439 protein-coding genes, 4 tRNA genes, 1 other RNA gene, 1 pseudogene and 2 riboswitches (2 of these 447 only partly in view) are annotated in these 456,828 nt (G+C 59.4%); of the genes and pseudogenes, 217 read left to right on the top strand and 228 right to left on the bottom strand.

The window, feature by feature from the left end; all coding sequences use genetic code 11:
• A protein-coding gene (locus V8J84_RS05035; protein ID WP_339928619.1) for a 3-hydroxyacyl-CoA dehydrogenase NAD-binding domain-containing protein crosses the window boundary here: on the top strand, positions 1–2,108 show its 3' portion. It extends 85 nt beyond the left edge of the window; the window shows 2,108 of its 2,193 coding nt (coding positions 86–2,193); its start codon lies off the left edge, out of view; the stop codon is at positions 2,106–2,108.
• A 58-nt stretch (positions 2,109–2,166) separates the two neighbouring features.
• On the opposite strand, the gene V8J84_RS05030 is transcribed toward V8J84_RS05035, so the two are convergent.
• The 4 genes from V8J84_RS05030 to V8J84_RS05015 all read right to left on the bottom strand — a co-directional run bounded on the left by V8J84_RS05030 (position 2,167) and on the right by V8J84_RS05015 (position 5,524).
• Positions 2,167–2,982, bottom strand: a complete 816-nt coding sequence (locus tag V8J84_RS05030) for a class I SAM-dependent methyltransferase (protein ID WP_339928617.1) — start codon at positions 2,980–2,982, stop codon at positions 2,167–2,169.
• 92 nt (positions 2,983–3,074) lie between these two features.
• Entirely contained in the window at positions 3,075–3,737 is a 663-nt protein-coding gene (locus V8J84_RS05025; RefSeq protein WP_339928615.1) for a Hint domain-containing protein, read from the bottom strand.
• Between the two features lie 193 nt (positions 3,738–3,930).
• Complete coding sequence (locus V8J84_RS05020; protein WP_339928613.1) at positions 3,931–4,578, bottom strand: sulfotransferase family 2 domain-containing protein; 648 nt, start codon at positions 4,576–4,578, stop codon at positions 3,931–3,933.
• A 4-nt stretch (positions 4,579–4,582) separates the two neighbouring features.
• Positions 4,583–5,524, bottom strand: a complete 942-nt coding sequence (locus tag V8J84_RS05015) for a DMT family transporter (RefSeq protein ID WP_339928611.1) — start codon at positions 5,522–5,524, stop codon at positions 4,583–4,585.
• A gap of 95 nt (positions 5,525–5,619) precedes the next feature.
• Between V8J84_RS05015 and V8J84_RS05010 the strand changes: the two genes are divergently transcribed.
• Both V8J84_RS05010 and V8J84_RS05005 read left to right on the top strand, forming a co-directional pair.
• Positions 5,620–7,245: an AMP-binding protein gene (locus V8J84_RS05010; protein ID WP_339929089.1), complete on the top strand. Its 1,626-nt coding sequence runs from the start codon at positions 5,620–5,622 to the stop codon at positions 7,243–7,245.
• Positions 7,246–7,305: 60 nt separating this feature from the next.
• Positions 7,306–8,310, top strand: a complete 1,005-nt coding sequence (locus V8J84_RS05005) for a hypothetical protein (RefSeq protein WP_339928609.1) — start codon at positions 7,306–7,308, stop codon at positions 8,308–8,310.
• Between the two features lie 57 nt (positions 8,311–8,367).
• Here the strand turns inward: V8J84_RS05005 and V8J84_RS05000 are convergent, their stop codons facing one another.
• From V8J84_RS05000 to V8J84_RS04975, 6 genes are all read right to left on the bottom strand, one after another.
• On the bottom strand, positions 8,368–10,125 hold the full coding sequence (locus tag V8J84_RS05000; protein WP_339928607.1) for an SPOR domain-containing protein: 1,758 nt from the start codon (positions 10,123–10,125) through the stop codon (positions 8,368–8,370).
• A 66-nt stretch (positions 10,126–10,191) separates the two neighbouring features.
• Entirely contained in the window at positions 10,192–10,824 is a 633-nt protein-coding gene (upp, locus tag V8J84_RS04995; protein ID WP_339928605.1) for a uracil phosphoribosyltransferase, read from the bottom strand.
• Positions 10,821–11,810 (bottom strand): adenosine deaminase, encoded by a 990-nt coding sequence (locus V8J84_RS04990; protein WP_339928603.1) that lies wholly within the window; start codon positions 11,808–11,810, stop codon positions 10,821–10,823. The genes upp and V8J84_RS04990 overlap by 4 nt, the downstream gene beginning before the upstream one ends.
• The gene (locus V8J84_RS04985; RefSeq protein ID WP_339928601.1) at positions 11,807–13,018 is read right to left on the bottom strand and encodes a phosphopentomutase; all 1,212 of its coding nucleotides are present in this window, start codon (positions 13,016–13,018) and stop codon (positions 11,807–11,809) included. The genes V8J84_RS04990 and V8J84_RS04985 overlap by 4 nt, the downstream gene beginning before the upstream one ends.
• On the bottom strand, positions 13,018–14,319 hold the full coding sequence (locus V8J84_RS04980) for a thymidine phosphorylase (protein ID WP_339928599.1): 1,302 nt from the start codon (positions 14,317–14,319) through the stop codon (positions 13,018–13,020). The genes V8J84_RS04985 and V8J84_RS04980 overlap by 1 nt, the downstream gene beginning before the upstream one ends.
• 5 nt (positions 14,320–14,324) lie before the next feature.
• Positions 14,325–14,717, bottom strand: a complete 393-nt coding sequence (locus tag V8J84_RS04975; RefSeq protein ID WP_339928597.1) for a cytidine deaminase — start codon at positions 14,715–14,717, stop codon at positions 14,325–14,327.
• Positions 14,718–14,843: 126 nt separating this feature from the next.
• On the opposite strand from V8J84_RS04975, the gene V8J84_RS04970 reads away from it, so the two are divergent.
• Positions 14,844–15,053 carry a DUF3072 domain-containing protein gene (locus tag V8J84_RS04970; protein ID WP_339928595.1) on the top strand — a complete coding sequence of 70 codons (210 nt, stop codon included), beginning with the start codon at positions 14,844–14,846 and terminating at the stop codon, positions 15,051–15,053.
• Between the two features lie 76 nt (positions 15,054–15,129).
• Here V8J84_RS04970 and V8J84_RS04965 read toward each other — a convergent pair whose 3' ends face one another.
• Positions 15,130–16,224, bottom strand: a complete 1,095-nt coding sequence (locus tag V8J84_RS04965; RefSeq protein ID WP_339928593.1) for a cupin domain-containing protein — start codon at positions 16,222–16,224, stop codon at positions 15,130–15,132.
• A 129-nt stretch (positions 16,225–16,353) separates the two neighbouring features.
• Here V8J84_RS04965 and V8J84_RS04960 point away from each other — a divergent pair, with 129 nt between their 5' ends.
• From V8J84_RS04960 to V8J84_RS04950, 3 genes are all read left to right on the top strand, one after another.
• Positions 16,354–18,633, top strand: coding sequence for an NADP-dependent malic enzyme (locus tag V8J84_RS04960; RefSeq protein WP_339928591.1), 2,280 nt, complete (start codon positions 16,354–16,356; stop codon positions 18,631–18,633).
• Positions 18,626–19,420, top strand: coding sequence for a hypothetical protein (locus V8J84_RS04955; protein ID WP_339928589.1), 795 nt, complete (start codon positions 18,626–18,628; stop codon positions 19,418–19,420). Before V8J84_RS04960 ends, V8J84_RS04955 begins: the two co-directional genes overlap by 8 nt.
• A gap of 179 nt (positions 19,421–19,599) precedes the next feature.
• Positions 19,600–21,489: a propionyl-CoA synthetase gene (locus tag V8J84_RS04950; protein ID WP_339928587.1), complete on the top strand. Its 1,890-nt coding sequence runs from the start codon at positions 19,600–19,602 to the stop codon at positions 21,487–21,489.
• A gap of 57 nt (positions 21,490–21,546) precedes the next feature.
• On the opposite strand, the gene V8J84_RS04945 is transcribed toward V8J84_RS04950, so the two are convergent.
• Positions 21,547–22,311, bottom strand: coding sequence for an NAD kinase (locus V8J84_RS04945; RefSeq protein ID WP_339928585.1), 765 nt, complete (start codon positions 22,309–22,311; stop codon positions 21,547–21,549).
• 187 nt (positions 22,312–22,498) lie between these two features.
• Here V8J84_RS04945 and glyA point away from each other — a divergent pair, with 187 nt between their 5' ends.
• Positions 22,499–23,794: a serine hydroxymethyltransferase gene (glyA, locus tag V8J84_RS04940; protein WP_339928583.1), complete on the top strand. Its 1,296-nt coding sequence runs from the start codon at positions 22,499–22,501 to the stop codon at positions 23,792–23,794.
• Between the two features lie 68 nt (positions 23,795–23,862).
• Positions 23,863–24,711 carry a DUF817 domain-containing protein gene (locus tag V8J84_RS04935; protein WP_339928581.1) on the top strand — a complete coding sequence of 283 codons (849 nt, stop codon included), beginning with the start codon at positions 23,863–23,865 and terminating at the stop codon, positions 24,709–24,711.
• Between the two features lie 11 nt (positions 24,712–24,722).
• Here the strand turns inward: V8J84_RS04935 and V8J84_RS04930 are convergent, their stop codons facing one another.
• On the bottom strand, positions 24,723–25,094 hold the full coding sequence (locus V8J84_RS04930; protein WP_339928579.1) for a hypothetical protein: 372 nt from the start codon (positions 25,092–25,094) through the stop codon (positions 24,723–24,725).
• A gap of 75 nt (positions 25,095–25,169) precedes the next feature.
• Between V8J84_RS04930 and V8J84_RS04925 the strand changes: the two genes are divergently transcribed.
• Both V8J84_RS04925 and V8J84_RS04920 read left to right on the top strand, forming a co-directional pair.
• On the top strand, positions 25,170–25,910 hold the full coding sequence (locus tag V8J84_RS04925; protein WP_339928577.1) for an alpha/beta fold hydrolase: 741 nt from the start codon (positions 25,170–25,172) through the stop codon (positions 25,908–25,910).
• A gap of 103 nt (positions 25,911–26,013) precedes the next feature.
• Positions 26,014–26,427: a BrnA antitoxin family protein gene (locus V8J84_RS04920; protein WP_339928575.1), complete on the top strand. Its 414-nt coding sequence runs from the start codon at positions 26,014–26,016 to the stop codon at positions 26,425–26,427.
• A 119-nt stretch (positions 26,428–26,546) separates the two neighbouring features.
• Here the strand turns inward: V8J84_RS04920 and V8J84_RS04915 are convergent, their stop codons facing one another.
• The 16 genes from V8J84_RS04915 to V8J84_RS04840 all read right to left on the bottom strand — a co-directional run bounded on the left by V8J84_RS04915 (position 26,547) and on the right by V8J84_RS04840 (position 43,348).
• The gene (locus V8J84_RS04915; RefSeq protein WP_339928573.1) at positions 26,547–27,401 is read right to left on the bottom strand and encodes a dCTP deaminase domain-containing protein; all 855 of its coding nucleotides are present in this window, start codon (positions 27,399–27,401) and stop codon (positions 26,547–26,549) included.
• 10 nt (positions 27,402–27,411) lie between these two features.
• A complete protein-coding gene (gene lepA, locus V8J84_RS04910) occupies positions 27,412–29,226 on the bottom strand; it encodes a translation elongation factor 4 (protein ID WP_339928571.1) in 1,815 nt (604 codons plus the stop codon).
• A 112-nt stretch (positions 29,227–29,338) separates the two neighbouring features.
• Positions 29,339–30,412, bottom strand: a complete 1,074-nt coding sequence (locus V8J84_RS04905; protein ID WP_339928569.1) for a hypothetical protein — start codon at positions 30,410–30,412, stop codon at positions 29,339–29,341.
• A gap of 18 nt (positions 30,413–30,430) precedes the next feature.
• Positions 30,431–30,955 (bottom strand): DUF4034 domain-containing protein, encoded by a 525-nt coding sequence (locus V8J84_RS04900; RefSeq protein WP_339928567.1) that lies wholly within the window; start codon positions 30,953–30,955, stop codon positions 30,431–30,433.
• Between the two features lie 52 nt (positions 30,956–31,007).
• Positions 31,008–32,414: an FAD-binding oxidoreductase gene (locus V8J84_RS04895; protein ID WP_339928565.1), complete on the bottom strand. Its 1,407-nt coding sequence runs from the start codon at positions 32,412–32,414 to the stop codon at positions 31,008–31,010.
• A 31-nt stretch (positions 32,415–32,445) separates the two neighbouring features.
• Entirely contained in the window at positions 32,446–33,141 is a 696-nt protein-coding gene (locus V8J84_RS04890; protein WP_339928563.1) for an RraA family protein, read from the bottom strand.
• Complete coding sequence (locus V8J84_RS04885) at positions 33,142–33,831, bottom strand: alpha/beta fold hydrolase (RefSeq protein ID WP_339928561.1); 690 nt, start codon at positions 33,829–33,831, stop codon at positions 33,142–33,144.
• Positions 33,828–34,952 (bottom strand): cobalamin-independent methionine synthase II family protein, encoded by a 1,125-nt coding sequence (locus tag V8J84_RS04880; protein WP_339928559.1) that lies wholly within the window; start codon positions 34,950–34,952, stop codon positions 33,828–33,830. The genes V8J84_RS04885 and V8J84_RS04880 overlap by 4 nt, the downstream gene beginning before the upstream one ends.
• Complete coding sequence (locus tag V8J84_RS04875; protein ID WP_339928557.1) at positions 34,949–35,575, bottom strand: class I SAM-dependent DNA methyltransferase; 627 nt, start codon at positions 35,573–35,575, stop codon at positions 34,949–34,951. Before V8J84_RS04875 ends, V8J84_RS04880 begins: the two co-directional genes overlap by 4 nt.
• Positions 35,563–36,528, bottom strand: coding sequence for a cupin domain-containing protein (locus V8J84_RS04870; protein ID WP_339928555.1), 966 nt, complete (start codon positions 36,526–36,528; stop codon positions 35,563–35,565). Before V8J84_RS04870 ends, V8J84_RS04875 begins: the two co-directional genes overlap by 13 nt.
• 65 nt (positions 36,529–36,593) lie before the next feature.
• The gene (locus V8J84_RS04865; protein ID WP_339928553.1) at positions 36,594–37,577 is read right to left on the bottom strand and encodes an ester cyclase; all 984 of its coding nucleotides are present in this window, start codon (positions 37,575–37,577) and stop codon (positions 36,594–36,596) included.
• Positions 37,574–38,596: a LacI family DNA-binding transcriptional regulator gene (locus tag V8J84_RS04860; RefSeq protein ID WP_339928551.1), complete on the bottom strand. Its 1,023-nt coding sequence runs from the start codon at positions 38,594–38,596 to the stop codon at positions 37,574–37,576. The genes V8J84_RS04865 and V8J84_RS04860 overlap by 4 nt, the downstream gene beginning before the upstream one ends.
• Positions 38,596–39,360: an SDR family NAD(P)-dependent oxidoreductase gene (locus V8J84_RS04855; protein WP_339928549.1), complete on the bottom strand. Its 765-nt coding sequence runs from the start codon at positions 39,358–39,360 to the stop codon at positions 38,596–38,598. Before V8J84_RS04855 ends, V8J84_RS04860 begins: the two co-directional genes overlap by 1 nt.
• A 79-nt stretch (positions 39,361–39,439) precedes the next feature.
• The gene (gene hisD / locus V8J84_RS04850; RefSeq protein ID WP_339928547.1) at positions 39,440–40,771 is read right to left on the bottom strand and encodes a histidinol dehydrogenase; all 1,332 of its coding nucleotides are present in this window, start codon (positions 40,769–40,771) and stop codon (positions 39,440–39,442) included.
• 36 nt (positions 40,772–40,807) lie between these two features.
• Entirely contained in the window at positions 40,808–42,298 is a 1,491-nt protein-coding gene (locus V8J84_RS04845; protein ID WP_339928544.1) for a GMC family oxidoreductase, read from the bottom strand.
• Between the two features lie 3 nt (positions 42,299–42,301).
• A complete protein-coding gene (locus V8J84_RS04840; protein ID WP_339928542.1) occupies positions 42,302–43,348 on the bottom strand; it encodes an ABC transporter ATP-binding protein in 1,047 nt (348 codons plus the stop codon).
• A gap of 269 nt (positions 43,349–43,617) precedes the next feature.
• Between V8J84_RS04840 and V8J84_RS04835 the strand changes: the two genes are divergently transcribed.
• The 4 genes from V8J84_RS04835 (at position 43,618) to V8J84_RS04820 (ending at position 47,944) form a co-directional block, all read left to right on the top strand.
• The gene (locus V8J84_RS04835; protein WP_339928540.1) at positions 43,618–44,868 is read left to right on the top strand and encodes an ABC transporter substrate-binding protein; all 1,251 of its coding nucleotides are present in this window, start codon (positions 43,618–43,620) and stop codon (positions 44,866–44,868) included.
• Between the two features lie 93 nt (positions 44,869–44,961).
• A complete protein-coding gene (locus tag V8J84_RS04830) occupies positions 44,962–45,990 on the top strand; it encodes a carbohydrate ABC transporter permease (protein ID WP_339928538.1) in 1,029 nt (342 codons plus the stop codon).
• 29 nt (positions 45,991–46,019) lie between these two features.
• Positions 46,020–46,898 carry a carbohydrate ABC transporter permease gene (locus V8J84_RS04825; protein WP_339928536.1) on the top strand — a complete coding sequence of 293 codons (879 nt, stop codon included), beginning with the start codon at positions 46,020–46,022 and terminating at the stop codon, positions 46,896–46,898.
• A gap of 26 nt (positions 46,899–46,924) precedes the next feature.
• The gene (locus V8J84_RS04820; protein WP_339928534.1) at positions 46,925–47,944 is read left to right on the top strand and encodes a nuclear transport factor 2 family protein; all 1,020 of its coding nucleotides are present in this window, start codon (positions 46,925–46,927) and stop codon (positions 47,942–47,944) included.
• On the opposite strand, the gene V8J84_RS04815 is transcribed toward V8J84_RS04820, so the two are convergent.
• The 10 genes from V8J84_RS04815 to coxB form a co-directional block, all read right to left on the bottom strand.
• The gene (locus V8J84_RS04815; RefSeq protein ID WP_339928532.1) at positions 47,931–48,830 is read right to left on the bottom strand and encodes an alpha/beta fold hydrolase; all 900 of its coding nucleotides are present in this window, start codon (positions 48,828–48,830) and stop codon (positions 47,931–47,933) included. The two genes, V8J84_RS04820 and V8J84_RS04815, sit on opposite strands and share 14 nt — an antisense overlap.
• Positions 48,831–48,871: 41 nt before the next feature.
• Positions 48,872–49,456 carry a GNAT family N-acetyltransferase gene (locus tag V8J84_RS04810; RefSeq protein WP_339928530.1) on the bottom strand — a complete coding sequence of 195 codons (585 nt, stop codon included), beginning with the start codon at positions 49,454–49,456 and terminating at the stop codon, positions 48,872–48,874.
• Positions 49,456–50,721 (bottom strand): M16 family metallopeptidase, encoded by a 1,266-nt coding sequence (locus V8J84_RS04805; RefSeq protein WP_339928528.1) that lies wholly within the window; start codon positions 50,719–50,721, stop codon positions 49,456–49,458. The genes V8J84_RS04810 and V8J84_RS04805 overlap by 1 nt, the downstream gene beginning before the upstream one ends.
• Entirely contained in the window at positions 50,718–52,103 is a 1,386-nt protein-coding gene (gene thrC / locus V8J84_RS04800; RefSeq protein ID WP_339928526.1) for a threonine synthase, read from the bottom strand. Before thrC ends, V8J84_RS04805 begins: the two co-directional genes overlap by 4 nt.
• Position 52,104: 1 nt before the next feature.
• The gene (locus tag V8J84_RS04795) at positions 52,105–52,797 is read right to left on the bottom strand and encodes an SURF1 family protein (protein ID WP_339928524.1); all 693 of its coding nucleotides are present in this window, start codon (positions 52,795–52,797) and stop codon (positions 52,105–52,107) included.
• 94 nt (positions 52,798–52,891) lie between these two features.
• Positions 52,892–53,698 carry a cytochrome c oxidase subunit 3 gene (locus V8J84_RS04790; RefSeq protein WP_339928522.1) on the bottom strand — a complete coding sequence of 269 codons (807 nt, stop codon included), beginning with the start codon at positions 53,696–53,698 and terminating at the stop codon, positions 52,892–52,894.
• Positions 53,699–53,723: 25 nt separating this feature from the next.
• A complete protein-coding gene (locus V8J84_RS04785; RefSeq protein WP_339928520.1) occupies positions 53,724–54,341 on the bottom strand; it encodes a cytochrome c oxidase assembly protein in 618 nt (205 codons plus the stop codon).
• Entirely contained in the window at positions 54,338–54,550 is a 213-nt protein-coding gene (locus tag V8J84_RS04780; RefSeq protein ID WP_339928518.1) for a hypothetical protein, read from the bottom strand. The genes V8J84_RS04785 and V8J84_RS04780 overlap by 4 nt, the downstream gene beginning before the upstream one ends.
• Complete coding sequence (cyoE, locus tag V8J84_RS04775; protein ID WP_339928516.1) at positions 54,551–55,483, bottom strand: heme o synthase; 933 nt, start codon at positions 55,481–55,483, stop codon at positions 54,551–54,553. It abuts the gene before it with no gap.
• Between the two features lie 101 nt (positions 55,484–55,584).
• On the bottom strand, positions 55,585–56,415 hold the full coding sequence (gene coxB / locus V8J84_RS04770; protein WP_445285953.1) for a cytochrome c oxidase subunit II: 831 nt from the start codon (positions 56,413–56,415) through the stop codon (positions 55,585–55,587).
• Between the two features lie 185 nt (positions 56,416–56,600).
• Here coxB and tldD point away from each other — a divergent pair, with 185 nt between their 5' ends.
• From tldD to dprA, 4 genes are all read left to right on the top strand, one after another.
• Complete coding sequence (tldD, locus tag V8J84_RS04765; RefSeq protein ID WP_339928512.1) at positions 56,601–58,022, top strand: metalloprotease TldD; 1,422 nt, start codon at positions 56,601–56,603, stop codon at positions 58,020–58,022.
• 35 nt (positions 58,023–58,057) lie between these two features.
• Positions 58,058–58,456 (top strand): hypothetical protein, encoded by a 399-nt coding sequence (locus tag V8J84_RS04760; protein WP_339928511.1) that lies wholly within the window; start codon positions 58,058–58,060, stop codon positions 58,454–58,456.
• Positions 58,453–58,911 carry a hypothetical protein gene (locus V8J84_RS04755; RefSeq protein ID WP_339928510.1) on the top strand — a complete coding sequence of 153 codons (459 nt, stop codon included), beginning with the start codon at positions 58,453–58,455 and terminating at the stop codon, positions 58,909–58,911. The genes V8J84_RS04760 and V8J84_RS04755 overlap by 4 nt, the downstream gene beginning before the upstream one ends.
• Before the next feature lie 118 nt (positions 58,912–59,029).
• Positions 59,030–60,130, top strand: coding sequence for a DNA-processing protein DprA (dprA, locus tag V8J84_RS04750; protein ID WP_339928509.1), 1,101 nt, complete (start codon positions 59,030–59,032; stop codon positions 60,128–60,130).
• 68 nt (positions 60,131–60,198) lie between these two features.
• Here dprA and V8J84_RS04745 read toward each other — a convergent pair whose 3' ends face one another.
• Positions 60,199–60,645, bottom strand: coding sequence for a hypothetical protein (locus V8J84_RS04745; RefSeq protein ID WP_339928508.1), 447 nt, complete (start codon positions 60,643–60,645; stop codon positions 60,199–60,201).
• A gap of 116 nt (positions 60,646–60,761) precedes the next feature.
• Here V8J84_RS04745 and topA point away from each other — a divergent pair, with 116 nt between their 5' ends.
• The 5 genes from topA (at position 60,762) to V8J84_RS04720 (ending at position 66,515) form a co-directional block, all read left to right on the top strand.
• The gene (gene topA / locus V8J84_RS04740) at positions 60,762–63,398 is read left to right on the top strand and encodes a type I DNA topoisomerase (RefSeq protein ID WP_339928507.1); all 2,637 of its coding nucleotides are present in this window, start codon (positions 60,762–60,764) and stop codon (positions 63,396–63,398) included.
• 48 nt (positions 63,399–63,446) lie between these two features.
• Complete coding sequence (locus V8J84_RS04735; RefSeq protein ID WP_339928505.1) at positions 63,447–64,811, top strand: TrkH family potassium uptake protein; 1,365 nt, start codon at positions 63,447–63,449, stop codon at positions 64,809–64,811.
• Positions 64,812–64,895: 84 nt separating this feature from the next.
• A complete protein-coding gene (locus V8J84_RS04730; RefSeq protein ID WP_339928503.1) occupies positions 64,896–65,606 on the top strand; it encodes a CoA transferase subunit A in 711 nt (236 codons plus the stop codon).
• Complete coding sequence (locus V8J84_RS04725; protein WP_339929087.1) at positions 65,606–66,232, top strand: 3-oxoacid CoA-transferase subunit B; 627 nt, start codon at positions 65,606–65,608, stop codon at positions 66,230–66,232. The genes V8J84_RS04730 and V8J84_RS04725 overlap by 1 nt, the downstream gene beginning before the upstream one ends.
• A complete protein-coding gene (locus tag V8J84_RS04720) occupies positions 66,225–66,515 on the top strand; it encodes a GNAT family N-acetyltransferase (protein WP_339928502.1) in 291 nt (96 codons plus the stop codon). The genes V8J84_RS04725 and V8J84_RS04720 overlap by 8 nt, the downstream gene beginning before the upstream one ends.
• Here V8J84_RS04720 and V8J84_RS04715 read toward each other — a convergent pair.
• Positions 66,512–67,354, bottom strand: a complete 843-nt coding sequence (locus V8J84_RS04715; RefSeq protein WP_339929085.1) for a lytic transglycosylase domain-containing protein — start codon at positions 67,352–67,354, stop codon at positions 66,512–66,514. The genes V8J84_RS04720 and V8J84_RS04715 overlap by 4 nt on opposite strands.
• Before the next feature lie 374 nt (positions 67,355–67,728).
• On the opposite strand from V8J84_RS04715, the gene V8J84_RS04710 reads away from it, so the two are divergent.
• The 17 genes from V8J84_RS04710 (at position 67,729) to pdeM (ending at position 84,600) form a co-directional block, all read left to right on the top strand.
• Entirely contained in the window at positions 67,729–67,905 is a 177-nt protein-coding gene (locus V8J84_RS04710) for a Flp family type IVb pilin (RefSeq protein ID WP_339928501.1), read from the top strand.
• Positions 67,906–68,358: 453 nt separating this feature from the next.
• Complete coding sequence (locus V8J84_RS04705; protein WP_339928501.1) at positions 68,359–68,535, top strand: Flp family type IVb pilin; 177 nt, start codon at positions 68,359–68,361, stop codon at positions 68,533–68,535.
• 181 nt (positions 68,536–68,716) lie between these two features.
• Complete coding sequence (locus tag V8J84_RS04700; protein WP_339928500.1) at positions 68,717–68,890, top strand: hypothetical protein; 174 nt, start codon at positions 68,717–68,719, stop codon at positions 68,888–68,890.
• Positions 68,891–68,993: 103 nt separating this feature from the next.
• Entirely contained in the window at positions 68,994–69,872 is an 879-nt protein-coding gene (gene cpaB, locus V8J84_RS04695) for a Flp pilus assembly protein CpaB (RefSeq protein WP_339928499.1), read from the top strand.
• Between the two features lie 218 nt (positions 69,873–70,090).
• Positions 70,091–71,518 (top strand): type II and III secretion system protein family protein, encoded by a 1,428-nt coding sequence (locus tag V8J84_RS04690; RefSeq protein ID WP_339928498.1) that lies wholly within the window; start codon positions 70,091–70,093, stop codon positions 71,516–71,518.
• A gap of 16 nt (positions 71,519–71,534) precedes the next feature.
• Positions 71,535–72,191, top strand: a complete 657-nt coding sequence (locus tag V8J84_RS04685) for an OmpA family protein (protein ID WP_445285952.1) — start codon at positions 71,535–71,537, stop codon at positions 72,189–72,191.
• A gap of 270 nt (positions 72,192–72,461) precedes the next feature.
• A complete protein-coding gene (locus V8J84_RS04680; RefSeq protein WP_339928497.1) occupies positions 72,462–73,709 on the top strand; it encodes an AAA family ATPase in 1,248 nt (415 codons plus the stop codon).
• Between the two features lie 11 nt (positions 73,710–73,720).
• Positions 73,721–75,175, top strand: coding sequence for a CpaF family protein (locus V8J84_RS04675; RefSeq protein WP_339928496.1), 1,455 nt, complete (start codon positions 73,721–73,723; stop codon positions 75,173–75,175).
• Positions 75,176–75,179: 4 nt separating this feature from the next.
• A complete protein-coding gene (locus V8J84_RS04670) occupies positions 75,180–76,145 on the top strand; it encodes a type II secretion system F family protein (RefSeq protein WP_339928495.1) in 966 nt (321 codons plus the stop codon).
• An 8-nt stretch (positions 76,146–76,153) separates the two neighbouring features.
• Positions 76,154–77,128: a type II secretion system F family protein gene (locus V8J84_RS04665; protein WP_339928494.1), complete on the top strand. Its 975-nt coding sequence runs from the start codon at positions 76,154–76,156 to the stop codon at positions 77,126–77,128.
• Positions 77,129–77,139: 11 nt separating this feature from the next.
• Positions 77,140–77,712 (top strand): tetratricopeptide repeat protein, encoded by a 573-nt coding sequence (locus V8J84_RS04660; protein ID WP_339928493.1) that lies wholly within the window; start codon positions 77,140–77,142, stop codon positions 77,710–77,712.
• Between the two features lie 28 nt (positions 77,713–77,740).
• On the top strand, positions 77,741–78,595 hold the full coding sequence (locus V8J84_RS04655) for a tetratricopeptide repeat protein (RefSeq protein WP_339928492.1): 855 nt from the start codon (positions 77,741–77,743) through the stop codon (positions 78,593–78,595).
• A 3-nt stretch (positions 78,596–78,598) separates the two neighbouring features.
• Positions 78,599–79,090 (top strand): prepilin peptidase, encoded by a 492-nt coding sequence (locus V8J84_RS04650; RefSeq protein WP_339928491.1) that lies wholly within the window; start codon positions 78,599–78,601, stop codon positions 79,088–79,090.
• Positions 79,091–79,217: 127 nt separating this feature from the next.
• Positions 79,218–80,528 (top strand): ATPase, encoded by a 1,311-nt coding sequence (locus tag V8J84_RS04645; RefSeq protein WP_339928490.1) that lies wholly within the window; start codon positions 79,218–79,220, stop codon positions 80,526–80,528.
• 60 nt (positions 80,529–80,588) lie between these two features.
• On the top strand, positions 80,589–81,377 hold the full coding sequence (locus V8J84_RS04640) for an NAD(P)-dependent oxidoreductase (RefSeq protein ID WP_339928489.1): 789 nt from the start codon (positions 80,589–80,591) through the stop codon (positions 81,375–81,377).
• An 88-nt stretch (positions 81,378–81,465) separates the two neighbouring features.
• Complete coding sequence (locus V8J84_RS04635; protein ID WP_339928488.1) at positions 81,466–83,871, top strand: ligase-associated DNA damage response DEXH box helicase; 2,406 nt, start codon at positions 81,466–81,468, stop codon at positions 83,869–83,871.
• Between the two features lie 39 nt (positions 83,872–83,910).
• The gene (gene pdeM / locus V8J84_RS04630) at positions 83,911–84,600 is read left to right on the top strand and encodes a ligase-associated DNA damage response endonuclease PdeM (protein ID WP_339928486.1); all 690 of its coding nucleotides are present in this window, start codon (positions 83,911–83,913) and stop codon (positions 84,598–84,600) included.
• Here the strand turns inward: pdeM and V8J84_RS04625 are convergent.
• From V8J84_RS04625 to ruvC, 17 genes are all read right to left on the bottom strand, one after another.
• Positions 84,539–85,303 carry a LytTR family DNA-binding domain-containing protein gene (locus V8J84_RS04625; protein ID WP_339928485.1) on the bottom strand — a complete coding sequence of 255 codons (765 nt, stop codon included), beginning with the start codon at positions 85,301–85,303 and terminating at the stop codon, positions 84,539–84,541. The genes pdeM and V8J84_RS04625 overlap by 62 nt on opposite strands.
• A gap of 123 nt (positions 85,304–85,426) precedes the next feature.
• Positions 85,427–86,335: a bifunctional methylenetetrahydrofolate dehydrogenase/methenyltetrahydrofolate cyclohydrolase FolD gene (gene folD, locus V8J84_RS04620; RefSeq protein WP_339928484.1), complete on the bottom strand. Its 909-nt coding sequence runs from the start codon at positions 86,333–86,335 to the stop codon at positions 85,427–85,429.
• An 86-nt stretch (positions 86,336–86,421) separates the two neighbouring features.
• Positions 86,422–88,098 (bottom strand): formate--tetrahydrofolate ligase, encoded by a 1,677-nt coding sequence (locus tag V8J84_RS04615; RefSeq protein WP_339928483.1) that lies wholly within the window; start codon positions 88,096–88,098, stop codon positions 86,422–86,424.
• A 152-nt stretch (positions 88,099–88,250) separates the two neighbouring features.
• Positions 88,251–88,847, bottom strand: coding sequence for an MOSC domain-containing protein (locus V8J84_RS04610; RefSeq protein WP_339928482.1), 597 nt, complete (start codon positions 88,845–88,847; stop codon positions 88,251–88,253).
• 115 nt (positions 88,848–88,962) lie between these two features.
• On the bottom strand, positions 88,963–90,882 hold the full coding sequence (gene ftsH / locus V8J84_RS04605; protein WP_339928481.1) for an ATP-dependent zinc metalloprotease FtsH: 1,920 nt from the start codon (positions 90,880–90,882) through the stop codon (positions 88,963–88,965).
• An 82-nt stretch (positions 90,883–90,964) separates the two neighbouring features.
• Positions 90,965–92,218 (bottom strand): tRNA lysidine(34) synthetase TilS, encoded by a 1,254-nt coding sequence (gene tilS / locus V8J84_RS04600; protein ID WP_339928480.1) that lies wholly within the window; start codon positions 92,216–92,218, stop codon positions 90,965–90,967.
• Positions 92,219–92,224: 6 nt separating this feature from the next.
• A complete protein-coding gene (ybgF, locus tag V8J84_RS04595; protein ID WP_339928479.1) occupies positions 92,225–93,055 on the bottom strand; it encodes a tol-pal system protein YbgF in 831 nt (276 codons plus the stop codon).
• A gap of 9 nt (positions 93,056–93,064) precedes the next feature.
• On the bottom strand, positions 93,065–93,586 hold the full coding sequence (gene pal / locus V8J84_RS04590; protein WP_339928478.1) for a peptidoglycan-associated lipoprotein Pal: 522 nt from the start codon (positions 93,584–93,586) through the stop codon (positions 93,065–93,067).
• Positions 93,587–93,673: 87 nt separating this feature from the next.
• Positions 93,674–94,993 (bottom strand): Tol-Pal system beta propeller repeat protein TolB, encoded by a 1,320-nt coding sequence (gene tolB / locus V8J84_RS04585; RefSeq protein ID WP_339929081.1) that lies wholly within the window; start codon positions 94,991–94,993, stop codon positions 93,674–93,676.
• A 308-nt stretch (positions 94,994–95,301) separates the two neighbouring features.
• A complete protein-coding gene (locus V8J84_RS04580) occupies positions 95,302–96,411 on the bottom strand; it encodes an energy transducer TonB (protein WP_339928477.1) in 1,110 nt (369 codons plus the stop codon).
• 4 nt (positions 96,412–96,415) lie between these two features.
• Entirely contained in the window at positions 96,416–96,892 is a 477-nt protein-coding gene (locus V8J84_RS04575; protein WP_339928476.1) for an ExbD/TolR family protein, read from the bottom strand.
• A gap of 2 nt (positions 96,893–96,894) precedes the next feature.
• Positions 96,895–97,569, bottom strand: coding sequence for a protein TolQ (gene tolQ / locus V8J84_RS04570; RefSeq protein ID WP_339928475.1), 675 nt, complete (start codon positions 97,567–97,569; stop codon positions 96,895–96,897).
• 104 nt (positions 97,570–97,673) lie between these two features.
• Positions 97,674–98,060, bottom strand: a complete 387-nt coding sequence (gene ybgC / locus V8J84_RS04565; RefSeq protein WP_339928474.1) for a tol-pal system-associated acyl-CoA thioesterase — start codon at positions 98,058–98,060, stop codon at positions 97,674–97,676.
• Entirely contained in the window at positions 98,057–98,683 is a 627-nt protein-coding gene (locus V8J84_RS04560; protein ID WP_339928473.1) for a hypothetical protein, read from the bottom strand. Before V8J84_RS04560 ends, ybgC begins: the two co-directional genes overlap by 4 nt.
• Before the next feature lie 38 nt (positions 98,684–98,721).
• Complete coding sequence (ruvB, locus tag V8J84_RS04555; protein WP_339928472.1) at positions 98,722–99,741, bottom strand: Holliday junction branch migration DNA helicase RuvB; 1,020 nt, start codon at positions 99,739–99,741, stop codon at positions 98,722–98,724.
• Positions 99,742–99,785: 44 nt separating this feature from the next.
• The gene (gene ruvA / locus V8J84_RS04550; RefSeq protein ID WP_339928471.1) at positions 99,786–100,439 is read right to left on the bottom strand and encodes a Holliday junction branch migration protein RuvA; all 654 of its coding nucleotides are present in this window, start codon (positions 100,437–100,439) and stop codon (positions 99,786–99,788) included.
• Positions 100,436–100,942 (bottom strand): crossover junction endodeoxyribonuclease RuvC, encoded by a 507-nt coding sequence (ruvC, locus tag V8J84_RS04545; RefSeq protein ID WP_339928470.1) that lies wholly within the window; start codon positions 100,940–100,942, stop codon positions 100,436–100,438. Before ruvC ends, ruvA begins: the two co-directional genes overlap by 4 nt.
• Positions 100,943–101,276: 334 nt before the next feature.
• Between ruvC and V8J84_RS04540 the strand changes: the two genes are divergently transcribed.
• Positions 101,277–101,489 (top strand): DUF1127 domain-containing protein, encoded by a 213-nt coding sequence (locus tag V8J84_RS04540; RefSeq protein ID WP_339928469.1) that lies wholly within the window; start codon positions 101,277–101,279, stop codon positions 101,487–101,489.
• A gap of 131 nt (positions 101,490–101,620) precedes the next feature.
• On the opposite strand, the gene V8J84_RS04535 is transcribed toward V8J84_RS04540, so the two are convergent.
• The 5 genes from V8J84_RS04535 to V8J84_RS04515 all read right to left on the bottom strand — a co-directional run bounded on the left by V8J84_RS04535 (position 101,621) and on the right by V8J84_RS04515 (position 105,701).
• Positions 101,621–101,968: a hypothetical protein gene (locus V8J84_RS04535; protein ID WP_339928468.1), complete on the bottom strand. Its 348-nt coding sequence runs from the start codon at positions 101,966–101,968 to the stop codon at positions 101,621–101,623.
• 105 nt (positions 101,969–102,073) lie between these two features.
• The gene (locus V8J84_RS04530) at positions 102,074–102,946 is read right to left on the bottom strand and encodes a 50S ribosomal protein L11 methyltransferase (protein WP_339928467.1); all 873 of its coding nucleotides are present in this window, start codon (positions 102,944–102,946) and stop codon (positions 102,074–102,076) included.
• Between the two features lie 29 nt (positions 102,947–102,975).
• Positions 102,976–103,770 (bottom strand): SGNH/GDSL hydrolase family protein, encoded by a 795-nt coding sequence (locus V8J84_RS04525; RefSeq protein ID WP_339928465.1) that lies wholly within the window; start codon positions 103,768–103,770, stop codon positions 102,976–102,978.
• Positions 103,763–104,413 (bottom strand): peptide-methionine (S)-S-oxide reductase MsrA, encoded by a 651-nt coding sequence (gene msrA, locus V8J84_RS04520; RefSeq protein ID WP_339928464.1) that lies wholly within the window; start codon positions 104,411–104,413, stop codon positions 103,763–103,765. The genes V8J84_RS04525 and msrA overlap by 8 nt, the downstream gene beginning before the upstream one ends.
• A gap of 58 nt (positions 104,414–104,471) precedes the next feature.
• Complete coding sequence (locus V8J84_RS04515; RefSeq protein ID WP_339928463.1) at positions 104,472–105,701, bottom strand: MFS transporter; 1,230 nt, start codon at positions 105,699–105,701, stop codon at positions 104,472–104,474.
• A gap of 139 nt (positions 105,702–105,840) precedes the next feature.
• On the opposite strand from V8J84_RS04515, the gene V8J84_RS04510 reads away from it, so the two are divergent.
• Complete coding sequence (locus V8J84_RS04510; protein WP_339928462.1) at positions 105,841–106,302, top strand: universal stress protein; 462 nt, start codon at positions 105,841–105,843, stop codon at positions 106,300–106,302.
• On the opposite strand, the gene V8J84_RS04505 is transcribed toward V8J84_RS04510, so the two are convergent.
• Entirely contained in the window at positions 106,299–108,491 is a 2,193-nt protein-coding gene (locus V8J84_RS04505) for a primosomal protein N' (protein ID WP_339928461.1), read from the bottom strand. The genes V8J84_RS04510 and V8J84_RS04505 overlap by 4 nt on opposite strands.
• Positions 108,492–108,568: 77 nt before the next feature.
• Here V8J84_RS04505 and fsa point away from each other — a divergent pair, with 77 nt between their 5' ends.
• The 4 genes from fsa to V8J84_RS04485 all read left to right on the top strand — a co-directional run bounded on the left by fsa (position 108,569) and on the right by V8J84_RS04485 (position 111,808).
• Entirely contained in the window at positions 108,569–109,222 is a 654-nt protein-coding gene (gene fsa, locus V8J84_RS04500) for a fructose-6-phosphate aldolase (RefSeq protein ID WP_339928460.1), read from the top strand.
• A gap of 154 nt (positions 109,223–109,376) precedes the next feature.
• On the top strand, positions 109,377–110,084 hold the full coding sequence (locus tag V8J84_RS04495; protein ID WP_339928459.1) for a DUF484 family protein: 708 nt from the start codon (positions 109,377–109,379) through the stop codon (positions 110,082–110,084).
• The gene (locus V8J84_RS04490) at positions 110,081–110,995 is read left to right on the top strand and encodes a tyrosine recombinase XerC (RefSeq protein WP_339929079.1); all 915 of its coding nucleotides are present in this window, start codon (positions 110,081–110,083) and stop codon (positions 110,993–110,995) included. Before V8J84_RS04495 ends, V8J84_RS04490 begins: the two co-directional genes overlap by 4 nt.
• Before the next feature lie 117 nt (positions 110,996–111,112).
• Positions 111,113–111,808 carry a CDP-alcohol phosphatidyltransferase family protein gene (locus V8J84_RS04485; RefSeq protein ID WP_339928458.1) on the top strand — a complete coding sequence of 232 codons (696 nt, stop codon included), beginning with the start codon at positions 111,113–111,115 and terminating at the stop codon, positions 111,806–111,808.
• Here V8J84_RS04485 and V8J84_RS04480 read toward each other — a convergent pair.
• Genes V8J84_RS04480 through ileS form a run of 4 tightly spaced genes read right to left on the bottom strand, consistent with a single transcriptional unit; the run spans position 111,805 to position 116,510 of the window.
• Positions 111,805–112,641 carry a DMT family transporter gene (locus tag V8J84_RS04480; RefSeq protein WP_339928457.1) on the bottom strand — a complete coding sequence of 279 codons (837 nt, stop codon included), beginning with the start codon at positions 112,639–112,641 and terminating at the stop codon, positions 111,805–111,807. The genes V8J84_RS04485 and V8J84_RS04480 overlap by 4 nt on opposite strands.
• Positions 112,638–113,087, bottom strand: coding sequence for a methylated-DNA--[protein]-cysteine S-methyltransferase (locus tag V8J84_RS04475; protein ID WP_339928456.1), 450 nt, complete (start codon positions 113,085–113,087; stop codon positions 112,638–112,640). Before V8J84_RS04475 ends, V8J84_RS04480 begins: the two co-directional genes overlap by 4 nt.
• Positions 113,084–113,530 carry a PaaI family thioesterase gene (locus V8J84_RS04470; protein ID WP_339928455.1) on the bottom strand — a complete coding sequence of 149 codons (447 nt, stop codon included), beginning with the start codon at positions 113,528–113,530 and terminating at the stop codon, positions 113,084–113,086. Before V8J84_RS04470 ends, V8J84_RS04475 begins: the two co-directional genes overlap by 4 nt.
• 4 nt (positions 113,531–113,534) lie before the next feature.
• Positions 113,535–116,510 (bottom strand): isoleucine--tRNA ligase, encoded by a 2,976-nt coding sequence (ileS, locus tag V8J84_RS04465; RefSeq protein WP_339928454.1) that lies wholly within the window; start codon positions 116,508–116,510, stop codon positions 113,535–113,537.
• A gap of 262 nt (positions 116,511–116,772) precedes the next feature.
• Here ileS and V8J84_RS04460 point away from each other — a divergent pair, with 262 nt between their 5' ends.
• Positions 116,773–117,969, top strand: coding sequence for an FAD-dependent oxidoreductase (locus tag V8J84_RS04460; RefSeq protein WP_339928451.1), 1,197 nt, complete (start codon positions 116,773–116,775; stop codon positions 117,967–117,969).
• Here V8J84_RS04460 and V8J84_RS04455 read toward each other — a convergent pair.
• The 6 genes from V8J84_RS04455 to rpsD all read right to left on the bottom strand — a co-directional run bounded on the left by V8J84_RS04455 (position 117,966) and on the right by rpsD (position 124,268).
• Positions 117,966–119,108 carry an extensin family protein gene (locus V8J84_RS04455; RefSeq protein WP_339928450.1) on the bottom strand — a complete coding sequence of 381 codons (1,143 nt, stop codon included), beginning with the start codon at positions 119,106–119,108 and terminating at the stop codon, positions 117,966–117,968. The genes V8J84_RS04460 and V8J84_RS04455 overlap by 4 nt on opposite strands.
• The gene (locus V8J84_RS04450) at positions 119,108–120,025 is read right to left on the bottom strand and encodes a prephenate/arogenate dehydrogenase family protein (RefSeq protein ID WP_339928449.1); all 918 of its coding nucleotides are present in this window, start codon (positions 120,023–120,025) and stop codon (positions 119,108–119,110) included. The genes V8J84_RS04455 and V8J84_RS04450 overlap by 1 nt, the downstream gene beginning before the upstream one ends.
• Position 120,026: 1 nt before the next feature.
• Positions 120,027–121,112, bottom strand: coding sequence for a histidinol-phosphate transaminase (gene hisC / locus V8J84_RS04445; protein ID WP_339928448.1), 1,086 nt, complete (start codon positions 121,110–121,112; stop codon positions 120,027–120,029).
• A gap of 78 nt (positions 121,113–121,190) precedes the next feature.
• Positions 121,191–122,612, bottom strand: a complete 1,422-nt coding sequence (locus tag V8J84_RS04440; protein ID WP_339928446.1) for a homospermidine synthase — start codon at positions 122,610–122,612, stop codon at positions 121,191–121,193.
• Positions 122,613–122,673: 61 nt separating this feature from the next.
• A complete protein-coding gene (locus V8J84_RS04435) occupies positions 122,674–123,429 on the bottom strand; it encodes a VPLPA-CTERM sorting domain-containing protein (protein ID WP_339928445.1) in 756 nt (251 codons plus the stop codon).
• A 218-nt stretch (positions 123,430–123,647) separates the two neighbouring features.
• Positions 123,648–124,268, bottom strand: coding sequence for a 30S ribosomal protein S4 (gene rpsD, locus V8J84_RS04430; protein WP_339928444.1), 621 nt, complete (start codon positions 124,266–124,268; stop codon positions 123,648–123,650).
• Between the two features lie 250 nt (positions 124,269–124,518).
• On the opposite strand from rpsD, the gene V8J84_RS04425 reads away from it, so the two are divergent.
• A complete protein-coding gene (locus tag V8J84_RS04425) occupies positions 124,519–124,971 on the top strand; it encodes a DMT family transporter (protein ID WP_339928443.1) in 453 nt (150 codons plus the stop codon).
• Positions 124,971–125,402, top strand: a complete 432-nt coding sequence (locus V8J84_RS04420; RefSeq protein ID WP_339928442.1) for a DMT family transporter — start codon at positions 124,971–124,973, stop codon at positions 125,400–125,402. Before V8J84_RS04425 ends, V8J84_RS04420 begins: the two co-directional genes overlap by 1 nt.
• On the opposite strand, the gene V8J84_RS04415 is transcribed toward V8J84_RS04420, so the two are convergent.
• The 9 genes from V8J84_RS04415 to V8J84_RS04375 form a co-directional block, all read right to left on the bottom strand.
• Positions 125,399–126,232 carry an NAD-dependent epimerase/dehydratase family protein gene (locus V8J84_RS04415; RefSeq protein ID WP_339928441.1) on the bottom strand — a complete coding sequence of 278 codons (834 nt, stop codon included), beginning with the start codon at positions 126,230–126,232 and terminating at the stop codon, positions 125,399–125,401. The two genes, V8J84_RS04420 and V8J84_RS04415, sit on opposite strands and share 4 nt — an antisense overlap.
• Positions 126,233–126,245: 13 nt before the next feature.
• Positions 126,246–127,019, bottom strand: coding sequence for an HpcH/HpaI aldolase family protein (locus V8J84_RS04410; protein WP_339928440.1), 774 nt, complete (start codon positions 127,017–127,019; stop codon positions 126,246–126,248).
• Positions 127,016–128,221, bottom strand: coding sequence for an NAD(P)/FAD-dependent oxidoreductase (locus tag V8J84_RS04405; RefSeq protein ID WP_339928438.1), 1,206 nt, complete (start codon positions 128,219–128,221; stop codon positions 127,016–127,018). The genes V8J84_RS04410 and V8J84_RS04405 overlap by 4 nt, the downstream gene beginning before the upstream one ends.
• A gap of 154 nt (positions 128,222–128,375) precedes the next feature.
• Positions 128,376–128,984, bottom strand: a complete 609-nt coding sequence (locus tag V8J84_RS04400) for a toxin-activating lysine-acyltransferase (protein WP_339928436.1) — start codon at positions 128,982–128,984, stop codon at positions 128,376–128,378.
• Between the two features lie 89 nt (positions 128,985–129,073).
• A complete protein-coding gene (locus tag V8J84_RS04395; RefSeq protein WP_339928435.1) occupies positions 129,074–161,935 on the bottom strand; it encodes a tandem-95 repeat protein in 32,862 nt (10,953 codons plus the stop codon).
• A 534-nt stretch (positions 161,936–162,469) separates the two neighbouring features.
• Entirely contained in the window at positions 162,470–164,410 is a 1,941-nt protein-coding gene (locus V8J84_RS04390; protein WP_339928434.1) for a sensor histidine kinase, read from the bottom strand.
• A gap of 112 nt (positions 164,411–164,522) precedes the next feature.
• Complete coding sequence (locus V8J84_RS04385) at positions 164,523–165,209, bottom strand: hypothetical protein (protein ID WP_339928433.1); 687 nt, start codon at positions 165,207–165,209, stop codon at positions 164,523–164,525.
• A gap of 105 nt (positions 165,210–165,314) precedes the next feature.
• The gene (locus V8J84_RS04380; RefSeq protein WP_339928432.1) at positions 165,315–165,956 is read right to left on the bottom strand and encodes a response regulator transcription factor; all 642 of its coding nucleotides are present in this window, start codon (positions 165,954–165,956) and stop codon (positions 165,315–165,317) included.
• A 65-nt stretch (positions 165,957–166,021) separates the two neighbouring features.
• Positions 166,022–166,810: a glutaredoxin family protein gene (locus tag V8J84_RS04375; protein WP_339928431.1), complete on the bottom strand. Its 789-nt coding sequence runs from the start codon at positions 166,808–166,810 to the stop codon at positions 166,022–166,024.
• 117 nt (positions 166,811–166,927) lie between these two features.
• Here V8J84_RS04375 and V8J84_RS04370 point away from each other — a divergent pair, with 117 nt between their 5' ends.
• The 8 genes from V8J84_RS04370 to urtE all read left to right on the top strand — a co-directional run bounded on the left by V8J84_RS04370 (position 166,928) and on the right by urtE (position 178,743).
• Positions 166,928–167,200, top strand: coding sequence for a metal-sensitive transcriptional regulator (locus tag V8J84_RS04370; protein WP_339928430.1), 273 nt, complete (start codon positions 166,928–166,930; stop codon positions 167,198–167,200).
• Positions 167,201–167,457: 257 nt separating this feature from the next.
• Positions 167,458–168,483 (top strand): hypothetical protein, encoded by a 1,026-nt coding sequence (locus tag V8J84_RS04365; protein WP_339928429.1) that lies wholly within the window; start codon positions 167,458–167,460, stop codon positions 168,481–168,483.
• A complete protein-coding gene (locus tag V8J84_RS04360) occupies positions 168,483–172,463 on the top strand; it encodes a hypothetical protein (RefSeq protein WP_339928428.1) in 3,981 nt (1,326 codons plus the stop codon). Before V8J84_RS04365 ends, V8J84_RS04360 begins: the two co-directional genes overlap by 1 nt.
• Before the next feature lie 371 nt (positions 172,464–172,834).
• Positions 172,835–174,121, top strand: a complete 1,287-nt coding sequence (gene urtA / locus V8J84_RS04355) for an urea ABC transporter substrate-binding protein (RefSeq protein ID WP_339928426.1) — start codon at positions 172,835–172,837, stop codon at positions 174,119–174,121.
• Between the two features lie 74 nt (positions 174,122–174,195).
• The gene (gene urtB / locus V8J84_RS04350) at positions 174,196–176,124 is read left to right on the top strand and encodes an urea ABC transporter permease subunit UrtB (RefSeq protein WP_339928425.1); all 1,929 of its coding nucleotides are present in this window, start codon (positions 174,196–174,198) and stop codon (positions 176,122–176,124) included.
• 3 nt (positions 176,125–176,127) lie between these two features.
• Entirely contained in the window at positions 176,128–177,309 is a 1,182-nt protein-coding gene (gene urtC, locus V8J84_RS04345; protein ID WP_339928423.1) for an urea ABC transporter permease subunit UrtC, read from the top strand.
• The gene (gene urtD / locus V8J84_RS04340) at positions 177,306–178,061 is read left to right on the top strand and encodes an urea ABC transporter ATP-binding protein UrtD (protein ID WP_339928421.1); all 756 of its coding nucleotides are present in this window, start codon (positions 177,306–177,308) and stop codon (positions 178,059–178,061) included. Before urtC ends, urtD begins: the two co-directional genes overlap by 4 nt.
• Positions 178,048–178,743, top strand: coding sequence for an urea ABC transporter ATP-binding subunit UrtE (gene urtE / locus V8J84_RS04335; RefSeq protein WP_339928420.1), 696 nt, complete (start codon positions 178,048–178,050; stop codon positions 178,741–178,743). Before urtD ends, urtE begins: the two co-directional genes overlap by 14 nt.
• 124 nt (positions 178,744–178,867) lie before the next feature.
• On the opposite strand, the gene V8J84_RS04330 is transcribed toward urtE, so the two are convergent.
• A complete protein-coding gene (locus tag V8J84_RS04330) occupies positions 178,868–179,791 on the bottom strand; it encodes a LysR family transcriptional regulator (RefSeq protein WP_339928419.1) in 924 nt (307 codons plus the stop codon).
• Between the two features lie 99 nt (positions 179,792–179,890).
• Between V8J84_RS04330 and V8J84_RS04325 the strand changes: the two genes are divergently transcribed.
• The 6 genes and pseudogenes from V8J84_RS04325 to V8J84_RS04300 all read left to right on the top strand — a co-directional run bounded on the left by V8J84_RS04325 (position 179,891) and on the right by V8J84_RS04300 (position 183,342).
• Positions 179,891–180,877, top strand: coding sequence for a sterol desaturase family protein (locus tag V8J84_RS04325; protein ID WP_339928418.1), 987 nt, complete (start codon positions 179,891–179,893; stop codon positions 180,875–180,877).
• A complete protein-coding gene (locus V8J84_RS04320) occupies positions 180,878–181,060 on the top strand; it encodes a hypothetical protein (RefSeq protein ID WP_339928416.1) in 183 nt (60 codons plus the stop codon).
• Positions 181,061–181,066: 6 nt separating this feature from the next.
• A complete protein-coding gene (locus V8J84_RS04315) occupies positions 181,067–181,255 on the top strand; it encodes a hypothetical protein (protein WP_339928415.1) in 189 nt (62 codons plus the stop codon).
• Between the two features lie 15 nt (positions 181,256–181,270).
• Positions 181,271–181,657, top strand: a pseudogene (locus V8J84_RS04310) (3-methyl-2-oxobutanoate hydroxymethyltransferase); the annotation flags it as partial.
• Positions 181,658–181,723: 66 nt separating this feature from the next.
• The gene (locus tag V8J84_RS04305) at positions 181,724–182,365 is read left to right on the top strand and encodes a PEBP family protein (protein WP_339928414.1); all 642 of its coding nucleotides are present in this window, start codon (positions 181,724–181,726) and stop codon (positions 182,363–182,365) included.
• A gap of 11 nt (positions 182,366–182,376) precedes the next feature.
• Positions 182,377–183,342, top strand: a complete 966-nt coding sequence (locus V8J84_RS04300) for a YHYH protein (RefSeq protein ID WP_339928413.1) — start codon at positions 182,377–182,379, stop codon at positions 183,340–183,342.
• Positions 183,343–183,445: 103 nt separating this feature from the next.
• Here the strand turns inward: V8J84_RS04300 and V8J84_RS04295 are convergent, their stop codons facing one another.
• The 6 genes from V8J84_RS04295 to ychF form a co-directional block, all read right to left on the bottom strand.
• Positions 183,446–184,855, bottom strand: coding sequence for a fused MFS/spermidine synthase (locus V8J84_RS04295; protein ID WP_339928412.1), 1,410 nt, complete (start codon positions 184,853–184,855; stop codon positions 183,446–183,448).
• 320 nt (positions 184,856–185,175) lie between these two features.
• A complete protein-coding gene (locus V8J84_RS04290; protein ID WP_339928411.1) occupies positions 185,176–187,008 on the bottom strand; it encodes a calcium-binding protein in 1,833 nt (610 codons plus the stop codon).
• 1,124 nt (positions 187,009–188,132) lie between these two features.
• A tRNA-Ser gene (locus V8J84_RS04285) sits at positions 188,133–188,222 on the bottom strand.
• A gap of 125 nt (positions 188,223–188,347) precedes the next feature.
• Complete coding sequence (locus V8J84_RS04280; RefSeq protein ID WP_339928410.1) at positions 188,348–189,616, bottom strand: NAD(P)/FAD-dependent oxidoreductase; 1,269 nt, start codon at positions 189,614–189,616, stop codon at positions 188,348–188,350.
• 24 nt (positions 189,617–189,640) lie between these two features.
• Complete coding sequence (locus V8J84_RS04275) at positions 189,641–190,399, bottom strand: c-type cytochrome (RefSeq protein WP_339928409.1); 759 nt, start codon at positions 190,397–190,399, stop codon at positions 189,641–189,643.
• Positions 190,400–190,521: 122 nt separating this feature from the next.
• The gene (ychF, locus tag V8J84_RS04270) at positions 190,522–191,619 is read right to left on the bottom strand and encodes a redox-regulated ATPase YchF (protein ID WP_339928408.1); all 1,098 of its coding nucleotides are present in this window, start codon (positions 191,617–191,619) and stop codon (positions 190,522–190,524) included.
• 88 nt (positions 191,620–191,707) lie between these two features.
• On the opposite strand from ychF, the gene V8J84_RS04265 reads away from it, so the two are divergent.
• The 3 genes from V8J84_RS04265 to V8J84_RS04255 all read left to right on the top strand — a co-directional run bounded on the left by V8J84_RS04265 (position 191,708) and on the right by V8J84_RS04255 (position 194,265).
• Positions 191,708–192,121, top strand: a complete 414-nt coding sequence (locus V8J84_RS04265) for a VOC family protein (protein WP_339928407.1) — start codon at positions 191,708–191,710, stop codon at positions 192,119–192,121.
• 62 nt (positions 192,122–192,183) lie between these two features.
• Entirely contained in the window at positions 192,184–192,975 is a 792-nt protein-coding gene (gene trpA / locus V8J84_RS04260) for a tryptophan synthase subunit alpha (protein WP_339928406.1), read from the top strand.
• Positions 192,976–193,101: 126 nt separating this feature from the next.
• Positions 193,102–194,265 (top strand): alpha-hydroxy acid oxidase, encoded by a 1,164-nt coding sequence (locus V8J84_RS04255; protein ID WP_339928405.1) that lies wholly within the window; start codon positions 193,102–193,104, stop codon positions 194,263–194,265.
• On the opposite strand, the gene V8J84_RS04250 is transcribed toward V8J84_RS04255, so the two are convergent.
• Positions 194,262–195,410, bottom strand: a complete 1,149-nt coding sequence (locus V8J84_RS04250) for an MFS transporter (protein WP_339928404.1) — start codon at positions 195,408–195,410, stop codon at positions 194,262–194,264. The two genes, V8J84_RS04255 and V8J84_RS04250, sit on opposite strands and share 4 nt — an antisense overlap.
• Positions 195,411–195,630: 220 nt before the next feature.
• Here V8J84_RS04250 and V8J84_RS04245 point away from each other — a divergent pair, with 220 nt between their 5' ends.
• The 5 genes from V8J84_RS04245 to V8J84_RS04225 all read left to right on the top strand — a co-directional run bounded on the left by V8J84_RS04245 (position 195,631) and on the right by V8J84_RS04225 (position 199,670).
• Positions 195,631–196,281 carry a 50S ribosomal protein L25/general stress protein Ctc gene (locus V8J84_RS04245; RefSeq protein ID WP_339928403.1) on the top strand — a complete coding sequence of 217 codons (651 nt, stop codon included), beginning with the start codon at positions 195,631–195,633 and terminating at the stop codon, positions 196,279–196,281.
• A 91-nt stretch (positions 196,282–196,372) separates the two neighbouring features.
• Positions 196,373–197,071: an aminoacyl-tRNA hydrolase gene (gene pth / locus V8J84_RS04240; RefSeq protein WP_339928402.1), complete on the top strand. Its 699-nt coding sequence runs from the start codon at positions 196,373–196,375 to the stop codon at positions 197,069–197,071.
• Positions 197,068–198,120, top strand: coding sequence for a DUF2332 domain-containing protein (locus V8J84_RS04235; protein WP_339928401.1), 1,053 nt, complete (start codon positions 197,068–197,070; stop codon positions 198,118–198,120). Before pth ends, V8J84_RS04235 begins: the two co-directional genes overlap by 4 nt.
• The gene (locus tag V8J84_RS04230; protein ID WP_339928399.1) at positions 198,113–199,279 is read left to right on the top strand and encodes a serine hydrolase domain-containing protein; all 1,167 of its coding nucleotides are present in this window, start codon (positions 198,113–198,115) and stop codon (positions 199,277–199,279) included. The genes V8J84_RS04235 and V8J84_RS04230 overlap by 8 nt, the downstream gene beginning before the upstream one ends.
• A 4-nt stretch (positions 199,280–199,283) precedes the next feature.
• Positions 199,284–199,670: a DUF2237 family protein gene (locus V8J84_RS04225; RefSeq protein ID WP_339928397.1), complete on the top strand. Its 387-nt coding sequence runs from the start codon at positions 199,284–199,286 to the stop codon at positions 199,668–199,670.
• Here the strand turns inward: V8J84_RS04225 and trpB are convergent.
• The 7 genes from trpB to V8J84_RS04190 all read right to left on the bottom strand — a co-directional run bounded on the left by trpB (position 199,667) and on the right by V8J84_RS04190 (position 206,473).
• Positions 199,667–200,899, bottom strand: coding sequence for a tryptophan synthase subunit beta (gene trpB / locus V8J84_RS04220; protein WP_339928396.1), 1,233 nt, complete (start codon positions 200,897–200,899; stop codon positions 199,667–199,669). The two genes, V8J84_RS04225 and trpB, sit on opposite strands and share 4 nt — an antisense overlap.
• Positions 200,900–201,023: 124 nt before the next feature.
• Positions 201,024–201,671: a phosphoribosylanthranilate isomerase gene (locus tag V8J84_RS04215; protein WP_339928395.1), complete on the bottom strand. Its 648-nt coding sequence runs from the start codon at positions 201,669–201,671 to the stop codon at positions 201,024–201,026.
• Between the two features lie 5 nt (positions 201,672–201,676).
• On the bottom strand, positions 201,677–202,027 hold the full coding sequence (locus V8J84_RS04210) for a LapA family protein (RefSeq protein ID WP_339928393.1): 351 nt from the start codon (positions 202,025–202,027) through the stop codon (positions 201,677–201,679).
• An 11-nt stretch (positions 202,028–202,038) separates the two neighbouring features.
• Positions 202,039–202,320: an integration host factor subunit beta gene (gene ihfB / locus V8J84_RS04205; RefSeq protein ID WP_339928392.1), complete on the bottom strand. Its 282-nt coding sequence runs from the start codon at positions 202,318–202,320 to the stop codon at positions 202,039–202,041.
• A gap of 323 nt (positions 202,321–202,643) precedes the next feature.
• Positions 202,644–204,326 carry a 30S ribosomal protein S1 gene (rpsA, locus tag V8J84_RS04200; RefSeq protein ID WP_339928391.1) on the bottom strand — a complete coding sequence of 561 codons (1,683 nt, stop codon included), beginning with the start codon at positions 204,324–204,326 and terminating at the stop codon, positions 202,644–202,646.
• Between the two features lie 286 nt (positions 204,327–204,612).
• Positions 204,613–205,839 (bottom strand): lytic murein transglycosylase, encoded by a 1,227-nt coding sequence (locus V8J84_RS04195; RefSeq protein WP_445285956.1) that lies wholly within the window; start codon positions 205,837–205,839, stop codon positions 204,613–204,615.
• A gap of 4 nt (positions 205,840–205,843) precedes the next feature.
• Entirely contained in the window at positions 205,844–206,473 is a 630-nt protein-coding gene (locus tag V8J84_RS04190; protein WP_339928389.1) for a CatA-like O-acetyltransferase, read from the bottom strand.
• A 121-nt stretch (positions 206,474–206,594) separates the two neighbouring features.
• Between V8J84_RS04190 and V8J84_RS04185 the strand changes: the two genes are divergently transcribed.
• The gene (locus tag V8J84_RS04185; protein ID WP_339928388.1) at positions 206,595–207,071 is read left to right on the top strand and encodes a hypothetical protein; all 477 of its coding nucleotides are present in this window, start codon (positions 206,595–206,597) and stop codon (positions 207,069–207,071) included.
• Here V8J84_RS04185 and V8J84_RS04180 read toward each other — a convergent pair.
• The 12 genes from V8J84_RS04180 to miaB form a co-directional block, all read right to left on the bottom strand.
• Positions 207,068–207,598: a hypothetical protein gene (locus V8J84_RS04180; protein WP_339928386.1), complete on the bottom strand. Its 531-nt coding sequence runs from the start codon at positions 207,596–207,598 to the stop codon at positions 207,068–207,070. The genes V8J84_RS04185 and V8J84_RS04180 overlap by 4 nt on opposite strands.
• 76 nt (positions 207,599–207,674) lie before the next feature.
• On the bottom strand, positions 207,675–208,280 hold the full coding sequence (locus tag V8J84_RS04175) for a (d)CMP kinase (RefSeq protein ID WP_339928385.1): 606 nt from the start codon (positions 208,278–208,280) through the stop codon (positions 207,675–207,677).
• Between the two features lie 57 nt (positions 208,281–208,337).
• Entirely contained in the window at positions 208,338–209,690 is a 1,353-nt protein-coding gene (gene aroA, locus V8J84_RS04170; RefSeq protein WP_339928384.1) for a 3-phosphoshikimate 1-carboxyvinyltransferase, read from the bottom strand.
• A gap of 88 nt (positions 209,691–209,778) precedes the next feature.
• Positions 209,779–210,504, bottom strand: coding sequence for a tRNA (guanosine(46)-N7)-methyltransferase TrmB (trmB, locus tag V8J84_RS04165; protein WP_339928383.1), 726 nt, complete (start codon positions 210,502–210,504; stop codon positions 209,779–209,781).
• 68 nt (positions 210,505–210,572) lie between these two features.
• On the bottom strand, positions 210,573–211,754 hold the full coding sequence (metK, locus tag V8J84_RS04160; RefSeq protein WP_339928382.1) for a methionine adenosyltransferase: 1,182 nt from the start codon (positions 211,752–211,754) through the stop codon (positions 210,573–210,575).
• Between the two features lie 7 nt (positions 211,755–211,761).
• Positions 211,762–211,810: riboswitch (SAM-SAH riboswitch) on the bottom strand.
• Between the two features lie 38 nt (positions 211,811–211,848).
• Positions 211,849–213,345, bottom strand: a complete 1,497-nt coding sequence (gene lnt, locus V8J84_RS04155; RefSeq protein ID WP_339928380.1) for an apolipoprotein N-acyltransferase — start codon at positions 213,343–213,345, stop codon at positions 211,849–211,851.
• Entirely contained in the window at positions 213,338–214,216 is an 879-nt protein-coding gene (locus tag V8J84_RS04150) for a hemolysin family protein (protein WP_339928378.1), read from the bottom strand. The genes lnt and V8J84_RS04150 overlap by 8 nt, the downstream gene beginning before the upstream one ends.
• Positions 214,217–214,261: 45 nt before the next feature.
• Positions 214,262–214,747, bottom strand: a complete 486-nt coding sequence (gene ybeY / locus V8J84_RS04145) for an rRNA maturation RNase YbeY (RefSeq protein ID WP_339928376.1) — start codon at positions 214,745–214,747, stop codon at positions 214,262–214,264.
• A 9-nt stretch (positions 214,748–214,756) separates the two neighbouring features.
• Entirely contained in the window at positions 214,757–215,767 is a 1,011-nt protein-coding gene (locus V8J84_RS04140; RefSeq protein ID WP_339928374.1) for a PhoH family protein, read from the bottom strand.
• A 155-nt stretch (positions 215,768–215,922) separates the two neighbouring features.
• A complete protein-coding gene (locus V8J84_RS04135; protein WP_339928373.1) occupies positions 215,923–216,255 on the bottom strand; it encodes a hypothetical protein in 333 nt (110 codons plus the stop codon).
• 12 nt (positions 216,256–216,267) lie between these two features.
• The gene (locus V8J84_RS04130; protein ID WP_339928371.1) at positions 216,268–216,828 is read right to left on the bottom strand and encodes an OmpA family protein; all 561 of its coding nucleotides are present in this window, start codon (positions 216,826–216,828) and stop codon (positions 216,268–216,270) included.
• A gap of 205 nt (positions 216,829–217,033) precedes the next feature.
• Positions 217,034–218,347: a tRNA (N6-isopentenyl adenosine(37)-C2)-methylthiotransferase MiaB gene (gene miaB, locus V8J84_RS04125; protein WP_339928369.1), complete on the bottom strand. Its 1,314-nt coding sequence runs from the start codon at positions 218,345–218,347 to the stop codon at positions 217,034–217,036.
• A gap of 115 nt (positions 218,348–218,462) precedes the next feature.
• Between miaB and V8J84_RS04120 the strand changes: the two genes are divergently transcribed.
• Positions 218,463–219,326, top strand: a complete 864-nt coding sequence (locus V8J84_RS04120) for a hypothetical protein (protein WP_339928368.1) — start codon at positions 218,463–218,465, stop codon at positions 219,324–219,326.
• Positions 219,327–219,342: 16 nt separating this feature from the next.
• On the opposite strand, the gene V8J84_RS04115 is transcribed toward V8J84_RS04120, so the two are convergent.
• The 3 genes from V8J84_RS04115 to irrA all read right to left on the bottom strand — a co-directional run bounded on the left by V8J84_RS04115 (position 219,343) and on the right by irrA (position 221,243).
• A complete protein-coding gene (locus tag V8J84_RS04115; protein WP_339928367.1) occupies positions 219,343–219,867 on the bottom strand; it encodes an REP-associated tyrosine transposase in 525 nt (174 codons plus the stop codon).
• Between the two features lie 62 nt (positions 219,868–219,929).
• On the bottom strand, positions 219,930–220,697 hold the full coding sequence (locus tag V8J84_RS04110) for a hypothetical protein (RefSeq protein WP_339928366.1): 768 nt from the start codon (positions 220,695–220,697) through the stop codon (positions 219,930–219,932).
• Between the two features lie 117 nt (positions 220,698–220,814).
• Complete coding sequence (gene irrA, locus V8J84_RS04105; RefSeq protein WP_339928365.1) at positions 220,815–221,243, bottom strand: iron response transcriptional regulator IrrA; 429 nt, start codon at positions 221,241–221,243, stop codon at positions 220,815–220,817.
• A gap of 173 nt (positions 221,244–221,416) precedes the next feature.
• Here irrA and V8J84_RS04100 point away from each other — a divergent pair, with 173 nt between their 5' ends.
• The 10 genes from V8J84_RS04100 to V8J84_RS04055 all read left to right on the top strand — a co-directional run bounded on the left by V8J84_RS04100 (position 221,417) and on the right by V8J84_RS04055 (position 227,857).
• A complete protein-coding gene (locus tag V8J84_RS04100) occupies positions 221,417–222,355 on the top strand; it encodes an ADP-ribosylglycohydrolase family protein (RefSeq protein ID WP_339928364.1) in 939 nt (312 codons plus the stop codon).
• 53 nt (positions 222,356–222,408) lie between these two features.
• Entirely contained in the window at positions 222,409–222,918 is a 510-nt protein-coding gene (fabA, locus tag V8J84_RS04095; RefSeq protein WP_339928363.1) for a bifunctional 3-hydroxydecanoyl-ACP dehydratase/trans-2-decenoyl-ACP isomerase, read from the top strand.
• 3 nt (positions 222,919–222,921) lie between these two features.
• On the top strand, positions 222,922–223,491 hold the full coding sequence (locus tag V8J84_RS04090) for a hemerythrin domain-containing protein (protein WP_339928362.1): 570 nt from the start codon (positions 222,922–222,924) through the stop codon (positions 223,489–223,491).
• 66 nt (positions 223,492–223,557) lie between these two features.
• Complete coding sequence (locus V8J84_RS04085) at positions 223,558–223,899, top strand: DUF3140 domain-containing protein (RefSeq protein ID WP_339928360.1); 342 nt, start codon at positions 223,558–223,560, stop codon at positions 223,897–223,899.
• Positions 223,892–224,536 carry a DUF998 domain-containing protein gene (locus V8J84_RS04080; RefSeq protein WP_339928359.1) on the top strand — a complete coding sequence of 215 codons (645 nt, stop codon included), beginning with the start codon at positions 223,892–223,894 and terminating at the stop codon, positions 224,534–224,536. Before V8J84_RS04085 ends, V8J84_RS04080 begins: the two co-directional genes overlap by 8 nt.
• Before the next feature lie 9 nt (positions 224,537–224,545).
• Entirely contained in the window at positions 224,546–225,058 is a 513-nt protein-coding gene (locus V8J84_RS04075; protein WP_339928358.1) for a DUF421 domain-containing protein, read from the top strand.
• Positions 225,058–225,273 (top strand): DUF2805 domain-containing protein, encoded by a 216-nt coding sequence (locus V8J84_RS04070; protein ID WP_339928357.1) that lies wholly within the window; start codon positions 225,058–225,060, stop codon positions 225,271–225,273. Before V8J84_RS04075 ends, V8J84_RS04070 begins: the two co-directional genes overlap by 1 nt.
• 79 nt (positions 225,274–225,352) lie before the next feature.
• On the top strand, positions 225,353–226,585 hold the full coding sequence (gene fabB / locus V8J84_RS04065) for a beta-ketoacyl-ACP synthase I (RefSeq protein WP_339928356.1): 1,233 nt from the start codon (positions 225,353–225,355) through the stop codon (positions 226,583–226,585).
• 96 nt (positions 226,586–226,681) lie between these two features.
• Positions 226,682–227,008: a BLUF domain-containing protein gene (locus tag V8J84_RS04060; RefSeq protein WP_339928355.1), complete on the top strand. Its 327-nt coding sequence runs from the start codon at positions 226,682–226,684 to the stop codon at positions 227,006–227,008.
• Between the two features lie 63 nt (positions 227,009–227,071).
• Positions 227,072–227,857, top strand: a complete 786-nt coding sequence (locus V8J84_RS04055; RefSeq protein ID WP_339928354.1) for an enoyl-ACP reductase FabI — start codon at positions 227,072–227,074, stop codon at positions 227,855–227,857.
• 328 nt (positions 227,858–228,185) lie between these two features.
• On the opposite strand, the gene V8J84_RS04050 is transcribed toward V8J84_RS04055, so the two are convergent.
• Positions 228,186–228,620, bottom strand: a complete 435-nt coding sequence (locus V8J84_RS04050) for an FKBP-type peptidyl-prolyl cis-trans isomerase (protein ID WP_339928352.1) — start codon at positions 228,618–228,620, stop codon at positions 228,186–228,188.
• Positions 228,621–228,745: 125 nt separating this feature from the next.
• On the opposite strand from V8J84_RS04050, the gene V8J84_RS04045 reads away from it, so the two are divergent.
• Genes V8J84_RS04045 through V8J84_RS04030 form a run of 4 tightly spaced genes read left to right on the top strand, consistent with a single transcriptional unit; the run spans position 228,746 to position 232,425 of the window.
• Positions 228,746–229,423: a haloacid dehalogenase type II gene (locus V8J84_RS04045; protein ID WP_339928350.1), complete on the top strand. Its 678-nt coding sequence runs from the start codon at positions 228,746–228,748 to the stop codon at positions 229,421–229,423.
• Positions 229,424–230,242 (top strand): alpha/beta fold hydrolase, encoded by an 819-nt coding sequence (locus V8J84_RS04040; RefSeq protein WP_339928348.1) that lies wholly within the window; start codon positions 229,424–229,426, stop codon positions 230,240–230,242.
• Positions 230,239–231,210, top strand: a complete 972-nt coding sequence (locus V8J84_RS04035) for a threonine ammonia-lyase (protein WP_339929077.1) — start codon at positions 230,239–230,241, stop codon at positions 231,208–231,210. The genes V8J84_RS04040 and V8J84_RS04035 overlap by 4 nt, the downstream gene beginning before the upstream one ends.
• Positions 231,211–231,219: 9 nt before the next feature.
• Entirely contained in the window at positions 231,220–232,425 is a 1,206-nt protein-coding gene (locus V8J84_RS04030; RefSeq protein WP_339928346.1) for an endonuclease/exonuclease/phosphatase family protein, read from the top strand.
• Here V8J84_RS04030 and V8J84_RS04025 read toward each other — a convergent pair.
• Positions 232,422–232,820: a hypothetical protein gene (locus V8J84_RS04025; protein WP_339928344.1), complete on the bottom strand. Its 399-nt coding sequence runs from the start codon at positions 232,818–232,820 to the stop codon at positions 232,422–232,424. The two genes, V8J84_RS04030 and V8J84_RS04025, sit on opposite strands and share 4 nt — an antisense overlap.
• Before the next feature lie 344 nt (positions 232,821–233,164).
• On the opposite strand from V8J84_RS04025, the gene pcaD reads away from it, so the two are divergent.
• From pcaD to V8J84_RS03990, 7 genes are all read left to right on the top strand, one after another.
• Complete coding sequence (gene pcaD, locus V8J84_RS04020; protein WP_339928342.1) at positions 233,165–233,983, top strand: 3-oxoadipate enol-lactonase; 819 nt, start codon at positions 233,165–233,167, stop codon at positions 233,981–233,983.
• A 15-nt stretch (positions 233,984–233,998) separates the two neighbouring features.
• Positions 233,999–234,760 (top strand): hypothetical protein, encoded by a 762-nt coding sequence (locus tag V8J84_RS04015; RefSeq protein WP_339928340.1) that lies wholly within the window; start codon positions 233,999–234,001, stop codon positions 234,758–234,760.
• A gap of 44 nt (positions 234,761–234,804) precedes the next feature.
• Positions 234,805–236,031: a TCR/Tet family MFS transporter gene (locus tag V8J84_RS04010; protein ID WP_339928338.1), complete on the top strand. Its 1,227-nt coding sequence runs from the start codon at positions 234,805–234,807 to the stop codon at positions 236,029–236,031.
• A 70-nt stretch (positions 236,032–236,101) separates the two neighbouring features.
• The gene (locus V8J84_RS04005) at positions 236,102–237,190 is read left to right on the top strand and encodes a Zn-dependent alcohol dehydrogenase (RefSeq protein WP_339928336.1); all 1,089 of its coding nucleotides are present in this window, start codon (positions 236,102–236,104) and stop codon (positions 237,188–237,190) included.
• Positions 237,191–237,236: 46 nt separating this feature from the next.
• Positions 237,237–238,469 (top strand): mandelate racemase/muconate lactonizing enzyme family protein, encoded by a 1,233-nt coding sequence (locus tag V8J84_RS04000; protein ID WP_339928334.1) that lies wholly within the window; start codon positions 237,237–237,239, stop codon positions 238,467–238,469.
• 82 nt (positions 238,470–238,551) lie between these two features.
• Positions 238,552–239,241, top strand: coding sequence for a lysophospholipid acyltransferase family protein (locus tag V8J84_RS03995; protein WP_339928332.1), 690 nt, complete (start codon positions 238,552–238,554; stop codon positions 239,239–239,241).
• Positions 239,238–240,182: a phosphatidate cytidylyltransferase gene (locus V8J84_RS03990; RefSeq protein WP_339928330.1), complete on the top strand. Its 945-nt coding sequence runs from the start codon at positions 239,238–239,240 to the stop codon at positions 240,180–240,182. The genes V8J84_RS03995 and V8J84_RS03990 overlap by 4 nt, the downstream gene beginning before the upstream one ends.
• A gap of 64 nt (positions 240,183–240,246) precedes the next feature.
• Here V8J84_RS03990 and V8J84_RS03985 read toward each other — a convergent pair whose 3' ends face one another.
• The 3 genes from V8J84_RS03985 to V8J84_RS03975 all read right to left on the bottom strand — a co-directional run bounded on the left by V8J84_RS03985 (position 240,247) and on the right by V8J84_RS03975 (position 241,682).
• Positions 240,247–240,783 (bottom strand): CAP domain-containing protein, encoded by a 537-nt coding sequence (locus V8J84_RS03985; protein WP_339928328.1) that lies wholly within the window; start codon positions 240,781–240,783, stop codon positions 240,247–240,249.
• A 151-nt stretch (positions 240,784–240,934) separates the two neighbouring features.
• Complete coding sequence (locus V8J84_RS03980) at positions 240,935–241,510, bottom strand: CAP domain-containing protein (RefSeq protein WP_339928326.1); 576 nt, start codon at positions 241,508–241,510, stop codon at positions 240,935–240,937.
• Positions 241,511–241,529: 19 nt separating this feature from the next.
• A complete protein-coding gene (locus tag V8J84_RS03975; RefSeq protein ID WP_339928324.1) occupies positions 241,530–241,682 on the bottom strand; it encodes a hypothetical protein in 153 nt (50 codons plus the stop codon).
• Between the two features lie 37 nt (positions 241,683–241,719).
• On the opposite strand from V8J84_RS03975, the gene V8J84_RS03970 reads away from it, so the two are divergent.
• Complete coding sequence (locus V8J84_RS03970) at positions 241,720–242,838, top strand: permease (RefSeq protein ID WP_339928322.1); 1,119 nt, start codon at positions 241,720–241,722, stop codon at positions 242,836–242,838.
• Here the strand turns inward: V8J84_RS03970 and V8J84_RS03965 are convergent.
• Entirely contained in the window at positions 242,835–243,572 is a 738-nt protein-coding gene (locus V8J84_RS03965) for a DUF4336 domain-containing protein (protein WP_339928320.1), read from the bottom strand. The two genes, V8J84_RS03970 and V8J84_RS03965, sit on opposite strands and share 4 nt — an antisense overlap.
• Before the next feature lie 68 nt (positions 243,573–243,640).
• Here V8J84_RS03965 and V8J84_RS03960 point away from each other — a divergent pair, with 68 nt between their 5' ends.
• The 4 genes from V8J84_RS03960 (at position 243,641) to V8J84_RS03945 (ending at position 250,017) form a co-directional block, all read left to right on the top strand.
• Positions 243,641–244,444: a LytTR family DNA-binding domain-containing protein gene (locus V8J84_RS03960; protein ID WP_339928318.1), complete on the top strand. Its 804-nt coding sequence runs from the start codon at positions 243,641–243,643 to the stop codon at positions 244,442–244,444.
• Between the two features lie 110 nt (positions 244,445–244,554).
• Positions 244,555–249,105: an Ig-like domain-containing protein gene (locus V8J84_RS03955; RefSeq protein ID WP_339928316.1), complete on the top strand. Its 4,551-nt coding sequence runs from the start codon at positions 244,555–244,557 to the stop codon at positions 249,103–249,105.
• Between the two features lie 149 nt (positions 249,106–249,254).
• Positions 249,255–249,707, top strand: coding sequence for a hypothetical protein (locus V8J84_RS03950; RefSeq protein WP_339928314.1), 453 nt, complete (start codon positions 249,255–249,257; stop codon positions 249,705–249,707).
• A gap of 46 nt (positions 249,708–249,753) precedes the next feature.
• On the top strand, positions 249,754–250,017 hold the full coding sequence (locus V8J84_RS03945) for a pentapeptide repeat-containing protein (protein WP_339928312.1): 264 nt from the start codon (positions 249,754–249,756) through the stop codon (positions 250,015–250,017).
• Positions 250,018–250,107: 90 nt separating this feature from the next.
• Here the strand turns inward: V8J84_RS03945 and V8J84_RS03940 are convergent, their stop codons facing one another.
• From V8J84_RS03940 to V8J84_RS03785, 32 genes are all read right to left on the bottom strand, one after another.
• Positions 250,108–250,449 (bottom strand): hypothetical protein, encoded by a 342-nt coding sequence (locus V8J84_RS03940; protein WP_339928311.1) that lies wholly within the window; start codon positions 250,447–250,449, stop codon positions 250,108–250,110.
• 13 nt (positions 250,450–250,462) lie between these two features.
• Complete coding sequence (locus V8J84_RS03935) at positions 250,463–251,173, bottom strand: NlpC/P60 family protein (RefSeq protein ID WP_339928310.1); 711 nt, start codon at positions 251,171–251,173, stop codon at positions 250,463–250,465.
• Positions 251,174–251,234: 61 nt separating this feature from the next.
• Positions 251,235–251,540: a hypothetical protein gene (locus V8J84_RS03930; RefSeq protein ID WP_339928308.1), complete on the bottom strand. Its 306-nt coding sequence runs from the start codon at positions 251,538–251,540 to the stop codon at positions 251,235–251,237.
• Positions 251,527–252,015: a hypothetical protein gene (locus V8J84_RS03925; protein ID WP_339928306.1), complete on the bottom strand. Its 489-nt coding sequence runs from the start codon at positions 252,013–252,015 to the stop codon at positions 251,527–251,529. Before V8J84_RS03925 ends, V8J84_RS03930 begins: the two co-directional genes overlap by 14 nt.
• A gap of 56 nt (positions 252,016–252,071) precedes the next feature.
• Positions 252,072–254,639, bottom strand: a complete 2,568-nt coding sequence (locus V8J84_RS03920; RefSeq protein ID WP_339928305.1) for a tail fiber domain-containing protein — start codon at positions 254,637–254,639, stop codon at positions 252,072–252,074.
• Between the two features lie 78 nt (positions 254,640–254,717).
• On the bottom strand, positions 254,718–258,266 hold the full coding sequence (locus tag V8J84_RS03915) for a hypothetical protein (RefSeq protein WP_339928304.1): 3,549 nt from the start codon (positions 258,264–258,266) through the stop codon (positions 254,718–254,720).
• Positions 258,267–258,674 (bottom strand): DUF6950 family protein, encoded by a 408-nt coding sequence (locus tag V8J84_RS03910; RefSeq protein ID WP_339928303.1) that lies wholly within the window; start codon positions 258,672–258,674, stop codon positions 258,267–258,269.
• On the bottom strand, positions 258,674–259,264 hold the full coding sequence (locus tag V8J84_RS03905; RefSeq protein WP_339928302.1) for a hypothetical protein: 591 nt from the start codon (positions 259,262–259,264) through the stop codon (positions 258,674–258,676). The genes V8J84_RS03910 and V8J84_RS03905 overlap by 1 nt, the downstream gene beginning before the upstream one ends.
• Positions 259,261–259,917 carry a hypothetical protein gene (locus V8J84_RS03900; RefSeq protein WP_339928301.1) on the bottom strand — a complete coding sequence of 219 codons (657 nt, stop codon included), beginning with the start codon at positions 259,915–259,917 and terminating at the stop codon, positions 259,261–259,263. The genes V8J84_RS03905 and V8J84_RS03900 overlap by 4 nt, the downstream gene beginning before the upstream one ends.
• Positions 259,917–261,941, bottom strand: coding sequence for a phage tail tape measure protein (locus V8J84_RS03895; protein ID WP_339928300.1), 2,025 nt, complete (start codon positions 261,939–261,941; stop codon positions 259,917–259,919). The genes V8J84_RS03900 and V8J84_RS03895 overlap by 1 nt, the downstream gene beginning before the upstream one ends.
• Positions 261,942–262,226: 285 nt before the next feature.
• Entirely contained in the window at positions 262,227–262,613 is a 387-nt protein-coding gene (locus tag V8J84_RS03890) for a hypothetical protein (RefSeq protein WP_339928299.1), read from the bottom strand.
• A 1-nt stretch (position 262,614) separates the two neighbouring features.
• Positions 262,615–263,043 carry a phage tail tube protein gene (locus tag V8J84_RS03885; RefSeq protein ID WP_339928298.1) on the bottom strand — a complete coding sequence of 143 codons (429 nt, stop codon included), beginning with the start codon at positions 263,041–263,043 and terminating at the stop codon, positions 262,615–262,617.
• A gap of 45 nt (positions 263,044–263,088) precedes the next feature.
• Positions 263,089–263,547, bottom strand: a complete 459-nt coding sequence (locus V8J84_RS03880) for a hypothetical protein (RefSeq protein WP_339928297.1) — start codon at positions 263,545–263,547, stop codon at positions 263,089–263,091.
• The gene (locus V8J84_RS03875; protein ID WP_339928295.1) at positions 263,547–263,864 is read right to left on the bottom strand and encodes a head-tail joining protein; all 318 of its coding nucleotides are present in this window, start codon (positions 263,862–263,864) and stop codon (positions 263,547–263,549) included. The genes V8J84_RS03880 and V8J84_RS03875 overlap by 1 nt, the downstream gene beginning before the upstream one ends.
• A gap of 2 nt (positions 263,865–263,866) precedes the next feature.
• Entirely contained in the window at positions 263,867–264,199 is a 333-nt protein-coding gene (locus tag V8J84_RS03870) for a DUF2190 family protein (protein ID WP_339928293.1), read from the bottom strand.
• Between the two features lie 105 nt (positions 264,200–264,304).
• Entirely contained in the window at positions 264,305–266,419 is a 2,115-nt protein-coding gene (locus V8J84_RS03865; RefSeq protein ID WP_339928291.1) for a ClpP-like prohead protease/major capsid protein fusion protein, read from the bottom strand.
• Positions 266,409–267,914 (bottom strand): phage portal protein, encoded by a 1,506-nt coding sequence (locus tag V8J84_RS03860; RefSeq protein WP_339928289.1) that lies wholly within the window; start codon positions 267,912–267,914, stop codon positions 266,409–266,411. Before V8J84_RS03860 ends, V8J84_RS03865 begins: the two co-directional genes overlap by 11 nt.
• Positions 267,915–267,917: 3 nt before the next feature.
• On the bottom strand, positions 267,918–268,118 hold the full coding sequence (locus V8J84_RS03855) for a phage head-tail joining protein (protein ID WP_339928287.1): 201 nt from the start codon (positions 268,116–268,118) through the stop codon (positions 267,918–267,920).
• Positions 268,115–270,241 (bottom strand): terminase gpA endonuclease subunit, encoded by a 2,127-nt coding sequence (locus V8J84_RS03850; protein WP_339928284.1) that lies wholly within the window; start codon positions 270,239–270,241, stop codon positions 268,115–268,117. Before V8J84_RS03850 ends, V8J84_RS03855 begins: the two co-directional genes overlap by 4 nt.
• 12 nt (positions 270,242–270,253) lie before the next feature.
• Entirely contained in the window at positions 270,254–270,913 is a 660-nt protein-coding gene (locus V8J84_RS03845) for a terminase small subunit (protein ID WP_339928282.1), read from the bottom strand.
• Positions 270,914–271,092: 179 nt separating this feature from the next.
• Positions 271,093–271,812 carry a hypothetical protein gene (locus V8J84_RS03840; protein WP_339928280.1) on the bottom strand — a complete coding sequence of 240 codons (720 nt, stop codon included), beginning with the start codon at positions 271,810–271,812 and terminating at the stop codon, positions 271,093–271,095.
• A 20-nt stretch (positions 271,813–271,832) separates the two neighbouring features.
• Positions 271,833–271,909 (bottom strand) — tRNA-Met (locus V8J84_RS03835).
• Between the two features lie 147 nt (positions 271,910–272,056).
• Positions 272,057–272,803, bottom strand: coding sequence for a hypothetical protein (locus V8J84_RS03830; protein WP_339928278.1), 747 nt, complete (start codon positions 272,801–272,803; stop codon positions 272,057–272,059).
• 172 nt (positions 272,804–272,975) lie between these two features.
• Positions 272,976–273,605, bottom strand: coding sequence for a hypothetical protein (locus V8J84_RS03825; protein ID WP_339928276.1), 630 nt, complete (start codon positions 273,603–273,605; stop codon positions 272,976–272,978).
• A 188-nt stretch (positions 273,606–273,793) separates the two neighbouring features.
• Positions 273,794–274,411 carry a hypothetical protein gene (locus tag V8J84_RS03820; RefSeq protein WP_339928274.1) on the bottom strand — a complete coding sequence of 206 codons (618 nt, stop codon included), beginning with the start codon at positions 274,409–274,411 and terminating at the stop codon, positions 273,794–273,796.
• Positions 274,408–274,896 carry a hypothetical protein gene (locus V8J84_RS03815; protein ID WP_339928273.1) on the bottom strand — a complete coding sequence of 163 codons (489 nt, stop codon included), beginning with the start codon at positions 274,894–274,896 and terminating at the stop codon, positions 274,408–274,410. Before V8J84_RS03815 ends, V8J84_RS03820 begins: the two co-directional genes overlap by 4 nt.
• On the bottom strand, positions 274,893–275,321 hold the full coding sequence (locus tag V8J84_RS03810; protein ID WP_339928272.1) for a hypothetical protein: 429 nt from the start codon (positions 275,319–275,321) through the stop codon (positions 274,893–274,895). Before V8J84_RS03810 ends, V8J84_RS03815 begins: the two co-directional genes overlap by 4 nt.
• Entirely contained in the window at positions 275,318–275,797 is a 480-nt protein-coding gene (locus tag V8J84_RS03805) for a hypothetical protein (protein WP_339928271.1), read from the bottom strand. Before V8J84_RS03805 ends, V8J84_RS03810 begins: the two co-directional genes overlap by 4 nt.
• Positions 275,794–276,678, bottom strand: a complete 885-nt coding sequence (locus V8J84_RS03800) for a ParB/RepB/Spo0J family partition protein (protein ID WP_339928270.1) — start codon at positions 276,676–276,678, stop codon at positions 275,794–275,796. The genes V8J84_RS03805 and V8J84_RS03800 overlap by 4 nt, the downstream gene beginning before the upstream one ends.
• Positions 276,675–277,154: a hypothetical protein gene (locus V8J84_RS03795; RefSeq protein WP_339928269.1), complete on the bottom strand. Its 480-nt coding sequence runs from the start codon at positions 277,152–277,154 to the stop codon at positions 276,675–276,677. The genes V8J84_RS03800 and V8J84_RS03795 overlap by 4 nt, the downstream gene beginning before the upstream one ends.
• The gene (locus V8J84_RS03790) at positions 277,151–277,495 is read right to left on the bottom strand and encodes a hypothetical protein (RefSeq protein WP_339928268.1); all 345 of its coding nucleotides are present in this window, start codon (positions 277,493–277,495) and stop codon (positions 277,151–277,153) included. The genes V8J84_RS03795 and V8J84_RS03790 overlap by 4 nt, the downstream gene beginning before the upstream one ends.
• The gene (locus V8J84_RS03785) at positions 277,488–277,751 is read right to left on the bottom strand and encodes a hypothetical protein (protein ID WP_339928267.1); all 264 of its coding nucleotides are present in this window, start codon (positions 277,749–277,751) and stop codon (positions 277,488–277,490) included. Before V8J84_RS03785 ends, V8J84_RS03790 begins: the two co-directional genes overlap by 8 nt.
• 524 nt (positions 277,752–278,275) lie before the next feature.
• Between V8J84_RS03785 and V8J84_RS03780 the strand changes: the two genes are divergently transcribed.
• Positions 278,276–278,506: a hypothetical protein gene (locus V8J84_RS03780; RefSeq protein WP_339928266.1), complete on the top strand. Its 231-nt coding sequence runs from the start codon at positions 278,276–278,278 to the stop codon at positions 278,504–278,506.
• Positions 278,507–278,732: 226 nt separating this feature from the next.
• On the opposite strand, the gene V8J84_RS03775 is transcribed toward V8J84_RS03780, so the two are convergent.
• On the bottom strand, positions 278,733–278,993 hold the full coding sequence (locus tag V8J84_RS03775) for a hypothetical protein (protein ID WP_339928265.1): 261 nt from the start codon (positions 278,991–278,993) through the stop codon (positions 278,733–278,735).
• Between the two features lie 198 nt (positions 278,994–279,191).
• Here V8J84_RS03775 and V8J84_RS03770 point away from each other — a divergent pair, with 198 nt between their 5' ends.
• Positions 279,192–279,461, top strand: coding sequence for a hypothetical protein (locus V8J84_RS03770; protein WP_339928264.1), 270 nt, complete (start codon positions 279,192–279,194; stop codon positions 279,459–279,461).
• A 398-nt stretch (positions 279,462–279,859) separates the two neighbouring features.
• On the opposite strand, the gene V8J84_RS03765 is transcribed toward V8J84_RS03770, so the two are convergent.
• The gene (locus tag V8J84_RS03765; RefSeq protein ID WP_339928263.1) at positions 279,860–280,075 is read right to left on the bottom strand and encodes a hypothetical protein; all 216 of its coding nucleotides are present in this window, start codon (positions 280,073–280,075) and stop codon (positions 279,860–279,862) included.
• A 73-nt stretch (positions 280,076–280,148) separates the two neighbouring features.
• On the opposite strand from V8J84_RS03765, the gene V8J84_RS03760 reads away from it, so the two are divergent.
• Positions 280,149–280,790 (top strand): helix-turn-helix domain-containing protein, encoded by a 642-nt coding sequence (locus tag V8J84_RS03760; protein WP_339928262.1) that lies wholly within the window; start codon positions 280,149–280,151, stop codon positions 280,788–280,790.
• A gap of 3 nt (positions 280,791–280,793) precedes the next feature.
• Here V8J84_RS03760 and V8J84_RS03755 read toward each other — a convergent pair whose 3' ends face one another.
• Complete coding sequence (locus tag V8J84_RS03755; protein ID WP_339928261.1) at positions 280,794–281,294, bottom strand: hypothetical protein; 501 nt, start codon at positions 281,292–281,294, stop codon at positions 280,794–280,796.
• A gap of 31 nt (positions 281,295–281,325) precedes the next feature.
• Between V8J84_RS03755 and V8J84_RS03750 the strand changes: the two genes are divergently transcribed.
• From V8J84_RS03750 to V8J84_RS03695, 12 genes are all read left to right on the top strand, one after another.
• Positions 281,326–281,598 carry a hypothetical protein gene (locus V8J84_RS03750; protein ID WP_339928260.1) on the top strand — a complete coding sequence of 91 codons (273 nt, stop codon included), beginning with the start codon at positions 281,326–281,328 and terminating at the stop codon, positions 281,596–281,598.
• Positions 281,595–281,870, top strand: coding sequence for a hypothetical protein (locus V8J84_RS03745; RefSeq protein ID WP_339928259.1), 276 nt, complete (start codon positions 281,595–281,597; stop codon positions 281,868–281,870). Before V8J84_RS03750 ends, V8J84_RS03745 begins: the two co-directional genes overlap by 4 nt.
• Positions 281,867–282,079 carry a hypothetical protein gene (locus V8J84_RS03740; protein ID WP_339928258.1) on the top strand — a complete coding sequence of 71 codons (213 nt, stop codon included), beginning with the start codon at positions 281,867–281,869 and terminating at the stop codon, positions 282,077–282,079. The genes V8J84_RS03745 and V8J84_RS03740 overlap by 4 nt, the downstream gene beginning before the upstream one ends.
• Positions 282,076–282,399 (top strand): hypothetical protein, encoded by a 324-nt coding sequence (locus tag V8J84_RS03735; protein WP_339928257.1) that lies wholly within the window; start codon positions 282,076–282,078, stop codon positions 282,397–282,399. Before V8J84_RS03740 ends, V8J84_RS03735 begins: the two co-directional genes overlap by 4 nt.
• Entirely contained in the window at positions 282,396–282,704 is a 309-nt protein-coding gene (locus tag V8J84_RS03730; RefSeq protein WP_339928256.1) for a hypothetical protein, read from the top strand. Before V8J84_RS03735 ends, V8J84_RS03730 begins: the two co-directional genes overlap by 4 nt.
• Positions 282,705–282,971: 267 nt before the next feature.
• Positions 282,972–283,223 (top strand): acyl carrier protein, encoded by a 252-nt coding sequence (gene acpP / locus V8J84_RS03725; RefSeq protein ID WP_339928255.1) that lies wholly within the window; start codon positions 282,972–282,974, stop codon positions 283,221–283,223.
• Complete coding sequence (locus V8J84_RS03720) at positions 283,220–283,483, top strand: hypothetical protein (RefSeq protein ID WP_339928254.1); 264 nt, start codon at positions 283,220–283,222, stop codon at positions 283,481–283,483. Before acpP ends, V8J84_RS03720 begins: the two co-directional genes overlap by 4 nt.
• Positions 283,484–283,539: 56 nt before the next feature.
• Positions 283,540–283,749 carry a hypothetical protein gene (locus tag V8J84_RS03715; protein ID WP_339928253.1) on the top strand — a complete coding sequence of 70 codons (210 nt, stop codon included), beginning with the start codon at positions 283,540–283,542 and terminating at the stop codon, positions 283,747–283,749.
• Between the two features lie 206 nt (positions 283,750–283,955).
• Positions 283,956–285,056, top strand: coding sequence for a phage Gp37/Gp68 family protein (locus tag V8J84_RS03710; RefSeq protein WP_339928252.1), 1,101 nt, complete (start codon positions 283,956–283,958; stop codon positions 285,054–285,056).
• Positions 285,057–285,088: 32 nt separating this feature from the next.
• Complete coding sequence (locus tag V8J84_RS03705; protein ID WP_339928251.1) at positions 285,089–285,289, top strand: hypothetical protein; 201 nt, start codon at positions 285,089–285,091, stop codon at positions 285,287–285,289.
• Complete coding sequence (locus V8J84_RS03700; RefSeq protein ID WP_339928250.1) at positions 285,256–286,323, top strand: tyrosine-type recombinase/integrase; 1,068 nt, start codon at positions 285,256–285,258, stop codon at positions 286,321–286,323. Before V8J84_RS03705 ends, V8J84_RS03700 begins: the two co-directional genes overlap by 34 nt.
• Complete coding sequence (locus V8J84_RS03695) at positions 286,320–286,850, top strand: hypothetical protein (RefSeq protein ID WP_339928249.1); 531 nt, start codon at positions 286,320–286,322, stop codon at positions 286,848–286,850. Before V8J84_RS03700 ends, V8J84_RS03695 begins: the two co-directional genes overlap by 4 nt.
• A gap of 78 nt (positions 286,851–286,928) precedes the next feature.
• On the opposite strand, the gene V8J84_RS03690 is transcribed toward V8J84_RS03695, so the two are convergent.
• From V8J84_RS03690 to V8J84_RS03675, 4 genes are all read right to left on the bottom strand, one after another.
• A tRNA-Arg gene (locus tag V8J84_RS03690) sits at positions 286,929–287,005 on the bottom strand.
• A gap of 23 nt (positions 287,006–287,028) precedes the next feature.
• Positions 287,029–287,757 carry an NYN domain-containing protein gene (locus V8J84_RS03685; protein WP_339928248.1) on the bottom strand — a complete coding sequence of 243 codons (729 nt, stop codon included), beginning with the start codon at positions 287,755–287,757 and terminating at the stop codon, positions 287,029–287,031.
• A 91-nt stretch (positions 287,758–287,848) separates the two neighbouring features.
• Positions 287,849–288,160 (bottom strand): ETC complex I subunit, encoded by a 312-nt coding sequence (locus V8J84_RS03680; RefSeq protein ID WP_339928247.1) that lies wholly within the window; start codon positions 288,158–288,160, stop codon positions 287,849–287,851.
• 58 nt (positions 288,161–288,218) lie between these two features.
• Positions 288,219–289,457: an aminopeptidase gene (locus V8J84_RS03675; protein ID WP_339928246.1), complete on the bottom strand. Its 1,239-nt coding sequence runs from the start codon at positions 289,455–289,457 to the stop codon at positions 288,219–288,221.
• A gap of 87 nt (positions 289,458–289,544) precedes the next feature.
• Between V8J84_RS03675 and V8J84_RS03670 the strand changes: the two genes are divergently transcribed.
• The 3 genes from V8J84_RS03670 (at position 289,545) to V8J84_RS03660 (ending at position 293,641) form a co-directional block, all read left to right on the top strand.
• On the top strand, positions 289,545–290,402 hold the full coding sequence (locus V8J84_RS03670) for a phosphotransferase (protein WP_339928245.1): 858 nt from the start codon (positions 289,545–289,547) through the stop codon (positions 290,400–290,402).
• Positions 290,403–290,501: 99 nt separating this feature from the next.
• Positions 290,502–292,712 carry an excinuclease ABC subunit UvrB gene (uvrB, locus tag V8J84_RS03665; protein WP_339928244.1) on the top strand — a complete coding sequence of 737 codons (2,211 nt, stop codon included), beginning with the start codon at positions 290,502–290,504 and terminating at the stop codon, positions 292,710–292,712.
• A 2-nt stretch (positions 292,713–292,714) separates the two neighbouring features.
• Entirely contained in the window at positions 292,715–293,641 is a 927-nt protein-coding gene (locus tag V8J84_RS03660) for an abortive infection family protein (protein WP_339928243.1), read from the top strand.
• Here V8J84_RS03660 and V8J84_RS03655 read toward each other — a convergent pair.
• Together V8J84_RS03655 and V8J84_RS03650 are read right to left on the bottom strand one after the other, a co-directional pair.
• Positions 293,608–294,501 (bottom strand): endonuclease, encoded by an 894-nt coding sequence (locus V8J84_RS03655; RefSeq protein ID WP_339928242.1) that lies wholly within the window; start codon positions 294,499–294,501, stop codon positions 293,608–293,610. The genes V8J84_RS03660 and V8J84_RS03655 overlap by 34 nt on opposite strands.
• Positions 294,502–294,541: 40 nt before the next feature.
• Positions 294,542–295,189 carry an NYN domain-containing protein gene (locus V8J84_RS03650; RefSeq protein ID WP_339928241.1) on the bottom strand — a complete coding sequence of 216 codons (648 nt, stop codon included), beginning with the start codon at positions 295,187–295,189 and terminating at the stop codon, positions 294,542–294,544.
• Positions 295,190–295,408: 219 nt separating this feature from the next.
• Between V8J84_RS03650 and V8J84_RS03645 the strand changes: the two genes are divergently transcribed.
• The 11 genes from V8J84_RS03645 to V8J84_RS03595 all read left to right on the top strand — a co-directional run bounded on the left by V8J84_RS03645 (position 295,409) and on the right by V8J84_RS03595 (position 309,243).
• The gene (locus tag V8J84_RS03645) at positions 295,409–296,794 is read left to right on the top strand and encodes an aminotransferase family protein (protein WP_339928240.1); all 1,386 of its coding nucleotides are present in this window, start codon (positions 295,409–295,411) and stop codon (positions 296,792–296,794) included.
• Positions 296,795–296,890: 96 nt separating this feature from the next.
• On the top strand, positions 296,891–297,466 hold the full coding sequence (locus V8J84_RS03640) for a hypothetical protein (RefSeq protein WP_339928239.1): 576 nt from the start codon (positions 296,891–296,893) through the stop codon (positions 297,464–297,466).
• A 243-nt stretch (positions 297,467–297,709) separates the two neighbouring features.
• Positions 297,710–299,176 (top strand): MocR-like pyridoxine biosynthesis transcription factor PdxR, encoded by a 1,467-nt coding sequence (gene pdxR / locus V8J84_RS03635; protein ID WP_339928238.1) that lies wholly within the window; start codon positions 297,710–297,712, stop codon positions 299,174–299,176.
• Between the two features lie 216 nt (positions 299,177–299,392).
• Positions 299,393–301,165, top strand: coding sequence for a sulfoacetaldehyde acetyltransferase (gene xsc, locus V8J84_RS03630; protein WP_339928237.1), 1,773 nt, complete (start codon positions 299,393–299,395; stop codon positions 301,163–301,165).
• A 3-nt stretch (positions 301,166–301,168) separates the two neighbouring features.
• Positions 301,169–301,909 (top strand): sulfite exporter TauE/SafE family protein, encoded by a 741-nt coding sequence (locus V8J84_RS03625; RefSeq protein ID WP_339928236.1) that lies wholly within the window; start codon positions 301,169–301,171, stop codon positions 301,907–301,909.
• Positions 301,910–301,916: 7 nt separating this feature from the next.
• The gene (locus V8J84_RS03620; protein WP_339928235.1) at positions 301,917–302,852 is read left to right on the top strand and encodes a phosphate acyltransferase; all 936 of its coding nucleotides are present in this window, start codon (positions 301,917–301,919) and stop codon (positions 302,850–302,852) included.
• Entirely contained in the window at positions 302,849–303,913 is a 1,065-nt protein-coding gene (locus tag V8J84_RS03615) for an acetate/propionate family kinase (protein ID WP_339928234.1), read from the top strand. Before V8J84_RS03620 ends, V8J84_RS03615 begins: the two co-directional genes overlap by 4 nt.
• A gap of 1 nt (position 303,914) precedes the next feature.
• A complete protein-coding gene (locus tag V8J84_RS03610) occupies positions 303,915–304,676 on the top strand; it encodes a sulfite exporter TauE/SafE family protein (protein WP_339928233.1) in 762 nt (253 codons plus the stop codon).
• Positions 304,677–304,689: 13 nt separating this feature from the next.
• Positions 304,690–307,518: a molybdopterin oxidoreductase family protein gene (locus V8J84_RS03605; RefSeq protein ID WP_339928232.1), complete on the top strand. Its 2,829-nt coding sequence runs from the start codon at positions 304,690–304,692 to the stop codon at positions 307,516–307,518.
• A gap of 73 nt (positions 307,519–307,591) precedes the next feature.
• Positions 307,592–308,371, top strand: coding sequence for a 4Fe-4S dicluster domain-containing protein (locus V8J84_RS03600; RefSeq protein ID WP_339928231.1), 780 nt, complete (start codon positions 307,592–307,594; stop codon positions 308,369–308,371).
• Positions 308,371–309,243 (top strand): dimethyl sulfoxide reductase anchor subunit family protein, encoded by an 873-nt coding sequence (locus V8J84_RS03595; protein ID WP_339928230.1) that lies wholly within the window; start codon positions 308,371–308,373, stop codon positions 309,241–309,243. Before V8J84_RS03600 ends, V8J84_RS03595 begins: the two co-directional genes overlap by 1 nt.
• 36 nt (positions 309,244–309,279) lie before the next feature.
• Here V8J84_RS03595 and V8J84_RS03590 read toward each other — a convergent pair whose 3' ends face one another.
• Positions 309,280–310,341: an ABC transporter ATP-binding protein gene (locus V8J84_RS03590; protein ID WP_339928229.1), complete on the bottom strand. Its 1,062-nt coding sequence runs from the start codon at positions 310,339–310,341 to the stop codon at positions 309,280–309,282.
• A gap of 3 nt (positions 310,342–310,344) precedes the next feature.
• A complete protein-coding gene (locus tag V8J84_RS03585) occupies positions 310,345–311,142 on the bottom strand; it encodes an IclR family transcriptional regulator (RefSeq protein WP_339929075.1) in 798 nt (265 codons plus the stop codon).
• Positions 311,143–311,338: 196 nt separating this feature from the next.
• Here V8J84_RS03585 and V8J84_RS03580 point away from each other — a divergent pair, with 196 nt between their 5' ends.
• The 12 genes from V8J84_RS03580 (at position 311,339) to V8J84_RS03525 (ending at position 325,201) form a co-directional block, all read left to right on the top strand.
• Positions 311,339–312,598: an ABC transporter substrate-binding protein gene (locus V8J84_RS03580; protein ID WP_339928228.1), complete on the top strand. Its 1,260-nt coding sequence runs from the start codon at positions 311,339–311,341 to the stop codon at positions 312,596–312,598.
• Between the two features lie 111 nt (positions 312,599–312,709).
• The gene (locus V8J84_RS03575) at positions 312,710–313,645 is read left to right on the top strand and encodes a carbohydrate ABC transporter permease (protein WP_339928227.1); all 936 of its coding nucleotides are present in this window, start codon (positions 312,710–312,712) and stop codon (positions 313,643–313,645) included.
• 1 nt (position 313,646) lies between these two features.
• A complete protein-coding gene (locus V8J84_RS03570; protein WP_339928226.1) occupies positions 313,647–314,495 on the top strand; it encodes a carbohydrate ABC transporter permease in 849 nt (282 codons plus the stop codon).
• Between the two features lie 92 nt (positions 314,496–314,587).
• Entirely contained in the window at positions 314,588–316,669 is a 2,082-nt protein-coding gene (locus V8J84_RS03565) for an alpha-galactosidase (RefSeq protein WP_339929073.1), read from the top strand.
• Complete coding sequence (locus V8J84_RS03560) at positions 316,666–317,397, top strand: SDR family NAD(P)-dependent oxidoreductase (protein WP_339928225.1); 732 nt, start codon at positions 316,666–316,668, stop codon at positions 317,395–317,397. Before V8J84_RS03565 ends, V8J84_RS03560 begins: the two co-directional genes overlap by 4 nt.
• Positions 317,394–318,296 (top strand): 2-dehydro-3-deoxygalactonokinase, encoded by a 903-nt coding sequence (locus tag V8J84_RS03555; protein WP_339928224.1) that lies wholly within the window; start codon positions 317,394–317,396, stop codon positions 318,294–318,296. The genes V8J84_RS03560 and V8J84_RS03555 overlap by 4 nt, the downstream gene beginning before the upstream one ends.
• 3 nt (positions 318,297–318,299) lie before the next feature.
• Positions 318,300–318,917 (top strand): 2-dehydro-3-deoxy-6-phosphogalactonate aldolase, encoded by a 618-nt coding sequence (locus V8J84_RS03550; protein ID WP_339928223.1) that lies wholly within the window; start codon positions 318,300–318,302, stop codon positions 318,915–318,917.
• On the top strand, positions 318,914–319,735 hold the full coding sequence (locus V8J84_RS03545) for an SMP-30/gluconolactonase/LRE family protein (protein WP_339928222.1): 822 nt from the start codon (positions 318,914–318,916) through the stop codon (positions 319,733–319,735). The genes V8J84_RS03550 and V8J84_RS03545 overlap by 4 nt, the downstream gene beginning before the upstream one ends.
• 48 nt (positions 319,736–319,783) lie before the next feature.
• Positions 319,784–321,685 carry a beta-galactosidase gene (locus V8J84_RS03540; RefSeq protein WP_339928221.1) on the top strand — a complete coding sequence of 634 codons (1,902 nt, stop codon included), beginning with the start codon at positions 319,784–319,786 and terminating at the stop codon, positions 321,683–321,685.
• Positions 321,685–322,644: an aldose epimerase family protein gene (locus V8J84_RS03535; RefSeq protein ID WP_339928220.1), complete on the top strand. Its 960-nt coding sequence runs from the start codon at positions 321,685–321,687 to the stop codon at positions 322,642–322,644. The genes V8J84_RS03540 and V8J84_RS03535 overlap by 1 nt, the downstream gene beginning before the upstream one ends.
• Before the next feature lie 136 nt (positions 322,645–322,780).
• Positions 322,781–324,187, top strand: a complete 1,407-nt coding sequence (locus V8J84_RS03530) for a cytochrome ubiquinol oxidase subunit I (RefSeq protein WP_339928219.1) — start codon at positions 322,781–322,783, stop codon at positions 324,185–324,187.
• A gap of 3 nt (positions 324,188–324,190) precedes the next feature.
• The gene (locus tag V8J84_RS03525; RefSeq protein ID WP_339928218.1) at positions 324,191–325,201 is read left to right on the top strand and encodes a cytochrome d ubiquinol oxidase subunit II; all 1,011 of its coding nucleotides are present in this window, start codon (positions 324,191–324,193) and stop codon (positions 325,199–325,201) included.
• Positions 325,202–325,228: 27 nt separating this feature from the next.
• Here V8J84_RS03525 and V8J84_RS03520 read toward each other — a convergent pair whose 3' ends face one another.
• Complete coding sequence (locus tag V8J84_RS03520; RefSeq protein WP_339928217.1) at positions 325,229–328,804, bottom strand: hydantoinase B/oxoprolinase family protein; 3,576 nt, start codon at positions 328,802–328,804, stop codon at positions 325,229–325,231.
• Between the two features lie 117 nt (positions 328,805–328,921).
• On the opposite strand from V8J84_RS03520, the gene V8J84_RS03515 reads away from it, so the two are divergent.
• Both V8J84_RS03515 and V8J84_RS03510 read left to right on the top strand, forming a co-directional pair.
• Positions 328,922–328,998: transfer RNA gene (locus tag V8J84_RS03515), tRNA-Met, on the top strand.
• 129 nt (positions 328,999–329,127) lie between these two features.
• Positions 329,128–330,537: an FAD-binding oxidoreductase gene (locus V8J84_RS03510; protein WP_339928216.1), complete on the top strand. Its 1,410-nt coding sequence runs from the start codon at positions 329,128–329,130 to the stop codon at positions 330,535–330,537.
• A gap of 104 nt (positions 330,538–330,641) precedes the next feature.
• Here V8J84_RS03510 and hemF read toward each other — a convergent pair whose 3' ends face one another.
• Positions 330,642–331,532 (bottom strand): oxygen-dependent coproporphyrinogen oxidase, encoded by an 891-nt coding sequence (gene hemF / locus V8J84_RS03505; protein ID WP_339928215.1) that lies wholly within the window; start codon positions 331,530–331,532, stop codon positions 330,642–330,644.
• A 117-nt stretch (positions 331,533–331,649) separates the two neighbouring features.
• Here hemF and V8J84_RS03500 point away from each other — a divergent pair, with 117 nt between their 5' ends.
• Positions 331,650–332,033, top strand: a complete 384-nt coding sequence (locus V8J84_RS03500; protein ID WP_339928214.1) for a hypothetical protein — start codon at positions 331,650–331,652, stop codon at positions 332,031–332,033.
• Position 332,034: 1 nt separating this feature from the next.
• Here V8J84_RS03500 and V8J84_RS03495 read toward each other — a convergent pair whose 3' ends face one another.
• From V8J84_RS03495 to clpS, 3 genes are read right to left on the bottom strand one after another with little or no spacing between them, the layout of a single operon-like run.
• Positions 332,035–332,841 (bottom strand): SDR family NAD(P)-dependent oxidoreductase, encoded by an 807-nt coding sequence (locus tag V8J84_RS03495; protein WP_339928213.1) that lies wholly within the window; start codon positions 332,839–332,841, stop codon positions 332,035–332,037.
• Positions 332,842–332,883: 42 nt separating this feature from the next.
• Positions 332,884–333,858: a class I SAM-dependent methyltransferase gene (locus tag V8J84_RS03490; RefSeq protein WP_339928212.1), complete on the bottom strand. Its 975-nt coding sequence runs from the start codon at positions 333,856–333,858 to the stop codon at positions 332,884–332,886.
• Between the two features lie 19 nt (positions 333,859–333,877).
• The gene (clpS, locus tag V8J84_RS03485; RefSeq protein WP_445285951.1) at positions 333,878–334,219 is read right to left on the bottom strand and encodes an ATP-dependent Clp protease adapter ClpS; all 342 of its coding nucleotides are present in this window, start codon (positions 334,217–334,219) and stop codon (positions 333,878–333,880) included.
• A 361-nt stretch (positions 334,220–334,580) separates the two neighbouring features.
• On the opposite strand from clpS, the gene V8J84_RS03480 reads away from it, so the two are divergent.
• Positions 334,581–336,071: a serine hydrolase gene (locus V8J84_RS03480; protein WP_445285950.1), complete on the top strand. Its 1,491-nt coding sequence runs from the start codon at positions 334,581–334,583 to the stop codon at positions 336,069–336,071.
• Positions 336,072–336,128: 57 nt separating this feature from the next.
• On the opposite strand, the gene V8J84_RS03475 is transcribed toward V8J84_RS03480, so the two are convergent.
• From V8J84_RS03475 to V8J84_RS03455, 5 genes are all read right to left on the bottom strand, one after another.
• Positions 336,129–337,721, bottom strand: coding sequence for an ABC transporter ATP-binding protein (locus V8J84_RS03475; RefSeq protein ID WP_339928210.1), 1,593 nt, complete (start codon positions 337,719–337,721; stop codon positions 336,129–336,131).
• Positions 337,718–338,827, bottom strand: coding sequence for an ABC transporter permease (locus tag V8J84_RS03470; RefSeq protein ID WP_339928209.1), 1,110 nt, complete (start codon positions 338,825–338,827; stop codon positions 337,718–337,720). The genes V8J84_RS03475 and V8J84_RS03470 overlap by 4 nt, the downstream gene beginning before the upstream one ends.
• Positions 338,827–339,909, bottom strand: a complete 1,083-nt coding sequence (locus tag V8J84_RS03465; protein WP_339928208.1) for a microcin C ABC transporter permease YejB — start codon at positions 339,907–339,909, stop codon at positions 338,827–338,829. Before V8J84_RS03465 ends, V8J84_RS03470 begins: the two co-directional genes overlap by 1 nt.
• A 23-nt stretch (positions 339,910–339,932) precedes the next feature.
• Positions 339,933–341,843: an extracellular solute-binding protein gene (locus V8J84_RS03460; RefSeq protein ID WP_339928207.1), complete on the bottom strand. Its 1,911-nt coding sequence runs from the start codon at positions 341,841–341,843 to the stop codon at positions 339,933–339,935.
• A 177-nt stretch (positions 341,844–342,020) separates the two neighbouring features.
• Positions 342,021–342,542, bottom strand: a complete 522-nt coding sequence (locus V8J84_RS03455; protein ID WP_339928206.1) for a c-type cytochrome — start codon at positions 342,540–342,542, stop codon at positions 342,021–342,023.
• A 120-nt stretch (positions 342,543–342,662) separates the two neighbouring features.
• Here V8J84_RS03455 and V8J84_RS03450 point away from each other — a divergent pair, with 120 nt between their 5' ends.
• A complete protein-coding gene (locus V8J84_RS03450) occupies positions 342,663–343,502 on the top strand; it encodes a prephenate dehydratase (RefSeq protein WP_339928205.1) in 840 nt (279 codons plus the stop codon).
• Between the two features lie 86 nt (positions 343,503–343,588).
• Here the strand turns inward: V8J84_RS03450 and V8J84_RS03445 are convergent, their stop codons facing one another.
• Together V8J84_RS03445 and nudC are read right to left on the bottom strand one after the other, a co-directional pair.
• A complete protein-coding gene (locus V8J84_RS03445) occupies positions 343,589–344,056 on the bottom strand; it encodes an SRPBCC family protein (protein ID WP_339928204.1) in 468 nt (155 codons plus the stop codon).
• Positions 344,057–344,132: 76 nt separating this feature from the next.
• On the bottom strand, positions 344,133–345,080 hold the full coding sequence (nudC, locus tag V8J84_RS03440; protein ID WP_339928203.1) for an NAD(+) diphosphatase: 948 nt from the start codon (positions 345,078–345,080) through the stop codon (positions 344,133–344,135).
• Positions 345,081–345,168: 88 nt separating this feature from the next.
• Between nudC and V8J84_RS03435 the strand changes: the two genes are divergently transcribed.
• The 3 genes from V8J84_RS03435 (at position 345,169) to rsgA (ending at position 348,339) form a co-directional block, all read left to right on the top strand.
• Complete coding sequence (locus tag V8J84_RS03435) at positions 345,169–346,947, top strand: 5'-nucleotidase C-terminal domain-containing protein (RefSeq protein WP_339928202.1); 1,779 nt, start codon at positions 345,169–345,171, stop codon at positions 346,945–346,947.
• Positions 346,948–346,991: 44 nt separating this feature from the next.
• An RNA gene (gene ffs, locus V8J84_RS03430) (signal recognition particle sRNA small type) lies at positions 346,992–347,090 on the top strand.
• A gap of 220 nt (positions 347,091–347,310) precedes the next feature.
• The gene (gene rsgA, locus V8J84_RS03425) at positions 347,311–348,339 is read left to right on the top strand and encodes a ribosome small subunit-dependent GTPase A (protein WP_339928201.1); all 1,029 of its coding nucleotides are present in this window, start codon (positions 347,311–347,313) and stop codon (positions 348,337–348,339) included.
• A 19-nt stretch (positions 348,340–348,358) separates the two neighbouring features.
• Here rsgA and V8J84_RS03420 read toward each other — a convergent pair whose 3' ends face one another.
• Positions 348,359–348,829 (bottom strand): protein-tyrosine phosphatase family protein, encoded by a 471-nt coding sequence (locus V8J84_RS03420; protein WP_339928200.1) that lies wholly within the window; start codon positions 348,827–348,829, stop codon positions 348,359–348,361.
• 28 nt (positions 348,830–348,857) lie between these two features.
• On the opposite strand from V8J84_RS03420, the gene V8J84_RS03415 reads away from it, so the two are divergent.
• From V8J84_RS03415 to recR, 4 genes are all read left to right on the top strand, one after another.
• A complete protein-coding gene (locus tag V8J84_RS03415; RefSeq protein WP_339928199.1) occupies positions 348,858–349,229 on the top strand; it encodes a YidH family protein in 372 nt (123 codons plus the stop codon).
• A gap of 69 nt (positions 349,230–349,298) precedes the next feature.
• The gene (locus V8J84_RS03410; protein WP_339928198.1) at positions 349,299–351,044 is read left to right on the top strand and encodes a DNA polymerase III subunit gamma/tau; all 1,746 of its coding nucleotides are present in this window, start codon (positions 349,299–349,301) and stop codon (positions 351,042–351,044) included.
• A gap of 66 nt (positions 351,045–351,110) precedes the next feature.
• Positions 351,111–351,455 carry a YbaB/EbfC family nucleoid-associated protein gene (locus tag V8J84_RS03405; protein ID WP_339928197.1) on the top strand — a complete coding sequence of 115 codons (345 nt, stop codon included), beginning with the start codon at positions 351,111–351,113 and terminating at the stop codon, positions 351,453–351,455.
• Between the two features lie 103 nt (positions 351,456–351,558).
• Complete coding sequence (recR, locus tag V8J84_RS03400; protein WP_339928196.1) at positions 351,559–352,152, top strand: recombination mediator RecR; 594 nt, start codon at positions 351,559–351,561, stop codon at positions 352,150–352,152.
• 30 nt (positions 352,153–352,182) lie between these two features.
• Here recR and V8J84_RS03395 read toward each other — a convergent pair whose 3' ends face one another.
• Both V8J84_RS03395 and V8J84_RS03390 read right to left on the bottom strand, forming a co-directional pair.
• The gene (locus tag V8J84_RS03395) at positions 352,183–352,746 is read right to left on the bottom strand and encodes a DUF4453 domain-containing protein (protein ID WP_339928195.1); all 564 of its coding nucleotides are present in this window, start codon (positions 352,744–352,746) and stop codon (positions 352,183–352,185) included.
• A 142-nt stretch (positions 352,747–352,888) separates the two neighbouring features.
• Positions 352,889–353,659, bottom strand: coding sequence for a DUF1013 domain-containing protein (locus tag V8J84_RS03390; protein ID WP_339928194.1), 771 nt, complete (start codon positions 353,657–353,659; stop codon positions 352,889–352,891).
• Positions 353,660–353,789: 130 nt separating this feature from the next.
• Here V8J84_RS03390 and V8J84_RS03385 point away from each other — a divergent pair, with 130 nt between their 5' ends.
• Entirely contained in the window at positions 353,790–354,419 is a 630-nt protein-coding gene (locus tag V8J84_RS03385) for a ribonuclease T2 (RefSeq protein ID WP_339928193.1), read from the top strand.
• Positions 354,420–354,633: 214 nt separating this feature from the next.
• On the top strand, positions 354,634–355,923 hold the full coding sequence (locus tag V8J84_RS03380) for a hypothetical protein (protein ID WP_339928192.1): 1,290 nt from the start codon (positions 354,634–354,636) through the stop codon (positions 355,921–355,923).
• 34 nt (positions 355,924–355,957) lie between these two features.
• Here the strand turns inward: V8J84_RS03380 and fmt are convergent, their stop codons facing one another.
• The 4 genes from fmt to def (V8J84_RS03360) are packed head-to-tail and all read right to left on the bottom strand — an operon-like array spanning position 355,958 to position 358,331.
• Entirely contained in the window at positions 355,958–356,857 is a 900-nt protein-coding gene (gene fmt, locus V8J84_RS03375; protein WP_339928191.1) for a methionyl-tRNA formyltransferase, read from the bottom strand.
• Positions 356,858–357,352 (bottom strand): peptide deformylase, encoded by a 495-nt coding sequence (def, locus tag V8J84_RS03370; protein ID WP_339928190.1) that lies wholly within the window; start codon positions 357,350–357,352, stop codon positions 356,858–356,860.
• A complete protein-coding gene (gene def, locus V8J84_RS03365) occupies positions 357,352–357,813 on the bottom strand; it encodes a peptide deformylase (protein WP_339928189.1) in 462 nt (153 codons plus the stop codon). Before def (V8J84_RS03365) ends, def (V8J84_RS03370) begins: the two co-directional genes overlap by 1 nt.
• Positions 357,810–358,331: a peptide deformylase gene (def, locus tag V8J84_RS03360; protein WP_339928188.1), complete on the bottom strand. Its 522-nt coding sequence runs from the start codon at positions 358,329–358,331 to the stop codon at positions 357,810–357,812. The genes def (V8J84_RS03365) and def (V8J84_RS03360) overlap by 4 nt, the downstream gene beginning before the upstream one ends.
• 110 nt (positions 358,332–358,441) lie before the next feature.
• Here def (V8J84_RS03360) and V8J84_RS03355 point away from each other — a divergent pair, with 110 nt between their 5' ends.
• Positions 358,442–359,611 (top strand): MalY/PatB family protein, encoded by a 1,170-nt coding sequence (locus tag V8J84_RS03355; protein ID WP_339928187.1) that lies wholly within the window; start codon positions 358,442–358,444, stop codon positions 359,609–359,611.
• A 3-nt stretch (positions 359,612–359,614) separates the two neighbouring features.
• Here V8J84_RS03355 and V8J84_RS03350 read toward each other — a convergent pair whose 3' ends face one another.
• The 8 genes from V8J84_RS03350 to V8J84_RS03315 form a co-directional block, all read right to left on the bottom strand.
• Positions 359,615–359,962, bottom strand: a complete 348-nt coding sequence (locus tag V8J84_RS03350) for a hypothetical protein (RefSeq protein WP_339928186.1) — start codon at positions 359,960–359,962, stop codon at positions 359,615–359,617.
• Between the two features lie 103 nt (positions 359,963–360,065).
• On the bottom strand, positions 360,066–360,833 hold the full coding sequence (gene cobM / locus V8J84_RS03345; RefSeq protein ID WP_339928185.1) for a precorrin-4 C(11)-methyltransferase: 768 nt from the start codon (positions 360,831–360,833) through the stop codon (positions 360,066–360,068).
• Between the two features lie 75 nt (positions 360,834–360,908).
• Positions 360,909–362,735, bottom strand: coding sequence for a precorrin-3B C(17)-methyltransferase (cobJ, locus tag V8J84_RS03340; RefSeq protein WP_339928184.1), 1,827 nt, complete (start codon positions 362,733–362,735; stop codon positions 360,909–360,911).
• Positions 362,726–363,469, bottom strand: coding sequence for a precorrin-2 C(20)-methyltransferase (cobI, locus tag V8J84_RS03335; RefSeq protein WP_339928183.1), 744 nt, complete (start codon positions 363,467–363,469; stop codon positions 362,726–362,728). Before cobI ends, cobJ begins: the two co-directional genes overlap by 10 nt.
• Positions 363,466–364,668 (bottom strand): precorrin-6y C5,15-methyltransferase (decarboxylating) subunit CbiE, encoded by a 1,203-nt coding sequence (cbiE, locus tag V8J84_RS03330; RefSeq protein ID WP_339928182.1) that lies wholly within the window; start codon positions 364,666–364,668, stop codon positions 363,466–363,468. The genes cobI and cbiE overlap by 4 nt, the downstream gene beginning before the upstream one ends.
• The gene (locus V8J84_RS03325) at positions 364,665–365,303 is read right to left on the bottom strand and encodes a precorrin-8X methylmutase (protein WP_339928181.1); all 639 of its coding nucleotides are present in this window, start codon (positions 365,301–365,303) and stop codon (positions 364,665–364,667) included. The genes cbiE and V8J84_RS03325 overlap by 4 nt, the downstream gene beginning before the upstream one ends.
• Before the next feature lie 2 nt (positions 365,304–365,305).
• Positions 365,306–366,511, bottom strand: coding sequence for a sirohydrochlorin chelatase (locus V8J84_RS03320; protein ID WP_339928180.1), 1,206 nt, complete (start codon positions 366,509–366,511; stop codon positions 365,306–365,308).
• Entirely contained in the window at positions 366,508–366,726 is a 219-nt protein-coding gene (locus tag V8J84_RS03315; RefSeq protein ID WP_339928179.1) for a DUF6732 family protein, read from the bottom strand. Before V8J84_RS03315 ends, V8J84_RS03320 begins: the two co-directional genes overlap by 4 nt.
• Before the next feature lie 308 nt (positions 366,727–367,034).
• Between V8J84_RS03315 and V8J84_RS03310 the strand changes: the two genes are divergently transcribed.
• Positions 367,035–368,009 (top strand): glutathione S-transferase family protein, encoded by a 975-nt coding sequence (locus V8J84_RS03310; protein WP_339928178.1) that lies wholly within the window; start codon positions 367,035–367,037, stop codon positions 368,007–368,009.
• 6 nt (positions 368,010–368,015) lie between these two features.
• On the opposite strand, the gene V8J84_RS03305 is transcribed toward V8J84_RS03310, so the two are convergent.
• A complete protein-coding gene (locus tag V8J84_RS03305) occupies positions 368,016–368,402 on the bottom strand; it encodes a response regulator (protein WP_339928177.1) in 387 nt (128 codons plus the stop codon).
• Positions 368,403–368,603: 201 nt separating this feature from the next.
• Between V8J84_RS03305 and V8J84_RS03300 the strand changes: the two genes are divergently transcribed.
• The 5 genes from V8J84_RS03300 (at position 368,604) to V8J84_RS03280 (ending at position 373,083) form a co-directional block, all read left to right on the top strand.
• Complete coding sequence (locus tag V8J84_RS03300; protein WP_339928176.1) at positions 368,604–368,981, top strand: DUF1636 domain-containing protein; 378 nt, start codon at positions 368,604–368,606, stop codon at positions 368,979–368,981.
• Entirely contained in the window at positions 368,978–369,916 is a 939-nt protein-coding gene (locus V8J84_RS03295; protein WP_339928175.1) for a threonine-phosphate decarboxylase, read from the top strand. The genes V8J84_RS03300 and V8J84_RS03295 overlap by 4 nt, the downstream gene beginning before the upstream one ends.
• On the top strand, positions 369,913–370,812 hold the full coding sequence (gene cbiB / locus V8J84_RS03290) for an adenosylcobinamide-phosphate synthase CbiB (RefSeq protein ID WP_339928174.1): 900 nt from the start codon (positions 369,913–369,915) through the stop codon (positions 370,810–370,812). The genes V8J84_RS03295 and cbiB overlap by 4 nt, the downstream gene beginning before the upstream one ends.
• Positions 370,813–370,866: 54 nt before the next feature.
• Positions 370,867–372,030: a lytic murein transglycosylase gene (locus V8J84_RS03285; protein ID WP_339928173.1), complete on the top strand. Its 1,164-nt coding sequence runs from the start codon at positions 370,867–370,869 to the stop codon at positions 372,028–372,030.
• A 114-nt stretch (positions 372,031–372,144) separates the two neighbouring features.
• The gene (locus tag V8J84_RS03280; protein WP_339928172.1) at positions 372,145–373,083 is read left to right on the top strand and encodes a hypothetical protein; all 939 of its coding nucleotides are present in this window, start codon (positions 372,145–372,147) and stop codon (positions 373,081–373,083) included.
• A gap of 84 nt (positions 373,084–373,167) precedes the next feature.
• Here the strand turns inward: V8J84_RS03280 and smc are convergent, their stop codons facing one another.
• Positions 373,168–376,623, bottom strand: coding sequence for a chromosome segregation protein SMC (gene smc, locus V8J84_RS03275; protein ID WP_339928171.1), 3,456 nt, complete (start codon positions 376,621–376,623; stop codon positions 373,168–373,170).
• Between the two features lie 231 nt (positions 376,624–376,854).
• A riboswitch (cobalamin riboswitch) is annotated at positions 376,855–377,073 on the top strand.
• 36 nt (positions 377,074–377,109) lie between these two features.
• Here smc and V8J84_RS03270 point away from each other — a divergent pair.
• From V8J84_RS03270 to V8J84_RS03260, 3 genes are read left to right on the top strand one after another with little or no spacing between them, the layout of a single operon-like run.
• Positions 377,110–377,298 carry a CbtB domain-containing protein gene (locus V8J84_RS03270; protein ID WP_339928170.1) on the top strand — a complete coding sequence of 63 codons (189 nt, stop codon included), beginning with the start codon at positions 377,110–377,112 and terminating at the stop codon, positions 377,296–377,298.
• Between the two features lie 18 nt (positions 377,299–377,316).
• On the top strand, positions 377,317–378,000 hold the full coding sequence (locus V8J84_RS03265) for a CbtA family protein (protein WP_339928169.1): 684 nt from the start codon (positions 377,317–377,319) through the stop codon (positions 377,998–378,000).
• Between the two features lie 3 nt (positions 378,001–378,003).
• On the top strand, positions 378,004–378,465 hold the full coding sequence (locus V8J84_RS03260) for a hypothetical protein (RefSeq protein ID WP_339928168.1): 462 nt from the start codon (positions 378,004–378,006) through the stop codon (positions 378,463–378,465).
• Here the strand turns inward: V8J84_RS03260 and V8J84_RS03255 are convergent.
• On the bottom strand, positions 378,458–378,784 hold the full coding sequence (locus V8J84_RS03255) for a DUF1636 family protein (protein ID WP_339928167.1): 327 nt from the start codon (positions 378,782–378,784) through the stop codon (positions 378,458–378,460). The two genes, V8J84_RS03260 and V8J84_RS03255, sit on opposite strands and share 8 nt — an antisense overlap.
• 41 nt (positions 378,785–378,825) lie before the next feature.
• Here V8J84_RS03255 and cobW point away from each other — a divergent pair, with 41 nt between their 5' ends.
• Complete coding sequence (gene cobW, locus V8J84_RS03250; RefSeq protein ID WP_339928166.1) at positions 378,826–379,893, top strand: cobalamin biosynthesis protein CobW; 1,068 nt, start codon at positions 378,826–378,828, stop codon at positions 379,891–379,893.
• Positions 379,890–380,339: a GNAT family N-acetyltransferase gene (locus tag V8J84_RS03245; RefSeq protein ID WP_339928165.1), complete on the top strand. Its 450-nt coding sequence runs from the start codon at positions 379,890–379,892 to the stop codon at positions 380,337–380,339. The genes cobW and V8J84_RS03245 overlap by 4 nt, the downstream gene beginning before the upstream one ends.
• A gap of 2 nt (positions 380,340–380,341) precedes the next feature.
• Here the strand turns inward: V8J84_RS03245 and V8J84_RS03240 are convergent, their stop codons facing one another.
• Complete coding sequence (locus V8J84_RS03240) at positions 380,342–380,593, bottom strand: hypothetical protein (protein ID WP_339928164.1); 252 nt, start codon at positions 380,591–380,593, stop codon at positions 380,342–380,344.
• A gap of 41 nt (positions 380,594–380,634) precedes the next feature.
• Between V8J84_RS03240 and cobN the strand changes: the two genes are divergently transcribed.
• The 5 genes from cobN to V8J84_RS03215 all read left to right on the top strand — a co-directional run bounded on the left by cobN (position 380,635) and on the right by V8J84_RS03215 (position 386,607).
• On the top strand, positions 380,635–384,384 hold the full coding sequence (cobN, locus tag V8J84_RS03235; protein WP_339928163.1) for a cobaltochelatase subunit CobN: 3,750 nt from the start codon (positions 380,635–380,637) through the stop codon (positions 384,382–384,384).
• Positions 384,385–384,621: 237 nt separating this feature from the next.
• The gene (gene cobO / locus V8J84_RS03230; RefSeq protein WP_339928162.1) at positions 384,622–385,230 is read left to right on the top strand and encodes a cob(I)yrinic acid a,c-diamide adenosyltransferase; all 609 of its coding nucleotides are present in this window, start codon (positions 384,622–384,624) and stop codon (positions 385,228–385,230) included.
• Between the two features lie 8 nt (positions 385,231–385,238).
• The gene (locus V8J84_RS03225; protein ID WP_339928161.1) at positions 385,239–385,877 is read left to right on the top strand and encodes a YrbL family protein; all 639 of its coding nucleotides are present in this window, start codon (positions 385,239–385,241) and stop codon (positions 385,875–385,877) included.
• An 8-nt stretch (positions 385,878–385,885) separates the two neighbouring features.
• Entirely contained in the window at positions 385,886–386,233 is a 348-nt protein-coding gene (locus V8J84_RS03220; RefSeq protein WP_339928160.1) for a Lin0512 family protein, read from the top strand.
• Entirely contained in the window at positions 386,230–386,607 is a 378-nt protein-coding gene (locus V8J84_RS03215; protein WP_339928159.1) for a Lin0512 family protein, read from the top strand. The genes V8J84_RS03220 and V8J84_RS03215 overlap by 4 nt, the downstream gene beginning before the upstream one ends.
• Before the next feature lie 112 nt (positions 386,608–386,719).
• Here V8J84_RS03215 and V8J84_RS03210 read toward each other — a convergent pair whose 3' ends face one another.
• Positions 386,720–388,366, bottom strand: coding sequence for a thiamine pyrophosphate-binding protein (locus V8J84_RS03210; RefSeq protein WP_445285949.1), 1,647 nt, complete (start codon positions 388,364–388,366; stop codon positions 386,720–386,722).
• A gap of 123 nt (positions 388,367–388,489) precedes the next feature.
• Between V8J84_RS03210 and V8J84_RS03205 the strand changes: the two genes are divergently transcribed.
• On the top strand, positions 388,490–389,020 hold the full coding sequence (locus V8J84_RS03205; protein ID WP_339928158.1) for an NADPH-dependent FMN reductase: 531 nt from the start codon (positions 388,490–388,492) through the stop codon (positions 389,018–389,020).
• On the opposite strand, the gene V8J84_RS03200 is transcribed toward V8J84_RS03205, so the two are convergent.
• Positions 389,017–389,418, bottom strand: coding sequence for a VOC family protein (locus V8J84_RS03200; RefSeq protein ID WP_339928157.1), 402 nt, complete (start codon positions 389,416–389,418; stop codon positions 389,017–389,019). The two genes, V8J84_RS03205 and V8J84_RS03200, sit on opposite strands and share 4 nt — an antisense overlap.
• Before the next feature lie 35 nt (positions 389,419–389,453).
• Here V8J84_RS03200 and V8J84_RS03195 point away from each other — a divergent pair, with 35 nt between their 5' ends.
• The gene (locus V8J84_RS03195) at positions 389,454–390,245 is read left to right on the top strand and encodes an acyl dehydratase (RefSeq protein WP_339928156.1); all 792 of its coding nucleotides are present in this window, start codon (positions 389,454–389,456) and stop codon (positions 390,243–390,245) included.
• 45 nt (positions 390,246–390,290) lie between these two features.
• Here V8J84_RS03195 and V8J84_RS03190 read toward each other — a convergent pair whose 3' ends face one another.
• Positions 390,291–391,328, bottom strand: a complete 1,038-nt coding sequence (locus V8J84_RS03190) for an NAD(P)/FAD-dependent oxidoreductase (RefSeq protein ID WP_339928155.1) — start codon at positions 391,326–391,328, stop codon at positions 390,291–390,293.
• A 48-nt stretch (positions 391,329–391,376) separates the two neighbouring features.
• On the opposite strand from V8J84_RS03190, the gene mnmD reads away from it, so the two are divergent.
• Both mnmD and V8J84_RS03180 read left to right on the top strand, forming a co-directional pair.
• The gene (gene mnmD, locus V8J84_RS03185; RefSeq protein WP_339928154.1) at positions 391,377–392,072 is read left to right on the top strand and encodes a tRNA (5-methylaminomethyl-2-thiouridine)(34)-methyltransferase MnmD; all 696 of its coding nucleotides are present in this window, start codon (positions 391,377–391,379) and stop codon (positions 392,070–392,072) included.
• A complete protein-coding gene (locus tag V8J84_RS03180) occupies positions 392,062–392,922 on the top strand; it encodes a DMT family transporter (protein ID WP_339928153.1) in 861 nt (286 codons plus the stop codon). Before mnmD ends, V8J84_RS03180 begins: the two co-directional genes overlap by 11 nt.
• A 42-nt stretch (positions 392,923–392,964) precedes the next feature.
• On the opposite strand, the gene V8J84_RS03175 is transcribed toward V8J84_RS03180, so the two are convergent.
• Positions 392,965–395,049, bottom strand: coding sequence for a lytic transglycosylase domain-containing protein (locus tag V8J84_RS03175; protein ID WP_339928152.1), 2,085 nt, complete (start codon positions 395,047–395,049; stop codon positions 392,965–392,967).
• A gap of 152 nt (positions 395,050–395,201) precedes the next feature.
• Between V8J84_RS03175 and dapA the strand changes: the two genes are divergently transcribed.
• Positions 395,202–396,074 carry a 4-hydroxy-tetrahydrodipicolinate synthase gene (dapA, locus tag V8J84_RS03170; RefSeq protein WP_339928151.1) on the top strand — a complete coding sequence of 291 codons (873 nt, stop codon included), beginning with the start codon at positions 395,202–395,204 and terminating at the stop codon, positions 396,072–396,074.
• 65 nt (positions 396,075–396,139) lie between these two features.
• Here dapA and V8J84_RS03165 read toward each other — a convergent pair whose 3' ends face one another.
• Both V8J84_RS03165 and V8J84_RS03160 read right to left on the bottom strand, forming a co-directional pair.
• Positions 396,140–397,339, bottom strand: a complete 1,200-nt coding sequence (locus V8J84_RS03165; protein WP_339928150.1) for a winged helix-turn-helix domain-containing protein — start codon at positions 397,337–397,339, stop codon at positions 396,140–396,142.
• The gene (locus tag V8J84_RS03160; protein ID WP_339928149.1) at positions 397,336–397,779 is read right to left on the bottom strand and encodes an ion channel; all 444 of its coding nucleotides are present in this window, start codon (positions 397,777–397,779) and stop codon (positions 397,336–397,338) included. The genes V8J84_RS03165 and V8J84_RS03160 overlap by 4 nt, the downstream gene beginning before the upstream one ends.
• Positions 397,780–397,869: 90 nt before the next feature.
• Between V8J84_RS03160 and smpB the strand changes: the two genes are divergently transcribed.
• The 6 genes from smpB to V8J84_RS03130 all read left to right on the top strand — a co-directional run bounded on the left by smpB (position 397,870) and on the right by V8J84_RS03130 (position 402,939).
• Positions 397,870–398,343: an SsrA-binding protein SmpB gene (gene smpB, locus V8J84_RS03155; RefSeq protein WP_339928148.1), complete on the top strand. Its 474-nt coding sequence runs from the start codon at positions 397,870–397,872 to the stop codon at positions 398,341–398,343.
• A 149-nt stretch (positions 398,344–398,492) separates the two neighbouring features.
• A complete protein-coding gene (locus V8J84_RS03150) occupies positions 398,493–398,783 on the top strand; it encodes a hypothetical protein (RefSeq protein WP_339928147.1) in 291 nt (96 codons plus the stop codon).
• Positions 398,784–398,925: 142 nt separating this feature from the next.
• Complete coding sequence (gene sseA / locus V8J84_RS03145; protein ID WP_339928146.1) at positions 398,926–399,792, top strand: 3-mercaptopyruvate sulfurtransferase; 867 nt, start codon at positions 398,926–398,928, stop codon at positions 399,790–399,792.
• The gene (locus V8J84_RS03140) at positions 399,792–400,976 is read left to right on the top strand and encodes an amino acid aminotransferase (protein ID WP_339928145.1); all 1,185 of its coding nucleotides are present in this window, start codon (positions 399,792–399,794) and stop codon (positions 400,974–400,976) included. The genes sseA and V8J84_RS03140 overlap by 1 nt, the downstream gene beginning before the upstream one ends.
• Positions 400,945–401,883: a fatty acid desaturase gene (locus V8J84_RS03135; RefSeq protein ID WP_339928144.1), complete on the top strand. Its 939-nt coding sequence runs from the start codon at positions 400,945–400,947 to the stop codon at positions 401,881–401,883. The genes V8J84_RS03140 and V8J84_RS03135 overlap by 32 nt, the downstream gene beginning before the upstream one ends.
• Before the next feature lie 96 nt (positions 401,884–401,979).
• Positions 401,980–402,939 carry an L-malyl-CoA/beta-methylmalyl-CoA lyase gene (locus tag V8J84_RS03130; RefSeq protein ID WP_339928143.1) on the top strand — a complete coding sequence of 320 codons (960 nt, stop codon included), beginning with the start codon at positions 401,980–401,982 and terminating at the stop codon, positions 402,937–402,939.
• Here the strand turns inward: V8J84_RS03130 and V8J84_RS03125 are convergent.
• Complete coding sequence (locus V8J84_RS03125) at positions 402,936–403,355, bottom strand: hypothetical protein (RefSeq protein WP_339928142.1); 420 nt, start codon at positions 403,353–403,355, stop codon at positions 402,936–402,938. The two genes, V8J84_RS03130 and V8J84_RS03125, sit on opposite strands and share 4 nt — an antisense overlap.
• Positions 403,356–403,486: 131 nt before the next feature.
• Between V8J84_RS03125 and V8J84_RS03120 the strand changes: the two genes are divergently transcribed.
• Together V8J84_RS03120 and V8J84_RS03115 are read left to right on the top strand one after the other, a co-directional pair.
• Positions 403,487–404,449, top strand: a complete 963-nt coding sequence (locus tag V8J84_RS03120; RefSeq protein WP_339928141.1) for an acetyl-CoA carboxylase carboxyltransferase subunit alpha — start codon at positions 403,487–403,489, stop codon at positions 404,447–404,449.
• A gap of 6 nt (positions 404,450–404,455) precedes the next feature.
• Entirely contained in the window at positions 404,456–405,142 is a 687-nt protein-coding gene (locus tag V8J84_RS03115) for a M50 family metallopeptidase (protein ID WP_339928140.1), read from the top strand.
• 19 nt (positions 405,143–405,161) lie between these two features.
• Here V8J84_RS03115 and V8J84_RS03110 read toward each other — a convergent pair whose 3' ends face one another.
• Genes V8J84_RS03110 through V8J84_RS03095 form a run of 4 tightly spaced genes read right to left on the bottom strand, consistent with a single transcriptional unit; the run spans position 405,162 to position 408,085 of the window.
• Positions 405,162–405,779: a pyridoxamine 5'-phosphate oxidase family protein gene (locus tag V8J84_RS03110; protein ID WP_339928139.1), complete on the bottom strand. Its 618-nt coding sequence runs from the start codon at positions 405,777–405,779 to the stop codon at positions 405,162–405,164.
• A complete protein-coding gene (locus V8J84_RS03105) occupies positions 405,760–406,515 on the bottom strand; it encodes a lysophospholipid acyltransferase family protein (RefSeq protein WP_339928138.1) in 756 nt (251 codons plus the stop codon). The genes V8J84_RS03110 and V8J84_RS03105 overlap by 20 nt, the downstream gene beginning before the upstream one ends.
• Positions 406,512–407,417: a cell division protein FtsX gene (locus tag V8J84_RS03100; RefSeq protein WP_339928137.1), complete on the bottom strand. Its 906-nt coding sequence runs from the start codon at positions 407,415–407,417 to the stop codon at positions 406,512–406,514. The genes V8J84_RS03105 and V8J84_RS03100 overlap by 4 nt, the downstream gene beginning before the upstream one ends.
• Positions 407,414–408,085, bottom strand: a complete 672-nt coding sequence (locus tag V8J84_RS03095) for a cell division ATP-binding protein FtsE (protein ID WP_339928136.1) — start codon at positions 408,083–408,085, stop codon at positions 407,414–407,416. The genes V8J84_RS03100 and V8J84_RS03095 overlap by 4 nt, the downstream gene beginning before the upstream one ends.
• Positions 408,086–408,254: 169 nt before the next feature.
• Here V8J84_RS03095 and V8J84_RS03090 point away from each other — a divergent pair, with 169 nt between their 5' ends.
• On the top strand, positions 408,255–409,226 hold the full coding sequence (locus V8J84_RS03090; protein ID WP_339928135.1) for a zinc-ribbon domain-containing protein: 972 nt from the start codon (positions 408,255–408,257) through the stop codon (positions 409,224–409,226).
• Here V8J84_RS03090 and V8J84_RS03085 read toward each other — a convergent pair whose 3' ends face one another.
• The 6 genes from V8J84_RS03085 to argH form a co-directional block, all read right to left on the bottom strand.
• Positions 409,227–411,881 carry a DUF4175 domain-containing protein gene (locus tag V8J84_RS03085; RefSeq protein ID WP_339929068.1) on the bottom strand — a complete coding sequence of 885 codons (2,655 nt, stop codon included), beginning with the start codon at positions 411,879–411,881 and terminating at the stop codon, positions 409,227–409,229.
• A 70-nt stretch (positions 411,882–411,951) separates the two neighbouring features.
• Positions 411,952–413,217: a diaminopimelate decarboxylase gene (lysA, locus tag V8J84_RS03080; RefSeq protein WP_339928134.1), complete on the bottom strand. Its 1,266-nt coding sequence runs from the start codon at positions 413,215–413,217 to the stop codon at positions 411,952–411,954.
• A 104-nt stretch (positions 413,218–413,321) separates the two neighbouring features.
• Positions 413,322–413,627, bottom strand: coding sequence for a DUF2834 domain-containing protein (locus V8J84_RS03075; RefSeq protein ID WP_339928133.1), 306 nt, complete (start codon positions 413,625–413,627; stop codon positions 413,322–413,324).
• 4 nt (positions 413,628–413,631) lie between these two features.
• Positions 413,632–413,772, bottom strand: a complete 141-nt coding sequence (locus V8J84_RS03070) for a hypothetical protein (RefSeq protein ID WP_339928132.1) — start codon at positions 413,770–413,772, stop codon at positions 413,632–413,634.
• A 51-nt stretch (positions 413,773–413,823) separates the two neighbouring features.
• Complete coding sequence (locus V8J84_RS03065) at positions 413,824–414,003, bottom strand: hypothetical protein (protein ID WP_339928131.1); 180 nt, start codon at positions 414,001–414,003, stop codon at positions 413,824–413,826.
• Entirely contained in the window at positions 414,000–415,388 is a 1,389-nt protein-coding gene (gene argH / locus V8J84_RS03060; RefSeq protein WP_339928130.1) for an argininosuccinate lyase, read from the bottom strand. The genes V8J84_RS03065 and argH overlap by 4 nt, the downstream gene beginning before the upstream one ends.
• A gap of 13 nt (positions 415,389–415,401) precedes the next feature.
• Between argH and V8J84_RS03055 the strand changes: the two genes are divergently transcribed.
• Complete coding sequence (locus tag V8J84_RS03055) at positions 415,402–415,956, top strand: TlpA disulfide reductase family protein (RefSeq protein WP_339929066.1); 555 nt, start codon at positions 415,402–415,404, stop codon at positions 415,954–415,956.
• On the opposite strand, the gene V8J84_RS03050 is transcribed toward V8J84_RS03055, so the two are convergent.
• A complete protein-coding gene (locus V8J84_RS03050) occupies positions 415,953–416,522 on the bottom strand; it encodes a YqgE/AlgH family protein (protein ID WP_339928129.1) in 570 nt (189 codons plus the stop codon). The genes V8J84_RS03055 and V8J84_RS03050 overlap by 4 nt on opposite strands.
• Positions 416,523–416,641: 119 nt before the next feature.
• Between V8J84_RS03050 and V8J84_RS03045 the strand changes: the two genes are divergently transcribed.
• Entirely contained in the window at positions 416,642–417,436 is a 795-nt protein-coding gene (locus tag V8J84_RS03045) for a protein-disulfide reductase DsbD domain-containing protein (protein ID WP_339928128.1), read from the top strand.
• On the opposite strand, the gene V8J84_RS03040 is transcribed toward V8J84_RS03045, so the two are convergent.
• The 5 genes from V8J84_RS03040 to V8J84_RS03020 form a co-directional block, all read right to left on the bottom strand.
• Positions 417,433–420,831, bottom strand: a complete 3,399-nt coding sequence (locus V8J84_RS03040; protein ID WP_339928127.1) for an efflux RND transporter permease subunit — start codon at positions 420,829–420,831, stop codon at positions 417,433–417,435. The two genes, V8J84_RS03045 and V8J84_RS03040, sit on opposite strands and share 4 nt — an antisense overlap.
• 2 nt (positions 420,832–420,833) lie before the next feature.
• Entirely contained in the window at positions 420,834–422,291 is a 1,458-nt protein-coding gene (locus tag V8J84_RS03035; RefSeq protein WP_339928126.1) for an efflux RND transporter periplasmic adaptor subunit, read from the bottom strand.
• Positions 422,292–422,377: 86 nt separating this feature from the next.
• Entirely contained in the window at positions 422,378–422,920 is a 543-nt protein-coding gene (gene moaB, locus V8J84_RS03030) for a molybdenum cofactor biosynthesis protein B (protein WP_339928125.1), read from the bottom strand.
• 10 nt (positions 422,921–422,930) lie between these two features.
• Positions 422,931–423,482: a hypothetical protein gene (locus V8J84_RS03025; RefSeq protein WP_339928124.1), complete on the bottom strand. Its 552-nt coding sequence runs from the start codon at positions 423,480–423,482 to the stop codon at positions 422,931–422,933.
• A complete protein-coding gene (locus V8J84_RS03020) occupies positions 423,479–424,282 on the bottom strand; it encodes a uracil-DNA glycosylase (RefSeq protein ID WP_339928123.1) in 804 nt (267 codons plus the stop codon). Before V8J84_RS03020 ends, V8J84_RS03025 begins: the two co-directional genes overlap by 4 nt.
• 134 nt (positions 424,283–424,416) lie before the next feature.
• On the opposite strand from V8J84_RS03020, the gene V8J84_RS03015 reads away from it, so the two are divergent.
• From V8J84_RS03015 to V8J84_RS02980, 8 genes are all read left to right on the top strand, one after another.
• A complete protein-coding gene (locus V8J84_RS03015) occupies positions 424,417–425,370 on the top strand; it encodes an aspartate carbamoyltransferase catalytic subunit (RefSeq protein ID WP_339928122.1) in 954 nt (317 codons plus the stop codon).
• Positions 425,367–425,936 carry a hypothetical protein gene (locus tag V8J84_RS03010; protein WP_339928121.1) on the top strand — a complete coding sequence of 190 codons (570 nt, stop codon included), beginning with the start codon at positions 425,367–425,369 and terminating at the stop codon, positions 425,934–425,936. The genes V8J84_RS03015 and V8J84_RS03010 overlap by 4 nt, the downstream gene beginning before the upstream one ends.
• Positions 425,933–426,469, top strand: coding sequence for a hypothetical protein (locus tag V8J84_RS03005; protein ID WP_339928120.1), 537 nt, complete (start codon positions 425,933–425,935; stop codon positions 426,467–426,469). Before V8J84_RS03010 ends, V8J84_RS03005 begins: the two co-directional genes overlap by 4 nt.
• A gap of 7 nt (positions 426,470–426,476) precedes the next feature.
• Positions 426,477–426,998: a hypothetical protein gene (locus V8J84_RS03000; RefSeq protein ID WP_339928119.1), complete on the top strand. Its 522-nt coding sequence runs from the start codon at positions 426,477–426,479 to the stop codon at positions 426,996–426,998.
• Positions 426,991–427,530, top strand: coding sequence for an aspartate carbamoyltransferase catalytic subunit (locus tag V8J84_RS02995; protein WP_339928118.1), 540 nt, complete (start codon positions 426,991–426,993; stop codon positions 427,528–427,530). The genes V8J84_RS03000 and V8J84_RS02995 overlap by 8 nt, the downstream gene beginning before the upstream one ends.
• A gap of 95 nt (positions 427,531–427,625) precedes the next feature.
• The gene (gene pyrC / locus V8J84_RS02990; protein WP_445285955.1) at positions 427,626–428,855 is read left to right on the top strand and encodes a dihydroorotase; all 1,230 of its coding nucleotides are present in this window, start codon (positions 427,626–427,628) and stop codon (positions 428,853–428,855) included.
• The gene (plsY, locus tag V8J84_RS02985) at positions 428,855–429,433 is read left to right on the top strand and encodes a glycerol-3-phosphate 1-O-acyltransferase PlsY (protein ID WP_339928116.1); all 579 of its coding nucleotides are present in this window, start codon (positions 428,855–428,857) and stop codon (positions 429,431–429,433) included. The genes pyrC and plsY overlap by 1 nt, the downstream gene beginning before the upstream one ends.
• A 32-nt stretch (positions 429,434–429,465) precedes the next feature.
• Positions 429,466–429,699 (top strand): hypothetical protein, encoded by a 234-nt coding sequence (locus V8J84_RS02980; RefSeq protein ID WP_339928115.1) that lies wholly within the window; start codon positions 429,466–429,468, stop codon positions 429,697–429,699.
• Here V8J84_RS02980 and V8J84_RS02975 read toward each other — a convergent pair.
• The 5 genes from V8J84_RS02975 to V8J84_RS02955 all read right to left on the bottom strand — a co-directional run bounded on the left by V8J84_RS02975 (position 429,679) and on the right by V8J84_RS02955 (position 433,761).
• A complete protein-coding gene (locus V8J84_RS02975) occupies positions 429,679–430,020 on the bottom strand; it encodes a hypothetical protein (protein WP_339928114.1) in 342 nt (113 codons plus the stop codon). The genes V8J84_RS02980 and V8J84_RS02975 overlap by 21 nt on opposite strands.
• A 237-nt stretch (positions 430,021–430,257) precedes the next feature.
• Positions 430,258–431,628: a glutamate--cysteine ligase gene (locus V8J84_RS02970; RefSeq protein WP_339928113.1), complete on the bottom strand. Its 1,371-nt coding sequence runs from the start codon at positions 431,626–431,628 to the stop codon at positions 430,258–430,260.
• 63 nt (positions 431,629–431,691) lie between these two features.
• On the bottom strand, positions 431,692–432,210 hold the full coding sequence (locus V8J84_RS02965; RefSeq protein ID WP_339928112.1) for a hypothetical protein: 519 nt from the start codon (positions 432,208–432,210) through the stop codon (positions 431,692–431,694).
• Entirely contained in the window at positions 432,203–433,039 is an 837-nt protein-coding gene (locus tag V8J84_RS02960) for a GNAT family N-acetyltransferase (RefSeq protein WP_339928111.1), read from the bottom strand. The genes V8J84_RS02965 and V8J84_RS02960 overlap by 8 nt, the downstream gene beginning before the upstream one ends.
• Entirely contained in the window at positions 433,036–433,761 is a 726-nt protein-coding gene (locus tag V8J84_RS02955) for a 16S rRNA (uracil(1498)-N(3))-methyltransferase (protein WP_339928110.1), read from the bottom strand. The genes V8J84_RS02960 and V8J84_RS02955 overlap by 4 nt, the downstream gene beginning before the upstream one ends.
• 13 nt (positions 433,762–433,774) lie before the next feature.
• Between V8J84_RS02955 and ubiA the strand changes: the two genes are divergently transcribed.
• The 4 genes from ubiA (at position 433,775) to V8J84_RS02935 (ending at position 439,094) form a co-directional block, all read left to right on the top strand.
• The gene (ubiA, locus tag V8J84_RS02950; RefSeq protein WP_339928109.1) at positions 433,775–434,731 is read left to right on the top strand and encodes a 4-hydroxybenzoate octaprenyltransferase; all 957 of its coding nucleotides are present in this window, start codon (positions 433,775–433,777) and stop codon (positions 434,729–434,731) included.
• Between the two features lie 61 nt (positions 434,732–434,792).
• Positions 434,793–436,661, top strand: a complete 1,869-nt coding sequence (locus V8J84_RS02945; protein ID WP_339928108.1) for an OmpA family protein — start codon at positions 434,793–434,795, stop codon at positions 436,659–436,661.
• A gap of 30 nt (positions 436,662–436,691) precedes the next feature.
• The gene (locus tag V8J84_RS02940; RefSeq protein WP_339928107.1) at positions 436,692–437,018 is read left to right on the top strand and encodes a hypothetical protein; all 327 of its coding nucleotides are present in this window, start codon (positions 436,692–436,694) and stop codon (positions 437,016–437,018) included.
• A gap of 162 nt (positions 437,019–437,180) precedes the next feature.
• Positions 437,181–439,094: a cation:proton antiporter domain-containing protein gene (locus tag V8J84_RS02935; RefSeq protein WP_339928106.1), complete on the top strand. Its 1,914-nt coding sequence runs from the start codon at positions 437,181–437,183 to the stop codon at positions 439,092–439,094.
• Here V8J84_RS02935 and V8J84_RS02930 read toward each other — a convergent pair.
• Positions 439,091–440,041, bottom strand: coding sequence for an L-threonylcarbamoyladenylate synthase (locus tag V8J84_RS02930; protein ID WP_339928105.1), 951 nt, complete (start codon positions 440,039–440,041; stop codon positions 439,091–439,093). The genes V8J84_RS02935 and V8J84_RS02930 overlap by 4 nt on opposite strands.
• A 117-nt stretch (positions 440,042–440,158) precedes the next feature.
• On the opposite strand from V8J84_RS02930, the gene V8J84_RS02925 reads away from it, so the two are divergent.
• Positions 440,159–441,862 carry an acyl-CoA dehydrogenase gene (locus tag V8J84_RS02925; RefSeq protein WP_339928104.1) on the top strand — a complete coding sequence of 568 codons (1,704 nt, stop codon included), beginning with the start codon at positions 440,159–440,161 and terminating at the stop codon, positions 441,860–441,862.
• Positions 441,863–441,871: 9 nt separating this feature from the next.
• On the top strand, positions 441,872–442,906 hold the full coding sequence (locus tag V8J84_RS02920; protein ID WP_339928103.1) for an MBL fold metallo-hydrolase: 1,035 nt from the start codon (positions 441,872–441,874) through the stop codon (positions 442,904–442,906).
• Here V8J84_RS02920 and V8J84_RS02915 read toward each other — a convergent pair.
• Positions 442,903–443,142 carry a DUF6356 family protein gene (locus V8J84_RS02915; RefSeq protein ID WP_339928102.1) on the bottom strand — a complete coding sequence of 80 codons (240 nt, stop codon included), beginning with the start codon at positions 443,140–443,142 and terminating at the stop codon, positions 442,903–442,905. The genes V8J84_RS02920 and V8J84_RS02915 overlap by 4 nt on opposite strands.
• A 106-nt stretch (positions 443,143–443,248) precedes the next feature.
• Between V8J84_RS02915 and V8J84_RS02910 the strand changes: the two genes are divergently transcribed.
• Genes V8J84_RS02910 through V8J84_RS02895 form a run of 4 tightly spaced genes read left to right on the top strand, consistent with a single transcriptional unit; the run spans position 443,249 to position 445,012 of the window.
• Positions 443,249–443,710 carry an Lrp/AsnC family transcriptional regulator gene (locus V8J84_RS02910; protein WP_339928101.1) on the top strand — a complete coding sequence of 154 codons (462 nt, stop codon included), beginning with the start codon at positions 443,249–443,251 and terminating at the stop codon, positions 443,708–443,710.
• Positions 443,707–444,204 (top strand): DUF6173 family protein, encoded by a 498-nt coding sequence (locus V8J84_RS02905; protein ID WP_339928100.1) that lies wholly within the window; start codon positions 443,707–443,709, stop codon positions 444,202–444,204. The genes V8J84_RS02910 and V8J84_RS02905 overlap by 4 nt, the downstream gene beginning before the upstream one ends.
• Positions 444,205–444,245: 41 nt before the next feature.
• The gene (locus V8J84_RS02900) at positions 444,246–444,380 is read left to right on the top strand and encodes an aa3-type cytochrome c oxidase subunit IV (protein ID WP_339928099.1); all 135 of its coding nucleotides are present in this window, start codon (positions 444,246–444,248) and stop codon (positions 444,378–444,380) included.
• Positions 444,380–445,012 carry a twin-arginine translocation signal domain-containing protein gene (locus V8J84_RS02895; RefSeq protein WP_339928098.1) on the top strand — a complete coding sequence of 211 codons (633 nt, stop codon included), beginning with the start codon at positions 444,380–444,382 and terminating at the stop codon, positions 445,010–445,012. Before V8J84_RS02900 ends, V8J84_RS02895 begins: the two co-directional genes overlap by 1 nt.
• On the opposite strand, the gene V8J84_RS02890 is transcribed toward V8J84_RS02895, so the two are convergent.
• Both V8J84_RS02890 and V8J84_RS02885 read right to left on the bottom strand, forming a co-directional pair.
• Positions 444,996–445,325, bottom strand: coding sequence for an AzlD domain-containing protein (locus tag V8J84_RS02890; protein ID WP_339928097.1), 330 nt, complete (start codon positions 445,323–445,325; stop codon positions 444,996–444,998). The genes V8J84_RS02895 and V8J84_RS02890 overlap by 17 nt on opposite strands.
• Positions 445,322–446,026 (bottom strand): AzlC family ABC transporter permease, encoded by a 705-nt coding sequence (locus V8J84_RS02885; RefSeq protein WP_339928096.1) that lies wholly within the window; start codon positions 446,024–446,026, stop codon positions 445,322–445,324. Before V8J84_RS02885 ends, V8J84_RS02890 begins: the two co-directional genes overlap by 4 nt.
• 61 nt (positions 446,027–446,087) lie before the next feature.
• Here V8J84_RS02885 and V8J84_RS02880 point away from each other — a divergent pair, with 61 nt between their 5' ends.
• From V8J84_RS02880 to V8J84_RS02850, 7 genes are all read left to right on the top strand, one after another.
• Positions 446,088–446,972: a formate dehydrogenase accessory sulfurtransferase FdhD gene (locus tag V8J84_RS02880; RefSeq protein WP_339928095.1), complete on the top strand. Its 885-nt coding sequence runs from the start codon at positions 446,088–446,090 to the stop codon at positions 446,970–446,972.
• Positions 446,969–447,496 (top strand): hypothetical protein, encoded by a 528-nt coding sequence (locus V8J84_RS02875; RefSeq protein ID WP_339928094.1) that lies wholly within the window; start codon positions 446,969–446,971, stop codon positions 447,494–447,496. The genes V8J84_RS02880 and V8J84_RS02875 overlap by 4 nt, the downstream gene beginning before the upstream one ends.
• On the top strand, positions 447,493–448,077 hold the full coding sequence (gene mobA, locus V8J84_RS02870; RefSeq protein ID WP_339928093.1) for a molybdenum cofactor guanylyltransferase MobA: 585 nt from the start codon (positions 447,493–447,495) through the stop codon (positions 448,075–448,077). Before V8J84_RS02875 ends, mobA begins: the two co-directional genes overlap by 4 nt.
• Positions 448,074–448,565 carry a molybdopterin-guanine dinucleotide biosynthesis protein B gene (mobB, locus tag V8J84_RS02865; RefSeq protein ID WP_339928092.1) on the top strand — a complete coding sequence of 164 codons (492 nt, stop codon included), beginning with the start codon at positions 448,074–448,076 and terminating at the stop codon, positions 448,563–448,565. The genes mobA and mobB overlap by 4 nt, the downstream gene beginning before the upstream one ends.
• The gene (locus V8J84_RS02860; protein ID WP_339928091.1) at positions 448,562–450,664 is read left to right on the top strand and encodes a molybdenum cofactor synthesis domain-containing protein; all 2,103 of its coding nucleotides are present in this window, start codon (positions 448,562–448,564) and stop codon (positions 450,662–450,664) included. The genes mobB and V8J84_RS02860 overlap by 4 nt, the downstream gene beginning before the upstream one ends.
• Positions 450,661–451,239 carry a GNAT family N-acetyltransferase gene (locus V8J84_RS02855; RefSeq protein WP_339928090.1) on the top strand — a complete coding sequence of 193 codons (579 nt, stop codon included), beginning with the start codon at positions 450,661–450,663 and terminating at the stop codon, positions 451,237–451,239. Before V8J84_RS02860 ends, V8J84_RS02855 begins: the two co-directional genes overlap by 4 nt.
• 73 nt (positions 451,240–451,312) lie before the next feature.
• Positions 451,313–451,936: a TetR/AcrR family transcriptional regulator gene (locus tag V8J84_RS02850; RefSeq protein ID WP_339928089.1), complete on the top strand. Its 624-nt coding sequence runs from the start codon at positions 451,313–451,315 to the stop codon at positions 451,934–451,936.
• Here V8J84_RS02850 and V8J84_RS02845 read toward each other — a convergent pair.
• Positions 451,918–453,006, bottom strand: a complete 1,089-nt coding sequence (locus tag V8J84_RS02845) for a serine hydrolase domain-containing protein (protein WP_339928088.1) — start codon at positions 453,004–453,006, stop codon at positions 451,918–451,920. The two genes, V8J84_RS02850 and V8J84_RS02845, sit on opposite strands and share 19 nt — an antisense overlap.
• Complete coding sequence (locus V8J84_RS02840; RefSeq protein WP_339928087.1) at positions 453,007–454,119, bottom strand: S-(hydroxymethyl)glutathione dehydrogenase/class III alcohol dehydrogenase; 1,113 nt, start codon at positions 454,117–454,119, stop codon at positions 453,007–453,009.
• Between the two features lie 102 nt (positions 454,120–454,221).
• Between V8J84_RS02840 and V8J84_RS02835 the strand changes: the two genes are divergently transcribed.
• The 4 genes from V8J84_RS02835 (at position 454,222) to V8J84_RS02820 (ending at position 456,090) form a co-directional block, all read left to right on the top strand.
• Complete coding sequence (locus tag V8J84_RS02835; RefSeq protein ID WP_339928086.1) at positions 454,222–454,479, top strand: I78 family peptidase inhibitor; 258 nt, start codon at positions 454,222–454,224, stop codon at positions 454,477–454,479.
• Positions 454,470–454,784, top strand: a complete 315-nt coding sequence (locus V8J84_RS02830) for an I78 family peptidase inhibitor (RefSeq protein WP_339928085.1) — start codon at positions 454,470–454,472, stop codon at positions 454,782–454,784. Before V8J84_RS02835 ends, V8J84_RS02830 begins: the two co-directional genes overlap by 10 nt.
• Before the next feature lie 150 nt (positions 454,785–454,934).
• Entirely contained in the window at positions 454,935–455,549 is a 615-nt protein-coding gene (locus V8J84_RS02825; RefSeq protein ID WP_339928084.1) for a hypothetical protein, read from the top strand.
• Between the two features lie 205 nt (positions 455,550–455,754).
• A complete protein-coding gene (locus V8J84_RS02820) occupies positions 455,755–456,090 on the top strand; it encodes a DUF2794 domain-containing protein (RefSeq protein WP_339928083.1) in 336 nt (111 codons plus the stop codon).
• Here the strand turns inward: V8J84_RS02820 and V8J84_RS02815 are convergent.
• A protein-coding gene (locus V8J84_RS02815; protein ID WP_339928082.1) for a C40 family peptidase crosses the window boundary here: on the bottom strand, positions 456,087–456,828 show its 3' portion. It continues 83 nt past the right edge of the window; 742 of the gene's 825 nt are visible here — the last part of the coding sequence; its start codon lies off the right edge, out of view — the gene reads right to left on this strand; the stop codon is at positions 456,087–456,089. The two genes, V8J84_RS02820 and V8J84_RS02815, sit on opposite strands and share 4 nt — an antisense overlap.

Genomic DNA, 456,828 nt, shown 5'->3' with positions numbered 1-456,828 from the left:
GCCGCGACAGCATGGCGCTGCTCAATGAGTTGTTCGACAAGGCGCTGAACGACGACGCCGTCAAAGGCATCGTGATCACCTCCGGCAAGGATACTTTTGCGGGCGGTATGGACCTGAACGTGCTGGCCGCGATCCGCGAGGAATACGCGGATGATCCGGCTAAAGGCCTGTTCGAGTTTACCATGAACGGGCACCATGCCCTGCGCAAAATCGAACGTGCTGGCATGGATCCCAAGACCAACAAAGGCGGCAAGCCTGTCGCCGCAGCCCTACCCGGCACGGCGCTTGGCATCGGTCTGGAGGTCCCTCTGGCCTGTCACCGCATCTTTGCCGCCGACAATCCCAAGGCGAAGATCGGCCTGCCTGAGATCATGGTCGGCATCTTCCCCGGTGCAGGCGGCACAACACGCCTTGTCCGCAAGATGGGCGCGATTGCTGCGGCCCCGCTCCTGCTGGAAGGCAAGCTGAACGACCCGAAAAAGGCAATGGCCGCTGGTGTCGTGGACGAGGTTGTTCCCGCTGACGAATTGCTCGCCAGAGCCAAAGAATGGGTTCTGTCAGAGCCGAAGATCGTAAAACCGTGGGATGAGAAGGGCTATAAAATGCCCGGCGGTGCGCCGTATCATCCAGCTGGCTTCATGAATTTCGTCGGTGCCTCCGCGATGATCAACTCCAAGACGCAGGGCGTTTATCCTGCGGCCAAGGCGTTGCTGTCGGCAGTTTACGAAGGCGCGTTGGTGCCGTTCGACACCGCACTGAAGATCGAGGCGCGTTATTTCACGCAAGTGCTGATGAACCCGTCATCCTCTGCCATGATCCGCAGCCTGTTCATCAACAAAGAGGCGCTGGAAAAAGGGGCCAACCGTCCCGACGTGGCCGATCAGAAGGTCAAACAGGTCGGCGTCATTGGCGCTGGCATGATGGGCGCGGGCATCGCGCTGGTGTCAGCTCTCGCTGGAATCAAGGTGGTCCTGATCGACGCCAAACAAGAGGCGGCGGACAAAGGCAAATCCTACACCGCCGACTACATGGACAAGGGCATCGCCCGCAAAAAAGCCACGCCAGAGAAGAAAGACGCCGTGCTTAGCCTCATCAACGCGACGACTGACTATGCCGCGCTGAAAGACTGCGATCTGATCGTGGAAGCCGTGTTCGAGGACGTCAGCGTGAAGGCCGAGGTCACCAAGCAGGTGCAAGACGCCTGCCCCGATGCGATTTTTGCGACTAACACATCGACCCTGCCGATCACTGAACTGGCCAAAGCGTCCAACGACGCCGAAAAGTTTATCGGCATCCACTTCTTCTCTCCGGTGGACAAAATGATGCTGGTCGAGATCATCAAGGGCGAAAAGACAGGCGACGTCGCCGTGGCCAAATCGCTCGATTTCGTGCGCCAGATCCGCAAGACGCCGATCGTTGTGAACGACGAGCGTTTCTTCTACGCCAACCGCTGCATCATCCCCTACATCAACGAAGGCATCCGCATGGTCCGCGAGGGCGTGGAGCCTGCGCTGATCGAAAACGCGGCTAAGCTGGTCGGCATGCCGCTAGGTCCGCTGCAACTGACTGACGAGACCTCCATCGACCTAGGCGTGAAGATCGCCAAAGCGACGAAGGCTGCGATGGGCGCAGACTATCCCAACGACGAAGTGGACGAAGTCCTGTTCTGGATGTTTGACGAGGGCCGTCTGGGCCGCAAATCAAACTCCGGCTTCTACGCCTACGATGACAAGGGCAGGCGTCAGGGTCTGTGGGAAGGCCTGGGCGAGAAATACGCCGTGGCCGACGAACAGCCTGACCTGATCGACGTGCAGCATCGCCTGCTCTTCGCGCAGGTGCTCGAAGCGGTCCGCGCGTTGGAAGAGGATGTGCTGGAAGACATCCGCGAAGGCGACGTAGGTGCGATCCTTGGCTGGGGCTTTGCCCCTTGGTCCGGTGGCCCGTTCAGCTGGCTCGACATCATCGGCGCGCCCTACGCGGCAGAGCGTTGCGACCAGTTGACCGAACAGTTTGGCGAGCGGTTCAAGACGCCGGACCTGCTGCGCGACATGGCCGACAAGAACCAACAGTTCTACAAGCGGTTCGCCCAACAAGCCAAAGCAGCCTGATCGCAAACACTTTTATAATTCCTCGAAAGGCCGCGCATCACAGCGCGGCCTTTTGCGTTTACGACACCGCTGCCTTACGGCCTGACACCACAAGGCTTGGCATCGGGATTTTGTACGTGTCGCCATCCAGAAATGCCGCCGCCCGCGCATCAATTTCATCGCGAATTGTGTCGCGCACTGCAGGCGTCTGACGGTCAAGGATCAGCGGGATACGCACGCCGAAACGCATGAAAAAGTCAAAAAAACCGGGCGCAGGGGCGTGCAACACATTGGGCACCTCTTCGATCTGGATGTCCTCAAATCCTGCGGCGGTCATCATGTCGGTGACGCTTTCGTGATCCGACAGCGCGTAGGCATCGGGCGCGGGATCGGCCAGCGACATGTCGGCATGCGCGCCCAGCACGTCAAACATCATTCGGTAGCAGGCAGACCGCGCAGGCCCCAACCATTGGCTAAAGGCGAAAATGCCATCCGCACGCAAAACGCGCGCCGCCTCTTGGATCGCGCGGGCGGGGTCCGTGACATGAAACAAAACAATGTTGCTGAGCACCGCATCAAAGCTGTCCTGCGCGAACGGCAGGTCCTCAATATCGGCGGTTTGAAACGGAAGATGCGGAAAATTCGCTTGGGCCTGTTTGACCATCTGTTGTGCGAAATCAACACCTTCGGCCTTGGCCCCCAGCAGGCTGGCGCATCCCGCGACATAACCCGGCCCGCAGCCTGCATCCAAGACGCGGGCGCCGTGAAATAGTCTGGCGCGCGCCAAGAGCGCGGGAATAGATTGCAGCGTCACGCGCGCCGTCGCATCCGCGTAAAGACCCGCGCGCGCATCCCATCCAGACCGCTCGCTATCCCGAAATCTGTCAAAACCCATGTGCCGCCTCTTTTGCTATGGACGACCGCAGCATAGCACGGATTTCGAAATGCGTTCATTCAGCCGGAAATAGCAGCGCCAAAACAAGGAAATTAGGCCACCATGCGGAACGCGGCGGTTGCCTGTTTGACCGGCACGTGGCCCATGTCTTCCATCTCAAGAAAACCGACCAGCGTATCGGCCTGCTCCAGCGACATGGTCGCATAATCCGATGCGGGCATATCCAGCAGATCAGTGGAAGCGGGGCAAAAGAACAAGGCACCAATATTGGCAAAGACCACTTCGTCTTGCGCAAACGTGATTGTCACGATCTCGATCCGCTCGGCGGGGGCCACGCGACAAATACCGCGAAATCCTTCAAGAGCTGCGGCAGGGATCATTGCAAAGGGATCGCCAAAGACCGCTTCGGCTGTATCGCTTTCGACCAGCACGGCCTGATGCGGCATCAGATACATATCCTCGCGGTTGCCCAAGGCCCCTGCTGGCACGAAAAGCGGCCAAGTATCGGGGGCGCCCTGACTGCCGCCGGTCCAGATCACATCGCGGCGCACATCGGTCACATACTGCAAACCGCCATCAAACGTGAGCACCTGATCCCCGGCCGCGACAGCCTCGACCGGACGCCAGCCCATTTGCGTGGCAACCTTGGTGCCGGACACCAGACCACGGCCCACATCGGCCAGCAGCTTGTCGGCTCGCAGACCGGCCATTCCGGCATTGTCTGACGTGCTTGTTGTGTGAACCAGATCGAACATGATGACTTCCCCTTTGTCGTTCGTTGGTGGTCCGATCATTCGGATCAACCGTGTCGCAGCAAAGTCAGAAGCAGTGATTCCTGTGCCCCTCCTTGGGTTGAAAAGGGGCAAGATTACGGCACTGGTGTGTTTCCCGCCGCCAATAATCCGGTCTGGCGGTGATTAATGTCTGATTAAGATACAATCGACAATTTTATTCAAATGCGTACCCGAACTGAGCGATGTCTTGCGCCGCGATGCGGGAGACCAAGGCGGCGTCTGCGTCCGAATAGTAGCTCCGCCAGTCAGCCCGCCGCGTGGATACGTTTGCGCGGGGGAGTTCCAACGTGAACCCCAGATGGTCCCAAAGTGGCATAAGGTCTTCCGACAAATGCTCAAGCCGCGCAAACAGATTGCAGCGGTTCACGCCTTGAGCGTCGGTCACGTAACTGTCGTATGGGTTCGCCATCAGGCTATCTTGTGTGTGCGTGGTGTTCAAAAATTCAGAAAAACCAGTTTCTTGCGCCAGCCTCACTGCCGGATGTGCAAAGCTTTGATCTTGAAGCCAATGGTAATAACTGACGATGCGATCCCACGGATTGCGCACCAGCGTAAAGACAAAATAGGCCTCCAACTGCTCTGGCGAAACCACACCGCCAATATCGCGCAGCGTGCTGTGTTTCCAAAGCCTGCCCTGTGGTGTGAGGTCAGCAAGACGCCCTTTGCGGCGTTTGGCCTTTGGCGTGTCACCGATCAGAATATCGTCCCGCATCGCGCGCCCCTCGAGCGCCAGCGCCATGGCCGTGCCTGCGGTTTTGGGGATGTGGACAAAGATGAACCTGCGCCCGTGCGAAATGATCATCGCGCTAGTCCGTCTGCGGGACCGCGCGTGCGCCGTGCCCCTGATCGGATCGCAATGCGATGATGATCCCCGCCAGTGCCACGCAAGCCAGCCCCAGATACATCAGCGCATCAGGACGTTCGCCCCACAGCACAACCGCCCAGATCGTGGCAAAGATCAAAAGTGTGTTGTCAAACACCGCAACAAATCCCGGATCGGCCATCTGATAGGCGCGAATGGAAAGCCCTACGCCGATCAGAGACCCCACGCCCTGCACCACCGTAATCACCATGAACGTGCCGGTGAACGGCACCCAGCCGCGTGTGGCAAAGCCCTCCGCACCCGCAATCGGGGGAAGCGACAGAACCGACAACGCCAGCAGCCCCAAAGCGCCGAAGATCAGCATGGTGCCGAAGAAACCGGCCAACAGCGTCAGGGTCGCCTCGCCCGCGCACCAGCGGCGGGTGGCGATGTTGCCCATCGCGTAAAACGCCCCAGCGGCGACGGGCAGGACGGTCAGCGCGCCAAAGCTGGTGGTGTCAGGCCGCACGATCAGCCAGATACCGGTAAACCCGATCGCCACAGCAAGCACGCGGATCATGCCCACACGTTCCCCGAAAAAGACGACCGAAAAGATCACAACAAAGATCGGTGCGGTGAAAAGCCCGGCCACCACCTGCCCGATTGGCAGCACCGCCAGACAGCCAAAGTAGATCACAAACGCCACTGCCGTCAGAACGCTGCGCAATGCCACCCGCAACGGCCGTTTGGGCCAGAGCGAAAACCGCATGACACCCGCAATGGCCGCAAGACAGACCAACGCAATGGCTGACCGCAGCAGGTGAAACTGCCAGAGCCCGCCGGTCTCTGCCGCCAGCCGCATAAAATTGTCGATCAACCCGAACAGCATCATGGCCGATAAGGCGCAGATCACGGCCAGCCCGGGACGGGGTGATACTGCATCCATTTCGTGCCTGATCCTTGTCATTTGTGCGTTGCATCAAATGTCTGACATATCCTAGGCTTTGCTGGCAATGGGCATCTGGAATGAAGGGGCCACCGATGGGCTGGATGGCGGACGAAAGCGGACTGGACAAATGCGCGGCCAACTATGTGCCGCTGACACCTTTGTCACATCTTCAACGCGCGGCCCGCGTCTTCGGGGATCGCACCGCGCTGATCTACGGCGACTTTACCCGCAGCTATGCCGACTACCACACCCGCGTGACCCGACTGGCCTCGGCTTTGGTCAAGGCGGGCGTCAAACCCGGTGATGTTGTCGCGACCCTGCTGCCCAATATCCCTGCCCAATCCGAGGCATCCTTTGCCGTGCCTGCCTGTGGCGCGGTGCTGAACACGATTAACACCCGGCTTGATGTCGATACGGTTGCCTACATCTTTGATCACGGTGGCGCTGCGGTTGTGCTGTGCGACAGCCAGTTCCTGCCAATGTGTCTGGATGCTGTGGCTGCGATGGACGGCGATGCGCCTCTGATTATCGAAGTGCCCGATCACGTTGCGGGTCTCGCGCCTGCCGGAAAACACACAGCGTACGAAGATTTCCTTGCCAGCGGTGACCCTGATTTCGCATGGATCATGCCGCAGGATGAATGGGAGAGCCTTGCGCTCAATTACACCTCTGGCACCACAGGGCGGCCCAAGGGCGTCGTCTATCACCATCGCGGCGCGTATCTGATGACAATGGGCACGCCGATCTCGTGGCAACTGCCACTTTTTATGACGTATCTGCAAATTGTGCCGCTGTTTCATTGCAACGGCTGGAACCACACTTGGATGATGCCAGCCTTGGGCGGCACTGTGGTGTGCTGCCGCGATATCACGGCGCGTGCGGTTTACGATGCTATCGCTGATAACGGTGTGACCCATTTCGGTGGTGCGCCCATCGTGCTGAACCTGATCGTGAACGCCAAGGACGAAGAGCGCCGCAGCTTTGACCACACGGTCGAGGTGTTTACCGCTGGCGCACCACCTGCCCCCGCCACATTGGCCGCCGTAGGCAAACTAGGCTTCAACGTCACGCAGGTTTACGGCCTGACGGAAACTTACGGCCACGTCACCGAATGTATCTGGAACGCTGATTGGGGCGCTTTGCCCGCCGATGATCAGGCCGCGATCAAGGCACAGCAAGGTGTGGCTTTCCCCATGATGGAGGACGTCACTGTCGTGGATGACCAGATGGCACAGGTCGCGATGGACGCCGCCACGCAAGGCGAAATTGTGATGCGCGGCAATGCGGTGATGAAAGGCTACCTCAAGAACCCCGAAGCCACGGCAAAGGCCTTCAAAGGTGGCTATTTCCACTCCGAAGACCTCGCGATCCAGCATCCCAACGGCTATATGCAGATCGCCGACCGCGCCAAGGACATCATCATTTCCGGCGGCGAGAATATCTCGTCAGTGGAAGTGGAAAGCGCGCTGATGAACCATCCCGCCGTCAGCCTTTGCGCTGTTGTGGCCAAGCCCGATGACAAATGGGGCGAGGTGCCCTGCGCCTTTGTCGAGCTGAAAGACGGCGCCACCGCCGAAGAGGCCGAGGTTATTGCGTTTGTGCGCCAACGTCTTGCAGGTTTCAAAACGCCCAAGCGGGTGGTTTTCCAAGAGCTACCCAAAACGTCCACTGGCAAGATCCAGAAATTTGAACTGCGCACGGTTGCCAAGACACTCTGACCGCCACGCTTTCTATCCGGTCGCACCCGCGCTATCATCGGCCAAAAGCAAAGCAGGCACATGACAGCACTCAAGGAATTTGACCGGCTGGAAAGCGGCGGGCTCTGGCACGAGACGCCGCAGGCGACCCCGCGCGATGTGACGGTCTCTTTTGGCAATGCGACGCTTGTCATTGCTGACGGGTCCGGCATTGCCCTGACCCATTGGTCCCTGCCTGCCATCGAACGTCTTAATCCGGGTGAAAGGCCTGCGCGCTTTGCGCCTGACGTGGACGCGTCCGAAATGCTTGAGATTGAAGACAGCCTGATGATCGACGCGGTTGAAAAGGTGCGCAAGGCAGTGCTGCGCGCGCAACCGCATCCGGGCAAGCTGCGGCATTTATCCAGTGTGGCGGTGATTTTGGCGCTCATCGCGGGGGCCGCGTTCTGGGCGCCCAAGGCGCTGACGCAGCAGACACTATCCGCCGTTCCGTTGTCCAAACGCAACGAGATCGGCGCAACTGTGCTGGGCCACTACCAGCGTATCACCGGCCCCACATGCCGCGGCGCGGCAGGAACGCAAGCGCTTGGTTTGCTGAAAAACCGTCTGCTGGGCACGCAAGCCGATGGACAGTTTGTGGTCGTGCAGACCCTGCCAAGCGGCGCCGTCACCCTGCCCGGCGGAATTTCCATGATTGATCGCGCGATCATCGAACAGCATGACGATGTGGCCGTCACCGCCGGTTATCTGATTGCGGCCAATAGTGACCGCGCCCGCCACGACCCGCTTGAGGCGATCCTGCAATTTGCGGGTCTGCGCGACACGTTCACGCTGTTTACCACCGGTGATCTGCCGGGGGCCGTGCTGCAGGGCTATGCCGAGGCGATTGCCGAGGGGCGCAATGCCCCGATTGATCTGGCTGACCTGTCGCTGGCTTTTGACGCAGCCCAGGTGCCGTCCAGCCCCTACGCGGCTGTCAGTGGCGATCAGGCGTTGGTAGAAAACGATTCAATGGCAGGGCGCGACATTCCCCTGATCCTGCAGGATCGCGACTGGGTGCGTCTGCAAGGCATTTGCACGCTGTAGGACCCGCGCAAGAAAAGACCCCGCGATCGTTTGCAGGGCCTTTCCTCGGGAGAACCTTTAGTTGCGTGTGTAGGCGTCGCCAAATCCGGCACTACGCGCGGCCTGCAAAGCACGCTGCAAAGCGCTCGCATCGCCAAACGGCCCAAGCGCGACGACCTGTGCACCACCGCTGCGCCCTGCCGAGATCGGCAAGCCCATCTGCTGGAACCTGCGGATCGTGGCCTGTGCATTGCCCAGATCACCAAAGCTGCCAACCTGCACATAACGGTGACCGTTTGATGCAGGCGTTGTTGTCGCTTTCTGGCGCAGCACGGTTGAACCGGCAGGCACCACTGTGGCGTTCTCGTGATAGACATGGGCCGTTTGCTGGTGCGGCAGACCGCGACGTTCATTCAAGCGCCCGTCGCCCCACACCCGCTCATAGCCCGAAGGCGGGCGGATCGGCTCTGCGCGATAAACCTGCGGGTTAGATGCTGGCACTCGCGCGGTTCCGAAAAGACTGTTTTCAAACAGGGATGCGGTGGCCGGTGCTGTTGCGCGGCGGGTCACCTCTGGCGCTGCCTGTGCCTGTTGGGCCAGTTCGGCCAGTTGTGCGCGGGTGGTATACGGGTTTTGCGCTTGTGGCCCGCACCGCACCGGCAGACCTGTGCCTGCCATCAGGTAACGCGACCCGGGCCGGTCACAGACCGTCGCCACAACAGGCGCGGTGATCGTTGGTGCCACAGGGGTTGGCGCGGTGGCTGGTGCGCTTGGCACGGCGGGTCCGGGCAGACCTGCAAACACGCGCGGTTGCACAGCGGGCTGTTGTTGCGGCGCACAGCGCACGGGCAGGCCCGTTGCCGCATTGGTTAGCGGACGTCCGGTTTCTGCAATCTCGGCACAGGCTTGTGCAAGCGTCAGGCGGCGCGGCTCTGGCGCGGCGGGAACAACGGGCGTCGGCGCAGCAACAACCGGAGCGACGACAGGTGTCACCACGGGTGCGGGACCGCAATCAATCGGATCACCGGTTTGCGCGCTGATAAAGCGGGCCTGAATGCCAAAGCGGCCATCACACGCCTCGGCCAGTGTGATGCGCGGCTGTTCGGGCACAACGGGTGCGGGGGCTGGCACAGGCACCGGCGCGACAACAGGCGTTCCAGCCGGTGCCGGGCCGCAGTCAATCGGCTCTCGGGTGGCGGCGCTGATGAAACCTGTCTGGATGCCAAAGCGTCCATCGCAAGCCTCGGCCAGTGTGGTGCGGCGTTCGGCAGGTTCAGGGGGGACGACAGGTGCTGGCGCTGTGATGACCCGCGGTGTGGCAGGCGGCGTTGCCGTTGCAATCGGTTGGATTAGGCGCGGCGTTGTCGTCAGCGACGCAACCGTCTGGATCGGCCCACCGGCCGTCGGGCGCGGTGCTGGCGCTGGTGCAGGTGTTGGCGCAGCAGCTACACGCGGCGCTGGTGCAGGCGTTGGCGCGGGGCGTGGTGCGGGCGGAACGGGCGACACGGTCGCATCAATCGGGCTGGAGTTTTCAACCGTCGCGTCAGGCAATCCGGCCAGCGGGTTTGGAGCGGACGGCGCGCGCGTCGGGGCAACCTGCTGGGCCAGTGACGGCTGGAAATTACAAAGCTGTTCGCGCGTCCGGCTGACCCGCGGCACCCAGTTTACATTACCGCCAACGCCCGCGCGCACAAACGCACAGCCACGGCTGTCAACATACTGGTTGCCTGTAAAAGAGGCTGGCGGAAATTCCGCAGGCGTCGCCTGTGCCTGCGCCATCTGGCCGGTCATCGTCAAAGCCACGACCACCGCGCCGATAAATCCAATGTTCTTCATCACTGCCCCCACAACATATTGTGGAAAGATGCAGGACAATGCCCATTTTGTAAAGGGATTATCCCTCTATTTTGTGCCAAACATGCGGTCACCCGCATCCCCTAGTCCTGGCACAATATAACCGTTTTCGTTCAAGTGACTATCAACCGCAGCTGTCACAATCGGCACGTCAGGGTGCGCCTCTTTCATCCGCGCGATCCCTTCGGGGGCCGCCAAGAGGCACAGGAACCGGATATTCTTGGCCCCTGCCTTTTTCAGCAGATCAATCGCGGCGACCGACGAATTGCCCGTCGCCAGCATCGGATCCACCGCGATCACCAGACGATCCTCAAGCTCTGTCGGGACTTTGAAATAGTATTGCACCGGCTTGAGCGTTTCCTCATCGCGGTAAAGCCCGACAAAGCCCACACGCGCCGAGGGGATCAGTTCAAGAATACCGTCCAACAGGCCGTTACCCGCCCGCAGGATCGACACCAGCGCCAGTTTCTTCCCATCTAGCACAGGCGCATCCATCGGCTGCAACGGCGTGTCGATCTGGGCCGTGGTCATCGGCAGGTTGCGCGTGACCTCATAAGCCAACAGCTGCGAGATTTCGCGCAGCAACTGCCGGAATACTGCCGTCGATGTATCGGTGCGCCGCATCAGTGTCAGCTTGTGTTGCACCAGCGGGTGCTGCACGTGGGTCAGGTGATCAGTCATGTGGCAGGCTCCAGTCTTTTGGCAAGTGTGGCGCGGGTGGTGTCATCGCAGAATGCGGCGTCCAGCGCGGTTTTCTGCACGTCGGCAAATATCGCATCGTCCCAGCCAAACACGCGGTTCAGGTTTTCATATTCCTGCGTCATGTCGGTCAGGAAAAACGGCGGATCATCGGTGGAGACCGTGACCTTCACGCCGCGCTTGCGCAGGTCGTCAATCGGGTGCGCCTCCCACGACTGGACGGCTTGCAAAAACACGTTGGACCCCGGACAGACCTCAAGCACGACATCCTTGTCGATGATCTCGTCCAGCAGCGCGTCGTCCTGAATGGCGTGAATGCCGTGGCCGATGCGCGTGCAATGCAGATCGCGGATCGTCTCGCGGACCATCTCGGGCCCGCCCCATTCGCCCGCGTGACTTGTCAGATGCAGCCCCGCTTCACGCGCCATATCAAAGCTGTAGGCGTAGTCGCCGGGCCGGTTCATCATCTCTGCCCCGCCCATACCAAACCCCACGATGAAATCGCCAGCGGTTTCGGCCGCACAGCGGGCCGCGGTTTTCGCCTGCTCGGGGCCGAAATGCCGGATGCAGGTCACGATACCCTTGTGCGTGACGCCCATCGTGCGCTCCGCCTCATCGCTGGCATCCTTGATCGCAGCCAGATAATCGCGCCACGCGGATAGGTCACCGCCACCGCAAAAATCGGGCGAGATAAACGACTCTGCGTAGATCACACCATGTTTTGCGCATTCCTCAAGCACCGCCAGCGTGAGGCGGCGGAAATCATCGGGCGATTGCAGCGTCGTGCAGGCCGCCTCATAGACCTTCAGGAATTCGTCGAAATCCGCGTAGGTATAGTTACCATCCGCATCAAAGATGCGACTGATATCCAGACCCTTTTCGCGGGCCAGGCCACGGATAAACGCAGGCGGTGCAGCCCCTTCGATATGCAGGTGCAGTTCCAGTTTGGGGTGATCCGCGTAACTCATAAAAAGCTGTGTCCTTCGCCTTTGTATTCCACGCCCAGATAGCCTGCGACGCTGGCGGCCACATCAACAAACGCAACTTGCCCAAGGTTTTTTGCACCCGCTCCATGAACCAATACCGGCACACGTTCGCGGGTATGGTCCGTGCCTGCCCACGTCGGGTCGTTGCCGTGGTCCGCGGTCACAATCAGCAAGTCATCGGCACGCAGTTGGTCAAGCACCCTGCCCAGTTCCGCGTCAAACCATTCCAGATGCCGCGCATAGCCGCTCACGTCGCGTCGGTGGCCGTATTCGCTGTCAAATTCGACAAAGTTGGCAAAGACAAACGCGCCGTCCTTTGCTGTATCAACCAGTCTTGAGAGCGCGGTCATCAAATCCGCATCGCGCCCCTTTTGCACATCATCAATGCCGCGCATGGAAAAGATGTCGCCAATCTTGCCCACGGCATGCACGGGCCGCCCTGCGTCGTGGATGTAATCACACAGCGTCGGCGACGGCGGGGCGATGGCAAAATCGCGGCGGTAGGCGGTGCGCTGGAAGCCGCTTTCGGGATCACCCACAAAAGGTCGCGCGATGACGCGCCCGACCTTCATATCGTGCAACATCGGCGCGATATCTTCGCACAGCTGCATCAGCCTTTCGCGGCCAAACACCTCTTCATGCGCCGCGATCTGAAGGACGGAGTCCACGGATGTATAGCAAATCGGCCAACCCGTTTTCATGTGACGCGGGCCTTCGGCATCAATCACTTCGGTGCCGGACGCATGGCGATTGGCCAGCGTGCCGCCCACGCCTGCCGCCTCGCAAATGGCGACGATCACGTCGTCGGGAAAGACCGGATCGGTCTTCGGGAATGTGTGCCAGTCCCACGGCACCGGTACGCCTGCCAGTTCCCAGTGGCCTGATGGCGTGTCCTTGCCGCGCGACACTTCGGTGGCAGCCCCCCACGCACCCGTAACCTGTGCATCCAGCGTCGGCACCTGCATCCCGCTGGCCAATTCCAACGCCTGCCCCAATCCGAGGGCTGCCAGATGCGGCACGTGCAACGGCCCGCTGCGCCCCTCTTCGGCCTGACCAGCCGCACAGGCCTGCGCGATGTGGCCCAATGTATTCGATCCGGTATCAGGTAAGTCGCCGTTAAAGAACTGGTCCGCATCCGGCGCACCGCCGATGCCAACGCTATCGATCACAATCAGAAACACACGGGCCATCAGACCACCTCCTCGATCACCAGCGGGCCAATGTCCGGCTTGGGGCCGATCTTCATCGCGGTCTGCACGGCTGCGGCACAGGCTTCGGCGTCGTCTTCGGTGCGGGCATGCAGCACACACAGCGGTTGCCCGCGCACCACCTTTGCCCCCAGCCCCAACACTTCGGTCACGCCAACAGACCCGTCGATCCGATCAGTTTCAACACGGCGACCGCCGCCCAGCCCCACAACGGCAAGGCCTAGCGCCTCACCATCAATTTCCGCGATATAGCCATCCTCGGCGGCGACCACATCGCCCACCACCTTGGCCTTAGGCAAATGCGTGCGCCAGTCATCGGCCATATCGGGCGGGCCACCCAAGGCCGCGACCATCTGCGCGAATTTTTCCAATGCGGCACCGGATGCAATGGCGCTGGTCAAACGCTCTTCCGCCTCACCCTCGGCACTGCCATGCATCGCAAGCAATTTCGCGCCAAGTGCCACAACCAGATCGTGCAGGCGCGGCGCGGCGGATTTGTCGCCCGACATGACCTCCATGCACAGGGCGACCTCAACCGCATTGCCCAGTGCGGGGGCCAGTGGCGTGTTCATATCCGTGATCAGGGCGGCGGTTTTGCAGCCTGCCCCGTTGGCCGTTGTCACCAGCGACTGCGCCAACGCACGCGCATCATCTGCAGTTTTCATAAACGCGCCGGTGCCGACCTTCACGTCCATGATGAGGCCGTCCAGCCCTGCGGCTAGCTTTTTTGACAGGATCGACGCGGTGATCAGATCCACGCTATCCACCGTCGATGTCACGTCGCGCACACCGTAAAGCACGCGGTCCGCTGGTGCGATCTTGCCCGTCGCACCCACGATGGCGCAGCCGATTTTACCGACAATCTCGCGCAGCTGTCCTTCGCTTACGCTGGTGGACAGACCTGGGATCGCCTCAAGCTTATCAAGCGTGCCGCCTGTATGCCCCAGCCCGCGACCAGAGATCATCGGCACAAACACCCCGCAGGCTGCAAGCGCTGGCGCAAGGATCAGTGACACGCAATCGCCAACGCCGCCGGTTGAATGTTTATCCAGCACCGCGCCGGGCAAATCCCAGTCCAACACATCGCCGCTGTCGCGCATCCCGCGTGTCAATGCCACGCGCCCTGCATCGCCCAGCCCGTTCAGGCAGACGGCCATGGCAAAGGCGCCCGCTTGCGCGCCACTGACAGCACCGCTGGCCAGCCCTGCAGCAAACCACGTCAGTTCGTCGTCGGTCGGCACGTCCTTACGGCGCACTTTTGCGATGATGGCACGCGCATCCACCGTGGTTACACCTTACTCATGTAGTCGGCATCAAAGCTGCCGGGCAGCAGGTCAGCCACTGTTGTTTGCAACGTCACACCCGCCGTGGTGGCCATTGTCACGACCACGTCACCATCCGCAAACTCCGCGATCTTTTGGCGGCACCCGCCACAGGGGCTGACCGGCTTCGGGCTATCGGCAATCACAGCAATTTCGGCAATACGGGTGTCACCGCTGGCCACCATCGCGGCGATGGCACCGGCCTCGGCGCAGGTGCCTTCGGGATAGGCCACGTTCTCGACGTTACAGCCCACATGCACCGCCCCGCTTTGCGACCGCAACGCCGCACCGACCTTGAATTTCGAGTAGGGCGCATGCGCGTTTTCACGCACGGCGCGGGCATGGTCGATCAGGGACATGGCACAGAACCTCCGGTTGGTGGTGATAGGGTCTGTGATACCGCAATGGGATGCAAGCCCCGCCACGGGAACATTTGCAGCGACCACGCGTTAGGTCAGGGCAAGGATTGCAACAGGAGATCACCGATGAAAACGACCCAAAGCAGCTATGCCGTCGCCGATTTTGACACGCCGCCAAACTCGCCCGACGCCCCGATGACCGGCGATCAGGCCGATCTGCTCAAGGCGCTGTGCACCGAAGCAGGCGAGCCGTTTAACGAAGGGCTGACCCAGATTGAGGCGCACCGCCGGATCAAGGAACTGTCTGACCACCTGAACACGGATCAGAACCTGTAGGCTGGCCCACGTATCGCTTCAGGGCGGTTAACGCTTTGTAAATAAATGATAACCTTCCCCACGGGGAAGGCCATACCTAGTCGGTCTGCATCGTCGCAAACAGACCCGGAAGCGACACTTCAAGCAGCTCTAACCTGTCGCTTGGGTCGGCGTAGCGGATCGCCATGCCCGGCGGAATGACAAAAGCATCACCCGCCTCCAGCGCACGCGGCTCTTCACCCTCGCCCTCAAGCGTCATCGTGCCCGACATCACAAATGTGAAATGGATATCCGCGTCGTGGGTCGCCCACATCGGCGCACCTTCCCCGCGGCGAAGGACCTGCACACCTGCAACGGCCTTGGTATTCGCGGCAATCGTCGTGTCACGCGACACGAAACCCGGCAGACGTGACGCGGTCCACTCCGCCCCTTTCGCGACGTTGTGCACAAACTTCTGGCCCTGCCACTCGCGATTGCGATTGATCCGCAGGTTCGGCAGCGTCATCTCGTGGTCGATCTCGGTGACATGCTCTGCCGGAACGCCGATCTCGATCACCTCGATCCCGTCTGACGCCTCCAGCACACGGTGCCTGATCTCGGGCGGTTGAATAAAGCAATCGCCGGCCGTCAGGCGGATTGGCTCACCCTGATCCTCATAAACCACATCGACCCAGCCCTTATAGCAAAAGATCAGCTGAAACCCGACCTTGTGATAGTGCACCGTGTCAGGCACCGGTCCGCCATCGGGGATGCGAATGTGGCTTGCGATGATCGACCCGCCAAGCCGGTCGGGGATCAGATCGCGGTAGTGCATGCCTGCGCGGCCGATGACCCACGGCGCTTTGTCCTTCAGCCGCCGCACAACAAAGGCGTGCTGCGTTTCGGGCATCACCAGCTCGGGGTTAAGCGGCGCAATCTCGACAATCGTGCCACCCGGTGCTGTCAGCCCCCTTGCCCCACCCGCAAAATCCTTGTCGTCGGTCAGGATGCGAATGACACCTGCCGCCGAGATCATAGTCTGGTCCAACCGGACAGAAATACCGTGGCCGGAAAACACGGCGTTGGTCGGGTCATCGGCGGGAAAAATGGACTCCATCCGCATTCCCAGCATCTTGGCGAAAAAGCCAAGGTCGCCGCGCAGATCGGTTGTTGGCAGGCGCACTTCTGCGCGCATTTGATCTAGATCGCTCATGCCGCGCAGCCTGTCGCGGCATCTTCGGATTTGCAAGATAAACCGAAACGTGCTTATTCAAATCCTGATCTTCCCCAAGGGAAGGTAGATAGTTTAATGTTAAACTATCTTACAAAGCGGAGTGGCAAGATGGCAGACGAAAAGAACGATAACGTGCGACAGGCCGCCCTTGATTATCACCGCTTTCCCAAGCCCGGTAAGCTGGAAATCCGCGCCACCAAACCGCTTGCCAACGGTCGTGATCTGGCCCGCGCCTATTCCCCTGGCGTGGCCGAGGCTTGCATCGACATCAAGTCGAACCCCGATCTGGCCCGTGATTATACCACGCGTGGCAATCTGGTGGGCGTTGTCACCAATGGCACGGCTGTGCTGGGGCTGGGCAACATCGGCGGTCTGGCATCAAAGCCTGTCATGGAGGGCAAAGCCGTCCTGTTCAAGAAATTCGCCAATATCAACTGCTTTGACATCGAACTGGACGAGCCTGACCCCGAACGGCTGGCCGATATCGTCTGCGCGCTGGAACCCACATTCGGCGCAATCAATTTAGAAGACATTAAAGCCCCGGACTGCTTTATTGTGGAGAAAATCTGCCGCGAGCGGATGAATATCCCCGTGTTCCACGACGATCAGCACGGCACGGCGATTGTTGTGGGTGCCGCTGCCGTGAATGCCCTGCGCCTTGCGAGTAAGCGGTTTGAGGATATCAAGATCGTCAGCACTGGCGGCGGTGCGGCTGGCATTGCCTGTCTGAACATGCTGCTCAAACTGGGTGTGAAACGCGAGAATGTCTGGCTTTGCGACATTGAGGGGCTTGTCTATCAGGGCCGCGAAAAGGACATGACTCCGCAAAAGGCAGACTACGCCCAAGGCACATCGCCCGCAACGCTGGCCGATGTGATCAAGGACGCAGACATGTTCCTTGGCCTGTCCGGCCCCGGTGTTCTGAAGGCTGACATGGTGGCCGATATGGCCGCCGATCCGATCATCTTTGCGTTGGCCAATCCGAACCCCGAAATCTCGCCCGATGAGGCCCGCGCCGTGGCCCCCGGTGCCCTGATCGCAACGGGTCGCAGCGATTTCCCCAATCAAGTCAACAATGTGCTGTGCTTCCCGTTCATCTTTCGCGGTGCGCTTGATGTGGGGGCGACCGATATCAACGACGAGATGAAGATCGCCTGTGTCGAAGGCATCGCAGAGCTGGCCCGCATGACCACCAGCGCCGAGGCGGCCGCCGCCTATCGCGGTGAAACGCTGACATTTGGCCCTGATTACCTGATCCCCAAACCCTTTGATCCACGTCTGATGGGTGTTGTGGCAACCGCCGTTGCGCGGGCAGCGATGGAAACCGGCGTGGCGACCCGCCCGCTTGAGGATATCGCCGCCTATAAGGCCAATCTTGACGGGTCGGTGTTCAAATCGGCCATGATTATGCGCCCCGTATTCGAAGCCGCCCGCACCGCCGCGCGCGCCATTGTTTTTGCCGAGGGCGAGGATGAACGTGTGTTGCGTGCGGCCCAAGCGATCATGGAGGAGACCACCGACAAACCGATCTTGATCGGTCGACCAGAGGTGATTGCGGCCCGTGCTGATCGCGCTGGCCTGAAGGTGAAGCCGGGCATCGATTTCCAGATCGTGAACCCCGAAAACGATCCGCGTTACCGCGATTACTGGGGCACGTATCACGATCTGATGGCGCGCCGCGGTGTGACCCCCGATCTGGCCAAGGCGGTCATGCGCACCAACACCACCGCCATTGGCGCCGTCATGGTGCAGCGTGGCGAGGCGGACAGCCTGATTTGCGGCACGTTCGGGCAGTTCCTGTGGCACCTCAATTACGTGGGCCAAATCCTTGGCCGCGAAGACAGGCATCCGGTGGGCGCGCTGTCGATGCTGATCCTTGAGGACGGACCGCTTTTTGTGGCCGACACGCAGGTTCATGCCACACCGACGCCGGAACAGATTGCCGAGACTGTGGTAGGGGCGGCCCGCCACGTGCGCCGCTTTGGTCTGACGCCCAATATTGCACTGTGTTCGCACAGCCAGTTCGGCAACCTTGATAACGACAGTGGGCGCCGGATGCGGGCGGCGCTGGACCTGCTGGATCAAGAGACGCGCGACTTCTGTTATGAAGGCGAAATGCCGGTGGACACGGCACTTGACCCTGATCTGCGGGATCGCATCATGCCCGGCTCTAAGCTGAAAGGCAGCGCGAACGTGCTGATCTTTGCCAATACCGATGCCGCGTCCGCCGTGCGCAATATCCTGAAAATGAAGGCCGATGCGCTTGAGGTAGGCCCTATCCTGATGGGCATGGGCAATCAGGCGCATATCGTCACCCCGTCAATCACCGCGCGGGGCCTGCTGAATATGTCTGCGCTGGCAGGCACACCGGTTGATCACTATGGCTAATGTGCCGGTTTTCGTCTGCTTCAAATGGGGCAAGGGGTATCCGTGCAAATACACCAACATCCTGTTCCGCGCGCTGACAGACCTTATGGCAGGACCATTCCGACTGATTTGCCTGACGGATGACCCAGACGGTCTGGCAGAGGGCATTGAAACGCAGCCCATCCCGCCGTTCAAGATGGATCGCGGCGACTGGCACAAAGGCATGTGGCCCAAACTTGCAGCCTTCGCACCCGGCATTGTGCCGGATGGCACGGCAGTGGTCATGCTGGACGTGGATGTTGTCGTGCTGCGTGATCTGACGCCGCTGTTTGATATCATTCGAAAACAGGGCGGGCTGCATATCATGCAAGAGGTGCCGGACACCCTGCCCCGCCTGTTTCCCAAACGCTTTGGCAAACCGCTTTTGTCCAATTCGTCGATCGTGGGGTTTGTCGCGGGCGAACAGACGCATCTTTATACGGGCTTTGCGGACAAGACTTATGACGAGGTCAAATCGCTGCGCAACGATCAGAACTACATTCATCATCACGCGCACGACCGTAACCACTGGCCGCTGGGCTGGATGCTCAGTTTCAAGAAAAGCCTTGCCTATCACTTCCCTGTCGGACTGGTGCGCCCGATCCCGCGCCCTGATGGCTATGTTGTGATTTTCCACGGTGTGCCCAATCCTGAGGATATGACGAAGGGGCCGTTTACCCGCTGGGGATCGAAAGAAAAGTTCGGCTATTTTCCCGTTCGCTGGATCAAGGACTACTGGCAGAAATACAGCCGCGACACTGACCGCTAGCGCGCTGCTTTATCGATCTCAAGCGTCATTCAGGATGGAGCACTGCAGACGCTGCTTGGACAGCCACGGACCAAAGTGTCAATAATTTCACAACCCGCGCATCCGTTATCGCAACCAGACTTGCGGCCCTGTCATGGCCTGCCTAACAATCCACCCCAATAACTCGGGGAGGAGTGACCATGGGATACAAAGACATCTACGCCGCCGCACAGGCCGATCCAGAAGCGTTCTGGATGGAGCAGGCGCAAGCGATCGACTGGGCTACCCCTCCGACGAAGGCGCTGAATGATAGCAAGGCCCCGCTTTACCAGTGGTTTACAGATGCGCAGGTCAACACTTGCTATAATGCGGTGGACCGGCACGTTGAAAACGGTCGCGCCGATCAGGTGGCTATTATCTATGACAGCCCGATTACGGGCACCAAATCAAAGACGACCTATGCAGAGCTTCAGACGCAGGTCGCATCACTGGCTGGTGCCTTGCGCGACAAGGGTATCGTCAAAGGCGACCGCGTCATCATCTATATGCCCATGGTGCCAGAGGCGCTTGTCGCGATGCTGGCCTGCGCGCGCTTGGGCGCTGTGCACTCGGTTGTTTTTGGCGGGTTTGCGGCGAACGAACTGGCCGTGCGTATCGATGACGCCACTCCCAAGGCGATCATCGCTGCGTCTTGCGGTGTCGAGCCGGGGCGCGTTGTCGCCTATAAACCACTGCTAGACGGCGCGATTGACATGGCCGCGCATGACGTGGACTTCACGATCATCCTGCAACGCGAGCAGCAAACCTGCGACCTGACTGCAGGGCGTGACCACGACTGGCATGCGGTGCAAGAGGGCGTGACCCCCGCCGATTGTGTGCCTGTGGCGGGCGATCATCCGGCCTATATCCTATACACCAGCGGCACGACAGGCGCGCCCAAGGGCGTTGTGCGCCCAACGGCAGGGCATCTGGTTGCGCTGAACTGGACGATGAAAAACATCTACAATGTGGACCCCGGCGATGTGTTCTGGGCGGCATCCGACGTGGGCTGGGTCGTTGGGCATTCCTATATCTGCTACGCGCCACTGATCCACGGCAACACCACAGTCGTGTTTGAAGGCAAGCCCATCGGCACACCTGACGCGGGCACGTTCTGGCGCGTGATCGAAGAACATAACGTGCGCAGCTTTTTCACGGCCCCCACCGCGTTCCGAGCGATCAAACGCGAAGACCCCAAGGGCGAGTTGATCAAAAACTACGACATCTCTTGCCTGCGTGCGCTGTATCTGGCCGGTGAGCGGGCCGACCCAGACACAATCGAATGGGCGCAAAAGATCATGGGCGTGCCGGTCTATGATCACTGGTGGCAGACCGAAACAGGCTACACCATCGCAGGCAATCCTGCGGGGATCGAGGCGCTGCCGGTCAAGATCGGCTCGCCCACCGTGGCGATGCCGGGCTATGACGTGCAAATTTTGGACGAGTCAGGCCACGAGATGCCTGCGGGCGAATTGGGCGCGATTGCGATCAAGCTCCCACTTCCGCCGGGCACGCTGCCAACGCTTTGGAATGCTGAAGACAGGTTCGTGAAATCCTACCTCACCACATTCCCTGGATACTATGAAACGGGCGACGCTGGCATGATCGACGAGGATGGATACCTGTACATCATGGCGCGCACCGATGACGTGATCAACGTGGCCGGTCACCGCCTGTCCACGGGGGCCATGGAAGAGGTGCTGGCAGGCCATCCCGACGTAGGCGAATGTGCGGTGATTGGCGTGACGGACCAGTTGAAAGGCCAGCTTCCCATGGGGTTTGTGTGCCTGAACAAAGGGTGTGACACACCGCAAGAACAGATCGTAAAGGATTGTATCAAGCGGGTGCGTGACACCATCGGGCCTGTGGCTGCGTTCAAGCTGGTGGCCGTGGTGGACCGTCTGCCCAAGACCCGATCCGGCAAAATCCTACGCGCGACCATGGTGAAAATTGCGGATAACGCAGAGTTCAAGATGCCAGCAACAATTGACGATCCGGCCATCTTGGACGAAATCCGCGCGGCGCTTAAACCGATGGGTTATGCGGGCTAGCGCCAGATTTCTCGAAATCTGATTGTTCCCGGATTTACCAGAAAATCCGGGGATACATCAGGCGAATTGTTCGCGGATCAGCCGTTCTTCCAGACCGTGACCGGGGTCAAACAGGATACGGTGCGCCACACTTGGCTCTGACCGGATTTCGACCCACGCCACATCGCGCACAGAACTGCCATCCGCATCCGCCATCACGGGCCGTTTTTCGGGGTTGATCACGTCAAAACGGACGACGGCCTGCTTGGGCAACAATGCCCCCCGCCATCTGCGCGGCCGAAACGCCGACATCGCGGTCAAAGCCAACACATCCGACCCGATAGGCAGGATCGGCCCGTGCGCGGAATAGTTATAGGCCGTCGACCCCGCAGGCGTGGCCACCAGCGCCCCGTCGCACACCAATTCGTCCATGCGCACGCGCCCGTCCACCGAAATTTGCAACTTGGCCGCTTGCGGGCCTGCGCGCAGCAACGACACCTCGTTAATCGCCAGCGCGTGATGCGTCGTTCCATCAACACAAGTGGCGGTCATGGTCAGGGGGTTGATCACCTCTTCGACGGTGGCATCAAGACGGGCGCGCAGATCCTCGTCCTGATATTCGTTCATCAAAAAGCCGACAGTGCCACGGTTCATCCCGTAAACCGGCACATCCAGCGCCTGCGTTTCGTGCAGCGTTTGCAGCATAAAACCGTCACCACCCAAGGCCACGATAAAGTCCGCCTCGGCCGCAGCCACATTGCCATACCGCTGCGACAAATCCGCCAAGGCCGTCTGCGCGATCGGCACGGGGCTGGCGCGAAAGGCGATTTTGCGGTCCGGCATCTGGGCAATTTTCCTTTTGTTTCATCAATCTGTCCACGGAACGCCCAAGAAAGGCAAGACCGCTATCGGAAACCGATTAGCCGCACGCATGATGATCTTGGTCGTTTTGATGCTTTTGACGCGGCGCAACCTGCGCTATGCCGCTTCCAGCATATTCAACTGGACCTGACAAAAGGGACACCGCCCCATGACTGCAAATGTCCGCGACGCCGGCTTTTTCACTGAAACGCTTTCTACACGCGACCCTGAAATTCACGCCGCCATACAGGCCGAGCTTGGCCGCCAGCGCAAAGAGATCGAACTGATCGCATCCGAAAACATCGTGTCCGCTGCCGTCATGGAAGCGCAGGGCAGCGTGATGACCAACAAATACGCCGAAGGATATCCCGGACGGCGCTACTACGGCGGTTGCCAGCACGTTGACGTGGCCGAAAACCTCGCCATTGAACGGGCCAAGCAGTTGTTCGGTTGCGGCTTTGCCAATGTGCAGCCCAACTCCGGCTCTCAGGCCAACCAAGGTGTGTTTCAGGCGCTGATCAAACCCGGTGATACCATTCTGGGCATGTCGCTGGACGCAGGCGGGCACCTGACCCACGGGGCCAAGCCGAACCAGTCGGGCAAGATTTACAACGCCGTGCAATACGGTGTGCGCAAGCAGGACAGCCTGCTGGATTACGATCAGGTGCAAGAGCTTGCGACCGAGCATAACCCCAAGCTGATCATCGCCGGCGGCTCTGCCATTCCACGGATCATTGATTTCGCCCGCATGCGCGAGATTGCCGATAGCGTGGGCGCGTATCTGTTGGTGGACATGGCGCACTTCGCTGGTCTGATCGCGGCTGGCATCTACCCGTCGCCGTTCCCGCATGCCCACGCGGCCACCACCACGACGCACAAAACCCTGCGCGGCCCGCGCGGTGGTATGATCCTCACTGATGACGAGGCTTTGGCGAAGAAGTTCAACTCTGCCATCTTCCCCGGCATTCAGGGTGGTCCTCTGATGCACGTCATCGCCGGTAAGGCCGTGGCCTTTGGTGAGGCGCAGCGCCCCGAGTTCAAAACCTATCAGGAACAGGTCGTCAAAAACGCGCAGGCGCTGGCAGATCAACTGATGAAGAACGGTCTGGATATCGTCTCTGGCGGCACCGATACGCACGTGATGCTGGTGGACCTGCGCCCCAAAGGCGTGAAGGGCAACGCCACCGAAAAGGCGCTGGAGCGGGCGCACATGACCTGCAACAAAAACGGTATTCCGTTCGACCCTGAAAAGCCGATGGTCACATCCGGTATCCGCCTTGGCACGCCCGCTGGCACCACACGCGGCTTTGGCGAGGCGGAATTCCGTCAGGTCGCTGACTGGATCGTGGAAGTCGTCGATGGTCTGGCCGCAAATGGTGAGGACGGAAACGCCGAGATTGAGGCAAAAGTTCGCGCCGAGGTCGAAGCCCTTTGCGATAAATTCCCTTTGTACCCAAACCTCTAGTTAAGCTGCACACTTCCTGCACAAAGCCGCCGCGCCCCGCTGCACGGCAGCTTTGTTATGTCTGCGCCATGATATATTCAGACGCCCTTGCACTTTCGATCGGGAACACGATCCGCACCCGCCTGCCCGGCCCCTTGGCCACGCTCACGATCTTCACGTTGAAGCAGGCGTGGGCCTGCTTGTTCGGTGCCAGCCTCTTGGCGGCGATGATCGTGACACGCATGATCTGGCAGGATGATTGGAGCCTTGCGCGATATGATGCGCTGCTGATTTTCGCACTTGTTCTACAGGCCAGCTTTGTCTGGTTGCGTCTGGAAACCTGGACCGAAGTGCGGGTCATCGCGCTGTTTCACATCACGGGCACGGCGATGGAAATCTTCAAGGTGCACGCTGGATCATGGGCTTACCCCGAACCGGGTTTTTTCAAAATTTACGATGTGCCGCTGTTTTCGGGCTTCATGTATGCTGCCGTGGGCAGCTTCATGGCGCGGGTGATCCGCCTTTTCGACATGTCGTTCACACCGTTTCCGCCACGCGCGCTCCATTTCGCGTTCGCCGCGCTGATATACCTCAACTTTTTTATGCATCACTTCGTTGTCGACATGCGCTACGCTCTCTTTGCCGGAACAATCCTGCTCTATGGCCGCACGCGCATCTGGTTTTGCATTTCACATCGCTGGTACTGGATGCCCCTGCCCGTCGCGGCTTTTCTGTCGAGCTTCTTTCTGTGGTTGGCCGAAAATATCGGGACCATGACAGGCACGTGGCTCTATGCAGGGCAAAATCCGTTTGATGCCGTCAGTTTTGCAAAAATGGGGTCGTGGTATTTGTTGCTGTACGTGGCCTTTGCGACCGTCAGCCTTGTGGTGCGGCTTGGCGATGCGCCACGCACCAAAGGCACGACATACCGCGTTTAGGCCCGTTGCGATCAAACAATCCCGCGCTGCACCAGAACGTAGACCACAACGATGAACGTAAAGATCAGCACCGCCGAGATTGAGCCCAGAATTCCAAGCACGCGGCCCTTGATCCGGTCGGCAGGATCAACCGTCTGAAGATGCGCCACGATGTTGGCGTGGGCCTTATCCGCCTGACGCTGGTCAATCATACGCACCAGCTTTGGGTTCTGCATCAATGTCTCAGCCTGTGCCAGATACGCGCCATCGCGCCGCACACCACGTGGCAACGCACGTCCGGCTTTGCGCAGTTGCGCGCCAAAGGTCGGACCGCGCACGCGCAGTTTCTCCGCCATGAGCGCCTGCAAATCGTTCAGCTGTGTTTCAAGATTTTCGGCCGTCATTCCTTTCGTGTAATGGTGGTGGTGCGGCACCTCAAGCGGTAGGATGGCGCAAATTCGTCAACAAAGGGTTTCGCGATGTTACATAAGGTTGAATACGACGGGCCTGCGGGGCGTAAACTGCTGATCGCGCACGGGCTTTTCGGCTCTGCGCGCAACTGGAATGTCATCGCGAAACGCCTGTCAGACAGCCGCCCTGTTGTCACCGTCGACATGCGCAACCACGGCGCCAGCCCACATTTTGACAGCCATTCCTATAACGATCTGGCCGCTGATCTGGCGGGGGTAATTGACGGACAATACGATGTGCTGGGCCATTCGATGGGTGGCAAGGCGGCAATGGTTCTGGCCACGGAACACCCTGAAAAGGTTGGCAAATTGATCGTCGCGGATATCGCACCGATTGGCTACAAACACTCGCAAATGGGGCCGATTGAGGCGATGCGCGGGGTGGACCTGAGCCGCGTTGAAACCCGCGCGGACGCGCTTGCTCAACTGGACGGTCTCGACCCCGGCGTGCCGGAGTTTCTGGTGCAATCGCTTGATATGAAAGCGAAAGCTTGGAAATTCAATCTCGACACCCTCGCCGCTGATATGGACAAGATCATCGGATTTCCCGCTTTGGATCAGACGTTTAGCGGCGATACGCTGTTCCTGTCGGGGGCCAATTCCGACTACGTGAAACCCATCTACCGCGACAAAATCCGCGGCCTCTTTCCCAACGCCAAATTCGCCAAAATCCCCGGCGCGGGCCACTGGCTGCACGCGGAAAAACCGCGCAAATTCGAGGCGGCTGTGAGGGCGTTTCTGGCGATGTGATTTGCGTGCACCGGACGTGCACCGCGCGTGCACCGCTCTAACACCCCACGCAAATTTAACCGCTCCCCCCGATCCTGCGCCGACACCCCAGCAGGAGCCGCCCATGCCCCCCAAACAGACCGCCACCTACAAAGCGCAATACGCCGAGCTTGCGCAGAAAACGAACGAAACACTGCTGACATTCCGCTACGCGCAGATGCGGTCGACCTATTTGCCGGAGGAGTGGAAGGACATCGCCCTCACCCCCGTCCCCGCCAAAACGCGGGTGACGCTGCGGCTGGACGCGGACGTGGCGCGGTTCTTTCGCAAGCTGGGAAAGGGGTATCAGGAGACGCTGAACGACGTGCTGCGGTCCTTCATGCTGGCGCGGCTGACCGAGGCGTTCGGCGAGGTGGAGGAGCCGTTTATGATGCTAGAGGCAGATGAGGGTCAGGCGCTGGACATCGAGGCAGAGAAGAAGCTGCGGCGGCATCTGGAGGAGATGGTGAAACGGCGGCTGGGGTGGATTGGGATGTGAGGGGGGGATTGAACATTGCCGCGCCCAGACCGAGGGGCAGGAAGCGAAGCGCCCGCCCCGTGGGGGCGGTTCGGGCGCTGCCAAATCTGAGATTTGGCAATTAATTCAGGCCGGAGATACTACCCAAAATACGTAAGTGCAGCAAATATCATTGAAGCGAGAGCGATCAACAAACTCAAGGGTGCAACCCACTTACTGAAGAACGCATTAAGCACTATCTTCCAAGCCGTTTGTTCAGCAAGTTTGGTAATTCCAGCCACATCGAGAAACGTCGTTGCGAATTCGTTTTCAGATTTTCCTAACAAAAACCGATGATATTCCTCTTTGGTATTCTCTAGCGGCAATAGCTCTGAGACCTCGCCGTGCTCAAAAAAAAGGACACGAAACAAGCGGTCGTTTAAAGACAGCTTCCTCGGCCGCCGAGAAAAGTTCACTAGAAAAGCGCTCAAGTGCCCGTCATATCCGGGATCAATTACGCCAACGTTTAGACATAGAAGCCCTTCGTGCGTCAAACTCGTTACAAGAGTAGCAAGTCCTGTAACAGACGACGGCAAAGCAACCCGCTCCAAAGTTCTAACCGCTACCATCGCTCCCGGTTCTACCCAATAATCATTCTGACTTGGACTCGCACCCTTACTGCGGTTTTGTCCCATCGGATAAAACTGGCCAATTGTAAGATCGCAAGTTGAATTTTTAAGGTTATGCGGCTCACACGGCTGCACTAATTTTCGTTCCAGAATTTCCTGGCCAATAATCAATTTTGAGATCCTTAATTGAACTGCGAGTTCACAATTTACTATAATAATCAAATCAAACGTCGATATTCTACCCATTATCGGGTCTTCGTTCGATAAGTTACTACTTAGTCGATCTGGCCGGAAAATTTGATCGCCAAGGGAGACTGAAAAAAGCGCAACCGGTGTGCCGCTCTCGGCATCTTTTCTTGCAGAAAAGAGCCTGCCGCGCACTGTCACTTAAAATGGATCAAGAATCCATTTTAAGTGCTGAAATAAACGCTTCCTGCGGGATATCCACTTTCCCGAACTGGCGCATCTTTTTCTTACCCGCTTTCTGCTTGTCCAACAGCTTGCGTTTGCGCGTCGCGTCGCCGCCGTAGCATTTGGCGGTCACGTCTTTGCGCAGGGCAGAGAGGGTTTCGCGGGCGATGACTTTGCCGCCGATGGCCGCCTGGATCGGGATTTTGAACATGTGGCGGGGAATCAGGTCTTTGAGCTTTTCCACCATCGCGCGGCCACGCTGTTCGGCGCGGTCGCGGTGCACCATCATGGACAGCGCATCGACGGGTTCGTCGTTGACCAGAACGGACATTTTCACAAGGGAATCAGTCTGGTAGCCGGTCAGGACATAATCGAACGACGCGTAACCTTTTGTTACCGATTTCAGGCGATCATAGAAGTCGAACACCACTTCGTTGAGGGGCAGATCATAGACAACCATCGCGCGTGATCCGGCATAGGTCAGGTCCAGCTGCACACCGCGGCGGTCTTGGCACAGCTTGAGCACGTCGCCCAGAAATTCGTCCGGCACAAGGATCGTCGCCTTGATGCGCGGCTCTTCCACGTGGTCGACGTGCGTGAGATCAGGCATGTCGGCGGGATTATGCAGGTCGATCTTCTCCTGCTCCTCGCCCTCTTTGGTGCGCATGTAGACGTGATAGATGACCGAGGGCGCGGTGGTGATGAGTTCGATGTCATACTCGCGCTCGATCCGGTCGCGGATGACTTCGAGGTGGAGAAGGCCAAGGAAACCACAGCGGAAGCCAAAGCCCAGCGCGGCAGAGGTTTCCATTTCGAAAGAGAAGGAAGCGTCGTTCAATGCGAGTTTATCAATCGCATCGCGCAGGTCCTCGAACTGGGAGGAGTCCACAGGGAAGAGACCACAGAACACCACGGGCTGCGCGGGTTTGAAGCCCGGCAGAGCGGTCTCGGTGCCCTTTTTTTCCGACGTGATCGTGTCACCTACGCGGGTGTCGCGGACCTGCTTGATGGAGGCGGTGATAAAGCCGATCTCGCCGGGGCCGAGCACGTCGACGTTCTGCATCTCGGGACGGAAGACGCCGATGCGGTCGATCTGGTGGAGCGTGCCGTTGGACATGAATTTGACGCGGTCGTTCTTGCGCATCTGCCCATCGATGACGCGGACCAGAACAATCACGCCGAGGTAGCTGTCGTACCAGCTGTCCACCAGCATCGCCTTGAGGGGCGCATCGATGTCGCCCTTAGGCGCGGGGAGCTTGTGCACAATCGCCTCAAGCGTCGGGATGATCCCCTCGCCGGTTTTGGCGCTGACGCGGATCGCCTCGGAGGCATCAAGGCCGATCACGTCCTCAATCTGGGTCGCGACCTGATCACACTCGGACGCGGGCAGGTCGATCTTATTCAGAACCGGCACAATCTCGTGGTCGGCATCCAGCGCGTGATAGACGTTGGCCAGCGTCTGCGCCTCGACACCTTGGGTGCTGTCGACGACCAGCAGCGAGCCTTCGACGGCGCGCATGGAGCGGGACACTTCATAGGCGAAGTCAACGTGGCCGGGCGTGTCGATCAGGTTGAGGGTATACATTTCACCGTTCAGCGCCTTGTATTCGATGCGCACGGTGTTGGCCTTGATCGTGATACCGCGCTCGCGCTCAATATCCATACTGTCGAGCATCTGCGCCTTCATATCGCGCAGGGCAACGGTGTTCGTCTCTTGAATGAGACGATCGGCAAGGGTGGATTTGCCATGGTCGATGTGTGCGACGATCGAGAAATTGCGGATATGAGCGAGGTCGGTCATGGGTCAGGCGGCCTGTTTGAATGGGTGGTTTTCAATGGCCTGACGTGCGGGATTTTGCAAGGGGGATCGGTGTCGCAGGATGCTGAAGCACCAATGATTTCAGACCACCACTTTATTCAGCAGGTCGCGGGTCATCGAGGATGTATTGGTTCAGGTCGATGTCATGATATGCGAACGCCAGGCTCATGATTGCGGCGTTGCTTTGCGTGTCGCATGCCGGATTGACCGAAGCCGCGCTGAGCAAAGACGAAAGCCGCTGAGTTGGCTCTGTGATATAGCCGCACGTGCCATGTTCATCGTCACCGCCGTTGTCGCAGATATACTCGGCCAGACGATGAAGCCGAATGATGCGGCACTGTGCGGCTGCATGAGCGTCCTGCGCAACTTCGTTAGAAATTCCATCAATCTCAAGTAAGGCGTCGACTGTGCCGACCTGGAAGAGCTTTCGCTCGAGTGCGTGCATGACGCTGTGCGCGCTGTGATAATCCATCACAATGGCGTTTTCGAGAAACGGGTCCGGCAGCGCCATATCATCGGCGTCCGGTGCGGCGCCGGGGCGCGGAAAATACCCAGCCATTTGCGTCCATGCATCGGTATCGTACGGCTGTATCATAAGCTGTCGCGCAAGCAGGTCACGTTGGTATTCGGCCTGCGGAACAATCGTGTGCCCGTCGCCTTGGTAGCCTGCATAGCTTTGCAAAAGCGAGATTGCGGTCGGATTGTAAGGGTCGCGTTCCAAAGTCGCATAGGCGGCATCGACCATAGAAAAGGTGGCGTCATCATGGGCGTCTTTCGCCCTTTCATCGCCGCGCGAGAATGTCCTGCTGAATTGCTTGTGCAACCACAAGTCAAGTGACGAAGGGTTTCGGAGCGTGCGAATATACGCCATCTGCGCGGCCTTTGCAGAAGCAAAATCGTACACGTTACCGCGCTGGTGATATTCCAGATGGCGGGCCATTGCGGCTGCCAGCGGAAATTCAGGATTGCGGCCGATGTCGACCCTTCGCACAACGCTTTGCATGGCATCGTAGTCAAGATTGTTGCTCAGCAATATTTCGGCAAAGCAAATGTCTGCGGTGTAGGTGTCATATTCGGTAATCTGGTCGGCGTAGTTATCGCACATGTCTTTCAAGACCTGCACACCTGGCCCGCCCCACATCCGCGATGCGTTACCGGCGGCGATCATGATGGTGTGCCGGTTTGGCTATGAAGAAAGTGTCTTTTCTGCAATCGCCTGCACGTCGTCTTTGGATAAGATGCCCAAGGTCCGGTTCAGCGTTATCATCCCGTCGGCCGCAGGCAGAAAGTCGGGCGCAATGGCGTAGGCCTCTTGCATGTGGGCATAGCCTTCATGGTGAAAATCCTGCATGACCGCCATTGCCTCGGGATGGACCTCGTGCGCCATGCCATCGCCGCGCACCACCCATCCGATATGCTGCATTTGGAAACCAACGGCGGTGAGCGCGTATGGCGACTGCGGATATTCTGCGAGCCAGTTTTGTGCAGTCTGCAGCACAACAGGATGCGTCACCATGAGTTCAGTCATCAACTTTCTGACGGACTGGGGCTGTGCCTCACCGCTAACGATTTCGGCGTGCGCGGTTGCAAATGCCTGCTCCAGTCCCGCAAGATCACCATCAAATGCCATCTGCCAGACATCAGGGGCCGGTGTTTGCGCGATTACGCTTGATCCCAGAAAGGTGAGTGCGGTGCAAAAGCGCTTGAGCATTGTCGATCCCCATCAGATTTGAAGCCTGCATGAAGAACAACTTTGGCGAGAGTTAGACCTGATTGAGAACCGCGCCCGGGTTCATGACGCCTTGCGGGTCGAGCGCATCTTTCACGCTGCGCATCATCGCCAGTTTCGCGGGGTCGCCGTATTTCAGAAGATCATTAACTTTTAACCGTCCTACGCCATGCTCTGCGCTGACGGATCCGCCCATGGATGCGGTCAGGTCGTGGACGCAGGTTTTTACCGCCGCGCGATCGTTTTCGTGGTCGGAGCGGGTGCGGCCCGGCTGGGGGAAGACGTTATAATGCAGATTGCCGTCGCCAAGGTGGCCGAAGCAATTGATGCGGTAATCGCCGATTTCCGCCAAGGCAGGTGCGGCCTTGGTGATGAAGTCTGGCACGGCAGAGAGAGGGAGAGAAATGTCATGAGATGAGACAGAACCGATACGGCGGTTCGCCTCGGGGATGCTTTCACGGACGTTCCAAAAGGCGGCGCGTTGGGCCTCAGATTGGGCGATGACGCCATCTGTGACGAGTTCCGCTTCTGTTGCAGCCTCGAACAGCGCCATGAGTGCTTCATCAGGGGCGATACCGCGCGGGAGGCCCACATCGATCAGGACCATCCAGTCGGGGGTGTCTTTGAACGGTGGTTTGATGTCGGGGCCAACGTCGGCAAGGAAATCAAGGCCTTGGCGATGGATCAATTCAAAAGCCGAGAGGCCGTCTCCGATGTAGTCGCCTGCAAGCGCCAGCAGATCAAGAGCGGCTTGTGGCGATGGGACGGCCATGAAGGCGGCACCGATCCCAGCAGGTTGCGGGACCAGTTTCAAAGCGGCAGCGGTGATGATCCCGAGCGTGCCTTCAGAGCCGATCATCAGGTTGCGCAGGTCGTAACCGGTGTTGTCTTTGCGAAGACGGGTCAGGCCATGCCAGATGGTGCCATCGGGGCGGACAACTTCAAGGCCAAGGCACAGGGCGCGGGCGTTGCCGTAGCGCAGGACGTTGACGCCGCCTGCGTTAGTTGCAAGCAGGCCGCCGATGCGTGCGGAGCCTTCGGATGCGAGGGACAGCGGAAACAGGCGACCGGCATCCGTAGCAGCGGTTTGCACGTCGGCAAGGATACAGCCTGCGTCGACGATCATCACGTTTTCGGACGGGAAAACGTCGCGGATCTGGGTCATGCGTTCGAGTGAAAGGACCACAGGCGCGGGACCGTCGGGCATGAGTTGGCCGCCGACAAGGCCAGTGCCGCCACTGTAGGGCACAATGCCGATGCGGTCGCGGTGACAGGCGGCGACGATCTGCGCGACTTCTTCGGTTGAGGACGGGGCGAGGACAACGCCCTGCCCTTTCCAGCGGCCACGCGGTTCTGTCAGATAGCTGTCGGATGCCTCTTTTATAGCCGCGGGCGGCAGGTTCAGGCTGTCGATGAAGGCGGGCGTGGCTGGGTTTAACATGACCCGTTATGTGCAGCGTGTGCGCGCGGGATCAAGTGCGCGCTTTCTCGAATGCGGTCCATGCGGCCTCGAATTTATCGAAATCGAAACCTTCCTCGCGCGCGGGGCCGAGGACGAGGTGTTCGGTGTCCTGCATTTTCTTGATCGCGGCGGCGAGGTGATTAACCACCTCTGGCGGGATCACAACAGCGCCGTGGCGGTCGGCATGGATCAGATCGCCGTTGTTGACGGTCATGCCGAAGATGGTGACGGGTGTGCCGATTTCCTGCACATGGACAAAGCCGTGGGACGGGCCGATGGAGCCTGCGATGACCGGATAGCCGTCACACATATCGCCAAGGTCGCGCATGACGCCATTGGTGAGCGTGCCGGACAGGCCGAAGCCCTTGTGGATTGTCGTATTCACCTCGCCCCAATAAGCGCCGATGCAGTCGGGGTAATCGGTGTCTTCGACAACTGCGACGCCGGGATGCGGGGCCTCGGCCATAGCGCGGTAGTAGGCCATGCGGCGGGTGCGGATCACGTCAGCGTCTTCGGACGGCGGGTTGAGGGCAGCGATTTTGGCGGTGACGGCGTAGCCCACGACGGCGGGATCTTCGGGGGCCGAACAGAGCATCGTGCCGCGCGTGAAAGCATTGAAGCCGCGTTTGCCCTGCGCCACTTCAATGGCGTTACAGACCGTGGGCGTGTCAACAGAGCGGAGCAATTTGAGCAGGTCGTCGTTCATCTAAGCCTCCAGCCAGCGGGCAAGGGTCGCTGTGGTTTCTTCGGGTTGTTCAAGTGTGGGCAAATGACCTGCGTTTTCAACGATATGCAGGGTCGCATGCGGCATGAGAGATGCCATCAATTCGTGCCTGTGGACGGGGCAAAGCGCGTCGTCGCGACCGCACAGGATGAGAGCTGGTAGCGTTGCGTTGCGCAGCGTGTCTTGCTGGTCGGGGCGTGTTTGCAGCGCACGGGAATGGGCCACAAATGCGTCCGCGCCAAGGGTTGCGGCCATGTCCATGCACAGATCGAGGATCGCGGCGCGGCGGGGGCCGTCGGTCAGGTAATTGGGCTTCATCTCGTCGCGCATCACCGATGAAAGATGCCCGTCCTGCACTTTGGCAATCTGGGGTTCGCGCATGGCCTGAACGGCCTCGTGTTCTGCCTTGGGGTTCGTGTCCAGCAGCGCAATTCGGTCCACGCGATCGGGGGCGAGGCGCAACATTTCCATCGCGACGATCCCGCCCATCGACAGGCCTGCAAGGGCGAACCGTTTAGGGCTGTTGTCCAGCACGTCCTGCGCCATTGCAGTGACGGTATCGCCCCGCATGACGGGCACTGTGACGTTCCGTGTGCCTTCGAATGCGGCGACCTGCGGCGCGAAAAGGCGCGCGTCGCACATCATGCCGGGCAGAAGGACAAGTGGTGTCATGCGACCAGCGCGGCCCCGTCTGCCATCGCGCGCAGCTTGGCGTAGGCGATATCGGGATCAACCGAACCGAAGCCCGCGAAGGTGCCAAAGCCACAATCTGAGCCAGCAATCACACGGTCATGGCCCACGATTTGTGCGAAACGGTCAAGCCGTTGTGCCACCAGTTCTGGGTGTTCCACAAAATTCGTTGTCGTATCGACCACGCCGGGCACAAGGATTTTGTTGTCGGGAATGTCTGCCTTGCGGTCGCGGAAGGTCGTCCATTCGTGGCCGTGGCGCGGGTTGGATGTCTCGAACAGGACGTAGTCCGCATGGGCAGACATCAGCGTGTCGAACATCGTGGACATGGGGATGTCGCAGACGTGCGGGCCTTCGTAGTTGCCCCAGCAGATGTGGATGCGCACCTTATCGGACGGGATGTCAGACAGTGCGTGGTTCAGAGCCTCAACATGGCTGGCGGCGATTTTCAGGAATTCATCGTCGGACATATCGTTGAAAAGCATATGCTTGGACAGTGCCAGATCGGGGCAGTCCAGTTGTAAATCAAGGCCGGAGGCGACAATGGTCTCATATTCCGCCTTCATCGCATCGGCCAGTGCTGCAAGATAGGCCTCGCGGGTTTTGTAGTGGTTGTTTTGCAGGAAGAGCGAGATCACACCCGGCGAGGCGGCGTTCATAAAGCCGCGCTCAATGCCGTGGTGGCTCATCGCGGTTTTGAGGTTGGAAATATCTTTTTCCAGCTCGCCCTGCCCCTTGGATTTCACCTCACCCACACACATCGGACGCGCATATTGCGGGGTGCCGCCGTCATCGGCCAGACGTTGCAGGAACCCGGGGAACAGTTTCAGATCGCCGGGCGCGTTGCGCGGGCTGTCGCCGTCAAAACCGGTGTAACGGTCTTTGACATAGGTGGCGTAGCTGATCTTGGATGTTTCACCATCGCTGACGATATCAACCCCCGCAGCGACCTGTTTGGCGACCGTTTCCTGCACGGCGTTGGTCATGGCGGCGTCAAAGGCGGTCTGGTCATAATCCGTGCCATGTTCGCGGGCAAAGATGAAATCCACCACCTCTTGCGTGCGCGGCAAGGATCCGACGTGGGTTGTCTTGATTTTGCTCATGGTCGGGGTCCCGTATGCTTGCGCGCCATCACGACGCTGTGATCGTTTGTCTCGGGGTCTTCTGCCATAAAGCCTGTGAGGATCAAACCCGCGTCTTCAAATGCAGTGGCATATTCGGCAGGTGACAATGAGGCGTGATAGACGGCTTCCCCTGCCACTGTGCCTGTAACCTCGCCGTGGCTGTGACCAACTGTCAGCATCAGCATGCCGCCGTCGTTCAAATGCGCGGCAAGGCGCGGGATGCAGGCCTTTTGCTGCGCGGCAGTCAGATGGAAAAACCCGTTCCAACTGATGATCGCATCAAAGGACTCACCCAGATCAAGTGCGGCCATATCCGCCAAGCGCCAGTCGCCGTCGGGCCAGCGGGTCCGGCAGATATCCAGCATGGCGGGGGCAAAATCAACGCCTGTGACGTCAAAACCCTCGGCCATCAACCAGCGGGCAATCGGCTCCCCGCCGCCACATCCCAGATCAAGCACGCGGCCCTGTGGCGGGATGCGGGCGGTGAAGCGCGCCAGCCAGCGCGCCTCAAACAGGGTGCGTGAGCGGGACTTGTCGAAGGCCAGCGCGTTGCGGTCATAAACCGCGCGCGTGTCTTCGGGTGACGCGTCTAGCCCAGCCACGTGTGCCCCGCCGGATCGCCAGTCGCGACCACGTGAAACAGCGATGCCTCGCCCGTCATGGACGGCACGGCGGAATGCGCGACGTTTTCAGGCACCGACATTGTGTCGCCGGGCGCAAGCGTGGCGCTGCCGCCGTCCCAATCCACACGCCAGTGGCCGCGCATCGGCATTAGGACAGACGGGAAAGGGTGGCTGTGCTTTTCTTCCGTGGCAGACCCGCGGGTGATGAAATCAATCTCGAACCCCGGTTTGTCGCGCAAAAGACCCTTTTCGCCTATGACGTTTACAGGTTTTTTGTCGGCCAGCGCCATCATATCCCAATAGCGGGCGACGTGGTTTGGCAGCACATCGGCGGTGGTGGGTTCAGGCCGTTTGGCCAATTCGGCATCGGTCATCAGCGGCATGGGGCTGACGCCATCGGGCAGCGCCTGACCTTTCTTGGTGTCATAAAGCTTGCCATTGTCGCCAAGGATCAGGCCGTGGTCGGCGGCATCCTCAATCACCTGCGGGGCCCACATCACGCCGCCGCCAGCGTCATCACCGCCCAACACGGCCATGATCATCCCGTAGTCGGTGCCGATGTTCTCAAAGCCGCGGAAAATGCCGGTGGGGATGTTGAAGATATCGCCCTCTTCCAGCACGACCTCGCCTGCGGTGCCGTAGCGGCCCCAGAAGAAGCGCCACTTGCCTTTGAGGACAAAAAACACCTCTGCCGTGTGGTGATCGTGAAGCGAATTGCGCACGCGGGGCGGCTGACCGGCAGCGCCGATATTGAACCCGTGCGGGATGCCGATGTGGACATGCTGGTCGGGGCTTTCCGACACGCCGCCACCGATGATGGTGAAGTTTTCCTTTTGATCGCTGCCCGGTGTGTGGGCGTCGATAAAGGCGGTTTTGCAGGGTTGCAGGTCTCCGTAGCGGACGATCCGGCTTTCCATTTCTGCGGGGGTCATTCACATCTCCAGTCCGGGCGCGCGGCCCATGCTTCATTTGGCCAAAACAACTCAATCGACATGTCTTACTCTTGCGCCATCAGGATCTGCTTCCAGATCGCCACTTCGTCATAAAGCGCAAATTCACGGCGCAGGCCAACGCCGTCGTTGCCGTAAGGGCCAAACTCGGCGTGGCACATGCCCATCACGTGGACATTCGCACCCGTTGGTTTGCCAAAAGCGCCCCAGCCGGAATGCGTGCCGTCGAGCGACCAGCGCACAGCAGCGCGTGGCGAAAGCATGTTGCCCTCCATGCCAATCTGGTGGTGAATTTTGAAGGTCGCGTCAGGAAAGGACGACCGAAGGCCCACCCAGAACTCCATGCAGCCTTCGCGGCCCAGCGATGTGACTGCACCTGCATATTCACCGATCACCGCACGGTCAAAATCGCGGTTAATCGTGGTGAAGTCGTGATCCATGATGCGCGTCAGGATGTCTGCGTAACGCTGGCCCCATTCATTGTCGTTGCCGGTGCCCTTGTAGTCACCCTCCACGTCGATGGCGGGGGTGAAAACGGGGGACGCGTTGGACACGCCGCCTTCGATCTCGATGATTTTGGCGGCGTAGTCTTCGGGCAGCATGCCCAGCTGCCGCACGATGCCGCCGTAGTCGCGGATCAGCCATTCGTCGTAGATCGTGTCGCTCTTGGCGGCGCAATCCGCGATGACACGCACGGCCCATTTTTTGCCCGACGCGGGGCCAAACTGGCCGTCGCGCGTGTGCGTGGCTTTGGTCAGCAGGCGGTGGGACGACAGATAACCTGTGTCCTCGTCACCGGACCAGATCACGTCCTCGCCCAGCAACTCACGATCCGGAAATTCGTTGATCGTGGCCATCGTCGAGGCGATGACCGCCTTATTGCCCTTTTGCACACCCATGGGAGAGCGGACGGGGATATCCTCGGCGTAGTAGTGGTGCAGCGTCGAGACGCCACGGTCCTCCCAAATCTCTTTGGTGATGCCGATGATGTAATCGGGAAAATCTTTCCAGCGGTTGGAAAAGCCCTTCATTGTTTTGGTCCTTTGGGTGTGAGGGTGGTGCCGCGCGTAATGAGCGGACCGTCGAATTCAATACGGCGGGGGGCAATTTCGCCCTGCGCGATTTGGGCGAGCAGCATATCCAGCGTGGCGTCGACCATCCGGTTCAAGGGCTGTCGCACGGTGCTGAGCGAAAACGCAGGCCAAGCGGCCAGTGGGACATCGTCGTAGCCGATGACAGCCACATCCTGCGGCACGCGCAGGCCAAGTTCGTGGCGCAGCGTATCCAAGACAGCAAAGGCCATATGGTCGTTGCCGACAAAGATCGCGTCAGGTGGATCGCTGCGCGCCATCAGATCGCGGGTGACCTGTGCTGCGATGCTCCGATCATAGTGACCGTCGATCACCGCCAATGGTTTCATCCCCGCTGCAGCCAGCCCTTCGGCAAAACCACGTGCGCGATCGCGGCCCGTGGATGATCCGGCCCAGCCCGCGATATGGGCGATGCGTTTGTGCCCGCAGCTGACGAAGAACTCCGCCACCTTGCGCCCGCCAGCCACATTGGCAGAGGTGACGGACCCAACGGCCGCATCATCCTGTCCACGGTTGAACATGACCACGGGAATACCCGCCGTCTCGCACCGGGCAGTCAGATCGTTGGTCATGCCGACAGAGGCGGTGATGATGCCATCGACCTGATAGTCGAGCAAATCCGAGATCACCTCGGCGATGCGGTCCTGCGCGTTGGAGGACGTGAAAACAAGGATGTGGTAGCCTTGCGCTTGCAACGCATTGGACAAGCGTTCGAGCGCCAAGGGATAAAACTGGTTGTCGAGGTAGGCCACCACAAGACCGATGATCCGGCTTTTTCCGGTGATCATGGCGCGGGCCATCATGTTGGGGCGGTAGCCAAGTTCGGTTGCGGCCTTTTTGACCTTGGCCACCGTCTTGGCGCTGGCCGATGCGCCCGGCGTAAAGACCCGGGAGACAGCCGATTGCGACACCCCTGCCCTTTGGGCCACTTGCAGCGATGTGATCTTTTCGGTTTGCATCACTCGGCCGTCCAGCCGCCGTCGATCAGCAGGTGCGTACCGGTCATCAAGGCAGAGGCATCAGAGGCGAGGTAAACCACCGGTCCCATCATATCGGTGACTTCGCCCACACGGCCCAGCTTGATCTTTTCCATCAGCCAGGCAACGCGATCGGGGTTCGAGAACGTGGGTTCGGTCAATGGTGTGCGCACAAAGGTCGGACAGATCGTGTTGACGCGGATGCCCTGCTTGCCCCACTCGATCGCCATGGCTTTGGTAAAGCCTTCAACGGCGTGTTTGGTGGCGCAGTAGACCGCGCGGTCAATGCCGCCCACATGAGCCATCTGGGACGAGATGTTGATCAGGCTGCCGGGTTTGCCAGCGGCAATCAGGCCGCGTGCCACAGCTTGGGTCAGGAAATACGCGCCTTTGATATTCAGGTCGGCAACCGCGTCAAAATCCTGTTCCGTGGTTTCTGTGGCCGGTGAATGGATTGCCAGACCGGCGGAATTCACAAGGATGTCGTAGGGGCCTGTCTTGTCGACCTCTTGCGTGGTCGCCGCGACATTTGCCACGTCGAGGGTCAGTGCGGTGGCCTGCATGCCAGCGGCCTGCATTTGGGTGACCGCATCGTTGAGTTTGCCTGCGGATCGGGCGGCCAGAGTGACCTCTGCACCCGCCTCGCCCAAAGCCACAGCGCAGGCCAGACCGATGCCGGATGACGCGCCCGCGACCAAAGCCCGCTTGCCATTAAGGCGGAAGGACGGGGTTTGGGGCAGTGTCATGGGGCGGTCCTTTTTGGGTAGGTGCCGGAGTTTAACTTTTATGCCTCCGGCGGGAGTGTATTTGGCAAAATGATACGCGCTATTCGGCGGCGTCCTTGTAGGGGGCCGGGCCGCCGTAAGGGACGTTCAGGCCACCATAGCGGCGGACACGGACGTTGCATTGTTCGGCGTGACCAACGAAGCCTTCGAGCAGGCACAGGCGGGAGCCGTATGCACCGATATCGGCGGCAGCCTCGTCAGTGGTGATCTTTTGATAGCTGTGGGTTTTCAGGTACTTGCCGACCCAGAGGCCACCTGTGTAACGGCCCGCCTTTTTGGTGGGCAGGGTGTGGTTGGTGCCGATCACCTTGTCACCGTTGGCCACGTTCGTGCGCGGGCCAAGGAAGAGCGCGCCGTAGCAGGTCATATGCTCGAGGAACCAGTCGTCGCGGTCGGTCATCACCTGCACGTGCTCTGACGCGATGTCGTCGGCGACTTGCAGCATTTCGTCGTAGGTGTCGCAGACGATTACCTCGCCGTAGTCTTCCCAGCTTTTACGGGCAGTGTCGGCGGTGGGGATGATTTCGAGGATGCGGTCAATTTCGGTGAGGGTCTCATTGGCCAGCTTCTCGGAATTGGTGAGCAGCACGGCGGGCGAGTTGTAGCCGTGTTCGGCCTGGCCCAGCAGGTCTGTCGCGCAAAGCTCGCCGTCGGCGGCGGTTTCATCCGCGATGACCATGGTTTCGGTCGGACCTGCGAAGAGGTCGATGCCCACGCGGCCAAAGAGCTGGCGTTTCGCTTCGGCCACGAAGGCGTTGCCGGGGCCGACGAGCATGTGCACGGGGTCAATGGTTTCTGTGCCGATGGCCATCGCGCCAATCGCCTGAATACCGCCCATGACGTAAATTTCGTGCGCACCGCCCAAGTGCATTGCGGCGATCACGGCGGGGTTCGGCTCGCCTTTGAACGGCGGGGTGCAGGCGATGATGCGCGGGACCTTGGCAACGGAAGCGGTGGCGACGGACATGTGCGCGGAGGCCACCATCGGGAATTTGCCGCCCGGCACGTAGCAGCCCACGGATTGCACGGGGATATTCTTGTGGCCGAGGATCACACCGGGCATGGTCTCAACCTCGATATCCAGCATGCTGTCGCGTTGGGCCTGGGCAAAGTTACGGACCTGTTCCTGCGCGAATTTCAGATCGGCCATATCGCGGTCGGACACCTTGGCGATCAGGGCCTGAATTTCATCGTCGGTCAGGCGGTAGCTGTCGCGATCATAGCTGTCGAACTTGTTGGACATCTCGCGCACGGCCGCGTCGCCCTTGGTTTCGATCTCTTTCAGGCCCGCCTCGACGATGGCGCGCACCTTGCTGTCGTCTTCGGCGCGGTCAGCTTCGGAACGGGCGGTTTTCAGGTGACGGATCGTCATAAAGCTAGGTCCTTTATCAGTGGCGGTGGCGCGCGGTCAGGCCGCGTCAGCACGGATCATTTGGGCCGCGCGATGACCGATCATCATCGACGGCGCGTTTGTATTGGCAGAGGTGATGGCGGGCATGACAGAGGCGTCAGCGACCCACAGATTTTGTAGGCCCCGCACGGCAAGGCGCGGGGTAACGGGCGCATCGCCCTGCCCCATCCGCAGGGTGCCGACAGGGTGGTAGGCGGTGCCGCAGTGCGCCAGGATATAGTCGCGGATCGCGGCATCGTCGTTGATATCGGGGCCGGGGTGGCCCTCGGTGCCGTTAATGCCAGCCTCTTTGATCAGGGTGCGCAGGCGTTTGATGCCAGCGACCATAAGGTCAAGATCGGCAGGATCCGACAGCAGGTTGAAGTCGATGCTGACCCCCTGATCTGTCAGGCGCAACGCTCCGCGCGATTTGGGGCGACACACGCAAACATCGGCAAAAAAGCCGGTGCCGGGGGCGTAGCGGCTGCCTTTCCAGTTCATAAAGAACGGGATGAAATGGGTCTGCACTGTGGGCGTCGCGTCGGTGCCGTGCGCGTTGAAGAACATGCCGCCCTCAACCGTGGGAGAGGACAGGATACCGTTGCGGCGAAACAGGAAATTCAGCGGTGACAGCGCCCATGCGGCGGCTTGCTTGAGCGCAATGCCATAGCCTTCACCGGTGAAGTGAAGGCCTGCGCCGGGGTGGTCATGCAGGTTGGCACCGATACCCGCGTTGTCTTTCACAAGCGCGATGCCCTGCGCGGCAAGATCGGCGGCGGGGCCAACGCCAGATTGCAAGAGGATCGTTGGAGAGCCGATGGCACCGGCAGACAGAACGATGCCGCGTTTGGCCGTCAGATGGGTGCCGTCTGTGAAATTTACGGTGCGGGCGGTGTGACCATCAAACCCGAGGCGCTGCACCTCGCGTCCGGTCAAGACTGTCACGCCTTTGGCCTGCGCCGGACGCAGGAAGGCATCAGCGGCAGACCAGCGGCGACCATTGCGCATGTTGAAACGGAACACGCCGCCGCTTTCGCGTTCGGGCGTGGGGTTGGTGGGCGTGTTGGCTCCGAAGAGACGCGACAGTTTGCGCACCATAGGGTGCGGATTGCGCATCTCGGACGGGGTTAGCCGGGCTTCGACCTCCTGAAATGCGGGCTCCACGTCGGACCATGCCCAGCCGGGCACTTGCCAGTTGTCGAAGTCGTCGGCGCGCCCCCGGAACCAGACCATCGAGTTGATCGAGCCTGACCCGCCAAGCATCTTGCCACGCGGGATATTGATCTGACGTCCGCCAAGTGCGGCTTGCGGTGCGGATTTGAAGCGCCAGTCACGTTTGGACCCCATCAGCCAGATCAGGCCAAATGGCATCTTGATGAACGGATGAGCATCGCTGCCGCCCGCTTCGACCACAGCGACAGAGCCTGCGTCCGCCAATCCGGCAGCCACGGCGCATCCGGCAGAGCCTGCCCCGATGACGATAAAATCATATGCGGGCGCGCTGGCCATGTTTCAGAGCCGCTCGCCCGACTTGGCGTCAAACAGATGGCAGATCTCGGCTGGGATATGGGCGCTGACCGGATCACCGATATGCGTGCGGTATTCCTTGCCCGATTTGACCGAGATGATCGTGCCGCCGGCCTTCATCGTGACCATCGTGGCCTCGCCCAGCAATTCAAGCGAATAGACCTTGGAATTCGCCTCGGCATGTGTGTCGGCAACGGTGGCATCCTCGGCGCGGAAGCCGAGTGTGACGGGACCGTTGTGTGTGGATGACAGGCCAGAGATTGTGATCTTGTCGGCGGTGAAGGTGCCGTTTTCCAGCGTGCCGTCGATCAGGTTCATAGCAGGCGACCCGATGAAGCCCGCAACAAATGTATTGGCCGGATTGTCGTAGATTTCCGTGGGCGTGCCAACCTGCTGCACCAATCCCGCGCTCATCACCACAACGCGGTCGGCGAGTGTCATCGCCTCAATCTGGTCGTGGGTCACGTAGATGGTGGTGGTTTTCAGTTCGTGGCTCAGGTTCTTGATCTGCGCGCGGGTCGACACCCGCAGCTTTGCGTCGAGGTTCGACAGCGGCTCGTCCATCAGGAACACGTTGGGTTCACGCACAACGGCACGGGCAAGCGCCACGCGCTGACGCTGACCACCGGAAAGCTCGGCAGGCTTGCGGTGCAGGAAGTCGTCAAGCTCTACCATGGCAGAGGCACGCGCCACGCGGTCCGCATGTTCAGATTGCGGCACCTTGCGCACCTTGAGCGGGAAGCGGATGTTTTCGTAGACGTTCATATTGGGGTAAAGCGCGTATGACTGGAACACCATCGCCACGTCGCGGTCCTTGGGATCAAGGTCGTTGATCCGCTTGCCGTCCACCAGAATGTCGCCGCTTGTGGCATCTTCCAGACCCGCAATCATGCGCATCGTCGTGGTCTTGCCGCAGCCCGACGGCCCGAGCAACACAAGGAATTCCTGATCCGCGATCGTCAGGTTAAAGTCGTGGACACCGACAAAGCTGCCCCAGCGTTTCGTCACATTGCGCAACTGAATCTCGGCCATAAGGGCATCCTTTTTGCATACGTTTGCAAAATCCTGCCGCGAATCCTTTTTTCTGGCAAGCCCCTTTTTTCATTGATGCATATATATTTGCTTTTTGCAGGAAAACACTTGTCATGGCGGGTTGGCGCAGGGTTAACTTGCAATCGTATGCAACGGTTGCGCGATTCGCGCGAACGTCAGACTATGAAGCGGTGCCGGTGAAACGGCGCACAACACCAAGGCGCGGGACCCCGGGCCGACGCAAGAAAGAACTGGGAGGTTCATTCAAAATGAAAATGTTCAAAACTGCCGCAATGGGAACAGTATTTGCTGTTCTGAGCGGAACCACCGCAATGGCCGACGGCCACGCCTGTGCGATCGACGCCGGCCGCGTGAATATCGTTGGTAACGAATTCCCTGCGATCCAGTCTGTCGCTGCCGCAGCACTTGAGTGTGCATCGGGCGCTGAAGAGGCTGCATCGAACCTCACATCCGAGCACCAGACCATCAACGTGGCTGGTATGACAGGTAATCCCGCAGAATACACATCTGCCGTGATTGCCAACTCGTCCATTGTGGCGCTGATCAACGAAGACGTGATCCGCCCGCTTGACGATCTGATCGCGGAATATGGTCAGGACATCCCTGCCCGCCAGCTGATCACAATCGACGGCAAGGTTATGGCTGTTGCCTTCATGGCAAACGCACAGCACCTTGTGTACCGTTCCGACGTACTTGAGCAGATCGGCGTAGACGTGCCAACGTCCTATGAGGAAGTGCTAGAAGCTGCCGAGATGATCCGTGCCGAAGGCATCATGGAGTATCCTGTGTCCGGTGCGTATGCCGCTGGCTGGAACCTCGCCGAGGAATTCGTGAACATGTATCTGGGCACCGGTGGTGAGTTCTTCACACCCGGCACAGCCGAAGTTTCGATCAACAACGCCCAAGGTGTTGAAGCGCTCGAGATGATGAAGGCGCTGACCGAATACATGAACCCCGACTACCTGACACACGACAGCAACGCTGCTGGCGCTGAGTGGGAAGCCGGTAACGCGGCCCTGATGAACATGTGGGGCAGCCGCACGGGCGTTCTGATGGACGAAGAAGGTGCAGCACCGGAAGTGTATGAAAACACTGTTGCAGGCGGTCCGCTGACCGTTGGCGATAGCGGCGTGCCAGCATCGACACTGTGGTGGGACGGCTGGACCGTGGCCAAGAACGTCAGCGACGAGAGCGCTGCGGCCACATTCCGGGCCCTGGCACACGCCACATCGCCTGCTCTGCTGAACGACGAGACAATGTCTCAGGCGGTTTGGCTGATGGACGGCTTTGAAGCACAGCCTGTCAACGAAGGCGTGCTGGCAACAGTGGCTGCGGGTGCAAACCCATATCCAATGCTGCCTTTCATGGGCCTGCTGCACACAGCACTTGGCGACAACATCGCTGACTACCTGCAAGGCAACGAAAGCGCCGAGCAGGCACTGATGGACATCGAAGCAGCCTATACTGCTGCCGCGACCGAGCAGGGCTTCCTGCAGTAAGACCATCCACTCACGGTTGGGGAGGGTTTCGGCCCTCCCCGCCACACCAAAACGCACTGCCGCATCACAAGCGCGAACAGGTGGGACCCTGATATGAAGCACAAGACATTTTTCTGGTTCGTCCTGCCATCCGCGCTTTTGATGCTGCTGTTTATCGCGATGCCGATCGTGTCGATCGTCACACAGTCGCTTTACACCGCCCACGAGCAGGTCATCGTCACCGTCGAAAACTGCGGCCCGTTCGGATGCACGCAAGAACAGTCGGTCGATCAGGAAGCCACCCAAGCGCTGAAAGAGGCAGAGCCCTTGGGCCAGTTTGCGGGTCTCAATATCTACAAAGACCGCAACCACCTTGCCTTTGATGAAGTCGGCGAGGCGTGGCGCACCACAGAAGGCTTTGCCGAGTTTGGCAGCCGTCTGATGAACCTGCCGTTCTATGACGCGATGGCGTTCACGATGACTTACGTGATTATCGTGACACCGCTGACGATTGTGCTGGGCTTTATCATCGCCATTGCCATCAATTCGGTTGCGCGCATGTGGCGCGGGCCAACGATCTTTTTCTCGCTGCTGCCGTTTATCGTGACGCCGCTGGTCGGGTCGCTTGTGCTGTTCTGGATGGTGGACGCACGCGGTATTCTGGGCACCGGCCTGCAATGGCTTGCCAACGATCCGAACCTGTCGGTGAAGGCGTCAACGCCGCTGATGTGGATCATGCTGATGGTTTACGGCGTCTGGCACTCTGCCCCGTTTGCCTTTGTCGTGTTTTACGCGGGCCTGCAAACGGTCAGCACCGATACGCTGGAGGCGGCACAGATCGACGGGGCCAGCCGGTGGGAGCGTATCCGCTATGTCGTGATCCCGCACCTGATGCCGTTGACCACATTCGTGGCGCTGATCCAGCTGATGGATAACTTCCGCGTCTTTGAACCCATCGTGTCGTTCAGCGCGCAGGCACACGCCAATTCGCTGTCCACCGCGATCTTCAACGATCTGGGCGGCGAAACACGTTTGCTGTCCTCGGCAGCCGCGACATCTGTTCTGACGATCATCGGCGTGGGTATCTTGCTGACACCTGTTCTGATCCGCACATGGCGCGACTTTGGCGCCCCCAAGCACTAATCGGCCTTTAGTAAAAAGAGACGCATATCATGTCCGCAGCTACAAAACGCCCGCTGAGTGTCCGGTTCCTTGCCACATCGTTCATGATGCTGTGGCTGATTGTAGCGGCTTTCCCGTTCATGTGGACCCTGTGGGGATCGTTCAAAGTTGAAGGCGACTTCTTTTCCAAGGCCGACTGGATGCAGTCGCTGCGCGGCACGCTGACAATTGTAGAAACGGGCGGGTCATTCACCGGACAAGGCTACTACGGCGCATGGGTGCAAGAAGAATTCTGGCGCTCGGCCCTGAATACCGTGATCGTGTGCTTCTTTGTTGTGACCATCTCGCTCACTTGCGGGACGCTGGGCGGCTATGCGCTGTCACGCTCGACCAATCGCTATGCGTTCTGGTTTCTGCTGTTTGCGCTGATGTTCCGCGCCACGCCGCCGATCACGCTTGTTTCGGGCTATCTGTTGCCGTTCTTTGAGTGGAACCTCTGGGGCCACCTGAGCACGACGATTGTGGTGCTTGTGGCGATCAACCAGCCGTTCACGCTGTGGATGCTGACATCGTTCTTCCGCAACATCCCCAAGGATCTGGACGAAAGCGCGATGGTGGATGGCTGTAACCGTTTTCAGGCGTTCCGCCATGTCATCATCCCGGTCATGTGGCCTGGCGTAATTACGACAGGTCTGTTCAGCTTCCTGCTGGCCTATAACGACTTTGCGGTGACCACCCTGCTGCTGACCAAGGAAAACCACACGATGGTGCCCAAGCTGGTGTCGTTCCTTGGCACCACGCAGACCAAGGGCAATGTGATGTTTGCCGTGGCGGGTGCGGTGTCGATTGTAGCGCCGATCTTTGTGATGATCATGTTCTTCCAGCGGCAGATCGTGTCGGGCCTCACAGCGGGTGCCGTCAAAGGCTAGTGCAAACCATCAAAGGCAATCCAAGAATGGCATTTCAAGACGCCAAAGCAGTGGTGCGCGCGCATCATGCGTCCATCGGCCAAGCAGACGCCAGCACCATTGGTGCGGCATTGGCCGCTCATACATCTGCCGATTGGCACTGGCGCGGGATGCATCCGTTTTACGAACAACACGGGGCCGCTGCCGTCGCCGATAGCTTTTGGCAGCCGTTCCTGACGGCCATGTCATCGGTTCAACGGCGCGAGGATATCTTCTTTGCGGGCGAAAACGGGCCATCACATGCGCCCGGTGTCTGGGTCGTGTCGATGGGGCATCTGATGGGCCTTTTGGACAAACCGTTCCTGTGCATCCCTGCCACGCGCAAGCTGACGATGCTGCGTTACGCTGAATTCAATCGCGTCAAGGACGGCAAGATCGTTGAAACGGCGATGTTCTTTGACCTGATCCACATGATGCATCAGGCGGGTTTGCGCCCCCTGCCCCCGCAAACAGCGCAACACCTGATTCAGCCCGGACCGCGCACCCATGACGGTCTGCTGAATGATGCACAAGACAAGGCCGAGGGGCAAAAGACCCTGCGCCTGATCGAAAAGATGATCGGTGACATTGCCGCCAACTCCAACTCGGTCGAAAATGCAGCCCCGCGCGACGCCACCCCGCAGGATGAATTGCGACGCTGCTGGACTGACGACATGTGCTGGTGGGGGCCTGACGGGATCGGGGCGACCTTTACCATCGATCGCTATATCGAACAGCACCAGCGCCCCTTCCGCACCCAAAACGCAGAGCGCGAATTTTTCGGCCACAAGGCACGACTGGCCGAGGGCAACTATGGCGGCTTTTTCGGCTGGGCGAACCTTTCCGTGCTGCCGTTGGGCGGCTATCTGGGCCTGCCCGCCGGACCACGCGCGGAAATGCGGGTCGTGGATATCTATCGGCGCGAGGGCGACAAATTGGCGGAAAACTGGATTTTTATCGACATCCTTCATTTCCTGAAACAGCAGGGATTGGATGTGATCGCGCGGATCGAAGCTACTGCGGGATAACGTCCCGCCCTTGGGCAAAGCGCAGGATATCGTCGTAGACATCGGGCCGCGTAAAAAACAGCAGGTGCCCCTGATCGGGATAGCCGTAGACTGGCACGTCACCCACCTGATCGGCAAATTCCAGCGTTTGCGCGGTGGAAAACACGCGGTCATTCAGCCCCACAAAGAACGCGACGGGGATATCGCCCAGATCAAGATCATCGGGCAGTTCCCAATTGGGCAAGGCCAGCACGTGTGAAATGGCCAGCACGGGGTCGAGTTTCACGTAAATCTTTTCGCCCTCTGCGATGTCGCGCTCCAGCCTGTCAGCAAAGGCCGGATCGTCAAAGGCAGCGGGTCCGTAAAGCAGGCCTGCCCAGAACCGTTCCCAGATCTTTGATTGATCAAGCGTTCCCGTAGCGATCACGGCGCGGGCGATGTCTTGCAAACCGCGCAGGGCCGTCGGCACGCCGCCACCGTATTCGACAGCCGTGGACATGGCCGCGATGCGCACGCGTTCCGGATTGTCGATCTGATCGGCGGCCAGCAGTGCGACAGGCCCGCCAGTGGAATAGCCGATCAGCGCGATGTCTTTGTCAGGGTAGCGGTTGGCAAAGGTGGCCACGCGGGCGGCTGCACTTTCGGGCGTCAGGCGATGATCCAGCGGGAGATCGTCCAGACCGGGATAGCGGTAGAAAACGCGGGCAAATCCCGCATCAGCAAACTGGTCGGTGTCATCAAAGATATTCACCGATGACAGCACACCGGGAATAAAGATCGCCAGTTTGTCAGCCTGCGCCACCTCGGTCGCGTCAAAGCGCAACGGGTCTTGCGGGCTTTGATCGGTGTAGGGAATGCCGAAACAACCTGTCAGGACGATCAGAAATAGGGGAATAAGGCGGCGCATGGGCGTCACGCTACTTGCGCGGGGGCTGCGGTCAAGGCGGGTCACCCCACGTCGGTCTTTCCCCGCCTGTCGTGGCGCAGGTTGGCGTAAAGCACATGGTTGCGCCAGCGTCCGTTGATTTGCAGGTAGGATTGCGCCACGCCTTCGTATTTGTAGCCACACTGTTCCAACAGGCGGCGGGATGGCGTGTTTTCGGGCAGGCACCCTGCCTCGATCCGGCTGAGGTCGAGCGTTTCAAAGGCGTAATGCACCACCGCCTTGATCGCCTCGCGCATGTAGCCGGACCGCGCGTGCGGTTGACCGATCCAGTATCCGGTGGTGCCAGCTTGCGCAGGGCCGCGGCGGATATGATCAAGCGTAATCGCGCCCAGCAAAGCCTGATCTTCGCGGCGGATCAGGAAAAGTGGCAGGGCCGTGCCGCCGCTGATAGCGCGCTGCGCCCAGTAGACACGGTTGGTAAACGCCTTGCGCGTCAGGTGGTCACGCGCCCATGTGGGCTCCCACGGGGACAGGAAATCGCGGCTTTCCTGACGCATGGCTGTCCAGGGGCGGAAATCGGCGTGGACAGGTGGACGGAGCGTCAAACGCTCTGTCTCGATCCTGACCTTGCGCCGCGCCCCCAGCATCAGGCGACCATCCGTGCTTTCAGTTCGTCCAGCGTCGGCGCGGCGTCCGCCGGACCATAGACCGCCAGCGCGGTGCCAGCCTTGCCAGCGGTGTCTGCGGCAAAGATTTTCACGTCGCCGGTTGTGACAGCATCAATACGTTCAATGGTTTCGTCCAGACCGGGGATGCGGCCCCAGATCGACAGCAAACGCGCCAGACGCTCGGCGCGGTTCGACGGGCTTTCCAGCCCCATCAGCAAACCGGCTTTCATCTGCGCGCGGGCGCGGGCCACCTCGGCTGCGGTCATATCATCGGCGGCGCGTTTCATCTCGTCGATGGTGAGGTTGGCAAGCTGTTCGATCTGATCGGCAGATGTGCCGGCGTAGATCGTGGTCAGCCCCGTGTCTTCGTAGGCACCAGCCTGCGCAAAGATCGTATAGCACAACCCGTGCTTTTCGCGGACCTCTTGGAACAGACGGGAGGACATGCCGCCGCCCATGGCAGAGGCGTAGATTTGCGCAGTGTAAATCGCTGGATCGCGGTAGTCTGGCCCCTCAAGCGCCATGGCGAAATGGACCTGCTCAAGGTCCTTGATCTCGCGCCGCTCTCCCCCGCCGAAGGTGGCGGGTTGGATCAATGCGGGTGGTGTGACGGCTGGCAAATGCCCGAACAGCGCTTCGGCCTGTTTCACGATTTCATCGTGGTCGACGGCACCAGCGGCAGATAGGATCATCTGGTTTGGGCCATAGTGTTCACCCACGAAAGTCTTGAGGTCGTCGCGGTTGAATGACGTCACCCGCTCTGTCGCGCCAAGGATCGTGCGGCCAAGCGCCTGATCGGGATAGGCCGCCTCTTGCAGCCAGTCGAAAACAATATCGTCGGGCGTGTCTGCGGCCTGACCGATCTCTTGCAAGATCACGCCACGCTCCACCTCGATCTCGGCGGGGTCAAAGACGGGGTTCAGTAGGATGTCGGAAATCACATCAAGGCCAAGCGCCACGTCATCTTCCAGCACACGCGCGTAAAAGGCGGTCATCTCGCGGCTGGTGTAGGCGTTGATGTAGCCGCCCACGTCCTCGATGGATTCGGCAATCTGCAATGCGCTGCGCGTCTTGGTGCCCTTGAATGCCATATGCTCAAGAAAATGCGCAATGCCGTTCTGTTCAACCCGCTCGTGACGGCCACCCGCCTGCACCCAGATCCCGATAGAGGCGGATTTCAGGCCGGGCATATGCTCTGTCACAATGCGGAAGCCGTTGGACAGGGTGTGCAGTGCGATGGTCAATTGGCGATCCGTTCTTTGATGGTCTTTTGAAGTGCCGACAGGTCATTGGCGACCCGTGTGACGCGTTCTTCACGGTCATACAGGTCCGCCATGCGCGGGGGAAGCGGTGCCGCGACGCCACTGGCCGCTTTTACGGCGTCAGGGAATTTCGCGGGGTGTGCTGTGGCGAGCGTGATCATGGGAGTTGCGCCAAGGTGCTTTTCGGCGACGTGGGTGCCGACGGCGGTGTGCGGGCAAAGCAGTTCGCCGTGGTTGGCAAGATAGGTTTTGATCGCGGCGGAGGTTTCTTCTTCCGACGCGCGACCGGATTTGAAGGTGTCTTTCAGCATTTGATAAGCACCTTGAGAGATGGTGAAACCGCCACCTTTCAGGTCGTCCATCTGGGAGGCGACTGTCGCGCCATCTTGGTCGTAGGCGTAGAACAGGGCGCGTTCAAAATTGCTGGAGACTTGGATATCCATCGACGGGCTGATCGTGGGGGTCACGCCCTCTTTGGTATAAGCACCCGTTTCCAGCGTGCGGTGCAGGATGTCGTTTTGGTTGGTCGCGACCACGAGGTCCTTGATCGGCAGGCCCATTTGCTGCGCGATGTAGCCCGCGAAGATGTCGCCGAAATTACCTGTGGGCACGGTGAACGACACCTCGCGGTGCGGTGCGCCAAGCGACACGGCGGAGGAGAAGTAATACACCACCTGCGCTAGCACCCGGCCCCAGTTGATCGAGTTCACGCCCGCCAGTTTCACGTCCTCGCGGAAGGTGAAGTCGTTGAACATGTCTTTCACCGCAGCTTGGCAATCGTCGAAGTCGCCATCGACAGCCAACGCGTGCACGTTGGATTCGGATGGTGTGGTCATCTGGCGGCGCTGCACTTCGGAGACACGGCCATGCGGGAAGAGGATGAAGACGTCGACGTTATCCAGGCCACGGAATGCCTCGATCGCGGCAGAGCCTGTGTCGCCCGATGTGGCACCCACGATTGTCACGCGGTCACCGGAGCGGGAGAGGGCCGCCTGGAACATCTGGCCGATGAGCTGCATCGCGAAGTCTTTGAACGCCAGCGTGGGGCCGTGGAAAAGCTCCAGCAGGAAGTGGTTGCTATCCAGTTGCACCAGCGGCGCGCGGGCGGCGTGGCCGAAACCGGCGTAGGCGTTGGCGATCAGTTTGCGGAATGCGTCGTCGGTAAAGGTGTCCCCGATAAAGGGGCTCATGACGGTGAAGGCGATATCTTCGTATGTCTGGCCCGCCATCGCGGCGATCTGGTCCGTCGTCAGCGTTGGAATGGATTCGGGCAGGTAAAGGCCACCGTCGCGGGCCAGACCAGTCAGCATCGCCTGTTCAAACGTCAAAACGGGCGCAGTGCCACGGGTGGAGATATAGCGCATGTCAGGCGTCCTTTGCACGGATGCGGGTGATCAAAAACAGGCTCATCATCGCCCAGACAAGAGCAAGCGAGAACCATGTGATCGCATAATTGAGATGGTCGTTTTTCACAACGCTGGTGTCGAGCGGGAGCGGCACAAACGGCATGGATTGCAACGGCGACACAAGACGGGTGACATCATAGGTGCGCGCGATGACCATAATCGGATCAGTCTTCAACGCCACTGACATATCAGGCACATCGCGGGCAAACCAGATGCCGGACGGGTCCGGTTCTGGGGTCCAGTCGTCTTTGTCATCAGGCCAGTGCAAGTTACCTGTGATATCAAGATAGCGGACGTGCATCGGCTGGCGGCCAAGCTGGTCCAGCGGAACCCACCCCATGTCCACAAGAATCGTCGCGCTGTCCGTTTCCAGCGCCTGAATATAGCGGTAGCCGGGGCCAAGGCCGTCTGGCGTGACCAGCACAAAGACGGGATCGCCGACCAATTCACCGGACACGGTGACAGGGCGATATTTATCGTCAGCCTCGGTCGGGTTGGCAGGCAGGGCCACAGGGGGTGCCGTGATCGTGGCGTCAATCTCGTTGAGGATTTCGGTCTTCCACGCCAGCCGCTGCACCTGCCAGATGCCAAGGCTGACCAGCACAGCGCAGCCCGCGATCCCAAGCAATATCGGAAAGATGATGGTGCGCACCGGAGGCCCCTGAAAAGCGAAACGCGCGAGGGTGATCCCTCGCGCGTGTGTCGTATCGTTTTAGATCACGGGGTGAAACCCCTGTTGGCTGCGGTTAACCGCCCCAGACGTAGACTGCGGCAAAGAGGAACAGCCACACAACGTCAACGAAGTGCCAGTACCAAGCAGCAGCCTCAAAGCCGACGTGCTTTTCAGGGGTGAAGTGACCGCGCTGAAGACGCAGCAAACACACCAGCAGGAAGATCGTACCGATCAGAACGTGGAAGCCGTGAAAGCCCGTCGCCATGAAGAAGTTCGCGCCGTAGATGTTGCCGGAGAAACCAAAGGCCGCGTGGCTATACTCATACGCCTGAAAGCCGGTGAAGATGATACCGAGCACAACAGCAAGGATCAGGCCCCACTTCATGTCTTCGCGGTTATTTTCATGAACCAGCGCGTGGTGCGCCCATGTTGCGGCCATACCGGAACACAGCAGGATCAGCGTGTTGATCAGCGGCAGGTGCCATGGGTCGAATGTCTCGATCCCGACGGGGGGCCAGACACCATCAATGCCGGGGCTGTCGGGGCCCATCGGATACATGGCGTGCTTGAAGAACGACCAGAACCACGCGGCAAAGAACATCACCTCGGACATGATGAACATGATGAAACCGTAGCGCAGACCGATGCGCACAACCGGCGTGTGATCGCCTGCGTTGCTTTCGGCGACAACCTCGGCCCACCACGCGTACATAACGTAAAGTGTCAGGGCCAGACCGATCAGGAACATCCAGGGGCCACCACCTTGCTTGGGCATCCACAGGACCGCGCCAAACAGCATGATAAATGCGCCAAGGCTGCCCAGAAACGGCCAGAGCGAGGGGTTCAGGATGTGATAGTCGTGATTCTTTTCATGCGCCATTTTCGGTCGTCCCTTGGGGTTCGTCTTAGTTCAAGTCTATGGCGTCTTGCGCCGTCGATGTCAAAGCCGGTGTGTCCAGCGCGGCCTGCTGATCTTCTTCGGGCAGGTCGGTTTCATAGAAGGTGTAGGACAGCGTGATCGTGTGCACATACTGCCCTTCGCGGTCGTCCACGATAGCGGGGTCCACAAAAAAGCTGACCGGCATCATCACTGTTTCGCCAGGCTGCAACACCTGCTGTTCAAAGCAGAAGCAGTGGATTTTGTCGAAAAAGCCGCCAGCCTCGTAAGGGGTGACATTATAGGACGCATAGCCTGCAACGGGGCGATCTGTCGGATTGTGCGCCTCGTAGAAGGCCAGACCGGTTTCGCCGATCCGAATCTCCATCTCGCGGACTTCGGGCTTGAAAGTCCACGGCATGTCACGCTCAAGCGAGGCGTCGAAGCGGACCTTGATCGTCTCGTCCAAGATAACGTCGCTGCCCGTTTCGGCCACGTTTGTTGCACCGCCAAAGCCGGTGACGCGGCAGAACCAGTCGTAGAACGGCACGGATGCCCAGCTGAGCGACCCCATCAGGACGACGACGCCAACCGCTTGCAATGCGGTGCGCTGGGGGCCTTGGATATTGGGGAAAAGTCGCTTCATTCTGATGCAGCCTCCGATCCTTCGTCAGGGATGATTTGCGGGCGGGCGACGTGATCGAAGTTTTCGAACTTCCGCGCATCACCCAGTTCAAGCACTTTGACCACAGTCAGACCAAAAACGATTGCGATCAGACCGGCCAGCAACAGGCCAACGCCGACGTTGCGGCCTTTGCGGCGGGCGTGCATTTCATGTTCGACCTTGAGAGCCATTTACCAGCCTCCGATGCCGTTGATGCGCAGGGCAGCTTCAACCAGAAGCGCCACAAAATGCGCAAAGAGATAATAGAGCGAGACCTTGAACACTTGCTTTTCGACAGCATAGTTGTCCGCATCGGCGGCCGCATCGTCGCGGGTCCAGATGTCGTAAGCGCCCTTGAGGAACCACGCGTTCAGCACCACGGCGACGGCCATGTAGACCGGACCGCCGATGGATGTGACGCCAAGGCCCAGCGCCACTGGCACCAGAAGAACGGTATAGGCCAGCACGTGCTTGCGGGTCGCGTCGCGGCCATGCGTTTCTGTCAGCATGGGCACGCCAGCATCGCCGTAATCGGTTTTCACGAACAGCGCCAAAGCCCAGAAGTGCGGCGGCGTCCACATAAAGATCAGCATGAACATCAGAACAGATTCGATTGAGACACTGCCTGTTGCCACGGCCCAGCCGATCATCGGAGGGAAGGCACCAGCGGCCCCGCCAATCACGATGTTATGCGGCGTCGAACGCTTGAGCCACATGGAGTAGACCACAGCGTAAAAGAAGATTGTGAACGCCAGCAGGCCCGCTGCCAGCAGATTGCTGGTCAGCAAAAGCAGCACAACGGCAAAGCCCGACAGGCCAAGACCGATGCCCAGCGCCTCACCAGGCGTGGTCCGGCCCGACGGGATCGGACGCGAAGCGGTGCGCTTCATCTGGGCGTCGATATCGGCGTCCCACCACATGTTCAGCGCGCCAGAGGCCCCTGCCCCGACAGCGATGCACAAAATAGCAACAAAACCGATGAACGGGTGCACTGGCACGGGCGCCACAAGCAGGCCAACAAGGGCGGTGAACACCACCAGCGACATCACGCGCGGCTTCATCAGGGCGAAGTAGTCGCCCATGCCGGCCTCGTATGATCTGTCGTTTACACTCATATCAGTCATAGTGGTCCCACACACAAAACGGGGCACAAAGGCCCGTTGTCAGTTACCTGATGATGTGGCACGGGCCGCTGGCCCGCACCGGATCGCTTGCGCCGATCAGATTAGACAGGGTTTTGAACCTGTGCCTCTGCCAGCCATGCGTCGTAGTTTTCCTGGCTCACAACCTTCACCGTGATCGGCATATAGGCGTGGTCCTTGCCGCAAAGCTCCGAACACTGGCCAAAGAAGATGCCTTCACGCTCTGCGGCGAACCACAGTTGCGCCAGACGGCCCGGCACGGCGTCTTGCTTCACGCCGAACGCTGGGATGGTCCAGGAGTGGATCACGTCGCCACCGGTCACTGTCATCACGACTGTCGCGCCAACGGGCACAACCACAGCCGTGTCAGTGGCCAAGCGGTAAAGGCTTTCGTCATAGCCGAATTCTTCCAGCTCGTCCTCGGCCAGCATGAAGCTGTCGAAGTAAACGCCGTCATCAACATATTCATAGCCCCAGTACCACTGGTAGCCGGTGACCTTGATGTTGATGTCGCCTTCGGGAATTTCCTGCTGCTTGAACAGAACGGGCAATGAGAACGCACCGATGAACACCAGAATGACAATCGGCACAACCGTCCACGCCACTTCCAGCGGGGAGTTGTGGGTGAATGTCGCCGGTGTCGGGTTGGACTTGCGGTTGAACCGCAGGATCACCCAAGCCAGCAGGCCCGTCACGAACAGCGTGATGATCGTGATGATCACCAACAGCATGCCGTCCAGCCACTGCAGGTCGCGGGCCAGTTCGGTGGCCGCAGGTTGAAACCCGGTTGCGCCATCGGTTGGCGCGCCAATCACTTCCAGTTCCTGCGAAACGTCCTGAGCCATAACAGACGTCCCTGCCAGCATCAGCCCGGCAGTTGCCCAGATCGAAGTCGCGCTTTTCATCAGCCGCATCATAATAACCTTGTTTTCGTGGCGCCTATTGGCGCTGGCTTATCGGGGTCCACGTCGTCATCCCTTATGGAATCCCGTTGTATCTGCCGCTCCGTGTCCCATATCTTGATGCACAACTCAAGAACCGCTGTTGCGGCAAACGGACGCTTTTGACCGAAGTTTCCGGCAATTAAGAGGAAAACAGCATGACAGCCGACCCTTTCCAGCCTTTCGAGACGAATCTGGACCGCGATACCGCGCTTGCGCTGCTGCAAGAGGCCACAAAAGGCGCCGATGACGGAGAGCTGTTTTTAGAGCGCAGACGTTCCGAAGTGCTGTCATTTGATGATGGTCGCGTGAAAAATGCGAGCTTTGACGCATCAGAGGGATTCGGCCTGCGCGCTGTGAAAGGCGAAACGGCGGGATACGCCCATTCCACCACGATCGACGAACACGCCCTGCGCCGCGCGGTCAGCACGGCACGGCTGGCTGTGGGTGATGGCGGTGGCACGATGGCTGCGGGTCCGGTTGGCACGAACAAGAAGCTTTATTCGGATGCCGATCCGATGTTGCAGGCCACGTTCCCTGCCAAGATCGACGTCCTGCGCGAGATTGATGAATTTGCACGCGGGCTGGACAAGCGCGTGGTGCAAGTGAGTGCAGCATTGGCGGCCTCGCACCAAGAGGTGCTGATCCTGCGCCCTGACGGACAGCTTGTGACAGATACGCGCCCCATGTCGCGGCTGAATATCAGCGTGATCGTCGAGGAAAACGGCCGTCGTGAAAGCGGTATGGCAGGCGGCGGTGGCCGTGCGGGGCTGATCGGTTTGATCGCCCGCGACAACTGGGAGACGGCCGCCCGAGAGGCGCTGCGCATCGCGCTGGTGAACCTTGAGGCCGAAGCCGCGCCCGCAGGCGTCATGGACGTGGTGCTTGGACCGGGTTGGCCGGGCATTTTGCTGCACGAGGCGATTGGCCACGGGCTTGAGGGTGATTTCAATCGCAAAGGCTCCAGCGCCTTTGCAGGGCTGATGGGGCAACAGATTGCCGCGAAAGGTGTCACCGTGCTGGACGACGGCACGATCCCTGACAGACGCGGGTCGATCACCGTTGACGACGAAGGCACGCCCAGCGCCAAGAACACACTGATCGAAGACGGCGTGCTTGTGGGCTACATGCAGGACCGCCAGAACGCACGGCTGATGGGTGTGGAGCCTACAGGCAACGGACGCCGCGAAAGCTTTGCCCACGCGCCGATGCCGCGCATGACCAACACATATATGTTGTCAGGCCCAGATGATCCGGCGGCGATGGTCGCTGATCTGAAAGACGGGATTTACGCAGTCGGCTTCGGCGGGGGTCAGGTCGATATTACCAACGGCAAGTTTGTATTCTCCTGCACCGAGGCTTACCGCGTGAAAAACGGCGTGGTCGGCGCGCCGGTCAAAGGGGCGACGCTGATCGGTGACGGGGCTACGGCGCTGAAACATATTCGCGGGATCGGCAACGACATGGCCCTTGATCCCGGCATCGGCAACTGCGGCAAGGCGGGCCAGTGGGTGCCTGTTGGCGTCGGTCAGCCCAGCCTGATGATTGGCGGCCTGACCGTGGGTGGTGCCGCCGCATGACGCCACAAGGGCAACCTGTTGGTTGGGGCCCGATCGTGACCGCCAGCATTGCGGCCCTTGTTCTGGTGCCCGTGTCGGGAGCTGTGCTGACCGCGATTGTGCCGGGTGGATTGCAGTTCAAATTCATCGACCCGCTGGCATGGCTGATTGATGCGTTGCTGTTTGCGACGTTGTCGTTCCTTTTTGCGTGGATACCGCTGGTGATCGCCGCCCCGCTGGTCAAATGGCTCGGGCGCGGCGGTGTGCCATCGCTGGTAATGGCTTTGGCCTATGGCGCGGTTGCGGCCTTGGTGTTTTGCGCAGCCTTTGGTGTTTTTGGCAGCGGGGACGTGCCTGCGGTCGTGTTGCTGGGTCTGATTTATGCCGGCGCCTACCACGCTGTCCTGCGATGGGCCCACCGGCGCAGCGTCCGGCAAGACACTGGCGCCGCATGATCCTGCGCAGCGTTCCCCGACCCGATGCCGGATGGTGGCGCGCGATCGGTGCCGTTCTTGGCGGCGTGTTTCTACCCGCCCTGCTGGGGGTGGCCTTCCTTTACTATAGCGACGCACCGCTGTCCGGCCCCCCGAAAGACGGATTGGGCCGCAGTCTTGAAATGCATGCGTTGCTAGTGGCAGCGGCCCTTGCTGCCGCGCCGCTGATCGCATGGCTGGCCGCACCATTGGCCGTGCCCGCACTGGTTTATGCGCAGCGCCACGGCTGGGCCGGATGGGGCAGTGCCGTGTTGCTAGCCGCCGCAATCGGCCTGCCCATCGTGCATTTTGCTTTGAACGGCGATGTGACAACCGAAGATCAAAGCGTGCTGGGTCACATCATCGCGGCTTTGATCATCCAAGGCACCGTTGGCTGGTTCATCCTGCAGATCAGGCGTGCCACCCCCCAAAAATAGCGGGGCTGGCGTTCATCACTCGTTAATCCCTCGGGCGATAACGTGGCTTTGCAACATGGCGGAGCCTTCGATGTCAGGACAAATCGCGACTTCCAGTCCCCCCCAAGACTGCCGACCCATGACGGAAGCCGATCTGTTTGACCGGCTTCGCCTGTTGCGATCCCGCAGGGTGGGCGTGGCGACCTATCACCGGATGATGGCCGAACATGGCAGTGCACGCGCAGCACTTGATGCGCTGCCGCATGTCGCAAAGGCCGCTGGCGTGGCCGACTACGCCATTTGCCCTGCCCCCGTGATCGCCGCCGAACTGAAAGCGGGCCGTGCGGCAAAGGCCACATTGGTGGCTCTTGGCGATCCTTTTTATCCTGCACACCTTGCCGATATCGCCGATGCACCGCCGCTGTTGTGGGTTATGGGACAACGCGCGTTGCTGCAGCGCCCGACCATCGCCCTTGTCGGGGCGCGCAACGCCTCATCGCTTGGAACGCGTATGACACGCGCCCTTGCCCGCGAATTGGGCGAAGCGGGATTTGTCGTTGTATCCGGCCTTGCACGCGGTGTTGATACTGCCGCCCATCTGGCCAGTCTCGACAGCGGCACTATCGCGGTGCAGGCAGGCGGCGTTGACACGATCTATCCCACGGAAAACACTAAGCTGGCTGAAGATATCGCCCGCAAGGGGTTGCGCGTGTCCGAAATGCCGATGGGCATGCAGCCGCAGGCACGTCATTTCCCGGCCCGTAACCGGATTATTGCAGGCATGGCGCAGGCCGTTGTCGTGGTGGAGGCTGCTGCCAAATCGGGCAGTTTAATCACTGCCCGCAATGCGCTGGATCAGGCCCGCGAGGTGCTTGCCGTGCCGGGGCACCCGTTTGATGCGCGCGCGGCGGGCTGCAATATGCTTTTGCGCGACGGGGCGGTGCTGGTCCGATCTGCTGCCGACGTGATCGAGGCGATTGGCCCGCTTGCGACGCAAACCACAAACCCCGAACTGCCGCTTGATCTTGCAACGCCCACGCTGCCGCAACGCAGCTTGCGCGAAACGGCCCAGCTTCATGACCGTATCCTGTCACGACTTGGACCGTCACCACTTGCCGAAGATCAGCTGATCCGTGATCTGGCGACCCCTGCCACGCAGGTGGCCCCTGTTATTGTCGATCTGGAACTGGACGGTAAGATCACCCGCCAACCGGGCGGACTTCTGACACTGGCCCACTAGCCGCGTGCGCCACTATCATTGTCGCGACTTGCCTAAACGTCGCGACGCGCGACAGGCGCGGCAAGCAATCAGTTGCAAACCATCGCAGGCAGGACGCTAGCGTAATCCGCGCAATAAGGATCGCCTGCCCACCAGACATCTGTTGCGCCAATCGCATATTCATCGACCCGCCACGCGCCATCGGCCATGCGCACGACAAAGGCAGTGACCGTTGGACCGTCAATCGACCACTCCGGCTCTCCGTCACGCAGCACCATGGGTGATTGCGATATGTCGATGGGGGCGCCGCCGGGGCGCTGGGCCTCTAGCATCGCAAAACCGCGACCGTTATCGACTTGCAGCGTATTCACCACAAATTCGACAGGTGCCCCCAGACCGTCTTCGGCCAGCGGCCTGATCCCGTCAAGGATCGCACGCCGTTCCGCCGTACCGCGGGCCGGTTCATAGGGATCGGCAAAAACGGGGGCAGAAAGACCCGCAAATACGGCCAGAAAAAGCGCGTGTCTCACATTCATAATCTTTCCCCTTTAAACGTTCCCCGAACATGACGTTGATAAGCTGCATTGACAATTCCCAAGCGGACCCCACATGTTCCGCGCCCAAGCCATTTGTTCGTTTGTAAAGGATTCCCATGCCCGTTGTCGTCGTCGAATCCCCAGCTAAAGCCAAGACAATCAACAAATATCTTGGAAATGACTACACCGTTCTGGCGTCTTACGGCCACGTCCGCGACTTGCCGCCAAAGAACGGATCGGTGCTGCCGGACAACGATTTCGAGATGTTGTGGGAGGTCGCAAGCGACAGCAAAAAGCACATCAAGGCCATCGTTGATGCGCTCAAAAACGACAACGAACTGATCCTCGCCACCGACCCCGACCGTGAGGGGGAGGCAATCTCGTGGCACCTGACCGAGGCGCTGACCAACCGCAAGGCGATCAAGAAAGACACGCCCGTCAGCCGCGTGGTGTTCAACGCGATCACCAAGACGGCAGTGACCGAGGCGATGAAAAATCCGCGCGAGGTAGATGCGCCGTTGGTTGAGGCTTATCTGGCGCGCCGCGCACTGGATTACCTTGTGGGCTTTAACCTGTCGCCCGTGCTGTGGCGCAAATTGCCCGGCGCGAAGTCGGCGGGGCGTGTGCAATCGGTTTGCCTGCGCCTGATTGTCGAGCGCGAGATGGAGATCGAGAAATTCCGCCCACAGGAATACTGGACTGTGAAGGCGCTGCTTCAAACGCCGCGCGGCCAAACCTACGAGGCGCGCCTGACGACACTGGCGGGCGACAAGCTTGATAAGTTTAGCATCGCGGACGAAACGCAGGCCGAAATGGCTGTTCAGGCGATTAATTCACGCGACCTGACCGTCACAGCGGTCGAGGCAAAACCCGGTTCGCGCAACCCGTCGCCGCCGTTTATGACATCCACGCTGCAACAAGAGGCCAGCCGCAAATTCGGCATGGGCGCAAAACAGGCGATGGGCTGTGCACAGCGTTTGTACGAAGCGGGCCTGATCACCTACATGCGGACCGACGGCATCGACATGGCGCCAGAGGCCGTGTCAGGTGCGCGCGATGCGATCAAGGCGAAGTTCGGCAACAAATACGTGCCGTCCAGCCCGCGCATCTACAAGAACAAAGCCAAGAACGCGCAGGAAGCGCACGAATGTATCCGCCCGACTGACATGATGGTCGACACTGCGGCGGCCAAGATCATGGATGGAGACCAGCGCAAGCTGTACGATCTGATCTATAAGCGCACGATGGCCTCTCAGATGGAGGCGGCGCGGTTTGAACGCACGGCTGTTGATGTGGCATCAAGCGATGGTCAGGTCGTGTTGCGCGCCAACGGGCAGGTCATGCTGTTCGATGGCTTCATCGCGGTCTACGAAGAGGGCAAGGACGACCAGCAAGACAAGGTTGTCGATGATGATGACAAGCGTCTGCCGCAGATCACCCAAGGCGAGGCGGCGGATAAGAAAAAGATTGATCCCGAACAGCACTTCACCCAGCCCCCGCCCCGCTACACCGAGGCGACGCTCGTCAAACGGATGGAAGAACTGGGGATTGGCCGCCCGTCGACCTATGCGTCGATTGTCACAACCATTCAGGACCGCGGCTATGTGGAGAAGGACAAGAACCGTCTGATCCCGCAGGACAAGGGGCGGTTGGTCACGGTTTTCCTGTCGCATTATTTCAGCCGCTATCTGGAATACGATTTTACCGCCGATCTTGAAAACCAGTTGGATGAGGTCAGCGCGGGTGACGCTGACTATAAAGAAGTGCTGGGCCGCTTCTGGCGTGATTTTTCGGCTGCGATTGCCGAGACAGCCGATCTGCGCATCGGTGAAGTGTTGGAAAAGATCAACGATGTGCTGTCGCCGCATTTGTTCCCGCCCAACGAGGACGGGACCGATCCGCGTCTGTGCCCGAACTGCGGTGCGGGGCGGCTGTCCATGCGCACAGCGCGCGCGGGCGGTGCCTTCATCGGCTGTTCGAACTATCCCGAATGTCGGTACACCCGCCCCTTTGGCCCGCCCAACCCCGAGGCCGAGGCATCCGCCATTCCGCCTGACGGCAAGCTGTTGGGCGAGGATGCTGGTGACGAGATTCGCGTGTTCAAGGGCCGCTTTGGTCCCTACGTGCAGCGCGGTCAGGTGACCGAAGACAACAAAAAGCCACCCCGCACGGGCGTGCCCGCCGATTGGGACCCTGAAGGGATTGCACTGGCTGATGCGCTGAAACTGCTTGAATTGCCGCGTCTGATTGGCACGCACCCCGAAGACGGCGTGAATGTCTGGGCGAACCTTGGGCGTTATGGCCCCTATATCAAGCATGCGGAAAACACGTCTTTCAAAGGTGGCACCAACGCCAATCTTGAAACGGTCGAAGATGTCTGGACAGTTGGCATGAACCGCGCGGTGCAGCTATTGGCCGAAAAGGTCGCGAGCCGTGGCAACCGTGGCAAAGCCGCCGTGCCGATCCGTGAGTTGGGCGAACACCCCGAGGCGGGTGGTCCGGTCAATATCTTTGACGGCAAATACGGCCCTTATGTGAAGTGGGAAAAGATCAACGCGACGATCCCCGACACGGTTGAGCCTGCTGATCTGACAATGGCGCAGGCTGTCGATCTGATTGACGAGCGGGCGGCGAAGTCCGGCAAGAAGGTCAAGAAGAAGGCCGCGCCAAAGAAAAAGGCGGCTGCCAAGAAACCTGCGGCGAAAAAGCCTGCCGCCAAGAAGAAACCGGCTGCGAAAAAGACCGCTGACTAGGGAACGATCCTGCGTGCCGGGGGATTACCTTAGCACGAGGAGACATCTATGTCCGAGACCCCAGAGCGGGAGCAGTCCACCCGTCGCACGCTGGCGCGGCTGAACCACGCGTTCAAAACGATGCGTCCGGCCAAGCTGCTTTTGTTCGGGTATGTCCTTTATATTGTCATCGGCTGGGCGCTGTTGTCGCTGCCGTTTGCGCAGGTGGATGCTATCGGCGCGTTGGACAATCTGTTTATCGCAACGTCTGCCGTATCGACCACGGGGCTTGTGACGGTTGATCCGGGACAAAGCTATACGTTCTTTGGCGAACTGGTGATCTTGCTGCTGATCCAGCTTGGCGGGCTTGGCTATATGACTGTCGGGTCGTTTGCCGTGCTGACGCTGCAGGACAGGCTTGGTTCTGCCCGGCGGCAAACGACAAAGGCCGCGTTCGGGCTGCCAGACGACATATCGCCCGCCAGTTTCATCAAATCCGTCGTGGCCTTTACCCTGATCTGCGAGGCCGTGGGCGCTGCGGTCCTGTTCTGGTTCTTTACGCAGGCGGGCGTGGATGACGCGCTTTGGACAGCGATCTTTCACGCGATCTCGGCCTTCTGCACGGCGGGCTTTAGTCTGTTCAGCGACAGCCTGATGGGGTTCCGAGATCATGCGGGCGTCAATATTGTGATTTCCGCGCTTAGCATTTTTGGCGCGATGGGCTTTTTGATCATCGTGGATGTGTGGCGCACGGCCTTGGGCCGCAAGAAATGGCTGGGCTTTACCAGCAAGGTGATCGTGCGGATGACTGCGTTGATGCTGGCCATCGGCACACTGATTATTTTCGTGGCAGAACCCACGATCACCCCTCTGCCCGCAAGCGAACGACTGTTGGCGTCGTTCTTTCAGGCGATGACGGCGGCGACGACGGTGGGTTTCAATACACACCCCATCGGGACATTGGCCCCCGCGATTATCATGGTGTTTTTCGTGCTGATGATTATCGGCGCATCGCCAGCAGGCACAGGCGGCGGGATCAAGACGACATCGCTGGCCGCACTCATCGGGCTGGTGCGGTCCACCATCAAGGGGCGCGACCAAATCCGGTTCTTCAAGCGGCGCGTGCCGATGGACAAACTACAGAACGCGGCGGCGACGCTGGCCTATTATATGGCGCTACTCACGTTGGCGATGTTCCTGCTGTTGCTGACAGAACAGGGTGCCGCGTTTGATGTGCTGATGTTCGAGGCGATCTCGGCGATGGGCACGGTGGGTCTGAGCATGGGGATCACGGGTGATCTGACCGATCTGGGCAAGCTGATTGTGATTGTGCTGATGACAGCGGGCCGCGTGGGTATCCTGACCTTTGGTATCGCGCTGGCGGCGGGCGACGAAACCCGCGAGGAAGAAGCGGATAACGATCTGGTCCTGTGACGGTGCTGCGCTGCGGCGAAACGGATTGACTTCACCCAGTGCTCCGGTCACGTTCTGCATGACTTTGGCTGAGGGATGTCCGACATGAACAAAATCTACCCCAACGCAACTGCCGCCTTGGATGGGCTGCTGCATGACGGCATGTTCATTGCCGCTGGCGGCTTTGGCCTTTGCGGTATCCCCGAATTGCTGCTGGACGCGATCAAGGATGCGGGCACCAAGGATTTGACCTTTGCCTCTAACAACGCAGGTGTGGATGATTTTGGCATCGGCATCTTGCTGCAAACCAAGCAGGTCAAAAAGATGATGTCGTCCTACGTGGGCGAAAATGCAGAGTTCATGCGCCAATATCTGTCAGGCGAGCTTGAGCTGGAGTTTAACCCGCAAGGCACATTGGCCGAGCGGATGCGCGCGGGTGGCTGCGGTATTCCCGGATTTTACACCAAGACAGGCGTCGGCACCGTGATTGCCGAGGGCAAGGACCACAAGGATTTCCCCACCGGCCCCGACGGCGCAGACGAGACTTACATCATGGAGAACGGCATCTTTGCTGATCTGTCTATCGTGAAGGCTTGGAAAGCGGACAAAACCGGCAACCTGATTTTCCGCAAAACCGCCCGCAACTTTAACCCGCCTGCCGCCATGTGCGGAAAGACATGCGTGGTTGAGGTCGAAGAGATTGTCGAGACAGGATCGCTCGACCCCGATCACATCCACCTGCCAGGCATCTATGTGCACCGGATCATTCAGGGTGACCACGAAAAGCGGATCGAACAACGCACGGTGAGGAGCTAATCATGTGGGATCGTAACCAGATGGCCGCGCGTGCGGCGCAGGAACTTGAAGACGGCACCTATGTGAACCTTGGCATCGGAATCCCGACGCTGGTGTCCAATTTCATCCCCGAGGGGGTTGAGGTGACGCTGCAATCGGAAAACGGCATGCTGGGCATGGGCCCCTTCCCGACCGAAGAAAACATCGATGCGGACTTGATCAACGCGGGTAAGCAGACGATCACCGAACTGCCGCAGACCGCGTATTTCGACAGCGCGCAGAGCTTTGGCATGATCCGTGGCGGCAAGATCGCGATGGCGATCCTTGGTGCGATGGAAGTGGCCGAGAACGGCGATCTGGCAAACTGGATGATCCCCGGTAAGCTGGTGAAGGGTATGGGTGGTGCCATGGATCTGGTCGCGGGCGTGGGCCGCGTTGTGGTTGTGATGGATCACACGTCCAAGCATGGCGACAGCAAGCTGCTGAAGGCCTGCACCCTGCCGCTGACCGGCACGGGCGTTGTGGACCGGATTATCACGAACCTTGGCGTGCTGGATGTGGTCGAGGGCGGTCTGAAGATCGTCGAAACGGCAGACGGCGTGACCGAGGACGATCTGCGCGCTGCGACAGAGGCGACGATTGTCTGAACCTGACGTTCAGCACGAAGCGAGTGACAGCAAGGGGCGCTACTTTATCGACCATGGGAATGGCGCCAGTGAGCTGACGTATTCCCGGCTGTCCGCCCTGACGGTCATTGCTGACCATACAGAAGTGGCCGAAGGTCACGAGGGCACAGGCGTGGGCCTGCGATTGCTTGAGGCGCTACTGGCCGACGCCCGCAAGCATGGGTTCCGGATTGTGCCGCTCTGTCCATTTGTGAACGCCCAGCGCCGCAAGCACCCTGAATGGGCGATGCTCTTTAACGTCTAGGTGCCGTTGTTGTGAAACACGCAGCCGTCCGTCACCAGTTCGGGCGGCGTGATGCACAAGCCGCGTGCCACGGACCACGCTGCCAGCACCTTTGGTACATATGCACGGGTCTCGGCGTAAGGCGGCACCCCTGCGTTATCGCGGACAGAACCTTCGCCAGCATTATAGCCTGCCAAGACCAGCACGGGATCATTGTCGAAGTGGTTCATCAGCCACGACAGATACGCCACGCCGCCTTTGATATTGTCCGCGGGGTTAGTGCGATCCGTCACGCCAAAGCGGGCGGCAGTGGCGGGCATCAACTGCATGAGGCCAACAGCCCCCGCATGGCTTTCGGCCTGTTCCTGCCCCGCGCTTTCAATCGCGATCAGTGCCAGCACCAACGCTGGTGACACGTCGGTGCCCACTGTGGCCCGTAGGATATCAAGCCCGTGGCTGTTGGCGATCTGTTGCAGGTGTTGCAGGCGCGGTGTGGCGACAGCTTTGCCATCGGGGGCGCTATCAATCGTGCGCAAGGCCTGCTGCAACCGACCCGGCCCGCTGTCGGATAAGGCAGGCGACACGCCCGCCCAGAACCATTCATACCCTGACGCACGCGGCACAGAGGGTGACGCAGACGCCGCGATCGCAGCGGCTGCACCTGCGGCAGCGGGGGCTTGAGGTGCACTGGGCGCGCGCGGTTCGACCTGCACCGTGATCCGGCGGTTCGCTGATCCACTGGGCACGGTCACACGGCGAAAGGTGAAATCGGGCTGAAGGCGGTTCATTTCGGCACGGGCGGGCGATGGCACCGCGACAGGGGCCATAAGCACCGCAATCGCCACGGCGATGGATGTCATGCGTTTCATGTTTTGTCCTGCTCAACGTCTTTTGGCGTTTTTATTGATCCAAATCTTGCAGCAAATCGCGGCTAAAACCAGCAAAACGAGAACAATCGCCCCGTTTGGCAAAAATTGGTCACAGTTAAGCAACGGGTAACCGGAACGGGTCAGCTTTTAAGAAGATAAATTTTCAATAAATAACAGCACATTAACGCGATATTTCAGATTTTTTCGACCACCCCCAAAATTGCACCACCCCTGTCAAATTGCCGCCCCATTCAAAGGGCAAAACATGTTCATCCAAGACGGGGAGCACGCCAATAAGAGGCCGGCGCGCAATGATCCGACAAGGTTGAAAATGAAATCTAGCGATACCCTGAGGAGGGACTCCAATGCTTAACTTTATCAAAAACTTCCGCAACGACGAAGACGGCGCAGTCACAGTTGACTGGGTTGTTCTGACAGCCGCTATCGTGGCTCTGGGTCTGGCTGTTGGTGGCACAGTGTCCACCGGTGCTGGCAACCTGGCGACAACTGTTGCAGCAGACATCGAAGCTGTTGACGACTAAGTCCGGCTTTGCGTCGGGCGCTGCCTGACGTGATCTGTAAGGCGCGGTGCTTCATGCACCGCGCCTTTTTCGTTGCGCGCCGCTTTTTGGCCTTTCAGCACTTTCATAGACTACTTTCCGCGCGCGCAGGCCCCGGCCTGCTGCGCGTTTTTCGTCATGAGTGCACCGCGCAGCCGATGACGTGTGATTCTGAGGATAGCGTTCAAGATTCGCAAAAAGTGGTGTGCGTTTCCGCTCTGGCGACAAAGACCTGTGGTTTCACAGGATCATCGCTGGATAGGTAAAAGACTGGTTAAAACCACTCAAAATTGCACCACACACGCCGCATTCCGGCCCCATTCAAAGGGCAAAACATGTTCATCCAAGACGGGGAGCACGCCAATACGAGGCCGGCGCGCAATGATCCGACAAGGTTGAAAACGAAATCTAGCGATACCCTGAGGAGGGACTCCAATGCTTAACTTTATCAAAAACTTCCGCAACGACGAAGACGGCGCAGTCACAGTTGACTGGGTTGTTCTGACAGCCGCTATCGTGGCTCTGGGTCTGGCTGTTGGTGGCACAGTGTCCACCGGTGCTGGCAACCTGGCGACAACTGTTGCAGCAGACATCGAAGCTGTTGACGACTAAGTCCGGCTTTGCCTGATGGCAAACATCTTGGGGCGCGGCACAGCAATGTGCTGCGCCCTTTGTTTTCAGACCAACGACAGGCCACCTGATCACCAAATCAGCCAGATGCGGTCATGATGGTGCCACAAAAGCCACGCAACTTATGTGGTGTTACAAGTTCTAAACTCCGCAGGAGACGGCGATGAAGCGTATTTTTATGAATTTTATGGATGATGAGTCCGGTGCCGTTTCGGTGGATTGGGTTGTTCTGGCGGCATCTATGGTGGCCTTTGGCCTTGCCATTACCGCAATCATTCAAACCGGCGCGATCAACGGTGTGATCAATATGTTCGCCAGCGTCGACGCGGCCCTGTAAAAACCGGGCCATTTTGTCAGTCCGCGTTTGCGCGGGATGATGTCTGGGATTTGCGGCACAGAACGTTCGCAAAGCCAGTAACAAGTAGAATGAGGATAAAACGATGCGTGCAGTATTTGGTTTAGTTTTGGTGCTTGGCATGGGACTGGCGGGTTTCGCCGTTTACATGGTCAAGGGCTATGTCGGACAAACGCAATCAGCCCTCGTGGCCGAGCGTGAACGCGCAGCACAGGCTGTTGAAACGGTCGAGGTCTATGCCCTGAACCGTGCGATTGCTTATGGCGAAGAGCTGACGATGGAAGACGTGACCAAGATCCGGTACGCAAAACCGTATTTGCCAGACGGCACGTTCACTAGCGAAGAGGTGCTGTTCCCTGATGCCGGCGAAAGCCCCCGCACGGTCACACGCCCGATGGAGATTAACGAACCCGTACTGGCCGCCAAAGTGTCCGAGCCAGGCGAGATTATCACAATCACATCGCTGCTTGATCCTGGCATGCGCGCCTTCACCATCAAGGTTGATGTGCAGTCCGGCGTGTCCGGCTTCCTGCGCCCGGGTGATTACGTTGATATCTACTGGTCGGGCACTGTGAACCGTGGCGCTGGCACTGTCAGCCGCGGTGTGACCCAGCTGATCAAATCCGCCGTGGAACTGATCGCCGTGGACCAGACCGCTGACGGAAACCGCAATGGCGCCGAGATTGCCCGCACTGTGACCGTTCAGGTGACACCGCAGGACGTGGCAGCACTGGCCCAAGCACAAGCCACTGGCAATCTGTCGCTGTCGCTGGTGGGTCGTGGTGACATCACCGCCGCCGCCACCGACATTCAGGTTGATCTCAATTCCCTGCTTGGCATTGTCGAGGAAGCCCCCGCGCCAGAGCCTGTCGCACAGGCCCCTGCCCCGGCCCCGCAGGTCTGCACAATCCGCACGCGTCGCGGCGCAGATGTGGTCGAAATTCCGATCCCCTGCACAAACTAATACGCGGGACGCACCCCGCCGACGCATCATCAGGCGCACTTTGGTCCCACCGAAGTGCGCCTTTTTGCTGAATAGTTTTTCGTGTGTTGCCAGTTATCCACATAAGATTCGCCCCGCAACGCATTGATTCTTGCAAAAAATGCGCCTTCGGGGCAGTGTCAGCGGATACGAGGTCGAAAAGACCCATTAATGAGGCGTGATCGGAGAGGCAGGTCACAATGACATACAACACTTTTATCAAGGCCGCGCTGACGGGCCTGACGCTAGCGTTTGCGTCCGTACCAGCAACAGTATCGGCTGAAAATCTGCGCGTGATGCGTGGCGCACCTTCCAGTGCGCTGAACGTCCCAATGAACCGCGCAGTTGTGGTGGAAAGCGATTCACCATTTACCGAACTGTCGATCGCCAATCCTGGAATTGCAGATATCTCATCCCTGTCCGATCGCACGATCTATGTGCTGGGCAAGGAACCGGGCCGCACCACGCTGACCCTTTTGGGCGCTGACGGGCGGTTGATTACCAACGTCGAGGTGCACGTCACCCCTGACATCGCGGAATTCAAAGAACGTCTGACGCAGATTTTGCCGGGCGAGAACATTGAAGTGCGCACCGCCAATGACGGGATCGTCCTGTCGGGCACGGTCAGCTCGATCGTGCGACTGGATCGCGCGCTGGAACTGGCCGAGCGTTACGCGCCAGAGCGGGTTTCGAACCTGATGGTCGTCGGCGGCACACAGCAAGTGATGCTGAAGGTCCGTTTTGCGGAAATGCAGCGGTCGGTCAGCAAATCGCTATCATCTTCACTGGCGCTTCAGGGTGTCGGCTTTGACGGCAACCTTGGACTTGCGGGCGGCACAAACACACTTGCCGCCGGTGCATCCACCGGATCGACGCTGAACGGCAACCTGCCTGCATCGTCGCAAAACAACGGCGCATTCCTGTTCGGTTTCAACGCTGGCGGTGTCGAAGTTGGCATCCTGCTTGAAGCACTGGAAAGTCGCGGTGTTGTGCGCACATTGGCCGAACCGAACCTGACCGCGCTGAGCGGACAAGAGGCAAAGTTCCTTGCCGGTGGCGAATTCCCGATCCCTGTGGTGCAGGAAGGCGGCGCGATTGCCGTTGAATACAAGCCCTTCGGTGTCGAACTGAACTTTATCCCGCGCGTCATCGACGGTGACGTGATCAATCTTGAACTACTGGCGGCTGTGTCGTCGATTGACCCTGCAAACGGGATCACATCAAACGGCTTTTCGATCAGCGCATTCAAGCGCCGCGAGACATCGACCACCGTAGAGATGCGTGATGGTGAAAGCTTTGCGATTGCAGGTCTTTTGTCGGACGACTTCACCGATCTTAACGGTCAGGTGCCGTGGTTGGGTGATGTACCGATCCTTGGATCACTGTTCCGCAGTGCCGAATATGCCCGCCGTCAGACCGAGCTGGTTATCATCGTCACACCACATCTGGTCACACCGACCCGTGGTGAGGCGCTGGCTCTGCCAACCGACCGTGTGCAACCCCCGACCGAGCGTGACTTGTTCCTCTTTGGTCGTGTGTCTGCCGAAAACGCGCCATCCACTGGCGGTGCAGGCGAAGTGGCACGTCAGGACTTTAGCGGGTCCTACGGCTATGTCTTGGACGATTGATAGGGAGCGCAGGGCGATGAAAGCACTACTGAGCACTGCAGCCGCAGCCATGATCCTGGCCGGTTGCGCCGAAGAAATCGGCGGAAACGACTTTTTCGATCGTGAAGCGGGCGCGCGCGTCGATAGCAACGCCGACTTTGGCAATGCGACGATGAACAACATGCTGGCCCAGACCGGGCAAGCGGATCTGGCCATCAGTCTTGGGCGCCGCTTTGCGTCCGAGGTGACATCAACGGTCAACTTTGCCTTTGATTCCGCCCATCTGAGCAACGAGGCGAAAGCCGTGTTGCGACAGCAGGCGACATGGATCCGGCAATTCCCGGAAATTCGGTTCAAGGTCTTCGGCCATACCGATCTTGTCGGCAGCCAGGCATATAACCGCAATCTGGGTCTGCGCCGCGCCAATGCCGTTGTGCATTACCTGACGCAGCAAGGTATCAGCCGGTCCCGACTGGAAGCGGTTGTATCGTTCGGTGAAACCCGTCCGATTATCCAGACCACGGATCGCAGCCGTCAGAACCGCCGCACCGTGACCGAGGTTTCGGGCTTTGTTGAAGGACACGCAGGTGTCATCAACGGCAAATACGCGCAAGTTATCTTCCGCGAATATGTCGCAAGTGCGGTGCCCCGCACATCTGTGGCACAAAGTGAAGTTGCCTCTGGCGGCGAATAAGCCTTTGAAATGATGGCGTCGCGCACAGCGCGGCGCCTTTCGCCCCTCAAATGGGGCAGAAACAACCCCCCGAAAAATCGTCAACCGTCGCGAGATACCGCACAATTACGATCTTTTCGTCCAAATCTGGTCACGATTGTCCCTGACATTAGCCCGTAATGGGAAGACCGCACGCGAAATGACGTGCGCGCTGTTCCGGGATATGTGGGCGATTTGATAACCTCTTGCCACTATTCTGAAACTGCGCCCGCAATGTAAGGACGTAAGGCCATGAGTAGTAACGCAGTATTACAGCAAGAAATGCAGCCTATTGTGGCCTGCACCATCAGCCGCGATGTTCAGATTTTTGATCTGCTGATCGAGGATATGGAAGAGGCACTGGGCGAAACATGGGGCGACCTGTCGTTTGATAACGCGCTCGCCTTTCTTGGGCAGGACGAGGCGAACAGTCTGCAATTCGTTACCATCGCGATGGATAACGAGGACGAAGACAATCTTGCGCTGATTACCGAGGTGATCTCAGCCGCCAAAGCCAAAGAAATCAAGGTGATCCTGATCACCGAAGATGTCAGCCCCGCCGCATTGCACAGTCTGCTGCGTGAAGGTGGTGACGAATTTGTGCCCTACCCCCTCCCCGAGGGAGAGCTGTCGCGCGCCATCGACCGTGTTTTAACCCCGCCTGAAATTGCCCCTGTCGCACCCGAACTTGAGAACAAGTTGAAAGCCACAGGTGACCGCAGCGGTGTTGTGATCCCGATCCAGGGCATTGCTGGTGGCACCGGTGCCACGACACTGGCCGTTAATCTGGCGTGGGAACTGGCGAATGTCGAAAAAGAGGATGGACCGCGCGTCTGCCTGCTTGATCTGGATTTTCAGTTCGGCACGACGTCGACATATCTTGACCTGCCCCGTCGCGAAACCGTGCTGGAAATGCTGTCTGACACCGAAGCGATGGATAGCGAGGTCTTTATGCAGGCGCTGCTATCCTACGAGCAGAAGCTGCACGTACTGACCGCGCCGACGGATATGATCCCGCTTGATATGATCGGGCCAGAGGATATCGAACGTCTGATCGAAATGGCCCGCGTGAACTTTGATTATGTGATCATCGACATGCCATCGACGATGGTGGAATGGTCGCAGACTGTCTTGGAGGCAGCCCACGTCTATTTCGCAACGATGGAACTGGACATGCGGTCGGCGCAGAACACGCTGCGGATCAAACGTGCGCTGCAGTCCGAGGATCTGCCTTTCGACAAGATGCGCTTTGTGCTGAACCGCGCGCCCGGTTTCACCGATCTGAGTGGCAAAAGCCGGGTGAAGCGGCTCGCCGAAAGCCTTGGCATCGCGATTGAGGTGTTGCTGCCCGATGGCGGCAAGCCCGTCGCGCAAAACGCGGATCACGGCATGCCATTGCAAGCCGGTATCCCGAAAAACGCCTTGCGCAAAGAAGTGATGAAGCTGGCCAAGTCTGTGCATGAGGTCAATATGGCCGATGCTGCAGAAGCCCACGGTTAAGGAATTAATCCATGTTTTCAAAGTATAAGAAGACTGGCGCAGGTGCCGCCACCCCGGCCAATTCCGCCGGCGGTGGTGCCAAACCTGCACTGGCTGCTGTGCCCGCCACCACCGAAGAGCCGCGCCAGAGCCTGATGAAGGCGATGCCGAAACGTGCGGGCGATGTGGCACCTGCGGACAAAGAGAAAAAGCGCAAAGAGCGGCTGGGCGAAATCAAGCTGGAACTGCACAAATCGCTTTTAGACAATCTCAACCTTGCCGCGCTGGAAACCGCGAGCGAGGCTGACCTGCGCGCCGAGATCAACGCGATTGCTGCGGAATCGCTGGAAGAAATGGGCGTTGTCCTGAACCGTGAAGAGCGCACGACACTCAGCCAGGATCTGTATTTCGAAGTGACGGGCCTTGGCCCGCTCGAGACGCTTTTGCAGGACGAAACGGTCAACGATATTCTGGTGAACGGACCGCAACAGGTGTTTGTGGAACGCGCCGGTAAGCTGGAACTGTCGGATATCACCTTCAAGGATGAAAAGCACCTGTTGCGGATCATCGACAAGATCGTGTCGGCCGTTGGTCGCCGCGTGGACGAAAGCAATCCATACGTTGACGCCCGTTTGCAAGACGGCTCGCGTTTTAACGCCATGGTGCCGCCGGTTGCCGTGGACGGCAGCCTTGTGTCCATTCGTAAGTTCAAGAAAGACAAGCTGGGCATCGACGATCTGGTCAAGTTCGGCGCATTCACCGAGGAAATGGCCGCCTATTTGCAAGCCGCTGTAGCCACACGTTTGAACGTTATCGTGTCAGGTGGTACGGGTTCGGGTAAAACGACGACGCTCAACGCGCTTTCGTCATTCATTGACGATGCCGAACGTATTCTGACGATCGAGGATACGGCGGAACTTCAATTGCAACAAACACACGTTGGCCGGATGGAAAGCCGCCCGCCAAACGTCGAAGGCAAGGGCGCTGTGTCACAGCGCGACTGTCTGAAAAACGCCCTGCGGATGCGTCCTGACCGGATCATCGTGGGTGAGACGCGCGGCGAAGAAGTTATCGACATGTTGCAGGCCATGAACACGGGCCACGACGGATCAATGACGACGATCCACGCCAACTCTGCCCGTGATGGTGTGTCGCGTCTTGAAAACATGATCGCGATGGCCGGTATCGAGATGCCGATCAAGGCGGTGCGCTCGCAGATCTCGTCGGCTGTGAACCTGATCGTGCAGGCCTCGCGTTTGCAAGACGGTTCGCGCCGCATGACGTCGATCACGGAAATCACCGGCATGGAAGGTGACGTGATCTCTATGCAAGAGGTGTTCCGCTATCAGCGCGTCGGCCTGACGCCTGACAATAAGATCATCGGCCACTTTACCGCGACGGGTGTGCGCTCTGCATATTCGGATCGCTTCAAGCTGTGGGGCTATGACCTGCCGCCAGCTATTTTTGAACCAATGGTCGCGGAGTAGACCTATGATTTCAGCAGAACCAGTCATCTATGTCGTCATCTTTCTGTCGGTGCTTGCACTGGTGGAAGGCGCGTATCTTGTCATTTTTGGCAAATCGATCAGCCTCAATAACAAGGTGAACCGCCGTCTGGCGCTGCTGGAAAAAGGCGGTGGCCGCGAACAGGTGCTTGAACAGCTGCGCAAGGAAATGACGCAGCACATGAAATCCCAACGGATTCCGCTTTATTCCATTCTCGCCTCAAAGGCGCAGAAGGCGAACATTGCGTTTTCCCCGCCCCAGATTTTCATCCTGATGGGCGTCGTCAGCTTTGTGTCCTTTATCGGTCTGACCGTTGGCACGCAGGTTGATGTGCTGGTTCGGTCGTTTGTCGCGGTTGCGATGGGGATCGGCGGCGTGTTCATGTGGATCAACGGCAAGGCCAACAAGCGTATGGCCCTCATGGAAGAACAACTGCCCGAAGCGGTTGAACTCATGGTCCGGTCGTTGCGCGTGGGCCACCCGTTTTCGTCCGCGATCAGCATTGTGGCGCAGGAAATTCCTGATCCGCTTGGCACCGAAATGGGCATGATCTCGGACGAGGCTGCTTATGGCCGCGACATGGGCGAAACGCTCAAGGCGATGGCTGAGCGGCTTGATATGCAGGATTTGCGCTTTCTGGCTGTGGCCGTGACGATCCAGCAGCAATCGGGTGGTAACCTTGCCGAAATCCTTGCCGGTCTGGCCAAGGTGATCCGCGCCCGTTTCCGCCTGTTCCGCCGCGTGAAAGCAATTACCGGCGAGGCGAAATGGTCGGGCAAACTGCTGTCGGGCTTTCCCATCCTGTGTCTGATCGGGATCAACCTGATCAAACCCGACTATTTTGACGAGGTCATGAATGAGCCGATCTTCATTCCCGCCTGCCTTGTCGTTGCCGCGTTCCTGATCACGAACCTGATCGTGATGCGCGCCCTTGTGAACATTAAGGTCTGAGGTCTGTCATGGAATTTATCACAACAATCGAAGCGATGATCGTTGACGTCCTTGGCCCGTTTGGCCCGCTAATGCTGGTCGGCGTGCTGGGCTTCATGATGATCCTGCTGACCCTGCCGTTCCTGTTTCAAAAGACCGAGGACCCGCTTGATAAGCTGAAGGCGACGCAGCGCACCACGCAGAAGGTGCCCGAAAAGGGTGAGCGTTTGCGCACGCCTACCGGCAAGGACAAGCTGGAAAAGTATTCCAACTTTCTGGAGCCGCAAAACGCCGAGGATTTCTCTGCCGTCAAACTGAAGCTGATGCAGGCCGGTTACCGCAGCAAGAACGCTGTGCGGATGTATCACTTTTTGCAGTTCACGCTGGGGCTTTTGCTGCTGGGCGCGGGTGCGGTTTATGCACTTTATCAATCCGCGCAGATGCCTGTGACCACCAAAGACATGGCCATGTGGATCCTGTTGCCCGGTGGCGCCGGATACATGCTGCCCAAATACTGGGTGACACGTCGTCAGGCCGAGCGTCAAAAAGCGATTGAAAACGGCTTTCCGGACAGCCTTGATATGATGCTGGTTTGCGTTGAAGCGGGTCAATCGCTTGATCAGTCCATCCTGCGTGTTGCCGGTGAGCTGAAATCAGGCTTTCCCGAGCTGGCGTCAGAATACGAGATTGTCAGCCAAGAGATGAAGGCCGGTAAGGACAAGACCACGGTTCTCAAGGATATGTCAGAGCGCGCTGGCGTGCAGGACATTACCAGCTTTGTGACCGTGCTGGTGCAATCGCAGCAGTTTGGTACATCCATCGCCGATGCGCTTCGGGTCTATGCGTCCGAAATGCGTGACAAGCGCGTGATGCGGGCCGAAGAGGCCGCCAACAAGCTGCCCACCAAGATGACGCTGGCCACGATGATGTTGACGGTGCCGCCGCTTCTGGTCATTTTGATCGGACCTTCGATCTTCAATATCTCCCAGAACCTGGGGCAATAAGGACGACACTTATGCACACACATCGGGCCGCGCACTTTTTGGCCCCCGTGATGCTGGTGACAGCCTTGGCCGCTTGCGATGCAGGCGGCTTTGGCGCGTCTGACGATCAGGTTTTTGCACCGGGTGTGGCGGGAGCGTCCGACCTTGACGGGTTGATGGTCGGGCACCGTTTGATGGCCGCGGGCGAATTTGAACTGGCGCTCAAAGCCTATACACGTGCGGCGGCCCAACAGGGATTGAACGTGGATACACTGTCGGCGCTCGGGTCGGCAAATCTGCGTTTGGGCCGCTTGGGTCAAGCCGAACGCCTTTTGCGCCGCGCCACCGAGGAAGCACCGGATTTCCCTGCCGCTTGGAACAATCTGGGCGTGATCCTGATGGAAAAGGGCGAAGTGGCCGAAGCAAGCGAGGTTTTCCGTCGCGCTTTTGCCACGGATAACGGCAATTCCGACCAGATTCGCGAGAACCTGCGCTTGGCTCTCGCCAAAATCGAAAATCCCGCTAATGTTGGTAACCAAGAAAACCAACAATTCGAATTGGTGCGGCGGGGAACAGGCGATTTTGTCCTTTTGACTGCACCCTGAGGTAAGAGCAGTAAAAAGGACGCAGCAAATGCGCCAAACAATCATGATTCCGATGTGCGTTGCCGCAATCGCGGCCCTGTCCGCATGTAGCGGTGACGATGCGCAAGTTGACCGTGCGCTTCAGGACCTGAACGTCGTTGACGAAACCAACCTGAATGATGTGTTCCTGACAGTGGGCGACCCCGATGAGGCCGTCAGCTATTTCAGCGGTGCATTGGCCAACGACCCGGGCCGGATTGATCTGATGCGCGGCCTTGCCAAATCTTTGATCCGCGCGCGCCGTGCAAACGATGCTGTTACGGCATGGAAGGCTGTGACGGATCATGCCGATGCGACCGACGATGACCGCGTGGAACTGGCCGATGCCTACATCCGCTCCAACCAGTGGGATCTGGCCGCCGAGACACTGAACAGCGTGCCGCCCACCTTCGAAACTTATAAACGCTACCGCCTTGAGGCGATGATCGCGGACAGCAAGGAACAGTGGGACAAGGCCGACAGCTTTTATGAAACGGCCGTGGGCCTGACCACGCGCCCTGCGAATGTCTACAACAACTGGGGTTTCTCCAAGCTGACGCGCGGTGATTATTCCGGCGCAGAGCGGCTGTTTACCGATGCCTTGCGCCATGATCAGGGCCTGTTTACCGCCAAGAACAACCTTGTTCTGGCCCGTGGTGCCCAGCGCAATTATGATCTGCCAGTGGTCCAGATGACCCAGACGGAGCGGGCGCAGCTTTTGCACACCATGGCCCTGACAGCGATCAAGCAGAACGATGTCACCATCGGCAAGGGCCTGCTGCGCGAAGCGATCGACACGCATCCGCAGCACTTTGAAGAAGCGGTCCGCGCCCTGCGCGCGCTTGAAGACAACGTGACGAACTAAGCCATGGGCCTGACGTCATGGGCCGCGGGCTGGTTCCTGCTCGCGGCTGTCCCGATTTCGCTTTTTGTGGCCTACAGCGATCTGGCCCGCATGAAGATCCCCAATGTGGCGGTCGGTGCTTTGCTGTTGGCCTATGCCGTTCTGGGGCTCATCGCCCTGCCCTTTGACGTCTATCTATGGGGCTATGTTCATATGATCGTAGCACTGGTCGTGGGCATCGTTTTAAATGCAGGCGGCGTCATGGGCGCCGGTGATGCCAAATTTATCGCCGCCGCCGCCCCGATGATCTCGCTGAATGATCTGCCGCTTGTGATCCCTGTCTTTGCTGCATCGCTAATCGGCGGGTTTCTGACCCACCGGATCGCGCGGGCATCGCCCATTCGCCGCGCTGTGCCGCATTGGGAAAGCTGGACCGCCGGCAAGCGTTTTCCAATGGGATTCCCTCTTGGCATGACGCTGGTTTTCTATCTCGCGCTGGTCTTTTTCAGTCGCTAGATCACGGCAAATGCCCCCGTGAAACGCGGTTTTGTTCACGGTTTCGCCACAAAGTCCTGACAGTTTCTCGGCAACTGGACCCGTATGCAAAAGGGTCTTTGGCAGCACAGCGGACAGGCAAACCGATATGAATATGCAATCAAGTAACGTCATGGCGCCTCCTCCACCCAAGGGTCTGGCAGGCATGCAGCTTCCGATGTCGATGATGCGTGACATCCTGATCAAGACGATGTTCCGCATGAATATCGATATGGTCAGCGAATTGGCGAAGGTCATCTGTCTGCCACTTGCGGTGACGCAGGAACTGATCGACATGGCCCGCGGCCAACGTCTGGTCGAGGCGATGGGCACGCTGAACGCGAACTCCGGCAACGAGATGGGCTACCAACTGACCGACGCAGGAAAGGCGCTGGCGCTTGATGCCTTGGCCCAGTCCGAATATTTCGGCGCGATGCCTGTGCCGCTTGCCGTTTACGAGGAACAGGTCAAACGCCAGTCGATCCGCAACATTCATGTGACACGCGACCAGCTGACAACGGCGATGGGCCACCTGATCCTGCCACCTGATCTGTTGGGCAACCTTGGTCCTGCGGTTGGTGCGGGCCGATCGATCCTGATGTATGGCCCGCCGGGCAACGGTAAGTCGTCAATTTCCAACGGTATCCGTGATGCCTTGGGCGACAAGATTTATGTGCCGCGCGCTATCGAATACTCCGGTCAGGTCATCACCGTTTACGATCCGATTGTGCATACTTCGGCAGAGGCTGATGTGGACGACCCCAACAGCCTGCGCCGCACGTCAGGACGGTTTGACACCCGCTATGTGCGCTGCGAACGCCCTACCGTGATTACGGGTGGTGAATTGAGCGTGTCGATGCTTGATCTGGTCTATAACCCTGTCGCGCGGACCTATCAGGCCCCGCTGCAACTGAAATCCACCGGCGGCATCTTTATCGTGGACGACCTTGGCCGTCAGGCCGAACCGCCGCAGACGCTGGTGAACCGCTGGATTGTTCCACTGGAAGAAAGCAAGGATATCCTTGCGCTGCAATCGGGTGAAAAGTTCGAGGTGCCCTTTGACACGCTTGTGATCTTCTCGACCAACTTCCACCCCAATGCGATCTTTGACAAGGCCGCGTTGCGCCGGATTTTCTACAAGATCAAGATCGACGGACCGGATCAGGCTGGCTTCCTCAAGATCTTTGCGATGGTGGCCCGTAAGAAAAAGATGCCGCTGGATGAGGCGACGCTGATCCACCTGCTCAACAACCGCTACCCGGAGATCGACAACGTCTACGCCAACTATCAACCGGTGTTCCTGATCGACCAGATGATCTCGATCTGCGAATTCGAGGGCATCCCTTACCAGATGACCCCTGAGCTGATTGACCGTGCCTGGGCAAACATGTTCGTCAAGGAAGAGGACATCGTCCGCTAGCCCACGCTTGCCAGATAACAGATTTGCCCCCAAGGTTCGTGGGAACTTTGGGGGTTTTTCATGTCTGACATCGTAGGAATTGCGGGATGTGGCCGGATGGGTGCGCCAATGTTGGCGTCGCTCCGCCGTGCGGGGATCGCCGCACGCGGCTTTGATGTGCGGGACGGACGCGGCGATGGTGGGCCGCTGGCGGATTTCACTGATGGGCTGACCACACTGATCTCGGTGGTGCGTGACACCGCCGAAACCGATGCGCTGCTGTTTGACGATCAGGCCCTTTGCGACGTGCCGACCCTGCGCACGATCATTATCTCCTCAACCCTGTCGCCGCTTTATACCAAGGCGTTGCGCGACCGAGTGCCGGATCATATCGCGCTCATCGACGCGCCGATGTCAGGCGCGCAGGTCAAGGCGCAGGCTGGCACGCTGTCCTTCATGCTGGGCGGTAACGCCGATGATCTGGCGGCGCAGGCCCACCTGTTCAGGGCGATGGGGGAAGACCTTCACACCATGGGCGCATTCGGCGCCGGCATGACCGCAAAGGTCCTTAACAATCTGCTCGCCGCCTCGCACACCGTGATGACCCGCATGGTGCTGGATTGGGCAGATGCCGCAGGGATCGACGAAAGCAAATTGCTGGCCCTCATCGCTGCGTCGTCAGGGCAGAACTGGCTCGCCTCCGGCTTTGACACCATCGAATTTGCACGCGATGGATATGCCGACGACAACTCCATTGGCATCCTTGTCAAGGACGTGGCCGCCGGTCTGGACATGGCGCCCGAGGGTGCCGATACGGCGATCCCCGATCAAATCAAATCAGCCCTGCGCCACCTGAAACCACGCGCCTGACTTCTTTTGTTCAAATATATCGCGGGCGTTTATGGGCTGGCCCTCAATTCGCACTTGAACAAGTGCGAAACCAACGCACCTTAGCTCCATGACAGCCCTCCCCGATACGTTCACCGCATGGTTCGCCAAACGCGGCTGGCACATCCATCCGCACCAGCAAGAGATGCTGGACAAAAAGGATGCGCCCGCACAACTGCTGATCGCGCCCACGGGCGGCGGCAAGACGCTGGCGGGCTTCCTGCCCTCGCTTGTCGAATTGGAAGATGGCACGCACGAAGGGCTGCATACGCTTTACGTTTCACCGCTCAAGGCACTGGCCGCCGACATCAAGCGCAACCTGCGCACGCCTGTTGATGAGATGGGCCTGCCAATCCGGATTGAGGACCGGACCGGCGACACGTCCTACACGCAAAAGCGCCGCCAGCGGGCCGATCCGCCACATATCCTGCTGACAACGCCCGAAAGCCTCGCGCTGCTGACCAGCTATGAGGACGCGCCGCGCATGTTCAAAGGCCTGCAACGGGTGATCGTGGATGAAATTCACGCGCTGGCCGAAAGCAAGCGGGGTGATCAGTTGATGCTCGCACTGGGACGGCTGCAAACCCTCGCCCCCGGTCTACGCCGTGTCGGGTTGTCTGCGACGGTCGAGGACCCTGCTGCAATTGCGCACGAACTGGCCGCGCACCCCGATCCCTGCCCGATCATTCAGGCCGATCCGGGACCGGACCCTGACATCAGCATGCTGGTCACTGACGAAAAGCCGCCGTGGTCCGGTGGTGGGGGAAAATATGCCATTCCCGCCGTGCTGGAACAGGTGAAGCAGCATAAGACGACGCTGATATTCCATAATACTCGCGCGCAGGCCGAAATTTTCTTTCATAACCTCTGGCTCGAAAACACAGACGATCTGCCTATCGGCATCCACCACGGCAGTCTGGATCGCAGCCAGCGTGAAAAGGTCGAAGGCGCGATGGTCGCGGGGCATCTGCGGGCGATTGTCTGCACCGGCAGCCTTGATCTGGGGATCGATTGGGGCGACGTTGATCTGGTCATTCAGGTGGGCGCGCCCAAGAACGTGAAACGGCTTGTCCAGCGGATCGGGCGGGCCAACCACCGCTATAATGCGCCGTCAAAGGCGCTGCTGGTGCCCGCGAACCGGTTCGAAGTTGTGGAATGTGTCGCGGCATTAGAGGCCGCGAAAGACAATGATCTTGACGGCGATCCCAAAGGCCCCGGCCCGCGTGATGTCCTGTGCCAGCACATTCTGATCACGGCCTGTGCGGGTCCGTTTGATGCCGATACGCTTTACGCCGAGGTCACGCGCGTGGGCGCCTATAGCGCCCTCAGCCGTGCCGATTTTGACGCCTGTCTCGATTTCTGCGCCACTGGCGGCTATGCGCTGCGGGCCTATGACAAGTGGAAGCGTTTGCTGCAAACCGCCGATGGTATGTGGCAGTTGCGCGATCCGCGCGCGGCACAGCGCATCCGTATGAACATCGGCACCATTCAGGATATCGACACACTCAAAGTGAAGTGGAAAGGCAGCTTCAAGGCGCTGGGTGAGGTGGAAGAAGCGTTTGCGGCAACGCTAACACCAGGCGATACATTCCTGATCGGCGGGCAGATCGTGCGCTACGACGGCCTGCGCGAAATGACGGTCGAGGTGACACGCGACGCGGCAAAAGAACCCAAGATCGCCACGTTCTACGGCACCAAGTTCGCCACCTCCACGCAACTGTCGCGCCGCATCCTGCGGATGTTTCAGCAAGACAGCTGGCCCCAACTGCCTGCGCACACGGCTGAGTGGCTGGCCCTCCAGCGCGAGGTGTCCAAGCTGCCTGAGGCGGATCGCACGCTGGTCGAAAGCTTTTCCTACGATGCGCGCGAACACACGGTGTTCTACAGTTTTGCGGGTCGCAATGCGCAACAAACCCTTGGCCTGCTACTGACCCAGCGGATGGAGGCCGAGGGGCTGCATCCCATGGGCTTTGTCGCCACGGATTACGCCACGATGATCTGGGGGTTGGACCCTGTGACCGATCCGGCCAGCCTGTTGTCGCCCGACAGTCTGCGTGACGGCGTGGAGACATGGCTGGGCGGCAACGCGGTGATGAAACGGACGTTCCGCGCGTCGGCCACTATTGCAGGGCTAATCGAACGCAATCTGCCGCAGGCGCGCAAATCAGGGCGGCAGGCCACGTTTTCGAGTGATATTCTTTATGACACGCTCACCAAATATGATCCCGACCATCTGATGCTGCAAATAACGCGAGAAGAGGCGATGCGCGGTCTGGTCGATTTTGGCCGTGTCGAGGAAATGCTGGACCGCACGAAAGGGCGCGTCGATCACATCAAGCTTGATCGCGTCACCCCGCTGTCGGCGCCGCTGTTCCTTGAACCGGGACGCATCCCCGTGGCTGGTGCCGCACAGGACAGATTGCTGGCTGAGGCAGCAGCATCCTTGATGGAAACTGTGGGATTGGCCGAGAGCTGACACTTGCATTTTTGACTACAAGAGTGCAGTGAACAAAGAATGAACGCGCATGTTTTCAAATTTGCCGGAGTGACGCTGCACGCCCTGCCAAGTGGTGCACTGCACATCCCCGATCACGCAGTTCTGTGCGTGTCGGACCTGCATCTGGGCAAGTCGGACCGGATCGCAAGGCGGAGTGGCACGTTGATCCCACCTTATGAAAACCGCGAAACGCTTGACCGGCTGGATCAGGATATCGCCCGCACGGACCCACGTGTCGTGATTTGTCTGGGCGACAGTTTTGACGATCTGGGTGCGGCGCATGATCTGGCCGATGAAAACCGCATCACGCTGGCGCGCCAGCAGGCAGGCCGGACATGGATATGGATCGAAGGCAATCACGATCCCGGCCCCGTCGATCTGGGCGGCACTCATCGAGCGGAATATGCCGTGGGGCCGGTAACCTTTCGCCACATCGCCACGTCCCAAAACGCCGAAGTGTCGGGGCATTACCATCCCAAGTTTGGGTTGCCCGGCACAGGGCGTAAGCGGGCGTGTTTTGTCTATGATGCCGCGCGGCTGATGATGCCTGCTTATGGGGCTTATACCGGTGGGCTTGATGCCCAGCATCCCGAAGTGGCGCGGCATTTTGCGGCGGATGCGGTGGCCGTGGTGACGGGCCGGACCGCTATTGCTTTGCCGCTTTGCGCTGCAGCGTTGCCAAAACGTCGTCGCGGTAGCGTCGGCTGACAGGCACCTGCGTGCCGCTGGTCAGAACCAACATATCGCGCTGACCAACCCGCACGATCTTGTCCGCTGCCGCCTCTGTCACCCAATGGGACCGATGCGTGCAGGTGCCTTTGACAGGCGACATCTCGGCAATTGCATCGGAAAAGCGCATCAGCAGCTTTTCCTGCGATCCGTCAGCCAGATACACATCAACGTAGTGATCATTGACCGTCAGGCGGGCAATATCCACGTCGGGCATCGCGTTCAGGCGTTGATACAGGCGCGGAGCCGGCTCTGGCGGTGTGCTGACACGAGAAGTTCCGACCAGATAATCCAGCCATGACATCACGATGGTCGCTGCGGTGACATAGGCGAGCGTTCTGACAAAACCGATTTGCGGACCACCTGCTGTGTCCGCCCAGATCGTGTTCGCGCCGTATAAAAGCGGCGCGAAGATCGCGATAAACGCACCACCCTGAAAAATCCGAAGGGTCAGGTCCTGCGTCGCGTCCGCCTGTCGCATCGGCAACCGTGACGATACCACAATAGCCGCCATCGCGAGCGCCACCACCGTCACCCAATACAACGCCCGTGCTGGCAGGCTAAGCGCCTCATAGGTGCCGAATGGGCCTGCAATCGACAGGAACAGGCCAACCAGCAAAATCACAAAAACATAGGTGCGCGCAGGATAGCCCTGCGCATCGTCGCCGTCATTCATCCCCATGATACCGCTTAACCCGTCCGACGCTATTTTCCCTGCACACGCATAGGCTTAAGGCATAGGGGCTGTTCGCGCCAAGGGGAAACAGACGCAATTATTCTCATTTATTAAAGGTTTGGCCGTGGGTTAGGCGGTCAGGCCATCCGGCTCGCTCAGACCATTTGCACGGCAGCACGCGGTGACGGTATTTGCCAACAGGCACGCGATGGTCATCGGCCCCACGCCACCCGGAACAGGCGTGATTGCCCCGGCTACGGCCGCGCAGCTTTCAAAATGGGCATCACCCACCAGACGGGTCTTTGGCGTGCCATCGTCCTTGAGGCCTGCATCAATGCGGTTGATCCCCACATCAATCACCGTTGCACCGGGTTTGATCCAGTCACCCTGCACCATTTCGGGGCGGCCCACAGCGGCCACCACGATATCGGCCTGCCGCACAACATCCGGCAGGTCCTTGGTCCGGCTGTGCGCGATGGTGACCGTCGCGCTGTCACCCAGCAACAACTGCGCCATCGGCTTGCCCACGATGTTGGAGCGACCCACGACCACGGCATTCATGCCAGAAATGCTACCGTGATGATCGCGCAGCATCATCAGGCAGCCCAGCGGTGTGCAAGGCACCATCGATTTCTGACCGGTCCCAAGCAGACCGACATTCGAGATATGAAACCCGTCAACATCCTTGGCAGGATCAATCGCATTGATGACCAGATCGCTGTCCATATGATCCGGCAATGGCAGCTGCACCAGAATACCGTGAACAGCCGGATCGTTATTGAGATCGTCAATCACTTTCAGCAGCGCCTCTTCAGAGGTATCCACGTCCAGCTTGTGCTCATAGGAATTCATGCCAACTTCGTTGGTCATTTTCCCCTTGGACCGCACATAGACCTGACTGGCAGGGTCCTCGCCTACCAGCACAACCGCCAAACCGGGTGTGATGCCGTGATCGGACTTCAAACGCGTCACATGCTCGGCCACTTGTGTGCGCACTTTTGCGGCAAAGGCTTTGCCATCGATCACTGTTGCTGTCATGGGACGGCCCTTTTGAATGTCTTGAAAACTGCGGGATGGTTGGGTGGGGCGTCGGCGCATGCCGCGCGTCGCCCCACCATTTTTGCTTAGAACAAACCTTCGATCTGCCCGTCGCTGTTCAGGCGGATATTCTCGGCTGACGGCACCCGAGGCAGACCCGGCATCGTCATGATCTCACCGCAGATCACAACGACGAAACCGGCACCGGCAGACAGGCGCACTTCGCGCACAGGCACAGAGTGTCCTGTCGGCGCGCCACGGCGGGTTGGGTCTGTGGTGAAGGAATACTGCGTCTTGGCCATACAGATCGGCAAATCGCCGTAACCCTGCTCTTCCCAGTCTTTCAGCTGATTGCGGATCTTCTGATCCGCCAGCACCTCGTCGGCGTGATAGATCTTGGTCGCAATGGTTTCGATCTTCTCGAACAGGCTCATCTCGTCAGGGTAGATCGGGGCAAAGTTGCTCTCGCCGCTCTCGGCCACTTCAGCGACTTTCTTGGCGAGCGCCTCGGACCCCTTCGATCCGAACTCCCAGTGCTGTGACAGCACTGCCTCAGAGCCTTGAGAAGCCACGTAATCCTTCACCGCCTGCACTTCGGCATCGGTGTCGGTGACAAAGTGGTTGATCGCCACAACAACAGGCACGCCAAAGGATTTCAGGTTGCCGATGTGGCGCCCAAGATTGGCGCAGCCGTTGTTGACGGCATCGACGTTTTCGTCACCCAGATCGGCCTTGGCCACGCCGCCATTCATCTTCATCGCGCGCACGGTTGCGACCAGCACAACGCAATCGGGCGACAGACCAGCCTTGCGGCATTTGATGTTCAGGAACTTCTCCGCACCCAGATCGGCACCAAAGCCGGCTTCGGTCACCACATAATCCGCGATCTTCAGCGCGGTCGTTGTGGCTGTGACAGAGTTACAGCCGTGCGCGATGTTGGCGAACGGTCCGCCATGCACAAACGCGGGGTTGTTTTCCAGCGTCTGCACAAGGTTCGGCTGCATCGCGTCTTTCAACAGGACAGTCATCGCGCCATCAGCCTTGATGTCACGCGCAAACACAGGGCTTCGGTCGCGGCGGTAAGCCACGATCATACGCCCCAGACGCTCTTGCAGGTCGGTCAGGTTTTTGGCCAGACACAGGATCGCCATCACTTCGGAGGCGACGGTGATGTCAAAGCCGGCCTCGCGCGGGAAGCCGTTGGCCACGCCACCAAGTGACACGTTGATCTGGCGCAGGGCACGGTCGTTCATGTCCAGCACACGACGCCACGCGACGCGGCGGATATCGATTTCAAGCGCGTTGCCCCAATAGATGTGGTTGTCGATCATCGCCGACAGCAGGTTGTGGGCGGATGTGATCGCATGGAAGTCACCCGTAAAGTGCAGGTTCATGTCTTCCATCGGCACGACCTGCGCCATGCCACCACCAGCGGCCCCGCCCTTCATACCAAAGTTCGGGCCAAGCGATGCTTCGCGGATGCAGACAGCGGCCTTCTTGCCGATGCGATTCAAACCGTCGCCCAGACCGACGGTTGTCGTCGTTTTGCCTTCACCCGCAGGGGTCGGGTTGATCGCGGTCACCAGAACCAGCTTGCCGTTGGGCTTGTCCTGCACGGAATCGATGAAGCGCTGGCTTAACTTGGCCTTGTCGTGGCCATAAGGCAGCAGGTCATCGCTGCCGATGCCCAGTTTCGCGCCAATCTCTTGGATGGGCTTCTTGTTCGCTTCGCGTGCGATTTCGATGTCGGTCTTGTAACCCATGTCTGGCTTCCCTGTTACCCAGCGTCACGCCTGCGACGCGCCTTGTTGTTGCGCCATGTGTAGCCACAGGCCAAGCGGCAATGCGCAGCGATTGCGACATTTTGACCGTAGGAATCGTCGGGAGAAGCGGCTTTGGTTTCGGATTGGAAACGTCAGGTGTCGAAAAGATCGGGTTGCGACAGCCACGCGCGTTGATCAGGGACATGTAGGCGCAGCTTGTCACCGACACGCATTTCACCCTCGTGTTCGACCCACGCCGTCACGCCGCGCTTGTCCTTGGCGGCGGGTTTGAACTTGGCACCTGCACCGGGATACTCCGCCTCGATCTCGCGACCGGGCAGAACACAAGGACGGTTTTCCATATCGATCACCAAGGTCGACAGGTCAGCGTTTTGCAAACGCGACGACGGCGGTACATGGGTGAAATCGGGGATGCCACGGATCACCAGTGTCGCCCCCAAAAGCGCGGGATCAAGGTTTTCCAGCCCGCAATCGACGGCAATTTCGTCAATCTCTTCCTGAGACATGACCGACAGTTGCCGCACGTTGCGAATTTCGGTGCCTGGCGGCCATTGCGATTTGACGCGCACGCAAGACGGGCGGGTCAACCCGCTGTGTGCCTCCCCCTCTGGTCCCGCGTAGGTCAGCGTCAGCACGTCGCGTGCGACGGACTGTAAACCCGCATCTTCTGGCACCGTACCGATCCATGTGATTTCACCGTAAAGGTCCGTGGGCTTCAGCGCGGGCATGGGGCTATCCTGTCATTGCGATCCGTGCCGCACCTTGCCCTGTCGCGGCCTCACTCCGCAAACGGAAAAGCCCCGCAGGATGCTGCGGGGCTTTTGGTTGTCTTATCGTACAGAGTTAGGCCGGATCGGGCACGCCGCCATCAGGGGCTTTGGGCTTTTTCGGCTTCGTCTTGGGGATGGAGGTCACGTTCGGCGCGTTGCCAGAGCCGGTGTTATCCTCTTCATCCTCGTCAACGTGCGGCGGTTCGCCTTTGATCACGCGGTTGATTTCAGCACCTGTCAGAGTTTCATATTCCAGCAGACCTTGTGCGAGGCGTTCGAACTCGTCGTTCTTTTCCGTCAGGATCCGATAAGCTGTCTCATAACCTTCGTCGATAATGCGCTTTACTTCACTTTCGATCAGCTCTTTCGTTGCTGCCGAAACCGAGAAACCACCCGCACCGCCGTTGGCCTGATAGCCAGCCGCCGCTTCCTGATAGTCGATGTTACCGACCTTGTCGGACATGCCGTAGCGCATGACCATCGCGCGGGCCAACTGGCTGGCCTGCATGATGTCGCCGACAGGGCCGGACGATACTTCGTCAGCGCCATATTTCAGGATTTCAGCCGCCTTGCCCGCCATTGTCATGGCGATGCGCTGTTCGGCCTCGTCCTTGAACATTTGCAGTTTGTCCATTTCAGGCAGGCTCATCACCATGCCCAAGGCACCGCCGCGCGGAATGATCGTGGCCTTATAGACCGGATCACACTTGGGCAGGTTGATGCCCACGATGGCGTGGCCCGCCTCGTGATAGGCTGTCTTTTCCTTTTGGTCCTGCGTCAACACCATCGAACGGCGTTCGGCACCCATGAGGATTTTGTCCTTTGCCTGCTCGAAATCGAGCATCGCGACGAAACGACGACCGACGCGGGCGGCTGTCAAGGCAGCTTCGTTCACAAGGTTCGCCAAATCTGCACCGGAAAAACCGGGTGTGCCGCGCGCGATGATCCGCAGATCAACGTCAGGGCCAAGCGGTGTCTTGCGGGCGTGCACGCCAAGGATTTTCTCGCGGCCTTTGATGTCGGGGTTGCCCACGGTGACCTGACGGTCAAAGCGGCCCGGACGCAGCAGCGCGGGATCAAGCACGTCTTTGCGGTTTGTGGCCGCGATGATGATCACACCCTCGTTGGCTTCAAAACCGTCCATCTCGACAAGCAACTGGTTAAGCGTCTGTTCACGCTCATCGTTACCGCCACCCATGCCAACACCACGGGCACGGCCCACGGCGTCGATCTCGTCGATAAAGACGATACATGGTGCGTTTTTCTTGGCCTGCTCGAACATATCGCGGACACGCGAAGCACCCACACCGACGAACATTTCCACGAAGTCGGAACCCGAGATGGTGAAGAACGGCACGCCAGCCTCGCCTGCGATGGCACGGGCCAGCAGGGTTTTACCAGTACCGGGAGGGCCTTCAAGCAGGGCACCTTTGGGGATTTTACCGCCAAGGCGCGAGAATTTCTGCGGGTTGCGCAGGAATTCCACGATCTCTTCCAGCTCTTCCTTGGCTTCATCAATGCCGGCCACGTCATCAAACGTCACACGGCCATGCTTTTCGGTCAGCAGCTTGGCCTTGGACTTACCAAAGCCCATCGCACCACCTTTGCCGCCGCCTTGCATGCGGTTCATGAAGTAAATCCATACACCGATCAGCAGGAGGAATGGCAGCAGTGACACAAGGAACGACTGGAACAGCGATGTTTCCTGTGACCGCGCCTCGACCGGAATGTCGGCGGCGATCAGCATATCCGTGACCTGCGCATCGGCAGGGATCACAGCGGAGTATTCGCGTCCGTCGGTGCCACGATAGCGCACGGTTTCACCGTCAAGCACGACTTGCGTGACGGCGTCATTGTCCACCGCCTCTACAAATTCGGAATAGCTCTTGGTATTGGACCCAGTCGCACCTTCGCCACCGCTGAACAGTTCAAACAGTGCCAGAACCAGCAGGAAGAGGACGACCCAAAAGACGATATTGCGTGTGTTACCCACAGGGGAACTCCTTTGAAGCAGGAAAACCGGCGTAAAACGGAAGCCGGGTGTTGATACTAAAATAGAGGCTCGCGGCCATTCTTCAATGCGAAACGAGTGAACTATGGAAATCCGCGACAATCCGCGCCGTCCAGCCCTGACTGTATCCCGCCACAGGGGCCGCAATCAGCGTGTCACCGTCGAAAATGGCGGGTGTGGTCATGAGTGTCTGGCGGGACAGCCCGCATTCACGCCAGTCGTGCACATGACGGATCGCATCGCCCAAGGCTTGCACGGTGAAAATCTTGTTGTGATCGTCTGGCGGGGTGATCTGCCAGCGATGATCCCAGAGCAGCTTGTCCCGCCCTTGCGTGCGTGCCGCGCGGATTGCGGCCAGTTCGCGGATCATGCGCAAAGTGTCACCGTCCGGTCGCAGGACAACACCAGACAGTGTGCGCTGCTCTCCGTTTTGCACCGCAGTCACAGCACGGGTCAGCGCGTCATAGCGGGGGCGGTAGGTTTGGCCCGTCATCCACATCATCGCAGCCGTCAGCACACGCGCAGGCGCATCGCCGGACGACAGATGCAGCGCATCGGGCGCGAAAATCAGATCGCCCGCTTCGCCCCGCACATGCTGGCGCGCGAAATCAGATGCTGCGGTTTGCAGGCCAGTCCGGGCACGTTGCATGTGGGCAGCAGTGGCCAGCAGACGGTCTGTCGTCAGGCCAAGCTCAGACAGGTGGACCATCATCCGGCGGGCTTTAATGCGATCAAATTGCAGATCGTCATTTGACGGGTCTTCGGCCCACGGCACGTCTGCTTCCCTTAGATATGCGCGTAAATCCTGACGGCGTTCGGCCAATAGCGGGCGCAAAAGCCCTGCGCCTGCGGGACGGGCAGCGATTCCCGCAAGACCATCCACGCCGGACCCGCGGGACAGGCGCATCAACAGGGTTTCCGCCTGATCGTCGGCCGTATGGCCGTACAGCGTGAGGGCGATGCTATGATCGGCGGCCCATTGCGCAATTAGATCGCGCCGCGCGGTGCGGGCGCTGTCTTGCAGATTGCCTTGCTGGTCCCACCCCGCCCACGATAGCACGTCATGCGGCAGACCATGGGTGGCGCAATAGCGTGCAACCAGAGCAACCTCGCCCGTCACGTCGCGCAGTTTGTGATCAACCGTCACGGCACGCAAAGACACGTTGCGTCCCTGTGCCCAATGGCGCACCAGTTCAAGCAAGGCCATGCTATCGCCGCCGCCCGATACCGCGACGCCAAGCGTCAGTGGCGGGTCCGGATCAAGATGGTCCTGAATTGTTGCGGCAAATCGGGCTTGCAGCGCGGCTGTTCCTGACATCCGCTGTTACTGGCAACCCAGATTGGCCATGGCCGTGCGGGCCTGAGACTCTGCGGGATGACCGGGGAAGCGGATACCCACTTCGGCCAATGTCACGCAGGCATCAGCCGCCTGCCCGATCTGGCCCAGTGAAAATCCGAGCTTATAGAGCGCATCCGGCGCTTTGGTGCCCTGCGGATTTCCGGCAAAGGCCTCAAGATAGGCGCGGGTTGCGTTGACAGTCTCGCCCAGCCCCTCAAGCGCCTCTCCGCGCAGCAGTGCTGCATCCTGCGCTAGCGGCGATCCGGGGTAGGTCGTGCCGAAGGTCGCAAGGAGGTCAGCGGCGCTGCGAAAGTCACCGGAGGCGAGCGCCTCCTGCGCCCGCTCAAAATCGCCTTGTTCGCCAATGGCCAAGGCAGGGCCATCCGTGGACGGTGCCGGTTCTGCCGACGGCACATCGGCACCGTTATCAACACCGCCAAGGCTTGGCGTGTCGCCCAGAAGCGCGATGTCGCAGGATGTTTCCAGTTCGCACAGGCGGAATTCCAGATCACCGATCCGGTTGGTGCCGTCCACGGTGATCCTGTTCACACGAAACTCAAGCTCTTCGGTCTTGGACGTCAGGCGCTGCAATTCGCCTTCGATGGCATTGAGCCGATCAAGCGGCGTATTGCCCTGCGTGCCAGTGGTCAGACCACCTGTTGTCGACAGTTCGGTGCGCAACCGCTGGATATCAACATAAAGCACCGACAGTTGCTGGCGGATATCGGCAAGCGTTTCATCCGATTGCGCCAAAACAGGCAAAGGGGCGGCAAGCGCCACCCCGAATACCAAAGCATGAATAAAGCGTGGCAGCATGGTTTTCCTCTAGCTGGTCGCACCGATGGAAATGATGGTCACAGCGCGGCGGTTCTGGCTATAACATGCCTCTGACGCGCAAACCTCGATCGGGCGCTCTTTGCCGTAGCTGATGACTTGTAAGCGGCCCGATGGCACGCCTTTTGACACCAGATATTCGCGCACGGCGTTGGCGCGGCGCGCGCCTAGGGCAAGGTTGTATTCACGTGTGCCCTGTTCGTCGGCGTGGCCTTCGATGATGGCGCGGTAATCCGCGTTGGTCTGCAACCACTGTGCCTGACCGTCCAGCGTGCGCTGGCCAGCGGCCGTCAGCGTGGATTGATCCACTTCGAACAAGACGCGGTCACCGATGGTCTGGCTGAAATACTGCGGGCTGTTGGGGTCATTGGCGCCTGTCAAAGGTGGCGGCGCGACAGCCACATTTGCATTCGGGTCCGTCTGCGCCCCGTCGCCTGCAAACCGGTCGGGGTTCGTGCAAGCCGCCGTGGCCGCGATCAACCCTGCGAGGGCCAGCAATTTCAGCATTTTCATCTGTCAGTTTCCTGTTCTTCTTGTGCTCTTGCGCGCGACAGTATCACAAGGTGCCGCGCGGGGGAATTCACCTATCGTTACGCCTTTTTACGGCTGAAGCGGGCCCCATGACGGATCGGATGCGCCACCCGTCACCGCGACAGGCTTCAGATTACGCCCGGAAATATCGACCGAATAAAGCGTTGATGATCCGTTTTCGCCCAATGTCTCGCGCATGAACATGATCACTCGCCCGTTGGGGGACCATGTAGGGCTTTCATCAAGCTGACTGGCCGTCAGAAGGCGTTCTTCGCTGCCGTCGGTGCGCATCACGCCGATATGGAATCGGCCCGCATTTTGCTTGGTAAAGGCCACCAGATCGCCGCGGGGCGACCAGACCGGTGTGCCGTAGCGCCCGTCGCCAAACGAAATGCGGCGCGCGTCGCCACCGCTGGCGGACATGATATAAAGTTGCTGCGTACCGGACCTGTCGCTTTCAAAAACGATCTGGCTGCCGTCAGGGCTAAAGCTGGGAGCGGTTTCGATGCTGGGTGCTTCGGTCAGGCGCGTGTGCTGACCGGTTGTCAGGTCAGTGCGCCAGATGTCGGTGTTGCCACCATTGGACAGGCTATAGATGACTTGCGTGCCATCGCGCGAAAAGCGGGGCGAAAACGCCATTTCGCCGGGTGCGGTTTCAAGCTGCCGCCGCCCGACAGAGGCCACATCAAGCACGTTAATACGGGGAAAGCCGCTTTCGTAACTGGTATAAAGCACGCGATCACCGGTGGGGCTGAACCGTGGTGCCAGCACAAGAGCGGCGCTATCGGTCAGGAACTGCACATTGGCGCCGTCATAATCCATGATCGCCAACCGCTTGAGCCGGTTATCCTTTGGGCCGGTTTCACCGACGAACACAACGCGGCTGTCAAAATAGCCGCCCTCGCCAGTGATCCGGCTATAGACCACGTCAGCGACCTTATGCGCCATGCGCCGCCAGCCGCTTGTTGTGCCGACCAGTTGCTGGCCTTCACCCAGTTCCGCGCCCGAGAACACGTCATACAGGCGGAATTTCACGACCAGCTGGTCGCCGTTCACAGTCACAGCACCCTTGATCAGGGCCTGTGCGTTGATCGCGCGCCAGTCGGCATAGGCCACGGGTTGCACAAAGCTGTCGACCGATCCGATAAATGCCGATGCGGGGATGTCGCGAAACAGTCCCGTGCCTGTCAGGTCCTGCGTCATCACCCGCGTGATATCAGCGGCCACCTGTGCGGCGGCTTCGTTTTCGGCCTCGAACAGTGGTGCTGCAAATGGCAGCGGCTCAATCACACCGTCGGTGATGGTCAGCCGCAAAGGGCCAGATTGCGCATGCACCACCGCAGGCACCATAAACAAAAGTGTCAGTATCAGTGTCAGTGCGCGTGTCATTGTCAGCTTGGCCATCATGATATTTGTGTCCCCTTTTCGGGATATTCCGGCTTTTCTACTTTGGTTTGGCTGTGCGCAAAGGGGAATTTGCGGCTGCCAGCGACTGTTTGCCGAAACCAAACGCGCAAGACCGCGCTTTTGTTCAACTCTCACGCCGCTTTTGCGCCTTCGCCCACTGCGGAATTTGGTCAGTTTCGTTCCGAGGGATTGGAGGCAGGGCCACAAATAAGTGACTTTCGACCAATCCGCAAAAAATGTCGTGCAACGATGCCGCTCCGATTGGTAGCTCTCTGGACGCGCTTGCCCGATCATCGCAGCCGCATCCCGGACGGATCAAACGTAATCACAACGTCCTTCCACTGGCCGTATTTCTCGGCAGGCAGATCATAGCCGCTTTGGGTCTGGCATCGCAGGATCGCACGGCGGGCGGCCTGAAAGGCGGTTTGCGTGGCACTGTTGTCACCATTGGATGACAGAAGACGCACATCACCGCTTACCCGCCCGTTTTGATCAAGGCTAAAGCCGACCTCGACCGTCACACGTGCTGCAACCGATCCGGGATCGACATTCCAGCAGGCATTCACAGCCACGCGAAATCCATCGCGCTCGCTGCCCGTCATCGGCGGGCCTTGGGGGACATTTGCGCTGGTCGCGGCGGTTGTGGCCGCCTCAAGCGCAGCGGCCACGGCAGGGTCTGTCGCATCATCGCTGGCGTCTGCTGTATCGGTTTCGGGTTCGGTTTCCGCAGGCGCGGGCGGGGTTGGTCTGGCCGGACGCGCCGAAGGGCGCAGAGATGTCTCGACTGCGCCTGATGGCGTGGCGTCCTCCGGCACGATGGCGGTTGCCGTGTCCTCGGGCGCTGCTTCTTCCAGCGGCGTTTCAACCTCTGGCGCATCAGGTGCCGCGTCGGGCGATGTCTGATCCTGCACCACGGCCGCGGTATCAACGTCAGGCGGTGGCGGCGCGGTTGGCACGCTTGCAATCCGGTCGGCCTGCGCCTCTTGCGGTGTGTCGGATACGGGCAGGTCCGGCTCGCCCACAGATGGCGCTTGCGGCACGGCCACGCTGTCGGTCAATTCGGCGGGTTCAGCAGGCGGTGATGGCGCGTCTGGTGGGGCCGTATCTTCGGCGGGCAGCGGCACGGCGTCCGGCGTTTCGGCAACGGGGGCCACGTCAGGCGCATCTTCTACCGCATCCGGTGGTGTATCCTCGGTTGGCACAACGGGTGCCTGTGGGTCAAAGCTTTCGGCATCAGGCGATGTGGCGGCCACCAATGCGGCATATTCCTCACCCGACACGACAGATACCTGCGTCACGTCAAACGGCAGCGGATCGGCGCTTAGCCCCCAGCCCAGCAAAAGCCAGCCGATGAAGCCTGCGTGTCCGATAGCCGAAACTGTGGTGCCCGGTGTCCACATGCGCCTAGTTTCCCAGCGCCTCGCCGGGGGCTGCGATGTCGGTCACAAGGCCGATGTTGGAAAAGCCGCCAGCGTTGAGCGCGCCCATAATCTCGGCCACCGTGTTCCAGTCATTGGCCCCGTCAGCGCGCAAAAAGATGCGGTCGCTTGTGCGTTCCGCCGCAATCGCCTGCAATTTGGCGATCAATTCATCCGGTGCAGTCGCTGTATTCTGAATCTGAACCTCGCCCGTGGCAGTGATCGTAACGGTCAGCGGTTCCTCGTCATCCGTGGGCAGTGCATTGGCGGCTGTTTTGGGAAGTTCCACCGGAACGCCCACTGTTAGTAACGGAGCCGCGACCATAAAGATAATCAGCAACACCAGCATCACGTCCACAAAGGGCGTGACGTTGATCTCGGCCATGGGCTGCGTCCGGCGCGCGCCGCGTCTGCGCCGACGTCCGCCACTATCATCGCCGGATTTCATGACACCAGCACCCATGACTAGCTATCCAACTGACGGCTTAGGATGGTCGCAAATTCGTCGGCAAACGCCTCGTAACCGGCCACGATCCGGTCACTGTCCGCCGACAGTTTGTTGTAAAAAATCACGGCAGGAATAGCCGCGAGCAGGCCAAGACCTGTCGCCAAAAGCGCCTCGGCAATGCCGGGCGCCACGACAGCAAGGTTCGTATTCTGCTGCTCAGCGATTTCGATAAAGGCGTTCATGATGCCCCAGACGGTGCCGAAAAGCCCCACAAACGGCGCGGTTGACCCCACCGTCGCCAGCACGGGCAAGCCCTTTTGCAACCGCGCAGCCTCTTTGGCGATGGCAACGTCCATGGACCGGTCGATCCGCGCCTGCGCACCCGCGATGAGCCCGCCATCCTGCCGATGCGACCTGCGCCATTCCAGCATACCGGCCGCAAAAATCTTCTGGCTTTGCCCTTTGGGCGACGTGCCGATCTGGTCGAACAATCCGTCAAGCGGCTCTCCCGACCAGAACGCGCGGTCAAAGATCGCAGCCTCGCGGCGGGCGCAACGATATTGGATGATTTTGTCGATGATCACGGCCCAGCACCATACAGATGCTGCGATCAACATGATCATCACCAATTTCACGGTCAGTGTCGCGCGGGCGAACAAGGCCCACATTGTAAATTCGTGTGCTGCTTCCATGTACCTGCTCTGGTCTGTCGGCCCGTCAGCGGGCTCTGATTGGCAGCAAGCTAGCGCATGTCAGGCGGGAAATCCAACCAAACCCGCGTGATCGCCCCGGCGTTCTAGCCCAATTTTCGGCGAAGTTCCGCTGGCAGCCGCGTGGGCTTGCCCTCTGTCGTCATACAAACGGCTGTCACAATCGCTTTGAACAACACCTGTTTGTCGCGCCGCACCTCTTGCTCGAACATCCATCGCACCGGCGATGCGGCTGTATGCGTGGTCAAGACCGTAAGCCTGTCATCCAGCCGCGCGGGCGCCAGATAATCTGCCTCCACGCGTGTTACGACAAAGACGATACCCGCATCGCGCATTACGCGCTGGTTCAGACCCAGCTCTTCCACCAGCTCTGACCGGCCCCGTTCGATATATTTGAGATAGTTGGCGTAGTAGACGATCCCCGCCATATCGGTGTCTTCATAATAGACCCGCACGGGCAACTGATGGGTCATTGCGGCAGCTCCATCCGTGCGGCAAGGCGCAAGGCGTGGCTCGGGTCTGTCGCCACAGCTGGCATGACAGGATCGTAGGCTGCCCGAATGATCGCCGCCACATCAGGGCGCAGCACGGTGTTGCCATTGACCTGCGCAAGCGGCGGCTGATCGGTAAAGGCTGCGTCCGACCACAGCAAGATCGTCTGGACCGCTTGGCTGAGCGCCAGCGCATCTGCACCAATGCTTTGCAGGTTCTCGTCCATCCGGATGAACACAAAGGCCGCTCGAATCGCGCGCGCCTCGTCAAAGCGGAAAATCCGGTACTGGTTCGCATCCGCCGCCTTGAGCCGTTCAACCAGCGGGCCAAGATCCGGCACCAGTTTGTCCAGATGCGGCACGTCGGTCATTTCGTCCCAATCGGTGCAGAAGAACACCATGAGATTAGCGCCAAGCTCGGCGTCGATCTCGTCCATCTTGTGCCCGGCCAGCGTCACAACAGCCTCAATCGCACCCTTGAAAACCGCAAGCGTGGCATCATCAACACCAAACACCACCGGCGCAATCGGGCGCCCCCAGCGGGCGCACAAATACTGCCCGTCTGATCGGGTAAAGAAGGCTGCTATTTCGTCACTTTGTATCATTTTGCCCAAAATACTCCCGCCGGAGGCGTCCGCACGTTTCAGTTAAACAAATCCGTCTGCCCTTTGGGCGGCTCCAACCCCAAGTGGGTCCACGCCAACTGCGCCAGCATCCGCCCGCGCGGCGTGCGTTGGATCAGCCCCTTTTGCAGCAGATAGGGCTCGATCACATCTTCCAGACTATCGCGGCTTTCAGACAGGGCCGCTGACATCGTTTCGATCCCCACGGGCCCGCCGCCGTAATTTTCGCCGATCAGCCGCAGATATCGCCGATCCGCGTTATCCAGTCCCAGATGATCCACACCCAGCCGGTTGAGCGCCATATCGGCAATCGCTTGGGTGACGCGCCCGTCGCCTTCGACCACCGCAAAATCCACCACCCGCCGCAATAGGCGGCCTGCGATGCGCGGGGTGCCTCTGGCGCGACGCGCGATCTCGCGTGCTCCGGCGTCATCGGCGGGCGCGCCCATAAGCCGCGCACCACGCGTGACAATCTGGTGCAACTCGTCCTCGGTATAAAACTCAAGCCTTGTCGGAATACCAAACCGGTCGCGCAGCGGCGTTGTCAAAAGCCCCATGCGGGTGGTCGCACCCACCAGCGTAAAGGGTTGCAGCTCGATCCGAACAGTCCGCGCCGCTGGCCCCTCACCGATGACGAGATCAAGCTCGAAATCTTCAAGTGCCGGATAGAGCACCTCTTCCACCGCTGGGTTCAGGCGGTGGATCTCGTCGATAAACAACACATCGCGGGCTTCCAGATTGGTCAGGATCGCCGCCAGATCACCGGCTTTGGCCAGCACCGGCCCTGATGTCATGCGAAAATTCACGCCCAGTTCCCGCGCCATAATCTGCGCAAGCGTTGTTTTGCCAAGGCCGGGTGGGCCATGAAACAGCGCGTGATCCATCGCCTCGCCGCGCATCTTGGCGCTTTCGATAAAGACCTTGAGATTTGCGCGCGCGTCCCGCTGACCGATAAATTCGTCCAGCGTCTGCGGCCGCAATGCGCGGTCGGCGTCGTCTGGCTGGCGGTCGGGCCGCAATGTCGGATCAGGTTCAGTCATCTATCTTTCCCGCGAGTCCGCCTGACAGGGCGGACGAGCAACCCCTACCCCTTTGGGGCCAAAAGCTTCAAGGCCGCGCGGATCAAACCGGACGTGTCCAGATCAGGTGCAGCACCCATCGCCTCGGCCACCGCGCTTGCCGCGTCACCGGGCGCGTAGCCCAGATTGCCCAAGGCCGATAACGCTTCGGACTGCGCCGGGTTCACCTTCGCGGGAGCCTTGCGCGGTGTGGGCGTTGTTGTCTCAATCACCTCGTCGCCGGTGGCCTGCGCCAGTGTGCCGCCCATCGCCATGACACCAGGGGCCTTATCCTTGAGTTCGATAATGACCCGCTGCGCGGTCTTTGGCCCTACGCCCTTGGCCTTCGCCACCGCGTTCCAATCGCCGAGCGCAATCGCGCGGCTGACACCATCGTCGCCCAGCGCACCAAGGATCGCCATGGATGCTTTCGCGCCGATCCCTTGCACGGACATCAGCAACCTGTGCCATTCCTTTTCGACCAATGTGGTAAAGCCGAATAGCTGCAAGTTATCCTCGCGCACCAGAAGATCGGTATAAAGCGCCACCGTCTCGCCCGCTGTTGGTAAAGATGCCATCACGCGGTCGGACACATAAACGATATAGCCCACCCCTCGCACGTCGATCAGCACATGATCCGCCGCGCGGTAGTCCAGAACGCCTACAATTTTCCCGATCATGACGCGGCCTTTGCGATTGCACGGCTCAAATGATTGGCCGATTGCATGTGGTGCGCGTGGCAGATCGCAATCGCCAGCGCATCCGCCGCATCCGGCCCCGCGATTTGCACGCCGGGCAGTTGAATTTTCACCATATGGTCGATCTGCGCCTTGGCCGCATGGCCCACGCCCACAACCGTTTTTTTCACCGCGTTAGGCGCGTATTCACCAATCTCGAGCCCTGCCTTGGCGGGCACGAGCAGCGCAATGCCGCGCGCCTGACCCAGCTTGAGCGTACCGACCGCATCTTTGTTCACAAAGGTCTGTTCCACCGCTGCCGTCTCAGGCTGGTAGCGATGCATCACGTCGGTCAACTGCTCATAAAGCGACAGCAAACGCGGGGCGAGATCGCCAGCCTGCGATTTGCAAATACCGTTTGCCACATGCGACAGCCGCGATCCGTCAACGTCGATAATGCCCCAGCCCATGTTCCGCAGGCCGGGGTCAATTCCCAATACGCGCATGATTGTCCTCTGCTCTGCCGATGTGCCGCTTGCGGGCATTTTTTCCAGCTAATAGCACAAAACGCGAACACACACCAAGCGCTTTGATTGCGGCCCTCCATACGCCTGCCCTTACGGCAGGGCAAAAAGCGCCGTGGCGAAGGCCAAAAGCGACACCCATAAACGTCTGTAAAGGTTAATACTTTGCAAGATTTCGCACAAAAATAAGGCATGTTTGAAACGCATATCACCTATGCGAAAAAACTGCCTAGTCGGGCCAGAACAGCGGCACTACATGCGCTGCATCAAGATAACGCGCTGCACTGCAGCACCCCAACTTTCAAGGAACATGGCAATGGCCGCTTTTGATACAGCACGTCCTCTCGCGGCGTCGTCCGCACCTTCTTTCGTCTCTGTCTTCGCAAATTCATTTGGCATGCTTGCGGCGTGGAACGATGCACGCATCACACGCAAATCGCTGGGCAAATTGTCGGCCCGCGAACTGGAAGACATCGGCCTGACATCCGCTGATATCGACGCAGTTGCAACTGGCACATACCGCTTCTAAGCGATCACAGGCGCGACACCACTCACGCGAAAGGCCACGCCAGAGAAAACTGGCGTGGCCTTTTCATTTGAAATCCGCGCGAGGAGGGCAGCAGATTGCGCGCGCGACAAGCGCACGCGCAGGTGTTCATTTCAGCGCAGCAATTCGCGCAGGAAATTCCCGACAATCACAGTGGCCGGATCAGCGGCCATCAGCCATCCGCCTGCCTGTTCAATCATCGCACCTTCTGACATCGCAGCGACGCGGGCGTTATAATCACGCGCGCCCAGTTCAGCGTAGATGTATCCTTTGAACAGGAATGCGACCGAGATCAAAAGCAAAAGTCCGCGCAGTGGAAAGCGCGGGTTATAGATGCGCGGCTGTGCCACGATCAGACCATCACGTTTCATTGTCAGCGCGGTCCCGTGCACCATGCGATTGTTGCGACGCACAATCCGGCGCAGGCGGGTATTAAATGGGACGTTGGCAGTATTGGCCATGTCAGCCTCTCTAAATGAAGCCCCCACTTCATGATGTTCAAAATCGCCCTGAAATGTGGCGCAATTAAGGCAAGTCCGGCCAAAGCCCATCAAAACAACTTAAAATCAGCCGGTTTTTGTCATTGTCAGCGTAGTCCACTCAACAATTTCGTCGCGATGCAGAAGACTGTATCCATTGTCGCAATAAACAGCGATCACGTCGTCGGCTTGCGTGTTCAAAATACCCGACAGAATCACATTGCCGCCATTTTTGGTGGCCTGCGCCATGGACGGAGCAAGATTGATCAGCGGGCCCTTCAGGATATTGGCAAAGACCAGATCGTATGGTCCGGCCTCTTTCAGTTCTGGCGCGTCAAAGCCTGCGGCGACCACGCAGCGCACCCGCCCGTCCAATCCGTTGGCTTTTACATTCACCTCGGCCACGTCCACGGCGACCGGATCAATATCGCTGGCCAGCACCTCTTGCGACACCACATGTGCCGCGGCCATTGCCAGCACGGCCGTGCCGCAGCCAACGTCGATGACATGACCATCATTGAACCCCGCCTGCACCAGCCGGTCAAATGCCCGCAGGCAGCCAAGCGTTGTGCCGTGGTGGCCTGTGCCAAAAGCCATTGCGGCCTCAATCAGCAACGGTGTCTTATCGGCAGGCACTTTGTCCGCGTCGTGTGATCCGTAGACAAAGAACTGGCCCGCCTCGACCGGTGCCAGCTCGCGGCGGACATGGGCCACCCAATCAAGGTCGGGGATTTCGGAGACGACAAAAGACTTCACGTCATGCACCGCCGTCAGAACCTCAAGTGCTGCGATATCGGGTTTGTCGTCAAAATATGCGCCAACCTCCCACAGGCCGGATCCGTCTTCCATTTCGAATACGCCAACGCCCGTGGGTTCCGGCACCAAGGCCTCAAGAGCGTCCGACAGGGTCAGCGCGGTTTCTTCGTTATCCATGGTGGTGAGGGCGGAATAAGATGTCATGGCGCGATCCTTGCTTGGCTGGTGTCGCGTTAGGCTGTCCAACCATCCACGTCAATGGGACGCCGCGCCTGTGCGGAGTGCCAAGCCTGCACCGCAACCTCGGCCCATTTGTCGTAAACCTCTGGTCCGGGGTGGAACCCGTCCATCGCCATATGCGCTGCTGTCAGCGGCATATCAAAAGGCATGTGGATCACGCTGGGCAGGTCGGCAAAAGCGCCCTGCCGCGACCTGTCCATCAGATCAGCCCGCCAGCCCATTAAGTTGCGTAGCGGACGTGTCATGGCCGGAAAGCGGCCAATGGGCGGAAAACCCGAGAACAGAACAATCGGATCGTCCAGCTTTTCAGCAATGAGATCGAGCAGGTCTGCTGTTTCGTTCAACCAGCGGCGTTCGGGGATCAAATGGGTCGCGTCGTTCACGCCCAGCCCGATGACCACCACGTCAACGGAGTCGACATCCGCATCGCGCAACCTTTCGACGGTGTCACGTGTGCGCGCGCCAATTTTGGCAACGGTCTGCCACTGCACAAGCCAGCCGTTGTGCACAAGCCGGCGCACAAGTTGGCCTGACAGCGCGTCCTGCTGGTGATCCACGCCGACACCGGCAGCGGATGAATCGCCCAGGATCAGCACCCTCACACGTGGCGCGTCGGTATAGCCCGTCACGCCTTTGCGCGCGCCCGGCGGCTCGGGCATGCTGGGCGTGCGGTGCAAGGTATAAATGATCTGGATTGCGAGAAGCGGCGAAAGAACAATCGCCACAAGCCACCACCCGATCCGTGGCAGGATCGGACGGTGGTAGCCCGTATGACGCGCGCTAGACACCGACCCCGATGGGGCAGGTCACGCCTGTGCCGCCGATCCCGCAATAACCGGCAGGGTTCTTTGCCAGATACTGCTGGTGATATCCTTCGGCAAAATAGAAGGCGGGCGCGTCCACGATTTCGGTTGTGATCGCGCCATAGCCAGCTTCGCTCAACCGCGGTGCAAAGGCATCACGCGCCTCAATCGCTGCTTTGCGCTGCGCGTCGGAATAAACGTAGATGCCAGAGCGGTATTGCGTGCCCATATCATTGCCCTGCCGCATCCCCTGGGTCGGGTCATGCCCTTCCCAGAATACCTGCAGTAGCTTCTCATAGCTGGTCACTTCGGGGTTATAGATCACGCGCACGACTTCATTGTGGCCGGTCTTGCCGCTGCACACCTCTTCATAGGTCGGATTGGGCGTATAGCCGCCCGCATAGCCCACCATCGTGGAATGCACGCCGTCCAGTTTCCAGAACATACGCTCAACACCCCAGAAACAACCCATGCCGAACATCGCTTCCTTCATGCCCGCAGGGACATCTGCCGATAGCGGCGTTTCCAGAACGTAGTGCGTGTTGTCTGTCGGGATCGGCTGGTCACGGCCCGGCAATGCGGCATCGGGTGTGACCATTTCGGATTTGGCACGGTTCATGAAAAACATGTGGCGGCTCCTGTCGCTTGTTACAGTCACGATATAGGCAGCGCGTCCGCGTAATCAATTATGACGCTGGGGCGGTCATGCGGGGCTGGAAGATTGTCTCGTGCCCCGGTTGCGGGTGGCGCGGGATTAGCATCGCCAGCAGGAATGACACCGACGCCATGCCAGCGGCCAGCACGAACACTGCCGCGGGCGACACCAGCCACAGATACCCCAGTGATGCAGGCAAAAACACAGCCGCGATATGGTTGATCGTAAAGGCCACAGCGGCGGTGGGTGCAATATCAGCCGGATCGGCGATTTTCTGGAAGTAGGTTTTCAGCGCCAGTGCGAGGGCAAAGAAAATGTGATCCACCACATAGAGGAACGCCGCCAGCATCACCCCCCAGCTAAAGAAATAAAGCCCACCATAGGCCAGAAACACCAGCACAAGCCCTGCGTATTCAAACAGCAGCGCGCGGCGTTCGCCGAACAGCGTCACCAATCGCCCCATGAGCGGGGCAAAGATCATATTGGCGATCAGGTTGATCATATAAAGCGCCGTGATCTCGTGAACCTTAAAGCCGAACTTTTCGACCATCATAAAGCCTGCGAACACCACAAAGATCTGACGCCGTGCGCCCGACATGAATTGCAGCGCATAATACAGCCAGTAGCGGCGGCGCAGCACCATCGTCTTGTTTTGTGGATTCGGACTTTCGAACTGCGGGTAAGCGAAGAACGCAAAGATCGCGATGGCTGCCGTGATCCCGCCGGATGTCATGTAGACGAAATTATAGCTTAGATCGAAGGTGCGCCACGTCAGCACAATCGCGATATAGGCGATGAGGGTCGCAAACGATCCCGCCGCCATCAGCCAGCCCAGCATCTGCGGCGCGCGTTTGATGTTGATCCACTGCAATTGCAGGCTTTGGTTGATGGTCTCGTAATAATGAAAGCCGATGGACGACAGCATCGTCAGCGTCAGGATACCGCCCATTGAGGGAAACTGCGCCGTCAGGGCCGTGGCTACGCCCAGCATCAACAGCGATACCAGACCCACGATCTGTTCGCGCACGAAGATAATGATTGCGATGACGCCAATCGCCAGAAATCCCGGAATTTCGCGCACGGTATGCAGCCAGCCGATGTCGGACCCGTCGAAATCCGCGACCTCGATCACGAAGTTATTCAGCAGCGCCGACCATGTGTTAAAGGCAATCGGCATCGCCACGGCCATCAGGAACAGCAGCGTGACGGGCCGCTGCCAGAACGGCAGGTGCCGTGCGTCGGATAACTTTACGATTTTCATAGCATTGCAGATACGCCCCATTCACCCGATTGGCGAGATCAATATGCCGCCCAAGCAATCAGGCTAGTTTGACCCGTATCAAAGTAACGCCGCCGCGCAGTGGCTAATATCGGGGCGTCTTACACAGAAAGGGCATCCTATGTTTAGCAACATTATCGTCGGTCTTGACGGGTCAGCACCAGCCAACAACGCGCTTCTGGCGGCCTGTGATCTGGCCAAAACGTTTGGCGCGAAACTGACACTTGTGCATGCGCCGCATCCCGAAACCGTCGCCTTCGCCATGGGGGCCGTGTCGGGCTATCACGCGGTCACCACCATGCCGCCCGAAAGCGACGTGCAAGAGGCCGCGCAAAAGGTGCTGGACGAAGGCAAGGCGCTTGCCGCACGCGCAGGCTGCGAGGTGGCTGATGAAAATGCGATTGTGCGCCGTGGCGATTCTGCTGACGAACTGCTGGCTGTCGCACAACAGATCAAAGCGGACCTGATCGTCACGGGGCGGCGTGGTCTTGGCAATATCGCAGGGCTGGTGATGGGCAGCACATCACAACGCGTGGCCCATCTTGCCCATTGCGCTGTTCTGTCGGTGCCCCACGACGCCTAATAAAAGCTTTGCGGGTCGATATCGATGGCCATGCGTAGCTCGCCCTTAAGCCGGAACTGCCCCGCCCATTGCGCCAAGGCTTGCTGGAGTGGGGCGGTTTTATCCGCCTTGACCAGCAGTCGCACACGGTGCCGCCCACGCACCCGTGCGATGGGCGCGGGTGCAGGGCCAAAGACCTGCGCCCCGATGCGGCGCAACGGTGCATCGCGGCGGGCCATTTCGGTGCCAAGGTCAAACACCTCTTGCACGTTGGGGCTGGACAGGATGATTCCCGCCATGCGCCCGTAGGGCGGCACGCCAGCGGCCTTGCGTTCGGCCGCCTCGGCGGCCCAGAACGCCTCTTCATCGCCCGCAAGGATCGCACGGATCACTGCGTGCTCGGGCTGATAGGTTTGCAAAAGCGCCTCACCCTGCTTTTCCGCCCGTCCCGCACGGCCCGCAACCTGCCGCATAAGTTGGAACGTGCGCTCTGCCGCGCGGAGGTCAGAGCCTTGCAAGCCAAGGTCGGCGTCAATGACCCCCACAAGCGTCAGCAGCGGGAAGTTATGCCCCTTTGCCACGAGTTGCGTGCCGATGATGATATCCGTCCCGCCCTGCGCGATTTCCTCGATGTGCGCTTTCATCGCGCGGGCTGAACCATAAAGATCAGACGACAGCACAGCGACCCGCGCTTCGGGGAAAAGCGCAGTGACTTCCTCGCCCATACGTTCAACACCCGGCCCGACTGCGCTGAGGCGATCCTCGGCCTCGCAATGGGGGCATACTGTCGGCATCGGCTTCGTCTCGCCGCATTGGTGGCACATCAGACGCTTGAGGAACCGGTGCTCCACCATCCGCGCATCGCAGTTATCGCACCCGATCTGGTGCCCGCACGCACGGCACAGCGTAATGGGCGCATAGCCTCGGCGGTTGAGGAAGATCAGCGATTGCTCGCCCTTCTCCAACCGCTGCTGGATCGCGCGTTTCAGCGTCGGGGACACCCATTTGCCCCCCGGCAGATCCTCGGATCGCATATCAATGGCAGCCATCTTGGGCATCACGGCCTCACCAAAGCGGGAGGTCAGTTCCAACCGCTGATACTTGCCCGCCTCGACATTGGCCCAGCTTTCAAGGCTTGGCGTCGCAGAGGCCAGCACCACCTGCGCCCCATTGATTGCAGCGCGCAGCACGGCCATATCGCGGGCGTTGTATAGCACGCCGTCTTCTTGCTTGTAGGAGGTGTCATGCTCCTCATCCACGACGATCAGGCCAAGGTTCTGGTAGGGCAGAAAGAGCGCCGAGCGTGCGCCCACGACCAGTTGCGCGTCCCCCTGCCCGACCATGCGCCAGCAGCGGCGGCGTTCGGTGACCGTAACGCCAGAGTGCCATTCCGCGGGCTTCATGCCAAACCGCGCCTCGACGCGATTGATAAATTCGCCCGACAGCGCAATCTCTGGCAGCAACACCAGCGCCTGACGGCCCATGCGCAGGCACTCTGCCACCGCCTCAAGATACACCTCTGTCTTGCCCGATCCGGTCACGCCTTTCAGCAGTGTTGTGCCATATCCCTCTGACCGCAGCGCCGTGCGCAAGGCCTCGGCTCCCGCCGCCTGATCCGCGCTCAGCTCTTTTCCGCCATAGTCAGGGTCCAGCGCCGGATAGGGCGTGTCGCGCGGCGCGTCTTCCTCGCGCACGCAGCCCATTTTGGCCAATCCCTTCACAACAGATGTGCCAACCCCCGCCATGTCCGCCAGTTCCTTGCAGGTAAATGACAGCCCGCCGTAGTCGCGCAGCACCTCAAGCACCTTGGTGCGGGCGGCGGTCACGCGGTCGGGTTCTTTGGTGCCAAGGCGATAGACCTTGCGCATCGCCTGACTGTCGCCCAGCCCCGGCGCGCGGGTGCCAAGGCGCAACATCGCGGCAAGCGGCGTTAGCGTATAGTCGGCAGCACGGGATAGAAACGTGCGCATCTCGTCGCGCATGGGTGCGACATCCAGCACGCGCATCACGCGGCGCACTTTGGCATAGTCGAAATCGCCCGATCCCGCGCCCCAGACCACGCCGATTACTTTGCGTGGCCCTAGCGGCACTTCGACAAAGGCCCCAAGATGGCATCCACCTTCGGGTGCTTTGTAATCCAGAAAGCGGTCAATCGGCTGCGTGGTCAACACCGCAACCAGATCGCCCTCATGGAAAAACTCTGCTGTCATCTTATCGGCTTTCCGCTTTGCCCCAATTCAGGTAAACGCTGCATCAGCAAACGCCAACCCATGCACGGAGAGACGCCATGAAGTTTTTTGTAGATACAGCCGAGATTGACGCCATCAAGGAACTGCACGCCCTTGGCATGGTCGACGGTGTGACAACAAACCCGTCGCTGATTGCCAAGTCGGGCCGCGACATTCTGGAAGTCACCAAAGAGATCTGCGACATCGTTGACGGGCCGGTGTCCGCCGAAGTGGTGGCGCTTGATGCCGAAACCATGCTGGCCGAGGGCCGCAAGCTGGCCAAGATCGCCGACAACATCGCCGTGAAGGTGCCGCTGACATGGGCTGGCCTGCAAACCTGCAAGGCGCTTTCTGACGAAGGCACGATGGTCAACGTCACGCTGTGCTTCTCTGCCAACCAGGCGCTGCTGGCTGCCAAAGCCGGTGCGACCTTCATCAGCCCCTTCATCGGACGTCTGGACGACATCAACCTTGATGGTCTGGAACTGATCGAGGACATCCGCACGATCTATGACAACTACGGCTTCGAGACGAATATTCTGGCCGCGTCGATCCGTTCCGCCAACCACATGTCCGAATGTGCCAAGATCGGCGCTGACGTCTGCACCGCACCGCCAAATGTGATCAAGGCGATGGCAAACCACGTGCTGACAGACAAGGGTCTGGACGGCTTCATGGCCGACGTCAAAAAGGCCGGCATCAAAATCTTGTAGGCCCACGCCACAATCCAACAACATGAACCTTTGGCTGTAAGATATCACAGTCAAAGGTTTTTTTGTGCCCCGTTCAAAATTTCAATGCAGCAATTTGCGCCTGCCTCTGCTAAACAATCGGCAAAACAAAACGCTTGAGCAGGCAAAATCAGATATGACAAACACTCCCATGATGGAAAATCATGTGCGCGATCAGATTATCGCGGACCCCGAAAGCCTTTTGGAAGATCAGGACATCATGCGCGCCCTTGTGGCCGCAAATGAGCAGTCCATGGGCTCCAACATTGTCGATCTGCGCGGCATCGCAATGGAACGGCTTGAGGCGCGATTGGACCGGCTGGAAGATACCCACCGCTCTGTCATCGCGGCCGCCTACGAAAACCTCGCTGGCACCAATCAGGTCCACCGCGCCGTGCTGCGGATGATGGATGCCACGCAGTTTGAAAACTTCTTGAGCGATCTGACGGGCGATGTAGCTGATACTCTGCGCGTTGACGTGATGCGTCTTGTGCTTGAATCCGAGGCTGCCGATGATCCAGCCGTTGGCCAGATGGGCGAGGTGCTCATGGTGGCCCCAGTAGGCTTTGCCGATGACTACATCACCCGTGGGCGCAACATGGCTTCGCGTCAGGTCACGCTGCGCCAGACCCGCCCCGAAGACGGTGCGATCTATGGCGAAAAATCCGACTTCATCCGCTCAGAGGCCTGTCTGAAGCTGGACTTCGGCGCTGGCCGCCTGCCCGGCATGCTGGTCATGGGGTCGGAAGACCCGCACCAATTCACGCCACAACAGGGCACCGACCTGCTGACGTTCTTTGCAGGCGTCTTTGAGCGCGCAATGCGGCGATGGCTGACCGCATGATTGCCCCCGCTCTGACCAACGCCCTTGCGGCGTGGTTGGATCATCAGGGCGCGTTGAATAACGCCGCCGAAAACACGCTAAAGGCGTATCAGGCCGATGTGCTGGGGTTTGTCGCGTTCATGTCAGACCACCATGGCGGGCAGCAGGGGTTGGCCCCGCTGTCACGCATCACGGTCAGCGACATGCGCGCATGGATGGCACACGAACGCGGGCGGGGCGTGGGCGCACGCACGCTCGCGAGGCAACTGTCGGCAGTGAAAAGCTTTTACCGCTGGCTGTCGGACCGTGAAGGGTTCGAACCCACTGCCGTCCTGTCGACCCGCAGCCCCAAGTTCCAGAAAAAACTCCCCCGCCCACTAGCCCAAGACGCGGCCAGCGCGATGATCGACACGGTGGAATTGCAATCGTCCGATCCGTGGATCGCTGCGCGTGATGCCGCCGTGATGACGCTGCTGTACGGCTGCGGTCTGCGGATCTCCGAGGCGCTGGGCCTGACGGGTGCTGATGTCCCTCTCCCGCAAACGCTGGTGATCAAAGGTAAAGGTGGCAAAGAGCGTATCGTCCCCGTCATCGACGCCGCCCGCGAAGCGGTTGCCAGCTATCTGCGCTTGTCACCGCATCCGGTTGAACCTGATGCACCGCTGTTTCGCGGCGCGCGTGGCGGGAAGCTGAACCCACGGATCGTGCAAAAGGTCATGGAGCGGGCGCGCATGCAGTTGGGTCTGCCCGCAAGTGCGACCCCGCATGCCATGCGTCATTCCTTTGCCACGCACCTGCTGACAGCCGGCGGCGATCTGCGCGCCATTCAGGAATTGCTTGGCCACGCAAGCCTTTCGACCACCCAAGCCTATACGGCTGTGGACACCGCGCATCTGATAGAAGTCTACCAACGCGCCCACCCCAAAAACTGAGACGCGGCATGGCGTATCATTTTGCCTCAAATACTCCCGCCGGAGGCTCCTTCCCGTCGCTGCACGCCCTGCAAACACCGCATTGCCCAACGGCATAAATCGGCTATGTAAGATGTCATGAAGATTTCCCAAAAAGCCATGCTCGTGCACCTGTTCACCGGAACCGGGGCTGTTTTCGCCATGCTCGCCATGCTGGCTGCCGTGGATGAAAAATGGTCGCTGATGTTTTTGTGGCTGGTGGTTGCGTTTTTTGTGGACGGGATCGACGGCCCGTTGGCGCGTAAATATGACGTAAAAACCAACGCACCGATCATCGACGGCGTGCTGCTCGATCTGGTCATCGACTACCTCACCTATGTCTTCGTGCCCGCCTACGCGCTGTTCAAATCCGGCCTTTTGCCCGGTTGGACGGGCTGGATCGCGATCATTATCATCACCTTCGCGTCCGCGATCTATTTCGCCGACAGTCGCATGAAAACCAGCGATAATTCCTTTTGGGGCTTTCCGGGATGCTGGCACATGCTGGTGCTTGTGCTGTTTGCGCTCAAGCCCGACTTCTGGGTGTCGCTGATCCTTGTGGCCGTTCTGGCCGCGGCGATGTTCCTACCGATCAAGTTTGTGCACCCTGTCCGCACCGAACGCTGGCGGTTGATCACCCTGCCCTGTGCGCTGGCGTGGGTGTTTTTCGCTGGATGGGCCGCGTGGGTTGATTTTGATCCTGCCTCTTGGGCGCACTGGGGTCTGATGCTTACCTCGATCTACCTGATGGGCGCTGGTGCCGCGCAGCAACTGATCTACAACGAAAAAAGCTAAAGCCGCGTCAGCACGACACCTGCAACAATCAAGGCCGCAGCACTCAGCTTTGTGCGGTCCATTTTGTCCCCGAAAAAGAACCAGCCAAGCAGCACCGCAAACAGGATTGATGTCTCGCGCAGGGCCGCCACCAGCGCAATCGGGGCCTGTGTCATCGCCCAGACCGCGATCCCATACGCGCCAAGTGACGCCGCCCCAATCAGCGACCCGCGCCACCATTCACGCGCGGGCGCATAGATGATGCCGGGCCCTTTCAGGACCAGCACCGCAGGCAGGTAAAAGAACGCTGCCATCAACAACAGCCACGCGACATAGGCCACCGGATCACCGCCCACGCGCGCGCCGATCCCGTCGATCACCGTATAGCCCGCGGTGGCGCAGGCGGCGCCCAAAGCATAGGGGATCAGCTTGCGGCTTTCGCCGGATGCCAGCGCGCCGCGCGCCATCAGCACGATTCCCAGCCCCAACACGGCCACCCCCGCATATTCCCACGGGCCGACCACATCGGGCAGAAACAGCACGCTCACCATCAGCACGATCATCGGCGCGGCCCCACGGGCCAACGGATAAACGCGACTCAGATCGCCCTGCTCGTAGGCGTAGGCCAGAAACAACTGGTAGAACATATGCACCACACCAGAGGCGATCAGCCACGGCCAGACCTCTGCCTGTGGCCAAGGCAGCCAGATGACCAGCAACAGGCCCAGCACGCCCTGCCAGACCGTCAGGATAAGCATCGCCGTTTGCTTGTTAGTGCCGGTTTTGACACCTGCATTCCAAGCCGCGTGCAGCAATGCGGCCCCCAGCACTGCAAAGAAAACCGTAAGCGTCAAATCAAGAGCCCCGCCGCACCTTCCAGCCGCAGCAAGGCAACCTTTGCCTCAATCCCGCCCGCGCCCGAATACCCGCCAAGGCCGTTCGCGCCCAGAACGCGGTGGCAGGGGATCAGGATCGCAATCGGGTTCGCGCCGCAAGCCTGTCCGATCGCTTGCGCGGGACGGTCCAGCAGCTTTGCAAGATCGCCGTAGGTGCGCGTTTCACCGTAGGGAATGTCGCAAAGTGCCGCGCCAAATATGCGCTGGAAGTCCGACACCTCCGGTGCAAGTGGCAGCGTAAATTCTGTTAGCGTACCGGCGAAATAGGCCGCCATCTCCGCGCAGGCCTGATCAAACAGAGCGCCTTTGGTCAGCGTGCCGCTTCGCCCCCAAACCAGCCGAGTGATCGCGCCGTTTTCGGCGTCCGCACCAAGTGGGCCAACGGGGCTGTCTGCCAGTATCACCGCGCCACGTCCGCGCGGCCTGTGACGACCATCATTGTGGCCTGCATCGTGGACACAGCGACCTGTTGCCCGTCACGCACGGCAAAGGCATCGCCGCGCGTTACCATCAAGGTGCGCCCCGCTTTCACAACTTCACCCACGAAACGGAATGTGTCGCCGCGTGCAGGTGCCAGAAAGTTGGATTTGAATTCGACCGTCAGCACCTCTGCCTCGTCCGGCATCAGCGTGAACGCCGCATAGCCACAAGCGCTATCCAAAACCGTGGTGACCACGCACGCATGCAGAAACCCGTGCTGCTGCGTGAGGTCTGCGCGAAATGGCATCTCCAGCGTGACCCGACCGGGGGTGAGCGCGGCGACGGACACGCCCAATGTGCCCATCACCGCCTGTTTATGAAAGCTGGCCTCACACCGCGCTTTCCAATCAGGGTTGCGCGGCTCCATCGGCTTAGCTCAGTGCTTCGTCGCAGCGGGAGCAGACGCCCTCGTGTGCGTGCTTGCCCACATCCGGCAGGATCTTCCAGCAGCGCTGACACTTGTTCCCGTCCGCCTTGGCAAAGACCACGGCGACGTCCGCCACGTCTTCTGACCGGAACGCATTTTCGGGTGCCGGATCCGTGCTGACGTGGATGCCTGATGTGATGCACAGGTCGTCAAAGCTGACGGTTTCCAGCACGGCGGCCACCTCTGGCGTGACATGCACAAATGGTGCCGCCTCAAGCGATGCGCCGATCACCTTGTCGGTCCGCTGGATTTCCAGCGCACCTGTCACCACGCGGCGGACGGATCGAACGGTTGCCCATTTCGCAGCCAGATCAGCATCCAGCCAAGCGGCGGGTGTCTCGGGCATATCCGTCAGGTGAACAGAACTGTCATCGCCGGGGAACCGCTCCAGCCAGACCTCTTCCATGGTGAATACAAGGATCGGGGCCAGCCATGTCGTCAGGCGCTGGAATACAATATCCAGCACCGTGCGGGCTGCGCGGCGGCGCAGCGTGTCGCCGTCGCAATAGAGCGCGTCCTTGCGCACGTCGAAGTAGAACGCCGAAAGCTCCACGGTTGCGAATGTGAACACCGACTGGAATACGCCTTGGAAATCGTAGGCCGCGTAGCCTTCGCGCACGGTTTTGCCCAACTCGGCCAGACGGTGCAACACCCAACGTTCAAGCTCTGGCATATCAGCCGGATCGGTGCGATCAGCGTCGTTGAAGTCACCAAGCGAGCCAAGCAAAAACCGCATCGTGTTGCGCAAACGGCGATAGCTGTCGGCGACGCCCTTGAGGATTTCGTCACCGATCCGCTGATCGTTGGCGTAATCCACCTGCGCCACCCAAAGCCGCAGAATATCCGCGCCATACTGGTCGGCCACAGTCTTGGGCGCGATGATGTTGCCCAGCGATTTGGACATCTTCATGCCCTTACTATCGAGCGTGAAACCACAGGTCATCACACCGCGATAAGGCGCGCGACCCATCGTGCCGCAGCCTTGCAACAGCGACGAATGGAACCACCCGCGGTGCTGGTCTGTGCCTTCCAGATAGAGATCGGCAAGGCCATCATCCGACCCGTCTTCGCGGTCACGCAAAGTGAAGGCGTGGGTTGAGCCGCTATCAAACCACACGTCCAGAATATCCATGACTTGATCGTAGTCGTCAGGGTTCACATCGCTGCCCAAGAACCGCTCTTTCGCGCCGTCCTGATACCATGCATCAGCACCTTCTGCCTCGAACGCCTCAACAATCCGCTGGTTCACAGCCTCATTGCGCAGCAGGTAGTCGGGATCGTCGTAGGCAGCGCCTTTCTTGGTAAAGCATGTCAGCGGCACACCCCACGCGCGTTGGCGGGACAGCACCCAATCGGGCCGCGCCTCGATCATCGAAAACAGTCGGTTGCGGCCCTTTTGCGGGGTCCATGTGACAAGCTCGTCAATCGACGTCAGCGCCCGCTCGCGGATCGTTTTGCCGTAAGTGTCGTTCCCGTCGCCCACTGCCTTGTCGATCGCTGCAAACCACTGCGGACGGTTCAGACGGATCACAGGCGCCTTAGACCGCCAGCTATGCGCGTCCGAAATCGTCAGCCGTGCGCGGGCCAACAATGCGCCGATCTCGACCAGCTTAGCCATCACCGCCTTGTTGGCACCACCGGGTTTCCCGTTGGGCTTCAGGATCGCCTCGCCTGCGAAAAACGGCAAGTCATCGCGATAAGAGCTGTCATCGCGGATGTTGTAGGTCATCGGCAGGCCGTGCTTCACGCCAATCGCATAGTCGTCGTCACCGTGGGATGGTGCCGTATGCACAAAGCCCGTGCCTGCATCATCCGTCACATGATCACCGGGCAGCAGCGGCACATCGAAGTCCCACTCACCGTTTGCGCCCTCGGCACCACGCAGCGGATGCGCACAGGTCATGCCCTCAAGTTCGCGCACATCTACGTCGCGCACACGTTCCCACATATCCGCCTCAAGCCGCGCAGCTGTCATCGTCGATGCCGCCTGACTGTCGGCCAAAAGCAGCGTATCACCCGCTGAAACCCAGCTTTCCTCGGGCGTCGACGTCACCTTATACAAACCGTAAGAAATGCGCGGACCAAAACAGATCGCACGGTTCTGCGGAATCGTCCAAGGTGTCGTCGTCCAGATCACGACGCTAGCTTTTTCAAGCTGCATCGCTTCACTGGCCGCCACGGCCGATGACAATGCGTCGGATGGGTCGACCTCCAGCGCCTTCACAACAGGAAACCGCACCCAGATCGCATCTACCTGACGGTCGTGGTATTCCACCTCCGCTTCGGCCAGCGCGGTTTTCTCGACCGGCGACCACATCACGGGCTTGGAGCCTTGATAAAGCGTGCCGTTCATCAGGAACTTCTGGAATTCCTCGGCAATGACGCGCTCGGCGTGGAAATCCATCGTGAGGTACGGGTTTTCCCATTTACCTGTCACGCCCAGTCGCTTGAATTCCTCGCGCTGGATGTCGACCCAACCGGCGGCAAAATCGCGACACTCCTGACGGAACTCGACCACAGGCACGGCATCCTTGTCGCGGCCCTTCTGGCGGTATTTCTCTTCGATCTTCCATTCAATCGGCAGGCCGTGGCAATCCCAACCAGGGATATAGCGGGCATCGCGGCCCATCATCTGCTGCGAGCGGACCACAAAATCCTTCAGGATTTTGTTCAGCGCGTGACCGATGTGCAGGTGGCCGTTGGCATATGGCGGACCATCGTGCAGCGTAAATGGCGGGCGCGCATCGGCGCTGCCTTTGACGTCTGCCGCCTTTTCGCGCAGGCGGTCATAGACGCCGATGCGGTTCCAGCGGTCCAGCCATTCAGGCTCGCGCTTGGGCAATCCTGCCCGCATCGGAAAGCTGGTTTTTGGCAGGTTCAGCGTTGATTTATAGTCGGGTGTCGTGGTGTCGGCGCACATTTGGGGCGTCCTTTGGCATCAGAATTTCAAAGCATGGGGTAAGGCGGTGCGCGGGCGCTGACACCTGTCGTCCGGCTGTGTACCGACCGCAAACGCGATCAGGCAGCCGGGGCGGTAATTCGTATGATGTGCATATAGCGTGTCATGTTAAGCGGCTTATAGGCCGCCCTTGGGTGCGGGTAAAGACCTGCGCCACGACGTCGCCTCGCAGTGGTCACACTGCGGGTCTAGTGTGACGGCGACTCACGCAAGGACCCACGCCATGACACGCCACACCATCGGAATTGCAGGTGCAGGTATTGGCGGGCTGACCATTGCGGCCTTGCTGGCCGATCAGGGGCACGAGGTTACCGTTTTTGACCAGTTCGACCGCCCGCGCCCTGTCGGCTCGGGCCTTGTGATCCAGCCTGTCGGACAAGCCGTGCTGGCCGAGATTGGCGCACTGGATGACGCAATGGCCAAGGGCAATGTCGTCACGCATATGCTGGGGCACGAGGCGGACAACGGTCGGCGTGTGCTGGATGTTTGGTATGATCGCAAGGCCGTGCCTGACCGCTTCGGCCTCGCCATTCATCGCGCGTCACTGTTTGACGCGATCCTGAAAGCGGCACAGCGCCGCGATGTGACCTTGCAACAAAGCGCGCAGGTCGCGGGCCGTGACGGGCAGCATTTGACCTTTGCTGATGGCTCACGCGCAGGCCCGTTTGATCTGACTATCGACAGCTGCGGCGCGGGTTCTCCCTTGTCGCCACTGAAATCCTACCCCCTGCCCTATGGCGCAATCTGGTCCACCGTGGATTGGCCGGATACCGAATTGCCGACAACCCAGCTTTCGCAATGCTACCGCCGCGCAGATCGCATGATCGGTGCGCTCCCTATCGGCACAATGCCCGGCGAGGAGACGCCCAAAGCCGCGATCTTCTGGTCCCTGCGGCGTGATGGTCATGCGGCGTGGAAGGCTGGCGGATTAGAGGCTTGGAAAGACGAGGCGACAACACTCTGGCCCGCCTTCGCGCCCTTCGCCGCGCAAGTGACCGACCCTGCACAGATGACGATGGCCCGCTACAGCCACGGAACGCTGATGAAACCCTACGGGCGCGGGATTGTGCATATTGGTGACGCCGCCCACCGTGCCAGCCCGCAACTGGGGCAAGGGGCCAACATGGCCCTGCTGGATGCACTGGCCCTCGCCCGCGCGATGCAGCGAGCCGATCTGGATGACGCGCCCGCGCTTTATGCAAAGGCTCGCCGCTGGCACACACGGGTCTATCAGGTGATGAGCGCGGTTTTCACGCCGCAATACCAGTCCGACAGCAAATGGCTGCCCGTCTTGCGCGACCGCGTGCTCTTTCCGGTGTCACAAATCAACCCGCTGCCCAAGGCGCTGACTGCCATCGTCTGCGGCACGATGCTGCCTCCGCTGGCGTCACTGCATCAAGACCGCAACGGCCTCGTCTAGCGGCAGTAGGACCCCGACCGATACCGCGCGGTGTCAAAGTGGAAATGGTCGCGGTGGAAGCGGTTGGAGTTCGGCCCCAGCACAGTGCCAAACGGCCCGCAAGCCGCGCGCCACATCTGCCGCAAGATGTTGCTGCGGCCCTGACGGTTCCAATCGGTCAGCAAGGTCAGCTCTTGCCCGTTGCGCAGACCAAAGCCCGCGATATCAATCGCGCGGCCATTGGCATGTTCCGACAAACGCCCGCCCGCTGCGCCATTGCGGTTGCGGCACGAATAGGTACCAATCACGCGGATCGAGCTTAGCCCGCCGCCAAAATCACCCACAGCAGGGCGCGCACCATTCACCACCCATGTTTTTAATGCACGGGCCGTGCGGCAATCCATGACAGCGCGGCTGGTCAGCGTCACACCCGCGATGGACCGCACGCGCACGGCGTTCTCGATGCCGCAAGCGCCTGGACCCGGAACATTGCCAATCGCATCGCCCTGAATGGCGGCGTCACCACACAGCGTGCCGCGCACAATGGCTTGGCGTTGCTCTTCCGCGCGGCGCACAAAGGCTGCGGGGCGTAGTTCGGGACGGGGCGACTGCCGCAATGCGTAGGGGCTAAATGCGAACAGGTTCTGTTCGGCACGCAGTTCGCTTCGTGTCTGTGCGCCACGCTCAAGTTCGGGGCGCACGTATGGCCGCACCGACGGACGCATGGCTGCCGTGGGTTGTGCTGGTGGCAGCGGGGCAAGCGCGTCGGGGCGCACTTCGGGGCGGAATGCAGCGTATTGTGCACCATTTGGCGCAAGAATGGACAGCGGCGCGGTCACCGGATCAGGGCGCAGCGCGCTGACCAATTCCTCAGGCGCGGTGGATGTTGATATCGTGTCCGAAACGACAGGCGGGGTCGCGAGGTCTGCCGCGACAGACATCAGCGGTGCGACAACGCCGTCGGTGACAATATCCGCTGCGTCATCAGTTTCGACTGTCGTAGCGCTTTCGTTTTCTTCAACTGCGGGCCGCGCAAGTGGACGTGTCGCGGCGTATTCAGGCACCGAACCGGGGCGCAATTCAGGACGCATATCGGCTGTCGGCACATTGGCCCACGCCAGTGTCGGGATCAAAAAGGCAAGCGTGACAGCCAAGCGCATCAATGTGCCCCCCCGCGACCAAAGTTCGGTGCATCGGTATCCTGACCCGCCTCGATAATACCGCGCCGGATCGCGCGGGTACGGGTGAAATAGTCGTGCAGATGATCGCCATCGCCCTGCCGGATCGCGCGTTGCAGGGCGAACAGCTCTTCGGTGAAGCGGCCCAGAATTTCCAGCGTTGCTTCCTTGTTGGTTAGGAACACATCGCGCCACATTGTCGGATCAGAGGCGGCGATGCGGGTAAAATCCCGAAATCCGGCAGCCGAGAATTTGATCACTTCGCTATCCGTCACACGGCCCAGATCATCGGCGACACCGACCATTGTATAGGCAATCAGGTGCGGCGTGTGGCTTGTCACCGCAACAACAAGGTCGTGGTGCGCGGGGTCCATCTCGTCGGTGAAAGATCCCATGCCCTTCCACAGATCATGCACGCGCTGCAAAGCGTCGGGGTCGGAGCCTTCGACCGGCACGATGATGCACCAGCGGTTGTCGAACAGTGTCGCAAATCCGGACCGCGGCCCCGAATGTTCGGTGCCCGCCATCGGGTGCGCGGGGATAAAATGCACGCCTTCGGGCAAGTGCGGGGCGACGGCGGCGACCACGGCCTGCTTCACAGAGCCCACATCGCTGACCGTGCAGCCGGGTTTGAGGTGCGGAGCGATTTCGGCAGCGACGCTGTCCATCGCACCAACGGGCACGCACAGAACAACCAGATCGGCGTCTTTGACCGTGTCAGCCAACGTATCACACACACGGTCACACAGGCCAATCTCGCGCGCCGTGTCACGGGTTTCAGCGGATCGCGCGTAGCCTACGACCTCGCCCGCCAATCCTGCGCGGCGCATCGCCAGCGACATGGACCCTGCGATCAGACCCAAGCCAATCAGGGCCACGCGGTCATAAATCTGCGCCATGCTACCGCGCCCCTTTGAATTGAGCGATGCCATGCACCACACGGCGGCACGCGCTTTCGTCGCCCACCGTGATGCGCAGACATTCAGGAAAGCCATAGCTGCCCGACAGGCGCACGATGATACCTTGGCTTTGCAGGTATTCGTTACAGGCCACGGCCTCTTCTTCGGATGCGAAACGGGCAAGGATGAAGTTTGCCGTGGATGTGTCGGACGGCACGCCCAGTTCAGCCAGCGCCTGCGCCAGCCATTCGCGCCAGCGCGCATTTTCCGACCGGCATTTTTCGAAATAGGCGGTATCGCGCACTGCCGCCTCTGCGCCAGCGAGCGCGCCTGACGACAGGTTGAACGGGCCACGAATGCGGTTGAGCACATCGATCACAGCCTGCGGGCCATATCCCCAGCCAACGCGCAAGCCGCCCAGACCGTAAATCTTGGACATGGTGCGGGTCATGAACACGTTGTCACGGGCTTCGATCAGTGACAGCCCGGCGTCATAGCCTTCGACATATTCCGCATAAGCACCGTCCAGCACCAGCATCGCTTGCGGCGGCAGCCCTTCGGCCAGCCGCGCCACTTCGGATGATGCGATCATCGTGCCGGTTGGGTTCGCGGGGTTGGCGATATAGACAAGTTTGGTTTTCTTGGTGCAGGCCGCAAGGATCGCGTCCACGTCTACGGTGCGGTCACGCTCTGGCACGACAACGGGTTTGGCGGACGCGGTCAGGGCATAAATGCGATACATCGCAAAGCCGTGCTCGGTATAGATAACTTCGTCGTTTTTTCCCGCGTAGGCTTGGGCCAGGAGGTGCAAAATCTCGCCCGAACCGTTGCCGCAGATCACGCGGTCGGCGTCCAGTCCGTATACTTCCGCCAAGGCCCCGCGCAGCGACGCATGATCGGTGGACGGATAGCGGTGCAGATCGTGGGCAGCGCGCGAAAACGCCTCTTTCGCCTTGTCGGATGGGCCATAGGGGTTTTCGTTCGACGACAGTTTCAGAACATTCTGGTGACCCGCAACAGTAGAGGCACCACCCTTGTACAAGGTGATGTCCATAATGCCCGGTTGCGGCTTTATCTTCGTGACCATCGCGTCAACCCCCCAAGGTTCGCGCCGTTCTAGCGGGCGGATGCATCCCTGACCAGTGCCAAGGATGCCACAGGCGCGTCAGGTCGCCAGAACATTGCGGAACTGCCACGGGTCACTTTCATCGATATCCTCGGGGAAATGCTCCCACCGATCTTTCAGCGGGGTCCAATCGGTGTAATGCGCCTCGACCGGTCCCAGATAGGGGCGCTGCACCTCAAGGCATCGCGCGTGGTCCATCTCGTCGGTTTCCACGATGCCAGCCTGCGGGTTTTCCAGCGCCCAGACCATGCCGGCCAATACGGCTGACGTCACCTGAAGGCCAGTTGCATTTTGATAGGGTGCGAGCGTCTTGGTTTCCGCGTTCGACAGGCGCGAGCCATACCAAAGCGCGTTCTTTTCGTGCCCGTAAAGCAGCACACCAAGCTCATCAATGCCGCCAGTGATCTCGTCCACGTCCATGATCTCGTGCTTGGTCTGCTGCGTGCCTGACCCGAACATCTCGTGCAGGGACAGCACCGCGTCATCGGCAGGGTGATAGGCATAGTGGCACGTGGGGCGGTAGTCGGGCGCGGATTTATCGCCGACTGTGTAGTAGTCGGAAATCGACACCGCCTCGTTATGGGTCACGAGAAATCCGAACTGCGGGCCAGGCGTGGGGCACCATGTGTGCACGCGGGTGATCGCGCCGGGGCGTTCGAACCAGATCGCGGACTGGCATCCGGTATCATAGCTATGTGCTGTTTCGGGCATCCATGTCTCATGCGTGCCCCAGCCCAATTCGGCGGGCTGGAAGCCTTCGGCGATGAACCCTTCGACGGACCACGTATTGACAAACGTCCCCCGCTCGCGCGGCTTGTCACGGACCTGTGTGTCGCGTTCGGCGATGTGCACACCTTTCACGCCCAGCGACTGCATCAGCTTGCCCCAGCCTGCGCGATCGGTGGGCGCGTCTGCTGGCTGGCCGGTATCCTTGGCCAATGTCAGCAGCGCCTCTTTCACAAACCAGCTGACCATGCCGGGGTTGGCACCGCAGCACGATACCGCCGTTGTGCCACCGGGGTTGGCGGCTTTCTCGTCCCTGACCTTCTGGCGCAGGGCATAGTTTGTGCGGTCGGCGTTATCGGGCGTTTCGAAATAGAACCCCTCCCACGGCTCCACCACCGTGTCGATGTAAAGCACGCCCATTTCGCGGCACAGCTTCATCAGGTCCAGCGATGACGTATCGACCGACAGGTTCACGCAGAACCCCTTCCCTTCGGCGAACAGATCACCCAGCACATCGCGGTAATTGTCGCGGGTGATCGCCACTTGCATGTGACGGATGCCCTGTTCGCCAAGAAACTCGGCACTGGCAGGATTGGGATCGATCACGACCATCTTGTCGGCATCATAGTCAAAGTGCCGCTGGATCAGCGGCAGCGTGCCTTTGCCGATCGATCCAAAGCCGATCATCACGATGGGACCGTCGATGCGGCCATAGTTAGGGTGTGATTGCGTCATGGCGTCCTCCTGCGTCAGAGGACTACATAAATCGCGTTATCCGAAAAGAAAACGTGTCGCGCTAGCCTGCAAGTGCACGTTTCCTGCGCCATCCCATCGCGCCAAAGGCCGCAAGGCCCGCCAGCAACATCGGCAGTGCCGCAGGAACAGGCACGGTGCTGGGCACGGGGCCTGCAAGACGTAGGGAGCCGATCAAGAACTCTTCGTTGCCACCAGACACAAAGCCCGGCGCGACAAAGTCACCGTGAATAAGGCTAAAGCCTGTCAAATCAGTATCGGACACAAAGCCGACAAAGACGCCGTTCGTCGTCGTGGTCTGATTGACAAAATTGCCGTCGGACGAATTGGTCAGCCCCAGCAGATCTGACAACAGATAGCTTGTGCCAGCAACAGAAATGCCAATCTCGTTGAGCGACAGGCTGTTATCAAAGGCAGATGGCGCGGTGCGAAAGTTGCGCAAGCCAAAGCCCGAAACGCCACTATCGAAATTGAAGTTCAGCCCCAGACCGTCGCTGAGCGTTTTGGAACTGCTGTCGACCTCGCCGCGGAATGATCCGCTGCCGTCAAGCCCTGTGGGACCGGTATCAAAAAGGCCGCCATCCAGATCAACCGTTGTGCGTGAGCCGATCACATTGCCCGTCGAATTGGCCGCAAATGAGCTGGCATTGCCGTTGAATGCCTGATTTGTGGTCGGACCCGCAGCACTGACCGCGCTGAGCCATGTATTATAGTCGGTATACGCCACGACTGCCGCAGAAGCGGAGTGCGCCAGTGTCAGGGATGCCACAAGGGCTATCGATTTTATCGTTTTTAACATGCGTCTGCTCCGAACGACGCGCAGAATTCAAGAATCGTTTTGCCCCAGACGATTGCGCGTGATGTCAGAAGTGCCAGCACAACAGGGCACAACCGTGCGGTGAATGTGAAAATTTTAAGGACTTTGCTTTCCGTAGGGATAAGCCAAACGGGACCCCGCAACGAAAAAGGGCCCGGCAAACGCAAGGCCCTTGTCCACATTCGCGCAGGAAGGCGCGATTAGTTCTTGGCGTAAAATTCCACCACGAGGTTCGGTTCCATCGTGACCGGATACGGCACATCGCCCAGACCAGGCTGACGTGTGAACGTCGCGGTCATCTTGTTGTGGTCGACTTCCATGTAGTCAGGCACATCGCGCTCGGGCAGCTGCGACGCGACCAGAACCAGCTCAAGCTGCTTGGACTTGTCGCGCACGGCGATGACGTCGCCTTCTTTGACGCGGTAGGACGGGATGTTCACCTTCTTGCCGTTCACGGTGACGTGGCCGTGGTTCACGAACTGGCGTGCGGCAAAAACGGTTGGCACGAACTTGGCGCGGTAAACAACGGCGTCCAAACGACGCTCGAGCAAACCAATCAAGTTCTCACCGGTGTCGCCCTTAACACGCTCGGCTTCGGCGTAGATGCGACGGAACTGCTTTTCGGTCAGGTCGCCGTAGTAGCCCTTGAGCTTCTGCTTGGCGCGCAACTGCAGACCGAAGTCCGACAGTTTACCCTTGCGGCGCTGACCGTGCTGGCCGGGGCCATATTCGCGGCGGTTCACTGGCGACTTTGGACGGCCCCAGATGTTTTCGCCCATACGGCGGTCAATTTTGTACTTGGCAGCGGTACGTTTAGTCATACGCTGATCTCCTTCGGTTGTGGCACCGGGTGGTGCATGAAGGGCGTTGTCCTTTGGCCGAAGCCTGACAGGGTCCCGCTTGCGCGGACCACCAACACCAATGAAGCGGCTCATTAGGCGGGCGATGATGCAGAGTCAACAGGGGATTGGGGACAGGGTCGCGCAATCGAGTCCGATGTGCAAATCCTGCCTTCGAGATTTAGCCACGGCACCCTTGCGCAGAGCATCGTCAGCAGACACACATGGGCCTATGCAAGCCACCTCGCCCCTCTATTTCCTCGCTGCTTTTGCCACTGGCGGGTTGCTGTCGCTGATGGTGCTGTTCAACGGCACATTGGCGCAATTCGGATCGCTTTATTTTGCAAGTTTTGTCCCACATCTGACGGGATCGGTGGCCGCACTTGCCTTGCTGCTTGTGCTGCGCCCCAAGAAGGCCAGCACCGGGCGTCCGCCATGGTGGGCCTATCTTGGCGGCATTTCAGGCGCTGTCACCGTGATGCTGACCTCGGCCACGCTAAACTCTGCATTGGCGCTTTCTGGCACGATTGCATTGGGGCTGGCGGGGCAGATGATCTTCAGCCTGATCGCCGACAAATGGGGCATGATGGGCCTGCCACAACGTGATCCGACGGCCCGCGACTTTACGGCGATGGCGCTGATCATCGCGGGGTCATTGATCCTGATCTTTCTGGGGCGCGGCTGATGGTGGGCTTTGCAGCACTGGCAGTCCTTGCGGGCGTTCTGGTCAGCCTGTCGCGCCAGATCAACGGGCGGTTGGCGCTCTCCACATCGGCGCTGCATTCGTCGTGGTGGAACCACATCGTCGGGCTGGTTTTCATCACCGTTGTCGGACTGCTGGCGGGCAGCTTGTTTGCCGGTGATCCCGCCGCCGCCCCGTGGTGGGCCTATCTGGGCGGCGTGATCGGTGTGGTGTTTATCGCCGCAGGAAGCTGGCTGATCGCGCGGATCGGTGCCGCGCAAACCGCAATGCTGATTATCGCGGGGCAGATGATTTCGGGTGTTGTGCTTGATATCGTAATGGGCACGGCGGGCAATCCCACGGCGCGCATCATCGGTGTCGCGCTGATCCTTGCGGGGATGTGGGTTGCGCGGGCGCAACCCACAAAGGTCTAGCCCTTCGGCTTGTCCTTCACGCCCAGTGCCGCGACACCGGAATTTCCCAACTCAACAGTTGCAAACGGCCCGCCAATGCAAGCATGCGCCAGATCCTTGTTATCAATCGGCGGCGTCTTGGCGAGGATCTCTTTCGCGAACTGTTCCGCGTTGTCTTTAGGCTTGTAGCCCAGATGTGCAGCGCCGGAATTGTCGACTACGATCCGGTCGTTGTTCGAGATGCCATACACCTTGGTAAATTCCACCACTGGCGTTGTCACCGACTGTTTAACCAGATGGATCATGTCATCGTAGGACAACCACGTGCCAAGGCTACGCGCATTGGTGACGGTGGCAGCAGAGAAGATGCGCATGCACACGGATTCAACCCCGCGTTTGTCCCAATAAAGGCTGGCAAGGTCCTCGCAGAAGCACTTGGCAAGACCGTAGTAGGTGTCGGGCCGGTGCGGCGCATCAAGGCCGATCACATCTGTGCTTTTGTGCATCCCGACCGCGTGGACAGAACTGGCATAGACCACACGCTTCACGCCCTGACGGTAGGCCGCCTCCCACACGTTATAGGCGCCGACGATGTTGGATTGCAGAATATCGTCCCATGCCGCCTCGTCACCGATGGCGCCGAAGTGGACGACCATATCGGCACCTTCCAGCAGTGCCTCCATCGCGGAGAGATCACCCAGATCGGCCTGCACATAGGTTTCCCCGTCGTACAGGCTGTCCGGTGCATCCAGAATATCGCTTGATACCAGCGTGTCGGCCAGTTTGGTGAGCGGTTCGCGCAGGTAAGACCCAAGGCGGCCACGCGCACCGGTCAGAACGATCTTTTTCATCAGTATTTCCTTTTTATTCTATTTTGCCGCGCACATTTGCGAGCAAGTTATCAGCGCCCCGCGCCAGCAGCCCTGCATCGGTGCCGCAGGCCACAAAGCTGAAACCATCATTCATGAGGTCCGCCGCGAAGTCGGGGTTGGACACTAACGTGCCCACCGGCACACCGCGATCCATCAGCATTTGCGCGGCAGGGCGTATCAGTGCCCAGATGTCATCGTGCATCGGCTGACCGACGATGCCGATGTCCGCGCCAATATCGGCGGGGCCAAAGAACACACCGTTCACGCCATCCACTGTGCCAATCTCGACCGCGTTTTCCACGGCCTGCCTGCTTTCCAACTGGATCAGCACGGCGGTTTGACCTTCGACAGCTGTAAAATAATCCGTGGTCCGGCCAAAGTTATTTGCCCGCATCGTCCCTGCCACACCGCGCACACCGCGGGGCGGGTAGCGCGTGGAGGCGACGGCGGCCTGCGCCTCTTCCACCGATTGCACCATCGGGAACAACAGGCCCGGCGCGCCTGCGTCCAGCAAGCGTTTGACCATCACTGCGTCATTCCATGGCGGGCGCACAATGGCCGTGCTGCCATGGCCCGCAATCGCCTGCAACTGGCCCAGCACTGTCGCCATGTCACTTGGCGTGTGCTCCATATCCACCAGCAACCAATCGTAGCCAGCCGATGCCACTGCCTCGGCCGCGTAGTTGTTCGACAGGCTGACCCAGAGACCGACCTGGCGTTCGTCCGCTTTGAGACCTGTCAGAAATTTGTTTTCGGGATGTTTCATATCACTGCCGTTTCTAAGAACTTTTCGCCTTGCCGGATACGGTTAAAGCCAAACGCTTCGAGGTCAAGCGAACGAAAGGCGCCATATGTCAAAAGCTCTGACACACCGCGCCCCATGGCCGGAGACTGCTGGAACCCGTGGCCGGAAAAGCCATTCACGAAAATAAAGTTCGCCACCGTATCGTGCGGGCCGATAATCGCATTCTGGTCCAGCGTATTGTAAGCGTAGTGCCCCGCCCATGAATTGCGCAGCTTGATCGCCTCGAACTGGGGAACGCGCGTGGCCAGCACGGGCCAGACTTTTTCTTCCCACAAGGAATGGTCCTGCACAAAATCGTCGTGATCGACAGCCGGATCATCATCGGGCGGGCAACCGGCCAGATAATACTGCCCGTCCGTGCGCATGTGCACGCCGGAGGGATCAATCGTCAGCGGCAGATCGCGATCCAGCGGTTTTTCGGCCTCAAAGATATAGGTGTAGCGTTTGCGCGGCTCGACCGGGATTTCGATGCCCGCCATCGCCGCCGTCAGCGATGCGCGCGGGCCAGAGGCATTGACGACCTGCCCGCAGGCCACCACCTCGCCCGATTTAAGCGTTACGCTGTCCACGCGGGTGCCACTGGTGTTCAGCGTCATGGCCGTGACTTCGTTCTGGATATATTCGGCCCCGTGCTCGCGCGCAGATCGTTTCCACCAATCAAACACCGTGCCGCCGTCGAAATAGCCTTCATCAATCAGATTGTGGTTTCCAGCGATGATATCATCCAACTGGTAGAACGGATAAGCCGCAGCAATCTGATCGCGGGTCATATGCTTGGTTCCTGCGCCAAGGCTGGCCTGAACGGCCTGCGCCTCTTTCAGCGTTTGCGCAAATTCCGGTGTGTCGGCCAGATACATGTAGCCGTAGCTTTGCAACGTGATGGCAGGCACACGGGGATCATTGCCCATCTGGTCGCGGAATGTTTTGACAAAATTTGCGGCGAATTGCGAAATCTTGACGTTAACGGCATTGGAAAACTGCTGCCGCATGCACGAATTGGTGTGCGAGGTTGAGGCGTTTTCGTAAGTGGCATCGCGTTCCACGACAAGCAGGGTGCCATCAAAGTCAGGGTTCATCATCGTGAACCACGCAACTGACGAGCCCAGCATTGCGCCGCCGACAATGACCACATCATAAGACTGACGAACGGGGGCCTGTGTCATGGGGTGCCTCTTGCAACGCGGGATGCGTTATCAATGGCTGATGCTATTGGGCCTGACAAGCGCTGTGTGATCTGGTCCGAAAGCGCGTGCGCCCTGTCTGCACGGAGTTAGACGAGCACAGGTAAGCCAGCTTCCTTTTGTTCAATTCAGGCCATTACGCGTCGCCGCGCGGTTCCTTGTGCTGGGTCATCTTGTCGAGCATGCTTTTATCAACAAGGCGCGAGATGATGGGGTGCACCTTCAGCTCGCCCTCTTTGACCACTTGCTTGAAGTTGCCGATCACCTGACCTGTTGTTTCCCGGTCGGTCGCCAGCACATCCAGAAGCCAGTTGATGTCGCCCGATGTCCAGTCTTCTGCTCTCATCTTGATCGGAAAGACGCCCGCCTTGATCTGTTCGACGATCCGCGCATCCACCTCTTCCGATACGCTGGCCCAGATCGCGATTCCGGCCACGTCATCAGCTGTCTTGTCATTCTTGGAATGGGCCACGGCGATCCTGTCGCGGATCAGCGGATCAAGCACGGTTTGCCCCAAATCCATCACCGACTGATGCCGGTAACGCGGCAGGCCCATCATCGCCATGACAACCTGACCAAATGTTTTGCGCAGATGGCTGCGCAGCTTGCCCACGCGCTCCATCACAGCTGGATCGATATCGGTTTTCACCTCCTCCGATTTTGGCGCTTCACTTGCGGCGGACTTTGCGGCCTTGGGTGCTTTTTTGTCCTTCTTGGTGGTCTTTGCTTTGGTCTGGCGCGCCATTCAAGCTGTCCTTTGCTATTTCTCGGGGAGTGTTGAAGCATCCGCGCCGTGGCGCGGATGCTGTGTGTTGTCAGATGGGCCGGTGATGATCAGATCATATCCAGATCAGAGAATATCTGAAGCTCCTCTGTGCCGTCATCATAGACCCATGCCCGGCTGATCTTCACACCGTCTGTCGTGTAGGTGTCGACGTAGGACTGCCAGATAAACACGTCCGCGGCATCGGTCATGGTGTCGGTCGTCCGCAGCCCGTCAGTGTAGTCGGTGACCAATGTGCGACCATCGTCGTATTCGGTGGTCTTTTGTCCGATCACACCGTTCGGCTGATATTGGCTGGTGATCTCGGCCCAGATGAATTCGTCAGCCACATCCATGGTCGTGTCGGTCACCTTAAGTTCGCGGTCGTACGTGATCTCGCGCTGGCGGCCATCATCGTAGGACATGTCGCGCATGGTTCGCTGGCCGTTCTGGTCGAAGGTATCGACATAGCTTTGCCAATTATAGGCATCCATCGCGTCCGACATTGTCTCGCTGGATTTGACACTATCTGTATAGGTCACCTGCAACGTCCGCCCGTCGTCATAGGTCTGGCTGCGGGCCGTCTGGATTCCGGTATCGTCAAAGCTGTCGGTGTAGCTGGTCCATTCATGCGCATCAGCGATGTCCTGCACCGTCACGCCGGATTTGATGCCGTCGATATAACTGATCGTCATCAAGCGCCCGTCATCGTAGGTCTGCACGCGCGACAGCGGACGATCACTGGCGTCGTAGGTGATCGTGTACATGTCCCAGTTATGAGCATCCAAAGCGTCGTCCATTGTCTGGGAACTGCGCACGCCGTTGGTGAACTCGACCGTCAGCACACGTCCGTTGCCGTAAGTGATAACACGCCCGGTCAGGATGCCATCGCCGTCAAAGCTATCGACAGAGCTGATCACATCGCTTGCCGTGCCTTCGTTTTCGACAGACACAAGCGTTCGGACGCCGCCGTTGTAGACGTAGTTGAAGACGCGCCCGTCGTCGCCAGTTACCTCACGGGTGGTGCGCACGCCGTTGGCGTCAAACGTATCGACATAACGTTCCCAGAACTGGGCGTTTGCCGCGTCAATGACAGTCTGCTGTGCCTTTACGCCGTTCACATATTGGATCAGTGAATCGCGACCGTCATCAAAGATGGCGCTGCGCGTGATCTGGACGCCCGATGCATCGTAAGTATCGACATAGCTTGTCCAGCTATGGGCATCGTTTTGATCAGTGACCGTCTTTGCCGCCAGCACACCACCGGCATAGACTGCAACATACTGGCGCCCGTCGTCATATTGCAGCGTCCGTTGCGTGATAAGACCATTGGCGTCAAACAGATCGGTATAGCTGTCATAGCTTTGCGCATCGGTCAGATCGCGCATCGTCTGTGATACTTTGACCCCGCCCGAATAAGCCGCAACCAATGTCCGCCCGTCATCATACGTCAATGAGCGGATTGTCCGCAGACCGTTTTCATCAAAGGTATCGACGTAACCCGACCACTGATAGGCATCCAGCAGATCATTGACCGTCTGCGACGACCGCACACCGTTGGTATAGACGGCGACCAGTTCGCGGCCATCGTCGTAAGTGACCGTGCGCTGAGTTTGCACACCGTTTTCATCAAACAGATCAACAAAGGCGTCATAGGTCCGCGCGTTCGTCGGATCGTTCACGGTCTGGGTAGTTTTCTCACCATCGACGTAAACAGCCGAAAGGGTGCGACCATCGTCAAAGGTCAGTTCACGGTTGGTCCGCTCACCGGCTTCGTTGAACAGATCGACATAAACGCTCCAGCTATAGGCATCGGCGGGATCGGTCACCGTTTCGGAGACCTTCACGCCACCCAGAAGCTCGGTCACTTTGATGCGGCCGTTGGACAGGTTTTCGGTGATCGTTTCAACAACAGCCGGATCAACTGTCAGCGTGAACAAACCGGTTGCAGCCAGATCACCGTCACTCGCTGTCAGGGCCAGATCGTAGGTGCCGCTTGCGGTCAATGGTGCTTCACCGCTTAGGGTTAGCGTGTCGGGATCAAAGGTGAGCCATGCCGGCAGATCAGCGCCGCCCACTAACGTCAGACCATAGCTGAGCGGATCACCGTCCACGTCAACAAAGGCGTCAGTTGGCAGCGCAATGCTGAAGGCGGCACGCTCGGTCTGGGTGTCGACCGTGATTGCAGCAACCTGCTCGGGTGCGTCGTTTACAGCACCGATTTGCAGCACCAGTTCCTTGATCACTTCGGCATCGCCGTCGCTGACGAAAAGCTCAAGATCAAAAGTGCCGTTCACATTTTCAGGCGGCTGACCTGTCAGGGTCAGCGTTTCTGGATCGAACATCAGCCAAGTTGGCAACGCCACACCATCCAGCCCGCGCAATTCAACAATCAGCGCGTCATCGTCAGGATCTACGATCGCATCAGGCCCAAGTGTGATGGATACGGCTGTATCCTCGGCGCCGAACAGAACGTCTGCCATCGTGATGATCGGGGCATCGTTGCGCGAGGTGACAGTCACATCGACACGCGCAAAGTCGCGCAGGCCAGAGCTGTCCACGATTTCGTAGTCGAACCATGCCGCACCAAAGAAGCCTTCGTCGGGCGTAATGATCACCTGACCATCCAGCGTCAGTTCAACGCTGACATTCTCGGCCTCCAGAAGCTGCGTCATCGCAAAGCCCTGGAAATCGGGGTCGCTGTCGTTTGACAACAGCGCCGACACAAAGACGGCAGTAACTTCGTCTTCCGCGATCGTGATCGCGTCGTCCCGCGCCTCGGGGGCGTCTTCTGTGCCAATGACATCAATCGCCACCGTGGTTGGCACCTCAAAGCCTGTTTCGTTGGTCAGGCGGTATTCCAGAACAAGCTCACCAAAGAAGTCTTCGGTAGTGGTCACGCGCCACTGTCCGTCGGCCAGTTCTTCGACCGTTGCGTTCTGGTTCTGGAAGAGCGCTGGTGTCAGGCCAAGGAATGTGACGTCGGACCCCAATGGCAGATCATCGTTTGCCATCAAATCGGCCTGATCGATGATCAGCGACGTGTCCTCAAGCATCTCGTATCCGGCGTCGGACACAGCGACAGGCACCGCAAAAAGCGGCATCACGATCACTTGTGCATAACCGATGCTGGTCGCGCCGAACTCGTCCGTGACGCGGTAGTTGAAGCCGCCATCGCCAAAATAGCCTTCGCGGCCCTGGAAGACGGCTGTGTTGCCGTCCTGATAAACACTGCCGTTGTCGGCATCGAAAATCTCGACAATCGAGAAGTCGTCGCCTTCAACATCGCGGTCATTGAACAACAGGTCTTCAAAGCTCACGACAAGTGGCTGGTCCTGCGTGCCAAAGAAGAAGCCATCAGGATTGGCAATCGGGGCGTCGTTGACCGCAACGATGTTAAACGTCACTTCGCCCACATCGGTCAGACGACCGTCACTGACAGAGTACTTGAACGTCAGCGGTCCGGTCAGGTTTTCATCCGCCACGAATTGATAGCGGTCCGCTGGCAGTTCGATAATGCGACCGCCTGCAACGTCTTCTTCGATGCTGACAAAGGAAATATCATCACCATCAAGATCGGTGTCGTTTGCCAGCAATTCACCGATGGTAAACTCAAACGGCACGTCCTCAACGGTTTCGAACGTATCGGTCACAGCCACGGGCGCACGGTTGGTTGATGCGACATTGATCGTGACGCGACCTGTGCTTTCGCCGTGGGTGTCGTCTGTGACGCGATAGGAGAAGCCTGCGGTGCCTGCAAAATCAGCCGTCGGTGTGAACGTGATCGCTCCGTCTTCAAAGCGAACAAAGCCGTTGTCACCACCCTCGACTCCGAGGAAGCGGATCGTGTCACCATCGACGTCGAAATCGTTGGCCAGAAGCAGATCAGGCGTCAGCACAAGGCTGCCATCCTCGAGCATCTCGAACACGTCTTCGACGGCGACAGGCGGATCAAGCAAGGATGCCACATCCAGCACCACAGTGCCTGTGACCGGATCGCGGCCATCGGACAGCAAGGTGTATGACAGGTAATCCTCGCCCGCGAATTCGGAAATGGGGGTATAGGTCACTGTCGCTGCGGCGTTTCCGTCAATCTGGACAGAACTGCTTTCCGCGAACTGCGTCGTGACGCCATCCGTGTTGAAGTATTCGAGGTTGAAGAAGCCCCAGAAATCCAGAGGAGGTGTCGCCGTCACTTCGCCGGTTGCGGTATCAAGCACCATCCAGTCGGGAAGCGCTTCGCCCTCATCCGTTTGAACAGACCACGTGCCGCCGGGCAGTGGTGTGATGCCAGCAGGCGGTGCGATTGTCAGAACACCTTCTGTCACAACGATTTCGCCGTTCAGCGGATCGCCAAAGCCCGAGATTTGCAGCCGGCTGCCATCATCATCGCGGTCATTGAGCAGAAGTTCGGCCACGCTGAACACAACCGTGCCGCCTTCAAACAGATCGACACGGTCTTCGTTTGCTACGGCAACTTCATCTGCTGCGCGGACGTTGTAGACGATCTGTGCACTTTCATCAGACTGGCCGCCTTTTTCGTCTTCGGCGGTGTAATCGATGACAAGCGCACCGTTGAAATCCTTGGCAGTTGCGATGTTGATCCGCTCTGGCAGATCAACCGCCGAGAAGCCGGAGTTAAAGCCAAATTCGGTGATGGTGTAGGTCTCATCGACCACCGCTTCGGTGATGATCGACATGGCGGGGATTGACCCGCCCGCTTCGATATCGATGCGCACCGGCACGGCACCCACATATTCGGATGGCGGCATGCCGCTAAACGTCATGGTGGCCGCGTCAAACGTGATCCAGTCATTGAGTGGTGCCATGCTTTCGCGGGCGGCGGTGATCGCACCGGCGTCGGAGAAATCAAAGCCTAATGTTCCGGGACCAGCCGAGCCGGACAGGATCGCATTGATCGCATCAAGCTGTGGATCGGTCGGATCAATCACGAATTCCAGCGTAAAGCCACGGTCGGTGCTGTAGAATTCCAGCTCTTCCAGTTCCGGCTTGTCGGCGGGGGTAAAGACGATCTGCACCCGTGCGGATGTATCATCACCATCAACGCCAAAGTCCGAAATGGACAGGCTGCGCGTATCGGCATCAAACGCCAGCCACGCTGGCAGCGGACGGCCACCGTTTACCTGTGCACTGAATTCGCCACCTTCGATATCAAAGGTTGCGACATTTGCCGTTTCATCCGCCAGCGACCACGAGAATTCCTCGCGGATCAAGAAGCCGGGTAGAATCTCTTCGGCGACACTAACGCCACCTGCGAGTTCGGCAATTTCGCCTTCTGTTTCAAAAACAAAGCGGAAGTTGTGCGTTGCACCATTGTTGAAGTCACGCAGGAACACTGCGACCTCGATCGGTCCTTCAACGTCGGCAGGTACTTCGCCTTCGAACGTCATCGTGTCGCGATCAAACGTCAGCCACTCCGGCAGATCGGAGTTGTTGGCAGACGTTGCCCAGACATAATAGGTCGATGACAGGAACTTCTGCGAAATGGCACCCAGTAGCGTGGCTTCTTCAAAGAAGATCACATCGCCATCAATATCCAGATCATTGCCAAAGGCTTCGGCTGGAATGACGTAATTGATGCCGTCCTCGATCCCGGCGGCCACGTCATTGCGCAACACAGGCCCGTTGTTCACGGGCAGAATTGTCAGATGCACCGTGGCATCGTCAAAACCGCCATTCCCGTCAGACACGGTGTATTCAAAGCTGGCAGCACCGTTGTAGTTCGGGCGGGCAGCAAATTCGATCATGCCTTCGTCGTTGACACGCACTTTCCCGTTTTCGGCAAAGCGGTAGATGCTGTCAAAGATCAGCGTGTCATCATCCGGATCAGTGTCATTGAGCAGCAGCAAGGCAGGATCAATGACGATGATCTCGTCCTGAAGCAGCTGAATACCGCGATCATCATTAGCGCGCGGCGGCAGGTTCAGCGGACGCACGTTGATGTTGAACGATAGAGTCGCCTCCGCGCCGCGTTCGTCGATCACCTCAAATTCGATATAGGCGGCACCCAATTCCTCGGGCGTGTAGAAAATCTCGCCTGTGTCGGCATCGAATGTCTCGGATCCGTTTGTTGACGCGTTACCATCGGCACCTTCGTGCAGGCCGACAAAGGTGAACGTGTCACCTTCGATGTCGTAAACCTTGTTCATCAACTGATCGACGGTGAAGGTCGTGGTTTCGCCCAGCTTGGCCGACACGGCACGGTCATTGATGCGTGGCGCATCGTTGACGGGTGCAAAGTAGATTTCCACATCCGCCTTGGACTGCGCGCCATCCGCGTCTTCCAGTGTGTAACGGAAACCGGCAAAGCCGAAGTGATCAGGACGGCTCAGCAGTTCAATATACTGCCCGTCCAGCCGCCAGGTGGCGTCTGTTCCAAAGCCGTCATAGTCATCGGAGTCGCGATAAGGGCGGATTGCGTTCCCGTCACTGTCGGTCAGCGGTTCCAGTGAGACGATGCGCAGGGATTCGGACTCTGCGTCGCCATCAACGTCATAGTCGTTGGCCAGCAGGTTCTCGATGCGGATGCGCAGTGGCTCGTCCTCGATGCCGTATTGCAGCGGATCATCCACCGCGACAGGCGCATCGTTCACAGGCGCAAGGTTGACCTCAACACGGGCCGTGGATTCGCGCCCCAAGGGATCACGCACGGTATAGGCAAAGAAGGCGTCGCCGTTGAAATCCTGATTGCCAAGGAAGGCAATCCGGCCATCGGGTTCGATCCAGACCGTGCCATAACGCGCCGATTGCACCGATACCAGTTCAAGGTCGCCGACACCTGTTTCCGCATCGTTGAGGATCAGATCAGCCGGATCAATGTAGGCAATCTCGTCTTCCACAGCAAAGCGGTAGATATCGTTTTGCGCGTTAAAGCGGCCATCGCGCAGGTTGTCGGCGATATAGGTGCGATCCCAGATCGTGCCGTCTTCGAACACGATCTGTTCGATGCCCGTGTCAGAGCCGATGAAGTGATCTGTGACCACAACCGTGTCGATCAGGAAGCCGTCATCACGCTCCAGTTCGACAAACAGATTGTCGCCCATACGCAGCAGCGACACGTCTTTTTCCGCGATGCCCTCGCCCATGACCAGACGGTCGATATCGTCGGTGGCGCCAATTTCCGTGATCGTGTCAGCGCCGCTGTCAAAGCCGAACAGATAGTCGTCGTTGCCCGCGCCACCCGCAAGGGTGTCATCGCCGAACTGACCGTCAAAGGCGTTCGCACCCGCATCACCCAGCAGGGTGTCTGCGTGTTGCGAGCCAACCAGCTTTTCGATCCCGCTGAGCGTGTCGCCCAAGGCTTCGCCAGCAAGGCCCTGCCCCAATGACAGGTCAACGGTGACCGCCTCGTCTGCATTGGCATAGTCGGCTGTATCAAAGCCCGCGCCGCCAGCCATGCTGTCAGCACCGCGCCCGCCGCGGAAGGTATTGTCGTCTGCGTTGCCGGTCAGCGTATCGTCGTGGAAGCTGGCCTGAATGATTTCGATGCCGGAAAGCACGTCACCCTGCGCGTCACCGCCAGTGGCTGTGCCAGCGTCCAGATCGATCTGTATACCCTGAAGCGACAACAGGTAGTCAGCAGTATCAATGCCGTCGCCGCCAGTGATCGTATCCGCACCACGCCCGCCCGAAAGCAGGTCATCGCCATCAAGGCCAACCAGCGTGTCATCGCCGCGCCCGCCAAACAGGCTGTTGCCCGCGTCGTTACCGGTCAGGCTATCGCCCGCATCGGTGCCGATCAGGTTTTCGATCCCGACAAGGACATCGCCGGTCGCGTCACCACCGGTGGCCGTGCCATCTGCAAGCGAGATCGTGACAGCATCCTGACCAAACTCATAGGACGCGGTATCAATCCCCTCGCCACCATAAAGATCATCGGCGCCAGCGCCGCCTTCCAGCGTATCGTCGCCCAGACCACCAAACAGACCGTCGTCGCCATCACGGCCCTGCAACAGATCCTTGCCAGCGGCACCCGTCAGATCGTTGCGTTCCGCGTCACCGCCCAGAATATCCGCAAAGGCAGAGCCAATCAGCGCTTCGATCCCAAAGTATTTATCGCCTGCGGCAAAGCCACCCTGACCGATCAGCGTCGTCAAATCAGCGCGCACCCCTGTGTTGGAGCCTGCGAAGGTCACAGTGTCAAAGCCCGCGCCGCCAAAGATACTGTCGGCATCGTCGCCACCGTCGATCAGGTCGTTGCCAAAGCCCGCCTCGATCACGTCAGCGCCCTGACCTGTTGCGATCGTATCGTCGCCAGCAAACGCCTTGATCCAGTCGTCACGGTTGTAACCGATGATGGTTTCATCCAGATCGTTGCCTTCGATGTAGTCCACCTCGGGCGAGCCGGTAAGCACCTGACCGTAGAAGTCGGCGACAGTGGCATAGGCAAAGCCCACGTCCTGCAGACCTTCTTCGTCGGCGATGCTGTATTCGATGGTGACGTTGCCGGTGAAGCCGTCTTCAAACCGTGCGACAAGGAACTCCTCGCCGCGGAATTCGACGATTTCGAACGTGCCAACCGACACGCGGTTGCCCTGCGCCAGCTCGACCGGATCGTAGATCGCCTCGACCGTAACAAAGGTCGGACGCTCGCGATCAGGATCGTCCAGATCATCGTCGATCACGCCGTCGCCATCGTGGTCGGCCTGTTCAATGTCATAGTCGTTGAACAGCAGGTCCGACACGCGCACCACAAGCGGCACGTCAAACGGTGTGACAAAACCCGGATCGTCCAACACGGTTGGATCGTCGTTGGATGGCACAATTACCAGATCAACCAGACCTTCGGTGGTGCGGCCTTCGCCATCTGTCAGGAAGTAGATAAATGCGCCTGCACGGCTGGCATCAATATCCGGCGTAAAGAGGAAATCGCCATCGGCGTTTTCTTCGATCAGACCATTCAGATCGCCCAGCGCCTGCGCACCGTATGTGAAACCGTCCACGATCGGATCAACGTGCCGCCATCCGGTAACTGTCAGATCAGTTCCGTCGATGTCACTGTCATTGGCCAGCAATGTATCAAGCCGCAGCACGGTCGGGATGTCTTCGGCAATGAAAAACTGGTCGGTGACCGCAACGGGCGGCGCATCCGACGTGGGGTCAAAGTAGAGCGTAACTTTTGCGCCATCCACGGCCCCGTCGGGATCGGTGATGGAATAGCCGAATGTCGTCTCGCCCCAGAAGCCTGCGTCAGGGGTAAAGATGACGGTCGTGTCGGTCTGTTCAATTGTGCCGCGCACAGGGCCGGTGGCATTTTCAAACGTGACGGCGAAGCCTTCGACGTCAAAGTCATTGGCCAGAAGATCAAGGATCTGGATCGTCAGCGCCGTGTCCTGCGTGCCGCGCAGCATGACGGCCTGCTGTTCATTACGGAAGCTGTCGTTACGCGCCACGGGGTTGTCGTTGACCGCTTCGAACACAAGAACTGCCGTCGCCGTATCGCGCCCGCCCTGACCATCGTCGATGGTATAGGTAAACGATGCCTCGCCGTTGAAGTTGGCGCGCGGTGTGACCAGCACGGTCTGGTTGTCGAGCAACCTTACGGTGGCTCCGTTGATGCCGCGCACGGACGAAAGTGTCAGCGTGCCTAGCGGATCGGTATCATTGGCGATCAGGCGATCAAGGCCGATGATAACAGGGTTATCCTCAAGCAGCGGCGCGCCCACGTCATCCGTTGTAAAGCGGTCATCGCGTGCATCCGTGCCTGTCAGGTCCGGTGTGACCGTGATGGATGCGGTTGCAACGGCGGTCAGGCCCTGCCCGTCAGAAATCTGGTAGTCAAAGGTCGCAACGCCAAAGAAGTCTTCGGTTGGCGTGACAAGAATGTTCCCGTTTTCGTCAATCTCGACCCCAAGGTCCGCAGAGCCGAAGACATCAACGATGCTGAGCGTATCATCATCAACATCACTGTCATTGCCCAGCAATGCAGCCGCCAGAATAGTCAGCGGCACATCTTCCAGCGTGGCAAATCCGCCATCATCCGTGGCGACGGGCGCATCGTTCACAGGCGTGACGCCGATATAGACAATCGCCTCGGCACGGCCGCCTTCGGGGGTGTTGGCCGCGTAGGTGAACTGCGCCGGGCCGTTGAAATTTTCGGCTGCGGTAAAGCTGATCTGGCCGTTCGACGACAGCGACACAGAGCCGCCAATCGCGTCAAAGACCTGACCCACGATCATCCGGTCGCCGTCCACGTCGTTGGACAGCAGACGGTTTACGTCGATCACCAGACTGTCGTCTTCGTCCATGACAAATCCGGTGTCGTCCAGCGCCTCGGCAACGGGACGGACTGTCAGATTGATCTGTGCCGTGCTGAATGCGTTGCGGCCATCAGACACGGTGTAGGTGATGGTCGTCGCACCAAAGAAGTCGTCTGTGGCGGTAAAACGCACGGTGCCGTCGCCCGGCAGGGTCGCCACACCGTTGTCGCCTGCATCAACTGCAATAATCTCAAGCGGGTCGCCGTCCGGTTCAAAGTCGTTGCTCAGGATTTCGGACAGCGACAGGACCAGCTCTTCGCCTGTGACCACGGCATAAAAGCCATCGTCATTGGCCTGTGGCGCGTCGTTTTGCACCAGCGTGAGCAGGGTTTCGCGGGTCCACAGCGTACCATCGTCAAACAGATATTCTTCAATCGCGGAACCATCATCAGTCAGCGCATTGATCACGGTCAGACCATCGCCAAGCGATGAAGCAAAGCGGAATTCGACCGACGTGCTGCCCTGGAACGAGCGGTTCACCGATACTGTGTCAGCGTCCACGCCGGTCAGGTTCACGCGGTCGATATCAGTTGGATCGGCCGTGCCGCCATCGCGGATTTCGACCTGTCCCAGACCGGGTGCCCAGACATAGGTGTCAGAGCCGTCGCGGCCCTCAACCGTGTCGTTGCCACCGGACAGGACAAAGGTGTCGTCGCTGTCAAAGCCTTCGATGTAATCGGCACCATCGGTCTGCACGCCTGCGATTGCAGCAACGCGCATTTCCGATTGTGTCCAGCCGCTGCCGTCAGCAAACTCAAGCGTCAAAGACCCGTTGGAATGGGTCAGCAGCGCATCAATCAGCGTGAGGCGATCACCGTCGCCAAAATCAAGCACCAGATCGTGCAACGTGGGGCCGGAGCGGACGACAGAAATGATGTCATCCTCGTTCAGGTCATCCAGTACAACCAGATTGGTTCCCGAGCCGAACGCATCAATCCGGTCGTTGCCGTCACCACGACCAAAGCGGAACGTGTCATTGCCAGCAAGGCCAAGAAGCAGATCGTCGCCAGTGCCGCCAGACAGGTCATCATCGCCGCTGGTGCCAAAGACCACATCTGAATTGGGCGAAATCTGCGCATTGGTCAGCAACAAGGATATGTCGGACACTGTCAGCGTGGCATCCGCATGATCGACAAACACGATGCTTTCGATCCCGCGTGTCGTGCTGAGCCCGTCAACGATAATGATCTGGTCACCGGAACCGTCTGCAAACGTGATGCGGATATCGGGGCTGTTAGTGCCAAGTCGCGCAAACTGCGTATCGGCGGGGCCGTAGCCCGAAATACGCAGCACATCATCGGAAGATGAAGCGCTGTCGCGCAAGATGTCAGCGCCGTCACCGGCAGCATATTCATAGACGTCATTGCCGCCTGCACCGCTGATCCGGTCATCGCCCAGACCGCCGTTCAGCGTGTTGTCCGTGTCATCGCCGTAGATGAAATCATCCAGCACCGTGGGCACACGTGCAATCAGATCACTCAGTGAAAGCTCTTCACCGCTGTCCGCAAAGCGCACGGTTTCAATCGTGCCGCTGTCCAGCGCGTTGTCGATGCGCACACGGTCGCCATCTTCGCCGATCCGCAGGATCATCGCAGAACCATCACTTGATTGCGCGACAACCAGTTGATCCAGCGTGATACCAGCGCCAAACACCAACACGTCAGCCGCGCCGCCTGCGTCGATGATGCGGTCCTGATCATCGCCCAGATCAAAGCGGTAGGTGTCGTCACCTTCGCCGCCTTCCAACAGATCAACGCCAGCACCGCCGCTGATATCGTCAGCGCCATCGCCCATGATCAGGTGATCATCACCACCCAGACCGTCAATCGTATCGGCACTATCGGTGCCATAGATAACATCGTCGGCTTCTGTCGTGGCTTGTGCCATTGCCGCCAGATCGCTGGCCGTCCAGACGGTGACAGGATCGTCGGCAAAGCGCACTTCGATCGTCGTGCCAAGGGTGGGTGCCAGACCAGTATCCACGCGATCACTGGTGCCGGAAATAGCAAGCTGGATCGTGGCCTTGCCTGCGATCACCATCACGTCGGCAGGCAGGATGCCCGCGCCAAAGACCAAGGTGTTCAGGCCTTGCGCGTCGGCAATGGTGTCTTGCCCGTCACCAAGGTTGAACAGGTAGGTGTCAGCGCCGTCGCCGCCTTGCAGCAGATCGTCGCCCTGCCCGCCGGCAAGCGTGTCGGCATCAGCCGAACCGGTCAGGTCATCGTTGCCAGCCAATCCGTCAAGCGTATTGCCCGTCAGGATTTTCAACGTGTCATCGCCAGCCGAGGCTGTCATCGCCGCGTTCAGAAGCGCGGTTTGATCCCATGTCGTGCCGTCCTGTTCGAATAGAACGGTCTCAATTTCCAGCGTGGGCGGCACAGCCGCGGCACCGACCAGAAGGATGCGTGTGTTTCCGGTCGTTACGCGCAGTTCGATATCGTCGCCGACTGTGAGCACCGCCAGATCGGTCGGCAGGATACCCGCCTCAAAGACCAAAGTGTCCGCGCCACCGATGTCGGTCAGCGTGTCCTGACCGTCATTGGCACCAAAGCGGTAGGTATCATCGTCCTCGCCACCGATCAGAAGATCGTCACCCGCGCCACCGATAAAGGTATCCTGCCCTGCAAACTGGGCTGTACTGTCGCCATTGCCGCGCAGAACATCATCGCCGGACCCACCAGACACGACATCATTGCCAGCGCCGCCCGACAGATCGTCGTGTCCAGCCTCGCCTGCGATAATATCATCGCCAAAGCCGCCTGCGATGGTGTCGCTATCGGCACCACCAGCAAGTTTGTCGTTTCCGGCAAAGCCGAATAGTTCGTCCTCGCCACCGTTGCCGAACAGGACATCGGTAAAGGCGGTGCCCAGCATTTCATTGGCTGTATCGTCGCCATAGATTGCAGTGACGATATCCTCATCCAGTGCGACGCCGCCAAAGTTGGCCGCTGTCAGTTGGGTCAGATCAACGCCTTCCAGCCGGATAATGACCTGCGGCGTGCCCGCGTTGTTGAACGAGATAACCGTGTCAGCCCCGTCCTGCGCCAGCGTCAACAGGCCTGTGGCGAAGGGGTTCGGCGTCTGTGTTTCAAGCCGCAGAATGTCGCCAGCGTCGCCCGCAACAAAATCGGTGATAACGTCCAGAGCCGCATCTGCGGCAAGGCCAGTTGTTGGCACATAACGGTAAATGTCACGGCCTGCGCCACCGGTGTATCTGTCTGTCGCATCATCCAGCAGCAGGTCACCAAAGACATCATCGCCGTCACCGCCGTTGATTGTATCGGCCCCGTCGCCGCCTTCGATATAATCGCCCAGCGCGGATCCGGTGATCGTCTGATCGGTCGCATCCCCAAAGATCACATCACCATCGACACCAAGATCAGGCCGCACGCGGTCCGTGATTTCGGCAAAGGTAAGGCTTGCGCCGGTGTCGGTCAGGGTCAGCAGTTCGACCTTGCCACTGTCACCCGCAAAGGCCCCTGTAACTTCGATCCGGTCTGTTGTTCCGGCAAAGCGGATAGTCAGGTCATTGCCGTCAGGTCCGGTCTGCGAGAACCGGAGCGCGCCCAGTTCGTATCCGGCGATTTCAAGACGGTCCTCGCCTGTGGCATCGCCCTGATCGTCGATCACCAGCACGCCATCGCCCGCAGCAAAGACATAGGTATCGGCATCCATGCCACCGCTTGCGCGGTCTTCGCCCTGCCCGCCGTCCAGCGTGTCTTCGCCCGCGCCGCCCTGCAGGCTGTCGCTGCCAGTGCCGCCAAACAGGCTGTCATTGCCACCAAGGCCCGACAGATCGTCGTTCCCGCCAAGGCCGAACATCGCGTTCCCGGCATCTGTGCCGACATAGGTGTCATTGTCGGGTGTGCCGGACGTGGCAATTGCCACAAGCCCCGCGATATCCAGCTCGTCGCCGCTGTCAAAAATCACACGGTCCACGGTGCCGCCGTCGAGCGCATCTGTCAGCGTCAGGCGATCGTCAGTGCCGATAATCCGGATCACCAGATCATCGCCGTCCATCACAACGGCCAGATCGCTTGCGGTAATACCTGCACCCATTTCAACACGATCAATGCCTTGGCTGTCGATGATCGTGTCTTGCCCATAACCAAGACCAAAGACGTACACATCGTCGCCCGCACCACCCGCAAGCGTATCCGTGCCGGACCCGCCATCAAGCGTATCCGCCTCCGCGCCGCCGGTCAGATCATCGTGGCCAGTGCCGCCCGAAAGCGTATCTGCACCGCCGCCGCCGATGATAATGTCATCACCGCCCGCACCGGAAAGCGCCTCGTCTGCCGTTGTACCGACAATGGTCTGATCCGCCTCCGTGCCCATCTGGGCTTTGGCGACAAGGTCGGCCCATGTCCATGTGGCACCATCGCCAAACTGGACCGTCTCGATGGCGCGTGTCGTATCGGACAACGCACCCAGAAGGATGATCCGGTCTTCGGTGCCGGTGACCCGCATGATCAGGTCGCCATCGGCTGTGCCAGCTACAATAAGATCCTCGGCCAGAATGCCAGTCAGTTCCAGCGTGTCGGTGCCCGCAAGATCGGTGATCAGGGCGCGCCCGTCACCAACTGCAAACTGATAGGTATCGTCACCGTCAGCGTCGGTCAGGGTGTCGTGCCCTGTGCCGCCGGACAGGGTGTCGTTGCCCGCGCCGCCCTCAACCGTATCGTCGCCCGCGCCACCGTCAAGGCTGTCGCCGCCGTCCGCGCCTGTGATCTGATCGTCGCCGTCAGCGCCCGCGATCACATCGTCCAGATCGGTGCCAAGCAGGATTTGATCTGGTCCACTGTTCTCCAGCGCAAAGGTCACAACCTGCGCCATGGTCCAGCTTGTCATGTCGGCAAAGTTGACCGTCAGGTCCATGCCGCCCAACAGCGCGTCAGTCAGGATCACCCTGTCCTCGGACGTGCCGATGCGCAGAACAGCATTATCGCCGTCACGGCCAAACACGATCTGCGATGTCAGGATGCTTGCACCCATCTCAAGCGCGTTGACGCCCGCGGTATCGCTGATAACGACATTGCCGTGGCCCATTTCAAAGACGTAGGTGTCATCACCGGCGCCACCATCAAGATGGTCAAGCCCGCCGCCACCAGAGAGCGTGTCTGCCCCCTCGCCGCCCAGAATGCTGTCGGATCCCGTGCCGCCAAGGATGCTGTCGTCACCGCCAGCACCGTCAATCGTATCGTCGCCAGCCTGACCGTCGATGGTTTCACCAAGGGCTGTCCCGACTATGGTATCGGCTTGCAGCGATGACTTGATCGCCAGCGCGCGCAGTGTTGCCGGGGTCCAGATTGTCGTATTGTCATCAAGGAAGGTGATCGTCTCGATCGCTTGGGCATCGCCCAGACCGCCCATGATGATCACGCGGTCGGTATCCGTCACCTGAAGCATCACATCCACGTCACCCAGACGCGTCACGATGATGTCTTCGGGCAGAATGCCGCCGCCGAATGCTAGTGTGTCGGTCCCGTCCAGATCGGTGATGGTGTCGATCCCGTCACCGGCGTCAAAGCGATACGTGTCGTCGCCTGCGATGTCATGCATCATGTCATCGCCGGTGCCACCGGCCATCGTGTCGTTACCTGCACCACCGTCCAGACTGTCGGCGCCAGCAAGGCCGGACAGGCTATCGTCGCCGCCCAGACCCTCAAGCAGGTCCGCACCAGCCGTGCCGATGATCACATCGTCGGATGTCACGGTATTGATCGTCGTTCCAACGGGCGCAGTTGCCAGATCAATCGCATCTTGCAACGTCCAGACAGTGCCATCGTCAAACGAAATGGCCGAGATCACCTCGCGGTCAGCGCCGCGCACGATGGTCAGCCGATCACCGTTGGCCCCAATCCGCAGGATCAGATCAGATCCGTCAATTTCCACGACCACAGACGCAGGTGTAATCGTCGCATCAAAGACGATGATATCGCTGTCGATATAGTAATCATCCAACCGGTCCTGACCAAACCCGGCAGAGAATTCATAAACGTCGGACCCGCGACCGCCGTAAAGCAGATCGTCGCCCGCTCCGCCGATCAGGGTGTCTGTGTTGGAATTGCCGGACAGCGTATCGTTGCCGCCATTGCCTATCAGAATATGCGCGTCGCCATCGCTGGTGATCTGGTCATCGCCTTCGCCACCGATAGGCAACGGCAGAATGTCACCGAACAGGCTAACGGAGGATGGATCAACCGCCGCATCTTGCAACTGTAGCTGTGTAAAGGTCGTGCCATCGGCAAACCGCACCTCGGTCACGCCATTGCTGTTATCCGGACCGCGCTCTTCAATGTTGAGCAGAATCCGGTCGTCTGATCCGGTAAAGCGCAGCAGCAGCGGGCCACCTTCATAGGCGTTCTCAACAAACATATCCGCTGCGTTCAGCGTCGCATCGAAGGCGATCACAACGTCGCCGCTGCCCAGTTTGGCGCGGATGGTATCCTGACCGAACCCGGCTGCGTATTGATAGGTGACGCCGCCGCCATCGTCCTCAAGCGTGTCATCGCCAAGGCCGCCTGTGACGGTATCGTTGCCTGTGCCGCTAAAGATCCTGTCATCGCCAGCACCGCCGACCACGGTGTCATCGCCACCGCCACTGGACAGCGTATCTCCAAAGGGGCTGCCGGTCAGCGTGTCATCCGCAGCCGTTCCAACAACGGCGTCTGGTGCCGGTGTGGCGATATCGATGATGTCCTGCCAGCTTTTGACAGAGTTATCGAAAGCAAAGCGGAATTCGGTAATCTTGGTCGCGTTGGAGATATAATCAACGATTTCAATACTGTCGCCATCGGCAGTGCCAAGGATCAGCGTACCATCCGGTGTCCACGCTGCCGTGATCCCGTTCGGGTCGACGCCAGCACCAAAGGCGATAATGTCGATATCGCTGTCGTTGGAACTGATCTGAAGTCGGTCGTGGCCAAAGCCCGTGTCAAACAGATAGGTGTCATCGCCCCAGCCGGCGTCAAGACTGTCATGTCCGGTGCCGCCTGTGATGGTTTGATCGCCTGATCCGCCGTAGATTTCGTCCGAGCCAGCGCCGCCATCAATAGTGCCGTCGCCGCTCAGATAGATCGTATCATCGCCAGCGGACCCGACGATGCTGCCGTCGCCATCGCTGTCATAATCCTCAACCCCAAGCGCGCCGTTGGCCTCCGCCTCTGTCACAAGCTGGGCAAAGGTCCAAGTGGTCGTGTCCGAGAACCGCACTTGGGTGATCGACTGCTCTTCGATCCGGATGCGCCCCTCGCCGCCGATCACCGACAGCTGGATAAAATCGAAATAGCCTTCACCGGCATAGATATCGAGTTCGGCAATCACGTCGGCCGGTGCCAGATCGGTCAGGTCAAGAATGACCGTTGCGCCGTCTTCAATGCTTTCATTGTAGGGGATGCGCACAAAATCAAAATCGCCAGCGACTTCGATTGTCGTGTCACCTGCGCCGCCGCGTGCCTCGACGCGCCCACCGCCAACGATCAGATCATCGTCGCCTGGTCCGCCGAACAGATCAACGTGATCGGCCTGACCTGTCAGCGTGTCGTTTCCGCCGCCGCCAAAGACGTCTGCGGCGGTCTGCGTGACAGTCAGCGTATCGTCGACCAGATCACCATCCAGCACCAGTCCATCCGGCAGCGGAAGTGCCAAAGCTACAAGTGCCGCGTAATCAACGGTAGAGCCTGCGCCGAATTCAAATGTCAGATTGTAGGTTGGAGCAAAGGTGCCACCCAACTCCCCTTCAAGCTCTCCGCCGCCTTCACCGCCCTCTTCTCCGCCGATCTCGATCGGGCCTTCTTCGACAAAGGGCACGTTCAGGACGATCTCATCGCTTGTGCCTGTAAAGGTGATCAACAGATCGCCGTTCGACTTTTCGTAGACGATCAGATCAGCCGGATCGATTGTCGCGTCAAAGATAAGCGTTGTCGGCTGGTCGGTGTCGGTCAGATATTCGTTGATGACGTCGGACCCGAAACCGGCCGCGAAGCGATAGGTATCGCTTCCTTCGCCGCCAGACATGTAGTCGTTGCCGGACCCGCCAATCAGAAGATCATCGCCGTCTCCGGCAAACAGATCGTCGTTGCCGCGCCCACCATCAAGCGTGTCAGTGCCGAGCCGCGAGGACATATAGTCGTCGCCGTCCGTGCCGACCATATTGTCATCCACGGGGCCGTCGATAGGCGAAATATCAAGTCCGTCAGGGTTTGCAGGACCAGCCATCGTGCGCAGATCGGCGGCCGTCCAGACCGTTGGATCATCGTCGAACCGGACGGCATCAATCCCGCCTGTTGCCGGATCAACCAGATTACCGCCGATGATCGTCAGACGGTCCCCGCCTGTGGTTTTCAGGATCAGGTCGTCGCCGTCCACCTCAACGCTGATATCAGCGGGCAGGAAGCCTGCGCCAAAGACGACTTCATCTACATTGATACCAACGCCATTTGTGCCCTGATCATCAATAATGTCCTGACCAAAGTCTGCTTCAAAGCGGTAAATGTCATCGCCGCCATTGCCTTGCAGCATGTCGTTGCCGCCGCCACCGACAAGCGTTTCGCCAGCAGCACCACCAAACAGATTATCGTTACCTGCGGCACCGTTCATCTGGCTGGCTGTCAGCGACAGGCCCTCGATAACATCGTCACCCGAACCGCCTTGTAAGACGTTCGTCGCCGGATCGCCCTGCTGCACAAAGCCCAATGCACCCGGCCACGGCTGGGCCATCGTTTCCAGATCATTACTGGACCAGTCAGGATCGGTGTCGCCTTCGAACGTCACGATTTCAACTTCTTTAGGCTGACCAGTCAACGCACCCGCGATGCGCAGCATGTCAGACGTGCCAACCACAAGGATCAGGTCATCACCATCGACAAAGACACTGACATCAGCGCGCGCAATCGTGGCATCGAATACGATCGTGTCTGTGCCAGCCTGCCACCAGAAGCCGCTGGATTCGTCGATAGTGTCGCGCCCAAACCCGGCAGAGAAACGGTAGGTGTCGTTGTCATTGCCACCCGACAACAAATCGTTTCCAAGACCGCCATCAAGCGTGTCTGCGGACGTGCCACCGATCAGGTGATCCTGACCCGCACCGCCAAACAGCGCGTCAGAACTGCTGCCACCGTCGAGCGTATCAAAGCCGTCGCCGCCATCAAGCGTGTCAGTGCCGCTGCCGCCCTCAAGCACGTCATCACCGGTCCCGCCGCTGATATCGTCGTTGTCGTTGCCGCCAAAGATCGTGTCGTTGCCAGCGCCACCGGCCAGACTGTCATCACCAGCAAGGCCACTGACACTATCGTCGCCGCCCAGCGCGTCCAACGTATCCGCGCCGGATGTCAGCGTGATATCGTCGTTGTCCTCGGTAACGCGACTGGCCAGTGCCACCAACTCGTCGCGGGTCATCGGGGCTGTGCCGTCAGGATCGTCGTCAAAGCTGAAAAGCTCGATCCGGTTATTGCTGTTACGGATGCCGTCGTCGATCAGCAGACGGTCTTCGGATGTGCCAAAGCGCAACTCGATATCGTTGCCGATAATGCGAACCTGCAAGTCGTCACGCGACAGACCCAAGCCAAAGCTGACAAGGTCGTCGTTCGACAGAATGCCGTTGTCAAAAATGATGTCCTGCCCGAAGCCAACCTCGAACCGGTAGGTGTCGCTCGTGCGCCCACCAGACAGGAAGTCGTTGCCTTCACCGCCGATAAGCGTATCGGCGCCGCTATTGCCCAAGATGGAATCGTTGCCGCCACCGCCGGAAATCTGCTCACCATCGTAGGAACCTGACAGTGTCTGATCGTCAGAGGACGCCATCAGCGCGATATCCACCAGTTCGGCGTGAGTCAGTTCGTTGCTGTTGGCGAAGCGCACCGTTTCAATCCGTGCGCCGGCAGAGTTGAGCGTGTCACGAATGACGATCTCGTCATCAAATCCGTCAAACGACAGGATCAGATCACTCCCGCGGGCTTCGACACGGAAAATATCTTCGGTCAGGCCAGCGCCAAAGGAGATCACATCGTTGGGCGAGAAACTGGCGTTCAGGCCGTTGTCAGCCACCAGATCACGGCCAAATCCGGCCTCGAAGTGGTAGATGTCGCTGTCATAGCGCCCCTCAAGGTAGTCGTTGCCAGAGCCGCCTTCGATCGTGTCCGTGCCGTAACCTGCAAGGACCGTATCGTCACCGGCACCGCCAAACAGTTCTTCACTGTCGTACGATCCAAACAGCGTCTGGTCCGCGTCGGTCGGTGCATTCGCCAGGGCCACAAGCTGCGCGTGGGTCAGCGATGCGCCATCGTCGAACGCCACAGTCTCGATCCGGCCCGCTTCGGCGGACAGGGTGTTGACGATGCGGATGCGGTCATCTGCACCCGCAAAGGACAGGATGATATCGTTGCCGTCAGCGGTGACTTGCAGATCGGTGATCGCAAGGCCCGGACCGAATGAAATGGTATCGTTCGGCGAGAAGCTGGTCCGCAGGCCGTCGTCATAGACCTCGTCATCGCCAAAGCCTGCCTCGAAGTAATACAGATCGCTGTCAAAGCCGCCGTAAAGCTTGTCGTTGCCTGTGCCGCCTTCAAGCGTGTCATCGTTGTTGCGGCCATAGATGGTGTCATTCCCACCGCCGCCTGACAGATCATCAACGGTTTCATTGCCCTGGATCAGCTGGTCGGCATCTGTTGGCGCATTGATCCGCGCAACAATTTCTGCGTGGGTCAGTTCGGTGCCATCGTCAAAGCGGAACAGATCAATCCGGTCGCGCGCATCCGACGCGCGGTCATTGATGTAAAGCTGATCGCCCGTGGACTGGAAGGTCAGGACCAGATCATCACCGCTAAATGCGACCTTCATGTCGCTTTCGTTCAGGCCAGCGCCAAAGACGATCACGTCATTGATATCAGCAGAGTTTCCGGCGTCGGTGATTGTGTCCTGTCCGAAGCCCAGTTCAAACACGTAGGTGTCATTCCCGCGCCCGCCATAAAGGCTGTCGTTGCCCTGTGCGCCGATCAGCGTGTCGTCGCCGTTTACACCGCTTAGCGTGTCATCGCCCCAACCGCCGGTCAGGGTTTCATCTGTCGCGTCGCCGGTAAGTGTCTGGCCCAAAGTGGTATCGAACGGCGCACCGTTGAAGTTTCCACCGCTCAGATCGCCAAGTGCCACGTCTTCCAACCGGAACAAGGGGCGTGCGTCATCAAGTTCTGCTGTACCGTCGTCAACGAAATAAACGTAGACGTCAGCGCCTTCCTGACGTGCGACCACCTCGCCTGTCAGACCGACTGCAAGCTGGATATCCAGCACATCGCCAAGATCGCCAACCTCAAAGCCGGCAATCGTGATCAGCCCGTCACCTTCATCAACTTCGGGCACAAATGCCGTGAACGTATCGACCTGACCATCAACCGCGACCAAGCGGCGCGCGGTTGATCCGCCACCGGTGCTACCGCCACCGCCGCCGGACCCGTCAACCGTAGGCACAAACCCGTCAAAGACAGGATCGGTGAACGGGTCAAAGTCCGCCGTGCTTGGCGACAACAGCTGCTGTGCGACTGTTTCGGTGACCAGCATCGCTTCCATTGCGGCTGCCGAAAACGGCACGCTAAGTTCAAATGCAAATGTCTCAATCGGCGGATTGCTGAAGCCGAACTGGTCCTTGATCACAAGGCGATCTGTCGAGCCTACAAAGCGGATCACAAGATCATTGCCCTGACGGACCGCAATCATATCGCTTAGGTCGAAACCAATGAACGAGATAGTGTCGTTTGCGCCGCCAGAGTTGCGCTCCACAATCTCGTCACGGCCAAAGCCGGGGCGGAAAATATAGGTGCTGTCGCCACCACCACCGATCATGATGTCGTTGCCGACACCGGATTCAAACGACACGTTCAGGCGCGATGCCTGACCCACTGTCAGGGTTTCGTCACCGCCGCGATCCTGTAGCGCGAAATCCACAATCGCTGACAGGTCCCAAGTCGTTCCCGACGCGAACGCGATCTCTTCGATCCGGCTGGGTGTGCCGGTGTCGGGGAACATATTCTTGATGGTGACGCGATCAGATGTGCCGTTGATAACCAGCACAAGATCAGCCGGATCGCCTGCAACAACCCGCACGTCTTCGGGCAGGATCCCCGCGCCGAACCGCAGCGTGTCGCTGGCAGAATTATCCAGACGTTCGATGTCGAGGATCACATCCTGACCGTCGCCAAGATTGAATACGTAGGTGTCCGAGCCGGAGTTGCCTTGCAGCAGGTCATTGCCGCGACCGCCGGTGATGACATCATTGCCACGCCCCGTTTCGATCCAGTCGTTGCCGTCACGCCCGAACACATTGCCGCCCGGATGGGTGCCATTTAGCAATGGCGGGATGGACGGAAGAATGATGTGATCGTCGCCATCCGTGGCCGGAATAGCAGCAGCCAGCGCAAAGATGTCTGTGGTGCGACCGTCAAAAAATTCCAGCGTGCCCACGATGGCGTCCGGATCATTTACCGGATCAATCAACGTCAGGCGATCATCGGTGCCCGCGATAAGCAGAATGATATTACCGTCTGCATCACGTTTGGCCGATACATCCTCAAGCGCGATGCCCTCGCCAAAGGCGATGACGCCAAAGCCGGACGCGCTGTTGTAAGTGGTGATGCGGTCCTGACCGTCACCCAGATTGAAGGTGTAAGTGTCGGCACCGCGCCCGTCGATAATCAGGTCGTTGCCGAGACCCGCGACATAGCCTTCGGCGCCGCTTGTGCCGATCAGAAGGTCGTCGGTGTCCGTGCCGATCGCGTTGATGGTATTCAGCAGATCTTCTTTGAGGATCACAGTGCCGTCGCTAAAGCGGATTTCCTCAATCGCGGCATTGCGGATCAAAAGGGAATCGTCGCTGGCGACAAAGCTGATCAGTACGTCTTCGCGGTCTGCTGACAAACGCTCGACCAGCATTTCGGACGGGCGGTAGCCTATGACGTCAACGACATCAAAACCCTGCACGTCTTCAATGACATCTTGGCCCGTGCCAAAGCGGAACACGTAAGTATCATCGCCACGATCACCGGTCAGAATATCGTTGCCCGCGGCCCCGTCGATCACATCACCACGTTCCGACCCACGGATGTAATCATCACCTGTTGTGGCTTGCGTATCTACAAAGGCCTGCACCAGTTCGGCAGCCCCCCAGATCGAGAAATCCGAGAATTCGATCTGCGGCACAGCGCCGTTGCCAAGGCCATCAGCGATCACGATTTGCTGGCCGCCGTTAAAGTTCAGGACCAGATCATCTGTTGTCCCATCGCCGCGCACCACGCTAACGGAATTGGGGTGCTGCTCTGGCAGGCGAATTTTGGCACTAACTGTGCCAGGGAGCATCTCAACACGATCACTGCCAAACGCACCGTCAAAGACGACAACAGCACCTTCGCTGAGCAAGATCAGGTCGTTACCGCCTTCGGCATTCAGTTCCAGACCGGCGGGGAAATCGCTGGTGTCCAGAATGTTCTGACCCGCAAACGAAGTGTTCTCGTAAATCTCGATGCGCACTTCTTCGATCGAGATCGATGTTTCTTCGTCCGTGCCTGCTTTGAAGACAAAGGTCTCCACCGGCGCGTCGCGATAGCCACCGATCACCACGATCTTTTCGTCCGATCCGGCAAGGGTCAGGACCAGATTGCCGTCGACGTTCGCAAATGACACGTCGTTGCGCGTGACTTCTGCGCCAAAGACGATCCGGTCAAAGCCCGAGGTGTCGGCGATTGCAGTGGACTGATCGCCGTAGGTCACGCGGTATTCGTCGTCACCGCCGCCGCCTTCAAGGCGGTCGGCACCGGCCCCGCCGCTGATGGTATCATCGCGGGTATCAAGACCCTGCAACAACTCAGACGCCGCTGTTCCGGTCAGCATCGTGTCGATGATTTCTTCCAGCGTCAGAACGCTGCCATCACCGAAACGGAATTCTTCAACGCGGGTATCGGCCAACCCGCCGACAATCGTCAGCACATCGGTGCCGTTCCCCAGATCAATGATCAGGTCATCGCCGTCACGGCTGATTTTCAGCGCGTCGCGGGTGACAGACACTCCGAACTGGACGTGGTCGATGATCCCGGCCTCATCGGGGCGTTCGATGATGCGATCAAAGTCGTAGTCCGCACCAAAGGCATAGGTATCTGCCGCAGCACCACCGATAAGATCGTCATCGCCCTGACGCCCGTCAAGCACGTTACTTTGGGTCGGGTTGCCTTCGATGATGTTATCGCCACGGTTGCCGCCCGTGATCTGAAGCCGCTCTTCCACGTCGGCAATTGACAGTGTGTCACCGGACACAAATTCAAACCGCTCGACACCTGTGTCGATGTTCAGGAACTGGTCGCGGATACGCAGCGTGTCTGTTCGCTCTTCGACAGAAATCAGAAGGTCGTTGCCGTCCTTGGTGAACACCACATTGTCGATGGTGATATCATCGCCAAAGGACACGATATCATCGACCGGCACCACAATGCCTTCGCGGTCATTCCACGCAGCACGTTCGCGGATATCCACGATAACGTCCTGCCCGTAACCCACATCAAACAGATAGGTATCGCCACCGTCTGCGCCCACAAGCGTGTCGTCGCCGCCCTGACTGTCGATCGTTTCTGCAAAGTTCGAACCGGTGATCGTTTCGCTGGCATTGGTGCCGACCAGATCGATGTCTTCAGGGTTGAAGTCTTCGTAGTTCAGGTCGCCGTCATCAAACTGGAAGATTTCAATCGCATGCTGCTGCTGGCCAGCCCGAACGTATTGGTTCTCCAGGATAATCCGGTCTTCTGTGCCGTCGATAGAGATAATCAGGTCCAGCGCAGTGCGCGAGAATGTGACATCTAAGAAAGAAAGATCGGTAAATTCGATCTTATCCGCCGTACCCGGACCGGACAGGTATTCGTTGGTGGTATCAAAGACCGTGTCTTCACCGTAACCAACCGCAAAGACGTAGGTATCGGACGCACCGAAGCCCTCAAGGCGGTCATTGCCCAAGCCGCCATCAAGACGATCCTGAATGAATTCAAAGCCATAGATCGTGTCGTCGCCATCTGTCTTGGCGATATCGACATAGTGCTGGAGCAATTCGAAGTAGTCCCACGTGGTCCCGTCGCCAAACTGGATTTCTTCGATCAGATTGGTGAAGCCGACAAAGAAGATGAACTTGAGATACTCGCTCAGGATCAGCTGATCTTCGGTGCCACTGATTTGCAGGCGCAGTGTGTCACTTGATCCATCGCGCAGGAAATCAAGATCGGTCCAGCGGATATCGTCAATAAACCGGATTTCATCGTCCTTGGGGCCAAACGGGCCGCCAAAATCATCGTCATAGACCACGTCTTGGCCATAGCCCTGACCAAACACATAGCGGTCAAATCCGCCGCCACCCGTCAGGTAGTCGTCACCGGCACCGCCATCCATCGTATTGGCGTTCAGGTAGCCATAGATCACGTCATCGCCATCGGTGCGCGCGTTCTCGATCACCTGCTCGATGATGTCGTCTTGCTCAATCTGGCCACCAAATTCGAAGGTGATGACCTCAATCTGGTTGGGTGCAACGTAGTCAAGACCGGTCTGGCTGCCGATCGCCTCGCCAAAGAAGCCAAGGTTGAGTTGCAGACCGCCAAACTGGCCGCGCAACGTCACCGACTGATCGGTCATCTGGCCGTCTTCAAGGATGTGGATCACGATATCTTCGGAGTCACCGGCGCGGGTGATATAAAGATCGTCGCGGGTGATGTCGCCGCGGAAGTGAAGGAAATCCAGACCCGCCTCAAGCGGACCAAACGAGAAGGCACCGATATCGTCAATGACATCGTGGCCATCGCCACGGCGGATGTAGTAGATATCGCCGCCTTTACCGCCAGACAGATAATCGTTGTTCAGACCACCGACGAGCACATCGCCGGACCCCGAGCCGTAATAGGCATCTGCTTCGTCTTCGTCAGCGCGTTCAAAATCGACCACGTTATAGGCCATGCGGAAGCGGTCGAAGATAATGCCGTCTGCAAAGACAATCTCGGTCACGCCGCTGTCGATCCGCGAGCCGTTCTGCAGAATTTCGTTCTCTTCACCAAGGAACTGATCAAGGATTCGCACGGTCGCCGTGCCGCCCTGTTCGTCATCCCACGAAAGCACAAGATCCTGTCCGTCACGCTCAAAATCAACATCGTCAGCGGTCAGGTGCAAGAAACGCAACTGGTCGTGATCGCCAAGATCGTATTCGACAATCACATCGTCGCCGGTCTGGCGACCAACATAGTAGACGTCGATCTGCACATCGTCGGTATAGGCGCCCGCGTTCTTTGGGTAGCTGCCGTAAACGGTGGTGCTGCCTTCGGACAGGTAGAAGAAATTCACACCTTCTTTCGTGATCATCACCGTGTCGTCGACATCGTGCGTGATCAGGCGGCGTTCATCGACACCAAACGCATTGGCAAGCGCCAGAAGATCAAGATCAACAGGCACATTTTCATACGCTGCCAGTGCCATTTGCATAACATAGGACGGATCTAGATCAGCCTTTGAGTCGACAACCGTTCTGCCCTCGGACGTCTGGTAGTCGGGGTAAACAACGCTCAGGATACCGGCCCACTCTCCCAGATAGTCAAACACAGCATCATCGGTGTTGCTGGCGGGCGCGGCCTCAAAGATTGCCTCGAACATCGGAACAAGTTCGCGGCCGGTAGTTGGCACATAGGCGTCCGCCTCGATGTCGAATGCGACGCCGCTCGCAAAGTCCGACAGCCCCGATTGCAGGGCCAGTTCGACCGATGTGCGCTGGCTCATTAGCAGGTACTGCGACATCAACTGACCGTTCAATTCGATCATCGGTTTGATGACGGATTCGTAGCGTTCGGTGGACAGGGTATAATCGCCACCCTCAACGACGCTGTAGTCGATCAGGCCGGTATCGTTGTCCAAAGTCGCGGTCAGCATATCTGGACGGAATTCGACCCCACCAAGGCTTGTCGCGTATTGCATCTGGCCCGGTGTCAGCACCACAACGCGGTAGGCACTATCGTCTGTGGCGCCGACTTCGGCCAATGTATCAAGGTCGATTTCGTAGTTGCGCAGATTGAATTCGCGGCTGTCACCTGTCTTGAATTGCAATTCTAGCGCACGGTCCAGATTGCGGGCCCACACAAGGAACACGCCGTCCTGATCCGTCACTTCAACGGTGTAATCAACGGTAATGCCGTCCGTGACGCGGATACCGACGCGTTCGGTCTCAAGTCCGGCAATCGGATTCCAGCTGATCTCTTCGACACGCCATTCCTGACCTGCATCGCGTGACAGGGCCAGAATATCGGCAACCGTTGGCGCTGCGATAATCGCGCCGTCGTCGTCAGTGATTACGCGTCCAGAGGCCAGACGCCAGCTTCCGTCTTCGTTCTGGATACCCCAGTCGTCGATGACGGCACGGCCTTCGACAAGGCGGACAAGATATGGCGCCGCATCGCGGTCAATCGGATCAAAGCCACGCGTTGCGGGGGACCATGACTGTTCCATCTGCCAGTGGAAGCCGTCAGCTGCCGTTTGCAGCATAATGTCCTCAAGCGTGGGTCGCGCGATAACAGCACCGCCAGAGTCCAGAATGGGCGTGCCGCTGTTCAGCGTCCAATAACCGCCGGTTTCATCTTCTTGATAGACCCCGTAATCGGCAAGGCTGATCGTCCCGTCCAGTGCCGTTTCCAGCAGGACAGGCATTAGTTCTTGCGATGTTTCCTGTGTTTGGCCCCAGTAGGACAGCACCGGACCGACTTCTTCCATGAGAACGCGCAGTTGCGGAACGGTCATGTTGGCCGCAGCATTCGCCACGATGTCCGCCAAGGCCACATCGTTGGCCATCGCAATGGCAAGGTTGGTGATATGGCCGTAGCCATGGGCGTTTACGTCAACGGGTAGACCCCAATCAGGCAGACCGCTTTCGCCCAGATACCGCGAATAGGTCGGCAGCGTTTCGAAGATGGTCTCGAACATGTCGACAACGCGGCCATCGGCAAATTCGACTAAGCCGGTAGACAACAACTCGTTGCCTTGCGGCTGGGTGAAATTGAATTCGACTGTATCCAGATCGAAAGAAATGATCCCGATCTCGTCGAGTGTCTCAAGTTCGCCATCATCGGTGATGCCATCTTCGCTCAGATCACGCCAAATCATGAGGTCAGACCAGATCGCGTCTGCTGCAGTGATCTTGCCGTCGGCGTTGCCACCGTTTTCGATCAGATCGTAGATCGCCAAATCAAGGTATCCACGACCGGTGTTCCCACCAAACATTTCGCTGACATCGTCGATGCGGCCGTTATCGTTCAGGTCGCGAACAAGGAAGCCATCGTCGCCACCAAGCCAACCCGTGCTTTCCGCAAATTTGTCCAGCCCCATGTCGAAGAAGGCGTTGGATTGATAGACAGCAATCGTTTCAAGCCCGTCACCGTCAAGGTCGATCACGAGAGGATCGTCGCCTTCAGCCCAGCCAAGCTGCTTTTGCATACGCAAAGCGGAACTCGCGAACCAGGCAGCGGTATCTGCCTTTTCAAGATAGCTATACACCTGAAGCAGGGCACCCGCACCGGCAGGCAGCGCCTTGATAGCGGATTCGACGACACCAAGTGTCCCCATGAGCACGGCAAACACCGAAGGCCCGTTGAAGACCATGCCAAGGTCTGCGGTATTGTTGAAGGCTGCCGCCTCGAGCGCATCAAAACCACCAAACGTTCCGGCAAAGATGTTCTGACCATAAAAGCCAGCGCCAGAGTCGTAATAAGGAATATACTGTGCGCCAGACGGCAGGTCTTCTGGAACAGCGATACCAATTGCACTGGACAGGATGTTCCAGAACAACTGGCCCGTGTCCACGACCGCCATGCCTTCACCTGGTTCAAAGACGTAGGCAATGGATGGGACAAAGGTATCGTAGTAGATGCTTTTGCCGATTGACTCAGACGCGCGCAAGGCTGCGGCTTGCGTTGCCGCGCCGATGAAGCCACCGATCGCGTCGATGATTGGATAGGCTTCACCTCCGACGGCCCACATTAATGCACCTGGTGTGACGTCACCCCCTGTCAGCGGCACACCGTAGTAGATCAGCACATCGTCCTTTTCAGGATCCATGATCGTCGTGTCAGTCGCAAAATAAAAGAGATCTGCGTTCTGGGGATCCCCTGCCGGCTTCGCCGGACCACCATCCTGACCACCGCTTGGTATATAACCGACAACGTCATCCCCGAACAGAACCCCACCTTTGGAGAAGTTGATGATCGTATCGCGCCCTTCACCACCCGCTGTCGTGACGCCTTCACCAGCGATCACAGCGATCACGTCAGCTCCGGCGCCACCGTCAAGCGTGAGGTTCCAGCCTTCGGGCATCAGTTCAACAAAGATTATGTCGTCGCCACCTTCGGCATCGACATAGCCCACGCCTGACATCCGGCTAAGGCCTTCGCCATTGTTTTCGACGCCGATTACGAAACGATCTTCCTCTGATGTCAGCGATACGGAATCGATGTCTTCGATGATCAGTTTTTCGTAAAAGTCTGCACTGCCCACTTCGCTGCGTGCAGCATCACGCAGGCGGTCAATCGCAACTTTGTTTGTAAAGACGTCGTTCCCCAGATCAATGCTGCCGCGCGTCGCTTGGGTGAAGCGGCCATCGCTGAATACGACGCCGCCGCTATCGTCAGTGAAGTCGAGAGTATCGCCGCGCGAGTTTGATCCACCGCCGTTGAAGGCGATTGTCATCTCATTGTCGATATCGCCGTTTAGCGTCAAAAAGATCGTGTCGCGGGTATCGCTGAGATCAATTTTCTCGATACCTGTCAGTGTGTCGCTACGGCCAATATCCAGATCGTCGAACGACAGATCGACGCCAAATTCAACGTTGGTGCCGACAGCAAAATTGTTGCCAAGTTCGCCGAATTCAACGGTGTCGTAGCCTGCGCCGCCGTCCACGGTGTTGCTTTCGGACCCAAGAACAAAAGTGTCGTTGCCCGCGTCTCCGACCAGTACGTTGGCTCCGCCACCGCCGCCGATCACGTCGTCGCCCTCGCCGCCGATAATCACGTCATCGCCATCGCCGCCGTCCAGCGTGTCAGCGCCATCACCACCGTCAATCGTGTCGTTGCCGCCATCACCGGCCACCACGTCGGACCCTGATCCGGCGAATAGGGTATCGGTGCCGATGCCGCCGGACAGCACGTCGTCGTTGTCGCCGCCAAAAATCTCATCATCGCCAGACCCGCCGGTCACGATGTCCTCGCCGCCGTCACCAGCCAGTGTGTCATTGCCAGTGCCGCCGGACACAGTGTCAGCGCCAGTGCCGCCGCTTAGCGCATCATTGCCTGCGCCGCCCTGCACGGTGTCGCTGCCGCCGCCTGCGGCGATCATGTCATTGCCTGAGCCGCCGAAAATCCGGTCGCCACCGGCACCGCCTTCGATGGCGTCATCACCGTCGTCGCCCGATAGGTAAGATCCAACATCAGAGCCGATCAGCGCGTCGTTGCCAACGCCGCCAAACAGGCTGTCCGCATCCCCGCCGCCGACAATCGTATCGTTGCCGATGTCACCGTAAAGCTGGTCGATGCCACGGCCACCGTCGATCTGGTCATCACCGTCATCGCCGCGGATCGTATCCGCGCCTTCGCCACCAGAGGCGAAATCATCGCCGCCACCGCCGAACAAAAAGTCGGTGCTGTCGCCGCCCTTGAGAATGTCGTCGTCTTCGCCGCCGTAAAGGAAATCGGTCTGGTCGCCACCATCAAGATAGTCGTCACCGCCGCCACCGATAAGCGTGTCAAAACCCATCATGCCTTCAAGCGTGTCGTTGTCGGCGCCGCCGTCAAGCACGTCATCGTCCGCGCCACCAAGCAGGCGATCCTCGCCGGTGCCGCCCACCAGCGTGTCGTCATCATCGCCGCCAAACAGCATGTCGTTGCCGGTGCCGCCATCCAGCTCATCAGAGCCAGAATCTCCCCTGATGTCGTCATTGCCGGTGCCGCCAATGAGAACATCAGCGCCGCTGCCGCCTGCTATGACATCATCGCCTTCTTCGCCAAGAACCGTATCAAAACCGATGCCACCATCTATCTGATCGTTTCCGGCACCGCCTGTGATCTGGTCGTTGCCGCTGGCACCAACAATTACATCATCGCCGTCTCCACCTTCGATAATGTCGCTGCCACTGCCACCATCAATTGTGTCGCCACCACCACCACCAGAGATCGTGTCGGCGTTAGCACCGCCGAACAGGAAATCGCCGCCTTCTCCGCCGATCAGAACATCGTCGCCATCATCACCGTGCATCGCGTCGTTTCCGGCGCCACCGTCAAGGATATCGTCGTCACCGCCGCCGAAGATTGTGTCATCGCCTTCGCCGCCAAGCAGCGTGTCTTCGCCTGTGCGCCCGTCAATATAATCGTTGCCAGCGTCACCCAAAATGGTGTCGACTTCGATGCCACCTTGAATATAGTCGTCGTCGTCACCGCCATAGATCGTGTTTGTGCCGTTGCTGATGTAGATGGCGTCTTGGCCCTCATCGCCATAAACCAGCTCGTCGCCCGAGCTGTCGGTGATCAGATCATTGCCAGTGCCGCCATAGATGAAATCATCATCTGCGCCGCCGTCGATGGTGTCATTGCCTGCGTCGCCGAACAGCGCATCATCGCCTTCACCGCCAGACAGCGCATCATCACCTTCGCCGCCCACAAAGAAATCGTTGCCCGCGTCACCTGACATGGCATCGTTGCCCGCGCCGCCGTCCAGTTCGTCTTCGCCTTCACCGCCGGACAGTTCATCATCGCCATCGTCGCCAAAGAGCGTGTCGTTGCCGTCGTCGCCCATGAGGGTGTCGCTGTCATCGCCGCCGTAAAGCGTGTCGTCACCGATATCTCCCGACATAAAGTCGTCGCCTGCGCCGCCAAACAGCGTGTCATTGCCGCTTTCGCCGAACAGGTCATCGTCGCCCGCATCACCACGCAGGGTATCATTGTGTGCCCCGCCAAATAGCGTGTCGATGCCTTCGCCGCCCTCTAGCGTGTCATTGCCGGACTGACCCAGTAGCGTGTCTTCGCCATCGCCGCCAAAGATGCAGTCGTCATCCCCACCGCCTGCAAGAAAATCATCGCCACCGCCGCCAAAGATGCAATCATCACCGTCGTCTGTGGTGACGGTATCCTCGCCATCGTTCACGACAACCGTATCGTTACCATCACCCGTGGACACGGAATCGTTGCCTGCACCTGTGCCGACGCTGTCGTTACCGGGACCTGTGACGATGACCGCCGGAGTTGCAGGATCGTATTGCGTGACGTCGATTACTTCGCCGCCACCGGGCAGCACGACACGTTCAATCTGCGAGTAGGTGATAACGCCAGTGGTCGTCGTGACGATACCGCTTTCGGCACCGGTCCGCACAAAGCTGATGATGATACCAACGGCAGTCAGATCAAGGACGTCATAGTCGCCGTTGCCTTCGTCTTCGCCACCGATCACGGTTGTATCGCCGTGGCCCGCCTCGATGATGATCCGGTCGTCGCCGGTGCTGCCGTCTAGCGTGTCACCACCACCCCCGCCGGTAATGATATCGCTGCCCGTTGATCCGGTGATCGTATCAGGATCATCGGTGCCGAAAAACTCGGTCGGGTTTTGTGAATTATCTTCATCCATGACATCATTCCTAAATACGCAGCAGCAGCGCACACGCAAATCACGCGTACACCAAGGAACGGTCTGGTAAGTTCAAGTTGGTCAGTCTGAGGGTCAAGTCGCCATAATCTGGCTTGCTGACGGTGCCCTTAAAAAATCGGCCGCGCCAAAATTATCTAAAATATAAAACGATCCAAATACGACTTCGCGTTTCGCTCTCAAACTCCTTAAAAATACTATCAACGTCCCCTTAGGCAGAAAAATTAACGACACCGGCTGTTAACGCAAGGGAAAAGAATCTGTGCCTGTGCGGCTGCGGGCATGTCGCTTCGCGCCCTTGGATCAGCGTCAAATCCGGCGCGGATTGCTAAGCATTTAGGAAAAAACAGTTTTTAGCGGTGTTTGCGGCTCTCCAAGTGGTTTTTGTCGCGGAAAACCCAAGTTTTCAAGGATATGGCCGATCGCCGAAGTAGGGAATACCCGACCATCATTTGACGCGTTTAGATTGTGTATTTGGCCCTCAGCTCACGTTGCGAGCTGTCGCAAAGCCGCGTATCAGGCCATCGAAATCCAGATGCAAAACGCCGATCCGTTGCCTTGAACAGACGCCACTTCAAAGCGCCAACCGTTGTCTGCACACAGCTTTTGCACGATGTTCAACCCCAGCCCATGACCATCGTAAGTGCCGTGGCGGGCGTAGTTTTTCTGCACAGCCGCAAGGGTCTTTTCGTCCATCCCCGGTCCGGTATCAAAAACCCAAATACCGACCTTTTTACCTTGCCGCCGACAGCCGATCAGCACGCCGCCTTCGGCAGTATTTTTGATCGCATTTGACACAAGGTTCGACACAGCCCGCATCAGCGCAAATGCGTTTCCGCGCGCGCGCACCGAGGTCTGAACCACCCGCAGCGACAGGTCCTTTGCAGCGGCCTCATCGGCAAACATGGCGCGAAGCTTTTCCAGTATCAGCCCAAGATCAAACTCTTCATCTGCCATCGGGTCCACTTCGGCCTGCACCTGCGCGTCCGCGCGTGTTTCAGCCATTTGCGACCGGACAATTCCATCAAGGTAATCAATCGCATCACCAATTTCGGCAGAGCGTTCCGACCCGGCCTGCGGGGCCGTCATCGCCATGCGCAGTGATGACAGCGGTTGCTGGATATCGTGGGCCGCAGCGGCCATGCGTGTCGCCATATCCAGCTTTTCGCGCGTGAGCGTCAGTTGCGACTGAAGCGCCGCTTCGCGCTGTACGCGTATCTCGCGCACTTGGCCGAACATCGCAAAGGCCAGTGTGATTGCCTCGAACAACAGGCCTACCATCAGGATCAGAGTGATGTCCGACCAGCTTAGATAGGCGGAAAAGAACGCGGCAAAAGCAAACAGCAAAAGCGTCGCCGTGATCGCGAGGCATCCGACCAGAAACGGCCACGCGCCTGTCAACCCTTTCACCACAGCGAGAGCGCCGTTCGCACCGATCAGGCAGATGCACAACGCGGCCAGAACTGTGATCGCAAAGGGTGAAATCCACCCCTGTAGGAAGGCAAAGTTCACCACCAAAAGGCCCAGTGCCGCGGCCAAGAGAACCTGCCTGAACGCTTGAGAAATTCTCGGCTCTTGCGCGAAAAAGGCCCGCTGGAACAGCAAACCTAGCGACAGTGACCCTATCGCCCACCATGATCCCATGACCTGATAGAACCCAGCAAGCAGCGCATCACTTTGCGGCAGAAAAAGTGCATTTGTCGTCAGGATATGCATCGTCACGCAGCCCACGTAGCCCGCGTAATATAGCGCGATGTTCCGGCGCAGCGTGCGGATCAGCAGCACGGTCAGCAACGTGATTCCGATCAGACACCCTAGCAAGAGCGCGATCTGCATGTCCTGCCGTGTCCGGCTTTGCGTGTATCCGGCTGGCATCTCGATCGACAGCGGCGCGGATGAGGCAGCGTTGGCAAAGCTGACGTAGAGTGTGCCCGCCGTGTCGGGTGGCATGTCGAAGGGCACGTTCACATGGCGATCCGCCCCCGCCCAATCAGAAGCACCGCTGAGCGACAGTAGCGGGACGATCCGTGTCGTTCCATCATCAACGACAAGCACCGCCTCCTGTGGGCCCGTTGGCCTGTCGTTGAATGCCAGTATCCATGTCTGGCGGTCAGAGGTCAGGTTCGCCACCGGGATACGCAGATGGAAGATGCTGTCATTTGCGCCAAACCCGATCAACGGCGTCGCTATGGGGTCAAAGGCATCTTGGGGCAAAGCGATCAGGTCACGTGGCCCCAGACGCTCTTCCCAGTTTTCTGGCGTCAGCGCGGGTTCGCTCAATGCGCTGGCAAAGGGCGCCACGTCAAAGGGCGCATGGGCCGGATCAAGACTAAGCCGGTCTGAAGACTGCGCCACGGCAGGGCCATGCATCAAAATGAAAACCGCCGCAGCCAAGATGGTCGCGTCGCGCAAACCGCGATGACAGGCAGTAACCAGCATGATCAATAATCTGCGCATTGTCTCTGTCTGCTCCATTCGGTGCTTTGCTGCAACGATCGTGCCACGGATGGCGTGATCGACAAATGGTCAGGGCGCACCGATGACGATGCGCCCCGACTTCTTAGGATACCTAGTTTTGGGCATCGACGCGGAATGCACCGGTGGTGATGTCGATGTTGGCCAGATTGTCTGTCTCGACCACACGGCCGGTTGTTGTGCCGACGATCACATCACCGCGTGCCCCGGCGACAGAGTCGCGCCAGCCGCTTGTGGAGGAGATATTCGCGGTAGTTGAAACAGTCCGGCGCTGGTCGCCGCCAAAATAGCCGCTTAGATTGCCTGTCATCGTGCCTGCATCAAAGCGACGGTCTGTCCCGTCGATATTGCCCGAAATTGTCAGCGCGCCGTTGAGGCTTTCCAGACCAGCGTTGCCATTGGCGGTGTTCAGGCCGGTCACACGCCCCGTGACAGGGTTGTTATCGCCGCCGATATCGACCCGCATTGTCATGTCGCCGATCATCGTATTGATATCCGACGATCCCTCGACGGTCATACCGGTGATCCAAGTGCCTTCGTAAGTGACGTTGCCGTTTTTCGGCCCGAAGAAATTGCTGTTGCGGGCCAGACCGAAACCGTCGCTGACCTCGTTGCGCAGCGCTTGCACCTGACCGGGTGTGCCAAGGGTTGAAATGGGCGGTGTGGGGCGGATCTGCTCGGGCGGCTCGGTGCCCATATCATCGTCGATTGTGGTGCCGCCACAAGCTGTGATCAAAGAAATGCTTGCGCCAAAGATGATTGTTTTCAATTGGATAGTCATTGGTTCGTCGCTCCGTTCGTGCGTTGTTGCTATGACACGAAGATGCGGCGACGGGTGCCACGAAACCATAGGGGGAACTCCCTATTCGACGGGGGCTTTCAGGGGTTAAAGCTGGTTTTGAACATCAAAAAGCCCCTCGCGGATGGCGTAGGCCAGCAATTCGGCCATGGATTGCACCCCAAGCTTTGCCATGATGTTGGAGCGGTGGTTTTCAACGGTCTTCGGGCTGATCCCCAAATGCTCTGCGATACCCTTGGTGGTCAGACCGCCGGCGATGCTGCTGAGGATCTGGCGTTCGCGCAGGGTCAGTTCCGACTTGTCATCACCAGCGCCAATCAGCGACGCCGCATCAGACGAGATCACTTTGCCACCGGCAAGAAGCGTGGGAATAGCATCGCGAAATTCGGCAATGTCACCGCGCTTGGTGAATATCCCCTCAGCACCGGCGCTTTGAAATTCCGTCAAAAGCGAGCGGGTGGTGATGCCAGAGAACACCGCAATTGCTGTGTCCGGCGACCATCGCTTCACCTCTGCAAAGACCGAAATACCCTGGGCAAACGGCATTGCGATATCCAGCGTCATCAGATGCGGTTGGTGCTGCTTGGCCAGCGACACCGCGCTTAGCCCGTCCTCGGCCTGCGCCACGACTGTGATATTGCCTTGCGCGGCCAGAATATCAGCCAACCCGCTTCGCAAGATCTGGTGATCGTCCGCAACAATCGCGGTATATTGGGCGGTCCGGCGCATGACAGCATAGTCACGTATGATGCGCTGAACACAAAGACATTTTTGATAAGCGAAAGGCGCGAGCCTTAGGTGAAGAGCAAAACAATCATCGCAATCGCCATACCCATCATCATCAGGTTTTCTGTCAGGCTGACAAAACCAAGTGGCACGTTTGAATTGCCGCCCACACACGCACACTTCAACTCGCGCTTGTCGACGTAGACCGCCTTGAAAACGCTGATCGCGCCGATGGTCGAGATGATGAGCGCGGCAGGGGCTGCGAGCCATGTCAGCAACATACCGGTCATCAAAACGCCTGCCGCTGTTTCCACCCACGGATAGATGTAGGCGTAGGGCACCCACCTGCGGGCAAGCAGATCGTAGTTAAGAAACATCGTTGAAAAGCTTTCGATGTCACGCAGCTTTTGCATCCCCAGAAGGATCATCGACACCGAGATAAACCAGCCCAGCGTCTGCCAAGTAATCGCGCCCAAAAACCCGATGGACAGGGCAAGTGCGGCGGCAGCGGCCACCGCGAACAGATAAATCACGGGCCGGTAGGTTTTGGTTTTGGGATCGTAGTCAGTCAATTTTTGGCGCAAGGCGTCATAGCCGCCAACACGCTCTCCATCGATCCAGATCTGCGGCGTGGTCTGGACATCGTGTTCCTGCTTGAAGGCATCAACCTCGGGCCGGTCCCGGAACAGGCGATCATCCACGTCATAGCCGTGACGGTCCAGCAGCCAGCGCGCCTTTTGACCTGACGGACACAAGTGATTGGGCAGCGCCATGCGATACAGGACAGCCGTTTGCCCTGACGCGGCAGTCGCAGGTGCCGTGGTGACTGTGGCAGCGTCACGGGTGTCTTTTGGCATAATCGGCTTCCTTTGGCGAGTTGTTCAACGCTGGGCAATTCCTATCGACCTTATATACCCATATGGGGTATATAGGCAAATTGACAGCAGTTGGCTCCAAATAAAAGGGTGCACATGATGAAAGCGAACAAGGAAAAGACGCTCGACCGGCTGTCGCGGCTTGAAGGACAGGTGCGCGGTGTCGCAGGAATGGTCGCGGATGATCGCTATTGTATGGACATTCTGGCACAAACCGCTGCGATCCGGTCCGCGGTGCTGGGTGTGGAGAAGCTGATCCTTGAAAATCACGCCGCCCATTGCGTCGAAACCGCAATCCAAAGCGGCGATCCGCAAGAGCAACGGGCGAAGTTCGATGAACTGATCGGGCTTTTGCAAAAAGCGTCCAAGTAGAGCGTAGCGTGGCCCCCCTCCGTTTTCTATTTTCTAATTTCACTATTGCCATTCAGACCCACACATTCGGACAGACGCGGCAGTATTTGCGGAAGAGCACGCTCCGCTGGGTCACCGTTTGACCAATTTCGAACGCTTGCCGCACTGTCGCTCGATGCTGGCCTCCTATCCCTTGGACCCCTCCTTTATGGGGGTAGACCGGCTGGAACGGTTTCACCTAAGATCATCAGTGTATTCATTTTTCGGGTCTTATGATGATGTATTGCCTCTCCAAGGTCCGCCCTATTGCGGCGGTGTTCTGTCTGGTCGTCCCCCACGTTGCATGGGCGCAAAGCAACGACTGTCTTGAGCCGCTTGACGTGCAGCCGATGGGCGAGCTCACGCTTGACCTGAATGGTGAAACACGGACACTTGAGTTCCTTCAAGTTTCTGTCGCGGATTTTGTGCTGGGCGATGTCGAAGCCTTTACCACCGCGGCCTACCTGCGCGACACGCCGCAGATTAATCCGCTTTTCAACATCTGGAGCCTGACCGCCTTTCCCGCCGGTTATGGCGCCACGCTGGCCGCATCTTTGTGTGGCGAGGATGTGCTGGACGCCTTTGACAGCTTTCAGCGCCTGTCCGAACTGGGCGGTGTTCTGGGCGGCGCACTGACAAGTGTGTCGCCGTCGCAAGCAGCGCTTCGGCCGCTTCTAAGCGCCCAGCTACAAGCGCAGGCATCCCCTGACGACGTGCAAACAATCCAAGACCTGTGGGCCGACATTGACGCCTTTGATGCGGCTTTGCCGGATCGGTCCGGCGCGTTTCAGATTGCGATGCGAATGGCCAATCTTGATCCCAATGCGATCTTGACAAACACCGATCTTGCGCCTGACGAGATGATGGCACAGCTGAATTTTCTGGAAAGTCCCGAATTGATCGCGCAGCTGGACGATCCATCGCTTATGACATGTCCCTGCGAACTGGACACGATTGAAGCGCATCTTTTCGGTGCGGCCGGTCCGCCGCTCAGCGGCGATAGTCAATCGTGGCAGTTGGCTGATACGCGCAACGCAGACTTCACCGTGACGCTGGACGCCGTGACGCGCAACGCAGACGGCACACTGATGGTGTCCGGCAGTTTTGCAGGCGCGCTGGTCGCGATGTCTGTCGATCCGGAGGCCACTTCTCCGTTTGGGCTGGTGACGGTCGAGCGCGGCGACACCTACGCTCCGGTTTCGGGCAGCTTTGAAATCCCCGCGATGATGAGCGGCAGTCTGCTGCGCCTGCCCAAGCTGTTCTGATGCTGCTGCGGTCTGTCCTTGCCTTTGCGCTGGTTTGGCTGGCTTCACTCGCGGGCGCGCAGGAGCGGAGCTTCATCGATTTTGATGAGCGGATGGCCGAGGCGCGCGGCGACGCCGACGCACTTGCCACGCTGATGGCCGAGGTGGAAAACGGATTTGGTGGCGCCAACGATTTCAACATGGTCATGGGCGACAAGGAGTGGATCCGCGTCAACGACGTGCCTGTGCGCGTGCAGGTCGGTGGTGATTGGGGCAACTACACAGTCAATTGCAAGGTGCGCTTGCAGTTTGTCGAGCGAACCAACCCCGACGGTTCAAAAAGCGTCATCGGCGGCTCGTGGACCGGCGGGTTTGAAGCCGGCTATCGCTACGTGTCACAAAACGACACCCAGACGATTACAGCCTACCGCGACGACGGCGCCGATGACCGGTTCGAGACTTTTGTGTCGGGCGACATGCTGATTGGTCCTGATTGCACGCCAGGATCCGGACAGGCCCCCGAGATTGCCGAAAACGCGCGGATCAAACAGCTGCAACAGGCGGAATTGGATTGCGTGAACGCGTTGCTGCGTCTGGCCGAAGCTTTGGCGTGGAACGCGCCGATCCCGGGGGAATGCATCTACCGGAACGCACTTTTTTTGGACTATGCCCAAGATATTCAGTTAACAGAGCGTAACATCCAGATGACCCAGCAATGCGTGCTGGAATCGCTCACAAGGATTGGTGAAACGGAACGTGCCAGCGCCGCATGTCAGGCATGGATGGATGAATATTCCGACGTCATCGAGCGGGCGTTGGGCCTATGCGATATGCACGAAGACCCGTCTGCCATTCTGGTCATCATGGACCCACGCCCGCTGCATTTCAAAGCGCAGTACAGCTTCGGGTTTCAACGAACGGACTGCAAAACGCTGACAGTTGAAGCATCGTTTAATCTGGCGCCAGACGATGAGTTCCAAGTCGAAGCGGTGTTCCCGACGCCGGATCAGTGTCTTGGCGTGGATTACGTCAGGCCGACATTGCGTCTGGCCTTCAACCAACCGGTGCGCCAGCCTGAGATTGAAGAAAAAATCAGACTGCGGGTCATGTCGGGCGGGAGCGCGCAAACCGTGCCTGCGACCATCAGTGAAACGGCACCCGGCATTGTCGATATCGCGGTGGATCAGCAGCTTGAGCCGCTGACCTTCTATTGGGTCGAAATTGCGGACGGCGAGGCCGGTTTACGCAGCGCGTCAGACGTCGCGTTGGTTGCTGACCGTCGCGATATGTCACTCTATCCCGAAGTGGCACCGCTTGTTGCAGCGGGTCACCGTCCAGCGCTGTGGTTCCACACCACAGCCGTATCGGACATGGATCAGGTCGCGAACAACCGGATTGACGTGCGTGCGGGTGTCTATCAGGTCACTCGCGACGCCCAACTGATCCGCGACCGACCAACCGCGACACGTGTCTGGTTTGACTGGCAGGAGGAAGAGGCGGGCGACGGACGAACCCGCGAACTTTGCCTGAACCTCAAGCTGACCGATTTTGCCTCCGGCGCGCCGCTTTATCCGGAACAGGAAGCGACCATCAAGCCCACGGACGACTACACAGAAGAAGAGCTTCTTTACGCGGAAGACAGCGTGAATTTCTTTGGTTGGTCGCCAACCGGATCAGAAACCGAGGTTGTCGTACAAGCGACACCGCCGATCTATTGGCACGCCCCCGACAGTGACGCGGAAGCGCCGGAGCTTGTTGGGTTTCAGGACGTGCGGCACCGCTCTGATGAACCGGTCAGCCTGACCCTGAAATACGGCTATTTGCAGATCGCCGATTTTGAAGATGGCTTGAATGACGATACCGCCCGCAGGTTGGCGGTCCATATGCGCGCAGCCCGCGACTATACGTGGCAGATGGCCCCGGTTCGGGCTGTGCATCTTGAGAATCTTGGTAATTTCACACCCGAGGCGCTTGGGCTTTCCGCATCATCGCAAATCACGTCCATTGCGGCGGCTGAGGGCGTGTCGGCGCTGACCTGTCTTCTGGGATTTTGCAAGCTTTCACCCGAACTCCGGACGATGGAATTCACGAACCTGATCGAGGCGGCGACAAAACGATTTGCACAACAGTATTGCCGCGAAAATCTGAATGCCTGCATTTTGGTTGTGCCAGGATTGATCACCAATCACCGCGACGTCACGACCTGGACCAACGGGCGTGGGATTTTCGTATCAGCAGCTGCGATGGGGCTCCCGTCGCAATACGATCTGAGCGATGATCAGCGCAGCGCAGAGTCATTGTCTCGCTGGCTTGGAAATGGTGCGGACGCGGCGCATGAGGTCGGTCATTCGTTCGGACTTTTTCATGTTCCTCTGCGACAGGAAGGCAACGATGACTACAAACGCCTGAATCGCACTGGCGGTATTTTTGAAGGGATCGACGGCATCCGCATGGCCACAAATGGTAACGGCGGGCATTTCAAAAGCACTGAAACGGGCAATCCGGAAACGCCGCGCTTTCTTGCACCACTGATGTTTCCAAGCCTTTTGCCAACGGGTGCAACGCATATTCTGGATGATCACTACAGCACCTTGGCGCGTAATATTTACGGCGGAAACACTTGGGGGCAATCAACCTTTTCGGACAATCATCCCCACGCCAAGATTAGTTATACGGAATACGAGCGACGGATCATGCAGTCGCGGCTAACGCTATTCGACAGCATCGACCCACCTGACATCCTGCAAGTTGCACGCCCGATCGGCCACGATCCGTCGGCGACGGATGTGGATGAGGACGGGATCATGCTGCGGTTCAGCATCTTTCGCGATGCCGATGGCGCGCGGCTGATATACGCCACCGCACCCGAGGCGGTTCGTGTTGCTGCTGCACCAGCGCCAGAGGCGGATTTCCTCAAGGCAATCGTTTGGGCCGGTGACACGCAGGTGGCCGGAAGAGGGTTTGATCTGTCCGATGACGACCTGCAGGAGGTATCCGTTTTCATGCCTCTGACCATCGCCGCTCAATCCGACGTGACGCGCGTCACGCTTGAAAGCGATGATGGCCAGACACGGTGGGAGCATATGGTTGGACAACTGCCCACCGGACCCGTGACCTTTGCCACAACTGCCGACGGCTCAGCGCGCTTGACGTGGAACGCGGCCGCGCCCCAGACACAGGTGACGGTTGGGTTTGATAATGGCGAAGCGGTGACGCCTCTGGGCATGACGACAGACACTGGCCAGTTTGATTTCAATCTGCTGACGGCGGGTGTTGTTGGACAAGGTGGCTTTGTCCTGACGTTTGACAATGGCATCTCACAGACCGTCCTGTCGGCCCCCGCCAGCATCAGTACGCCGTTTATCGCGCTGGAAGACCAGCAGGAGGGCGACGCGCTTCAACCCTCACTGACCGTGCGCTTTAACCGCATCATTGCCGCACCGCTGCCGGCGTTTGTGATGACGCAGGACGGCGCCGCAATCGATGTTCCGGTCTTGGCGTCGACCCTTAGCGACGAACTATTCCTGACACCGAGCCAAGCGCTTGAGCCCTGTGCGGTCTATGAAATCAGGGCTGACGGTCAGATAACGGACATAAATGGTATCCGCATGCGGACCGCGCCAGTTTGGACGATAGACACTACAGGCGAAGATTGCGTCACCGCCCCCGCGCCCGCGGCATCTTTCGCTCAGGTGGTCATGACGTCCGATGCGGGTGAGCGGACGTTTGATGGAGAAGTCGCAGTTGATGCGGCAAATCCATCGCTCGTGATAAGCCTGCCACGGCAGCAAATCACACTCGCGCTGCCTGCACTTGAAGCGGGAAACTACAGTCTGGTCGAGATCACACGCGGCGAAAGCAGACGCGATCTGATCGTGCAATTCGCGACAGGCGGCACTGCTGACCTGACGCTGACCGAAGCCGAAGGGCAGTTGCAGGGCACATTTAGCATCCCCATCGCGAACGGAACTATGAACGGAAGTTTCGCGACACGCCCCTAGACCGTATTTGCTGCGATATCCGCGAAGTGCTTTGATTTGTTGTGAAGCAGCTGAGAGCAAGAGCCTAAGGGCACTCCCGCCAAATGCGATCTGGGTGTGGCGACTAATTTTCGGGCAGCATCAAGAAAAAGCGCCCACCAAGCGGGCAATCGAACAGTGATAAGGCTTTTTCTCCGCTTCCGCAGCTTGTGCCGCGCGTTCGATTAAGTGTGTCGTCGGCGCAGCTTCAGCATGGAGCGCTACGGACGGGCCAGTCTTGCAGGATCCAACCCGTCCGCAGCTACAGCAAACGCTGTGTGGATCAGACTTGGTCCTTTGACGTCAGATCGTCAAGGTATCGGGCCTTCCGCACGCCAAATGGGGATGCCCGAATGAAACTTTATACCAAATACACCCTTGGTGCGGCCATTGTCGCCCTGATTGCCGGGTCGGCCACGGCACAGGACTGCGCCGATCCTATCAAAGTCGGGGTGCTGCACTCGCTCTCTGGCACGATGGCGATTTCTGAAACCACGCTCAAAGACACGATGGAACTGCTGATCGCACAGCAAAATGCAGCCGGTGGTCTGTTGGGGTGCGAGATCGAAGCGGTTGTCGTTGATCCAGCCTCCGATTGGCCGCTTTTCGCGGAGAAGGCGCGTGAATTGCTGACCGTGTCCGAGGTTGATGTGATCTTCGGCTCCTGGACATCTGTGTCGCGCAAATCAGCCCTGCCCGTTCTGGAAGAGCTGAACGGCCTGATGTTCTATCCCGTTCAATACGAGGGTGAGGAAAGCTCCAAGAACGTGTTCTACACAGGCGCTGCACCAAACCAGCAGGCTATTCCCGCAACTGACTATTTCCTTGAGGAACTTGGCGTCGAGAAGTTTGCGCTGCTCGGCACCGATTATGTCTATCCCAGAACCACCAACAATATCCTTGAGCAATACCTGATCGATGCAGGCATTCCCGAGGAAAACATCTTCGTCAACTACACCCCGTTTGGTCATTCCGACTGGTCCACGATTGTGGCGGATGTGGTTGAACTGGGCGCTGATGGTTCTCAGGTGGGTGTGATCTCAACGATCAACGGTGACGCCAATATCGGCTTTTACAAAGAGCTGGCCGCCGCCGGCATTTCGGCGGACGATATCCCCGTCGTCGCGTTCTCGGTGGGTGAGGAAGAGTTGTCTGGTCTGGACACGTCCGACCTTGTCGGCCACCTCGCGGCTTGGAACTATTTCCAGTCTGCAGAAAGTGACGCCAACGCCGAATGGGTTGCCGCATGGAAAGACGCCATGGGCGAAGACCGCGTCACGAACGACCCGATGGAAGCCCACTATATCGGCTTCAACATGTGGGTGAACGCGGTGACCGAAGCGGGCACTACGGATGTCGATGCCGTGCGCGAGGCCATGTACGGGCAGGAATTCCCGAACCTGACCGGCGGCACCGCCGTGATGCTGCCGAACCACCACCTCGCCAAGCCGGTTCTGATCGGTGAGATCACGGCGGACGGCCAGTTCGACATTATCTCCCAGACCGAGGAGGTTCCGGGCGATGCATGGACCGACTTCCTGCCAGAATCCGCGGTGCTGGTCTCTGATTGGAAAGACCTCGGCTGTGGCATGTACAACACCGAGACCGAGACCTGCGTTCAGCTGACGTCGAACTACTAAGCAAAAGCGGGTTCGGGCGTTGACGCGTCCGACCCCCCTACCCGCTGCTCCTTAAATCGAAAGAACAATCCCTTATGGTGCGTGTCCTGCTAAGCCTGTTCTGGTTGCTGGTCTCTGTCAGCCTTGCGTCTGCACAAGACTTACAGACGATATTGCAGACCCACGCCGATGAGGTCGCCAAACCATCGCGCAATTCGGTAGGCGTGGTCTTGGACGATATGGTCGCTTCGGGACTGCCGCAGGTGCCGGTTTTTATGGAGCAGTGGGCAGATCGCAACGTTTGGCAAGAGGACGCCACGGACTTCTTTTTCATTGCCTCCGAAGATGGCGATACTCTGGCCCTGCGCGATCTGGATAGCGGCCTTGAAACGACTGCCTCCTCGGATGGATTTACACAACTGCGCCCCAACGGCGGCGTGCGGCGTGTCATCGGGACCGCGCTTGTGCAGTTTCAGCTGTCCGATCCGGACCCCGAACGCCGACAGTCCGCTCTTGATAGTATCGCGCGGCGTAGTGACGCCAGCCAGCTTGCACCGTTGACGGCCTCACTTGAGCGAGAAGATGATCCAGCTTTGCGCGCCCGTAAAGAACAGCTCATCAGCTTTTTGATCGCGCGATTTGGCGAAGATACACAGGCTCGTATCGCCGCAATCGAAAGCATGTCTGCCGATACATCCGTCGAGGCGCGCGCCGTGCTGAGCCAGATATTGGCCACCGAAAGCGGCGTCGCCGCAGCGGCCCCTGACGGCAATATCGCTACCATCCATGATCCGACGGACGATCCCGCCGCCAGCTATCTCAAACTTGTAGATGCGGGCCTTGCACCTGCCATCGTCCCCTCAAGTGACATCCGCACCGCACTTGAGGCTAATATCTCGGACGGGCGCGTTGGCGGCATTCCTCTGGCACAACTGGACAGCCAAGAGATGCGAAACGAAGCCTACCGCGCCTTGGCACGCGATGAGGTCGTGCCGCCATTAGTGACGCAAGACGACATCACAGCGGCCCTTGAGAACGCGGTCTTCTATGACCTGTATACCGAAGATGACCCTGCCATTACCGACGCGGCTCGTGCCACACTGGACGCCATAGAGACGCAGGTGGGTGTGGAACAGACCGTTGATCTGGCGCTGGACGGGCTATCGCTTGCGTCGATCTACTTCTTGGCGGCCATTGGCCTTGCCATCACCTTTGGGCAGATGGGCGTCATCAACATGGCACATGGAGAGTTCATCATGATGGGCGCCTACACTGGCTATGTCGTGCAGCTTTTTGTGCCCGATTACACCGTGTCGTTGCTGATCGCCCTGCCGTTGGCCTTTGCCGTTACATTTGGCGCAGGCGTTGCAATGGAACGGCTGGTGATCCGGTATCTTTACCACCGTCCGCTTGAAACGCTTTTGGCTACATTTGGTATCTCCATCGCCCTGCAACAGATCGCCAAAAGCATCTTCGGGACACAGGCCCGCCCGCTGACGTCGCCTGATTGGCTGGGAGGCGCGTTGATGATCACAGACAACATCCAGATCAGCTATATCCGCATCGCGATTTTCGTATTGGCGCTGCTGTTCCTGTGCCTGTTGCTGTTCATCCTCAAGCGCACGCGTCTTGGATTGGAAGTGCGCGCCGTGAGCCAGAACCCCGGGATGGCGGCCTCCATGGGGATCAATCCCGACCGGATCAACATGATGACCTTCGGTCTTGGCTCTGGCATTGCGGGTGTCGCAGGTGTGGGCATCGGCCTTTATGCGCAGGTCACATCAGAGATGGGCGCAAACTACATCGTACAAAGCTTCATGACCGTTGTGGTAGGCGGTGTCGGTTCGGTCTTCGGCACGCTGGCCGGGGCCGGACTGATCGGGTTCCTGCAAAAAGGTATCGAGTGGCTGAACCCGTCCAATACCTTGGCCGCCCAGACCTACATGATCCTGTTCATCATCTTGTTTATCCAATTCCGGCCCAAGGGGATCGTCGCCCCCAAAAGCCGCGCGGCGGCGGACTGATCCATGGCTCTGACAGACATGCCTCGCACATCTTTTATCGCCCGCAATCCGTCGGTGCTCTATTTCCTCGCGGCCCTCGGCATATTCACGGCCGTTGTCGCCGTGATGTCAGACGCAACTGGCGTCGGCCTGATTTCGACCTCCTTTGTCAAAACATTGGGCAAAACGCTGTGCCTGTGCTTGGTCGCGATCGCCATGGATGTGGTCTGGGGGTATTGCGGCATCCTGAGCCTTGGCCATTTCGCCTTCTTCGGGATCGGCGGCTACGCCATCGGCATGTGGCTGATGTATGCCCGCACCGAGATCATTGTGGCCGAAAGCCTTGCTGGACAGGTCATACCGCCAACGACGCAGGAGATGTCGGACGCCATTGGCAACCAGATTTTTGGCGTTGTGGGATCGTCCGACTTTCCGCTGGTCTGGACCTTTGCAGATAGCCTGTTCATCCAGCTTGCGTTCGTCGTTCTGGTGCCTGGCCTTCTGGCGCTGGTCTTTGGCTGGCTGGCCTTTCGCAGTCGCGTCACCGGCGTCTATCTGTCAATCCTGACGCAGGCGATGACGCTCGCCCTGTCGCTTTACCTTTTCCAGAATGACAGTGGGCTGCGGGGCAACAACGGCCTGTCGGGCCTTCAAAACATCCCCGGCTACGCGGACAGCGGACAGGATGTGGTCTCGCTTGCCTTCTTCCTTGCATCCGCGCTCGCTCTTGCGCTGGGATATCTTCTGTTTGCGTGGATCACCGACAGCAAGCTGGGCAACATCATCCAAGCGATCCGCGATGACGAAAGCCGCGTGCGGTTTCTGGGCTACCATGTCGAAAGCTATAAGCTGTTTGTCTTTACCATCACGGCAATCGTGGCGGGCATTGCGGGCGCTTTGTATTATCCGCAGGCGGGCATCATCAACCCTGCCGAAATTGCGCCCATCGCGTCGATCTATCTGGCGGTTTGGGTCGCCATTGGCGGGCGCGGGCGGCTTTATGGTGCCGTGATCGGTGCGGCGCTGGTGTCACTGCTCTCCAGCTGGTTCACAGGCGGCGGCGCACCCAACATCAATCTTGGCTTCTATACGATCCAATGGGTCGATTGGTGGCTTGTGCTGCTGGGCCTGACCTTTGTTCTGGTCACGCTCTTTGCGCCCAAGGGCATCGGCGGTCTCTTTGACAAACTGGCGCGTAAATCATGACCTCACTTCTCGAAATGTCTGGCATCTCCAAAAATTTTGACGGATTTCAGGCAATCAGCAACCTGTCGCTCCAGATCGGAGAGCCTGAATTGCGCGCCGTCATCGGCCCCAACGGCGCAGGCAAGACGACCTTTATGGACATTATCACGGGCAAAACCAGACCCGATGAAGGGCGTATCCTGTTCGGCGATGACAGCCGTTCGCTCATTGGTATGTCCGAAAGCAAAATCGCCCGGCTTGGGATCGGCCGAAAGTTTCAGAAACCCACAGTGTTCGAGGCGCAGACGGTTCGTGAAAACCTCGCCATGGCCCTGAAAAACCCGCGCGGGCCTTTCTCGGTTCTTTTCTACAAAAAGACCCACGAAGGTGCAGCGCGACTGGAAGAGATCGCCGCCGAGATCAACCTGACCGACCACCTGACCCGCCCCGCAGGCGAATTAAGCCACGGGCAAAAGCAATGGCTCGAGATCGGAATGCTTCTGGCCCAGTCCCCTCGCCTGTTGCTAGTTGATGAACCCGCCGCTGGCATGACAGCGCATGAGCGCGAGCACACGACAGACATTCTGAAAAGGGCGGCTAAGACACGCGCGGTGATTGTGGTGGAACATGACATGGAATTCGTCAGGCGATTGGACTGCAAAGTCACGGTGCTGCACGAAGGGTCCGTGCTGGCCGAAGGATCACTGGATCACGTGACCAAGAACAAGACAGTCGTGGACGTTTATCTGGGGCGTAGTGATGCTGGCGCTTGAGAACCTCACCCTGAAATACGGGCAATCCCAGATCCTCAACGGGATCACGCTAAACGCGCCGGTAGGACAGGTCACCTGTGTGACGGGGAACAATGGTGTGGGCAAAACAAGCCTGCTGAAGGCCATTGCAGGACGGCACCCTTTCACGGGCGGATCCGTCACATTGGCGGGCACGTCACTGCCATCTGGGCGCGCCGCTGTGGCCGCAAAGGCCGGTGTTGGCTATGTGCCGCAGGGTCGTGAAATTTTTCCTTTAATGACTGTGGAAGAGAACCTTGAAACAGGTTTCGCCTGCCTGCCCAGATCAGATCGCACGATCCCTGATGATATCTTTGATCTCTTTCCCGTACTGGCTGAAATGAAAACCCGACGTGGCGGTGATCTGTCGGGTGGGCAACAGCAACAGCTTTCGATTGCCCGTGCGCTCATCTCGCGCCCGAAGGTTTTGCTGCTGGATGAACCGACCGAGGGCATTCAGCCGAACATCATTCAAATGATCGGTCGCACCATCCAAGTTCTGCGTGATCGCGGTGATTTGGCGATCATCCTCGTCGAACAGAACTTTGAGTTTGCCTACAGCAACTCTGATCACTTCCACATCATGCAACGTGGCGAGATTGTGCAGTCCTTGCCAAAGCCGGACGCCAAACGTGAGGCGCTTTTGCAGGCGCTCGCCCTTTAGGATCGCTCTGCTGTATGGGGCATCTGGAAGATGGGGCATACGTATGATCGCAGCGAACTTTCATCGACTGAGGGTTTGTTGCAGACCCCAACCGGGTTTACCTGGACCATCTGCCGGTTCAACTTCATCCTGAAATGACCAGTTTTGCAGGTCCAATTTTCTCAAAGTGATCGCGGCAAGCACGCGCGAAATCTTGCACGATCCGCCTTGGTCGTGCGCTGTCGTAGCCGATGGCAAGAGTAAGCGGTGGCAAGGCATCTAAAATCGGACGGGCCACGACGGGCGCACCACCGTAGGTGTCAGAGGTCAATGGCAGCATGTTCAAAATGGCGCATCCTCGGCCAGCGGCCACAAGGCTGCGCACCATCTCGGTGCTGTTTGCATAGGCGACGACAGGCGCTTGCCGTGTCCCGACTTGAAACAGCCCTTCGTAATAGGAGGCAGCAAGCGGGCGGTTCAGGACAACCAAAGGTTCCTTTGCAATCTGGTCCATCGTGACAGATTCATACCGTGTCAAAGGATGCGACTGCGGCAGCAAGCAATAGGGCGGTGCCGTGATTAGAACGTCAAAGTCGATGGACGGTCGCACACCTTCCGCAACAAACAAAATGGCATCGTACTTTCCAGTCAGCAGCCCGTCTTGCGCGTCGTCGTTATTACATTCCTCAAGGTCGAGCGTCACAGCAGAGCCGTCCTCCAGAAAGGCGTCAAACACCTGAGGAAGAAATGCTGGCGCAATCGGCGCATAATACCCGATCCGCAGCGTTCCGCTTTGTGATCTTTTCAGGTCCGTTCCTTCAACGAGAAGGGACCGATAGTCATCCAACAAATGTTCGCATTTGCGCGCGACCTCGCGTCCTGCCGCGTTTGCTTGAATGCCCCGCGCCCGTTGGCGGACCACAAGGGTAAGGTCGAATTCTGCTTCGACCTGGTCAATCGCGCTTGAGATCGCCGAAGCAGCGATGTTCAACTCTGCGGCCGCTTTCACAATGCTGCCGTGGCGCAAGGCCGTTGTGAAATATTCCATTGCTTTGAGGGTCAGTGCCATCGCTTGCTCTGTTTTTGTGATGATGTTCGACTTTTAATAGTGTTTTTGCGCGAAACGAAAGTCTGGCATATTCTAGCGGAACCATTTGGAGGCCAAGTTATGTCTGATGCACCCCTAAAAGGCTGGAACCATACGCCGAATGTGCCGCTGCAAGTGTCACCCATTTTCAGCTGGCCACCCCGCCCTGTGGCGATTGTGACGTGGTTCCTCAATTCATGGTTTTTCATCACAGAGCGCCTGATGATCGTCGCGATTGCCTTCATTTCATTCTACTGGTTCCAACCCCCGCTTGAGGTGACGCAAACCTTTGCGTTTGGGTGGATTGCGGAAATGTTTGTGCGCAATGTCATCCTGATGACCCTCGTTGCGGGGGGCTTGCATCTGTATTTCTACACCTTCACCAAACAGGGACAGGAACTGAAATACGACCCGCGTCCGTTGATGAAGAACGGGCGGCAATTCACGCTGGGTGGGCAGATCCGCGACAACATGTTCTGGACCATTGCCAGCGGCGTCACCATCTGGACCGCCTATGAAGTGCTGATGTTCTGGGCGATGGCCAATGGCTATGCGCCGATGCTGACGTGGGCTGCGAACCCCGTGTGGTTCGTCGCACTTTTCCTGCTCATCCCTGTTTGGGAGAGCTTTTATTTCTACTGGATTCACCGGTTTTTGCACATTCCGTTCTTCTATAAACACGTGCATGCCCTGCATCACCGCAACATCAACGTAGGTCCGTGGTCCGGCATGGCGATGCATCCGGTTGAGCATTTGATCTTCCTTGGGTCCGTTCTGATCCACTTTGTCGTGGCCGCACATCCGGTCCATATCCTGTTCCACCTTCAGTATTACGCGCTGACGGCGGCCACCACGCACACCGGGTTCGAAGGTATGGTCGTTAAGGATAAGAACCGCCTGAAGCTCGGGACATTCCACCATCAGATGCACCACCGCTATTTCGAGTGTAACTACGGGTCGTTGGAAATTCCGTGGGACAAGTGGTTCGGGTCGTTCCACGACGGCACACAAGAATCTGACGCCAAAATCCGCGAACGTCGCAAGAAATTCACCAATGGAGCCAAGTAAATGGGCGGGATGACGGTCAAGGACCTTTTGGATACAAAAGGCAAACGGACCATCGCCTACGTACAGGTTGCCAGCCAAGAAGAGGCGATTGCTGCGTCCCAAGCTGGTATGGACAAGATCGGCACCGCCTTCGTGCCCGAACGGGCGGGCTGGGCAATGAGCGTGCCAGACAGCCATTTCTAATACGGGTTGCCGTGGGGCCAGCATGCGAACGAGACAGAGGCCCTGCGTGCTGCCATGGGCGCAATGACGGCAGGCGCGCAGTCGGTTTATTGCGGCTACAGCCCCCACATCGTCGGAGCACTGGCCCGCGAAGGTGTTCCGGTGATCTGCCATGTCGGGCTGGTCCCGCCCAAAGCGACGTGGACGGGGGGCTAAAAAGCGGTTGGCAAGACGGCTGAGCAGGCCAAAATGGTCTGGCAACAGGTGCAGGATTTTGAAAGCGCGGGCGCCTTTGCCGTGGAAATGGAAGTGCTTGCCGCACCGCTTGCGACCGAGATTACAAAACGCACATCGATACTGACGATCTCGCTCGGCTCTGGCAGTGTATCTGATGCCCAGTACCTGTTCAGTGCCGACCTGTTGGGCGAAAACCGTGGTCACATCCCACGACACGCCAAAACGTACCGCAACTTTGCGGCCAAGCGCGACGAGATGCAGGCAGAGCGGGTCGCCGCCTATCGTGAATATATTGCAGATGTCACGGACGGGTCGTTCCCCAAAGATAAGCATAGCGTCGCTATGAACGCGGATTTACTGACGGAAACCTTCAAAATCTAGATTTCTGGCGACGGAATGCGAACGCTTGTTCGTACAAGACGTAGATGCTCCCTAAAGGATTTTAGAATGAAGTTGATTGTCCCCGCTTGTGCGCTCGCGGTTTGTGGCGCCAGTGCCGCCCATGCCGAAACCTTTTCCGCCGATGTCTGGGCAGACAATTGGTTCGAGATGCGTATCAATGGCGAACAGGTCGCCGAGGACAGCGTGTCGATCACGACCGAACGGTCCTTCAACGCCGAAAGTTTCACGTTCGAGGCGGAGCGTCCGTTTACGATTGGTCTTGTGGCCAAAGACTTCAAAGAAAACGACACCGGTCTTGAGTATATCGGCACGCGCCGCCAGCAGATGGGCGATGGCGGTGTGATCGTGCAAATCATGGATGCCAGTGGCGAGGTTGTTATTGTCAGCGATGGTGAGTGGCAGTGCTATGTCACCCACACAGCGCCGCTTGATAAATCCTGCGAAAGCGAACGCGATCCTATCGCAGGTGTTGGCGCTTGCGGGTTCAACGCCGAGAACGAACCGGACGGCTGGGACTTAGCGAGTTTCGATGCATCAGACTGGCCTTCCGCCGATGTTTACAGCGCCCGCGATGTCGACCCGAAGGACGGCTATGACCGGATCAGCTGGAACGCGGCCGCAGAATTCATCTGGGGACCGGATCTGGAACAGAGCAACACCGTTCTGTGTCGTCTTACGGTCGAATAAGGGATTTTCTGATGAACGCATTCAAACCTTATGCCATCGCCGTGGTCGCTTTTCTCGCGCCGAACCTTGCCAGCGCCCACGATGACCACTGCGCCGCCGTGCAGGCCTCTGTGGATGAGGCGGGCTTTGCCAACAGCGTGAGTGTCACTTGCGATAACGACAATGCCTATCTGACGTCGGACACCTACCCCGACCATGAGATGATGACGGGCATCACAGGCAGTAACGAACAGGTCCCGGTGCCCGGAAATTGGTCCGCGCCTGTGATGCTGGCCCCGCAATACACCGGCAACCCTTTGACACGTGATGCGTCCATCGGCGTGGCTGTGAACGGGGTGCCGATTTACGACTACACAGCGGGTGGCGAATTGTCTGACAGCGACCTGCACACCCACCAAGGCCACCTTGATACCGTGCTGACAGGGCAGCTTGATACATGCGGCGGCCATGCGGGTCGCGGTGACGACTATCACTACCACACCAGGCCAACCTGTATGATCGATGCGATGGATAACAAAGGCGACCCCGCCGCGATCATCGGTTGGGGCTTTGACGGTTTCCCGATTTTCCGCGACACAAATCCCGATGGCACCGCCATTGCCGCAGGTGCACTTGACGTCTGTAACGGTCAGCCGGACGACGTCTTTGGCTATCGCTATCACACGTCTGCCGATGCGCCGTATATCGTGCAATGCCTGATGGGTGTGGTCGAAGACCTTGATCGCGTGCCACGGGTGCGTCCGCTCAACATGGCAGACGGAGGTCTTGGCCCTGAGGCAGGACGCCCGCCGCGTGGAGGTGTGGAAAATCTGGTCTTCACCCAGAACGATGATGGTAGCCGAAGCATGGATTACACCTATGAAGGCGAAGCCTATTACATCCGCTACGCACCATCCGGCACGCCAAATTGCTACAATTACACAACTTCAACCGTCACCAACGGTGGTGAGGTCTTTGAAGGCGAATTGTGTAGGTAAATCGACGGCAAACCTATTGGGACGTCTCTCCCGTTTTGATGGTTTTTCAGTAATTCGGACCGTCAATTTTTGCGCTGCGACAGGATGCTTCATCCCGGCTTTGCTATCGGTGTCCTATCCAGCCGCGATCATCGGTAAAGGCCCGGCTGTCCGATATGGATGAGACGGCATAGCCATCGGGCATCTCGTCCAACGGCTCTAACGGCGAAGGGGATGCCGTCAAAACGATGTTTGCATATCCGCGCGGGCTCAGGGTTCCGGTCACGGCGGTCACATGGGGGTAAACCTGATTGAGGATCGCGTATGTGCCCTGGACAAGGCGTCCGTCAGGCTCGTCGATCAGATTGACATAGACAGGTCCAGCAACAACATTGCGAAGCTGCTGATAGGTTTCTAACGTCACCAGATGCGCGGGAACGGAGTTGGATGAGAATGCGTCCATGACAGCGGCATCATACTGCTTCGGAGTCTCGTTGATGAACATCCGCCCATCAGCATGCACGATTTCAAGCCTCTCGTTTTCGCGTATCACGGTGCCGGCCCAAGGCAGGTTTTGCTTTACGACCTCGGTGATCATCGGGTCGATCTCGACCACGTCAGCCTGCACCGTTGGCGATGCGCTTACCAGCAGGCTTGGCAGCGAATACCCGCCGCCGCCGATAAACAGAACCTCTGCGTCGGTCGGCAGATCCTGCGCCAGCTGCGACCAGATCAATTGCGTGTAGGGCAGCACCAAAACGTCTTCGGGCGCGCTGGCGGTCCCGATTGTATTACGCTCGGCGGCCTGACGCACGCGATCCGAGAAAAGGGCGATTTCGGACCCTCGGCGCCCGACATCAATGCATGACAGTCCAGATTCGTAGCGGCAGACTGAGCCGTTCAGCAGGTTCAGGCCGATCGCAAACAGACCCAAAACCAATGTCGACGGCTCAACTGGCGCGGTGTTCTTAATCCACGGCACGCACAGAAAGGCCGCCACCCCACACATCAAAAACGTGAGCGACGATCCCGCAAAGGGCAGAGCGACAAACCCTGCAAGGATCGCCCCGAAAATAGCGCCCACCGATCCTGCGGCCAGCACCAGCCCCAAGGATGAGCCTTCACGACCGGGGCGCGCTTGAACCGCAAGCTTGGCAAGATAGGGCGACGGAAAGCTGACCAGAACCGATGCAGGAAAGAACGCGATGACGACGGAAAAGAACATGCCCCCCGTGCCCCGCGCGCCCGCTGTGTAAAGAATGCCCAGGATCGTCGGTGAAAGTGCCATGAGTATCCCCGTGGCAATCAGCGCCTGACGCACCGCACGTGTCGCAACGGACGGTTCGCGTTCGGCGATCAACCCGCCAAGTGCACTGCCCAGCGAGAACCCAGCCAGAACGGTCGCAATCACAGCGGTCCAGGTGATCAGTGACGTTCCAAAAAACGGCGCAAGAACGCGACCCGCGGCAATCTCGTAAGTAAGCCCCACGACGGACAGAACCAAAATGAGAATGATCGCCCTCCAAAACTGCATAATAATTCCCTGCTCTCCATCCAATGCGTGGCCACATCTAGGATCGTTGCAGTAATCGATAGACACGCCGAAGCCTAGGCTTCACGCGCGGCAGCTTGTCCCAAAGCGAGGGTTGTAGCATCGACAGACACGAAGCACATCAGATGTCGCGCGGATGTGCTATCAGCATTCTAAGCTGGAACTACCATACGTAATCACCGTGCTGACTCTCTCGCCTGCTTTCCATTGGTCCGCTGAATTAGACTATTTCTGATGCAAATCTCCAGCCGCGGACTCTGCTGGAATTGGCCAAAGCTAAGTTTTCCAATCTTTCGCCCAGATCAAACCATGGTGAGGTCGTTATACAGCAAACCGATGGACACACCCTCAACCGTTAAAATGTCACCTCCGCCAAAGATAAAGACCACATCAGCCCCGACTTGATAGGCAAAATCAAAGGCATCCTGACCAGCCGCAAAGTTGAAGTTGTCAAGCTGTATCTCGTCAATGTTGTTTTCGAAATCCTTGATGATGTCGTGATCTTCTCCGCGATCAAAGTGAAATACGTCGGCATCGGCACCGCCGTACAGAAGATCTGTGCCCGCGCCACCGTCAAAGCGGTCTTCACCGCTGCCACCAAAGAGCTTGTCATCACCTTCGCGTCCATACAGCTTATCATCGCCGCCAAAGCCGCCAAGCGTGTTAGATGTAGACGTGCCCAAAATGACATCATCGCCAGTACACGAGCCGGAAGCGCTCTCGAAGTTCTTTATTGTGTCGTTCACGGCCCATGATCCGGAAACTGTATCAGCTTCAAGATCTATGAAGATACCGTTCGAGCTGTCGTAATAACTGATGTAATCCGTGCCAGCCCCACCGTCGAAGCTTTCCTGACCACCCCCGACCCGGACATAGTCATTGCCATCACCAAGCTCGACCTTGTCGGTGCCAAATCCCGCGTAGACCTTGTCGTCACCACCATAAGTTTTGATTGTGTTGGAGCCAGACGTGCCGTGAACAACGTCGTTTCCGGTCCTAGAGCCCGACGCGCTTTCAAATCCGCTGATGGTGTCATTGGATGCCCATGATCCTGACACCTCATTAGTCTCAAGGTTAATATTCACACCGTCAGTACTGTCGTAATAGCTGATATAATCCTTGCCGGAACCGCCGTAGAAATAGTCTGCGCCACCGCCGACGCGAACGTAGTCGTCATTTGCGCCACCATAAACGGCATCAGATCCAGCCCCATCGTATAACCTGTCCGAGCCGTCACCGCCACTTAACGTGTCACCGCCCCTGCCACCTACGAGGAAATCACCGTCCAAGTCGCCGAAAAGAAAGTCGTTTCCTTGGCCGCCGTTGAGCGTATCGGACCCTTTGCTGCCTGTAAGAGTATCATGCCCCGCTAAACCATCAAAGTGAACGCCGACCGACCCGTCGTCGCGGTCGACGTTAACACTCAAGATATTCGCTCCTGAGTCGCCGATGACATGGCTGTGATATCCACGCCAGGCATAAACTTCGACGTTTTCTATATTCTCAAAAACATAGCGGTCAGACGAACCTGAGAAAGGACTATCAGCGTAAAATTTTGACAGATCGACCGTCCATCCAAAACTTAACTTAAGCGTATCCCTTCCGTTACCGCCGTCGACAAACGAACCCGTTAGATCGCCGCTTGTCGCGTAGAGAGAAAAGATGTCATCGCCATCGCCACCAAATGCTTGGTCCAAGGGACGAACACTAAAATAATCGTCCCCACCATAGCCGTGGAAAGTATCTGATGTAGGGGTTTCTCGCGGCCCAAAAGATGCGGCAAACCAGTCATCACCTTCGCCCCCATGCAGGACAACTTCATGTTCCAAGTACTGAACCAAGAACCTATTTCCGTGCGTACTATTCCCAAAGATTTGTTCGAAGTTGACGGCATCGAAATCTCCGAATGAAAAGCCATTCGCCCCATCAACTTCGGTGTCCCGAAAAGACATCGTCGAGTAGCCAACAAAAACGTTGCGCGCATCAAGTGTGTCGAGACCACCTGCCCCATCTAGGACGACGTTTGGTGCGCCCGTCGAAATCGCACTCACCAGAAATTTCTCACTCGACTCATTGCCGATGAAATCATCGACGCGATCCACATAAATTGTTCGGTCATGACTAACATCAGGCATCTAAATTCTCGTTTCTTCAGTTCACCAATTATAGCGCGAAAATACTACCATAGCCGAAAGCGCTTGTTTTCATTGATGAAATACTCCCTTCGAGGTTGCAAGAACAAAAGAGAACGCCCAATTACTTATTGAACCCATTATGGCGAAAATTACTGATATCCGGCCAAGCATTACGCAACTAACGCTCCCCCACAGTATTTCGCTTACATCAGAAAGATGTCGCTAATTGGAAATTCCTGCTTGAGTCTCGAGACTCACGGCCCATAGATGACGGCTGCCGCGCGGGCGATGCCTTTAAATAGAACTTTTGTTCACAAGTCGTAGCGGATTATCCCTCGCCACTAATTTTGGACCTGCCAAACATGGTTTCATTCCGGTTGCAGCGCTTGCTGTGTTTTACAATTTTTTGCTTTACCTAAGACTAAGAATACACGCGCAAATTTGCATGCCCTTTTAGCGCTTTTCTGATCCAATCGAACTCATAACAGCGATCCCTTTGCAGTCAGTCGATAATCGGCAAGCTGCTCAGCAATGCTCATGTGCCGATGTATTTGCCGACTTGTACGGCGCCGACGGGGATATTGAGCGACCGGCCCTAACTGTCGCGCATGGTGTCGAGCATGATTTTTGCACCATCCCTCGTGCAGCCCAATCAGGCTTTCAGGCCCCCCAGTTCATTCCCTCGCTGATCGCTGTTCGGCGCTCCCAGTGGTAGGTGGGGGCGATCATCTCTTAGTTTTCTTCACCCTGCTCAGCCAACAAACCCTTCGTTACTCAGGCGAAGACGCTCTTCCACTTCGAGCGATCGTAGAGCGTATTTTGCGGGCCGAATGCCAAAGCCCCATCGCGCCGCCAAAAGCAACTGCAATCAATAGAGACAATTGCGCTCAATACGCGCCTGTCATCGACGTGTTGTTTAGTGTAGGAAGTCATGGAAAAGGGCTCATGGAGTGCCATCTACGCGTCCGCGACCAGAAAAGGTCTGATGTATTTATTGCTCATCCTTCGAACCGCGAACCATGCTTCTCGGCGAATACAATTATGCCCTACCCTCATTAAAAGACGGGCTCACCGGAACGAAAAACCAATTAAATTGTCAAATTTTCACCAAATATTAGGTGAAATGGCGGAGACGAAGGGATTCGAACCCTCGAAACGGTTCCCCGTTTACTCCCTTAGCAGGGGAGCGCCTTCGACCACTCGGCCACGTCTCCGCTGACGCGTTTAGCGGCTTGTTTTCAGGGGGGCAAGTGCCAATTTTGGCGGTGTGCAAAGCGTGCACAGGGCGTGCACTGCGCGTGCACCGAAAAAACCCGGCGCACGCGCAAATTTTTGTCGTCTAGCCGAACATGTCGGCGCTGATGCCTTCGTACCAGCCAAGGCTTTCTTCATAGGTTGCCTCGCGCACCTCGGGCGCCTCGCCGGTTTCGGAGATGAAGCCATCGACACGGGCGATCTTTTCGTCGGTTGCCTCATAGGTCGCGCCGACCTTCACGCCGTTGTTGGTGTCGATCAGTGACCAGCAAGTGTTGGCAAACCGCGCCGGGAACACACGGCTGTCGGTCAAGGCACCACGCACGGCATTGGCGCAGACCTTGGCCTGCGAGTTGGCGGAGAAGCCGGATTTTGGCATGTCGCCCTGCGCGCAAGCATCGCCCAGCACGTGCACATTCGGATCCATCTTGGATGACAGGTCAGTCGCGTTCACGGGCGCCCAGTTGCCTTCGGTCACGCCCGCGATATGGGCAATCTTGCCAGCCTGCATAGCGGGGATCACGTTGCAGGCGTCCACTTGGGTCACCTCTCCGGCGATGGTAATGCTCATCGCGTTCGGATCGACGCTCACGTCGCCGCCGCCGTCTTCCGACCCGATCCATGTGATCATACCGTCGTAGTTGTTGTCCCAACCTTCCTGGAAAAGACCCTGCTTCGAGAACCGCTCCTTAGGATCGGCGATCAGAATTTTCGCGGTGGGGTTATTGGCGCGCAGCTGGTGCGCGATCATCGACACACGCTCATACGGGCCAGGCGGGCAGCGGTAGGGGTTGGGCGGTGCGACCATGGCAAAGGTGCCACCCTGTGGCATGGCATCCACCTGCGCCTTGAGGATTTGTGTCTGGGTGCCGCCCTTGTAAGCATGCGGCATCACGCTTTGCGCGGATACGTCCCAGCCATCCACAGCACCATCAACAAAATCAATGCCGGGTGACAGGATCAGGCGGTCATAGGGGAGAACATAGCCCTGTGCGGTCGTGACGGTCTTGGCATCGCGGTCAATGCCCATGGCCAGATCGTGCAGCACGTTGATCCCGTAGTCGGTCGCCAGCTTGTCATAGCTGTGACCAAGGCTTTCCATTTCGCGGAAACCACCAAGATAGAGGTTCGAGAAAAAGCACGTGTAATAGCGACGCTGCGGTTCGACCAAAGTCACGTCGATAGCCCCTGCGCTGTCCTTGGCGATGTAGCGGGCTGCCGTCGCACCCCCTGCCCCGCCGCCAATCACCACGACGCGCGGTTTGGCGTGGCCATCAGCGCGCACCATCGGCGCTGACAAAAGAGCGGTTCCGGCAATTGCCGTTCCGATAAAGTGGCGTCTGTTAAAGGTCATGGAAGTATCCTTTCGTTGGGAAAATCAGTTGGCTTGCGCAAAATAAGCGGCAAGCGCGGCAATTTCTTCGTCACCAAGGCTGGCCGCAACGCTGCCCATCGTACGGTTAGACAAGGCGCCCACCTTGTACTGGTAAAGCCGAAGCATCATCGTCTCTCGGGTCAGGGTGTCGATCTGCGGCACGCCGCCTGCGCTGGCCCCACCTGTGACGTGGCAGGACGCACATTCAGCCGCCAGATATTCGCCGTAGGGCACGTCGCCTGCCATCGCCAGCACGACCTCTGGCACGGTGACATCCTCGGGCGCTGGGGGCGGCGGCGTTGTGGTCAGCCGCACGTGTGTCATCAGGTCAGTGCGATAGATTTCATCCACCATATCAAGCATGAACGGGTGCGGCGTGCCCGCGACCACGTCTTGCGGGTTGGCCAGAAACGGTTGCAGCGTGTCACGGCCCCAGACAAGGCCAGCCTCACCCGCCGCGATCATGGCCTGCGAATAGTCAAAACCTTCGGCACTGCCAGCCGTGCGCCCGTAGAGCCCGTAAAGGTTTGGCCCAGCGCGGTGCGCTTCACCGTCGGCCAAGGTATGGCACGCGGCACAGGTCTGTTCGAAATTGGTGATGCCTGCGCTGGGGTCGCCACCGCAGACCGCCAGAATGTCATCGGGGTTCGAGATCGGCAGGCCCGCGTCTTCCAGCAGGGTTTCTTGCGATGTCGCAAAACCGGCCACTGCAACAGCCGCACAAAATGCCAGACTTGCGATAATGGATTTTCGAAATTGCATGGCTCACCCCGTTGCGCACAGCAGGATGACGCAGCCACGCCGCCTGCCCTTAGGGCAAGTCTAGCCAATAAAGACCAACTGTGAAGCCCCCCGAAGGTGGGGATAACCTGACTTGGGCCGGATCAGTTGTTGAACAGGAAGTGCAGCACGTCGCCGTCCTTGACGATGTAGCTTTTGCCTTCGGCGCGCATTTTGCCCGCTTCTTTCGACGGACCCTCGCCGCCCAGCTCCACAAAATCATCGTAGGCAATCGTCTCGGCGCGGATGAAGCCTTTTTCGAAATCGCCGTGGATCACACCGGCGGCTTGCGGGGCGGATGTGCCCTCTTTGATGGTCCACGCGCGGGCCTCTTTGGGGCCGACGGTGAAGTAGGTCTGCAAATGCAACAGTTCGTAGCCAGAGCGGATCAGTCGGTCCAGACCCGGCTCTTCCAGCCCCATTTCGCCTAGGAACATCTCGGCCTCTTCTGCCTCAAGCTGGCTGATCTCTTCCTCGATCTTGGCAGAGATCACGACCGACGAGTTGCCCTGTGCGGCGGCCATTTCGGCCACGCGCGCGGACTGGGCGTTACCGGTGCCTGCGCTGTCTTCTTCCACGTTGCAGACATACAGCACGGGCTTTGTGGACAGCAGTTGCAGCATGCGCCACGCCTTGGCGTCGTCGGCGTCCACCTCGACCAGACGCGCAGGCTTGCCGTCTTCCAGCACCGCTTGCGCCGCTTCCAGCAGACGGACCTGCTGCACCGCTTCCTTATCGCCACCGCGCACTTTGCGGGTGAGGTTGGCAAGACGCTTTTCTATGCTTTCCAGATCGGCGAGCATCAGTTCGGTCTCGATCACCTCGGCGTCTTCAACCGGATCAACGCGGCCTTCGACGTGGGTGATGTCGTCATCTTCAAAACAGCGCAGGACGTGGGCAATGGCGTCACACTCGCGGATGTTGGCAAGGAATTGGTTGCCAAGGCCTTCACCTTTGGACGCACCTTTGACGAGGCCAGCAATGTCCACGAATGTCATGCGCGTCGGGATGATCTGCTTGGAGGACGCGATATCGGCCAGCTTATCAAGGCGGGCATCCGGCACGGCGACTTCGCCCACATTCGGCTCGATCGTACAGAAGGGAAAGTTGGCGGCCTGTGCGGCTGCGGTCTTGGTCAACGCATTGAACAATGTCGATTTGCCGACGTTCGGCAGACCCACGATACCCATTTTGAAACCCATGACGCTCTCCTATCGGTTTGGCGGTTCCAATATGCGGATGAGGGGCCACGTGCAAGCTGTGCTATGAAGGTTGAAGGAGGACACGACCATGACACCCACACCCTACATCTTTTTCAACGGCCAGTGCCGCGCAGCGACCGAGGCCTACGCGCGGATTTTCGGCATCGCCATTCCGGAATATATGACGATGGAGGGTGCGCCGCCCGACATGGAGATACCCGAAGACCGCAAGAACTGGATCATGCACTGCCAGATGGATTTCGGCGGTGGCACGATCATGATGTCGGACGACTTTGCAGGCAACAGCCCCGCGATGGATGGCTGCAATATCGCCGTCGCCATGCCGACCGCAGATGAAAGCAAAGCCGTATTCGATCAGTTGGCCGAAGGCGGCGATGTCCGCATGCCATGGGAGCCGACATTCTGGTCACCGGGTTTCGGCACGTTGACGGATAAGTTCGGCATCCGCTGGATGATCGACACGGATGCACCGGAGGGCTGACCCCCATTGATTTTCCCGCCCGTTTGCCGCACACCGCTGGCGACAAACGCAAGGGACAGATCATGAGCCGTATCGACGCCAAATTCGCGCAACTCCGTGCCGACAACAAAAAGGCTTTCGTCGCCTATGTTATGGCAGGCGATCCGGATTACGACATGGGGCTTGAAGTGACCAAGGGTCTTGCTGGCGCTGGCGTTGATATCATCGAACTGGGCCTGCCGTTTACTGACCCGATGGCGGATGGCTCTACGATCCAGCTTGCGGGCCAACGCGCGTTGGAATCGGGCCAGACGCTTGTCAAAACACTCGATTACGCCCGTGCGGTGCGCGAAACCGATGACACAACGCCGATTGTGCTGATGGGCTATTACAACCCGATCTATTCACGCGGCGTGGACCGGTTTTTGAAAGAGGCCAAAGAGGCGGGTATCGACGGGCTGATCATCGTGGACCTGCCACCGGAAGAAGACGTTGAACTTTGCATCCCGGCGCAGGCCGCTGGCATCAACTTTATCCGGCTGGCCACGCCCACCACCGATGACAAACGCCTGCCGACCGTCCTGCAAAACACCTCCGGCTTTGTCTATTACGTGTCCGTCACAGGCATCACAGGTGCCGCTGCCGCCCAAGCCGATGCTGTCGCACCAGAAGTCGCGCGGATCAAATCGCAGACCGACCTGCCTGTCATCGTGGGCTTTGGCATCAAAACGCCGGACGCTGCCGAAAGCATCGCCAAGATCGCCGATGGTGCGGTTGTCGGCTCTGCCATCGTGGAAAAGATCGGCGCAGGCGAAAGCCCCGCTGACGTGCTGGCTTTTGTTAAAACGCTGGCTGACGGTGCTCACCGCGGCTAATCGCGCCAACGTCACGTATCATTTTGCCAAAAATACTCGCCCCGCTGGCAAGCGTCCCGCAGGTAATTCTTGCACGCACATTCCAGAATTGGTAAGAGAACCTAACCAATTTACGGGAATTGAGCTATGGCTGTCATTACCAACATCGACGATCTGAAACGTAAATATAAGCGCCGCGCGCCCAAGATGTTTTACGACTACGCCGAAAGCGGCAGCTGGACGGAACAGACCTTCGCTGAAAATTCCAGCGACTTTGACAAGATCCGCCTGCGCCAGCGCGTTGCCGTCGATATGACCAACCGCACCACCGCGACCCAGATGATCGGTGAGGATGTGGCGATGCCTGTGGCCCTTGCCCCCGTGGGCATGACAGGGATGCAAGCCGCCGATGGCGAGATCAAAGCCGCCCGCGCCGCCGAAGCGTTTGGCGTCCCTTATACCCTCTCCACCATGTCGATCTGTTCAATCGAGGACGTGCGCGAGGCCACGACAGAGCCGTTCTGGTTCCAGCTTTACGTGATGCGCGACGAGGACTTTGTCGACAACATCATTGCCCGCGCCAAGAACGCTGGCTGCTCTGCTTTGGTGCTGACGCTTGATCTGCAAATTCTGGGCCAGCGCCACAAGGACCTAAAGAACGGTCTGTCTGCCCCACCCAAGCTGACCCCTGCCGTGATGCTTGATCTGGCGACCAAATGGGGCTGGGGCCTTGAGATGCTCGGCACGCACCGCCGGACGTTTCGCAACATCGTGGGCCACGCCAAGTCGGTCGAGAACATGTCGTCGCTCAACTCGTGGACCAACGAACAGTTCGATCCAAAGCTAAGCTGGGACACTGTCGCCAAGCTGAAAGAAAAGTGGGGCGGTAAGCTGATCCTCAAAGGCATCCTTGACGCCGAGGACGCGCGACAGGCCGTGAAGGTCGGCGCGGATGCGATTGTTGTGTCCAACCATGGCGGGCGACAGCTTGACGGTGCCTTGTCCGCAATCCGCGTGTTGCCCAGCATCGTGGAAGCCGTTGGCGACCAGATCGAAGTGCATATGGACAGCGGTATCCGCTCGGGTCAGGACGTTCTCAAAGCCGTGGCGCTGGGCGCCAAGGGCGTGATGATCGGGCGGGCCTATATCTACGGGTTGGGCGCGATGGGTCAGGCCGGTGTGACCAAGGCGCTTGAGATCATCCACAAAGAGCTGGACGTGTCGATGGCCCTGTGCGGCAAGCGCGACCTGAACGACGTGGACCGCGATATCCTGCTGGTGCCGAAAGACTTTGAGGGCGAGTGGGCCTAGCGGCCTTCTTGCCGCGTTTGGTTGGGCAGACGCGCGGCCATCAGGGCCAGCGGCAGGCAGAGCAAAAGCAACAGGCCAACGCAGGCAAAGGCCCAGCGTAGGCCCAAAGCCTCGGACACCAGCCCCATCAGGACGGGTGCGAAAAAGAAGCCGGAAAAACCGATGACAGCGGCACGCGAAATGGCCTCGGTGCGCATGTGCGGGGCCACGACCTTGCCGATCAGCGCAAGGCCCATTGGCCCGATCACAGACACGCCCAGCCCCAGCACGCCAAAGCCCACGTAGGCCATCGCGGGCGATCCTGCCGTGGCTGCGATAACAGCGCCTGTGGCCGAGATAAGAGACGCCCAGATCACCACCTGCACCTCTGGCAAGCGGTCAGACACCACCTGCCCTGCAAAGCGCCCGAAGGCCATGGTCAAGCCCAGCATCGCGGGGCCAAGCGCCCCTTCGGCAGCACCCCCGCCCAGCGTGCGTTCGACGTGCAGGGCGGACCATGCCTCAACCGTGGCCTCGGACATGAAGGCCACAAGCACGATGCCACCGCACAGCGCAATGGGCCACAACGGGTAGCCGGATGTGTCTCCCTCTTCGCGGGCCACAAAGGTGACGTCCATGTGCAGGAACGGGATCATGCACGCGACAACCGCGCCAAAGCCCGCAAAGACGATAATCGGCGGGATGCCTGCGTCGCGGGTGAAGCTGGAAACGATGGCGGCAAAGGCGTAGGCCACGGAAAACATTGCGTGGTTGGCGTTCATCAACGACCGGCCTGTTTTGGCTTCAAGCTCGCTCACCCTTGCGTTCATCACCACATCCAGAAGGCCGGACGCAAGACCGACCAGCGACAGGCTTAGTGCGAACATGATGGGCAGCGTCATGTTCGCGGGGATCAACCACGCAAGCGCGAGCGCGGCCGCGCCCACCTGCATGCCCCGCCCGCGCAGGATGCGATCCGCCCAAGGGGCCAACCACATGGACCCAACAAGGCCAGTCGCAGAACCCAACAGAAGCGTGCCAAAGACCGCGTCATTCACGCCAAGCTGCGCTTTGAACACGGGCACATGAGCCGCGAAGACGCCCCAGAAAAGGCCAACAACAACAAAAGCAGCAGCGGGCCTGCGCGAGACGGAAAGGGCGTTCATAATCGACATAAGGAGTAGCGTTGGCAGGGGATTTCAGCCAAAGCAAGTGCCAAAGTCGTGCGACGACGCAGCAACGCCATCCTGCCTGCGTGATTTGACGGCATACCGCAAGTAAACTGTTCAAAACCCCTTCCCAAGCACGCGATTCCACCCTATAGGCACGGCTTCACCGGACCGCACACCCTTGGAGGGCGGTCCCATACACATATGGAGAATTCTAATGGCTGGTAAGATTCCAGATCTGGAAGCGACAGCACGCGCGGGGACAGGCAAGGGGGCCGCCCGCACAGCACGTCGCAATGGCATGGTGCCCGGAGTTGTTTATGGCGGCGGCAAAGACCCGCAAGCCATCGAAATGGACTTCAACTACCTTCTGACAAAGCTGCGCAAGGGCCGTTTCCTTGCCACGCTGTGGAACCTGAAGGTCGAAGGCGAAGAGGACGTGCGCGTTATCTGTCGCGGTGTTCAGCGCGATGTGGTCAAGGACCTGCCGCTGCACGTCGACTTCATGCGTCTGCGCCAGACATCGAAGGTGAAACTGTTCGTTCAGGTGAACTTCCTCAACGAAGACAGCGCACCGTTCAAGCCAGCTGGCGGCATGCTGACCGTGAACCGCACAGAAGTCGAACTTCTGGTGACGGCCAACAACATCCCAGACAGCATCGACATCGACCTGTCGGACGCACAGATGGGCGACGTGATCACATCCGACAGCGTTACATGGCCTGAGGGCGTCACACCTGTCATCGACCGTGAATTCACGATTGCTGCTGTGACTGCACCACGCGCTGTTGTGGCTGACGATGACGACGAAGATGTTGCACCCGATGAAGTGCCAACAACTGACGAGCATCCTGCCGAAGAGCAGTAAGCTCTTTCACAAAACAATCAGATCAGGGCGCCCCTTTCGGGCGCCCTTTTTCGTGTGGCCCTGCCCTTGCGCATGGCTTACGCTGGACGGCATGAAACTGATCGTTGGCCTTGGCAATCCCGGCGCGAAATACGCGCAGAACAGACATAACATCGGCTTTATGGCCCTTGACCGGATCGCAGAGGATCACGGCTTTACGCCGTGGCGGTCCAAGTTTCAGGGTCAGGTCAGCGAGGGGCGCTTTGGCTCTGACAAGGTGATCCTGCTCAAGCCCGGCACATTTATGAACCTCAGCGGACAGGCCGTGGGCGAGGCGATGCGCTTTCACAAGCTGGACCCTGCCGATGTGATCGTATTCCACGACGAACTTGATCTGGCGCCCGGTAAATTGCGCGTCAAAACAGGTGGCGGTCACGCAGGTCACAACGGTTTGCGGTCGATCCACGGGCATATCGGGCCGGAGTATGATCGCGTGCGGCTTGGCATCGGTCATCCCGGCCACAAGGACAAGGTGCCCAGCTATGTCCTGCACGATTTTGCAAAGGCCGATCAGGACTGGCTGGATGATGAATTACGCGGCATCAGCGACGGGATCGCGCAGTTGATTGCTGGCGATAGTGGCAAATTTCTAAACGCCGTTGCCCTGCGCACCGCGCCGCCCCGCCCTTCTACCGGCACTGCGAAGCCCGACAAGGCGAAGCGGCCTGTCAGGGCCGATGAGCAGCCCGCCCCAATGCCCGAAAAAGATACCCGCAGCGCGATGCAAAAGCTGGTGGACCGCTTCAAATGATCCCCGCGCATGTCGCGGAGGCCTTTGCCTATCAGGCGCGCGCCTGTGCCGATCTGGGGTCACCCTTCATGGCGCAGCTTTGCGGGCTTTTCGCGACGCGCCCACTGCCTGACACGGCGCTTCGCCACCGGATTTACACATGGGACGGTGATCTGTCGCCGCGTGGCGCGTCAGTGCCGTTACGCCTATGTGGGGCACTTCATGCGCTCAAGCTAAAGGGCGATCCCGCACTTGATGCCATTTATCCGCCACACAGCGTTGATGACGCTACCTTGTGGGAAGCCGTAAGCGCCGCGTGCATCACGCATGAAGCCTTCATCGACCGCTGGATCGACAGCCCGCCACAAACCAACGAAGTGCGCCGTTCTGCGGCTTTGATTGCTGCCGGTAACTGGCTGACCGATCACTACGGTTTGCCGATACAAACCAGCGAATTGGGCGCAAGTGGCGGCCTCAACCTGATGTGGGACCATTTCGCGCTTGAGATCGCCGCCCAAAGGTTCGGACCGTCAGCCGCCGATGTCGTGCTGAGGCCCGAATGGAGCGGCCCGCTGCCGCCACAGGCACAGCCGCGTATCGTGGCGCGGCGCGGCGTTGATCTTAACCCGCTGAACCCGCGCGACCCTGACGATGCATTGCGGCTGCGTGCCTATCTCTGGCCGGACCAGCCGGACAGACTGACCCTGACAGGTGCCGCCATAGCGATCAACGAAACCGCCGTGGCACAGGCCGATGCGATAGACTGGCTTGCCAATCATCTGGATCAACCTGACGATACGCTACATCTGATCTATCACACGATCGCTTGGCAGTATTTTCCGGCAGATGTTCAGGCGCGTGGCGAACGGCTGATCGTTCAGGCCGGTGAAAACGCCACGCCTAACAGACCGCTCGCTTGGTTGGGGATGGAGCCTGATGATGGCACGCCGGGGGCTGCGTTGACGCTGCGCATCTGGCCGGAGAACAAGACCATCGCGCTGGGGCGCGTCGATTTTCACGGGCGTTGGGTGCAATGGCAGGCCACCCCCAAAGGAGCTTCACATGCGTAAATTCTTCAAATGGGCCTTGCGGATCATCATCGCGCTGGCGGTGGCCGCAGTGGTCGTCGGCCTGTGGAAACGCGAAGAGATCGGACGGTTGCTGGCCGTCAACAGCCTTTTTGCCGAAGATCGCATCGTGGACAACTTTTCGAACATGGATGCGGCATTTCTAAATGTGCCGGTGCCGCGCGGGTCCGGCGACGTGGTGCCGTTGCCGGCAGGTCCGGCCATGCAGCTGCCGGATGATGCCGCCGACTGGATTGCGGATCGCAGCGTCACATCCCTTGTGGTGCTGCATCGCGGTCAGGTCGTGTTCGAGGACTATTACCTTGGCACAGAAGCGGGCGACCGTCGGATCAGCTGGTCGGTTGCGAAAAGCTTTCTCTCCGCGCTGGTCGGCGTGGTGCTGGCCGAGGGGCAGATCGCAAGCCTTGATGATCCGGTCACAAAATACGCGCCATCGCTGGCCGGAGGGGCCTACGACGACGCCAGCATCCGTGATGTCTTGCAGATGTCATCGGGAGTTACGTTCGATGAGGATTATCTGGACTACGACAGCGATATCAACCGCATGGGGCGGGTCCTCGCGTTGGGTGGCTCAATGGATGACTTCGCCGCGGGCCTGACCGAAACCTTCGCGGAGCCGGGCACGGATTGGCAGTATGTTTCGATTGATACGCACGTCATTGGCATGGTGATCCGTGGCGCGACAGGCCGCAGCGTGGCCGATCTTTTGTCAGAGAAAATCATAAGCCCATTGGGGCTTGAGGCTGATCCCTATTATCTGACCGACGGCTTTGGCGTGGCCTTTGTGCTGGGCGGGCTAAACCTGACCACCCGCGACTACGCCCGTTTCGGTCAGATGATTGCGCAGGACGGGCAGTGGAATGGTCAGCAGATCGTTCCGGGCGGCTGGATTGACGTGTCCACACGCGCGTCGGCCCCAACCGAAACGGATGAACATGGCTATGGTTATCAGTGGTGGATTCCGCCCCAAAGCGGTCTAGGTCAGGTCATGGCGCGCGGCATCTACGGGCAATACATCTGGATTGACCGCGCCCGCAATATCGTGATTGCCACAACCGCCGCCGACCGCCAGTTCCGCGAAGCGGGCGTTGGTCGCCAGAACGAAGACATGTTCCGCGCGATCGCGGATAGCCTGGAGTAATCCCATGGAAAAAGATCCGTCATTTAACGTCTTGGGCGGCCCGCTTGCCACCTGTTCCACTGCGCCAGTGACCGGTTTTTTCCGCAACGGCGCGTGCGACACCTGTGCGGCTGACAACGGAAGCCACACCGTCTGCGCCGAGATGACAGCAGAGTTTCTGGCCTATTCAAAATACGTCGGCAACGATCTGAGCACGCCGCGGCCGGAGTTCGGCTTTGCAGGTCTGAACCCCGGTGACGGGTGGTGTCTGTGCGCGTCGCGCTTTTTGCAGGCCCATGACGAAGGCTGCGCGCCACGGGTCAACCTTGCGGCGACCCATGTGCGTGCGCTTGAGATTGTTCCGATTGATGTCCTGCGGCTATACGCCACCGATGATGATAGCGCCCTTTAAGCAAAGTCGCCCATCTCGAAGCCAAGGTGCTTGGCCACGGTGAAGATGTCCTTGTCGCCGCGTCCGCACATATTCATCACCAGCAGGTGATCGGACGGCAGATCAGGCGCGATCTTCATCACGTGGGCCAGCGCGTGTGACGGCTCCAGCGCGGGAATGATCCCTTCAAGCGAACAGCAAAGCTGGAACGCATCCAGCGCCTCTTTGTCGGTGATCGATACGTATTGAGCGCGGCCGATTTCATGCAGCCATGCGTGCTCTGGCCCGATGCCCGGATAATCCAGACCGGCCGAGATCGAGAACCCTTCGAGGATTTGCCCGTCATCGTCCTGCAACAGATAGGTGCGGTTGCCATGCAAAACGCCGGGCCGCCCGCCTGTCAGGGACGCGCAGTGTTCCATCTTCTGGTTCACGCCCTTGCCGCCAGCCTCGACCCCGATGATGTTGACGCTTTTGTCGTCAAGGAACGGAAAGAATAGGCCCATGGCGTTGGACCCGCCACCAATCGCGGCGATGATGGTATCCGGCAGACGGCCTTCGGCGGTCTGCATCTGCTCTTTGGTTTCCTTGCCGATGATGGCCTGAAAATCGCGCACCATCGCAGGATAGGGGTGAGGACCAGCGACCGTGCCAATGCAGTAAAACGTATCGCGCACGTTAGTGACCCAATCGCGCAGAGCGTCGTTCATCGCGTCTTTCAGCGTGCCGCGACCGGATGTGACAGGCACCACTTCGGCACCCAGCAGGCGCATGCGGAACACGTTGGGCGACTGACGCTCGACGTCATGTGCGCCCATATACACCACACACTTGAGGCCGAATTTCGCACAGACAGTTGCGGTCGCAACGCCGTGCTGACCTGCACCCGTTTCGGCGATGATGCGCGTCTTGCCCATGCGGCGGGCAAGGATGATCTGGCCCAGCACGTTGTTGATCTTGTGCGCACCGGTGTGGTTCAGCTCATCACGTTTGAGGTAAATCTTTGCGCCACCCAGATGCTCGGTCAGGCGTTCGGCGTGATAAAGCGGGCTGGGGCGGCCAACGTAATGCGTCCACAGATCGTGCATCTCGGCCCAGAAGCTGTCGTCGGTCTTGGCGTGCTCGTACTGCTCTTCCAGCTCAAGGATGAGCGGCATCAGTGTTTCAGACACAAAGCGGCCACCAAAATCGCCGAAACGGCCATTTTCATCAGGTCCGGCCATGAATGTATTGAATAGATCGTTTGCCATGACGACTGTCCCTTTTGAGTGCGCAGATCAGCAGTATATGCACCGATCTGGATCGTAAAGTGCGGCGTTTCGTCAGACGTCTGCGCGGCGACTGTATACGAAACCCGAAAGCCGACGCGGTGGATTAATCAGCGCGCGCGGCGGCGCAGAAATCGGCGATCAGCTTTGCATCTTTCACGCCCGGCGCGCTTTCCACGCCAGACGATACATCAACCTGAGCCGCCCCTGTCAGACGGACCGCCTCTGCCACGTTGTCAGGCGTTAGACCGCCCGCCAGCATCCACGGCACAGGCCACCTGCGGCCCGCGATGAGCTGCCAGTCAAAGGCTAGCCCGTTTCCGCCGGGTAAGGTGGCATCCTTCGGCGGTTTGGCGTCGACCAGCAACTGATCGGCGACACCGGCGTAGGTATCAAGGTTTGCAAGGTCATCAGCCGTGGCCACTCCAACGGCCTTCATCACAGGCAGACCATAGCGTGACTTGATCTCGACCACCCGTTCAGGGGTCTCGGATCCGTGCAGTTGCAGGATATCAAGCGGCACAGCATCCACGATATGGTCAAGCATGGCATTGTCCGCGTTTACCACAAGCGCGACCTTGGCGATGCCCGTTGGCACGGATTGCGCAAGCGTCACGGCATCGGCGACATCAACATGCCGCGGTGATTTTGCAAAAAAGACCAGACCGACATAATGGGCACGCGCCGACACGGCCGCATCAAGCCCGGCGCGGTCCCGCAGGCCACAAATTTTAACGCGTGTTTGGGTCGGCATAGGGGCTAGGCTGATTTGTCCAGCAGCGCGAGCACATCATCCTGATCGCCCTTGCCTTCGCTTTTCAGGCGGTTGACCTCGGCACGCAGATCGCGGACTTCACGCTCTTTCGCGCGCTTTTCGGCGCGGACGTGATGCTCGCGCACCCATTCCCACAGAAACCCGATCAGCAAACCAGCGCCAACGCCAAGGAACATCACCACAAACAGCGGCAAGTTGATGTCCGGCGAAATGCCAAGCAGGTCGCCAACAGCGCGCGGCATGGCGGACACGGATACGATCTCACGGTTGGCAAGTCCGATCAGGATCAGACACAGGCCGATAACGGCCCAGAAGGCGTAGCGAATGGTTTTCATCAGGTCCTCATTTACCCGCCGTTCAGACGGTCCCGCAGCAGTTTACCGGTCTTAAAGAACGGCACATGTTTCTCTTCGACATTAACCGCTTCACCAGTACGCGGGTTCCGTCCAATGCGCGAGTCGCGTTTTTTGACCGAGAACGCGCCGAAGCCGCGCAGTTCAACCCGGTCGCCTTTGGCCATGGCATCAATGATTTCTTCGAAAATGGTGTTCACGATCTTTTCGACATCGCGCTGATAGAGATGCGGATTGGCATCCGCAATTTTCTGGATCAGTTCAGATCGGATCATCTAAAGGCCCCCCAAAGGCTGTCGCGGTATTAATACAAACTTTTTAAGCAGCGTCTCAGCCGACTTTAGCTGCAAAACCGTTTTCAAGAAATAGAGCAGCAAGCGGAAAATCGGGAAAAATGATGTAAATTCAGGCGTTGAGCGACGTCCGACCAGTATCAAAGAGGCCCAAACAGGCTCGCGCAGTGTCTTCTGATCCGCGCTGATCTGTCACACCGTCCGATTCGATTGCGCAGGGGGCGGGCGTAAAACCGGGCGACCTGCACGAAAAAGGGCCCCGCAGTTTCCTGCGGAGCCCTTCATAATTGTCAGTGCCGGAGCGCTTAGTCGTCGGAGCCTTTCAGCGCCGCGCCAAGGATATCGCCGAGCGATGCACCGGAGTCGGACGAACCGAACTGTTCCACTGCTTCTTTCTCTTCTGCGATCTCGCGGGCTTTAATCGACAGACCCAGCTTGCGGGTCTTGCTGTCGATGTTTGTCACGCGCACGTCCACTTTGTCGCCAACGCCGAAACGCTCTGGGCGCTGCTCGGCACGGTCACGGGACAGGTCGGAGCGACGGATGAAGGACTTCATGCCTTCGTAGTCAACTTCGATGCCGCCGTCTTCGATCTTGGTCACTTCAACAGTGATGACCGAACCGCGCTTCACGCCGTCGATGGTTTCTGCGAACGGATCACCGTCAAGCGCCTTGATCGAGAGCGAGATACGCTCTTTCTCGACGTCGACTTCGGCCACTTTCGCTTTCACAACGTCGCCCTTGCGGAAATCGCCGATGACGTCTTCGCCGCGGCCTTCCCATGTCAAGTCGGACAGGTGAACCATGCCGTCGATGTCGCCCTCAAGGCCAACGAACAGACCAAACTCGGTGATGTTCTTAACCTCGCCTTCGACCTCAGTGCCCTCAGGGAACTGCTCTGCAAAGACTTCCCATGGGTTGCGCATTGTCTGCTTGAGACCAAGCGAAACGCGGCGTTTGACCGGATCGATCTCCAGCACCATGACTTCGACTTCTTGGCTTGTGGACACGATCTTGCCGGGGTGAACGTTCTTCTTTGTCCAGGACATTTCGGAAACGTGCACCAGACCTTCAACGCCTGGCTCCAGCTCAACAAATGCACCGTAGTCGGTGATGTTGGTCACGCGGCCAGTGTGTGTTGTCTCAAGCGCATACTTGGCTTCAACAGCATCCCACGGATCGTCCTGCAGCTGCTTCATGCCGAGGCTGATGCGGTGGGTTTCTTTGTTGATCTTGATGACCTGCACCTTGATCGTCTCGCCGATGGCAAGGATCTCGGAGGGGTGGTTTACACGGCGCCATGCCATGTCTGTCACGTGCAGCAGGCCGTCTACGCCGCCAAGATCAACAAACGCACCGTATTCGGTGATGTTCTTGACCACGCCGTCAACTTCCTGACCTTCAACAAGGTTACCGATGACTTCGGCACGCTGCTCGGCACGGGACTCTTCGAGGATCGCGCGACGCGATACAACGATGTTGCCACGACGACGGTCCATCTTGAGGATCTGGAACGGCTGCTTGAGGTTCATCAGCGGGCCAGCGTCGCGCACGGGGCGCACGTCAACCTGAGAGCCGGGCAGGAACGCAACGGCGCCGCCAAGGTCCACAGTAAAGCCGCCTTTGACGCGGCCAAAGATGGCACCGTCAACACGCTCTTCGTCGGCATATGCCTTCTCGAGGCGATCCCAGGCTTCCTCACGGCGGGCCATCTCGCGCGAGATGACAGCTTCGCCACGGGCGTTCTCGACCTGACGCAGGAACACTTCGACAGTGTCACCCACATTCAGTTCAGCGTCTTCGCCGGGGTTTGCAAATTCTTTAAGATCGATGCGGCCTTCCATTTTGTAGCCGACGTCGATGATGGCTTGGCCTGCTTCAATAGCGATGACTTTGCCTTTAACGACAGACCCTTCAGCGGGTGTGTCCATTTCGAAGCTTTCGTTCAAAAGGGCTTCGAATTCGTCCATAGATACGTTGTTAGCCATGTGGCGTAGGTTTCCTAATCGTTTGTTTATACGGGCCGAACGGTTGTCTCCGACGGTCTTTGGGTTTCGGTTTGGTCAAACGCGCAAGCGGGAATAAAACAACAGGGCCAGCTTGCGCTGAACCCTGCTCAAAGTCTCATGCCCGCGCCTGTCTCGACGCTTCGACAGGGGCGCTATAGGGTGTTTTGACGTGCAGAGCAAGGGCGATGAGACAATTCCTGCCTGCGTGAACTGACGCCAAACCATGCGTCAGGTTGTGCGCGGTCGCTGGCGAGGCGATGTCGCCTTACTGCGCCAAGGCCCGCAAAATCGCGGCATCCGGCCAGCAGGTCGCGGCCTGCCCTGTTGCCTCCTGCCAACGGCCGATGCTGCGGCGTGTCTTGAACCCTGCAAGGCCGTCGGCACCGCCCACGTCATGCCCCTGTGCCTCAAGCCCGCGCTGCATGGCGGCCACATCTGACCGGCGCATGCTGTCAATCGCACCCCAGCGGCCCGTGAAATCACCGACACCATACTGGATGCGGTCTCCAACATGACCGACGAACAGCGCATAAAGATCGCTCTTGTTGTACTCCTTCAGCGCATAGAAATTTGGTGTGACGATGAAGGCAGGCCCGTTGCGGCCCGCTGGCATCATCAGATATCCCACGCCTTGCATCTCGTGGGCTGGAAAGGCGTTGCCTGATACGCGGGTCACGCCTGCGGCGGCCCAATCAGCGATGCGGCGGCCTTGGTCTGGCCCTTCCAGCGCGCATGAGACGGATGCTGGCACGCGCACTTCAAACCCCCAGTCGCGGCCCGGCACCCAGCCGTGTTGCGCCAGATAGTTGGCGATGCTGGCCAGTGTGTCTGCCTCGGACGTCCAGATATCTGCGCGACCGTCGCCTGATCCATCAGCGGCGTAGGCCAGAAAGTTGGACGGCATAAACTGCGGCTGTCCCATAGCCCCGGCCCAAGAGCTGCGCATGGCATCCGCTGGCACATCGCCACGGGCGGCGATTTGCAAGGCGGCGACCAATTCGTCTGTAAAATAGGGCGCGCGGGTGGACATGAAGCCTTTGGTGCCCAGCACCTCGAACACGTCATAAGGAATGGAAGCACGGCCATAGGCGCTTTCACGGCCCCAGATTGCGAGGATGATGCGGCCCGGCACGCCTGTGGCGCGTTCAACTGCGGCCAGTGTATTGGCGTGCGTGCGGGCCATCTGGCGGCCAACGGACGTTGCCCCGCCCACGGTGTTTGCCGCGAAATAGCGTGACGGCGCGCCAAACTCGGACTGGCGTTGGACGGGTTGCGCGGTTGTGCCGGGGGGCACCAGATCGGGCAGGTCCCAGTTGAGGGTCACGCCGTTAAACGCATTGTCAAAGACCGCACGCGGCACGCCGCGCTGGCTTGCGCGTGGCCAGACTGTGCTTTGCAGCCAGCTTTGGAACTGTGCCTCAACCGCCCGCCTGTCTTGCGCGTGCAAGAGCGTGGCACAGCATATCAAGACAACGGCTGCCGCAAGGATCATCGCTTTATAGATCATTCAATGCCTCCTGCACGGCGGCGAAATAGCTGCCGACCTGTTCACCGTCGACCAATGCGTGATGGACCTCCAGCGTCATCGCCATGTCCCACTTGCCGCCCTGATCCACAAACTTTCCCCATGACACGCGCGGAATGCAATCATCAGGGCCGGGAAGTGCGTTGTTGATACTGGTGTAATCCAGCCACGGCATACAGGACACATAGGCCAGATCGTCCCGTTCGCCCTGATTGGGGGCCAGTCCCTTTCCGGCGGCAACCTTGGCGATCTCGGCAGCGCAGGCCGCATCGAAGGTGGGGAAGTCCGCGTAGTGATCGACATAGCCGTAGCCGAAACCACCCGCGTCTTGCGGCACAGTCATCGACATTTGCGTGGCGTCATGCTGCACCACGTCGCTGTCGCGAAACCGCATGCAAAGTTCAGGGACGGCGTGTAACCCGTGCCCGATGGCATAAAGGCATCCGCGATAGGCGCTCACGCCGCGCGGCTTTGCGATGGTCAACAGATGCGTCACATCAATCCGCGATGTCACGGCATAGTGGGGGCGATCATACGTGCGAAACAGATTGAATTGCGCGGCCCGCGTCCATGTCGCCAGATCGATGGGGATTTCAGCCATGACAGCCTCCTGCTTTGGCGCTACCGTTTCATTTGCGTGCCAAGAGGACAAGGCAGGAGCCGGAAAGTGTCACCGCTCAGGATCATAACCGCCGATAACGTCGCCTGGATGGGCTGAGGCAATGCGTGCGGTCGTGGTCATCGTGTGCAGCGCGCTGGTCATCGGGTCGATCGCGGCGCTGTGGCGCGGGGGTCTGATGTCCCCTTACGCCGACGATAGTTTCTGGACGCTGACAACAGCCGGACGGGCGGGCGTGATTGCCATAACGGTGAGCGGCCTCGCGCTTGTGTTATGGATTGCGCAAAAGCTGACGCCGACATTTGCAAAGCTGCCGTTTCTTGCCGCCGCGATCCTTCATAGCGTGGCAGCCCTTGCCATTTTCGCCGTGATCTACGGGGTGTCACCGCAGGTTTTCTACAGCTTTTACCAGATCATTTTTCCTGATCTTCCCGCGCAATGGGTGATCTCACCTGCAACTGCGCTTTCGCGGCTTGGCGATGCGATTGACCTGATAACCGCGCCGAACCTGTCGGATGATATCGCGGGTCTTACATTCTGGACCCTGATCCCTTTTGCAGCGTGGTGCCAGCGTCGCTAGATATCCTCGCCCTGCTCCAACAACCGTTCGAGCAGTTCCGCCTGAAGATCGCCACTGTCGCCCGCGCCAAACTGTCCGGCACCGCTGGAGTAAAGCGTGCCATAGGTCTTGGCCACATTCACCGTCTGGGCGATGCCAGAGATCAACTGATCGCGCTGTAATTCACGCAAAGGGTGGATATACGTCCCCCACAGCCTGCCGTTGGCGATGGCATAGCGTGCGTCCAGTGCGCTGTCGAAGTTGGCCTGCATCACGCGCTGCAATTCCTCGGCTGTCAGACCGTCAGCAGCGCGGATCGGCACCATAGCCCGCATCCGGTTTGCGCGGGCATCTGCCACGATCAGCACCGGAATATCATCAATGGTGAACTGAAAACCGCTTCCGGTGAATTGTGCGTTTTCATCCAGCGCCATGACAATCTCGCCCATACGCGGGAGGGTCATACCGCTGTCAGCGTCCTGTGCCGCAACGGGTGGCGCAAGAAACAAGCTGGCGATCAGGGCAGCAGTGGCAAGGGTGGGTCGCATCGGCATTCTCCTGCAAGATGCAGCAAGCCTAGCCGCTGGTCTGGGGCAAGGCACTAAAACCCTGCGTGATGCGCTGTTACATCCCCGCGCGGACAGCCGTGACAGCGGCAGCAACGGCCTGTTCAATGCTCATATCTGAGGTGTCGATCAGCACCGCATCATCGGCGGCAACCATCGGGGCTTCGGCGCGTTCGCTGTCGCGTTTATCGCGGGCAACCACATCGGCCAGCACCTGATCATAGCTGATATCATTGCCCCGTCCGGCAAGTTCGGCGTGGCGGCGCATGGCACGACATTCGGCGGACGCGGTGACAAACAGCTTCACATGGGCATCAGGGCAAATGACCGTGCCGATATCGCGCCCGTCCAGCACCGCGCCACCATCGCGCGTGGCGAAACTGTGCTGAAACGCAACAAGGGCTGCACGCACCTGCGGGATCACGGCGACCTTGCTGGCCTCTTGTGCGACGTCGTGTGTGCGCAGGCTGTCATTGTCCAGATCAGCCGGATCAAGCGTTTCAGCCGCCTCGACAGGGTCAGCTCCGGCAAGAACCTTGGCCCCCACCGCGCGGTACAACAGGCCAGTATCCAGATGGGCAAAGCCGAACTCTGCCGCGACACGTTTGGAAATCGTGCCCTTGCCAGCAGCGGCTGGACCGTCAATTGCGACTGTAAACTGCATCATATTTCCCCTTGCGATCTATACGTCCAAAAACCGGTGACCGACCCGCGACATTTCCTAGCTTTCAGAGCGGACGATCTGCGCGCCAAGACGCTCCATCAGCGGCTCGAAGATCGGGAATGATGTGGCAATCGGGCTGCCGTCATTCACGCTCATCGGCTTTTGCGTGGCCATGCCCATGACCATAAAAGCCATGGCGATGCGGTGGTCCAGCACGCTGTCCACGGTGGCGCCCCCCGGCACGTTGCCAGCGCCAAGACCGGTGACTTTCCACCAGTCGGGACCTTCATCCACCTGCACACCAGCAGCGCGCAGACCCTTGGCCATCGCGTCAATCCGGTCGCTTTCCTTGACCCGCAGTTCCTTCACGCCCTGCATATCCGTAACGCCAGTGGCAAAGGACGCCACGACGGACAGCACGGGATATTCGTCGATCATCGACGCGGCACGCGCCGGCGGGACAGCAATACCTTTCAAATCGGGGGAGTAGCGGGCGCGCAGATCTGCGACAGGCTCCCCGCCCTCTTCGCGCATGTTTTCGAACGTCAGGTCCGCGCCCATGTCTTGCAGCGTGGTGAACAATCCCGCCCGCGTGGGGTTCAGGCCGATGTTGGGCACAAGCACGTCAGAGCCGGGCGTGATGATCGCGGCGCACACGGGGAAGGCAGCAGACGACGGATCGCGCGGCACGATAATATCCTGCGGCTGCAATTCCGGCTGGCCTGTGAGGGTGATCACACGGCCATCATCGGTATCCTCAACCGTCAATGTCGCGCCGAACCCTTGCAGCATCCGCTCTGTATGGTCGCGGGTCGCTTCTTTCTCGATTACAACCGTTTGCCCCGGTGCGTTCAGTCCGGCAAGCAGCACGGCCGATTTCACCTGCGCTGATGGGACAGGCACCGTGTAAGTCACCGGCACCGGATCGGCCGCACCGACAAGCGTCATGGGCAACCGACCACCGTCACGCCCGACGGCTTGTGTGCCGAATAAAGCGAGCGGATCAGTGACGCGTCCCATGGGCCGCCCGTTGAGGGATGCATCACCGGTAAAGGTCACTGTGATGGGCGATGTCGCCATAGCACCCATGATCAGCCGCACACCCGTGCCGGAGTTGCCGCAGTCGATGACGTTATCAGGCTCGGCAAAGCCGCCGACACCAACACCCTGCACCGACCATTTGCCCTCACCATGGTCTGTCACTGTCGCACCGAAAGCCCGCATCGCCTTGGCCGTGTCCAGCACATCTTCGCCCTCAAGCAGGCCGGTGATCCGCGTCTCACCCACGGCCATCGCGCCAAGGATCAAGGACCTGTGCGAGATCGACTTGTCACCGGGGACATGCGCGTCGCCTGTCAAAGGGCCACAGGGGCGGGATGTCATGGGAATAGGTGTGCCGTGGCCGGACATGTGGCGCGTCTCCGAATGGTTCTGCCCTGCTCTACCGCAGCGGCGTTCAGTGGTCCATCACCCTGTCGCAATTCCGCGTGGCGATGGGTCAGGTGCGGCGAAACGTAAGATAATGCGGTGTGCGGTCCTCGCGGATCGCCTTCTGTTCGTAGCGCGTGGAAATCCAGTCGTCCCAAGGGGTGCGCCAGTCGTCGGGTGCCTCGGCGGTCCAGACAAAGCCTGCCTTGGGCACCTCTTCCAGCGTTTGCCGAACGTAGTCTTTGATATCCGTGGCGACGCGCAGCTCCGCACCGGGTTTCATCACGCGGTGCAGCGGTTCCAGATGCTCGGGCGTGACAAAGCGCCTGCGGTGGTGTCGCTTCTTGGGCCATGGATCGGGATAGTTCAGAAAGACTTTCGACAGGCTTGCATCGGGTAGCACATCAAACAGATCTCGCGCATCACCGGGGTGGACGGACAGGTTTGATACATCCGCCTGCCGGATTTTGCCCAGCAACATCGCCACACCGTTGATGTAAGGCTCGCAACCGATGATGCCGACCTGCGGGTTGCGGGCGGCCATGTGCACCAGATGCTCCCCCCCGCCAAAGCCGATTTCCAGCCAGACCTCTTTGCCGCCAAAAAGCGCATCAAGGTCGATCGGGTTGCGGTCGGGGTTTTCTTCCCACGTCACGTTGGCCGGTGCCAGCTTCGCCAGATCTTCGTCGATATAAGCCTGCTGACTGTCGCGCATCGTATGACCCTTGAAGCGGCCATAAAAATTGCGCCAAGGCGCGCCGGACGGGTGGCGGTCAGGGTTTTTGTCTTTTGTCATGTGCCGCGATGTAGCAAGGGCAGACCGCTTGCGCAATCTGCCCTGTCTTGGTCGTGCATTTGATCGGCTTAGACCGCTTTTTTGAGCGCCTCGGCCAGATCGGTTTTCTCCCACGAGAAACCGCCATCAGCTTCTGGCGCACGGCCAAAGTGGCCATAGGCCGCCGTGCGCGCGTAGATCGGGCGGTTCATGCCCAGATGCTGGCGGATGCCGCGCGGTGTCAGATCCATGACCTGCCCAATGGCCTTTTCGACAGCCGCCGGATCAACTTCGCCCGTGCCATGCAGATCGGCGTAGATCGACAGGGGCTTGGCCACACCAATCGCGTAGGACAGCTGGATCGTGCATTTTTCGGCCATGCCGGAGGCGACCACGTTCTTGGCCAGATACCGCGCGGCGTAGGCGGCAGAGCGGTCAACCTTGGTCGGGTCTTTGCCCGAAAACGCGCCGCCGCCGTGCGGGGCTGCACCGCCGTAGGTGTCCACGATGATCTTGCGACCTGTCAGGCCTGCGTCACCATCCGGTCCGCCGATCACAAAGATACCGGTCGGGTTCACCCACCATTCGGTCTTTGCCGTGATCAGCCCCTCGGGCAGCACTTCGCGGATATACGGCTCGACAATGGCGCGGATGTCGGCGCTGGTCTGTGTTTCCAGCGCGTGCTGTGTGGACAGCACGATCGACGTGACCTCAACCGGTTTACCGTTGGCGTAGCGCAGGGAAATCTGGCTTTTCGCGTCGGGGCGTAGCGTTGGCTCTGTCCCGTCTTTGCGGACCTCGGCCAGACGGCGCAGGATCGCGTGTGAATACTGGATCGGCGCTGGCATCAGCTCTTCGGTTTCGGTTGTGGCGTAACCGAACATGATGCCTTGGTCGCCGGCCCCTTCGTCCTTGTCCTTGGCCGCATCAACGCCTTGGGCGATGTGCGCGGACTGTTCGTGCAGGAGGTTCGTCACCTTGCATGTGGCGTGATGGAACTTGTCCTGCTCGTAACCGATGTCTTTGATGCATTCGCGGGCGATGCCTTCAACACGGCCCATATATTCGGTCAGCTTATCCTTGGAGGACAGGCCCACCTCGCCGCCGATGACGACGCGGTTGGTGGTGGCGAATGTTTCACAGGCGACGCGGGCTTCGGGTTCTTCTGCCAGAAACGCGTCAAGCACTGCGTCTGAAATGCGGTCGCATACTTTGTCGGGGTGTCCCTCGGATACGGACTCCGAGGTGAATACATAGTCTTGTCGTGTCATGGGATCGTGCTCCGGTGATGATTGCCTGCCACGTCAGGAAGCCGTTGTGACAAGAAGTGTTATTGGTCGTCGTTAGGTTGTGTGGTCTGGCGGGTCAACTTGTTTTGCGCGGGCGTTGCAGGGCAAGTCCGGCACCCAACAAAACCATCACAGTCAAAAGCGGGATATCCCCAAATCTTGTGTAAACTGTGGCGTCCAGAAGGTCAGGCAGCGGCACGTCAAGGTAACCGGCTGTATTCAGTGCGATCTGGCCGGTAATCCGCCCGTGCCCGTCAATCATCGCGCTGACGCCCGTGTTGGCCACGCGCACCATCGGCATGCCCTGCTCAATGGCCCGCAAACGCGCCTGCGCCAGATGCTGATACGGGCCCGCATCCTTGCCGAACCACGCATCATTGGTGATCAGCACCATCGCGCGCGGGCGCACGTCTGTTGTGATCTCTTCGGCAAAGATGCCTTCGTAGCAAATCAGCGGGCGGATCAGACCGATGCCGGGGATTTGCATGGTCCGCGCGGTTGCCCCGTCGGAAAAACCGCCACCGTGGCTTGATGCAAATTGCGTGACGCCAGTTACGCTGGCCAACAGCTCTCCGCCGGGAAAATACTCGCCAAGGGGCACAAGGTGCTGTTTGTCGTAAAGCGTATCAATCAGCCCGCCGCGCCCGAGCAGGACAAAGCTGTTGTAATACAGGTTCTCGTCGCGCCGGTTCATCCCGACGATCACAGGCGCGCCGCGGGCTGCGTCCGACATCTGCTCGAAATAGGGCGTGGCATAGTTCAGCAGATCTGCGATGGCGGATTCGGGCCAGACGATCAGATCAGGCGCATCGCCCGCGCCGGTATATTCAAGCTGGCGATCAAAGAAGATACCGCTGAAGGCCGGATCCCACTTTTGTTCCTGCGGGGCGTTGGGCTGGATCAGGCGCACCATCGGCGCATCGTCAGGTGCCGCGCGATAGGTCGGGGCCAGCACGGGCCAAAGCCCGGCGACCAAGAGCACGATGATTGCACCATCGCGTAGGGCCCCGGTGGCAGCTTTCGCCAGCCCCAGTGCTGCCAGACAGACCAGCGCCGTCAGCGCATGAGGGCCAAGGTAGGCGGCAAGATGCGCAAATTGCGTATCGATCAGCACATGACCCAGTAGACCCCACGGAAAACCGGTCAGGATCAAACCGCGTGCCGCCTCGACCAGCACAAGCGCAATGGCCAGCAGGGTCATGCTGTTGGGGCGCAACCGCTGCGCCAAGCCGCCCGCAAGAGCCCAGAAAAGCGCAGCGCCGCCGGCCATAAAGATCAGTGCAAACGGGGCCATCCAGCCATCGGTTTCGATGTGCACCAGAAACGGTGACACGATCCAGCGCAGCGTGACGGCGAAATACCCCACGCCAAAGGCCCAGCCTTGCCAAGCCGCTGTGCGGGTGTCCGGCACACCGCGATGGAAGGCCAGAAAGACGGCAAGCGCCAGAACGGTCAGGATCGGCCAATCAACCGGTGCGTGACCCAGCCCCGCAATCGCGCCCATCACGGCAAGCAACAGGCCGCGCTTGGCCCAGTGCCATCCGGCAAAACGGCGCACCAAGGTGTCAGCCATCGGCATGTGGCAGGCGCACGCGCAGCCGCTTGATCCGGCGGGGATCGGCGTCCACCACCTCGAACTCCGGCCCTTCGGGATGCACGATGATCTGTCCGCGCGCGGGCACAGAGCCTGACAGCATGAAGACCAGACCGCCAAGTGTATCGACTTCTTCCTCGTCGATCTCGTCGTGCGATGTCAGGTCCATGCCGATCTCTGCCTCGAAGGCATCCAGCGGAGTTTTGGCCAGCGCCATATAAACGCCCGTCTTTTCCTGCACCCAGCTTTTCTCTTCCTCGACGTCGTGCTCGTCCTCGATCGCGCCGACAACCTGTTCGATCAGGTCCTCGATGGTGACAAGCCCGTCGGTGCCGCCGTATTCGTCGATGACCAGCGCCATGTGGATACGTTCGGCCTGCATCTTTTGCAGCAACACGCCAAGCGGCATGGATGGCGGCACGTATTGCAGGGGGCGCAGAAGCGACTGGAGGTCGAATGCCTTGCCAGTATTGGCAAAGCTGTATTGCAGCGCAAAATCCTTGAGGTGAATAAACCCGAGCGGGGTGTCCAGAGTCCCGTCATAGACGGGCAGTCGGGTCAGACCCTTATCGCGGAACGTGGCGATCAGGTCGTCCTCTGAGGTGGTGACAGGCAGGGCCACGATATCGGCCTTTGGCACGGCCACATCCTCGACCCGCATCCGGCGCAGGTTCAGCATACCGGGCATTGCGGTTTGCTGGGCGGGTGCTTTGGTGATCGGGGTTTCGGCATCAGCAGATGGGCTGAGCGCCTCGAATATCCGCGCGACAAAACCGCGCTCTTGTAGTGGTGGTTCGGTCTGCGGCGCGCTTTGCGCTGCTTTAGAGGACCCGTCGGTGCTGTCGCCCATTCGTTTTCGTGCCTTTGTGAACCCCGCATATTTCGGGGCGATATCCTAATATGGGTCCGGCAGACCCATTTTGCCAAGTATTTCGGTTTCCAAGCCTTCCATCAGCGTGGCGTCACCGTCACGTTCATGGTCGTAGCCCAGTAAATGCAGCGTGCCGTGCACAATAAGATGGGTGACGTGATCCGCCATCGGCTTGCCCGCCTCTGCCGCTTCCTTTGCGCAGGTCTCATAGGCAATGGCAATATCGCCCAGTTCCGGATCGGCGGGATCGGGCGGCAGTGGCGTTTCACCGTCGATCCCTGCGGCGCGTTCATCCGATGGCCACGACAGGACGTTGGTCGCCGCAGGTTTACCCCTGAAATCCGCGTTGAGCGTGGCGATGCGGGCGTCGTCGCAGGCAAGGATCGCAATTTCGAACACCGATGGTTCCAGACCCAGCCGTTCGAGCGTCGCCACAGAGGCCGCGCGCGCTAGATCATCCAGTCCGAGGTCATCCCAGCGCGGGTCTTCGATATTCAGATCGGTCAGCATTGGCCGGAATTACTTCCCTTCATCGGCCTCATACGCCTCGATGATAGCGGCCACCAGCGGGTGGCGGACCACATCTTTGGATGTGAAGTAGTTGAAGCTGATCTTGGGGATGGACTTCAGCAGGCGTTCTGCGTCCCACAGGCCGGAGTTCACACCGCGCGGCAGATCGATCTGGGTGCGGTCGCCGGTGATCACCATGCGGGAGTTTTCGCCCAAACGCGTGAGAAACATTTTCATCTGCATGGTGGTGGCGTTCTGCGCCTCGTCCAGCACGACAAAGGCATTCGACAGGGTGCGACCCCGCATGAAGGCCAGAGGTGCGATCTCGATGATCTTTTCTTCCATCATCCGCGCCAGTTGCTTGCCCGGCAGAAAGTCGTTCAGCGCATCATAAAGCGGCTGCATGTAGGGATCGACTTTGTCCTTCATATCACCGGGCAGATAGCCCAGCTTTTCGCCTGCCTCGACTGCGGGGCGCGACAGGATGATCTTGTCGACCTTGCCGTTGATGAACATGTTCACGCCGACAGCGACGGCCAGATAGGTTTTGCCCGTACCAGCAGGGCCGATGCCAAAGGCCAGTTCCTTATCAAACAGCGACTGCACATAGGCCTTCTGCGCGTCCGTGCGCGGCTCGATCAGCTTTTTGCGGGTCTTGATCTCAACTGGAAGGGACAAATCACCGCCCTTGAACAACGCGGGCTGTTCGGGAGGCGCAGGGGTCATGCGCAGAGATGCGTCAACGTCGCCCGTTTCCAGCGTCTTGCCGGATTCCAGCCGTTGATACAGGGATTGCAACACCTCGACCGCCTCGCGGCGCGGTGCCTCTTCCCCGATCACGGCAAGCTGGTTGCCACGGTGCATGATCTGCACCGGCAAACGATCCTCGATCGTGGCAAGATTGGCGTCATAGGGACCGCACAGATCAATCAGAAGGCGGTTATCGGGAAATTCGATGAGCGATTCCGCCACATCAGCATCTCCGTTCGAATTTGGGGTCGTCAAAGCACCGTTGGCCAAACAGCTCTCCTTAGCAAAAGATAAACGCCTATGTGCCAATCGTGACGCCACATCAAGACCAGCGCAAGCGGTCAGGGTGTCATATCAGTCAGGCACAACGCAAAAGGCCGCGGTTTGCGCCGCGGCCTTTCACATATAGATCGTATCGCTGCAATTTACAGCGGATCAGGAATATCCGTGCCTTCGCGGAACGGGCCAGTGGCCGTGTTCGGTGGCGCGATACCTGTACAGACAGGACGTCCATCGGGTGTCAGACGCTCGGACAGGTAACCTTCGATACCGTCGTCGATGATCCAGTGGTCACAACCGTTTGGATCAACCCAGACACCGGCCACAAGCTGGCTGAGGTGCTTGGCGTCGCGGCCCGCGTCGAACGAACGCTCGGCGCCTGTCCGCTCACCACCTTCGATGGCGGATACGATGGCTTCGGCACAAGCAGAAAGCGAGAGACCCGCGGTCAGCAGTGCAGTGATTTTAAGCATTTTCATCTGTTCTGCTCCTTACCGTAGGCAAATGATTTCGACGCGGCGGTTCTGACGATACGCCTCGTGTGAGTTGCCAGCGACTGCCGGGCGACGTTCACCAAAGCCGCGGCTTTCGATCACGCGCTGGCCAGCGGCCTGCGCGATGCGCGAAACCATATCGGCGCGACGCTGCGACAAATCCATGTTGTATTCGTCAGACGCGCGGGCATCGGTGTGGCCATAGATCAGGAAACCGGTTGCGTTGGCGTTCTGGAAAAAGCTCATCAACTGGGTCTTGGCCGCGTCGGCGATCCATTCTTCGTCTGTTGCAAACAGCGTGTCTGACGGGATCACGCCACACACTTCCTGACGGCGGCAAACGGGGCTGCCGTCGCGTGCGCGGTGCGGTGTCATAAAGCCTTCAAAGCCGTCATCGAACACCCAGTGTTCGCACCCGTCCGGGTCGATCCAGATCGTCGGTGTGTATTCCTCACCCACAATCGTCTGTTGCGCCTGCAAAGGTGCCGACATCAACATCGTAAGGCTTACCGCCGCTGATGCAATGACCGACACCGTTTGCGAGACTTTCTTTGTCATCATATTCGCCACGATAAATCCCTCGCTCGTTCGCGCGCCGCATGGTGCTGCGCAGTCACATGCTACTTACACATTAATGCCTTAATGTTATCAACATTCGGACACATGGGAAGGACTAATAGCCATATATTGTGTCAAATGAAGCGACAGTCATGGTTAAGCGCAAGAATTAACCATGATGCCGCATCAAAAGGGTGACCTTAGGTCAATCCGCTTGCAACTTACCGGCGAGAGAATTCGGGCTGGCGGCTGCGATTCTTACCGGCTGGACAGTGCCAAGCACGCTTGCAGGGGCATCGGCATAAACCGCGTGCAGATACTCCGACTTGCCGATCATCTGACCATCCTCGCGCCCTGCTTTTTCAAACAGGACCTTCACATCACGGCCGACCATGCTTTGCTGCGTTTCGGTCTGCTGCTGCCGCAAAAGCGCCTGAAGCCGCTGCAGGCGGTCGTTCATCACATCATCTGGCAGCTGCGGCTTTTCCGCCGCTGGCGTGCCGGGGCGGGTCGAATATTTGAACGAATACGCCTGGCCATAGTGGACCTCGCGGATCAGGTTCATCGTGTCCTCGAAATCCGCTTCGGTTTCGCCGGGGAAGCCGACGATGAAATCGCCCGACAGCAACAAGTCCGGGCGCGCCGCGCGGATACGCTCGATCAGGCGGATATAGCTTTCGGCGGTGTGCTTGCGGTTCATCGCCTTGAGGATACGATCCGACCCCGCCTGCACGGGCAGGTGCAGGTAGGGCATGAGTTTTTCACAGGTGCCGTGCGCTTCGATCAGCGCGTCGTCCATGTCGTTGGGGTGGCTGGTGGTAAAGCGGATGCGCGCCAGACCGTCGATCTTGTCCAACTCCCAGATTAGACCGGCAAGGCCCTGAGGGTGACCGTGATAGGCGTTCACATTCTGGCCCAAAAGGGTGATCTCGCGCACGCCAGCGTCGACCAGCTCCTGCGCCTCGCGGATGATGCGGTCGGCAGGGCGCGACACCTCGGCCCCGCGTGTATAAGGCACGACGCAGAACGCGCAAAACTTGTCGCAGCCTTCCTGCACGGTCAGAAACGCCGTTGGTCCACGCTTGGCCTTGCCGCGTGATTTCAGCGTTTCAAACTTGTCGTCATCGGGGAAATCAGTGTCGAGCGCCTTTACGCCCGTACGCACAGCATCTTCCATCGCGGGCAGACGGTGATAGCTCTGCGGGCCGACCACCAGATCGACAAGCGGCTGGCGGCGGATGATCTCTTCGCCCTCCGCCTGCGCCACGCAGCCTGCAACACCGATTTTCAGATCGGGTTTTTCGGCCTTCAGATCCTTGTAACGGCCCAGTTCGGAATAGACCTTTTCCGCTGCCTTCTCGCGGATGTGGCAGGTATTAAGCAGGATCATATCCGCGTCATCAGGCGTCTGCGTTTCCACATACCCCTTGCCGCCCAGCGCCTCGGCCATGCGTTCGCTGTCATAGACGTTCATCTGACAGCCATAGGTCTTGATAAACAGCTTCTTGGGCGTGGTCATGGTGGCACCATCGGTTTCGCGGGAATTAGCGGTGTCATTACGCCAAGCGGGCTTTGCTTGCAATGCGGCGGTGTTTCACCGACAAACAAGCGCAAAAGCAGCAGCCGCAGGCCCGATGATTTATTCCGACGTTTCCCACTTTCTGCGCGATGGCAAAGCCGCATTGGCCAAGGGTCCGGTTGCCCTGATCCTGCTTGAGGATGATGTCGAAGTCGCATCCACCATTGCGCACCAGGTCGGCTGCGGGTTTGCCAGCGTCATTGTGATTGGGGCCGAAGATATCGTTGGGTCGGGCGACGACAGCCCCATCGTGCACCGTGTGGCGCATGATATGATGGTAGACAACGCGCTGACAGATGTGGTGAACCCTATCATCGCCGCGGCATCCGGGCGCTGGTTCTACTACGGCTACAACGCCGAATATCTGTATTATCCGTTTTGCGAGCATCGCAGCGTGGGTGAGATGGTCGCCTTCAACATGGAGGAACGACGCGACACGATCATGACTTTCGTGGTCGATCTTTACGCCGATGATCTGTCAGCCGCGCCCAATGCTGTGTCACGCGACGACGCCCACCTGGACAAATCCGGCTACTACGCTTTGGCCCGCCACGAAAAAGAGCAAGGCTATCTTGAGCGACAGCTTGATTTTTACGGTGGCTTGCGGTGGCGGTTTGAAGAGCACGTCCCCTATGAGCGCCGCCGCATTGACCGCGTGGGTTTGTTTCGCGCAAAGCCGGGCTTGAAATTGCGGCCTGATCACACGTTCAATGATGCCGAATACAACACCTATGCCTGTCCGTGGCACAACAATCTGACCGCCAATATCTGTTCGTTCCGCACGGCAAAGGCGCTCAAGCGGAACCCCGGTTCCGCCCGAGAGATCGGATCGTTTACGTGGCGCAATTCTGAAAAGTTTGCATGGGGATCACAACAGTTGCTTGATCTGGGTCTGATGGAAACGGGGCAATGGTTCTGACACCAGCCCCCTACCCCTAGCCCGCCTGATCCAGCAGCCATGACGGCAATCCCGCCGCGGCCTTTGGTGGCATACGCCGTGGCAGGCGCACTTTGACATGATCCGACACCGGCACCCTGTGATGCAGCGATGACCACGGCCAATCAACCGCGCGACGCACCAGCCCCGCACGGATCGGCGCTGTCATGATCAGATGCGTGTGCAAATCATAATCCACCTGCGTGCGGATCTTGTGTTCGGTAAAGCGCGGTTGCCAGATGTCGCGCTGAAACTGTGGCGCATGGCGCCGGAAGGTTGCCTTGATCACATGCCAGCGGGCGGAATAGCTGGTGTCACCTTCCGGCATGGTCCACAGCATCAAAACGCGGCGCGGCAGCACCACGGCGGCATCAATGTCAAAGGGGTTGCGACGTTGGCTGATACGGATCGACTGGCGCAAAAGATCAACGTGATCGGTCAGCTTGATCGGGGCGGTATCATCAAGCTGCACATCAAAGAAATAGCTGCGCCCGGCGGCATAAGGAGGGGTATGATCTGTCATGCCCCGACATTCGCCCGAAAGGGTTAACGGCTCTTGAACATGCGCGATGGCGGGCGAAAAAATTAGTTCTGCACGATGTCTTCATCATCAAGCGTAGAACGCACTGCATTTTCGGGGGGCTTGCGGCTGACAGCACGGGCCAATGCCAGATCGGCCTTGCCCTTCACCAGCCACGACAGGCCAAACGCCCAGATGCCAATCGCCTCGAACCAGAAGATCAGGTTGTAGTCCAGCACCAGCTCGCGCCCTGCACCGCCGATGAATCGCTTGAACACCACCGACACTGCCGTTGCGACCAGCGCAAAAACGATGATCCAGCCACAGGCCATATAGATGCGCCTGCGCGCGGGACGGGCGGTGCGTGCGAATTTGTAGAAGCAAAAAATCATCAGGCAGGAAAAGAAGATTAGGGCCGACAAATAGTGCAGCGTCGGCGTGATATGGACCCCGATGTTATATTGCGTCATCGACGAAATCACTTCGCCGCCGCCTTCATTGGGGAAGAATGCCACGCCAAAGGCGGACAGGCCCGCGATGGTGGCCAGCCAATCGTCATCAATCACCTCGCCCGGTTCGCGGCGGTAGCCACGGTACGAAATCAGGAATACGCCAATCGCGCAAAGCGTGCCGACAAACACATCGCGATACGTGGTGTGATAAAAGTCGCTGATCGTGGGTTCGATCCCGCCCGTCTCTGCCCCGACACGGGGCGCATCCAGAACGCCACCAAGGATCAGCACCAGCGGCAGCATCATACCCAGCACCCCCAAGGCGGTGCGCACGCGCGTGTAAGACAGGACAAGTTCGTCGCGATGGCGATCAACAGACATGGCAGAAATCCGGTATGTGCAAAAAGGGCCGTTTAATTGCATGACAATGTCATGCAATCGGGGCTTTGTCACAAGGTCGGAATTTCCAGACCACTTCCGCGGCCTTTGCGCGGATCGCTATTTGCGGCGCAGACGGATCACAACATCGACCGAAGCGATCTCTGCTCCGGCGGGTGCACCGGGCAGGCGCGCGATCTCAAGCTGGTCAGAGGGCGCGTCAGAAAGCTGCGCCGTGTCTTCCCAATAGAAATGCGGGTGATCGGACATGTTGGTGTCAAAATAGCTTTTGGAGCCATCAACCGTGATCTCGCGCATCAGGCCCGCATCGCAAAAGGCCCGCAGCGTGTTGTAGACTGTCGCCAACGACACCTTTTCACCAGCAGTCGACGTGGCGTCAAACAGGCTTTCGGCGGTGACATGGCGGTCTTGTCCGTCGCCCACCAACAATGTGGCCAGCGCCACGCGTTGCCGTGTCGGGCGCAGGTCAGCCTTGGCAAGCCAGCTTGTGCCGCGTGCGATTGCTGTGTCTTGATGTCCGTCGTGCATTGCGATGTCCCTTATCACCCACAGTCATATGGGGGTTTGGGGGACAGGATCAAATGAAAATGGGTCGCAAGTGCAGGTTTGCGGCCAATTTGCACCGCAAATCGCGGCTTTATCTGGGTTTGGACGGTCTGCGCCCTACCTTTGGCACGGTCAAACAGGGGAGAGATAGCGATATGTCGACTGCAGCAAACATGGTTCTGGGCGCGCTGGTCGCAGATGCGGCAAGTCTGGGCGTCCACTGGATATACGAGCCTGAGCGCCTGACCCAGATTGCGGATCGGCAGGACGGGCGTACGGCGTTTACCACCCCTGACGCTGAAAACTATGCCGATGTGATGGGCTATTTCGCCCATGCCGCCCGCGAGAACGGGATGCTGACGCAATACGGAGAGGCGCTTTTGCTGGCGGTCCGCTCTATCAATGCGCAGGACAGTTACGACACAGATGCCCACGCAGAGGCCTTTGCCGCGCATTTTGGCGCTGGCGGCACGTATTCAGGCTACATCGACCGCCCGACGCGCGGCGCGCTGGCCAATATCGCGGATGAGAAAACGCCAAGCGGCATTGACGATGATCAGTTGCCTGCGACGGCCACTCTGCCCGCGATCATGGCCCGTTACGGCAGCACCGATCAGATGGACGACATGCGCCAAGCGGCGATGCAGGTCACCAACGTCAACGGTGTGGCAGAGGCATATTCGGCCATTTTTGCAGACGTTCTGGGCCGCGTTCTGAGCGGCGCGCCCGTGTCGGAGGCGCTGCGCGACGTGGCCAAAGGAGCCACCGGAGAAGTTGGCGATGCGCTCACCGATGCGCTGGACACACAGACCGCCAACTCAATCTTTTATGGCGAAACTACGGGCCGCGCCTGCCACTTGCCGATGGGCGGGCCACTGGCATTTCACATCCTGCACCGCGCAGAGACTTTCGCGGACGCAATCGAACGCAACAACCGCGCGGGTGGTGACAGCGCGGGACGTGCGATCCTGATCGGGGCGGTGATGGCCGCGGCGCACGGCGTGGCATCGCCCAAGGGCATCCCGCTTGCATGGGTCCTGTCACTACATGATGCACGCGGCATCTGGGACGATTGCACCGCCCTTGCCCCGTGAAACCTGCGTCTGCTAGGTAGAGGCAAAGCAATATCTTATGAAAAGAGACACCTATGGCCGATTTCCCCACCAGCTTTGACAAAGACGATCTGCTGAAATGCGCCCGTGGCGAATTGTTCGGCGAAGGCAACGCGCAGCTTCCTGCGCCGCCCATGCTGATGATGGACCGAATTACGGATGTCTCTGCCGACGGTGGCGCGCATGGCAAAGGTCACATCGTGGCCGAGTTCGATATCACGCCGGACCTGTGGTTCTTTGAATGCCACTTCCCCGGCAACCCGATCATGCCCGGCTGTCTGGGGCTGGATGGTTTGTGGCAACTGACCGGCTTTAACCTTGGCTGGCGCGGCTGGCAGGGGCGCGGTTATGCGCTGGGCGTGGGCGAGGTGAAACTGACCGGCATGGTGCGTCCTGACCGCAAGATGCTGACCTACAAGATCGACTTTACCAAAGCGATCCAAACACGCCGCCTGACGATGGGTGTCGCTGACGGGATTGTAGAGGCCGATGGCGAGGTCATCTATCAGGTCAAGGACATGAAAGTGGCGCTCAGCGAAAGCTAACAAATGGATCTGACTCTCGCCCAGCGCGACAGATTGCCCGACGCGCTGCGGGCGCTGGTTGCCGAATTTCCGCGCGATGCGTGGGACGCGCATCCCAACTATTCGCAACTGATCGCCTTCTGGCTGGACAAGCACCTGTCGTTCCGGCGGCTGACCAAGATGCTGGCCGATGATACCGATAAGGCATTGGCCGGATTGCTTGATCCGCTGCAATACCAGCGGCATGTCTCGCGGCTGGGTGGCGATTTGATCAACCACCTACACGGCCACCACCAGATCGAAGACGCGCATTATTTTCCTGTGATGGCGACGCTGGACCAAGCGGCCGCGGCTGGCTTTGATATTCTGGACCGCGACCATCATGCGATGGACGGGCTGCTGAATGGCTTGGCCACTGACGCCAATGCCGTTTTGCAGCGGCAATTGACCGACAAAAACGGACTGACGACGGCCACTTCCACCTTCCAGAACACGCTGACCGATTTCACCCGTATGCTGGACCGGCATCTGGTGGATGAAGAGGAACTGGTCGTGCCTGTGCTGCTCAAATACGCGCCAGAGCAGTTTCGCTAGCCCAATCGCCAAGGAACCATCCCCGCCCCGTCCTGTTGAGTTCCCAACACAAGACAGGAGGCTGACATGTCATCTTCAAAATCACACGACGAAATCTGGGACGAGTGGCGCGATCTGGTCAACATGGCGCCGCAAGAGCTTGAGGACTGGTTGGAGACCGAGGAAAGCAAATCGGTAGGCGATACCGACGACGGCGAGAGCACGGGTCATAAATCGGGCCGCCGCATCGTGACCATCAAGCGCACCAACAAAGACAACATCACCGACGACCAGTGGGACCACATGGCCACGGTCGTGGGCTACATCAAGCGGCATCTGTCGCAGGGCGGACCTGATGATGACGTGGAAAACTCCGACTGGCGCTATTCGCTGATGAACTGGGGTCATGACCCGCTGAACGATGATTGAAGACATTGAATTTGGCCCCAAGGACAACAGCACATTTGTGCAGGTCCTGGCCTATCTGGCGATTGCGGGCTGTGTCGTCTTTTTCGCCTGCGTAGTGATTGCCGACATTATCGTGCCCGATCACGATTGGATTGCCGATACGATCAGCGATCTGGGTGCGGGCAAATACGAATTCATTGCCGACATGGGCATCTATGCCTTTTCAACCTCTCTGATTGCCTGCGCGTTGATGGCGTCACACCTGCATTTTGGCAGCACGCGTTGGAGCATCGGGATCGTTGGCCTTGCGTCATTGGCGCAGATCATCTTTCTGGTGGGTGCGCGGAACGAATACGGCGACAACGATAACGAAGGCGTGGTGATCCATTATTACCTTGTCTACGCGATGGGTGCCCTGATGACGATCACACCGTGGGCGCTGGCCGAAGGGGCCGCGACGGTTGCGCATAAGTTTCGTTATATCCTGCTGGGGATTGCCGCACTTTGGGCCGTGTCAGCACCGATCTTCTTTATCCTGCCGACCAAATGGGATGGCATCTACGAACGTTATTTGGGGCTGATCGCATTCGCGCTGGTCCTGACCCTGTCGTGGCTTTTCATCGTCTGTGTCCGATGTGGCGCAGCAAATAAATCATAGGAATACAGCATGTTTTACGACCTGATCGAGATTTTCTTGCGGGCCATCGTATGCGTCATCACGGTGGTGGTGTTGATCCGCATCAACGGACTGCGATCATTCTCGAAAATGTCGTCGTTTGATTTTGCAATCACGGTTGCTTGCGGGTCGGTCATCGCAAGCTCGGTCATTTCGCCAAAGGAAAGCGTGCTGTTGGGCGTCGCGGCGTTGGCCGCACTTTTTGCAGTGCAGGCGTTCATTGCGTGGCTGCGCGCTGCATCCGAACCTGCACGCCAGCGGATCGATAATGCGCCGCTGATGCTGATGCGCAATGGCGAGATTTTCCACGAGAACCTGCATAAATCCCGCATGACCGAATCCGATCTTTACGGCAAACTGCGCGAGGCAAACGCCTACAACCTTGACCGCGTGCATGCCGTGATTTTTGAGCCGACCGGCGATGTGAGCGTGCTGCACGGCAATGACGGGGGCGATGTCAGCCCCGAAGTGCTGGACGGCGTGCAAGTATCAGGGATGCCCTGATGCCCGATGAACCCGAATTGTCCGCCGCGCATAAAAGCGAGATCGTGCAGATGGCGCTGTCCGACCACGTCAGCTTTGCCGATATCGAACGGGAATACGGGCTGAAGGAAAAGCAGGTGAAAACCCTGATGCGCGACAACCTGCGCCCCGGCAGCTACCGCGCGTGGCGCAAGCGTGTGCACGACTTTGGCAGCCGCCGCGAGACCTACAAATAAGCTCCCCTGACAGCCTTGCCCTTGCGCCTTGATCGTGACGCGGCCTAAATAGGCCGCAACAATGAGAAAAGGAGCGGTCATGCGTCGTGTCGTCGTCACAGGTCTGGGGATCGTATCCCCCATCGGAAACAACGCAGACGAGGTGCTGGCGTCGCTGAAGGCGGGCAAGTCCGGGATCGAGGCATCGCCCGAGATGGCGGAGCACGGCTTTCGCAGCCAGATCGCTGGCACGCTGAAACTGGATGTGGCCGATCACGTGGACAAGCGCACGCTGCGTTTCATGGGGCCCGGTGCCGCCTATTCCTACATCGCGATGCAACAGGCCATTGCCGATGCGGGGCTGGACGATGACCAGATCGTGAACCCGATGACGGGCGTCATTGCAGGCTCTGGCGGGCCATCCACATCGGCCATGTTCGCCGCTCACAAGGTGGTTGAGAACACAGGCGCGACCAAGCGGATAGGGCCATTTGCGGTGCCCAAGACGATGTCATCCACCGTCAGCGCGAACCTTGCGACGGCGTTCAAGATCAAGGGTATGAACTTTTCGATTACGTCGGCCTGTTCGACTTCGCTGCACTGCATCGGCATGGCCGCGCAGCAAATCGCGCTTGGCACTCAAGACACGATGTTTGCGGGTGGCGGCGAAGAACTGGACTGGACGCTGTCCTGCCTTTTTGACGCGATGGGCGCTATGTCGTCCAAATACAACGATACGCCGGAGCGCGCCTCCCGCGCGTTTGACGCGGGCCGTGATGGTTTTGTGATCGCGGGCGGCGGCGCGATGGTCGTGCTGGAAAGCCTTGAAGGCGCGCAGGCGCGTGGTGCCAAAATCTACGCCGAAGTGACCGGCTTCTCGGCCACATCAGACGGGGCCGACATGGTCGCGCCATCCGGTGAAGGCGGCGAACGCGCGATGCGCGGCGCGCTGAACACACTGCCCGAAGGCCGCAAGATCAGCTACATCAACGCACACGGCACATCCACACCCGTGGGCGACGTGGGCGAGATTGAGGCCGTTCGCCGTGTCTTTGGCGAGGGCAGCACTCCGCCTGTTTCATCGACCAAGTCCATGACCGGCCACTCCCAAGGGGCCACGGGCGCGTCCGAGGCCGTCTATTGCCTGCTAATGCTGGAGCATGATTTCATCGCGCCATCGATCAACGTCGAAGAACTTGACCCTGCCCTGAAGCCCAAAGAAATTGCCACCGAACTGGTTGAAAACGCAGGTCTTGATACGGTCATGACCAACTCTTTCGGGTTTGGCGGCACCAACGGGTCGATGCTTCTGAGCAAGCTGCAAGACACCTGAGCCCACGTTGCGGCCGATCTCTGCGGCACAAAATTCTTGAAGTCAGCCGCGATTTCAGGTCCTTTGGTGCACCACCAGAACACAAAGTCCAATACCATGCTTAGAGCGCTATATTTTTCGACCGCTGCCGCCGGCATCACCCCCGCCGATGTTGACGCCATTATCGCACACGCCAAATCAGCCAATTCAGAACGCGGCATCACCGGTGCGCTTGGCTACAACGGGCGCAACTTCTGCCAGTTGCTGGAAGGCGAAGAAGCGACCATTCGAAGCCTGCTTGCCGCGATCGAAAAAGATCCGCGCCACAGCGGGTTCAAGCTACTCGATGAAAAGCAGGTGCAGAATCGCAAGTTTGAAAACTGGTCGATGAAAGAAATAGATGCGCTTGATTTCAGCCAGATCATCGGTGCGATGAACGACTAGCCGAAACTTGACCTTACGACGCCAACCGTCCAATCAGGTGGAAACACAAGGCGAGGGTCGCAGATGACAATTTCGATGCAAGGTAAGCGCGGCCTGATTATGGGCGTCGCAAATGAACGGTCTATCGCGTGGGGCATCGCCAAGGCGATGGCCGAAGCAGGTGCCGAACTGGCATTTACGTATCAGGGCGAAGCGTTCGGCAAACGGCTTGAACCATTGGCAGCCTCTGTCGGGTCCGACTTCATGGTCGACGTAGATGTGACCGACGCGGCGTCGATGGACGCAGCTTTTGACGGGATCAAGGAAAAATGGGGTAAGCTGGATTTTGTCGTCCACGCCATAGCCTATTCCGACAAGGACCAGCTGACGGGCCGGTTTATCAACACGACAGCTGACAACTTCCGCAATTCGCTGACCATCTCTTGTTTCAGCTTTATCGACGTGGCCCGCCGCGCATCCGAAATGATGCCGGACGGCGGTACGCTGCTGACGCTGACCTATCAGGGCAGCAACCGCGTAACGCCGTTCTACAACGTGATGGGCGTGGCCAAGGCCGCACTTGAAAGCGCGACCCGCTATCTGGCGAACGATCTGGGTAAGCAGGGTATCCGCGTGAACGCGATTAGCCCCGGCCCGATGAAAACGCTGGCAGGTGCGGCCATTGGTGGCGCGCGCAAGACCTACAAGCACACAGGTGAAAACGCGCCCCTGGGCAATGCCACGCTTGAAGCCGTGGGCGGCACCGCCGTCTATCTGGCGTCCGACGTCGGCAGCCATACCAGCGGCGAGGTTATCCGCGTTGACGGTGGTTTCCACGTGCTGGGGATGCCACAGCCGGAGCATCTCTAGCGGTTAACCACAAACCGGAGAGGACGTTTACAGAAAATTCGGGAAGTGGTAGTAGATATTTCACAGTCTGAATTTGCGATGTTCACATTCATCACAAAATAGCCCGGCAGAGGTGCAACTCTGCCGGGCTTCTTCTTTTCAAATTACCAGATTTGTAATTCTGCCAGAAGGCGGACAATCGTTACAAGTAGCGTCACCGCTGCGATCACAATCGTCCAAAGCCTGAACTTACTTTCGTTCACATTTCATCACCTCCGATCACGGCAAAGGATCGCCGCGAGCGGGAGGCTAGGTGGTCAAGGTGAACGTGCTGTTAACCAACGATAGCTTACGCCGCCTTGATCGCCACCATCTCAACATCAAACGTGAGGTCTTTCCCGGCGAGCGCGTGGTTGGCGTCAAGCGTCACTTCGGTGTCAACCACTTCGGCGATTGTGACCATCATCGCGCGCCCATCCGGCGTTTGCATTTGCAGCTGCGTGCCAACTTCCATCGGAATATCATCGGGGAACTGATCGCGCGGGACAGCCTGACGGTTCTCGGGGTTCACTTCGCCGTAGGCTTGGTCACAGGGGATTTCCACGATCTTCTTATCGCCCACGGCCATGCCGGGGATCGCCACATCAAGGCCGGGGATAATCATGCCCGAACCGACTTCAAACTCCAGCGGATCGCGGCCTTGGCTGCTATCGAAAACTGTGCCGTCGGACAGCGTGCCGGTGTAGTGAATCTGAACTGTATCGCCTTTTTGTGCGGTGCTCATACTCTTTGCTTTCTCTATTCCGTCAATCAGGGACGGTGCCTAACAACGCGCGGGTCGGGATGCAAACCGCTTTGGGGTTTTCGCCGCGCACCAGCCGTGCCAACGTGACACCAAGGGAGATTGCGATGACCATCACCACCTGCATTTTTGACGCCTATGGCACCTTGTTTGATGTCAACGCCGCGGCCCGTGCGGCGGCGGCTGAACCGGAAGGCAAAGTGCTGACCGATGTCTGGCCCACACTGGCGCGTGATTGGCGGCTCAAGCAATTGCAATACACTTGGCTGCGGGCAGTCGCAGGGCAGCACTGCGATTTTTGGCAGGTCACGCATGACGGTCTGGACTGGGCGCTAGAGGCCTCCGACATCGACGATCCGGCGATCCGCGAACGTCTGTTGGCGCTCTATTGGGAGCTGGAGGCTTATCCCGAGGTGCCGGACATGCTGGCTGCGCTGAAGGGTAAGGGACTGAACACCGCGATCCTGTCAAACGGGTCCCCCGACATGCTGGATGGCGCTGTCACATCGGCGGGATTGACCGATCTTCTCGACGCATCACTGTCGGTAGAGGATGTCGGCGTCTTCAAGCCGCACGCCAGCGTTTATGACATGGTCGGTGCGCATTTCGGCTGCGCCAAAGACGAGGTGCTGTTTGTGTCATCCAACGGTTGGGACGCTGCCGGTGCCGCGGGATACGGTTTTCAAACCGTGTGGGTGAACCGCGCGCAGGAACCGGTGGACAGGCTTTACGCCACACCGCACCACGTCTTGCCTGACCTGACCAAGATACCGGAGCTAACTTAAATGCCAGAGTTTCAAACCGCCGATGGTGTAAACATCTACTACGAAGAAAGCGGCAGCGGCACGCCCGTCATCGCCTTGCCCGGACTGACACGGAACACACATGATTTTGACCATGTCGCGCCCCATCTGGATGTGCATCTGATCCGCATGGATTACCGTGGGCGGGGACGCTCGGACTGGGCCGACCCCGCGACCTACACGATCCCGCGCGAGGCGGCAGATGTGCTGGCGCTCATGGATCATATGGGGCTGGATAGGGCCGCCATCCTTGGCACCTCACGCGGTGGATTGATTGCGATGGTGATCGCCGCGACCGCAAAGGACAGGCTGACCGGTGTGGCGCTCAATGACATCGGGCCAGAGATCGCGCAAACCGGACTGGACGTGATCAAGGACTATCTGGGCCGCAATCCCAAACAAAAAACCTACGCCGAGGCTGCCGCCTTTCGCGCCAAGGCATGGGTGCATTTCGACGATGTTCCAATGGAGCGTTGGCTGGCCGAGGTTAGCAACCACTACAAAGAAACGCCCGATGGTTTGGTCATCCGCTATGACGCCAAGCTGCGCGATGCTGTGCTGGACGCAGGTGCGCAGCCCGCACCCGATCTTTGGCCCCTGTTCGAGGCGATGGACGGTCTTCCGTTGGCGCTGATCCGCGGGGCGAACTCCGATCTTCTGACCATCGAAACTGCCGATGAAATGGCGCGGCGGCGTCCTGATATGATCCGCGCCGATGTGCCGGGGCGTGGGCATGTGCCGTTTCTTGATGAACCCGAAGCGCTGGATGCGTTGCAGAAATGGATCGGACAACTGCCATGAACATCGACATGATCCGCGCTGCCGCCAAACGGATCGAAGGCCACGCGGTGCGCACACCAATGCTGACGTCTCCGTTTATTGACGATATCGCCGGGCGGCGCGTGCTGATCAAACCCGAATGCTTGCAGAAAACCGGATCGTTCAAATTTCGCGGCGCGTGGTCAGCGGTGTCGGCCCTGGATCAGGCCGCCCTTGATAAAGGCGTGTTCGCCTTCTCAAGCGGCAATCACGCACAAGGGGTAGCGATGGCTGCCACGGCGCACGGTGCAAAGTCGGTGATCCTGATGCCGTCCGACGCGCCTGCGGTGAAACTGGCCAATACCAAAGCGCTTGGCGCGGATGTCATCACCTACGACCGCGAAAAAGACGACCGCGATGCCATCGGTGAAGAGATTGCCCATGAGCGCGGCATGACGCTGATCCGCCCGTTTGACGAACCGCTTGTCATCGCGGGCCAAGGGACCGTGGGCCTTGAGATTGCGCAGCAGGCGGCAGCAATGGGCGTGACCAAGGCCACTGTCACCGTCTGTTGCGGCGGTGGCGGGCTGACATCGGGCATCGCACTGGCGCTTGCTGCGGATGCGCCCGATATGCAGGTTCGGCCCGTTGAACCCGAAGGGTTTGACGATGTAGCGCGGTCCCTGCGGGCGGGCGCGATACAGCGCAACAACCGGACCGATGGATCCATTTGCGATGCGATCATCACTCCGCAGCCCGGCAAGGTCACGTTCCCGATCCTGCAAAGCCATTGCGGCGACGGGATTGTTGTCACCGAGGACGATTGCCTGCGCACCATGGCCATCGCCTTTGAACGTCTGCGCATTGTGATCGAACCTGGTGGCGCTGTGGGGCTTGCGGCGGCCATGCTTTACCCTGACCTGTTTGAAGGCGATGCCGTGATTGCTGTTGTATCGGGCGGTAACGTTGATGCGCCGCTCTTTTCACGCGCGCTTGCAACCTTGCAATAAGAGATCGTAATGACCGAATTCACCATCGCCAGCTTCAACGTCAAAAACCTGATCGGCGCAGATCAGGAATACTACCGGTTCGAGCAATACACCCCCGAAGAATACGCGTGGAAAGAGGCATGGCTGGCGGATCAGTTGTTGCAGATGTCGTCAGATATCGTCTGCTTCCAAGAGATTTTTGACGAAGCACCACTGCGCGCCGTCATCGCGGAATGTGATGCCATGGGGATCGAGGCAAACGCCGTCACGATCCCTGACGGGTCCAAGCGCTATGCCCGCAAGGCCATTTTCCGCAAGCTGGCTTATAGGCCCTACACGGACGCGGCGCTGGCTTTTGCGCCCAACGCCAATGACGGCGGGCCCGGTGAACGGCGACCCGGTGTGGCGGTGCTGTCGCGCTTTGGTTTTGTGGGCGATCCGCAGATCATTCAGGATCTGCCAGAGCCGGTCGACATCCCGTTTTCCGAACTGGACGGCAGCGACGCAGGCTCTTACCGGCTGACCCGCCTGTCGCGCCCGATCCTGAAAGTGCGCGTGCCGGTGGGCAACGCGGTGGTGACCGTTTTCAACTGTCACCTGAAATCAAAGCTGGGCGAGTTGGACAAACCTGCGGGCGCTGCGTTTCCACCTGCTGCCGACTTGGTGAATTACGACCCGTTGGGCCGCGCGATGGGCAGTCTGCGCGCAGGTCTGCGCCGGATGGCCGAAGCATGGGTCCTACGACGCGCCGTAGTGGCAGAGCTGGACAAGGGACGGCCCGTGATGGTGCTGGGCGACTTCAATGACAGCGAACACGCCGTGTCTTCTGAAATCATTACCGGTGAAACCGCCTTCAAGAATTATGCTTGGATGCGGCGCCACAATCCCGAACATCGCTCTGATCGCTATAGCGACGACGAAAACGGGATCATTCAGGAAAAGATTGCCGCCGTGAAACTGGTGTCGGCCGAAAAGCTGTTTGTGAAAAAGTCGCTGCGCGACATGGTCTATACATCGGCGTTTGGCGGCGTGTTCGAAAGCATCGACCAGATCCTGATGTCACGACACTTCCAGCCCGACCACGCCGACCGCATCGGTGAGATGGACTATTTCAGCGTCTTGAACGATCACCTGACCGATGGGAGCCATCCTGAGGCCCCTTACAACAAACTGGCGTCAGATCACGGTCAGATCATCGCGCATATGCGCCTGTTGCAGGATGACGATCCGGCCTAGTCCAGCACCAGCCTGATATTGTCCTCTTCGGCCGGTCCACCCGGACCGTGGCGGGCAATCACATCAACAACCCAATCATAGACGGTCGCGCCCTGTCCGGCCTCGGCGTTGGCAATATCGGCAAGCACAAAGGCACGCTGCGGCGCAGGCACCTGATCCAGCCGCGCCTGAAGGACGCGCAGGGTTTCGGCATAGCCAAGGTCCCAGCGCGATTTCTCGCTGTTGGCCCACACCAGCGTTGCTTCGGACCCAGCCGGACCCAGACCACCACGCAAAATGCGGTCAAATCCGTTCAGGTCACGGCGCACAGGTTTCCCCGGAGCAAGCGTTTGGCTGGCCACGTCAAAGAACCCATCAAGGGTTTCAAAGGTGGCACCATCAATGTCGAAGCGCATTTCATCCCTTTTCGCATCGCATTCGTCTACTGCTCTGTTTTGCCATGCGGGGGGCCGGGCCACATAGTAAGGAAAACCCGCCTTTTGCGGCCTTTCACCCGAAACGACGGAGCGTCACAAAGCGATTTTTCACGATTTTCAAAGCGCTTTGAGAATTTACACGATTCGCGCTTGGGTTGTGGGCCCTCATGATATGCTTGACTCGCGCCCAGATTTTTCATTCCTTGCGCGGCGGGAGGGTTGCTCGCATCCGGTTTCGGATCGCAGGGCAACGGGATGAAGCCGCGCGGGGATGACCCAATGCGCGGCTTGATCTTTTTCAGATAACACTCAAGGGAAACACGATGCCGACCAAACGCGTCATGAACGGTCAGACAGCGCTGCATGTGCAAATCGACGGGCCGCAGGATGCTGACGCACCGACGCTGGTCTTCGGCAACTCGCTTGGGTCCAACTTGCATCTGTGGGACGCGGTCATTGAGCATCTTCCAGCCGACCTGCGCATCATCCGTTATGACATGCGCGGGCATGGTCGGTCCGATGTGCCGGACGGGCCATACACGATGGGTGCGCTGATCAAGGATGCCGAGGCAGTCTGCGATGCTGCAAAGGTGCGCGATTGCATGTTCGTGGGTCTGTCCGTTGGCGGGCTTGTGGCGCAAGGGCTTGCCGTGAAGCGGCCCGATCAGGTCCGCGCGATAGTGCTGTCGAATACAGCCGCAAAGATCGGCAATGCCAAGATGTGGGATGACCGGATCGCGGCGGTCAAAAACGATGGTCTTGCCATGATGGCCGACGGCATCATGCAGCGGTGGTTCGGGCGGGATTTCTACGCCACACCCGCGATGGTGCCTTGGCGCGATATGTTGGTTGCGACCTCCGCCACCGGATACATCGGGACATGTGCGGCGATTGCGGGCACTGATTTCTATACGCCCACATCCGGTCTGCGTTTGCCGACATTGGGTATCGCGGGGTCTGAGGACAAAACGACGCCGCCCGACATGGTGCGCGAGACCACGGACCTTGTGCCCGGTTCGCAGTTTGCGCTGATGCGGCGCGTGGGGCACCTGCCGTGCGTGGATAATCCCGCAGGCTACGCGCAAATCCTCAATGACTTCATGACCCGAACAGGGCATATGATCCGCGACGACAGCTACTAGCCGAAAGCCCTTCTGATGCCCGCCACACCTTTTGACAGCCCGATCTGGCGCAGCGTTTTTCACGATGCAGACATCGCCCCGTTGTTTACAGATACGGCCGTTCTGCGGGCGGAATTGCTGGTGATGGGCACGCTTGCACTGACGCAGGCCAAATCAGGCACCGTGCCAGAGATCAGCGCGCAGGCGATCCAGCGCGCGGGCATGGAAATTCAGGTCGATCCGGCAGGCTTGCATCAGGTCACTGGCGAAAGCGGCGATCCGGTCGCCGCATTGATCGCCGCATTCCAAAACGAGATGAAAGCGCCCGAGCACGCCAAGTGGGTGCACCACGACAGCGATACAGCTTTGACAGCCGCCACGGCCCGTGCGCTGCGGATGCGGCAGGTCCTGGGCATCTTCCAAACGCGCCTGCATCCCGAAAGCCAGTCCGCTGGCGCCCTTGATAACCTGCGCCCGCATCTGCTGCGCGCCTATCACCGCGATGCCGCCACGCGGGCCGGTCTAGCCAAGGGGCTGGGCCTGCAAGACGCGGGCGACGATGCCTCGCCCGCACATGGCCTGATTTGCTTTGCGCAATGGGCGCTTGATACCGCCGAAATGACTACCGCGCACACGCCCGCGCAAGAGGCTGTCGCGCAGATGATCCCGCATTTGTGCCAGCCTCTGCTTGCCGCTGAAGATACTGCAACAGGTCGTCTTGTTGCCAATCTTGCGCTGCCGCAACTGTGCCTTGGGCTTGCGACATTGACCGGCACCCAGACAAGGGTTGCAAACTGAACCGAACAGTTTAACCCAAGAGGACCACAGATCAGGTCCGCCCGATGAACAATCGCCTTGCTGTTACCTTTATCTTGCTGTCCGTCGTGATGGACAGCATGGGCATTGGCCTGATCATGCCTGTGATGCCCGACCTGATCCGCGAGATTAACGGCGGCAATATCGGGCAAGCGGCTCTGTGGGGCGGTATCCTCACCACAATTTTCGCCGCGATGCAGTTTCTGTTCGGCCCTACCATCGGCAGCCTGTCAGACCGGTTCGGGCGCAGACCGGTGCTGCTGATTTCGCTGGTGGTGATGGCGTTTGACTATGTGCTGATGGCGGTGGCTGGCACGATCTGGTTGCTGATTGTGGGCCGGATTATCGGCGGGATTACGGCTGCCACGCAATCAACGGCGGCGGCCTATATGGCCGATATTTCCAAGCCCGACGAAAAGGCAGGCAACTTTGGCCTGATCGGTGCGGCCTTTGGTGTGGGCTTCGTGCTTGGCCCACTGATTGGCGGTGTGCTGGCCGAATACGGGACACGCGCGCCGTTCTGGGCTGCCGCGTTCCTTGCTGCTGCCAATGCGATCTTTGGCTATTTTGTTTTGCCGGAAACTGTCACCGACCGTATCCGCCGCCCGTTTATGTGGCGGCGTGCAAACCCGCTGGGTGCATTTAAGCACATCGGACAGTTGCCCGGTCTGGGCCGGTTGATGACGATCATCTTTATCTACGCCATCGCATTCTTCGTTTACCCCGGTGTCTGGGCCTATTTCGGCGCCCTACAATTCGGGTGGAGCCCGTCGATGATCGGCCTGTCGCTCGGCATCTTCGGCATCGGCATTGCCGTGGTGCAAGGCGTGCTGATGAAACCGATCCTGCGCCGCATCGGAGAGCGGAACGCGGTGGTCTTTGGCCTCTTGATTGACGTTGGTGCTTTTGTAGCACTTGGCTTTGTGACCAACGGCTGGATTGCACTGGCGCTGACGCCCCTGACCGCTTTGGGGTCGATTGCCGGACCTGCCTTGCAAGGGATCATGTCGCGCACCGCCGCCGACGATCAGCAGGGCGAACTACAAGGCGCGCTGGCTTCGATCAACGCCGTGGCGACAATCGTGGCCCCGATGGTGATGACGCAGACCTTCTTTTACTTCACCCAGAGCGATGCGCCGATCTACCTGCCCGGCGCGCCCTTCTTGTTGGGTGGTGCGCTGACCATCGTGTGCATCCTCATATTTTTGCGTGCGGCCCCTGACGCGGACACGCAACCGGACAACAGCAGCTAAAACCCCACTTGCGTTTATGTCGCGCGGTGCCAGAGTGAGCGGACCAAACACCCGTTTTCAGGACTGCACCATGCCCACAATCAAAGCTGCCGTTTGCCACAATTTTGGCGATCCCCTTGTTATCGAAGACGTGGACCTGCGTGCCCCGATTGCGGGCGAGGTTGCGGTCAAGCTGAAGGCCTGCGCGATCTGCCATTCCGACATATCTTATGCAGACGGGGCGTGGGGCGGGTCGTTGCCTGCGGTCTATGGTCACGAGGCTGCTGGTCATGTGACGGCTGTCGGTGACGGCGTGCAGGGTCTGGCTGTGGGTGACGCAGTGGTCGTCACCCTGATCCGCGCCTGCGGGTCGTGCCCGTCTTGTGCATCTGGCAAACCTACGATTTGCGAAACCGGCTATGACGGCGACCATGGCCCGCTAAAGACCGCAGACGGCGGCAAGCTGCATCAGGCGATGGCCTCTGGTGCATTTGCAGAGGCTGTGGTGGTCGACCAAAGCCAGATCGTGAAGCTCCCCTCCGATATGCCACTTGATGCAGCGTCCCTGCTGGCCTGCGGCGTGATCACTGGCGTCGGGGCTGTGGTGAATGCTGCCAATCTGCGGGCGGGGCAAGACTGCGTTGTCATTGGCGCGGGCGGTGTCGGACTGAACGCCATTCAAGGCGCGCGGATTGCGGGCGCACGCCGCATCATCGCGGTGGATATGAGCGAAGAAAAACTCGCCATCGCCAAAGAGTTCGGAGCGACGGACGGCGTGCTGGCCACAGATGACGCCCCGTGGCGTGCCGCGAAAAAGGCGATGGGGCGCGGTGCGGATGCCGTCTTCGTGACCGTCGGCGCGATACCCGCGTTTGATACGGCCCCCAAATACCTCGCCTATGGCGGTAAGGTTGTGATGGTCGGCATGCCTGCATCCGGCAAGCTTTCACAATACGAACCTGCGATGGTTGCCGCTGTCGGACAAGCGCTGGTCGGCTCCAAGATGGGCGATACGGTCATCAAGCGTGATATCCCGTGGATGGTCGATCTTTATCAACAAGGCCGCCTGAAACTGGACGAGCTGATCTCTGGGCGTTGGTCGCTGGATCAGATCAACGAGGCCATCGCCGACACCAAGACCGGTGCAGCGCGGCGCAACGTGATCATGTTCGACGACTGACCCGATCTCGCTTTTTCCAAAATACTCAAAAAGGTCCCTACAGACTATGAAACTGCAAGACCTCGACATCATCGTCACCGCACCCCCTTCCCCCGGTTGGGGCGGGCGCTATTGGATTTTGGTTAAGGTCACGACTGATACTGGCATCACGGGCTGGGGTGAGTGTTACGCCTCCTCTGTTGGCCCTGACGCGATGACCCATGTGATCCGCGACGTCTTTGCGCGACATATGGAGGGCAATAACCCAGAGGACATCGAACTGATGTTCCGCCGCGCTTATTCGGCGGGGTTCACGCAGCGGCCTGATCTGACAGTCATGGGCGCTTGGTCCGGGCTTGAGATTGCCTGTTGGGATATTCTGGGCAAGGATCGTGACCGCCCCGTGCACGCGCTGATTGGCGGGCGCACGAATGACCGTATCCGCGCCTATACCTACCTTTATCCGCAAGAGGGCCATAGCCTGCCCGCGTTCTGGGCCAGCCCCGACATGGCGGCGGAGTCCGCTGCTGCGATGGTGGAAAAGGGCTATACGGCGGTGAAATTCGATCCTGCTGGCCCCTACACCGTGCGAGGCGGGCATATGCCGTCGATGCATGACATCTCCATGTCAGTCGCATTCTGCAAAGCGATCCGAGAGGCGGTAAGCGACCGTGCCGATCTGCTTTTTGGCACGCACGGGCAGTTCAGCACGGCAGGTGCGATCCGGCTGGGACAGGCCATAGCACCCTACAGCCCGCTTTGGTACGAAGAGCCGATCCCGCCCGACAATCCGCACGAAATGGCAAAGGTCGCAAGCGCCGTGTCGATCCCCGTTGCGACGGGTGAGCGACTGACCACCAAGGCCGAGTTTGCGCAGGTCTTGCGGGGCGGGGCGGCGACCATCCTGCAACCAGCCTTGGGACGGTGCGGCGGCATTTGGGAGGCCAAGAAAATCGCCACTCTGGCCGAAGCCTACAACGCGCAGATGGCCCCGCATCTTTACGCAGGACCAATTGAATGGGCCGCGAACGTGCAACTGGCCGCCGCGATCCCCAATATCCTCATGGCTGAAACGATTGAGACCCCTTTCCATTGTGACCTGATCAAGAACGGCCTGACGGTTGAGGACGGCTATATTCCTGTGCCAACCGCTGCCGGTCTTGGCATCGAGGTGGACGAAGAACTGGCCCGCGCGCATCCCTACACCGATGACGGTCTGCACCTGCAAATGCAGGACGGTCCGATCAGCTATCACGAGGTGAACAATTTTGCAGGTGGTGCGCCGGTGAAAGCGGAATAGTCCGTCACGCAGGCAGTTGATCGATGGGCGAAAACGAAACATCCCACTTCCCAAACGTCACCCTGTCATGCAAGCTGTAGCGATGAAAAAACTCCGCGCTTTTGCTGCCGTGATTGTCGGCAACGCCATCCGGCTTTTTGCCCGCTTTATCACCGCTGTGCGGGCCGACTGGCAGGGGATCGAACCCGTGCCGCGTCAGCGCGTCTACTATGCTAATCACACGTCAAACGGGGATATGCCGATGATCTGGTCGGTCCTGCCCTTGGCACTGCGGCGGCAGGTCCGGCCTGTGGCGGCGGCGGATTACTGGCTGAAGAACCCGATCCGCGCCTTTGTCGGGCCAGAGGTTTTCAACTGCGTGCTGATCGACCGGCGGCCAGAGGTGAATGATAAGCCGATGGACAAGATACTTGCGGCCCTGGACGAAGGATCATCGCTGATCATCTTTCCCGAAGGCAACCGCAACATGACCGAAGATCCGCTGCTGCCGTTCAAGGCGGGGCTTTATAACATGGGCCTAGCCCGCCCCGATGTGGATCTTGTACCCACTTGGGTCGCCAACCTGAATACCATCATGCCCAAGGGTGAAGTGATCCCTCTGCCGCTGATTTGCACCGTCACGTTTGGCGCGCCTGTCCACGTGCAAGAGGGCGAGGACAAGGATGCGTTTCTGGCCCGCGCGGCCAAGGCGCTAGCCGACCTGCGCCCCGCAGAACCCGGATTGGGCGATGCGCCCGTGGCCGAGACCAAGACCGCCGAGGCGCAGCAATGAACAGCACGACGTCTGACATTATCCTGCTGACGCTGGGCGGCGTGGGTATTCTTGTGGCGCTGACGCTTTTTGGTGAGCTGATCCGCAACCGTCAGGCGCCAGGCACGCAAAATCCGGTGCTGGAAACCTATATGACCCGTGTCGAAAGCTGGTGGGGTATGGTGATCCTGATCAGTCTGGCGCTGATCTCGGGCAGGCTGGGCGTGGTGATCCTGTTCATGTTCGCAAGCTTTGCCGCCTTGCGCGAATTTCTGACATTGACCGCCAAAGCACGCGCCGATCACCTGTCGCTGGCGCTGGCGTTCTTTGCGGTGCTGCCGCTGCAGTACCTGTTCGTCTGGTGCGAATGGGAGGGGCTTTATACGACGTTCATCCCGATCTACGCCTTCTTGCTGCTGCCCATCGTGTCGGCGATGCGCGGCAATTCCACACGCTTTCTGATCCGCGTGGCAGAAACGCAATGGGGGCTGATGATCACCGTCTTTTGTGTCAGCCACGTGCCCGCGCTGATGACGCTGGATTTCGAAGGCTATGGCGACAGGTCGGTCCTGCTGATCGCGTTCCTGATTATGGTCGTGCAGTTGGGCGATCTGCTGGAATACTTCTTCGGTCGCCGGATCGGCAAAACAAAGGTCGCGCCCGATCTGTCACCCAAAACGTGGGAAGGCATTGCCTGCGGCGTCGGCTGCGCCACGGTCATCGGCGGATTTCTGGCGTGGATCACGCCCTTTGGCATTCTCGGTGCGATGGCGATGGCGGGGCTGGCATCCATCGTGGGGATGTTCGGCAATCTGGTCTTTGCCGCCATCAAGCGTGATCGCGGGGTCAAGGACTGGTCACACCTGATCCCCGGTCAGGGCGGCTTTGTGGATCAGCTGGACAGCGTGGTTTTCGCCGCGCCGATCTTTTATCATCTGACTAAGTTTTTCTGGATGGCCTGATCGCAAAAAGCCCCGGACGCTTGGCATCCGGGGCTTTGGAAAAATCAAATCTGTCTGGCGCGACCTAGTCGGATTTCTCGCGGCCCATGATCAAGACCCAGCGGGTCCGTGACCCCTGCCCTGCAACACCAAGACCAAAGTCCTCGAACGAATCTGCGCGCAAGACGCGGTCGTGATCGCGCGAATTGATCCACGCATCCAGTGCTTCGCTTTCGGTTTGCTGGCGTCCGGCGATGTTCTCACCGTAGGCGTTCGGATCGTATCCGGTTGCCCTGATCCGGTCCAAAGCGGTGCTGCCGTTGCGGCCTGTGTGGCTGAAATAGTTATTCTCGGCCATATCCTCGGCGTGGGCCTGTGCGGCTTGGTCAAGGCGGCTGTCGTGGGCCACGGCATCAACGCCGACGCTGTCACGGTAGCTATTCATCAAACGACCAAAGCTTTCGTCATTTGGGGTAATGGTCGGCGCTGGCGCGTTGCTGGCTGAATCGCCATTGGGCAACAGCGCGCTTTGCACACCGGGGATACCCAGTGATGCGCCACCACATGCCGACAGCGCCATCAATGATCCGGCCAGCATCGCGACCTTTGTCTTTTTCAACATACGACATTCCTTCGTAAACCTCGGGGCGGCAGTTGCATGCCGGACTGGAAACGGTGCTAGGGAAAAATGGTGGCCAAATGACGACCCATGCCGGGCCGCCACGTGGCAATTCAGTTCGATTTGCGGCAATTTCGGCAAATTTCAGGGCTGGCTATTCGGCGCCCATCAACAAGACCCAGCGCGTTCTGTCCCCGCGTCCGGCAAAGCCAAAGCCGAAATCTTCGAACGGTGCACCGTTGAGGATCTCATTGTGCGATGGCGAATTGATCCATGCGTCAAGTGCGGCCTCTTGGGTGGGGATATTTCCGGCGATTGCTTCGCCATATGCGCGGGGATCATAACCCGCGTCTGTAATGCGTTGCAGGACCGTGCTTCCGTTTTGGCCAGTGTGGCTGAAATAGACGTTGCGGCTCATGTCGTCGGCATGGGCCTGTGCTGCGGCATCAAGACGGCTATCAATGCTGACCCCGTCCAAGCCGTTGCCCGCACGCACACCGTTCAACAGGCGCGCAAAGCTTGCGTCGCTGTCGTTGGCAACTTGCGGCGTTTCGATTTGCACAGCCGGCGCTGTCACCTGTGCCGTGCTGTCCTCAAGCAAGGCACTGCTGTCAGGCACAATAGCGAGATCAACAGCCGTATTCACGGGCATCGGACCGCTGTCACTGCCACCTGATGATGAACAGGCGGCAAGCATCGCAAGGGCAGGCAAACTCAGGATGGGTTTCATGGGACACTCCTTCTGGCCCTCAAACATAGGAATGGATGCCGAACTGCCAAATCGGCGTGGCCGAAACCTGCCAGCTTGTGCGCAAAAGCCCGCCAACGCGCCGCCGTAACGTGGCGTGACGGCGCGGAATTGCGCCAGTCCCAAGACGGGTGTATTCTAAGCGCAGAAACATGACGCCCGATACGATGGCCGCGTCACAGGACAGATCAATGGCAGATCAACAGATTTCGACGGACACTCCGGCAAGCTGCTGCGGCGCAAAGGCGACCCCTGCGGTCACGCCGTCATGCTGCGCACCCCCTGCTGCCGCTGACGCGCCGGTCTGGAAACGCTACGACCTGATGTTGTGGGGGTCGGGCGTTATTATTGTGCTGTCCTATTGCCTTGCTTTTGTCCTGCCGCACGATGCGCCGCTTGGTCTTGGTGTCTTTACCCATGCCGTGCGCGAGATGATGAACCTGATGTGGTGGGGTATCCTGATTGGCATGGTCGCGGTTGGGCTGATCGACAGGGTGCCGCGCCAGTTCGTGATCGGCATCATCGGCCGCGATCAGGCGTTCAGCAGCCTTGTGCGGGCGGTGCTGGGCGGTGTCCTTCTTGATCTGTGTAATCACGGCGTTCTGATGGTCGGCGCAAAGCTGTATGAACGTGGAGCGAGCCTTGGTCAGGTCTTTGCCTTTCTGATCGCATCGCCGTGGAATTCATTGTCGCTGACCATCATCATCGGTGTGCTGATGGGCTGGGGCTGGATGTTTGTGTTTCTGGTCGCATCGCTTGTGATCGCGCTGATCACCGGCATGATCGTTGAGGCGCTTGAACGGGCGGGGCGGGTCAAACCCAATCCCAACCGGATCGACCTGCCCGCAGACTTCAATGTTGTGGCCGAGGCAAAAGCCGGGCTACGCGCCACAACGTTTGACGCAGCCTTTGTGCGCGACGTTGCCCAGCGCTCTGTCAGCGCCAGCAAGATGGTCCTGCGCTGGCTTTTCTTTGGCGTGGTGCTGGCCGCGCTGATCCAGACCACCATCCCGACCGAGGTATTTGCCACATGGTTTGGCGCGACGTTGCTTGGTTTGCTGACCACGCTCATCGCTGCCACGATCATCGAGGTGTGTTCCGAAGGCTCCGTGCCGATTGCGGCAGACCTGATGACCCGCGCAGCCGCACCGGGGAACGCGTTTACGTTCCTGATGGCTGGAGCCGCGACGGATTACACCGAAATTCTAGTCCTGCGCGAGGTGACAGGCAGGCTCAAGGCCGCGCTATTGCTGCCGCTTTTGACCGTGCCGCAGGTTGTCGTGATCGGCTGGGCGCTTAATTCGGTCTAGGTTGCGCGGTCCTTCACGAGCCATCCAAACGCGCGCTGCAGCATCTGCTGACCGCCAGACGTCACGGGCGCGCCATGGGCCATGATCACCTTTTCAGCGGGCCATGCCAGTATCTGTGCAACAGCAGCGCGTGCTGCTTGCTTATCCGTTGTTGCCAGCCGGAACTTTCGGGGCACTGACGGGACGCTGGCTGTCATCAGGTCCAGCCGCGCCACAATCGCCCGCCATCCGCTGAACATGTCACGCGGCATGTGCTGGATCAGGTCAGTGACCAAAACGGCGGCGGATGGTTTGTGAAAAAATACGACTTCTGTCGTGATCTTGTTGCCGTGCACAACTCTCTGGTCGATCACATCCGCCCACGCAGCATCGGCCCTGTCTGACAGCACATAGTGAATTGGCGTGCCTGCGGTATCATCTGTCAGTCGCGGCGCAGCATGCACGACAGCACACGGATAGGCGCGTGCCCAGTTCGCCAGAAATGTATAGTGCAAGTGGTTGGGCGCAATAAGATGGGCGACTGACCCAAGCGCGTCGATCTGTGTCTGCAAATCAGGTGTCAGCGCAACCGGTGACCACACCCAAAGCCCGCCTGTGTCGGGCAGCCGGACCACCACCATGCGTGTGGGAAAGCAAAAGCCGGCAGCCCCGCGCACCTTTGGACCGTCAGATACCCAGATGTCTGGGCCAAATGGCACCAATCCACTTTGCTGCACTGTTGTTGTTTCCGTCATGCGGTCAGGTTAACTGCGGCGCGCGTGTTTGTCTTGATCGCAGCGCAGGACGACGACAGTATAAATGCATGCAGGCGTCTCTGAACATCGTCGTTCGCAAAGTGCTTTTCCTGCCAGTGATCCTTGCGCTTGCTGTGGGGATCACAGTGTTCACATCGCTTTTTGCACCCGGCGGGCGGTTGGCTGAATACAGCATTGGTGTGCGGCTGGCAGTCAATGGCTTCAACCTGCTGCTATACTACGCGGCAAGCTATTGGTTTCTGGGATCGTTCCTCGCGTGGGGCTTACAGCGCTATGTGCCGTGGATTGCGATCCAGTTTGCGTTCTACCTGCCGCTTGCTGTGATCACCGGTCTGATCGATTCCTACATCGCACGCGGGGGCTTTGTGATGTCCGACGCGGTTTGGAGCATGGTCACATCCGCCGCCATGGTGACCATCGCGATCCTATTGGCGGTGCTGATCCTGCGCCCACGGCTTGAGGCGGTTTTGCGCACCTTGGGTCGCCCGGGCAATCTGTTCTGGCCGCATCGCCCCCCGCCCCGCACGCTTGTCGACGACCTGCCAGCAGAGGTGCGCGGGCCGGTGCGAAAGGTGCAAAGCGCCAACCAGTATGTCGATGTCACGACCGACAACGGTGCCGCCACGCTGCGCATGCCGCTCAAAGATGCGATCGACGCACTGCCGCAAGAAGACGGCATGCGCATCAGCAGATCGGTCTGGCTCGCGTTTAATCACATCGCCAGCGTGGAGCAATCAGGGGGTCGTCTGACCATCACCGACGGGTCCGGCGAGCTGTTCAACGTGGGCGGCACTTATGCAGATAACGTGCTGGAACGGCTGGAAAAGCGCGGCGTGTGGTCACCACCGTAAGCGCCCTGTTCGCACCAAAATTGGCATATTTCGCACCAACGGACTCGACTCCGCTTTTGCCGCCTTGCCATCCTTGAGCGATATTTCAGTGCATATTTTCAGAGGTTTCCATGGACGGCCCGGCGACATTCGACGACTCGATCACGCAATACGAACGCGGTGCCGCGCTGACCGATACAGTCATCACCGACATCACGATTGCCACCAACATCACCGCTAGCGTGAATACGATTGCCGCCAGCATCGCCGTTCTGGGCAACCAGTCGGACCGGTTTGTGTCGAACCTTGGCAAGGTGGATCAGGGGCTATTTCTGGTGTCCAAACTCCCTGTCGTGGGCGGTCTGGTCAGCGGCACGCGCGCAGCCCTGAAACTGACGATCAGCCCTTTCGACCGGATCGATGATGCTTTGGGCGCGGCAGGCAGCAAGGCGGGCGCTGTCAGTGCGGCGCTGGATTATGTGACCGTCGGCCTTGTGGCCGGCAACGCAGGCGCACGGACCGCGCAGTTTATCCTTGATCAACAGGCCGAGACAGCGCGGTCCGTCCGCTTTGACCAAGAGAATATCGAAGAGCGGATCGCACGCGGCAACGCGCACGATGATCTTAAGGCGACCAATGACGCGCTTGAGGACTATATCAACGACACCCAGCCCGCGCGGGATGCGCTTGCTGTTCTCGATTTCACCGCGTGGGATCTGGTCAACGGTGATTTCAAGAACTTCACCGATTTTCTGGATGCCCGCGAAGCAGACCTTGGCCGCCTGAGCGACGCGATTGAGGAGTTGTTTGACGCGCTTGAACCCGTCGAATGGGCGCTGGATGCCGCGCAGGCGGTGCAAGAGGAAGTCATCGATCCAGTCGTAAACGCCGTTCTTGATGCCACCGGACTTGGCGATCTGATCAATGATCTGAGTCAACGCCTGACGGATGAGATCGCGTTTCTGGACGGATTTAGCGACGCGCTGTCACGGATCACGCTTGATCTGGAAAGCTACGATGTTGCAGGGCTTGTCGGGAATTTTTGGGACCAGCTTGCGCCAGCGTTTGATATCGGTGGACCGATCGACTTGCTTGGAAACCTGCCCGTGCAGACGTTTGAGGCCGAGAACGGCGATCTGCTGATTATCGGCACCAAGCTGGACGACACCTTGATCGGTGGCAACGGCGATGACGATCTTGTTGGTCTGGGTGGTGACGACAGCATTAACGGGGGCGGTGGAACAGACCGCGCGCATTATCTGTCGGATATCACGCAGACCCGCATTACCCAAAACCCCAATGGCACCATCACCGTGTCATCACAGGTCGCGGGCGATGCGGATGAAGGCACCGACACGCTGTCGTCGATTGAACTGCTGCGCTTTGACACACTCGGACTAGGGGATGTGGACACGCAGTTTGTCAGCGATTTTCTGTATGTGGCCGCCGGTGCGCCTGATCTTGCGGGTGACGGGTCCGACAACTGGCTGTTCGGTGATGCCGCAAGCAATGATCTGGCCGGAGGTGCCGGCGATGACCGACTTTTTGGTGCCGCTGGTGATGACATTCTGAATGGCGGCGCGGGTGCGGACACCGTGTTTGGTGGCAGTGGGGACGACACCATCACCATCGATGTCAGCGAAGGGCTGGATATCGTCTTTGGCGGTGACGGCACAGACCGCGTTGTGTTTGTCGGATCGTCAGGCGTGACCATCGACTTTGCAACGGGCGCCGTGGCGTCTGGCACAGATAGCGCAGGGCTCGGGCCCGCCACGCCCTTTGACAGTGTCGAGATCGTGTCAGGCACTGCCAGCAAAGACCTGTTCCTGATGGCCGACGGCGCCCAGACCATTGCCACAGGTGGCGGAGCTGATGACGTGCTCTACGCGGGCGCGGGCGATACCGTCACGGCCACCGGCGGGACAAGCCGCGCTGACATGGCGACCGTTTCATTTCGCGGGGGCGGCTATGACGGCGTGCGCCTGCTGCACCAAAGCGACGGTGATGGCACGCAGGCAATCCATGTTGAAAACACTGCCCAAAGCAACGGTATCCTGTCTGATGATCCACTGCTATTCGACGTGTCGATCTTTGAAGGCACCGACCGCGCTGATGTCTTCTACGGGCTTGGGGTTGCTGGCAATGTCGACACCGATGACGCCATTCCATTCACCTATGATATGCAGACCGTGACGGGCAGCGTGATGTTGGGCGGCGGCGGCACGGATGTATTTTTTGCCTCAGAACAGGACAACTATTTTAATGGCGGCGCACAGTGGGACTTGGTGAATTTCGCGCTGGACTACGAAACAGCATCTGATCTGAGCCGGACCACCACGCAAGCTGTCAAAGTCGATCTCGAGACGGGAGTAGCCACCACCCTTGCTGGCACCAACACCGTCACCACGCACCTGCGCAATATCGAAGGGATCGTAGGATCACGGGTTACCGATGAAATTTTCGGAAACGATGATGCGAATTACCTGTCCGGCGGCAGCGACGGGCATGACACAATCGATGGTCGCGGCGGGGACGACTATATCGATGCAACCCGCCTGACCACGCCACAGCTTTTTGGTGGTGACGGCAACGATGTCTTTGCCCTGACGGCGACAGAAGACGCGACTGTTGCAGGCGGGGATGGCACTGACACCCTTGAACTATCGCCCGGACAGGCGTTTCGCCTTGATGCCTATTTCGACACGCGGGTCGACGTTTTTGGTCAGGATGCGCTGATTGATCCGTCCCTGCCCACGTTCCAATGGGACGGCTGGCAAGTTGATCTGGGTGATGGCACAGCCACCAGCTTTTTCGGCGTGCAAAATTCCAAGACGGTATCACCCAACATCTACGACCATTCCCTGTCATCAATCGAAAATGTCTTCGGGTCACATCTGGACGACGCCATCACAGGATCGCGCGATAACAACGTGCTGACAGGACGCGGCGGTAACGACACGCTGTCTGGCGCGCAAGGCCACGACCGGATCGAGGGCGGCGCTGGCAATGATTTGATCTTTGGCGGTGAAGGCGATGATCTGTTGGTCGGAGGGCAAGGCTCTGACCAACTGGACGGGGGCGCGGGCGATGATACGTTTCTCCCCACCGGCGGCGAGAACGTGGCCGCAGCCAGTGATGAGGACACCTTTACCGGTGGTGACGGCCAAGACACATTTGTTCTGGAGATTGTCCCACCGCCTGATCCGACCGATAGCGAAGCAATTCCCGCGCTGAACGCTGTTCCGGTTGTTACCGACTTTGACGTGACGCAGGACCGCGTGTCATTTATCGGGTCCGACGTTGATCCCGATGCTATTCGGTTGGTGCTGTCTGGTGACGGCACAGACACAGCGCTGGATGTGGTCGTCAACGGCCAGACGGCGTTGCGGCTGGCGGGCCTCACCCAGACAGACGCTGACGATGTGGCGTTCATCTTTGACATTGATGTGCAGGACGACACGGTTGCGCTCACGCTTGGTCAGGACACCCCGATATCCGATCTACTGGCAAACGATATGGCCTCTGGCGATGCCTCATCGCTGAGCATTACGGCGATCAACGGCACGCCGGTAACGCTCGGTGTCGCGGCGAGTATTGGTCTGGCATCGGGTGCGGTGCTTGAAATTGACGCCGCAGGTGCGCTGCGCCTGAATGACAATGATGCGTATGACGGCATCGCGACCGACCAGATTAAAGAAACATTCCAATACGAGGCGACCGACGATCATGGCTATTTCGCGACAGCAAATGTGACGCTCCAGATCGACGCGCCGCTGCCTGAGGCGGCAGATGACAGCGCCGAAGTGGCCGAGGATACAAGTATCATCCTGTCGCCCCTGACAAATGACAGCGGCCTAGACCTGCGCCTGACGGAGGCGTCTGCGGATCAGGGCACGGTGACGATTTTGGACGATGCGCGGCTGCGTTATGAGCCTGACCCCGATTTCAACGGCGACGTCAGGATCACCTACGCGGTGACAGACGCACGCGGACTGACCGACGAAGGGTTGATCGACCTCACCGTGACGCCTGTCGATGACGATACTGACAGCGGTGGAGATAAAGGTAACGGCGGCGGTCAGATCGGTGATGGTGGTGACGGAGACGACAATGATTCCGGCGACGACCAAAGTGACGACAAACCTGATACCGGTGTCGACACCAAAGATAATACGGACCCACCTATCAATCCGGCTCCTAATACCGATCCTGACCCCGATCCGGCCACGCCTGTGGACCCTGCCAATATCATATCGTTTAGCGGATCCGGCAGCATGACGTCTGATCAAACCGCGTTCATTGATGTTTTTGGCGGGTTCGGCGCGCCCTTCGGCGGGTTCGTAAAACTGCTTGGGGTCGAGGGATCCGTGGGACAGGCCACGGTGAACGACGACGATGAAATCTCCTTTACGCCGCCCGATGACTTTGTGGGCACCGCAAACATCACGTATCGCTATACCAACGGTACTGAAACTTTCAGCGACACGCTGTCCGTCGCTGTGTCGGCGCCTGAGCCAGACCCTACTCCTGCGGACGATATGCCCGCCGACATGCCGATGGTCCCGCTTGATGAGACGCCAGAGGATCAACAACCGTCCGCGCCTGATGCCGATGACAGCGGGCTTTCATTTCTAGAGTTCGTCGGGATCATCCTGCTGGGCGCGCTCGCGACGATGCTATAGTAGGTGATTGCTGCAAAGAGAATTGATCAGGGCTACAGCACGTCTTGCACCGTGGCGATCCCGGGAGAACATCAATTTTTGCTTCAAATTAAGCAGATACGCGGTAAACACCCACAACCGCAAGGCCATAAAAAACAATGGCTTGCAGCATGGCCGGTAAACCGACAGCCGCCATTATTGCAATCATCTGCGCAAGTCTGGCGACAGAAGCTGGCGCGCAGGATCGCGTGTCGCTCTTAGTCGGATCAGACCATATCGGCGCGGGCGATCTGCCTTACAATGAAATCAATCCCGGCGTTTTCGTCACATGGCAGGATTTGACTGTCGGCGCGTTTGAAAACAGCTACAGCAACCCCAGCCTATACGCCGGCACGGAATGGACCCTTGCAAAGCATGACAGCCTGACGATCGCCGCGTTTGCGGGCGCATCCCTCTATGTGACTTATGATCGGGATGGCGACTGGTCAGGCGGCAGGATCATGCCAACGGGCGGACTGCGCGCAACCTATGGCAACGCTTTCATTCAGGTCAGTCCTGGTGACATGCGCAATTTTGATGCGTTGGTGTCGTTCGGCCTGACTTTTGGTAGCGACAGCTTTTAACACGAAACAGGTGCAATGACGCGCCACAGCAAAGGAAAACAAACGGATGTTGAAAATTGACCAAAAAGTGCAGGAAACGATTGTCAATGTGCTGAACGCCGACACTGACAACTTCAATAAGCTGTCTGAAATTGCGGGCCTGGACCCGACCACAGACTTCCTTCACGCTGACCTATCTGGGACTGACTTCACTGGCGCGGACTTGACTGGCTACAACTTCACGGGCGCAGACCTTCGCGGGTGCATCGGCCTGCCATCGCCGGATGATGCGGAAAAAATTGGTCTAATTCTGACGGACGCCGACCTGTAACCCCCGAAACGCAAAAAAGCCCGCCCCGGCGTGAACCAGGGCGGGCCGATGCGACACATAGCGACATCGATCTGATCGAACAGTTGCCGGTCAGGGCAGCCGGCCAGCTGCATCCCGCGCCCGCGCAACAGAAGCGCGCGCAATCGTCTCAATCGCGCTTTGCGATGGTCGCACGCGGGCGACGGCGTCTGGCATCTGCGCCTTCAGGTATTCCGTCGACAGACGTGTGATTTCGCGCAAATCGGTCTTGCCATCCGCCATAGCTGAAAGCGCCACATGCGCGATCGCGCCTTTGATGCGATCGATGTGCACCTGCTCGATCTGGATACCAGTGCGTTGTGTGAACTTTGCGGCTGCGATCGTGCCGGCAATGCCAAGCAGCGACAAAGCAATCTGCATGATGCCTGAAATGATTTCGGGATCGGTAAACATGATAGTGCCTCCTTCAGGCTTCGTTTTGGGAAAGTGATCCGGTGGTGACAACGCGCAGCGTTTGATCGCCGCGCCAGCCTTCAGGGCCACGACAGCCCAGCAGACGCGATCGGGCGATCCGCGTCACGTTCACGCTGTCGGATTGATTGCCACCCAGGATGTGCAGCGCCGTGGCGTCACCACCGACGACAAAGCCAACGTGACCGTTCCAGCTGCGCGTCGGGTGCGTGCGCCAGAACACGGCAATCGCGCCCACGCTGACCGGTACATCAGCCCCGAATTTCAGCCACTCGCGCGCGCCCAGCCGGTTAAAATTCTGCGGCTCATCCGGCGCGCCGGCCGCCATGCAATGGGCCACGAACAATCCGCACCAGGGCACGTCATCGCCGGGATACCATTGGTCAAGCCCATCGGCCCAGTCCATGATCACCGGGTTGTTTGCGGCACCCGGTCGCTCGCGCGTGTTGATCAGGCGCTTGGCCTCGACCAGCCATGCAGGATCCGAACCGCTGGCAGCTGGCGCTGGTGCCATCTTGGCGTCGGCCGACATAATGGCGGCAAGCGTCAGATCCCCGATGTAAGGCCGCGCACGCAGCCCGTGCGCTACCTTGAACTGCACAACAGCAGACCGCGTCCCTGGCCCCTCTTTCCCGTCGACGTTCAGATGATAATATCGCAACGCCTTCAGCCGGCGCTGGATGGCCGCAATCAAATCTTGTGACATTGATGTTTGCATAGGCATATCCCCCGCCAAGGCGGGCCTTTCGTGCTGGAATTATTTGATGTCAGTGCCGTGCGTCGATGCGCTCGGACACGCGGATCAGCTCGCGATCCATCTGCTTTTGAACCTGCTGGATGTTATCGACCTTTTGAACCACGGCAGCCAGCTGGTCACGATCCACGTCTGACCATTTGCAGGTCATCGGCGTCACGGCATCGGCCACCACCTGTCCGGTGCTGCGATTGCCGTTGCGTCGGTTCCAGTAGATCGACCAGCCGATCAGCGCGGCCGCAAGGATCAGCACAAGGCCAAAAATCCCGATGATGTCGATTAATCTGCCAAGCTCGGCAATAATGTTAGGCCAGTCCACGAATGCGCCCCCAGATCAGCTCCAAAGCATGTGCGAAGCGATTGAGGTTGGCGACAAAAAGGCCGGCATAGGCGACGGTCAGAAACCCATAGGAATAAACGCCGGTGCTGCTAGGCTGCTGCTGCGCGATCGACACCACCAGGTTCATCAGAAACGCGACCGCAAAAACGCACGACACACCGCGCACAATCGGCGTCCACGCCGCGCCACGTCCGTTGATCTTGATGGCAAGCCCATAAACGGCACCCACCAGCAACCCGCCGCCACCAATGACGCGCCATGCAGGCCCAAACCGCGCCGCGCTTTGCGTCAGCTCATCAAAGGCATGGGCAGACAGCGCGGCATCCGGCCCCCACAATAGCACCCAAAGCCCAAAACACGCGATGAAAGCCGCCGCGAAATACTCGATAACAGATAGCGGCACGACGCGGGCGGCATAGCGTGGTTGACGGTTCGATAGAGTAGGCTTTGTCATGTGGCCCCCGAATGACAGCTGAAGGTGAAGGTGAAAAAAGGTTGGTGCGGCCGCGATCAAAGACCGCCAGCGCCTGCAGGTTCATCCGCCAGGGCCGCGATCAGCAGCGGGATCAGGCTGGGATAGTCGATTTGCCAGTTTTCAGTGTCCGACCCAACATGCACCGCGCGCGGATAGACCTTGTGCAGCTCTTGCGCAAAAGCGCCGATATCCGCCTTGCCAGCTCGACCCGTCTTTTCGTTCCATGTGAAATTGTGAACCTTGATCTGTCGCAGGATCGCCAAAGCCTCATCGCGTGATAGCAGGCCGTTATCATCCTTCAGTCGCGCATCAGAAGTGGTGTTGAACGATGCTGATGTGCCGTTCGTTGTAATACTGCCCACATTGGTAGTGCCGCTTTGCAAAGCCAGGATAAAGCCGCTGTTTGTATTTCGCCGCAGCAGCAGCACGGTGCCGCCATTGCGCGCGATCGCGGTCATGCGCCCGTCCTGGTAGCTGAACCCCTCAAGGCTGGTGTCGGTGACCGTCGACAAGTCATCGCGGGCAGACCCCAGATACAGGCTGTCACTGATAACCTGCGTGCGGCCAGAATAGTTGAACAGCGGCGTTTCCTCGCCCGCACTATTGATCGACACCGGATAACCCGACTGGCGCAAACCCTGCACAGATGACTGATCGACATCGATGCCGGTGGTGAAGTGAAACGCGGGCGCATTTGCATTCAGATCAATGCTGTCCACAACTTCGGGCGCGATGACCTCGACATTGTTCAGCGCAAGGAACTTGACGTTGGACGCGGTATAGACGCCCGCACCACGCCCGCCAGTGATCACGCCGTTCTGCACGACGATATTGCTGGTGTCAGGATCCTGCAGGAATAGGCCGTTCAAAATCCGCGACGTAAAGCCAGCGGTTTCAAACCGATCCAGCGTCACGCCGCGCGCCCCGTTTTCGATCGCAAACGGCTTGTCATTGGCGCAGCGCCCATCGTCCTGCAGGTAAAGGCTGGTCAGGTGCACGTTGGCATAGGACAGGACGCGCACATATTGATCCTTGCAGTTGCGGATAAACGCACCATCGATCTGGACGTGTGACGCCGTGGGCGACTGCGGCTGCCCCGATCCGCCATGCGCCGTGTGATGCAGATCGATGCCGACCCCGCAATAATCGACCACTGCGCCGCGCAGGAACACATGGTTTGCAGCTGGCGATGTCGAATGGCCTTTGATCTCGATACCGTTGCCGGGGATGCAGTTGGATGCGTGAACGTCTGACAGCCAGATATAGCGGCTGCTGTCGTCAATCTCGAACGCGTTGGAATTCAGCGGCACCAGCGTGCCGTTGGCGGAATGCGAATAGACGCCGGAAAACCAGATGAATTCGCTGCCATGCGTCGTGACATTGTCGTCACCGCCACCCCAGAACGTGCTGTTTGCCACCGTGATGTGGCTGCTGGCACCGTCAGGATAGCCCGCCTTCGTGGTCGCTGGCACCGCGTTGTAGTAAAGCCCTGCAGCCACATCCAGAACGTGCTTGCAGGCGTGCTTGCCAGCCACGTCATTGATCAGGACACGGGCAGAATTCGCGATGCCGAACACGCAGCCTACAGTGTTTGATGCCACGCTATAGTCCGTTTCGCAGACGCTGATCGTGCCCGCGCCGTGCGACACCTTGCTCTCCAGCGTGTTGACCATCACCACGTCGATCACATCCACGCCAGCCGTCTTTTGCAGCACCACACCATCGGGCAGATCATCCGACCACGCGACAAGGGCCGTCGATGCAGCCGTGACACCCGCGCACGGCACCGAATAGGCCACCTCTTGCCCCGCAGCCAACACGCCCGCCGTAAATTGCACCGACCCCGACCGCACCGCAAAACGCTGCACGTTGCCGTCACCGGTCAGACCCTGCACAATCACGTCCTGCACGCCGCGAATATCAAACACATTCTGTGCGGCATCCGCCGACACCAGCTTGATCACTGTGTGGCGCGGGCCGTCGCCAAAGATTTTCGCACCAGATGGCACGCTGATCTGCGCATCGATCAGGTATTCACCCCGTGGCAGGTAGATAGCTTTGCCACGCGCTGTTAGCGCCGTCAGGGCCGCTTGAATAGCCTGCGCACGCCCTGCTGGCGTTTGGGCCACGGACAGGCTGACACCCTGCGACATGAGGCTGACAGCGCCCTGTAGATCGGCATGGGTCAGACCACCGATCGACAACTCGCCGGTGAACGCAGGATTGTGCGTGGGCTGCGCGCCAACTTGGGTCGCCGTGACCGCGTTGGGATTGTCGGTGCGGCGGCTGAAATCGGCATACCCTTCAAAGGTGGATTTCATGCCCGACACCGCGTCCAGCAGCGCCGCCTGACGCGGCTGCACGCTTGTCTGGCGGATGTAATAGGGCCGATCCGTGATGGCAGCGCCGCCATAGGCACGCGCCAGCGTCAATTCCGTTGATCCGTTGCGGCTGGCAATCAGAAACTGCACCGGCACATCGCCTGGATCGGTATAGACAACAATTTCATCACCAGCGCGGACGATATCGTCAGAATTCCAGCCTGTGCCTGTGCCGGTGACCGTGTCGCCGCTAATTGTGATGGTGCCGGTGTCGTAGGCCATTGTCAGACTTTCTATGATGCAGCACGTCAGTCCCCGCAAACGCAGGGCCATCGGTGATGGTGGTGGATGTTTTTTAGGTCAGCGGTTGATTTGCTCGACAAACAGAACACAGCCCTGAATTTCCCAAGCCAGCTCCCTGCCTGGATCATTCAGAATGTTGGAAATACTGGCCTTCAGTCGCAGACCGACCCACTGGTCAGGGTCATGTGTCAAAGACACATCGTCATCGACGACAATCGTAAATGTAAATGGCGCGCCAGGGTTATCGATGTTGGCATAGTGAACGCGGTTCACCAGCGCGTACCACGTGGAACCCACCTTGTATTCCACATCAAACACCATGAAATAATACGCGCCGGCCGCACCATCAGACCCGATAATGTATGGCCTACAAAAGCCTGTCGCGTTGACCTTGATAGGGTTTCTGACCTCGCCACCCTGGATAATCCAGTCTAGGAAACGGCCCGCAGAAAATGACGCTTCACCCGTGACAATCTCACTGGTTGGGCCACTTGTTTCCCTAATATTCTCACTTCCGTCAGGCTGTTTTTCAGTGACCGCCCCAGACACCGCGCCTTGCACGATCATCTCGCGCCGGACGGTCAGACTGTCCGCCTCGATGTCGCCGCTTTCGGTGATCCGCCAGCCACTGACACCGGTTGCGTAGTTGGTGGACTGCAAAACACCTCCGAACATAGACAGGCCGCCCAAAAACCGGAAACGATCCGCATTCACGGTGAATTGCGAGCTGTTGCCGCCAATGGGATTATTGGCAGCGACCAGTTCTACCTCGCCAGACGCGCCGCCCGCGCGGGCGCGCCAGATGAAACCGGACTGCACACCCTCGACACCCGCGACCGCAAACGCCGTTTCCAGCGCCATCGCACCGATGCTGCCATAGGTGGCACTGATTTCCTGATCAACCGCAGCCACAGCGCCATCGCCATCGACCTTGACTGTCTGCAGGCTGGTGATGTCACCCTCTGCATCATCCACGCGGCCTGTCAGCGCGTTTATCGTGCTTGCCTGCGCACTGTCAGCATTCGCCCGCGTCTGCGCCTCTTGACTGACAGCAGCGCTGGTGGCGGCAAGGCCAGTCGCCGGATCATTGACGACAGACGCCAGCGCCTGTCGCGCCAGCGCTTCGGCCGCATCACCCGCCGCCCGCGCACCCGCTTCTTGCGTGACCGATGCCGCGATCGCCGTCAGGCCGGTGACAGGGTCCGCGATCGCCACCGCCAGCTGCTGTCGCGCTTCGGCTTCGGCCTCATCGGCAGCGACACGGGCAACCCGCTCGATATCGATCGCCGCAAACGATCCCGGCAGGCCGGTGTCAGGATCGGCAATCGCAGCTGCGATCTGATTGCGTTGGCGCGCTTCGGCGCTGTCCGCCTTCACAAGCACTTCCTGCACTGCGGCGATCTGCGCCTGCGTGTCCTGCAGCGATGCGCGCAGGTTATCCGCCACAGCGATCAGCGCCTCGCGATCGGCGCGGCGGTCCTCGATTTCACGGGCCAAGCCGTCACGGTCAATTTCGGCCAGATCGAAATCGGTCACCAGCGCTTCGGTCTGCGCGATGATATCTTCCAGCGACTGCCGCCCCTGCGCTGCGACCTCGCTGGTCACATCACCGACCTGATCCAGCGTGCGCTGCACCGATGCATCAAAATCGGTCTGCGTGAAGCCTACGGCAGGCGTAGTGAAGGCCACGCGCGCCGTCCACTCGGTCGGGCGATCCGCGATCAAACGGCCTTCGGCCTCATAATCGGTTGCGGGAAAATTGGCGGCGCGGGCGATGTGCTGGCGGGCCGCAGTGTCTGAAATCGTACCCTGCTCGACTAGCTCACCAGTGGCCGCGACATAGATGCGATACTGAATGCCCGTGATATCCGGCTCAAGCTCGGACCACGACAGGATACCGCACGGGCGGCGCGGTGCGCCTTGGCTATCCGCCACGAACCCGCCGATCGCATCCCACCCCGGCACAGCCTCTGGCGCATAGACAATCGGCACCGTCGATGGCGCAGTCACTGGCACTTCGGCGCTTTCAACCAGCGACATATCTGTCGGGTCAATCTCGCGCAGGGCAAAAGTCACCGATAGGGTTTCAGGATCGATCGCGACCTCGGCCACGTCAAAGTCCTTGCCGGCGTATCCGTTGTAATCACTGGCCCAGTCGATGGCCTCTAGCGGATTGACCGCCAGATAGGCGGGCGGCACGGTGATGGTGTGACGCACCAGGCGCTGCGCGTCGGTCAGATAACCCTGCATCAGATCCTGCGCCTGCGTTTCGTTCGTCACGCCAGACAAATTCAGGTTGGCCGCTTTGTAACGGCCGTGGCGGGCCTCGGCGCCGGCATCGCGAAACGGCACCGCCTCTCGCGGTTCAAAGTTGTCGGCCAGCGATGGATAGGATGCAGTCACCGCATTGATCATGCTGTCGAGGCTGGGAAACGGATCATAGCCCTGCGACCGCGTCACATAGATATCGCGATCAGTGATGAACCGTGACGGCAACTGCGGCAGGCCCACGCGGGTCAGCACCGTGCCACCGACATCAACAGTCGCGCCGCCACAGACCAGATCGCACATTTCGATCAATTCCGCGGGTTCTGTGCCACCTTGATCGGTTGACGCCAGATTGATCTCGAAACCCATCTGGAAACGATGAATGCGAAATTCGTTTGGATTATCGCCGACATTGTAGTCGCGATAGTATTCCTCGCCCGTGAATGGATCCAGAAACAGCGAACTGCGCGGCTGATAGCAGGCCACGATCGCGGGGATCCAGTTGGCGGCCGGCAGATCTTCGGCATCCGCGCGACCGCCGTAGCGATACCCGCCTTTGACGGTGATGCCGCGATGCACATTGTACTGGATCACCTTCGGGTTCGATGACGGCTGCCACGTTGTGCGATCATCCCATCGCTGCGGACCGATACCGCCAGCGGTGCTGTCCATGCTGATATCGTACAGCGGAATTCCCGCGTCGATGATAAAGCGCAGATCGGTTTCCTGCGATTTAAACACCTCGCGGTCAAAGACCTGCGACACGATCACATAGGCGGTGTCGCGGAAAATATGGGTGGATAGCCAGGGGAATTCGTCATTGTTGCCGTACTTATCCAGCATCATCGGATCGGCAGCGGTCTGCGTGCCGTCATAATACTTGAAATAGATGCGGCCGGCGTACTGCCCACCAGCTGGCGTGACACCATAGTCTGGATCCACATCACCGTTCGTCAGCGACACGCGGGTGCCGTCCACAATCACAGTCCGCAAATCCTGCATGGCCAGCGGCATATCCGACAGGCTGTAAACACCCGTGCGCATCGATCCCGGACCGGATTTGCCGTCACGGCGATGCGAATACAGGATGCCTTCGCGGTGCCCGTTTGTTGCGTACCGACCGACGATAAAGGTCTGGCCGATAGTTTCGCCGCGCGTTGTGGTCTGGGTCTGGATGCCGGGTGGTTTTGCGTTGGTATTGGCGGGCGCTTGCAACGCCTGCGCAAGGGCGCTGAAGCCCAGACCGACACCGACCTGAACCAACCCGACGCCGATGGTGCCAAGCGCGGCCGCACCGCCAAGTGCATTGACGATCGCGCCCGAAACAATACCAGCCATTTAGGAACCCACCTTGAATGCACGAACGATGACGGGATTTGACAACGGTCCGACGCCCTGCTGCCGATCAACCCCCATAATGAATGCACCTTGCGCCACGCCCATGCACAGACCATCAGGCCCGTCCAGGACAACCAGATCACCAGCCTGTGCCGCCAGTGGTGCAATTTCCGGCAGATGCGCAAACGGCCCGACAAGGCTGTCGTGGCCCTTTGCACGGCACTTGCGTATCCCGCCCGCCGCCGTGCGATATCCGCGATAGCCTCGCGCCAGATCGACACCGGTCATCGCTTCAATACACCCCGCCGCAAACATCGCGCCATCCAGCTTGCCAAATTGAAACGGCACACCCGCCTGCGCCTTGATGTAAGCCTTCAGGCGCGCCTGCCAGTCTGGGAAGCGCTGCATCAGTAAACACCCCACGGCATATCCTGCGCGCGCGTCAACGTCGCATCGCGCCGCGCAGTATCCCCCGACAGGGCGGACTGCGCGGCGTTGGATTTGTACAGGTTCGGCGTGTAGGTCAGATCGCGAAAATGCGACACAAGCGACAGTGCGGCTGTGACGCGGCCATTGTTGGCCGGCACATCCTCTGGCGCTGCATTCACATATCCTTTGAATTCGCGCCGATACCCGATCAGGTTGCCCGACAGCGGATTTAGCAGCACCAGATAAAGATCAGCGCGCTGGCCAGCCAGATCAAAGGCGCGGGTCAGACGATAAACCTCTGGCGTCATCCCGTTCAGCGAAATCGACTGTGACTGCACGACGATACCTGTCGGCCGCTTGATGGCGTCCGGCTTGAAATAGTGTTGTGCGCCCGCAAACAGGCGCGTGTGGCCGTTGATCGTGATTTCCTGATGGTCGTCGCCAGACCAGATGCCAAACGGCTCGCTCGCGCCGGTCTGCTTGTTCACCGCATCACACCACAACGCCCAGCGGGCATCGTGCCCCTCGCGCTTGGCAAGGTGCGTTTCGATCGCAGACGGTAAAGTCATCGCAGCGTTTGCTCCCAGGACAAAGACACGCCAGTGCGGATCAAATTGCCGATCGTGCCGCGCTCTGCGCCACCCTGTGTGATGACCGCCTTTAATTCGGGCCGCACCAACTTGACCGCTACACCTGACGCCGCACCCGCGCGCACAGGTGATGTCAGCTCAATGTTCGACATCGCACCCGCACCCGATGCTACACGCGGCGACCAGACCCGATGAAATGCATAACGCACCGGATTAGCCCCGTACTGAAACGACAACATATCCCCTCGACGCAGCTGGTAGCCCGATGGCAGGCCCGATAATGCGATTTCGCGATTATCGCTGCTGATTGCCGAAATAGTCGGGACCGACGCTGACAGAATTGCGCCATCGGGATCGCTGGACGGCCCATCACGTTCAGTTGGCGCAACTAGAAACGACGCACCCGGCTGCGTCAACAAATCAAGCGCCGCATCAATTTCCTGCGCGTCTGCATGATACGCAGCGACCAGAGAAAACGACCCACGCCACAAACGGGCGCGACCTGTCGATGGCACCTGATCACCACCAGCTGTGCTGTCCAATGCACGCACGTCGCCAAGATAAAACTTGGCGTCATAGACATGCAGCACACCGGCAAAATCCGCCAAAGTCATTGGGAACGCCTGCGGCATTAGCGGAACCTCTTGTCAGTTGTGATTTGCTGCTGCCGTTCCGGCATCTTCTGATCGTAAGCCTTAAGCGCACCGACAATCTGGTCAGCTACGCCAACCTGCGCGTGCTGAGCATTGATGTGATAGTGGCGTGTTTCACTCACAGCGCCACCCGCCATCATGTCCTTAGACATCTGGTGCGGGATGACCTGACTGCCGTTCGGCAGGTTTACGATCTCGCCGCCCCGCTCATTTATCCGCGCCCAACCGCCAGGCGCGTAGTTTGTGCCGTTTGCAAAGCCAGGCAAAGCTGGCAGCGCAGACGCCAGCAGCCCAGACAGGCCCGCCTGACCTTCGGTCTGGCTGCCACCCATCCAGAACGTGTTGAATGCAGCATTGCTGGCCATGCGGGCAAAATCGGACGCCAGATCAGACAGGACACCACGCAACCCTTTACCCTGTGCGATCAGACCATCAAACACGCCACTGAAAGACGACTTCAAATCAGACAAACGGCTGTCGGTCTGGACAGCAGCATCGCCGACAGCCGAAATACCGGCCGCAGCATCGCCCGCCGCGCCGCCACCCCCCGATCCGGCACCGCCACCAGCGCCACCCGTATCCTCGAACGCATCGTTCACTGCATCGACTGATGCTGTCAGATTATCGGTCTCTGACGCAGTTTCAGCCGTGGCCGCACGCAACGCAGCCAAGCTCGTCAACGGCGCGGACGCCTGCGCCGCCAAGCTGGACAACGCAGCACTACGTGACGCGACCACACCATCGGCTGCAATAGCTGCGCGGTTTAGATCCTGAACAAACACGGCAGACGCACCGCTTAGATCGGTTCCGAAAAGTCCGTTCAGACCTTCGGCAACTGACCACGTAAATTCGACGAACTTTGACGCCATCGTGCCAATGGCCGTCACAAAGAAAGACTGCATCTTTGCCGACCCGACACTGATCGCCGCTGGAATTATCATAAAGCCGGTCTTGATCCGGTCCCATACCTCGATTGCCACATCTTTCAACAAAGCAAGCGAAGCCCCAAATCCCCCAACTTTTTTGATCCCGCGGTCAAGAGCCAAGACAAGCTCGCCCGCAAGTACAATCAGCGCGCCGATACCAGTTCGAATCAAAGCGGCGCGCAAAACACGCAATGAGGTGGCGAATGTAAGGGTGCGGGCAGCAGCAACTGTAACCGCTGCAACATATCGAACACCGATAACTGTCGCCGCAACACCCGCGTAAACAGCCAGCCGGTCAAGATTTCCCGCGATCAGATTGATTGCTGTATTCACAGGCCCGCCGATCTGGGCGATATCGCCAAGCCACCCCGCCATCCGCTCAAGCGCCGGCGCAACAGCCACCGCAATCTGATTGCCAAGCCCCGTCCCGATCAGCGATAGGCGCGACATCGCATCGTTTGTCCGCTCGATCTGCGCGGCATCCACATCGGACACGGCAACACCAAACCGTTCGACATCAGCTACCGCCTGCGACAGCACTGTGCTGTCGAGGCGCGCCATTGCGATCGATCCTTCCTCGCCAAACAACTGCCCGGCGACAGCGGCGCGCGCGGCCGCCGGCACAAATTCATCGATGCGCCCGTTAATGGTGGCGATCCGCTGATCCAACGGCATCGCCATCAGTTCCTCGGCTGTCAGGTTCAACCGCTGCAGCGCTGTGACGGCAGGCCCCGTCCCGTCAGCGGCCTGTGACAGACGGCGGGTCAGGTCCTTTGTCGCCTGCGCGATGCCGGACATGCCGACACCCGCCAGATCGCCCGCGCGCTCCATGATCTGCATCGATGCGGTTGTCGTGCCCAGATCCCGCGCCAGCTTGGACAGGTTGTCAATCTGCGACAGGCTCTGCCGCCCTAGCACGGCAAGCCCGCCAGCGGCCGCCGCACCAGCCGCTGCACCGACGATTGCCAGCCTGCGGCCAAAGCCAGCCAGCAAGCGCTCGTTAGACTTCAGACCATTCCGAAGGTCACGATCCTTTAGCCCCAGGCTGACCCACAGCTTCCCGATGTTTCCGATCATGCTCTAGACCTTTCAGGTAAACGTGCATCGCCATCGCCTTTTGCAACAACGTGTCTGGTGTGGGGGATGTGTCTGCGGCTTTGACGCCGACAAATGTCTGGAAATCGGGCAGCTTCGGCGTGCGATGCAGACCAGCAGTCAGCCAGGCCGCGGCCCGAACAACCATCATTTGATCGGCCTCGCGATCCGTAGCGGCCCGCAGACAGCGCGTGACCTCGCGCGGGGATTTGAACCAGAACGCATCCGGGTCAAATCCTGCGCGACACCACGCGTGATGCCAGTCGGTTACGCCGCTGGCTTTGCCTTCGGCTTCGCCTTCTTGCCGTTTCCCACCGCTGCGGCCCCATCATCCGGCGCATCGAAAAGACCGCTTTCAGCGATCAGCTTGCCGATCACCTCGACCAGATCAGACCCAAGCGCCTGCGCGACGTTGCCGGCTGACACCAGCGTGGCCTTCGGGTCAGACCGCAGCATCGACGCCCACAAAAGCGCGCGCAGATCCTTCAGGCTCAAGCGTTCCGTCTTGGCCCCTTGATCGATCAGCTTCATGAATGTCTGAATGTCCATGGCATACAGATCTTCAATCTCGCAAATCGCGTTCATGTCCAGACACAGGTCCAGCTTTTCGCCTTCGACCTCTACCGAAACAACACCTTTTGCCGCGTTTCCCATATTACGCACCCGCCGCCATCGCCGTGCTACCTGTGACTTTAACCGTCACAGCCAGCGTCATACGATCGTTAATGGGCGCTGCCGGCTTGAGGCTTTTGATATAGCCACTGAACGTCCACGCATAGTTGTTAGGCCAGACAATCTGGTGGCTGCGGACCTCGGATGTCGCGCGCAGATCCTGCAGCTTCACATCAGTGCCATCACCAGGCACCCAGTTGATCATAAAGACCGCCTCGCCACCATCAGTCAAACCCGCGATGAACTCCTTGCGGCGTCCAGGCGATTTGTGGTGTGTGACCTCAATATCATCCACGGTATCCCCTGGGGGATCACCCAGATCGGCCAGTTCCGCGACAGCTACGTGGGTGCCAGGGCTGGCAGAGGTATCGATTTTGTATTCGATACCAAAACCGGAAATTGCATTGCTCATTTTATCGTCCTCGCAAGGTTATCCGGCAGCGCCGGGTGGAAAATTTCAGGAAATTGAAGGATCAGCCCGCAGCGCATCGATCTTTGCCTCATAAGTCAGGACCCGTGCGCCAAAGACGACCTCGCCCTGTTGCAGCTGGATGCGCGATCGCGCAGCGCGCAGCGAAATGCACAGACCGCCGAGCGTTGGCTCGACAGCTAAAGCCTGCTCGATCGGCAGCTGCATATCGTCCAACTGGTCAACCGCCGCATCGCGGCCACCCTTGGCCTGCATGACAAGGTCAATCTTAATCAAATGGTCATCCGACTTGAACGTGGCCGGCTTGATTTCATCGTCCTGCACAAAGCAGTAGACGCCCGGCAGTTTATCATCATCCTGCCAGCCGCTTGATGGTGGATTTGTGGCGACCGTGACAATTGTCGCGACACCATCAACATCCACGCTGATGGCAGCATCAGACAAGACGGCGACCAAGCGTAGCCGCAAGGCTTTCAGGATATGCATCAGATGCGCTCCAACTGGATTTTAATCAGGGCATCCGCAGCCGGGCTGCCCGAAGTCATCGGCGCGATGCAGCGGTATGTTTTGCCGTTGCCAGGATCGACCACCCCGTCAGGGATAAGATCGCGCACGTCAGACGCGACACCTGACAGCGTCGGCATCACCGTGATGGTTTCAAGACCATCGGGCAAAACGATTGCCTCTGGCTGTTCGCGAAACGTGGCGCGGATATTTCGCGCCACGCCGCCATGAGGGATCACCGACACAGTCGCGCCAAACACGCCAACCGACAGTGACCCCATCCCGCGAAACAGGCTCATGGTTAGCGCACAGCACCGTCAAGAATGACCGTGCCTGTCGCAGACGGGTTAGCCGCAGCAGCACCGGCGCAACCGATCAAGGTGTTGCCAGACGCGGCGGTTGTCACGACATTGTTGCTGTTGTCCCAGTAGAGTTTTGCCCCAACCGTCCACGCCTGCGCCGATGTCTTGGCAAGATCAAACTGGCCACAGCGGACCAGCACAAGCGGCTCACCCGCCTCTGCGTCACCCTGCGCCACCCCGAAAAGTGCGCCAGCCAGCACACCCGCACCGGACGCGACAGCAGCTGCTGCGGTGACGGTGATCGCCTTGCCCTCATTCACATAGTTTTTCATCGTTTCATCCTCTGTTTTTTGCCAAGCGTCATGCCGGCACCTGAAACGACCACGGGCCGCCAAATGGCAGCCCGCTGGTCAATCGCTCAATCTGTGGTTTGCGGATTACGCGCCGTTGGCTTTGTAAAGCGCCTTCGGGCCAAGCGGTGCGACACCGGCATCGATGCGCACCTTCATCTCGACACCATCGCTGTGCCACGCCGTCTGCTCTTCCAGATATGGCGCATCATTGCCGTCCAGATAGGCGACCTCGATCGTGTCGGTGGATGATGGCGAACCGGCCAGATACCAGGCTGTTTTCGATGCCGCATCCAAACGTCCGTCCGCGACAACCTCGGCCATACCGGACACCGGGTTATTGCTGTGGCCCTTCGCATCACGCGGATCGACAGCGCTTTCCATCAGCGTTTTCGCGCTGCGCTTCAGGGCAGCCGGCACGATCAGATATGCGGGCTGGATGTTCAGCACCGATGCATCTTTCGCCGCGCCATCTTTCTGCGTCATCATTGCCGCCTCACCGGTTGAAAGGCTGTCAACGCCCAACACGGAACCCGCACCAGTGGCGAGGTTTGAACGGCTGGCGTGGAAAAGCGCTTTGCCGTCCGACATTGCCGGATTGCCTGTCAGCACGGCATAAACCAGATTGCCGATCGTGCGCTTGGCCGCGCGGCCCATGCGGCGTGGTGCGGTGCCCAGAATGGACAGATCATCATTGATGATCGCCTGACGGCTGATGCGCAGCAGCTTGCCATAGGTCGCCAGCGTGATGTTTTCGCCGCGATCTCCGAACGTGCCGTAGGTATAATCCGCACCCTCTTCGACCTTTGGCAGGGCCGAAAAGACATCCAGACCGACGCGCTTGCTGGGCTGGAAATTGGTCAGCTGGCCCGTGCTGGTCCAAATCGGGAAGGTTTCCTCGGCCTCTTCATAGCCCAGCAAAGCGGCCTTACCCATGACGTTGCTCAGCACATTGGCAAAGTCGGATGTGGTGTGCGTGCCTTCCATCGTGAACGCGTGACCGATCATCTGCAGGCGGTCATTAAAGCCACCGCGATGGCCCGTCATCTCAATGGCGTGGCGCGCCATTTCAGACAGCGACATCGAACTGAACTCGTTGCGTTCACCGCCGTCGATGCCGACCTTAGCCATCAGGGCCATTGCGGCACCGGCCTTGAACTTGTCGCGGGCGTCTGTGGGCTGCTGGCTTTTCGCCGTTGCCGCCCCGCGCGTTGTGTTACGGCTCATTGGGTTTTCCTTCCGTTTTTGAGCGTTCCAGTGATCTGCGGCATGTGCCAGGGTCGCACCGCTTGCGATCAGCTCTGCGGCCTCACCGGCAGGCCGATCCAGAGTGATACCAAGCTGCACAATCTGTGCAGCAACCGGCGTTTCGTCGTCCTCATCGTCTGTCTGATCCTGATCATCAGCAGCGGTGGTTTTGTCATCGCCTTCATCGTCATCGACAGCGCCGGCCGCAGTCGTCGTTTCGTCCTCGTCCTCTTCCATCGCCTTGACGTCTTTGTCAGTTTGATCATCGGCCATTGTCTGTTTTGGCATGGTCTTACCTTTCTGCTTGGGAGCGGTCTGACCCGCCATCATGGCCAAAATGGCCGGTTTAGATTTGCGTGATTGTTGCGGGATTGTGGATGATGCCAGCCCATCGGGCGCGTGGGCATACATGCCATAATCAAAGACCGCCGCGACCGTTGCGGCCTGATCCTCGTGGTGCGTGGCAAAACCCGCCGCGACGGCTGCCTCGCCTTCATACCAGGTTTCATCTTTCATGATCTGGCGGGCTTCATCGACCGTAATTTCCGCGCGGGCGGCATACACCTTGGCGTAGGCATTCGCAGCCACGCGCAAACCGCTAGCGGCGCGCAGATGATCATCTTCAGTGCCGCGACCTTCAATCATCCACTGCGCCGGATCGTGGATCATCATCCAGGATCCCGACCGCATGGTGATCGTGTCGCCGGCCATTGCAATCAGGCTGGCAGCAGATGCGGCCGCGCCATCAATGACAACATCCACCTGACCGTCATAATCGCGCAAATGGTTAAAGATTGCCTGACCTTCGGTTGCGATACCGCCGCCAGAATTGATGCGCACAGTGATATCACCAGTCATGTCGGCCAGTTGATCGATCACGTCACGGGCTGTGAAAAAGTCCTCATCCCAAAAGTCGGCACCGACCGATCCGTAGAGGTAAATTTCATTCTTCATCTTTGGTTGTCCTGTTTTCTGGCGTTTCGGAAAAATCCACCGTGGCGTTCACAGATCCCGACGCGCTGACCCGGCGGGCATCGCTATCAAAGACCAGATGTGACTGATCGACCTCGGCGGCGTCATCGATGATGTCTTGCGTGATCCGTTCTGGATCCTCGCCCAATTCGCGGATCACGCCAGGACGCGATGCAAAACCAGCGCGCACTTTCTTCGCCAACATCGGAATTTCACGCGTCGGATCGACAAGAGGCAACGCCGGCGGCGTCCAGGTCATCGTGCAGTTTCTAATTTCGACGCTGTGCGCCAGATCGACCTGCGCCCATGCATCTTTGAACCAGCCGGCCAAGGGTTGCATCATGATCGGGATCATCATCTTCCACTGCCAGCCTGTGACATTGGATTTCATCGTCATCCGGCCCATGCGGCCTGACGTGAAATTCACACCCGTCAAGTCTCCGGTCATCGCCTCGTAGGTGATGCCTAGTCCAGCAGCCACGGCGCGCAGGATCAGCTTTGTCATAGGGTCCAGATCGCCGACCGTGGGCGGGTCGCTAAATTCAATCTCTTCCGATCCGTAGGTGTCCACGATCGCGCCGGGGCTGATACTTGTGGGGAACTCTGGATCACCCGGCCCCCGCTCGTCACCGTTCTTGCGAAAACCCGCAAAACACGCAGCAATCTTTTGCCGCATCAACTGTGCATCTTCAGTGTCCGCAAGGTCCTGCAATTTGACTGTGACAGGGGCGAACCAGGTCACGCCGCGCATTTGCCCAGCACGATCCTGCCGGTAAAGGTGAATGACGTTGCTGGCAGGCACCCGCATCGACTGCAGCCCCAACCGCACTGGTCCACCAGCAACAGCCCCCGGATGCCGTGGATAAATCCAGTAATGCGACCGCACGCCATTAGCGTCGTATTCAATGCCGTCCCGGATTTCCGTCCCATCGCCGAAAACACCATCGCGGGTGTCGTCCAGATGATCCGGCTCCATCACCTGAATTTGAAACGGTAGCGCAAATCCAGACGCACGAGGCAAATCGTGGCGAACGATCAGCGCCTCGCCAGCGTCAATCACCGTCCCAAGCGCCAGCTCCTGCAATCCGTAAAGGTTCTGACGACCATTCGCGTCAATGTCGGTGGTGTCGAGATGGCGCTCGATCATGCGCAAACCGCGCTTTTGGACCTCATCGTCACTGCACTTGATGCGCGGGATGATGCCGTCACCGACGACGCTGGACGTGATCACGCGTTTTCCCGATATGGCAAACGGCGTGTTTCGGATCATGTCGTGCGATACGGCCGCCATCCGATCACGCCGACCGAAACCGGCGGCGCTGTCGGCATCAGACCGCGACCGGCTCCAACTGGCTCCACGACGACCAGTCGTTGCCGCGTCGTAATTCATCAAAACATTCAACTGATGGCGGGCCTGAACGCGTGACAGCGCAGCCTTGGGCGAAAATGTAGCGATCGCGCGGTCAATTAGGTTCATCAATCATAGACCCTTGTCAAAAGTGGGGTAGCGAACAGATGTGCGCTTCGTCCCGGTCAAAGACGCTTCAACCCGATTGATGACCCGCTCCATCTCGGCGAGGCTGCGAAATTTCACGCGCTCATCACCCCGCGAGATTTCTGAAATGCCCTTGGCATAATTCGCCTTCAGTTCGGCCAGATCATTCGTGGAATATGCGCTCATAGCCAGTTGTCCCTTGGTTTGATCCATTGCTTCGACTTTGCCGCGACGGGCTTTGGCGCGGGCTTGTCAACCTCGGCCACCACATCGTCAGACGACGACTGCAGCACCGCATAGGTGTTGCCGACGCCACCCACAGCCCAGGCTGGCGGGGCTTCCCAATTGATGCGCCGCAAGCCCTTATGTTCTGCCAGCGCCTGCGCCTGCACCGACAGGTCGAGGCTTTCATTCCGCTTGCGGCCGGGCTTTTTGTCCCAACCTTTGTCCTGACGTTCTTCGGCCAGAAATTCATTGATGGCGTCATCGCTCATCCATTCCGGCAGCTGATAAGATGCCTCGGCATCCGCTGGTCGGTTTAGCGCCGCCATGACAGTGTCCTTCAGGCGATCGGTCGCCATGTTCAGCAGCTTGATGCCGCGCTTGACCTTGCCCTGCGATGCACGCTCTGGCGCTTCGTGCCAAACCCGATCGCGCTGATTGAAGCCACCATGACCACGGCTTAAAAACCAACGTGCACCGTCGCCGGCCTTGCTGCGCTTGCGCCAGAACTTTTCGGCGTTGTCCGAAACCCCGGCCAGACCCTGAAAGTCGACCGCGATCGCGACGGCCTGCAAACCATACGGCTGCCCTTCGACAGGATAGGACCGAACGCCCAAATCGATCAGAACATCCCAGTCCGACACAAACTTGTGCGGCTCCAACTTGCGCTCGGACCCATCCGGTGGCTGCGTCAGATCAAAGCGATCAATCACCGTGCGGCGACCATGCGCACCCCAGGCTGTCGCCTGAACCGGAAAATATGTGCCCTGCACATCGACAGTGATCGTGATGAACCGCGTCCAGCCTGGTGCCGTGCCCTTCGGCACAATGTGGCGGTCCTCTTTCAGCATCCCGATCGTCAATTCGGCGTCATCAACATCATGCATCGATGTGAATGGCACACCGCAATCGGTGAAATAGAAACGGCGCAAGCCCAGCTCGTCGCCATCTTCCTTGAACCGCTGCATCGCCCCTTCATACGTGCTGACCAGCGTGGCCCAATTAGAAAAGGTCGCAGCTGCACCGTTCAGCGCATAGCTGGCAGTGTCGGTCGCGCGGATCGCGCTGTCGCCCAGCTGCACCAGCTGACCGCCGCGCCCCTCATGCAGCCATCCACCGTGATCCTTTAACGCACGGCGGTTCAATTCACGCTTGTGCTTATGTTCGGTGCAGCTGCCACAATGCGGACAAACCATCACAGCACCAGCGCCGGCATCCATCGGGTTCAAATCCTGATCGTATTCCAGTCGATCAAATCGCGGCTCGTAAAGGCCCTGACAATCGCGGCACTCCCACATCCAACGGCCGCGCGTGCCCTGATTATAGATCCGCACAATCCCCTCTTTGACTGGTGGCATTTCATGCGGCGCCGCCTTCGATGGCTGCCATGACGGATCAGTGACCTTAAATGCTGGCGTGCTTTCCACCAGAACCGTGCCACGGCTCATGAACGTCTTGATCCGCTGCAAGGCCATGCCGTGCGGCGACCCTTCCGGCTCGTCTTTGGGGCCAAGCCGTTGCGGCATGTGGTCATAGTCGGTCAGCAGCACCATGCGCTGTTTGCGGCTTGATAGCTGGTTCGCGACCGGATAGCCGATCGCGATCCGCATTCCTTTAAAGCGCTTACGCGAAAACGTATTGTCATCGGCACCGCGACCCAACCGGTCAAGGATCAACGGACTATTCTGGATCGTCGGGTTCAGCGTTTCCTCGACCCACGCATCCGCGTCCGTTTTGGTCATGTGAATGATCTGCACCGGACCCGGATCGCAAGTCACAGTATGCAATGCTGTCGTCACCAGCATGAAAGTTTTACCCGATTGCGATGGCCCGACCAGCGCCACGCAACGATACAGCCGGGACTGCGTCGTGTCCGCTGGCTCGACCATGTATGGCGCCACCTCGCGATCAAACTGTTGCCAGACGCCCGCGTTCTGCACCCGAATGAACCGTTCAGCCGCGTCTGTGACTGACATGCGGTTGACCGGTTGCATCAACGGCAACGTATCCGCCAGGATATCTTGCGCAGTGATAAACGGCGGTAGCTCTGTGATCCGCTGTCCCGCAGATCCCGCCTGGTCGAACATCGTCACCATCGATTAGGCTTCAGCCGCATCGGGGTCACGCCCGGACGTCATTGAAACGACTTTACCTGTCGCCAGCGCCGACCGCTGGATTGTCATAGCCGCTTCTTCGATCACGCCATCGCACCGACGCTGCATCACTTGCGCCTGCGCCGCAGACAAACCGAATTCCTGTTCTGCAAAATCCGGCAGAACATTGATCGCAGAACAAAAGTCGACAACCAGCTGCTCCATGACGCGCTTGACACTATCGACGCGAACAAGATCGCCACGCTGTTCAGCGGCGCGGTTGCGCTGATACTCGGCCTCGGCCCATTCCTTGATCTGCTTCGCAGTCAGAAACGGCTCATCGTCATCAATGTCCGACGGGTTCAAAAACGTCAGCGCCAACTGCTGCGCCTGCGCATCGCCTTTGGCGCGGCGCGCCCGTTCATCTGCATCACGCCGCATCCTCCAGGCGTAACAATGTGCCAGCTGAAACTCGTATGACTGGCCATTACTACCCTGCGACAAAAGAGGCAAGCCAGCGCGCATCCAGTTCGTGATCGTCTGCTCTGAAACGTTCATTGCAGTCGCAAGCTGCCCTCGGTTCAGCACAACATCCTCGACACCATCCGGCAAGGGATAGGCGGCGATATCTAGCGTTGTGCCATCCCCCAGCCTGATCGTGTCCACGTGATTTACTCCAATGCTAAATTTGCCATTTGATCGCCGCCGACCTGCGCCGCGCCACTGCGCAAGCGCACAGAACAACAACAACAAGGGCAACCGATCACAAACATTTTTCACCTCCTGCCAAACAAACCGGGGCGCGAATAACCCCTGTGCGAAACATGGCCGGGAAGGACCCGCGACTAGGTCCGCGCCAGCGCCGTTCTGAAAGCACGCTCGAACGCAGGTTCGATCGCATCCTCTGCCACCTTTTGCGCATGTTCCTGCATCGGAAACGCCGCCTCATAGCTTGGCGACTTATCCGAAAAGGCCAGCATCTTGCGGATCGACTTGCCGCGCCGTTCGTACACACCGGGCGACAGCTTGCTGTCGACGCCAGGCACAAAGTACTGCGCACGCCGGCGATTGCGCTGACGTGATGCCGCCGTCGTGTTCGTCGTTGGATCGCGCTGCGCCTGCACAGCCGACACGATCTGATTGACCAGCCCGCGCGACATATTGCCAGCAGCAGTGCGGCGCATGTTCGCTGTCGGCAGAACCGACTGGATGATCCCCTCGTACCGCAGCCGCGAGGCCAGCAGCTTTTCCAGACCCGTTTGCGGCCGCCGCCCGCCCTCGGACTGGACCTCAAGATAGTGGCGACCCGACTGGATCGTCTTGCGTTCAACCGTCGCGACAAGATTTGACGGCGTGGCCTTGTCCACCCGAAACGCATTTCGCGTGAACGCGACAGGCCGATCAAAGGATCGCTCGATCAGGTTCTTGTTTTCAAAGAACACCTTGAAAGCGACATCGTTTAACGCCAGCCGCGATGCCTCTGGCAGCACCTTCGTGCTGACAGCCGACAGGCGCGCCACGACAGCGCGCAGGTCTGCAGGGCTGATCGACACACCATCTGCCATGCTGCCCCCATTTACAAAACTGGTTGCGCGGGCGGGATTTGAACCCGCGACCTCTTGGGTATGAACCAAGCGAGCTGACCGCTGCTCCACCGCGACAAAGAAAGAGCGGCCCATTACAGGCCGCAGGCGTGCATGGGTCCGCTCCGATGATACCGATGTCTGGAAATACAAACTGCGCCATACCATATCTGGTAGGCGCAGGTGTAGAGAATAACGATATAGGTGGACTAGAACGTCATAAGCGTCAATACCCTTTTTTCGTCGCGACACGGGCGAAGGGCGCGTAGGCGGGCGGCACATCGGTTCTGACGTGCGTTTGCGGTGCCGACTTAGGGCTATCGCACATGCGCGCCAACGCGGTGGACAAGGCGACGGTCAAGGCCCGAACGATCGGCGATTGGACCCGACCCTTTGCATCCGCCCAACCCGACGACGCGGCGACCTTGGTCACCTCGTGATCGCCGCAGCACACGGCGCGCACCAGCTGCATGTCGGTGATCGGATGGCGGGCCATCGCGCGGGACCGGCGCACCGCCTTTGCCACGCCATCGCCGATGCGACGGTCCAGATATGCGACACGGCGCTGCGCATCGATCAAACCCGCATTGACACCGGTGCCATCACCGCCGCCGACGCTATCGTCAAGACACGACCGGGGCGCGCCAGCTGCTGCGATACGTTCGCACAGATCGCGATACTCGCGCCCGATTGCGACCTGCGCATAGGTCAGGCCGCAGGTTTTCCCGCGACGACTGGCGTGCGCACCCATGCGATCAAAGACATCGGCCACGATCATCATGCGCTGGCGGGACGGGACGTAGTCTTGCCCGTCCGCGCCCTGCGGTACGATCTGCTCGGGTCGCGTGACCTTGTACGCGCCACGCGCGGGCGCATCGGGGATCACATCACGCAGATCATCGGGCACGCGGGCGGCATCATGGATCGCCGCGATGCGGGCAGCCTCGGCGGATAGGGGCGAGTGTTTGGTCATGGCATTTTCCTGATCTGCGAAAACACCGCCATCGCACCAGCGTAACGCACACTGGCGTGCCTCGCAAAAATGGTCCCCATCGGCTTTCGTTTGATTTCGGCGATCTGGGCAGCCCGCGCCTGTGCGCGCTTCAATCGCTTTCGATGTGCGGGTCTGGGATGTTTGCGCGGCATCACGCCACCGCCTTTCCGCGCTTCGTCCGCTCGACCTCGACCAGCTGGGTTAGCTTGGACAGCAGGTCGGTGTAGTACCGATGCCATTGCTGATCGTCGGGGCTGACGGGCAGACCGTTGCCCAACCGTTCAGCGATCCGTGCGGCCCGCGATTGATTGTCCGCCGCCTTGCCCTCCACCAGACGCATCGCGCCATCGGTGACAGGCGGCACGCGCTTGGCCTGAAAATACTGGAAGGTTTCGACCAGTGTGCCGCGCGCGATCGCCTTTGGACCCTCGACCGATCCGAACCAGCCTAACAGCTTTGGATCATCGGTCAGCGGGCGCGGCTGCACGATATGGGCAAAGTTCAGAAACGTCGCACGATCCGGCCAAAAGTTCTTGGCCGATCCCTGCCCATGCACCAGCAGCATCCGCGCCAACACGCCAAGCCGCTTGTCGTCGACATAGGCCAGCTCATCGGCAATCGCATCCAGCGCCTTGCGCCCCTCGGCAGGATCGGTGCCGCGTGGGTGACGGAAACCCAAATGATCAAACAGGATGCGCCTGACCCGATCGCGGTTGTTTTCGCATTTTGCGGCTGTGCCATCCCGATCAGGTGCCGCCGTTTGGCTTTGTTGCGCTGTCATCTGCTCTTTTCCCTTTTCTCAGCAATCCACGGTTTCAATGCGGTGTTGCGGTTTGCCTTTTGTGGCGGAACTGTCTTCTGTCTTGTTTTGTCGTTTACTGTCTTTTCCTATATGCAGAACTGTTCTCCACACTGCAGAACTGTGGCGTTACAGTAATTCCACAAAACTTTTTCAGCGTTATCATGGTGTTATGACCTCCCGAACCAGCGCTGCTGCTGCGCGTGGACCACGACAGCCTCGTATGACTGGATTGTGCGGCGTCCGGGTCGATTGTCGGTCAGCCATTGTTCCATGCGCTCGATCAGCACCTGATCGGCCAACACATCCTTGCCCAGCCCCAGTGCCGACAGCGCATCTTTCAGACGCTGCTGACGTGCGTAAACCGCTTTGCTTTCCTTGCTGACCGCATTGTGTTCGCGGCGATGCAGGGCATCCTGCACGACTTCCAGCACGACAGGATGGCCCAACCGGATTTCGCCATCGCAGTTGACCGGATGCCAGTTGTGCAATGGCCCGATGCGGCGGTCACGCAAGTCCTGCCATGTGGTGATATCGATGCGCAGCAGGCGCGACAGGATCAGGTCATCATCGGGCAACGTGCCGATCGGGGTCTGGGATTGCGCGATGAAAAACAGGTTCAGCGCTGCCCCCTGCACCGCCATGTCAGCGGTCAGATGCAGCGTGGAATTCAACCAGCGATGATGCCAGAACGTGGTGAAGTAGTGCGACGGCAAGCGCTGATCGCGCGCGATCGGATAATCCAGCACGGCGGCAGCATCGACAAGCGTGGCGCGGGCGGCGGTCATGTCGCAACCCCTCGCAACATCATAAAGACAGGCGTTGCGACGTTCAGATCGAACGCCAGCTCCTCGATCCGCTTGCGGTCGGCACGCCAGCCATCCCGCGCCGTCAGATGCGGGCGGCGCAGGGCAGCAAACAGATAGGCATCCAGACGATCGACCAGCTTCAGGCGCGCGGCATCCAGATCGTCCAGATCAACGCGAAACCCCAGATCCGCCAGCGCCGCAACCTCGGCCTGCGCATGTGCCATCAGCCAGACAGGTTTGCGATCCTTGCTGGGGGCTGCAATGTCGCCAACGGCGCTTTCCCCCAAATCGTGAACGATTGCAGCCCGCAACAGCGCCGCCGAATGATCTGGAAACAGCGCCATGACCAGCACAGCACAGCGGCCCTGATGCGCGCAGATCAAATCGTCCTCGGCAGACATTTCGGGGTTCTGATGCCAGCGCCGCACAAAGCAGGCGCGCCATGCGGCAAGGGCAGTATTCATATCACACCCCCGCCTGGCAGGCTGGCGCGGGCCGCGTGATAGCGCTGCATCATCGTGGCGTGTGTCCAGTCGTGCCGCTTCGCCAGGGCGCGCAGCTTGTCATAGTTGCCCCTGGTCGCGACCAGCTTTTCCGTCAGCGTTGCGGGTCGTTTTGCCGCTTCCTTTGCACGGGCAGCCTGCCGCTTGCGGGCCAGTTCCATATTGCGCGCGCGGGTCGCCTTGCCGATGGCCAGCGTATCGCGCGCCGGAAAGCCGTGGCGGCGCGCCGTGGCCCGCACAACGCTGTCCTGCACGCCCAGCTGGTCGGCGATTTCGGACGTGCTAAGGTTCGCATCCCAAAGCCTGCGAAACTTGCGCAGATCGGCGATCTTGCCCATCGGTGCCTTGCGCACAGCTTTCGTGGTGCCTGCCAGTGTTGTGGTCATGCGGCTTTGTCCTCTTTTGCGGTGCGCAGCAGCTGCTGCACGAATGCGGGATCATCGGCACCGGCGCGGATCCGTGACGCGACCGCCTGACCATCCTGACCGGCCAGCGCGCAGCACTGATGGAAATCACGCGACCCGAACCAGCCCGACCGCAGATCGATGCGCGGCGTGCTGTGTTTGTCGACCACCAGATCGCGCAGCATGTGGATCAGGGCCGCAGCCCACATGGCACGGCACGCCTGCGCATCTGTGCCCAGCTCATCGCCGGAAAACCACGCCTCTGGCCAGTCGGGCCGATCAGGGTCCAACGCTTTTTCAGCATCGACAAAGGCGCGCAGGGTTTCGCGCTGATAAACCGCGCCAGCATTGCGATCGACAGCGCGGGCTGCCGGTACCGCAACAGGAACAGCAACGGCCGCCACAGGCCGCGCTGGCCCCTTGCCGAAGAAATCCGCCAGGAATTCCGCGTCGGTCATGCGACATCCCCCAGCCACTGGTTCAGCAGCGCGGAAACGGCGCGGGCCATCAGCACCGCCTGCGTTTCCTGCGCATATTTCGGATCAAGCCGCATCCGGTGAACGCGCTTCACAATGCCCATCGGATCATGCGCATCAAAGAACGCCGCCAGATCACGCCGCTGCGCACGCGGCGCACCCGCCACAACGGTCAACAGCGGCCGCAAAACGCCGTAGTTATAAACCGCCGCGTTATCACCGTGCTGCGACCGGCGCAGGGCATCCAGTACCAGCGTCACCACCGCGCCGCGCTTGGCCGCAACCTCGGTCTTGATCAGGCCAACGCAATAGACCTCGCCACCCTTTTTGGTGGCGGCACTGGGATGATAGGTCATCAGCTGACAGCCAGCGTCCCGCACCACTGCATCACAGGTCACGGCCCACGCCTCGCGGGCGCACAGCGCGGCCTTGTAAATATGAAACGCCGACACGGCCGTGACTTGCCCGTTGATCGCAGCAAAAGCGGCGGCTTGTTCAGGAACGGTCAGATCAACCACCATGCAGGGCACGTCGCTACGACTGACCATCAGGGCGGCGTGCGTGCGGTGCTGCCCGTCGATGATGGCGAACATGCCGTCAGCCACAGGTGCGACGATGACAGGCGTGAAATGCGCCCAGTTGAACGCGGCTGCGATCCTGCGGATCGCGGTCCAGTTTGCGCGGGCCAGCGGCCGCTGGAAATCATCATCCAGCACCAGCTGATCGATCGGGATCCACATCATTTCGGGCCGCGCCGCGCTGCCCTCGGCCTTTTTGTGCGCAATCCGGTCGGCATCAGTGATGATCACCGGGCGATAGGCAACACCATCGATGGTGGTCAAGTTGGCAGTTTCGGCAGTCATGATAGGACCCCTTTCTGGGTGGGTTTGGCGGGGCCCCTGGCCACCCGGCCACGCGACCACTGGCGCTTCAGTGCCGCAGCCGTGCGGCCCTTGCGGCTGTTCAGCCAGCCAGATTGTAGGCGGTTCAGATAGGCCATTGCCCTGCCGCACAGCGCCTTTTCGGGCGTGCCAGCCTTGGCATAGCGATACGTGCGCCACACAAGCAGCGGGCGCGCCGCCTTCAATCCGACCGCGCGAAATTCGGCCGTGTCGGCGCGCTTGCACGCAGCACAGCAATAGGTCTGGTTTTGCAGGCGAGGCTTGAACTGACGGGCGCAGTCGGGCTGGACGCACGACAGCATCCCGTCAGCATCGACCGCCGTGCACTGCACAGCGGCCAATTCCAAATGTGCGAAACTGGAAAACGGCTCTAAATTCAGCACGGCACCGGGTGCCACCCGATGCGCGCGCGCCGTATCCAGCGGGGCAACAGTCACGACGACACCTTTGCGGGGCTGTGTGGCGCTTTTTGCAGGGCCGCAGTTTGGGGCAGGTTTTCCGCGAAGGCGATCAGCTCGCGCAAGGCTTTGGGCTTCTGGATGCGGTAGCGGGTGATCTTGCCGCACTCGCCGATACTACCACAAGGATATATGCCACGTGTGCCGAAATTGGCATGTGACCAATCGCCCATTTTGGCGATCCAGTGATCCACTGCCACAATGTCACTGGCAGCCCTTCCTGAAAACAGGATCGCCTGCACTTCGACCACCTTGCCCAGCAGCCCCGACGGACATCCGCGTCCGTCATGCGCAATCCACGGCCCCCATGCATCAGACATCGGCACACCCCGCATCGCGATCGATCCGTACCCGATAAGACACAATGCGCGGTATGATCGCGCCATCCGCACCCACGTTCATCCAGTTGCGATGATCCCACCAGTCAGGATCGGACAGCACCAGCGCGCCCTGATCGCACCGCCGGTCGCCGGGGTAGCGCTCGACACACACCTCGACATATGCGCCAGCAGGCAGCGGGCACGGCGATCCATCGTGGTCTTGCCACGCAGACCAGACCGGCGCGGCGGCGGTCATGCGACACCCCCGACAGGCACAGCCCGCACCATCAAATCAGCAAAAGAAAAACCTGCAGGACGGGAAGGCACTAGGGGATCAAACCCGCACGCCCTGCAGGGACCGAAAGGCCCGGTATTTTGGGACAGGCCACGGTCAGAGAGGGCGGCACACAAACCCCACCCCCGACAAACCCGCAGCACCACAGGAAGCGCGCGGGAAAACTGTGTAAGAAAAAACCGACCGGCCTGCTCAGAATGACAATTCGACTTGACACTTTGGCAAACCAAAAGACCAACCGTGGTTTTGTGGTCAGGAAGCGGGCTGGTAAAGTTTAGGAAAAGGGACGTGAACCCTAAAAATCTCTTAATCTTCGCAAGATAAGGGGTTTCACATGACGCCAGCAGCCATATGCTGTGTAGGGACGGACGATTCGCAGTCGCCCGTCCCAGTGAAGGTTCTTCAACCGGTTTGACCCGGTCGTTGACCGTACATGCGATCGGTAATCCCACCGACCGCCACGTCGCCAAAAGGAGGATATTCCCATGGCAACCACTACGCACCCACTCACGGGTGTCAAATTGAACCGCATCTACATTAAACGCAAGGCCCTGAGCGAACGTGACGCTGTGACCGCAATCATATTGCGCCACAAAGGCACGCACTATCAAGACATTGCGCAGATGTTGGGCACAAACACCCACCGCTTGGGTGAAGTGTTTCGAGGTGAAATCTATCCAAACGCTCACAAGAAGGCGTTGAAACTGCTGAACTAGCGCAGGCAGCGGGGCGGGCAGCCGCAAGGCTGCATCAGGGAGGCCGCCCCACCGCGTTTGACGCCCGATCGGCGCGCAGGGAAACGTGAACGATGAATGCACGTTGCGTCCCATCATCGGCGACCACCGTGCAGTTTCTTGCATAATTTGAGCCAGCGGAAACGGATCGCCTGGGCGATCCGTAACACCGTGAACTTGATCAGCTTCCACGTCAGGTGCAGCCATTTCATAACCGCCCCTCGATCCGCTGCGCGGCGGCCTCGATGCGCGCCAGATAGTGATCCACAGCCTTGACTGCCCATGAGGGCATGTCGTGTTCCATCTGCATCCAGTAAATGATCTGGCGCGGACTGCAGCCCAACGCGCGCCGCCCCGCCTCGGCCATCGCGGCCTGCGTGGGTGCATCAAAGGCGCGGCGCAGCTTGGCCGCATCCTCGCGCCGTGACGCCTGACGAAATGCCATGTCCGATTTTGCAAGATTTTTCATAAGGTCGCTCCTATCTTTGACGTGTGAGACAGAGAGACTTTGAAGAGCGAGAGGATGAACGGGGCCGGGTGCGCGAACACCGCGGCCTCTTTCAGCACATGATCTGGACGTTTCCACATCAGCAGCACAAGATAAGGTGCGCGCCGGGTGTCCACCCCCGACGCGCATATCCACATGCAGTAAAAGGATACCCTGCACATGAACAACAAAACGAAAGACCCGACACCAACGAACGGCTTGAACCGCCTTGTTACGGATACTGTCGTACAGGGGCTGTTGCTCAAAGCAGTTGTCGAACAACTGGAAGCGATAAACCCAGGTACGGCAAAGCGGTTGGCAGACGGATTGCACAACGTGCCGCAATCACCCGAAGAGCCAATGTGGGCGGAAGTCACCGCGCAATGGGCCGATACATTCGAAAAAATGCGCCGCGACATCAGCACCGCCTCCGATCCGTCTCCGGACTAACCGACAGACGCGTAAGACCGTCATACGCAGAAAACGCTTTGCTGATATCATCGTGCTGCACCGCCTTGCGCAGCCGGATAAACAGCACGCCGATCAGAACAGAATTCGAAAGGCAGATCATCAGGATTGCCCAGATCATGCGCGTCCTCCAAATGTGTGAGCTTTCTTCACCGCCCTGCGCTTTGCAGATGCCTTCGCAGCCACCAGCCGATCACGACGACGGGCGCGCTCTCGCATTTTTGCGGCAAAGCGATCAGCGCGCTGCCCGCTTGTGTGAGAATGTGTCTGTGCGCGCTGGCAGTATTCATCAGCTGCACGCCGGATTTTCAGCTCGACTTCATCAAGCGCCGCATCGCGCACGGAGCGGGAATTGTAGACCAAGCTGCGCAGGAACCGGATCATGCTGCGGCCTCGCTGCACTTTGCGTTTTCCGCATAGAGCTGATCATAAGTCAGGTCAGCACCACGCGCAGCTGCGGCGCGGATAATCACATCGAACTTGGCCGGCGGCACGCGGCGGCCAGGCGTGTTCCACGATGTAACGGTCGGGTAAGGAACCCCCGTTTCATTCGCGATTGCCCGCATAGTGGGCCAGATTGTCAAAAGCAGCTCCATAGCGCCAATAAATGCACAACGCATTTTGCATTGTCAACGCCTATTGCATTTTCATTTGCGTTACGCATTACGCATGTTTGATGCAGGTGAACGCCTAAAGACCGCCAGAGTGAACGCAGGGTATGCCAGCGCTCAGGACGCGTGCGATGCCTTCGGGTTCAAATATCCGACCTACATCGGACACGAAAACGGCCATCGCGGGATCACAACTAAAGCCGCCCAGAGATACGCCCAAGCTTATCGCGTGGACAGCGCATGGCTATTGATGGGCGTCTCGCGCGGCAAGCAATCCCCACCCCACCAAGGGGCCAGCATAGAGTTCGCACAAGAAAGTTCCGCACCGCAGGGATTTGGGGAACAACGCGTCACACCGTTTGTCGCCAAAACCGATACCGCAGAAGCGGCAATCACACGGTTTGCTAAGGCAATCGAACCGAATTTACAAAGCATGTATCTTTATCGGATCAAAGCCGACCACCTAGACCTTGGGTTGCTGACGGACGACGTGCTTATTGCTGATCACAAAAACCCGCCAAGTGACGGCCAGATTGTCATAATCAGCATGATCGACTTTGAAAATAACGAAACATCGACCATCTTGCGACGCTGGCATGGTGGGCTATCGATCCCATCCATCACTGAACCTAGCGACATTCCTGGCGAGCCAACAGTGCGCGGCGTCGTCGTCGGCACATACCGAGGCACAAGTATCTAAACCTTAGTCCGGCTTATCGAAAGTCGGTTCAGGAATTGGTTTAGGCGACACAGGCGGCAAGGTAATAGTTGGCTCCAAACGCCTCGATCCGCTTGGTTGCATTGTGCTGGCAGTCTGCGGCGAACGACGCATTTCCTCAAGCATATCACGCGTGTTTAGCGCCGTTGCGATCTGCGCCCTGATTAGCTGGCACATCAAAACGACCATCAATCCAACACCAGCACCACCGGCACCAACGCTTACCGTTTGGATCGGCGGAACCGCGCCATAGGTGCGATATGCATAAATGCACGATCCGAGCACGATAAGCCAGCCGACAACCTCTTGCAGCCCCACCAAAAAACGCGCCGTTACAAATCTGTTCATCCCGCCCTCCAAGCACGAGGGAAGAAATAGCGCACTCATTCCCTTAGGAACACCCCCTCCGCTATTTTCGCCCGCCAGAAACAATGCGTTCAGCGTAAAAATGCATTTAGCATTGACACCAGAAAATGCATTTTGCATAACTTTGGACGATCACAACGAGGATTGCCCAATGTTCGACACAACAAACCTTCTGTCCGACTTCTTGAAAACCTACGGCGCGGCATCGCTGACCGATCAATGCGCCGCGATCCGGCGGGCCTGTGATCTGGGCGGCGGCTCGTGGATGACCCCGCAAGACGCGCCCCCCAGCCGCAGCCCCGCGACCTACCAGCACGAAATCGCGCTCTACGGTGTCAGCGCCTACGGCGACACCGCCCGCGCCGCTGTCAGCCACTGGTTCAAAGCCGCAACCGCCATCGCTGACGGACAGGTGGCGGCATGAATGAAGGTTACACAGAGCGACTGGATCGAATTGAACGCAAGCTTGATCTGGTGACCCAACATGCTGTCGGCGCTGACACCAAAGCCGACTTTATCGCAACCGACATCAGCAAGATGAAAATAGATAATCGCGCATCGCTCGAAGCCATCCACGAAAACAAAGTAGCGATCAGCTTGCTGCCAAAAGAAAAAGACATCTTCTTTGTCATGATCATCGCATCGGCTCTGGGCTTTGGGGCTGTCATGTTGATCACATTCGGTGTCGCACAATGATCTCCATAGCCCTTGCCCTCTTTTTCGCCCTCGCCACAATCGCGCTTGTCGCAGCTGCTGCATGGCACATCGCGTCACGGCTGGTCTGGCTGGTGTCCGACACGCGCCGCCGCACGCTGAACCTGTCAGACGCGGCCGTGATGCTGTCGGTCGCCTTTGTGTGCCTTATGCTGGCGCGGGTCGCGCTTGCGATCGGCGGTGCAGCATGACCGTCATCCCGTTTCGCCCGACCACTCACGCAACCACGACTGCGACTGCCACGGGCGATGGTCGCCGGTCCGTTGTCCCGTTTCCTCCCAGGGGCAGCGGGCCGGATGCTGCGGTGGTGATCCCGCTATGCCGGCACGATCCGGCGCTGCGCGTGCACGACCACAAACGCATCTGGGCCAAGCGGGTGATCAGCTATCCCGACGACCACACTTACAAGGCACTTTATGATGCCCACCGGATCCTGATGCGGCGCGGTGCCCATGACCATCACGCGATCCGTGCCACGCAAGTGCTGCGCGACATGGGGCTTTTGTCATGACGCAGCCGCTGCCCCCAGCGATCCGCCTGCAGGCCGAGGCTTACTGCGCCCTGATCGACAGGCGACTGTGCAGCACCGCCAGCCCGATCGCGGGAAGCCAGGCACGCGCGCTACTCGACCAGCTGGTCACGACCGGCGAGGCCCGCATGGGCAACGTGGGCGGGATCACAAGCCCGCCGCAAGCCACATTCACACTGGCCGGCATCACCGCTGCCATCCCCTCCAATACCCCGCTCACAGTCCTGCACACGTGGCAGGCCAAGGCGCGGCGCCTCATCGCTCAAACTAAGCGAAAGCCCTTATGATGTCAGTCTGTCCATCCATTTGCATAGCACCTTGCCCAGCCTGCAATGGCGATGCAGGCCCTCCGATCAAACGACACAAATCAATGTTTTCGCGCATGGTTCGCATTGAATGCCCCTGCGGCGTGGCCGGGCAATGGTCCGAATGGACCACACAACTTAACGGCTGGAACGTCGCCGCAAGTGGATGGAGCCCCATCGCGGGGAAATGGTCACGCACACCGCCACCGCCAAAACGCTGAAATTTAGACCCTCAATCTAGGAATTCGAATGAACGACCACATCGCCACCCGCACCCGCACGATCATCGCCAACGCGCTGGACGCCACGCCCGACCAGCTGACCGACGACACGCATCTGTTTAATGACCTGAACGCGGACAGCCTCGATGCCGTCGAAATCGCGATGGACATCGAAGAAGCGTTCGGCATCGAAATCACCGATGCCAAAGCCGAAACCATGCAGACGGTCGGCAAAACAATCGCTGTGATCCGCGATGCACTGGGCGAGGCCGCAACATGACGATGCATCTGCGCGACATGGCACCCGCCCAGCAGGCGGGGATCCTGTGCAACGATGAAAAGTTCCGCCTGTTCATCGGCACGCTTTGCCTGTCGCGGGCCGAAACATTCTGCCCCGAAGCGACCGCAGAATATGTGCGCCACCACTGCGGCATCACCAGCCGCCGCGACCTGAACACTGACCACGCCGCCCGCGCCAAGTTCAACGCCCTGCGCACCGAATTCGACGCATGGCGCGGCGCAATCGCAAAGCCACGATAGGCAATAAAATCATGCCGTTAGATCAAAACTGTGCAGCTGACAGCACTACACACACTATGGGCCACAACAACGGGCCGCGCCTAGAACCGTTCGGCATCCGCGCCGCTTGGCTGCGCTTTGCAAATTCCCGCGAACTGCGTCGGCTGGCGAAGCTGGAAGCCCGTATTAACCGCAAGCGCGCGGCGATGGCAGTGATGATCGAAGAACGCCGGACAATCATGAACAGATGCATCCGCCGGATGCGCCGCAAGGACGGGAAACAGTAATGTGCCAGACAAATATCTACACGGCAACGGCACCCACTGTGAAGCATGCGCCCTGCGTCGCGAAGCCCGCAACATCGGCATTGGGAAGCGCAAGGATGTCTCCTGCAATCGCTGCAATGGCACCGGTCGCATTGCAAAACCGATCGCGCAAATCGTGGCTGAAACAGTCGCACACGCACGCAAACATCACTGGGGGATAGCCACAGATGGATAACACAGATATCGAATGGACCGACGCAACGTGGAACCCCGTTACGGGCTGCACGCTGGTCGATGCCGGTTGCTGCAACTGCTACGCCGCCACGCTGGCCGCAACCCGCCTTAAGAACCACCCCAGCCGCAAGGGGCTGGCCCGCGTGAACGCGCAGGGTGTGGCGAAATTCACGGGCGAGGTCCGCTTTAACGATCAATGGCTGACCCAACCGCTCAAATGGCGCAAGCCGCGCATGATCTTTGTGAACGCGCACGGCGACACCTTCCACCCCGACGTGCCAGACGCATGGATCGACAAGATTTTCGCCGTCATGGCGCTTTGCCCCCAGCACACCTTCCAAGTCCTGACCAAGCGTCCCGACCGGATGCGGCGCTATATCCTTGGCTTGGATTGCGACGGGGCACGGCGCTTCAATATGGCCGACGCAGCAGAACCGATTGCGACTGATTTTCGATATTGGAAGGGTGACGGTCCAAGCGATTGGGACCTGGCGGTTGCAGAGGCAATTCATGCAAAGCACTGGCCACTTCCCAACGTCTGGCTTGGAACGTCCGTAAGCGAACAGACCAGCGCAGACGAACGCATCCCCGCCCTACTGGACACCCCCGCCGCGATCCGCTTCATCAGCTACGAACCCGCGCTGGGGCCAGTTGACCTACGCAAAATTCATACCATTTTCACCTCCACCGATTGCTTGGCAGGTAGAATGCTCAAGGAAACCGATCGTGAAGCTGGACCGCAAAAAGTGTCTGCGCTCGATTGGGTGATCTGCGGCGGCGAAAGCGGCCCGAACGCCCGCCCGATGCACCCAGATTGGGCGCGATCCGTCCGCGACCAATGCGCAGAGGCCGGTGTGCCGTTCCTGTTCAAGCAGTGGGGGGCGTGGGTGTGCCACATTGATCGCGACAACGACGATCCTGATTGGCGGGCCGACTATGGGCTGGCCAATCGAAAGCCTAAAGAATTTGCTCACATCAACCTTGAGGGGGGCATGGGCTTTCATGGCGACAGATTGTGCATGATGCGCCGCGTCGGCAAGAAAGCCGCCGGTCGCCTACTGGACGGCGTGACGCATGACGGGTTTCCAAAGTGAGCCACCACACCATCAGATTTGCCCCGCGATTGATGCAGACAGCCGCCGCTGCGCAGTATCTTGGCGTCAGTCCGACCAAGTTTCGGGATCTAGGAATCGCCGCCAAACAAGATGGCGGCAACGTGCTCTATGACGTGCGCGACCTTGACGCTTGGGCCGATGGCCTGCCCTATAGGGAAACAGCAGACAAGGGACAGTCATGCGAAGGCGTATTCGGCAAGACAAGTTCATGATGTCAGGCGTCCACAGGATCAGGAAGCCGTCAGGCAAGGTTTTCAAATATCACCGCAAATCCGGCAAACCGCTACCCGCAGACATTCCCGAAAATCACCCCGACTTTATCGCGGCGTGGCAACAGGCCGAGACAGGCGGACAGCAGCGAAAATCCCGCAAGACGCCCGGCAGCATCGCGTGGGGGTGCGAAACCTATCTGGCGTCTGGCGACTATCTGGACCTGTCGGACGGATATAGGCCCGTGATCCGGCGTCATGTGGACGCGATTAAAACCCAATGTGAAGCGGCAACACCAACGCCGATGCTGCGCGATCTGGACGCATCAGCGATCCGCGCTGACCTGTCACCATTGCGCCCAACCGTCGCAGCATCACGCTTGAAGGCGTGGCGCAAGCTGACAGCCTTTTGGTTTGAAAGCGGCGCAACCCACAACAACGCATCAGATGGCGTGAGACGAAAACCGATTCCAAAATCGGACGGCCACACCCCGTGGCAGGCCGCTGACCTCAAAAAGTTTCGCAAGCATTGGCCAATTGGAACACCGCAACGGCTGGCCTTTGAATTGCTACAATGGACAGGCGTGCGCTGCGTTGATCTGGTCCGCCTTGGTCCGCAGATGATCGATCGCGACGGCCTGCTAACCTTTCGCCAACAAAAGACAGGCGCTGCAGCGCATGTGCCGTGGTCTGGCGATGCTTGGGGCTTGTCGTCGCAAATGACCGACCTGATCACCTGCATTGCAGGCTGCAATGACCTGCTGTTTGTCCAGACCATGCACGGGAAAGCACGATCTGCAAAATCTGTCAGCGGCTGGTTTTCGCAGGCCGCAAGCGATGCAGGACTACCACACCTTTCCGCTCACGGACTGCGCAAATATCGCATGAATGAAATGGCAGAGGCTGGCGTTCCATTGCTAGCGATGCAGTCGTGGGTCGGTCACATAACGCTTGATGAAGTGCAAGAATATACCCAAAAAGCTGACCGCCGCAGGGTGCATTTGATCTACTCCAACAGCAGGAAAAAATACGATTGACCAATAAATTCGCAAGAAAATACCGCTATTTGAGCACTCGCCAAGTTAGCGGCGAAACGCAGCTATACATAAAGCCAAAAGTCGGCAAGACAGTAAGGTTTTTTACTTCCGCTGAACCATTTACAGCCGAATTTGACGCAAACTATCAGGCCGCATGGAATGCCGGGGCGACCACGGCCGGTATTCCGGTTGCCATCGATCCGGCTCTGAAAAAATGCATCAGACAAGCTCGCAATCGAAGCCACCGTCACAATCGTGATTTTTCTCTTAAACTTGACTACGTTCGTCGGCTTTACATCCGACAAGCAGGCAAATGTGCAATTAGCGGCCTAGATTTTAAACTGGCAAAAACGACTGCTAGTCGCGTCAACCCCTATCAGCCAAGCATTGACCGAATCAACAACGAGAAGGGCTACATTAGTCGTAACGTTCGACTTGTTTTGTATGCAGTCAATATCGCACTCAACGATATTCCCATGAACGACTATATTGTTATCTCAAGAGCAGTTTCAGAGCATGGGTTGTAAACCGCCCTGTAAACCGCGCGCGGAGAAGCTGACAATAATCATAAAAAAAAGGCAGACTATAAGATGAAAAGAAGCCCTTGGCGATCCCGGGAGGACTCGAACCCCCAACATCCTGATTAGAAGTCAGGTGCTCTATCCAGTTGAGCTACGGGACCGGATGACAGCGTTTAAGTCGGTGTTAGGCGGTTTGACAAGGGTTGGAATGCATTCGCGTGTCCGTCGTCTTGGCCGCTACACCGTGAAAGCCCTGCGGCAGGAACCTGACGCGCGCATCCTTGCCCTTGGGATCAAGAGCAAACAGGTTTGGCCGTGCCGACAGATAGCCGCGCCATGTTTTTTCCGGCAGCGTACTGATCCGCACGGCATATTTCTGGTGCATTTTCGGGGCCAGCTGAGCGATCTGCATGCCCTCACCATTGGTACTATGCACCGCGATCATACTGCGGATCTGCTGATCGAGTTGGGCGATGTCGCCAGTATTTTCGCCTTTGGTCGCCTGACCCGCTGTCGCATCACCAAGATTGGCAAATGCGCTGCATTTTGCACGGAAATGGGCCGGGGCCTTGGCCTCGCCCATCCCGGTCACATGCGCGCCGTGATCGCGCAGGCGCGTGGCGACGTGCGAAAAATCCCCGTCAGAGCTTGCGATGACGAAGTGCCGTACACCGCGCAACAGGGCCAATTCCAACGCGTCGAGTGCAAGGAGGACGTCAGCCGCGTTCTTGCCCGCGCCAGCATGCATGACTTGAAACTGGTCGGCGGCGTGCCATCCGGTGCCACTGCTGGCGTCGCAATAGACGCGCATTGTCTGAAGCTGCCCGCAAGTTGCGGCATGGGCAATGATCTGACGGGCATGGGACGGACTGACGTTGTCGCCGTCAACAAGCACCGCAATAGAGTTGGACATACAATTTACCTGAGTTGCTAATGCAAGTTCAGGTTGTCAGCGAAATGCGCCGAAATTTCGGCGACGGTTCGAGAATGTCGGGAAGACCCGCTTAGTGCGTCCACGCCCCGCGACGGTTGGTCGCAAAGTTTTCGGCATAACCACCGGCGCGGATGTTTTGCTTACGCTCTTTGGGGTCGGTGACGATTGCCTCGATCCCGTTTTCCTTGGCGTAGGACAGTGCCTCTTCCTTGGAATGAAAGCGCAGGCGCACCTGAGACTGGGTGTCGTCGGACGATGTCCAGCCCATCAACGGGTCAATCTCGCGGGCAGTTTCGTTCACGAAATCCAGCACCCATTCGTTGGTCTTGGCCGTGCCCGAGGACATGGCGGTTTTGGCTGGCTTATAGATTCGTGCACGCATGGCGATATCTCCTTGGCTGGTGGCGTTATCGGGCAATTCCGGTGCCCGCGCAAGTGGGTCAGAAGGCCCACTCGCCCTTGCGCATCACAGGCACCACATCGCCCGTCGCAGTGATCCCGTCGATATCAACCGCGTCCGATCCCATCATCCAATCGACATGGATCAGCGATTGGTTGCCGCCCTTTTGCTGGAGTTCTTCCGGCGAATACTCCGACCCGCCCTCGATGGTATCGGCGTAGCACTGGCCCAGCGCGATGTGGCAAGACGCGTTTTCATCAAACAGCGTGTTGAAGAACAGCGTGTCAGTCTGGCTGATCGGGCTGGAGTCCGGGACCAGCGCCACCTCACCAATGCGGCTGGCGCCGTCGTCCACCTTGAGCAGTTCGCGGAACACGTCCTCGCCTTTGGTCGCGTTGGCCTCCACGATCTTGCCTGCCTCGAACCGGACAGAGATGCCTTCGATCACGCTGCCTTGGTGGGCAAGCGGTTTGGTCGCGCTGGCCGTGCCGTCGACCTTGTAGGCGTGCGGGCAGGTGAAGACCTCTTCGGTAGGGATATTAGGCTGGCAGGTCACGCCGTTCAGCGCGGGCGATGCGCCGCCCTTCCAAATGTGACCGTCTGCCAGACCCAAGCGCAAGTCCGTGCCGGGGCCGGTGTATTGCAGTGCCGAAAAGCGGTGATCATTCAACCACTTCACCCGCTTTTTCAGTTCTGCCGTGTGGTTGGCCCAGTTTTCCACCGGATCGTCGCCCTCAAGACGGGACGCGGCATAGATCGCATCCATCAACTTGCCCTGCGCCTCCTCCACCGGCAAATCGGGATAGACCTGCGCGGCCCAGCCTTCTGTTGGATACGCCACGATGTTCCAATTCACCTCAAAGCCCACAATCGGGTTCATCGCAGGTTTCGCGGCAATGGATTGTGCCTTGCTGGCGCGGGCGATTTTCGCGGGGTCCTGATCGGCCAGCAGCATCGGGTCGTCGCCAGCAATCGCCATACGCGCAGCACCGTCCTTGAACGCTTTGCCCATCCCCTCGAACAGCCATGCGGGTGCGCGGTCAAAGCTGTCGTCGTGGCCGTGTTCGTAGCGCGCCTTCGTGATCGCGCCGTCGCTAAAAATCGGGATGACCAGACCGGCACCCGCCTTATACGCGTGCTCGGCGATCAGGCGCACCAAAGGTGCTGCGTCCAAGGGTGCCGTGATAATCAGGTCCTGCCCTTCTTGCAGGTTCACACCTGTGCGCACAGCCACCTCTGCCAGTTTATCAAGTTTGACGGGATCGATATGGTCTGACATGGCGCGTTCCTTTTTGCGGTTGCGCTGAACCTATGACCTCCTAGCTTGACGTCAACAGGGCTTTGAGCCCGCATGGGGCCGGATCACATGAAACTCAACGTCAGCACGGATGATGCAGCGGCCGCGCGGATTGCCCACCGTTGGAATCTGACGCTAAGTGACTGCGTGGCCGATACACCGCGCGCCCGCGTCTTTCGGGCGACGGGGGCGCAGGGGGATTGCGCGCTGAAGCTTTATCGCAAGGTCGGTGCCAGCGGCGAAGGGGCCGCCACGCAATTCCTGCGCGCCCTGCCCGATGGCCTGGGTGTGCGGGTCTACCGGATGAATACGTTGCGCACCGCTGTTCTGATGGAGTGGCTGGACGGCACACCGCTCGATGTCATTGCGCAAACTGACATGGCACAGGCCACAGCCCTTCTGGCGCAGGTCGCCCATGATATCGGCAAGGTGCAGTTTAGACGCCAGTTTGCGTATCAGCGGGTCGCACCGCTGTTGTTTGCGGATTTCGCAAAGGCCGCAAAACGTGGCGTGCCCGACGATCTGGCGGCGTATTTCAATCAAGCCCGCAGTCTGTTGGTCCACCTTATCGACACCAGCCCGCCCGAGCGGGTGATCCACGGCGATCTTGGGTTTCAAAACGTGATGCTGACACCAGGTGGCCCGCGCGCGTTTGACCCAAAGGGCTGGCGCGCCGATCCTGCGGTTGAGCTTGCCTTGTCCATGATCCGCCCGTTTGAAGATCTCGACCCCGACACGCTGTCCCAACGGATCGCGGAGCGTGGCGCGGTGTTCGCTGACGCCACCGGTGCCAGCCAGCAACGATTGATCCAGTGGGCCGCAGTCAGCATCGCACAGCAGGTCTTGTGCCGCAGCCGAACCGACCCGCGCGACCACCCGCTTTATCCGGTTCTGCCGTCTTTACTGGCGCAAGCTGCGCAGGGATAGACCGGATCGGCGTCATTGCTGCCATTTCCTGTCAGGAGCAGACCTTGAACCTGCCCCCTTGCGCAACACATATTGAAGCAACCCCGAAGGATGCTGCCCATGGCCTATGCCCAGACCGACAAGCGCGAGATCGAGACCGTGCAATATATGTCCAATCCGGCGCCGGATGTGAAAACCCGCGACAAGCTGGAAGGCGGCAAGACATTCGTGTTGCAGACCGAGTTCGAGGCGGCAGGCGATCAGCCCACGGCAATCAAGGAATTGTCCGAAGGGATCATCGCGGGCGAGCGGGATCAGGTGCTGTTGGGTGCGACCGGCACCGGTAAGACCTTCACGATGGCCAAGATGATCGAGGAAACGCAGCGACCCGCGATTATTCTTGCGCCAAATAAGACACTGGCGGCTCAGCTATACGGTGAGTTTAAAGGGTTCTTTCCTGACAACGCCGTCGAGTATTTTGTCAGCTACTACGACTACTACCAGCCAGAAGCCTACGTCGCGCGGTCCGATACCTATATCGAGAAAGAAAGCCAGATCAACGAACAGATCGACCGCATGCGCCACTCGGCCACGCGCGCGCTCTTGGAGCGGGACGATGTGATCATCGTGGCGTCGGTGTCGTGCATCTACGGTATCGGATCGGTCGAAACCTACGGCGCCATGACGCAGGATATTTACGTGGGCCGCGACTATGACCAACGCGGGATCATCGCCGATCTTGTTGCACAGCAATACCGCCGTAACGATCAGGGCTTTCAGCGCGGCTGCTTCCGTGTGCGTGGCGATAGTCTTGAGGTGTGGCCCGCCCACCTTGATGACCGCGCGTGGAAGCTGTCGTTCTTTGGCGAGGAACTGGAAAGCATCACCGAATTCGACCCGCTGACCGGGCACAAGACCGACACGTTCGAGAAGGTCCGCATCTACGCCAATTCCCACTATGTGACGCCGAAACCGACGATGCAGCAGGCCATTATCGGCATCAAGAAAGAGCTGCGGATGCGGCTGGATCAGCTTGTCGCCGATGGCAAATTGCTCGAGGCGCAGCGGTTGGAGCAACGCACCAACTTCGACCTTGAAATGCTGGAGGCCACAGGCGTCTGCAACGGGATCGAGAACTATTCCCGCTATCTGACAGGCCGCGCACCGGGTGAGCCGCCGCCCACCCTGTTCGAATTTATCCCCGACAACGCAATTGTCTTTGCAGACGAAAGCCACGTTTCCGTGCCCCAAATCGGTGGCATGTACAAAGGCGACTACCGCCGCAAATTCACGCTGGCCGAACACGGCTTCCGCCTGCCGTCGTGCATGGACAACCGCCCACTGAAGTTCGAGGAATGGGACGCGATGCGCCCGCAATCGGTGTTCGTCTCTGCCACCCCCGCCGCGTGGGAGTTGGAGCAGGCGGGCGGTGTGTTCACCGAGCAGATCATCCGCCCGACAGGCCTGATTGACCCCAAGATCGAAATCCGCCCCGTGGAAATGCAGGTCGATGATTTGCTGGACGAAGTGCGCAAGGTCGCCGCTGACGGCTACCGCACGCTGTGCACCACGCTGACGAAACGCATGGCCGAGGATCTGACCGAATACATGCACGAACAGGGCATCCGCGTGCGCTACATGCACTCGGACATTGATACCATCGAGCGGATTGAGATTCTGCGCGACCTGCGGCTTGGCGCGTTTGACGTGCTGATCGGGATCAACCTGCTGCGCGAGGGATTGGATATTCCCGAATGCGGACTGGTCGCTATTCTGGACGCCGACAAAGAAGGCTTCCTGCGCTCCGAGACGTCCCTCGTGCAGACCATCGGGCGCGCCGCGCGTAACGCCGAAGGCCGCGTGATCATGTACGCCGACCGCATCACCGGTTCGATGGACCGCGCGATGAAGGAAACCGAACGCCGCCGCGCCAAGCAGATGGCCTACAACGAAGAGCATGGCATCACGCCGACGACGGTCAAAAAGAACGTCGAGGATATTCTGGCCGGCCTCTACAAAGGCGACACCGATCAGGCCCGCGTCACCGCGAAGGTCGACAAAGGCATGGGCGGGAACCTCGCCACTGTGCTGGAAGGCCTGCGCACAGATATGCGCAAAGCCGCCGAGAACCTCGAGTTCGAGGAGGCGGCGCGTTTACGCGATGAGGTGAAGCGTTTGGAAACCGTCGAGTTGACCATCGCCGACGACCCGCTTGCGCGACAACAAGCCGTCGATAAAGCGGTCGAGGACAGCAAGGCGAAGTCAGGGCGGTCGACGGGTGGCCGTGGTGGGATGCGCGGCGGTAAGAGCAGGTATGGGGGAAAGCGTTAGCGATGGCAAAGCTGAAAAATCGCCACTGGGATCAGATTCAAAGTTGGTTTTGTCCTGAACCCGGATACGTTCTTGATTTCAGCAACAAAACTTTTGCCCAATTTTTTGAGGATGAGTTCGAAACAAATATTTACGCTGACGTTTTTAGTGAAAATGGCACTTCCAAGTATAACCGACTAAGAACTTTCATCATTATTTCACCTCCACATCTCGTAATAGAGTTGCTCAATTTGCTGTGGTCTCGGAAGCAATCCGAGAGAGACAGTCATTTAGAGGAAGCTATCCGCAGTTTAGGCGAATGGTCGACTACTGATCCTGAGTATGTCGCAGCTTTGCAATCATCTGCTGCTATTGAAGATGAAACAATTAGATTGATGATCGCGGAAATTGCCGGACTGCCAAGCCACTCATCCATGCCTCATCTTAGGCAGCTTAGCGAAGAGTGGACACTCGACTCTCTGGACAGAGAGATCACTCGAGCCATAGAAAGCCTAGATAAAGATCCTGAGGCCGCACTCACCGCTGCATGTGCGATGCTTGAAAGTGTTTGTCGTTCCATTCTCGTCAAGCGCCCTCCTGGCCTCCCCAAGAAGATGGATATCAAAAGCCTCTACTATGCCGTGAGAGAACCACTCGGGCTGTCACCTTCCAAGGAAATTGGCGATACAGAAATTGAGGCTGATGTCCGTGCAATTTTAAGCGGGATAAGCAATACCGTAAGCGGAATTGGCGCCCTTCGTACTCATGCGGGGACAGCGCACGGTAGAGAAAAGGGATTTAGACGTATTGATCCTAGGATCGCCCGTCTTGCGGTAAATAGCGCATCCTCCATTTCAATTTTCTTAGTCGAAACTTGGGAGAAACGCTTTCCTGAGGACAAACTCCTGATTGAACCTCACTCCACCACAAAATCCGCAACCACCGGATAATGGTCCGTCGGCCATTCGCCCAGAAATTTCTGACGCAACACCTGTGTCTCTCCCACCTGCATGATGCCATCCGTCACGCCTATGTGGTCGATCGCGCCAAAAAGGTTGAGGCCGTAGTTGAGGTGGTAGGTGCTGCCTTGCACGTCTACGAATTTCAGCCCCTTGGCGCCGATAATCTGTTGCGGGACACCTCCCGCGCGGGCGTTGAGGTCACCGATGACCATGACATTCTCGCCTGCATCCACCCAAGGGGCGATGCGCTCGGCGATCAGCTCGGAAGATAGCCTGCGGTTGCTGGCACTCTTATATTCCAGATGCACGTTCACCACCCGCATTGTCGTGTCCCCGTCGCGGAACAGCGACCATGAAGCGAAGGCCGGAAACGAGCCGTTGAAGGTGCGCGAATAGATCACGTCGGGCGTGTCGGAGAAGAAGAACCAGCCTTGATCCAGCATCTCCAGCCGGTCTGTGCGGTAAAAGATCGGCTGGGTTGACGGAAACACACGCGCATCACCGTTCGCGGCGGCAGCAAAGGCGGGGTTGCGCTCCAGCAGGTAGTCGCGGGCGAGGTTAACATTGCCGTCGTCGCCGCGTGCGAAGCTTTCCATCTCCTGAAAGGCCACAATATCGGCATCGAGTGTTTTGAAGGCAGCGTCCAGAGGTGCTTTGCGCCTCTCCCAGTCACCCACCGACCATGCGCCGGTTTCTTCCTCCAGAATGATGTAGTGCACGTTGTAAGTTGCCACGCGCAGCGCATTGGCGGGTTTGGCCAGCAGCGGCACGTTGTCAGGGCCGGAACACGCGACAAGAGCCACGGCGGCCGCCGCGATGGTCGCGACAAATGCAATCAAACGTTTCATAAGTACCACGGTGAAAGCAGTAGCAAAAAAGCACAAGCATTTATCGGCGTTTGCTATCCCACATCACGCTGCCTTGTTGCCAGCGCCCCCGCAGAAAACGCTTATGATCGCCAACCATCTCGAATTGCGGCTTCCAGTCGCGATAGCGATCATTCGAGACGATCCGCAGGCGGTGCGTGGTTGCGAAATCGAGTATCCATTCATCAGCGACCACACCGCTATGGGCAACGCAGACATGCGCCTTTTTGATAGACATGATCTCTGCAAGCTGCGCCTCGTCGTAATAGCGATCATCAAGCATATAGCCGGCATTGGCATCGAAAAATACGATGGGCGTCTTGCCCTGTTTCTCAAGGCCACGGATCACACGACGCAGGACATTGACGTCAGGATCGCCACCCCAGTGCATGACATTGGAACCGTCCACGACGATGGCGTTGGGTGGCACGGCGGGCGCGTTGTCGTCGCGCTTCTCCCGCTTGGGCTTTGTACGGTGGTGTGACCCGCGCTGCGCGGACTGGCGTTTGCGCGTCTGGCCACGATTGGACCTGCGGCCACCACCTTTGCGGGCAACAGCCTTGCGACGACCACCTTTCCGGCGGGGTGCATCGCGGTAGTCCGCCCTCAAGACCTGAATAAGAAGCCAGACCAGAACAGCCATGATCACTGTGAGTAAGATTTCAGGCATACCTATCATAGTGCGGACCATACTGCGGGAATGATTGCCAGACTATGCGTGCAAAAGGGTTATTCTGCGGCAGACGGGCCTTCATCGGATTGGACTTAAATGATCCATCCTTCTGGCCCTACTGGTGCAACCTATTCACCACGAAAGATGAAGCCTGATACACTGTGTCTGCGCCAAGATTCGCAGCGCCCGCCCCTTTTGCAAATGGAGTGCCCTGTTATGGACTATTCGCTTTCCAACGATCCCGGTCACATCGTCGAGGCTGACCGCGCTCACGTCTGGCACCACCTGTCCCAGCACAAACCCTACGAGACCGCCGTTGATCCGCGCATCATCGTGGAAGGCAAGGGCATGAAGGTCTGGGACATCAAGGGCAAAGAGCATACCGATGCCGTGTCCGGCGGCGTCTGGACCGTGAATGTGGGCTACGGTCGCAAGCGGATCGGTGACGCGATTGCCAAGCAAGTGACCAAGATGTGTTTCTTCGGTGGCACCGCTGGCACGATCCCCGGATCAAATTTTGCCGAGATGCTGATCGACAAGATGCCCGGTCTGGACCGCGTTTATTATGCGAACTCCGGCTCTGAAGCGAATGAAAAAGCGTTCAAGATGGTGCGCCAGATCAGCCACAAGCATCATGGCGGCAAGAAGCACAAAATCCTGTTCCGCGAGCGTGACTACCACGGCACGACCATCGCTGCCCTGTCCGCTGGCGGTCAGGAAGAGCGTAACGCGCAATATGGCCCGTTCACCCCCGGTTTCGTCGCCGTGCCGCACTGCCTTGAGTATCGCAGCCAGGACGGATCGACGGGTGAGGCCTATACCGCCGCATCGCTTAAAGCGATTGAGGACGTGATCCTGCGCGAAGGGGCCGACACCATCGGCTCGCTTTGCCTTGAGCCGATCACGGCGGGCGGCGGCATTATCGTGCCACCCGTGGGCTATTGGGACGGCGTGCAAGAGCTTTGCAAAAAGTACGACATCCTGCTGCATATCGACGAAGTTGTTTGCGGCGTGGGCCGCACCGGCACTTGGTTCGGCTATCAGCAGTTTGGCGTGCAGCCCGACATCGTGACGATGGCAAAGGGTGTGGCGTCTGGTTATGCGGCGATCTCGTGCTGCGTGACGACAAACGCTGTCTTTGACCAGTTCAAGGACGACACCGACCGCATGTCATACTTCCGCGATATCTCGACCTTCGGCGGATGCACCGCTGGCCCTGCTGCCGCGATTGAGAACATGCGCATCATCGAAGAAGAGAACTTGCTGCAAAACTCTGTCGACATGGGCGCGCATCTGAACGCAAACCTGATGGCCCTGATGGAAAAGCACCGCTGGGTCGGTGACGTGCGCGGCAAGGGTCTGTTTGCGGGTGTCGAACTGGTGCAGGACCGCGACAGCAAAGAGCCTGTGGACGAAAAGCATGTGGCCGCGATTGTTGCCGACTGTATGGCGCAGGGCGTTATCATCGGTGCGACCAACCGGTCTTTGCCGGGGTTCAACAACACATTGCTGTTCGCGCCGCCCCTGATCGCCACAAAGGACGATCTGGATCACGTGACGGATGCTGTCGATCAGGCCATGACCCGCGTTCTGGGCGCCTGATTTTCTCCGAACACAAATGAAAATGCCCGACCCGCCCAGCGCGTGTCGGGCATTTTTTGTTAGGTCTGCATCGGCAATAGGCGTATATTCGGGGCCATGACATACACACGCATGATTGCCGCCACCCTAATCGTCACCGGCCTGACCGCTTGCAGCAGCAGCTCAAACAGCAGCCCGCCGCCGGACCCGAGCTATGCCGATCTACTGACACAACGCAATGACATCCGCGCCCTCGTCAGCACCAGCGCATCGCAAAGCGATCTGCCGCCGGGCGGATCGGCGGAATACCGTGGGGCATATGCCGGTGTGTTTGTCACTGCGCGTGACGCGCCAGCCATCCAGATTGCCGGACCGGCAGTGATGGACGTGGCCTTCGGAAGCTCACCAACGGCTGACCTGCGCATTGACCGGATCACGAGCGATACGCTTCCCGATCTAAGCGGCGAACTGGTCGCGAATGATATGGCGATCACAAACGGCCAGATCGAAGACAGCACAACGTTGATGCTGACAGGCGTTCCGGTGGGTGGTGCCACGGCAACGCTTGAATCAGATGTGTTTATTTTCGGCTCGTTCTCGGTCAATGCCAATCAGGCGATTGGCAATATCACGACCGGCGCCACCGAAGGGTTCAATACGAACGGTAATTTTGCAGTGGCGCGTCAACCATAACGCTTTGCGTTGCAACGGGCACAATACGGTCTGTCTTTGCCAGCGTTTCAGACGTGGCAAATGTTGCAAGGCAAAGTCCGCCAAGTGTGACGATAAATCCAAGGGATAGCAGGCGCATCGGTGTCTCCATTTGCTGTTATGAAGGTTGAACGCGCGACCCCGCGATTTCCGTCACAAAAAACTGCATGTCTTGCCAAAAAAGTTTGATAGGTCCAATCTGCGCCCGAGTTAGGACCAGATTTCATGACCATCTCTATCGAGACATTCTTCCTTGATCCCAATGCCGAAGGGACGCTGCAGGCACGTATCCAGCAGATGATTGCGCAGGGTATTCTGGCCGGGCGATTTCGTCCGGGTGAACGTCTACCCTCCAGCCGTAAGATGGCTGCGCATCTGGGTGTCAGCCGGATCACCGTCACGCTGGCTTATACCGAACTGGTGGCCGATGATTATCTGACGTCCAAAGGGCGATCAGGCTATTTTGTGTCCCAGAACGCGCCAGAGCCACCCGCCTTTCCTGCGCAGCAATCGGGCGAAGGGACCGTGGACTGGAACCGTGCGCTTGGGCAACGCTTTGGCCCGTCGCTTGGCATGGATAAGCCCGCCGACTGGTCCAGCTATCGCTATCCCTTCATTTACGGTCAGGCCGATCCGACGCTCTTTGACAGTGCAAACTGGCGGTTGTGTGCCTTGCAAGCCTTGGGAAAGCGCGACTTTGTGGCGCTGACGTCAGACTATTTTGATGGCGATGATCCCAAGCTGATTGAATTTATCGCCCGCCAGACGCTTCCACGCCGTGGCATCCTTGCCGGACCGGATGAAATTCTGGTGACAATGGGCGCGCAGAACGCGCTGTGGCTCTCTGCACAGGTCTTGCTGAACAGCCGTAAACGCGCCGTGATCGAAAATCCCTGCTATCCGGCCCTGCGCAGTATCCTGACCCATTCGCGCTGTCATCTGTCCACCGTGACGGTCGACGAGCACGGGCTGCCGCCAGATGCCTTGCCCGACGATACAGACGTTGTTTTCACCACGCCAAGCCACCAATGCCCGACAGCCGCCACAATGCCGCTGAACCGCAGGCAGGCCTTGCTGGATCGGGCCGAGGAACAGGATTTCCTGATCGTCGAGGACGACTACGAATTTGAAATGTCGTTCCTGAAATCGCCCTCGCCCGCGTTGAAGTCACTGGATCGCAACGGTCGCGTGATCTATGTCGGATCGTTTTCGAAATCACTCTTCCCCGGTTTGCGGCTTGGCTATCTTGTCGGGCCCGCGCCATTCATTCGCGAAGCGCGCGCTTTGCGGGCGTCGGTCTTGCGACACCCACCGGGACATATCCAGCGCACTGTCAGCTATTATCTGTCGCTGGGGCACTACGATGCGTTGGTCCGCCGGATGAGCAACGCCTACCATGATCGCAGACAGGTCATTGATACCGCGCTGACGCAGCAAGGAATGACCGTGGCGGGTCAAGGTGCCTACGGCGGATCATCGGTTTGGCTGAAAGCACCAGAGGGTTGCGACACCACACAACTGGCGCAGACCCTGCGACAGCAAAGCGTTCTGATCGAACCGGGCGCACCGTTTTTTGCACAGGACGATCCACCACAGAACTATTTCAGACTGGCTTATTCGTCGATCCCCGCATCACGCATCCCCGACGGAATCGCGCTGATTGCTGATGCCATTCGCAAAACCTGCGCTTAATTGTCCCGCTCCAACCACCGTGATTGCGCGCTGCAATGTAAGCGTTTACATCTTGCGCAGGCTTTCGCGGCTTGAAGACATGATATACTTGCATCTGGATTTAACCGACCACACCAACTGGCCCTAACGTAGTAGGTGCGCCGACAATAATGTCGCGCCAGTATAATCGGGGGCTTTCGCTCACGCCAAACCGTATTCCTAAGGGGGAAAACATCCATGAAAATGACTACAGAAGAAGCCTTCGTCAAAACGCTGCAAATGCACGGCATCAAGCACGCGTTCGGGATCATCGGTTCGGCCATGATGCCGATCTCTGACATTTTCCCCACTGCTGGCATCACGTTCTGGGACTGCGCCCACGAAGGCTCTGCCGGTATGATGGCAGACGGCTACACCCGCGCCACCGGTGAGATGTCGATGATGATCGCCCAGAACGGCCCCGGCATTACCAACTTTGTAACGGCGGTGAAAACCGCCTACTGGAACCACACACCTTGTCTGCTGGTCACACCGCAGGCCGCCAACAAGACAATTGGTCAAGGTGGTTTTCAGGAAATGGAACAGATGAACCTGTTCGCCGATTGCGTGGCGTATCAGGAAGAAGTGCGTGACCCATCCCGCGTGGCCGAAACGCTGAACCGCGTCATCATGCAGGCCAAGCGTGCATCAGCCCCCGCACAGATCAACATCCCACGCGATTTCTGGACGCAGGTTGTTGATATCGAACTGCCAATGATCGTGGACTTTGAGCGTCCCTCCGGTGGTGAAACAGCGATCGAGAAAGCCGCTGAACTGCTGTCGAACGCTAAGTTCCCCGTCATTCTGAACGGTGCCGGTGTTGTTCTGGCAGAAGGCGGCATTGAGGCCTCCAAGATGCTGGCCGAGAAGCTGGATGCGCCCGTTTGCGTGGGCTACCAGCACAACGACGCATTCCCCGGCAACCACCCCCTGTTTGCTGGCCCTCTGGGCTATAACGGCAGCAAGGCCGGTATGGAGCTGATCAACAAAGCCGACGTCGTGCTGGCGCTTGGCACGCGCCTTAATCCGTTTTCGACCCTGCCGGGCTACGGCATTGATTACTGGCCGACAGATGCAAAGATAATTCAGGTTGATATCAACCCTGATCGCATCGGCCTGACCAAGAAAGTCACCGTGGGCATCGTGGCTGACGCGGCAAAAGCTGCCAAAGGTATTCTTGCCAACCTGTCCGATGATGCAGGTGACGCAGGCCGTGATGATCGCAAGAACCTGATCGCCAAGACGAAGTCGGCTTGGGCGCAGGAACTGACGTCGATGGATCACGAGGACGACGATCCGGGCACAACATGGAACGAACGCGCCCGCGAAGCACGCCCCGACTGGATGTCACCGCGTCAGGCATGGCGCGCCATTCAGGCAGCAATGCCCGATAACGCGATCATCTCGTCCGACATTGGCAACAACTGCGCCATCGGTAACGCTTATCCGTCCTTCCCTGAAGGCCGCAAGTATCTGGCACCGGGTCTGTTCGGCCCCTGCGGTTATGGCCTGCCATCCATCGTGGGCGCCAAGATCGGCCAGCCCGACGTGCCTGTGATCGGCTTTGCCGGTGACGGTGCGTTTGGTATCGCCGTGAACGAGCTGACCGCGATTGGCCGCGATGAATGGCCTGCCGTCACGCAGATCGTGTTCCGCAACTACCAGTGGGGTGCTGAAAAGCGGAACTCCACCCTGTGGTTCGACGACAACTTCGTCGGCACCGAGCTGGACATGAAAGTGTCCTACGCCGGTATCGCACAGGCCTGTGGCCTCAAGGGTGTTCAGGCCAAGACGATGGACGAACTGACCGAGATGCTGAACCAGGCGATCAAGGATCAGATGGAGAACAACGAAACCACCCTGATCGAGGTCATCCTGAACCAGGAACTGGGCGAGCCGTTCCGCCGCGACGCCATGAAGAAGCCAGTGCGCGTGGCCGGTGTCTCTGCCACCGATATGGCCGCCGAGTAGGCGTTGCCATTCGACCTGAGCCTGACACACACAGCCGCCCTCAGCATTGCTTTGCTGGGGGCGGCTTACGTGCGGGGGTATTCGGGTTTCGGATTTTCGGCGATCTTCATCGCCTTCGCCGCCCTGATCACCAATCCACTACCGCTGATCCCCGTGGTCTTTGCCTGCGAGATCATCATGACGCTGTTGCAGGCGCGCGGCATTGTGGGACACGTGGATTGGAAGCGTGTGGGCGCGCTGCTGCTGGGGGCCGCTATCGTGCTGCCTTTTGCGGTGTCTTTCATCCTGACCGTGGGCGAGGCATCCGTCCGCGCCATCGTGTCAGCCATCGTGTTTATCATGTCGCTGATTCTGCTGACCGGCTGGACGATCACGCGACGCATCCCACTGCCGGGGTTCATCGGCGTGGGTGGTTTGTCGGGCTTGCTGAACGCCGCGGGCATCGGCGGCTTGCCGGTTGCTGCGTTTCTGACCGCGCAGCCCATCGCCGCACCGGTCTTTCGCGCCACGATGATTGTCTATCTCTTCGGGCTGGACGTGATCACACTGCCGCTGATGTGGCACGGCGGATTGGTGACGTGGGACACCGCTATCGCTGCCGCTTACGCCTTTCCGCTGATCGCTTTGGGCGTCTGGCTCGGCGGGCGACAATTTTTATCCGCCTCCCCCACGACATTCCGTCGCTTTGCGGTCATGCTGCTCTTGGCCCTATCGTTACTGGGCCTGATCCGCGCATTTTTATGAGGTCGCTATGACATCCCCCTTCGTTTCATCCCGCGAGGCCGTCTGCCCGCAGAACCTGATTGATCTGGCACAGTCCTTTGCGCCGCCCCGCGTGGCGATTGCCCGCGCCGCAGCCCCACTGCCCATGGAAGCGGCAGAGGACGCGACAAAGGCAGGCATCATGATCCCTGTGTTTGTGGGAGAGGCTGACGTGATCCGTGCAGAGGCTGCAAAGCTGGACTGGGACATCTCTGGCTATGCGCTCCACGATACAACGGGCGAGGAAGAGGCAGGCCAACTAGCCGCGAAGCTGTGTGGCGATGGTGAGGCTGACGTCCTGATGAAAGGGCAGCTACACACAGACGTCTTTATGAAATCCGCTGTATCGCGCGATGCAGGTCTGCGCACGGGCAAGCGGTTTGTGCATATCTTTCACATCAGCCACCCCGATGGCGGCAAACCGATCCTGATCTCTGATGCCGCCGTGAACGTCGCCCCGAACCTTGAGACAAGGCAAGTTGCGATTTCTGAGGTCGTGGACCTGCTGCACCGGCTGGGCAATGACCACCCGAAGGTAGCGATCCTGTCCGCGACCGAGACACCCATCCCCGCCGTGCCATCCTCGATGGAGGCGCGCGAACTGGCGGATTGGGCCAAGGCCAATGTGACAGGCGCGGATGTGTCCGGCCCGTTGGCACTGGACCTGATCCTGTCGATGGATGCGGTAAAGACTAAAAAGCTGACCGATGATCCCGTCGCGGGGCAAGCCGATGCGATCATCGTGCCGGATATCGTGTCGGGCAACGGGCTGTTCAAGGCGCTGGTTTACGTGGCCGGTGGCTGTGCGGCGGGGCTGGTGACAGGGGCGAAAGTGCCGATCCTACTGACTTCCCGCGCTGACCCTGCCGCGGCGCGCATGGCGTCTGCTGCACTGGCCGCGATCCGCTGTGGATTGCCAAAATGATCCTTGTTTTGAACGCCGGATCATCTTCGCTGAAGGTCGAGGTATTTACACCCGACCTGCAATCGGTGGTGTCCGGCGCTGTGACAGAGATTGGCGGCACAGATGGTGAAGTGCGGTTGGGCGACAGTCGGGAACGACTGGCAACCGCCACCCATGCAGATGCTTTGCGCGCAATGCTCACTGCTCTGGAAAGCCAGAGCATTTCGCTGACGACCCTCACCGCAGCAGCGCACCGCGTGGTGCACGGTGGCACGATCCTGACACAGCCTGCCCGCGTCACGCCCGCCGTGATCAGCGCGATTGAGGCCTGTATCCCGCTTGCGCCCTTGCACAACCCCAACAACCTCGCTGCGATCCTTGCATTGCAAGAGCTGGCTCCCGACCTGCCGCAATACTGTTCCTTCGGGACCGCGTTTCACGCCTCCAACCCCGATGTCGCCACCCGCTATGCGATCCCGCAGACAGAGCATGACGCAGGAATCCGCCGCTACGGTTTTCACGGACTGTCCTACGCCAACATGGTCGCTGAATTCGGCACCCGTCTGCCCCACCGTCTGCTGGCATTGCATCTAGGCAATGGCGCATCGCTTTGTGCAATCAAAGACGGCAAATCCATCGCGACCTCCATGGGATACTCGCCGCTATCAGGGCTGACCATGGGCACGCGGTCGGGCGATATCGACGGGGCGGCGGTGCTGCGCATCTCTGCAGCGTTGGGCGAAGACGAAGCGGACCGGATGCTGAACAAAAACTCCGGCCTCAAGGCGCTGGCTGGCGACAACAACATGAAGAACCTTCTAGATCGCGATGACCCGCAGGCCGCCTTCGCGGTGGAGCATTTCTGCTACTGGGCCGCGCGGCATGCTGGCTCTGCCATCGTGGCGATGGGCGGCGTGGACGCCGTGGCCTTTACCGGCGGCATTGGCGAAAACGCGAGCGAAATCCGCGACCGTATCATGGCGCATCTGGCGTGTTTCGGCGCGCCCGAGGTGCATGTGATCGCCGCCGATGAGGAAAAAGCCATCGCCCGCGACGCGCTGTCCGTGATGGAGGCCGATTAGCGTGGACAGCCTGCTTCAAGCCATCGACGTGAGTGCCGGGGATTTTGCGATCCTGAGCGCCATCGCGTTCGGCGCAGGGCTTGTGCGCGGGTTCTCTGGCTTTGCGCTCTCCGCCTTAGTTATGGCTTCGGCAGTTTACTTGTTGCCCCCCATAGAGCTGATCCCGATCTGCTGGTGGCTAGAGATGTCCGCGTCCGTCCTCATGGCGCGCGGCGGCTGGAAAGAGGCGGACCGCGGCGTGGTGCTTGGCCTCGTGATCGGATCAACCGCGGGCGTGCCGCTTGGCCTGATGCTCACGCAATCCCTGCCCGTCGAAACATCCAAACTCATTGCGCTGGTCATCATCATCGCGCTGGCCGCGACGCAGCTTGCCAAGATCCGGCTGGCGTTTCTGGCGACCAGACCGGGCCTCTACCTGTCGGGCCTGACCGCTGGCATTGCCACGGGCCTCGCCTCTGTCGGTGGGATGGTCGTCGCACTCTATGTGCTCAGCCAGGACGCCCCCGCCCGCAAAATGCGCGCCGCATTGGTGCTGTTCCTGTTTATCTCGTCGCTGACGTCGATGATCTACCTCGTGTGGTTCGGCGTCATGGATATGACCTCCGTCTGGCGTGGCGCAGCACTCGCCATTCCTGCGATGATTGGTGTGTTTGCCGGTCAGCGGCTCTTTACGCCCAAATACGAACCCTACTATCGTCCCTTTTGTCTGGCCCTTCTGATCTCGCTCTCCGCGATTGGTCTGGTCCGCACGTCTCTTGCCTGAAAGGTCCATCCCGATGCCCAAAGACCAACCCGACCTGAACCTGTCGCCCAAGGTATCGGACGAAATCCGCAAGACGACATGCTACATGTGCGCCTGCCGCTGCGGCATCAACGTGCACATGAAGGAGGGCAAGGTCGCCTATATCGAAGGCAACCGCGACCATCCGGTGAACCAAGGGGTGCTATGTGCCAAAGGGTCGGCTGGCATCATGCAGCACAACGCGCCCTCGCGTTTGCGTGCGCCGCTCAAGCGGGTCGGCCCGCGCGGATCGGGCGAGTTCGAGGAAATCTCGTGGGACGAGGCGCTTGATATGGCGACAGGCCTGCTGAAACCGATTCGCGAGGAAGCACCCGAGAAGCTGGCGTTCTTCACAGGCCGCGATCAGTCGCAATCCTTCACCGGCTTCTGGGCACAGGCCTACGGCACGCCGAACTTTGCGGCCCACGGCGGGTTCTGTTCGGTCAACATGGCAGCCGCTGGCATCTACACGATGGGCGGCGCGTTCTGGGAATTCGGCCAGCCCGACTGGGACCTCACCAAGATGGTCATGATCTTTGGCGTGGCCGAAGATCACGACAGTAACCCGATCAAGATGGGAATTGGCCGCGCGAAGGCGAAGGGCGCGAAAATCGTGAGCGTGAACCCGATCCGCACGGGCTACAACGCCGTGGCAGACGAATGGGTCGGCATCACGCCCGGCACCGATGGCCTCTATGTCCTGTCGCTGATCCACTGTCTGATGAAAGCGGGCCGCATTGATCTGGACTATCTAGCGCGCTTCACAAACGCCTCTGTCTTGCTGAACGAAGACCCTAAATCCGACCAGTTCGGCCTCGCCCTGCGCGACGATAATGGTCAGCCGCAGGTCATGGACCGTAACACTGGCAAGCTGGCCCCGTGGAACGGTCAGGGCGTTGAACCAGACCTTGCTGGTACGTTGCGCGACAAGGGCGTCACGCACCGCCCCGTCTTCCACCACATGGCCGAGAAGTATCTGTCGGACGACTACGCACCTGAAGCCGTGGAAGAGCGCACGGGCATCCCAGCCGCGCAGATCCGCAAAATGGCGGCAGAGTTGGCCCGCGTGGCCTTCGACGAAGAAATCACGCTGGACCGCCAGTGGACCGATTTCCGCGGCAAGAAACACGACAAGATGGTCGGTCGTCCCGTATCGTTCCACGCCATGCGCGGGATTTCAGCGCACTCCAACGGCTTCCAGACCTGCCGCGCGCTGCACGTCCTGCAAATCGTGCTGGGCACCGTGGAAACCCCCGGCGGTATGCGCTTCAAACCGCCCTACCCAAAGCCCGCGACAGCCCACCCCAAGCCGCATGGCAAGGTCACACCCGGCGCCCCTCTCGACGGGCCGCACCTTGGCTATGTCCACGGGCCCGAGGACCTGCTGCTCGACGAAAACGACCAGCCCAAGCGTATCGACAAGGCCTACTCATGGGAAAACCCCATGTCCGCGCATGGCCTGATGCACATGGTCATCTCGAACGCGCACGCGGGCACGCCGTATAAAATCGACACGCTGTTCATGTATATGGCCAACATGTCGTGGAACTCGTCGATGAACACCGGCGGCGTCATCAAGATGCTGACGGACACGAATGAGGACGGCTCTTACGTCATCCCAAACATCATCTACTCGGATGCCTATTCATCCGAAATGGTGGCCTACGCCGACCTGATCCTACCCGATACGACCTATCTGGAACGCCACGACTGTATCTCGCTGCTCGACCGCCCGATCTGCGAGGCCGACGCTGTGGCCGACGCAATCCGCTGGCCTGTGGTGGAACCCGACCGCGACGTGCGCGGCTTCCAGTCAGTGCTCTGCGACCTTGGCGCGCGTCTCGGCATGGCCGGTTTTGTCAACGACGATGGCAGCCAGAAATATCAGGACTACGCCGATTACATCACCAACCACATCCGCCGCCCCGGTGTCGGCCCGCTTGCCGGTTTCCGTCTGGGAGATGACGGCCTGCAAGGGGGCCGTGGCGAAGTGAACGAAAGCCAGATCGACAACTACATCGCCAACGGCGGCTTCTGGATCGAGCACGTGCCGGAGGACTGCGCCTACTACAAACCCTTCAACACCGCCTATCAGGACTGGGCCGTGAAGATGGGGTTTTACGACGCGGTGCAGCCCTACATCTTCCAGCTCTACGTCGAGCCGCTGCGCAAGTTCCAGCTGGCCGCCGAAGGTGTCGGCACCCGCCAGCCGCCAGAGCACCTGCGCGCACGCATCAAGGAAACGATGGACCCGCTGCCCACATGGTACGCGCCCTTCGAGGACGCGCACGTCAGCCCCGAGGAATACCCCGTCCACGCGCTCACCCAGCGCCCGATGGCCATGTATCACTCGTGGGGCACGCAAAACGCGTGGCTGCGGCAAATCCACGGACATAACCCGCTCTACATCCCGACCAAAATCTGGGAGGCGAACGGCTTTGAAGAAGGCGATTGGGCCAAGGTGTCATCTGCGCATGGCGAGATCGTCGTCCCTGTCGCCCATCAGGCATCGCTCAACCCCAACACCGTCTGGACATGGAACGCGATCGGCAAACGCAAAGGCGCGTGGGCGTTGGACGAAGACGCACCCGAAGCCACGAAGGGCTTCCTGCTCAACCACCTGATCCACGAACTGCTCCCACCAAAAGGCGACGGCCTCCGTTGGGCGAATTCGGACCCTGTGACGGGCCAAGCCGCTTGGTTCGATCTGCGCGTAAAGATTGAAAAATCCGCCGTCCCGAACGAGGCACAGCCCGCCATGCCGCCAATCAAATCCCCTGTCGGCAAAGGCCCCGATAAACTGGCGTGGAAGGTGGGAAAGTAACCATGCGTATCATTTTGCTAAAAATACTCGCGCCGCAGGCATCCCGCACTCTCAACCTGTCAGGAGGTCAAAAATGACGACCTTACCGCAATCCACCGACAAGAAGCTTGGTCTTCTGATCGACCTTGATACCTGCGTCGGCTGCCACGCCTGCGTGATTTCGTGCAAAGGCTGGAACACCGAAAATTACGGCGCGCCGCTGTCCGATCAGGACCCCTACGGCGCCAAGCCGACCGGCACATTCCTCAACCGCGTTCACAGCTACGAAGTGCAGCCTCCCAACCTCAAGGACGGCACACAACCTGCCGCACAACTGATCCACTTCCCTAAATCCTGCCTGCATTGCGAGGACGCGCCTTGCGTCACCGTTTGCCCCACAGGGGCCAGCTACAAACGGGTCGAGGACGGGATTGTTCTGGTCAACGAACAGGACTGCATCGGGTGCGGCCTCTGCGCATGGGCCTGCCCGTATGGTGCACGCGAGATGGATGCCGAGGAAGGCGTGATGAAGAAATGTACGCTTTGCGTCGACCGTATCTACAACGAAAACCTGCCCGAAGAAGACCGCCAGCCCGCCTGCGTCCGCACCTGCCCTGCCGGTGCGCGGCACTTTGGCGACTTTGCCGATCCTGAAAGCAGCGTCAGCATCCTGTCCGCCGAACGCGGCGGCATGGACCTGATGCCGGAGCAAGGCACCAAGCCCGTGAACAAATACCTGCCCCCGCGTCCCAAAGACGAGATGCCAGAATTTGACGTTCTGTCACCATATCTGGAGCCCATCGCGAAAGACGCCAAAGGGTTTGTCGGCTGGCTTGACCGTGCGCTCAGCGCCATGCCCGGAGGAGCAAAATAATGCATCCTGCACCGTCAGTTATCATCTTCACCACGTTCTCCGGCCTAGGCTTTGGTCTGCTGTTCTGGCTGGGCCTCGGCGTCATCGTCCCGACAGGCTGGTCAGCGTTTATCTGGTTCGCAATGGCCTATATCTTTGCCGTTGGGGGCCTGCTCGCATCCACCTTCCACCTTGGTCACCCAGAGCGATTCCTCAAGGCGTTCACGCAATGGCGGTCCAGCTGGCTGTCGCGCGAGGCGATCTGCGCGGTCGCAACGCTGCTGGTCATGGCGCTTTACGGTGCAGGGCTGGTGTTCTTGGGCAGCCAATGGGCCCCGCTGGGCTGGCTTGGTGCACTGGGTGCGATTGGCACCGTCTTCACCACATCCATGATCTATGCGCAGATGAAAACTATCCCGCGCTGGAAGCACTGGACCACGCCCGCGCTGTTTCTGTCGCTATCATTGGGTGGCGGCGCGTTGCTGGCCGGACAAGTCGCGGTGGCCGTTATCTTGCTTCTCATTGCGGGTGGCATTCAGGCGTTTGCCTGGATCACGGGTGATGCGCGGCTGGCCGACTCCGGTACCGACATGGAAACCGCAACGGGCCTTGGCTTTATCGGCAAGGTCCGCGCTTTTGAACCACCGCACACCGGCACGAACTATCTGCTGCGCGAATTTGTGCACGAGGTTGGCCGTAAGCACGCGAAACAGTTGCGTATCCTCGCGATGGCGTTTGGATTTGTGCTACCGGTGATATTTCTGATGCTGCCGTTCAGCCACTGGTTTGCCGCATTGGCAGTGCTATCCCACATCGCTGGCGTGTTGGCGCTGCGCTGGTTGTTCTTTGCGCAGGCCGAACATGTTGTGGGTCTCTATTACGGCAAGCGGTAAATCGTAGGGCGGGGTTATACCCCGCCCTTTTTTTGTTCAGGTCCGGATACGCTGCTCGGTCTTGGCATCGAACAGATAAAGGCGTGACGGATCAAACGTCACACTGACCGTCTGACCTTCGCTGACACGCTCGTCGCCACGCTCTTCCACGACCAGCTTTTCGCCTGTCGCCCCCGAGAGATAGGCAAAGGACACACCGCCAAGGCTTTCGACCAGATCAACGGTCAGGGCATCGCCTGCGGGGTCAATCGAAAGATGCTCGGGCCGGACACCCGCGATGACGTCATGCCCTTTATAGGCTGGCGCGATCGGGGTCGGAATTGTCTGGCCCAGATTTGGAATAGCCACTTCGCCCGTGCCGACCTTGCCGGACATGAAGTTCATCGCCGGTGATCCGATAAAGCCCGCGACGAAACGATTATCGGGGTCACGATAGAGATCCATTGGCGCGCCGACCTGTTCGATCACGCCTTTGCGCAGCACCACGATCTTGTCGGCCAGCGTCATCGCCTCGACCTGATCGTGCGTCACATAGATCATGGTCGCGCCGATTTCCTTGTGCAGGCGCGCGATCTCGACCCGCATCTCCACGCGCAGTTCCGCATCAAGGTTCGACAAAGGTTCGTCAAACAGGAACACATCCGGTCCGCGCACAATCGCACGACCAATGGACACGCGCTGGCGCTGGCCACCGGACAGGGCGGCGGGCTTGCGATCAAGGTAGTCTTCCAGCTTCAGGATGCGGGTCGCCTCGGCCACCTTGGCCTCAATCTCGGCCTTGGGGTGTTTGTTCATCTTCAGGCCAAAGCCCATGTTATCCTTGACCGTCATATGCGGATAAAGCGCGTAGGTCTGGAACACCATCGCCACGCCGCGCTGGCTGGGGTCCATGCGGGTCACGTCACGGTCACCGATATGCATCGACCCTTCGGTCGTTTCCTCAAGTCCCGCGACCATGCGCAAGAGCGTGGACTTGCCGCAGCCTGACGGGCCGACAAAGACGCAGAATTCGCCGTCCGCAATTTCAAGGTCGATCCCGTGGATGACCTGCACGTCGCCGTAGCGCTTGATCACCTTGTTCAGTGTAACACCTGCCATGTGTCAGATCCCCGTGGTTGTGTGTTGGTTGGAATAGTCAGGAAAGCTCCAGTTTTGGGCGTCCTGTGAAATCTTGTCGACGGTCTCTTCCAGCAGCGGGACATAGCCCTCAAGGCTGGCGAGCTTTGTGCGTCTGGTCGAACTCGTGACGGAAATCGCCCCAAGCACCCGCCGTGTGGCCGACAGAATCGGCATGGCAACGCAGATGATACCCGGCTCGTGTTCCTCGCGGTCAAAGCCGTAGCCGTTGGCGCGGATATCCACCAGTTCAGCCCGCAGTTCGCGTTCGTTTGCCAACGTCTTGTCGGTAAAGACGTGGAAGGATTGCTGCGCAATCAACTCGTCACGCAGTACCGGATCCATGAACGCCAGCATCGCCTTGCCAACACCGGTGCAATAGGCGGGGCCGACCTTTCCGGCTTGGCTATACATCTCAAGCGGCTGCTGGGCATTGCGTTTGTCGATATAAAGAACCTGCCCGTTATCCATCTGGGCCAGATGCACTGTTTCTCCCACCTTGGCGCTCAACGCATCAATATGTGGGCGTGCGATGGGGGCCAGCGATGACACCGACCACGCGGCATGGGCCAAACGCACAAGCCGCACGCCGGGCGCGTAGGTCTGCCGGTCAGGGTCGTAGGCCAGCATGCCCTGATTGGTCAGTGTCTGGACAAAACGATACAGCGTGGGCTTGGGAAAGTCGGACCCGGCAAGGATTTCGCCAAAGCGCACAGGTCGGCCAAAAGCCGCAACCTGATCGAGCACTTCAAGTGCCTTTCCGACTGTGCCGTCACCGGTCACACGCGCCATCGTGTCCTCCTCGGGTCCGTTAGCGCAAACAGCGATTTCTCCTCACCGGCTGCCGCGCTGGACTGTTGACAAGGCTAGCGGGTTCGCGGTTTAGTATCAATATCCAAAACCAAGTTTCAAATAATGAAACCACTGCGGTTTCTGAGTTTGCGGCTTGGATCACTATGGAAGCACTAGGGAGGATACCATGCATTCCATTCTCAAAACGTCGTTCGCGGCGTTGGCGGCGGCTGCTATTGTAGCAACATCCGCTTCTGCTGACGGCCACGCGCTGTCCGGCGATCTGAAAATCACATCTGACATGTCAAACCCTGCACCACGGGCTGTCATGGAAGGCCTCGTTGCAGATTTCGGTGAAATGCACCCCGATCTGAACATCGAGCTGACCATCGTTGACCGGGAAGCGTGGAAGACACAGATCCGCAACGCGCTGACTGCCGACGCGCCTGACGTGATCAACTGGTATGCTGCAAACCGTATGGGCCCATACGTTGAGGCCGGCCTGTTCGAGGACATCTCGGACATGTACGAGAACGGCGATCTGCCGGGTCTGGACAGCGTGAAAGGTGCGATGACACTTGATGGTAAGCAGTGGGGCGTTCCCTATACTTACTACCAGTGGGGCATCTACTACCGCGAAGACATCTTCAACGAACTGGGTCTTGAAGAGCCAGAGACATTCGAGCAGGAAATCGCAAACTGCGAGAAGATCATCGAGAGCGGTCGCTCCTGCTACGCCATCGGCACCAAGTTCCTTTGGACAGCTGGCGGCTGGTTCGACTACATGAACATGCGCACCAACGGTTTCGACTTCCACATGCAGCTTGCACGTGGCGAAGTTGAGTGGACCGATGACCGCGTACGTGAGACTTTCGCCAACTGGCGCAAGCTGATCGACATGGGCGCCTACATCCCTGATCACCAGTCTTACAGCTGGCAGGAAGCCCTGAACTTCATGACAGACGGCGAAGCAACAGCCTACCTGATCGGTAACTTTGCTGTGGCACCTATGCGTGACGCAGGTCTGACAGACGAGCAGATCGACTTCTACCAGTTCCCGATGATTGGCGATTACCCAATGGGTGAAGACGCGCCAACAGACACATTCCACATCCCGTCGGGTGCGGAAAACAAGGACAACGCACGCGCGTTCCTTCAGTTTGTGACATCGGCTGACGTTCAGACGCAGATCAACTCCGGCGACGCGCTGGGTCAGCTGCCTGTGAACGCAAACTCCAGCGTTGATGCAGACGAGTTCCTCGAGCAGGGCTTCGAGATGCTGAGCACAAACGCCTCTGGCGGTGTTGCGCAGTTCTTTGACCGTGACTTCCCCGCTGAAATGGCGAGCGTGGGCATGGAAGGCCTGCAAGAGTTCATGGTGTTCCCGGACAATCTGGACGACATCCTCGAGCGCCTCGAAGACGCACGCCAGCGCATCTACGAGTAAGCACGATCTTGGGGCGGACCGTCGTGGTCCGCCCCTTTTTTCCGCCAGCCCATCCGCAAGTCGCGCGCGATTTTCGCATGTGCTGAACCACATCAGGGGAAGGGGACACCCATGACGACTGCACCCGCAACCGCGCTGCCGCCAGACGATCAGAAACGCGGCTGGTACAAGCGCAACGAAATTGCGATCACCCCGTGGCTGTTCCTTGCCCCCGCGATCCTGTTCTTTGCGGTCTACGTCATCATTCCGATCGGCCAGTCGTTCTGGATTTCGTTTCACGAATGGGACGGTCTGGGCGAGGCCACTTGGGTTGGCACAGACAACTACGAACGCCTGTTGTTTGACGATCGCAAGTTCAACACGTCATTCTGGAACAACCTGAAATGGCTGGTGCTATACTTGCTGGCGATCCCGCTGGGGCTGTTCATCTCGCTGTTCCTGAACCAGACCGTGCGCGGCATCCGGCTTTACAAGTCGCTGTTCTTCTTTCCCTTCGTGATCTCACAGGTTGTTGTCGGCCTTGTGTTCAGCTGGTTCTACCTGCCACGCGAAGGTCTGCTGAACGCCATTCTCGCCGTCTTTGGCGCGGGTCCTGTGAATATCCTTGGTGATCCCACGCTGGCGACCTACGGCATTATCGCCGCAGGCCTTTGGCCGCAGACAGCCTATTGCATGATCCTCTACCTCACCGGCCTGAACGCCGTGGACCCCGAGCAGGTTGAGGCCGCGCGCCTTGATGGTGCTAAGGGCTGGCGCATGCTGTGGTATGTGATCCTGCCGCAGCTTAAGCCTGCAACGTTCATCGCTTTCGTCGTCACAATCATCGGCGCGTTGCGCTCGTTCGACCTCATTAGCGTGATGACCAACGGCGGACCGTTCGGATCAACCCGCGTGCTGTCGTTCTACATGTTCGAGGAATCGCTGTCCGAATTCGGCTTCCGCATGGGCTACGGCGCGGCGATTGCCGTGGTACTGTTCTTCATCATGCTGGGCTTTATCGTCTACTTCCTGTGGTCGATGTACCAAGACGAAAAAGGGGCGCACTGATATGTTTCCGACACCTATCGAAAAATCGTCCCGCCAATGGCAAATCGGCTATCAGGTTATCCTGCCGGTTGTTCTGATTATCTGGCTGCTGCCGCTCATCGCTGTGGCGATGTTCTCAATCAAGCCTGACAGCGACTTTACCAATGGCAACTACTGGGGTCTGCCCAGCAGCTTTGAGATGTTCAACAACTACGGCAAGGTTTTCTTTGAAAGCAATATGCCGCGCTATTTGCTGAACTCGCTCATGATCACGATCCCCACGGTGATCGGCGCGGTGGCGCTGTCTGCCATGGCCGGATTTGCGCTTGGTATTTACCGCTTCAAAGGCAACTTGCTGATCTTTTTCATGTTCATCGCGGGCAACTTTGTGCCGTTCCAGATTTTGATGGTGCCGGTGCGTGACCTGACGATCAGCATGGGGATGTATGACACGGTCTATGGCCTTGTGCTGTTCCACGTCGCCTTCCAGACCGGATTTTGCACGCTTTTCATGCGCAACTTTATCCGCGCCCTGCCCTTCCCGTTGATCGAGGCGGCGCGCGTTGAAGGCATCTCGGAAATCCGCATCTTCTGGTATGTGGTTCTGCCACTGATGAAGCCCGCACTGGCGGCCCTGTCGGTGCTGATCTTTACCTTCATCTGGAACGACTACTTCTGGGCCGTGGTGCTGACGCAAGGTCCGTCGGCGCAACCCGTGACAGCCGGTATCACCGAGTTTAACAGCCAGTATCGCGCCGCTTATCACCTGATGAGCGCGGGCAGCATTGTCGCCGCACTTCCACCCGTGGCGATGTTCTTTTTGATGCAGAAACACTTTATCGCTGGCCTGACGCTGGGCGCAGTGAAGTAACGGACACGAAGATGACGACACCTGATCTCGCTGCCGGTTCCGCTCCGGCGGCTGGCCTCCCACTTGGCGAAACCCAAACCTCGTCCACAGCAGTGCAGCATACGTGGCGACTGGATGACGGTAAGCAAACGCTTGTCCTGACGACAGCGGGCGAACGCCTGCCGCAGGTTGTCTATTGGGGTGCGACGCTTCCCGATGACGAAGACCTGCACACGCTACATGCGGCCAACGCCATTGATGTGACCGGCGGGATGCTGGACGAAAACCCGGACCTGTCGCTCTGCCCCGAGGCCGTACGATCCTTCCCCGGCCAGCCCGGCCTGATCGTGCGCGACACCGACGGCACGCCGCTCTTGCCCAAGTTCTGTTTTGAAAAAGCCGAGCAGAACGGCAAACTGGACCTGACCTATGTAGACGCCGAAAACGGGCTGACGCTGACATTCACCTTCACCGCCGACACAGAAACACACATGGTCACGGCGCGCACAACGCTGGACGCCACGCGACCTGTGCACCTGCATTGGCTGGCCGCTCCCGTTCTGCCTGCCCCGCAGCAGAGCGAGGAAATGATCGACGTATCGGGCCGTTGGTGCGGTGAATTCCAACTGGGCCGCACCGCGTGGTCCGCTGGTATCCGCTACCGCGAAAACCGCACGGGCCGCACGGGCCACGAACATTTTCCGGGTCTGATTATACCCTGCACCGGTGCCACGAACACCCGTGGTGAGGCTTACGCATTTCACTATGGCTGGTCGGGCGGTCACCGCATGGTCGCGGAAGAGCTTCAGGACGGCAGGCGTCAGGTGCAGTTCGGCCACGCCGCGCGGATGGAAACCCAAGCGGCCACGCAATTCAGAACCGCCCCGCTTTACATATGCTATTCCGACACGGGTCTGAACGGTTGCGCCGTCGCCTTCCAGCGGCACCTGCGCGACCGGATCGTGACATGGCCGCAACCCGCCACGCCGCGCCCTGTGCATTACAACTGCTGGGAGGCCGTCTACTTCGATCATAAGCTGCCGGTGCTGAAAGACATCGCCGACCGCGCTGCCGCTTTGGGGGCTGAGCGGTTTGTGCTGGATGACGGCTGGTTCGGACAGCGCGATGACGACACCCGCAGCCTGTCTGACTGGGAAGTGGACCCGCGCAAGTATCCAGACGGGCTTAAGCCGCTGATCGACCATGTCCACAAAGTTGGCATGACATTCGGTCTTTGGTTCGAACCCGAGATGATCAACCCCGACAGTGACATCCACCGCGCCCATCCCGATTGGGCCTTGGGCGGCGAAGATCAGACACTGGGGCGTCAGCAGAAAGCGCTGAACATGGCGCTGCCGGAAGTGCGCGATTTCCTTTATGACCGCATGTCCAAAATCCTGCGCGACAATGCGATCGAATACATCAAATGGGACCACAACCGCGTGCTGCCCATGCCAGATGCGGCACAGACACGCGGGTCCTACGCACTGATCGACCGCCTGCGCGCCGATTTCCCACATGTGGAGATCGAAACCTGCGCATCGGGCGGTGGTCGCATTGATTTTGGCATCCTGGAACGCACCCAACGGGTCTGGCTGTCCGACAGCAACGACGCGCTTGAGCGGTTGCGCATCCAGCACGACGCGGCGCTGTTTCTGCCACTTGCCGTCACCGGTAGCCACGTTGGCCCGCGCCGCTGTCACACCTCTGGCCGTATCCTTGATATCAGCTTCCGCGCCTGGGTTGCCGCCCAGCGCCATATGGGGTTCGAGATGGATCCGCGAGAGCTTGACGCCTACGAAACCGCTGTCCTGACCGAGGTGACAAGCTGGTGGAAACACAATCGCCACTGGATGATGACAGCGGATATCCTGCGGCTGGACAGCGCCGATCCGGCCGTCATTGCCGAACAGCAGCTTGCCCGCGACAAGGACCGCTTTGTCGTGTTTGCGGGCAAGGCGGCCACGTCAGACCAGATCGCGCCGCGCCCATTGCGGCTGACAGCGCTTGATCCTGCCGCAACTTACCGGATCTCGCTGATCAACCGCGAAACGGCGCCGGGTCTGTCGCGTGGCAAGCCCGCATTGAAAACGCAAGGGATGGATGTCTCCGGTGCTTATCTGATGCGCCACGGCGTAACGCTCCCCTGGTCGTTCCCGGAACGCATGTGGGTTCTTGAGGGCCATCGCCTGTGACGGCGGTGTTTCCATCTTTGAAAGGTGCCTCCGTCTTTATCACCGGCGGCGGCAGCGGTATCGGCGCGGCGCTGGTTGCGGGCTTTCTGGAACAGGGGGCCAAGGTGGCCTTCGCCGATCTGGCCGACGCCGCACAAAATCCAGATGCCATGTTTCTGCCCTGCGATGTGACCGATATCGCAGCACTCACAATCGCCATGGAAAAGGCCGCTGCGGCCCACGGACCGATCACCGTGCTGGTCAACAACGCCGCCAACGACATGCGCTATTTTATTGATGAAATTACGCCCGAGATCTGGGATAGCCAGCAGGCCGTGAATTTCAAACATTACTTCTTTGCCAGCCAGAAGGCCGCCGCGGGGATGGAGGCTGGCGGCGCAATCATTAACTTCTCGTCCATCACATATGCTATGGGCATCGACGGCATGGCGCCCTACGTGTCCGCTAACGCCGGCATCATGGGCCTGACCCGCGCCATGGCGCGCGAACTGGGGCCACGCAGTATACGGGTCAATGCGATTGCACCCGGTTGGGTCCTGACCGAAAAGCAACGTGAAAAGTGGGCAACAGAAGAAAGCCTGTCGGCATTCTTGGACAAACAATCCCTCAAGACCCATATCCAACCTCAAGACCTGATTGGTCCGGTTCTCTTTCTGGCATCCGATGCGTCAGCTATGATAACAGGCCAGACAATCGCAGTAGACGCAGGCGTGGTGAACTTCGGATGAGCGCAGATATCAAACCTGACTGGATCGCAGCCGATTGGGGCACCAGCAATCTGCGTGTCTGGGCCATGACCGAAAGCGGCACAGTGCTGGCGCAGGCGGCATCGAACGCAGGCATGGCCAGCCTGACGCGCGACGGTTTTGAACCCGCGTTGCGCAATATCGCAGGGCAGTGGATGGATGGCCCAACAACTGTGGTCGCATGCGGCATGGTCGGCGCGCGCCAAGGCTGGGTCGAGGCGCCTTATGCGACCGTCCCCTGCCCGCCAGTGGCCGAAGGGTTTGCCAAGGCGGTGACCGCAGACGCGAATTTGCAAGTGCATGTCATTCCCGGCTTGCGCCAGCTGACCCCGCCCGATGTGATGCGCGGCGAAGAAACCCAGATCGCGGGCTTTCTGGCGCGCAACCCGAATTGGGACGGTATCCTGTGTCTGCCCGGCACCCACACCAAGTGGGTCCATATCAGCGCCGACGAGGTTGTCAGCTTCAAGACCTTCATGACCGGAGAGCTGTTCGCCACCATTAGCAACGAAACCGTGCTGCGCCATTCGATCGGTGACGACGGTTGGGACCAGACCGCCTTTGACGATGCGTTGTCTGATGCCATGTCGCGCCCCGAACGGCTGACCTCCGATCTGTTTGCGCTGCGTGCGGCCCACTTGCTGCACGATCAGACACTTGCCACGGCCCGCGCCAGACTGTCAGGTCTGCTCATCGGTTGCGAGCTTGCGGGCACCAAACCTTACTGGTTGGGTCAGCAGGTCGCCGTCATCGGTGCCAGCAAGATCAGCAGCATCTACATCAATGCATTGGCCGCCCAAGGTGTGCCCGCCACGCAGGTGCAGGGCGATGCCACGACACTGGCTGGCCTGACCGCCGCCTATCGCCGCCTGAAAGGATAATCCATGTCCCATCGACCCCTGATTGCCATCCTGCGCGGTGTGTCCACCGTCGAAGCTCCAAAAATGGCCGAGGCGTTGGTGGCCGCTGGCATCACGCAAATCGAAGTGCCGCTGAACTCTCCCACCCCGTTTGATAGCATCAAGGCAATGAAATCTGCCGTTGGCGCGGATGCGATCATCGGCGCAGGCACGGTGCTGTCCACTGACGATGTGGGCCGCGTGCGCGACGCCGACGGAGAGCTGATCGTGTCCCCCAACTGCGACCAGCGCGTGATCGTGGCGACCAAAGCCGCTGGCATGGCCAGCTGGCCCGGCGTGATGACACCTACCGAATGCTTTATGGCGCTGAAGTCTGGCGCTGACGGTCTGAAAATCTTTCCCGCGTCCCTGCTTGGCCCCGGCGGGATCAAGGCCATCCGTGCGGTGCTGCCCAAAGGCACGCTGGTTTATGCCGTGGGTGGTGCGGGTGCCGACAACTTCGGCGAATGGATGGCGGCCAGTGCGGACGGCTTTGGCATCGGGTCTGCGCTTTACAAGCCCGGTTTGAGCGTTAACGAGGTATCGGTCCGCGCCAAAGCGATGGTCGCCGCATACGAGGCTGCTCTGGCAGACCGCGCATGATCTTTGATGACACCCAATGTACCCTTGGCGAAGGGCCTTTGTGGCATCCCGTGCGGCAACAGCTTTTCTGGTTCGATATTCTGGGCAAGCGGTTACATACAAAAGGCCAGCACTGGCAGTTTGACGAATACGTCTCGGCGGCCGGTTGGGTCGATCAAACGACCCTTCTGATTGCGTCGCAAACCCAGCTTTTCACGTTCGATATTGAAACCGAGGACATGACCTATGTGCACGGATTGGAATCGGATAACACCGTGACCCGCTCCAACGATGGCCGTGCCGACCCGCAGGGTGGTTTCTGGATCGGGACAATGGGGATCAAGGCCGAGGACAAGGCAGGCGCGATCTATCGCTACTACCGTGGCGAGCTGCGCTGCCTGTTTCCCAAGATCACGATCAGCAATGCGATCTGCTTCGCGCCCGATGGTGCAACCGCCTACTATACCGACACGCCGACGCAAAAGATTATGCGTGTGGCGCTTGATGACGACGGCTGGCCCGTGGGCAAACCCGCGTTGCACATCGACCTGCGCGGCACAGACTTCCGCCCCGACGGCGCTGTCGTCGACGCGGACGGCACCTTGTGGAATGCGCAATGGGGCAATGCCCGTGTGGCGGGTTACGCCCCTGACGGCACGTTCCTGACCGCCCACGACCTACCCGCGCAGCAAACCACTTGCCCCGCGTTCGGCAGTCCTGACCTCACCACACTGCACTGCACCAGCGCCGCCGACGGGCTGACCGGACCGGAAGATGGGAAAACCTTTGCCGTGCAGACCAGTACCATCGGCCAAGCCGAACACCGCGTGATCCTTTAGGACGGCGGCCCAGCTTCATTTGGCCAAAACAACTCAAAAGGACGCAACATGAAACGCACGCTCGGCGTCTGTTATTATCCCGAACACTGGCCGATGGATCAGTGGGCCACCGACGCGGCCCGCATGGTGGAAACTGGCCTCACATGGGTGCGGATCGGTGAGTTTGGCTGGCAGCGCATGGAACCTGCGCCAGACCAGTTCGACTGGGGCTGGCTGGACCGCGCGATTGAAGTGCTGGGCGATGCGGGGTTGAAGGTCGTGCTGGGCACGCCCACAGCGACGCCTCCACGCTGGATGATCGACAAGCACCCTGACATGCTGCCTGTCGCCGCTGACGGTCACACCCGCAAATTCGGCTCGCGCAGGCACTACGATTTCAGTCACATAGGATATCGGAAAGAGGCGCAGCGCATCGCAAGGCTCATGGCCGAACGCTATGGCAAGAACCCGCATGTCGCTGCGTGGCAGATCGACAACGAATATGATTGCCACGACACCACTCTGTCCTATTCCGACGCGGCACGCAGTGGCTTTCAGGACTGGCTCGCGCAACGCTATCAATCGACCGACGCGCTGAACCGTGCGTGGGGCAACGTGTTCTGGTCGATGGACTACGACAGCTTTGACCAGATCGACCTGCCGAACCTGACCGTGACCGAACCCAACCCTGCACATGTGCTTGCCTTCCGACGGTATAGCTCCGACCAAGTCGTCGCATTCAACCGCGTCCAAGCCGACGAAATCCGCAAGCACACCGACGCCCCGCTCATCCACAACTACATGGGCCGGATCACCACGTTTGATCACTGGGCCGTTGGCGCCGACCTCGATATCGCGTCATGGGACAGCTATCCCATCGGTTTCCTGTCCGACCGGATCGAAGGCACGCCAAAAGAAAAGCAGTTCTATCTGCGCCAAGGTCACCCCGATAACCAAGCGTTCCACCACGACCTCTACCGCGCGATTGGCCGCAATCGCATGTGGGTCATGGAACAACAACCTGGCCCCGTGAACTGGGCGCCCTACAACCCCGCCCCGCTGCCCGGCATGGCGCGGCTTTGGGCGTGGGAGGCGTTTGCCCACGGGGCCGAAACCGTCTGCTATTTCCGCTGGCGGCAGGCCCCATTCGCGCAGGAACAGATGCACGCAGGCCTGTTGCGCCCCGATAGCGAGGCTGCCCCCGCCTTGGCCGAGGCCGCACAGGTGGCGCAAGAGCTGGCCGACCTGCCCGAAGTGGATGCTGGTGCCGCACCAGTGGCGCTGGTCTTTGACTACGAAAGCGCGTGGGCGTGGGACACGCAGCCCCAAGGCGCTGACTTCGACATGTTCCGCCTCGCCTTCGCCGCCTATCGCGCTTTGCGCCGTGCGGGGCTGTCCCTGGATATCCTGCCGCCAGATTGCGCAGACCTCAGCGCCTATAAGTTCGTCCTTGCGCCGGGCATCATGAAGCTGTCCGACCCTTTCCGTGCAGCCCTCGCCAAGTTCGACGGCATCGCGTTGATCGGTCCGCGTAGCGACGGCAAAAACGAAGAACTGGCCATTCCCACGCCGATGGGACCGGACCTGCCCGACACGGACGTGACCACCGTGATGGCCGAAAGCCTGCCACCCTCCGACGCGATCAAACTGCAAGGCGGCGGGCGCTTCCTGCACTGGTTCGAACACCTTGAAGGTAACGCTGACGTGCATTTGGCGACCAAGGCAGGCCAACCCGCGATTATGGGCGGCGATACGATCCGCTATCTGGCGGGCTGGCCCGACGATGACACGTTTGACAGCATCATTGGCAACCTGTGCGATGCGCTGGACATCCCGACATACGATCTGCCCAAGGGCCTGCGCATCCGCGACACCGGCACACACCGCTTTGTGTTTAACTACGCGCCAAAACCGCGCAAATGGGGTGACGTGACGATCCCCGCCGCTGGCGTGCATTGGGAAAAGCTCTGATGCATTTCGGCACAACCGCGCAGGGACAGGACGTTGAGAAGATCACGCTTCAAGCCGGTGATCTGACCGTCGCCATCCTGACGTGGGGAGCCGTGGTGCAAGACGTGCGACTGGCGGGCATCGACAGGTCCTTGACGCTGGGGTCCGACCGGATTGCCGATTACGAAGGTGCGATGCGCTATCACGGGTCACTGATCGGGCCGATTGTGAACCGGATCAGCACCGCGCGGGTCAAGGTCGACGGCATCATGTACGAGCTTGAGCGCAATCAGGACGGGCGCATCCATCTTCATTCCGGCGCTGAGGCCACGCACCTGCGCGTCTGGGATGTGGCAGAGCGGTCGGACAGCCACGTCCGCCTGACCTGCACCCTGCCAGATGGTGCCTGCGGCCTGCCCGGCCACCGCGAAGTTAGCGTGACATACACTGTGACCGCACCTGCCGATTTGCGCGTTGAGATTGACGCCACCACCGATGCCAAGACTCCGCTCAGCTTTGCCAACCACAGCTACTGGAACCTTGATGGCAGCGCGCAATGGAATGGACACAGGCTTCAGGTGTTGGCGGACCGGTTCCTGCCAGCCACCAGCGATGACTACCCCACCGGCGAAATTGTCGAGGTGTCAGGCACAGATATGGATTTCCGCACACCACGCGTCATCACCGCCAAGCAGGACTGGCTGGATAACAATTTTTGCCTGTCTGACACGCGCCAACCGCTCCGCCATGCACTGACGTTGACCGGGGCAAGCGGTGTCACGCTGCAATTGGACACCACCGAACCGGGTGTACAGGTCTATGACGGCCGCGCCGCCAAACGCCCTGATCGCGCCCCGTTTGAAGGGCTCGCCATCGAAGCCCAGATGTGGCCGGACGCGCCAACCAATCGCGCGTTTCCCTCAATTATGTGCGATCCGGACACGCCTTATCGTCAGGAAACTCGCTTCCGGTTTTCCTGAATCAAGTTTTTCATTTTTTCCATAAATTTCAAAGTCTTAAACCTCTGCGCGTTCTGTCGCACCCTGCTGTAATTTGCAGGTTTCATCTTATCTTAAAGGCAACGGTAATGAAGTAGATTTGCGTTGAAAGGCTGAAATGGAAACCCTGCTTTTGTCCCGCATCCAGTTTGCGGCCAACATCTCGTTCCACATTCTGTTCCCGACCATCACCATCGCGCTTGGTTGGGTGCTGCTGTATTTCAAACTGCGCTATCATCGCAGTGGTGAAAACCGCTGGATGGAGGCTTATGGCTTCTGGGTGAAGATCTTTGCGCTGTCGTTTGCGCTGGGTGTTGTGTCCGGCATTACCATGTCGTTCCAATTCGGCACCAACTGGCCCGGTTTCATGGAGAAAGTGGGTAATATCGCGGGGCCGTTGCTCGCCTACGAGGTGATGACCGCGTTCTTCCTTGAGGCGGTCTTCCTTGGCATCATGCTGTTTGGTGCGTCCCGCGTGCCTGTCTGGCTGCATACGCTGGCCACCTTCCTTGTGGCGTTCGGCACAACCATGTCGGCGTTCTGGATCATCGTGCTGAATTCGTGGATGCACACGCCGCAGGGCTTTGAAATGATTGATGGCGTGGCCCATGCGACAGACTGGTGGGCGATCATCTTCAACCCATCAATGCCGTATCGCTTTGGCCATATGATGCTGGCCAGCTTCCTGACCGTCAGCTTCCTGATTGCGGGCGTCTCGGCTTTCCGTTGGCTGATCGGTGGTAAGACCGAAGGCGTGCGCGTGGCGCTGCGGACCGCTGTGTTTGGTGCGGCCCTGCTGATACCAGTCCAGATTTTTGTCGGTGACCTGCACGGATTGAACACCAAAGAATATCAGCCCGCGAAAGTGGCTGCGATGGAAGGTCTTTGGGAAACCGACACCAACGTGCCGCTGTTGCTTTTCGCGATCCCCGACGACGAGGCGCGTGAAAACCACTTTGAAATCGGTGTGCCGGGTTTGGCCAGCTTTATCCTGACCCACGACTGGAACGGAGAGCTGAAGGGTCTGAACGAATTTGTGGCCGAGGACGGCACACCGCTGCACCCCCGCGTCGCACCCGTGTTCTGGTCGTTCCGCGTGATGGTTGGCACGGGCGTGTTGATGCTGTTGGTCAGCTGGGCCGCGACCGTGATGATGCTGCGCAAAAAGCGTGACGGCTTTGGCCGCCGTGGCGTCGAAGGTCTGCCGAAATTCATGCTTTTCGGTCTGGTCGGGATGAGCTTTAGCGGTTGGATCGCGACCCTTGCCGGTTGGTACACAACCGAGATCGGCCGCCAGCCGTGGTTGGTGAACGGTGTGATGACCACCAAAGAGGCCGTGGCCGACGTGCCTGCTGGCATGGTGCTGTCAACGCTGCTGGTCTACCTCGCGGTTTATGCCGCCCTGTTGATCGCCTACATCAGCGTGATCTTCTATCTGGCGCGCAAAACATCCCGTGGGGAACCCGTCGGACCGCGCACCGCGCAATCAGAAGAGGCGCAGCTGAGCGCCGTGCCGGGAGAATAACAGATGTATTATTTCGGTGATCCCGCTGTTTGGCTGCCATTTGTCTTTGCCGCGCTCATGGGTCTGTCCATCCTGATTTACGTGGTGCTGGACGGATTTGATCTGGGCGTTGGATTGTTGTTCCCGTTCTCGGACGAGGAAGAAAAGGACATGATGATCGCCTCGATCGGCCCGTTATGGGACGCAAACGAAACGTGGCTGGTGCTGGCGGTTGGCATCCTGTTGGTGGCCTTTCCGGCCGCCCACGGCGAGATTCTGACCGCGCTCTACTTGCCCGTTGCGGTGATGCTGATCGGCCTGATCCTGCGCGGTGTGGCGTTCGAATTCCGCGCGAAAGCTCGTGTCGCGCAAAAACGGCTCTGGAACAACTTGTTCTTCATAGGCTCGCTGATGACCTCCCTCAGCCAAGGCTTCATGCTGGGCATGTATGTGATGGGTCTGACATGGACTTGGGCGCATTTCGGTTTCGCACTTTTGACGGCGGTGTTCCTGACCGTGGGATACAGCTTTATCGGGGCCACCTGGGTCATCCACAAATCCGAAGAGATGCTGCAACGCAAAGCCGTGGACTGGGCCAAGAACGGCATCTGGGGTCTGGTATTGGGCATCGGTGCCATTTCAGCGGCGACGCCATTTGTCAGCGCGCGTATTTTTGACAAATGGTTCAGCTGGCCAGAGGCGCTTTTGCTCGCACCGCTGCCCGTGTTGTCGGCAGGTTTGGTCGTCTGGCTGTGGTGGATGCTGCAACGCATGCCATTTTCAGGTGACCGCTGGAACTGGCTCCCGTTTGCGGCGGCAAGCCTGCTGTGGATGGCGGCATTCGGTGGTATGGCCTACAGCTTTTACCCTTACGTCGTGCCGGAACAGATGACGATCTACGAGGCGGCAAGCGCACCGGAAAGCCTGTTCATTATCCTGATCGGCACCTGCTTCGTGCTGCCGACGATCCTTGGCTACACCGTGCTGGCCTACGCGATCTTCCGTGGCAAGGCGACTGCGCTGCGTTACGACTGACGTGAAAGTAGCGGGCTGGCCTGTAACTCAGGCCTGCCCCCACCCGCCACCGCCGGGTGTTTTCATCGTAAAGACGGCACCTGCTGGCAGATCAATCTCATCATTGCCGCGCAGCACGCGCGTTTCGCCATCGGGCAACGTCACGCTGTTCTCGCCAACCGCACCTGCCGTCCCGCCGGCAGCGCCAAAGGGCGGGACCACGCGGTGAGAGCAGAGCGTGGTCACCGTCACAGACTCAAGAAACCGCATGTCGCGCCATGCACCATGGCCACCGCGATACTCCCCGTCACCGCCTGAGCCGTCCCTGATGCCAAACCGTTCCAGCCGCACAGGAAAGCGTTTCTCCAAAATCTCGGGATCGGTCATCAGCGTATTGGTCATATGGGTCTGCACCGCATCACATCCCGCAAAGCCAGGCCCCGCTCCCGTGCCGCCCGCAATGGTTTCGTAGTTCTGGAAATCGGCGTTGCCCCAGATGAAGTTATTCATGGTGGCCTGCGAACAGGCCATCACGCCCAGCGCCCCGTAAAGCGCGTTACACGCGGCTTGGGACACCTCTGTATTGCCCGCAATCACCGCCGCTGGATAGGCAGGGTTCAGCATCGTGCCTTCGGGTGCGATGATCTTGATCGGCTTGAGGCACCCTTCGTTCAGCGGAATGTCAGAGCCTACAAGCGTGCGGAACACGTAAAGCACCACAGCGCGACACACCGCAAACGGCGCGTTGTAGTTCCCGCTGTGTTGCCCGCTGGTGCCGGTGAAATCCACCGTCGCAGTGCGAGCCTTTTGATCGACGGACACCGCGACATTGATCACCTGCCCCTCGTCCATCGGATAGCTGAAGGTGCCGCCTTCCAGCGTGTCGATGACGCGGCGCACGCTTTCTTCGGCGTTGTCCTGCACGTGACCCATGTAGGCGGTCACGACATCAACGCCATAGGTGTCACACACGCCCACAAGCGCCTGCCGTCCGGTTTCATTGGCCGCCACCTGCGCCTTTAGATCAGCCATGTTCTGCGCGATATTGCGGCAAGGGTATTTGCCGGATGCCAACAGCGCCCGCGTTTCTTCTTCAAGCAGACGCCCGCCGCGGACAAGCTGCACGTTGTCGATCAGCACACCTTCCTGATCAATGTGCGTGCTGTCAGGCGGGCCAGAGCCGGGCGTGCGGCCGCCAATGTCCGCGTGATGCCCGCGCGAGCCAAGCCAGAACGCCGCTTTGCCATCTACAAATACCGGCGTCACCACAGTGACGTCGGGCAGGTGTGTGCCGCCGTTGTAAGGCGAATTGAGCATAAACGCATCGCCCTCGGCCACGTCAGGCCACGCGCGCATCACTGTCTTGATGCTGTCCGACATTGACCCAAGATGCACAGGCACGTGCGGCGCGTTCGCAACCAGATCACCCGCCGCATCAAAGATCGCGCAGGAGAAATCCAGCCGTTCCTTGATGTTCACCGACCACGACGTGTTGGCCAGTGTGGCCCCCATCTGATCGGCCACCGACATAAAGAGGTTCGACATCACCTCAAGCACAACAGGATCAGCCTTTGTGCCTGCGGCGGCCGGATGCTTCACCGCGCCGTCGCGACGCAAATGCAGGTTTGCTTGCGCGTCCACTGACAGCGACCAGCCTGGTTCGACGATTGTGGTGCCCGTCGCCTCAAGCACGATCGCGGGGTCTTTGATCTGCTGGTCAGGTCCCAGCATCTCGCGGTCATAAAGCGGCACTTCAGTAGGACCGTCATACATGACGGGCGTGTGCCCGATGGGCTTGGCAGTGTCTGTGGCAGCGGGCGCGGGCACCGCCGGATCGGGCATACCGCCGATTGCCTCCACCGCGAGCATATCAAACAGGATCGCCCGTTCAGGGCTGATAAAGCCAAAGCGTTGCTGGTGCGCTGCCTCAAACGCGGCTTGCATGGCATCCGGCGTGTCAAACGGAACCTCCAGCGGTTGGTGCGATCCGTCATACCGCAAATGCGCGCGGGCCTGCGTTTGAATATCCGATACGCCCTGTGCCGCGACCTCTTGGCAGGCTTCGTCTGCGATCCGTGACACCGCGTCCTGCGCGTCATCCACCGCGCTGAGGGGACCATCGAACTGCACTTCGCGCAAGGCGCGAATATCGGCCAAGCCCATACCAAAGGCCGACAATACACCCGCGTGCGGGTGCACAAACACATGCGACATGCCCAATGCGTCAGCCACCAGACAGGCGTGCTGCCCACCCGCACCACCAAAACATTGTAATGTATATCCGGTCACATCATGTCCGCGCTGGACCGATATTTTCTTGATCGCGTTGGCCATATTATCAACCGCGATCCGCAAGAACCCTGCCGCAACCTGCGCCGGTGTTCCGGGACTTTCGCCGGTCAAGTCCGTGACCTCGGCGATCAGCTTTGCAAATTTGGCCGCGACAACCTCGGCGTCCAGCGGCTGATCCCCGTCAGGGCCAAAGACAGCAGGAAAGTAATCCGGGCTCAGCTTGCCCAGCATGACGTTGCAATCCGTGACCGTCAGCGGCCCGCCACGGCGGTAACAGGCTGGTCCCGGATCAGCGCCTGCACTTTCCGGCCCGACCTGAAAACGCCCGTCGCGGAAGGTGCAGATCGATCCGCCACCCGCCGCGACCGTATGGATATCCATCATCGGCGCGCGCATCCGCACGCCCGCAACCTCGGTTTCAAAACTGCGTTCAAACTGACCCGCATAGTGGCTCACGTCCGTTGACGTGCCACCCATGTCAAAGCCGATCAACCGGCTGTGTCCTGCGGCCTGCGCCGTCTTGACCATGCCAACAATGCCGCCCGCCGGACCGGACAGGATCGCGTCCTTGCCCTGAAACAGCGTTGCATCTGTCAAACCACCGGACGATTGCATGAACAACAGCCGTTCACACACCCGCCCCACGTCCAGCGCATTGGCGACCTGATTGACATAGCGCCGCAGAATGGGCGACAGGTAGGCATCCACCACGGTCGTATCGCCACGCGACACCAGCTTGGCCAAGCGCGAGGTGCCGTGGCTGGTGCTGATCTGCGTGTAACCGATGTCGCTGGCAATCTGTGCGGCTGCATCCTCATGCGCGGGGTTCAGATAGCCGTGCAGAAACGCAATCGCCACAGCTCGCACGCCACGATCAAATCCCGCCCTTAGCGCCTCGCGCGTGGCCTCCAGATCAATCGGCGTCACAACCTCTCCAGCTGCATCCAACCGTTCTGGCACCTCTGCCACGTCCTGATACAAAAGCTGGGGCCGGATAATTTCCAGATCAAACAGGCGCGGGCGGTTCTGATACCCGATTTTCAAAAGGTCGCGAAAGCCTTGTGTGATTAAAAGCAAGACATCCTCGCCCTTACGCTCAAGCAGAGCATTGGTGGCAACGGTTGTGCCCATTTTGACCGCGCGGATGCTGCCGGGCTGCGGCGTATTGGTCTGCATCAGGTCCTTGATGCCCTGCACAGCGGCATCAGCATAGCGTTCGGGATTTTCCGACAGAAGCTTATGCGTGACGATCTCGCCATCCGGCTTTTGCGCCACAACATCCGTAAACGTGCCGCCCCGATCGATCCAGAATTCCCACTGTTTTGCCGACATGCCGCGCCCCTGTCATTGTTGCGCGACACTAGCCAGAGGGTTGCGCCAAGGAAATCCCCCAATCACATCAGAATCGGTTTGACACCTACCGCCCCATTGCGTAATCGGTGCGGCGTTGGCGCGGTAGCTCAGTTGGTTAGAGCGAACGACTCATAATCGTTAGGTCGGGAGTTCAAATCTCCCCCACGCCACCACTCTCCCCATATCCTATCCCACGCGGCATCAACCCGAACTGTTGAGGATTTCCGTCCACAGAAGCGTTTCCACCGCTCTTTCACTCCGCCGTTTTGACCAGTAGCATCCGTGCCAAAGCGGAGGACGCGATGACAATTCTTGATGATCTGGCGGCAGCTATCGGACCGGCCTACGTCCTGACCGGACAGGATACGGCCAAGTGGCAACAAGACTGGACCGGTGATTACACGCTCGCGCCGCAGGCTGTCGTGCGTCCGGGAACCACGGCAGAGGTTGCAGCCGTTCTCAAGATTGCCAACGCGGCAAAGATGCCCGTGGTGCCTGTATCGGGCAACACAGGTCTGACAGGTGCCACATCAAACGATGGTGCCTTGATGCTGTCGGTGGACCGGTTGAACAAGATCCAGAAGATTGATCCCGCAGGCCGGTCGATCACGGTGGGCTCCGGCGCGATCCTGTCGTCCATCCATGATGCTGCTGACGCCCACGACCTGATCTTTCCGCTCACGTTCGGCGCGCGCGGCACGGCCATGATCGGCGGCGCGCTGTCAACAAATGCGGGCGGGTCCAACGTGCTGCGCTACGGCAATACCCGCGACCTGTGTCTGGGCGTCGAAGTGGTGCTGGCCGATGGCCGCGTGATGAATTTGATGAGCGAGCTGCACAAAGACAATTCCGGCCTCAACCTGCGCAATCTGGTGATCGGCGCGGAAGGCACGCTAGGTGTGATAACGGCTGCGGTCCTCAAACTTTTCCCGAAACCCCGCGCCTACGCCACGGCAGTGGTGGCAGTCCCCCGGATCGAAGACGGATTGGACCTGCTCAACACCATTCAGGATGCCAGCGGCGGCGCGGTAGAGGCATTTGAATACATGCCGCGGTCCTATATCGACCGCCACCTTGAACGCAAAAGCGATGCCAAACCGCCCTTTGATACCGACTATGACCATACCGTCATGATCGAGGTCGGCGCCACCGCAGACAAGGATGCAAAGCCTGACGCCAACGGCGAAGTGCCGGTGAAACTGCTGCTGGAAACCACGCTCGCTACGATGTTTGAAAGTGGTCGCGTGCTTGATGCTGTCGTGGCGCAAAACGATGCCCAGCGCACCGAGATGTGGGCCCGACGCGAAGCAGCCGGCGAGATTCTGTTCGACCCCGGCATCGCTGTGAATACCGACATCGCTGTCCCTTTGTCGCAGGTCGGCCCCGCCTTGCGCGGCATTACCGAACGGCTCAAAGCCATTGATCCCGATGTCACCGAGATTATCGTGTCGCATCTGGGCGATGGCAATATCCATCACACGTCCTATCCGCGCCGCAACAACCCCGACGTGATGGCCGCCATGGTCGAAGCGGTAGAGGATGTGGTGCAAGAGGTCGGCGGGTCCTTCAGCGCCGAACATGGTGTGGGCAAGTCAAAGCTTGATACAATGCGCCGCCGCAAAGATCCTGTGGCGCTTGACGTGATGCGCACCATCAAAAATGCACTAGACCCGAACAATATTCTGAACCCCGGCAAAGTCATTCCTGACTAGCTTCTTTTGGACAAAACTACTTTGGGGGAATCGCCCTTGGGCGATGGGGGCAACGCCCCCCTCTTAAGCGCAATATCGCGTGCGGCTTTAGCCGCTCCATTTGGTTAGACCCACTTGGCCAGTGGCGGCAATGACATCAGCACGGCGTTTGCATCGTGTCCCGTGGTCAGGCCAAACTTTGTGCCACGGTCATACACAAGGTTGTATTCCGCATAGAGCCCGCGATGGATCAATTGCGTGTCCTTGTCAGCATCATCCCACGACGTTGGCAGCCGCTTTTCCACCAGCGGCAGATAGGCGGGCAGGAACGCGCGGCCAATGTCCTGTGTCAGTGCAAAATCGGCATCCCAGTCGCCCGTGCAGCGGTCATCCATAAAGATACCACCCACGCCGCGTGCGCGATTGCGGTGCGGAATATAGAAATACTCGTCCGCCCATTCTTTCAGCTTGGGATACAAATCCGCACCATGCGGGTCGAGGTGCGCTTTCTGTGTCGCATGAAAATGCGCGGTATCCTCGTCATATTCGATGCAGGGGTTCAGGTCCGATCCGCCGCCAAACCACCACGCATGCGGCGTCCAGAACATGCGGGTGTTCATGTGGACGGCAGGCGCGTGCGGATTTCGCATATGCGCCACCAGCGAAATGCCCGACGCCCAGAAGCGCGGGTCGCTCTCCATTCCCGGCACACCACGTGCAGCCATCGCCTTTTGCGCCGCGGCCCCCAATTCGCCATACACAGTCGAGATATTCACGCCGACCTTTTCAAACACACGCCCGCCGCGCATCACCGACATCAGCCCGCCACCGGCATCCGATCCGTCGTCAGAGGTGCGTGATGTTTCCGTGACCTCAAACCGGCCAGGGGCCATATCGGCGGTTGGCCCGTCTGACAGGTCATTTTCCAACCCTTCAAACGCGGTGACAATTTCGTCGCGGAGGGTCCGAAACCATGCGGCGGCTTTTGCTTTTTCGGCTTCGAATTCCTGGCCCATCTGTGTCCCTATCAGCGTGTTATCGCATAACAACCTGTGTTGTGTGTAAAGTGCAAGCCAAGGCTGCTACCTTATCCCAAATCTACATCCCTTCATGACCCGACCGGAGCCTCTTGCATGCGATCTGCACTCATCCTTCTGCCTCTTATCCTCACCGCTTGCGCCACCCCGCGCGAAGCGTGCCTGAACCGCGTGAACAGCGAACTGCGCGTGCTGGATCGTCTGATTACCGAAACGCGCGGCAATCTTTCGCGCGGGTATGCCATTGAAGAACGGCAAGAGGTTCGCGTGCGCAACCGCACCTGCGAAAGCGTCAATTCGCGTGGCATCGTGACGGAATTTGACTGCTCGGAAACCGATACAATTACCCGCCGCGAGCCTGTTGCGATTGATCTGAATGCCGAGCGCGCCAAGCTGGAATCATTGGAACAGCGTCAGGCCCAGAATCGCGTGAACGCGCAAAACGCGCGCGCCCAGTGCGTTGCTGCAAATCCTGAATAGGTCAGTGTGCTGAAACGGCTGCCGGATCAATCAGGGTCCGGCCACCGTCAACCGTGATGATCTGACCTGTCACGAAACCAGATGCGTCGGACGCCAGATATTGCACGGCGTCTGACACCTCTCCGGGGCTGGCGATGCGGTGCAGCGGTGTCTTGTCGACAATTTCCTCGCGGGCCTCATCATCATCCTTGAGCGACCCCTTCAGGCTGGCACTCATCACTGATCCGAACGCCACAGCATTTACGCGGATACGCTGGGATGCAAGGCTCACGGCCATGGACCGCGTCATCTGGTCAAGTGCGGCCGAACTCACCGAATAGGCCAGCAGATCGGGATGCGTGCGCCGCGCCGCGATAGAACTTAGGTTCACGATAGACCCCGCAGGTTCATCCGGCTCCGCATCCTTGGCCTGTTTGATCATCTTGCGCGACACCGCTTGCGTCATGCGCAGCGCGGTCAAAAGGTTCTGGTTCAACAGATCCTCAACACTTGTGTCATCAGGATTCAGCGGATCGGTGATCTTTACCTGCCGCGATGCATTCACCAGAATATCGACCCGCTCGAACGCATCGACGGTGGCCGACAGCAGATTTGCAATCGTCAGTTTTTCGCGCAAATCACCGGCAAAGATGCGGACGTTTTCTTCTTCCTTGGCGGCATCACCAAGTTCGGCGTCCAGCCGGTCTTCGTCCATATCGGCAAAAACCACATTGGCCCCCGCCCGCACAAATTGCCGCCCGATGGCCAAACCGACCCCGTTGGCGGCCCCTGTGACAATGGCTGTCTTGCCCGAGATTGAGAATGACATTGGAATTACCCCTCTGGGTCAGTGTCCGGCCAGCGGACAGGTTTAGCGGATCGGCCGTGTGGCGTGAAACACCTTGAACGCATTGGTCATCGTCACAACATCAACATTGCGGAACGCATCTTGCAAGGCGGTCTCATAGGGAAGGTGGCGGTTGGCGACCATCCAAAGTTTGCCATGCGGTGCCAATGCGCGGGCTGCCGCTGCAATAAAGGCACGCCCCAATCCCGGATCGGCGCTGCGTCCGGTGTGAAAGGGCGGGTTCATGATAATCCCGTCATAGCCCCGATCCGGTATGTGCGTGGTGGCATCCGCCCAGACAAACGCAGCACGCGGGTCGGTGATATTCAGACGCGCACAGTCCAGCGACAGGTTTTCCGCTTCGATCAGATCAATGGATTTCACGCTTTCGCGGGTCAGTGCAGCATGGCTCAGATATCCCCAGCCTGCGCCAAAGTCGGCCATGCGCGCGGGCAACTTGTCAGGAAGCGCGTCCACCAGCAAAGCAGAGCCTTTATCAATCGCGCCGTCAGAAAACACGCCCGCTGTGGTATAAAACCCGTGGTCGCCTTTACTGATATCCGGCACCGCCCAATCGGCAAAGGCGTCTGTCGCGTCAAACCAGAAGATGCGCCCGTGGTCCTTTGTGACCGACGGCACATCGCCCAGCCGTTTGCGGCAATCCTTGAATAGGCTATCGACACCGTCTGTCTTTTGACCATCAACGATCACCCGCTTTGCGACAGTGCAAGCCTGTGCAATCAGCGCCCGTGCCAGTGCCTTCGCGCGCGGCACAACGACGATGGCGGTATCTGTATCGTCCATTTGCGTGCTCACGTCATAGCCCGCGTTTTCCCACGCGGTCACATCGGGCCGGAAGCTATGGCAAACTTTGATCTTATCTCGCGGCAATGCGCTGACATCATAGGTCGCACCGGGCCGCACAAGTGTCAGCGGACCTGTCAAAGGTGCAAGAACGCCATCTTGCAGCGCGGTCGTCAGGCGGGATTGGGTAGCCATCAGGAGCGAGCAGCGAAGGCTACTCTTTCTCCATCGTGCATTGGAGCGGATGCTGGTGGCGCTGCGCAAAATCCATCACTTGCGCCACTTTTGTCTCGGCAATCTCGTGGCTGTAGACACCCACGACGGCAAGGCCCTTTTTGTGAACCGTCAGCATCAATTCGAACGCCTGCGCGTGTGACATGCCAAAAAAGCGTTCCAACACATGCACGACAAATTCCATCGGTGTGAAATCGTCGTTCAGAATCATGACCTTATAAAGCGGCGGCTTTTTGGTCTTTGGCTTCGTCTCAAGTTTGATGCCGACATCACTGTCATCATCATCCTTGCCGCCTGCCATCATGGTGACTTGTGCCATCATCAGTTTTGATCTTTTCCGCCGCTGTTTGGTAGCTGTCTATATAAGGCATGATCTGTTTAAGAAAACCCCACCCCGCAATGTCGCGATTCCGCCGATCAAAGTGCGGGGATGCGCGACTGTCCGCACATTGCGGCAGGGGCAAGGCTGCCTCATTTCCGACACAATCGCCTATCTAGGGGCGAATGATCCGGCCGCACCCCAGATATGGCACAGCGGCCTCAAAGCCACACCAAAAGTCTTTGAATTTAGGCTATTTTCTGGCGCGTCGGCTTCGTGTTAGCGTGACCGCAATCAATAAGGCCACTCGCGCAAAGTGGGGGCCACGAGGCAGAAAATCGAGGTACACGACGTGGCAAGTCGTATGGGACAGCTGGCCCTTCGGGGGCTATTTATTGGATTGTTGGCATGTGTGACCGCGTTTTCCGCGTCACAGACCCGTGCCGCACCCTATGCAGCAATGGTAATGGACGCCCGCACAGGCGAGGTTTTGCATTCGCGCAACGCCGATACACGCCTGCATCCGGCATCGCTGACCAAAATGATGACGCTATATATCGCCTTTCAGGCCGTGCAACGCGGCGAGATCGGCCTTGATACCGAAGTGCGCATCACCGCCGCCGCCGCAGCAGAGCCTCCGTCGAAACTGGGCCTGCGCACAGGTCAGACGATCCGTCTGCGGTATCTTTTACGTGCTGCTGCCGTCAAATCCGCCAATGACGCCGCCACTGCCATCGGTATCGCTATCTCCGGGTCCGAATCCGCTTTTGCCGAACGGATGAACCGCACCGCCGCCGCGATGGGTATGCGCAATACAACCTTCCGCAACGCCCATGGTCTGACTCAGAACGGGCACATGTCCACGGCCCGCGATATGTCGATCCTTGGCCGTCACGTGATCTATGACTTTCCTCAGTACTATAACCTGTTTTCCCGCCGCACAGCAGACGCAGGCATCGCGACGGTCAGCCACACCAATCGCCGGTTTCTCAACCAGTACGAAGGCGCTGACGGGATCAAGACGGGCTATACCCGTGCTGCTGGCTTTAACCTGACGGCCTCTGCGCAGCGCGGGCAGGAACGGATCATCGCCACAATTTTCGGGGGCCGTTCGACACCGGATCGCACCCGCCGCATCATCGAGCTGATGGACATGGGCTTTAACCGTGCGCCGTCGAACGTGACCGTGCGCGAACCGCAGCCACCTGCGGTCAACACTGGCGCATCCCAGAACGCCGCCGAGTTGGTTGCAGGCACGACCACAACAGCAGCGACAAATGGCGGTGCCGGTAAAACGATCCGTGTCAGCGGCATCATCCGCACAAGCCCGCGCCCGCAAGGCCGTCCGCAAACCGCTGTGGCCAACCTACAAGTTGATACAGACGTCATCGATGATGCGCTGGCCGAGGCACTTGGCGCGGCCCTCATCGATTCGTCTGCAACCGTGGCCCCAGCCCCGACAGCCGAAGCAAGCGATCCTACCGTCATGGCTGCCGTCGTAACCGTCGCGCCGCCGTCGCGCCCTGCTGAACTGATTACCGCATCTGTGCAAAGCGCACTGGCCGAACCGGCACCAGCAGAGCCAGAGATCGTCACCCGTATTTCCACCTCGGGTGGACGGCACTGGGGCGTGAATGTCGGGCGCTACGGGTCGCGATACGAGGCCGAGCGCGTGTTGCTCAAGGTTGCCCTGAATGAAATGACATCGCTGGACGGTGCACTGCGCCGTGTTGTGCAACGCTCTGGTGGTTTTGATGCGAATTTCATGGGGCTTACCCGCGAGGGCGCCGACCTGGCGTGTCGCCGTCTTCAGGCACGCGGGACCACATGTTTCATGCTGGGCTCTGACAGCTAGTCGATCCGAAGTTTTAAGAATTCACGAAAGTTCAAAATTCTAGAATTTTGGACCCGCCTAGAGCGCGCGGCCTTCAAAGGCCGCCGCCATCAGCGCCTTGGTGTAGTCCGTCTGGGGCGCGTCAAAGATCGCAGCCGCATCACCTGCCTCAACAACATCACCCTGTTTCATCACCATCACCTTGTGTGACAGCGCGCGCACGACCTTCAGGTCGTGGCTGATGAACAGGTAGGCCAGCTGATATTTCTGCTGCAAATCACGCAGCAATTCGACGATCTGGACCTGCACCGTCATATCAAGCGCCGACGTCGGTTCATCCAGAACCAACAACTGCGGCCGCAGGATCATCGCGCGCGCGATCGCAATCCGCTGGCGTTGACCGCCGGAAAACTCGTGCGGATAGCGGTCCATCAATGCGGGATCAAGGCCGACCTCTGCCATGATTTCGGCGACCATATCGCGCCTGTCGCGGGTGGGATCAATCGCATGGATCGTCAGCCCTTCGGCAATGATCTGCTGCACCGTCATGCGCGGGCTGAGCGATCCATAGGGGTCCTGAAACACGATCTGCATTGCGTTGCGCAGCGGGCGCATCTGCTTTTGCGTCAGATCCTGAATGTCGATCCCGTGAAAGGCGATACGTCCTTCGGACCGGATCAGCCGCATGATCGCCAGCGCCAGTGTCGTCTTGCCAGACCCGCTCTCGCCCACAATGCCAACGGTCTCCCCCGCCCTGACGGTCAGTGTGGCGGCGTTAACGGCCTTGATATGACCAACCGTTCGTTTCAACAGCCCGCGCTGGATCGGAAACCAGATTTTCAGCGCATCCGTTTCGACCACGACCTTTGCATCATCGGGCACCGGGACAGGCACGCCGCTTGATTCTGCGGCCAGCAGCATCTGTGTATAGGGGTGCTGCGGATTGCCGAAAATTTCAGCCGTGGGGCCGGTTTCCACGATTTCGCCGTCCTTCATCACGCAGACGCGGTCCGCGATTTTGCGCACGATGGTCAAGTCGTGGGTGATGAATAGCAGGCTCATGCCCTGCTTGGCTTTCAATTCGGCCAGCAACTCCAGAATTTGCGCCTGAATGGTCACGTCCAACGCCGTTGTCGGTTCGTCCGCGATCAACAGGTCCGGCCCGTTTGCCAGTGCCATCGCGATCATCACACGCTGTCGTTGCCCGCCCGAAAGCTGGTGCGGATAGGACCCCAGCCGCGTTTCGGGATCACGGATGCCCACTTGCGTCAGCAGTTCCACGATCTTGTCGCGCACCGCAGGCCCGCGCAGTCCTTGGTGCAGTTCGATGCTTTCGGCGAGTTGCTTTTCCAGCGTGTGCAGCGGGTTCAGCGATGTCATCGGTTCCTGGAAGATGAAACTGATGTCATTGCCGCGCACACGCCGCAGGTCCTGCTCGGCAGCACCAACCATCTCGGTGCCGTCATAAGTGATCGACCCGCTCACCTGTGCGCTATCGCCAAGCAATTGCACCGTGGATAGGGCAGTGACGGATTTGCCGGACCCGCTCTCGCCCACCAGCGCCACCGTCTCGCCCTTTTCCACAACAAACGACACGCCGCGCACGGCATGTGTCGTTTCACCGTCCTGCCGGAAGCTGACGTTCAGGTCGCGGACTTGCAGCAGGCTCATTGAAAGGTCTTTCGCGGATCAAAGGCATCGCGGACGCCTTCGAAGATAAACACCAGCAGCGACAGCATGATGGCGAAGGCAAAGAACGCAGTGAACCCCAGCCACGGGGCTTGCAAGTTGCGTTTCGCCTGCAACGTCAACTCGCCCAGCGACGGGGCCGATGACGGCAGGCCGAAGCCCAAGAAATCAAGCGAGGCCAGCGTCGCGATGCCGCCTGTCACAAGGAACGGCAGCATCGTCACCGTCGCCACCATCGCATTTGGCAACATATGGCGGAACATGATCACGCGGTCGCTGACGCCCAGCGCCTTGGCCGCGCGCACGTATTCAAAATTGCGCGCCCGCAGGAATTCTGCCCGCACCACGCCCACCAAGGCAGGCCAGCCGAACAGAATGGTCAGGAACACAAGAAGCCAGAAACTTCGCCCCAGCACAGCCGTCAGGATGATTATCACATAGAGCGTCGGCGTGCCGGTCCAGATCTCGATGATCCGTTGGAAAATCAGATCGACCCAGCCGCCGAGATATCCCTGCACAGCGCCCGCCAGAATACCGATGGCACTGGCGGCAGCCGTCACGATCAGCGCAAAGAAAACCGACAGGCGGAAGCCATAGATCACCCGCGCCAGCACGTCGCGTTTGGTGTCGTCGGTGCCCAGATAGTTATTCCCGTCCGGCGCGGATGGGGCCACGCCGGGCACATCGACGATGGTATCAAATTTGTAGGGGATCGGCGGCCAGATGGTCCAACCACGCTCGAACCCTTCGAATTCCAGCGTCTCGCCGCTGTCCACAGCCGCGATCAGCTCTTCGGGCTGGTCAAAGCATTCCACCACGCCGCCGGTGACGATCAGGCATTCAACTTCAACATCGCCATAAGCTGCCTCGGTCGGGAAATCGCCGCCGAAATCACGTTCGGAATAAAAGCTGAAGATTGGCGCGCGTATCTCGCCGCGGTAGCTGACAAGGATCGGTTTGTCGTTGGCGATGAACTCTGCGAACAGCGAAAGCCCGAACAGGATGCCAAAGATGATCAGCGACCACCAAGCACGGCGATTGCGTTTGAAGTTGCGCCAGCGGCGTTGGTTGAGGGGGGATAACATCATCAGCCACGCCCCTCAAAATCAATGCGCGGGTCGATAAAGACGTAGGTGATGTCTGTCAGAATTCCCACGATCAAACCCAAAAGGGTGAAAGCAAACAGCGTGCCGAAGACAACCGGATAGTCACGCGCCACCACAGCCTCGAACCCCAGTCGCCCCAACCCATCAAGCGAGAACAGCGTTTCGATAATCAGCGACCCGCCAAAGAAAACGCTGATGAACAGCGCCGGAAAACCCGAGATGACGATCAGCATCGCGTTGCGGAACACGTGACCATAAAGCACGCGGTTTTCGGCCAGCCCCTTTGCCTTGGCGGTAATGACATACTGCTTCTTGATCTCGTCGAGAAAGCTGTTCTTGGTCAGCAAGGTTAACACGGCAAAGGCGGAAATCGTCGATGCAGTGACGGGCAAAATGATGTGCCACAGATAATCCAAAACTTTGCCGATCATCGTCAGATCTTCAAAGTTCGACGACGTCAGTCCGCGCAGCGGGAATATGCGGAAATAAGACCCGCCCGCGAACAGCACAATCAGCAGGATCGCAAACAAAAATCCGGGAATCGCGTAGCCCACGATAATCGCCCCGCTGGTCCACGTGTCAAAACGTGACCCGTCGCGCACGGCCTTTTTGATGCCCAGCGGAATCGAAATCAGATAGGACAGCAGCGTGGCCCACAGCCCCAGCGTGATACTCACCGGCATCTTTTCCAGCACCAGATCAACGACAGATATGGACCTGAAATAACTCTCGCCGAAATCGAACCGCATGTAGTCCCACATCATGTTTAGGAACCGCTCAAACGGGGGTTTGTCGAAGCCGAACTGCGCTTCAAGCTCTGCGATGTAGTCGGCGGGCAAACCCCGCGCGCCAGCGTATTCACTGTCAGATGCGCTTTCCGATATTTCCACATCGGCCTGTCCGCCAGAGATGCCTTCAAACACATCGCCGCCGCCTTCCATGCGGGCGATGATGGTTTCAATCGGACCACCGGGCACGAACTGGATCAGTGCAAAGTTGACGATCATGATCCCCAAAAGCGTGGGGATCACGAGCAGCAGTCGCTTCAGGATATATGCGCCCATCGGGTTGCCTTGATCCGTCGCTCTTAGCGCAGCGCGCCAGCGGCACGCAATTCGGCCGCCTTGTCTTCGTTGTACCACCAGTAATCAAGGTAGCCCAAACCGAACTCCGGCAGGTTTTCGGGGTATTCATACATGTCGTAGTAAGCGACCCAGAACTTGCCCAGATACCACGTCGGCACGATGAAATATTCGTCACGCATGATGCGGTCGATCGCCATGACGCCAGCAGCCATCTCATCGAAATTGTCTGCGTTCTCTACAAACTTGGACAATGCATCGACCGCCTCGCTACAGAAACCGGCGGGGTTGAACACGTCGTCCTTGTCCTCGCAGCCATAGCGCTGCGACAGGCCGGTGCCCTCCAGCAGGCCGGACCGGTAAACACCAAACAGCATTTCAAAGTCGTTGGTCTGTGTGCGCGACTGGTATTGTGCGCTATCCACACGGTTATAGGTCGCGTCAACGCCCAGCCGTTTCAGGTTTTCAATATAGGGCGTGATGATCCGGTCAAACGATGGCCGTGTTTCCAGAAATTCGACGGTCAGAACGTTACCATCGGCATCCGCCAGCAGGCCATCCGCGTTGGGTGTATAGCCCGCCTCTTCCATCAGACCCAAAGCCGTGCGCAGGTTGCCACGATCCACCGGGCTGTCGCCGCTTTCATGTGGCAAGGCGGCAGGTTCGGTGAAAATCCGCTCCGGCACCAGATCGCGCACGGTTTCCAGCATTTCCAACTCGCGCCCTTCTGGCAGGCCGGTCGCCTTGAGGCGGTCGTTTTCCCAGAAGCTTTCGCGTTGCTGGAACAGGCCATATTGCAGGTTGTTATTGGTCCACGTGAAGTTGAACATCATGCCCAGCGCGCGGCGCAGATTGCGATCCTGAAACTTCGGATCGCGCAGATTGAACACAAAGCCGGTCACAAATGGCGGCGAATTGTCGTCCAGCGTGTCTTGCACAACCCAGCCGTTTTCAATGGCAGGAAAATCATAGCTCGTGGCCCAGATCAGCGAACTGTTTTCGCGGCGGAAGGTGAACTCACCCGCCTTGAACGCTTCAAATGCGGCAGAGCTATCGGCGAAGTATTCGATACGGATGCGGTCATAATTGCCGCGCCCGACATTCATCGGATGATCTGCACCCCAGTAATCAGGATTGCGTTCGTAAATGATCTGGCGGCCCGGATCGACGTTACCTACCACATATTCGCCCGTCGTCATCGGGGCGGTCAGGCTTGCCTCGTCCAGCCGCGCCTCGTTTTCCTCGAACCACGCCTTGGAGAAGACAGGCATGCCGGTCATCTGGCCGATGCGGGCGCGCAAAGGACGCTCTGGATTGAAGTCAAAACGGATGGTGTAGTCGTCGATCACCTCATAACTTGGCACCAATTCCTGCAAGCCTGCCGCATAAGACGGCGTGCTTTGGGTCAGCAGCAATTCGTGGGTGTAGGCCACGTCGGCCGCAGTCATCGGGGACCCGTCCGAGAATGTCACATCGTCGCGCAGGTTGATCTGCAACCACGCTTTGTCCTCGGGATATTCGATGGTGGTGCAAAGCACGCAATAGCTTGAGCCGATCTCGTCCTCGGTCGGGGCCATGATTGTCTCATAACCGATTGACGCCAACGATCCCGGCGTGCCCTCCAGCGTAGCGTAAGGGGTCATGCTGTCAAACGATCCATTGGCCGAGATGCTGATCTCGCCGCCGACGGGCGCATCGGGGTTCACGTAGTCCAGATGTTCAAAATCGGGGCCATACTTCAGCGCGTCGTATTCGTTGAACCCGTGGGTTTCGATGATATGCGCGTCGGCCAGCGCTTGACCCGCCCAGATCGCACCAGCCACACAAACGGCACTGCCTAAAAGCACGTATTTAAGGTGCAGCATCGACTGCTGCTTTGCTTTGGTCACGGCCTTGGTCTGGTGGCGATTTTGCATCTTCTTCTCCCGCGCGGTCACGTCATGTAACAGTGATATGACGCTAATCTGCGTTGTGGCAAACATTCAAGTTGCGTTTGTGTGAATGGCGCGTGAACCAAGCGCGCGGTCAGGCAAAACAAAAGCCGCACAGTCGGGGACTGGCGGCTTTTGTGTGTTCACGTTGCAATCGGCAGCTTAGTCGTCAATGCTGTCCAGATAGGCAATCAGATCGGCGCGGTCTTCGATCTTACGCAGACCGTTGTAGTTCATCGATGTGCCGGGCGCCCATGCGCTTGGGTTCTCAAGGAAACCGTTCAGGTTCTCTGGCGTCCAGACTTCGGCCACTTGCGACAGTGCGCCGGAGTATGCGTCATAACCTTCGGCAGAGCCGATATCGCGGCCAACCACTCCGTAAAGGTAGGGGCCAACGCCGTTTTCGCCCTGCTCAAGCACGTGACAGGCTGTGCAAGGGCGGAATTTGCTTTCGCCCGCAGCCGCATCGGCCATTGCATAAACCTCTTCGAACGAGGGGCCTTCTTCGACGGCGACGTCCTCGCCCTCGCTTTCGACCTCGATCACGTAGGCTTGTTCGTGGTGGTCGTCGTGGCCGCCACCGCCGTGATAGATCAGCTCAGCCGCCCAGCCGCCAAGCAGGAAAACAAGGAAGGTGCCGCAAAGACCGCCCACTGCCTTGGTAATTGTCATTGTGTCGAACATGCCGCGTTCCATTCCGTTCACAGTTTTGAGGGTATCTATCCGTTTCCCTCACTGGGTTGCAAGGTATAGTCCCGCGACCAAACGCCCTTTTTGGGGGTCTGACGAGGGGAGACTGCCACAATGTCGGTTAAAATTGCCTTTCAGGGCGAACTGGGTGCCTATGGCCATCAGGCTTGTGTCGAGGCACGCCCCGGTCATGACCCCCTGCCATGCGACAGTTTCACCGATGCCATCGAGGCCGTGCGCAAGGGCGACGCGGACCTTGGCATGATCGCGGTCGAGAATTCGACCTATGGCCGCGTGGCCGATGTGCATTCCCTGCTTCCCGAAAGCGGCCTGCATATTGTGGACGAGGCATTTGTGCGCGTGCACGTCAATCTGCTTGGCAAGAAGGGTGCGCGCCTGGGCGACATCACGGCAGCGCACGGGCATCCGGTGATCCTGCCGCAGTGTTCCGTCTTTTTGCGCGACCACGGCATTACGCCTGTGACATGCTCTGACAACGCCAAGGCGGCCCGCACCGTGGCCGAGGGCGATGACATGACGCAAGCCGCTCTTGCTTCTGAGTTGGCAGCCGAAATCTACGATCTCGATATCCTTGCCCACAAGATCGAAGACCATGACCGCAACACCACGCGGTTTCTGATTATGTCGCGCGAACCCGATTACAAGAAACGAGGCGAACATGTGATGATGACCAGCTTTGTCTTCCGCGTGCGCAACATCCCTGCCGCACTTTACAAGGCGATGGGCGGGTTTGCGACGAATGGTGTGAACATGACCAAGCTGGAAAGCTATATGGTCGGCGGCACCTTCAAGGCCACGCAATTTTACGCCGAAATCGAAGGCCATCCAGACGACCGCAACGTGCAACTGGCGCTGGAGGAATTGGATTACTTCACCGACTACATGCACCTGATGGGCGTTTATCCGTCTGCCGCGCGGCGGCACGAGCGTTAGAGTCTGGACAGTCTGTAAAAACGCGACAGAAATAAACCGACGGCTGGGCGTCCGGCTTGCGCCCGAAACCAATCAGTTCGCGAGCCTTATTTGCCCTTGCGGTAGTCTTCTTCTACATTGGTCGCGAATTTACGCACCCGCGCGGCAAAGCGATCATCAAGACTGCCTTTGGCAAGCTTGAGCGATTGCAACAACAGGCGTGCGGACAGTGATTTCGCTGTCATTTCGACGCCGACAACAATCCGCGTGCGCTTGGGCGAAAGGGATACAAGCTCCATCGTCGCTTTGGCATCCAGACCGGACGACACCGTGTCCACACGCATGAAATTGGGATCATCCAGCGACACAAGCTCGGCCTGCATCTTGCGGTCCTTGTTGCGGAACTTGAATGCAACATCCCACTTGGCCCCCACATCATAGGCGTCGCCATCATCGATCCGCTTGACCTGCGCACCACGACGCAGCGCCTGTCGTTCAAACGTAGCGAAATCGCTGGCGCGGGCGAAAACATAGTCGATGGGTGCTTCAATATCCTCACGGGTCGAAAACTTCATGTGTGCTACCACGCCCCTTTTGTCTTGCTCTGATGATGTCGCGCCACTTACCGCAGTTTTGTGGCAAAAATTGGGTCTAGTCCAGCGTATCCGCCAGCCAGTTGTGTAGAAGAAAATGCGCAATGGCCCCTTCGCGGGCAGGCAGGATCGTCGGATGATTTCCGGCAAACACCTCTGTCATGTCCTCGCGGGTGACCCAGATCGCATCTTCCAGCTCGACCGGATCAAGCGTGATCTTGGTGTCCAGCGCCTCGCCCGCGCAGCCGAACATCAAAGATGCGGGAAACGGCCATGGCTGGCTGGACAGATACCGCACGGCACCGACCCTGATGCCCGCCTCTTCAAATACCTCGCGGCGCACCGCGGCCTCGATCGGTTCACCGGGTTCGACAAAGCCTGCCAAACACGAATACATGCCATCCGGCCATCCCGGTGACCGGCCCAACAGCACCGAATTTCCGTGTGTGATCAACATGATCACGACAGGGTCGGTGCGCGGGAAATGCTTTGTGCCGCAATTGGGGCAATCACGCTGCCAGCCCATCTGCGCCGATACGCTTTCGGTGCCGCAGGCCGCACAAAACCGGTGCGACCGATGCCAGTTCAAAACCGCTTTGGCCGTGGCAGCAAGTTCCGCATCGCGGGCCGTCAGACGTGTCATCACCGCGCGCAATTCAGCAAACTGGTGATCTTCTGGCAGTGCCGGATGCTGCTGAAGCGACGGATCAAGAAAAGTGTTCAACGCCGCATCATCCAGATCATCCGGCGTCCACCCGCTCAGGTCTGATGCAAAAATCGGTCCGGTTTCGTCACGGCCCAGAAACAGGATCATATCCGACGCATCCGCCATCACCGGATCGCCTTTCCGCACGTAAGCCAGCGCATCCCCGGCAAGCAGTGGTTTGCCTTGCCACATCAGCATGATGCGGGCATCGGGGTCATCAATCAGGGCTGTATTTCCGCGTTCTTCGGCGGCGCGGTTCAGGCCGCTGCCACCGAATGTCACTGTCTCTGCATGTCTCATGCGGCTGCAATGCCACGCGCCAGAAACGAATTCAAATGAAACCCATCATCTGGCAGTAATGCCAAATACTTCCCGCTAAGGTTGCACTATGACACGCCGATCTGCACCCCCCACCGCAACGCTGCGCATTTTGCAGACGACAGACCTGCATATGGCGCTGCTACCCTATGATTATGCGACGGATACAGAGCGGGCCGGCGGCAGTCTGGCGGAACTGGCCCCGATTATTTCCAAACAGCGCGCTGATGCGGATGCGAGTCTTCTGTTCGACACAGGCGATTTTCTGCAAGGCAATCCCTTGGCCGATCTGGTATCCCGTCAGGGCCCGATGCCCAAAGCACACCCCATGATCAGCGCCATGAATATGCTGGCCTATGATGCCGTTGCACTGGGCAATCACGAGTTTGACTACGGCCTGATCCCCTTGATGCGCGCGCTTGACGATCTGTCATGCCCCGCACTTTTGGCAAACGTCACAACAGAAGATGGCGCGTCATTTTTTCAAGCATCCGCGATGGTGGCCCGTCAGGTGACGGCAAGTGATGGCATGGGCTACCCGCTCAGGATCGGGGTGATCGGGCTGTTGACCCCGTCCACCCTGCTAACGCCGGATGAAGACGATCCTGCGCAATTACAGGTGCACGCCATGACCACGGCGGCAAAGACCGCTGCAACAGCGCTTCGGGCTGATGGCGCTGACATTGTCGTGGCACTTTGCCACGCGGGGATCGCGCGCGACACGCATTTCGAAACCGCCAGCGATGTGGCAGCCCTGCCCGATATTGATGTTGTGCTGGGCGGTCATGTCCACAAACGCTTTCCGGATGCTGATGACGCGCCGACTGTCACCGTTGCTGGCAAGCCCGCTTTGATGGCTGGCGCTTTTGGACAGCATCTGGGCCAGCTTGATCTGCACCTGGCAAGAACGGACGACAGCTGGCAGATCAAAAGCCATGCCGCCACATTGATCCCAGCGCAAGCTTCATCACAGGCCGCTGACAAGAACATCGTAAAGCTCGCCGCCCCTGCGCATGCCCGCACGCTGGATCATATCCGACAGCCGATTGCCGCAGCGGCCGTGCCGATTCATAGCTTCTTTGCCCGCGTCGCGCCGGATCGCAGCCTCCAGCTTTTGTCTGATGTAATCAAATCCGCGATGCAGACCGCATTGCCTGATCCCAAAGACGAGTTACCTTTTCTGACTGCGGTTGCCCCGTTCAGCACCGGCGCAAACGGAAACGCGGGGCAGTTTGTCAACATTCCCGTGGGCCGCATCACCATGCGCACGGCACGCGCCTTATATCCCTTTGACAACAAACTGGTCATCGCACGCCAAAGCGGATCGGAGATACTGGCCCGCCTCGAAAAATCGGCAGAGCAGTTCTGCACGGTTGCCCCACACGTGCAGGATCAGGTTTTGCTGAACCCCAATGTGCCAGCCTATAACAGCGACACAATCTTCGGTTTGACCTACCGCATTGATCTGACCAAATCCGCCGGTCACGGGCGCGTTCATCATGTGCGATACAACGGGCGTCCCGTGAACGGTAATGACCAATTCCTTATCGGGATGAGCACCCATCGCGCGATGGGCGGCGGCGGCTATGCGCGGGTCCGCGACGAACAGATCGTCTATCAAAGCCCCTACGCGATCTTTGCGCATCTGCTGGCCTATCTGCGTCACCAACAATCCATCAGCCCTCCGATGAAACCGGTTTGGCAGTTTGACCCCATTGCAGATGCCTCAGCCGTTTTCCGCACCAGCGCTGCCGCGCCCGCGCATCTTACGACCGCTGGAAGCAAGATCACCCAAACGGCAGGGCATGACGATGGCTTTGCGACATATCGCCTGACCTTCGCGGGGTAAAACCCAACGCTTGCACGACATGCCATCCCGTCCTATATGAGCGGTGAGAGGTTGGCGCGGGCAAGTGCCTCGCCAACCTGGTCAGGTCCGGAAGGAAGCAGCCACAACGAGCCCCACTTGGGTCGATGTCCAGCCTCTCACCCTAGCGATTTTTGCTTTGCAAAAACGCGTCGGCCGATAGAACGTTCTTTGCGTAGCAAAAACGTGGAATCGGCGGGGTCAATGAAAACGCATCAGCCACGCGGGAGGATCACTATGATTGTCATCACACACCTTCCGGTTCGGGCGCGCTGATCATTTCCGCTGCCCTGACTGCTCTCCGGCATTTCGCCAGACTGCAACCCTTATCCAAAGGGCAACCCATTGACCAATGACATCACACTGCAAGACCTTGGCTGGTCAGCGCATTACCAATCGCAACTTGATATCGACGAGGTTGGCACAACCACCCCTGCCCGCATCAACGGCGTGCACCGCACCCAAATCGCGGGCCTAACCACCGACGGCGCGGTTGATCTGACGCTGGAACCCGGCATGTCCACAGCCGAGATCGCCGTGGGCGACTGGGTGCTGTGCGATCCCAAAGAGGCGCGGATGATCCGCCGCCTTGACCGCAAGTCCACCCTGCAACGCGGGTCCGATTACGTGCACGGCGAACGCCAGTTGATCGCCAGCAATATCGACACGCTGTTTATCATGACGTCCTGCAACGCTGACTTTAATGTGGCACGGCTGGAACGCTATCTGGCGCTGGCCCATGACGCAGAAATCACGCCCGTCATCGTCATCACCAAGGCCGACCAGACCGACGACCCCGATCATTACATCTCGCAAGCCCAAGCACTGGGCCGCGACCTTGAAGTCATCGCGATTGATGGCCGCAACGTAGGTGACGCGCTTGATCCGTGGTGCGGCAAAGGCCAGACCGTCGCACTTGCCGGATCATCCGGCGTGGGCAAAACCACGCTTGCCAACGCGCTGACAGGTGGTGAAGCCGCAACCCAAGGCATCCGCGAGGACGACGCGCGCGGGCGGCACACCACCACAGGCCGCAGCCTGCATCGCCTGCCGTCGGGTGGCTGGCTGATCGACACACCGGGTATGCGCGGGCTTGGCGTGGCGGACGTGGCCTATGGCATCAACGCGACCTTCCCCGAGATCAGCGAGCTTGTGGACCAATGCAAATTCCGCGACTGCAAACACGAAGGCGAACCGGGCTGTGCCGTGCAAGCCGCCGTGGCGGCTGGCGACATCGACCCTGATCGCCTCAAACGGTTCCGCAAGCTGATCCGCGAGGACATGATCGCGACCGAAACGCTGGCCCAGTCACGCGAACGGCAAAAGAAGTTCGGAAAAATGGTGAAATCAGCGATGAGCAAAAAGCGCCGCTGACGGATCGTAGGGCGGGGTTTCACCCCGCCTGCGCTGCCCAGGAAAATTGCGCATCAGTCTCAACCGCGCATGGCCGCACTGCCCTTAAACGTGCCAAAGCAGCCTCCGCCGTTTCGCCACTTTCGACCATCAGCCGCAGCGCGATCATCCCGGATCGTCCACAGCCGCCTTTGCAATGCACCAGCACGCGCCCACCCTGCGCAAGCATCTCTCGCACCGGGCGCAAATCCGCTTCAAACCCGTCGTCCGGCACCCCAAAATCCACAATCGGCAAATGCCAGACGGTCACACCAGCAGCCCGCAAATCGGCGTGCCATGTGACCGCTTCGTCCAACTCAACCGCTTTCGTCAGGCTCACAACGCCATCAGGCGTCCATGCCAGCACACGCGCCAGATCGCCGGCATAATCGCCGCCCCGCCCCGGCAGTGGCGACAGGCCAATTGTGCCGCCGGCAACAGGCAGATCATACACCGCAAAGTCAGTCGTCATTCGTGTCCTCCCGTGCTAATCCAACCACATGACAGAGAACACTGACAGCACCGAAATGGCGCAGGATCGGACCGACTGGGCCGAAGACCGGACCGCGATGGCAAACGAACGCACGTTTGCTGGCTGGATGCGCACTGGCATGGCCTGCATCGCGCTTGCCGTCGGTCTTAAGGCCGTCTTTGGCGAATTTGACCCCACATGGCTGGCAAAGGCGGTTGCCACTCTGTTTCTGATCGGCGCTATCGCCATTTTCTGGTCCGCCCGCAATCGCGCAAAAGCCACGCAAAAGCGCCTCGAAAGCCGTACAGCGGAGCTTCAGCCCGCCAGCAACTTCACGCTGCTGGCCAGTCTTCTCACAATCGGTGCCATCACAACCGGCGCCATTCTCTGGGTGCTCTAGCAGCGGTTTACGACGGCGGCCCACGCCCGTAGTCTGCGGTGATCCGCGAATCCTGCATGAAAGTCACCAATGTCCGACCAACCCGCCTATCAGGTCCTCGCCCGTAAATACCGGCCCGAGACATTTGCCGATCTGGTCGGGCAGGATGCGATGGTGCGCACGCTGAAAAACGCGTTTGAAGCGGACCGCATCGCGCAGGCCTTCATCATGACGGGCATCCGCGGCACCGGCAAAACCACGACCGCACGGATCATCGCCAAGGGCATGAACTGCATCGGGCCGGATGGCAACGGCGGTCCGACGACAGAACCCTGCGGCGTGTGCGAACATTGCGTGGCGATCATGGAAGGCCGCCACGTTGACGTCATGGAAATGGACGCCGCATCCCGCACAGGCGTGGGCGACATCCGCGAGATTATCGATTCTGTGCACTACCGCGCGGCCTCCGCCCGCTACAAAATCTACATCATCGACGAAGTGCACATGCTGTCGAAGAACGCGTTCAACGCGCTTCTCAAGACACTCGAAGAACCCCCCGCGCACGTCAAATTCATCTTTGCGACGACCGAAATCCGGCAGGTGCCCGTGACCGTCCTGTCCCGCTGCCAACGGTTTGACCTGCGCCGGATTGAACCCGAAACGCAAATCGCGCTACTGCGCAAAATCGCCGATGGCGAAGGGGCCGAGATTGCCGACGACGCACTCGCCCTGATCACCCGCGCCGCAGAAGGCTCCGCCCGTGATGCAACCTCGCTGCTGGATCAAGCCATCTCCCACGGCGCTGGCGAAACCACCGCCGACCAAGTCCGCGCCATGCTGGGCCTTGCCGACCGTGGCCGCGTGCTGGACCTGTTCGACATGATCCTGCGTGGCGAAGCCGCCGATGCCCTGACCGAGCTTTCCGCCCAATATGCCGACGGGGCCGACCCGCTGGCCGTGCTGCGCGATCTGGCCGAGGTCTGTCACTGGGTCAGCGTCATCAAGATCACGCCCGACGCCGCCGAAGACCCCACCATCGGCCCCGACGAGCGCACGCGCGGCCAGACGATGGCCGACACCCTGCCGATGCGCGTTCTCACCCGCATGTGGCAAATGCTACTCAAGGCACTGGAAGAGGTCGCAGCGGCACCCAACGCGATGATGGCCGCCGAAATGGCCGTGATCCGCCTGACGCATGTGGCCGATCTGCCCACGCCCGAAGAACTGGTGCGCAAGCTGCAAAACGCGACTCCTCCACCATCGGGCGGTCCGTCAGGCGGCGGCGCACGCCCCGCGCCAACGGGTGGTGCAACCGCAATCTCGCAAACCCCGGCGCCCACGCACAGCGGCCCGTCCGGCCCCTCTGCGCAGGCGGCCACCGCGCTGGCCACCGACGCCCTGCAGCACTACGCGACGTTCGAAAGCGTCGTGGAACTGATCCGCGCCCACCGCGATGTGAAACTGTTGGTCGAGGTCGAAACCGGCCTGCGCCTTGTCGCTTATCAACCCGGCCGGATCGAGGTGAACCCGACCGCTGACGCCGCCCAAGACCTGATCGGGCGCTTGGGCTCGCGTCTGCAAGCATGGACCGGAAACCGCTGGGCCATCACCGTGGTCAACGAGGGCGGCGCGCCCACCATTGCCGAGGTGCGCGATGCCGCCGAAAACGCGCTGCGCAAACAGGCCGAGGATCACCCGCTGGTGCAAGCCGTGATCGCCGCCTTCCCCAAGGCCAAGATCACCGAAATTCGCACCGAAGAAGAAAAGACCCAAGACGCGTTCGAGGATGCCCTGCCCGAGGTCGACGACGAATGGGATCCGTTCGACGATAGCTGATCCCCTTGCCCCACGCCGCCACAGCCCATATCTGTGATGCAACGCGATAAATAAAGGAACACGCTTATGCTCAAAGGTCTCGGTGGCCTTGGCGATATGGCCAAGATGATGAAATCCGCTCAGGAAATGCAGGGCAAAATGGCCCAGATGCAGGAAGACCTCGACCTGATCACAGTGCAAGGCGAAAGCGGTGCTGGCCTTGTGAAAGCCACGGCGACTGCCAAAGGCGAGTTGAAGGGCCTCGATATTGATCCGTCGATCTTCAACGGCGACGATAAAGAAGTGGTCGAGGACCTGATCCTTGCCGCGATCAAGGATGCGCAGCAAAAGGCGCAGGAACGCTCGCAAGAAGAAATGTCCAAAATGGCAGAAGGTCTTGGCCTTCCACCGGGCATGAACCTCCCATTCTAAGGCGCAACATTCTGCTTCTTTTGGACAAAAATACTTCCGCCGGAGGCACCAGACTTTTTCACAAAGTCTGGTTACAAATTCTGTTTCAGAATTTGGTCCGCACATGAGCAATGGCACCGACGACCTTGATAACTTGATTGCGTTGATGGCAAAGCTGCCGGGTCTCGGCCCGCGCTCTGCCAGACGCGCGGTGCTGCACCTGATCAAAAAGCGCAGCTTGCAGCTGATCCCGCTGGCCGAAGCCATGCACCGCGTCGGCGCCACCGCCCGCGAATGTCTGAACTGCGGCAACATCGGCACCACTGATATTTGCGACATCTGCATGGCCGATAAACGCGCCACAGGGCAGATTTGCGTGGTCGAAAATGTGGCCGACCTGTGGGCGATGGAGCGGTCACAAGTTTTCAAAGGGCGCTATCATGTCCTTGGCGGTACCCTGTCCGCATTGGATGCGATTGGACCCGATGAATTGCGCATCCCCAAGCTGCTTGACCGCATCCAAAGCGAGGAGATCACCGAGGTGATCCTCGCCCTCGGGGCCACAATCGACGGGCAGACCACCGCACATTACATCGCGGACCAACTGCCCGGTGTCACCGTCACCTCATTGGCGCAGGGTGTGCCTGTTGGTGGCGAACTCGATTATCTTGACGATGGCACCATCACAGCCGCCCTCAACGCGCGACGGCAGCTGTAGACTGCGTATTTCTGGCAATTTCAGCCGCGCCTAGCCGGCCCACCCGTCACACATCTCATTGGACAGCTCTGGCAGAAATGCCCACCCCTCTGCGACACGTTGGGAATTGCGGATTGCATAGACGTATTCCCACGGGCCCTGCCGGTCGAACTGGAACAGGATGTCATCGCCCGCCTCTACGGCGCCGACAGTATCAGCATGCCCATGCGATGCCGTGCCAAGGTAAAGCAGCGCACCGCGCCATCCGATGCAGGCGCTTTCCCCATCCTGCCGCACAGGCAATTCGATCATCTGCGCGCGGGCGGCCATATCGGGCAGGTCGTGGTTGAGGCTGGTCGTATCAATCGCGCAATTCAGCAGCGTTTCCATCTCGCGGATCGCGGCCACAGCGCGGGTGTCATAGGGCTCTGACAGGGTCACGTCGGTGCCGGTGCATCCGTCACTGCCAAAGACCGACTGACCCAGCGGCGAGCCAAAGCAATAGCCCGCGCGGGCAAAAGCCAGATTGCGCATCGCCCATAGATCGGCGCAAACAGTATCGGCTTTAGCGGTGAACGGCAGCACTGCCAAGAAAAGTGCAAAGAGGCGGGTCATGAAATCACCTTTGATCGTTTGAAATACGCAAAGGCTAGCGCGGGATGTGAAACGCAGACAAGTCAGGACGCCCCGACCATCACAAAACGAAAAAGCCCCGAAGATCACCTCGGGGCTTTGACGATTGTATCTGACAAAAGGATCAGTCCTTGTCGTCGTCCGTGTCCGCATCGTCGGGCAGGTTGAAGAAGCTGTCGGCGTCAGAAACGTCGCGGGTATCTTCTTTTTCTTCGTCCGCGTCGTCACCGTCGCGTGGGTCTGACAGGCTGAATGTTTCAAGACCTGCGATTGCGCTTGGCATCTTGGGTTCGGCGGGCATGCCCAGCGACTGCTCTGTGCTGACCAGCTTGCGGCGTTCGTCATCCGACATTACGCCGCCTTCCTTGGCTTTCTTGGCGTTTGCTTTTTGCACGGCGGCGTCAAGTTCGCCCTGCTTACACATGCCCAGTGCCACGGGATCAATCGGGTCGATGTTGTTGATGTTCCAGTGCGTCCGCTCGCGGATCGCCTGAATGGTGGGCTTTGTGGTGCCGACCAGTTTGGAGATCTGACCATCGGACAGCTCGGGGTGGAACTTGACCAGCCACAGGATCGACGCAGGGCGGTCCTGACGCTTGGACAGCGGCGTGTAGCGCGGACCACGGCGCTTTTCCTCACCTTGGGCGGACTGGTTGAACTTCAGCTTCAGCTTGTGCAGCGGATTCGCCTCTGCCTTATCGATCTCTTCCTGCGTCAGCTGGTTGTTGGCAATCGGGTCAAACCCCTTCACGCCAGTGGCCACGTCGCCGTCAGCGATGCCCTGCACCTCAAGTTCATGGAAACCGCAGAAATCCGCGATCTGCTTGAACGTCATGGTGGTGTTATCGCACAGCCAGACAGCGGTTGCCTTGGCCATAATCGGTGTATTCGACATCATATATCTCCTGTCATCAGACATGCCTCTCCCGCGCCCTTGAGGGGGCAGACCGTTTCCGGCCGGGTTCGCATTGTCGGGGAACTTGGGGTGTATATAGTGGCCCCGACCGAATTAGGAAAGACCCCAAATGTTGCGACTGATTGCGATGCTTTTGACCCTTGCCGCGCCTGCCCGTGCGCAGGACGTGGCGGGAGAGTTTGATTACTACGTGCTGTCGCTGTCTTGGTCCGCAAACTGGTGTGCTTACGAAGGCGACGCCCGTAATTCGCCGCAATGCGACGGGTCCGAGGATTTCGGCTGGATTTTGCACGGGCTTTGGCCGCAATACGAACGCGGCTATCCGGCGGACTGCCGCAGCAATTTCCGCAATCCCACGCGCACCGATACCGCCGCGATGGCCGATATCATGGGCACGTCCGGTCTGGCGTGGCACCAGTGGAACAAGCACGGCGTCTGTTCGGGGCTGGACAGCGAGGACTACTACGCCCTGTCGCGACTGGCCTATGGCAAGATCAACCGCCCCGCAGCATTTCGCGGCCTGACCGACACGGTGACATTGCCTGCATCCCTGATCGAAGACGCATTTGTTCGCGACAATCCGGGGCTGGACCCGGACGGGATCACTGTGACGTGCCGCCAAAGCTATATCCAAGAGGCCCGCATCTGCCTCACACGCGATCTGGAGTTCCGCACATGCGGTGGCGAAGTAATCCGCGACTGCACATTGGACAGCGCCCTGTTCGAACCGATGCGCTAACGCGCGCGCGCGACGATACAACCAATAGATGATTTATACAGTCCGGTTTTCCGCTAGGGGGGAATCGCGAACATGGGCGCGCAAGTCAGGCTCGCCTGTCTGACCAAGCCTTGCCGTCTCATCCAATCTTGCCATGTGCCGCCAATATTTCAGGCACAGCAAAGGCCCCCGATTTCAACGGGCCATTTTTGAAAAAGCAAATTGGAGAAAACAAATGACTGATACAGTCGCATTCGTGTCCGGCGACACGACATTTTCACCCGACATGCGCGAGCTGATCCGCCAGACGGTCGAGACGCTCAAGCTGGATATTGTTCAGGGTCTTGCCTTTGAGCAGTCGCCAAAGGTGTTCCGCAGTCAGGGCATCCGCAAGAACCCGTCAAAGCTGGGCGGCATTGTTGCGTCCCGCCTGAAGTCACTGAGCAAGGAAACCAAGTTCGCGCGGCCTGACTACAGCAAATCCCTGCCGTTGCAGCAGCTTTACACCGGCGACATCCGCAACCTTGCGCGCAAGCATAATGTTGAACTGATGTCCAAGGTGCCGGTTGTAGACCAAACCGATCACGCCAAGGCGCTGGGGTTCATCGCGCGGGACATCGCAAATGAAGACCAGATCAAGAACCTGCACGAAAACCTGTTCGCAATCGAGGTAGACCCCGAGACCGTCAAGATGGATGCCAAGGCAGCACTGCATGCCGCCCTTCCATCGCTTGAGGTCAGCCCGGCGGTCGCACGCATGATTGCGGACCGGCAAAAGCTGGTTGGCGTGATCGACTGGTCCAAGATCTTTGCAGACATCAGTGACGGCAGCGATAATGACGGTGACGACGAAGAACCCGCCGATCCGATCCAGCTGAACCGTGGCCTGAAGTTCCGTTTGCACCGCGTGAAATGCGTGGACGAAACCAACCCCGAATGGCCGGGCGACGATGAAATCGCAGCTGGTGGCGTGGCCGTGAACTGGAACGAGGACACCACACAGATCAACGAATTTCGCGTGGGCAATTCTTTTGATGACGGTGAAAGCAAATTCTACAACCCGCCGCGCGTTCTGAAGAACTTCTCGCTTGATGACGCTGAATTTCCGGCCGATTTCATGGTGGCTATGGCCTTGGCCGAAAAGGACAATGGCGGCCTGTCCAAGTTCATCGATGATCTGTGGGAAGCCATCCGCGACCATGTGGAGGTGATCCTGATCGCAGTTGGCGCAGCCGCTGGTCTGGCCATTGGTGCGGGCGTTGGCGGCACCGTCGGCACGGCCATCGGTGGCCCGCTTGGCACAATCATCGGTCTGGCAGCCGGTGCCATCATCGGCGCGCTTGTGGGGTGGCTGATTTCGGCTCTCAAGGATGATATCTTTGAACCGCAATCAGCAGCCGTGCGCCTGCCATCACATGACAGCGCCTTTGCCGGAGGCAGCCTGACGTCGCCAACGATGACGCTGAACTTCCGCAATCATGGCGGGCACTACCGCGCCTACTATTCTTGGCAGATTGTCCGGTAGAACACTGGCGGGGCGGCATTTGTCGCCCCTGCCTTCAGATCAGGCGGTCACCCAGATCAAGCCCACGCAGCGCATCAGCCGCAGCCATGGGCCGTTTGCCCGCCCGCTGCACAACGGTGGCGCGCACCGCACCTTCGCCGCAAGCAATGGTAAAGCCGTCCAGCGCTGCACCAGCCGCACCTGCTCCGTCAGCAACCTCGGCGGCCAGCAGCTTGACCCTTTCGCCAGCCACATCGCACCACGCCCCGGGAAAGGGGGACAGACCGTTGATGTGGTTTGCAACTGTCGTGGCAGGTTGCGCCCAATCAACCCGTGTTTCCGATTTGTCGATCTTGGCGGCGTAGGTTACGCCCTCATCCGGTTGCTGTTCCGGCGTCAGATCATCCAACTGCGCCAAAGCATCCACGATCAGCCGCGCGCCCATATCCGACAAACGGTCGTGCAACGCGCCGGTTGTCTCACCCACGCCGATGTCGGTTACCTCGCGCAATAGCACCGGCCCGGTATCCAGCCCCGCTTCCATCTGCATGATGCACACACCGGTTTCCGCATCCCCCGCCATGATCGCGCGATGGATCGGGGCGGCCCCCCGCCAGCGCGGCAGTAGAGAAGCGTGAATGTTCAGGCACCCGCGCTTTGGCGCATCCAAAATCGCTTGCGGCAGGATCAAACCATAGGCCACGACAACGGCGATATCGGCATCAAGCGCGGCAAATTCGGCCTGCGCATCTTCGCCTTTTAAAGATACCGGATGCCGCACCATCAGCCCAAGCTCTTCTGCCTTGACCTGCACAGGGCTTGGGCGGTCCTTCTTGCCACGTCCCGCAGGGCGCGGCGGCTGCGAATAGACGCAAGCCACATCGTGCCCAGCGGCGACGAGCGCCTCTAGTACCGGCACCGAAAAATCAGGCGTGCCCATGAACACGACACGCATCTAACGGCCCGCCTTTTGCGATTTGCGCACCAGCATATCGCGCTTGGTTTTGCTAAGACGGTCGATATACATCTTGCCCGCCAGATGATCGATCTGGTGCTGCACAGAGGTCGCCCAAAGCCCCACAAAATCCTTACGGTCCCAGATGCCCAGCTCGTTCAAATAGCGCACAGTCACCGCGCGAGGTCGCGTGATTTTGGCACGCACATGGGGCAGGTTGGGAGAGCCTTCTTCGTGGTCGCGCATCTCGATAGAGCTATGCAGCACCTCGGGATTGGCCATTTTCACGGCCTGCCCCCGCTTGTCACTGGCATCCACGACGGCCAGCGCCAGCCCGATCCCAAGCTGGGGCGCGGCCAGCCCCACACCGGGCATTGCGTCCATCGCCTCAATCATTTCATCCCAGATCGCCCGCACCTCGTCTGTGACCGCATCCACCTTCTCAGCTGGTTTGCGCAGTGCTGCGTGCGGGTACATGACAAACGGTCGGTGCATCAGGCGGCCCTTTCGGGGTCAGTGATCAGGATACCGTCAAGATGATCGGCCTCGTGCTGGATACAGGCGGCAGCAAAGCCGTCAAACGTGCCGCGATGGGGCGCACCTGTCACGTCCTGCCATTCCACCGTCACCGCATCGGGCCGCGTCACATCGGTCAGATCGCCCGGAATGGAAAGACACCCTTCGGGCTGGGTCAGCATGGCATCGGAACGCTCCACAATCACGGGGTTCACGAATATCTGTGGATTCGGATCGCCTGTCTTCCAATAAGCGTCCATCACGAACAGCCGCTGCGTGATACCCACCTGCGGAGCGGCCAGCCCACGCCCCGGTGCGGCATACATCGTCTCGAGCATGTCATCGGCCAAAGCGGCCAGATCGACACCAAACACGTCCACCGGTCTACATACCTGCCGCAGCACGTCATCAGGAATCAGCCGGATCGTGAGAACGGTCATCCCCGCGCCATCTCGCGCTTGAGCTTAACCATCTTGCGTGTGATCATCTGGCGCTTCAACGGCTTAAGGTAGTCGATAAAGAGCTTGCCATCGAGGTGATCAATCTCGTGCTGAACGCATGTCGCCCACAGCCCGTCAAAGGTTTCCTGCTGCTCTTTCCCGTCCAGATCCTGCCACTTCACCTTCACGCATGTCGGGCGTGTGACCTCTGCAAACTGATCGGGGATCGACAGGCAGCCTTCCTCATAAACATTCTGCTCTTCGGACGACCAGATCACCTCAGGGTTCAACAACACCATCGGTTCCGGCGTCGCGTCCTCTTCCTTCACGCAATCCATCACCAGCATCCGCTTCATAACGGCAACCTGCGGCGCGGCCAGCCCGATACCCGGCGCATGATACATCGTTTCCAGCATATCATCAGCCAGACGGCGCAGATCGTCGTTGAACGCGGTCACGGGTTCTGTCGTCTTTTTAAGACGCGGATCGGGATGGATCAGGATATTTTTCAAGGTCATACCCGCGATGTAGTCCAACCTCTGCGTCCTCGCAAGACATGGGCGTTTTCGCTTGCACCTCTGCCGTCATCCTTTCAGGCTAACGCCAAGGCAACACGAGGCAGACATCCATGACTTTCGACCAGACCCCAGACCGGCGCGGCACCCACTCTGTCAAATGGGACGCGATGGAAGCGCTTTATGGCGTGTCCCCCGACGACGGTATCTCGATGTGGGTCGCTGACATGGAGTTCCCCGCCGCGCCCTGCATTCAGGACGCCGTGCAAAAGATGGTTGACCATGGCGTCTATGGATATTTCGGCGATGAAGGCGAATACCGCGCCGCGATCCAGTGGTGGATGTCCGAGCGTCACGGCTGGAAAATCGACCCGTCATGGATTTTCACCACCCACGGTCTGGTAAACGGCACGGGCATGTGTGTGGACGCCTATACCAACCCCGGTGACGGTGTCGTGCTTTTCACCCCTGTTTATCACGCCTTCGCCCGCGTAATCGAAGCTGCCGATCGCGTGGTTGTTGAATGCGAGCTGGTGAATAACGCTGGCCGCTACGAAATGGATTTCGACGCCTACGACGCGCAGATGACAGGCAACGAACGCATGCTGATACTGTGTTCACCCCACAACCCCGGTGGCCGCGTCTGGACCAAATCCGAGCTGGCCGCCGTTGCCGCATTTGCCAAACGCCACGAGCTGATCCTTGTGTCTGACGAGATCCACCACGATCTGACAATGCCGGGCCATACACATACGCCCATGGCACATATCGACGGCATTACAGACCGATTGGTCACAATGACGGCCACCACCAAAACCTTCAACATCGCTGGCAGCCACTCTGGCAATGTCATCATCGAGGACGCCGACTTGCGCGCCCGCTTTGCCAAGCGCATGGGCGCCTTGGGTCTGTCACCCAACAGCTTTGGTCTGTTCATGGCCACGGCAGCCTACTCACCGGAAGGCGCCGCATGGGTTGATGACCTGCGTCAGTATCTTGACGGCAACCGCCAGATCTTCGACGCCGGTATCAACGCCATCCCCGGTCTGAAATCCATGCCACTTGAATCGACCTATCTGGCTTGGGTTGATTTCGCCGACACCGGCATGACCCGTGACGAATTCACCGCCCGCGTGCAGGACAAAGCACGCATTGCTGCAAACCACGGCCCAACATTCGGCACCGGCGGCGACAGCTTTCTGCGGTTCAATATCGGCACGCCCCGCGCCCAGATTATCGAGGCGGTCCAGCGTATGCAGGACGCCTTCAGCGATTTGCAGTAGGGTTTATCGCGCGATCAGACCAGCGGGCTGGAACGTGTCCTGCACAAAGTCGACAGGGGCGCGGTCGCTGACCGGATGCAGCCATTTGAATTCAAAAACCTGCTCTGCGCCCTGTGCCTCGGACCCGATGACAAGGCACTGATATAGATGCCGCACGCCGTCATAAATCTCGACGCGGCCGCGCAGCTTGTCGGCCACACCACTATCCAGCGCAAAGCCGTCATCCCACATCCGCACGATGCGATAGACATCGTTACCATCGTGCACGCAAAGCTTTGTGTTCAGCTTCAGCGACGCCTTGCGCGCACCTTCAAGCCCCTTACGGACGGCTTCAGGCAGGAAATCATTCATCGGCGCAACTCCTCGTATTTGAACCAAGTTGAACCGATAAAGATGAAGATCAAGTGACAAAAACCGCTGCGGCGCAGCTAAGATATTGCTGCACCGCGCAGATTCACGCCGTGGCCTTGGGCCGCAAAACATGCGGTTTTGCAGCGTCATAAAGGGCAGAGTCGGAAAATCCGTGGTTTTCACCCAACGCGGGGCCAACCATGATTAACGCGGTACGTGTGATCTTTGCGTCACGCACTTTGGCACGCACATCCGAAATGGTGCCGCGAATGATCGTCTGATCGGGCCAGCTGGCGCGATAAATCACCACACAAGGACAATCCGCCCCATAGTAGGGAATCAACTGCCGCTCGATCTCGCGCAGCGCACGAATGCCCAGATGGATCGCCAGCGTGGCCCCTGTCCGCGCAAAATTCTCGAGCGTTTCACCCTCCGGCATCCCCGTGGATTTCATCGACATCCGCGTCAGAATAATCGACTGCGCAATTTCCGGCACGGTCAGTTCGGTCCCAAGTGCCGCCGCAGCCGCCGCATAAGCAGGCACGCCCGGAATGATCTGATAATCAATCCCGTCGGCCTTCAACCGTCTGATTTGCTCTGCAATCGCGCCATAAAGCGACGGATCGCCAGAATGCACCCGCGCCACATCCTCGCCGCGCCCATGCGCCGCCAGAATCTCACCATGCGTATCATCCAGCGTCATCGGCGCGGTATCCAGCACCCTCGCCCCCTCCGGCGCGCAACCGACTACAGCCTCCGGTACCAGCGATCCGGCATACAGACATACGGGACATTCCCCGATAATCCGCGCCGCCTTCAACGTCAGCAACTCGGGATCACCCGGCCCGGCTCCAATAAAAAAAACGGTCATGTCAGCCTCTGCATCATTTTGCCAAAAATACTCATCTCGCGGGATGGCTGGGTGGGGTGTCGCCGCAGGCGCACGTCACCCCGCCAGATCCCCGTCAATTTTCCGCGCATACCCCCGTGGCGTGAACATCCGCGGCCCTGTCCCAAGCTGCGCCAGACGTGAATGCGATGACCCGATCAAGACCACCGTCAGCATATCCACCTCATCCACTTCCAACGCGTCCAGCCGCCGATACCGGATATACTCCTCAGGCCGCCCCAGCGAGCTTGCCAGCATCACAGGCGTATCCGCAGGCCGGTGCTGCAACAGAATATCCCGCGCCTCTGCCAGCAAAGTCCGCCGCCGCATCGACACCGGATTGTAGAAGGCAATCACAAAATCACCTTCCGCCGCCGCCTTTAAACGCTTCACAATATCCTCGCGCGGCGTCAGCAAATCACTCAATGAGATCGCGCAGAAATCATGCCCCAGCGGCGCACCCGCCCGTGCCGCCGCCCCCTGCAACGCACTCACACCGGGCGAACACACCACCTCGACCCGCCGTGCCGCATCCGACACGCCCATCTGATCCGGCCCGCGATCCAGCAATTCGAACACCAACGCGCCCATCGCGTAAATCCCAGCGTCACCCGAACAGACCAGCGCAACGTCTTTCCCCTTACCAGCCTGCTCAAGCGCGTAACGGCAGCGGTCCTCTTCCCCGCCCAGCGGAAAATCCGACCGTTCCTTGCCAACAGCCAGCGGCCCCAGCAGATCAATATAAAGCCCGTAGCCCACCAGCTCCTCGGCCTCGGACACCAGTTTCGACACCTCAGGCGTCCGCCAAGATGCCTGCCCCGGTCCAATTCCTACGACTGACAAACGCCCGCGCGACCGCCCCTGCATCTCGACCAACGGCTCTGGCACGACAGCCAGCGCACAAGTTGCATTTGCCGTCTTGCGCTTGGCTACCAGCAACGTGGCATCCTTCCCGCCCTGCGCCAAAGCCGCCGCCTCAGACACCCCATGCGTGCCCACTTCGGAAAAGACCACATCCGACGGGTTCGCCAACCGTGGCGTCTCCGCCTCTAGCGCAGCGGCCTCAAACAACCGCAGAGGCACCCCAAGATCAGCCGCCAGATCAATAATCGCAGGCTCATCCGCCTTCAGCGTAATCGTGTTCACCGAATGGATCGCCTCGGGCGCAAGCCCCGCCGCGTCCAGCACTTCAGCCACCAAAGTCGCCAGTTCCTCAGGCGCGCAATCCCGCGCACAGCCCACACCCAGCGTCACCCGCATCGGCGCAAATTGCAGATGATCACCGCCCAACGTCGCGTGCCGCTCCATACTCGCCGTCAGCATCACACCCTCAGCCTTAGGCACATCCGTCAACCAAGGCGCAGGTTCGTCCCCGGCCAGCGTCGCGCCACCCGCCGACAACATCCCCGCCATCGCATCCTTGGCATCTTGCGGATTGACCAACCGCCAGCCCGCAGGCGGCGCATCCAGCGCCACACCCATCGCCACGTCACCAGCCGTCGTTACCGCCGACACAGCCTCCAGCGCCGTCGCGATCTCGGCCGCCAATCTGTTCGCTCCGCGATGCCCACCCAACAGCGGCACCACAACGGCTCCGTCATCCGAAACCGAAATCACAGGCGGCTCGCTCGTCTTATCCGCCAACAACGGCGCCACAGCACGGATCAAAATCCCGCTCGCACAGACTCCGACAACAGGCACACCCGCCGCAAACAAATCGCGCGCATGATCCAGCGCATTGGCAAACCACGCATCCGCCTTCTCAACACGCCCCTCACGCCCATGCACCTGCGCGCCCAGCACGGCCGCAACCCGATGCGCCGTCCCCTCACCAGAGCGCGACAACGCCAAAACAACAGGTCTCACAGACGGGTTTACAGCCATGGATCGGCCCCTTTGGTCAGTAATATCATCGAAAAATACGGTGCCTTCTCTGGCGCGTCCGCCAGCGGCAACACAACCTCTTGCGGCAGCGTCGCCCGCTCCACATAGACCGCCTGCGCCGTCAGCCCCAGCCCGTCAATCACGCCCCTGATCTTCGCCAGATGCCGCCCGACCTTCATGATGACAACGCTCTCCGCGCCCTCGATCCGGCTACGCAACTCATCCTCAGGCAGCGGCCCCGGCAAGACCGTCAGCCGTTCATTCCGCGCCGCTAACGGCATCGCAGCAGACGCCGCACAGGCCGTCACAGACGTCACCCCCGGCACAATCTGCACGTCGTAATCACCCGACAGCCGCGCAAAAATATACATGAACGACCCATAGAAAAACGGATCACCCTCGCACAAGCACACTACATCCTGACCCGCATCCAAGGCCTCCGCAATCTGCGCCGCACCCTCGTCATAGGCTTTTTGCGCAGGTTCCCGCTCCACGCTCATCGGCACATCCATGACAATCTCGCGCACGCCCGCACCAATCAAATCCGCCGCAATCGCGCGGGCAAAACTGTCACCGCCCGCCAGCGTCGGATAGGCCACGACCTGCGCGCCCTCAATCAACCGCGCGGCCCGCAACGTCACCAGATCGGGCGCCCCCGGACCCAAACCAACCCCATAGAGCGTCCCACGGGATGGCGGGAGGGGCGTCGTGCTTGCACGCGCGTCAACCGTCATCGCTTCACCAAGCTCCACTGCGTCACAGGCATCGCAGGTCGCCAGCCTGTGAGCCGCCCGACAGGTTCGGCCCGCTGCGTCATGATCTTCACCAACTCGCCCCCGAATTCGGCGTGCAACCCGATCAGCACAGCCTCTGACTCCAACGTCACAGCGTTACACACCAATCGCCCCAAGGGCCGCAGCGCGTCCCACGCGGCTTCAAAAGTCTCGCGACTTAATCCGCCGCCAATGAAAATCGCATCCGGTGCCGCCAACCCGTCCAGCGCCTCCGGCACAGACCCTTCAACCAGTTCCAGCTTCGGCGTGCCCAGCGCCAGCGCATTCGCCGCCGCCATGGTCCGCCGATCCGCCCGTGGCTCAATCCCGACAGCCCGCGCATAGCGTGCCGCCCGCATCCATTCGATCGCCACTGACCCGCAACCGCAGCCGATATCCCACAACAGCGCCCCGCGCATTGGCATCAACTTGGCCACTGTGACCGCGCGGATTTCCTGCTTTGTCATCGTGCCATCCGACTGGAACAACCCGTCCGCCAACCCTGGCACACGCGGTAACAGCGCCGCATCAGGTGCTGCAATGCACTCCACCGCAAGCGTGTTGAACGCGGGCACCACTTGATCCCAATTTTCTGCCACCCCATCAAACCGCGCCTCGTCCTTGCCGCCCATCGCGGCCAGCACGGTCATGCGCGACCCGCCAAACCCGCGCTCGGTCAAAAACGCCGCAATCTGCGCGGGCGTCTCCGCCCCTGTCGTCAGCACCAGCAACCGCACGTCGGGCTGGATAAACGCAATCATCTGCTCAACAGGCCGCCCGTGCACCGTCAGCGTTTCCACATCCGGCAGCGACCAGCCCATGCGAGCAGCTGCCAGTTGAAACGCCGAAAGCTGCGGGTGGTAAACAATCTCAGCCGGATCAACCGCCCGTCCGATGCGTGCACCGACCGAGAACCACAGCGGATCGCCCGTCACAAGCACCACCGCCCGCCGCCCGCGCAGGCCCTGAATGGTATCGATCATCGCATTGAACGGCGATGGCCACGCCAGCCGCTCCGCCGTCACATTGCCCGCAAGCTGATGGTGGCGATCTCCGCCAAGGATCACCTCTGCCGCTTCAACGACAGCGCGGGTCGCAGGCACCAGACCGTCCAGCCCGTCCTCGCCGATGCCCACGATATGCAACCAAGGTTCACTCACCGCACATCCTCCGGCAATCCCGCCGCCAGCGCGTTCACCGCCGCGGACGCCATCGCCGATCCGCCACGCCGTCCGCGCAGCGCCACAAAGTCACAGCCGCGCGGGTTCGCCGCCAGCTCCGCCTTGCTTTCTGCCGCGCCGATAAAGCCTACGGGAAAGCCAAGGATGACCGCAGGCTTTGGCGCGCCTGCGTCGATCAGTTCCAGCAGGTGAAACAGCGCAGTTGGCGCATTGCCGATGGCCACGACAGCGCCGTCCAGATGATCTGCCCAAAGCTCCACCGCTGCTGCGGATCGCGTGTTGCCGATGTCCTTCGCATGCTCCGGCACCGATGGGTCATTCAGTGTCACAATCACCTCATTCCCGGCAGGCAAATACCGCCGGATGATCCCCGCGCCGACCATTTCGCAGTCGCACAACACAGGTTTTCCCGCCTGCAACGCCGCATGCCCAACAGCCGCCGCATCGGGCGAAAACGCGAGGCGATCCGCAATCTCGACCATCCCGCAGCTGTGGATCAGCCGCGTGATGACGCCGTGCATTTCGGGCGCGAACCGCTCCAGACGCGCTTCCTTGCGCACGGTGGCAAAGCTAGCGGCATAGATCGCGGCAGGGTCTTTTTCGTAGGGGCGCACCGTTACGACTTCATCGTCTTGCGTGCGCTTTCCGGCCCGTGCGGATGCTTGGCGTGCGGGTATTCTGCATGCACGTGATCGTGGTCGTGATGGTGGTGATCATCGCCGTGGTGATGGTGGTGGTGGTGATGATGGTCCTGCGCCTCCAACCGGCACATGCCGGTGCAGAACGTGTCACACAGCTTGCAATCCGCCACGTTGGACCCCGGCGCGTTCGCACCCTGCCCCTCGACATGGTGGTGGTGGCTTTCCTGCACGGCGCCCACCTCTGCCTCGAACCCCAGCACAGCCGTCCGATATTTGCACAGCACACAGGTCGGCGGCGGCGTGTCGTCGAACGCGGGGTGGTTGCGTTGGTCGGCGGTAATGTGGTGATGTCCACCATCCTCGGTTGCCAAGACCTGCTCGCGATAGCCACAAATCCCGCAGTTGGGCGGCGGGTTCTTCCCCGTTTGCTCAATGATCCGCTCAGCGAAGGTTTCCAGCACCTTGGGGTGATCCCCCAAATAGCCCGCCTTCACGAACGTGATCTCGGGGTGTTCTGCTGCGACCCGATCCGTAAACCCGTAAATCCGGTCAATCAGGATGCCGGAAAACAGGAAGTATGGGAATACGATGACCCGCTTGTAGGGCAGCATTGCCACATGCTGCAAACACGGCTCCACCAGCGGGAAGGTGACGCCGGAATAGCCCACTTCGCACCAGCCAAAGCCCATGCCCTCTTGCAACATCCGCGCAATCTTGGCGACGTTGCCATTCGCATCGGGATCAGACGCACCGCGCCCGATGACGACCAGACAGGTTTCTTCCAGCGGCAACTCGCCATGATCAGCATTGGCCTGCGCGACTGCATCCTTGATCCGGCCAGCGGCGGCCGCGATCATCTTGGGGTCCACGCCTAATTCGCGGCCATACGAGATTTGCATCCCGTGCTTTGCCGCATAGGTGTTCAGCACCGTGGGGATATCGTTCTTGGCGTGCATCGCGGCAAACAGCATCCCCGGCACCGCCAGTATCCGCTCGCACCCTGCCTCGCGCAGTTTGTCCAAACCGTCGCGGATTACGGGGTTCGCAAACTCCAGATAGCCGTAGTCTGTCATCCAGTCGTCGGGCAGATAGGCGGGCAGCTTGTCCGCCAGCGTCGCAAATTCATCGACCGCCGATTGGCTGCGCGACCCGTGGCCGCAGATCATCACACCGGTTTTCATGCGGGCTGCTCCTCTGCTTCATCTTCATCCGAGGCTTCAGGGGCATCGCCCTTCTTGCGGCCCTTCGCGGCACCGGCCAGACCGATGATGATGGCAATGCCAATCGCGGCACCGGCAAGCCAGTGATCGTGGCCCGCAACCTCGCCCCAGTGACCGGGGTGCGCCGCCGCTGAACTTGCGCAAACCAAAGCGCATAAAGTGATGATAACCCGCATCCGCGATCTCCCTGTCATATGCCCATGTCCAGAAGATCAGCCACCCTAATCAGGCGTCTGCGGTCCGACGATGTGGCACGCTGGTCCCCGATACGGGTCAACCTTGCGCCACCAACCATTCTGGCCATTTCGGGCTTCGTCGCGCCTCGTATATGTGGCGGGTGCGCGGGCTGCAATGAAAGAAGCGGCACGCCGCCACGGGATTCCGACCTGTGCGCATCTGCACCCCCGCTGCGCGGCGGCAGGGCTTTGTTCAGTGCGGGGCGCGGGCTACTTCAATCCCAACACACGAATTGAAAGGGCATCCGATGGGACAGCTTGTTGACGGCGTCTGGCATGACGTTTGGTACGATACAAAGAAGACGGGCGGCAAATTTGTCCGCTCCACCGCGAAATTCCGCAACTGGATCACCGCTGACGGGTCTGCTGGCCCATCCGGCGAAGGCGGTTTTGAGGCCGAAAGCGGGCGCTACCACCTCTACATCTCGAACGCATGCCCATGGGCGCACCGCACAATGGTGTTCCGTGCCATCAAGGACCTGACCGACCATATCGACGTGTCTGTGGTGCATCCCGACATGCTGGGCGAAGGCTGGACGTTTGAGCAGGACGGCAACGGTGCCACGGGTGACAAGCTTTTTGGTCTGCCGTTTGCGCGTGACATCTACATCAAGGCCGATCCGAAAATATCGGGCCGTGTAACGGTGCCGATCCTGTGGGACAAAAAGCGTGAAACGATCGTGTCGAATGAATCCTCCGAAATCATCCGCATGTTCAATTCAGCTTTTAACGACATTACCGGAAACACCGCCGACTACTGGCCCGCAGACCAGCGCGATGCCATCGAAGAGGTGAACGAGCGGATTTACAACACAGTCAACAACGGCGTTTACAAATCCGGCTTTGCCACCAGCCAAGAGGCGTATGACGAGGCGGTGCATCCACTATTCGACAGCCTTGATTGGCTAGAGGATCGCCTCAGCAAATCACGCTACCTGATGGGCGACACAATCACAGAGGCTGACTGGCGTTTGTGGACCACGCTGATCCGGTTCGATCTGGTCTATCACCTGCACTTCAAATGTAACCGCAAGCGGATCATCGACTATCCGAACCTCTGGGGTTTCACCCGCGAGCTGTATCAATGGGACGGCGTGAAAGAGACGGTGAACTTTGATCACATCGTGCGCCACTACCACTACAGCCACGAGACGATTAACCCGCACCGGATTCTACCAATCAACCCTGTGCTGGATTTCGATGCGCCACACGGGCGTGGCTAGCGCGCTTTAGGTGCCTGCCAGATTGCGCGCCTCGCGGGGCGTGCCGTAATGTTCGACAATCGCCGCCAGATCATCTGGCGGCGTTGCCTTTTCAATAAAGGCCCGCGCATTGGCGCTGTGCACAAAGATCGATCCGTCCGAAAAGAATGACGTGTCTGTCACAAAGACGATGTTGGCCTCGGATTGATTGAACTGGGCATAGTCGGAAACGGCAAAAGCGCTGCCCTCTTCCAGAACAAGATCAAGAACGATCACGTCAAACCGCTTGCGGCGCAACAGTTCCAGCGCATCCTCGCCACGGCCAACAAGATCGATCTCGGCCTGCATCCGCTCCAGGTGCCGCTGCCAAACCAGCCCCAGATCACGATTGCTTTGAACGATAAGGACGCGCATGGATAGCTCCTTAGCCTAGCGGTAACAGACCGCCAAGAGTTTGAATTCTTCGATCTTTAGGTGTTTGTGGAGGTCACGGGACCATTCACACCCTCAAAGCCTAACACGGAAAATCGAAAAAAGGACACGAGCGGGCGGCAGGTCTTGTGAAACTGGCGCAAATCCGCTTGAACATCCGGACCGGTAAGCGAGGCCTAGCACATGACAACCTGGATCACCATCTGCGACACCTGTAAGCGCACGGGCTGGGAAGAAACCGGCGCCGAGACGACAGATGGCGAAAAGCTTGCCAATCTGGTCGAGGCGGCCGCCGCCGACCTGCCCGATGTGCGCACCCGTCGAATGACCTGTCTGATGGGCTGCAAGTCGGGATGCAATGTCACAATTCAGGCCCAAGACAAGCTGACCTATACGCTGGGCGACTTCGAACCGCTGGAGGAGGCGGCAGAAGGCATTGCCAACTACGCCGCACTTCATGCCCAAAGCGAGACAGGACAAGTGCCGTTCCGCACGTGGCCCGTGGCGATCAAAGGGCATTTTGTGACGCGCCACTATCCCCTGCCGCAAGACGACACATGACCTCTGCGCCCCGCGATCATGGTGGCGGAATTGACGCGGCCCGCGCGCAGTATGGCGGGCAGCGCAGCGATTGGCTGGACCTGTCGACAGGGATCAACCCCGTTCCCTACCCGATGCCCGCGCTCGCGCCGGACGCATGGACAGCCCTACCCGACAGTGCCGCATTTGATCTGATCGCCGCCCGCGCGCGTGCCTTCTGGAATATCCCCGCAGAGGCCGCCGTGCTGGCCACGCCGGGCGCATCAGCGGTCATCGCGCAATTACCGCGTCTGGTGCCTGCGGGCAGTGTCGCGATCAAAACGCCGACCTACAACGAACATGCCGCAGCCTTTGACGCCGCCGGATGGGATACGGGCAAAAGCGGCACAGACGCGCTGGTGGCCGTGCATCCGAATAATCCTGACGGGGCGTGGTGGGACGCCGACGCCTTGACCGCCCCGCTGACGATCATCGACGAAAGCTTTTGCGATGTGGCACCCGACAAATCGCACATTGGCCTTAGCACACGACCCGGCACGATCGTTCTCAAAAGCTTTGGCAAGTTCTGGGGGCTGGCGGGGCTGCGTCTTGGCTTTGCCATCGGTGATCCAACACTGATCGCGCAACTGGCAACCGCCCTTGGCCCGTGGCAGGTATCTGGTCCAGCATTGCAAATCGGGGCAGAGGCGCTATCGGATTTCCAGTGGGCCGACGAAACGCGGGCGCGACTGGCGCACGATGCAGACCGTCTGGATCGCCTGATGGCCGATCAAGGGGCCGTGGGGCTGGGTGGCACATCCCTGTTTCGGCTTTACGAAGTGGCCGATGCAAAGGCCGCACAAGACCAATTGGCCAAGCATCACGTATGGTCGCGCATCTTTCCGTATGCCGAAAACTGGCTGCGCCTAGGCTTGCCCGCCCCAAACCGCTGGGCGCAATTGGAAGCCGCATTTTGACACTTCTGCTGGCCCTTCTGCTGGATGCCATCGCGGGCGAACCACGTTGGCTGTGGCAGCGCTTTCCCCACCCTGCTGTGCTGATGGGCCGCTGCGTGGGCTGGATCGACGACACATTCAACACAGGCGCCAGTCGCAAGATCAAAGGTGCTGCGTCATTTGCCGGATTGGTCTGCGCCGCTTACATCCTCGGCCTGCTGCTGGCGGCAATTCCGGGCGCGATTGTTGATCTGCTGATCCTTGCCATCCTGCTGGCACAGCGATCCTTGGTCGATCACGTGCGCGCCGTTGCGGACGGACTGCGCCTGTCGGTTGGCGACGGCAGGAACGCGGTCGCAATGATCGTCAGCCGTGACACTCGCACCATGGACAAAAGCGCCGTAGCTCGCTCGGCCATCGAAAGCGGGGCCGAGAATATGTCAGACGGGATCACCGCGCCCGTGTTCTGGTTTGCCGTGCTGGGTTTGCCCGGTCTGCTGGTTTACAAAATCACCAATACGGCCGACAGCATGATCGGCTACAAAACCCCGCGCCATGCCGATTTCGGCTGGGCCGCAGCGCGATTTGACGACCTGCTTAACTACATTCCCGCCCGCCTGACCGCGGCACTGATGATGATGGTCACCCCGGATCGCCCGTCTTGGTCCGCAATCGCCCAAGACGCGGGCAAGCACCTGTCCCCGAACGCAGGCTGGCCCGAGGCGGCGATGGCGCACGGCCACAACATCGCGCTGGCTGGCCCGCGCAGTTACCACGGCACAACACGGGATCTGCCGTTCGTTAACGCCAATGGCCGCATCGCGCTGACAGCAGACGACATCGACGCCAGCATTACGACCTTGTGGAAAACATGGGGCCTGCTGGTTGTCGCCGCTGTGATCATCGCCCTGTTTTAACCGCTAACTTCCGCTGCTAATGTCCGCGTAACCCCAATGAACGGACCGATTTTTATGCGCCTTTTCACATCACTTGCTTTGATCCTTTCGACCACCAGCGCAACCGCCCAATGCGGCGGCAGCTTCGCCGACTTCCTGTCCGGCGTCCGCGCAGAGGCCGCTGAACGCGGATTGGACGCGGGTGCAACAGACCGCTTCCTGTCAGGCGCACGGCAAGACCAATCGGTCCTGAATGCCGATCGTCGCCAAGGCGTATTCCAAAAAGATTTCATCGCCTTTTCCCGCGCCCTGATCAGCCAGAACCGCATCGACAACGGCCGCGCCCAAGCCACCCGCCAAGACGCAATCTTTGATCTCATCCAGTCCGAATTCGGCATCCCGCGCGAGGTGCTTTTGGCCTTTTGGGCCTTTGAAACCGACTACGGATCGTTTCAGGGCGACTACAACACGCGCAACGCCTTGCTCACCCTTGCCCACGATTGCCGCCGACCCGAGCTATTCCGCCCGCAGGTCTTTGCCGGCATCGCACTCACAGCCCAAGGCGGCATGGACCCCGCCCGCACAACAGGAGCCTGGGCCGGTGAGATCGGCATGGTGCAAATGCTGCCCGGCGATATCATCGAAAACGGGCGTGATGGTGACGGTAATGGCGTAGTTGATCTCAAAGGGTCCGCCCCCGACGCACTTTTGTCCGGCGCCTCGGTGCTGGCATCGCTGGGCTGGCGCGCGAACGAACCGTGGCTACAGGAAATCACCGTTCCTGCAGGTTTGAACTGGTCGGAAACCGGCCTTGATCACCCCAAAACAGTCGCCGAATGGAACGCGCTTGGTGTCGCATCACGCGATGGATCAGCGCCGCTTAATATGACGGCCCGCGTGATCCTGCCGATGGGCCGCAACGGGCCTGCCTTCTTTGCCTACCCCAACTTTGATGTGTATTTTGAGTGGAACCAGAGCTTTACCTACGTTATGACAGCCGCCTATTTCGCCACCCGTCTGGCTGGCGCGCCTGTCTATAACGCAGGCAATCCGTCACCGGCCCTGTCAGGAGAACAGATCCAACAGCTGCAACAAAAACTGGCCGCGCGCGGCTATGACGTTGGCGGCGTGGACGGTATTCTTGGCGCGCAGACCCGCAACGCGATCCGGCTTGAGCAGGAACGACTGGGCCTGCCCGCCGACGCATGGCCAACGCGCGAGCTGCTCAACAGCCTCTAGCCGCCGCCCCAGCATCACACCAAACCGGCCTTACTCTCGCCATCGTGGTAAATGCAAATGCAACCTGCGGCAGAACCCTGTCGCGCAAGGTTGTTTTTACGAGGGGCATTTCCAATGGTCATTTTACGCGCGTTTCCACTGTCCTTTTCGATCTACTGGCGGATGCTTCTTGTTTTCCCCGTAATCATTGTGGCGCTGATTGTGCTTGGCGGGCTGGTCGGTCTGCTTGTCCTGATCCTGGCGATGCTCTTGCCTACCGTGATCGTGTCTGTGCTGGTCTTTGCGCTTTGCATGTCGTTCATGACTACGCCGCTTCTGGTCGGCATGCGGATGGGGCTGATCGCTTTGGGTCACACCCCGCGCAACACATACGGCGGCTTGTGGGGGTTCGCGGCGATGTACGGGCTGGTCATGGCGTTGTTGACCACAGTCATCACGGCCATCGTGCTGATTGTCTCCAGCTTCCTGTTCGGCTTCGCCCCCATGTCGCCGGGGCTGGGTGGCGCTGATATCCTGATGGCACTGTCACAGAACAGCACCTTGGCCACGGGCTTGTTCATTACCATCAACCTGATCCCGTTCTGCATCTTCGCCGCGCTGATGATGCCGATGGCCGCATCATCCATTGGCAAGGATACCAACGGCGAACGTCACACACCATTTGCAGGGTTCGGCAAAGGTTTCATACCTGTCGTTGTCCTGATGCTAGTCGCGCAGGCCGTCAATATTGCCGCTATGGTCATCATTCCGACGGTCTTTGCATCCATTGCTGGCGACGCGACACTGATGAACGCGCTAGCCACCATGGGCCGCTATCGTGGCGGTGAATTGCCACGCGGCACCGGACTTCTGTTCGCCGGTATTGTCCTGCCCTATCTGGTTTGCGCGCTGTGGACGATCAGCCTGCAATGCGCGGCGGCTGTCAGGGTCTATGCTGATGATTGTGACGCCACACCGCCACGGCCTATGCCGACGCCAACCGATCCGGACGATGGCCCCGTGGTCGAGGATATCGGCGCACTCTGGCGCAACCGCATGCCAACAACGCACTAGGCCAGCTGCATCATTTTGCCCAAAATACTCACCTACGGGACGGCGGGAGGGGCGTCGGGCTTGCCCGCGCGTCTCCCCGCCGGATCACGCAACCATGGCCGCCGCTTTTTTCAGGTCCACTGACACAAGCTGTGACACACCCTGCTCGCCCATCGTCACACCAAACAAGCGGTCCATCCGGCTCATCGTGACCGCATGGTGCGTGATGATCAGGAACCGCGTTTGCGTCCGGCGTGTCATCTCGTCCAGCAGATCACAAAACCGCGTCACGTTGGCATCGTCCAAAGGCGCGTCCACCTCGTCAAGCACACAGATCGGTGCAGGATTGGCTAGGAACACCGCAAAAATCAGCGCCAGCGCCGTCAGCGTCTGTTCACCACCAGACAGCAGCGACAACGTGGACAGCTTTTTGCCCGGTGGCTGGCACATGATCTCCAGCCCCGCCTCAAGCGGATCATCGCTCTCCACCAAAACCAGCTTCGCCTCACCACCACCAAACAGATGCGTGAACAAAAGGCCGAAGTTGTCGTTCACCTGCTCGAACGCTGTCAGCAGGCGTTCCCGCCCTTCCTTGTTCAAACTGGCGATCCCTGACCGAAGTGCTGCAATCGCGTTCTCCAGATCCGCCTTTTCAGAGGCCAGCGTGTCGTGCTCTTCCTGCACTTCCTTTGCATCTTCTTCGGCCCGCAGGTTCACCGCGCCCAGACTGTCACGTTGCCGCTTGAGGGCATTGACCTGCCCCTCGATCACATCAGAGGCCGGCATTTTTTCCACATCCGTGTCCAACTGCTCCAACAGCTTGTCGGGCGTCACCTCTTGCGCTTCCATGATCCGTTCGGCGGCATAGGCAACCGTTTCCTTGGCCGCATCAGACCGTGCTTCTGACCGCGCGCGCGCCTCGCGGGCCTCTGATGCCAGCCGTTCCGCATCGCGCTCTGCATGACCCGCATCACGTAACGCACTGTCAGCTTCGGCCAGCGCATCAGCTGCGGCCTTGCGCCGGGTTTCTGCCGTATCGATCGCATCGGCCAACTCGTCACGCTTGGCTGCAATCTCGGTCGGCGCTGCTGCGGCCTCGGCCAGTTCGGCCTCCGACGTGTCCTTGCGCTCTGCCAATTCCGCGGTGCGCTTGGCCGCTGTCTCCAAGCGGTGCTTCCAGCCGGAAATTTCCTTGGTCACCTCCTGAGAGCGCTTCAGACGCGCTTCACCCTCGCGGCGTACCTCATCATAAGCAGAGCGGCGCGACATCATCGTGATCCGCGCGGCTTCCACGGTCATCTTGATGTCCTCGACCTGGCCGCGTGCATCATCAAGATTACCCAGTCCCTTGGCCGCCGCCTCCGCCTCGCCCAAGGCTTTGCGCGCAATCATTGCCTCTTCTTCGTGCCGCTTGACCGCAAGCCCAAGGCTCTCCAAACGCCCCTGCGCCAGATTGCGATCCGCCTCTGCCTTGGATGCCGCACGGTTCGCATCACCCACCAACCGGTCCGCATCACGACGTGCCTGCCGTGCCGCCTGATCTGCCTGCGTCAACTGTGTCAGCCGCGCTTTCAGTTGCTCGTGCGCTTGCGCGGCCCCCTGTGCTGTGGCGGCCACCTCTTCCAGATCGCGCTTGAGCTCCACAAGACGGTTCAACTGCTGCAACCGCAGCGCCGCCGCTGATGGCGCATCTTCGGATGCCGCGCGGAAACCGTCCCAGCGCCAGACATCGCCCTCAACCGATACCAGCCGCTGACCGGGTTTCAGAACGGCCTGAAGCTGCGCACCTTCTTCACGCCGCACAAGACCAACCTGATTCATCCGCCGTTCAAGCACCTCCGGCACCTCAACGACCTGCGTCAGTGGCTGCACGCCGTCGGGCAGGCTTTGCACATTCAGATAGCCTGCCAGCTTTGCCCAGCCCGATGCCGCATCCGGCCCCACCGCGGGTGCGCGCAAATCATCGGCCAGCGCAGCACCTAGGGCCTTTTCATATCCCGATTTCACCTTCAGCAGATCAAGCACCTGCCCGCCATCTTTCGTGTCACGCTCCACCATCCGCGCCAAAGCGGCTACCTCGGCCCGCAGTGCATTGGCCTCGCCCTCGGCCTCTGACCTTTGTGCGCGTGCAGCGCTCTCCCGATCCTGCGTCTCGGCCCGTGCGGCTTCAGCCTCCAGCAACGTGGCCTCTGCCTTTTCCGCCGTGGCAACGGCCAGTGTCTCGGCCTCGCCTGCGGTTGCAAAGTCCGCCTCTGCCTTCGTCAGCGCAGCCTGCGATGCCGCCGATGCCTCTTTCGCCTGCACCGCCTCGCGTTCGCTTTTGGCCAGCGTGGTCCGGCTATCGTCAAGCAATCGTTGCGCGGATTGGTGGCGTGCGGCAAGCCGTGCGACGTCTTCTGTCAGTTGCGACAGGTCCGCCTCACGCTCTGACAAAACTGCCCCCGCATCGCGGGCTGCATCCTGCGCAGTTGCAAGCCTGTCATCATGGCCAACGCTGGCCTTTTGCAGCTCACCGGCTTCCCACTCCAGCCGCGCGATGGTTTCGCCCGCATCGCGGTTCAATCCGCCTTCGCGCTCGATATCCTGCGTCAGCTGCGCGATCCGCCGTTCAAGCGTGCTGATCGTTTCAAGCGCGCGTGTCTCGCTTTCGGTCAGGGCATCCCGTTGCACCTGCAAACGCTGCAAAACGGCCCCCGCAATCGCCTCTTCCTCGCGCAACGGCGGCAACGCATCCTCGGCCACCTGCCGCATTTTTGCAGCCTCCCGCGCTGCGGTTTCCGCCTGCGCCGCCTGCGTCGTGCGCTCGCGCAACTGGTCGGACGCTGCCAGCAAAGCCTCGTCCGCCTCGCGCCAGCGACGATACAACAGCATGCCTTCCGCCCGCCGCAGATTATCACCGATCTCGCGATACCTTGCCGCCTGCCGTGCTTGCCGTGCCAGTTGCGCCAGCTGTGCGGCCAACTGTTCGATCACATCATCAACACGGGTCAGGTTTGTCTCGGCCCCGCGCAGCTTCAACTCGGCCTCGTGTCGCCGCTGATACAGGCCCGAAATGCCTGCCGCCTCTTCCAGAATGCGCCGCCGCGACTTGGGTTTGGCGTTGATCAGCTCCGAAATCATACCCTGCCGCACCAGCGCGGGCGAATGGGCCCCGGTTGACGCATCGGCAAACAGCATCTGCACGTCGCGTGCGCGCACGTCCTTTGTGCCGACCTTATAGGCCGACCCCGCATCGCGCGTAATCCGGCGAATGATCTCAAGGTTGTCACTGTCATTGAACGCAGCCGGGGCCAGCCGTTCACCGTTATCAATCACCAGCGACACTTCGGCAAAGTTACGCGCAGGCCGCGTCGATGCACCGGCAAAGATCACATCCTCCATGCCACCGCCGCGCATCGCCTTGGGGCGGTTCTCCCCCATGACCCAGCGCAGCGCCTCAAGCAGGTTGGATTTGCCACAGCCATTGGGCCCGACCACACCGGTCAGACCATCCGCGATAATCAAATCAGTCGGATCGACAAAGCTCTTGAAGCCGTTGAGTCGCAGTTTGCTGAAGCGCAAGTGTCAGGGCCTTCTTTCGGTGATTCTGGTCAGGTCACCAAATGTCGCCCCCCGATTGCCCCCATGTCAACGCGCAGGCCCTGCATCTGGGCGAAAACCCCCACTTATCCACAAGATATTGCGGCTTTTAAGCCGTATGGGAGGGCGGGCGGGGCGCTTTGCCCATCGGGCAACAGCGACGCCCACCCTCGTACATGGGCTTTTCACCTTGACGCAGCCTGCGACAAAGGCGCACAAACAAACCTGCATGGTTCCCCAAGCGGTGCAAAGCATCCGGGGATGAAATGGGAATGTGGAACGGGCCGATCCTGACACGGGAGGCCCCGCGCCACAGCCGCCCCCGCGACTGTATGCGGAGAGCTGCTTGTCAAAAAGTCACTGGGCAACCGGGAAGACGACAAGCCGCATCGACCCGCAAGCCAGGAGACCAGCCCTGCACTGTAAAAACCCAACCCGTCGGGTGTGACGGGGACAAGGAGAACGACCATGACTAAAAACGCGACAACACGCGCCGCCACGCTGCCCAAGACTTCCTCGGCCACGACGACTCTGTCGATCCTTGCCGCTGCGGTAATCGGTCTGGGCATCATTTCCGTTGCAGGCCACGTGCAAGCAGCCACGTTGCATGACGCTGCACATGATGTGCGTCACGCCACCGGCTTCCCCTGCCACTAATCTAGCTACCTCACAGCTATGTTTCCCAAAATCGCTGTCAGCGCGTTGATCGCTGGCTTTGGCGCAGGCTTGTTCGCGGCTCTGCTCCAATTCATGTTCGTGCAGCCAATCCTGCTGCACGCCGAGCTTTTTGAACAAGGCGCTTTGACCCACTTCGGGGCCATCGCATCAGCGGCCCAAGTTCCGTCCGGAGGCAGCATCGATTTCACCCGCGACGGCCTCTCGGTGCTGTTTTCGGCACTGATCTATGTCGGCTATGCCTTTGTGCTGCTGGCCGTAATGTCGCTTGCCGAAGAACGCGGAGAGCCGATCACACCGCGCAGCGGATTGATCTGGGGGATCGCCGGCTTCATCACCGTTCAGCTTGCCCCCGCGTTTGGCCTTGCGCCTGAACTGCCCGGCATGAACGCGGCTGATGTCACCGCCCGCCAGATCTGGTGGTTTGCCACCGTGGCGGCCACCGGCATCGCGCTGTGGTTGATTACATTCGGACGCAACTGGGCGCTTTGGGGCGCGGCTGTCATTCTTTTGGCGATGCCACACATCATCGGCGCGCCAATGCCCGACACGCTGACCGGACCTGCCCCGCCCGAACTGGGCGCTGAATTTGCCGCCCGCGTGCTGGGCACAGGCCTGGCCGTCTGGTCCGTGCTTGGCCTGCTGGCTGGTGCCGTCTGGACCAGCAAACTGGCCGAGGTATAGGCGATGCGTGCGCTTCTTCTATTTCTGATCGGTCTGTTTCTGGGCGGTGGCATCGGCCTTTTGGCTGGTGGCTCGCTTGAAATGGAAGGCCACGCCCATGATCATTCAGGCCATAGCGACATGGACCATGACCATTCCGCGCTGACCCCTTGGCCCACCGATACACCTGCGCCTGATCTGTCCATCGCACTTCTGGAGGATGGCCCGACATCGCGCAATCTGCACATCATGGCTGATGGCTTTGACTGGACACCCGAGGCGGTCAATGGCCCCGTCACGGGAGGTGGCCACGCCCATGTTTACGTCAACGGCGAAAAGGTGGCGCGCGCATATGGCCCGTGGGTGCATCTGACCGATTTCCCGACCGAAGGCCCCGTCACCGTGCGCGTCACGCTGAACGCCAACGATCATTCCGGTTGGTCATTAGATGGCGTGCCGCTGGCCACAGAGACAGAGTTCAAATGAACGGCGCGCGGCCCTTCAGGCAAAATCGCAGACGCCCCGCCGGACGGGCATCTGTGATCCACCCGTCGCCCTGCGCATCATACAGCGCCAGAAACGCACGCACGTCCGCAGCATCCGCGACCTGCACGCCTGAGAATAAATACGTCGCCTTGGCTTGCGCCTGCACGGCCATTGCCACAGGCCCCTCGCACATCGACAGGCAGTCGTGCATCCGCACGGTCCAGCCTTCCACTTCACCGACAGCCGCCGCCAGCGCCGCCCCTTCGGGGTCCGCACCACGCGCCGCACATGTCGCACAAATTGTCAGCGTTCCGGTCATGGCCCAGCCCTACCGCAGCGCCCCTAGATAGGACAGTCCCCATGGCCGCAAAAATCCCCGCAACCGTTGTCACAGGTTTCCTTGGTGCCGGTAAAACAACCCTGATCCGCCACATGCTGCAAAACGCCCAAGGCAAACGCATCGCACTGATCATCAACGAGTTCGGCGACCTTGGCGTCGATGGCGATATCCTCAAAGGCTGCGGAGATGAAACCTGCCGCGAAGAAGACGTGGTCGAGTTGTCCAACGGCTGCATCTGCTGCACCGTCGCCGACGACTTCATCCCAACCATGGAAAAGCTGCTGGACCGCGACGACAAGCCCGACCACATCGTGATCGAAACCTCCGGTCTTGCACTCCCCCAACCCCTTGTCCGCGCGTTCAACTGGCCCGGCATTTCCACCCGCGTCACCGTTGACGGCGTCGTCACTGTTGTCGATGGCCGCGCCGTCACCGATGGCCAGTTTGCGCACAACGTCGCCGCTGTCGACGCCCAGCGCGCGCAGGACGAAAACCTCGATCACGAGACACCCCTGTCTGAGCTTTTCGAAGACCAGATCGCCTGCGCTGACATGATCGTCGTGAACAAATCCGACCTGCTGTCAGCGGATGAGGCCAAAGCCCTCACCACCCGCCTGAAATCCGAAAGCCGCGACGCCGTGCAAGTGGTCAAAGCCTCCATGGGCGCGCTCCCCGTCGACGTCCTGCTCGGCCAAGGCATCGGCGCGGAAAGCGATCTGGACGCACGTCACGAAGTCCACCACCATCACCACCACGACGACGATCATCACGATGATGACCACCATCACGACCACGAACACGGCCACGACGAATTCGAAAGCTTCATCGTCACACGCGGTGAAATCGCGGATGCCAAGGCCTTCACCGCGCAGGTCACCGACACCATCCGCGCCCACAACATCCTGCGCCTCAAGGGCTTTGTCGCCGTAGAAAACAAACCCATGCGCCAGACCCTGCAAGCCGTCGGCCCCCGTGTGGACACATACTTCGACCAACCCTTCGGCGATGCACCACGCGAAACCCGTCTTGTCGTCATCGGTGAAGCAGGCCTCGATCAAGCGGCAATTACAGCCGCCCTCACCGCATGATCATCATCGCCCTCACTGATCCGCACGAGCCGCAGGCGACCGCGCTGCTCAAGCAAAGCCACGCGCTGATGGAAAGCCTTTTCCCGCCAGAGGATAACTTCTACCTCGATATCAATGACCTGACCGCCGACCACATCCGCTTTTACACAGCGCGCGAGGGACAAGAGGTGCTTGGCACCGGTGCGCTTGCGATCAAATCAGACTACGGCGAGGTAAAATCCATGTTTGTGTCCGAGGCCGCACGCGGCAAAGGGGTCGCCGCCGCACTTTTGCGCCAGATCGAAGACACCGCCCGTGACGAAGGCTTGCCAATCCTGAAGCTCGAAACAGGCAACGTCCTGCACGCCGCACACCGACTATACGAACGCCACGGCTTTACAAAATGCGGCGCGTTCGGCGATTACGCTGACGCCAAATCATCAATCTTTATGGAAAAGCCGCTGTGATCTCAGGCCTTATCCTGCCGCGCGCGCCCCGGAACATTGCGGCCCTCGTCCTTATAGGTGTCGTCTGCCGGATCGGACGGCACATCGTATTTGGTTTCCTTGGCCGGGTTCTGCGCCTTTTTCATGCGCAACAACAAATCCGCTTTTGCCTCGGTTGCGCCGAACGGCTTTTTCGCGCTGCCGTGCTGGTTGTGTTCGCGGTGTTTAGGGGCGTTCTTGCCCATCTTGGGCGCGCCTGCTGCTTTGTAATCCATGGTGATCTCCTTTGGCTTGCCCCTTTATCTAGGCCACAATCATGCACTTACTAGCCGCCACCCCCGGCGCAATTTCCGACGGGCAGGAACCTGTCGATCTGGGCCAGACCCCCGCCGACGTCGTGGTGATCTCTGCTGCCGATACCGAACTGGCCGCCCTGTCCGACGCGCGCGCGCAGATGGATGCACCGCCGCCGCTGCGGCTGGCCAACATGATGCACTTGCAACACCCCATGTCGGTCGATCTGCATCTGGACGATTGCGCCACAAAATCTCGCCTTGTCATCGCCCGCGTGTTGGGCGGCGCTGGCTACTGGAAATACGGTCTGACCCAATACGCCGCCCGCCTGCACGAGGCTGGCGTCACCTTCGTGGCCCTGCCCGGTGATGACAAACCCGACGCCGAACTGCGCGGCCTCTCGACCTGTTCCGACGAGGACTACGATGCGCTTTGGTCCTACCTCGTCGAAGGCGGGCCCGAAAACAGCACCCACTTCCTGCGCTACGCCGCCGCGATGCTGGACGGCTCGGAAAAGCCACCCGCCGCCAGCCCGCTTCTGAAGGCAGGCATCTACTGGCCGGGTGAAGGCATTTCTGACGCCACAGCGGTGCACGCCCGGTGCACGTCCGGTGCACGCGTTGTGCCGATCATTTTTTACCGCGCATTGGTCCAAGGAGGCGGCCTCAACCCGATCAACCGCCTCACCAAATCGCTCCTCCGCGCGGGCCTCACCCCGCTCCCCATTTTCGTGGCCAGCCTCAAAGATCCGCTCTCTGTCGCCACCCTCGACACCATCTTTTCCGCCGCACCGCCTGACGTGATCCTCAACTGCACCGCCTTCGCTGTCGGCTCTCCGCACGATGGCGACGACAGCCCGCAAAACCCTTTGACAATGGCCTCCGCGAACAAAGCGCCCGTGTTCCAAGTCGTCCTCTCCGGCGCATCCGAAGCCACATGGGCTGACAACCCCCAAGGCCTCACCGCCCGCGACATCGCGATGAACGTGGCCCTGCCAGAGGTCGACGGCCGCATCCTGTCCCGCGCGATAAGCTTCAAAGGCGAGGCGTATTTCGACGAAGCAACCGAATGCCCCATCGCCACCTACCAAGCCCGCGGCGATCGCATCGACTTCGTCACAAACCTCGTTAAAAACTGGACCACACTGCGCGATAAAGCACCTGAAAACAAACGCATAGCCCTCGTCCTCGCCAACTACCCCAATAAGGATGGCCGCCTCGCCAACGGTGTCGGCCTCGACACCCCCGCCGCAACGGTCCACGTGATGAACCTTCTGCGCGACGCAGGCTACGCCACAATCCCACCTGCCGACGCGAGCGCCCTGATGGGCCAGATCATGGCGGGCCCCACCAACTGGCTCACTGACCGCGCCGAAAAAGAAGGTGGCGCATTCCTCCCTCTCGACGTCTACCAAAAACACTTCAACGCCCTCCCCTACACGGTCAAGCAACAGATCACCGACCGCTGGGGCGACGCGGAGGCTGACCCCTTCATTTGGCCAGAACAACTCCCGCCGGAGGCTCCCGCAGACGCAACCAGCGCAGGCTTCAAACTCAGCATCCACACCTTCGGCAACGCCACCATCTGCCTACAACCCGCGCGTGGCTACAACATTGATCCGGTCGAAACATACCACTCCCCCGACCTCGTACCACCGCACAATTACTTGGCGTTCTACTTCTACCTCCGCCACCACTGGCAGGCCGACGCAATCGTCCACATGGGCAAGCACGGCAACCTCGAATGGCTGCCCGGCAAAGCCGTTGCCCTCTCGGAAACCTGCTGGCCCGAAGCCGTCTTCGGTCCCACACCCCACGTCTATCCCTTCATCGTCAACGACCCCGGCGAAGGCACGCAGGCCAAGCGTCGCACGTCCGCCGTCATCGTCGATCACCTCACCCCGCCACTGACCCGTGCCGAAAGCTACGGCCCCCTGCGCGATCTCGAGGCCTTGGTCGACGAATACTACGAAGCCGCAGGCGTGGACCCCCGCCGCATAGACCATCTGCGCCGTGAAATCCTTTCCTTGTCCGAAGTCACGGGCCTTGCCAAAGATGCCGCTTTCACAGGCGACAAAGACGGCGACCTTGCCAAACTCGATGCTTACTTATGCGAACTCAAAGAGGCACAAATCCGCGACGGCCTGCACATCTTCGGCCAATCGCCCACAGGCACCCTTGCCCGCGATCTGACCATCGCACTGGCCCGCGTACCGCGTGGCGATGGGAAGGGTGGCAATGCATCACTGCTGCGCGCGCTGGCAACCGATCTGGCCCTCACTATCGACCCGCTCGATTGTGATCTGGCCGCACCTGCGCCTGAAAAGCCTGCCGCACTGACACATCTCACCTCCGACACATGGCGCACGAATGGCGATACTGTCGAACGGCTCGAGCTATTATCGCAACGTCTCCTCACTGGCGAGACAGACCCGCAAGGGCTGGCGAGCGCCGCCGTGCTGGATGAAATCAAAAACACCATCACGCCCAAAGTCACTCAATCCGGCCCCGCCGAGGGCGCTGGCCTGCTCACCGCCCTCTCAGGCCAATTCCTGCACCCCGGCCCGTCCGGCGCGCCAACCCGTGGCCGCCTCGACACTCTGCCCACTGGCAAGAACTTCTATTCCGTCGACAGCCGCGCCGTCCCTACCCCCACCGCTTGGGCACTGGGGTGGAAATCGGCCAACCTGCTCATCGAAAAGCACCTGCAAGACCACGGCGACTGGCCACGCACCATGCTTCTCACCGCTTGGGGCACCGCCAATATGCGCACCGGCGGCGATGACATCGCCCAAGCCCTCGCTCTCATGGGCTGCAAACCCACATGGGACAGCGCCAACAGGCGGGTCACAGGGTTTGAGGTCCTACCGCAATCCGTCCTCGCCCGCCCCCGCGTCGACGTTACCCTACGCATCTCCGGCTTCTTCCGCGACGCTTTCCCGCAACTCATCGCACTCGTCGACTCAGCCGCGAAAGCCGTTCAAGCCTTGGACGAGCCCGCAGACATCAACCTCGCCGCCGCCCGCGCCAAACAAGGCGAAGACACCGCCCGCGTGTTCGGCTCCAAACCGGGCGCATACGGCGCGGGCCTGCAAGCGATGATCGACGAAAAACTCTGGGCTGACAAAGCCGACCTCGGTGCCGCCTATATCGAATGGGGCTCCTATGCCTACGGCGCTGGCAACGATGGACGCCGCGCCAAAGACGATTTCACCCAGCGCCTGTCACAGACAGAAGCCGTCGTCCAGAATCAGGACAACCGCGAGCACGATATCCTCGATTCAGACGACTACTACCAATTCGAAGGGGGTGCCGCAGCCGCTATCTCGACGATCCAAGGCCGCGATCCCACGATCTACCACAACGACCATTCCCGCCCCGAACGCCCGCTGATCCGCACGCTGGATGATGAGATTGGCCGCGTCGTGCGCTCCCGCGTGGTGAACCCCAAATGGATCGCAGGTGTCATGCGCCACGGCTACAAAGGAGCCTTCGAAATGGCCGCCACGCTGGACTACCTCTTCGCTTTCGCCGCCACCACTGGAGCTGTGCAAAACCATCACTTTGATCTGGTCGAAGAGGCGTTTCTGGCCGACGACACCGTCCGCCAATTTATTGCCGACAAAAACGCACCTGCGCTGCTTGAAATGGCCCAACGCCTGCAAGAGGCGATCGACCGCGATCTCTGGCAACCCCGCTCAAACTCCGCACGCGCGCGGATCGCAGGTCTGTTGGATCAGATGCCCGCCGCCAGTGCGGCCACACCGAAATAGCTCATGAAAATGACCAAGGAAAAAATACGCATCTTACTGCCCCGTTCTTTTTTGCTACCTAAAGCGTTAGCTGCCGCGCTTGTCCAACGGCATGGGAATTTTGGCGACATTGCGGCACAAACTGACGTGTCCGTGCCACACTGCCCTGTTCGCTGACCCAACGCCTGATCCGCCGCAGAGTTGCACTTTTTCTCAAATCACCCCAAGTTCGCCCTAGCCCCGAAAGGACCCCGCGCCATGACCGAAGACACCGATCGCCACGCCATGAAGATGGCCAAGAAAAAGGCCGCCCGCGATAAGATCATGGCGACAAAGACTGATAAGAAAGGTCTGATCGTGGTCCATACCGGTAAAGGCAAAGGCAAGTCCTCTGCCGCGTTTGGCATGATTTTCCGCTGCATCGCGCATGACATGAAATGCGCCGTTGTGCAGTTCATCAAGGGCGGCATGTCCACCGGCGAACGTGATTTGATCCTGTCAAAATTCAGCGACACCTGCGCGTTCCACACCATGGGCGAAGGCTTCACATGGGAAACGCAGGACAAATCGCGCGACACCGAAATGGCGCAGGCCGCTTGGGCAAAGGCGAAAGAGCTGATCCTTGATGAGACCAACCACATGGTCCTGCTGGACGAGATCAACATCGCGATCCGCTATGATTACGTGGATATCGCCGAGGTCGTTGAATTTCTGGCGACGCAAAAACCCGACATGACCCACGTTGTCCTGACAGGCCGCAACGCCCACGACGACCTGATCGAAATCGCGGATCTTGTGACCGAAATGGAGCTGGTCAAACATCCCTTCCGCTCCGGCATCAAGGCGCAGATCGGCGTCGAATACTAGGGCCGCGCATGATCGACCTCAACGGTCAGGACCCGGTAGCGGAAGGCACCCAGCGCTGGATTTACCGCCATCCGCATGATCCCGCGCGCCTGCTCAAGGTGCTCAAACCGCTGGCCGACAGCGCGGGACGATCCGCACTGGCCACAGCAATCGAACGACAATTTCCCGCCACGCGGACCCGCTGGGCGCGCAAGGAGTATGCTGAATATACGCGGGTCATGCTAGCGCATCGGGCGCCCGTGCATTTGCCGATCAGCCACCTCTATGGTCTGGCGCACACCTCCCGCGGGTTGGCCTGTGTCACTGACGCTGTTGTTGAAAACGATGCACTTGGCCCCCAGCTTGACAGGTCACTTTCAGACGCCGATCTTGCACTTTTGAACGACACACTGACGCGCCTACGCCAATTCGACATCCGCGCGAGCGATATCACACCCCGCAATTTTGTCTTTGGCCAGCGCAGTCTGGACGGACAGACAGGACCGCGCGAATGCGTGTTAGTCGACGGGTTTGGTGATATCCACGCGATCCCTGTCCGGTCATGGGGGCAATGGTTCAACGGTCGCGCCTTGTCGCAAAGTTTCGCCAATCTTGCCCGCCGCCTGAACCTGCGGTGGGACGCAACCACACAGCAGATCACACGATAGGAAACCCGATGCCCAAAACCCGCGTTCTGACCGAATTTGGCATGGGCACCAGCCTGCGCCGACAGGATTACACGCAAGCCGCCAAGCGTGCCTTGCAGGATGCGCTTTGGCACAATTCCATCAACATGGCCGAGCTTTACGGATTTCCGAAAGAGGCGATGCTGATCGACGTGGAAATCGCCGTGCAAGATCCCGATGCCGTCGATACCGCCGCCCTTCTGGACATCTTTCCCTATGGCCAGCCCAGCGTGTCCGTGCATCAAGGCGGCCTCGATATTCCGCGGCCTGACGGAAAACCCACCGTGATCGCCAACGCCGCGATCAACGTGTCCTTCGATATGGAGCCCACAAAATGAGCGATCACAAATCTGACCGGCGCATCATCATCGAAATGGGCATGGGCAACGACCTGCACGGCATGGACTATCAAAAGGCAGCCACCCGCGCGATCGAGGACGCGATGCGCCATTCCACCCTGCCGATCTTCGAGACGACAGATCTGTCCCACACGGATATGCGCGTTCAGGTCACCGTCGGCGTGCAAGACCCGTCCGCACTTAATACCGATGCACTTGCCGCCAGGCTTCCACGTGGCCGCGCCACCGTCACAGCCACCCATGGCGGCCACAACGTCCACAATCCGCAAACAGGCGAAACAGCCGTTATTGCCACAGCCGCGATTGAGGCGTTCCTGCCCGATCAATCCGGAAAATGGACGCTGAACAGCTAACCGCCGCCCTGCTTCTTTTGGACAAAAATACTTCCCCGCGCGGGTAGCGCAAAACCGCAGAGCCGGATGGCTCTGCAAAACATCGCGTGCGCGCACCGCGCGCTCATTTCCGTCAGTCTTGATCGGGCAATGACGCCCCCGTCGACAGCACCTTTGGATCAAGCACACATTCAATCACAGCAACTGTCCCACTGGCCTGCGCCCGATTGAAAGCCGCCGCAAACTGCGCCCCCTCTGTCACTGTCTCCCCGTGCCCACCATACGCGCGCGCAAGGGCCGCAAAATCGGGCGCTGCCATATCCGTGCCCGACACCCGACCGGGATAGTGCTTTTCCTGATGCATGCGGATCGTGCCATATCGTCCATTGTTCATCACAATCACAATCGGCTTGGCCCCGTGCTGCACCGCCGTCGACATCTCGTTCAGTGTCATCTGGAAACACCCGTCACCGGCCAGACACACAACCGTCCGGTTCGGATACTCGAGCGACGCCGACACCGCCGCCGGAAAGCCATAGCCCATCGACCCGCTTGTGGGCGCTAACTGGGTCCCGTGCTGCTTGTAAACAAAATACCGATGCAGCCACGCCGCATAGTTTCCTGCGCCGTTGGTCAGCACCGCATCATCGGGCAAGTTTTCCGACAGCCAGCCAACAACCTCTTCCTGCTTCACCGCACCAGGACTTTCCACAGGCTCCAACCAGCTTTCGTAATCCGCGCGCGCGCCAGCGGCCCAATCGCGATGCATGTCCCACGGCGTATCGCTCGCTACAGCCTGCAACAGCCCCGCAATCGCCACAGGTGCTTTGACTGCAATCCCGACGTCTGCCGCATAGACCCTGCCGATCTCGTCCATATCCGCGTGACAGTGCATAATCGCCGCATGCGGCTTTGCCGGATCAACAAGCGTGTAGCCCTGCGTCTCGATATCCCCGAACCGCGTTCCGAGCAGAAGCAAACAATCCGCGTCCCGCACCCGCTTTGCCAGCTTGGGGTTCACTCCGACATTCAGGTCACCCACATAAAGCGGGTGCCGGTTGTCCATGTAATCCTGCCTGCGAAACCCTGCCGCGACGGGTATCCCCGTGATCTCGGCAAACTTGGTAAGGTTCTGCGCCGCCTCGGCCGACCAATGCGGTCCACCGACCACGATCAGCGGGGCAACCGCATCCATCAAATCGGCAATCACCGCCGAGAAGGCCATGTCTCCTGCCGTTGCAAAAGCGGGCGCGCCCATCTGCATATCCGGCACATCAGCCTGCGCGCTCAGCATGTTTTCCGGCAGCGCCAGCACCACCGGCCCCGGCCTGCCGCTTGTGGCTACACGAAACGCCCGCGCGATATATTCGGGCAGCCGCTCGGTCGTATCTACCTGTGCGACCCATTTGCATAGCCCGCCAAACATCGCCTTGTAATCCACTTCCTGAAACGTCTCGCGATCCGTCTGGCGGTTGTCGATCTGCCCGACAAACAGCACCATCGGCGTGCTGTCCTGCATCGCCACATGCACACCCGCGCTGGCATTTGTGGCCCCCGGCCCGCGTGTGACGAAACAGACCCCCGGCTGGCCCGTCATTTTGCCATAGGCCTCGGCCATCATCGCGGCACCGCCTTCCTGACGACACACGATATTGGCGATCCCGCTGTCATAAAGCCCGTCGAGTGCCGCCAGAAAACTTTCGCCCGGCACTGAAAACACCCGCCGCACGCCCAGCTTGACCAACTGGTCGCTCAGGATTTTTCCGCCATGTCGCATCATCGTGTGTTCTCCGCATCTTTGGGATGCACACTGCGTCAGCACCTGCGCACAGGCAAGGCGCTTGGCAAAATCATCGGCCAGTCTAGGTTCATCAGCAACCACCTGATCATAAGGACATAAGTCATGGCCACTCTCCTTGGCATCTCCGGCTCGCTGCGGGCCGCATCTACAAACACAGCCCTCCTGCACGAAGCCGCAAAAGCCTTTGGGCCAGGGACATTCACCCTCGCCGACCTGCGCCTGCCGCTTTACGACGGCGATCTGGAACAGAGCAGCGGCATCCCCACGCCGGTGCAGATTTTGGCCGACCAGATTGCACAGGCCGATGCGGTCATCATCTCCACGCCCGAATATAACAAAGGCATCTCCGGCGTTCTGAAAAACGCGCTCGATTGGGTCAGCCGCACCGACGGTTCGCCGTGGTCAGGCAAGCCGCTTGCCATTATGTCGGCCACAGCCGGACGGGCCGGAGGCGAACGTGCCCAGACCATGCTGGTGTCCTGCCTTGCGCCATTTCGCCCGCGCCTGATGTTCGGGCCAGAGGTGCTTGTCGGGTCCAATCAGGACAACTTCGACGACGACGGCAATCTGACCAACGACATGAACCTCAAGGCGTTGAACGAATTGATGGATAACCTGAAGGCAGCGATCTAGAGCGTGTTCGCGATCTCGATCAGATTGCCATCGGGATCGCGAATATAGATCGACATGATCGGTCCGGTTGCGCCGGTGCGGCGGATCGGTCCTTCGATGATCGTGACATCTGCGCTTTGAAGATGCGCCACCCAATCCGCCAGCGCGGTCACTGACAGAAAACACAAATCGGCACTGCCAGCGCAGGGCGCGTTGGCATGTGGCGCGAAAGGGCTTGCCGCATCGTGAAGATTGATCTTCTGATTGCCAAAGGTCAGCGCCGTGCGCGTTGATCCGTCAGCAGGATGAAACACCTCGCGCTCCATACCCAGCACATCGCAATAGAACGCTACGGTTGCATCAATATCCTGCACCGTCAGAACCAGATGGTCCAACCCTGTCAGCTTTGGCTTGCCCATTTGCGTCCCTCCCGCTTTGCGCTATCACGCGCTTTATGGCCGATGAGTTGAACCGCACGCAAACCCAAACCGATGTGATGGACCCCGCGCGCGCCCGCGCGTTGCAAGCCACGCTTGGCCAGACGCCAACACTGGAAAGCGGCGATCATCTGCCGCCATTTGCGCATCACATCTATTTCTGGGACCCGCAACCGCCCGACCATTTGGGGCGCGACGGTCACCCTGCCACAGGCACGTTCATCCCCGATCTGGGCCTGCCGCGGCGCATGTGGGCCGCTGGTCGGTTGGTATTTCACAAACCGCTTCTGACAGGCGTGCGTGCTGAAAAAACGAGCATGATCGAAAGTGTGACCCGCAAGGACGGACGCTCTGGTCCGCTGGCGTTTGTGCGTATCCGTCACGACATCAAACAACGCCACGGTCTTGCGATCAGCGAATGGCAGGACCTTGTCTATCGCCCTGACGACGCCCCCGCCGGCACACCGCCCGTCGCCCCGTTAAGCGAGACGCACGCCACACCTGTAAGCTTCACGACAACGCAACTTTTCCGCTACTCGGCGCTGACCTTTAACGGCCACCGTATCCACTATGACGAAGACTACGCGCGCCAGACCGAAGGCTACGATGGCCTTGTCGTCCATGGTCCACTTCTTGCGCACCTGCTGATGGACCTTGCCCAGCGCCACCTTGGCACGCTGAAAACCTTTGCCTACCGCGCCACCGGCCCGCTGATGCACACCGACACCGCCGATTTGTGCTGGAAGGGCGGCACGCTCTGGGTCCGTCGCGCCGACGGCCGGCAAGCGATGGAAGCCCAAGCCACGTAAGGTGCGACCTCCAGCATCATTTTGCTAAAATACTCAAATCCGCACTCACAAACTGCGCGCGGCCCGAAAATCATCCGGCACGCGGTCCACACCTTCAAGCACCAGATCGGCCATGACCTCGCCCATCAGTGGGGCCATACCAAACCCGATCTTGAAACCGCCGTTGGCCACAAAGGCGCCCCCCTCAAACGGATGATGTCCCAGCATCGGCGCGCGGCTGCGGCTGCGGGGGCGCACCCCCGCCCAGCGTTCGAGCACTTTCGCCCCCTCAAGCACCGGAAACGCCGCCAGCGCGCGGGCGTGAACTGCGTCCAACTGCGCGTCGGTGCCGGATGGATCATCAAACTCCCGCTCTGAGGTCGATCCAATCGCAACCGTCCCGTCATCATGCGGCACAATATGCAGCGCGTCGGCAAAAAGCTGTGGCTGACCTGCCGCATCATATGCCAGCAGCAACGCCTGCCCCTTCACGCCATTGCCCACAAGCCGGTGGTGCTGCGCTGTCATCTGCTCCAGCCCTTGCCAACCGGTTGCCCACACGACGCGCCCGTCCGGTGCACCATCCGTTACAATCTCGCCACCCAGCGCTTGCACTGCCGACGCCAAGGCCCTCACCGCCTGACGCGGATGCACCAGCGCAGACAGCGTGTCCCGCACCATCAAGCCCGAGGCCGACGGCGGCTCCCATCCAGCGCCCGTGGCGGGTATAATCTCCCAAACAGCCTTGTCCTGCCAAAGCTCCGTCGCTCCAGCTGCGCGGGCTTGCGCCAATGTGACCGCAGCATCATCTACCAAAGGCTGCAACCGCCCGCTCCGGCGGTATCCGGTCGCCAGCCCCGACCGTTCCTGCACACCATCCCAGAACGCTTGCGCCACGATCAGGCTCTCGAACTGAAACGCCTTCTTCGCATTCCACTGCTCTGGCACATGCGGCGCCAGCGCACCGACGATCCCGCCGCTGGCCCCGGCACCAACGCCCGCCGGATCAATGACCCGCACCTGCGCCCCGCGCAGCGCACAGGCATAGGCCACCGACAGGCCGAACACGCCCGCACCCATCACTGTCACATCCGCCGTTGCCATTTGCTGCCCTCAAAGCCATTGATTGGTCAGTGCATAAGGCAAACCCGCATGACCGACCAGACAACAGGGCAGACACCGGACCTGACATGGCGCGACACCGCCCTTGGCCGCGTGCCGGTGTCCACCCGCTTTGATGACCCGTATTATTCGCTCGATAATGGTCTGTCCGAGACGCAGCACGTGTTTCTGGGTGGCAACGATCTGCCCGCCCGCTTCCGCGACGGCTTTCACATCGCAGAGCTTGGGTTTGGCACCGGCCTGAATTTCCTCACGACGCTTGCCGCATCGGGCAACCGCGCGGGCCACCTCCACTTCACCAGTTTTGAGGCTTACCCCATCACAGCAAGCGAGGCCGCCGCCTCACTATCGGCTTTCCCGTCACTGGATGCACAGCCCCTGATCAATCACTGGGACGCGATCTTTACCGGCCCCACCCAAATCACACCGCAGGTGACGCTGCACGTCATGACCGGTGACGCCCGCAAGACCGTTCCGCAATGGAATGGACAGGCGGACGCTTGGTTCCTTGACGGTTTCTCCCCCGCCAAAAACCCGGAGCTGTGGGAGCCGTCCCTGATCAAATCGGTCGGCAAACACACAGCGCCGGACGGCACCGCCGCCACCTATTCCGCCGCTGGCCACGTCCGCGCGTCGCTTACCGCTGCGGGATTCACCGTCACCCGCCAACCCGGCTTTGGCCGCAAACGACACATGACAACAGCTGTGATGACACATGCAGAATAACACCCGCGCTGGCATCTTCCTGATGATCGCGACAACCTTCGTGTTCGCGGTGCAAGACGGCATCTCCCGCCACCTCGCGGGGGAGTATAACGTGCTGATGGTGGTCATGATCCGCTACTGGTTCTTTGCCGCCTTCGTCATCGCCATTGCCCGCCGTCAAGCCGGATCGGTGCGCGCCGCTGCCGCCACAACACAACCCGTCTTGCAAATCTTTCGGGGCCTCCTGCTTGCTGCCGAAATTTGCGTGATGATTGCGGCCTTCGTCGCGTTGGGCCTGGTGGAAAGCCACGCGATCTTTGCCAGCTATCCGCTCATTGTGGCGGCCCTCTCCGGTCCTGTTTTGGGCGAAACGGTCGGTTGGCGCCGCTGGGCCGCCATCGCAGTGGGCTTTGTCGGCGTACTGATCATCCTGCAACCGGGCATCACCGTTTTTGCGCCGGCCGCGATCATCCCGCTGGTCTCTGCACTGATGTTTGCGCTTTATTCCCTGCTCACCCGCTATGCAGCCCGCCGCGACAGCGCGGCCACGTCCTTTTTCTGGACAGGGACAGCAGGGGCGGTGCTGACCACACTGATCGGCATCTGGTATTGGGAACCGATGGTTGCATCCGACTGGATGTGGATGGCCTGCCTTTGCGTCACAGGCGCAAGCGGGCATTTTCTGCTGATCAAATGCTACGAAATGGCCGAGGCTAGCGCGGTGCAACCCTTTGCCTACCTGCAACTGGTTTTCGCCAGCGTCATCGGCCTCTCAATCTTTGGTGAAACGCTGGAACTGCATGTGGCGGTTGGTGCGGCTATCGTCATCGCGGCGGGTCTGTTCACGCTTTTTCGGTCACGACGCGCCTGACGGGATGGCGGGAGGGGCGTCGCGGAACGCGCGCGCCTCCCGTCATCCTCCGGGGCGCGAAATCGGCCTGATCCCCTGCACCCCGCTTGGCCGTGGCAAGGCCGGCGGCGCTGCCACCGCTGGCGCGGTTGATGTCGAAATTGCCGCAGGTTCAACAATCAGACTGCCGTCATCGCGGGCGCGTGGCCGGATCAACGGTTTGGCCCCGATCAACAATGCACGGAATTGCACAGGTCCGCTCAGCCCGTTCAGGCGTGCCTCATAGACAGGGATCGATTCAGTGACCCGCATCGCGTAATTGCGCGTCTCGCGAAACGGGATGTGCTCAATCCAGTCCACCACATCCACCTCGCCCAGTCGCGGATCGCCACGCTCGTCCATCCAGCGCAGCGGGCGGCTTGGCCCCGCATTGTATCCCGCGGCCATCTGAACAGGAGAATAGCCGAACTGGTCGCGCAACCCGGCCAGATACTGGGCGCCAAGGATGGCATTGTATTCCCAGTCGGATGTCAGCCTGGCCTTGGTGTAAGGCAGCGCCAGCCCGTTTGACACTTCACGCGCCGTGGCCGGCATCAGTTGCATCAGGCCCTGCGCACCGACGGGACTGCCCGCGCCGGTGTTGAATTCGCTCTCGCGCCGCGCAATCGACAGCGCCAATGACATCGGCACCGGCAAATCCATCTGCGTCATGTCATGCAGCGGAAAATAAACCGATGGCACAACAACCCCGCGCAATGCAGCCGCCTTCCCCAGCAAGACCGCGTAATAGCTCTCGTCATTGTCCTGCAACCACGCGCCAAATCGCCCGACACCATCAGCATCAAGCGTGCGCCCCAGTTGCGCGACAAAGCGGATCGCTAACCCGCGTTCGTTAGCGTCAATCAAGGCGATTGCGGCGCGGATCATGTCGTCTTCCATCACCGCCGCGCCTTGCCAGTCGGTTGCATCAGACGCCCCCGACAGCGCCGGATCATAGTCCAGACCCAGCTTTTCAGCGGCCAGTAGGCCGTAAAATCCTGTCTGGTACTGGCCACCTTCGGCATAGGCTGCAGCCGCCGCGTTTGCGTCGCCCAGCGCCTCATGTGTGCGCCCGATCCAATATCCGGCCCGTCCTTCCGAAATCGGGCTGTCCACAGCCGCAGCAAAATTCTCAAAATGCGCCAGCGCCTGTGCGGGCTTATTCAGATATGTCAGCGACAGATATCCCGCCAACCATTCCAGATCAGCGTAGGCAGAGCCTTCGGTCAGAAAATGATCCGAGGCCAATGCATAGGCCGACGCAATCCGCCCCTCGCGCATTTCCCAACGGGCCAAGGACCGCCGCCAGCCCGACCAGCGAAACGGCTCACCCAGCGCGGCAGCACTGACGGATCGTTCTTTCAGGATGGCAATCGCCTCTGTGCGGTCGCCCTTATCAGCAAGCCAGTTGTAACGGTCGTAGGCAAATCCGGGCGTATCAGCCAGTTCATCGGGCACGGCAGCGACCCGCGTTGCCACATCACCGGTATTGCGAATGTAGCCCACCCGCGCGCGCAGCAGTGCCACCTGATCATCGTCTAGAAGCGGAACCATCCGCTGCGCCGCCGTCGTGCGCCACCGCCACAAAAGTGCGTCGGTGCGCGCCTCATGATGCGGTGCCAGCACGTCGCCAAACCGGCTTAGCATCAGCGCCTGTGCCGTTTCGGTCAGCGTCAATTCAAGCCACGCGGTGACCAGCACCTCTTCCGCCTGCGTTTGTTGACCTTGCGCAATCAGCGCCTCGGCCAAACGCACAGCGCCTTGTCCTGTTTGCGGCACGGCATCGGCAAACCAATCCAGCACGGTCGAGGGCGCCAGATCACTTGGCATATCAACCTCGGCGCGCGCCCTGATCCTGTCCTGATCCGGCCAATCGGGGCGGGCTGCCAGAAAGGCGCGGTATTGCGCAAAGCTGCCGTCGCCCTCGCGCAACATGATCCACTGCACCACATCCTGCATCAGCGGGTCGTCTTCGGCCAGCTCCATCGCGGCGGCATAATCAGCGTCGGCTGCGGCATCAATCGCAGGCGTCATACCGTCAGGTATCGTCTGTGCGGCCACCCCGAAGGGCATAATGCAAAACAGCCAGATCGACCAAATCCGCTTCATCACAATCACTTTCAAAAAGAACACTGTACAAGATAATATCTCTTGGCCAACTGACAACGGAGAAACTTGGCTTTCGGCGGAAACGCGACTAGTGTCCGCGCGACATCAAACGGGGGGCGATCTGCCCCGCACAGCGATAAAGGAAACGCGTCATGTTCAAGGGATCAATGCCCGCACTTGTCACGCCGTTCAAGGACGGCAAAGTGGACTTTGACGCGCTGAAAAAACTTGTGGACTGGCATGTCGATCAGGGCAGCCACGGCCTTGTTCCTGTCGGCACAACCGGCGAAAGCCCCACCTTGTCCCACGCCGAGCATGATCAGGTGGTCGAGGCTGTGGTGACCGCCGCCGCAGGCCGCATCCCTGTGATTGCCGGTGCAGGATCGAACAATACCGTCGAGACCGTGCGCCTTGTGATGGCCGCAAAAAACGCCGGTGCGGATGCGGCACTTGTCGTCACGCCCTATTACAACAAGCCCACGCAAGCGGGCCTGATCGCGCATTTCACGGCTGCTGCCGACTGCGGCCTGCCGATCATCATCTACAATATTCCCGGTCGGTCCGTGGTAGATATGACCCCTGCCACGATGGGCGAATTGGCCAAGCACGAGATGATCGTCGGCGTCAAAGATGCCACGGCTGATCTGTCGCGCGTCCCAAAAACACGGATGACCTGCGGACCGGATTTCATCCAATTGTCCGGCGAGGATGCAACGGCGCTCGGCTTTAACGCCCATGGCGGCAAGGGCTGCATTTCGGTTACCGCCAACGTCGCGCCGAAACTTTGCGCCGAATTCCAGAACGCCACGCTGGCCGGAGACTACGACACCGCGCTAACACTGCTGGACCGTCTGATGCCGCTACACGAGGCTGTCTTTACTGAGCCGGGTCTGGTGGGCGCAAAATACGGTATGTCGCTTCTTGGTCTGTGCAGTGACGAGGTCCGCTTGCCGCATGTCGGTCTGACGGATGGTGTAAAAGACAAGATGCGTGACGCAATGGTGCATGCGGGCCTGCTGAACTGATCCGTCAGGGTGGCGGGGTCAAACCCCGCCCTACGATCAGCGCGATACTATTGTAGGGCGGGGGATTACCCCGCCTTCACCCATCCGTCCGCATAGGCCACATCACCACACCCGCTAAATCGCGCCGCGCGGACAATCTCTGTCTGCAACCGCTTCAGGCGACCTGCGCCCATGCGCACGCCGTCTTCGGGCCAGAAGGCCGTCACATCAAGCCGGCCCGCGGGCCGGTCCGCTTTCATATCAATGCGCCCGATCATCTGATCGCCTTCCAAGACGGGGAAAACATAGTAGCCGTATTGGCGCTTCGGCGCAGGCACAAAAATCTCGATCCGGTAGTGAAAACCGAAAAGACGTTCCGCCCGTTTGCGATCCCTCAGCGCGGGATCAAACGGCGACAGGATTCGCACACGGGTCAGGGGCGCATCAGGTCGCGTGTCCAGCAAGTCCGGTGTCGCAAGCGAACGCCGCAGCTTGCCATCAACACCTTCGATATCCACAGCGATCGCGCGGCCGCCTGACAGGGCGGACAAGCTCCACGCCTTGGCCTCCGCCGGTGTCACGATATCCCAGAACGCGGCCAGTTCGCCGCTGGTCGCAAAACCCAGTTTTTCCAGCGCCGCGCTGCATGCCCAATCAATCGTTTCCTCTGTCGAGAACCGCGCATTCAACTGCTCTGGCGGGATCACCCGTTCAGTCAGGTCATAGACTTTCCGAAAGCCGTTACGCCGCGCCACCGCCAATTCGCCCGACCGCCACAGATATTCCAGAGCCGTCTTGGATGGATGCCAATCCCACCAGCCGCCGGAACTGCGCTCTTCTTCCTTACCAACATCCTTCGACGTACAGGCCCCTTCGTCGCTGACCTGCCGCAGCACATCATCAATCGTGGCCATCAGATCACCGCGCCGCGCGTCCTTCCAATAGCTGGCAAGCCGCTTGGCATCCCGTGCCATTTTCAACCGCCAATGCGGGAAAAGCGTCATATCAATCGCCGCCGCATCGTGGGTCCAGTGCTCAAACACATGCCCGTCCCGTGCCAGCGCGTGCCCCAAGGCGGGTGGGCGGTATTGCTGGCGTCTGGCCCAGAGGATCAGATCGTGGGCGCGCGCAAAGGTGTTCACGCTATCAAGCTGCACAAACCCCAGATGCTGGATCACGCCCGCCAGATCGGCCCCTTTGCCTGCGCCACTGGGCGCGCCTGTCAGCAAATGGCGATGCAGGAAGATACGCCGCGCCTCGGTATTGGAGATGACAGGAACATTCATTCGGTTTCATCCAGTGCCGCAATTTGAAGGCCCCGCAAGTCGCGCAGAGACTCAAGCAGGATCGCCGTGACCAGCCCGATGTTCAACAGCCCGTTGGCCGCAGCTAATCCGCCCAGCAGCCGCCAGTCTTCGGGCAGCAAAACATCTCCGAACCCGAGCGTTGTAAAGGCGACCAAAGCGAAATAGACGGCCTCTTCCAGTGTCGGTAACGCGCCCAATTGGACAAAGGCAATCGCCCAAATCCAGACGGCAACAGTCATCTGCGCCATCGCCCAGACCGCCGCCACACACAAGACCAGCATCAGCTTGGGTCGGTGCGGAGATCGCATCAGCCAGTCATGCGACCGGTGCAGAACATAGGCGATGATCCAGTAGCTCAGACCCGCGACGATGATCGACACGAGCAACAGGACGGTCCCGATGATCAGTTGCACCAACATGAAATCGCAGCTCCCCCGTGATCTTTGCATCCGTGTACGCGTGGTGCACGGGTTGTGCACGCGCGGTGCACGGCCTATTTGAAGCGGATCATGGCAAAGAAACCCGAAAACAAAAACTACAAAGTGATCGCCGAGAACCGGCGCGCACGCTACGACTATGCGCTGGAGGACGACCTTGAGGTCGGCATCATCCTGACCGGATCAGAGGTGAAATCCCTGCGCATCGGGCAGTCCAACATTGCCGAAAGCTATGCATCTGTGGATGACAACGAACTCTGGCTGACCAACTCCTACATCGCGCCTTACAACCGCGCCATGTTTCCCCACGAAGAGCGTCGCAAACGTAAATTGCTGTGTTCACGCAAAGAGTTATCGCGGCTGTGGAACGCGACGAAGCGCGAGGGCATGACCATCGTGCCGCTTGTCATGTATTTCAACGATCGCGGGCTGGTGAAGCTCAAGATCGCCACGGCCAAGGGTAAGAAAAACCACGACAAGCGCGCCACCGAGGCCAAGCGCGATTGGGGTCGCCAGAAACAGCGCCTGCTGCGTCACGGCGACTGACGTCCCCCCCTGTTCCTCCTGTCGGGGAAAACCACTGCAATTCTCCCTCTCTTGCCCGGTAGGCAAGACCTGCTAGGCTTCGCCTGCCGCAGCGTCAGGCCAGCGTCGCGGCCAATGGAATATGTGGCCAACAAAAGGGAACGGGGACTATGGAACAGATTATTGCACAGCTTGTCGCGGGTGCCGTAGGCGGAAATGCTGCTGGTGCGGGGCTGAAAAACCTGTCGCTTGGTACAATGGGCAACACCATCACCGGCCTGATCGGTGGCTTGGGCGGCGGCCAAATTCTGGGCATGCTGACCGGCGGCGCAGCAGCCGCTGGAGATGCCGCAACCGGCACAGACATGAGCGGACTTGTCGCACAACTTGTCGGCGGTGGTGCTGGCGGTGCCGTGCTGACGGCCATCATTGGCTTTGTGAAAAACAAGATGGCAGGCTAAGCCCCACACCGCATCTTGATGACAAACAGACCGGACGTCGCAGATGCGCACGTCCGGTCTTTGCGTTGGCGGATACCTTGTCACAGCGCCCCGTGCGCGGTAGTGAGCGGCTGTACCCACAACGCAACAGGACATGCCGCCAATGACAACGCCCTTGCAGGACGATCCGCAGACGCTGGTCAGCACGGAGTGGCTGGCGGCACATCTTAAAGACCCTGATCTGCGCATCTTTGATGCATCGTGGTATCTTCCGGGCAGTGATCGTGACGGGCGTGCCGAATACGATATCGCCCACATCCCCGGTGCGCGGTTCTTTGACATCGACGAGATTGCCGATCTGCGCTCAGACATGCCGCACACTGTGCCGCCTGTTGAAAAGTTCATGTCTCGCATGCGCGCGATGGGCGTCGGCGACGGGCATCAGGTGGTTGTCTATGACGGGTCCGGCCTGTTTTCGGCGGCCCGCGTCTGGTGGCTGTTCCGCCTGATGGGTCAAAAGAATATCGCCGTGCTGGATGGCGGCATGCCCAAGTGGATCGCCGAGGGGCGCAAGATCACCGACGACAAGCCGCTGATCCGTGACCGCCACATGACGGTATCGCGCCAGAACCAGCTTGTGCGCGACGTGACCCAAGTGGCCCGCGCGGCCAAGCTGGGCGATCACGTGATCATCGATGCCCGCGCTGCCGACCGCTTTACCGGTGACGCGCCAGAGCCGCGCGAGGGCATGCGCTCGGGTCACATCCCAGGCTCGCGCAACGTGCCTTACACCACCTTGCTGAACGCAGACGGCACGATGAAAGACGCAGATGGTATCCGCGCCGCGTTTGATGCCGCTGGCGTTGACCTGTCCAAGCCTGCGATTACCACCTGCGGGTCCGGCGTGACGGCGGCGATCCTGTCGCTGGCGCTTGAACGGATCGGCAAGACCGACCATAGCCTTTATGACGGATCATGGTCCGAATGGGGCATGTATGATGATTTACCTATTGCGACCGGAGCAGCCTGATGCTGGAAAACCTGACAGCCCAACCCGCCGATAAAATCCTTGCCCTGATGGCCGCCTATCGCGCCGACCCGCGCGACACGAAGGTCGATCTCGGCGTTGGCGTTTACAAAGACGCGTCTGGCAACACGCCCGTCATGCGTGCGGTCAAAGAGGCAGAGCGCCGGATCGTCGCGGACCAATCGACCAAGGCCTACACCGGTCTGGCCGGTGATCCAGCCTTTGGCGATGCAATGATTGACCTGCTCTTGGGCGACACAATCGCGCGCGACCGTATTGCAGCGGTCGCCACACCGGGTGGCACAGGTGCCATTCGACAGGCGCTTGAACTGATCAAGATGGCAGCACCTGATGCCACCGTCTGGCTGTCCGATCCCACATGGCCAAACCACCCGTCGATCATCAAATATCTGGGCATGGCATCCAAGACCTACCGCTATTTCGACACCGACACGCGCAACGTCGATTTTGACGCGATGATGGCCGATCTTGGTGGTGTCGCGGCGGGTGACGTGGTGCTGCTGCACGGCTGCTGCCACAACCCGACAGGCGCGAACCTGACGCTAGAGCAGTGGGACAAGGTCATCGCGCTTTTGCAGGCAAAATCAGCCACGCCGTTTATCGACATCGCCTATCAGGGCTTTGGCGATGGTCTGGACGCTGACGCCGCAGCCACACGTAAGGTCGTGGCCGCCTTTGACGAATGTCTGGTCGCGGCGTCCTGCTCCAAGAACTTCGGCATCTACCGAGAGCGCACGGGTATCCTGATGGCGGTCTCCAAGACTGCCGATATGCAGCCGCTGACCCAACAGACACTGCAATTCCTGAACCGCCAGAACTATTCCTTCCCGCCGGACCACGGCGCACGCGTGGTCACCACCATCCTGACCGACCCCGATCTGCGCGCTGATTGGGAGGCCGAGCTGGAAGAGACACGCAACGGCATGCTTGCCCTGCGCAAACAGCTGGCGGACGAGTTGCGCCGCCTGTCCAACTCCGACCGGTTTGATTTCCTTGCCGATCATCGCGGCATGTTCAGCCAGCTTGGCACCACGCCCGAGATGGTGGAAAAGCTGCGCGCCGACCACGGGATTTACATGGTGGGCGACAGCCGCATGAACATCGCGGGACTGAACGAAAAAACTGTGCCGATCCTTGCTAAAGCAATCATCGACGCAGGTATCTGACTTGCAGGCTGCGCTGGATCATAAAGCATTCCTGCGCAGCCTGACCGCCGAACAACGCGCTGTTCTGACAGCAAAACAAGACTGTGCGGGATACATCCACCTTGCAGGGCATCTCGGCGCTCTGGCGCTGTCGGGCACCTATATCGCGCTGGGTCTGCCGCTGTGGTGGCTCATGATGCTGCCCCACGGCATGATGCTGGTGCTCCTGTTCACGCTTTTGCACGAAACCAGCCACGACACTGTGTTTGCCAGCCTGCGCGCCAATCGGATCGTTGCGGCGTTTTGCGGCGTGGTGCTTTTGATCCCGCCGGTGTGGTTCAAATATTTTCATCTGGCCCATCACCGTCACACGCATGATCCCGATGCCGACCCCGAGCTTGAGACGCCAAAGCCTGAAACTTGGCGCGCCTACCTCTGGCACCTGACGGGTCTGCCGACGTGGCGGGCGAAGGTGGCGACGTTGCTGGCGAATGCGCAGGGCAAGGCAAGTGCGGCCTACATTCCTGAACGGAAACGCGGGCAGGTGCGGCAAGAGGCCTATGTTATGCTGGCCTTCTACGCGACCGTTCTTTTGCTGGCCTTCGCAACCTCGGCCACATGGATTTTGACGCTTTGGATCATCCCAGCGCTGTTGGGCGAACCTGCTTTGCGGTTCTATCTGATGGCCGAACATGGCCGCTGTCCGCACGCGGCAAATATGTTTGAGAACACCCGCACGACCCTGACGAACCGCATCGTGCGTTTTTTTGCGTGGAACATGCCGTATCACGCAGAACACCACGCGTTTCCCACAGTGCCGTTCCACAAATTGCCGCAACTGCACGATCTGACACAGGCGCATCTGCAACAGGTCTCGCAGGGCTATCGGGCGTTTCACCGTAACTATGCGGCTGATCTGACGCGCTGATATTGCTGCATCTGCACAATCGGCTTGCAGGACAGCGCGCAATAATCTAACCCGAAAGAAACGCCTTACGTAATTATCAGTCTCGAAGGATCGCTCATGTCATTCCGCTTGCAGCCCACGCCCCCTGCCCGTCCCAATCGCTGCCAGTTGTTTGGACCCGGATCGAACACCAAGCTGCATCCGAAAATGGCGGCCAGTGCGGCGGACGTGATCAACCTTGATCTGGAAGACAGCGTGGCACCCACCGACAAGGACGCGGCCCGCGAAAATGTCATCAAGGCGACTCATGACATCGACTGGGGCAACAAGACGCTGGCCGTGCGGATTAACGGGTTGGATACGCCCTACTGGTATCGCGATGTGGTGGACCTGATGGAACAGGCCAGCGACAGGCTTGACCAGATCATGATCCCAAAGGTGGGCTGCGCGGCTGATGTTTATGCAGTGGACGCGCTTGTCACCGCGATTGAAACCGCCAAAGGCCGCAGCAAGCCGGTCAGCTTTGAGGTGATCATCGAAAGTGCGGCTGGTCTGGCCCACGTCGAAGAAATCGCTGCCTCCTCCTCCCGCATGGCGGCGATGTCGCTGGGTGCGGCAGACTTCGCGGCCTCGATGGGCATGCAGACGACAGGCATCGGTGGCACGCAGGACAACTACTACATGCTGCATGGAGACACGCGGCACTATTCTGACCCTTGGCACTGGGCGCAGACTGCGATTGTCGCGGCGTGCCGGACGCACGGCGTGCTGCCCGTGGACGGCCCCTTTGGCGACTTCAGCGACGACGAAGGCTACCGCGCGCAAGCCCGCCGCTCTGCCACGTTGGGCATGGTCGGCAAGTGGGCGATCCACCCCAAGCAGATCGCACTGGCCAATGAAGTCTTCACCCCGTCGGACGAGGCTGTGGCGGAGGCGCGCGAAATCCTTGCCGCCATGGAAGACGCAAAGGCACGTGGCGAAGGGGCGACCGTTTACAAAGGCCGCCTTGTCGATATCGCCAGCATCAAACAGGCCGAAGTGATCGTAAAGCAGTCCGAAATGATTGCAGGCGCCTAGCGCAGAAACAGCATCTCGACCTCATAGCCCATGCGGCAATCGGTGGCATCACGCATGATGTCACCGGCCAGCAGCGGCGTGTCGGTCATCGCTTCACCGACAAAGCGCAGATCATCACATTCGCCGTCATTGGCCCATTCGCTGCTGTCATCGCCAAAATCAATCGTGCCATCCGGTCCGACGCCGATCTGGCTGATCTCGCCGGCATAAAATGCCGTCGCACAGTCGCTTGCGTCACGGTTCACGTCGTCGAACAGGAGTGGGGTCTGTGTCATCCCCGGCCCCTCAAAGCGCGGGTCGTCACATTCGTTGTCATTGGACCAGTCGCCGCTGTCATCGCCAAACTCGACCTCTTGGGCGAAAGCGGGCGCTGCGACCAGCGACATCATCAGGGCAGAGATTGTGAGAATTTTCATAAGCGTAAGCCTCGTGGGTTTGTTGATTTGGGATAGTATGGCGGCGTCAAAGCGACCGCGCAATCGCTGCATTCCATTGCAAAGCGTGGCGGGGAATGACTATATCGGTCGCAACACAGCAAAGGTGCCGCATGACCCAATATCTTGAGTTTGAAAAACCACTGGCCGAGATTGAAGGCAAAGCCGAAGAGCTGCGCGCCATGGCCCGCGCCAACCCCGAAGCGGATGTTGAAAAAGAGGCAGGCCAGCTTGATCAAAAGGCCAAGGACCTGCTGAACCAGCTATACGGAAACCTGACCCCGTGGCGCAAATGTCAGGTGGCCCGCCACCCCGAACGGCCTCACGCCCAAGACTATATCAACGCACTTTTCACCGAATATACGCCGCTGGCCGGTGATCGGAATTTCGCCGACGATCATGCCGTCATGGGCGGAATTGCGCGTTTGGACGGACGTCCGGTGATGGTGATTGGCCACGAAAAGGGCAAAGACACCAAAAGCCGCATCGAACGCAATTTTGGCATGGCCCGCCCCGAAGGCTATCGCAAGGCGATCCGTTTGATGGATCTGGCGGACCGTTTTGGCCTGCCGGTGATCACGCTGGTCGACACACCCGGTGCCTATCCCGGCAAGGGCGCGGAAGAGCGTGGCCAGTCCGAGGCGATTGCACGCTCGACCCAGAAGTGCCTTGATCTGAACGTGCCGCTGATCAGCGTGATCGTGGGCGAAGGCGGATCGGGCGGCGCTGTGGCGTTTGCCACGGCCAATCGCGTCGCCATGCTGGACCACTCCATCTATTCGGTCATCAGCCCGGAAGGGTGCGCGTCGATCCTGTGGAAGGACGCAGGCAAAGCCGGTGAGGCCGCCGAGGCGCTTCGTCTGACCGCGCAAAACCTGTATGAACTGGGTGTGTGCGACCGCATCATTCCTGAACCCACAGGCGGCGCACACCGCGATCAAGCCACGACTATCGCGAACGTGCGTAAAGCACTGCTGGCGATGCTGGCCGAGTTTGACGGCAAAACAGCCGATCAGAACCGCGCAGACAGGCGTGCCAAGTATCTCAAGCTGGGCAGCAAGGGCCTCGCGGCTTAACCCCTGATGACTTACCTGCGCGGTCACTGGCAGCTTTTGGCGCTTGTGGCGCTGGTGTTTGCGCTGTGGTCGACACCGGTGATGGTTCCGCTGAAAATCCTCGTGGTGATGCTGCATGAGCTGTCTCACGCCATTATGGCGCTTGTGACAGGCGGAGAGATTGTCAGCCTGTCGGTCAATGCAAACCAGGGCGGCGAGGTCTGGACGCGCGGCGGGAACCGCTTTCTGACACTGACCGCAGGATACCTCGGATCATTGCTGATCGGGCTGGGGCTGCTTATTGCGGCCCTGCGCACGCATCTTGATCGCGTGCTGATGGCGGGGTTTGGTATCGCGCTGCTTGTGGTCACAGCGCTTTACGTCCGCGATCTGTTTGCGTTTGGTTTCGGGGCTGGAACCGGCGCTATCATGCTCGCTGTGGCGCGGTTTGGCAGTATTCAGGTCAACGACCTTATTCTGCGGGTTATCGCACTGACCAGCATCGTCTATGTCCCCTACGACATCTTCAGCGACACCATCGCCCGCAGTGCCCTTAGGTCCGATGCACGCATGCTGGCCGAAGAGTTTGGCGGGGCGACGATGATGTGGGGCGGGTTGTGGCTCGTGATCAGTCTCTGGGTGATCTGGGTCGCGGTGCGGCGCGGACTGGGCGCAGACAGCAATATTCATTTCGGGTCCGGCGACACGCACTAAACGCGGCTGACTGCTGGTTTTACCACATCGTTTTGGCCGCGCGTGGTGCCCATGCCGCGTCATAAGCCTCACCGTCAAAACCGGCTTCCATCTCGGCCAGCATATCGCCCACCGATGGCAGGCCCTCGCTTTCGTTCCCCGCAGACCACGTACCGGCCCGCATCAGGGCGCGGGCGCATTGGCTGTAAATCTCGTCGATCTGGATCACGATCACAGACCGCGGAGCACGGCCCCTGTCACTGAACCTGTCGATCAGATCGGGCGCGACGCTGACTGTGCCACGGCCATTGACCCGCACCACGTTGTTAGAACCCGGCACCACAAACATCAGGCTTAGCCGCCCGTCTGTCACGATATTGCGCAGGCTATCCATCCGGTTATTCCCGCGCCAGTCCGGCATCAGAAGCGTTTGCGGGTCCAGTTCCGTGACCACCGGCCCATCATCACCTCGTGGACTGCCATCGGTGCCGTCCGGTCCGACTGTGGTCAGAACACACAGCCGCGATGCCATGATCCATTTGCGATAGGCCGGGGTGAGGCGTTTGGCGACCTTGATCAGGGACGCCTTACCGGGCGTGCCATAAATCGCCTCAAGATGGGCGATATCGGTGATGGTATCAGCTGACAATGTGGTCATCCGTCAAACGCGGAATAAATCCAGCCTCGGCGGCAAGGGCGGCAGACCGGGTCTCAATCGCGCCTTCCAGCTGCGCCATGAATTCGGGTAAAGGCAGGCCCGGCGGGATCGGCTCAAGAAATTCAATGACCGCGTGGCCGGGTTTGCGGTAAATGCCGCGCTTGGGCCAGAACACACCGACATTGCATGCTACAGGCACACAAGGCTGGCCAAGTTCCTGATACAGAACACCGGTGCCGGTCTTGTATTTCGCCTTGGCACCAGGCGCGACGCGGGTGCCTTGGGGATAGATAATCAACTGTCCGGGAAGTGCGGCACCGGCTTTGACGTCAGCGATCATCTTGCGGATGGCTACGCCACGCTTGCCACGATCAACAGGCACGCAGCCGATGCGCAGGCCAAACCAGCCAATGATCGGCGCCCATTTCAGGATGCTTTTCATAATGAATTTTCCACGCGGCATGGCGCCATAGATCATCAACACATCCATGAAAGACTGGTGCTTGGCAGCAACCATCACCTCGGTTGTTGGTGGCGTGCCGCGCACTTCGGTATGCAGGCCTATCATCCATGTGGCCGACCAGCGCACCCAGCGGCAATAGGCATGACAGCCCGCAATAGCCCCGCGCGGTGTTGCAATCGCCCACGGCAGATACAGCACACCGACGACCAGCATCGCCACGTACATCGATCCGATAAAGATCAGGGACCGCACCCATTGGATCGCATAGCTCATGATTGTTCCCTCAATGTGCGCAGGGCCGCAGAGCGCGTGGCGGCAAACGCCACACCTCCGGCCAGTGGCGGGATCACAAGCGGCAACAGCCAGCCCGCCCCTTGAAACCCTAACCCTGTCAGGAACCCGCCTGCAACATCGGCGCTTGGCAGAAGGGCGACGGCCACAAGCCCCAGAATGACGCCAGCCGCAGCCCCGACAAGCGCCCGCAGCGTAAAGCGACGCACGAACGCCTTGGCGATGTAGGTATCACGCGCACCCACCAGCCGCATCACGCGGATTACCTGCGCATTGGCGGCAAGCGCGGCTTGGGCTGCCAACGTAATCATCGCAGCAGTCGACGCGGCAATCAGCAGGATTGCAATCCACCCAAGGGAACGCAGCCGGTTGGCGGCCGCAACAAGTGGTTCACGCCAGCGGGTGTGATCATCCAGCACAGCGCCCGGCACTTCGGCTTGCAGGCGGGCGCGCAATCCGGTGGCGTCATATCCGCCGCCTTCTTCGATGATCTCGATCAACTGCGGAATAGGGAGTGTCTCAACTGGCAGATCAGGACCGAACCAAGGTTCGAGCAATGCACGCTGCTCGTCTGGTGTCAGGGGACGGGCATCTGCGACACCGGGCGTTGTCTGCAATACAGTAATCGCCGCCCGTAGCTGTGCATCAGCCTGATCGGCAGGAGCCGAAATGCGCAGGGTTGACGTACGCGCCAATTCATCCGACCAGCGGTCTGCAAGGCGTCCTGTCGCCAGTGAAAGCGCCAACGCAAACACGGCAAGAAACGCCATGGCCGCGCTGGTAAACACGGTCAGGCGGGCCGTGAAACCTGTGGGTGGGACCGCGCGGTCGGCCTGCGGATCACCGACAATCAGACTGCTGATTTGTTTGACATCCAGCTTCATAGCTCTGCCCCCGCCTGCATCAATCGGCGGTCTTTCAGACGCAGCACACGTGACGATACCTGTGATTTTGCGGCGCGGATCAGGTTGAGATCATGCGTGGCGATCAGCACCGCCTTGCCCATCCGGTTCAGTTCAACCAACAGCGTCAGCAGGCGTTGCGACATTTCCCAATCCACGTTGCCGGTGGGTTCATCTGCAATAATCACGTCAGGCGACATTATGACAGCGCGGGCCAACGCGGCACGCTGCCGTTCACCGCCCGACAGTTGCGGTGGAAGCTGGTTGGCCTGCTTGCGAAGCCCGACCCACGAGATCAAGTCCTCAAGGTTTTCCATACCATCCGTGCGCCCCGCGACCGTCAGCGGAAGTGCAATGTTTTCAGTGAGCGAAAGGTGATCGAGGAACTGGCAGTCCTGATGCACCACACCGATCCGGCGGCGGGTCATCGCAACTTCGTCGCGATCAAGGTCGCGCGCAGGCCTGTCAAACAGGCGCACTTCGCCCGCCGTGGCCTGCAATTCGCCGTAGCAAAGCTTAAGAAGTGTGGTTTTTCCGGCACCGGACGGGCCTGTTAAAAACTGGAACGATGCCGGCGCAAGCGTGAGTGAAAGCTGCGAAAACAGCTCTGCCCCGCCATAGCTGTAAGCCACATTGTCTAACTCGATCACCTGCGTTGTCCTTATGGCTGCCGCGACACTTCTGCCCAAATCTGCAACAGGTTTCAATCATATCGCGCCTTCAGGGGGTTCATATCATTGGCGTTTGCCTGCAGGATTGTTAAACAAGACGCAACAATGGCAGGTCACAACTGCATTTTATGGGCAAAAGGATACTCTTATGCGCTTGATCTGCCCCAATTGCGGCGCGCAATACGAAGTCCCTGACGATGTTATTCCGGCAGCGGGCCGCGACGTCCAGTGTTCCAACTGCGGACATACATGGCTTGAATTGCCCGGTGCATCCGAAGCGGCAGAAGCCGAGCTGGACGCTGTGTCTTCTGTGTCTGTCGCGGATACTTTGGCCGATACCTCTGCAAGCGTGACCGAAGATGAAGCTAACGACAGCAAGTCGTTTGACGGATCAATCGACGAGGCTTTTGCCGACATTTCGCCAGCCGACCCGCCACCGGACCTACCGGACACGACGACTGATTTCGAAAGCGCCGAAGGCGAAGAAACGCCAACAACGGCGCCGCGCCGCCGCCCTGTTGATGCGTCCGTCAGCGCCATATTGCAAGAGGAAGCCGCCCGCGAGGTGGCCGCCCGCAAGTCTGAAATGGCAGCACCGCTGGAGCAGCAAGAGGATCTTGGTCTGCCGCCAGAGCCTGCGCCACAGCAACGCGCGTCAGAGACTGAGCGTCTTGTCCGCGAGATGCAGCAGGAAGAAGAGGCTGCGATCCGCGATGCCGATGATGGTGACGCGCTGGGTGCGGCGGCCACGCCGACTGCGCTGAACACAACCGTCACATCGGCTGGGTCACGCAAAGAACTATTGCCCGATATCGAAGAGATCAATTCCAGTCTGCGGTCGAACGCGGAACGTGGCGACCCGACCATTCCAGAGCCGGAGGAGGTGGAGGAAGAACGCCGCCGCGGGTTCAGGTTCGGGTTCTTCACGGTGCTGATCGTGATCATCATCTTCGCGCTGCTGTATATCTTCGCGCCAGAAATTTCGCAGGCCGTGCCGTCATTTGCGGGCGCGCTTGATGCCTATGTCGCGGGCGTCGATGCTGCGCGTATCTGGCTTGATGTACAGGTGCAGGCATTGCTTGAGATGATCCGGCCCGAAGCGGATACCCCGACCGAATAATCAGAACCGGTCGAGCAATCGGCGCAGGTAGTCTTTTTCAATCTCGGGGCGTTCCTGCTCGGACGACCGTCTGCGCAATTCGTTCAGCAATTCTTCGGCACGGCGATAGACATCTTCGCCCTGCAGCAGATTTTCATCCGTCCCGAATTGTCCGTTATTGCCCAACTCGCGGCCCAGCGGATCGCGGCGGCTGGGTTCAACACGGCCAGTGGTTTCGCCTTGCTCTGATCCTTGTCCGGGTTCCTGATTGCGGTTTTCGGCCAGCGCTTCTGACAGGCTCCGCATCCCGTTGCGCAGGGCGTCCATCGCTTCGGCCTGCCGGTCAATCGCTTCGGCCAGATCACCTTGGCGCAGCGCCTCTTCCGCGCCGTCCATCGCACCTTCGGCCCGCTCAAGCGCACGGCGTGCGATATCACCCGCCTCACCGTCAAGGCCCGGCAACGCATCGCGCTGGCGGTTCAATTCGTCACGCAATGCCTGCTGCCGTTCGGAAAGCGATCCTTCGTTGGTCGGGTCGCCACCTTCACCGCCAGCGCCACCGTCATCTTGCAAACCGCCTTGACCATCGCGACCAGTGCTTTCGGCGTCGCCCTGCTGGCCACCCTGACCATCCTGACCGTCTTGCTGACCCTGCTGGCCTTCCTGGCCCTGCTGCTGTCCGTCCTGACCTTGTTGCTGACCGGTCTGGCCCTGCTGCCCTTGCTGCCCCTGTTGGTCGCCCTGCTGGTTCTGCTGCCGCTCAGCGCGTTCCTGCAACTCGCGGAATGCATCGTCAGACAAGTCTTCCTGATCGCGCAGTGTTTCGGCAAGGTCTTCCATCGATTGCTCGCCCGGTGTCTGCGGGCCGTCGCCACCACCTTCGCCTTGGGTGATGCGCATGTTCTCGAGCAATTGGTTCAACTGCTCCATCAGCGCTTCGGCTTCTGCCATGCGGCCTTCTTCCATCAGCTCCTGAATCCGATCCATCAGAGCCTGCAATTCATCTTGCGTAAACTCAAAGCTTTCGTCGCTGTTGTCGGGCTGGTCCGTCTGGTCCTGCTCGGCAAAATCCGTTTCATCGGCCAGCAACTGCATGTAGTCATCCGTCGCCTCGCGCAGTTCCTGCATCAGCTCGGCAATCTCTTCGTCCGACGCGCCATTACGCATGGCTTCGGCAAGCCGTTCCTGTGCCCTGCGCAAACGTTCGCGGGCATCTGCGAGTGTGCCGTCTTCAAGCTGGATCGCCAAATCCCACAGGGCCTGCACGATCTCGGCCTGCCCCTCATCGGTGATCCCGAATTCGGCAAAGGCATCAAGCCGCCGGATGATGGCCCGCATCCGCAGATAGGTTATTTCGTTAGAAAACAGCCCTTCAGGACGGTGCGACAGTGCTTTCATGATCTGCGCAATCCGCGCGGTGTTGTCGCGCGACCACATCAGATCACGGCGCTGTTCGATGATCGCTTTTGCAAATGGCTGAAAAAACCGACGACCGGGCAGCACCAAAGGCTCGGCCGGCGCATTTGCCGTCTGACCAGCGGCATCGACCACCTCAAGCGTGAGTGTCACAGGCAGATTGGCCAGCGGATGCTCTGAAAGGTTGTCGATCAGGAAATCTTCAAAGTCGGTGCGATCGCCGGTGAAGGGCATCGGCAGATCAAGCACCAGTTCGTCAAACCCGTCGGGATCAATGGCAAGTCCATGCACGCGGTCAACCGCATCAAGATCAAGCGCGAAGGTCGCGGTTCCGGACACAACGCCATAGTCATCCATGGCAAGAAACGGCTGCGACATCTCTCCATCGGCCTCGGCCTCAATCGGGCCGGTCAGCTCGACGAGCGGCGGCTGGTCCTCGACCACGGTCACGGTCCATGCAGCACCATTTTCGCCATCAATCGACAGATCGCCCGATTGGGTGACGTTGAAACTTTGCTGTGCTTCGGATGCCGCGCCAATTTCGCCAACACGACCAGAGACAGTTTCCGCAACCGTCAGCGCGCCAACCTCGCCATAAAGGCGCAGGGTAATCGTGCTATCCACAGGCACGCGCAGCGGACCAGGCGGAATGTCATTGAGATAAATCGACGGTTTGCCGGTATAGGCAGGCGGTTCGACCCACCCCTCCCACACAGGACCGGTCGCCAGAACCTGATCGCCACCCGCGATAACAGGCGCCTGCGTGACCCGCAGAAGCGACCCGAACAGCAGTGCGACAACAAAGAACAACAGCGCCATATAGCGCAGACCGTAAGGATCACGGTCCGACACCCGTAGGTCAGGTTCGACTGCCGTTGCAGCCTTGGTGCGCTCTTCCATCCGCAGCATATGCGCGCGCCAGACAGCCTCTGACGCGCTGTCGCCCGCACCTACCGCCTGACTGTCACGGATGGCGGCAATCGGACGGCCGGGCATGCGGGCATCAACCCGCGCTGTTGCGGCATCTTTGCTGGGCCATCGGAACTTGCGCAGCCCCAAACCAAAGGTGATCAAAAGCGCCAGCGCTGCCAGCACGACAAAGCCCCATAGCACCTCAAGCGAGACGCTGTCCTGCCAGCCAAACATCAACGGGGCCAGCACCACAAAGGCCACTGTCCAGAGCGGCCAGAAAGCGCGCACGATCTGTTCCGCCACCATACCCGCACGGGTCACGCCGACAGGCCGCGCCAGATGGCGCAGTTCTTCGGGCGACTTGGGACGGTTCTGGGTCAGGTGGTATCTCCGGCGGTTGAACAGACGAACGGCACGATTAGAGCCACTCTGGCACCGTATCGCGTGCAATCATCTCTTCATAGGTAGGTCTTGCGCGGATAACTGCAAATTGATCTCCGTTCACCAGCACCTCGGGGATCAGTGGCCGCGAATTATATTCCGACGACATCACCGCGCCATAAGCACCGGCAGAGCGGAACGCGATCAGATCATCAGACCCGACCTTGGCCATCGCGCGGCCCTTGGTGAAGGTGTCACCGCTTTCGCAAACGGGCCCGACAATATCGTAGGTTGCTGGCGCATCGCCCGGCGTTGCCTCCACAACAGGGACAATATCGTGCCACGCCTCGTACATGGCCGGACGGATCAGATCATTCATGGCCGCGTCGATAATCAGGAATTTACGATCCTCGCCTTCCTTGACGTAGATTACCTTGCTCACCATCAAGCCTGCATTGCCAGAAATCAGCCGCCCCGGTTCAATCTCGATCTCGCAATCCAGATGGCCCAACGTGCGCTCAATCAGCGCGCCGTAGTCGCTTGGCAGCGGCGGGGCCGCATTCGACCGCGCATAAGGAATGCCAAGGCCACCCCCCAGATCAAGGCGACTAATCTCGTGCCCGTCGGCACGCAACTGTTCGGTCAATTCCGCGACCTTGCCATAGGCTTGCTCAAACGGGGCAAGATCGGTCAGCTGCGACCCGATATGCACGTCGATCCCGATAACCTTGAGACCTTTGAGCTTGGCGGCATGGGCATAGACCTCTCGTGCGCGACTGATCGGAATACCGAACTTGTCCTCCGACCGGCCCGTGGCGATCTTGGCATGGGTCTTGGCATCCACATCGGGGTTCACGCGCACGGTAATCGGGGCCACCATGCCCAAGTCCTGCGCGACACGATCCAGCACAGCCATCTCCGGCTCGCTCTCGACGTTAAACTGCCGGATACCGCCTTTCAGCGCCTGACGCATCTCGTCAGCTGTCTTGCCCACGCCGGAAAACACGATCTTGTCGCCGGGCACCCCGGCCGCTTTGGCCCGCGCGTATTCGCCACCCGACACAACGTCCATGCCAGCGCCCGCATCGGCCAACACCTTCAGCACGGCCTGATTGGATAGCGATTTCATCGCAAAGCAGACCAGATGATCGGCCCAGTCCAACGCATCATCAAACAATTTGAAATGCCGCTGCAATGTGGCCGTGGAATACACATAAAACGGCGTGCCGACAGCCGCCGCAATTTCGGACACCGGCACGTCTTCGGCATAAAGCGCGCCATCACGATACAGAAAATGATCCATCGACCCTCACCCGTCAAAACCTTGACCGACATAGCAGAAAGCAGCGCAGGCCCAACCCTTCTTTTGGTCAAACACGTCCACGCTGCGCCTTATTAGAGCGGCCGCTAGGCTGGCTTGCTGCGCAGGAAAAGATAAAGCGGCAAACCACAGCTGACGCCGATGCAAAATGTCGCGGGGATCGCGATCAGCCGAAGCCATTCTTTGGTGCGGATTGTCTCGACGATGACCCAAAGTGTCAGTGCGATGGCGGCAATGGTCAGGTCCCAGACCAGACCGCTGGTCGCCGCATTGACGTGCCACGCATCAACCATCGCCATGATGTCCCAGCCATTGGCCTGAAACCAGCTGATGAAATAATACATCGGGTGGATTGCGCCCCAGATCGCAAGGGCCAAAAAAACAAATCGCATGACGCTATAACTCCAGTCGCGGGCCGGTTGTGGCAAATGGGCTTGGCGGATCCTCGGCACGGAAGCTGTCGCTTTCGGTGTCGAAATTCAGCGCCATTCCGCTGCATCCCGAGAGCGTAAGTATTAGCAAGACTGTGCGCATCATGGGTCCGCCTGTGTTGTGAACCAACATGGCCCGCTGACCAGACAAATCAAATCAGCGCGAAATCGACTGGCCAAGACCAAGACTGACCGTGCCATTTGTCACGCCCACATTGGTCCGCGCCGACACGCCGTTGGTGCCCACCGAAATGCTTCCCGATTGCGTAGGGCGGAACGGTGCACCATCTGCCCCGCAGCCTGCCAGCACGATCAAAGCCAAAACTGCAAATCTCATCCCAAGCGATCCTTCCATGCAGCGACCTGCGCCCGCACATTGGCAGGGGCTGTGCCGCCAAAGCTGGTGCGGGAGGCGACGGAATTCTTCACACCCAGCACGTCAAACACGTCTTGGCGGATATCCTGATGCACAGCCTGCATGTCGGAAAGGGTTAAATCCGGCAGGTCGCAGTTTTTCGCTTCCGCCGCTGCGACAAGCGATCCGGTGACGTGGTGCGCCTCGCGGAACGGCATGCCCAATTCGCGCACCAGCCAGTCGGCCAGATCGGTCGCGGTGGAGAATCCAGTGGCAGCGGCAGCCTCAAGGCTTTCCACGTTTGCGGTCATATCGCTAACCATGCCGGTCATCGCGGCCAGTGCGAGCATGAAGTTATCGGCGGCGTCAAATACCTGCTCTTTGTCTTCCTGCATGTCCTTGGAATAGGTCAGCGGCAGACCTTTCATCACGGTCATCAACGCAACATTCGCCCCGAAAATCCGGCCGATCTTGGCGCGGATCAATTCGGCAGCATCAGGGTTGCGTTTCTGCGGCATGATCGACGATCCGGTGGACCATTTGTCGGACATCTTCACAAAGCGGAATTGCGCGGACGACCAGATCACCAACTCTTCGGCCAGACGCGACAGATGCATCGCGCAGATGCTGGCGCTGCTGAGGAACTCCAGCGCAAAATCGCGGTCGGCCACGGCATCAAGGCTGTTGGCCATCGGACCGTCGAAGCCCAGCGCCTTTGCGGTCATCTCGCGGTCAATCGGGAAGGATGTGCCAGCAAGCGCCGCAGCCCCCAAGGGTGACAGGTTCATCCGCTTGCGGGCATCCGCAAACCGCGCGCGGTCACGGCCAATCATCTCGACGTATGCCAGCATGTGATGGCCCCATGTGACAGGCTGTGCGACTTGCAAGTGCGTGAAGCCTGGCATGACCCAGTCCGCTCCGGCCTCAGCTTGTGCGAGAAGGGCTTGCAAGAGCCTGGCGAGCGCGTCGTCAACAGCATCACATTGCTCGCGCACCCAAAGGCGGAAATCGACAGCAACCTGATCATTGCGCGACCGCGCCGTGTGCAAACGCCCTGCCGGTTCGCCGATCAGATCACGCAAGCGGGCCTCGACGTTCATGTGGATGTCTTCCAGCGCCGTCGAAAACGGGAACTTGCCGGTTTCAATCTCTGACAAGACCGTGAGCAGGCCTTCCTCAATCGCGGCGGCATCTGTATCGCTGATGATGCCTGTCGCGGCCAACATGGCGGCGTGGGCGCGCGATCCTGCGATGTCCTGTGCGGCCATGCGCTGGTCAAAGCCGATCGAGGCGTTAATGGCCTCCATGATGGCGTCTGGACCAGCGGCAAAGCGCCCGCCCCACATCGAATTCGCGGATTTGGTCATGAAAGGAAGCCTTATGCGTCTTGTCTATCTCGCCCCGCTTTATACGGCACTTGTGTTGCTTGCAAACGAAGGTCTTGCCGATACGAGCGATCTGATGGCGCTACGCGAGGGCGATATGCGCAAGCTGAACTTTCATCACATGCCTGCCCGCGTCACCGATACGCCGTTCCTGACCGAAGACGGGGACGAGGCGGAACTGGCCGACAGTAACGGAAAGGTGCGCGTGGTGAACTTCTGGGCGACATGGTGCGCGCCTTGTCGTCACGAAATGCCGCAGCTTGCCGACCTGCAAACCCAACTGGGCGGTGACGATTTTGAGGTGATCACCATTGCCACAGGCCGCAATCCGCGCCCCGCGATGGAGGATTTTTTTACCGAGATTGGCGTCGATAACCTGCCCCTTCATACAGATGCACGATCCGGTCTGGCCCGCAGCATGGGTGTGCTGGGTCTGCCAGTTACACTGATCCTTGATCGCGAGGGTAACGAGATTGCCCGTCTGCAAGGTGACGCCGAATGGAACAGCGAAAGTGCCATCGCCATCGTCAGCGCAATTATCGCCGATTAAGCGTGACCAGCGGTATCCGACAGTAAAAGCGGGTCAACACCCAGCACCTTCAGCGCCGCTGTCCACTTGTGGTCGTTGGCCCTGCCAAACAGAATGTCGGTGCGTGCGTCACAGGTCAGCCAGCCATTACGCGCGATCTCGCCTTCCAACTGACCGGGGCCCCATCCGGCATATCCCAACGCCAGCATCGACATATCGGGCCCCTTGCCGCGCGCGATATCCTCAAGAATATCAAGCGTGGCTGTCATGCAGATATCATCGGCAACATCCATCGTGCCGGTTTCTGACCGGTAGTCGGTCGTGTGCAGCACAAAGCCGCGCGCATTTTCGACAGGCCCGCCGACGTGCACGCGGATATTGCGGGTGTCCGGACCGGTGGCGATCTCAAGCTGTTCTAGCAGGTCGCGAAACCGGATGCTTGTCGCGGGCTTGTTGACGATCAGTCCCATTGCCCCTTCTTCGGAATGTGCACACATATAAACAACGCTTTTTGCAAAGCGGTCATCACCCATGTGCGGCATCGCGATCAGCAGCTTTCCGCACAAATTACTCATCTCGAAATCCATTTGTTAATTATCGTTAACCATTTTAGCGCTGGCAAGGGCTGTGGGATCACATCGGCGGTGTCACACTTTCTCGCCACAACGTGACTTTCCCTTGCCAGCGATGGTCATATGTAGGGGACATGAAAAATTCGTTGTTCCCCGCCCTGATTCTTGCTTTTGCCGCGCAAGGTGCGCAGGCCCAGTCGCTGGACGGTGTGGCGCGGCTGGATGTCATCCCCGGATGGCAGACCGGCGACGGCACACATATGGCAGGTCTGCGGGTGACACTTGCGCCGGGGTGGAAGACCTACTGGCGCGCACCGGGCGATGCGGGCATTCCGCCGCAGTTTTCCTATCGTGGGTCAGACAATATTGCTGCGGTGCAATACCACTGGCCGGTGCCTGACGTGTTCCACCAGTCCGGCATGCGATCCATTGGCTATCACGACAGTGTCGTTCTGCCGGTCGAGATCACGCCTGCACAATCCGGCGCACCTATTCACTTGTCAGGCACCATTGATATCGGCGTTTGTGAGGAGATCTGCATTCCCATGCAGTTCACTTTTGACGCAGCGTTGCCTGCCGATGGTGGCCGCGACGGCGCAATTGTCGCCGCCCTGCTCGATCAGCCTGTCCCTGCCGCTGCTGCGGGGATTGGCAGCGCGCGCTGTACCATCACCCCGACAGAGCGCGGCATGCAGATCAGCGCCACCATCGCAGCGCCGCAAGGCAACCCTGCCGTCGTGATTGAAGCGGGCGATCCTTACATCTGGGTGTCAGAGCCTGACGTGACGCGCGGCGCCGGCACGCTGACAGCGACGTCCGAATTTGTGCATGTGAACCAAGGCAGCTTTGCTATCGACAGGTCAGCAATCAGAATGACATTGCTGGGCAATGGTCAGGCAATTGACATTCAGGGCTGCATCGCGGGCTAACCCGCCCTGCGCCAGCGCCATCCCAAACCGATGCCTGCCAAAAGGTAGATTGCAAGCAGCATAGCCGCCAGCGCACCCGCAAACACGCCCAAGGCAATAGTCACGCCCCCGCGCAGAAACGGCAGCACCTCGGCCACGGCGGCCAGCGGTGCGCCTGTCACGATTACGGGGAGCACAAGCACCGCAAACAAAATCGCAGCGATAACCGCGCCAAGCATCGCGGGCCACGTTGCCCGCACGCGGCCAGACCGTAGCGCACGCTTGGCAGCACGGATCTGTTTGGCAAAGTCGGACTGCATCGCGATCAGCGACGGCACAACAACCAGCACCAGCACCATGCCGAAGCCCAAGCCGTAAACCAGTGTTACGACTGTCGGCTTGAGGAACTCCGCTTGGTTCGACCCTTCGTACAACAGCGGTGTCAGGCCCAAAACGGTGGTCAGCGTTGTCAGCAGGACCGGTCTTAGCCTGTCGCATGCTCCGTCAATTACGGCCGGGATCAGCCCGCGATCCTTGGCGTATTCGTCAATCGTCGTGACCAGAACGATACTGTCGTTGATCACAATTCCGACCATGCCAAGCATCCCTACAACCGTGAACAGGCTCATCGGGATGCCCCACGCGTTGTGGCCGTAGATCGTGCCGACAAGGGCGAAGGGGATGACGGACATCACCACCATCGGGCGGGTCCAACTGCTGAAAATCCAAGACAGCGTGAGGTAGATGCCAGCAAGAACAAGGATCAGTCCAGTTCGTGCGTCGTTAAGGAAAGCGTTTTCCTGTTCGCTCAGACCTGACAGGTCAGTGGTCACGCCATATCTTTCGGCGATACGGGGCAGAATATCCTCGTCCATGATCTGCTGCACTTCGCTCGCACGGTCCGCGTCCTCGTCATCGAGATCACCCAGAACCGAGATCAGCAGGATGCCATTCTCCCGGCGGACGGTGGAAAAACCTGTGCGGGTTTCGACGGTCACCACATCGGCCAAGGGCACATAGACGCCGCTGGGCGTGCGGATTTGGGTCCGGTCCAGAAAGTCGGCGGAAAGCTCTCCTGCGGGCAGTTCCACACGGATCGACGCGGACCGTGGACCGTCAGGATAGGTTGCCGCCTCGATCCCGCCCAGTTTCGCGCGCAACGTACGGCCAAGTTGATCGATATTCAGCCCGAGCGCTTGCCCCTGCGCGGTCAATTCCAGAACAAGCTCTTCCTTGTCGTAGGCCAGCGTATCTTCCAGCCCTGAAATTTCCGGGAACCGCGCCAGTTCTACTTTTAGCGCTTCGGCCGCCTCTTTCAGCGTTTCCGCATCGGCGCCATACATCTGGATATCAAGGCTATCGCCGCCCGGTCCGCTGGCCCAACTGCGAAAGCTGACCGTCTCGGCAAGCGGATGCTGGCGCACGGTGTCCTGAAGTTCGGCAACAAAGGCGTAGGAGGAATAGGGCCGACTGTCTGCGTCGATCAATTCAATGCTGATCGCGCCCAGCAGATCGGCATCCTTCCCTTCGGATCCCGACAGCGCACGACCGGAATTGCCACCGATTTGCGCAAAGACGTATTGCAACGGATTTGCGCCATACCGCTCTTCATAGTCCGCGCCCAGGGCTTCGGTGGCGCGCTGCATTTCGCGCATCATGGCAATCGTGTCGTCGCGTGTAGCACCCGGCAGCATGGCAAAGTTGCCAGTGACCTGCCCCTGCTCGGGTGCCGAGAAGAACCGCCACTGCACATCCCCCTTGATGAAAAGTGCGACCTGACTGGCAAGGATCAGCAGCATGCCTGCAAATACCGGATAGCGCGCCCAGACCACAAACTGCATGAACGGGCGGAATATGGTGCTGCGCACCCAGACAAAGCCGCGATTTACCACACGGGATGGAATGTCGTACCAGTGTTCCTTGGCCGAATGGGCGATAGCATGGCTTAGGTGATTGGGCAGGATCAAGAAGCATTCCACAAGAGATGCCGTCAGCACCACAATGACAGTAAAGGGAATGTCCGCGATCAGATCGCCAAAACGGCCCCCAATAATCACCAGACCGAAGAACGCGATGATCGTTGTGAGAGTGGACGAAAACACGGGGCTGAACATCCGGCGCGCAGCGTTTTCAGCCGCCTCGACCGGACCTTCGCCCAATTCGCGCACGCGGTAGTCAGCGTGTTCACCCACCACAATCGCATCATCCACCACGATGCCCAGCGTGATGATCAGCGCAAAAAGCGAGATCATGTTGATCGTCAGGCCCGAGATATACATCAGCGCAATCGCCGCCAGCATGGCCACGGGGATACCGATGGCGACCCAGAATGCCGTGCGCGCGTTCAGGAACAAAAACAGCAAGAGGACAACCAGACCAAGGCCGGTCAGGCCGTTGTCCAAAAGGATGTTCAACCGCCCCGAGATCACCTCTGCCCGCGTGCTGGTGAGATCGATACTGACACCATCAGGCAGGACCGACACCAGCGCGTCTGCCACTTCTTCCACCGTGGCCTGCATGCTGATCGCGTCGCCCTGCGCCGAGCGCTGGACCGAGATTTGCACCGCCTGGTTGTCACCAACAAAATACGCGCGTTCACGGTCAACACCTTGGACGCGGACCGTGGCCACCTCTCCGATGGTCAGGTTTGATCCGTCGGGATTGGCACGTAGCACAATGGCCGCGATATCCTCGGCTGATCGTTTGGCCACACCTGTGCGTACGCGCGAGTTACTGGACACATCACCGGCGGGGTCTGCTGCGGCCTCTTCCCCGATGCGGGCGGCGATATCAGCCAGCCCGATATCGTATTTGATCAGCGACAGGGACGGGACTTCAACAATAGTCGACGGGGCCGCAACGCCGCGCACCGAGACGTTCGTCACCCCCTGCGCAAAAAGCCGCGTGACCATTTCGTCGGCAAAACGCGCCAGTTGATCAACGCCAACAGGGCCGGAGATAACCACGTCAGTGACACGATCCGACCACCCGCCGCGCCTAATCGACGGATCATCGGCGTCCGACGGAAGGTTCGAGGTGCTATCAACAGCAAGCTGCACATCTTCCGCCGCACGGTCGATGTCATAGCCTGGCTCAAACTCAAGCCGGATATAGGCGCGGCCTTCGCGGCTCGTCGCCTCAGAGGCGACAACGCCATCAACGCCCAGCAACACAGGCTCAAGCACCTGCACAATGGCTGCGTCTACATCCTCTGCGCCAGCGCCGCTCCAAGAAACAGAGACATCCAGATCATCAACAACGACATCAGGGAAAAACTGCGCCCGCATGTTGGGGATCGCGGCGATGCCCGCCATGATCATCAGGACCAATAGCAGGTTGGCCGCCGTCCGGTGCCGCGTGAAATAGGACAGGATGCCACCCGCCCCGCGATTAAGTCTGTCGCCACCTGTTGCCATGATCAGCTACCCATCCGCTGTTCGATGCGCGCAACGGTTTCGGATGATACCTCTGGCTGTTCAAGCTGTGACAGCACCCGCGCTTTTGCTTCCTCGGGCATCCGGCTTTCGGTGACAAAGGCGACCAGTTTGGCACGGCGTTCATCATCAAGCGTGATCATTTCGGGTTCGGGCGGTGGTGCGTCCGCTTGTCCGGGGCGGATCGGATTAACCTTGATCCCCGCGCCAATCAGCGGGGACCGTTCGGCAACAATCGTGCGACCAGCCAGACCATCGGTGGTGATGATCACGTCATCACCCTGACGACGCAGCAGCTCAACCGACACCGTCGACAGGCGGTCCTCGTCATCAAGCGCAAGCACGGTGCCATCTGCGGAAACCGCCGTGGCCGGCACAAGCGCCACCTGTTCCAGATCGGGTTCTGCAATCGCAACCGTCACGAAATCGCCGGGGCGAAAACCTGGGGCCGCATCAAGGCTGGCGAACAGCAGGCGACCCGTTTGTCCTGCCCCCACACTGGCGCTTTCGCGTATGATCTGGCCTGTGGCCGTCAGGTTGACGCCGGACACGTCAAGCGCCACCGATATGGGCGCTTTCATCAGAACGCCATCATCGTCCAGCAGGCGGGCATATTGTGATGTGGAGACGCGGAACGACACCTCAAGGCGTGACGGGTCAACGAGTTGGGCAAAGCGTTCGTTCGGCGTCACGCGGCCACCGTTGCTGATGCTGACGTCCGACAAAACGCCATCAAATGCGGCAACCACAGTTGTGTCCTGCACATCCCGCTCCGCCTCGGCCAACGAGATTTGCACGCGGGCCAGTCGGGTGGTGGCCTGATCGATCCGCGCTTCGGCCTGCGCCACTGCCTGCCTGCGCGACAGCACCGCCGCTTGTGCCGATGACACCGCAAGCTCTGCATTCTCGACCGCTGCCGTGGTGCCTACGCCGCGGGTTTGCAGATCGCGCGCACGGGTCAGGGCCGTGGTGCGCAAGGTCACCTGTTCTTCGGATGCGGTCAGCTCGTCTTGCGCCAAGGTGATATTACGCTGTGCATCACGCAGTTCGGCTTGGGCGTCTTGCAGATCGGCTTTGATCCGGTCCAGCGCCGCTTCGGCCTCGGTCGGGTCAATTTGCAAAAGCGTCTGACCCGCCGATATCTGCCCGCCTTCGGTCAATGCAGCATCTGCCGACAGAACGGTGCCGCCAACTGGGCTGCGTAGATCAAGCGTGCGCTGGCTGCGCAATTCGCCAAACACCGTCAACGTTGGAGTGATTGTCTGCGGGGTCACATCGGTGACGTTGACCGCAATGACCCGTTCGCGCTGCGGAAAACTGCGCGGTTCCTGCGCCATGCGTTCGGCCACGGCACCGCGCACGGTGTTGCCGGCCCATGCCAGAATGGCGAGTGTCATGGACAAAAGAAAAATGCCGACAAGACTGCGCCGCAAAAACCGCATGATCAAAATCCTGTTCAAAAGACGCCTGAAATCAACGCAGGGTCTATATAATCTTACGCATTACTTAGGTCTTACGGATCACATTTCTATTTCCGGCGCTGGTGTTCAGCCAAACGGGGAAAAATTTCGACAAAATTGCAGGGGCGATGCCTGTAATCCAGCTGTTTGACCAAAATTTCATCCCAAGCGTCTTTGCACGCACCCGGACTACCCGGCAAAGCAAAGAGGTACGTGCCGTTGGCCACGCCACCGGTTGCGCGGCTTTGCACCGCAGATGTGCCGATCTTTTGCATGCTGACGATGGTGAAAACCGTGCCAAAGGCGTCAATTTCCTTTTCATAGACATCGCGGTGCGCCTCAACGCTGACATCGCGGCCAGTCAGACCTGTTCCGCCGGTTGAGATCACGACGTCGATATTCGGATCGTTGCACCAGACGCGCAGCTGCGCCGCAATCGCATCACGGTCATCGGGCAGGATCATGCGGGCCGCGATCTGGTGGCCGGCATCATCGATCCGCTGGGCAAGCGTGTCGCCGGATTTGTCATCAGCCTGCGTGCGCGTGTCAGACACCGTCAGGACGGCGATACGGACCGGCAGAAATTCGGCAGTGTCGTCGATGCGGCTCATCCTAGGACCTTTAGAAACAGGGGTTGCTGGCGGGAAGACGCGGGACCGCGATCATTTGATCAACAACCTCGTCGGTGGAGTCGCCTAGAAAGCTGGGGATAAAGGCGGCGATATTGCCCTCTGCGTCGCAGAAGTCGCCGCTATTGTAGGGGGATGCATCGCGCAGCGCGTCATAGCTTGTGCGCACAGCCTCGGGTGTCGCTTGGGGCGATGTGTTCTGCCCATAAAATGTCAGGGCGCTCGTGCGAAACCGCTCTAACCGCGCGGCCTTATCGGCTTCGAGCGTGACATCACAAGTTGCCACATAGCTATCCACCTGCGCCAGAATACTGACGAAACAGCCAACGGCACCGCCCTCGCTTTGATCAAGCGTCACAACATCACCGTCCTGACGCGATACAAAGATGCCGCCCTCCAGCGCAATGGCTTCAGCACCGTTTGCCAGTTCCTCGATCGCGTCAGCATTGGCCGCAAAAAGCGCGTCATAGTCGTTCAGACCAAGCACATCGGCCTGCGCCAGCCCCGCACATAAAACAAACGCCGGTGCGTAAAATCGGATCATGGTGTGCCCTTCAGCTTGGCCTTAAGTTGGAGAAGATCAGCCCAAGCCTCGCGCTTGGCAAGTGGTGTGCGGATCAGATGTGCGGGATGGAAGGTTGGCAGGGCAGGTCGCCCCAGAACGTCGATCCACGCGCCGCGCCGCTTTGTCAGACCACCCTGACCGGTCAGCATTTGCAGGCCGGTGTTGCCCATCAGCAGGATCACGTCGGGGTTCGCAAGGGTGATATGCCGTTCCAGAAATGGTCGCAGCATCGCAATGTGCGCAGGCTCTGGCAGGTCATCCGCTGGTGTGCGCCACGGCAAAGGCGAAAGCAGATACGCCGCCGTTGCCGGATCGGCGGCATCACGGGCAAGACCAATAGCGGCCAGCATCTTGTCCAGCAACGCGCCCTCTTCACCGACAAATGGTGCGCCCGCGCGATCCTCGGCACGGTTTGGCGTCTCACCGATTACCATAACACGTGCAGATGGTGATCCATCCGAAAACACAGCCTTGCGCGCACCTTGGCGCAGGTCGCAATGCGGAAAATTGGCAACAGCCTCGTTCAATGCAGTGAGATCGCTGGCTGCTGCCGCAACCGTGCGCGCAACTTCAGCCGCGTCAACCGTCTCGGCCTGCGGGATCGGCGGCGGCGCGGGTCTGGACGGGGTGGCAGGCGGGGCTGCGGCGACCGGTTTCGGCGGTGCAACCTCAAGCGCATAGCGATCAACAGGCGTGTCGCTGACCGCATCGGTCACGCCCAGTTCGACCTGCCATTCCAGCAAGGCCCGATCCGCCCAATATGTATCAACAGAATCCATGTCAGCCAAAGACTACGCCCAATCGCAGGCAAAGGGCAGACCCGCTGTTGCAAATCACATCGCGGCACCTTGCCGCCATTGAAGCACCCGCGCCCGCACCGTATAACGCCCGCGATGCTGCTGAAAGGTGAGATATGACATTCCGCGCCCGCCACCTTTTGGGGATCGAACATCTGGCACCCGATGAAATAACAACGCTGCTGGATCTGGCCGATCTTTACGCTAAGAACCCCGGCACTGCGCAGCACCGCGACGTGCTGGCGGGTATGACCCAGATCAACATGTTTTTCGAAAACTCCACCCGCACGCAGGCCAGCTTTGAAATTGCCGGCAAACGCCTTGGGGCGGATGTAATGAATATGGCGATGCAGGCGTCGTCGGTGAAGAAAGGCGAAACGCTGATCGACACGGCGCTGACGCTGAATGCGATGCACCCTGACTTGCTGGTCGTGCGTCACCCCCACTCGGGCGCTGTCGATCTGCTTGCGCAAAAGGTCAACGGTGCCGTGCTGAACGCAGGTGACGGGCGGCATGAACACCCGACGCAGGCGCTACTGGACGCGCTGACGATCCGGCGGGCCAAGGGGCGTTTGCACCGCCTGTCGGTCGCAATTTGCGGTGATATCGCCCATTCGCGTGTCGCAAGGTCCAACATCATGCTGCTTGGGAAAATGGAAAACCGCATCCGCTTGATCGCACCGCCAACGCTAATGCCGTCGGGTGTGTCCGAGTTCGGATGCGAGGTGTTCGACAACATGGAAGAAGGTCTGCGCGACGTGGATGTCGTGATGATGCTGCGCCTTCAGAAAGAACGCATGGACGGCGGATTTATCCCGTCAGAGCGCGAGTATTATCATCGCTACGGTCTTGATGCGGCAAAACTGGCGCACGCCAAGGATGATGCAATTGTCATGCACCCCGGCCCGATGAACCGCGGTGTTGAGATTGACGGCACCATCGCAGATGACATCAACCGCTCGGTGATCCAGACGCAGGTTGAAATGGGCGTCGCCGTGCGCATGGCCGCGATGGACCTGCTGGCCCGCAACCTACGGGCGGCGCGGCAACCGCAAGGTGTGATGGCGTGACCGATCTTGCCGCAATCACGCCGCACCTAAAACAGGGGGAAAGCGTGCTTTGGTCTGGCAAGCCAAGCGCACCCGATAGCCTGCGCGCTTATGGCGGCTGGCATCGTTGGGTCGGGCGCTTGTTCATTTTTATCGCAATCGTAATGTGCCTGATCGCGTGGGCCAACCGTGCCGAGATCGGGAATGCATCGGTCTATATCGGATTGGTCGGCGTGCCCTTGTTGATCGGACTGGCCTTTAGCGTCGGGCTGTCGTGGCTGCAACGTGATGCGCGCCGGTCAATGGAATATGCGGTCACGTCAAAGCGCGTGTTGGTGGTCACCAAAACCGGCCCGATTGCCTTTCCGGTAACAAAAACCTCCGCAATCAAGCACATTCCCGGAAAAGACGGCACTGACACGGTGCAATTCATGGCTGGTCATAACCGCAAGGTCACAGCCCGGAGCGCCAACAACTCCATCATCCAACGGCAGGTCTATTCACAGGCCAAAGCCTTTCGCCTTCCACCAGACGAGGCCGCGGACGCGTTTCGCGCTCTCCAGACATTGCAGGCAAAATCGACATGACACAAAGACAACCCAAATACGGCGAGGTCTGGATTTACGATCTGGCCTATCCGCTTGAAATGGAAATCGGCCACATGGGGACGCTGGATGGTTTGGCCAAGGCCGTCGGCGCCACCGAATTAAACGCGGACGACGTGCAGATTGTGCAACTCAAGACCGTGGAAGAGCTTGGATTGCCTGCCTTTCTTGAAATGGCCTATGGCGTGGCACAGACCGATATGGCTGGCATGGAAGACACATTTGCCAAACTGTCGGGCAGCATTGCCGTATTGCGCAGTGGTGCTTTTCCATCAGACGGGATCACGCAACCGCCAAACGATCAGGCCACGCTCGTCACCGTGCTGAGCGAAGAGCTTGCCACACCGACCAGCCTGACGCCGCTAACCTCCGAAGCCAGCAGCGGCACGGTCACGCCAGAGCCCGCACCAGCGCGCAAACCCAAATCCGATGCGCGTATCGGTGGGATGGTTGCGATGGCGGCCCTTGTGCTGATGTTTGTTCTGGTCGGCCTGATGGTCTGGATCGGGGGCTAGGCCCACGATGCCGCAAACTCCGCCCCTGCACGATGGCGAGACGATCCTGTGGGAAGGCCGCCCAGATACCCGTCCGCGATTTGGCATTGAAACAGTCGCGACCGGTATCTTTGCCGGCGCCTTGGTGCTGGCAGCATTGGGGCTTGCGACCGTTATCGATCGCTCCGAGCCGGGGCTTTTTTGGCCGATCCTGTTGCCCGGCCTGATCTTGGGCGCGGTGATTGTGCTGGCTTATCCGCTATTCGACAGCGCCCAGAACCGTGGCACGCGATATGTGCTGACGAACCAGCGCGCCCTTATCATCGGCCGCAAAAACCCGCACAGAACGGCCCATGACCGCGAAGGGTATCCCATCCCCGCACCGGATGCGCTGATCTATCAGGCAGGCAATCCCCCCAGCATCTATTTCGGGCGGCGTAGTACCAGTAAGCACAGCTATACCGACGTTGGGTTTGAGCGGATCAGCGACGCCAACGACGTCTATCCGGTCATGCGCGATCTGGCCGAAGCGCAGATCCGCAATGGGTGACCTGCGCGAAACACCCGCAGGCTGGGACGGTATTCTTGCACCGGACGAAAAGATCATCTGGCAAGGTGTGCCAACGGCGCGGATGACGCTGCGCGGCCAGAGAATACCGACGATGGCCTTTGGCTTGTTTTTCTCGGGCTTTGCATTGGTCTGGATGGTTCTGGCATCGCAAGCTGGCGGCTCTTTCTGGATGTTTGGCCTGCTGCATTTCGCGGTTGGGCTTGGCGTTGCATTTGGCCCGCTTATTATGACCTACATCATGTCAGGACGCACGTGGTACACGCTGACCAATCAGCGGGCGTATATTGCCACAAGGTCGCTCTTGGGCGCGAAAGAACTGCAATCCTATCCAATTACGCCGGACACCCAACTTGGCATGACCGGTGATACCTTTAAGACCGTTACGTTCGGCGAAATGACCAAACGCGGTTCAAAAGGGCGCAGTTACCAGCTCAAAATCGGATTTCGCGATCTTGAAGACGGCGATGAAGTGTATCAGTTGATGCGTGACGTGCAGCGCAAACAAACGTAAACAGGCCAATACACCGCTCCGCAGAAAGAGACCTCGTGACCAAGCAGATTTTTATCAATGCCCGCCTGATTGACCCCGTCGCGCTGACCGACGGGATGGGGGCTGTGCTGGTCGAGGACGGTATCATCACGCAGGTCTATGAGACCGCCACGCCAGATGTCACCGGACCGCAGGTTATCGATTGCGGTGGTAAGTGTCTTGCGCCGGGTATCGTTGATATTGGTGTGAAAGTGTCCGAGCCGGGTGAACGGCACAAAGAATCGTTCCGGTCAGCGGGCCGTGCTGCGGCTGCCGGTGGTGTCACAACCATCGTCACCCGCCCCGATACGATCCCCGCCATCGACACGCCTGAAACACTGGAATTTGTGGCCCGTCGTGCTGCCAGCGATGCGCCGGTGCGCGTTTTGCCCATGGCGGCACTGACCAAAGGGCGCGATGGCCGTGAAATGACCGAGATCGGCTTTTTGAAAGATGCAGGCGCTGTTGCCTTCACCGATTGCGACCGCGTGATCACCAGCACAAAGGTTTTTTCACGCGCGCTCACCTATGCCCGCAGCCTTGATGCGCTGGTGGTGGCCCATGTGCAGGAGCCCGGTCTGTCGGATGGCGCGGCAGTGACGTCTGGCAAGTTTGCCTCACTGCGCGGCTTGCCCGGTGTGTCGCCAATGGCCGAACGTATGGCGCTTGATCGTGATATTGCGCTTCTGGAAATGACCGGTGCGCGCTACCACGCCGACCAGATCACAACCGCCCGCGCCCTACCCGCGCTGGAACGGGCGAAGCGCAATGGCCTGAAAATTACGGCCGGTATCGGCGTGCATCACCTGACACTGAACGAACTGGATGTGGCGGACTACCGCACCTTCTTTAAGCTCAAACCGCCACTGCGCAGCGAGGATGACCGTCTTGCGGTTGTGCAGGCGGTGGCAGAGGGGCTGATTGATGTCATTTCGTCGATGCACACCCCCCAGGATGAAGAAAGCAAACGCTTGCCCTACGAAGAAGCGGCCAGCGGTGCTGTTGCGCTTGAAACGCTGCTCCCCGCGGCTTTGCGGCTTTATCACAGCGGTCACATCGACATGCCGCGCCTGTTTCGTGCCCTGTCGCTGAACCCGTCGCGTATTCTGGGCTTGCCCACAGGGCGGCTGCTTCCCGATGCGCCCGCCGATCTGGTGCTTTTCGATCCGGACGCGCCGTTCAAGCTGGACCGGACAACGCTGCTTTCCAAATCCAAGAACACGCCCTTTGATGGCGAGTTGTTGCAGGGGCGCGTGCTTGGCACATGGGTAGGCGGCACGCGCGTTGATCAGAAAGGACAATCGTGATGGTCTACCTGTGGTGCATCATCGGGTATCTGATCGGCTCTATCCCGTTTGGAATACTGGTCTCGAAGATGATGGGGCTAGGCAACCTGCGCGACATCGGGTCAGGCAATATCGGCGCGACAAATGTCTTGCGCACAGGCAGCAAGAAGGCCGCGATCCTGACACTGGCCTTTGACGCGGGCAAAGGCGCTTTGGTCATAGCGCTCGCCCGTTTGTGGGAACCGGAAAGCACCGTGCAGCTGGCAGCAATCTTCGCGCTGTTGGGTCACTGCTTTCCCGTCTGGCTCGGGTTTCGCGGCGGCAAGGGCGTGGCGACATTTCTTGGCATCGTCTTTGCCTTGTGGTGGCCTCTTGGCCTTGCAGCCTGTGCCACATGGCTGGTTGTTGCCGCGATCTTCCGGTTTTCGTCACTGGCAGGCATGCTGGCCGCTGGATTTACACCAATCTGGGGGATCGTGCTGGATTACAATGCGGTCGTGCTTTCGACCTTCATTATGTCCATCCTGATCTATATCCGCCACGCGCCAAACATCACCCGCCTACGCGCCGGAACAGAGCCGAAAATCGGGCAGAAGTGAAACCCTTTGGCAAAGCGTTTGCCGCACTGCCGATGGGCACTTTCTACGGCACGGCGCATGGCCGCAGCTATGTTGCGACCCGCAGCACTGTCGCTGATGGGCGCGGCGAAAAGCTGGTCGCCGAGGCGTTGGACGGATCAGACTACATCAGCCTGAACATTTATCATCTGGCATCAGGTGACCGGCTGAAGCCGTGCGAAATGCCCGCGCAGAAGGTCATCGATTTTGTGCAGGCTTTCGTGGTGTCAGAACAGGCCGAAACCTAAACGGCGCTTGATCCACCACAGCGCGCCAGCGGCCCCTGCCATGACCGGACCAAAACCAATGTCCACGCCGCTGTAATACAGGATCAGAGCGGTTGCGACGATCAGCATCGGCAGGCGCGCAATAGGCGCGATAGTTTCACCCAGCGTCCGTAACCGCAGTACCCACATCGCAAACGCAAGCGGCGGCCCCACGACTAGGGCACCGGCCCAAGCCCCCATAACAAATGCGCTAGCACCGTGTGGATGCAGTACAGTGCCACCGGCCAAAGGCACGGCGATCAGCAAAAGAAACGCAAATCGCGGGTTCAGAAACAGCGGCATAAAGCCCTCCACCCCCGTTGGCTCGCAGGGAAATGTGCCAAAAATGTGGCAAATTGGGCGAGGCTTAACCGTGTCTTAACCAGTGTGGCGGAATGTCAAAGTTGGCGAACGCTGCTGGACACCCTGATCGAACGTGCGGGTCACGGTCCGGAATTGCCAGAATGGCATGGGATGATGCTGCCAAAAGGCAGCAACCGGATCACGTCCAGCGGCGTTCGTATAAACCTGTTGCGGGTTTCAGTAGCTGTATTCGTCGTAGATTTGCGACAAATCGCCGTTCCACTCACCGTGATACTTTTCCAGCAATTCGTCAGCCATTGTCTGACCGCTTTCCACTGTTTCGTGCAGCGCGTTCAGGAAATGTGTCTCATCCGCGATCATGCCGCCAGCCCCCGGCTTGGCGCGTGCCGCAAGTCCCTGATGGGCGATGCCCACAACTTCGCGGGCCAGATCGTGCATCTTGATGCCGTCAACCTGCGCATCCAGCCCGTCGGTAAATGCGCCCACGCGTAGCGCCTCGCGCTTTTCGGCGGTCCAGTCTTTGCAAAGGTCCCACGCGGCATCCAATGCGCCTTGGTCGTACGTCAGTCCAACCCACAATGCAGGCAACGCGCAAAGCTTGCGCCACGGTCCACCATCGGCCCCGCGCATTTCGATAAATTGCTTGATTCGCGCCTCGGGGAAGACTGTCGTCAGGTGATCCGCCCAGTCCGACAGCAGCGGCTTTTCACCTGGCAGTGCCGGCAGTTCGCCCTTCAGGAAATCGCGGAACGACATGCCCAGCGCGTCGATATATTTGCCGTCGCGGTACACAAAATACATCGGCACATCGAGCACCCACTGCACCCATGCCTCGAACCCGAAACCGTCTTCGAACACAAATGGCAGCATGCCCGTGCGATCGTCATCCAGATTGTTCCAGATATTGCCGCGCCACGATTTCATGCCGTTGACCTTGCCCTCAAAGAACGGCGAATTGCCAAACAGTGCATTGGCAACAGGCTGTAGCGCCAGCGACACGCGCAACTTTTGCACCATGTCCGCTTCGGAGGCGAAATCTAGGTTCACCTGCACCGTACAGGTCCGTCGCATCATCGCGGTGCCCATGGTGCCGACAGAATTCATGTAGGCATCCATCAGCTTATAGCGGCCCTTAGGCATCAGCGGCATTTCTTCATGCGACCATTCGGGGGCAGCGCCAAGGCCGATAAACTTCACACCAATCTCGTCAGCGACTGAGCGTACCTCGGCCAGATGGGTATTCACCTCGTCACAGGTCTGGTGAACCGTTTCCAAAGGTGCTCCGGATAACTCCAGCGCTCCGCCGGGTTCAAGCGACACGTTCGCGCCGTCTTTGGTCAGGCCAATAATGTTGCCTTCTTCATGCACCGGATCCCACGCAAAGCGATGCTGCAATCCTTCCAGCACGGCGCGGATCGACCGCTCGCCGTCATAGGGCAATGGCTTGTGCGTATCCTGACAATAGCCGAACTTTTCGTGCTCGGTGCCGATGCGCCAGTCTTCCTTGGGCTTGCAGCCTTTCGCCAGCAGCTCTGCCAGTTGGTCGTGATGTTCGATCGGGCCGCCGCCGGATTGTGGAATGGACATGTGGCTTGGCCTCGCTGGTCGGTCGCGTCAAAGTTCAAAACCTGACGTGAACCGAATGGCGCGTCAATGCAAGAGCGGCTGCGTCTTGCGCCAGATCACAACCCGCTGATCAGGTGTGCGCTCAAGCACAGAAAGCATCGTTTCGGTTCGGATGCCCGGTAGGCTGGCGAAGGCATCAAACAAGGCCTCCGCGCCCTTGGCAGTCACAGGGATGGCGACGCGATTGTTTTCCACGCCTGTCAGAATCCAATGCGGATCGGGATGCGCGTCAGGATCAAGCTCAAGCACGGTCAGGTCATCCAGATCCAGCGCCCCACCTGTCAGCGGGCCGAAATAGCCGATGCGGCGCTCAACGATCTGTACCACACCCGGCCCGCCAGCGCCCTGACGGAACCGCGCGCGTTGCGTGCCTGTGAACACAAGGACAGCGCCCAGCACAATCATCAGAATACCAAGCCAGCGCACGATGCCAAAGCTGCCGATTGCCCACCAGAGCCCGATCGCCACAATCAAAAGCGCCACGATTACATCGCGCCAGCGCCATAACACCGCCCGCGCCTCTGGCCGAATAAACTCAGCCATGGGCCACCTGCGGCGTGTCGTAGGCGATAATCATAAACTCTCCGATCTGGCGAAACCCAAGGCTGTGGTAGACCTTGGCCGCCGTGGTACTGGCGGCGGATAGGACAGCCCGCGTGACGCCCTGCGCCTGCGCTTGTGCAAGGTGAAGCCCCAGAGCAGCACGGGCAAATCCATGGCCGCGCAACGCTTGCGGCGTATAGACGCCCCCGATCATCACAGTCTCGGGCAGGCGCGCGTTGAACCCTGTCATGCTCACCGGTTGGCCATTCTGCATCAAAACGCGGTGGCTGTCCTGCGCAATCATGGCATCTACCGCAACCACTGCCTGATCTGCGGCGGCGGCGGGTGACAGGTGCAAAGCCTCTTGTCCGTAGGCAGTGCGCCACGCGATTACAATATTGCGCAGGTCTGGCGTGATCGCCGTCAGCGTAAGACCCGATGTATCGGGCAATTCCAGATCGCTCAGCGCAAGCTCCAGATGCGGCTCTGCCCGATCCAGGCCGCCCCGCGGCATGTGCATCATCTCGCGAATAGCCGCAACGGGCGCGGCTTGCCCCACGATGCCAGCGACAGCGCGCGCGCGCAAAGCAGGCTTCACGTCCGGCATGTCTACTGATCCGAAAACCGGCATCACAAAGCCACCATCGGTCATGCCCAGCACATCGGTCACCTTATCGCCGTCCCGCGCCAGCCAGAACGTCATCGCACGTCCATGACCGCCTTCCATACCGTGATCACGCAGATTGCAAATCGGGAACATGGCAATGGACGGCCGTTCCAAAAGGAAGTCCATGATCGCGTCGCGGTCAGAGACCTCCGCGCGCTTCACTGCCAATCCCCGACGTGATGCTGCCATAGCGTTAAGGCCGCAATAGCTGCTGTTTCAGCGCGCAGAATACGTGGACCAAGCGATATGCTGACGGCGGCGTCCATATCACGCAGCCGCATTCTTTCCTTGTCCGAAAACCCGCCCTCTGGCCCGATCAGGATCGCTCCGCTTGTGGCGAGGCGTCCTGCAAGGGACGACGAGCGACCGGTCAGCGTTTCGTCACAAAAAACCAGCTGCCGTGACGCATCCCAGTCATCCAGAACATCCCCAAGCGCAGTCAGAGCCGCGACGTCAGGCACATAGGTCGCGCCACACTGCTCGGCTGCTTCGGTGACCTGCGCCTGCATTTTGTCTTGGCGCAACCTGTCTGCGCCATTGGTGAAATCGGTCTGCACAGGCACAATCCGGCGCACCCCCAGCTCAACGGCCTTTTCAACAATCATCGCCGTTCGGTCCTTGCGCACCGGCGCAAACAACAGCGTCAGATCGGGCGGCAGGGTCAGCGGAGCTGTTTGCGCCTGACACACCACCACACCGTTTTTCTTGCCGGCCTGCGCGACTGTGGCGTCCCATTCACCGTCGCGCCCATTAATCAGGGACAGAACCGTTCCCACCGATAGCCGCATGACCGAAAACAGATACAGCGACTGGTCCCGTGACAACGGAACCGATTGCCCTTCCCCCAACGGGTGATCTACAAAAAGACGAACCTTGGATGCCATAGGGGCGGACCATATGACCGGCACGAACCAGACGCCAGAGGGAGTTGTCGCCGACAGCGCGGGCAATTGGGTTGATACCAAAGCCCCCCCCGTTACGCGCCCCTTTCTGCGCCTGTCCCGGGCCGACCGACCGATTGGCACATGGCTTTTGTTCCTGCCTTGTATGTGGGGGCTGATGCTGGCGATTCTGTCGAACGGGCGCTACTCCACGCATGATCTGTGGACCATCATCGGCTGCGGTGCCGGTGCGTTCCTGATGCGTGGCGCGGGCTGCACATGGAATGACATCACAGATCGCGATTTTGATGGCCGTGTGGCCCGAACTCGTTCGCGCCCCATACCATCGGGGCAGGTCAGCGTGCGCGGCGCGGTTGTCTGGATGATCGCGCAAGCCCTGATCTCGTTTGCAATTCTGCTCACGTTTTACGACACCGCGATCTGGCTGGGCGTCATCGCGCTTATTCCTGTGGCGATCTACCCTTTTGCAAAACGCTTTACATGGTGGCCGCAGGTTTTTCTGGGTTTGGCCTTCAACTGGGGCGCGCTGCTTGCGTGGGCTGCACATACCAACGGCCTCGCCCTGCCTGCTGTCATTCTTTATCTGTCAGGCATCGCGTGGACCCTGTTTTACGACACGATCTACGCCCATCAGGATACCGAAGACGACGCTTTGATCGGCGTCAAATCAACAGCCCGTCTGTTTGGCGATCAATCGGCAGCGTGGCTGCGCCGCTTTCTCACAGCGACCATCATCCTGATGACAACGGCGGTCATCATCGTAGGTGTGGAGCGGTCATTCCTGTCGCTGGTCATCGCGCTGGCGGGCCCATGGGCGATGGGTGTGCACCTGTGGTGGCAGTTGACCCGCTTTGATCCTGATGACGATGCCGGGTTGCTGAAGCTCTTTCGGTCGAACCGCGATGCGGGCCTGATCCCCCTGCCGTTTTTTGCCGTGGCGCTGCTCGTGTGATTGAACCGCCCCGCAACTGCCCCTATGCAGGGGGCAACTGTCCCTAAAGATCTGGACGCACATGCGCCTCTCTGCCCTCTTCCTCCGATTTGCCGTTTTTGCACTTGCCGGGATTCTCTCGGTGATCGGGGCGCGCGCCACAGCCGTTTTCATCGAAGAACGCTCTGTCATTGGCGTGCGCGAAGTCCTTATAGATCAAGGGATTGAGTGGACATCCGTTCTCAGCGACGGCCTGCAAGTGATCCTTGAGGGCGAAGCGCCGACAGAAGCGGCAGCCTTTCGCGCGATTTCGGCAGCGGGCCGTGTGGTGGATGCCAGCCGCGTCATCGACAACATGGTGGTGGCCGAATCGGACGCCATCGCGCCGCCGGAATTTGCCATCGAAATTCTGCGCAACGACAGCGGCGTGTCCTTGATCGGCCTGATCCCCGCAACGTCAGATCGGGAGGCACTGGCCGATCGGATCACCGATATCGCCGACGGGCAGTCGGTGGCCGATTTGCTTGAACAGGCCGACTATCCGACACCGGCGACGTGGCGACCTGCAATGACCTACGCTTTGCGCGCGCTGGAACAATTGCCTCGCTCGAAAATCTCGGTCACGGCAAATCGTGTGTCGGTCGATGCGATCTCGGACAGCGAGGCGCAGAAGCGGCAGCTAGAAGTAGCGCTCACACGCAATCAGCCCGATGGGGTGAATGTGGCGCTGAATATTACTGCACCACGTCCCGTGATCTCTCCATTCACCACACGCTTCACGCTGGATGCAGACGGCGCACGCTTTGACGCCTGTGCCGTGAACAGCGACGAAGCGGAGGCCAAAATCACAGCCGCGGCGCAAGCCGCTGGTTTTACCGGTGACGCGAATTGCACCGCAGCGCTTGGCGTGCCATCGCGCACTTGGGGTGACGCTGTGGCGCTGGCCATCAAAGCCGTCGGTGATCTGGGCGGCGGCACCGTGACAATCGCGGATACCGATGTGGCCTTGGTCGCGCTGGAAGGCACGCCGCAAGGCACCTTTGACGATGTTGTAGGCGGTCTGGAAAATGCGCTGCCAGATGTTTTTGCGCTAGCGTCAGATCTGCCAAAAGCACCCGATGCTACGTCCGAAGGTCCGCCCACCTTCACCGCGACCCGCAGCCCTGAGGGCGCCGTGCAATTGCGCGGGCGCGTGCCAAGCGATCTGGTGAACCAAACAGCCGAAAACTTTGCCTTGGCCAAATTTGGCCGCGATGACCTGACCATGGGCACGCGTGTTGTTGATGGTCTGCCTGCCGGCTGGCCGGTGCGCGTGCTTGCCGGGATCGAGGCGCTGTCGGAACTGTCCAACGGGTCGGTTATCGTGCAGCCCGACCAGATTGCGATCCGTGGCAACACAGGCAATGAGAATGCCCGCGCCGATATTTCGCGCCTTTTGATCGAAAAGCTGGGCGAGGCTGCAGAATTTGATATCGACGTCACCTATGTCAAACAGCTTGATCCGGTCGCAGGCCTGCCCACCCCCGAAGAATGCGTGGCACAGATCAGCACTGTCACCGAAAGCCGCAAGATCACCTTTGATCCCGGCTCGACCACGCTGACCGCCGAAACCCAGCCGATTATCGATGATATCGCCGAGATTTTGAAACTCTGCGCGAACCTGCGCATCCAGATTGCAGGCTATACCGACAGTCAGGGCCGCGAAGAGATGAACCAGCAACTGTCACGCGATCGCGCGCAGGCAGTGCTTGACGCCTTGCGGGTGCGGCGTGTGCCTGTCGGCACATTCGAGGCGGTCGGCTTTGGTGAAGCCGATCCGATTGCCGACAACGAAACCGCCGATGGCCGCGAGGCAAACCGCCGGATCGAGTTCAGCCTGATTGTGCCTGAACCGACCGTCGAAGAGCCAACGGCGCTGGAACAAATTGAACAAGAAGCCGCAGAAGACTAGTGTGCGCACAAAGATCAGCAGGACAGTGACGTGAACAGAACCGAATTTATCATCGCCACCGCGATTATCCTCTTTGTGGCGTTTGTGCTGGGATGGTTTGCAAGCTGGCTGGTCAATCGCTTTACCCGCGTGACCAAAGCCGAAATCGGCGAGCTTGATAAAATGGCGCAGGCCCTGCACGAGGCGGAAGAAACCCGCGATCAGGCGATCACATATCTTCAGCAGCGCGAGGCCGAGATCACCAACCAACTGTCCCAAACCGAAGCGGAACTACGCGCCGCCATGGATGGCCTGCGCGAAGCCCGCCGCGAGGCGGAAGAGTTGCGCGCGCATATCGACCGTCAAAACGTCGGTTAGACCTGCGCGGTTCTCACTCCGACGTATCCCATTCGGCTGCTGAATTATCCGGCATTTGCCCGTTCCAAACGCCCTTAGCTTGCGTCACATCTCCCTGCCCCTTGCAACGCCATGTGATTGCGGGATGATGCATCGGCTGCTGCGGCCATGGGACCTTGTGATATGACCGGATTTCTACTTCTTTCTTTTATCTTTCTAATCGCCGGTGTCATCGCCGTGCCGATCGCCACGCGATTGGGGTTGGGGTCTGTCCTTGGGTATCTGATCGCGGGCATCGCGATCAGTCCGATCCTGTCGGTGCTGGGCGTTGACGTGGTGTCGATCCAGCATTTCGCCGAATTTGGCGTGGTGATGATGCTGTTTCTGGTCGGGCTGGAACTTGAACCGAAACTGCTGTGGTCGATGCGTGCCAAGTTGCTGGGCCTTGGCGGTGGACAGGTTGTTGTCACCACGCTTGCCGTGATGGGCATTGCCCTTTTGTTCGGGCTGGAGTGGACGGTGGCGCTTGCTATCGGACTTGTCCTTGCGTTGTCGTCAACAGCCATCGTCCTGCAAACTCTGAATGAAAAGGGATTGATGAAATCCGACGGCGGGCAATCGGCGTTCTCGGTCCTGCTGACGCAAGATATCGCCGTGATCCCGATGCTGGCCCTCATCCCGCTTTTGGCCATGCCAGAGATTGTGGGCGATGTGGCCGATACTGCTGCGCAAGCGGCGGACGGGCATGGCGCGGAGAGCCACAGCAATGATGATCATGGCGGCGATGAGCACGGCGAAAGCATGAGCCTTGTTGACGGGCTAAGCGGCTGGCAAACCGCGCTTGTCACACTTGCCGCTATTGCCGCTGTCGTGCTTGGCGGCAACTTTCTAATCGGCCCGATCTTCCGCTTCATCGCGGCTGCAAACCTCCGCGAGCTGTTTACCGCTACCGCGCTGATGATAGTCATCGGCATCGCGCTTTTGATGTCTCTGGTAGGTCTGTCGCCCGCGCTTGGCACCTTTGTCGCCGGTGTTGTGCTGGCCAACAGCGCCTACCGGCACGAGCTAGAGTCAGACATCGACCCGTTCAAGGGGCTTTTGTTGGGGCTATTTTTTATGACCGTCGGCGCGGGGATCAACTTTGCCCTGTTGTTCGATAATCTGCTGTTGATCGTTGCCCTGACGCTGGGGTTGATAGCACTGAAAGCTGCGATCCTTTACGTTCTGGCGCTGTGTTTCAACATTACCGGGGCGGACCGGTGGCTGTTTACATTGGGTCTGGCGCAAGCTGGTGAATTTGGCTTTGTGCTGTTGTCCTTCACTGTGGCATCAAACGTGATCCCCACCGCATTGGCAGATCAGCTTTTGCTGGTCGTAGCGCTGTCTATGCTGCTCACACCTGCGCTTTTCATCCTGTTTGATCGCGTTATTGCACCGCGCTTCAACGCCGATGACGACCGTCCGATGGATACCATTGACGAGCAAAGCCAAATCATCATTGCCGGACACGGGCGCGTTGGCGGGCTGGTCAGCCGGATACTAAAAGGCGCGGGCCACGCCCCCACCGTCATCGACTTCAGCGCAAAACAGCTTGAGATGCTCGAAAAGTTCGGCGTGCGGGCCTACTACGGCGACGCGACACGCCCTGATATGCTGCATTCGGCGGGCATGGATGAGGCGAAAATGCTGGTCATCGCTATCGACGGCAAAGACCAGATTACCGATCTGGTGAAATACGTGCTGCACACCTACCCCGATGTGCATGTGGTGGCGCGCGCAGTAGATCGAAATCACGTTTATGATCTGTGGGCCGCTGGATGTCGTGACATCATCCGCGATTACTATGACAGTTCCCTTCGCATGGGGCGCAGCGCGCTTGAGGCGCTTGGCAATCCACGCGATCAGGCCCAGCGCATGGTGGATGCGTTCAACGATCTGGACGGCAAAGCCATGCTGGACCTGGCCGAACACTATTCGACGGATATCGCCGCCACGGAAAACGAAGCCTACATGAGCAAAGTGCGTGAAATGGTTGATGTCTGGGAAGACGATCTGAAAAGCCGGATGAGCAAGATCATGCAAGACGCCAAGGACTAGTCCCTTGGCGCTGCCGCCCGCCGCAATCTGTCATTGATCGCACGGCCCAATCCGTGATCGGGGATCGGGGACACAGCGATGGCCGCAGCCCCCATCGCATCAAGCTGGTGCAGGCAATCGAACAATCGTGCTGCGGCTTCAGTCAGGTCACCGCTTGGCGACAGGTTCAGTGCGGCCTCAACGGAACCGAACCCCAGAAGCGTTTCGCCCTGCTCTGGCGTTGTCACATCCAAGCGCACGCGCCCCTGCGGCGCATAGTGGGAGGCCAGCTGACCGGGGGCTTGCGGTTTTTGCGCGTGCAGCTGGGTGGCCAGTGCTTCGCCCAAGCAAGCCTCAATCGCTTCAAGCGGAACGCCACCTGCCCGCAACAAAGCTGGTTCATCTCCACAGCGCACAATCGTTGATTCCAGACCCGTATCACATGGGCCACCATCAACAACGCCATCGATCATACCATCCAGCCCGGACAACACATGGGCTGCTGTCGTGGGGCTGATCCGGCCTGACGGGTTGGCAGAGGGGGCGGCAACCGGACCGCCAAAAGCACGCAACAATGCCTGCCCCACCGGATGATCGGGCATCCGCACCGCAACCGTGTCCAGCCCGGCCGTGACAAGTTTCGACAGCCCCGATTGCGCACGCAAGGGCAGAACCAGCGTCAACGCCCCTGGCCAGAACACGGCAGCCAACCGCTCTGCGGTATCGTCAAATACGCATAACGCCCGCGCGGCATCGATATCGGCCACATGCACGATCAGCGGGTTGAAACTTGGGCGGCCTTTTGCGGCGTAAATACTTGCAACAGCCGTATCATTACGCGCATCAGCGCCCAGCCCGTAAACAGTCTCGGTCGGGAATGCGACCAAACCACCGTCGCCCAAAATATCAGCAGCACGCCCCAGATCGGCATGGCTTGTCGTCAGACGTAGGGTGCGGTTGCGGCTCATGACGTGGCGTTTCGGTTGATGGACGGTTGGGGTCAGATAGGTTTGAAGTTGAATTTCAGACCCATACCCGCGGCCCGACCCATTGCCAAGCCGCCACACAATCGCAGGAGCATCCCCATGCCATATCGCGCCCCCGTCGCTGATTTCCGCTTTTTGATGGATCACATCGTTGGTTTTTCCGATGTGGCTGCGACCGACACCTTTTCCGAGGCCACGCCGGACATGGTCGACGCGATCCTGACCGAAGCCGCAAAGATGTCCGAAGAGGTGCTGGCCCCGCTGCAACGCAACGGCGATCTGCACCCCGCAACACTGGAAAACGGCGTCGTGCGCACGTCGCCCGGTTTTGGTGACGGCTACAAGGCGATTGCCGAAGGCGGCTGGATCGGCATGTCCGCATCGCCTGAAAACGGCGGCATGGGTCTGCCGATGACACTGACGACTGCGGTGAACGAAATGATGTCGGCGGCATGCCTGTCGCTGCAACTGAACCCGCTGATGTCCCAAGGCCAGATCGAAGCATTGGAGCATCACGCAAGCGACGAGATCAAGGAAACATACCTCCCCAAGCTGATCTCTGGCGAATGGTGCGGCACGATGAACCTGACAGAGCCGCAGGCGGGGTCGGACGTGGGTGCACTGCGCACGAAGGCAGAGCCGAACGGTGACGGCTCTTACGCGATCACGGGCCAGAAGATCTACATCTCGTGGGCCGACAACGACTTTACGGAAAACGTCTGCCACCTTGTGCTGGCCCGTCTGCCAGAGGCGGTTGCAGGGACCAAAGGCATTAGCCTCTTTATGGTGCCCAAGCTGATCCCCGATGCCGATGGCAACCCGGGCGAGCGTAACGACCTGCGTGTCGTATCGCTGGAGCACAAGCTGGGTCTGCACGGATCACCGACCGCGGTGATGGAATATTCTGGCGCAAAAGGCTGGATGGTCGGCCCTGAAAACGGCGGCATGGCAGCGATGTTCACGATGATGAACAACGCGCGTCTGGGTGTGGGCGTGCAGGGGATCGGCGCGGCTGACGGTGCCTACCAGCACGCGCTTGGCTACGCGATGGACCGCAAGCAGGGCAAGGCGCCCGGCACGGGCGCCATCATCGAACACGCCGATGTGCGCCGGATGCTGGCAGGCATGAAGGCCGACATTTTTGCCGCCCGCGCCATTGCTCTGATGAATGCCGTGGCCATCGATATGGCAACCGCGACGGGCGATGCATCATGGAAAGCCCGCGCCGCGTTCCTGACCCCGATCTGCAAGGCGTTCGGCACTGATACCGGCATCGCGGTTGCGTCAACGGGCGTTCAAATTCACGGCGGCATGGGCTTTGTCGAAGAAACGGGTGCGGCGCAGTATTCCCGCGATGTCCGCGTGACTGCTATTTACGAAGGGACCAACGGCATTCAGGCGATGGACCTTGTTGCCCGCAAAATGATGGACGGCGGCGAGATTGCCCAATCCCTGATCGAGGAAATTCAGGACGGTGCGGAAGCCGCCAAAGCCACCCACGGCGATATGGCAACAGCCGTGTGGAACGCCGCGGAATCCCTGCGCGAGACAACCGAATGGCTTGCCGCGCAAAAGGACCTGACCCAGCGCTTTGCCGGTGCAGTCGCCTATCTGCGGGCCTTCGCACGGGTTCTGGGCGGTCACGCGCATCTGCAAGCGGCCATGTCTGGTGATGAGGCGCGCGGCAAACTGGCCACGTTCTACATCAACCGCCTGCTGCCTGAACACGCCGGCCTGCTGGCCGAGGTGCGCACGGGGGCCGACAACCTGATGTCGATCACCAACGATGAGCTGGCGGCGTAACCCCAGCTTATGACCGCAGGAATTCGTTACCCGTTCGAGGTGCCGCCCGCGCGTGGTGAGGCCATCGAAGTTGCGCCCGGTGTCATGTGGATGCGCTTGCCGCTGCCCATGGCGCTGGATCATGTGAACGTCTATGCGCTGGACGACGGCGATAGCTGGACAGTCATCGACACCGGTTTTGCGTCGAAACTGTCCCGCGCCATTTGGGAGGACCTGCTATCAGGCCCGCTTGGCGGTAAGCCGGTGGCGCGAGTGATTGTTACCCACCACCATCCTGATCATGTCGGGCTGGCGGGCTGGTTCATCGCCAAAGGGGCAGAGCTTTTGATGCCGCGTACCGGATGGCTGATGGCCCGCATGCTGACGCTGGACGATCAACCTGCTTACACGCCCGAAACAATCGCGTTTTACACCCGCAACGGGATGGACGCGGATGAACTGGCCAAGCGCAGCGATGAAAGGCCGTTCAATTTTGCGGATTGCGTCGCACCTTTACCGCTGGGTTTCACGCGTTTGCGCCAGGGCGACACGATCCGCATTGGCGGGCGCACGTGGGACATTCGCATGGGCAACGGCCACGCCCCCGAACATGCCACCTTCTGGAGCCGAGACGACAATCTCGTCATTGGCGGGGATCAGCTTCTCCCGTCGATAAGCGCCAATCTGGGCGTTTACCCGACAGAGCCGGACGCAGACCCTGTTCAGGACTGGATCAGCGCCTGCGAAAGTTTTCAGCCCCATGCCCGTGATGACCAACTTGTGCTGGGTGGGCATAAGGTCCCGTTCACGGGTCTGCCGCTGCGGCTGGAGCAAATGATCGAAAACCATCATAGCGCCCTGCGACGGCTGGAAGAGCATCTGACCGTGCCGCGCAGTGCTGGCGACTGCTTTGTCCCGTTGTTCAAACGCAAGATCGGGCGCGGTGAATACGGGCTGGCCTTTGTCGAGGCGGTCGCGCACCTAAACCATCTGCATCAGACGGGCCGCGCGTCACGCACAGTGACGGACGATGGAAGCTATCGCTGGCAGACTATTACGGCCTAGTGGCGGGCATTCATCTTTGCGGTCAACCGCTTGAGAATGCTGCTGGCTGTTGTATCGCACAAAAACGGCAGGATCGCGTGCACCATCGCGGCCAGTCCTGCAACAATCAACCAGAACGCAAATGTCAGCGCAAAGCGCATATGCCCAAAGTAGGTTTCGTTCACAGTCGCAGGGTGATCGGTGAACAGCGCCTTCACCGGATTACGCGATGTGGTATTTGGGGTGGTGTCTGACATTTTGTGATCCCTATGGCTGAGTTGCCATCAGACTATCCGCAGGATTGACTGCTTTGATCCCAAAATTAGCTGTCAAATTAATCTATATTGGGACATGGTCCCAAGTATGGCCCATCTGATCGACGAAATAGACCGCAAAATCTTGCAGCTTCTGCAAAATGATGCGTCGCTCTCAACTGACGAGGTGAGTGACAGGGTAAGCCTGTCTCGCAATGCCTGCTGGCGGCGGATCAAACTGATGCAGGACGCAGGTATCATCACAAAGCGCGTCGCGCTGGTCGATCCCGCACTCGTGGGTTGTCCGCTGACCGCCATGGTCCTGATCCGCACCAACGCGCATGACGCCGACTGGATGCAGAAATTCCAGACCACGCTGCGCAGTTTGCCGGAAGTCGTCGGCGCCTATCGCATGACCGGCGATCTGGACTATGTCTTGCGCGTGCGGGTGGCCGATGTTCCGGCCTATGACGCATTCTATAAACGGCTGACATCACGGATTTCTGTATCGGATATTTCCGCCAGCTTCGTTATGGAAGAGATTAAGGAAACGACGGCGGTACCTCTATGATCGAAAACAACCAGATCGACACCTCGGCAGAGCTTGCCGAAAATGCTGTGCTGCCAGGCATTTGCGAGGTGCATACCGACCCGCAGGCCCAAGCCGCAGACAAGGCCCCATTGCCGCCTGCACTGAAAGAAGCGTCCGCTGGCAAAAGTCCAGCGCAATGGGCCTATGAACGGATCATTCTTTATATCCAGAACTTCGAAAAGCAGCTCGATAACGATCACGAGGTTGGTCTTGGTTTCACCGGCGGCGATGCCGGTGTCATCAAAATCGAGGGGCTTGGCTATTACGACCCCGATATTGTGACATTCTACGGCGTGAACGGCGCCGGCATGAAAACCCAGCTGATCCAGCACGTCAGCCAGATGAACGTCATGCTTACCGCCAGCCCTAAGCAGATGGATCAGGATGCGCCGACACGGATCGGTTTCAAATTGGGCGAAGCACTGGAAAGAGACACACCTGCGGCGTCACAGACAGGTGACACGCCAGTCTGAATCAGCTAGGACGCGACAAACGCTATCTAGAGGGAAAACCCATGTCCGACCACAAGCACGGCGAAATGGATATTGAAACACAAAAAGCCACCTTCGACGGCTTTATCAAGTTCACGACACGCGGGACGATTATCATCATCGCGTTCCTGATCCTGTTGGCTCTGATCGGCGCTTAATGACGATGCGCGCCGCTTCGATATCGCGGCGCGGCTTTTTGGCGGGCGCCCCGTTGGCGCTTGCGGCCTGTTCCGGCGGTGTTTCTGTGCGCGCGCCGCAGGAGGCGATTGACCGCGTGGTCCATCGCACCTCTGGCCCGCGCTCACTCACCCTGATCACTGTGAAGAACGTCAGCTCCGGCAATGGCGCGCATACCGCACTTTTGATCGACGCAAGCCAGCGCGTTCTGTTCGATCCGGCAGGGTCATTCGGCCACCCCTCGATCCCCGAGCGCGACGATGTGCTGTTCGGCTTCACGCCCTATCTTGAAGGCGTGTATGAAAGCTATCATGCCCGCGAGACCTATTACGTCATCAGCCAGAAAGTCGAAGTTCCCGCCGCGACGGCAGAACAGGCTTTGCAACTCGCCTTGGCGAACGGGCCTGTTGCACGGATGAACTGCACGCGCGAGACGTCAGCGCTAATCGGTCGCCTGCCCGGCTTTGAAAGCATCAGCACAACATGGTTCCCCAACAATCTGGCCGATGATTTTGCCCGCTTGCCGGGTGTGCAGCAACGTGAACTGCGCGAAGACGATCCGGATCTTTCAGTCGAAGCCCGCAGGCAGGCCGCAGCTACACCTGCCCGGTAGCAAACAACCCAATCGCCAGCGTGACACCGCCTGCCAGAATGGCAAGCAGCACGTTCTTGCGCCACAGCCCGACCAGCACCGTAACCAATGCCGCCATCAGACGTGCCGGATCAGGGTCGCCATTCGTGGCTGCGGGCCAAAGCACCAGCGGGGCGACCATACCGGGCAGCACTGCCACCGGCGTATAGCGCAGAAACCGCAAAACGATCTCCGGCATCGGACGATTACCGATCAGCCCCAGAAACGAGAACCGGATCAAGTAGGTGCCAGCACCCAAAAGCAGAATGACAGTCCAGATTTGTGCATCGGTCATGCGCGCTTCTCCTGCCAGATTTCGACGATGACACCCGCCACCATGGCGCACACTGCCGCGATCAACAGGCCAAAACCGGATGGCAGCGATACCAGCGCGAGACTGACAATAACGGACGTAAAGGCTGCCATCACATGCGCCAACGTCCGCATCATCGGGGCAACCATTGCGATGAATGCAATCGGCAAGGCAAAATCAAGCGCGTACTCGGGCGGGAAAGATGCACCAAGCAACGCGCCCACATAGCTCATTGAAATCCAGAACGGCGTAATCGGGGTCGCGGTGCCAAAATAATAGGCCATCCGTTCGCGCACCGTCATTTGCGCGATCTCGAACTTGGCGATGCTGACGATATAGGGCTGATCGAACAGAAAATACGCAGCAAACGCTCGTTGCCACAGCGGCGCAGCACCCAGATACGGCACAAGCGAGGCCGAATACATTGCCATGCGCAGGTTCACCGCCAAGGCTGCCAGCAAGATCAGTATGATCCCCGCTTGTTCGACAATCATTTGCAAGGCAGCAAACTGCGACGCGCCTGCAATGACCAGAACGGTAAAGCCCATGACCTGCCCGATCGTTAGGCCCGCTTCGGTTGCGACAACGCCGAACAACAGCGCAAAGGGCACCACCATAAAGATAAAAGGCGCACCGTCGCGTATGCCTGCAAGGTAGGCGGATTTCACGGTGGCAGGGGGCATGGTTTCGGCCTAGTTTGTCTCAGCTTGCCCAACTCCTATCCCTGCGACCAAGGAATGACAATTGGCCCGTCTTGACGACACATCCGGCTATCTGATCGCGCCACAACCCGGTGTGCAGCGGCTGACCCGTGCTGTCAGCGGCACGGATCAAACCGGCGCTGCGATTGACCTGACAGTGGTCGAAGAACGCCCCCTGACGATCTATCTCAATGCCCGCGAGATTGTCACCGCGATGACCATCGGCGACTATCCGGAATATCTGGCGCTGGGGTTCTTGCGCAATCAGGGCATGCTTAGCGATGCTGATACGGTCACGTCGGTTGACTACGATGACGATCTTGAGGTCGTCGTGGTCCGCACCGCCGTCGAAACCGATCACGAGGCAAAGCTGCAAAAGAAAACCCGCACCAGCGGATGCGCCGTTGGCACCGTCTTTGGCGACATGATGGACGGGTTGGCCGATGTGCAGCTTCCAGCCACCCCTGTGCGCACATCCGACCTTTATGCGCTGGCCGCAACCATCAGCCGGACCCCGTCGCTTTATCTTGAAGCGGGCGCAATCCACGGGACGGTGCTGTGTCAGGGCAACCGCCCGCTGGTCTATATGGAGGATGTCGGCCGCCATAACGCCGTCGATAAAATTGCGGGCTGGATGTTGTCCGAAGGCATCAGCGCTGACGATAAGGTGCTTTACACCACTGGCAGGCTGACCTCCGAGATGGTGATCAAAACCGCGCTGATGGGAATCCCGACGCTGGCTTCGCGGTCCGGCTTTACTGCGTGGGGTGTCGAGATTGCCCAGCAGGTCGGCCTCACGCTGATCGGTCGGATGAAGGGGCAGCGGTTTGTCTGTCTGGCTGGCGAAAGCCGCCTGATCCGTGATGCTGATCCAGCAACCGTCGCCGATGAACCGCGCAAAAGCGGGCGCAAAGGGGCCACCGCATGACCACCACACACACAGCCACGTTCCAGCTTGATACGGCCACGTCGCTTGATGCGATGGTCAGTGGCGGGCGCGAGATCATCAAAGGTTGGCAGTGGTGGTCTTTTACCGTGCAGATGATCGCGTTGGTGTTCTTCGCCCCGCTTGGCGTGATTGCGATGAGCTTCGTCTTTTTGACAGATGACACCCGCCAAACAGTCATCACCGCGATGCCATTGTTCGTTCTGGTGCTTGGCGGGTTCTTTCTCTGGCTGCAACGGCACGGCTACAAAACGCTGGCGGCGATCAGCGCGCAATCACGGTTCAATCGGACCTCGACTGTCGAGCTGACGGCGCTGGGGATGTCGCTCATCACGCCGCACAGCCGCTGGTTCACCGGATGGAAGGACGTGGAGGCCGTGACCCGATCCAAGAAAAGCATCACCGTCGTGGTGTCCGGCATCGTGCTGCCCATTCCGCTGACCGCGCTTGATGATCCCGACACGGTTTTTGGCGATGTAACCCGCTGGTTTGAGGCGGCGCGATGAAGCAGCCCATTGGCATCATTCTGGCAGGTGGGCAGGCCACGCGCATGGGCGGCGGGGACAAGGGTTTGCTGCGCCTTGGCGATACGACAATCATCGATCACGTCATTGCGCGCCTTGATCCGCAGGTCGATCACATCGCGCTGAATGCCAATGGTGATCCAAGTCGCTTTGATCTGGGCCTGCCTGTCATTGCCGACACAATTGATGGTTTTGCAGGGCCGTTGTCAGGTGTTCTTGCGGGGCTTGACTATGCCGCAAGCCGCGACGCCACGCATATCGTGACAGCCGCGGCCGACACACCGTTCTTCCCCTGCGATCTGGTGCCGATGTTGCTGCTAGCCGCCGAAGAGAGCGCAACTGGAATGGCGCTGGCCGCGTCTCCATCGGGGCGGCAGCCAACATTCGGACTATGGCCTGTGGCGCTTCGAGATGACTTGCGCACCGCATTGGAGGGCGGTCTGCGCAAGGTCGTCCAATGGACATCGCGCCATGACGCGCGCATGGCAGAATTTCCCGACGACACGGCGTTTTTCAACGTGAACACACCTGACGATCTGGCAGCGGCGCAGGGCATGTTATGAAAGTCTTCGGGATCGCAGGTTACAAAAACGCCGGAAAAACCGGATTGATGGAAAGGCTTGTTGCGGACATCACGCAGCGCGGATTTTCGGTGTCGACCCTGAAACACGCCCACCATGTTTTTGACGTCGACCAACCCGGCAAAGACAGCTTTCGTCACCGTGCTGCCGGTGCGCATCAGGTTGTGCTATCATCGGCAAAACGCTGGGCGATGATGACCGAACTGCGCGACACCGCCGAACCGCCCCTTGTCGATTTGCTAGACCGGATGTCGCCGGTGGATCTGATCCTGATCGAGGGTTGGAAGCGTGACGCACATCCGAAGATTGAAGCCCATCGCGCCGCGGCAGGCCACCCCCTGATCGCGCCTGATGACCCAACCATTCGGGCCGTGGCGTCGGATACACCGCTCACCATTGATCGTCCGGTCTTTGATCTGAATAACACCACCGCCATTGCCGATTTTATCCTGACCGAGGTTGGATTGTGAGCTTTGACACGATAATCACGGTGGACTGGTCGGGCGGCAATGATCGCGGGGCAAGTCCCAAAGCTGATGCAATCTGGACCTGCGTCGCGCGTGATAGCGCAGCTAAGCAACCGCAATATCATCGGAATCGTCAGCATGCAGAAGAATGGCTCACCGACACCGTGGCGACCGAAGTTGCAGCAGGTCGGAGCGCGCTTGTCGCCTTTGATCTGTGCTTTGCCTATCCCGCCGGATTTGCCCGCGCGTTGACGGGAACTGACGACCCGTTTGCCGTCTGGGACTGGTTTGCCGAGAGCGTGGAGGATGGAGCGAAATCGAACAACCGTTTTGATCTGGCGGGCCAGATCAACCAACAGTTTGGCGGTATCGGCCCGTTTTGGGGAAATGCGCTGGCCCGCGATATTCCGCACCTCCCGCGCAAGGGCACGGCACGCACGTTTCGTGATCTGCCGGAAAAGCGCGCCACCGATGCGGCCGCCAAGGGGGCGTTTTCGCCGTGGCAGTTGTCTGGCGCGGGCGCGGTTGGTGGGCAAGTCATCATGGGATTGCCGACGCTGGCACGGCTGAGAAACCGCTTTGGCACGGACCTATGCGTCTGGCCGTTTCAAAAGGCGGACGCGCCAATCACTTTGGTCGAAACCTACTTTTCCCTGATGCCAAATGCTCTTGCCGCCCGCATGACGGAGGGTGCCATCAAGGATGCCGAGCAGACTGCGTTGTTTGCACAGACCTTTGCAAATTTGACGCCTGATGATTGGCAAGCCTTGCTTGACGTGCCCGCGACCGAGGAAGGCTGGGTTCTGGGGCTTGGCCACGAGGCTTTGCTAGAAAGCAGGGCCAGTCAGCAGCTGAAGCCGCCGCCGCTGCGCAACGATTGTTTTGCGATGCCGCAAGGTGCCTATTGGACACCGGTGGACGACGCACTTGATCATCTGCGCACACATCTGAAGCCGGTTTGCGGTGTCACGGACGTTGCGCTGGATCAGGCGGCGGGGCGTATCCTTGCTGCACCAGTGATCGCCGCACGGTCGCACCCCCCTGCACCAAATGCGGCGGTTGATGGCTATGCCTTTGCGGGGGCCAAACCGGCAGGGCCGCACCAACTGCCGTTAGTCACAGGTCGGGCGGCTGCGGGACAACCCTACGACGGCACGGTGCCAGAAGGTCATGCAGTCCGCATCCTAACAGGCGCAAGCCTGCCCGCAGGCGCCGACACCGTGATCCTGCAAGAAGACGTCACAACAGACGGGCGGCAAGTTGCCTTTCACGGACCCCTGAAACAAGGCGCGAACGCGCGCAAGGCTGGCGAAGATATGCAGGCGGGTCAGACAGTGCTGTCTGCCAGACACCGCTTGACACCTGCCGATCTCGCCAAGGTCGCCGCAACAGGCGTTGGTCGCGTGACAGTTTATAAACCATTGCGTGTCGGCGTGCTGTCCACTGGCGATGAGCTGGTGACAGCAGGCGATACCGCAACGGCAGACCAGATTTTTGACGCCAACCGCCCAATGCTGTGCGCGACAGTCGCCGCGTGGGGATACGAGGTGGTTGATCTGGGCAAGGCACCCGACAATCAGGACGCCCTGAGGCCCATCCTAGATGACGCCAGTGTGCAGTGTGATGCCATTCTTACGTCCGGCGGCGCGTCTGCCGGTGACGAGGATCACATCTCAGCGTTGCTGCAAGGCACAGGCAGTTTCGCGTTGTGGCGGATGGCGATCAAACCGGGCCGACCGTTGGCGCTGGGGCTTTGGCAGGGCACACCTGTGTTTGGCCTTCCCGGCAATCCTGTGGCGGCACAGGTTTGCGCCTTGGTTTTCGCGCGTCCTGCCCTTTCGGTGTTAGCAGGTGGCAACTGGCTTAATCCACAAGAGTTTGCCGTGCCTGCCGGATTTACAAAGGCAAAAAAGGACGGTCGCCGCGAATATCTGCGCGCGCGCATCACCGATGGTGTGGTCGAGGTTTTCGCCTCTGAAGGGTCAGGGCGCGTCTCGGGCCTAAGCTGGGCCACAGGCTTGGTCGTGCTTCCCGATCATGCGGTAACGGTGAACAAGGGCGACCTTGTGACATTTGTGCCTTTTGCAAGTTTCGGTCTTTGAAAATAATTGCGGGCATCCCCGAGGCTCATCGCGCCCGCGCGGTTGACCTATACTGGCTGGCGTTTGGTCCGAAGCTGCGCGTGCCGCTGGGCCCACAGCAAAAAGCCACAGCATTTGTGACCCGCGTTCTGGACCCGACACATGGAATTTGCGCGATCGACGATGCCGGACGCTTGATGGGCGTGGTTGGATTCAAGACCTACCGTGGTGCGCTGGTTGGTGGCGGATTTGCCGATTTGCGGGCGATCTACGGTGTCTTTGGTGCCACGTGGCGCGCCGCATTGCTCAGCCTGCTTGAACGGGACACAGAAAACGTCCGGTTTTTGATGGATGGTATTTTCGTAGCGCCGGAGGCACGCGGGCGCGGCGTTGGCACGGCCCTCTTGCACGCAATCTATGACGAGGCCCGCAAGCGGGGCTTTCACCATATCCGGCTGGATGTCATCAGCACCAACCCCCGCGCCCGTGCGCTTTATGAACGCGAAGGCTTTGTCGCGACCCATACCGCCAGACTTGGCATGCTGCGTCACGTGTTCGGGTTTGATGCGGCCACGACCATGGTGCGCAAGCTGTAGGCCGCCCGATTTCAGCTTGTGAAAACTGAACTAAATAGTTTATAAAGGGGCCTCATTCTGGCTAGGATTTTGAATGCCCGACGGCTCTTCTCAGGTCAAACGCGGACGTAAATTCGATCAGGTGCTCAAAGGCGCCCGCGATGTTTTTATGGCCGACGGGTTTGAAGGGGCCAGCGTGGATGACATTGCGAAAGCCGCGCAAGTGTCCAAGGCCACGCTTTACAGCTACTTCCCCGACAAAAAGCTTTTGTTCATGGAAGTGGCGCGCCACGAATGTAACCGGCAGGCGGAAATGGCGATGGACGGTATCGCGCCAGATACGCCGATCCGCGATGCGCTGACCGATATGGCGACGCAGCTGCTGGACTTTATCACGTCGCCGTTTGGCCAGCGCATGTTCCGTATTTGTGTGGGCGAAAGCGACCGGTTCCCGCAGTTGGGTCGCGAGTTTTATGAAAGCGGACCAAAGCTGGTGCACGACCGCCTTGTGGCCTTCATCTCGGAGGGCGTGACGAAGGGCGTGCTGGCAGTGGATGATGTTCCACTTGCGGCTGACCAGTTTGCTGAATTGTGCAAGGCCGATATTTTCCCGCGCATGGTGTTCAGCATGGCCAGCACGTTCAGCAAGGCGGAAAAAGACCGCGTTGTCATAGGTGCGGTGGACATGTTCATGGCGCGCTACGCGGTGCGCACCTGATCGTCGATAACGTGAAAGATCGCGCGTTCTGCATCTGAGAAACTGTCGCTTTCGTCGTCCATTGGCAGACCGTTCAGCGCATAAGCAAATGCCGCATCGGCCTGCACATCATACCAGACGCCACCATTAAATCCGTAAGCATTTCCAAAATGGCCGACCAATGGACGCGGATAGAAGTCGGGACTGTCGAAAATCTGAAGCCCCGCGCCGTAGTGCTGGAACACGCCGTCCAGATAGTCGCCCGCCCCGTCTGATTGTCGCCAAAGCGGCGAAGAGCCACCGATTGTCCGGCCAAGGCGCAGCATGCCATCAAGCGACAGGCGCAGACCACCTTGCGGCGAAACCTGTGCGGTATCGTTGGACAAGCGATACGCGCCTTCGTTCAAGACACCCCCATAGGGGTTCATCACGCCGTAATGCGGGATCGCATCATCAATCTGCGGCACAAATTTTTGATCGGCGCGTCGGTAGGTCGGCAAGGCGGCAATGCGCGCGGCGGCAGGCACACCCGACCAATTGAACCCACCCGCGATCCCGTGCGGGCGCAGCACGTGTTCTGACGCAAATGTGTCAAACCGCTCGCCAGTCATGTTCTCTACGCAGGCGGCGATCAGGATGTAGCCAAGATTGGAATATGAGAAATAGGTGCCGGGGCGGTGCGGGCCAAACCGGTCACTTTGCGTCCAGTCTGCAGCCAGACCGTTTGCAAATTGATACCCGCCATCGTCGGACAAACCTGATGTGTGCGTCAGCAGCATCCACAATGTGATCTGATCGTCAGGAAAGCTAGGATGCCGCAGATCAAATCCCAAATACCCCTGCGCCGAGACGTCATAGGGTGATGCGATACCTGCACGTTTGGCCGCGATCCTAAATGCCGCGCCAGTGACGATCTTTGACACCGACGCGGCCCGAAAATGCGTGTGTCGGTTTGCATCAATCGAAGTGCCCGTTGCGATATGACAGCTCTGCTGCCCCTGATGGCACAGCGCGATGCCAGCAAAAGCAAATGACCCGGCCCCCCTTTGCGTCAGGGACCGGGTCAGGTCATCTAGCGGTGCGCGCGGCAATCAGAATTCCACAACCGCGCGGATCGACTTGCCTTCGTGCATCAGGTCAAACCCGTGATTGATCTCGTCGAGCGTCAGCTTGTGTGTGATCATCGGGTCGATCTCGATCTTACCATCCATGTACCAATCCACGATCTTTGGCACGTCTGTGCGCCCCGATGCGCCGCCAAAGGCCGTGCCGCGCCAACTGCGCCCTGTCACAAGCTGGAAAGGGCGTGTGCTGATCTCGGCGCCGGCGGGGGCCACACCGATGATGATGCTTTCACCCCAGCCCTTGTGCGCGGCTTCAAGCGCGGTGCGCATGACCTGGACATTGCCGGTGGCATCAAACGTGTAGTCCGCGCCACCGCCCGTCAATTCGACCAGATGCGCGACCAAATCACCTTCAACCTCGGACGGGTTCACAAAATCGGTCATACCAAAATGCTCGGCCATTTCGCGTTTGCCGTCGTTCAGATCAACGCCAACGATCTGATCGGCACCCGCCAGCCGCAAGCCCTGAATGACGTTCAGACCAATACCGCCCAGACCAAAGACGATGCCCTTTGATCCGATTTCGACCTTGGCGGTGTTGATGACGGCACCGATGCCTGTCGTCACGCCGCACCCGATGTAGCAGATCTTGTCAAACGGCGCGTCCTTGCGGACCTTGGCAAGCGCAATTTCAGGAACAACCGTGTGGTTCGCGAAGGTCGAACACCCCATGTAGTGATGGATCGGCGTGCCATCGAGCATGGAAAAGCGGGTCGAGCCATCAGGCAGCAGGCCTTGGCCTTGGGTCGCACGCACCTTCTGGCAGAGGTTGGTTTTCGGGTTCAGACAGTATTCACACTCGCGACATTCCGGCGTGTAAAGCGGGATCACGTGATCCCCCACCTCAAGCGATGTCACACCCTCGCCCACCTCGATCACAACGCCTGCCCCTTCGTGACCAAGGATCGCGGGGAAGATGCCTTCTGGATCGTCGCCAGAGCGGGTGAACTCATCTGTGTGGCACAGGCCGGTGGCCTTTATCTCGACCAGCACCTCGCCTTTACGGGGGCCATCAAGCTCCACCTCCATGATTTCAAGCGGTTTTCCGGCCTCAAGGGCCACGGCGGCACGGGTGCGCATGGGCAGTCTCCTTCCAATTTCGGTTCGACGTTCTGCCAAACACGCCACAAGTTCAAGCCCACAGCAGTTGCCACAAACGTGAAAACCTGATTCTGTCGCGCCATGAGAAACGCCCTGATCGTTCTATTGCTGTCTGCCTGTGCGCCCGCCGTGACCCCCGGCGGCACGGCACCTGACACCTGCGGCAAAGATGATTACGCCGCGTTGGTTGGCGCAAATCTGGCGGCTGTCACGCTGCCTGCCGATTTGAATGATCGTGTGATCGGGCCTGATGACGCCGTGACCCTGGATTTTCAGCCTGACCGCCTGAATTTCTTTGTTGATGAAGCCGGTCTGATCACGAGGATATCATGCGGTTAACCCTTTCAGCGATCGGCCTGCTTGCCGTCACGGCCTGCACCACGACACCCGTCAGCAATGTGGGCGGGCAACGCCCGAACGCGCCTGTCGCCGGATTTTATCCAACCGGTCTTGATGACACCTGCGACGCCGAACAATACGCGGTGCTGATCGGGCAGGACGCCACCGCGCTTGAACGCATCCTGATCCTGCGCGAGGTCCGCGTGATCCGTCCGGGAAGCATTGTGACACAAGACTACAAGCCAGAGCGTCTTAATTTCGACGTTGGCACAGCAGGCACGATCACATCGCTTTCGTGCGGCTGATACGGGTCGGATCTCCACAGATTGACGGAACATTCAGAGCGCCGTAACCTCATCATCCTTGTACGAATGAGGTTATTTATGCGTTCTATTTTAGCAATATGTGCATTTTTTGCGCTCGCATCGTGCGGCGGGTCCGGGTCTTCTGGCGCGATGCAAATGATGGACATGGACCCCGGAACACCGCCACCCGCCCGCACATTAGCGGCCACATTGACGGCAGCGGACCTGACATCACACCAGCCCTTTGTCACACGCATCATGGGCGGCAGTATAACAGTTCCGTACGTAGGCCCAAGCTTGCAGGCCACCTATACCGGTGAGCTATATTTCCCGCTGTCCAAGCCCGATGATCCGTCACTGCGCATGTTGGGTGATATGGAAATTATCATTGATTTTACCGACTACACTGCCAACAACAACATAACAGGGACCGTCACAAACCTGAACGTCTTTCGCGGCGATACACCTCTGGAGCGGCTCGATATTGAGAATGGTCAGATGGTTGTGAGCGGTCGCGACGACGGGCGGCAACGCACTGTCGATATGCGTATAGACGGTGCCGCGACCGGTGCATTCGGTCAAGACACCGTTGGCACATCACGCTTTATCCTATCTCCATATGGCCAGACTTACAGAGTGCGGGACCTGTCCGAGAGCGCAATTGCAGGCAATGTAGGCGGCGTTATCACGGGGCACCACACATCAAACTCCCTGCGTGCAGGGCGGTTCTTTCTTCTGCCTGAGGGGGAGACCCAGCCGGACTAGGCCAATCTTGTGTTAGCAAAAGTCCTCCGACGTTGCGAACTGGGTGGGGGCTAAAAATCGCAACGCCGGAGTAGCACGTTTTGCTATGACACCTGCTTGCCCCCCGAATATGGCATGAATTGGGGTCCCGCATGGTCGTTTCGCGGCAGCACCGTTTTTTGGGCGTCCCCTTGATTTGCGCGCGGATAAGCGCAACTCTAGTCATATGTTGAACACGCCCCCCAGCGCTTTTGGCTTGCCCGAGCAGGTCCATTTTCACCGCACCGAACTTGGCCCGATCCTTTCGGTCTATGGCCGGATGGTGGCCGCGGGTGAATGGCGGGACTACGGGATCAGCAGCCTGCGCGATGTTGCGGTTTTTTCCGTCTTCCGGCGTGCTGCCGAAAATCCGCTTTACCGCATTGAAAAACGCCCGAAGCTGCGCTTGCGGCAAGGGCAATACGCCGTGATCGGGATGGACGGGCAAATCCTTAAACGGGGTAACGATCTCCGGCAGGTTTTGCGGGTCCTGGAACGCAAACTGATCCGGTCGGTCGATTAAAGCCGCTTGCGCGCCAGCACGTCCCCGTCGCCCTGTGCCTTGATCCTGATGATTGCGTCCTTGATCGGCTCATAAACCACGGCCATGTGATGGGCGTTTGCGTGGATCATCACATCCTCATCCACCATCATCCCGACATGGCCCTTCCAGAACATCAGATCGCCACGGGCAAGGCGGGCACCATCGTCCAGCAACGCGCCTGTTTCGGCCCGTTGCATATCGCTGTCGGCGGGGCAGTAGATGCCGCAGCTCATCAAAGCCGCTTGCACTAGTCCCGAACAATCGATGCCGCGCACGGAATTGCCACCCCAAAGATATGGTACGCCAAAGAATAGCTGCGCAATCGTGACGGGATCAGCAAACGGCCTCTCTAATGGTCGCAGGTGTTTCTTGGGAACATAGCCGTAAGGCGTTTCAAAGAACTTGGCCCGTTCATCGGTCACGGTCAGCTTTGACCCAAAGGAAAGCACCATCAGATCGCGCGATTTGAAGGCTTCGCTTTCATAGACATGCGTCGCCGGGGTGCTGACAAAATGCGATGGCACCGTGCGCGGGCCAAGCGCGTCCGAGCGCAGATAACCGACATAGCCGTCAGCCTCGGTCTGCAGGAATGACCAGCCGTTGCGGTCTTCAAACACCGTCACCGCAGCACCCATCAGGAGTTGTCGGTCGCGCGACCCGTTTGGCGACGCGCAAAGATCAGCCACGGCGGTTTGTACATTGCACTTTTCACCTGCG

The organism is Yoonia sp. 208BN28-4, from assembly GCF_037543925.1.
Lineage (GTDB): Bacteria > Pseudomonadota > Alphaproteobacteria > Rhodobacterales > Rhodobacteraceae > Yoonia.
Note: the sequence above shows the minus strand (reverse complement) of the source record. Positions and strands in the feature narration are given on the sequence as shown.

Excerpts from the sequence above, each read along its gene's own strand:
- V8J84_RS03805 (WP_339928271.1), bottom strand. The coding sequence starts at position 275,797 with ATGACCGACGCGGAATTCCTGGCGGATTTCTTCGGCAAGGGGCCAGCG.
- V8J84_RS03895 (WP_339928300.1), bottom strand. The coding sequence starts at position 261,941 with ATGATCGGAAACATCGGGAAGCTGTGGGTCAGCCTGGGGCTAAAGGAT.
- V8J84_RS05025 (WP_339928615.1), bottom strand. The coding sequence starts at position 3,737 with ATGTTCGATCTGGTTCACACAACAAGCACGTCAGACAATGCCGGAATG.
- V8J84_RS03840 (WP_339928280.1), bottom strand. The coding sequence starts at position 271,812 with ATGGCAGATGGTGTGTCGATCAGCCCTGCAGACCTGCGCGCTGTCGTG.
- V8J84_RS03065 (WP_339928131.1), bottom strand. The coding sequence starts at position 414,003 with ATGAGATTTGCAGTTTTGGCTTTGATCGTGCTGGCAGGCTGCGGGGCA.
- moaB (WP_339928125.1), bottom strand. The coding sequence starts at position 422,920 with ATGAGCCGCATCGACGACACTGCCGAATTTCTGCCGGTCCGTATCGCC.
- V8J84_RS02965 (WP_339928112.1), bottom strand. The coding sequence starts at position 432,210 with ATGGCTGAGTTTATTCGGCCAGAGGCGCGGGCGGTGTTATGGCGCTGG.
- V8J84_RS03050 (WP_339928129.1), bottom strand. The coding sequence starts at position 416,522 with ATGGATTTCGAGATGAGTAATTTGTGCGGAAAGCTGCTGATCGCGATG.
- V8J84_RS03655 (WP_339928242.1), bottom strand. The coding sequence starts at position 294,501 with ATGAAACGTTTGATTGCATTTGTCGCGACCATCGCGGCGGCCGCCGTG.
- pth (WP_339928402.1), top strand. The coding sequence starts at position 196,373 with ATGAAACTGATCGTTGGCCTTGGCAATCCCGGCGCGAAATACGCGCAG.
- V8J84_RS04030 (WP_339928346.1), top strand. The coding sequence starts at position 231,220 with ATGACCGAATTCACCATCGCCAGCTTCAACGTCAAAAACCTGATCGGC.
- V8J84_RS03260 (WP_339928168.1), top strand. The coding sequence starts at position 378,004 with ATGCGTGCGCTTCTTCTATTTCTGATCGGTCTGTTTCTGGGCGGTGGC.
- V8J84_RS04945 (WP_339928585.1), bottom strand. The coding sequence starts at position 22,311 with ATGCCGGACCGCAAAATCGCCTTTCGCGCCAGCCCCGTGCCGATCGCG.
- V8J84_RS03475 (WP_339928210.1), bottom strand. The coding sequence starts at position 337,721 with ATGAGCCTGCTGCAAGTCCGCGACCTGAACGTCAGCTTCCGGCAGGAC.
- V8J84_RS02970 (WP_339928113.1), bottom strand. The coding sequence starts at position 431,628 with ATGTCCATTCCACAATCCGGCGGCGGCCCGATCGAACATCACGACCAA.
- V8J84_RS04890 (WP_339928563.1), bottom strand. The coding sequence starts at position 33,141 with ATGAACGACGACCTGCTCAAATTGCTCCGCTCTGTTGACACGCCCACG.
- V8J84_RS04835 (WP_339928540.1), top strand. The coding sequence starts at position 43,618 with ATGAAAATGTTCAAAACTGCCGCAATGGGAACAGTATTTGCTGTTCTG.
- V8J84_RS03660 (WP_339928243.1), top strand. The coding sequence starts at position 292,715 with ATGGCAAAGCTGAAAAATCGCCACTGGGATCAGATTCAAAGTTGGTTT.
- tldD (WP_339928512.1), top strand. The coding sequence starts at position 56,601 with ATGACAGCCGACCCTTTCCAGCCTTTCGAGACGAATCTGGACCGCGAT.
- V8J84_RS04950 (WP_339928587.1), top strand. The coding sequence starts at position 19,600 with ATGGGATACAAAGACATCTACGCCGCCGCACAGGCCGATCCAGAAGCG.
- V8J84_RS03225 (WP_339928161.1), top strand. The coding sequence starts at position 385,239 with ATGATCGACCTCAACGGTCAGGACCCGGTAGCGGAAGGCACCCAGCGC.
- V8J84_RS03180 (WP_339928153.1), top strand. The coding sequence starts at position 392,062 with ATGCAGAATAACACCCGCGCTGGCATCTTCCTGATGATCGCGACAACC.
- V8J84_RS04385 (WP_339928433.1), bottom strand. The coding sequence starts at position 165,209 with ATGACTATCCAATTGAAAACAATCATCTTTGGCGCAAGCATTTCTTTG.
- V8J84_RS04150 (WP_339928378.1), bottom strand. The coding sequence starts at position 214,216 with ATGGGCGACAGCACCGACGGGTCCTCTAAAGCAGCGCAAAGCGCGCCG.
- ruvA (WP_339928471.1), bottom strand. The coding sequence starts at position 100,439 with ATGATCGGGAAAATTGTAGGCGTTCTGGACTACCGCGCGGCGGATCAT.
- V8J84_RS03570 (WP_339928226.1), top strand. The coding sequence starts at position 313,647 with ATGTTTCCGACACCTATCGAAAAATCGTCCCGCCAATGGCAAATCGGC.
- V8J84_RS03580 (WP_339928228.1), top strand. The coding sequence starts at position 311,339 with ATGCATTCCATTCTCAAAACGTCGTTCGCGGCGTTGGCGGCGGCTGCT.
- V8J84_RS03545 (WP_339928222.1), top strand. The coding sequence starts at position 318,914 with ATGATCTTTGATGACACCCAATGTACCCTTGGCGAAGGGCCTTTGTGG.
- V8J84_RS04690 (WP_339928498.1), top strand. The coding sequence starts at position 70,091 with ATGACATACAACACTTTTATCAAGGCCGCGCTGACGGGCCTGACGCTA.
- V8J84_RS03730 (WP_339928256.1), top strand. The coding sequence starts at position 282,396 with ATGACGCAGCCGCTGCCCCCAGCGATCCGCCTGCAGGCCGAGGCTTAC.
- V8J84_RS04090 (WP_339928362.1), top strand. The coding sequence starts at position 222,922 with ATGGATCTGACTCTCGCCCAGCGCGACAGATTGCCCGACGCGCTGCGG.
- V8J84_RS04135 (WP_339928373.1), bottom strand. The coding sequence starts at position 216,255 with ATGAAAATGCTTAAAATCACTGCACTGCTGACCGCGGGTCTCTCGCTT.
- V8J84_RS03390 (WP_339928194.1), bottom strand. The coding sequence starts at position 353,659 with ATGTCGAATACACCGATTATGGCCAAGGCAACCGCTGTCTGGCTGTGC.
- V8J84_RS04400 (WP_339928436.1), bottom strand. The coding sequence starts at position 128,984 with ATGGCGCGCCAGACCAAAGCAAAGACCACCAAGAAGGACAAAAAAGCA.
- V8J84_RS03245 (WP_339928165.1), top strand. The coding sequence starts at position 379,890 with ATGATCATCATCGCCCTCACTGATCCGCACGAGCCGCAGGCGACCGCG.
- V8J84_RS03875 (WP_339928295.1), bottom strand. The coding sequence starts at position 263,864 with ATGAGCCTGTTTCGCGGGATGGGGTCACTGTCGGTTGGCGTGTTTGGC.
- V8J84_RS04085 (WP_339928360.1), top strand. The coding sequence starts at position 223,558 with ATGTCATCTTCAAAATCACACGACGAAATCTGGGACGAGTGGCGCGAT.
- V8J84_RS03195 (WP_339928156.1), top strand. The coding sequence starts at position 389,454 with ATGGCCGATGAGTTGAACCGCACGCAAACCCAAACCGATGTGATGGAC.
- V8J84_RS04935 (WP_339928581.1), top strand. The coding sequence starts at position 23,863 with ATGATATATTCAGACGCCCTTGCACTTTCGATCGGGAACACGATCCGC.
- V8J84_RS05015 (WP_339928611.1), bottom strand. The coding sequence starts at position 5,524 with ATGGATGCAGTATCACCCCGTCCCGGGCTGGCCGTGATCTGCGCCTTA.
- V8J84_RS03755 (WP_339928261.1), bottom strand. The coding sequence starts at position 281,294 with ATGCAAAATGCATTTTCTGGTGTCAATGCTAAATGCATTTTTACGCTG.
- V8J84_RS02895 (WP_339928098.1), top strand. The coding sequence starts at position 444,380 with ATGACGATGCGCGCCGCTTCGATATCGCGGCGCGGCTTTTTGGCGGGC.
- V8J84_RS02830 (WP_339928085.1), top strand. The coding sequence starts at position 454,470 with ATGCGGTTAACCCTTTCAGCGATCGGCCTGCTTGCCGTCACGGCCTGC.
- V8J84_RS03070 (WP_339928132.1), bottom strand. The coding sequence starts at position 413,772 with ATGATGCGCACAGTCTTGCTAATACTTACGCTCTCGGGATGCAGCGGA.
- V8J84_RS05005 (WP_339928609.1), top strand. The coding sequence starts at position 7,306 with ATGACAGCACTCAAGGAATTTGACCGGCTGGAAAGCGGCGGGCTCTGG.
- V8J84_RS04925 (WP_339928577.1), top strand. The coding sequence starts at position 25,170 with ATGTTACATAAGGTTGAATACGACGGGCCTGCGGGGCGTAAACTGCTG.
- V8J84_RS04970 (WP_339928595.1), top strand. The coding sequence starts at position 14,844 with ATGAAAACGACCCAAAGCAGCTATGCCGTCGCCGATTTTGACACGCCG.
- V8J84_RS03020 (WP_339928123.1), bottom strand. The coding sequence starts at position 424,282 with ATGGATTCTGTTGATACATATTGGGCGGATCGGGCCTTGCTGGAATGG.
- trpB (WP_339928396.1), bottom strand. The coding sequence starts at position 200,899 with ATGGCAAACGATCTATTCAATACATTCATGGCCGGACCTGATGAAAAT.
- V8J84_RS04055 (WP_339928354.1), top strand. The coding sequence starts at position 227,072 with ATGACAATTTCGATGCAAGGTAAGCGCGGCCTGATTATGGGCGTCGCA.
- V8J84_RS04185 (WP_339928388.1), top strand. The coding sequence starts at position 206,595 with ATGCGTGCGGTCGTGGTCATCGTGTGCAGCGCGCTGGTCATCGGGTCG.
- V8J84_RS03280 (WP_339928172.1), top strand. The coding sequence starts at position 372,145 with ATGGTCATTTTACGCGCGTTTCCACTGTCCTTTTCGATCTACTGGCGG.
- V8J84_RS04015 (WP_339928340.1), top strand. The coding sequence starts at position 233,999 with ATGCCCGCCACACCTTTTGACAGCCCGATCTGGCGCAGCGTTTTTCAC.
- V8J84_RS03480 (WP_445285950.1), top strand. The coding sequence starts at position 334,581 with ATGGGACAGCTGGCCCTTCGGGGGCTATTTATTGGATTGTTGGCATGT.
- V8J84_RS03265 (WP_339928169.1), top strand. The coding sequence starts at position 377,317 with ATGTTTCCCAAAATCGCTGTCAGCGCGTTGATCGCTGGCTTTGGCGCA.
- uvrB (WP_339928244.1), top strand. The coding sequence starts at position 290,502 with ATGGCCTATGCCCAGACCGACAAGCGCGAGATCGAGACCGTGCAATAT.
- V8J84_RS04305 (WP_339928414.1), top strand. The coding sequence starts at position 181,724 with ATGAAGTTGATTGTCCCCGCTTGTGCGCTCGCGGTTTGTGGCGCCAGT.
- V8J84_RS03100 (WP_339928137.1), bottom strand. The coding sequence starts at position 407,417 with ATGAAGCTGGATGTCAAACAAATCAGCAGTCTGATTGTCGGTGATCCG.
- V8J84_RS04235 (WP_339928401.1), top strand. The coding sequence starts at position 197,068 with ATGATCCCCGCGCATGTCGCGGAGGCCTTTGCCTATCAGGCGCGCGCC.
- V8J84_RS04735 (WP_339928505.1), top strand. The coding sequence starts at position 63,447 with ATGTCCGAGACCCCAGAGCGGGAGCAGTCCACCCGTCGCACGCTGGCG.
- V8J84_RS04810 (WP_339928530.1), bottom strand. The coding sequence starts at position 49,456 with ATGCTGGGGGCGCGGCGCAAGGTCAGGATCGAGACAGAGCGTTTGACG.
- pal (WP_339928478.1), bottom strand. The coding sequence starts at position 93,586 with ATGAAAATGCTGAAATTGCTGGCCCTCGCAGGGTTGATCGCGGCCACG.
- V8J84_RS03355 (WP_339928187.1), top strand. The coding sequence starts at position 358,442 with ATGACTTTCGACCAGACCCCAGACCGGCGCGGCACCCACTCTGTCAAA.
- V8J84_RS03620 (WP_339928235.1), top strand. The coding sequence starts at position 301,917 with ATGACATCCCCCTTCGTTTCATCCCGCGAGGCCGTCTGCCCGCAGAAC.
- V8J84_RS03125 (WP_339928142.1), bottom strand. The coding sequence starts at position 403,355 with ATGAAAATTCTCACAATCTCTGCCCTGATGATGTCGCTGGTCGCAGCG.
- V8J84_RS03825 (WP_339928276.1), bottom strand. The coding sequence starts at position 273,605 with ATGACAGCGCAACAAAGCCAAACGGCGGCACCTGATCGGGATGGCACA.
- V8J84_RS03215 (WP_339928159.1), top strand. The coding sequence starts at position 386,230 with ATGAGCGATCACAAATCTGACCGGCGCATCATCATCGAAATGGGCATG.
- V8J84_RS02995 (WP_339928118.1), top strand. The coding sequence starts at position 426,991 with ATGGGTGACCTGCGCGAAACACCCGCAGGCTGGGACGGTATTCTTGCA.
- def (WP_339928189.1), bottom strand. The coding sequence starts at position 357,813 with ATGACCGTTCTCACGATCCGGCTGATTCCTGATGACGTGCTGCGGCAG.
- V8J84_RS04905 (WP_339928569.1), bottom strand. The coding sequence starts at position 30,412 with ATGATCGCCGCCGGTAACGCATCGCGGATGTGGGGCGGGCCAGGTGTG.
- V8J84_RS03600 (WP_339928231.1), top strand. The coding sequence starts at position 307,592 with ATGACGACCTTACCGCAATCCACCGACAAGAAGCTTGGTCTTCTGATC.
- V8J84_RS03075 (WP_339928133.1), bottom strand. The coding sequence starts at position 413,627 with ATGCGATTTGTTTTTTTGGCCCTTGCGATCTGGGGCGCAATCCACCCG.
- V8J84_RS04685 (WP_445285952.1), top strand. The coding sequence starts at position 71,535 with ATGAAAGCACTACTGAGCACTGCAGCCGCAGCCATGATCCTGGCCGGT.
- V8J84_RS03675 (WP_339928246.1), bottom strand. The coding sequence starts at position 289,457 with ATGTCAGACCATATCGATCCCGTCAAACTTGATAAACTGGCAGAGGTG.
- V8J84_RS03740 (WP_339928258.1), top strand. The coding sequence starts at position 281,867 with ATGATCTCCATAGCCCTTGCCCTCTTTTTCGCCCTCGCCACAATCGCG.
- V8J84_RS04885 (WP_339928561.1), bottom strand. The coding sequence starts at position 33,831 with ATGACACCACTTGTCCTTCTGCCCGGCATGATGTGCGACGCGCGCCTT.
- V8J84_RS04865 (WP_339928553.1), bottom strand. The coding sequence starts at position 37,577 with ATGAAGGGCTTTTCCAACCGCTGGAAAGATTTTCCCGATTACATCATC.
- V8J84_RS04510 (WP_339928462.1), top strand. The coding sequence starts at position 105,841 with ATGTTTAGCAACATTATCGTCGGTCTTGACGGGTCAGCACCAGCCAAC.
- V8J84_RS04830 (WP_339928538.1), top strand. The coding sequence starts at position 44,962 with ATGAAGCACAAGACATTTTTCTGGTTCGTCCTGCCATCCGCGCTTTTG.
- V8J84_RS03685 (WP_339928248.1), bottom strand. The coding sequence starts at position 287,757 with ATGTCCAACTCTATTGCGGTGCTTGTTGACGGCGACAACGTCAGTCCG.
- V8J84_RS03435 (WP_339928202.1), top strand. The coding sequence starts at position 345,169 with ATGACACGCCGATCTGCACCCCCCACCGCAACGCTGCGCATTTTGCAG.
- tolB (WP_339929081.1), bottom strand. The coding sequence starts at position 94,993 with ATGACACGCGCACTGACACTGATACTGACACTTTTGTTTATGGTGCCT.
- ybgC (WP_339928474.1), bottom strand. The coding sequence starts at position 98,060 with ATGACCCATCAGTTGCCCGTGCGGGTCTATTATGAAGACACCGATATG.
- cpaB (WP_339928499.1), top strand. The coding sequence starts at position 68,994 with ATGCGTGCAGTATTTGGTTTAGTTTTGGTGCTTGGCATGGGACTGGCG.
- V8J84_RS02920 (WP_339928103.1), top strand. The coding sequence starts at position 441,872 with ATGACCGCAGGAATTCGTTACCCGTTCGAGGTGCCGCCCGCGCGTGGT.
- V8J84_RS04420 (WP_339928442.1), top strand. The coding sequence starts at position 124,971 with ATGGTGGGCTTTGCAGCACTGGCAGTCCTTGCGGGCGTTCTGGTCAGC.
- V8J84_RS04820 (WP_339928534.1), top strand. The coding sequence starts at position 46,925 with ATGGCATTTCAAGACGCCAAAGCAGTGGTGCGCGCGCATCATGCGTCC.
- V8J84_RS04680 (WP_339928497.1), top strand. The coding sequence starts at position 72,462 with ATGAGTAGTAACGCAGTATTACAGCAAGAAATGCAGCCTATTGTGGCC.
- ileS (WP_339928454.1), bottom strand. The coding sequence starts at position 116,510 with ATGTGCGCCGACACCACGACACCCGACTATAAATCAACGCTGAACCTG.
- V8J84_RS03415 (WP_339928199.1), top strand. The coding sequence starts at position 348,858 with ATGACAGAGAACACTGACAGCACCGAAATGGCGCAGGATCGGACCGAC.
- def (WP_339928190.1), bottom strand. The coding sequence starts at position 357,352 with ATGCACCGACCGTTTGTCATGTACCCGCACGCAGCACTGCGCAAACCA.
- V8J84_RS04665 (WP_339928494.1), top strand. The coding sequence starts at position 76,154 with ATGGAATTTATCACAACAATCGAAGCGATGATCGTTGACGTCCTTGGC.
- V8J84_RS03140 (WP_339928145.1), top strand. The coding sequence starts at position 399,792 with ATGCTGGAAAACCTGACAGCCCAACCCGCCGATAAAATCCTTGCCCTG.
- V8J84_RS04295 (WP_339928412.1), bottom strand. The coding sequence starts at position 184,855 with ATGCAGTTTTGGAGGGCGATCATTCTCATTTTGGTTCTGTCCGTCGTG.
- V8J84_RS03530 (WP_339928219.1), top strand. The coding sequence starts at position 322,781 with ATGGAAACCCTGCTTTTGTCCCGCATCCAGTTTGCGGCCAACATCTCG.
- V8J84_RS04730 (WP_339928503.1), top strand. The coding sequence starts at position 64,896 with ATGAACAAAATCTACCCCAACGCAACTGCCGCCTTGGATGGGCTGCTG.
- V8J84_RS04815 (WP_339928532.1), bottom strand. The coding sequence starts at position 48,830 with ATGCGCCGCCTTATTCCCCTATTTCTGATCGTCCTGACAGGTTGTTTC.
- V8J84_RS04075 (WP_339928358.1), top strand. The coding sequence starts at position 224,546 with ATGTTTTACGACCTGATCGAGATTTTCTTGCGGGCCATCGTATGCGTC.
- V8J84_RS03970 (WP_339928322.1), top strand. The coding sequence starts at position 241,720 with ATGGCAGATCAACAGATTTCGACGGACACTCCGGCAAGCTGCTGCGGC.
- pcaD (WP_339928342.1), top strand. The coding sequence starts at position 233,165 with ATGCCGACCAAACGCGTCATGAACGGTCAGACAGCGCTGCATGTGCAA.
- V8J84_RS04650 (WP_339928491.1), top strand. The coding sequence starts at position 78,599 with ATGGGCCTGACGTCATGGGCCGCGGGCTGGTTCCTGCTCGCGGCTGTC.
- mobA (WP_339928093.1), top strand. The coding sequence starts at position 447,493 with ATGAAGCAGCCCATTGGCATCATTCTGGCAGGTGGGCAGGCCACGCGC.
- V8J84_RS04710 (WP_339928501.1), top strand. The coding sequence starts at position 67,729 with ATGCTTAACTTTATCAAAAACTTCCGCAACGACGAAGACGGCGCAGTC.
- V8J84_RS02890 (WP_339928097.1), bottom strand. The coding sequence starts at position 445,325 with ATGACCGATGCACAAATCTGGACTGTCATTCTGCTTTTGGGTGCTGGC.
- V8J84_RS03405 (WP_339928197.1), top strand. The coding sequence starts at position 351,111 with ATGCTCAAAGGTCTCGGTGGCCTTGGCGATATGGCCAAGATGATGAAA.
- V8J84_RS03220 (WP_339928160.1), top strand. The coding sequence starts at position 385,886 with ATGCCCAAAACCCGCGTTCTGACCGAATTTGGCATGGGCACCAGCCTG.
- V8J84_RS03520 (WP_339928217.1), bottom strand. The coding sequence starts at position 328,804 with ATGTCGGCAAAACAGTGGGAATTCTGGATCGATCGGGGCGGCACGTTT.
- V8J84_RS02835 (WP_339928086.1), top strand. The coding sequence starts at position 454,222 with ATGAGAAACGCCCTGATCGTTCTATTGCTGTCTGCCTGTGCGCCCGCC.
- V8J84_RS03150 (WP_339928147.1), top strand. The coding sequence starts at position 398,493 with ATGGAACAGATTATTGCACAGCTTGTCGCGGGTGCCGTAGGCGGAAAT.
- V8J84_RS04895 (WP_339928565.1), bottom strand. The coding sequence starts at position 32,414 with ATGTTAAACCCAGCCACGCCCGCCTTCATCGACAGCCTGAACCTGCCG.
- coxB (WP_445285953.1), bottom strand. The coding sequence starts at position 56,415 with ATGCGGCTGATGAAAAGCGCGACTTCGATCTGGGCAACTGCCGGGCTG.
- V8J84_RS04415 (WP_339928441.1), bottom strand. The coding sequence starts at position 126,232 with ATGAAAAAGATCGTTCTGACCGGTGCGCGTGGCCGCCTTGGGTCTTAC.
- urtD (WP_339928421.1), top strand. The coding sequence starts at position 177,306 with ATGACCTCACTTCTCGAAATGTCTGGCATCTCCAAAAATTTTGACGGA.
- V8J84_RS03450 (WP_339928205.1), top strand. The coding sequence starts at position 342,663 with ATGTCGGTTAAAATTGCCTTTCAGGGCGAACTGGGTGCCTATGGCCAT.
- V8J84_RS04275 (WP_339928409.1), bottom strand. The coding sequence starts at position 190,399 with ATGCAATTTCGAAAATCCATTATCGCAAGTCTGGCATTTTGTGCGGCT.
- V8J84_RS04515 (WP_339928463.1), bottom strand. The coding sequence starts at position 105,701 with ATGAAAATCGTAAAGTTATCCGACGCACGGCACCTGCCGTTCTGGCAG.
- V8J84_RS03650 (WP_339928241.1), bottom strand. The coding sequence starts at position 295,189 with ATGCCTGAAATCTTACTCACAGTGATCATGGCTGTTCTGGTCTGGCTT.
- V8J84_RS03855 (WP_339928287.1), bottom strand. The coding sequence starts at position 268,118 with ATGAGCGCATATTCCACGAATGATCTGGCCGAACTGAAGGCGAATTAT.
- V8J84_RS04755 (WP_339928510.1), top strand. The coding sequence starts at position 58,453 with ATGATCCTGCGCAGCGTTCCCCGACCCGATGCCGGATGGTGGCGCGCG.
- V8J84_RS03035 (WP_339928126.1), bottom strand. The coding sequence starts at position 422,291 with ATGCGGTTTTTGCGGCGCAGTCTTGTCGGCATTTTTCTTTTGTCCATG.
- V8J84_RS04640 (WP_339928489.1), top strand. The coding sequence starts at position 80,589 with ATGTCTGACATCGTAGGAATTGCGGGATGTGGCCGGATGGGTGCGCCA.
- V8J84_RS05020 (WP_339928613.1), bottom strand. The coding sequence starts at position 4,578 with ATGATCATTTCGCACGGGCGCAGGTTCATCTTTGTCCACATCCCCAAA.
- V8J84_RS04080 (WP_339928359.1), top strand. The coding sequence starts at position 223,892 with ATGATTGAAGACATTGAATTTGGCCCCAAGGACAACAGCACATTTGTG.
- V8J84_RS03315 (WP_339928179.1), bottom strand. The coding sequence starts at position 366,726 with ATGCGGGTTATCATCACTTTATGCGCTTTGGTTTGCGCAAGTTCAGCG.
- V8J84_RS02875 (WP_339928094.1), top strand. The coding sequence starts at position 446,969 with ATGACCACCACACACACAGCCACGTTCCAGCTTGATACGGCCACGTCG.
- V8J84_RS03380 (WP_339928192.1), top strand. The coding sequence starts at position 354,634 with ATGACTGATACAGTCGCATTCGTGTCCGGCGACACGACATTTTCACCC.
- V8J84_RS03980 (WP_339928326.1), bottom strand. The coding sequence starts at position 241,510 with ATGAAACCCATCCTGAGTTTGCCTGCCCTTGCGATGCTTGCCGCCTGT.
- V8J84_RS04715 (WP_339929085.1), bottom strand. The coding sequence starts at position 67,354 with ATGACATCCATCGCCGTGGCGATTGCGGTGCTTATGGCCCCTGTCGCG.
- nudC (WP_339928203.1), bottom strand. The coding sequence starts at position 345,080 with ATGAGACATGCAGAGACAGTGACATTCGGTGGCAGCGGCCTGAACCGC.
- V8J84_RS04985 (WP_339928601.1), bottom strand. The coding sequence starts at position 13,018 with ATGGCCCGTGTGTTTCTGATTGTGATCGATAGCGTTGGCATCGGCGGT.
- V8J84_RS03985 (WP_339928328.1), bottom strand. The coding sequence starts at position 240,783 with ATGTTGAAAAAGACAAAGGTCGCGATGCTGGCCGGATCATTGATGGCG.
- V8J84_RS03385 (WP_339928193.1), top strand. The coding sequence starts at position 353,790 with ATGTTGCGACTGATTGCGATGCTTTTGACCCTTGCCGCGCCTGCCCGT.
- V8J84_RS04130 (WP_339928371.1), bottom strand. The coding sequence starts at position 216,828 with ATGACAAAGAAAGTCTCGCAAACGGTGTCGGTCATTGCATCAGCGGCG.
- urtE (WP_339928420.1), top strand. The coding sequence starts at position 178,048 with ATGCTGGCGCTTGAGAACCTCACCCTGAAATACGGGCAATCCCAGATC.
- V8J84_RS04705 (WP_339928501.1), top strand. The coding sequence starts at position 68,359 with ATGCTTAACTTTATCAAAAACTTCCGCAACGACGAAGACGGCGCAGTC.
- V8J84_RS03900 (WP_339928301.1), bottom strand. The coding sequence starts at position 259,917 with ATGCCGCAGGCGTTCCCAATGACTTTGGCGGATTTTGCCGGTGTGCTG.
- cobM (WP_339928185.1), bottom strand. The coding sequence starts at position 360,833 with ATGACCGTTTTTTTTATTGGAGCCGGGCCGGGTGATCCCGAGTTGCTG.
- hisC (WP_339928448.1), bottom strand. The coding sequence starts at position 121,112 with ATGGTCACGAAGATAAAGCCGCAACCGGGCATTATGGACATCACCTTG.
- V8J84_RS04450 (WP_339928449.1), bottom strand. The coding sequence starts at position 120,025 with ATGGCGCAGATTTATGACCGCGTGGCCCTGATTGGCTTGGGTCTGATC.
- V8J84_RS03615 (WP_339928234.1), top strand. The coding sequence starts at position 302,849 with ATGATCCTTGTTTTGAACGCCGGATCATCTTCGCTGAAGGTCGAGGTA.
- V8J84_RS03200 (WP_339928157.1), bottom strand. The coding sequence starts at position 389,418 with ATGGGCAAGCCAAAGCTGACAGGGTTGGACCATCTGGTTCTGACGGTG.
- V8J84_RS04700 (WP_339928500.1), top strand. The coding sequence starts at position 68,717 with ATGAAGCGTATTTTTATGAATTTTATGGATGATGAGTCCGGTGCCGTT.
- aroA (WP_339928384.1), bottom strand. The coding sequence starts at position 209,690 with ATGTCCGGCCACGGCACACCTATTCCCATGACATCCCGCCCCTGTGGC.
- V8J84_RS04660 (WP_339928493.1), top strand. The coding sequence starts at position 77,140 with ATGCACACACATCGGGCCGCGCACTTTTTGGCCCCCGTGATGCTGGTG.
- V8J84_RS02840 (WP_339928087.1), bottom strand. The coding sequence starts at position 454,119 with ATGCGCACCCGTGCCGCCGTGGCCCTTGAGGCCGGAAAACCGCTTGAA.
- V8J84_RS03885 (WP_339928298.1), bottom strand. The coding sequence starts at position 263,043 with ATGAGCAATGCAATTTCCGGTTTTGGTATCGAATACAAAATCGATACC.
- fabB (WP_339928356.1), top strand. The coding sequence starts at position 225,353 with ATGCGTCGTGTCGTCGTCACAGGTCTGGGGATCGTATCCCCCATCGGA.
- dapA (WP_339928151.1), top strand. The coding sequence starts at position 395,202 with ATGTTCAAGGGATCAATGCCCGCACTTGTCACGCCGTTCAAGGACGGC.
- ruvB (WP_339928472.1), bottom strand. The coding sequence starts at position 99,741 with ATGACTGAACCTGATCCGACATTGCGGCCCGACCGCCAGCCAGACGAC.
- V8J84_RS04005 (WP_339928336.1), top strand. The coding sequence starts at position 236,102 with ATGCCCACAATCAAAGCTGCCGTTTGCCACAATTTTGGCGATCCCCTT.
- fmt (WP_339928191.1), bottom strand. The coding sequence starts at position 356,857 with ATGCGTGTCGTGTTCATGGGCACGCCTGATTTTTCGGTGCCGGTACTA.
- V8J84_RS03745 (WP_339928259.1), top strand. The coding sequence starts at position 281,595 with ATGAATGAAGGTTACACAGAGCGACTGGATCGAATTGAACGCAAGCTT.
- V8J84_RS03820 (WP_339928274.1), bottom strand. The coding sequence starts at position 274,411 with ATGACCGCCGCCCGCGCCACGCTTGTCGATGCTGCCGCCGTGCTGGAT.
- V8J84_RS03960 (WP_339928318.1), top strand. The coding sequence starts at position 243,641 with ATGCAGGCGTCTCTGAACATCGTCGTTCGCAAAGTGCTTTTCCTGCCA.
- V8J84_RS03305 (WP_339928177.1), bottom strand. The coding sequence starts at position 368,402 with ATGCGCGTCCTTATCGTTCAAAGCAATCGTGATCTGGGGCTGGTTTGG.
- urtC (WP_339928423.1), top strand. The coding sequence starts at position 176,128 with ATGGCTCTGACAGACATGCCTCGCACATCTTTTATCGCCCGCAATCCG.
- V8J84_RS02935 (WP_339928106.1), top strand. The coding sequence starts at position 437,181 with ATGACCGGATTTCTACTTCTTTCTTTTATCTTTCTAATCGCCGGTGTC.
- V8J84_RS04645 (WP_339928490.1), top strand. The coding sequence starts at position 79,218 with ATGAATATGCAATCAAGTAACGTCATGGCGCCTCCTCCACCCAAGGGT.
- V8J84_RS03860 (WP_339928289.1), bottom strand. The coding sequence starts at position 267,914 with ATGAACCTAATTGACCGCGCGATCGCTACATTTTCGCCCAAGGCTGCG.
- V8J84_RS02825 (WP_339928084.1), top strand. The coding sequence starts at position 454,935 with ATGCAAATGATGGACATGGACCCCGGAACACCGCCACCCGCCCGCACA.
- V8J84_RS04190 (WP_339928389.1), bottom strand. The coding sequence starts at position 206,473 with ATGGCTGAAATCCCCATCGATCTGGCGACATGGACGCGGGCCGCGCAA.
- V8J84_RS03830 (WP_339928278.1), bottom strand. The coding sequence starts at position 272,803 with ATGACCAAACACTCGCCCCTATCCGCCGAGGCTGCCCGCATCGCGGCG.
- V8J84_RS03865 (WP_339928291.1), bottom strand. The coding sequence starts at position 266,419 with ATGAAGAATGAAATTTACCTCTACGGATCGGTCGGTGCCGACTTTTGG.
- smpB (WP_339928148.1), top strand. The coding sequence starts at position 397,870 with ATGGCAAAGAAACCCGAAAACAAAAACTACAAAGTGATCGCCGAGAAC.
- V8J84_RS03295 (WP_339928175.1), top strand. The coding sequence starts at position 368,978 with ATGACCTCTGCGCCCCGCGATCATGGTGGCGGAATTGACGCGGCCCGC.
- V8J84_RS04965 (WP_339928593.1), bottom strand. The coding sequence starts at position 16,224 with ATGAGCGATCTAGATCAAATGCGCGCAGAAGTGCGCCTGCCAACAACC.
- V8J84_RS04580 (WP_339928477.1), bottom strand. The coding sequence starts at position 96,411 with ATGTGGACACCGGGCACCACAGTTTCGGCTATCGGACACGCAGGCTTC.
- V8J84_RS03720 (WP_339928254.1), top strand. The coding sequence starts at position 283,220 with ATGACGATGCATCTGCGCGACATGGCACCCGCCCAGCAGGCGGGGATC.
- ychF (WP_339928408.1), bottom strand. The coding sequence starts at position 191,619 with ATGGGTTTCAAAATGGGTATCGTGGGTCTGCCGAACGTCGGCAAATCG.
- V8J84_RS04880 (WP_339928559.1), bottom strand. The coding sequence starts at position 34,952 with ATGAGCAAAATCAAGACAACCCACGTCGGATCCTTGCCGCGCACGCAA.
- V8J84_RS03735 (WP_339928257.1), top strand. The coding sequence starts at position 282,076 with ATGACCGTCATCCCGTTTCGCCCGACCACTCACGCAACCACGACTGCG.
- rpsD (WP_339928444.1), bottom strand. The coding sequence starts at position 124,268 with ATGACTAAACGTACCGCTGCCAAGTACAAAATTGACCGCCGTATGGGC.
- V8J84_RS03555 (WP_339928224.1), top strand. The coding sequence starts at position 317,394 with ATGAGCGCAGATATCAAACCTGACTGGATCGCAGCCGATTGGGGCACC.
- V8J84_RS03715 (WP_339928253.1), top strand. The coding sequence starts at position 283,540 with ATGGGCCACAACAACGGGCCGCGCCTAGAACCGTTCGGCATCCGCGCC.
- V8J84_RS04175 (WP_339928385.1), bottom strand. The coding sequence starts at position 208,280 with ATGCAGTTTACAGTCGCAATTGACGGTCCAGCCGCTGCTGGCAAGGGC.
- V8J84_RS03300 (WP_339928176.1), top strand. The coding sequence starts at position 368,604 with ATGACAACCTGGATCACCATCTGCGACACCTGTAAGCGCACGGGCTGG.
- V8J84_RS03190 (WP_339928155.1), bottom strand. The coding sequence starts at position 391,328 with ATGGCAACGGCGGATGTGACAGTGATGGGTGCGGGCGTGTTCGGCCTG.
- V8J84_RS02900 (WP_339928099.1), top strand. The coding sequence starts at position 444,246 with ATGTCCGACCACAAGCACGGCGAAATGGATATTGAAACACAAAAAGCC.
- V8J84_RS05030 (WP_339928617.1), bottom strand. The coding sequence starts at position 2,982 with ATGGGTTTTGACAGATTTCGGGATAGCGAGCGGTCTGGATGGGATGCG.
- V8J84_RS03775 (WP_339928265.1), bottom strand. The coding sequence starts at position 278,993 with ATGAAAAATCTTGCAAAATCGGACATGGCATTTCGTCAGGCGTCACGG.
- trpA (WP_339928406.1), top strand. The coding sequence starts at position 192,184 with ATGAGCCGTATCGACGCCAAATTCGCGCAACTCCGTGCCGACAACAAA.
- V8J84_RS02945 (WP_339928108.1), top strand. The coding sequence starts at position 434,793 with ATGCGCCTCTCTGCCCTCTTCCTCCGATTTGCCGTTTTTGCACTTGCC.
- V8J84_RS04535 (WP_339928468.1), bottom strand. The coding sequence starts at position 101,968 with ATGGCCAATACTGCCAACGTCCCATTTAATACCCGCCTGCGCCGGATT.
- topA (WP_339928507.1), top strand. The coding sequence starts at position 60,762 with ATGCCCGTTGTCGTCGTCGAATCCCCAGCTAAAGCCAAGACAATCAAC.
- dprA (WP_339928509.1), top strand. The coding sequence starts at position 59,030 with ATGACGGAAGCCGATCTGTTTGACCGGCTTCGCCTGTTGCGATCCCGC.
- V8J84_RS02850 (WP_339928089.1), top strand. The coding sequence starts at position 451,313 with ATGCCCGACGGCTCTTCTCAGGTCAAACGCGGACGTAAATTCGATCAG.
- V8J84_RS02925 (WP_339928104.1), top strand. The coding sequence starts at position 440,159 with ATGCCATATCGCGCCCCCGTCGCTGATTTCCGCTTTTTGATGGATCAC.
- ruvC (WP_339928470.1), bottom strand. The coding sequence starts at position 100,942 with ATGCGCGTATTGGGAATTGACCCCGGCCTGCGGAACATGGGCTGGGGC.
- V8J84_RS03680 (WP_339928247.1), bottom strand. The coding sequence starts at position 288,160 with ATGCGTGCACGAATCTATAAGCCAGCCAAAACCGCCATGTCCTCGGGC.
- V8J84_RS03575 (WP_339928227.1), top strand. The coding sequence starts at position 312,710 with ATGACGACTGCACCCGCAACCGCGCTGCCGCCAGACGATCAGAAACGC.
- V8J84_RS04060 (WP_339928355.1), top strand. The coding sequence starts at position 226,682 with ATGCTTAGAGCGCTATATTTTTCGACCGCTGCCGCCGGCATCACCCCC.
- V8J84_RS03000 (WP_339928119.1), top strand. The coding sequence starts at position 426,477 with ATGCCGCAAACTCCGCCCCTGCACGATGGCGAGACGATCCTGTGGGAA.
- ybgF (WP_339928479.1), bottom strand. The coding sequence starts at position 93,055 with ATGCTGCCACGCTTTATTCATGCTTTGGTATTCGGGGTGGCGCTTGCC.
- V8J84_RS04855 (WP_339928549.1), bottom strand. The coding sequence starts at position 39,360 with ATGACACTGCCCCAAACCCCGTCCTTCCGCCTTAATGGCAAGCGGGCT.
- V8J84_RS04440 (WP_339928446.1), bottom strand. The coding sequence starts at position 122,612 with ATGACGCAATCACACCCTAACTATGGCCGCATCGACGGTCCCATCGTG.
- V8J84_RS03460 (WP_339928207.1), bottom strand. The coding sequence starts at position 341,843 with ATGCAAAATCGCCACCAGACCAAGGCCGTGACCAAAGCAAAGCAGCAG.
- V8J84_RS03995 (WP_339928332.1), top strand. The coding sequence starts at position 238,552 with ATGAAAAAACTCCGCGCTTTTGCTGCCGTGATTGTCGGCAACGCCATC.
- glyA (WP_339928583.1), top strand. The coding sequence starts at position 22,499 with ATGACTGCAAATGTCCGCGACGCCGGCTTTTTCACTGAAACGCTTTCT.
- trmB (WP_339928383.1), bottom strand. The coding sequence starts at position 210,504 with ATGACAAAAGACAAAAACCCTGACCGCCACCCGTCCGGCGCGCCTTGG.
- V8J84_RS04470 (WP_339928455.1), bottom strand. The coding sequence starts at position 113,530 with ATGGAGCCGCGCAACCCTGATTGGAAAGCGCGGTGTGAGGCCAGCTTT.
- V8J84_RS03045 (WP_339928128.1), top strand. The coding sequence starts at position 416,642 with ATGAAAAATTCGTTGTTCCCCGCCCTGATTCTTGCTTTTGCCGCGCAA.
- pdeM (WP_339928486.1), top strand. The coding sequence starts at position 83,911 with ATGAACGCGCATGTTTTCAAATTTGCCGGAGTGACGCTGCACGCCCTG.
- V8J84_RS04230 (WP_339928399.1), top strand. The coding sequence starts at position 198,113 with ATGCGTAAATTCTTCAAATGGGCCTTGCGGATCATCATCGCGCTGGCG.
- V8J84_RS03015 (WP_339928122.1), top strand. The coding sequence starts at position 424,417 with ATGACATTCCGCGCCCGCCACCTTTTGGGGATCGAACATCTGGCACCC.
- fsa (WP_339928460.1), top strand. The coding sequence starts at position 108,569 with ATGAAGTTTTTTGTAGATACAGCCGAGATTGACGCCATCAAGGAACTG.
- V8J84_RS03420 (WP_339928200.1), bottom strand. The coding sequence starts at position 348,829 with ATGACGACTGACTTTGCGGTGTATGATCTGCCTGTTGCCGGCGGCACA.
- V8J84_RS03110 (WP_339928139.1), bottom strand. The coding sequence starts at position 405,779 with ATGACCACATTGTCAGCTGATACCATCACCGATATCGCCCATCTTGAG.
- V8J84_RS04785 (WP_339928520.1), bottom strand. The coding sequence starts at position 54,341 with ATGAAGCGACTTTTCCCCAATATCCAAGGCCCCCAGCGCACCGCATTG.
- V8J84_RS03500 (WP_339928214.1), top strand. The coding sequence starts at position 331,650 with ATGCGATCTGCACTCATCCTTCTGCCTCTTATCCTCACCGCTTGCGCC.
- V8J84_RS03870 (WP_339928293.1), bottom strand. The coding sequence starts at position 264,199 with ATGAAAAACTATGTGAATGAGGGCAAGGCGATCACCGTCACCGCAGCA.
- V8J84_RS03705 (WP_339928251.1), top strand. The coding sequence starts at position 285,089 with ATGCAGACAGCCGCCGCTGCGCAGTATCTTGGCGTCAGTCCGACCAAG.
- V8J84_RS03710 (WP_339928252.1), top strand. The coding sequence starts at position 283,956 with ATGGATAACACAGATATCGAATGGACCGACGCAACGTGGAACCCCGTT.
- V8J84_RS03645 (WP_339928240.1), top strand. The coding sequence starts at position 295,409 with ATGGACTATTCGCTTTCCAACGATCCCGGTCACATCGTCGAGGCTGAC.
- V8J84_RS03445 (WP_339928204.1), bottom strand. The coding sequence starts at position 344,056 with ATGAAGTTTTCGACCCGTGAGGATATTGAAGCACCCATCGACTATGTT.
- V8J84_RS03465 (WP_339928208.1), bottom strand. The coding sequence starts at position 339,909 with ATGGGCGCATATATCCTGAAGCGACTGCTGCTCGTGATCCCCACGCTT.
- V8J84_RS03005 (WP_339928120.1), top strand. The coding sequence starts at position 425,933 with ATGACACAAAGACAACCCAAATACGGCGAGGTCTGGATTTACGATCTG.
- V8J84_RS04900 (WP_339928567.1), bottom strand. The coding sequence starts at position 30,955 with ATGCTCAAGCGCTTTTGCACCGCACTCACCTTTCTGGGATCAAGCGTA.
- V8J84_RS04610 (WP_339928482.1), bottom strand. The coding sequence starts at position 88,847 with ATGCCCGCGCTGAAGCCCACGGACCTTTACGGTGAAATCACATGGATC.
- mobB (WP_339928092.1), top strand. The coding sequence starts at position 448,074 with ATGAAAGTCTTCGGGATCGCAGGTTACAAAAACGCCGGAAAAACCGGA.
- V8J84_RS02820 (WP_339928083.1), top strand. The coding sequence starts at position 455,755 with ATGTTGAACACGCCCCCCAGCGCTTTTGGCTTGCCCGAGCAGGTCCAT.
- V8J84_RS03810 (WP_339928272.1), bottom strand. The coding sequence starts at position 275,321 with ATGACCACAACACTGGCAGGCACCACGAAAGCTGTGCGCAAGGCACCG.
- V8J84_RS03890 (WP_339928299.1), bottom strand. The coding sequence starts at position 262,613 with ATGGGAAACGCGGCAAAAGGTGTTGTTTCGGTAGAGGTCGAAGGCGAA.
- V8J84_RS04215 (WP_339928395.1), bottom strand. The coding sequence starts at position 201,671 with ATGCCGACCCAAACACGCGTTAAAATTTGTGGCCTGCGGGACCGCGCC.
- ubiA (WP_339928109.1), top strand. The coding sequence starts at position 433,775 with ATGACCGGCACGAACCAGACGCCAGAGGGAGTTGTCGCCGACAGCGCG.
- V8J84_RS03955 (WP_339928316.1), top strand. The coding sequence starts at position 244,555 with ATGGACGGCCCGGCGACATTCGACGACTCGATCACGCAATACGAACGC.
- V8J84_RS03410 (WP_339928198.1), top strand. The coding sequence starts at position 349,299 with ATGTCCGACCAACCCGCCTATCAGGTCCTCGCCCGTAAATACCGGCCC.
- V8J84_RS03670 (WP_339928245.1), top strand. The coding sequence starts at position 289,545 with ATGAAACTCAACGTCAGCACGGATGATGCAGCGGCCGCGCGGATTGCC.
- V8J84_RS04360 (WP_339928428.1), top strand. The coding sequence starts at position 168,483 with ATGCTGCTGCGGTCTGTCCTTGCCTTTGCGCTGGTTTGGCTGGCTTCA.
- V8J84_RS04375 (WP_339928431.1), bottom strand. The coding sequence starts at position 166,810 with ATGCCAAAAGACACCCGTGACGCTGCCACAGTCACCACGGCACCTGCG.
- V8J84_RS04010 (WP_339928338.1), top strand. The coding sequence starts at position 234,805 with ATGAACAATCGCCTTGCTGTTACCTTTATCTTGCTGTCCGTCGTGATG.
- V8J84_RS04290 (WP_339928411.1), bottom strand. The coding sequence starts at position 187,008 with ATGCCTGATGTTAGTCATGACCGAACAATTTATGTGGATCGCGTCGAT.
- V8J84_RS04255 (WP_339928405.1), top strand. The coding sequence starts at position 193,102 with ATGGCTGTCATTACCAACATCGACGATCTGAAACGTAAATATAAGCGC.
- V8J84_RS03790 (WP_339928268.1), bottom strand. The coding sequence starts at position 277,495 with ATGTCTGATGCATGGGGGCCGTGGATTGCGCATGACGGACGCGGATGT.
- upp (WP_339928605.1), bottom strand. The coding sequence starts at position 10,824 with ATGACTGATCACCTGACCCACGTGCAGCACCCGCTGGTGCAACACAAG.
- xsc (WP_339928237.1), top strand. The coding sequence starts at position 299,393 with ATGAAAATGACTACAGAAGAAGCCTTCGTCAAAACGCTGCAAATGCAC.
- V8J84_RS03940 (WP_339928311.1), bottom strand. The coding sequence starts at position 250,449 with ATGTTTACCGATCCCGAAATCATTTCAGGCATCATGCAGATTGCTTTG.
- V8J84_RS04425 (WP_339928443.1), top strand. The coding sequence starts at position 124,519 with ATGCAAGCCACCTCGCCCCTCTATTTCCTCGCTGCTTTTGCCACTGGC.
- V8J84_RS04780 (WP_339928518.1), bottom strand. The coding sequence starts at position 54,550 with ATGGCTCTCAAGGTCGAACATGAAATGCACGCCCGCCGCAAAGGCCGC.
- V8J84_RS02885 (WP_339928096.1), bottom strand. The coding sequence starts at position 446,026 with ATGCCCCCTGCCACCGTGAAATCCGCCTACCTTGCAGGCATACGCGAC.
- V8J84_RS04670 (WP_339928495.1), top strand. The coding sequence starts at position 75,180 with ATGATTTCAGCAGAACCAGTCATCTATGTCGTCATCTTTCTGTCGGTG.
- V8J84_RS04920 (WP_339928575.1), top strand. The coding sequence starts at position 26,014 with ATGCCCCCCAAACAGACCGCCACCTACAAAGCGCAATACGCCGAGCTT.
- cobO (WP_339928162.1), top strand. The coding sequence starts at position 384,622 with ATGACCGAAGACACCGATCGCCACGCCATGAAGATGGCCAAGAAAAAG.
- V8J84_RS04485 (WP_339928458.1), top strand. The coding sequence starts at position 111,113 with ATGAAGATTTCCCAAAAAGCCATGCTCGTGCACCTGTTCACCGGAACC.
- V8J84_RS03815 (WP_339928273.1), bottom strand. The coding sequence starts at position 274,896 with ATGAATACTGCCCTTGCCGCATGGCGCGCCTGCTTTGTGCGGCGCTGG.
- V8J84_RS04990 (WP_339928603.1), bottom strand. The coding sequence starts at position 11,810 with ATGAGTTACGCGGATCACCCCAAACTGGAACTGCACCTGCATATCGAA.
- V8J84_RS03395 (WP_339928195.1), bottom strand. The coding sequence starts at position 352,746 with ATGACCCGCCTCTTTGCACTTTTCTTGGCAGTGCTGCCGTTCACCGCT.
- V8J84_RS03770 (WP_339928264.1), top strand. The coding sequence starts at position 279,192 with ATGAACAACAAAACGAAAGACCCGACACCAACGAACGGCTTGAACCGC.
- V8J84_RS04435 (WP_339928445.1), bottom strand. The coding sequence starts at position 123,429 with ATGTTAAAAACGATAAAATCGATAGCCCTTGTGGCATCCCTGACACTG.
- V8J84_RS03040 (WP_339928127.1), bottom strand. The coding sequence starts at position 420,831 with ATGGCAACAGGTGGCGACAGACTTAATCGCGGGGCGGGTGGCATCCTG.
- cobW (WP_339928166.1), top strand. The coding sequence starts at position 378,826 with ATGGCCGCAAAAATCCCCGCAACCGTTGTCACAGGTTTCCTTGGTGCC.
- V8J84_RS04320 (WP_339928416.1), top strand. The coding sequence starts at position 180,878 with ATGGGCGGGATGACGGTCAAGGACCTTTTGGATACAAAAGGCAAACGG.
- clpS (WP_445285951.1), bottom strand. The coding sequence starts at position 334,219 with ATGATGGCACAAGTCACCATGATGGCAGGCGGCAAGGATGATGATGAC.
- fabA (WP_339928363.1), top strand. The coding sequence starts at position 222,409 with ATGGCCGATTTCCCCACCAGCTTTGACAAAGACGATCTGCTGAAATGC.
- V8J84_RS03920 (WP_339928305.1), bottom strand. The coding sequence starts at position 254,639 with ATGGCCTACGACACCGGCACCATCACAATTAGCGGCGACACGGTCACC.
- V8J84_RS04050 (WP_339928352.1), bottom strand. The coding sequence starts at position 228,620 with ATGAGCACCGCACAAAAAGGCGATACAGTTCAGATTCACTACACCGGC.
- def (WP_339928188.1), bottom strand. The coding sequence starts at position 358,331 with ATGACCTTGAAAAATATCCTGATCCATCCCGATCCGCGTCTTAAAAAG.
- V8J84_RS04265 (WP_339928407.1), top strand. The coding sequence starts at position 191,708 with ATGACACCCACACCCTACATCTTTTTCAACGGCCAGTGCCGCGCAGCG.
- V8J84_RS04675 (WP_339928496.1), top strand. The coding sequence starts at position 73,721 with ATGTTTTCAAAGTATAAGAAGACTGGCGCAGGTGCCGCCACCCCGGCC.
- V8J84_RS04955 (WP_339928589.1), top strand. The coding sequence starts at position 18,626 with ATGGCTAATGTGCCGGTTTTCGTCTGCTTCAAATGGGGCAAGGGGTAT.
- V8J84_RS03850 (WP_339928284.1), bottom strand. The coding sequence starts at position 270,241 with ATGTTCGACCAGGCGGGATCTGCGGGACAGCGGATCACAGAGCTACCG.
- V8J84_RS04250 (WP_339928404.1), bottom strand. The coding sequence starts at position 195,410 with ATGAACGCCCTTTCCGTCTCGCGCAGGCCCGCTGCTGCTTTTGTTGTT.
- V8J84_RS04530 (WP_339928467.1), bottom strand. The coding sequence starts at position 102,946 with ATGACATCTTATTCCGCCCTCACCACCATGGATAACGAAGAAACCGCG.
- tilS (WP_339928480.1), bottom strand. The coding sequence starts at position 92,218 with ATGTCAGGAACAGCCGCGCTGCAAGCCCGATTTGCCGCAACAATTCAG.
- pdxR (WP_339928238.1), top strand. The coding sequence starts at position 297,710 with ATGACCATCTCTATCGAGACATTCTTCCTTGATCCCAATGCCGAAGGG.
- V8J84_RS04045 (WP_339928350.1), top strand. The coding sequence starts at position 228,746 with ATGACCATCACCACCTGCATTTTTGACGCCTATGGCACCTTGTTTGAT.
- V8J84_RS03700 (WP_339928250.1), top strand. The coding sequence starts at position 285,256 with ATGCGAAGGCGTATTCGGCAAGACAAGTTCATGATGTCAGGCGTCCAC.
- lysA (WP_339928134.1), bottom strand. The coding sequence starts at position 413,217 with ATGGATCATTTTCTGTATCGTGATGGCGCGCTTTATGCCGAAGACGTG.
- V8J84_RS04000 (WP_339928334.1), top strand. The coding sequence starts at position 237,237 with ATGAAACTGCAAGACCTCGACATCATCGTCACCGCACCCCCTTCCCCC.
- V8J84_RS04210 (WP_339928393.1), bottom strand. The coding sequence starts at position 202,027 with ATGAAAACCATTCGCTACGCCTTCTGGGCCGTTATCGGCCTGTGTCTG.
- V8J84_RS03310 (WP_339928178.1), top strand. The coding sequence starts at position 367,035 with ATGGGACAGCTTGTTGACGGCGTCTGGCATGACGTTTGGTACGATACA.
- V8J84_RS05010 (WP_339929089.1), top strand. The coding sequence starts at position 5,620 with ATGGGCTGGATGGCGGACGAAAGCGGACTGGACAAATGCGCGGCCAAC.
- hisD (WP_339928547.1), bottom strand. The coding sequence starts at position 40,771 with ATGACGATCCGTCACCTGAAAACCGCCCGTTCCGAAGCTGACCGCGCC.
- V8J84_RS04100 (WP_339928364.1), top strand. The coding sequence starts at position 221,417 with ATGTCGACTGCAGCAAACATGGTTCTGGGCGCGCTGGTCGCAGATGCG.
- V8J84_RS04870 (WP_339928555.1), bottom strand. The coding sequence starts at position 36,528 with ATGACCCCCGCAGAAATGGAAAGCCGGATCGTCCGCTACGGAGACCTG.
- V8J84_RS04635 (WP_339928488.1), top strand. The coding sequence starts at position 81,466 with ATGACAGCCCTCCCCGATACGTTCACCGCATGGTTCGCCAAACGCGGC.
- V8J84_RS03255 (WP_339928167.1), bottom strand. The coding sequence starts at position 378,784 with ATGACCGGAACGCTGACAATTTGTGCGACATGTGCGGCGCGTGGTGCG.
- V8J84_RS04845 (WP_339928544.1), bottom strand. The coding sequence starts at position 42,298 with ATGGCCAGCGCGCCCGCATATGATTTTATCGTCATCGGGGCAGGCTCT.
- V8J84_RS03925 (WP_339928306.1), bottom strand. The coding sequence starts at position 252,015 with ATGACAAAGCCTACTCTATCGAACCGTCAACCACGCTATGCCGCCCGC.
- lepA (WP_339928571.1), bottom strand. The coding sequence starts at position 29,226 with ATGACCGACCTCGCTCATATCCGCAATTTCTCGATCGTCGCACACATC.
- V8J84_RS04840 (WP_339928542.1), bottom strand. The coding sequence starts at position 43,348 with ATGGCCGAGATTCAGTTGCGCAATGTGACGAAACGCTGGGGCAGCTTT.
- V8J84_RS03525 (WP_339928218.1), top strand. The coding sequence starts at position 324,191 with ATGTATTATTTCGGTGATCCCGCTGTTTGGCTGCCATTTGTCTTTGCC.
- V8J84_RS03605 (WP_339928232.1), top strand. The coding sequence starts at position 304,690 with ATGCCCAAAGACCAACCCGACCTGAACCTGTCGCCCAAGGTATCGGAC.
- V8J84_RS04410 (WP_339928440.1), bottom strand. The coding sequence starts at position 127,019 with ATGAAACATCCCGAAAACAAATTTCTGACAGGTCTCAAAGCGGACGAA.
- V8J84_RS04930 (WP_339928579.1), bottom strand. The coding sequence starts at position 25,094 with ATGACGGCCGAAAATCTTGAAACACAGCTGAACGATTTGCAGGCGCTC.
- V8J84_RS03935 (WP_339928310.1), bottom strand. The coding sequence starts at position 251,173 with ATGTCACAAGATTTGATTGCGGCCATCCAGCGCCGGCTGAAGGCGTTG.
- V8J84_RS04975 (WP_339928597.1), bottom strand. The coding sequence starts at position 14,717 with ATGTCCCTGATCGACCATGCCCGCGCCGTGCGTGAAAACGCGCATGCG.
- V8J84_RS05000 (WP_339928607.1), bottom strand. The coding sequence starts at position 10,125 with ATGAAGAACATTGGATTTATCGGCGCGGTGGTCGTGGCTTTGACGATG.
- V8J84_RS04225 (WP_339928397.1), top strand. The coding sequence starts at position 199,284 with ATGGAAAAAGATCCGTCATTTAACGTCTTGGGCGGCCCGCTTGCCACC.
- recR (WP_339928196.1), top strand. The coding sequence starts at position 351,559 with ATGAGCAATGGCACCGACGACCTTGATAACTTGATTGCGTTGATGGCA.
- V8J84_RS04115 (WP_339928367.1), bottom strand. The coding sequence starts at position 219,867 with ATGACAGATCATACCCCTCCTTATGCCGCCGGGCGCAGCTATTTCTTT.
- V8J84_RS03945 (WP_339928312.1), top strand. The coding sequence starts at position 249,754 with ATGTTGAAAATTGACCAAAAAGTGCAGGAAACGATTGTCAATGTGCTG.
- V8J84_RS02955 (WP_339928110.1), bottom strand. The coding sequence starts at position 433,761 with ATGGCATCCAAGGTTCGTCTTTTTGTAGATCACCCGTTGGGGGAAGGG.
- V8J84_RS03115 (WP_339928140.1), top strand. The coding sequence starts at position 404,456 with ATGACTTACCTGCGCGGTCACTGGCAGCTTTTGGCGCTTGTGGCGCTG.
- V8J84_RS03270 (WP_339928170.1), top strand. The coding sequence starts at position 377,110 with ATGACTAAAAACGCGACAACACGCGCCGCCACGCTGCCCAAGACTTCC.
- cobJ (WP_339928184.1), bottom strand. The coding sequence starts at position 362,735 with ATGGCTGTAAACCCGTCTGTGAGACCTGTTGTTTTGGCGTTGTCGCGC.
- V8J84_RS03470 (WP_339928209.1), bottom strand. The coding sequence starts at position 338,827 with ATGATGTTATCCCCCCTCAACCAACGCCGCTGGCGCAACTTCAAACGC.
- V8J84_RS04495 (WP_339928459.1), top strand. The coding sequence starts at position 109,377 with ATGACAAACACTCCCATGATGGAAAATCATGTGCGCGATCAGATTATC.
- folD (WP_339928484.1), bottom strand. The coding sequence starts at position 86,335 with ATGACAGCAACAGTGATCGATGGCAAAGCCTTTGCCGCAAAAGTGCGC.
- urtA (WP_339928426.1), top strand. The coding sequence starts at position 172,835 with ATGAAACTTTATACCAAATACACCCTTGGTGCGGCCATTGTCGCCCTG.
- cobI (WP_339928183.1), bottom strand. The coding sequence starts at position 363,469 with ATGACGGTTGACGCGCGTGCAAGCACGACGCCCCTCCCGCCATCCCGT.
- msrA (WP_339928464.1), bottom strand. The coding sequence starts at position 104,413 with ATGTTTTTCATGAACCGTGCCAAATCCGAAATGGTCACACCCGATGCC.
- acpP (WP_339928255.1), top strand. The coding sequence starts at position 282,972 with ATGAACGACCACATCGCCACCCGCACCCGCACGATCATCGCCAACGCG.
- V8J84_RS04370 (WP_339928430.1), top strand. The coding sequence starts at position 166,928 with ATGAAAGCGAACAAGGAAAAGACGCTCGACCGGCTGTCGCGGCTTGAA.
- rpsA (WP_339928391.1), bottom strand. The coding sequence starts at position 204,326 with ATGGCTAACAACGTATCTATGGACGAATTCGAAGCCCTTTTGAACGAA.
- V8J84_RS04460 (WP_339928451.1), top strand. The coding sequence starts at position 116,773 with ATGACACGCCACACCATCGGAATTGCAGGTGCAGGTATTGGCGGGCTG.
- V8J84_RS04300 (WP_339928413.1), top strand. The coding sequence starts at position 182,377 with ATGAACGCATTCAAACCTTATGCCATCGCCGTGGTCGCTTTTCTCGCG.
- V8J84_RS04960 (WP_339928591.1), top strand. The coding sequence starts at position 16,354 with ATGGCAGACGAAAAGAACGATAACGTGCGACAGGCCGCCCTTGATTAT.
- V8J84_RS03880 (WP_339928297.1), bottom strand. The coding sequence starts at position 263,547 with ATGCATATCCTGAAAGCCTTGCGGCTACGCTTGGTCGCCGTCTTGTCT.
- V8J84_RS03750 (WP_339928260.1), top strand. The coding sequence starts at position 281,326 with ATGTTCGACACAACAAACCTTCTGTCCGACTTCTTGAAAACCTACGGC.
- V8J84_RS03595 (WP_339928230.1), top strand. The coding sequence starts at position 308,371 with ATGCATCCTGCACCGTCAGTTATCATCTTCACCACGTTCTCCGGCCTA.
- V8J84_RS03210 (WP_445285949.1), bottom strand. The coding sequence starts at position 388,366 with ATGATGCGACATGGCGGAAAAATCCTGAGCGACCAGTTGGTCAAGCTG.
- V8J84_RS04625 (WP_339928485.1), bottom strand. The coding sequence starts at position 85,303 with ATGGGGATGAATGACGGCGACGATGCGCAGGGCTATCCTGCGCGCACC.
- mnmD (WP_339928154.1), top strand. The coding sequence starts at position 391,377 with ATGACCGACCAGACAACAGGGCAGACACCGGACCTGACATGGCGCGAC.
- V8J84_RS03455 (WP_339928206.1), bottom strand. The coding sequence starts at position 342,542 with ATGTTCGACACAATGACAATTACCAAGGCAGTGGGCGGTCTTTGCGGC.
- V8J84_RS04245 (WP_339928403.1), top strand. The coding sequence starts at position 195,631 with ATGGCTGGTAAGATTCCAGATCTGGAAGCGACAGCACGCGCGGGGACA.
- V8J84_RS03320 (WP_339928180.1), bottom strand. The coding sequence starts at position 366,511 with ATGAAAACCGGTGTGATGATCTGCGGCCACGGGTCGCGCAGCCAATCG.
- V8J84_RS03550 (WP_339928223.1), top strand. The coding sequence starts at position 318,300 with ATGTCCCATCGACCCCTGATTGCCATCCTGCGCGGTGTGTCCACCGTC.
- V8J84_RS02975 (WP_339928114.1), bottom strand. The coding sequence starts at position 430,020 with ATGCCGCTGTTTCTGAACCCGCGATTTGCGTTTCTTTTGCTGATCGCC.
- V8J84_RS04195 (WP_445285956.1), bottom strand. The coding sequence starts at position 205,839 with ATGATCCTTGCGGCAGCCGTTGTCTTGATATGCTGTGCCACGCTCTTG.
- V8J84_RS03640 (WP_339928239.1), top strand. The coding sequence starts at position 296,891 with ATGACATACACACGCATGATTGCCGCCACCCTAATCGTCACCGGCCTG.
- V8J84_RS03780 (WP_339928266.1), top strand. The coding sequence starts at position 278,276 with ATGGCAACCACTACGCACCCACTCACGGGTGTCAAATTGAACCGCATC.
- cobN (WP_339928163.1), top strand. The coding sequence starts at position 380,635 with ATGCACTTACTAGCCGCCACCCCCGGCGCAATTTCCGACGGGCAGGAA.
- V8J84_RS04380 (WP_339928432.1), bottom strand. The coding sequence starts at position 165,956 with ATGCGCCGGACCGCCCAATATACCGCGATTGTTGCGGACGATCACCAG.
- irrA (WP_339928365.1), bottom strand. The coding sequence starts at position 221,243 with ATGCACGACGGACATCAAGACACAGCAATCGCACGCGGCACAAGCTGG.
- V8J84_RS03205 (WP_339928158.1), top strand. The coding sequence starts at position 388,490 with ATGGCCACTCTCCTTGGCATCTCCGGCTCGCTGCGGGCCGCATCTACA.
- V8J84_RS04180 (WP_339928386.1), bottom strand. The coding sequence starts at position 207,598 with ATGCGACCCACCCTTGCCACTGCTGCCCTGATCGCCAGCTTGTTTCTT.
- V8J84_RS04455 (WP_339928450.1), bottom strand. The coding sequence starts at position 119,108 with ATGCGCTTGGCTGTCACGCTTGCCTTTTTGATCCCGACACTGGCGTGG.
- V8J84_RS04325 (WP_339928418.1), top strand. The coding sequence starts at position 179,891 with ATGTCTGATGCACCCCTAAAAGGCTGGAACCATACGCCGAATGTGCCG.
- V8J84_RS04745 (WP_339928508.1), bottom strand. The coding sequence starts at position 60,645 with ATGAATGTGAGACACGCGCTTTTTCTGGCCGTATTTGCGGGTCTTTCT.
- V8J84_RS02930 (WP_339928105.1), bottom strand. The coding sequence starts at position 440,041 with ATGAGCCGCAACCGCACCCTACGTCTGACGACAAGCCATGCCGATCTG.
- V8J84_RS03975 (WP_339928324.1), bottom strand. The coding sequence starts at position 241,682 with ATGTTTCTGCGCTTAGAATACACCCGTCTTGGGACTGGCGCAATTCCG.
- lnt (WP_339928380.1), bottom strand. The coding sequence starts at position 213,345 with ATGGCTGACACCTTGGTGCGCCGTTTTGCCGGATGGCACTGGGCCAAG.
- V8J84_RS03905 (WP_339928302.1), bottom strand. The coding sequence starts at position 259,264 with ATGACTTTACCGTCTGCGATCGAAACGCACCTTGCCAAGCGCGAGGGG.
- V8J84_RS03950 (WP_339928314.1), top strand. The coding sequence starts at position 249,255 with ATGGCCGGTAAACCGACAGCCGCCATTATTGCAATCATCTGCGCAAGT.
- V8J84_RS04575 (WP_339928476.1), bottom strand. The coding sequence starts at position 96,892 with ATGGGTGCTGGTGTCATGAAATCCGGCGATGATAGTGGCGGACGTCGG.
- V8J84_RS02910 (WP_339928101.1), top strand. The coding sequence starts at position 443,249 with ATGGCCCATCTGATCGACGAAATAGACCGCAAAATCTTGCAGCTTCTG.
- ihfB (WP_339928392.1), bottom strand. The coding sequence starts at position 202,320 with ATGATCCGATCTGAACTGATCCAGAAAATTGCGGATGCCAATCCGCAT.
- V8J84_RS03910 (WP_339928303.1), bottom strand. The coding sequence starts at position 258,674 with ATGCAGCGCTTCCCAGACTGGCAGGCGCGCCTGAAGGCTTACATCAAG.
- V8J84_RS04070 (WP_339928357.1), top strand. The coding sequence starts at position 225,058 with ATGCCCGATGAACCCGAATTGTCCGCCGCGCATAAAAGCGAGATCGTG.
- cyoE (WP_339928516.1), bottom strand. The coding sequence starts at position 55,483 with ATGACTGATATGAGTGTAAACGACAGATCATACGAGGCCGGCATGGGC.
- tolQ (WP_339928475.1), bottom strand. The coding sequence starts at position 97,569 with ATGGAAGCAGCACACGAATTTACAATGTGGGCCTTGTTCGCCCGCGCG.
- V8J84_RS03915 (WP_339928304.1), bottom strand. The coding sequence starts at position 258,266 with ATGGCTGGTATTGTTTCGGGCGCGATCGTCAATGCACTTGGCGGTGCG.
- V8J84_RS03785 (WP_339928267.1), bottom strand. The coding sequence starts at position 277,751 with ATGACCGCCGCCGCGCCGGTCTGGTCTGCGTGGCAAGACCACGATGGA.
- ybeY (WP_339928376.1), bottom strand. The coding sequence starts at position 214,747 with ATGCTGACCGATCTGAATATCGAAGACCCGCGCTGGGATGACCTCGGA.
- V8J84_RS04655 (WP_339928492.1), top strand. The coding sequence starts at position 77,741 with ATGCGCCAAACAATCATGATTCCGATGTGCGTTGCCGCAATCGCGGCC.
- V8J84_RS02915 (WP_339928102.1), bottom strand. The coding sequence starts at position 443,142 with ATGTCAGACACCACCCCAAATACCACATCGCGTAATCCGGTGAAGGCG.
- miaB (WP_339928369.1), bottom strand. The coding sequence starts at position 218,347 with ATGACCACGCCCAAGAAGCTGTTTATCAAGACCTATGGCTGTCAGATG.
- V8J84_RS02980 (WP_339928115.1), top strand. The coding sequence starts at position 429,466 with ATGGGCACTTTCTACGGCACGGCGCATGGCCGCAGCTATGTTGCGACC.
- V8J84_RS04405 (WP_339928438.1), bottom strand. The coding sequence starts at position 128,221 with ATGACACAGGCCCCCGTTCGTCAGTCTTATGATGTGGTCATTGTCGGC.
- pyrC (WP_445285955.1), top strand. The coding sequence starts at position 427,626 with ATGGGGGCTGTGCTGGTCGAGGACGGTATCATCACGCAGGTCTATGAG.
- V8J84_RS03765 (WP_339928263.1), bottom strand. The coding sequence starts at position 280,075 with ATGGAGCTGCTTTTGACAATCTGGCCCACTATGCGGGCAATCGCGAAT.
- V8J84_RS03590 (WP_339928229.1), bottom strand. The coding sequence starts at position 310,341 with ATGGCAGGTGTTACACTGAACAAGGTGATCAAGCGCTACGGCGACGTG.
- V8J84_RS04560 (WP_339928473.1), bottom strand. The coding sequence starts at position 98,683 with ATGATACAAAGTGACGAAATAGCAGCCTTCTTTACCCGATCAGACGGG.
- V8J84_RS04505 (WP_339928461.1), bottom strand. The coding sequence starts at position 108,491 with ATGACAGCAGAGTTTTTCCATGAGGGCGATCTGGTTGCGGTGTTGACC.
- V8J84_RS03535 (WP_339928220.1), top strand. The coding sequence starts at position 321,685 with ATGCATTTCGGCACAACCGCGCAGGGACAGGACGTTGAGAAGATCACG.
- V8J84_RS03130 (WP_339928143.1), top strand. The coding sequence starts at position 401,980 with ATGTCATTCCGCTTGCAGCCCACGCCCCCTGCCCGTCCCAATCGCTGC.
- V8J84_RS03055 (WP_339929066.1), top strand. The coding sequence starts at position 415,402 with ATGCGTCTTGTCTATCTCGCCCCGCTTTATACGGCACTTGTGTTGCTT.
- V8J84_RS03175 (WP_339928152.1), bottom strand. The coding sequence starts at position 395,049 with ATGAAGCGGATTTGGTCGATCTGGCTGTTTTGCATTATGCCCTTCGGG.
- V8J84_RS03510 (WP_339928216.1), top strand. The coding sequence starts at position 329,128 with ATGACAATTCTTGATGATCTGGCGGCAGCTATCGGACCGGCCTACGTC.
- V8J84_RS03990 (WP_339928330.1), top strand. The coding sequence starts at position 239,238 with ATGAACAGCACGACGTCTGACATTATCCTGCTGACGCTGGGCGGCGTG.
- V8J84_RS04395 (WP_339928435.1), bottom strand. The coding sequence starts at position 161,935 with ATGGATGAAGATAATTCACAAAACCCGACCGAGTTTTTCGGCACCGAT.
- V8J84_RS03025 (WP_339928124.1), bottom strand. The coding sequence starts at position 423,482 with ATGATCCGATTTTACGCACCGGCGTTTGTTTTATGTGCGGGGCTGGCG.
- V8J84_RS04330 (WP_339928419.1), bottom strand. The coding sequence starts at position 179,791 with ATGGCACTGACCCTCAAAGCAATGGAATATTTCACAACGGCCTTGCGC.
- V8J84_RS04365 (WP_339928429.1), top strand. The coding sequence starts at position 167,458 with ATGTATTGCCTCTCCAAGGTCCGCCCTATTGCGGCGGTGTTCTGTCTG.
- sseA (WP_339928146.1), top strand. The coding sequence starts at position 398,926 with ATGACAACGCCCTTGCAGGACGATCCGCAGACGCTGGTCAGCACGGAG.
- V8J84_RS03240 (WP_339928164.1), bottom strand. The coding sequence starts at position 380,593 with ATGGATTACAAAGCAGCAGGCGCGCCCAAGATGGGCAAGAACGCCCCT.
- V8J84_RS02905 (WP_339928100.1), top strand. The coding sequence starts at position 443,707 with ATGATCGAAAACAACCAGATCGACACCTCGGCAGAGCTTGCCGAAAAT.
- V8J84_RS03495 (WP_339928213.1), bottom strand. The coding sequence starts at position 332,841 with ATGTCATTCTCAATCTCGGGCAAGACAGCCATTGTCACAGGGGCCGCC.
- thrC (WP_339928526.1), bottom strand. The coding sequence starts at position 52,103 with ATGCGCTATATCTCCACCCGTGGCACTGCGCCCGTTTTGACGTTTGAA.
- V8J84_RS04035 (WP_339929077.1), top strand. The coding sequence starts at position 230,239 with ATGAACATCGACATGATCCGCGCTGCCGCCAAACGGATCGAAGGCCAC.
- V8J84_RS03160 (WP_339928149.1), bottom strand. The coding sequence starts at position 397,779 with ATGTTGGTGCAACTGATCATCGGGACCGTCCTGTTGCTCGTGTCGATC.
- V8J84_RS04040 (WP_339928348.1), top strand. The coding sequence starts at position 229,424 with ATGCCAGAGTTTCAAACCGCCGATGGTGTAAACATCTACTACGAAGAA.
- V8J84_RS03965 (WP_339928320.1), bottom strand. The coding sequence starts at position 243,572 with ATGACGGAAACAACAACAGTGCAGCAAAGTGGATTGGTGCCATTTGGC.
- V8J84_RS04025 (WP_339928344.1), bottom strand. The coding sequence starts at position 232,820 with ATGCGCTTCGACATTGATGGTGCCACCTTTGAAACCCTTGATGGGTTC.
- urtB (WP_339928425.1), top strand. The coding sequence starts at position 174,196 with ATGGTGCGTGTCCTGCTAAGCCTGTTCTGGTTGCTGGTCTCTGTCAGC.
- argH (WP_339928130.1), bottom strand. The coding sequence starts at position 415,388 with ATGACCAAATCCGCGAATTCGATGTGGGGCGGGCGCTTTGCCGCTGGT.
- V8J84_RS04540 (WP_339928469.1), top strand. The coding sequence starts at position 101,277 with ATGGCCGCTTTTGATACAGCACGTCCTCTCGCGGCGTCGTCCGCACCT.
- hemF (WP_339928215.1), bottom strand. The coding sequence starts at position 331,532 with ATGGGCCAGGAATTCGAAGCCGAAAAAGCAAAAGCCGCCGCATGGTTT.
- V8J84_RS04390 (WP_339928434.1), bottom strand. The coding sequence starts at position 164,410 with ATGCGCAGATTATTGATCATGCTGGTTACTGCCTGTCATCGCGGTTTG.
- V8J84_RS04280 (WP_339928410.1), bottom strand. The coding sequence starts at position 189,616 with ATGACCTTTAACAGACGCCACTTTATCGGAACGGCAATTGCCGGAACC.
- metK (WP_339928382.1), bottom strand. The coding sequence starts at position 211,754 with ATGACACGACAAGACTATGTATTCACCTCGGAGTCCGTATCCGAGGGA.
- V8J84_RS03540 (WP_339928221.1), top strand. The coding sequence starts at position 319,784 with ATGAAACGCACGCTCGGCGTCTGTTATTATCCCGAACACTGGCCGATG.
- V8J84_RS04860 (WP_339928551.1), bottom strand. The coding sequence starts at position 38,596 with ATGCAAACCGAAAAGATCACATCGCTGCAAGTGGCCCAAAGGGCAGGG.
- V8J84_RS03490 (WP_339928212.1), bottom strand. The coding sequence starts at position 333,858 with ATGGCTACCCAATCCCGCCTGACGACCGCGCTGCAAGATGGCGTTCTT.
- V8J84_RS03165 (WP_339928150.1), bottom strand. The coding sequence starts at position 397,339 with ATGAATGTTCCTGTCATCTCCAATACCGAGGCGCGGCGTATCTTCCTG.
- V8J84_RS03090 (WP_339928135.1), top strand. The coding sequence starts at position 408,255 with ATGCGCTTGATCTGCCCCAATTGCGGCGCGCAATACGAAGTCCCTGAC.
- V8J84_RS03285 (WP_339928173.1), top strand. The coding sequence starts at position 370,867 with ATGCGCCTTTTCACATCACTTGCTTTGATCCTTTCGACCACCAGCGCA.
- V8J84_RS03760 (WP_339928262.1), top strand. The coding sequence starts at position 280,149 with ATGTTTGATGCAGGTGAACGCCTAAAGACCGCCAGAGTGAACGCAGGG.
- V8J84_RS04790 (WP_339928522.1), bottom strand. The coding sequence starts at position 53,698 with ATGGCGCATGAAAAGAATCACGACTATCACATCCTGAACCCCTCGCTC.
- V8J84_RS03350 (WP_339928186.1), bottom strand. The coding sequence starts at position 359,962 with ATGAATGATTTCCTGCCTGAAGCCGTCCGTAAGGGGCTTGAAGGTGCG.
- V8J84_RS04120 (WP_339928368.1), top strand. The coding sequence starts at position 218,463 with ATGATTTATTCCGACGTTTCCCACTTTCTGCGCGATGGCAAAGCCGCA.
- V8J84_RS04490 (WP_339929079.1), top strand. The coding sequence starts at position 110,081 with ATGATTGCCCCCGCTCTGACCAACGCCCTTGCGGCGTGGTTGGATCAT.
- V8J84_RS04615 (WP_339928483.1), bottom strand. The coding sequence starts at position 88,098 with ATGGGTTACAAGACCGACATCGAAATCGCACGCGAAGCGAACAAGAAG.
- V8J84_RS04825 (WP_339928536.1), top strand. The coding sequence starts at position 46,020 with ATGTCCGCAGCTACAAAACGCCCGCTGAGTGTCCGGTTCCTTGCCACA.
- V8J84_RS03800 (WP_339928270.1), bottom strand. The coding sequence starts at position 276,678 with ATGACTGCCGAAACTGCCAACTTGACCACCATCGATGGTGTTGCCTAT.
- V8J84_RS03120 (WP_339928141.1), top strand. The coding sequence starts at position 403,487 with ATGACCCAATATCTTGAGTTTGAAAAACCACTGGCCGAGATTGAAGGC.
- V8J84_RS03105 (WP_339928138.1), bottom strand. The coding sequence starts at position 406,515 with ATGAGCTATGCGATCCAATGGGTGCGGTCCCTGATCTTTATCGGATCG.
- V8J84_RS04110 (WP_339928366.1), bottom strand. The coding sequence starts at position 220,697 with ATGTCTGTTGATCGCCATCGCGACGAACTTGTCCTGTCTTACACGCGC.
- plsY (WP_339928116.1), top strand. The coding sequence starts at position 428,855 with ATGGTCTACCTGTGGTGCATCATCGGGTATCTGATCGGCTCTATCCCG.